Source organism: Blastopirellula marina (assembly GCF_002967765.1).
GTDB classification, from domain to species: domain Bacteria; phylum Planctomycetota; class Planctomycetia; order Pirellulales; family Pirellulaceae; genus Bremerella; species Bremerella marina_A.
The window spans coordinates 922,745-1,247,939 of record NZ_PUHY01000010.1 but is presented as its reverse complement, the minus strand read 5'-3'; the positions used below and the strand labels follow the sequence as shown (position 1 = coordinate 1,247,939).

The 325,195-nt window shown below is 54.0% G+C and carries 264 protein-coding genes, 3 tRNA genes, 2 pseudogenes and 1 riboswitch (1 of these 270 only partly in view); of the genes and pseudogenes, 161 read left to right on the top strand and 108 right to left on the bottom strand.

The window, feature by feature from the left end:
• Positions 1–71: 71 nt before the first annotated feature.
• Positions 72–167: pseudogene (locus C5Y83_RS30175) on the top strand (pentapeptide repeat-containing protein); the annotation flags it as partial.
• A 191-nt stretch (positions 168–358) separates the two neighbouring features.
• Here the strand turns inward: C5Y83_RS30175 and C5Y83_RS29445 are convergent.
• From C5Y83_RS29445 to C5Y83_RS16195, 8 genes are all read right to left on the bottom strand, one after another.
• The gene (locus tag C5Y83_RS29445; RefSeq protein ID WP_158262378.1) at positions 359–523 is read right to left on the bottom strand and encodes a hypothetical protein; all 165 of its coding nucleotides are present in this window, start codon (positions 521–523) and stop codon (positions 359–361) included.
• A 316-nt stretch (positions 524–839) separates the two neighbouring features.
• Positions 840–1,145 carry a hypothetical protein gene (locus C5Y83_RS16225; RefSeq protein WP_105330752.1) on the bottom strand — a complete coding sequence of 102 codons (306 nt, stop codon included), beginning with the start codon at positions 1,143–1,145 and terminating at the stop codon, positions 840–842.
• A 15-nt stretch (positions 1,146–1,160) separates the two neighbouring features.
• Positions 1,161–1,514, bottom strand: a complete 354-nt coding sequence (locus C5Y83_RS16220) for a hypothetical protein (protein ID WP_105330751.1) — start codon at positions 1,512–1,514, stop codon at positions 1,161–1,163.
• Positions 1,515–1,516: 2 nt separating this feature from the next.
• Entirely contained in the window at positions 1,517–2,494 is a 978-nt protein-coding gene (locus C5Y83_RS16215) for a hypothetical protein (RefSeq protein WP_105330750.1), read from the bottom strand.
• A 2-nt stretch (positions 2,495–2,496) separates the two neighbouring features.
• Positions 2,497–2,715, bottom strand: a complete 219-nt coding sequence (locus C5Y83_RS16210) for a hypothetical protein (protein WP_105330749.1) — start codon at positions 2,713–2,715, stop codon at positions 2,497–2,499.
• A gap of 93 nt (positions 2,716–2,808) precedes the next feature.
• Positions 2,809–3,249 carry a tellurite resistance TerB family protein gene (locus C5Y83_RS16205; protein WP_158262377.1) on the bottom strand — a complete coding sequence of 147 codons (441 nt, stop codon included), beginning with the start codon at positions 3,247–3,249 and terminating at the stop codon, positions 2,809–2,811.
• Between the two features lie 70 nt (positions 3,250–3,319).
• Entirely contained in the window at positions 3,320–3,526 is a 207-nt protein-coding gene (gene csrA / locus C5Y83_RS16200; RefSeq protein ID WP_105330747.1) for a carbon storage regulator CsrA, read from the bottom strand.
• A 247-nt stretch (positions 3,527–3,773) separates the two neighbouring features.
• The gene (locus C5Y83_RS16195; RefSeq protein WP_105330746.1) at positions 3,774–4,745 is read right to left on the bottom strand and encodes a tyrosine-type recombinase/integrase; all 972 of its coding nucleotides are present in this window, start codon (positions 4,743–4,745) and stop codon (positions 3,774–3,776) included.
• On the opposite strand from C5Y83_RS16195, the gene C5Y83_RS16190 reads away from it, so the two are divergent.
• Both C5Y83_RS16190 and C5Y83_RS29145 read left to right on the top strand, forming a co-directional pair.
• Positions 4,744–5,016: a hypothetical protein gene (locus tag C5Y83_RS16190; protein ID WP_105330745.1), complete on the top strand. Its 273-nt coding sequence runs from the start codon at positions 4,744–4,746 to the stop codon at positions 5,014–5,016. The genes C5Y83_RS16195 and C5Y83_RS16190 overlap by 2 nt on opposite strands.
• A gap of 932 nt (positions 5,017–5,948) precedes the next feature.
• The gene (locus tag C5Y83_RS29145; RefSeq protein WP_146117798.1) at positions 5,949–6,173 is read left to right on the top strand and encodes a hypothetical protein; all 225 of its coding nucleotides are present in this window, start codon (positions 5,949–5,951) and stop codon (positions 6,171–6,173) included.
• A gap of 175 nt (positions 6,174–6,348) precedes the next feature.
• On the opposite strand, the gene C5Y83_RS16180 is transcribed toward C5Y83_RS29145, so the two are convergent.
• Positions 6,349–6,422 (bottom strand) — tRNA-Asp (locus C5Y83_RS16180).
• Between the two features lie 480 nt (positions 6,423–6,902).
• Here C5Y83_RS16180 and C5Y83_RS16175 point away from each other — a divergent pair.
• On the top strand, positions 6,903–7,940 hold the full coding sequence (locus C5Y83_RS16175) for a GGDEF domain-containing protein (protein ID WP_105330743.1): 1,038 nt from the start codon (positions 6,903–6,905) through the stop codon (positions 7,938–7,940).
• A gap of 45 nt (positions 7,941–7,985) precedes the next feature.
• On the opposite strand, the gene C5Y83_RS16170 is transcribed toward C5Y83_RS16175, so the two are convergent.
• The gene (locus tag C5Y83_RS16170) at positions 7,986–8,927 is read right to left on the bottom strand and encodes a tetratricopeptide repeat protein (RefSeq protein WP_105330742.1); all 942 of its coding nucleotides are present in this window, start codon (positions 8,925–8,927) and stop codon (positions 7,986–7,988) included.
• A 407-nt stretch (positions 8,928–9,334) separates the two neighbouring features.
• On the opposite strand from C5Y83_RS16170, the gene C5Y83_RS16165 reads away from it, so the two are divergent.
• Together C5Y83_RS16165 and C5Y83_RS16160 are read left to right on the top strand one after the other, a co-directional pair.
• Positions 9,335–9,661, top strand: a complete 327-nt coding sequence (locus C5Y83_RS16165; protein ID WP_105330741.1) for a DUF6793 family protein — start codon at positions 9,335–9,337, stop codon at positions 9,659–9,661.
• Between the two features lie 258 nt (positions 9,662–9,919).
• Positions 9,920–10,147 (top strand): hypothetical protein, encoded by a 228-nt coding sequence (locus C5Y83_RS16160; RefSeq protein WP_105330740.1) that lies wholly within the window; start codon positions 9,920–9,922, stop codon positions 10,145–10,147.
• Between the two features lie 157 nt (positions 10,148–10,304).
• On the opposite strand, the gene C5Y83_RS16155 is transcribed toward C5Y83_RS16160, so the two are convergent.
• Positions 10,305–11,348: a hypothetical protein gene (locus C5Y83_RS16155; protein WP_105330739.1), complete on the bottom strand. Its 1,044-nt coding sequence runs from the start codon at positions 11,346–11,348 to the stop codon at positions 10,305–10,307.
• 401 nt (positions 11,349–11,749) lie between these two features.
• The gene (locus C5Y83_RS16150; RefSeq protein ID WP_105330738.1) at positions 11,750–12,358 is read right to left on the bottom strand and encodes a superoxide dismutase; all 609 of its coding nucleotides are present in this window, start codon (positions 12,356–12,358) and stop codon (positions 11,750–11,752) included.
• A 348-nt stretch (positions 12,359–12,706) separates the two neighbouring features.
• Between C5Y83_RS16150 and C5Y83_RS16145 the strand changes: the two genes are divergently transcribed.
• Positions 12,707–13,639, top strand: a complete 933-nt coding sequence (locus C5Y83_RS16145; RefSeq protein ID WP_105330737.1) for a cupin-like domain-containing protein — start codon at positions 12,707–12,709, stop codon at positions 13,637–13,639.
• Between the two features lie 78 nt (positions 13,640–13,717).
• Here the strand turns inward: C5Y83_RS16145 and C5Y83_RS16140 are convergent, their stop codons facing one another.
• The gene (locus C5Y83_RS16140) at positions 13,718–14,122 is read right to left on the bottom strand and encodes an NINE protein (protein ID WP_105330736.1); all 405 of its coding nucleotides are present in this window, start codon (positions 14,120–14,122) and stop codon (positions 13,718–13,720) included.
• Positions 14,123–14,226: 104 nt separating this feature from the next.
• On the opposite strand from C5Y83_RS16140, the gene C5Y83_RS16135 reads away from it, so the two are divergent.
• Positions 14,227–14,982, top strand: coding sequence for a 2-phosphosulfolactate phosphatase (locus C5Y83_RS16135; RefSeq protein ID WP_233207245.1), 756 nt, complete (start codon positions 14,227–14,229; stop codon positions 14,980–14,982).
• A 214-nt stretch (positions 14,983–15,196) separates the two neighbouring features.
• Positions 15,197–15,271 (top strand) — tRNA-Pro (locus C5Y83_RS16130).
• Positions 15,272–15,588: 317 nt separating this feature from the next.
• Here the strand turns inward: C5Y83_RS16130 and C5Y83_RS16125 are convergent.
• Positions 15,589–17,163 (bottom strand): amidohydrolase, encoded by a 1,575-nt coding sequence (locus C5Y83_RS16125; RefSeq protein ID WP_158262376.1) that lies wholly within the window; start codon positions 17,161–17,163, stop codon positions 15,589–15,591.
• 917 nt (positions 17,164–18,080) lie between these two features.
• On the opposite strand from C5Y83_RS16125, the gene C5Y83_RS16120 reads away from it, so the two are divergent.
• Positions 18,081–18,395 (top strand): hypothetical protein, encoded by a 315-nt coding sequence (locus C5Y83_RS16120; protein WP_105330734.1) that lies wholly within the window; start codon positions 18,081–18,083, stop codon positions 18,393–18,395.
• Between the two features lie 205 nt (positions 18,396–18,600).
• Positions 18,601–19,101, top strand: coding sequence for a hypothetical protein (locus C5Y83_RS16115; protein WP_105330733.1), 501 nt, complete (start codon positions 18,601–18,603; stop codon positions 19,099–19,101).
• Between the two features lie 156 nt (positions 19,102–19,257).
• On the opposite strand, the gene C5Y83_RS16110 is transcribed toward C5Y83_RS16115, so the two are convergent.
• On the bottom strand, positions 19,258–21,858 hold the full coding sequence (locus C5Y83_RS16110; protein WP_105330732.1) for a S9 family peptidase: 2,601 nt from the start codon (positions 21,856–21,858) through the stop codon (positions 19,258–19,260).
• Positions 21,859–24,111: 2,253 nt separating this feature from the next.
• Here C5Y83_RS16110 and C5Y83_RS16100 point away from each other — a divergent pair.
• The 7 genes and pseudogenes from C5Y83_RS16100 (at position 24,112) to C5Y83_RS16065 (ending at position 33,212) form a co-directional block, all read left to right on the top strand.
• On the top strand, positions 24,112–25,440 hold the full coding sequence (locus C5Y83_RS16100; protein ID WP_105330730.1) for a hypothetical protein: 1,329 nt from the start codon (positions 24,112–24,114) through the stop codon (positions 25,438–25,440).
• Between the two features lie 407 nt (positions 25,441–25,847).
• Entirely contained in the window at positions 25,848–26,519 is a 672-nt protein-coding gene (locus tag C5Y83_RS16095; protein WP_146117797.1) for a hypothetical protein, read from the top strand.
• A gap of 306 nt (positions 26,520–26,825) precedes the next feature.
• A complete protein-coding gene (locus C5Y83_RS16090) occupies positions 26,826–28,127 on the top strand; it encodes a DNA ligase (RefSeq protein ID WP_105330728.1) in 1,302 nt (433 codons plus the stop codon).
• Between the two features lie 149 nt (positions 28,128–28,276).
• Positions 28,277–29,698, top strand: a pseudogene (locus tag C5Y83_RS29855) (serine hydrolase domain-containing protein).
• 42 nt (positions 29,699–29,740) lie between these two features.
• Positions 29,741–30,508, top strand: coding sequence for a hypothetical protein (locus C5Y83_RS16075; protein ID WP_105330725.1), 768 nt, complete (start codon positions 29,741–29,743; stop codon positions 30,506–30,508).
• A 151-nt stretch (positions 30,509–30,659) separates the two neighbouring features.
• Positions 30,660–30,875, top strand: a complete 216-nt coding sequence (locus tag C5Y83_RS16070; RefSeq protein ID WP_105330724.1) for a hypothetical protein — start codon at positions 30,660–30,662, stop codon at positions 30,873–30,875.
• A gap of 84 nt (positions 30,876–30,959) precedes the next feature.
• Positions 30,960–33,212: a hypothetical protein gene (locus tag C5Y83_RS16065; RefSeq protein ID WP_105330723.1), complete on the top strand. Its 2,253-nt coding sequence runs from the start codon at positions 30,960–30,962 to the stop codon at positions 33,210–33,212.
• A gap of 26 nt (positions 33,213–33,238) precedes the next feature.
• Here the strand turns inward: C5Y83_RS16065 and C5Y83_RS16060 are convergent, their stop codons facing one another.
• Positions 33,239–34,021, bottom strand: coding sequence for an SMI1/KNR4 family protein (locus C5Y83_RS16060; RefSeq protein ID WP_105330722.1), 783 nt, complete (start codon positions 34,019–34,021; stop codon positions 33,239–33,241).
• Positions 34,022–34,303: 282 nt separating this feature from the next.
• On the opposite strand from C5Y83_RS16060, the gene C5Y83_RS16055 reads away from it, so the two are divergent.
• Complete coding sequence (locus C5Y83_RS16055; protein ID WP_105330721.1) at positions 34,304–35,521, top strand: hypothetical protein; 1,218 nt, start codon at positions 34,304–34,306, stop codon at positions 35,519–35,521.
• A gap of 125 nt (positions 35,522–35,646) precedes the next feature.
• On the opposite strand, the gene C5Y83_RS16050 is transcribed toward C5Y83_RS16055, so the two are convergent.
• Positions 35,647–36,846: a Gfo/Idh/MocA family protein gene (locus C5Y83_RS16050; protein WP_105330720.1), complete on the bottom strand. Its 1,200-nt coding sequence runs from the start codon at positions 36,844–36,846 to the stop codon at positions 35,647–35,649.
• A gap of 55 nt (positions 36,847–36,901) precedes the next feature.
• Positions 36,902–37,687 carry a phytanoyl-CoA dioxygenase family protein gene (locus tag C5Y83_RS16045; RefSeq protein ID WP_105330719.1) on the bottom strand — a complete coding sequence of 262 codons (786 nt, stop codon included), beginning with the start codon at positions 37,685–37,687 and terminating at the stop codon, positions 36,902–36,904.
• 133 nt (positions 37,688–37,820) lie between these two features.
• Here C5Y83_RS16045 and araC point away from each other — a divergent pair, with 133 nt between their 5' ends.
• From araC to C5Y83_RS16030, 3 genes are all read left to right on the top strand, one after another.
• Positions 37,821–38,636 carry an arabinose operon transcriptional regulator AraC gene (gene araC / locus C5Y83_RS16040; protein WP_105330718.1) on the top strand — a complete coding sequence of 272 codons (816 nt, stop codon included), beginning with the start codon at positions 37,821–37,823 and terminating at the stop codon, positions 38,634–38,636.
• A 95-nt stretch (positions 38,637–38,731) separates the two neighbouring features.
• Positions 38,732–39,238 (top strand): hypothetical protein, encoded by a 507-nt coding sequence (locus C5Y83_RS16035; RefSeq protein ID WP_105330717.1) that lies wholly within the window; start codon positions 38,732–38,734, stop codon positions 39,236–39,238.
• A gap of 92 nt (positions 39,239–39,330) precedes the next feature.
• Positions 39,331–40,680 carry a sulfatase gene (locus C5Y83_RS16030; RefSeq protein WP_105330716.1) on the top strand — a complete coding sequence of 450 codons (1,350 nt, stop codon included), beginning with the start codon at positions 39,331–39,333 and terminating at the stop codon, positions 40,678–40,680.
• A gap of 34 nt (positions 40,681–40,714) precedes the next feature.
• Here the strand turns inward: C5Y83_RS16030 and C5Y83_RS16025 are convergent, their stop codons facing one another.
• Positions 40,715–40,936 (bottom strand): hypothetical protein, encoded by a 222-nt coding sequence (locus tag C5Y83_RS16025; RefSeq protein WP_105330715.1) that lies wholly within the window; start codon positions 40,934–40,936, stop codon positions 40,715–40,717.
• A 277-nt stretch (positions 40,937–41,213) separates the two neighbouring features.
• Between C5Y83_RS16025 and C5Y83_RS16020 the strand changes: the two genes are divergently transcribed.
• Positions 41,214–42,095, top strand: a complete 882-nt coding sequence (locus C5Y83_RS16020) for a hypothetical protein (protein WP_105330714.1) — start codon at positions 41,214–41,216, stop codon at positions 42,093–42,095.
• Positions 42,096–42,196: 101 nt separating this feature from the next.
• Entirely contained in the window at positions 42,197–42,571 is a 375-nt protein-coding gene (locus tag C5Y83_RS16015; protein ID WP_199195050.1) for a phosphopantetheine-binding protein, read from the top strand.
• A 14-nt stretch (positions 42,572–42,585) separates the two neighbouring features.
• Here C5Y83_RS16015 and C5Y83_RS16010 read toward each other — a convergent pair whose 3' ends face one another.
• The 3 genes from C5Y83_RS16010 to C5Y83_RS16000 form a co-directional block, all read right to left on the bottom strand.
• Positions 42,586–45,069: an amidohydrolase family protein gene (locus C5Y83_RS16010; RefSeq protein WP_199195049.1), complete on the bottom strand. Its 2,484-nt coding sequence runs from the start codon at positions 45,067–45,069 to the stop codon at positions 42,586–42,588.
• 69 nt (positions 45,070–45,138) lie between these two features.
• Positions 45,139–48,219 carry an efflux RND transporter permease subunit gene (locus C5Y83_RS16005; RefSeq protein ID WP_105330713.1) on the bottom strand — a complete coding sequence of 1,027 codons (3,081 nt, stop codon included), beginning with the start codon at positions 48,217–48,219 and terminating at the stop codon, positions 45,139–45,141.
• A gap of 57 nt (positions 48,220–48,276) precedes the next feature.
• Entirely contained in the window at positions 48,277–49,764 is a 1,488-nt protein-coding gene (locus C5Y83_RS16000; RefSeq protein ID WP_105330712.1) for an efflux RND transporter periplasmic adaptor subunit, read from the bottom strand.
• A gap of 329 nt (positions 49,765–50,093) precedes the next feature.
• Here C5Y83_RS16000 and C5Y83_RS15995 point away from each other — a divergent pair, with 329 nt between their 5' ends.
• On the top strand, positions 50,094–50,975 hold the full coding sequence (locus C5Y83_RS15995) for a sensor histidine kinase (RefSeq protein WP_105330711.1): 882 nt from the start codon (positions 50,094–50,096) through the stop codon (positions 50,973–50,975).
• Positions 50,972–51,652, top strand: a complete 681-nt coding sequence (locus C5Y83_RS15990; protein WP_105330710.1) for a response regulator — start codon at positions 50,972–50,974, stop codon at positions 51,650–51,652. Before C5Y83_RS15995 ends, C5Y83_RS15990 begins: the two co-directional genes overlap by 4 nt.
• Here the strand turns inward: C5Y83_RS15990 and C5Y83_RS15985 are convergent.
• The 3 genes from C5Y83_RS15985 to C5Y83_RS15975 form a co-directional block, all read right to left on the bottom strand.
• Complete coding sequence (locus tag C5Y83_RS15985; protein WP_146117796.1) at positions 51,646–52,662, bottom strand: hypothetical protein; 1,017 nt, start codon at positions 52,660–52,662, stop codon at positions 51,646–51,648. The genes C5Y83_RS15990 and C5Y83_RS15985 overlap by 7 nt on opposite strands.
• 168 nt (positions 52,663–52,830) lie before the next feature.
• The gene (locus C5Y83_RS15980; protein WP_105330708.1) at positions 52,831–53,313 is read right to left on the bottom strand and encodes an NIPSNAP family protein; all 483 of its coding nucleotides are present in this window, start codon (positions 53,311–53,313) and stop codon (positions 52,831–52,833) included.
• 89 nt (positions 53,314–53,402) lie between these two features.
• Positions 53,403–53,729, bottom strand: coding sequence for a nuclear transport factor 2 family protein (locus tag C5Y83_RS15975; protein WP_105330707.1), 327 nt, complete (start codon positions 53,727–53,729; stop codon positions 53,403–53,405).
• Between the two features lie 117 nt (positions 53,730–53,846).
• Here C5Y83_RS15975 and C5Y83_RS15970 point away from each other — a divergent pair, with 117 nt between their 5' ends.
• On the top strand, positions 53,847–54,185 hold the full coding sequence (locus C5Y83_RS15970) for a winged helix-turn-helix transcriptional regulator (RefSeq protein ID WP_105330706.1): 339 nt from the start codon (positions 53,847–53,849) through the stop codon (positions 54,183–54,185).
• 102 nt (positions 54,186–54,287) lie between these two features.
• Here the strand turns inward: C5Y83_RS15970 and C5Y83_RS15965 are convergent, their stop codons facing one another.
• Positions 54,288–55,205, bottom strand: coding sequence for a hypothetical protein (locus C5Y83_RS15965; RefSeq protein WP_146117795.1), 918 nt, complete (start codon positions 55,203–55,205; stop codon positions 54,288–54,290).
• 467 nt (positions 55,206–55,672) lie between these two features.
• Here C5Y83_RS15965 and C5Y83_RS15960 point away from each other — a divergent pair, with 467 nt between their 5' ends.
• The 11 genes from C5Y83_RS15960 (at position 55,673) to C5Y83_RS15910 (ending at position 70,992) form a co-directional block, all read left to right on the top strand.
• Positions 55,673–58,816: an amidohydrolase family protein gene (locus tag C5Y83_RS15960; RefSeq protein WP_105330704.1), complete on the top strand. Its 3,144-nt coding sequence runs from the start codon at positions 55,673–55,675 to the stop codon at positions 58,814–58,816.
• Between the two features lie 124 nt (positions 58,817–58,940).
• The gene (locus tag C5Y83_RS15955) at positions 58,941–60,128 is read left to right on the top strand and encodes an amidohydrolase family protein (RefSeq protein WP_233207244.1); all 1,188 of its coding nucleotides are present in this window, start codon (positions 58,941–58,943) and stop codon (positions 60,126–60,128) included.
• 232 nt (positions 60,129–60,360) lie between these two features.
• Entirely contained in the window at positions 60,361–62,436 is a 2,076-nt protein-coding gene (locus C5Y83_RS15950) for a right-handed parallel beta-helix repeat-containing protein (protein WP_105330702.1), read from the top strand.
• A gap of 175 nt (positions 62,437–62,611) precedes the next feature.
• Entirely contained in the window at positions 62,612–63,214 is a 603-nt protein-coding gene (locus C5Y83_RS15945; protein WP_105330701.1) for a nitroreductase family protein, read from the top strand.
• Between the two features lie 9 nt (positions 63,215–63,223).
• The gene (locus tag C5Y83_RS15940; RefSeq protein WP_105330700.1) at positions 63,224–63,511 is read left to right on the top strand and encodes a hypothetical protein; all 288 of its coding nucleotides are present in this window, start codon (positions 63,224–63,226) and stop codon (positions 63,509–63,511) included.
• A 29-nt stretch (positions 63,512–63,540) separates the two neighbouring features.
• The gene (locus C5Y83_RS15935) at positions 63,541–64,080 is read left to right on the top strand and encodes a dual specificity protein phosphatase family protein (protein ID WP_105330699.1); all 540 of its coding nucleotides are present in this window, start codon (positions 63,541–63,543) and stop codon (positions 64,078–64,080) included.
• A gap of 84 nt (positions 64,081–64,164) precedes the next feature.
• Entirely contained in the window at positions 64,165–65,424 is a 1,260-nt protein-coding gene (locus tag C5Y83_RS15930; RefSeq protein WP_105330698.1) for a DUF6348 family protein, read from the top strand.
• A gap of 232 nt (positions 65,425–65,656) precedes the next feature.
• On the top strand, positions 65,657–66,766 hold the full coding sequence (locus tag C5Y83_RS15925) for a glycoside hydrolase family 76 protein (RefSeq protein WP_105330697.1): 1,110 nt from the start codon (positions 65,657–65,659) through the stop codon (positions 66,764–66,766).
• 182 nt (positions 66,767–66,948) lie between these two features.
• Entirely contained in the window at positions 66,949–68,262 is a 1,314-nt protein-coding gene (locus C5Y83_RS15920) for a carbon-nitrogen hydrolase family protein (RefSeq protein ID WP_105330696.1), read from the top strand.
• Between the two features lie 196 nt (positions 68,263–68,458).
• Positions 68,459–69,214, top strand: coding sequence for an ATP-binding cassette domain-containing protein (locus C5Y83_RS15915; RefSeq protein WP_158262375.1), 756 nt, complete (start codon positions 68,459–68,461; stop codon positions 69,212–69,214).
• Positions 69,211–70,992, top strand: a complete 1,782-nt coding sequence (locus C5Y83_RS15910) for a hypothetical protein (RefSeq protein ID WP_105330694.1) — start codon at positions 69,211–69,213, stop codon at positions 70,990–70,992. The genes C5Y83_RS15915 and C5Y83_RS15910 overlap by 4 nt, the downstream gene beginning before the upstream one ends.
• A 72-nt stretch (positions 70,993–71,064) precedes the next feature.
• Here the strand turns inward: C5Y83_RS15910 and C5Y83_RS15905 are convergent, their stop codons facing one another.
• The 5 genes from C5Y83_RS15905 to C5Y83_RS15885 all read right to left on the bottom strand — a co-directional run bounded on the left by C5Y83_RS15905 (position 71,065) and on the right by C5Y83_RS15885 (position 76,177).
• Positions 71,065–72,546, bottom strand: a complete 1,482-nt coding sequence (locus C5Y83_RS15905; RefSeq protein WP_105330693.1) for a DEAD/DEAH box helicase — start codon at positions 72,544–72,546, stop codon at positions 71,065–71,067.
• Positions 72,547–72,936: 390 nt separating this feature from the next.
• Positions 72,937–73,695, bottom strand: coding sequence for a phosphate ABC transporter ATP-binding protein (locus C5Y83_RS15900; protein ID WP_105330692.1), 759 nt, complete (start codon positions 73,693–73,695; stop codon positions 72,937–72,939).
• Positions 73,692–74,531, bottom strand: a complete 840-nt coding sequence (pstA, locus tag C5Y83_RS15895) for a phosphate ABC transporter permease PstA (RefSeq protein WP_105330691.1) — start codon at positions 74,529–74,531, stop codon at positions 73,692–73,694. Before pstA ends, C5Y83_RS15900 begins: the two co-directional genes overlap by 4 nt.
• Positions 74,524–75,378 (bottom strand): phosphate ABC transporter permease subunit PstC, encoded by an 855-nt coding sequence (gene pstC / locus C5Y83_RS15890; RefSeq protein WP_105330690.1) that lies wholly within the window; start codon positions 75,376–75,378, stop codon positions 74,524–74,526. The genes pstA and pstC overlap by 8 nt, the downstream gene beginning before the upstream one ends.
• Complete coding sequence (locus tag C5Y83_RS15885; protein ID WP_105330689.1) at positions 75,359–76,177, bottom strand: phosphate ABC transporter substrate-binding protein; 819 nt, start codon at positions 76,175–76,177, stop codon at positions 75,359–75,361. Before C5Y83_RS15885 ends, pstC begins: the two co-directional genes overlap by 20 nt.
• A gap of 218 nt (positions 76,178–76,395) precedes the next feature.
• Between C5Y83_RS15885 and C5Y83_RS15880 the strand changes: the two genes are divergently transcribed.
• Complete coding sequence (locus C5Y83_RS15880) at positions 76,396–76,914, top strand: DinB family protein (protein WP_105330688.1); 519 nt, start codon at positions 76,396–76,398, stop codon at positions 76,912–76,914.
• A 17-nt stretch (positions 76,915–76,931) separates the two neighbouring features.
• Here C5Y83_RS15880 and C5Y83_RS15875 read toward each other — a convergent pair whose 3' ends face one another.
• Complete coding sequence (locus C5Y83_RS15875; protein WP_105330687.1) at positions 76,932–77,516, bottom strand: HEAT repeat domain-containing protein; 585 nt, start codon at positions 77,514–77,516, stop codon at positions 76,932–76,934.
• A gap of 132 nt (positions 77,517–77,648) precedes the next feature.
• On the opposite strand from C5Y83_RS15875, the gene C5Y83_RS15870 reads away from it, so the two are divergent.
• Positions 77,649–80,210, top strand: coding sequence for a LamG domain-containing protein (locus C5Y83_RS15870; protein ID WP_146117794.1), 2,562 nt, complete (start codon positions 77,649–77,651; stop codon positions 80,208–80,210).
• On the opposite strand, the gene C5Y83_RS15865 is transcribed toward C5Y83_RS15870, so the two are convergent.
• On the bottom strand, positions 80,185–81,156 hold the full coding sequence (locus C5Y83_RS15865; protein WP_233207243.1) for a TIGR01777 family oxidoreductase: 972 nt from the start codon (positions 81,154–81,156) through the stop codon (positions 80,185–80,187). The genes C5Y83_RS15870 and C5Y83_RS15865 overlap by 26 nt on opposite strands.
• A 170-nt stretch (positions 81,157–81,326) precedes the next feature.
• On the opposite strand from C5Y83_RS15865, the gene C5Y83_RS15860 reads away from it, so the two are divergent.
• Entirely contained in the window at positions 81,327–82,040 is a 714-nt protein-coding gene (locus C5Y83_RS15860; protein WP_105330684.1) for an MBL fold metallo-hydrolase, read from the top strand.
• Here the strand turns inward: C5Y83_RS15860 and C5Y83_RS15855 are convergent.
• Positions 82,031–83,383, bottom strand: a complete 1,353-nt coding sequence (locus tag C5Y83_RS15855; protein WP_105330683.1) for a sugar porter family MFS transporter — start codon at positions 83,381–83,383, stop codon at positions 82,031–82,033. The genes C5Y83_RS15860 and C5Y83_RS15855 overlap by 10 nt on opposite strands.
• A 230-nt stretch (positions 83,384–83,613) precedes the next feature.
• Here C5Y83_RS15855 and C5Y83_RS15850 point away from each other — a divergent pair, with 230 nt between their 5' ends.
• The 4 genes from C5Y83_RS15850 (at position 83,614) to C5Y83_RS15835 (ending at position 87,999) form a co-directional block, all read left to right on the top strand.
• A complete protein-coding gene (locus C5Y83_RS15850) occupies positions 83,614–84,933 on the top strand; it encodes a UDP-glucose dehydrogenase family protein (protein ID WP_105330682.1) in 1,320 nt (439 codons plus the stop codon).
• Between the two features lie 46 nt (positions 84,934–84,979).
• A complete protein-coding gene (locus C5Y83_RS15845; RefSeq protein ID WP_105330681.1) occupies positions 84,980–85,948 on the top strand; it encodes a UDP-glucuronic acid decarboxylase family protein in 969 nt (322 codons plus the stop codon).
• Between the two features lie 117 nt (positions 85,949–86,065).
• Positions 86,066–86,129, top strand: a riboswitch (guanidine-III (ykkC-III) riboswitch).
• Between the two features lie 35 nt (positions 86,130–86,164).
• Complete coding sequence (locus tag C5Y83_RS15840) at positions 86,165–86,488, top strand: DMT family transporter (protein ID WP_105330680.1); 324 nt, start codon at positions 86,165–86,167, stop codon at positions 86,486–86,488.
• A 119-nt stretch (positions 86,489–86,607) separates the two neighbouring features.
• Positions 86,608–87,999: an alkaline phosphatase PhoX gene (locus C5Y83_RS15835; protein WP_105330679.1), complete on the top strand. Its 1,392-nt coding sequence runs from the start codon at positions 86,608–86,610 to the stop codon at positions 87,997–87,999.
• A 49-nt stretch (positions 88,000–88,048) separates the two neighbouring features.
• Here C5Y83_RS15835 and C5Y83_RS15830 read toward each other — a convergent pair whose 3' ends face one another.
• Positions 88,049–88,855 (bottom strand): hypothetical protein, encoded by an 807-nt coding sequence (locus C5Y83_RS15830; protein WP_105330678.1) that lies wholly within the window; start codon positions 88,853–88,855, stop codon positions 88,049–88,051.
• Positions 88,852–89,688 carry a hypothetical protein gene (locus C5Y83_RS15825; protein WP_105330677.1) on the bottom strand — a complete coding sequence of 279 codons (837 nt, stop codon included), beginning with the start codon at positions 89,686–89,688 and terminating at the stop codon, positions 88,852–88,854. Before C5Y83_RS15825 ends, C5Y83_RS15830 begins: the two co-directional genes overlap by 4 nt.
• A 186-nt stretch (positions 89,689–89,874) precedes the next feature.
• On the opposite strand from C5Y83_RS15825, the gene C5Y83_RS15820 reads away from it, so the two are divergent.
• On the top strand, positions 89,875–91,476 hold the full coding sequence (locus C5Y83_RS15820; RefSeq protein WP_105330823.1) for a glycine--tRNA ligase: 1,602 nt from the start codon (positions 89,875–89,877) through the stop codon (positions 91,474–91,476).
• Between the two features lie 41 nt (positions 91,477–91,517).
• On the opposite strand, the gene C5Y83_RS15815 is transcribed toward C5Y83_RS15820, so the two are convergent.
• Positions 91,518–93,764, bottom strand: a complete 2,247-nt coding sequence (locus C5Y83_RS15815; RefSeq protein WP_105330676.1) for a diguanylate cyclase domain-containing protein — start codon at positions 93,762–93,764, stop codon at positions 91,518–91,520.
• Between the two features lie 270 nt (positions 93,765–94,034).
• Between C5Y83_RS15815 and C5Y83_RS15810 the strand changes: the two genes are divergently transcribed.
• The 4 genes from C5Y83_RS15810 to C5Y83_RS15795 all read left to right on the top strand — a co-directional run bounded on the left by C5Y83_RS15810 (position 94,035) and on the right by C5Y83_RS15795 (position 99,812).
• Complete coding sequence (locus C5Y83_RS15810) at positions 94,035–94,895, top strand: fumarylacetoacetate hydrolase family protein (RefSeq protein ID WP_105330822.1); 861 nt, start codon at positions 94,035–94,037, stop codon at positions 94,893–94,895.
• A gap of 395 nt (positions 94,896–95,290) precedes the next feature.
• Entirely contained in the window at positions 95,291–96,832 is a 1,542-nt protein-coding gene (locus tag C5Y83_RS15805; protein ID WP_146117793.1) for a hypothetical protein, read from the top strand.
• A gap of 156 nt (positions 96,833–96,988) precedes the next feature.
• Positions 96,989–98,578: a glutamate--tRNA ligase gene (gene gltX / locus C5Y83_RS15800; RefSeq protein WP_105330674.1), complete on the top strand. Its 1,590-nt coding sequence runs from the start codon at positions 96,989–96,991 to the stop codon at positions 98,576–98,578.
• Positions 98,579–98,585: 7 nt separating this feature from the next.
• A complete protein-coding gene (locus C5Y83_RS15795) occupies positions 98,586–99,812 on the top strand; it encodes a class I SAM-dependent rRNA methyltransferase (protein ID WP_233207242.1) in 1,227 nt (408 codons plus the stop codon).
• A 6-nt stretch (positions 99,813–99,818) separates the two neighbouring features.
• Here C5Y83_RS15795 and C5Y83_RS15790 read toward each other — a convergent pair whose 3' ends face one another.
• Positions 99,819–100,607, bottom strand: a complete 789-nt coding sequence (locus tag C5Y83_RS15790; protein WP_105330673.1) for a hypothetical protein — start codon at positions 100,605–100,607, stop codon at positions 99,819–99,821.
• 314 nt (positions 100,608–100,921) lie between these two features.
• Here C5Y83_RS15790 and C5Y83_RS15785 point away from each other — a divergent pair, with 314 nt between their 5' ends.
• Complete coding sequence (locus tag C5Y83_RS15785; protein ID WP_105330672.1) at positions 100,922–101,869, top strand: isoaspartyl peptidase/L-asparaginase; 948 nt, start codon at positions 100,922–100,924, stop codon at positions 101,867–101,869.
• A gap of 46 nt (positions 101,870–101,915) precedes the next feature.
• On the opposite strand, the gene C5Y83_RS15780 is transcribed toward C5Y83_RS15785, so the two are convergent.
• The 3 genes from C5Y83_RS15780 to C5Y83_RS15770 all read right to left on the bottom strand — a co-directional run bounded on the left by C5Y83_RS15780 (position 101,916) and on the right by C5Y83_RS15770 (position 106,335).
• Complete coding sequence (locus tag C5Y83_RS15780) at positions 101,916–102,380, bottom strand: hypothetical protein (protein WP_105330671.1); 465 nt, start codon at positions 102,378–102,380, stop codon at positions 101,916–101,918.
• Positions 102,381–102,433: 53 nt separating this feature from the next.
• Positions 102,434–103,315, bottom strand: coding sequence for a DUF1559 domain-containing protein (locus C5Y83_RS15775; protein ID WP_105330820.1), 882 nt, complete (start codon positions 103,313–103,315; stop codon positions 102,434–102,436).
• A gap of 149 nt (positions 103,316–103,464) precedes the next feature.
• The gene (locus C5Y83_RS15770; protein ID WP_146117792.1) at positions 103,465–106,335 is read right to left on the bottom strand and encodes a hypothetical protein; all 2,871 of its coding nucleotides are present in this window, start codon (positions 106,333–106,335) and stop codon (positions 103,465–103,467) included.
• A gap of 335 nt (positions 106,336–106,670) precedes the next feature.
• On the opposite strand from C5Y83_RS15770, the gene C5Y83_RS15765 reads away from it, so the two are divergent.
• From C5Y83_RS15765 to C5Y83_RS15730, 8 genes are all read left to right on the top strand, one after another.
• Positions 106,671–107,576 carry a PfkB family carbohydrate kinase gene (locus C5Y83_RS15765; protein WP_105330669.1) on the top strand — a complete coding sequence of 302 codons (906 nt, stop codon included), beginning with the start codon at positions 106,671–106,673 and terminating at the stop codon, positions 107,574–107,576.
• 29 nt (positions 107,577–107,605) lie between these two features.
• Positions 107,606–108,178 carry an RNA 2',3'-cyclic phosphodiesterase gene (gene thpR, locus C5Y83_RS15760; protein WP_105330668.1) on the top strand — a complete coding sequence of 191 codons (573 nt, stop codon included), beginning with the start codon at positions 107,606–107,608 and terminating at the stop codon, positions 108,176–108,178.
• A gap of 302 nt (positions 108,179–108,480) precedes the next feature.
• Entirely contained in the window at positions 108,481–109,593 is a 1,113-nt protein-coding gene (recA, locus tag C5Y83_RS15755; RefSeq protein WP_105330819.1) for a recombinase RecA, read from the top strand.
• 315 nt (positions 109,594–109,908) lie between these two features.
• Entirely contained in the window at positions 109,909–112,725 is a 2,817-nt protein-coding gene (gene alaS / locus C5Y83_RS15750; RefSeq protein ID WP_105330667.1) for an alanine--tRNA ligase, read from the top strand.
• Positions 112,726–112,743: 18 nt separating this feature from the next.
• Positions 112,744–113,181: a BON domain-containing protein gene (locus C5Y83_RS29850; protein WP_233207240.1), complete on the top strand. Its 438-nt coding sequence runs from the start codon at positions 112,744–112,746 to the stop codon at positions 113,179–113,181.
• Positions 113,182–113,442: 261 nt separating this feature from the next.
• On the top strand, positions 113,443–113,964 hold the full coding sequence (gene tpx / locus C5Y83_RS15740) for a thiol peroxidase (protein WP_105330666.1): 522 nt from the start codon (positions 113,443–113,445) through the stop codon (positions 113,962–113,964).
• Between the two features lie 138 nt (positions 113,965–114,102).
• Positions 114,103–115,581: a hypothetical protein gene (locus C5Y83_RS15735; protein ID WP_105330665.1), complete on the top strand. Its 1,479-nt coding sequence runs from the start codon at positions 114,103–114,105 to the stop codon at positions 115,579–115,581.
• A 161-nt stretch (positions 115,582–115,742) separates the two neighbouring features.
• Complete coding sequence (locus tag C5Y83_RS15730) at positions 115,743–117,152, top strand: undecaprenyl-phosphate glucose phosphotransferase (protein WP_105330664.1); 1,410 nt, start codon at positions 115,743–115,745, stop codon at positions 117,150–117,152.
• A 22-nt stretch (positions 117,153–117,174) separates the two neighbouring features.
• On the opposite strand, the gene C5Y83_RS15725 is transcribed toward C5Y83_RS15730, so the two are convergent.
• Positions 117,175–119,619 (bottom strand): PVC-type heme-binding CxxCH protein, encoded by a 2,445-nt coding sequence (locus tag C5Y83_RS15725; RefSeq protein WP_105330663.1) that lies wholly within the window; start codon positions 119,617–119,619, stop codon positions 117,175–117,177.
• A gap of 123 nt (positions 119,620–119,742) precedes the next feature.
• Here C5Y83_RS15725 and C5Y83_RS15720 point away from each other — a divergent pair, with 123 nt between their 5' ends.
• A complete protein-coding gene (locus C5Y83_RS15720) occupies positions 119,743–120,741 on the top strand; it encodes a hypothetical protein (RefSeq protein ID WP_105330662.1) in 999 nt (332 codons plus the stop codon).
• A gap of 13 nt (positions 120,742–120,754) precedes the next feature.
• Here C5Y83_RS15720 and C5Y83_RS15715 read toward each other — a convergent pair whose 3' ends face one another.
• From C5Y83_RS15715 to C5Y83_RS15675, 8 genes are all read right to left on the bottom strand, one after another.
• Entirely contained in the window at positions 120,755–122,332 is a 1,578-nt protein-coding gene (locus C5Y83_RS15715) for a GumC family protein (RefSeq protein WP_105330661.1), read from the bottom strand.
• A gap of 113 nt (positions 122,333–122,445) precedes the next feature.
• Positions 122,446–123,573, bottom strand: a complete 1,128-nt coding sequence (gene solA, locus C5Y83_RS15710; protein WP_105330660.1) for an N-methyl-L-tryptophan oxidase — start codon at positions 123,571–123,573, stop codon at positions 122,446–122,448.
• A gap of 8 nt (positions 123,574–123,581) precedes the next feature.
• Positions 123,582–125,426, bottom strand: coding sequence for a BlaI/MecI/CopY family transcriptional regulator (locus C5Y83_RS15705; RefSeq protein ID WP_105330659.1), 1,845 nt, complete (start codon positions 125,424–125,426; stop codon positions 123,582–123,584).
• A 154-nt stretch (positions 125,427–125,580) separates the two neighbouring features.
• Positions 125,581–126,684 carry a DNA polymerase III subunit delta gene (holA, locus tag C5Y83_RS15700; RefSeq protein ID WP_105330658.1) on the bottom strand — a complete coding sequence of 368 codons (1,104 nt, stop codon included), beginning with the start codon at positions 126,682–126,684 and terminating at the stop codon, positions 125,581–125,583.
• Between the two features lie 41 nt (positions 126,685–126,725).
• Positions 126,726–128,465 carry a hypothetical protein gene (locus C5Y83_RS15695; protein ID WP_146117791.1) on the bottom strand — a complete coding sequence of 580 codons (1,740 nt, stop codon included), beginning with the start codon at positions 128,463–128,465 and terminating at the stop codon, positions 126,726–126,728.
• Positions 128,466–128,632: 167 nt separating this feature from the next.
• A complete protein-coding gene (locus tag C5Y83_RS15690; RefSeq protein WP_158262374.1) occupies positions 128,633–129,553 on the bottom strand; it encodes a DUF1559 domain-containing protein in 921 nt (306 codons plus the stop codon).
• 118 nt (positions 129,554–129,671) lie between these two features.
• Complete coding sequence (locus C5Y83_RS15685; RefSeq protein ID WP_105330655.1) at positions 129,672–130,319, bottom strand: bifunctional 4-hydroxy-2-oxoglutarate aldolase/2-dehydro-3-deoxy-phosphogluconate aldolase; 648 nt, start codon at positions 130,317–130,319, stop codon at positions 129,672–129,674.
• Positions 130,320–130,991: 672 nt separating this feature from the next.
• The gene (locus C5Y83_RS15675; protein WP_105330653.1) at positions 130,992–131,195 is read right to left on the bottom strand and encodes a hypothetical protein; all 204 of its coding nucleotides are present in this window, start codon (positions 131,193–131,195) and stop codon (positions 130,992–130,994) included.
• Between C5Y83_RS15675 and clpX the strand changes: the two genes are divergently transcribed.
• From clpX to C5Y83_RS15645, 6 genes are all read left to right on the top strand, one after another.
• Positions 131,194–132,483, top strand: a complete 1,290-nt coding sequence (clpX, locus tag C5Y83_RS15670) for an ATP-dependent Clp protease ATP-binding subunit ClpX (RefSeq protein ID WP_105330652.1) — start codon at positions 131,194–131,196, stop codon at positions 132,481–132,483. The genes C5Y83_RS15675 and clpX overlap by 2 nt on opposite strands.
• A gap of 202 nt (positions 132,484–132,685) precedes the next feature.
• The gene (locus C5Y83_RS15665; RefSeq protein WP_158262373.1) at positions 132,686–133,696 is read left to right on the top strand and encodes a UbiA family prenyltransferase; all 1,011 of its coding nucleotides are present in this window, start codon (positions 132,686–132,688) and stop codon (positions 133,694–133,696) included.
• Between the two features lie 81 nt (positions 133,697–133,777).
• On the top strand, positions 133,778–134,614 hold the full coding sequence (locus tag C5Y83_RS15660) for a sugar phosphate isomerase/epimerase family protein (RefSeq protein ID WP_105330650.1): 837 nt from the start codon (positions 133,778–133,780) through the stop codon (positions 134,612–134,614).
• Between the two features lie 128 nt (positions 134,615–134,742).
• Positions 134,743–136,065, top strand: coding sequence for an alkaline phosphatase family protein (locus C5Y83_RS15655; protein ID WP_105330649.1), 1,323 nt, complete (start codon positions 134,743–134,745; stop codon positions 136,063–136,065).
• A gap of 274 nt (positions 136,066–136,339) precedes the next feature.
• The gene (locus C5Y83_RS15650; protein WP_105330648.1) at positions 136,340–138,019 is read left to right on the top strand and encodes a HEAT repeat domain-containing protein; all 1,680 of its coding nucleotides are present in this window, start codon (positions 136,340–136,342) and stop codon (positions 138,017–138,019) included.
• 9 nt (positions 138,020–138,028) lie between these two features.
• Complete coding sequence (locus tag C5Y83_RS15645; RefSeq protein WP_105330647.1) at positions 138,029–138,493, top strand: hypothetical protein; 465 nt, start codon at positions 138,029–138,031, stop codon at positions 138,491–138,493.
• A 34-nt stretch (positions 138,494–138,527) separates the two neighbouring features.
• On the opposite strand, the gene C5Y83_RS15640 is transcribed toward C5Y83_RS15645, so the two are convergent.
• Together C5Y83_RS15640 and C5Y83_RS15635 are read right to left on the bottom strand one after the other, a co-directional pair.
• Positions 138,528–138,848 (bottom strand): YbjQ family protein, encoded by a 321-nt coding sequence (locus C5Y83_RS15640; RefSeq protein ID WP_105330646.1) that lies wholly within the window; start codon positions 138,846–138,848, stop codon positions 138,528–138,530.
• Positions 138,849–139,076: 228 nt separating this feature from the next.
• A complete protein-coding gene (locus C5Y83_RS15635; RefSeq protein WP_105330645.1) occupies positions 139,077–140,477 on the bottom strand; it encodes a hypothetical protein in 1,401 nt (466 codons plus the stop codon).
• Positions 140,478–140,974: 497 nt separating this feature from the next.
• On the opposite strand from C5Y83_RS15635, the gene polA reads away from it, so the two are divergent.
• The 8 genes from polA to C5Y83_RS15595 all read left to right on the top strand — a co-directional run bounded on the left by polA (position 140,975) and on the right by C5Y83_RS15595 (position 150,701).
• Positions 140,975–143,836, top strand: a complete 2,862-nt coding sequence (gene polA / locus C5Y83_RS15630; RefSeq protein ID WP_233207239.1) for a DNA polymerase I — start codon at positions 140,975–140,977, stop codon at positions 143,834–143,836.
• Positions 143,837–143,959: 123 nt separating this feature from the next.
• A complete protein-coding gene (gene coaE, locus C5Y83_RS15625; protein WP_158262372.1) occupies positions 143,960–144,556 on the top strand; it encodes a dephospho-CoA kinase in 597 nt (198 codons plus the stop codon).
• Positions 144,557–145,106: 550 nt separating this feature from the next.
• Positions 145,107–146,582 (top strand): transcription termination factor Rho, encoded by a 1,476-nt coding sequence (gene rho / locus C5Y83_RS15620; RefSeq protein ID WP_315850492.1) that lies wholly within the window; start codon positions 145,107–145,109, stop codon positions 146,580–146,582.
• Between the two features lie 156 nt (positions 146,583–146,738).
• Positions 146,739–147,221, top strand: coding sequence for a 6,7-dimethyl-8-ribityllumazine synthase (ribH, locus tag C5Y83_RS15615; protein ID WP_105330815.1), 483 nt, complete (start codon positions 146,739–146,741; stop codon positions 147,219–147,221).
• A gap of 100 nt (positions 147,222–147,321) precedes the next feature.
• Positions 147,322–147,741, top strand: a complete 420-nt coding sequence (gene nusB, locus C5Y83_RS15610; protein WP_105330643.1) for a transcription antitermination factor NusB — start codon at positions 147,322–147,324, stop codon at positions 147,739–147,741.
• A gap of 117 nt (positions 147,742–147,858) precedes the next feature.
• A complete protein-coding gene (locus tag C5Y83_RS15605; protein WP_105330642.1) occupies positions 147,859–149,079 on the top strand; it encodes a glycosyltransferase family 61 protein in 1,221 nt (406 codons plus the stop codon).
• Between the two features lie 131 nt (positions 149,080–149,210).
• A complete protein-coding gene (gene ftsY / locus C5Y83_RS15600; protein WP_105330641.1) occupies positions 149,211–150,203 on the top strand; it encodes a signal recognition particle-docking protein FtsY in 993 nt (330 codons plus the stop codon).
• A 174-nt stretch (positions 150,204–150,377) separates the two neighbouring features.
• Complete coding sequence (locus C5Y83_RS15595) at positions 150,378–150,701, top strand: calmodulin-binding protein (RefSeq protein WP_105330640.1); 324 nt, start codon at positions 150,378–150,380, stop codon at positions 150,699–150,701.
• A 121-nt stretch (positions 150,702–150,822) separates the two neighbouring features.
• Here C5Y83_RS15595 and C5Y83_RS15590 read toward each other — a convergent pair whose 3' ends face one another.
• Positions 150,823–152,007, bottom strand: a complete 1,185-nt coding sequence (locus tag C5Y83_RS15590) for a M20 family metallopeptidase (RefSeq protein WP_105330639.1) — start codon at positions 152,005–152,007, stop codon at positions 150,823–150,825.
• Between the two features lie 136 nt (positions 152,008–152,143).
• On the opposite strand from C5Y83_RS15590, the gene C5Y83_RS15585 reads away from it, so the two are divergent.
• From C5Y83_RS15585 to C5Y83_RS15575, 3 genes are all read left to right on the top strand, one after another.
• A complete protein-coding gene (locus C5Y83_RS15585) occupies positions 152,144–153,580 on the top strand; it encodes a sigma 54-interacting transcriptional regulator (protein WP_105330638.1) in 1,437 nt (478 codons plus the stop codon).
• A 65-nt stretch (positions 153,581–153,645) separates the two neighbouring features.
• The gene (locus C5Y83_RS15580; protein WP_105330637.1) at positions 153,646–154,083 is read left to right on the top strand and encodes a hypothetical protein; all 438 of its coding nucleotides are present in this window, start codon (positions 153,646–153,648) and stop codon (positions 154,081–154,083) included.
• A 78-nt stretch (positions 154,084–154,161) separates the two neighbouring features.
• Positions 154,162–155,229, top strand: coding sequence for an Mrp/NBP35 family ATP-binding protein (locus tag C5Y83_RS15575; protein ID WP_105330636.1), 1,068 nt, complete (start codon positions 154,162–154,164; stop codon positions 155,227–155,229).
• Positions 155,230–155,394: 165 nt separating this feature from the next.
• On the opposite strand, the gene C5Y83_RS29140 is transcribed toward C5Y83_RS15575, so the two are convergent.
• The 5 genes from C5Y83_RS29140 to nhaA form a co-directional block, all read right to left on the bottom strand.
• Positions 155,395–155,694, bottom strand: a complete 300-nt coding sequence (locus tag C5Y83_RS29140; RefSeq protein WP_114304685.1) for a histone-like protein 2 — start codon at positions 155,692–155,694, stop codon at positions 155,395–155,397.
• 359 nt (positions 155,695–156,053) lie between these two features.
• Positions 156,054–156,851, bottom strand: a complete 798-nt coding sequence (locus tag C5Y83_RS15565; RefSeq protein ID WP_105330635.1) for an SGNH/GDSL hydrolase family protein — start codon at positions 156,849–156,851, stop codon at positions 156,054–156,056.
• The gene (locus tag C5Y83_RS15560) at positions 156,845–157,630 is read right to left on the bottom strand and encodes a site-2 protease family protein (RefSeq protein ID WP_105330634.1); all 786 of its coding nucleotides are present in this window, start codon (positions 157,628–157,630) and stop codon (positions 156,845–156,847) included. The genes C5Y83_RS15565 and C5Y83_RS15560 overlap by 7 nt, the downstream gene beginning before the upstream one ends.
• Positions 157,631–157,831: 201 nt before the next feature.
• Complete coding sequence (locus C5Y83_RS15555; RefSeq protein WP_105330633.1) at positions 157,832–158,530, bottom strand: DUF1080 domain-containing protein; 699 nt, start codon at positions 158,528–158,530, stop codon at positions 157,832–157,834.
• Between the two features lie 149 nt (positions 158,531–158,679).
• The gene (gene nhaA, locus C5Y83_RS15550; RefSeq protein ID WP_199195048.1) at positions 158,680–160,050 is read right to left on the bottom strand and encodes a Na+/H+ antiporter NhaA; all 1,371 of its coding nucleotides are present in this window, start codon (positions 160,048–160,050) and stop codon (positions 158,680–158,682) included.
• Between the two features lie 169 nt (positions 160,051–160,219).
• Between nhaA and C5Y83_RS15545 the strand changes: the two genes are divergently transcribed.
• The 3 genes from C5Y83_RS15545 (at position 160,220) to C5Y83_RS15535 (ending at position 163,586) form a co-directional block, all read left to right on the top strand.
• Positions 160,220–161,791, top strand: coding sequence for a sialate O-acetylesterase (locus C5Y83_RS15545; protein WP_233207238.1), 1,572 nt, complete (start codon positions 160,220–160,222; stop codon positions 161,789–161,791).
• A gap of 167 nt (positions 161,792–161,958) precedes the next feature.
• A complete protein-coding gene (locus C5Y83_RS15540; RefSeq protein WP_199195047.1) occupies positions 161,959–162,849 on the top strand; it encodes a mechanosensitive ion channel family protein in 891 nt (296 codons plus the stop codon).
• A 173-nt stretch (positions 162,850–163,022) separates the two neighbouring features.
• On the top strand, positions 163,023–163,586 hold the full coding sequence (locus C5Y83_RS15535; protein WP_105330632.1) for a hypothetical protein: 564 nt from the start codon (positions 163,023–163,025) through the stop codon (positions 163,584–163,586).
• A gap of 91 nt (positions 163,587–163,677) precedes the next feature.
• Here the strand turns inward: C5Y83_RS15535 and C5Y83_RS15530 are convergent, their stop codons facing one another.
• The gene (locus C5Y83_RS15530; RefSeq protein ID WP_105330631.1) at positions 163,678–164,268 is read right to left on the bottom strand and encodes a protoglobin family protein; all 591 of its coding nucleotides are present in this window, start codon (positions 164,266–164,268) and stop codon (positions 163,678–163,680) included.
• A gap of 146 nt (positions 164,269–164,414) precedes the next feature.
• Between C5Y83_RS15530 and C5Y83_RS15525 the strand changes: the two genes are divergently transcribed.
• On the top strand, positions 164,415–164,864 hold the full coding sequence (locus C5Y83_RS15525; RefSeq protein ID WP_105330630.1) for an RrF2 family transcriptional regulator: 450 nt from the start codon (positions 164,415–164,417) through the stop codon (positions 164,862–164,864).
• A gap of 373 nt (positions 164,865–165,237) precedes the next feature.
• On the opposite strand, the gene C5Y83_RS15520 is transcribed toward C5Y83_RS15525, so the two are convergent.
• Positions 165,238–166,239 carry a DUF1559 domain-containing protein gene (locus C5Y83_RS15520; protein WP_105330629.1) on the bottom strand — a complete coding sequence of 334 codons (1,002 nt, stop codon included), beginning with the start codon at positions 166,237–166,239 and terminating at the stop codon, positions 165,238–165,240.
• 995 nt (positions 166,240–167,234) lie between these two features.
• On the opposite strand from C5Y83_RS15520, the gene C5Y83_RS15515 reads away from it, so the two are divergent.
• Positions 167,235–168,353 carry a hypothetical protein gene (locus C5Y83_RS15515; RefSeq protein WP_146117790.1) on the top strand — a complete coding sequence of 373 codons (1,119 nt, stop codon included), beginning with the start codon at positions 167,235–167,237 and terminating at the stop codon, positions 168,351–168,353.
• A 35-nt stretch (positions 168,354–168,388) separates the two neighbouring features.
• Here the strand turns inward: C5Y83_RS15515 and C5Y83_RS15510 are convergent, their stop codons facing one another.
• From C5Y83_RS15510 to C5Y83_RS29610, 4 genes are all read right to left on the bottom strand, one after another.
• Positions 168,389–170,098, bottom strand: coding sequence for a DUF4974 domain-containing protein (locus C5Y83_RS15510; protein ID WP_105330627.1), 1,710 nt, complete (start codon positions 170,096–170,098; stop codon positions 168,389–168,391).
• A 61-nt stretch (positions 170,099–170,159) separates the two neighbouring features.
• The gene (locus C5Y83_RS15505) at positions 170,160–171,866 is read right to left on the bottom strand and encodes a hypothetical protein (RefSeq protein WP_105330626.1); all 1,707 of its coding nucleotides are present in this window, start codon (positions 171,864–171,866) and stop codon (positions 170,160–170,162) included.
• A 61-nt stretch (positions 171,867–171,927) separates the two neighbouring features.
• Positions 171,928–173,646 carry a hypothetical protein gene (locus tag C5Y83_RS15500; protein ID WP_105330625.1) on the bottom strand — a complete coding sequence of 573 codons (1,719 nt, stop codon included), beginning with the start codon at positions 173,644–173,646 and terminating at the stop codon, positions 171,928–171,930.
• 6 nt (positions 173,647–173,652) lie between these two features.
• Complete coding sequence (locus C5Y83_RS29610) at positions 173,653–175,467, bottom strand: hypothetical protein (RefSeq protein ID WP_199195046.1); 1,815 nt, start codon at positions 175,465–175,467, stop codon at positions 173,653–173,655.
• A gap of 138 nt (positions 175,468–175,605) precedes the next feature.
• Here C5Y83_RS29610 and C5Y83_RS15490 point away from each other — a divergent pair, with 138 nt between their 5' ends.
• Positions 175,606–176,364, top strand: a complete 759-nt coding sequence (locus C5Y83_RS15490; RefSeq protein WP_105330624.1) for a hypothetical protein — start codon at positions 175,606–175,608, stop codon at positions 176,362–176,364.
• Positions 176,365–176,395: 31 nt separating this feature from the next.
• On the opposite strand, the gene C5Y83_RS15485 is transcribed toward C5Y83_RS15490, so the two are convergent.
• From C5Y83_RS15485 to C5Y83_RS15475, 3 genes are all read right to left on the bottom strand, one after another.
• A complete protein-coding gene (locus C5Y83_RS15485) occupies positions 176,396–178,150 on the bottom strand; it encodes a hypothetical protein (protein WP_105330623.1) in 1,755 nt (584 codons plus the stop codon).
• A 114-nt stretch (positions 178,151–178,264) separates the two neighbouring features.
• Positions 178,265–180,058, bottom strand: a complete 1,794-nt coding sequence (locus C5Y83_RS15480; protein ID WP_105330622.1) for a hypothetical protein — start codon at positions 180,056–180,058, stop codon at positions 178,265–178,267.
• Between the two features lie 115 nt (positions 180,059–180,173).
• A complete protein-coding gene (locus C5Y83_RS15475) occupies positions 180,174–180,437 on the bottom strand; it encodes a hypothetical protein (protein WP_105330621.1) in 264 nt (87 codons plus the stop codon).
• A gap of 234 nt (positions 180,438–180,671) precedes the next feature.
• Here C5Y83_RS15475 and C5Y83_RS15470 point away from each other — a divergent pair, with 234 nt between their 5' ends.
• Positions 180,672–181,526, top strand: coding sequence for a sensor histidine kinase (locus tag C5Y83_RS15470; protein ID WP_105330620.1), 855 nt, complete (start codon positions 180,672–180,674; stop codon positions 181,524–181,526).
• Positions 181,527–181,798: 272 nt separating this feature from the next.
• Complete coding sequence (gene aroF / locus C5Y83_RS15465; protein WP_105330619.1) at positions 181,799–182,824, top strand: 3-deoxy-7-phosphoheptulonate synthase; 1,026 nt, start codon at positions 181,799–181,801, stop codon at positions 182,822–182,824.
• A 132-nt stretch (positions 182,825–182,956) separates the two neighbouring features.
• On the opposite strand, the gene C5Y83_RS15460 is transcribed toward aroF, so the two are convergent.
• The 5 genes from C5Y83_RS15460 to C5Y83_RS15440 form a co-directional block, all read right to left on the bottom strand.
• Positions 182,957–185,122: a hypothetical protein gene (locus tag C5Y83_RS15460; RefSeq protein WP_146117789.1), complete on the bottom strand. Its 2,166-nt coding sequence runs from the start codon at positions 185,120–185,122 to the stop codon at positions 182,957–182,959.
• Positions 185,123–185,146: 24 nt separating this feature from the next.
• Positions 185,147–188,140, bottom strand: coding sequence for a serine/threonine protein kinase (locus C5Y83_RS29990; RefSeq protein WP_158262371.1), 2,994 nt, complete (start codon positions 188,138–188,140; stop codon positions 185,147–185,149).
• Between the two features lie 389 nt (positions 188,141–188,529).
• Positions 188,530–189,573, bottom strand: a complete 1,044-nt coding sequence (locus C5Y83_RS15450; RefSeq protein WP_105330811.1) for a threonine aldolase family protein — start codon at positions 189,571–189,573, stop codon at positions 188,530–188,532.
• 125 nt (positions 189,574–189,698) lie between these two features.
• A complete protein-coding gene (locus C5Y83_RS15445) occupies positions 189,699–191,411 on the bottom strand; it encodes a DUF1559 domain-containing protein (RefSeq protein WP_105330616.1) in 1,713 nt (570 codons plus the stop codon).
• Between the two features lie 157 nt (positions 191,412–191,568).
• Entirely contained in the window at positions 191,569–193,287 is a 1,719-nt protein-coding gene (locus tag C5Y83_RS15440) for a DUF1559 domain-containing protein (protein ID WP_105330615.1), read from the bottom strand.
• A 394-nt stretch (positions 193,288–193,681) separates the two neighbouring features.
• On the opposite strand from C5Y83_RS15440, the gene rlmKL reads away from it, so the two are divergent.
• The 8 genes from rlmKL (at position 193,682) to C5Y83_RS29605 (ending at position 204,751) form a co-directional block, all read left to right on the top strand.
• The gene (gene rlmKL, locus C5Y83_RS15435; protein WP_105330614.1) at positions 193,682–195,871 is read left to right on the top strand and encodes a bifunctional 23S rRNA (guanine(2069)-N(7))-methyltransferase RlmK/23S rRNA (guanine(2445)-N(2))-methyltransferase RlmL; all 2,190 of its coding nucleotides are present in this window, start codon (positions 193,682–193,684) and stop codon (positions 195,869–195,871) included.
• A gap of 159 nt (positions 195,872–196,030) precedes the next feature.
• Positions 196,031–196,498: a carboxypeptidase-like regulatory domain-containing protein gene (locus C5Y83_RS15430; RefSeq protein WP_105330613.1), complete on the top strand. Its 468-nt coding sequence runs from the start codon at positions 196,031–196,033 to the stop codon at positions 196,496–196,498.
• Between the two features lie 479 nt (positions 196,499–196,977).
• On the top strand, positions 196,978–198,036 hold the full coding sequence (locus C5Y83_RS15425; protein ID WP_105330612.1) for a DUF1559 domain-containing protein: 1,059 nt from the start codon (positions 196,978–196,980) through the stop codon (positions 198,034–198,036).
• Between the two features lie 751 nt (positions 198,037–198,787).
• The gene (locus C5Y83_RS15420; protein ID WP_105330611.1) at positions 198,788–199,852 is read left to right on the top strand and encodes a DUF1559 domain-containing protein; all 1,065 of its coding nucleotides are present in this window, start codon (positions 198,788–198,790) and stop codon (positions 199,850–199,852) included.
• Between the two features lie 216 nt (positions 199,853–200,068).
• Positions 200,069–201,439, top strand: a complete 1,371-nt coding sequence (gene hisD, locus C5Y83_RS15415; RefSeq protein WP_105330610.1) for a histidinol dehydrogenase — start codon at positions 200,069–200,071, stop codon at positions 201,437–201,439.
• Positions 201,440–201,447: 8 nt separating this feature from the next.
• Complete coding sequence (gene hisC / locus C5Y83_RS15410) at positions 201,448–202,506, top strand: histidinol-phosphate transaminase (RefSeq protein WP_105330609.1); 1,059 nt, start codon at positions 201,448–201,450, stop codon at positions 202,504–202,506.
• A gap of 21 nt (positions 202,507–202,527) precedes the next feature.
• On the top strand, positions 202,528–203,121 hold the full coding sequence (gene hisB, locus C5Y83_RS15405) for an imidazoleglycerol-phosphate dehydratase HisB (protein ID WP_105330608.1): 594 nt from the start codon (positions 202,528–202,530) through the stop codon (positions 203,119–203,121).
• Positions 203,122–203,758: 637 nt separating this feature from the next.
• Positions 203,759–204,751: a hypothetical protein gene (locus C5Y83_RS29605; RefSeq protein WP_199195045.1), complete on the top strand. Its 993-nt coding sequence runs from the start codon at positions 203,759–203,761 to the stop codon at positions 204,749–204,751.
• A gap of 14 nt (positions 204,752–204,765) precedes the next feature.
• On the opposite strand, the gene nadD is transcribed toward C5Y83_RS29605, so the two are convergent.
• The gene (nadD, locus tag C5Y83_RS15395) at positions 204,766–205,395 is read right to left on the bottom strand and encodes a nicotinate-nucleotide adenylyltransferase (protein ID WP_105330607.1); all 630 of its coding nucleotides are present in this window, start codon (positions 205,393–205,395) and stop codon (positions 204,766–204,768) included.
• A gap of 169 nt (positions 205,396–205,564) precedes the next feature.
• Here nadD and priA point away from each other — a divergent pair, with 169 nt between their 5' ends.
• The 4 genes from priA to recG all read left to right on the top strand — a co-directional run bounded on the left by priA (position 205,565) and on the right by recG (position 212,654).
• Positions 205,565–207,850, top strand: a complete 2,286-nt coding sequence (priA, locus tag C5Y83_RS15390; protein ID WP_233207237.1) for a primosomal protein N' — start codon at positions 205,565–205,567, stop codon at positions 207,848–207,850.
• Positions 207,851–207,982: 132 nt separating this feature from the next.
• A complete protein-coding gene (locus C5Y83_RS15385) occupies positions 207,983–209,872 on the top strand; it encodes a sensor histidine kinase (protein ID WP_105330606.1) in 1,890 nt (629 codons plus the stop codon).
• 190 nt (positions 209,873–210,062) lie between these two features.
• The gene (rnhA, locus tag C5Y83_RS15380) at positions 210,063–210,530 is read left to right on the top strand and encodes a ribonuclease HI (protein ID WP_105330605.1); all 468 of its coding nucleotides are present in this window, start codon (positions 210,063–210,065) and stop codon (positions 210,528–210,530) included.
• A 27-nt stretch (positions 210,531–210,557) separates the two neighbouring features.
• Positions 210,558–212,654: an ATP-dependent DNA helicase RecG gene (gene recG, locus C5Y83_RS15375; RefSeq protein WP_105330604.1), complete on the top strand. Its 2,097-nt coding sequence runs from the start codon at positions 210,558–210,560 to the stop codon at positions 212,652–212,654.
• A gap of 65 nt (positions 212,655–212,719) precedes the next feature.
• On the opposite strand, the gene C5Y83_RS15370 is transcribed toward recG, so the two are convergent.
• The 7 genes from C5Y83_RS15370 to ubiE form a co-directional block, all read right to left on the bottom strand.
• A complete protein-coding gene (locus C5Y83_RS15370; protein ID WP_105330603.1) occupies positions 212,720–213,757 on the bottom strand; it encodes a DUF4272 domain-containing protein in 1,038 nt (345 codons plus the stop codon).
• A gap of 219 nt (positions 213,758–213,976) precedes the next feature.
• Positions 213,977–214,300 carry a hypothetical protein gene (locus tag C5Y83_RS15365; RefSeq protein WP_105330602.1) on the bottom strand — a complete coding sequence of 108 codons (324 nt, stop codon included), beginning with the start codon at positions 214,298–214,300 and terminating at the stop codon, positions 213,977–213,979.
• 3 nt (positions 214,301–214,303) lie between these two features.
• Complete coding sequence (locus C5Y83_RS15360; RefSeq protein ID WP_105330601.1) at positions 214,304–215,065, bottom strand: hypothetical protein; 762 nt, start codon at positions 215,063–215,065, stop codon at positions 214,304–214,306.
• A 77-nt stretch (positions 215,066–215,142) separates the two neighbouring features.
• Complete coding sequence (gene mqnE, locus C5Y83_RS15355; protein WP_105330600.1) at positions 215,143–216,294, bottom strand: aminofutalosine synthase MqnE; 1,152 nt, start codon at positions 216,292–216,294, stop codon at positions 215,143–215,145.
• A gap of 117 nt (positions 216,295–216,411) precedes the next feature.
• Complete coding sequence (locus C5Y83_RS15350; protein ID WP_105330599.1) at positions 216,412–217,320, bottom strand: UbiA-like polyprenyltransferase; 909 nt, start codon at positions 217,318–217,320, stop codon at positions 216,412–216,414.
• Positions 217,313–217,966, bottom strand: a complete 654-nt coding sequence (locus C5Y83_RS15345; protein ID WP_105330598.1) for a UbiX family flavin prenyltransferase — start codon at positions 217,964–217,966, stop codon at positions 217,313–217,315. Before C5Y83_RS15345 ends, C5Y83_RS15350 begins: the two co-directional genes overlap by 8 nt.
• Positions 217,963–218,673, bottom strand: coding sequence for a bifunctional demethylmenaquinone methyltransferase/2-methoxy-6-polyprenyl-1,4-benzoquinol methylase UbiE (gene ubiE / locus C5Y83_RS15340; protein ID WP_105330597.1), 711 nt, complete (start codon positions 218,671–218,673; stop codon positions 217,963–217,965). Before ubiE ends, C5Y83_RS15345 begins: the two co-directional genes overlap by 4 nt.
• 342 nt (positions 218,674–219,015) lie before the next feature.
• Between ubiE and rpmE the strand changes: the two genes are divergently transcribed.
• From rpmE to prmC, 3 genes are all read left to right on the top strand, one after another.
• A complete protein-coding gene (rpmE, locus tag C5Y83_RS15335; RefSeq protein WP_105330596.1) occupies positions 219,016–219,246 on the top strand; it encodes a 50S ribosomal protein L31 in 231 nt (76 codons plus the stop codon).
• 130 nt (positions 219,247–219,376) lie between these two features.
• Complete coding sequence (prfA, locus tag C5Y83_RS15330) at positions 219,377–220,453, top strand: peptide chain release factor 1 (protein ID WP_105330595.1); 1,077 nt, start codon at positions 219,377–219,379, stop codon at positions 220,451–220,453.
• 57 nt (positions 220,454–220,510) lie between these two features.
• Positions 220,511–221,392 (top strand): peptide chain release factor N(5)-glutamine methyltransferase, encoded by an 882-nt coding sequence (prmC, locus tag C5Y83_RS15325; protein ID WP_105330594.1) that lies wholly within the window; start codon positions 220,511–220,513, stop codon positions 221,390–221,392.
• Between the two features lie 7 nt (positions 221,393–221,399).
• On the opposite strand, the gene C5Y83_RS15320 is transcribed toward prmC, so the two are convergent.
• The 4 genes from C5Y83_RS15320 to galE form a co-directional block, all read right to left on the bottom strand.
• Positions 221,400–222,689 (bottom strand): GGDEF domain-containing protein, encoded by a 1,290-nt coding sequence (locus C5Y83_RS15320; RefSeq protein ID WP_105330593.1) that lies wholly within the window; start codon positions 222,687–222,689, stop codon positions 221,400–221,402.
• Positions 222,690–222,803: 114 nt separating this feature from the next.
• Positions 222,804–223,820, bottom strand: coding sequence for a 3'-5' exoribonuclease YhaM family protein (locus C5Y83_RS15315; RefSeq protein ID WP_105330592.1), 1,017 nt, complete (start codon positions 223,818–223,820; stop codon positions 222,804–222,806).
• Positions 223,821–223,899: 79 nt separating this feature from the next.
• The gene (locus C5Y83_RS15310) at positions 223,900–225,120 is read right to left on the bottom strand and encodes a 1-acyl-sn-glycerol-3-phosphate acyltransferase (protein WP_105330591.1); all 1,221 of its coding nucleotides are present in this window, start codon (positions 225,118–225,120) and stop codon (positions 223,900–223,902) included.
• 39 nt (positions 225,121–225,159) lie between these two features.
• On the bottom strand, positions 225,160–226,143 hold the full coding sequence (gene galE / locus C5Y83_RS15305) for a UDP-glucose 4-epimerase GalE (protein WP_105330590.1): 984 nt from the start codon (positions 226,141–226,143) through the stop codon (positions 225,160–225,162).
• Between the two features lie 227 nt (positions 226,144–226,370).
• On the opposite strand from galE, the gene xerD reads away from it, so the two are divergent.
• Entirely contained in the window at positions 226,371–227,312 is a 942-nt protein-coding gene (gene xerD / locus C5Y83_RS15295; protein ID WP_105330588.1) for a site-specific tyrosine recombinase XerD, read from the top strand.
• Positions 227,313–227,341: 29 nt separating this feature from the next.
• On the opposite strand, the gene C5Y83_RS15290 is transcribed toward xerD, so the two are convergent.
• From C5Y83_RS15290 to C5Y83_RS15260, 7 genes are all read right to left on the bottom strand, one after another.
• The gene (locus tag C5Y83_RS15290; RefSeq protein ID WP_105330587.1) at positions 227,342–227,848 is read right to left on the bottom strand and encodes an ExbD/TolR family protein; all 507 of its coding nucleotides are present in this window, start codon (positions 227,846–227,848) and stop codon (positions 227,342–227,344) included.
• A gap of 17 nt (positions 227,849–227,865) precedes the next feature.
• A complete protein-coding gene (locus C5Y83_RS15285) occupies positions 227,866–228,318 on the bottom strand; it encodes an ExbD/TolR family protein (RefSeq protein ID WP_105330586.1) in 453 nt (150 codons plus the stop codon).
• A 46-nt stretch (positions 228,319–228,364) separates the two neighbouring features.
• Positions 228,365–229,198: a MotA/TolQ/ExbB proton channel family protein gene (locus C5Y83_RS15280; RefSeq protein ID WP_233207236.1), complete on the bottom strand. Its 834-nt coding sequence runs from the start codon at positions 229,196–229,198 to the stop codon at positions 228,365–228,367.
• A gap of 236 nt (positions 229,199–229,434) precedes the next feature.
• Positions 229,435–230,451 (bottom strand): tetratricopeptide repeat protein, encoded by a 1,017-nt coding sequence (locus C5Y83_RS15275; RefSeq protein WP_105330585.1) that lies wholly within the window; start codon positions 230,449–230,451, stop codon positions 229,435–229,437.
• 70 nt (positions 230,452–230,521) lie between these two features.
• The gene (locus C5Y83_RS15270; protein WP_105330584.1) at positions 230,522–233,689 is read right to left on the bottom strand and encodes a tetratricopeptide repeat protein; all 3,168 of its coding nucleotides are present in this window, start codon (positions 233,687–233,689) and stop codon (positions 230,522–230,524) included.
• Between the two features lie 268 nt (positions 233,690–233,957).
• Positions 233,958–236,039 (bottom strand): hypothetical protein, encoded by a 2,082-nt coding sequence (locus tag C5Y83_RS15265; RefSeq protein ID WP_105330583.1) that lies wholly within the window; start codon positions 236,037–236,039, stop codon positions 233,958–233,960.
• A gap of 93 nt (positions 236,040–236,132) precedes the next feature.
• A complete protein-coding gene (locus C5Y83_RS15260) occupies positions 236,133–236,633 on the bottom strand; it encodes an RNA polymerase sigma factor (RefSeq protein ID WP_105330582.1) in 501 nt (166 codons plus the stop codon).
• Positions 236,634–237,004: 371 nt separating this feature from the next.
• Between C5Y83_RS15260 and C5Y83_RS15255 the strand changes: the two genes are divergently transcribed.
• The 30 genes from C5Y83_RS15255 to flhB all read left to right on the top strand — a co-directional run bounded on the left by C5Y83_RS15255 (position 237,005) and on the right by flhB (position 267,432).
• On the top strand, positions 237,005–238,123 hold the full coding sequence (locus C5Y83_RS15255; RefSeq protein ID WP_146117788.1) for a hypothetical protein: 1,119 nt from the start codon (positions 237,005–237,007) through the stop codon (positions 238,121–238,123).
• Positions 238,104–239,549 (top strand): hypothetical protein, encoded by a 1,446-nt coding sequence (locus C5Y83_RS15250; protein WP_105330580.1) that lies wholly within the window; start codon positions 238,104–238,106, stop codon positions 239,547–239,549. The genes C5Y83_RS15255 and C5Y83_RS15250 overlap by 20 nt, the downstream gene beginning before the upstream one ends.
• Before the next feature lie 187 nt (positions 239,550–239,736).
• A complete protein-coding gene (gene mdh, locus C5Y83_RS15245) occupies positions 239,737–240,684 on the top strand; it encodes a malate dehydrogenase (protein ID WP_105330579.1) in 948 nt (315 codons plus the stop codon).
• 344 nt (positions 240,685–241,028) lie between these two features.
• Positions 241,029–241,769 carry an alpha/beta hydrolase gene (locus tag C5Y83_RS15240; RefSeq protein ID WP_146117787.1) on the top strand — a complete coding sequence of 247 codons (741 nt, stop codon included), beginning with the start codon at positions 241,029–241,031 and terminating at the stop codon, positions 241,767–241,769.
• Positions 241,770–242,079: 310 nt separating this feature from the next.
• Positions 242,080–244,602 carry a tetratricopeptide repeat protein gene (locus C5Y83_RS15235; protein WP_105330577.1) on the top strand — a complete coding sequence of 841 codons (2,523 nt, stop codon included), beginning with the start codon at positions 242,080–242,082 and terminating at the stop codon, positions 244,600–244,602.
• 16 nt (positions 244,603–244,618) lie between these two features.
• Positions 244,619–245,080, top strand: a complete 462-nt coding sequence (locus C5Y83_RS15230; RefSeq protein ID WP_105330576.1) for a hypothetical protein — start codon at positions 244,619–244,621, stop codon at positions 245,078–245,080.
• Between the two features lie 17 nt (positions 245,081–245,097).
• Positions 245,098–245,979, top strand: a complete 882-nt coding sequence (locus tag C5Y83_RS15225) for a sensor histidine kinase (protein WP_105330575.1) — start codon at positions 245,098–245,100, stop codon at positions 245,977–245,979.
• The gene (locus tag C5Y83_RS15220) at positions 245,976–247,388 is read left to right on the top strand and encodes a sigma-54-dependent transcriptional regulator (protein WP_105330574.1); all 1,413 of its coding nucleotides are present in this window, start codon (positions 245,976–245,978) and stop codon (positions 247,386–247,388) included. Before C5Y83_RS15225 ends, C5Y83_RS15220 begins: the two co-directional genes overlap by 4 nt.
• Positions 247,389–247,609: 221 nt before the next feature.
• On the top strand, positions 247,610–248,023 hold the full coding sequence (gene flgB / locus C5Y83_RS15210) for a flagellar basal body rod protein FlgB (protein ID WP_105330572.1): 414 nt from the start codon (positions 247,610–247,612) through the stop codon (positions 248,021–248,023).
• Between the two features lie 38 nt (positions 248,024–248,061).
• Positions 248,062–248,484: a flagellar basal body rod protein FlgC gene (gene flgC, locus C5Y83_RS15205; RefSeq protein WP_105330571.1), complete on the top strand. Its 423-nt coding sequence runs from the start codon at positions 248,062–248,064 to the stop codon at positions 248,482–248,484.
• Between the two features lie 17 nt (positions 248,485–248,501).
• Positions 248,502–248,804, top strand: coding sequence for a flagellar hook-basal body complex protein FliE (fliE, locus tag C5Y83_RS15200; protein WP_199193311.1), 303 nt, complete (start codon positions 248,502–248,504; stop codon positions 248,802–248,804).
• A gap of 83 nt (positions 248,805–248,887) precedes the next feature.
• Complete coding sequence (locus C5Y83_RS15195; RefSeq protein ID WP_105330570.1) at positions 248,888–250,564, top strand: hypothetical protein; 1,677 nt, start codon at positions 248,888–248,890, stop codon at positions 250,562–250,564.
• 22 nt (positions 250,565–250,586) lie between these two features.
• On the top strand, positions 250,587–251,759 hold the full coding sequence (locus tag C5Y83_RS15190) for a FliG C-terminal domain-containing protein (protein ID WP_105330569.1): 1,173 nt from the start codon (positions 250,587–250,589) through the stop codon (positions 251,757–251,759).
• A gap of 12 nt (positions 251,760–251,771) precedes the next feature.
• Positions 251,772–252,440: a FliH/SctL family protein gene (locus tag C5Y83_RS15185; protein ID WP_105330568.1), complete on the top strand. Its 669-nt coding sequence runs from the start codon at positions 251,772–251,774 to the stop codon at positions 252,438–252,440.
• The gene (locus C5Y83_RS15180; protein WP_105330567.1) at positions 252,437–253,795 is read left to right on the top strand and encodes a FliI/YscN family ATPase; all 1,359 of its coding nucleotides are present in this window, start codon (positions 252,437–252,439) and stop codon (positions 253,793–253,795) included. The genes C5Y83_RS15185 and C5Y83_RS15180 overlap by 4 nt, the downstream gene beginning before the upstream one ends.
• A gap of 13 nt (positions 253,796–253,808) precedes the next feature.
• Positions 253,809–254,258: a flagellar FliJ family protein gene (locus tag C5Y83_RS15175; protein ID WP_105330566.1), complete on the top strand. Its 450-nt coding sequence runs from the start codon at positions 253,809–253,811 to the stop codon at positions 254,256–254,258.
• 2 nt (positions 254,259–254,260) lie between these two features.
• The gene (locus C5Y83_RS15170) at positions 254,261–254,959 is read left to right on the top strand and encodes a hypothetical protein (protein WP_105330565.1); all 699 of its coding nucleotides are present in this window, start codon (positions 254,261–254,263) and stop codon (positions 254,957–254,959) included.
• 11 nt (positions 254,960–254,970) lie between these two features.
• Entirely contained in the window at positions 254,971–256,620 is a 1,650-nt protein-coding gene (locus C5Y83_RS15165) for a flagellar hook-length control protein FliK (RefSeq protein WP_146117786.1), read from the top strand.
• A gap of 74 nt (positions 256,621–256,694) precedes the next feature.
• Positions 256,695–257,279, top strand: a complete 585-nt coding sequence (locus C5Y83_RS15160) for a flagellar hook assembly protein FlgD (RefSeq protein WP_105330563.1) — start codon at positions 256,695–256,697, stop codon at positions 257,277–257,279.
• A 54-nt stretch (positions 257,280–257,333) separates the two neighbouring features.
• The gene (locus C5Y83_RS15155; RefSeq protein WP_158262370.1) at positions 257,334–260,174 is read left to right on the top strand and encodes a flagellar hook-basal body complex protein; all 2,841 of its coding nucleotides are present in this window, start codon (positions 257,334–257,336) and stop codon (positions 260,172–260,174) included.
• 99 nt (positions 260,175–260,273) lie between these two features.
• Positions 260,274–260,495, top strand: a complete 222-nt coding sequence (locus tag C5Y83_RS15150) for a flagellar FlbD family protein (RefSeq protein WP_105330562.1) — start codon at positions 260,274–260,276, stop codon at positions 260,493–260,495.
• A 12-nt stretch (positions 260,496–260,507) separates the two neighbouring features.
• Positions 260,508–261,284 carry a motility protein A gene (locus C5Y83_RS15145; RefSeq protein WP_105330561.1) on the top strand — a complete coding sequence of 259 codons (777 nt, stop codon included), beginning with the start codon at positions 260,508–260,510 and terminating at the stop codon, positions 261,282–261,284.
• 15 nt (positions 261,285–261,299) lie between these two features.
• Positions 261,300–262,067: a flagellar motor protein MotB gene (locus C5Y83_RS15140; protein ID WP_105330560.1), complete on the top strand. Its 768-nt coding sequence runs from the start codon at positions 261,300–261,302 to the stop codon at positions 262,065–262,067.
• Positions 262,068–262,140: 73 nt separating this feature from the next.
• Positions 262,141–262,695 carry a hypothetical protein gene (locus C5Y83_RS15135; RefSeq protein ID WP_105330559.1) on the top strand — a complete coding sequence of 185 codons (555 nt, stop codon included), beginning with the start codon at positions 262,141–262,143 and terminating at the stop codon, positions 262,693–262,695.
• A 34-nt stretch (positions 262,696–262,729) separates the two neighbouring features.
• Positions 262,730–263,362 carry a flagellar motor switch protein FliN gene (gene fliN, locus C5Y83_RS15130; RefSeq protein WP_105330558.1) on the top strand — a complete coding sequence of 211 codons (633 nt, stop codon included), beginning with the start codon at positions 262,730–262,732 and terminating at the stop codon, positions 263,360–263,362.
• A gap of 205 nt (positions 263,363–263,567) precedes the next feature.
• Positions 263,568–264,263 carry a FliO/MopB family protein gene (locus tag C5Y83_RS15125; RefSeq protein WP_105330557.1) on the top strand — a complete coding sequence of 232 codons (696 nt, stop codon included), beginning with the start codon at positions 263,568–263,570 and terminating at the stop codon, positions 264,261–264,263.
• 2 nt (positions 264,264–264,265) lie between these two features.
• Positions 264,266–265,207, top strand: a complete 942-nt coding sequence (locus tag C5Y83_RS15120; RefSeq protein ID WP_105330556.1) for a flagellar type III secretion system pore protein FliP — start codon at positions 264,266–264,268, stop codon at positions 265,205–265,207.
• 15 nt (positions 265,208–265,222) lie between these two features.
• The gene (gene fliQ / locus C5Y83_RS15115) at positions 265,223–265,498 is read left to right on the top strand and encodes a flagellar biosynthesis protein FliQ (protein WP_105330555.1); all 276 of its coding nucleotides are present in this window, start codon (positions 265,223–265,225) and stop codon (positions 265,496–265,498) included.
• 20 nt (positions 265,499–265,518) lie between these two features.
• The gene (locus C5Y83_RS15110) at positions 265,519–266,319 is read left to right on the top strand and encodes a flagellar biosynthetic protein FliR (protein ID WP_105330554.1); all 801 of its coding nucleotides are present in this window, start codon (positions 265,519–265,521) and stop codon (positions 266,317–266,319) included.
• Positions 266,320–266,322: 3 nt separating this feature from the next.
• Positions 266,323–267,432 (top strand): flagellar biosynthesis protein FlhB, encoded by a 1,110-nt coding sequence (gene flhB, locus C5Y83_RS15105; RefSeq protein ID WP_105330553.1) that lies wholly within the window; start codon positions 266,323–266,325, stop codon positions 267,430–267,432.
• 28 nt (positions 267,433–267,460) lie between these two features.
• Here flhB and C5Y83_RS15100 read toward each other — a convergent pair whose 3' ends face one another.
• The 5 genes from C5Y83_RS15100 to C5Y83_RS15080 all read right to left on the bottom strand — a co-directional run bounded on the left by C5Y83_RS15100 (position 267,461) and on the right by C5Y83_RS15080 (position 275,227).
• Positions 267,461–269,098, bottom strand: coding sequence for a M60 family metallopeptidase (locus tag C5Y83_RS15100; protein ID WP_105330552.1), 1,638 nt, complete (start codon positions 269,096–269,098; stop codon positions 267,461–267,463).
• Between the two features lie 184 nt (positions 269,099–269,282).
• On the bottom strand, positions 269,283–271,643 hold the full coding sequence (rnr, locus tag C5Y83_RS15095) for a ribonuclease R (protein WP_105330551.1): 2,361 nt from the start codon (positions 271,641–271,643) through the stop codon (positions 269,283–269,285).
• Between the two features lie 64 nt (positions 271,644–271,707).
• Positions 271,708–272,796, bottom strand: a complete 1,089-nt coding sequence (locus C5Y83_RS15090) for a glycosyltransferase family protein (protein WP_105330550.1) — start codon at positions 272,794–272,796, stop codon at positions 271,708–271,710.
• A 113-nt stretch (positions 272,797–272,909) separates the two neighbouring features.
• On the bottom strand, positions 272,910–273,803 hold the full coding sequence (locus C5Y83_RS15085; protein ID WP_105330805.1) for a UDP-2,3-diacylglucosamine diphosphatase: 894 nt from the start codon (positions 273,801–273,803) through the stop codon (positions 272,910–272,912).
• 455 nt (positions 273,804–274,258) lie between these two features.
• Positions 274,259–275,227: a 3'-5' exoribonuclease YhaM family protein gene (locus C5Y83_RS15080; RefSeq protein WP_105330549.1), complete on the bottom strand. Its 969-nt coding sequence runs from the start codon at positions 275,225–275,227 to the stop codon at positions 274,259–274,261.
• 240 nt (positions 275,228–275,467) lie between these two features.
• On the opposite strand from C5Y83_RS15080, the gene proS reads away from it, so the two are divergent.
• Positions 275,468–276,991 (top strand): proline--tRNA ligase, encoded by a 1,524-nt coding sequence (proS, locus tag C5Y83_RS15075; RefSeq protein ID WP_105330548.1) that lies wholly within the window; start codon positions 275,468–275,470, stop codon positions 276,989–276,991.
• 145 nt (positions 276,992–277,136) lie between these two features.
• On the opposite strand, the gene C5Y83_RS15070 is transcribed toward proS, so the two are convergent.
• Entirely contained in the window at positions 277,137–278,231 is a 1,095-nt protein-coding gene (locus tag C5Y83_RS15070; RefSeq protein WP_158262379.1) for a DUF1559 domain-containing protein, read from the bottom strand.
• A 566-nt stretch (positions 278,232–278,797) separates the two neighbouring features.
• Here C5Y83_RS15070 and C5Y83_RS15065 point away from each other — a divergent pair.
• The 7 genes from C5Y83_RS15065 (at position 278,798) to nirB (ending at position 290,739) form a co-directional block, all read left to right on the top strand.
• The gene (locus C5Y83_RS15065) at positions 278,798–280,153 is read left to right on the top strand and encodes a porin (protein ID WP_105330546.1); all 1,356 of its coding nucleotides are present in this window, start codon (positions 278,798–278,800) and stop codon (positions 280,151–280,153) included.
• A 180-nt stretch (positions 280,154–280,333) separates the two neighbouring features.
• Positions 280,334–280,873, top strand: a complete 540-nt coding sequence (locus C5Y83_RS15060) for a DUF4416 family protein (RefSeq protein ID WP_105330545.1) — start codon at positions 280,334–280,336, stop codon at positions 280,871–280,873.
• A gap of 123 nt (positions 280,874–280,996) precedes the next feature.
• Positions 280,997–282,163: an MraY family glycosyltransferase gene (locus C5Y83_RS15055; RefSeq protein ID WP_105330544.1), complete on the top strand. Its 1,167-nt coding sequence runs from the start codon at positions 280,997–280,999 to the stop codon at positions 282,161–282,163.
• Positions 282,164–284,419, top strand: coding sequence for an O-antigen ligase family protein (locus tag C5Y83_RS15050; protein WP_105330543.1), 2,256 nt, complete (start codon positions 282,164–282,166; stop codon positions 284,417–284,419).
• Positions 284,420–284,512: 93 nt separating this feature from the next.
• On the top strand, positions 284,513–285,691 hold the full coding sequence (locus tag C5Y83_RS15045; RefSeq protein ID WP_105330542.1) for a DUF1573 domain-containing protein: 1,179 nt from the start codon (positions 284,513–284,515) through the stop codon (positions 285,689–285,691).
• Between the two features lie 98 nt (positions 285,692–285,789).
• Positions 285,790–287,433: a multiheme c-type cytochrome gene (locus tag C5Y83_RS15040; protein WP_105330541.1), complete on the top strand. Its 1,644-nt coding sequence runs from the start codon at positions 285,790–285,792 to the stop codon at positions 287,431–287,433.
• A 294-nt stretch (positions 287,434–287,727) separates the two neighbouring features.
• Positions 287,728–290,739 carry a nitrite reductase large subunit NirB gene (nirB, locus tag C5Y83_RS15035; RefSeq protein ID WP_105330540.1) on the top strand — a complete coding sequence of 1,004 codons (3,012 nt, stop codon included), beginning with the start codon at positions 287,728–287,730 and terminating at the stop codon, positions 290,737–290,739.
• 91 nt (positions 290,740–290,830) lie between these two features.
• On the opposite strand, the gene C5Y83_RS15030 is transcribed toward nirB, so the two are convergent.
• From C5Y83_RS15030 to C5Y83_RS15015, 4 genes are all read right to left on the bottom strand, one after another.
• A complete protein-coding gene (locus C5Y83_RS15030) occupies positions 290,831–291,556 on the bottom strand; it encodes a hypothetical protein (protein ID WP_105330539.1) in 726 nt (241 codons plus the stop codon).
• 187 nt (positions 291,557–291,743) lie between these two features.
• Positions 291,744–292,709: a DUF2231 domain-containing protein gene (locus tag C5Y83_RS15025; RefSeq protein WP_105330538.1), complete on the bottom strand. Its 966-nt coding sequence runs from the start codon at positions 292,707–292,709 to the stop codon at positions 291,744–291,746.
• Between the two features lie 188 nt (positions 292,710–292,897).
• Positions 292,898–293,887: a DHH family phosphoesterase gene (locus C5Y83_RS15020; RefSeq protein ID WP_105330537.1), complete on the bottom strand. Its 990-nt coding sequence runs from the start codon at positions 293,885–293,887 to the stop codon at positions 292,898–292,900.
• A 28-nt stretch (positions 293,888–293,915) separates the two neighbouring features.
• Entirely contained in the window at positions 293,916–294,866 is a 951-nt protein-coding gene (locus C5Y83_RS15015; protein WP_105330536.1) for a bifunctional riboflavin kinase/FAD synthetase, read from the bottom strand.
• A 360-nt stretch (positions 294,867–295,226) separates the two neighbouring features.
• Here C5Y83_RS15015 and C5Y83_RS15010 point away from each other — a divergent pair, with 360 nt between their 5' ends.
• Entirely contained in the window at positions 295,227–296,432 is a 1,206-nt protein-coding gene (locus C5Y83_RS15010; RefSeq protein WP_146117785.1) for a hypothetical protein, read from the top strand.
• Between the two features lie 16 nt (positions 296,433–296,448).
• On the opposite strand, the gene C5Y83_RS15005 is transcribed toward C5Y83_RS15010, so the two are convergent.
• Complete coding sequence (locus C5Y83_RS15005; RefSeq protein ID WP_105330534.1) at positions 296,449–297,759, bottom strand: Gfo/Idh/MocA family protein; 1,311 nt, start codon at positions 297,757–297,759, stop codon at positions 296,449–296,451.
• A gap of 200 nt (positions 297,760–297,959) precedes the next feature.
• Between C5Y83_RS15005 and larB the strand changes: the two genes are divergently transcribed.
• The 6 genes from larB to C5Y83_RS14970 all read left to right on the top strand — a co-directional run bounded on the left by larB (position 297,960) and on the right by C5Y83_RS14970 (position 303,980).
• A complete protein-coding gene (gene larB / locus C5Y83_RS15000; protein ID WP_233207235.1) occupies positions 297,960–298,763 on the top strand; it encodes a nickel pincer cofactor biosynthesis protein LarB in 804 nt (267 codons plus the stop codon).
• A gap of 29 nt (positions 298,764–298,792) precedes the next feature.
• Positions 298,793–299,674, top strand: a complete 882-nt coding sequence (locus C5Y83_RS14995) for an NAD(P)H-hydrate dehydratase (protein ID WP_105330533.1) — start codon at positions 298,793–298,795, stop codon at positions 299,672–299,674.
• Between the two features lie 295 nt (positions 299,675–299,969).
• On the top strand, positions 299,970–300,203 hold the full coding sequence (locus C5Y83_RS14990; protein WP_105330532.1) for a hypothetical protein: 234 nt from the start codon (positions 299,970–299,972) through the stop codon (positions 300,201–300,203).
• Between the two features lie 173 nt (positions 300,204–300,376).
• Positions 300,377–301,159: an MBL fold metallo-hydrolase gene (locus tag C5Y83_RS14985; RefSeq protein WP_105330531.1), complete on the top strand. Its 783-nt coding sequence runs from the start codon at positions 300,377–300,379 to the stop codon at positions 301,157–301,159.
• A gap of 491 nt (positions 301,160–301,650) precedes the next feature.
• Positions 301,651–303,159 carry an ammonium transporter gene (locus tag C5Y83_RS14980; protein WP_233207234.1) on the top strand — a complete coding sequence of 503 codons (1,509 nt, stop codon included), beginning with the start codon at positions 301,651–301,653 and terminating at the stop codon, positions 303,157–303,159.
• 473 nt (positions 303,160–303,632) lie between these two features.
• Positions 303,633–303,980: a P-II family nitrogen regulator gene (locus tag C5Y83_RS14970; RefSeq protein ID WP_105330529.1), complete on the top strand. Its 348-nt coding sequence runs from the start codon at positions 303,633–303,635 to the stop codon at positions 303,978–303,980.
• A gap of 17 nt (positions 303,981–303,997) precedes the next feature.
• Here the strand turns inward: C5Y83_RS14970 and C5Y83_RS14965 are convergent, their stop codons facing one another.
• The gene (locus tag C5Y83_RS14965) at positions 303,998–304,669 is read right to left on the bottom strand and encodes a TlpA family protein disulfide reductase (protein WP_158262369.1); all 672 of its coding nucleotides are present in this window, start codon (positions 304,667–304,669) and stop codon (positions 303,998–304,000) included.
• Positions 304,670–304,944: 275 nt separating this feature from the next.
• Between C5Y83_RS14965 and cyaB the strand changes: the two genes are divergently transcribed.
• Positions 304,945–305,496: a class IV adenylate cyclase gene (gene cyaB / locus C5Y83_RS14960; RefSeq protein WP_105330527.1), complete on the top strand. Its 552-nt coding sequence runs from the start codon at positions 304,945–304,947 to the stop codon at positions 305,494–305,496.
• A gap of 248 nt (positions 305,497–305,744) precedes the next feature.
• A complete protein-coding gene (locus C5Y83_RS14955; RefSeq protein WP_105330526.1) occupies positions 305,745–307,115 on the top strand; it encodes an MFS transporter in 1,371 nt (456 codons plus the stop codon).
• Here the strand turns inward: C5Y83_RS14955 and C5Y83_RS14950 are convergent.
• Genes C5Y83_RS14950 through C5Y83_RS14940 form a run of 3 tightly spaced genes read right to left on the bottom strand, consistent with a single transcriptional unit; the run spans position 307,112 to position 309,867 of the window.
• Complete coding sequence (locus C5Y83_RS14950) at positions 307,112–307,969, bottom strand: ABC transporter permease (RefSeq protein ID WP_105330525.1); 858 nt, start codon at positions 307,967–307,969, stop codon at positions 307,112–307,114. The two genes, C5Y83_RS14955 and C5Y83_RS14950, sit on opposite strands and share 4 nt — an antisense overlap.
• A gap of 6 nt (positions 307,970–307,975) precedes the next feature.
• Entirely contained in the window at positions 307,976–308,824 is an 849-nt protein-coding gene (locus C5Y83_RS14945) for an ABC transporter permease (protein WP_105330524.1), read from the bottom strand.
• Between the two features lie 17 nt (positions 308,825–308,841).
• Positions 308,842–309,867 (bottom strand): ATP-binding cassette domain-containing protein, encoded by a 1,026-nt coding sequence (locus C5Y83_RS14940; RefSeq protein ID WP_105330523.1) that lies wholly within the window; start codon positions 309,865–309,867, stop codon positions 308,842–308,844.
• A gap of 170 nt (positions 309,868–310,037) precedes the next feature.
• Between C5Y83_RS14940 and ispF the strand changes: the two genes are divergently transcribed.
• The 7 genes from ispF to C5Y83_RS14905 all read left to right on the top strand — a co-directional run bounded on the left by ispF (position 310,038) and on the right by C5Y83_RS14905 (position 316,055).
• Positions 310,038–310,514: a 2-C-methyl-D-erythritol 2,4-cyclodiphosphate synthase gene (gene ispF / locus C5Y83_RS14935; RefSeq protein WP_105330522.1), complete on the top strand. Its 477-nt coding sequence runs from the start codon at positions 310,038–310,040 to the stop codon at positions 310,512–310,514.
• A 63-nt stretch (positions 310,515–310,577) separates the two neighbouring features.
• Positions 310,578–312,119 carry a cysteine--tRNA ligase gene (gene cysS, locus C5Y83_RS14930; RefSeq protein WP_105330521.1) on the top strand — a complete coding sequence of 514 codons (1,542 nt, stop codon included), beginning with the start codon at positions 310,578–310,580 and terminating at the stop codon, positions 312,117–312,119.
• A 123-nt stretch (positions 312,120–312,242) separates the two neighbouring features.
• Positions 312,243–312,737: a crossover junction endodeoxyribonuclease RuvC gene (ruvC, locus tag C5Y83_RS14925; RefSeq protein ID WP_105330520.1), complete on the top strand. Its 495-nt coding sequence runs from the start codon at positions 312,243–312,245 to the stop codon at positions 312,735–312,737.
• A gap of 13 nt (positions 312,738–312,750) precedes the next feature.
• Positions 312,751–313,380: a Holliday junction branch migration protein RuvA gene (ruvA, locus tag C5Y83_RS14920; protein WP_105330519.1), complete on the top strand. Its 630-nt coding sequence runs from the start codon at positions 312,751–312,753 to the stop codon at positions 313,378–313,380.
• A 64-nt stretch (positions 313,381–313,444) separates the two neighbouring features.
• Positions 313,445–313,819: a GxxExxY protein gene (locus C5Y83_RS14915; RefSeq protein ID WP_199195044.1), complete on the top strand. Its 375-nt coding sequence runs from the start codon at positions 313,445–313,447 to the stop codon at positions 313,817–313,819.
• An 83-nt stretch (positions 313,820–313,902) separates the two neighbouring features.
• The gene (locus C5Y83_RS14910; protein ID WP_409994590.1) at positions 313,903–315,030 is read left to right on the top strand and encodes a zinc-ribbon domain-containing protein; all 1,128 of its coding nucleotides are present in this window, start codon (positions 313,903–313,905) and stop codon (positions 315,028–315,030) included.
• Between the two features lie 32 nt (positions 315,031–315,062).
• Positions 315,063–316,055: a zinc ribbon domain-containing protein gene (locus C5Y83_RS14905; RefSeq protein ID WP_105330516.1), complete on the top strand. Its 993-nt coding sequence runs from the start codon at positions 315,063–315,065 to the stop codon at positions 316,053–316,055.
• A gap of 353 nt (positions 316,056–316,408) precedes the next feature.
• Here the strand turns inward: C5Y83_RS14905 and C5Y83_RS14900 are convergent, their stop codons facing one another.
• Positions 316,409–316,915, bottom strand: a complete 507-nt coding sequence (locus tag C5Y83_RS14900) for a TspO/MBR family protein (protein WP_105330515.1) — start codon at positions 316,913–316,915, stop codon at positions 316,409–316,411.
• Positions 316,916–317,009: 94 nt separating this feature from the next.
• Between C5Y83_RS14900 and ruvB the strand changes: the two genes are divergently transcribed.
• The gene (ruvB, locus tag C5Y83_RS14895; protein ID WP_409994595.1) at positions 317,010–318,038 is read left to right on the top strand and encodes a Holliday junction branch migration DNA helicase RuvB; all 1,029 of its coding nucleotides are present in this window, start codon (positions 317,010–317,012) and stop codon (positions 318,036–318,038) included.
• Positions 318,039–318,054: 16 nt separating this feature from the next.
• On the opposite strand, the gene C5Y83_RS14890 is transcribed toward ruvB, so the two are convergent.
• The gene (locus C5Y83_RS14890; RefSeq protein ID WP_105330513.1) at positions 318,055–319,224 is read right to left on the bottom strand and encodes a hypothetical protein; all 1,170 of its coding nucleotides are present in this window, start codon (positions 319,222–319,224) and stop codon (positions 318,055–318,057) included.
• A gap of 230 nt (positions 319,225–319,454) precedes the next feature.
• Here C5Y83_RS14890 and C5Y83_RS14885 point away from each other — a divergent pair, with 230 nt between their 5' ends.
• The 5 genes from C5Y83_RS14885 to C5Y83_RS14865 form a co-directional block, all read left to right on the top strand.
• Positions 319,455–320,168 carry a ZIP family metal transporter gene (locus C5Y83_RS14885; protein ID WP_105330802.1) on the top strand — a complete coding sequence of 238 codons (714 nt, stop codon included), beginning with the start codon at positions 319,455–319,457 and terminating at the stop codon, positions 320,166–320,168.
• Positions 320,169–320,515: 347 nt separating this feature from the next.
• Positions 320,516–320,591 (top strand) — tRNA-Gln (locus C5Y83_RS29440).
• Between the two features lie 375 nt (positions 320,592–320,966).
• The gene (locus C5Y83_RS14875) at positions 320,967–322,622 is read left to right on the top strand and encodes a TROVE domain-containing protein (protein WP_105330511.1); all 1,656 of its coding nucleotides are present in this window, start codon (positions 320,967–320,969) and stop codon (positions 322,620–322,622) included.
• Between the two features lie 187 nt (positions 322,623–322,809).
• Entirely contained in the window at positions 322,810–324,747 is a 1,938-nt protein-coding gene (locus C5Y83_RS14870; protein WP_199195043.1) for a hypothetical protein, read from the top strand.
• 164 nt (positions 324,748–324,911) lie between these two features.
• Positions 324,912–325,195: the start of a membrane dipeptidase gene (locus C5Y83_RS14865; RefSeq protein WP_158262368.1), read on the top strand. The gene runs 1,819 nt beyond the window's last position; the window shows 284 of its 2,103 coding nt (coding positions 1–284); the start codon lies at positions 324,912–324,914; its stop codon lies beyond the right edge, outside the window.

Here is a 325,195-nt window from a genome sequence, read left to right as displayed (position 1 = left end):
GGGCCAATCTCTAAGGGGCCAATCTCGAAGGGGCCAATCTCGAAGGGGCCAATCTCGAAGGGGCCAATCTCGAAGGGGCCAATCTCGAAGGGGCCAATCTCGAAGGGGCCAATCTCGAAGGGGCCAATCTCGAAGGGCGTTATGGTCCAAGAGAGGAAGACAGTTGATCGCCAGGAAGGACTGAGATCCTTACGGCCTAATTCAAAACGGTCGAGTCCGTTGAGCAAATTTTGAGGGGCCAGACGCTTTACTCGGCGTTTACGATTGGAGCATCTGTGGATTTATGATCGAAGGGCCCGCTATTAAGGCCAGGTTCGACGCCTCGTCACTCGAAGCTCCGAGTGTTCAGGCGATCAGTTCACTGAGTGTTAGTCTTGTTGATTCGCCTCGCAGCAAACACGCAGACGACCACCAACAACGCAACGGACATCATCGCCAACCAGGGCAATAGTGACCGCAGCACGAACATAGCCAGCGGCAACAATATGATTGCCGCAAAAAACAACACCAGATAGAAACGCATGATTAGCTCTCCTAGATTGGTTTCATTTGGTTCCTTGCCATCCGAGGCATGCTAGTTCCTCCATGGCGAACGAAGTCTTTCGCGGCCAGCAGATCATCGGCCATCAATTCGCCGCAGTAGCGTTGCATAAAAATGAACTTCAAGATTCAAAACAGGTGCAATTGCTGGCCGGACATCTCGGACCGCGATCGCAACGAAAACTCAGGCGAACCACACCGCGGGCAATAGCCGCGAAGCGGTGTCCGGATCACGTAGCAGCGGTTACAGATCCATAACCAACGCTTCCATTCGTTGGGGTCGTGTTTCTTCTCTGCCATCATTCGCCCCCATCGGCGTTGGCCAGCAGCTCGGCCAGGTCGCCCGTTAGCTGTTTTGATTCGAGAAACAGCAGCCGGCATTCATAACCGAAGCCAGGCCGCAGAAACGTATGGGCCTCCGCTTTGATCAGGTGCAGGCCTGGCGTTTGTGGCAGAAATGGCGGCGCGATGTAAACCGTCAGGTTGCCGCGAAGTAGGCATTCGGCGCCGTCGTCAAACTGAATCGGCGAATGTTCCAGGATCGGCGAATGTTCGCGGCCTGGTCCGATCCACGTAACCAGGTCGATCAGTTGGGGGCTACTCAATGGGTTTCCTTTCGATCAGTTCAAACTTGGCCGAAGCATCGCCACGCGATTGGTTTCTGGTTTCAGGCCTTGGCAACCACAGCCACAGGCCACGAAGTTGATCACCTTAGGAATTTGCGTCGGCCGCTTGTCGTCCGCGTCGAACACGTACAGCCGGACAACGTCGCCAGGCGTGACCGTGATCCCCTTTTCCGCGGCTTCGCATTGCAGCCGTGCGAATGAATACATGAGGGTCACTTCGCGGACGATGAAGCCCGCGCCTTCGGGCAGGTATTGCGGAAACTCGACTTGGACTGGTTCGCCTTCGGCTTCGCTGTTCCATTCCGGACAGCTCGCCAAACGCATCACCACGTGCCACGCTTTGACCATGGTTATTTGCTCGCTAGTTGATGGGTGAAGGTGAAGCGGACCTCGAACAAGGCCCGTTTGATTTCGGCCGCGCTCATTCCGTCAGCAAGGCCCTTCTTGGCGATCACTTCGCGGACGTCGGTGATCGTCTTGCCGTGCTTCTCTGCCCAGGCGATCACGTCAGACACGTGCCTGGTGACTCTGATCGTCGCCGTGTTGCGTGCGGGCCACGTGGCGGGATCCATTGGGCTCGTAAACGTCGCCGCGTTTCTCAGCCGCTTATAGAGGGCCCCAGCGTCGAACGCCCCAACGGCCTTGCCTTCCTGGTGGAACGCGACGCAGTCCAGGACGTAGCCAGGCGAAACGCCGGCCGATCGGGCCGACTCGATCGCGTGTCGGAATTCCGAAACCCCAGCCTTCGAAACCGCCTCCGCCGCCGCCTCCCAGGTCGCTTCCTGGGAGGTGGAGGTATTGGGTTCTTGGGTAATGGGAGAAGAGGAATATAGAGAAACGCTATTTGTCTGGTCGGTTGTCCGGTCGGTTGTCATATCGGTTGTCTCCTCGGTTGTCCGGTCGGTTGTCATGGGGTGACATTCGACCCAGCGGGCGACGTTTCGCCAGTTGATCGATCGGGCCACGTGGTCGATCCCGCGGACCGCTTCCACCACCTGGCGTTGGTCGATGATCCCCAGCCGTCGAAGCTGGGCCGCGCCCCGTTGAACGCTCCGCGGGGTGATCTCGTCCCCGTTCGGTTTTTGCATCGCCGGATCCGCGGCGATCTGCTTGGCCTTCCAGCGGAACGCGTCGCCGTTGTTCTTCGTGATGTGGTAGATCAGCTTCGCCAATCGATAGGCGGTCGTGCTTGGGTGAACGCCGGCCGCTTCCAAGGCCTGGTCGAGCGCTTCAAGCTGTTGGGCCCGTAGCTTGGCCTTGGCCGCGTCTTCTCGATCGATCGCCACGAACAGCGGCTCGAGGCCGATCTGGTTTGCTTCGCTTCGCATGGTTAACCGCCTCCCATCTGTTCCAACCGGTCAACGGTGTGGACCTTCCAGGAATGACCAAGCGGCAGGCCGGCCGATCGCCTTAGCTGGTCGATCTTGCTGGCGATCAGCAAGCGGCGGAATTGCTCGGCCGCTTGTTCGTGTTGCTTCACCTGGTTGGCCGCGATCCGCGACATCAAGCGGTCATAAGACGACGGTGGCGGGTCGATTAAAATCGACATAGGGAACTCCTTTCCGTTGGGCGTGCATCCTTCAAAAACACGCGCCGGGCCCATCCTCAGCACACCAACCAGGCCCGACGCGGTTCTTGGGGGTTACAGCCCGTAGTTCGCCGGATTGATGTCCATGCGGGAACAGAGCTGGCGAACGATGCCCTTCTCGGTGTCGTCGAAGTCACCATCGGCCCCGCCGATGTAAACGGCCGCCCGAATGATCGCCTCGGCCGCGTCGCCGCGGGCCTTGCCGACTTCGTCGATAATTTCCATCGCGCCCAGGTTGGGGTCGAAGTCGATCTTGGCTTCCGCTTTCGCGATCACTTCCAAAATGTCGTCGAGCGAGTATTGCGGAAGCTTTTCATGGATCAGCGCGGCCGTGGCTTTTCGCTCGTTGGCGTCGAAGTCGCCATCGGCGCGGCCAACCAGGAAGCAGGCCCACACGACGCGATTAAACGCGGTCCGATCTTTGATCCGTGAGAAGGTGGCCGCGCTGTTTTCGCGGACTGACTTAAAAAAGTCGGTGAACATGGGGAACGCCATCAGAAAACTACTCCATTCAAAAAAGAGAAACGGCCCACAACGCCCTGGGCCGCGGGGGCATGTTGTGAGACTAAGCGGCCGGCGATCGCGGGACATCGTCGCCCGCTTCCGGATCTTCGCCTTGGATCTTTGCCCAAACTTCGCGGCGGTGAACTTCGACCGATTTAGGGGCTTCAATGCCCAGGCGGACCTTGTCGCCGCGAAGTTGCAAAACGACGATTTCGACGTCGTCGCCTACTTTGATCGAATCGCCGATTTTGCGAGATAAAACAAGCATGAGAATCCTTTCACTTGCGGACCGTTCAGCGGTCCAGGGGGGCAATAAAAAACGCCCGCGCAGCCATTGCGCGGGCGTTCGGTTGTTCCTGATAGGTTGCCGGCCGCTTTCCACTGCAGCGCGGGGGAAAGTGGACGCAGCAGGCCACAAAGCGGCCGGCAACCGGGGGCAGCGAAGGCCACGCGCAAGACCGCCTCGCGCGTGGTGGAAGAGAAGGGGAGGGGAGTCCAACGAAGCGGACGGTCCGTTAAACGGCTTCCGATTCCTCCCCGCCCTGGGCTAATGCATCGAAGATCGTCAGCTTCTCTTGAGCTTGGGAGAGCAAGCGAATCTTCTGGTAGATTCGCGTCGTTCGCATGCTCGCATGACCGGCCGCAAACTGGGCCGCTTCGCCAGATATCTCCGATAGGCTCGTGATCGCTGAAGAACGAACGGCATGAAAACCAAAATGAGGAACGCCAGCCAGGTCTTGCAGGCGATGGAGTTCGTCGTAGATCGTCTTCTTGGAGTGTTCCTCGAAGATGGGAAACAGAAGTTCTCGAGATCCACGAATCCTCATCAGCAATTGCATGACGTAGGAGTGAACGGGTTTCGGTTCGTCCTTCTTCGACTTGCGACAGATCTCGTATGGCAAGACGATTTGCATTCGATCCCATTTCACGGCATTCATCGGGATCTGCGAACACTGGCCAATTCGAAGACTTGTGCAAAGCTGCAGACCAAATAACGCTTGCCACAAGTGCCCAGGTGCGACGCCCGGAACTCTTGGCAAGCGTGCGTGTTCGGCCGCAACGTGAAACACTTTCACAATGTCGTCTGCGGGAACTTCGTCCTGATAAGTCTCCCGACGTTTCGGCAACTTCGTAAAGGGAACACGATCGAGAATGCCAACGGCGGTCTTCTCTTTGCCGCGACGACCAGGCGGCCCAGCTTGATCGAGAATCCACTGAACATGCGAGAGATGTTTGTGGACGGTGTTTACAGAAAGCGAGCGCCCGCGAAATCGATAGGCGAGAAGATCGCCTTTGAACGCGGATAGTGTTTCGCAGCTGATTTCGTTGAGTGTGGGATTCTCGGTAAGTTCTTCCCACAGATCGAGAGCTCGTTCGTAGCCTTCCATGTTGCGGCTGGTCGGATCCTCGATGCAGTGCGGAATGTAATGGCGTTGGAAGAACTGCCGGAGATATGTATTTGGCCCAAGTGGTGGTTGGGAAATCATGGAAAAGATGCCTATTGCAGAGCACTGGCGTACGCTTGCTCCTCGCGTCCGTCGCCGCGATTGCCAGTATCAAGGCCTCCCTGAGAGTCGCGCATTCCCACGCGACATGCGAGGTGTTTCGTTTGGACGCGCAAGCGTCCGGTTGGTGCATGCAAAGATGCATGGTGTTGGTCCACTGGATTGGCACCAAGCGCAGCATTCCAACAAGGCGGTTAGTCACCTTTTCGATAGCGAGTCAGTCACGACGACCGGCGCGGTAGCGTTATGTTGAAATGGCAGTCAGAGGACGGCGCGGGCTCCTGCTCAGGTCCGCGCCGCCTCTGATCCAGCCAGGCTCGGCGGTCGTAGCCAATGCCGAAACTTCTGCAAAACGGCTACGACAAATTCGGAGGTGTGCAAGAATCTCCGAAGGTCGAGGCCACGCCGCCGAGTAAGCACGGTGTACGGTGTAAATGGCGCGCCGCGAACGTACCCAACTAGGGCCATCGGCTCGAAGAACTTGCAGAAGTTTTCTGTTAGAGGATCGCCAGCAGGGCACTAAACCGTTGGAGGCAATCGGCCGCATGAAGCGGCACTGGCATTGTTAGCTGAAGGAACAATCTAGCCAGATTCGCTCATGAGTCAAGCGAGGTATGCTAAGAAAAACGCGATGAAGCGCACGAAAAAGCCACGATCCGTTGACCGCGGCTAAATGTGATGGCGTCGTTTTTTTGTCGATCAAATATGCGAGAGCATTCCGAAGATTCGCCGTTATTCTTGGGGCAATTGGCCGATTAAGACGGCAATTGCAAACGACTCGCCAGGGAGTTTTCGGTTACTCCAACAGCGGGCCCCCGAGTTAGCCATAAAAACAATCATCCTAATGGGATTTTAGTGCTAAGGTTGGTTATCGCTTATGCGGAAAGAATACCGGAGTGTAACTCCGGTATCGCGTCTGAATGGATGTAATCTTTAGGCGTTCCCTCGGTAAGCCTACCGGAAGGTTCTCCGGTATTTAGATGGGTTAGGCTCATCAGCCCGGCGTCGCAATGTAGCTAACAAAACCAGTTTAGGCAGCAAAGTGCCAAAGAGTTTTCATTGCGACCCCGGGCCGGTGAGCCTATCGTAGTTGGGCTAATTCTGGCGTGTCTGATTCCATCGCGAGAAGTTCACAAACTGCGCTACACCGTGCAATTCATCTGCAACAGCAGTAAGGACTGATTCATGCAGAATCACAGCGTCAGTATGGCTATCATTTCGCACGTCAAGACGGACAATCCATTCGTCATGCGATCCAAGATTCGGATGCGTGGCGGTGACAATCACGGACTGAAGAACAATCTCCAACTCGTTTCGCCACCGAGACTCAAGAGACCGTTGTTCTTTGATGTGCTTCTCGGCTGTGCGAATGGCAGCGACACAGGACTCAGCGGCATCATCCGAAGGTAAGACGACGAGCCGATTCGGCCCTTGCGATAGCTCGATGGTCAGGGAGTCTGTTGTACGAATTGAACAACCAACCCAGCTCTCCATGCCAATCCCCATGCATGCGCAAAGTGAACGGCAGCCACAGGTAAACCTGGGCTGCCATGAACTTGAATCGCTTCCGATAATGTCGGAAAAGCGAGGCCGACGGGGATCGAACCCGCAACCACCGGATCGACAGTCCGGTACTCTAACCAATTGAGCTACGGCCCCAACTCGTGTTGAGATAGACAAATATAGGCCCATCCTCTCAAAACTCAAGGCCCCCTGGCGAATATTTGACCGCATTTTTTGCAGCAAACTGCATTCCCCCTGAAAGGATAGTCGTTCTCTGCACTTTAGGCTTGCCCGGCCGTTAAAGGTTCGCGCCATTGGGGCAAACTGGTCGTGATTTGACGCATGGAAGCATTTCATGACCTACCGTTTCTATGTGGTATATCGTCTACCTCTGTTTCCACCACTGGATCGCAAGCCATGCGCAACTTAGTATTCAAATTCATCCGCGAAACGGAAGATTTCGTTGTGCACATGGGAACCCTTGAGTGGACTGTGGCTTTCATCATCGTCGTTGGATTTGGCGCATTGTGCCTCCAGGGCGTGGGAAGTCGGAATCGGATGTAACCGTCCGAACGAAGCAGGTACCGGCGAGAAGAAGCAACAAGTCCTTTTAAAAGCGTGCAGGGTAGAGCCAGGATGGAAGACTGGATATTGGGAATCCCGACACCCGTGGCGATGGCGCTGATCGCACTGATCGGCTACTTCTTGGGTAAACGAAATCAGCGACCAGCTTCAGCTGAGCAAGCATTTGCTCGCCGCGAACTGAAACGCGCCAAAGCGGTAGTAAAGCAGTTGGAAGAAATCTCGCGAGAAGTGCGTCGCAACCTGGCCACCCATCAATCGAGCATCGCCCATTTCAAAGACCGTATCGTCCTGATGTGCTCTGACGAAAATCCAACTGGCGAATCGTGGCAGGCTTTATGTGAAGAAGCCGAACGAATGCTGAGCCCAACCATGCGGCTCTCTTCGCAAATTGCCCACGCCTATGACGAAGTGCGTCAGCAAGCCAACCTGTTGATGACCTTCACCGAATCGCGTACCGATCCGCTCACCGGCCTTTCCAACCGACGTGCGTTGGATGATAGCTTGGAAAGCTTGTTCGCGATGAAGGATCGATACGAACTAACTTTCTCGCTGTGCATTCTCGATGTCGATCACTTCAAGCGGATCAACGACGAGTTTGGTCACCTGGAAGGGGATCGTGTTTTGCAGGAAGTGGCAAACCTCGTGGATAACTGCGTTCGTGAAACCGACGTGGTTACTCGCTACGGTGGTGAAGAATTCGTGGTGTTGATGCCATCGACTGACTTGGACGGGGCCAACATGTTTGCCGAACGTGTCCGAGTTGCGGCAGCTGAGAAGCTGAAGGTGACAGTCAGTGGTGGTGTGGCCCAAGCGAGTGCCGCTGACGAACCACAAACCTTGTTGGCGCGTGCCGATGCGGCTCTTTATCGAGCCAAGGCGAACGGCCGCAACTGCATCTATTGTCACACCGGCGAGCGCGTGATACCTCATCCGCTGCCCCACGTGACCGACGATTGCCAAGACAATGATGATGACGAACGCTTGCTGGAAGAAGTTCGCTCGCTAGAGCGATCGCTTGGCAGTCGGCTCGATCGCGAGGCCGCGGCGAGCAAGCCTAAGGTCGATTTACAAGAGTCGGAAGTCGTTTAAAGATCTTCACTCGTGAATTTGCTGTGGTGGGGAATCGGTAGTTCGCTACCAGATTCCCTTCTTGCGATTTAGGCCAAACTCGCTTGCTCGAATGTGGTCGGCATCAGCCGCGTCCGCTTCGTTCAACTCTTCGAGAATAGCGGCACGATGGGCGAAAAGCACAGCTAAAACGTGCTTCAGTTCTTGATCGAAAGCGATCGCCGCTTCGGGGACTTTGTCTAAGTTCGCATCTTTGACTTCGTTAGCGATCTCTTCACGAAGTAACTCGTACACCGCAATTGCTTTGTTAATGTCTTTCAAGCCACGCTGCGGCGATCCAGCGTAAAGTTCGAGATACCCGCGCGTGTCGAGGTAATTCGCGATCCGCTGATCGATGACTGCGTCGTCGTGCACGAACACTTCGAGAGCTTTGTTAATGTCTTCCAAACCTTGCTGGATTTGTTCGTCTGAAGCTTGGCCGTCTGCTGCAGCCAAAGCGATCGCGTAGGCACGCTGGTTCAAGGCCATATGCGGGTGAATCGTCCGCTTCGTTTCTGACAGATCAACCAGTTTGTCTGAAAGTGGCAACGACTGATCATGTTTTCCCATCCGCGCGAACAGGAAGCTGGCCGTATTCAAAACAGTCGGGTTGTCGCCACTGAGTTCGAGTGCACGCTTCAGGTGTTTACTAGCGACTTCCGGCTGATCGATGCGATAGAAGAATTCGGCCGCACGCAATTGCAGGTCGGAATCTTCCGGATCAAGTTTCAATGCTTGATCAGCATGCTTCTGGGCCTCGACAATATTTCCTTCGTCCAATGACTCGAGTGCGGCGGCCCATTGGAATTGAGCACGCGATGTTGAGTTAAGCAGCGTAAAACCGACGTAGACCGCGGCAATGACCAGCAGTGTCAGCAGCCACCGACCTATCGGCCAGCGACGACGTGGCGGAGGGGCGGACTCGCGCGACGGAATTGGGGAGCTCTCAGGTGGATAGGAGGAACTCATAGGGACGGTCGTACTTCAGCGGGTAGAAAAATTCGTATTGCTGCCAATTATAGGATCCCCATCATTCTACCAGAAATTTGCCGTTAGGTTGAACAACGGCAAAGAGGCAACCACTACGTCTTTCGGGCCGAAATTAGCGACCCTTTCGCTTCAGAAATTTAATTGACGGTCTGCTGGGCACATTATAAATTCGCGAAAACTACTCCATCATTTGCTCCTGGATCGTCTCGCCGTGCCCCGTTCTCACTTGCCAATTCGCTGCCAGACTCGCTGTGTACAAACGCGACGAGATCTCTGGCAAGTTCCCAGCGTGTAAGAACGGAAGCGAGGGGTAGGCCAGAAGTTAAGATGGAGGCCTTTCTTTCCCTCTCGCTATCTCTCTAGTTCTTCTCTGAAGGAGATTCTTCATGGCGCTATTCGAGGTTGAAACAAACGCTCACATTGTCATTACCTGGGCCCAAGACGAGAACGAAGCCAAAGGCCAGGTTTACGATAGCTATCCGGGTGATGAGATCATCCGTATTTCCAAGCGTCCGCGGACCTCTTGGGTAATTTCCAAAGCAGCATTGGGGCTCGCTGCCCAGGCCCTTGATCCTTGCGTGGTCGCGCGAGATTGTCTCTCGAAGGCGGAAGGGGACAAGGTCCATGCGATCCGGTTGTACATGCACGAGACAGGGAACGACTTGAATCAAGCTCGCAAAGCCATCGAGTCGAACATGGTCATGGGCTGGTAGTGCGCGATCGCTTCAATGCTGCGTTGCCGTGGTGAAGTTCGGCCTTAAGCGATGGCGTAATCCACCATGACCGCGGTGATTACGGGCAAGAATTTGGCCGCAATAATGCCGTGTTATTCAGGGTGTAAGGCATGTCAGCACGGCTTGCCGCAGCGCTGGCTTGATTGCACGCAATTTCCAAGAAATAGACTCATCGCAACCTACCGTTGAGTCGATGCAATTAGAACCGCATCCATAACTTCTTGGGAGTAGAGAGCCATGTGTGAATGTTCGCACGACGCGGCGGGAAAGTGGATTTCCGTCAGTGCTCCGGGTGGAATGGCAAGGCAGATTATCGTCGACGAATTTGACTCGGCGGAACATGCCTGGAAACGAGTTGGCACCTTCGCCGACGATACCTCCGTCGAAAAGCAACTAAGTCGCTTGAAGATGAAAGGTGTTGCATCGCGTGTGATTAGCCAATCCTTTTGTCCGACCGGCCTGTAACACTTACCGGATGAGGCCAATTCCAAAACGGCCATCTGCCCACGTTTTTGACGTGGGCATTTTTGTTGGGATCATAGCAACTTTTTCGCGGCGCATGAAAAAAGGGAACGACAAAATGTCGCTCCCTTTTCTTTGATTTCGATTGAACCTCGACCAACTATCGCGTGAAGCTGGAAGTTGGGTATTCGGAAGTGTTACCGTATCGCGAGGTCGTGCCCGAAGTACCTGAAGTAGACGAACCGCTGTAGTCGGCGGTGCCACCCGGACGGTAGGTCGAGCCGCTACCGGCAGCCGAACTTGCCGAAGCCGTTTGGTAGCTCGGGCTGGTCATCGGTTGGTAGCTGCTTGGGTTGGGAGCAGCAGTGCTCGAGTAGCTGCTCGTCGATGGGTACTGGCTTGAAGCTCCCGAATTGGTCGAAGGATACGTCGACGACTGTGGGGTCGTCGATTGTGGCATCGTCGATGGTGGGTAGCTGAAGCCGTTCGAGCTCGAGTTAGTAGTAGGATACTGCGGCGAGGTCGAAGTCGACGGATAGCTGCTTGTGCTTGGGTACTGCGAAGTACCGCTGTTGTAAGACGACGGGCTTGGAGCTTGTGGGCTCGAGTAGGCCGAACCGCTGTAAGCCGAAGTCGATCCACTAGGTGCCGAAGCACCATAGCTCGAGCCGCTTGCTTGTTGCGTATAGGAAGGAGGAACTGCCGAGTAACCTACTGGTGCTGCACCAGTCGAACCGTATGTCGACGAGGTGTTGGCGTTGGCGGTGTAGGCGGCCGCCGATGCGCCGTAGCTGCTGGGCGAACCCTGGGTTGGGTAAGCACCGTAACCAGCTGGCGAAGCCGAACCCGCCATTGCGGTCGAGCCACTTGGTGTGGACGAGTAGTAGCCGCGTTGAGCCGAAGCGCCAGCAGGGCTGGTTGCCGAAGCTTGTTGTGCGGAAGCTGGGGTCGATCCGGCCAAGTAGTTTGGCATCACTTGCGAGCGACCAGCCAACTGAGCCGAAGATGGAGTCGGCGTCGAAGTCGACGATGGCGTCGCTGCATAGCGAGGAGCTTCCGAGCCTGAAGCTTCGGACGAAGCAGGTGCTCCCATGCGGGCCATGTAATTCCAGCCAGGCATCGACTTGCACCCCGTCGCGGCAACGGAGGTAATGGAAACGGCTACGGTAAACAGTAGCGACCAATGTTTGGTGTGCATTCGCATGGCGTCCCTGCCTTCGGATGTGCACGAGATGGATGCGAGAGAATCGTTCTCTGACTTACCAACTCATTCGTGTGTGGTTCAATTCGACGGAGACATGCCCTGAGAGTCCTCTCTCAAGCCACTCATTTTGAGTATGTGGATGTCCCTACACTTCTTCAAATCGGAACTTTCGGAAAAGTCCTTCAGCCATTCTGATTCGAATTCCCAGAATACTTCGCCTAGTTTGACACGCGATTCGGGAAAGCGGGGGGATCGTAGTTTTCGCTTCCGACCGGGTCAATGCCATTCCCACAAGATTGACCCTTCTACCAAAAAAAGGGCCTGATCCTTTTCAAGATCAGGCCCTTGTTGGCTTTGCTATCATGCCATCAACCTCGTGACGGCATCGTACACTGCGGGAATTAACCCTTGGCAGCTGCGTAGCGAGAAGCAACTTCGTCCCAGTTGATGACGTTGAAGAACGCCGAGATGTAGTCAGGACGCTTGTTTTGATAGTTCAAGTAGTAAGCGTGTTCCCAGACGTCGAGACCCAGGATTGGAGTCTTACCTTCCATCAGTGGCGAGTCTTGGTTCGGCGTGCTGGAGACTTCCAATTTGCCACCCGAGACGCTCAGCCAAGCCCAGCCTGAACCAAAGCGGGTTGCGGCAGCGTTGCTGAAGTCTTCCTTGAACTTTTCAAAGCCGCCCAGTTCGGCGTCGATGGCAGCAGCCAGGTCACCACTTGGCGTTCCGCCACCGCCTGGCTTCATGATGGTCCAGAACAACGAGTGGTTCGCGTGACCACCACCATTATTACGGACGGCGCCGCGAATGTTCTCTGGAACCGAGTTGATGCCGGTAACCAGTTCTTCAATCGACTTGCTTTCCAAGTCGGTTCCTTCGATCGCCGCATTCACCTTGGTGATGTAAGCCTGGTGATGCTTAGTGTGATGGATTTCCATCGTACGGGCGTCAATGTGCGGTTCGAGCGCGTCGTATGCGTACGGTAATGCAGGAAGTTCGTAGGCCATGGCAGATCCTCATCTATCTTAAAGTGGTATCGTTGCGGGCGAACAGCTGTAAGGCGGATGGCGAGCGATCGGCTGCGCCTATCGGGGAAATCGGCTGTCCCTATGGAACAGGCCGGGGAAACCATCCGACTTGCCGACAGAATAACGCATCCCCAATGCGGTGACAATCATCCACATCGCGGAGCGATTACTCCATTGGTAACGCTTGAAGCGAATAAATCAATGTGGGGAATGATCGCAGGGGGTGGATTAGGGAAAGGGAATCGGCGACGAAACTTCCCGCCAGACTGGCACCTAGACTTTCTTTACATGCCATTTCCTTGATGTTCCCTCGAAGAGTCCGTGCCCATGTCTGCCTCGAATCTGATCGATTGCACGTTTTCAAATACCGACCTAGAGAAAAAGCCGCTCACGGTAAACCATCGTCTGGTAGAAACAGGCCTCTTTGACGACGAACATTTAATCCGCATTCTGGACACTCATCCGCGTGATTGCCTGAACGTCCATACGATGGGCGTCGACGAAACCTCGAACCAGTGGCGAGAAGGGGATGCATCAACACTCTCCGGCGAGCAGTTACTGAACGCCACGAAAGCGGGGCGATTGTGGCTGAACGTCCGCAACATGGCGGATCATCATGCTGAATTCACCAAACTGATCAACGACATCTACGACGAGATCCAAGCGAAGACGCCTGGCTTCAACGCGCTTGAGCGATCGGCTAACCTGCTAATCAGTTCGCCTCGTGCGCTGGTTTACTATCACCTTGATATCCCTTGCAACATGCTGTGGCATATGCGGGGCGTCAAACGCGTGTGGGCTTATCCTCCCTACAACGAGCGTTACGTCACCCAGCAAAAGGTCGAAGATGTGATCTGCGGGGTAAGCAACGAAGAACTCGACTATCAGCCAGAATTCGATCAAGAAGCCATGGTCGTTGATCTCCAGCCAGGGCAAATGGTTACCTGGCCGCAAAACACACCACATCGCGTGAGCAACGTGGAAGGCTTGAATGTGTCGCTCACCACCGAGCATCTCACACCGAAGGCACGCCGGCGCATCAAACTTTTCCGTGCGAATCGTTTCATGCGACACACACTCGGATATAAAAACTTATCGCAGAACACCGAAGGCCTGGACTACGGCGCCAAGGTGCTTGCCTACTCTGTTGTGCGAGCCTGGCAGAAGTTGTTCCCGAAGAAGTCGGAAGGATACTACTATCCCGTTACCTTCAAGCTCGACCCCAGCAACCCAGCCAAGATTCAAGACTTGGCCAAATAAATTACGAACCATGAAAAACGCCCGATGAAGTTTATTCACTCGGGCGTTTTTGTTTCGAATCGCTCATCGACAGCTAGGTTAAGCGACGGCTAACTCGCGATTGATTTCATCGACTTGATCGTTCAGCGTCAACACATCGTACACGAAGCCGATTCCCAGCAGTCCACCAGTTACCAACCAGATAAGGCCGCTAATCCATTTACCCATGTAAAAGCGATGGATGCCGAACACGCCCAGGAAAAAGCACAAGATCCAAGCCACGTTGTAATCGATCGGTCCGCTACGATACCGTTGATTGCATTCTTCATCCATCGAAGGAATCAGGAACAAGTCGATAATCCAGCCGACAAAGAGCAAGCCCAGCGTGAAAAACCACAGCACGCCGGTGAGTGTTTTGCCGTAATAAAAGCGATGCGCTCCAAAGACGCCGAACGCCCAAGCGATATAACCAAAGACGATTGAGTGGGTGTTGTTGCCAGTCATTCCGTCAGAAACCCTTTCAGACCATAATTTGCAGAGTGCTACGGTAACTCTAATAGTAGATTCGTAGGCAAGGGCAGGAAATTGCGACTTCCGAGGGGAATTCTTTGAAGACCAAACGAATCGATGTCTATTTACTGCCAGCACTTATGGGGCAGGCCGACCTCTCCGGGACCGTCGCTGTGGTAATCGATGTCTTGCGAGCCACCACTACCATCACCCACGCAGTCGCCAATGGAGCCGACAGTATCTTCCCGCAACTGACAATTGAAGACGCCAAGTCGCAGCATGCCAGCAAGCCTACGGCGCTTCTGGGAGGTGAAAGGGGAGGGAAGCGGATCGAAGGTTTCGATCTTGGGAATTCGCCTACCGAGTACAGTCGCGAGGTCGTTTCCGGCAAGCAGATCCTCTTCACCACCACCAACGGTACCAAAGCGATGCAGGCCTGTCGTGCGGCCGAGACGATCTATATCGCTTCCTTCGTCAATCTGACCGCGCTATGCAATGAACTGGCCGAGCACGAAACCATTCAAATTGTCTGTGCCGGGACCGAGGGAGAAATCACTCGAGAAGATGTCCTCTTAGCCGGGGCGATCGTCGATCACTTGATCGACGGAGCCAAGTCGATTGAGTGCAACGATCAAGCTCAGATCGCCACCGACGCCTGGCAAGAAGCGAAAACAGGGCTCACTGCGACTTCGCTCGCCCAGCGTTTGAAGGTCAGCCGCGGCGGTCGAAACGTCCTGCGAATCGGGCTGGAGGCCGACATCGATATTGCGGCCACACTCGACAAGTTTAGTGTCGTTCCCCGCTTGGATCCCAAGACCTGGGAGATCCGAGATTCCCGGAACATGGGCCGGTAGCGGATATTTTCGCCCCCTAACCCGGCAAAATGGCCTTCAACTTGCCTTCGGATTCGCTATCAGGCCTTGTTGGGCCGCAAGAGAGTTGGCATATTGGTACCTTCCCTCAGGGCATCGGTCGCCACCAAGCGAACCACCGCCCGGCAAAGGTGTCTGCCAAGATACCCAGCGGCGACCAGCCACCACCCGGCCTCGCCACCTAAGGGAAAACCATCGGGGTATAGCGCAGCCTGGTTAGCGCGTTTGACTGGGGGTCAAAAGGTCGCAGGTTCGAATCCTGTTACCCCGACTATTACGGGACAGTTTGAACCTTCTGTTCGAACTGTCCCGTTTTCGTTCAGTGGCAACGGGAGTTCAAACTGTTGCTGCCCTTGAGGTTCGTCTGGCGCACTAGAAGCGGGGGCAACCGATTCTCTGGTTCACAAGAGTGCCTGCTGGTGTTCATCAAGAGCGTCAGCCCGACGTGGAACTTCGCATGGCCCCGTGGCATTCAGTTGCGGTTTTCGGTGAGGTCGCGGCTGCTGCGATGTAGATCAGGCAAGCACTGATTTGCAAAACAGCTGATATGTGCGAATCAAGTGGGCCGCCTTGGGGAAACATGCCGCGTTATTTGGCGAGCGGAGTGACCGTTCGCTCTTTACCGTCCAGCCAGACACGCAGCGTTTTGGCGGTCAACAACTCTTCCGCAGGGCAATTCAGAAGATCGGTATCCCAGAGTACAAAGTCCGCCCGTTTTCCAATTTCGATAGAGCCGATGTATTGGTCTTGAAAGCCAGCTCGCGCGGCCCAGCGAGTGTAGCTCAGCAACGCCTCCTGCCGCGTCATGCACTGTTCCGGAAAAAACTGGCTGCCATCTGAAAGTTGCCGGGTGACCGATGCATACAGGCTGACGCGCGGATCGATCGATTCCACCGGAGCGTCGGTCCCGTTAGCAACGATCGCACCACTGTCGATGAGCGAACGCCAGACGTAGGCACCTTCGGAACTGCGGCGTTCACCCAATCGCTGCAGGACGAAAGGAGCGTCACTTGTGCAATGATTGGCTTGCATTGCAGGGATGACTCCCAACTTTCCAAAGCGGGGAATATCCTCGACTGCTAAGTGCTGTGCATGCTCAACTCGCCAACGATGATCCTCGCCGGCTTCGGCGCCTAACACCCGCTCGTAAATGTCCAGGACTTCGCGGTTGGCCTGATCTCCAATGGCATGCACGCACAATTGCCAGTGGTTGGCTTTGCACATTTCTGCGATGCGTTCCAGTTCATCGCTCGCAACGGTGTTGAAGCCGACGCTGCCCGGCAGATCGTCGTAAGGCTGTAGCAACCAGGCACCATGCGCTCCTAATGCTCCATCAATGGAAACTTTCACGCTCCTCACTGTCAGGAAGCCATTTCCCGCCTGCTCGATACGCGCAGCGGCTAAACGGCCTTCCAATTCCCGACTACTGGCACGGATCATCACCAGCATGCGCACCTGCAATTGACCGGCGTCGGCAAACTGTCGCAGCTTTTCCGCGAGCTCAAAGCTGCAGCCAGCGTCATGGACAGATGTGATTCCGTGTCTCAAGCAGGCTTCACCCGCCAGACGAATCTGCTCGGACAAACGAGCTTGGCGATCGGCATTCGGCACTTGCCTGTCCGCCTTGGCCTTTGCTCGGTAAATGTGCGATTGGGCATTTTCAAGGAAGATCCCAATGGCGTCTCCTTCGGCGTCACGCACAATTTGTCCCCCCGGCGGATCGGGAGTATCGCGATCAATGCCCGCCAATTTCATCGCGGCAGCGTTTGCGAAGCAAGCATGGCCACTCGCGTGGGTAAGAATGACTGGGTGCGTCTCCGTGACTCTGCTCATCGACGTGTGCATGGGATATCCATCGACATTCTCGGTTGGCTCAACCGACCATTTGCTCTGGTGCCAGCCTCGCCCTTCGATCCAATCACCGGCGGGTGTTTGTTTGGCTGCCGACTCGACCTGCCGCACGATCGCCTCCCAAGAACGGGCTTGACTGAGATTCAGCATTTGCAGCGACTCGCCTAAGCCCACAAAATGCAGATGGCTATCGATCAGTCCCGGCGTAATCGTTTGGCCAGCGGCATCGACGACGGTAGTCTTCGTCCCCATCCTTCGACGCACATCGGCATTACTGCCCACGGCTACGAAGTGGCCATTTCGAATCGCCACAGCCTCGACCCTTCGAAGCTGATCGTCGCAGGTCACGACATTAGCATTAAGAACAACTAAATCGGCCGATGACTGCGCGTAGCCATAGCACGTGAATTTTAGGAGCAACAGACCGAATGCAACCCAGCCCAGCATCGACGACAGGGGATGACTATTGGACCGCATTGGGCGGGGCACTTGCAATGAATGGGACTCCATGGTCCATCGATCCTTCTAGTAACTGAAATTGCAAAGTTGATCTAGGAACTTTACCACGAACAGGTCGGTGGCTTTTTGGGGCACATTCACGATTTTCGATGCAAAGCAGGATGGCTACGGTTGATGGGACCGGAGAGTCCACTGCGTTGAAAGGTGTCGCCAATGCGCAGGCGTTCAAGAATCGCATTGGCAGCTAATTCTCCAGACTTCAACGCCACCGGGCCTGGGCTGGATTACGATACGCCAGCCTTAGGCAAACAACGGAACTCCTTTAATGCTATCAGCTTATCGAACGCCAACTGCAATCGCAATCCGCACCTTGCATCGGTATTGACCACCACCTGGTACCGTGTAAGCCGATCCAGATTACCTCGACGAGGCCTCGTGCCGAGGCGCCAATCCTTCAAGCAATCACAGTTCGAGATCACCCTATCACACAGCGCCGGCTAAATACCGTTTGGACAGGCCGCTTATGAACAACCCAGGTCAACTTTGCAAACCTCACCGCCTGCGGCCGCTCCGGCCTATCTTGGAAATCTTTACCATTGCTATATGGGGAAAGCCCCACACCCGTACGCCAGACGAGAGGCCCATTGGGCCAGGAATCTTGGACCAGTGGATAGGTATGTGCTATCAAATGAGTTACACGAAATGTCTCTTTTTTAGCTCGGCTTGAACAGAGAAGCTGTGCCTAACAATTAGTTTGCCGAACGAGATTCATGACCGACGACCCGCAACAGATTTGGACGGACTATTACGCTCGACTACGACGAGGTATCGCAGAGGCCCAAATCTTACATTCTCAGATGAACGCTAACGGGGTCACAGATGACACCATACTTGCGCTTGATTTCATGCACTTCGGCAATGTTGAAGCGGACGTGCGTCGTCTCGCCAAGCAGCTTTCGGAAAACTACGCGATGACGGTCGGTCGAAGGACAGATACCGCATATTGGGACGCCGTTGGAATCACACGTCCGGATGGGATCGACGGCATAAACGCGGAACGGTGGGTGGATTGGGTTCATGTGTGATGTAGCGAACTCGTATGGGTGCGTGTTTTCAAGCTGGACGTTATCTGATCCCGTGCGTCAACTCTCATGGACGAACGAGACAATCGATGTCGACCCCGAATGAGGGGCGAACAGTTTGCTCCACGTGAGTCGCTGAGTTGAGACAAAAAGACTGGTGGGTCGTTCCTGGCACCCAATTGATCATTTAGGCTATTCGAGCTTTGCTATGGCACCATCGAATTCCCAATTGAGACTTGATCAGCTGATCGCACTACCACTGTCCAGCATTGGTTGCGCGGGCGATCTCCTTTGGATGCAGTTTGGGCCTTTGCGTGAAGACACGAGCCTACGCAACGTCAGAAGGATGATTGGCGACGTTGCACTGCATGTGAATGTCCCCTGGCGATTCTGTAAGAATTCAAAAATCATAATTGGTAATCGCGACATATATTTTTACGAGGACGGGGAGCCATTTGATTTTGATCGTGGCGGCGCGTCTCGCTTTCATCTGTTTGCCGATCTTTTCAATGCCGAACTCGACCTGCAGCCATTGTCGGTAACTTCCATCTCGTCTGATGATACCGGCGGTCTGTCGATTCAACTTACCGATGGCTACACGTTTGATGCATTCCCAAACGTTTCATATGATTCGCCGGGGTTCGAGTTCTGGCGCATGCTTCAACCGGCCACGGACCTTCCACACTTGATTCGCGAAACAGGTGGATAACAAAGCGAGCACTCGGAGTCCTCAATTTGCTATCGGGACCGGTTGCCTATTCGCACGCACATTGAAATCGCAACTGGAAGGATGAAAGGCTTGTCGAATCGCAATCATCAACTACCAGGCAGAATATGCTGGAACGCTTACATTCTCAGTTTTGCACTAAGAAGACTTACCCTCACCGATCGTACGAAGAAGGAACTCCTCGTATTTTCGCATGCGTCCCAGGCGTTTGACGTCGCCGTCGAGGTGGTGGTTTCCGGTGGGGTCGAGGAACAACTCGACGTTGGTTTCCTTGCCCGCCTTGAGTAGTGCCCGGTAGACCGCCATGGTGTCTTGGAAGAGGACGTTGGTGTCTTCCATACCATGAACCAGCAAGAGCTTGCCCTTCAGGTCCTTCGCCAAAGGGATCAACGAGTATTTCTCTTGATCTGGTTTGCCCTTGCGTGAGGGTCCCACCGTGCCGGTGGTGTACCAAGAGTTGTAGTTCTCCCACTGGGTCGGTCCGGCACCGGCCATGCCGACTTGGAACACGTCAGGCTCGGTGTACAAGCACATCTGCGTCTGGAAACCACCGAAGCTCCAACCATGAATCGCCACCCGTTGATCGTCGATGTTGAAGTTCTCGGTCATGAACTTAACGCCGTCGACCAAGTCCTCGACTTGTGGCTTGCCCACCTGTTCGTAGTTCGATTTCTCGAACAGGCCGCCATAGCCCGATTGCCCGCGTGGATCGACGACGATCGTGATATAGCCGTGTTTCTGGGCCATGTACATTTGAAAGAAATAGCCGTCCGAGCTGTAGCTGCCATCGTTGACGCTGTGACGACTGCCGAGTGGACCACCATACACGTAGATCAACAGCGGGTGTTTGTCTCGTTTCTTCCACCCCTGAGGTTTGAACATCATGCCGGCAATCGTATGCCCGTGCCGGTTTTCGTACTCAAAGAACTCTGGCTCGACCTCAACCAAGGTCTGGGTCTCTTCGGGATGCGAATCCGTGATCGTGGTAACTTTTTTCTTTTCATTCTGGGCCACCAACTCGGTCAACTCGCCGTAAGTGACATAGTTGCCGACCATCCGTTTCCCATCATTGCTGACGGCCACATCAGAGAAAGTGCCGTCCTCTTTGTTCAAGCGGGTCAGTTCGCCATCTTCCAAATTCAAGACGTAAACCATCCGTTGGGCAGCCGATTCTTTGGTGGCGAGGACGAACAGCTGGGAGTGATCGTCTGAAAAACGAATCGGATAAACTTCGAAGTGCCCGTTGGTCAACTGGCGAACGCTTTCGTACAGCGGGTCGAGCAGATGCACGTGACGAAAGCCGCTTTGTTCACTAATGAAGACGATCGAATTCTTGTCCCCGGCAAAGTCAGGCGATACCATCGAAGGCGTGTTGGGGCCGCCGTAATGTTTGAATTGATAGACCGTCTTCGCATCGATTTTCAAAAGTTCGGGAGCGGCGGTTGAACCACCTCGGGGGCCACGACGACCAGGGGTGCGATCCTCTTTGTCCTTCTCCTTTGCCTCGGACATCTCCTTCGCGAATTCTTTTTGACGTTCGCGTTTTGCGTTCTTTGTCGCTTCGGCTAGTTCATCGCCGGATGGCCAGCTCGCGAGTCGGATCTGGACTTCGGAGTTCTCTTGATCGAAGAAACAAAACGTCACTTGTTCGTTGTCCAGCGACCAGCGAGGGGAACTAATAATGTCTCGAGGTTCGTCGATGGTCTCCTCAAATATTTGGATCAAATCGGCATGCTCGGTTTCCGCCACGTCGAACTCGTAAAGGTAAACCTTGATCGTTTGTGGTTTGACTTCGTCATCGGAAACGGTCCGCGACACGCTATCCGATTTGGCGAATCGGTCTCGATAGCGAATGATTTCGACGGTTCGCCCGCCAGATGAATCTCGGGTACGGCTGACCAGGACCATCCGCTTGCCATCGGGGCTGATCGCATATTGGCTCAGGTTTTCGCCTGCGGGCAAGTTAGGACTAAGTTGTTCGACCAGATGTTGGCCGAAGGTAAAGCGGAGGACGGCATCATCACGTCGCACGGTATAGCCAGAACCGTTCGGCAAAAAGGCGACCTGCGACTCGCGTTCGTCGGTTTTGGTTAGCCGAACAGGTTCTGGTTTGTCGAGATCGTCAATCAAGTAAACATCTCCCTCGGAAATCATCAGAATGCGATTTTCCGTGGGGTGCCATTGAAAGGATGAAATGCCAGAGTAGACCGGGGCGTATTCGTCGTCGGCATCCTTGTCCGAAACGTTCAAATAGATTTCTCGTTCAGCCTCCAATTCCTCTTCGGTCTTTTCCGCTTTATCGTCCTTGGCGTCGTCTTGTTCTTCTTGCTCGGATTCGGAGTTCTCCTTCTCGTCCGATGGCTTATCGTCTTTGTCCGAGCCTGGCTTGTTTTTCTTCAATCGGTCTTCGATGACGATGCGGGCTGATCTCTGGAATTTGGACATCACCCCAATGTCGGTGATTCGCTCGGACTTTTTGGTTTTGAAGTCGTAAATCCAAAGATCACTTCCATGCCGACGTTCGTTATAAGGGCGATAGAGGTATGCCGCGTAACGTCCGTCGGCAGAGAATTCCGTACCTCGTGCTGAGGGGCCGAAGATGCTTTTTTCTGGAAACAGATCTTCGAGTTTCAGCTCGTCAGCGGTGGCGTCCTGCTTGGGTTTCTTTGCGTGAGTCACCGCAGGAATCAAAGCTGCGATGACGATAACGATGGCCAAGGTAACTAAGAATCGTGGCATGTTGTTTCGTCGCTGGCTGAATTAACTAATCGAGGCGGAACGAATGAAAGATCATCTGCAGGACGGACAGTCGACAAACGAAAAGCGGTTAAGCTTGTTCTTTGCCAAGGTCCGATACGAGGGCGACATCATTGCCGCGCAAAGGAAGCAACGCCCGTTTATCCCGCAGAAATCACGGTCGACTCAGTATAGTTGGTGAAAGAATAATTTGTGCGCTGTTTTGTACAATAACTCAGGAAATGATAACGCAGCCAGAGGCTTGTTCGGAATCCTGATCTTCCACAAGAAGTGAATAATCTTCCTCGAAAATTCTTTCGTCCCCTCAGGTGCAAGGAGACATAGGCAAACTGAGAGGAGTGACTTAGATGTGGTCAAGAATTTGCCAGGTAGATGGCTAAAAGAAAGCAATTGGCAACCGCGTATACAGGCTCGTATGCGGGACTGAAATGGTCCAATTTTCTGGGCCACGGTAATGGGGGTTCGGAGCGGGGAGAAGGAATCGCCGTGGGCTGTTTCCGGTCACGTAGCGTTTGAAAAAGTGGTGGATTGCAAGACAACGACCAACGTTGGGGTCATTCCGGACGCCTCAACTCGATGGTCGTGGGCCGTCGCAGGGTATGGGAACCATGATGTGGGAAAAATTGACGACCTTATCTGTGTCGATTAAAGTTATCCAAAATGATGCACGGCAACATGTGAGCCACAAAGCATGAAACAAGATCCCGTTTCTGAAGAGCTTTCGCCCAACGCTCAGGATCTATATATATTCTTCGGTGGCATATCTTCTGGGATCGCCATGCCACCTTTCGAATTCTACAAGGCGTCGCAAATCATCGACGAGAATAAGATCTTCGTTCGAGATTTGAGACAGCGATGGTATCAAGCGGGCTTACCAGGCGTAAGCAATTCGATTCGGGGAACGGCAGAATTCTTGCGACAACGAATTCAATGCATTAGTCCGAGGAAGACTTACTTTGTCGGGAACTCAATGGGAGGTTTCGCTGCGATCCTGTTCTCGAGTCTCCTTAACGAGGGGATGGCCATTGCCTTCGCGCCCCAGACTTTTATAAGTCGAGTTCTGCGTAGAAAATATGGCGACAAACGCTGGTCTCGCTAAATCGCTCGCACTCATCTTTCCACGATCTTTAAAAAAACTTATTTCGATTTGAAAACGACTATTGGCGAATCTACGGAAGAACCCAAGACCCAGATCTTCGTGTCATCTGCCGATAAGCTTGATATGGTTCATGCCGAATACCTAAGCGATCTGCCTTCCGTGAAAGTGTTCCAATTGCAATCTGGTGGACATCAAGTAGTAAAGCTTCTTAGAGACGAGGGTAGGTTACCGAAAATCCTTCGCGGAGAATTTGAAAAGGTCGCTTAGTCGTGTTTCTTGATGCCGTTACAACTAGGTTGATTTGTCCCGGGGCTCTGATCAAGTGATGTGATTGGACGCTACTAGAAAAGTTGTCGTCTGCCTCTTCGTATGGAAAATGTTTTCTACTCTTATGTCCTGTCTCTAGGAATGAAGCGATTCTCGAAACACGCCCTACTTCTAGTCACTTCGTGCTTTATTGCTCTTGCCATCGATAATTGGAATGTGACACGAAAAGCGAAACTGTTTTCCAATTCCGTTTCACAAATCGGTGGGCGTAATGGTTCGAGTCCCGTGTGGCCACTTGGCACCGAGTAGCGCATCACGCTGACGGCGATCGATCCCCACTCCAGCACAGTCAGACCAACTCAAGTTCGAATGGCTAAACGCTTTTCTCGTTTGGCATGTAAGGACTTGCAACTCAATCCCCTGTCGGGGGAAAGGTGCCAGCAACGGGTCGAAAACGCTTCTCTCGCACCCCGGTCTTCTTTAACGCCCAAACATTAAATAAGCTATAGAGTTCCAATCCAGCCGACGGACCTAGGGTCGCCAGTTGGATCGTGACTATCACCTGCCAGCGTGGCGTGATTCGAGTTCTCGATAGCGACACAAAATATACCCCAACGGTTCTTCGAGTTGCTTGCCGCAGGCCGGGAATTCCGCTCGATCGGTCTCCTACCTCGCGTGCGTGCAAGGCAAATTCGAGTTCCTATCCTTTCCACAACTGTTTTCCGTACACTTTTCGCTTTGCTATGCCCCCGGACGGCTCCGTCCTGCGCCTGACTTGATGCGTGGTAGCAAAACGAAGACATCATTCGTCGCTTCAAGATGTATTGAAGCCGACACGCTTCCATTAAGCTCATTGAGGAGCCCTGTTCATGTCTACTTCCCCAGCGATTCTCGCCGAGAAACTACACGAATACCCCCAGCAAGATGTGATCGACGGGAGCGGCGACGGTATCGCTGCGGTTCTCGAAAACTGTCTCAACAAGAGCGGCGGCGTGCTGCAACTACTGCACCGCTATGCTGGTCGGACCTTTTGTTCCCCTGGGAAACGCCTGCGTCTCGAAGAAAAATCGTACTACCCCGACTACATGGGCGGCACCGGGCTCGATGAAATCTGGATGTGCTGCACCGTACCGATCGTGACCGGCGTCATCGATACCCGCACCAACAAGGCACCATTTCGCGAAGGGGAAGCCCATGTTCTTACGCCGGAAGGGCAAGTTATCGCGCTGCAAGATTTGATCACTGCCAATCCCGAGGCCGTCATGGGGGAAAAGGTGACCGCCTTCTCGAAAGAGATGTTCGGTAAGCCAACCTGGCCGATCGTGTCGAAGAAGTTCGACAATCTGAATCCGATTCCGGATCACCTGCACTGGGCCAAGTGGGAAGTGTATGACATCAATTCCTACGACAACCCCGGAGTCTGCCCTTCGCACTATCACACCACGGCAATGGGGCTTTATCCTTTCGTGACCAAGGATCAGTTCCTTGCTTGCATGAAGCAATACGGCAAGGGCGAGTACAACGGCATCCGCCACTTGGCGCCGCATACCATGATGAAACTGGATGACGGCTTTGTGATGCCCAACGGTGTGCTTCATTCGCCAACCGATCTTTGCACGCACGAACTGCACGTCACGATGGACGAACACTTCCTGGCCGAAGACGTCACGCTCGACGGGCGGATCAGCGCCGAGGCGGCCTTTTACGCTTGCCGTGAGGAAGACTATCCGAAGTCGAAGCACGAGGATTGGGACTACCTGGTGGAACAGTTCGACTTTTCCGCGAACCAAGACCCGGACTTCGTGATGAAAAATTCGCGTCCGGCAATCACCTCCGAGGAATTCTGTGCCGATGGCGTCGATGCCAAGTGGATCGTTTACGGCGAACTGCTCGGCGAGCAAAAGTGCTCGATTCTCCGGCTTATCTTACAGCCAGGTGCGAAGACAAACTTCCGCCCTGAGTGTCCTACCATGTTCCACACCAACGGCGGCAGTGGTCGTGTTGGAAAGCTGGAAGTGAAATATCACCAAGATATGGTCCTGGGCGAGCTCTATCCTGAAATCGGTTTCATCACACAGACGGCGCTTAACAGCGGCGGTGTGGAAATCGAGAACACAGGAACAGAACCACTCGTGCTGACGTTTGACTTCCCGCAAAACGCGCACAGCAAGACGCCTGGCCTGGCCGCAGCGAAGTAGTTATTGAACGACTAACGGCTTCTTCGAGTGCTCAGCGGATTCTTAAGAAGCCCAATCGACGTTTTGTCACTAAGATTTAAATGAAACAGCTCATCGCATTGAATTGCGGTGAGCTGTTTTCGTTATAGAGCCAAGCATAAGGTGTTACCTGGGAACGCGTTTCTCAACACGTCGCCTCATCGCAGCCTAAGTCACTGCCATGCCGCAGGAAGCGGTTATAGCGATTCCCCGCATAAATCGCTTCCAGTCAGCTTCTCTTTCTGGTTTGCCTTATCGGATATCCTGTCGCAGAGTTGGAAGCGACCGTTTTGGTTGCGATTCGAGATATTTCGCGTCATGATGCGTTGTCGCTCACAGATTGCGACAACGGAAATCAGCTTCCACAAGACCTCAGAGGTAGTCGATCCATGCTTCCGTCCAACTACAGCATTCGTCACGTTGCCCCTGAGGATTTTGAAGCGATCATTGAGATCTGCGAGTTGGTCTATCCGACCGAGACGCCCTATACACTGGAAGAGTTGGAAGATCATCATCAGGTCTATCCGCAAGGGCAGTTCGTGGCGATCGAAAACACCCGCAACGAAGTTGCCGGCGTCCACTTCACGTTGCGTTTGCAGATGATCGATTTTCATATTGATGACTCATGGGATGTTCTCACCTCCGGCGGATCATTCCTCGACCACAATGCTGAAGGGCATACGCTGTATGGCGCCGACATCATGGTGCATCCGACGCATCAGCATCATGGGCTTGCCCACGCGTTGACCGATCAGGCTCGCTACCTCGTACAGGACGAATCTCTGTGGCGAATGGTCGGAGCCAGCCGCTTGCCAGGCTATTCCAAGCAGAGCTCGGAGATGAGTGCCGAAGCTTATGTGGATGCCGTCGTGTCGGGAACTCAGTTCGATCCCGTTCTCAGCATTCATATCAAGGACGGCTGGAACGTCGTCAAACCAATCCACGGATACTTACAACACGACGACGAAAGCGCTGGCTGGGCCGCCGTCATCCAGTGGGTTAATCCCCATTGTCCTCCACCACCGCAATTTGATCTAAGTAAGTTGACGCCTGTTTCGTAAGAACGCGTCATCCCACAGCTAACTCACTGGTTGCCATGTTGTTGGCAGCCATCTTGTTGCGAGTGAAGAACTAGGTTCGGTCGGCGAACTTCACTCAGCTTGGCAGCATAGCCACGCTTCCTCCAGCAAAAGCTTGACTCCCCCAATCTAGAGGGGTAGCCTTTGGGCTTGTGGATCGGGTGGCGAAATCTGCGATTGCTCGCCCGTTCTCACCACAATCAGCCACCAAGGATACTTGCATCGTTCCCGCAACGGCCGCAATATGCGCCCAACTGGGAGCATGCTTCGAGCTAGGAGAAAGCTGCTGTGCCTGACCTGAAAGATGGCGAAACAACGGAAATGAAGGGCTCCGGGGCCAAGCCTTACGTGTTGAAGAACGTCGGTGGGGTCTATTCCTGCAGTTGTCCCGCTTGGCGAAATCAATCAACCGCGATCGAACGCCGTACCTGTAAGCATTTGCGAAAGCTGCGTGGTGAGGCCGCCGAAAAAGAGCGGTTAGGTGGCGAGCTCCCAGCAAAGCCAGTTAAGCCGGCTGCGGAAGCGAAAGGACCTCCTTTGCTTTTAGCGCAGTCCTGGGACAACGCGATGGACTTGTCTGGCTGGTGGATGAGCGAAAAGCTCGACGGTGTACGTGCTTACTGGGATGGCAAACAGTTTCTTTCTCGCCAAGGGAACATTTACCACGCCCCCGATTGGTTCGTCGAAGGGCTGCCAGCAACCCCACTCGATGGCGAACTCTGGATCGATCGAAAAAAATTCCAGCAAACGGTGAGCGTGGTTCGCCGGCAAGATAAAAGCGAGCATTGGAAAAGTGTGCGTCTGCTGGTCTTTGATGCCCCCCAGTGCGAAGGTAGCTTCGAGAGTCGTTTACAATTCCTGGCCGATACCTTAGGAGCTGATCAGCATCCATACGCGTCGTTGCACGAACATCAATGCTGCCGCGATGTCGCGCATCTTCAGGAGGAACTGGCCCGCATCGAGCATCTTGGCGGCGAAGGGCTGATGCTCCGTGAGCCAGGCTCGAAGTACGAAGTGGGACGCTCGACCAGTTTGTTGAAAGTGAAAAGCTTCCACGATACCGAAGCGATTGTACTCGATCACCGGCCCGGCAAAGGTAAGTTCAAAGGAATGATGGGGGCACTCATCGTCCAACTCGCGGATGGAACGGAGTTCTCCGTCGGCACAGGCTTCTCCGATGCCGAGCGAGTAACGCCACCCCCGCCGGGTAGCGTCATCACGTTCCGTTACCAGGAACTCTCCGATGGCGGCGTCCCACGCTTCCCGTCGTTCGTACGCGTGAGCACGTTGGCCGTCGTCGAGGCTGCAAATGCCTCGGAACCTGTGTCTGCTACAGCTAAAGCGGTGAAGTCAAAAAAGAAAGAAGCCGACACATCCGTCCCGCGATACTTCGAGTTCTCTGACGGTAAGTCGAACAAGTTCTGGGAGATCGCGATTGACGATACGGAAGTCACGGTCCGCTATGGCCGAATTGGGGCCAACGGAACGACCAAGGTGAAGGGATTCGCCAACACGGACGCCGCACAGAAACAGTATGCAAAGCTGATTTCGGAGAAAGAAGGTAAGGGTTATACCGAGACCAATGCCTGAAACGATCCGCATCGACATTGGTTGCACTTCTGCAGGACAAACCTTTGTCCGCGTCGTGCACCTTCCTTCCGGAGCCGAGAAAATTCAGATCGGACTCAACGGCGATACCGTCATTCGCCCACAAACGACATGGCAAAGGAATCGTTACGATGAAACGTCTGCTAGTCATAACAGCCTGGATCTCTTACCTGTGCCTCGCAGCACAGGTAAATGCCAACGAGCAAGACATCACGGTTGGCGATCGTGGCAAGGCAATTCAGCAGTATGTTGATGAGTTACATCAGAATCTCGGTTTCTCCGGCGTGGTCTTGGTCGCTCGAGAGGGTAAGGTCATCGCAGTGTTTGCCCGCGGCACGACCAATCACGAGCAAGACGGGGAGGATTTAACCTCTAAGACACTGTTCGAGATCGCCTCTTGCACGAAGCCATTTACTGCGATCGCCATCCTGCAATTGGCAGAGCAGGGCCAACTCTCACTCGATGACTCGATTGGTAAGCATCTGCCCAACGTGCCAGAGCATAGCAAAGCGATTACAATTCGCCAGCTACTGTCCCATACGTCTGGAATTCCTGGAACGAACACGCAGGGATCAGGCGACAATTTCAATGCCGTGGTGCCGACGTTCTTTAAAGGAGGTCCTAAGCACACGCCAGGATCTCACTTTGAATACTGAAATCAAGGGTATTCTGTCTTGAGCGAAGTCATCGCCCAGGTCAGCGGCGAGTCCTACACCGAGACGATTCGTAAAAACATTTTGCAGCAGTGTGGTATGACGAAGTCATGCTTCACTGGAGATCCGCAGCCGACCGACTCGACCGTCGCGATCGGAACGTCGACCTACGGCAAACCACGATCTGCGTTGGAGCATCCTTACGGAAGCTATGGATACCAATACCGGGGAATGGGTGGTCTGGTCAGCAATATCGAAGATCTGTGGCGGTGGGACCGAGCTTTGCACGATGGCAAGTTACTCAATGCGGAATCCGTGGCCGCAATGATCCAAGCTAACCAAGGTGGTTACGGCTTGGGCTGGTTCGTCGCGAAAGATCCCGGCGGGGCGATCTGTCATCGTCATGGCGGCAGTGTTCGCGGATTCCTGGCCGAAATCCGTCGCTACCCGACCATCGATGGAACGCTAATTGTTTTGGCCAATCAAGATGAGTCACTACCGTTTTCTCTCGCTGTTTCTGAGCTCGAGAAGTTGCTGTTCGATCAATCGTCCGACGTGAAGATTCCCACACGTCCCCCGCAAAAGTTAATCGATCAAGTTATCGGAGATTACCAAGACGCTAAGAAGCGACGTCTTGCCATAACCAAGGCCGCTGGTCTTCCCACGGTGCGAATCTACTGGGGTGGCCCGGTCACGGCTGGCTATCTCGGAATGGACGATGAGGGGAAAACTCAGCTTTACTTGCCCAGTTATTCAAATGGTCGCTATCAGTTTCAAGCGGATGGAGAACTTGAATTCTCGGACAATCCCGGCAAAGCCGATTCGGTCTCGCTGCTGGTGATCCAACCGAAGTTGACCTTTCGTCGCATTGAAAACAACGCACCTCGCGGTAACAACTGATTCAGATGCTGACATGTTTTGTCGTCGTTATGGAAGAAGCCCATGTCGGAAGCCGGCACCAGATATATTGGTCTCAAATTCATGTTCGGGGGGATGGTCGTCTCGGGCCTGGGAATCTACCAAGTGGCTACCGGTGGGCTCGTCGCGGGTGACTTCTATCGGATTCTTTACCCAGCGATCGCACTACCTGTCGGGCTTCTGATGCTCGTCTTTGGGGCCCTGGCCTTTTGGATGGACGATCCAAAGAACGCCAAAGTGGAAGAAACAAAAAACGAAGCGGATGCGTACACCGCCTACCTTCGACAGCAAGGCGTCTTGCCCGAAGAGACTGCCCAGCCAGCAACGCCAGGCCGCTTGTTTCTCGATCCACGGATCTTGGCCGTGCTCATGTTACTGGGCGTCGCGGCCGTTAAAGTGGCGCCTGTCTTTATTGAGTTCGAGAAAGAGGAACGGCGAAAGCAACCTGCCCGCGAGCGAGCAAGCCGGGAAAGTATCGCTTGGTTTAATAATCAACTGGCCCAGAAAAAAGTCGCTCTCGACCGATTAGAAGAGAAAATGACGGCAGCCGGTTTCACCCCGGACGAGCAAGAGCAGGTCTTTCGCGATTTCGTGAACTCCGAAAGCGAAGGTGCTAAGACCAGTGACTCGCTGAGTGAAGTCCTTGAGATCGACTGGAAACTGCTTCGGCACTGGGATTTTGAGAAGCTGAATCCGAAGGTGGAGGAGCTTATTCAGCAGAGACAAGATCAACGCGAACAGGATTCCGCTGAAAAGTCGAAACTTAACACAACTCTTCCTGGCGATCAGTAAGTACAAGACCCTTCGGCGAGACTTGCCTAATTTGTCCAGTGGGATCGCTTTTACGGCACTTCTGCCTAACCCCCGGTCGACGTGTTGCTTGTCTTCTTTCCGAGGGATATCTTGAATCGCAACGAAGATGCACCTCTCAGGAGACAAACCTATGTCCAACTTCATACGCGTTCCCGATTCCAATGGTCATACCTGCTATGTTAACCTCAGCAGCATTCAGATGTGCCGGTTGGAACCGCAAACAGGCCGCCTGACCATTCACATGAACCCCAGCGAAGGAAGCTCGTTGTTGCACATCTTACTCGATGGTGACGAAGCCAAGCGGGCCGTCCGAATCTTGGAAAGTCAGTGCGTCGACGTCGACTAGCGACGAGGCAGCGAGCAACAATCCGATCAGCAAATCGCAGCCGAGCCTGAGTTGCGACATACGGAGCTAGTTAAGGGAAGGCGAATGTTCTTTAGCAGTGCGCTTCAGCGAGCCATTAAACGTGGGCTGAAGCCAGGCGGTAATCTCGCAGACGAACTGCGCGAGTTAGACGATTATCAGATTCGCTCCAAAGCGGACGCTCAGGCAATTTGCAATGCGTTGGCGTCGCTGCCTCTTAAGCGTCCGGCCGATGAAAATTCCTTTACGTCATCGCTCCACGCGTTGACCTCGTTGTTTCAAGATCTAGAAAGTCCCAGAGCCCCAGCTTTCAAAGTCTTGTATCTCGAAGGGCTGCCGCTCTTAACCCGCATTTTCGACGCCCGGATACAAGAGGCGAATGAAGACGACGAAGACGATCTGTTGTACGTGCTGAAGATCTTAGCCATGTACGGATCACAGGACGGGGCTGAGAAGATCGTGGAAGCGGCCCAAATGCCGCTGAAGGATGACGCTTACATGTGGCACGTCATCCTTTCGATTTTAGGCGACGACCATCCTCATCGCGACTTCGTCTACCAAGCATTGAGTGAGCATTTGCCGTCGAATTTCTTGGCGATTGCCTTTCTGGATAGTGCCAATAAATCGGCGATTGCAGGAACGCTTGAACGCCATCCATTCGACTCGGCCGAAGGAGAGCAGCGGCTGCGAGGCTGGCTGGAAGAAAGCGATCCGGAAAAGTTCAGTTATGCCAATAGCGCCACGGCTGCATTGCCTTTTCTTACGGGGCCTGGGCGTGACCAGCTATTGCACCTGGCGATGGATCATCCCGATGTCGGCGTACAGATCGAAGCGTCTTGGGCAGCAGCCAAAGTAGGACGAGACGCTGGCCTCCGACAGTTGGCTCGCTATTGCCTGGACATTGCGCATTCCAGTATTGCTCAGCATTATCTTACGGAATTAGGGCATCAGGAACTGATTCCGAAAGAGGCAAACGAGCCGGAGTTTCAAGCCAAAGCCGAGTTCTCGAACTGGCTGGCTCATCCCAATGAACTTGGCCGCCCACCGGACGAGTTAGAGGTGGTCGATCATCGGATGCTCGCTTGGCCGCCAGAAAACAAGCCGCGTCCCTTCTGGATTTTAAAGTACCGCGTCTACGATCAAACCGGTCTCGAAGAAGACGACGTCGATTGTGGCCTTGTGGGAAGCATGACCTGGTGCTTTTTCATGTACAAGATGGATCAACGCCCACCGGAAGATGTTTACGCAATCCATTGCTATTGGGAGATGCAAAACGAAGAGCTGATCCAGGAAACGGAAATTACCGATCCGCAAGAATATGCCCAGCTATTAAATCAATGGTCTGGCAAACCGCTCGAGTCACCAACCATTACCGATGTGGCCGAGGTATCTCCGAAACTGAAAACCCCAGGCCGTTTTGTTGCGCTCGCAACGGCCAGGCTCGACGGAGAAGAAGGTTGGGTCGTACTCGATGGACCACGAAGTGCCTGGTATCCCAAGTCAGAACAACCCAATAACTTTAATCCCATTCTGAACCTTCATATCGGCCATCAACTGCTAGGTTTTGAGGAGTCCGTTGATCGAAAGAAGTTCCTCCGTTCGGACTCGCCTCAGCGATCTCCCGCTGAATTTGTGGTCGCCTATGAGAAGTTGATGAACGAAGCGGCGAACGGCCCCGTTTATCGGCAGAAAGAATTGCTGTGCGAACATCTGCTATCCAATCAATTCGATGCGTATATCGATGCCGTCTGTGAGACGCGAGGCCTTCCGAAGTCGATGGTCGTCGTTGAAACCTACGAGAGATTTCTCGAACTAGCTGCCCAGGCAGACGAATCGATTCGTGAAGCTTGTTACGACTCGTTTACGGTCTTAGGCAGGAATTTTGAGAAGTACGTTGATGCATTGGTCGCCGAGGAAAGAAAGAGCGATATCGTGAAATGGGTCGAGTGGTTCACCCCTTACTGGCAGCATAATCTCGGCCACGGTCAACTCGGCATGGCTGCCTTCAAAGCAGGGGCCTACGAACCAGCCGAGCGGCACTTTCTCTCGCTTTACGAAAGAATGGACGAGTATTACCGCGGCGAAAGCATGAGCATGCTCGCCGAGATTTGGTTTCACCAAGGAAAGATCGACAAGGCCCAATCACTGCTGATCGATTGCCAAGCGAAGCTGATGCAAGAGATCAAAGAGAGTAAATACAACTCCGATCGAGCCATGCACGCCGAGCAATTCCAACACCATCAAACAACCTTCCTTCGCCTCTTTCCTGAAGGAAAGAACCTCCTGGTCAAGCAGGGAATCCCCGAGAATCCGCTGTAGATGCTGGTTAATCTATCCTTTCCATGCTAAATCTCAGCCAACATCCGCGGTAGCGATTCGGTCCAGGCTGCGAAGCTTTTAGCGAGCTGGCTGATCGCTGGCGTGGCGTGGTTGTAGTAAAGCAGCGGCGGCTCGCTGCCTGGCGCGGCTTTGCCAACCAGGATTTGATCTCCGTCTCCTTCCCACCAAAAATCGCCGAGGCACAACATCCCGCTCGAAGGAAGCGTATCGTCGCTCGGGTGCATGAACGTATGTGGCAGGCCGATCTGAAGCCCTTCGCCATAGATAAGTTCCGCAGTGCATGCCAGGAAGGTTCGGTACGATTCGGGCAACGGTACGCCCAGGGCTGTTTCCAATTGGACGATCTCTTCCGGTGTGGCGGCATCAGCGAGTGTTTCGATCTGATCGAGATGGCGTTCCAGGAAGCGAGCCAGTTTCGGGAATGCTTCTCGCAGTCGATCCAACGGCGGTTTGAACTTCCGCTGCAGCGCCTTGTTGGCCTGTTTTTCATCGGCTTGAAACTTTGCGAAGTCTGCCTGCCACGCCTGTTCGTATCGATCGGACGTGGTATGCTCGACACCCCAAGAGCTCAGCAGAGCGATCGCTTCCTGTTGGCTGACCAGAGCACATCGACTCGGCGGCCCAAATCCGCCCGGCCGAGGCGGTTTTAATCGCAAGAATGGTGCCCGCTTGATTTGCTGAGCAACCATGTCCGAGTGCTCCTCCCACCAAGTCAACCAAACCTCCGGTTCCAACTCTCCAGCGGCCAATTGCTTGAGGACTTCTTCGAGATAAGGATCGATATTCAATGCAGGGTATTCTCAAGAAGTGAGGGGCGATTGCTGCGTGCACGATCGAAGAATAGCGTCGACAGGGCAAACGAGATTCTGCTCCGCCAGCCGATGCATCCAATCGTACCATGAGTCCACATAATCGCGACAAGCCTGAAAGAACAAATACTCTGCATCGAAGAAAAGGTGCCCATCTAAATCGCCCGAAAGGTTCGACGCGATCTGTTCGGTACCTTATGATTGTCGGGGCATGGTTCATGCTTTGCGAAATCTGAAACGACTCCATTCATTTCACCCGTCATGTCTGATCAATCATCTTCCCGACCGCTGCATGGCCGTTGGTTGGTACCTGTGTCACTAGTTGCCGCATGTCTTTTGGGTGCGGTGATTCTGACGCTATTCCTCTTCTGGTTCACCAATTGGAGCCCTGCGGAGCAAGTAGCGATTGACCAGTTGACTTCGGAAGGTCGTGGAGGGGGATACGTTGACTATGACTGGGAGCTTGCTCAATGGAGCGACCAAGAAGGACCCCCCGGCAACTTCGTGATGAAAGCGCTCTTAGGGGAAGACTACGCGTCGCATGCGGTCACCGTTGATACGTATGGTCGATCGGCGGAAATGTTGGCAACGACCCTTATCCATCTGCGAAAGCTGCAAACGATCGACCTGCAAGATTGCGAATTCAACGAGGACGTCGCCAGGATCCTTGCCGACTTGCCAGAGCTGCAAACAATTCGCTTCGCGCGCATGTCCCCGTCGGCGGAATGTCTGGCGATACTCGCACAGGCGACGCGGGTCCGAGAGTTGGGCTTACTCGACACCCAAGTCACCGACGCCCAGTTGGCAGCGATCGGCGAGTTTTCAAGTCTGAAGGAAATCTTCATTGTGGAGTCGACCGGCACCGATGAAGGACTTTCCAAGCTGGGCCAACTACGGTCACTGGAGTACCTCACGATCCATAAGATGCCGCAAATCACGGACGAAGGAGTCGCGCATCTGAAGAATCTGACGAAGCTCAAAACTATGTTGTTACCGATGTCGCAAGTCACCGGCCGCAGTCTTGAGATTGTCACCCAGATGCCGGATCTGGAGTCTTTGGAAATGACTTGTCTGCCGTCCGAGCAAGATGCCACGCTTGCAACATCAGAGATCTGGCCTCAGGTTCCGACCTTGTCATCCATCTATCTGGATGCCCCATGCATTAACGACGAAGATCTAGCCACGATGGCGAAGATGCCTAACCTGTCTGACCTATACCTGGCCAATCCCAGCATTACCGATCGTGGCGTCGCCAAGTTGGCCCATGCTCCGGAATTGTTCAGTCTGACGCTCCTAGGCACGCACATCTCGGATAAAGGTATCCGACCACTAGCTCAAGCCCCCGAGCTGTTCTTTATCGAGGTCAGTTCCGACCGAAAGATTCGCCTCAAGACGGTTGGACAGGCCGAAGTCGAATACGAGCGGTTTTTTCCTAAAGGGCCACAGCCGCATCTGCATTCGCCGTATGAGGATTGGTGATTGGCCCCGTTTTTCGAGCCAGATCAATCGTGGCCTTCTTACTGGGGGGAACGCTTTTATGTTGATTCCACCATAAGAGTCTTATCCGTGTCCATCGGTGTGATCCGGGGTCACGCTCTCTCTGATCATTCTGCCTCAACGACCCGTTGGCTGACTTCGCCCGTTGTTTTGTGACGTAGGATCAGCTTTGTTGCGCCGCTGGGCATCTTCTCGCGTTTGATCAGCAAGTGCTCTTCATCGAAGTCGCGTGATACGCCCACGTGGGGAACGTTCGTTCGGCCACGCCACAGTGGTAGTTCGACGGCGGTCCACTGCTTGCTTTGAACCGAAGCGTAGGCAGCATCGATGATCGCGTTAACGATGTAACCATCGTAGAAGTCTTCCATTGGCTTTCCGCCTGATTCCAACTGATTCAACACGTCCGTAAACATATCGACGTATCCCAGCGCGGCCGCTTCGTCGCCGACCGGGAAGAGCCAGCCCGTGTCGCTCTCGGCCTTCTCGGCAACGTAACCTGATTGGCCGCCGGCCGAGAACATTTCCATACCGGTTCGCAGCCAATGATTGAGCCAGATCGTTCCTTCGGTGCCCGCCACTTCGTCTCGCAGGTCCATCCCGCCACGGAATGCCCAGCTTACCTCGAACTGCCCGATCGCTCCGTTCTCGTAGCGGACCATGCCGACAGCGTGATCTTCGACGTCGACCGGATGCACCTGGGTATCGGCCCAGCAGATCACCTCGACCGGGCGAATGTCTTTGCCGATGAAGTTACGAGCGATCTCGATGCAGTGGCAACCCATATCGATGATCGCCCCGCCACCGGAGAACTCTTTGTTCCAGAACCAATCGCTATGCGGGCCGGGGTGGGTTTCTCGCGAGCGAACCCACAGCACGTCGCCGATCGCACCCGCCTGCACCGAGCCGAGCGCCTTCAGCGTTTTCGGGGTATAGACAAGATCTTCCAGGTAGCCATGAAATACACCTGCCTTCTCAACGGCTTGCAGCATCCGCAGCGATTCCGCGGCGTTGGTCCCCAGTGGTTTGGTGCACAGCACCGCTTTGTCCGCTTCGGCCGCGGCGACGACAGCTTGTTCGTGCAAATGATTGGGCAAGCCGATAATGACGGCATCGATTTCCGAATCGTTAACCGCTGCTTGCAAATCTGTCGTGTGACGCGGAATATCGAACTCTTCCGCAAATGCCCTCGCGTTCTCTTCGCTGCGTGAGTAGACAAGCGCTACGCGGTCGCGCGAGCGCTTACCATGAAGTGATTCGGTGTAGAAGCGGCCGATCAGGCCGGTCCCCAGCAAAGCAATACGCGTCATCCGTTGCCTCGTCGACGTGCTGCGAGGCGGCTTCCTTCAAGGGAAGTGGGCCTCGTTAATCTACCGCCGCCTGTCGTTCGATCACTTCGGTCACGTGCTCGTCTGGCCAGATTTCCAGCGGCGAGTAATTGGGGTGCCGGCCGCCCGTGACAATGGGATCATTGTGACGCGTATTGTAGCAGCAGATCAATGACCAGCGAGGGAGTTCCGACGTATTCTGGTCCGATCGATGCAGCAGATTGCTGTGAAAAAAGACGGCATCCCCCGGTTCCATCTCGCAGTAAACCAATTTATGCCGCGCAATTGCCGCTTCGACGCGGGCTGGCTCGGCGCCCGTTTGTTCCCCCACCTTTACGTGGTCGACGCGGCCAAGCTTGTGCGAACCACGCAGCACTTGCAAGCAGCCGTTTGCCTGCGTCGCTTTGTCGACCGCCAGCATGCAGCTTCCCATGTCTGGGTACAAACAACCGTTGTGATACCAATAGCCATAGTCTTGATGCCACTCCCAAGCTCCGCCGGTCTTGGGCTGCTTCAGCGTCATCTTGTGGTGATAGTGATACACCTCGTCCCCCAGCAAGGCGGCCATCGTCCCGGCAATACGTTGGCTGCGCACAACCGCCGTGTACAGCGAGTCGTCGGCCAGATCGTTCCGCACGGCCAGGCGGGTCTCGCCTCCTTGGCCGTCGTTCCGCACATACGATTCCCCAAGCATCGATTCGTCGCCACGAGCGTACGCGATCAACGCTGCCATTTCGGAAGGGCGAAAGATCTGGCGAACAATCAGAAAACCTTCGTCCTGAAACTGAGCGATCTGCTGGGCGTTGACGGTGAAGCCAGACATGTTCAAGGATCCTGTTAATAGGAAACGAGCGGGCATGAAGGGAAGGGGACTGCCAGTTGGCTGATTCTTATTATCGGCATTTACGCTACCGCTGGGAATTCACTTTGCGGTTCAATACTTGTACAATCCTGCTATGCCTACTAGTTCTACCACCAAGCGAAAACGGTATCTTGCCGCCGGTCATTTTCATGAAGGGCCCGGTTATCGCGTCGACCGACCGACCGGTTGTCATGATTGGCTGTTGATCTATACCGTTTCTGGTAAAGGACTTTTCAGCTATCAAGGCGAGACGTTTCTGGCTGAGGCGGACGATGTGGTGCTGATCTCGCCCAACACGCCGCACCGGTACGAAGTCGCTTCAGAGGTCGACCAGTGGGAACTGCTATGGGCACACTTCCTGCCAACTTCGCAGTGGCGTACCTGGCTCAAATGGCCCACCTTGGCCCCTGGCGTCGGGTACGTTCGTCTGAAGAACGAAGCGGCCCGCGAGGCATTGGCTCGTCGTTTCGAGGAAGTGGTGCAGTTGACGGCCGGGTATCGCCATCATCGCGAGCCGTTGGCACTGAACGCCCTCGAATCGGTATTACTCGGCTGTCACGAACAGGTCGTGCTCGAACGGGGCGAAGGAATCGATCCGCGGATTAGCGACGTGCTCGATTACATCTGTCGGCATCTCGATCAGCCGCTCCGTATCGAAGACTTGGCCCGCCAGTGTCACTTGTCGCCGTCACGCTTCGCTCACTTGTTTCGCCAGCAAGTGGATCAGACACCAGTCCAATTCATCGAACAGCAACGCATTGAGCGAGCCTGTGAAATGCTACAGCACACCGGCTACCCAATTACGACGATTGCCCAGCAAGTCGGATTCGAGAACGCATTCTATTTCTCGCGCCGCTTCAAACTAGCAATCGGAATCAGCCCTCGAGCGTTTCGCAAACAATCCGTCTGAGAGAGGTGGTAGAGCGATCTTCAAAACCAATCGTCGCCGTGAGTCGTCATGCTGGTAGATGGCGACTCTTTTCTTTTCAGGGTTAGACGATGGTCATGTCCGCTTTGAAATTTACGTTGATTGTTTCTCTTCTGCTTCTCACTGGCTGCCAACCCGCAGGGCACCCTCATGGTGATGCCTCGGCAGAACCGCTATTACGCACCGCCAAAGGAGCTTGCCTGGCGAAGATTGTGCGGTTTGAGGAGCAGGACGAACGCCCCTCCGACGGCGATCACTGGCGGAAAGCGTGGCTAGAGATCGATCAGGCCAGTGGTGAGGTGCCGGAGTATCTTTACTTGGTCGTGGAACCGGGCGGGCTCCCTCCACCGGAGTATCAACAGCAGCGGGAGAAGGATCACCAATCGCTCCTGCTTCGTCACAACTCCCTGGAAGTCGGCGAGCGGCACTGGTTCGTCTTCGCGGACCAGTACGATTCCAGCAAGTATCCCTATCAGGTCGCCGGCTGGTGGCGATATGCCGACGGCGATGTTCCCAGCGACGTGATTGAAGCCATCGACAACGACCGTTTTGCGAGTCGGGGAAGGGAAGGGCATCCAGACTAAGTTTTCAACGGCCACGATTTGGGCTATCGTGAAAGAACCCCCTCCAACGCCCCGCCCAAGTCGTCATGAACCACGCGTGAGAAGGTCGTCGAATGTTTCGTCTGGTAGTTTGCCTGGTCGCTTTCAGCGGTGCTCTGTTTACTTTGCCTGCAAAAGCGGCTCCACCGCACATATTACTGATCATGGCGGATGACCTGGGATGGAAGGACTTGCACTGCCAGGGGAACGATCGTCTCCGCACGCCACATCTCGATCAGCTGGCGAAACAAGGCGTTCGCTTCACCGACGCTTATGCCGCGGCGCCGGTCTGTTCCCCAACACGCGGAGCACTGATCACCGGACTGGCACCAGCCCGACTACATATCACGCAGCATGGGGCCGATATCCCATCGTTCTGGCCAGAAGATCGCGTCGTACAGCCGCCTGCCACGCGGCATGAGTTGGTTCACGAAACGACGACGTTGGCCGAACGGCTCAAGAAGAAAGGGTACGCCACCGGCTTCTTCGGCAAGTGGCATTTGGGGACCGACCCCAAGTTTTGGCCAACAGAACAAGGGTTCGATGTGAATCTCGGTGGCTGTGGCTTTGGTGGTCCGCCGACTTACTTCGATCCATACCGCATACCATCGCTCCCGCCGCGAAAGGAAGGAGAGTATCTCACCGATCGCCTCGCCGACGAGGCCATTGCCTTTATGCAACGTGAGAAGGACAAGCCGATGCTGGTTTGCCTGTGGACGTACAATCCTCACTATCCGTTTGAAGCTCCCGCTGAGTTAACGGCACACTTTGAAGGGCAAGAAGGGCCTGGGCTGAAGAATCCGATTTACGGTGCCCAGTTGGAAGCAACCGATCGGGCTGTTGGTCGTGTGCTGAAAGAACTGGACAATCTGGAAATCGCCGATGATACCTTGGTGATCTTCACCAGCGACAACGGCGGATGGTCTGGTGCCACGGATAACCGGCCGTTAAAGCAAGGGAAGGGATATCTCTACGAAGGTGGCCTGCGGGTACCACTTATCGTGCGTTGGCCTGGGGTGACGAAGGCGAACCAAATTGATCATACGCCGGTCATTAGCATGGATCTAACGGCCACAATCCTCGATGCCACTGGTTGCGAACTTACCGACGGAGAATCGCTCGACGGAGAGACGCTGCGTCCTCTCTTCGCGGCAGGTCAGCTGCAGCGCGAAGCACTGTTCTTTCATTACCCGCACTTTGCCTTCCACAAAGCGAATCGGCCTGGTTCGGCGATTCGCCGTGGAAACTATAAGCTGATCCTGAACTACGACGACGATTCGTGCGAACTTTACGATTTAGCGAAAGATCTCGGCGAACGCCAAGATCTCGCGCAAACGAAGCCCGAATTAACCGCCGAGCTCAAGGATCAATTGACCACCTGGCTTTCCAATGTCGACGCGGGGTTGCCCACCAAGCGTCCTTAATCGTGGTCGATGCCCGATCACTCAGGTCTGCGAACTAACGCTGCGGCGCGGCCTCGGGCGGCTTCTCACTCGAGCCCTCCGCCCGGGCTGGCTTGCCCGCGGCAAACCGATTACACCCGCCGTTGCCGGTAATTCGTAGCTGAAACGGCTGCAGCTTTTCATCGATGCAAAACCCGGCCGTTTGGTCAGTTACGCTTGCATCGGGTTCAATCTGCCACCACTTGCAACCCTTGCAAAGCCCCCATGAATCGCTCATGGCTCGTCTCCTATCGGTAAATGAAATGCTTTTGTGACGAGGCGGTAATAAGCATTTCGCGTGCCGATTAAGAGAAGTGGCATCATCGATCGGCCACGCTAGGACTGGGCCCCGACGGCTGCCGGAAAAGTTTCTTCTGTAGCCTGGGCAACACCTTGCGCTGGCAGGCATGAAAAAATCGCTTGCCAGGTTTACACGATCTCTGGATAACCGAAGCCATCACTCGTTTACCATCTGCATTGACGTACTGTACGAATCTTACTTCGTCGCTTTCCTGATGTCTGATACTTACGTCCAACTCGCTGCCGAACTCGACGCCTACAGCGCTGGCGTTCTGCCCCCGCTGAAGCGGACGAAGCCTCCGACGGGTGAAGAAATCCACCGTTCGGTACGCGAGCTGATCACACACATCGACCAAGCCTTGGTCTCAGTCGCCGGGCGATTACGCGCCTTGGATGGGTCGCTAAAAGAACAACAACAGCGACAAACGGGTGATGATGAGCCAATCCCTCCGCGAACTCCGCAAGAGATGCTTGACCAACTGCAACTGTGCGTCGCCAATCCAGCCAAACGCCGGCGGCACTCGTGGAAATCACTCGGTATTCGCTTGCGAAAGGTGATCAAGCAGGTCAACGAAAAGCAGACGCTTGCTCGACAGCAAACTGAGCAGAACCAGCGGTATCTCGAACAGCGGGAGGAGGACGGTAAGAACCTGTGGTCATGGCGGCCGCCGGGCAATAAGCCGGAACCAAAGCGTCGGCGGAAGCGGAAGCTATCTCCCGCTTCAACCGACAAATCAGTGAACCTCAACGAAGGAATCGGTTCTGTGGTGAACGTGGCCGTGATGAACATCGATCATCTCCTGTGCTCGTCACTGGCCGTCCAACCGAAGCAAATCGCTGAATCGAACACGCCAGTTTCATCTTCCCGTAAGCCGCGGAGATGCCCACGACGACGTCAGAATCTTGTTCGTCGATTGCGACAAAGCTCCGTTCAAGGGAAACAAGCAACCCGTTCGTCAAACAGACACGTGTCAGTGCATCCGGTAGCGCCCGGGGTCATCGTTCCTGTGGATCGACCGGTCAGTTCGACGGTGAATCGATCAAGTTGTTGGGTGAAGCGAAATCAGCGCTGCACGAATCGAGCCCGTGCGCCGTAAAACAAATTCCTTGAGTCCGCATAGGAATGTGGTTCCAATGACCAAACCGGGTCGATCGATCGATCGTCGCATCAGGCTCCGCTAAAGGAAAATATTTTGCCATGACCATTTCGTCACGAACTCCGGAAGGCCAGTCTGGGAATTGTCCAATTTGTCAGGCCTGTGTGGTGATCGAACCTTCGATCATGACTGGCGATGCGCCGTGCCCCCAGTGCGGGCATTTGTTGTGGTTCGTTCAGCTGCCTGGGCAAACCTACGTTTTTCAGCGGAACCGCAATGAAGCGCGGCGGGAGCGTCTTTTGAACTTGATGGCTGAGCAATTGGGCGTCTCGATCGAGCAGCTTACGACCTCGCCTGATATCTATGAAGAGGCCGGGGCCGATTCGCTCGACATCACGGAACTGATCATGTCCCTTGATGAAGAAATGGAGACGGAACTGGCCCAATATATGGATGAACGTGCTCGCGATGTTTGAGTTCGCGACGCGTGCTACTCCGCTGGCTTGGGAACTTTGCGCAGTGCCTTGCCCGGCAAGGCTCCAGTCAAGTGACCTTCGCTCAGGGCGACCTCGCCATTCACGAAAACGTACTTGATGCCTTCCGAGTATTGATGCGGCTTGATGAAAGTGGCCGTATCAAGGAACGTTTTGGGATCCCAAACCGCGATGTCGGCGACTTGGCCTGGACGGAGATAGCCGCGATCGGTCATTCCCAAAATATCGGCAGGCAAACCGGTACTGCTACGGACGGCGTGATTAAGCGAGATAATCTTCTCGCGAACGGAGTAAAGGCCGATCTTACGCGAGAACGTACCGTAACTTCGCGGGTGCGGAACACTGGCCCCAGGGATTTTGGCGCCGCCATCGGAAGCCGTGGCGACCCAAGGGAAGGTCATCACGTAACGGACGTCATCTTCGTTGATGCTGTGGTTGACGATTTGAGCCCCACCAGCTTCTTCGATCTCGATCACCAGGTCGAATGTGCTGATTCCTTTTTCGGCGGCGATTTCGTCCAAGCGACGCCCAGCCCAGGAAGGGTTCCTGGAGAAGTGAGCAATTTGAATGCGATGCCCGTTGTCGGTGATTTTCAGCTTGTGCTGCATCGCCTCGCGAGCCCTGGCACCTGCTTCGGTATCCGATTGAATGCGAGTCAGCATATCGGCCCGACTGCCAGAGCGAGCCCAACTGGGAATAACGGTTGCTCCGAGTGACGTGCTCGACGCGGTGTAAGGATATTGATCGGCCGTGACGATCGCTCCTTTTTTCTGAGCCGCTTTGATATTTTCGATTGCGATGCGAACCAATCCCCACGAGTCCTGACCACTCGATTTGAAATGAGAGATATGAACCGGAATGTTGGCACGACTTTGGATGGCGAGGATCTCCTCGATCGCTTCCAGCAGTTCGGTTCCTTCGTTCCGCATGTGACTGGCATAGATGCCACCTCGCTTGCTGACGACGCTGGCGATCTCGACCAGCTCGTCGGTATCGGCAAACGAACCTGGCGTGTAGATCAGACCGGTCGACATGCCCCACACACCTTCGGTCATCGCCCGGTCTGTGAGGTCTTTCATTTGCTTCATTTCGTCTTCGGTTGCCGGTCGATCGGTCTCGCCGACGACACGCGAGCGAAGCGAACCTTGCGGCAGCAGGTGAGCGATATTCACACCGGCGCCTTGTTCGTCGATTTTGTCGTAATAAGCCCCAGCGATTACCGGCCCGGAACCACAGTTGCCGGTGACCAGCGTGGTGCAACCCTGCGTCAGGTAGTTCGCGGCCGAACGGGTCGCCGGTCGTTGAATCGGGTTATCGCTATGGTTATGCAGATCGATAAAGCCCGGACTGATCGCCAGTCCTTCGCAGTCGATCGTCCACACGATTTCGCCCAGCGGGAAGTCACCCACGGCGATGACTTTGTCGTCTTTGATGGCAACATTTCCGACTTTGGGTTCGCTGTCGTCGCCGACGAAAACCAAACCGCCACGCAGCAGCACATCGGCATCGATGGGACGAGGCTTCGCGATTGCGTCCCGCAATGCTGCGACATTACCGCGAAGCTGAGCGAACTTGGCACTTCCTTCGCCACCATCGGCCGGGGCAGAACCCATGATGGCGTAAACCAGCGTGGCTTGGCCATCGTCGTCCCAGCCCGAGAGGACGCGGGTAACCGGCGTTGTGCTGAGCGAGCCCGACTTGCCGAAGCTAGTGACGCCCGGCGCGGCGCCGTCGATGCTCAAGATCTTATGAATGCGTTGGACGGTGTCGTCCTGCAAGCCGGCTACCTTGCCAGTTGCCAGTTTTGCCAGCACGGCGGCCAGCGATTTCGCGGACGCAACGTTGTCGCCGTTCGCTTTGCGATCGGCCAGTTGATAGCGATTGACCACGATTCCTTGGAAAGCTGGATCGCGGGCATGGATTGCCTGGGTCGTCTTCGCGGGACCACCCAACAATGCCGTCGCAATGTTGGTCGCTCCGTTGTAAACACGATTCGGGGCTCCTGCCGTATGAACCATGCGATAGCCAATTTCAGCGACGGTCGCTTTGGCCAGATACTTCTCGATCTCCTCGCGTTGCGCTTGGTTGAAGTGGCTGAACGCGGGATGATCCGACTCGAACAGCGGCTTCACGCCAGCGGGTGGGCTGTCGAGTTGATCCTCGTACTTGGCGAAGAACTCGAGCAAGATTGCCACCTTGATCGCACTGGCGGTCGGCATCATTTGCTCGGCGTTGCGTTCGAAAAGTGTCTCGCCGTCGGGACGCCCGATCCAAATCGCGAACTCGGTATCCGCCGGGCTGGCGGCCAGTTGACGGTCGATTTCTTGCGAGAAATCTGGATTCAATTCGCCTGCCAGAGCAGAGGAGGCCAATGCAAAACAACCACAAAGGGTCACGGCAAATCGCAAAACAAACGAGCGGATCATGGCAAGTTCAAGCGAATCTGGAGGAAGAAGGTGGGCGTTAAGGATTCCCACCATAAACTATTTCCACCACGATTGCTCGCCAGAAATCGCTCTGCCCGCGACAAGAGTGACAAATCGTGGCGTCTAGGCGTCTTCGTCCACCGGCAGCCCTTTGGCGAACCAAGGGTAAATCGCCGGGACGACAAGCGAGGTCAACAGGGTCGAAGTAATCAGCCCGCCGATCACCACGGTGGCCAGTGGTCGCTGCATTTCGGCACCGTCGCTGGTCGAGAGGGCCATCGGCAAGAATCCGAGACTAGCCACCATCGCGGTCATCAGCACCGGTCGAAGTCGAGCCAGTGCGGTGTCGTGGCTGATTTGGTCGAGCGGCATTCCGTTCTTACGTTGATGCTCGGCGGCACTCACCCAGACCAAACCATTGAGCACGGCCACGCCGAACAACGCAATGAAGCCAACCCCTGCCGAAATACTGAAAGGCATCTCACGCATGGCAAGCGCGATGATCCCACCCGATGCGGCCATCGGCACGGCCAGAAAGATCAACAGTGCCAGGCGAACCGATCCCAAGCTGGTGTGCAGCAGCAGCAAGATGATCAACAGCACCAGCGGTGTGATCAATGCCAATCGCTGGCTGGCCGATTGCAGGTTCTCGAAGTCGCCACCCCATTGGATTTCGTATCCGGCCGGCAGTTCGACTTCCTTGGCAATGGTCGCTTTCGCTTCGTTGACAAACGAGGCGACGTCTCGACCGCGAACGTTGGCCGCAATGAAGGTACGACGACGAATCGCTTCGTGCTCGATGCTGGGAGGCGTTTCTTCGAGCTTGATTTCGGCAAGTTCTTTCAATGGAATCGGCTGCCCACCTGCTTCGGCAACCGGAAGTTGCTCCAACAGAGACAGATTCTCGCGCCATTGGGTAGGGATGCGAACGAGAATCGGGAACTTCGCCCGGCCATCAAAAATTTGCCCCACAGGCAGGCCGCCGATCGACGATATCACGTCCAGCACGCTTTGAGCATCCACCCCATAGCGGGCGAGTTTGTCGGGCTGGGTTGTGATGTTAATGGTCGACAAGTTGGCTTGGTAATCGGCTTTCACATCGACTGCTCCTGGGATCTTTCGCAGAGCAGCTTCAATTTGTTTGCCCTTGGTCGCCAAGATGTTCAAGTCGTCGCCATACAGCAGCACGGCCACGTCGGCTTTGACGCCAGCGACCAATTCATCGACACGCATTTCAATTGGCTGTGTGAAGCCAAATGCGACACCGGGCACGTTGCTGTTCAGGACTTCCGACATTTCCTCGATCAGGTCGTCGCGTGTCTTCTCTTCCGGCCAATCGTGTGGCGGCTTAAGCAGCACCCAGACGTCGGTCTGGTGGACACCCATCACGTCGTTGGCGATTTCCGGACGGCCCGTTTTACAGAAGACCGTTTTCACCTCAGGAAACTTCAGCAGCGTCTTTTCGATCTGGGTCGACATGGCGATCGAACCTTCCAGCGTCGCGCTGGGCAAGCGGACAGCTTCGACGAGCAAGTCCCCTTCGTTGAGTCGCGGCATGAACTCCGCCCCGAGATTCAGGCCAATCGGAATGCTCAACGCGAACACTGCCAGGGCGATCGCCACGGTCGTTCCCGAGTAATGAATCGCTCGACTGACGATCGGATCGTAGATGTATTTAATCCAGCGAACGAGGAACACCTCCTTGTCTTCCATTTTCTTGGGCAGCATCAGCGAAGCCATCGCTGGCATGAAGGTGAGCGACAAGACAAGCGAACCAGCCAAGGCAAACAATACGGTCATCGCCATCGGGCGGAACAGCTTGCCTTCGGTGCCTTGCAGCATCAAGATCGGCACAAACACGACCGAGATGATCAATTCACCGAACATCGTTGGTTTTCGCACTTCGATCGCTGCATCGCGAATCACTTGTATATGCGATTTGCCCTCGTTGTTATGCGACAAGCGATGCATGCAGTTCTCGATCATGATCACCGAACTGTCGACAATCAGACCAAAGTCGATCGCTCCCAGACTCATCAAACTGGCTGTCACACCAGTGGTAAACATGATGTTGGTGGCAAACAGCATCGACAAGGGAATTGCCAACGCCACCACAATCCCCGCACGCAGACTGCCCAGCATGAACAGCAGCACGACAATCACCAGCAAGCCACCTTCGGTCAAGTTGGTCAGCACTGTTTTCAAGGTTCGCCCGATCAGGGCAGCCCGATCGTACGTGACTTCCAACCACACACCTTCCGGCAACGTTGGTTCGATTTCCTCCAAACGGGCTTTCACACGCTGCACGACTTCGCGAGAGTTCTCGCCGATCAGCATCATCACCAGGCCCGTGACCGCTTCGCCCCGACCATCGCGAGTTACGGCACCTTGGCGTGTCATCGGAGCGACTTCGACGTCCGCCACATCGCCGACCAGGATCGGCGTGCCATCCGCTTCGCGGCGAAGGACGACCGAGCGAATATCGTCTTCATCTTCCAAGAGCGACATTCCACGAACGAAGCGCTGTTCGCCGTAGTGCACCACATAACCACCACCAGCCGTGGCGTTGTTGTTTTCCAAATGCGAGAACAGCGTGTCGAGCGTGATGCCGTAGCTGGTCATCCGGTCAGGATCAGGGCGGACTTCAAACGTCTTGTAGAAACCGCCATGCGAGTTGATTTCGGTCACGCCGGAGACTTCGCGGAGTTTAGGGGCGATCTCCCATTCGAGCATTGTGCGGAGTGCCATGGGCGAATGATGATTGCTGCGGACCTCGAACTGCAAGATTTCGCCCAACGCGGTTGTCAGCGGGCCAAGGGAAGGCGTGCCGTAGCCGGGCGGAATATTCGAGGCCGCTTCGCTCAGACGTTGGCCAACCAATTGACGGGCCCAGTAAACGTCGGTCCCTTCCTTAAACACGATGGTCACCACCGAGATGCCGAATTTCGAGACACTTCGCAGTTCTTCCACGTCGGGCAGACCGCCCATGGTGTTTTCGACCGGGTAGGTCACATACCGTTCGACTTCGATCGGCGAGAGCGAACCAGCATCGGTCACGACCTGGACTTGCACGTTGGTCATGTCCGGTACGGCATCGATCGGCAATTTGATGGCCGAGTAGAAACCAGCTCCAGCCATCAACAACGTCAAAATGATGATCAGGCCGCGATTCTTAAGCGAAAAATCAATCAGGTGCGTGAGCATGAGGAAACCACAGATTACGGGAGGCTAAGCAGGAAAACCAATAAACCAAGCGGGCGATTATTCCGCTTCACCTTCCAACAGCCATTCCGATTTAAGCAGGAACGCGCCTTTTTGAACGACCTTTTCGTTCCCTTCCAATCCGCCACGAATCTCAACCCATTCTTCCGAGTGCAGGCCGGTTTCGACTTCGACGCATTGAAACTCGTATTCACCGATTTGTACGAAGACAAATTCGCGATCGTCGTGATGCACGATCGATTCGGCACTGACCGCGAGCGAACGTTTCGGATCGCTGATCGGCAGCGTCACTCGAGCGAACATCCCAGGACGAAGCAAGCCTTCGGGATTGCTCAACGAAGCCACCACCGGCACACTGTTTGTTTCTGGAGCAACTTCGCGGCCGACATATTTCACATGCGCGTGAAACGTCTGGCCGACGAGCGCGGGCAACGTGATCCGAACCTCGGTGCCCGGTTTAATCCGAACAGCCGGCCAGTCGTTTTCGCGAATGTTGGCATCGACATACAGCGAAGAAGTATCGGCCAGTGTGAACAAGCTGTCCGCACGGTAAACACGTTCGTTAGCGGCAAAGTGTCGCGCTTCGATCGTGCCATCCATCGTGGCGACAACACGCAGTTCCGAGATGTTCTCGCCCGACTTTTCGAGCGTGGCGGCTTGGTCGTCACCCAAGAGCGATCGAAGTTGATCGCGGGCGATCTCGACTTGCCGCTGGGCATCGGCCAGATCGGCGTCTGCTTGCCGTTGCGATTGCTGGGCGTCGAAAATCGCCTGATCGAGCGTGGCCTGAAATTCGGCTCGAGCCACCTCGAATTGCGATTCGCGTTCGCGGAAGGTCTTGCCAGAAATGGCCCCCGTTTCCGAAAGAGGTTGAATGTTGCTCAGCAGATCGCGCGAGAGTTTCAGCTTCGAGTGAGCAGGCTGCAAGGTCTTGCCAAAGTTGCCGAGCGAACGGTTTTTCAATTCTGCTTCAATCTTCTCTGGTTCGGCATCTTCAGCGAGCAGATTGGCATAATGCTGCAAGTTGTCAGCGATCTGTTTGGTTCGCTCGGTTTGGGCAGCGACCAATTTGCCTTCTGCTTCGCAGCGAAGCAGTTCGGCGCGGGCTTTGCCAATTTCGGGACTGGTGACGGTGGCCAGCAGTTGGCCCTTTGTCACCTGATCGCCAGGATTTACTTCGACGCTGCGCAGAACACCGTCGATGGGCGAGCGGACCTCGATATGTTTCGTTGGGTCGTAAATGATGCGGCCAGGGACGATATGCGAGTGCTGAATCATCTCGGTCGATACCGGCGCGATGACCAGCTGGGCCGAACTCACTTTGCCAGGTGGAAGTGTCAGCACGTCGGCGACGACTTCCTCAGTCGCGTGGTCATCGGTCGCTTCGCCATGCTCTTCGTCGGTGGTGTTCATGTGATGCACGGCGAGCCACGCCGCCCCCAGGGCCCCGATGACGAGGACCGACGGGACGATCTTAACGATCGTGGAGAGGATGCCTTGGCTACTTGTTTCGGTTGGCTGAGACATACGTCTAATCCCGGCGGCGTTTGCTCGGTTTCCGTGTTAGGGGTTTCAATCGACATAGCGACGAGCGGTCGCATAGGTGGGCATTGGTTTATTGTTGGTTACCAGCAAATAAGTCGCAATTCAGGAGAAGCCGTAATCTTCGCGGCCTTGTAAGGGATTCCCTGACATGGCTTTGTCGAGGGCTTGGATGGCGACCCCCGGCAGGCATGGTAATTGCCGTTCCGCTAACAGAAAAATCATCCGATTGTTAGAATAGAATGCTGGCCCTCCCTGAGACGTACTCGATTGATTTGGCCTGATTTGCTTTCGATTTTGTTTTGGCGATTTTCATGACCACTTCTCCCTCCGCCAGGAATTATCCGATTCAGCCGTGGCGTGCTGCCGTGACCATCTTGCTCGTGGTGTTCCTCGGGGAAGTCACGGTGATGCTGCTGTTGCCGGTCCTGCTGAGCGAAAGTCACGTCTCGTGGACGGCCGCGTTCGCTGATGCCGTGTTGCTGACGTTAGTGTTGTTTCCCGTGCTGTGGTTTACGATGATTCGCCCTCTACAGCGTTTGGCTCTGATGCGGGCCGACTTGCTAGAAACGTTTGTCTCGCTGCAGGAAGAAGAACGTCGTCGGATCGCGTTTGACCTGCACGACGAAATCGGCCAGTCGCTGACTTCGGTGATGATGGGACTGCGAACGATTGGCAACCAGCCGGATGGTTCCAGCGACCCTCAACGATTGAACGACTTACGCAACATCGTGAACCACGCCGTGCACGAGGTCCGCCGGATTGCGAACGGCCTGCGACCTGCCGCGCTCGATCACTTGGGACTCGAAGGGGCGCTCGAGAGGATGGCGGAGGACTTGCGACAAATCCATGACTTAGAGGTCGATTTGACGCTGGAGGTAAGTGACTACTCGGTGCTTTCGGTTCCGGTACAAACGGCTGTCTACCGCATCATTCAAGAAGCCACGACTAATGTGGTACGGCACGCCAAAGCTCAGCGCGTTCGGGTGCTGGTCGCCAGTCGCAGCGGGGAGCTGCTTTTGGAAATCGAAGACAACGGCGCCGGACTTCCGAGCGAGGTCAATACGACAGAAGCAAGCGGCTTGGGGCTGACCAGCATCTCGCAGCGTGCATCGCTGTTGGGTGGGCAACTGGTCATCCTTTCTCCGCCAGGCGGCGGAACTTTCCTTCGTGTGAAACTGCCGGTGCGACAATGAGTGAAACGAAGAAAATTCGATTAGTGATTGCTGACGATCACTCGGTCTTCCGTGCCGGACTGAAACTGCTGCTGCAGATGAACGACGACATGGAAGTGGTGGGCGAAGTTTCCGATACCGATCATATTCTGGAAGAAATAAAGCGGCTGGAACCGGACGTGCTGATTCTCGACCTGACGATGCCAGGCGGAAGCACGTTGCCCTACATCGAATCACTCCGACGCGATGTGCCGAACACGCGGATCATTGTGTTGTCGATGCATGATGATTTAGGGCTCGTCCGCGCGGCGCTGGCCAGTGGAGCGAGCGGATACGTTGTGAAAGCGGCCGCCGATACCGAGGTCGCCGCAGCGATTCGAGCGGTGGCCAGCGGCAAGATTTTTGTCGACCTCGATCTCGACCCGAGCCAGGTTGGATCGCTGTTGGTCGCCGAGAATGATACGTCCGCCGACGATAAGAAAGGACCCTTGAAAAGCTTGAGTGCCCGCGAGAAGACCGTCTTTCTGCAACTGGCCAAAGGGTACACGAACCAGGAGATCGCCGACGAGTTGGATCTCAGCGTGAAGACGGTCGAAACGTATCGCGGGCGAATCGGCGTGAAGCTGGGACTTCGCAGCCGAGCCGATTTCGTCCGTTTTGCGGTTGAGCTGGGCTTGATCGGGCCGGGCAATTATTGAGCTTTGCTGGTCTCGCGCTTGGGTAAAACCTGTTTCAAGTTTTCGATCACCCAAGGATCGGGCACGTCCTTCGCGTTCATGACCAGCAGCATGAAGTTATCGGCTAAGGCTTCTTCTGGGTGAATGATGTAACCGGTGTTGTGACCGATCTGCGCGGTGTAGTCGGGGACTTCGCGCGGTGAAAGAAGTCGCGGGCGTCCGTCGTTTAATAAGGCGACGTACTTGCCGTCTTGCTTTTCTAGAACCATCAGCTGGAAGCTCAAGTTCGCGAACAGGCCGCCGGGGCGATATTCGCTCGACTTCGTGAGCAATACCGGCACGACAGGGGTTTCTTCGCCGTCGATGTTCAACATGACGACATGGTAATTGCCGGTTGCATCGGGGTTAGTGATTCGCCGCGGCTGCAGTTCCTTCGGCAGTCGCACCTCGTTAGTCGGACGGAAGTGAATCACACCGTACATTTTGTCACGCAGCTCGGGATTGTGGCTGCTAAGCACGTGGAAAAGCTCGTGGGCTAAGATGCCTGGAGCTCGTTCCTGAAGTGCGAAGAAGGCGTCTGGAAGGATAATGCTTGCTTCGCGGCAATGCGGTGCGTTTCCTTCGACTTCACCAGCAACGCGAATCAGATGAATTTGCTTCGGGAAAGGAAGGTCATACTCTTGAAGCCGCTCGCGAACCGTTTTCGTGGCCTGTTCGACGTATTTCATCTCGTCTTCCTGCCAATCCTTGACGCCCGCTTGCAGGCTTTCGATGTAAGCCTGCTTGGTAACCGGTTGTTCACTTTGCATACGCGTCTGGATTTCAAGATCGCCCAGCCGTTGAAGGAAGTCGTCCTCCTTGGCAATCAGCACTTTCCCTTTCGCGGCGGGCTCGAACGTTAACAACGTGTCGTCACTCAAATGGACCGCAGGCGTCTCTTGTCCGAAAGCAACGTGGCTTCCCATCAACAACACACAGCCGATCAGGCATGTACAAAACCGATGGCGCGTTGTGAGTGTGGGGTGAGACATTGGTTGCTCCGTAGCAATGACAGAATAGAAAACCATCCATTCTAAGCCAGTCCCAAGCAAAGTTGAAACCAGCTTCGCGGGGAGGCCGTTCGATTCGCCAACACAATTTCGGGCGATACAAGCCAAGCTGCTGCCGAAACGTGGCAGCAGCGTTGGATTAGCGGAATGCTATTTCAATGGCGAGTAATCAGTTGGTGTCAGCAAGATGGACTCGATATTCGTCGTCAGCGGGCCATCTTGCGTCGACTCAGCGACCGCCTGACGGAATTCCGCATCGACGGCGATTCCTTGGACAAGCATTTTTTCACGACTCTCGAGGTCCGGATAGGCGACGAGATAATATAAGCGTTCTTCGTTTGGCTCTTGTTTGGCAGTCCAATAGCCGATGCTTTTGATGCCATGTTTGGCGAACAACCGTAGCGTGTGGTCGCGAAAACGTTTGTGCAGGGCATCCATTTTGCCGGGCGCCGCGGTGTAAACGCGAAGCTCGAAAAGTTGCGGTGTTTGGCTAGGCTTGGCTTCGCTTTTGCTCGGTGATGACTCGGGCAAGTTATCAGTAACAGGCGGCTCGGCAGCCAGCAAACCCCCGGCGAAAAACAGCATCAGCACCGGCATCACGACACGAAGGTAATCCGAAAACATGGTTTTCATGGGTCCGACCCTCTACTTGTAATTAAGGAAATGAAGAGGCAAACAGGGAACATCGGCCACGCGGCATTCGGTATCGCCACGAACCAAACCTACGGTGCGATTTCCAGCGAGGCGATTTTGTCACCAGCAAGGTGAAAAACAAATCGAAGATCAGCGGGACTTCCCGGGAAGTTCCCTTCCAGCCGACACGTCACAACCGATGCCTCGGCATTTTGCTCGATGGTTAACGGTTCACAGGTATAAACATATTTCGCGGCAGCTTCCGTCTTCCAAGACTGGATCTCGGAGCGACCTTGATAGGTATGCCCCTCGTCTCGAACAACGGCATCCGGCGTGAAGCAGGCCGCGATGGCTTCGCTTGATCCGCGGTCCGCGAGAAAGTAAGACGCAATAGGTTGAGGAAGATCGATCGTCATGTTTCTGTCTCCTGGGAAAGAATTGGTAGCTTCGATGGAGAAAACTTTACGATCGGTGCTTTCTTTAGTAAAGTAGCGTCCTGTAGTGAAGTAAGTTTACCGTGGGGAACCAAGGTGATGGCCGCGCAGACTGAAGACGAAGACAACGAGCACGAACCGCTCCGTAAGCTGTTATCAATTCTGGCCAGTCCCTGGACCTTGTTGCTGCTGCATCGGCTGCACATGGAAGGTCCAAAGCGATTCGGAGAACTGAGGCGGCGCTTGGGCTCGATCTCGACCAAAACCCTCACCGAACGGTTGCGCCTTCTTGAGGCGGAAGGATGGATCTCACGGCACTACGAACCGACCGTCCCACCTCAAGTCACCTACGCCATCACACCCAAGGTGCTAGAGCTGGATGGTGTGATGGTCGAACTCGATCGCATTGCCGAACGATGGTACGGCAATCAGAAATAGGACCGGGAGTTTCGGGCCTAGCGTGTTGTCTGAGAGTAATGCTGAAGCAACCTTCCGAACCAAGGTGTGCCTATGCGACTGACAAAAGGGGGCGAAGCGAGACTAAAACCGTGTTCCTAGTTTGAAGGTCAAGCCAACCAGTCCGTAGTCTTCTTCGTCGTCGCGAACCGAAGTGTAATAAAGACTTTCAACGCCTGTGCGGAAGTACCATTCGCGGACACACGTCGCATGTGAGAGCTCCAACCCGAGCCCCAGTTCGGTGATGCCGAACGTTTTCAAATCGTCTTCCTGCTCTTCGCGACCGAATTGAAACGATTGGCGAGCCGAACCATAGATGCTCAGCCAATCGCGAAGTTCGCTTCGCAGGTCGATACCAAATACCGGGCCGTAGGTATCTTTGAAGATGCGCGGGTTCGGTGTCGTCAGCGAAGCCCAGCGCCCCCCCAGGCTGATCTCGCCGAGCCAATTGTTGTTCAGGGCGAATCGACCGGCGTACTCCAAGTCGGCATGCTGAATGAGAAGTTGTCCTGGTCCGTTATCGTCGGCAACACCAAACTCGAAGTAGCGTGCTCGAATCGAGCGGCCGTGATCGTTCATGAAACCGAGCGTGAACCGCGAAGCATCGCTGGTGGTGTTGGTGCCGTCGTCGCCGTCGGTGTCGTACCACTTCAAGAGCAAGATCTCGGCGTCGCCGTAGAAGCCTGGGGTTGGACGCAGCCATAGATCGGAAGGGCAGCAAACCGTCGGGCAGGGGGCATACGGATCGGGCTGCAGGGCGTCTTGGTAGGTCAAGTCAGGCACCGGCGGCAACGCTTGGGGTGTCTCCAGCGAAGTGGTTGACGTTTTGGCTTCGGCGTCTTCGAATGCTTTCAGCCGTGCCTCAAGCTCTGAGATCCGTTGATCGATGTACCTGGCTTCCGAGATCGAACGTAATTCGTCGGGATGAAAGTCTTGGCCAAGTGTGAGGCTGCTGCTGAGCAGACAGCCAACAATCGGAATGATCCAAGTTGCCTTGTTCATGAGATTCACTTCCCTGCGCGAGTTGAGCATGACGCGACGACCGCTTCCTACGGCCGTGATGGTTTTCGCATCTACAGCTTGATTTCGACCACTGCTAGCAGCATTCTTCAGCCGGTCGAAAGGGGGAAGGACAATGCCCACAGTCGGCAGAAACCGCACAACGCTGGACCTCGATATGCCTGATACAAGACCATCGACTGGGTGCCAGACGAAATGATCAGGCCAAGATTGCGGCCTACCGGACAAAGACGGCGACTAACACAAATCAGCAGCGAGCGGCGAAAAAGGGCTCAATCTGGTGGTGATTCAAGACAAAAAGATCAGGAAATGTCCCGTTGATTGCGCAAAAGGATATGGATAGACCACCAAGGTGGAGGCTATCCTTGAAGCTGATTGTGTTTTTGTTGATTAGGTTGAATAGGTAATTTCCTATTCGCTTTGTTGAGCCTGCCTGGATTTTGCCCCCAATGAAGTATCGCTACTTGCTTAGTTGGTGCCTGCTCGCCATCTTCTCTGTCGCTGTGATGGCCGAAGCGCCGCAGCAAACGTCCCGCCACGATGAAGGTCTTCGCCGCCATCCGGTCGAGGTCTTTGCGATCACCAATGCCAAGGTCGTGACCGAACCAGGTGCCGAGCCGGTGGCGACCACGATTGTGGTTCGCAACTCCAAGATCGTGGCGATGGGCAAAGACGCTCAAATTCCGCCCGAAGCGGATGTGGTCGATTTGGAAGGGAAGTTCATTTATCCCGGCTTCATCGATAGCTACGGCGAAGTCTCGTTCGATGCCTCGAATCAGCGTCCGCCATCTTCTTATTGGAATTCCAATATCCGATCCGATTTCAGCGTCAGTTCGGCGATCAAAAGCTCGGATTTGGCTGCGAACGATTATCGCAAGCAAGGGTTCGTCGCTCGTTTGATCGCACCGCAAGATGGCATCCTCCGCGGACAAAGTGCGATCTACTCGCTGGATGAGGGGGACGTGCAATATCGCCAACTGCGCGATGGTTTTGCCCTGGCCGGTCAGTTGACGCTCAATCGCCGCGGTCCGCGGGGCAGCTATCCGAATTCCCCCATGGGTGCCGTCGCGCTGGCCCGCCAGGCGTTCTACGATGCCGGCTGGTATCGCGATGCGCAGAAGGCTTCCGAGAAAGATGCTTCGCTGCTGTTGCCCGAAACCAACATCACCCTCGACGCAATGAAGCCGTACCTGGAGGGCGACTTACCTGTAATGCTGGAGACAAGCGACGAGCAGTTCGCTACCCGGGCGGATATCTTTGCCCGCGAGTTCGGTCTCGACTTGATCGTGATTGGCAGCGGTCGTGAGTATCGTCGCTTGGATGACATTGCCGCGATGAAGCGAACCTTCGTGGTGCCGGTCAACTTCCCGAAAGCCCCAAATGTGGCCACACCGGAAGCGGCTTCTTCGACGACGTTACTTTCACTGATGCACTGGGATCATGCTCCGGAGAACCTGGCGCGTCTGTCGGAGAAAGATGTCGAGATCTTGCTAACCGCCCATCGGTTGGATTCGGTTTCGCAGTTCCTTAAAAACCTGAGCACCGCGGTCGAACGTGGCTTTGATGCGGACGCCGCCCTCGCAGCCATGACGACCGTTCCGGCCAAACGCCTGGGAATCGCCGATCAGCTCGGCACGATTGAATCGGGCAAGCTGGCCAGCTTTGTGGTCACCTCGAAGCCGCTGTTCGAGAAGGGCTCAGACGTGGTCGAGACCTGGGTGAACGGCAAGCGGTACGAACATGAGAACCCGGCTCCTGAGCAGCTGGCAGCCGATTGGAAAATCGAAATTCAGAGCCCGCCAAAAGATGCTTCGAGTGTAATTCTGATGAACTTGACCGGTCCGAAGAACATGAAGGGAACGATTCGACCCGCCGAAACGACCCCGAAGTTCAAGGAAAAGGTTGAGCTGAAGTCGCTGAAGTACGAAGAAGGACGCATCGTCGGACAGTTCATTGCCGACAAGTTTGGTCCGCGTGGTGTGGCGACGTTGTCGATCACCTTCCAGGAAGATGAAGACTCGATGCTCGGAACGCTGCGTTGGCCAGACGGAACGGTCTCGCCCGTAACGATGACCGCATCGGGCATGGAAGAAGAAAAGGAAGAGAAGCAGGAAGAAGCGGACGACAAGGAAGACGAGAAAAAAGACGAAGACCAAAAGGACGACAAAAAGCCACAACTGGCCAGCTTCCCAGTTCAATATCCGTTGGGTTCGTTCGGCACGGTGACTCCTCCGGCGGACGCGGGCCTGGTGGCTTTCAAGGGAGCGACCATCTGGACTTGTGGCGAGCAAGGCATTCTCAAGAACGCAACGGTCTTGATTGAAGATGGCAAGATCAAAGCGGTTGGTACCGACCTGGAAGTGCCCGACGACGCAACGGTGGTCGATGCTTCCGGTCTGCATATCTCGCCCGGTTTGATCGACTGTCACTCGCACATCGCCACCGACGGCGGTATCAACGAAAGTGGTCAGGCCATCACGGCTGAAGTTCGGATTGGTGACTTCATCGATGCGGACGATATCGATATCTACTGGCAACTTGCCGGCGGTTTGACGTCATCCAACATCTTGCATGGTTCAGCCAACCCAATCGGTGGTCAGAACCAGGTGATCAAAATGCGTTGGGGCTTGTCGGCCGAACAGCTCAAGTTCCAAGGGGCCCCGCAGGGGATCAAGTTTGCCTTGGGTGAAAACGTCAAACAAAGCAACTGGGGCGATGACTACACCAGTCGCTACCCGCAAACGCGCATGGGGGTCGAACAGATCTTCCGCGACGAGTTCCGCGAAGCTCAAGAGTATCGCGCCGCCCAGAAAGCTTATTCTGAGTCGAAGCAAGGCTTGCCGCCACGCAAAGATTTGGAACTGGAAGCGGTGGCTGAGATTCTGGAAGGTTCCCGCTGGGTCCATTGCCATAGCTATCGCCAGGACGAAATCTTGGCACTGATCCGCGTGCTCGATCAGTTCGACGTTCAGATCGGATCGTTCCAGCACATCTTGGAAGGCTATAAAGTGGCCGACGCGATGGCCAAGCATGGAGCGACCGGTTCTTCTTTCTCCGACTGGTGGGCTTACAAGTTCGAGGTGAAGGATTCGATTCCTTACAACGGTGCGATCATGCACAATCAAGGAATCGTCGTCTCATTCAACTCCGACGACGGTGAGATGGGACGTCGCATGAATCAGGAAGCTGCCAAGGCCGTGAAGTACGGTGACGTCAGCCCTGAGGAAGCGCTGAAGTTCGTCACGCTCAATGCGGCCATTCAGCTGCGAATTGAGGACCGCGTCGGCTCGATTGAAGTGGGCAAAGACGCCGACTTGGCGATTTGGAATGCTTCGCCCCTGTCGAACTTCGCCGTCTGCCAGCAAACTTGGATCGACGGTCGCAAGTACTTCGATCGCGAAGATGCCGAAGCAGGCAAAGCGAAGTTCGCCGACATGAAGAACACGTTGATCCAAAAGATCCTCGATTCGCGGGCACCGATGATGAAGCCAGGCGAGCACGCAGAAGATCCTTCCGACTTGTGGCCCCGTTGCGACGAATTCTGTCACGCACATGGTGATCATGGGCACGAACATGAGCACGAGCATCACTAGGCGTTATCGCCCGGTGACATCGGACTCTATTTCGTAGCTTCATTCATCTTGTTTTCAGTGAGTTCACATTATGGTTTTTAAGTTCAATATTACGTCGCTGGTTCTCTTGTTGTCGGTAGCCTGCGTGGCTTCTGCCTCCGATCAAATCCCTGGCAAGATGCCGGAAGGTCCTGTGGCGATCGTCGGAGCGACCCTTCATCCGGTCTCAGGGGATGTGATCGAAAAAGGGACAATCTTGTTCGAGGACGGCAAAATCACCGCGATCGGCGAGAAGGTCAAAGTTCCCAAAAAGGCCGAAGTGATTAAAGCCGACGGCAAGCACGTTTACCCTGGTTTGTTCGAGCCGTACACACGCATTGGTCTGACCGAATACGCAGCCGTGCGGGCCAGTAACGACTACCGCGAAACCGGGATGATGAATCCTAACGTGAAAGCAAACGTCGCCGTGAATCCCGATAGTGAGATCATCCCGGTTACGCGATCGAACGGCGTGCTGCTGGCCTTGTCGGCCCCGGCTGGCGGACTGCTGGCAGGGCAGGGGGCGGTGATGCAGTTGGACGGGTGGACATACGAAGACATGACCGTGAAGCCGCGAGCCGTGATGGCGGCGGCCATGCGGGGCGATGGCGATCGTGACCGCTTGGAAGCGTTCTTTGACGAAGCACGCCAATATGCCGCCGCTAAAAAGGCAGGCGTCGAGATCGCTCATGATATGCGGCTAGAGGCCATGGACGCGGTCTTGGCTGGCGAGCAGCCGATCGTGATTGAAGTCGACCAGTGGGAAGACATCGTCCGGGCGGTGACCTTCGCTGAAAAGCAGAAGGTGAAGTTGATCGTTTTGGGCGGTTACGACGCACCAAAGTGTGCCGATGTGCTAAAGCGAGCTGATGTGCCGGTGATCATCTCGGCCGTTCATCGTACACCGCGCAGCCCTGACGAACCTTACGACGGTGCCTACACGCTGGCCAAAGAGCTGAAAGAGAAGGGGATCAAGTTCTGTATCTCCGGTTACGACCGAGCTGCAACTTGGAATTCCCGCAATCTGCCCTACCACGCCGCGACCGCCGCCGCGTTTGGCTTGAGTAAGGAAGACGCAATTCGTTCAATCACTCTTTCGCCCGCCGAAATCCTGGGTGTCGCCGATCGTGTCGGTAGCTTGGAAGTGGGTAAAGATGCCACGCTGATCCTCTGTGATGGCGATCCGATGGAAGCTGCCACCGACACCGAGCAGGCCTGGATCGGTGGTAAACCTGTCGATCTGAACAACAGCCAGAAGATGCTGTACGAAAAGTATCAGCGGAAGTACGAGTAAGCCGCGTTCTTTGGTGCGGTGATCAACCAGCCAACATGCGTCGGATGGGAGAACCTCTTGCGCATGGATTGGGTTGCCTTCTTGTTAAGATTTGCCACGCTTCGCCTAAATCTCTGGCAGCGTGGCTTGCAGCATTTCGAGCGATGTCTACAAACGGCTTTCAACCAGATTTCTGACCTGGGTTGTTGTTTCCAACTACGCGTCGAAACCTCGTAATGAGAGCCTGCGTTCGATGATCTCTTGCCGCCTATGGATCGTGTTGGGACTGGTCAGCGTTGGACTTGGATCCAATTCTGTCGATGCTGCCGACCGCTTGGAAGTTGTTCGGTACGTCGATCTCTGGAAGGATTCACCTGCTCGAATCCCGGACGCCGCTGGGGTGACGTACGTGCCAGAACGCGGCCGATTGTTAATTACCGACTCCGAAATCAGCGAGTACGCGGGCGCCAAAGATCCGAAATCTGGCCAGACGGTTTTTCAAGGGCATAACCTGTTCGAGGTCTCGTTAGATGCTTCGCACGTGACGCGCCGGTGGTTGATTACGCCACCTGGTGCGAAGGAAACCGAACCGGTCGGAGTTGCTTGGGACGTGAAGAGGAAGCTGCTATTCGTATCGAACGACGATACCAAGCAGTTATACGTCTACGACGATCTTTCCTCTCGCAAGCTCGATCAGCCGACTGCTTCGATCTCGACCAACATCGAAGGTGCCTACAGCGATCCGGAAGGAACGGCGGTCGATCCGATTTCTGGCGACATCTTGGTGGTGTCCGGCACAAAAGAAGAGAAGGTGCTGCGGTTTCGATGGGATGAGGCAGCTAAGAAGCTGAGTTTCGTTTCACAGTTCTCAGTTGCGGAACACGTTCATGACCCTGAGGGTATCGCCGTGCAGCCTGAAAGTGGCCACATCTTTCTGGTGAGCGATCAATCGATCGGCGAGTTCACTGGCGAAGGGAAGTTTGTTCACAGCTATCTCTTGTCTGAGATTGCCGGGTGGAGTCCCAACTACCGCTTGCCAGGGGGCGGAACATTCGCGCCGAGTTCCGATCCGAACGATGCTCGCGATGCGTTATCGCTGTACGTCACATGCCGCGGAATCGACAACGGCCAGTTTCCCAGCATGAATAGTTTAGATGGCGGCCTGGTGGAACTGCGATTGATTCGTGAACACGGTGACGAGGGAACGCTGCGTGTTCCGGCGGAGTATGCGACGATTCAAGCGGCGATCGATGCGGCAAACGATGGCGATACGATTCTGGTCGAGCCAGGCACGTTCCATGGTTCGATTGACTTCGGTCAGAAGTTGGTCCACCTGGTCTCGCGGCAATATCTGGCGGGCGATCAAAGCTTCATCGCGAAGACCATTCTTGATGGGCAAGGTGGGGACTTCCTGATTCAAGTTCCGCGAATTGAATCACAGCCCGAAGCGACTCGCTTGATTCAAGGCTTCACACTGCAGAATGCGGATGACGGAATTACTTCGACGGGGCGATTCGATCTGCTGCACTGCCGCGTAACCAACACGACCGACGGGATCGACTACGAGGGAGGTGGCGGCACGGTTCGTTATTGCCTGTTCGACCACAACCGTGACGATGCGATCGACTTAGACGGTAACACGGCCGCGCTGATTGAACTGAATCAGTTGAGCGACAACCAGGACGACGGAATCGAGATTCGCTTGGAACCGTACGACAAACCAGAATTATTGGAAACAGTGATTCGCAATAATCGAATTGCTAATTGTGGTGAAGATGGCATCCAACTGATTGGCTACGACGTTCCCACAACGCGTAAGCTGGTGATCGAAAAGAATGTGATCGTCGGTTGTCGCATGGCCGGCATCGGGATGATGTCGGGGCATAACACGCGCGAAGACTACGAAGCAGCACCATTGCCAGAGCCGATTATCATTCGACAAAACACCATGGTCGATAACGAAATCCATGTTTCTGGCGGACAGCAAACGTTGATCATGAACAATGTTTTTGTCGGTGCTCGACAGATCGCGATCAAAGCTCAAGCCGATTCGCTGGTGGTTAGCCACAATCTGTTTTGGCAAAACAAAGACGACGTGTCCGATACGATCGCTCCTGTCAAATCACTTCATGTCGATCCGGAACTAAACGCTAAGACAATGCAACCGACAGGCGAAAGTCCCGTCCGCGATGCGGGAAGTTTGAAGGTGTCTTGGGCTGAGGATAGTGTGTTCGGTTTGCCTCGGCAGGAGATCTATGGTGCAGCCCCTGATCTTGGGGCGTTGGAGTTGCCGGAGTGGCAGCAAAAAACGTGGGAAGCAGTTCCCTAGCTGGCGTGTCCTGGATTGCCAGTGCCCCTCGCGGACGGAACAATGGTCAGATGCCGTCCGGTTCATTGTGACCATTCGTGCCGCAATGGACCGGCGATCAAGATGGCGAGGAATTGAAGCCTCGTCATTTTCGCAATGATGACCCTAACTTTGTTCTTCCATCAGGAGCGAGCCCATGACGAAAGAAGCAAGCACCCAACATCCAGTTCACGATCTGATTGCCAAACGCTGGAGTCCCTATGCGTTTGCCGATCGAGCGGTGTCGAACGACGATTTGTGTGGCGTGTTGGAAGCGGCTCGTTGGGCACCTTCTTCTTATAACGAACAGCCGTGGTCTTACATTGTGGCGACGAAGGATTCGCCCGAAGAGTTCGAAAAGGTGTTGTCTTGCCTGGTTGAAGGGAATCAGGGCTGGGCAAAGGCTGCCCCTGTTTTGATGCTGGGCTGCATTAACACGCAATTCAAGCGGAACGGAAATCCAAACGCCGCCGCCGAGCACGACCTGGGACTGGCCTCGGCCAATCTCTCGTTGGAAGCAACGCATCGTGGGCTATCGGTCCACCAGATGATTGGTATTCTGCCCAGTAAAGCGAAGACCGTATTCCAGCTTCCTGACGGGGTGATCGCTAAGACAGGCCTGGCATTGGGTTACGTCGCGGATCCGTCGACTCTACCGGATGGAATCAAAGAACGGGACTTGGCTCCGCGCGAGCGGAAGTCGCTGAGCGAGTTTGTCTTCACCGGCAAGTGGGGTGAAGCCTCGCCCTCGGTAAAGTAGGCCGTCGCCATGCTTCCTGCTATTCCCGATCGCTGGCAGCAGCGACTAGAAGCTTACCTGGCAGAAATCAGTTCGGAGCCGCGTACTCGGCTGAGCGCCTCCGACTTCCAGCACTCGGTTTCCATTCGGTTCGCCGATGGCTCGTATGCGTTGTTTCGTCATGCGTTTTATCTGACATCGGACGAACTGGGTGAGATCGTCGTCTTCACCGAGCACTGCGGCTACCACGTTTTTCCTCGCTACGATACGGAAGTCGAACTGCTGAAGTCGGTGTGCGTGGAACGCCCGCTGAAATGAGGTGTCGAGAAGTGGGACGAGGTGAGTGAATGCAGATCCGCGTGGCAAGTTACCTGGCGGCGAGTGACTTATTGCAGCGCGAACCGGGCCGATGGGATGCGCTGGTGATTTTGGACCGCGACGCCGAGCTCAATCCGTTTGTTGTCAAGCAAACGACGCGGCATTGCGTTCTAAGGTTCGACGACATCGAGCGTTCAACCGTAGGAAAACAATTGGTGACCAGAGATGTGCTCGCCGCGGCGTTACGATTTGCGGATGAGAGTGACCGACTTTTGGTAACCTGCCGAGCGGGGCAAAGCCGCAGCGTGGCGACAGCGTACTTGATTGCTTGTCAAAGGCTGGGCACGACAGACGCCCTTGGTATGCTCGATCCGAAGCGTCACGTGCCGAACCGACATGTGGTGGAAGTGGGGGCATCGTTGTTGTCTGCGGACGACGCTGCCGAAGCGTTTTCTTGCTGGCAGCGGCAGTTTTCCCATGTTCGCTTGGCTGACTACTATGATGCCATCGAGGGAGAAATCGACGCCTTAGAATCGGCCGGTATCGTTAATCAAATTTCGGTGGACTGAGAAATGGTATTTGGTCTGCCGAAAGGTTAACCTAGCGTCACGCGCTTCATCATTCTTGCAGGCAAAGGCCAACGGGGAGGCAACGTGGCGGAAGCGGAGCAGTTGTTAGAGAGGATTGAAGAAGGGATCGTTACGCATGGCGGCGATCTGGGAGGTTGGACCCGTCTGCATGATGGTCAGCTTCAATTGTTCGACGGAAGGGTGACGCTGACGGCGGAAGTCTACTCGCAAGAGCCTGCTGATAGTGGCGTCGCGCACTGCCACGTCTTCACGCAACTTCATGAGTACGACGACGAAGTGCTCGACGCGTGCATCTTCGGCATGGCCGAAGATCTGGAAGGAGCATTAGGGCAAGCGGCTGGTCTGTGGATTTCTGGCGTGGCAGGGCCAATTCGGTCGTTTCTCGATAACAAGCCAGTTTGCATGACCTGTCAGGCAGGCGTGGAAGGTGGCGATTTCTCAGCGGGTTATGCCCCCGGCGATTACGGTTTAACGGGCCTTCGCGCGTACGTCGGGCCGTCGATTGCGCGTGGCTTTGACGATAGCGAACTGCACGCCAAGCTCGACGATTCGAAGCCTTGGTTTCAATATGCCGCCGAATCGGCAGCACCACGTCGTGTTCATTTGGCCAAGGCGACCATCCTTTCGCAGGACAGCCCAATGTGGACCCGCGAGTTGGAAATCGACGGGCACGAAGTGGCGCATCACGATCCACACTGGCCGGCCGGTGTCGCGACATCGCAGCCTGGCTACATGACGCGCTTTGCCGTGTTCGAGTTTCCCCGCAACTCGGTCGAGGTCACGCGACGGGCTCAGCTTGATCGCACCATCGAACACTTCGCCCAGCATTTCCCCGGGTGCGAGTCGGTCGATAAACTGATGGACAGTATGCTTGAAGACGGCTTCGATGCTGATATGGTCCACGAAGCGGAATCGATCGCCACGATTGCTTTCGGGCGAATCTTTTTTCAAGGACGCGATATCCAGTATTCTCCTCATGTGATTCGAGCTCGCCGTAGCGGAAAGGTCGAGACGGAAGTCCCGCTGATGGCAATCCCTGCGTACAATCGTGGTTTGGCAATTGGCACGGCGGCACGCGAAAAGATGTCGGAGGAAGATTTTCAAACGCTTTGTTTGCATAACGCCGAATCGCAAGCGTTGCTGCAGGCAATCGAGTCAGGCGTAGCCGTCGAAGATTTGCCTAAGATTCGGCTCTATCCGAGCGTCGTTCCCGAACGGAACGTAAGTCAGCAAACGATGGACGCGGCCATGGCGATTTTGAACGGGATGGTTGAAAAGAATCGACCACCCAAACGGAAAAAGCCATGGTGGAAGTTCTGGTAGTGGGCGACTAATTTCGCGGTAAGCCAGAAAGAAAGATTAGGCGAATTGAGAACCATGGATGCGTCGCCCCGCCGTGGTGTCACAATTGCCGTCGAATCGTGTTTTTCTCGCGAAAGCCCGGTCGTCGGGAGGGAATGCCGCTACTAAGATGCAGGGAAACGATCCCGCTCTCCGCACTTCCTTGCACCCTGGCAAACGGAACGTGCTGCTACTTACCGAAGAGAACACTTAGATGCTGAAGTCGATTTCCGCCCCTCTGATTGTCTTGCTACTTACTTCGTGGACGTTGGCTGCCGAGCCCAACAAGTACCTCAAACAGGCTCACGAAGTCACCGAGCATATCAACGATACGTTCTTCGATCCGGCAAGCGGCGTTTATCGTAAGTATGCGGATAAACCGAAGCTCGATTACGTGTGGCTGCAAAGTGTGGCGTTTGCCAACCTGGTCGCAGCAGCGCGGAACGAACCGGAAGTGTACGGCCCGCAACTTGAGAAGTACTTCACCGCGCTCGATGGTTACTGGGACGACAAGGTCGAGATTCCTGGCTACGAAGCCGCCCCAACGCAAGGGAACGGTAGCGATAAGTATTACGACGACAATGCATGGATGGCGATCACCTTGATCGAAGCGTACGAAACGAACGAGAAGCCTGCCTACTTGAAGCGGGCCGATGAGACGCTCGACTTCGTACTCAGCGGCTGGGACGATGAAATCGGCGGCGGGATCTGGTGGCATCAAAACCATAAGGACGGCACGAAGAATACCTGTGCCAACGGCCCGTCGGCTGTTGCCTGTTTGCAGTTGGCCAAATTTCAGAAGGAAGATTCGGCCGAACTTGTTGATTGGGCCAAGAAGATTGTCGACTGGACGTGCAACGCGTTGCAGGACGACGACGGACTATTCGACGATCGCGTGGTGGTAAAGACGGGCGAGATCAAACGGGGCAAGCTAACCTACAACACCGCTCTGATCATTCGTGCCCAGCTTGGTTTGTACCGAGCAACTGGCGATGAAAAATATTTGGAACAGGCGAAGCGGTTGGGCAAAGCTTCTGATTGGTTTCTTGATGCCCAGACAGGTGTTTACCGCGATGCGTTGCGTTACGCCCACTTCATGGTCGAAGCAGATTTGGAACTGTATCGGACGACGAAAGAGCCGTATCTGCTCGATCGAGCCCGTCGCAATGTGGATGCGTGGTACCAGGATTGGAACGCCGACAAACCGAACGACATGATGACCAACGCCTGTCTCGGCCGCGCGCTGTGGCTGATGGGAGAAGCGGAAAGTGAGCAAGGTCAAGCGTTCTGGAATCATTCCGACGAACTTGGAATGAAAGAATAGTCGGCGATCCACTTCGCCGCGTCATATCGATTCAGGCTGCTTCGCTCGGAAGCAGCCTGCCGTCTGACCGATTCGCCTTCTTGGTTGAAAATTCTTGAACGACGGACGGTGTAGGAGTAGACTCCAGCCGATGTCTCGATACATCGGATCCTGCCTGAAAGTCGTCTCTCGAGAACCTACCGATGCGAATGCTTGCCTTCCTTTTCGCTGTAACTGCCGGAATCGCGGCGAATGCCTGGTCTGCCGAAAGGTCTCCGTCGGCATGGCAGCCGTACTCTCCCCGCGATGAAATTCGACCTGCTTTTCACGTCGATCCGCAAGGTGGTCTCGATGGCCAACCGGGCTATGTGATCGAGCACGATCAGCGTGATGCGTTGGATGGGGCATGGATGCGGGAAATTGCGATCGAGGGAGGGAAGTTCTACCAGCTTTCGGCCGCGGCCAATTTGAAAGAGGTGCAAAAGCCGCGACGTCAGGTATATGCCGAGGTATGGTTCACTGGCGATAACAACCAAGTGGTGCGATATGAGAACGGCGATCAGTCGCGACCTTATTTCGCAGCGGAAGCTGACACCGATGCGGCAGGCTGGACGCATTTCGAGGGAAAGTTTCCTGCCCCAAAACCAGCCACCAAAGCGGTTATCAAACTTCACCTCCGCTGGGCGCCGGAAAGTCGCGTGATCTGGAGCGAGGCAACACTCCGTGAGGTCGAACCACCCCAGCCGCGCAAGGTGCGCCTGGCGTCGATCAACTACCAGCCGCGAGGTAGCCGCTCGGCGATCGAGAGCCTTGATCAATGCGAGCCGCACATCGCCAAGGCAGCAGCACAAAAAGCAGACTTGGCGGTGCTCGGCGAAGTGCTGACGACGGTCGGCAACGTGGAATCATTCGAGGAAGTTGCCGAGCCAATTCCTGGGCCGACAACGAAGCGTCTGGGGGAACTTGCCAAAAAGTATCAGATGTACCTAGTGACTTCGATCCACGAAAAAGCTGACTACAAGATCTACAACACGGCAATTCTGGTGGGGCCGGATGGCGAGTTGGTCGGCACCTACCGCAAAGTGTGTCTGGCCCGAGATGAGTACCGCAAAGGAATCGCCGCCGGGGATAGCTTTCCGGTCTTCGATACACCGATCGGGAAGATTGGCATGATGATCTGCTTCGATGTCCACATGCCGGAAGTCGGTCGCGGACTGGCTGCCAACGGGGCAGAAATTGTCGCGATGCCGATCATGGGTGGCGATCCCAATCTGGCGAAAGCGCGCTGTATCGAAAACCAGTTTTACCTGGTCACCTCTTCCTACAGCATCCAGGACGATTGGATGCAATCGGGCGTCTGGAACCTCGCCGGAGAGTTACTCGTACGAGCCACCGAGAAAGACACGGTCGTCCTCGCCGAAATCGACTTGACTGAACCCTACCGCTGGCGAGCCAACATGGGCCAATTCCGCCCCCGACTTCGTCACGAGCGGCCAGGGAATATCTTGCCAGAGTGAATTGCTGAAATCCCAAACGTTGCTTCGCTCGGTTTGATCGCCTGATCTACGTTTGTCTTCGTCGTTGATTTGTGGCGAAAGGTTTTTGCCGGTTAGCCCAAGAAGCTCGACGCACAAGCGAATACCTATTACGATGCTTCGCAGTGCTGCGCTTACTTGGCGTGGTTCTGCTTTACTGCATGTCGATGGAAAGGGAATGCGCTTGTCGGTTGAACGAATCTCGTTGCTGAAATGCGGCCGTGTCTTTAGTGGTAGATGGGCACTGCGTGGTGTCGAAGCAACGCTTGAATCCGGCAAGGTCTATGCCGTGCTCGGCGCGAACGGCGCCGGCAAGTCGACACTCTTACGACTAATGGCCGGCTGGCTACCTCTGAGTGAAGGACGGATCTTGTTGGACGAGTCCCCCATGCGTCCAACCGCGGCCCACTTACGACGAAAGGTGATGCTGCTGGAAGAGCACACCATCAGTAAGAACGGTCGTAGTCCGAAGCCGACCGATAATCTATGCAGCGCAATCCAAGACTACCACGTCGATCAATCCGACCTCGAGCAGGAAATCGCCGAATGGTACGACCGCTTAGATGTGACGTCGGTTTACAACAAGGAAGAGCGTTCGATGTCGAAGGGGCAGGCGTACAAGATCAAGTTGATTGGCTTGTTTGTAGTCGCCCCGAAGGTGTGGCTGTTGGATGAACCGTTTTCCGCCGGACTGGATGCCAATGGGTTGAAAGTGTTGGAGGAACAGTTGCGGATGCATGCCCAGCGCGGTGGCATCGTCGTGTTTACCAGTCAATGGCCAGAGCATGCCCGCCGCTTAGCCGATTGGGCAATGGTGCTGGATGAAGGTCGCTTAGCCTGGTTTGCCCCGCCACGAGAAGCCCCATCGCCCGAGGCCCGCGTGAGTGCGACTTCTTCCTTGGAAGCCGTGCTACAAGGATTGGGGCCGGAATGAATCCATTTGTCGACGAAGCGGCACTATCGACGCGTGTGAACAAAAAGCTGCGTTACCGTTATGCCCGGTGGCTCGCGAAGCACAAGCCGGACCGTTTGTGTTATCGTCCCGCTTGGCGGAACTTCTGGCGAAAGTCGCGACGTGTTGTCTACTCGGCATGGAAGCTGATTCAGCGAGCGAGACTCGATCTTCTCGTCACCTACGTTGCGCTGGCCATGGGAGTCGTGACGGCGGTGGCGATGGTTGGTGGATTGGGCACGATGATTGCTTTGCTCACACCCGACATGCTGCAAGGAGTTCCTGCCGATTGGCCGGAATTGCAACCTGATGCGATCGTGGAAGTTAGTTTCGGACGCCTGACCCTCTTTCAGTATTGGCTTGTGTTTGCGGCGATTGCTTTGGGGTTCACGTATCGTAGGCCACAGGACAGCAAGCCGACGCCAGGTTTCTTCCGCCGTGATCGGTCACGACGCCAGCAAATAATCGGACTTCGTGTGGTGTTCGGATTTGCGACGGCTTGGGCATTGGCAGGGGCAATCTTATGTCCCACCAACTTAACCTTCTACTGGCGTAGCCTATTCGCAACCGGCATCGGTGGAGTTGCGTTGGCGACTTGTTCATTTTGGCTGGGGATGTGGTTAGCTCGATTTCACCTGCCCAATTACCGCGAGTGGGGACAAATCGGCATGATGCTGGCAGGTTTCGTGGTAACAGCCGTTACTTTAACATTGGCCATCCATCCCATTTTCGTATACGTAACGCAAGAGTTGGCTTGGCTAGGCCCCATTGGTTGGCTCAACGCGCAAGCGATGGAGTTCGGTCGCGGCAGTGTAGCGGCTGGATGGTTGTGGAGCTTTGGCGTGGTGTTGGTCGGGCTCATAACGTTTCAGTTGCGTCGACAAACGCTCAGATCGCGACATTGGCGAAGCGTGCTGACAACGGAAGTGGAAATGTTGCCGCCAGAGGGGGCCAACGCCGTTAGCAAGAAGGCGACACGTGACGAGCTAATCGCATTGCTGCGTGAAAAACTGCAGACGTATCCAACCAAGTGGCATCGCTGGTTCGTTCCTAGGTGGTTACGGCAGGAATGGGTACTGGTGACGATCTGCGCCGTGTTGGCCTGGGTGGTCCAAGGTGTAGCGGTTGGATTTCACTTTTGGTTTCAGTGGTTGGAAGCAGGCGAAGGCATGAGCGACGGCGACCCGCGGCTGTTTCCCTTTGACGAAGTGATAGCGCTTGCGGCAATGGGAATGGTCATGTGGTCATTCGAGATCATGGGCATGTTGGTTGATGATTCGCGTCGACTGCTAGGAATCCAACAGCGCCCGGTTACTGCCGCCCAGCTTTGGCGATCCGTTCACTGGAACGGCCTGATCCGTACGCCGGCGATCTTGTTCTGGACAATTCCGTTTCTGGCAATTCCGCTTTACCTGACGTGGGATCGTCCTTGGATTCCGTTTCTGATGGTGGCCGTAACGTTGTCTTCGCTGCTGACAACCAGAACCAGTATTGTCGCATCGGTAATGGTATTCATGGGTGCAACGCTACTTCCGGTTTGGTTAATGCCTTTGGCGATTCTCTACCTTTATGTGCCTGCAGGAATATTCGTTTACGGTTTCTACTCGAGCATGCCCGACTTTGTCACTAGTGGGTTGTCGCTGCCGTTTCGTCAGGTGAGTGCTCATCTCTTAGCAATCCTTCTCATGGCGATTGGTTGCGCGATGTGGCATTGGTACGGAAAGCTTCCGCCGGAATCGGTTAAGCATTCAGCTGACTAACAGAAAACCGCCGCAACCGAGGGTTCGATTGCGGCGGTTTAGATTATTCAAGTTTTGTCGCGTCGACGTTGCTTATGCGCTGGTCGGACGGCGACGTTTGCGGGATGAGCCGCCGGCAGGCTTGTAGCCGCCAGTGCTGCCGCTGGCTTTCTTCTTACCGAAGAACTTGCCGCCTGACTTTTTCTTGAAGCCTGAGCTGGAGCCTCCGCCCGAGCCTTCTCCTTCGCCGCCACCAGAAGCGTTCGGCTTAGAACCGAAACGACGTGGCTTCTTGCCCGACTTGCTGAAGTTACCGCGGCCGCCACCGCCATTGCGGGAACCACCACGCGAGCCGCCTCGGCGAGGGCTATCGTGAACGATTGGTTCGGTGGTTTCGAAGCCTTCGATGGTTGGCTCGACCGGGATGTTCACGCGGGTCAAGCGTTCGATCTGCTTTAGAAGTCGGCGTTCACCACCAGCACAGAACGAAACGGCCACACCTTCGGCACCAGCACGTGCCGTACGACCGATGCGGTGGACGTAGGTTTCCGGCGTCTCTGGCAGGTCGAAGTTCACGACGTGCGAAACGTCGTTTACATCGAGACCACGCGCGGCGATGTCGGTTGCGACCAGGACCGGCGGACGCTTGCTCTTGAACTGAGCCAACGTGCGACTACGAACGTTCTGGCTTTTGTTGCTATGAATCGCAGCGGCTCGCAGCCCATCTCTTTCCAGCAACTTAACGATCTTGTCGCAATCGTACTTCGTTCGCACGAACACGAGCGTCCGGCTGCGTGGTGTATCTTGCAGATAACGCGAGAGGAGTTCCGCCTTACGTTTCTTGTCGACGAAGTGAACCGACTGGCTGATTCGTTCGGCAGGAGCCGAGACCTGAGCGACTTGAATCGCGACTGGATCGGTCAGCCACTTCTGGGCCAGTTCGCGGATCTCAGGAGGCATCGTAGCGGAGAACATCAGCGTCTGACGTTGCTCGGGCACGGCGGCGACAATTCGCTTGAGTGCTGGCAGAAAGCCCATGTCGAGCATTTGATCCGCTTCGTCGAAGATCAGCATTTCGATCTGCGAAAGATCGATGTGACCTTGCTCCATCAAGTCGAGCAAACGGCCGGGCGTGGCGACCAGGGTATCGACCCCGTAACGCAGATCGCGGACTTGAGGATTTTGCGAAACACCACCGAAGATCACGGTGTGCTTCAGCGGCGTGGCCTGACCGTACTTCTTGAGGCTTTCACCAATCTGGGCGGCCAACTCGCGGGTCGGTGCCAAGACCAGCGCACGCAAGGGGCGTGGGGCTGGACGGGGCGAGCCTGGGGCACGTTTGCCTTTGACACGCGGCGTCGGTGGTTTGGGAGGAAGCGTTTCCAGCATGCGATGCAGCATGGGAAGCGCGAACGCGGCGGTCTTGCCGGTACCCGTTTGCGCACAGCCGATCAGGTCGTTTCCTGCCAGCACGGCCGGAATCGCTTGAGCTTGGATCGGCGAAGCCGTTTCGTACTTCAGCTTATCCAGGGCGCGGAGGAAGGGTTCAGCAAGTCCCGTATCAGTGAACTTCATCTAGGGGATATCTTTCGATGGACGCTTTGCCCGCGCGGAAAATCACCCCAAGGCGAACCGCGTGCGCACAACGTAGGCCCAGTTAAAAAGGACCTTTGCCAGGTTACCGGCCAGCGTCGCTGCGTTACGTCGCAGTCGAATCGAACACCTGGTACCAATGGACTCAGGCGGTGGCCGTAAGGGGCAAGATAATCAGTCGCGGTCGAGAGAACGAGCAACCTGGGAAGAGTTTGAGGAACCGCCCTGACGTGGGCTGGTTCGGTCCAGGTGACCGCTAAAATCGAGTCGAATGAACTTGACCGATCGCTAAGACCGGTAAGTCTCACACCTTAATTGATCCAATATCATACCACCGAAAGGCCGTTTCGGATAGGCGGTTTTCCGCGAAGATTATCCCTGCGAGCCACTTAAATAGGCCGCCGTTATAGGGTTAGTAGGGGTGGAGAAGACCTTATTGGTCGGTCCGGTTTCGACCACGACGCCAGCATCATCCTGCATCCAGAAGACTGCCAGATCGTCCGAGATCCGCCGGGCCTGGGCCAGATTGTGGGTCACGATCAGCAGGGTGTACTCCCTCTTCAAGCTGGCAATCAGCTCTTCGACTCGGGCCGAGGCGATTGGGTCGAGCGCGCTGCATGGTTCATCTAGAAGAAGATATCGCGGCTTTAGGGCCAGGGCCCGGGCGATGCACAGCCTCTGCTGCTGACCGCCGGAAAGTTTTAAGGCAGAGTGATGTAGTCGGTCTTTCACTTCTCCCCACAGCCCGGTGCTTTCGAGAACCTGCTGAGTGATCGCTTCCAACTCGACCCGCGTCGGCTGGCCGTGCTCTTTCAAGGCAAGTTGGATGTTCTGACGAATCGACAACGGAAACGGGTTGGGCTTTTGAAAAATCATGCCGACCTGACGCCGCAGTAGCGAGACATCGCAGTCACGCGACAAGACATCTTGGTCGTCGATGATGATACGGCCGGAAGTCGATGCCCCAGGGATTAGATCGGTCATGCGGTTCAAAGCATGTAGAAAACTGCTCTTACCACAACCGGAAGGCCCCACGATGGCCGTAACATGTCCTTGCGGAACGGTGAGCGAAATATCGCGTAACGCAGTCCGCTTACCGTAGTTTACCGAAAGCCCTTCCGTTCGGATCATCGTGCGACTCCTGTCGTCAAGCGAACCAAACCAACCGCGGTGGCATTGATGATCAGTAGTAAACCAACCAGGACCGCGGCCGTCGCGTAGGCTTGCGAATCGCCACCGGAGACATTCATCGCCATGTCGTAGATATGAACGCTCAAGGAACGTCCTGAGTCAAAAACGGAACTCGGCATACGCGCAACGTAACCTGCCGTGAAGATTAACGCTGCCGTCTCGGCCAAGGTACGCCCAATACCGAGCACCACGCCAGCGGCCAGGGCAGGCGAGGCCGAAGGAAGCGTAATTCGTACTAATGTCGTTGTACGGCTTAAACCAACCGCTGCCGAAGCAAGCTGGTACTCGCTGGGGACCGCCCGAATAGCTTCCTCACTTACGCGGGTAATAATCGGCAGCAACATGCAGGCCAGTGTCAGCCCTCCAGAAAGGATCGAGTATTCCATCTCCAAAAGGACGCAAAAGAAGGCATTACCAAACAGGCCAAACACGATCGACGGTACGGCGGCTAAGCTTTCGAGGCTGATGCGAATTAATCGACCGACGACCGACGAACCTCGCGTACGTTCGGCCAGCCAAACGGCAGTTGCTAACGAAATGGGAATCGAAAATCCGAGGGCCACGGCCAGGATGAGCAGGGTCGAGACGATCATCGGTGCGATCCCGCCGCTTAGCCCGGCACGCTCAGGTTCGCTGGTCAGGAATTCCCATGAAACAAGCGATAGTCCGCGGTAGGCAATATCGGCCAAAATCCAAAGTAGGATGCCGATGATCAGGGCGGCGATCGCCCCCAAGATCACGGTGGCGATTCGCTCTTGGAGGATGCGTCTACTCATGCTGCCCCTCGCGCTGGACCAACTGGGCGAGAAGCACCACGATAGCAACGATGATCATCAATAGCAGTCCACTGACAAAGAGCACCGAGCGATGCGTCGTTCCGGCATAGCCCATCTCCAAGGCGATGTTCGCGGTCAAGGTGCGAATCGGTGCGGAGAGCGATGTGGGCATTTCTACCACGTTACCAGCGACCATCAGTACGGCCATCGTTTCCCCGATTGCTCGCGCGGTAGCCAGCATTACCCCAGCCGAGATGCCACGACGAGCCGCCGGAATGGCTACCTTCCAAGCGATCGACCAACGCCCCAATCCGAGCGCTGCGGCACCTTGAATCAGTTCTGCGGGGATGCTGGTCAGGGCCACATCGGTCGAGAGAGCGATCGTTGGCAAGATCATCAAACCCAAGAGAAGTATCGCGGCCAACAATCCTTGACCACTACCGCCAAGGCCTGATAGCAGTGGTACCAGGACGACCAGTCCCCACAAGCCGTAAACAACCGAGGGGATGCCAGCCAACAGTTCGATCAATCGACGATACCACCAACCGATTCTCGGGGGTGCGTAGTAGCGTCGAAAGATCGCCGAGCCGATACCAAGCGGCGCAGCGAGCATCACGGCTCCAAACGTCGTGAGTAGCGTTGCCGTCAGCATGGGAACGAGGTTAAAGCGGTCGGACAGTGGATGCCAGCTTTCATCGGTAAAGAATCGTGCAGATCCGATCTGGCGAAGTGCTGGGAGTGATTCCTGGATGAGAAAGCCAACTACCAAGAGAACGATGGAGGCGGCCAATATGGTCGCGGCCCGTGTGAACCAGCTTAAGAGGTAATCAATCAACGAGCGGGACAAAGTACTGCTCCCTGATCAAATCGTGAACGGCCTCGGACTGAGCAAAAGCGATCACGTCTTGCGCTAAAGGGCTAGGCTGACCCTTGGTAACGAGATTCAACGGGCGGCTCATGGGAAACGTTCCGTTGGCGACGGTGGCTGTCGAAGCGGCAACATCATTCAAGGGAAGCAGCTTTATGGGGACGCCTGCTTGGATATCAGCTTCCGCGGTGCCGATCGAGACGTAGCCAATCGCTCCTGGCGAGCCCGCAACCGTTTTGATGCCTTGTTCATTATGTCCAACAATCACATCAGGTTTGATCGTGGGGTTCTCGATTTCAAACTGAGCTAGGAAGACTTCGAGGGTGGCTCTTCCTTCCGCTTTATGCACGACCGTGATGGGGAGATCGGGGCCGCCAAGCTCGCTCCAGTTGTTAATCTTGTCTTGGAAGATGGCCGTGATTTGCTGTGGCGTCAATTGCCCAATCAGGTTGTCTTGATGGACGATCATCCCAACTCCATCGGCCGCCAACGGATGAACAGTCAGGTCTTGTTCCTCATCCTTGAGTGCACGGCTGGCCATGCCAATGTCGGCAATTTCTTGACGAACATCGGCGATTCCTTTTCCTGTACCGCCGGTTTGCACATCGATCCGAACACCAGGGTGCGCTTGCTCGTAGCGTTTGGCGATCTCGCTCATCAGTGGCGCGATCGTGCTCGACCCAGTGATTGTGAGCTTTTGATCGCGCTGCGACCCGCTGCCGCAACCGGAAAGGAACGACGTTGAGACTGCGAGGCAGATCAGGAGAATGCGAAACATGGAGCAAGTTCGTAGGCGGAAGAAGTAGGAGGAGAGAGTGTCTTCATAGACTCTTAATGTGATATTCGCAAGTATGTCAGAATGTTGGGCCGCGTCAACGCCTTGCAAGGAAACGGTGATCTGAGGTGCCACTTCACCAAGAGCATGTTAAGTTGACAGCTTCTGCAACGTGGGACCGGCAAGTAGTCATTTGAAATTGATCGTAGAGAAAATTTGCCATGCTGGATGCTATGAAAGAACTGCTTGCGCATCAGTACGAAGCGACGTTGTGCACGCTGGGCAAGGCGATTGCTGCGTGCCCCGTAGAGGCGTGGAACGCACCGGTCGCCAACATGAAGTTCTGCCAGGTGGCATTTCACACGTTGTTCTTTACCGACTTCTATCTCGGTGAGAATGAAGCGGCGCTCAAGCAGCAAGCATTTCATCAGCAGCACCCGGACTTCTTTCGTGATTACGAAGAGATGGAGCCACGCGTTCAGGTGCTGCTCTACACTCGGGATGATATCAACGTCTACCTTGCGTTCTGTCGCGAAAAGGCACGACAAACTTTGGCGGCCGAAACAGCTGAGATTTTGACAGCGCCATGTGATTTTCCGCCGAAGAAGTTCAGTCGGGCGGAATTGCATGTCTACAACTTGCGGCACATCCAGCATCACGCCGCCCAAATGAGCTTACGATTACGGCTTGATTGGGAAATTGATATTCCCTGGGTCGGATCAGGCTGGCGTGATGACTAGATTCTGGAACTGTCCGTCTAATTCGATGCCGAGAGCTTCTCGGCCAATTGCCGCACCGCTTGGCTTTTGTCGTGAAGTGCGGCCTGAATGATCTCTCGACTACGTTTGTCGCCTGCCTCCATGGCGGCTAAACCTCGCAAGGCCAAACGGCGGATCTTGGCTTGCTTGTGACCGGCCAGGCGATGATAGAGGGGCAGAGCAGGGGAGGCTGCTTTCTTGAAGTCGACGAGGGCGAGCAAAGCACCCTCTAACAATTGCGGATCATCACAAGCCTTGATCAATGCAGGCACGGCTGATTGAGGATGATCGCCTCCGATGTTGTGCAAGCAGCCAATTGCCGTTTTTCGAGTGAGCAGATCTTCGCTCTGACTGAGCGTGGCGACGAAGGGGACCAGCGTGGCCAGGGCACCAACCTGCTGACATGGCCCAATGCGGGCGACGGCTCGGAGCGCCCCTTGCTGAATTTCTGCCTCCGGATTCTCAAGGAGCGACTGAAGTTTCGGGATAAGTTTTTTTCGATGGTCCGGGTCAGTGCGGCAACGATATAGGGCGTGCCACTGATTGGCTTCAAGACGATCAAGTTGAGAAGAAGGATCTGGCATCGGTTGGGGCTCGGTAAACGAAGGGGTGATGGAGCGATTCGATCGATTGTAACGGCTGAACCGATTTGAATCCTTCTAACTGCAAGCTAGGTTTTTAAAACCTGAAAATAACTTTGCTGTCTGGGTATTGCCGTGTCTTCGTCGCGTATGTCGAAACCAAGTTCGTTCCGTCCGTTATTGCTGATGCTCTGTATCGGGTCATCGTGGCTTTGCGTCCAGAACGCGTCGGCTGCGTCAATCTTGCTGGTGATTTCTCAGAATGGAAGTTTGACCAGTGAAGAGTCCGCTCGGCGATCGCAGTTTCAGGCCTGGGGGCACACGGTCACGACCATCTGGGCGGGCGAATCACAGGCGGTTCTCGAGTCGGCAGCATCCGCCGTGAATCTAGCTTACGTTCCGGAAGAGGTGATGGCACCAACCCTCGGGACGAAGCTGCGTTACGTTTCGATCGGTGTGATATATGAAGAGTTTCGATTGGACGATGACTTCGGTATTTCGACCAGCGAAGGAAGTGTTACATCGGGAACGACGGTGTTTGTTTCAGGTTATGGCGATCTTCCATTCTTCAACACCGCTCAGCCGAGGACCGCAATTGAAGGAACCATTTCGCCTGCGTTTCAGGTGTATGCCAAGATCTCTTCCACGGGAAAGATTGCGGCAGGTTTCATCGAGAAAGGTGCTGCACTCGCTAACACTATTAACGGCAATTCCATCGCACTGGGACGACGAATTCGATTGCCGTTTGGTGGTGATTCCTTTCAATGGTCTTCGTTAAACGGCAATGGCCTTGGTGGCGTGCAACAAGCAATCGCGATCGCGTCCGTGTCAAGTCAATCCAATCAGTTGATCTTGCATTGGAAACTGGATGAAGGATCAGGGACGGTGATTAACGACGCCTCTGGATATGGGATCAATGCCGCATTTCAAACTGGCACGCCCACATGGACGTCGGGCCCACGTGATGGAGCACTGGCGTTCAATCGAACGAATGACGCAAGGTCATCTTACAACTTCGATCCACCGAGCAAAGGAAGCGTCGCTTTCTGGGTGCGTCGCAATAACATCTCGACCTCCACGGAACGCGTTTTTGGAAATGGTGAAAACTGGGAAGTTGGTTTCTATTCCAATGGACGCATGTTCTTCGATTTGGGGGCTGGGGCAAATGATGGTGCCTTTGATACGTACGACGTAAATACAGCCAATAAATGGTATCACGTGGTCGCGGTCTATAACTCGGACGCGGATACTTACTCGTTGTATCTCAATGGAACCAAGATTAAGTCGGGCACGGCTGGACTTGCGGATCAACCGAGTAACTTTCTTTCGCTCGGAAACCGCACCGGTTCATCCGATCGATTCGATGGAACTGTCGACGACTTTCGAGTTTACAACTACGAACTAAGCGACCAGGAAGTCGCAACCATTTACGGATTGATTGGGCACTGGAAGTTCAACGAAGGAACCGGCACGGTTGCGGCAGATAGCACAGCGTTTCAGAACGATGCGACGATCAACGGCGCGACGTGGACAACTGATTGTGCCGGCAACACCGCTTTGGCGTTTGACGGGACGGGAGATCAAGCAGCAACTGGAAGTAACGTGACGCCTCCTTCAGAAGGCACGGTCGCGTTCTGGTTTCAAAGTGCCGATCCGTCTGCCGTTCATCAGCGGTTATGGGGTGTGTCTGGCAATTTTGAAATGCGACAAGATGTTGACGGCACGTTGTATCCCGACTTGCTCGTTGACGCCTATGTGGCCAATACGTTCTCGGCTCCACTGCCAGATCCAATGGTCTGGCACCACATCGTGGCGACTTTTGATTCTGACGACGAAACGTACGCTGTCTACATCGATGGTGAACTTGTGAAGAGCGGCATCGCCGATCAGCCGCTCAATCCAGAGGCCGCTAACATCCTGACATTTGGTACCCGAACGGGCTCGCTGGAGTATTGGCAAGGGGCGATGCGTGACTTTCGGCTTTACAATCGCAAACTCTTGGCTTCCGAAGTCTCGCAGCTCTCTCAGAGTTTGGGGCACTGGAAGCTTGATGAAACTTCCGGCAGTATTGCCTACGATTCGAGTGCTGCGGGGCGTAATGCGGTTTACTATGGTTCTCCGACGCTGGGAGTTAACTCGTCCAATGTTGATGAATTAGGCACGGCCATCGATTTGAATGGCAGCTCGCAATACGTTTCTCCGGGATCGAGTTTGTTGAATAATCTCGGTCAATTCACGATCGCTGGGTGGGTTTATCTGGATGACGATCGGAGTGGAACCTCTTTCTTCGGACAAAACGATGTCATCGAATTTGGCATTCTTTACGCGGATGCGCAACTCCATCTGTGGACGGCTAACGGAGGACAGTTGTTTGTGCCAAATATTCTCAACACCGGCAGATGGATTCACGTGGCGGCGGTTGGTGATGGCACGGCGATCAGTTTGTACGTGAATGGCGCCCTTGTGGCCATGGGAGGTCACTCGCTGGCTTCTGCCGGTCAGACAACGTATGGGACCAGCTCGTTTCCATTTGGAATCGGACAGGGGGTCTTCGAGGGAAGTGGCCAATATTTAGATGGACGCGTCGATGATGTCCGTATCTACAGTCGACCGCTTTGTGCCGAAGAGATTGAAGCATTGGCCGCCGCTGGCCAATTGCAGGGAATCCGGATTATCCGTTGGTTGGAAGTGAAGTAGTCGGTCGAGCTAACAGATCTCGCAAGGCGTCTTCCAGCAGTGGGAACTGAAATTGGAAGTTTGCTTCCTGTAAACGCCGAGGGATGACGTAACGTCCATACAACGCGAGATCTGGATCGGTCCGCAGGATCAGATGGGCGCCAAGTCTTACCATCCAGGAAAATGCCGGCAGTCCGATCGGCACTCCTAGCACCTTTCGGAGCGTTCGCATGAAGTCGGACTGTGAGACCGGATTCGGAGAAGACGTGATGTAGGCGCCCTGCATGGTGTCATCTTCGAGTGCTCTCAGAAAGAGCGCGTTCATGTCTGCCTCGTGAAGCCAACTCATGCCTTGAGTTCCACTGCCGATCCTTCCACCGAGTCCCCAGCGAACCACTTTCGCTAGTCGAGTTAACGCACCACCGCCTGCGCCGCGATCCGTTCCCAGCACAAAGCTCGTCCGCAAGACGACTGCCCGCTGCGAAGGAAGCACGGCTTTGTGCAGGGCGGCTTCCCAAGCTTGGCCAACGGTCGGCGCTAGCCCCACACCAAAAGAAGATTGTTCGGTGCAAATCGATGTTGGGGGATCGCCGTAGATGTGGGCAGTTCCCATTTGTACCCAGACCGGCGGTGGGCTGCTCAACATTCCCATGGCGGCGCCTAGCACCTGCGTTGATTCGACCCGCGAGCGGAGGATTTCGTCTTGGTGGTCTGGTGTCTTGATGCAATCAACGGAACGGCCGGCCAAATTGATCAATCCGGATGAACCTTCTAAGACGTCGATCCATTCTCCTGCCGTTCTGCCATCCCACGTGACGTGCTGCCATGGTCCGTTGGGACGAGGCTTATTTCGAGAGAGAATCGTGACATGATGTCCCAACGAGGTTAGCTTCGTTGCCAACGAGATTCCCAGGAATCCGCTGCCTCCAGCAATGACGTATCTCTGAGGCTTAATTGTTGTCGTCACGGCGGTGTCTGTTCTTTTTTGATAAAGATCGAGGGGCTCTGCGTAAGCTAACCGCAAAGGGATAGCAAAGGCAACGAAGAGAGGGGAATTATCCAGCATCCTTATCGTTTGAGAGCTTTACGGCTATCTTGAAGAGAAGTAGCTCGATCCTTTTGTGCGATGGGCATCGTATGCGTTTGATTCATCCCGCGATCTTACAAATCCGTGCCCCGGCGATCTGCTTTTATGCACTACGTGATTCACGTGGGCTGATTCTGATCGATGGTGGCTTTATTGGTGGCCCCCGATTACTAAGTCGGGCGCTGCGTCGCTCCGGATGGCAGGACGAACCAATTCAGGGGATCGTGGTGACGCATGGGCATCTCGACCACATTTTGAACGTGAACTACCTGGCAAAGAAGTATCACGCCTGGATCGCTGCGCCGCGTCTCGATGCGGATTACTATGTTGGGAAAGCCAAGTACACCGGTAAGACACGCATCACAGGCTGGCTAGAGGCCGTTGGCCGGCCGCTGCTCGCATTTCGCCGTTTTACGCCGGACCATTGGCTGGCGGACGGCGACGTGTTGGACGTTGCCAATGGGCTCACGGCGGTCCACTTACCTGGGCATACCGCCGGGCACATGGGGTTCTGGTGGAAACAGGAACGATTACTATTCTCCGGCGATTTGTTTGTCAGCTACGGCAGTCGCGCGCAGTTTCCGCTGAATATCTTGAATGCGAATCCCTTGCAGATTCGGCCGAGTGCCCTCAAAGCGTTGGCCCTGAAACCGGCGGGTATTCTTCCCAATCATTGCGATGCTGCGGAGCCGCCAGTGCATGTGAAGCGGCTGGAACAACTGCTCGAGCGGCACACGCTCGCGCCGCATGCAGGTCATTCGTGAATGCCGAGTTTCCGTTCGATTTCTTCCAGTGGCACACCTTTGGTTTCTGGCATCATAAAGATCACCCACACCAGTTGCAGCACCATCATGAAGCAGAAGAAGCCAAAGATATAGGTCGCCTGGAAGGTCTCGACCGCGTAAGGGAATACCAGGGTAAGTGTTGCTGCGAAGATCCAGTGGGTTTCACTACCGAGTGCTTGCCCCTTGGCACGATAACGATTGGGGAAGATCTCGGAAATGAATACCCAAATCACTGCCCCCTGACCAACGGCATGGGCAGCGATAAACGCGAAGATGCATGCCGGAACAATCGAGAAATGCTCGGTATGAAATGCCCACGAACATAACCCCAGCGACGCGATGTAGCCGAACGAACCGATCAGCATGAGGGTCTTGCGCCCAAAGCGATCGATCAATGCCAGCCCCACGAACGTGAATATTAAGTTCGTAACCCCGAGCCCAACCGATTGCAGTAAGGCAGCTTCTTTTCCTAGACCGGTTAGCTCGAAGATGCGAGGCGCGAAATAGAGGATCGCGTTGATGCCAGAAAGTTGATTGAAGAAGGCGATCAAGAACGCCAGCATGATCGGTACCATCAGCTTGGTGTGCCAGAACCGGCGCGCTACGGTCGTCTGCTTCGAGGCGACTTCGATCTCGTTGGCAAGCTGTTCGACTTCCTCCGAGGATTGATCGGGCATGACTTGCTTCAGCACAGCCAAGCCGGCGGCGCGATCTCCCTTTTCGGCAATCAGCCAGCGAGGACTTTCAGGCAGGGTGAAGCACATCAGCGAATAAATCAGGGCCGGAATCGCTTCGATTCCTAGCATCCATCGCCAAGCGGCTGAGGGTTCACCATTTGGGCCATCGGGCAAGATACGAGCAATCATGTAATTCGATAGCAACGCTACCAAGATGCCGAACACAATATTGAACTGAAACATCCCCGCCAGCTTTCCGCGGCTGCCTGGAGGGGAGATCTCGGAGATATAAAGTGGCGAAGCTACGGTCGAGATACCAACCCCCACGCCGCCAATGAACCGCGCAATCATGAACGAGATGTCATCAGTCGCCAGGCCAGACCAGACGGCTGAGACAAAGTACAAGATTCCGATGGAAAGGAGCGTCTTCCGTCGGCCAAAGGCATCAGTCGGAATGCCACCGATGCCTGCCCCCACCACGGTTCCCCACAAGGCGGCACTCATTGCCAAACCGTGCTGGAACTTGTTGAGATCCCACAGACCTTGGATCGTTTTCTCTGCTCCGGATATGACGACGGTATCGAATCCAAAGAGAAAACCGGCTAGAGAGGCGGTAACCGACCAAAGGACGACGCGATTCTTCATGGCGGTGTTACGTGGGGAGCTAGGATGAGGTGTACTGGCGAGTGTTTCTCGCCGTTTTTGTTGGGAATTGACTATACACTCTATCAGGACGTATGCGACTTGACTGCGGGGAAGAGCGAATGAACCGCATTTTTCCCATCCGAATAGTTGGTTTGCCGACTTTGTTCCCGGGAGACTTCGACTACAATACCAGTCTTAACTGTCGGGTCCACACCAGTAGGAAGAGTTAGATGAAGCTGTCAGTCATTGGTACCGGATACGTAGGACTGGTAACGGGAACTTGTTTCTCCGACTTAGGCAATGATGTTACATGCATCGATGTAAACCAGGCAAAAGTTGACGGTCTCAAGAAGGGCATCATCCCGATCTACGAGCCAGGTCTTTCCGAACTGGTTCTGCGAAACTACGAGGAAGGCCGACTCAAGTTCACCACGAAGGCATCTGAAGCGGTTCCTGAAGCGGATGTCGTGTACATCGCCGTCGGCACGCCCCAATCCGATACGGGTGCCGCCGATCTTTCCGCAGTGTGGAAAGTGGTTGAAGACATCGCACCGCACCTCAAAGAAGACGCCCTGGTCGTCGTCAAAAGCACGGTTCCGGTCGGCACGAATGCCAAGGTCTTCAGCCAACTAAAGGAACTGACCGGACGCGAATGCAACGTGGCCAGTAATCCGGAATTCCTCAAGGAAGGTTCGGCCATCGATGACTTCATGTACCCTGACCGCGTTGTTTGCGGCGTGCGAAACAAGAAATCTGAAGACATGCTTCGTCAGCTGCACGCTCCGCTTTTGCGGACCGCGAAGCCGATTTTGTTCATGAGTCCTGAAAGCTCGGAACTGACGAAGTACGCAGCTAACGCGATGCTGGCCACGAAGATCAGCTTCATCAACGAAATCGCTAATCTGAGCGAGAAAGTTGGTGCCGACATCAACGACGTCCGCGTCGGAATGGGGCACGATCAGCGGATTGGCTTCCAGTTCTTATTTCCTGGATTGGGTTATGGTGGAAGCTGTTTCCCGAAGGATGTTCGGGCGTTGACCTCGTTGTCGGAAACACTTGACTTGGAACCTCGAATCATGCGTGCCGTGGACGATGTTAATGTGCACCAACGCGCATCACTAGTTCGGAAGATTGACGCCTATTACGGTGGCAAGATCGCAGGCAAGACGTTTGGCATTTGGGGATTGGCATTTAAGCCCAAGACGGACGATATCCGCGAGGCCCCAGCCCTCGACTTGCTTCAATACTTAGTTGAAAAAGAAGCTAAGATCTTGGTGCACGATCCAGAAGCAATGGAAAACGTGCAGGCCATGTTTGGCGACAAGATTCACAAGTATTGCGAAAACGTCATGGACGCGGTGGAAGGGGTGGATTGCCTGGCAATCAATACCGAATGGAATGAATACCGCACGCCCGACTTCGCCCAGTTGAAGACCAAGATGAAGGAAAAGGTCATATTCGATGGTCGTAACTTGTTCGATCTCGAAGATATGGAAAAGACCGGCTTCAGTTATTTCTCGATCGGTCGTCGTTCGTTAGAGTGCGGCTAAGCTTAGTCGGTGGCAACAACACAACGTTTAGGGTCAATGGAAATCGATGCCTCAGATTAAACGCATTATGGTCGCCGGCGGAGCCGGATTCTTGGGATCGCGAATTTGCGAGAAGCTGGTGGAGCAGGGGCACGACGTCATTTGTGTCGACAATTTCTTCACCAGTCAGAAGTCGAATGTGACGCATTTGCTGTCGCATCCGAACTTCGAGATCATCCGGCACGATATTATCCATCCGCTTTATCTTGAAGTGGACGAGATCTACAACATGGCCTGTCCCGCCGCTCCGGGACATTATCAGTACAATCCTATCAAGACGATGAAAACATCGGTGATGGGATCGATCAATCTGTTAGGGATGGCCAAGCGTTGTCGGGCTCGTTATTTGTTTGCCTCGACCAGCGAAATCTACGGCGATCCGGAAGTGCATCCGCAGCCTGAAACGTATCGTGGTAGCGTGAACACCTTGGGCCCGCGAGCATGTTACGACGAAGGAAAGCGTGCGGCCGAAACATTATGCATGGATTACCACCGGATGAACAAAGTGCCGGTGCGGATCGTGCGGATCTTTAATACTTACGGTCCACGGATGCACCCGTACGACGGTCGTGTGATCTCGAACTTCATTCGTCAGGCCTTTACCGGCGAGCCAATCACTATCTATGGCGATGGATCGCAAACGCGGTCGTTTTGTTATCGCGACGATTTGGTAGATGGGATTATCAAGCTGATGGCATCCGACCAGATTGGCCCAATCAATATCGGCAATCCCAACGAGTTCACGATCAAGCAGCTCGCTGAGATCGTCGTGGAAATGACGGGTTCGAAGTCGAAGATTATCTATACCGATTTGCCGGCCGACGATCCAAAACAACGTCAGCCCGACATCACGTTGGCTCGTAAACATCTGAATTGGGAGCCCACCACGCAACTGCGCGAAGGGCTGAAGCAAACGATTGACTGGTTCGGTGGAATCGAGTTGTCTCACTATCGGCCTCCCACGCCGAACTTCTAGCCTCTTAGAGTGGTGAATCGTGGGGCAAAGCCTATGGCCGTACCCCAGTAAATGCGGAATACCGCCACGTTTTTGCGAGGGGCGTTGATTACCCCGTGACTCGAATTACAATTCCTCGCATCGGCCATTGTTAGGCCCCGGACGAGACGCGCCGTACCCGGTTAGGACAAGACGACGCACGAAGTGTTTAACCTCGTGTGGTGGGAGTATTGTCTTATGTCGTGGTGGATCTTGTTATTGGCAGGCTCGTTAGAAGTTGTCTGGGCCGTTGGCTTGAAGTACACCCATGGTTTTACCAAGCCCTGGCCAACCGCTCTTACCCTGGTAACGCTCGCGGCGAGCATGTATTTGCTGTCTATGGCAACCAAAGAACTGCCCATCGGGACGGCCTATGCCGTCTGGGTTGGCATCGGGGCCGCGGGCACAGCTCTCTTGGGGATGACCCTTCTCAATGAGCCAGTGTCGCTCTGGCGGTTGTTTTTCCTCGCTTTACTGGCAGTTTCCATCGTTGGACTGAAGTTCAGTGTGCCAACTGCGTAAGTAAAGAGGAAAACTCCATTAAGAAATGATTAAGTCCCTTGTCACTTCCTGGGCTGATTCGGTAAGTTTCGAAACTTCTGAAATCGACATCCATCCCTACAAACAACCTGATTCGTCCTATGGCTGCCTCTAAATCACGTCGTGAGTTCCTGAGCGATACCTTTTCCGTTTTCGGAGCTTTCGCCGTCGGTGGGGCATTATCCACGTTGGGCGCTCGCACCGCGTTGGGCGAGAAGGTCAAGCAATCGATGCCGTTGGCTCCGGTTTTGGACGAGACGACAGGCTTGCCGCTACTGAAACTGCCGGAAGGGTTTCGCTACATCTCGTACGGATGGACTGGCGACGAAATGAACGACGGTCAGCCGACCCCCCCCATGCACGACGGGATGGGCGTGGTTGCCAAGTCGGGCAACCTGTTGATGCTGACGCGTAACCACGAAACCAGCAACGTCGGTACTCCTTTCCAGTTCAAAGAGGGCCGTCCTTACGACGACATGGCAACCGGTGGCTGCACGCAGCTGATCTTCGATACCAAGCTTGATCGCTGGATTGAAAGCTACGGTGCGATCTCGGGAACGGTCCGCAATTGTGCCGGTGGTGTCACTCCATGGGGAAGCTGGCTGACCTGTGAAGAAACGGTTGTCGACCAGAAGGATGGCAACGATGTCGCCAAGTTTGGCCAGACACACGGTTGGGTATTCGAGGTTCCCGCAGAAGGAACGGCTTCCGCCGAACCGATCAAAGAGATGGGACGCTTCGTCCACGAGGCGGTCGCCATTGATCGCGAGTCAGGCTACGTCTACCTGACCGAAGATGCCGGCGAAGCTGGTTTCTACCGCTTCCGTCCTAACACGCCAGGCAAGTTGGCCGCCGGTGGAACCTTGGAAATCGCGGAAGTCGTCGGCCAGGCCGACCTGCAAGGTGGTTTCCACGATGGATCCAGCTTCCCAGTTCGCTGGCACCGAATCGCCAACCCAACGCTCGAGTCGAGCGATCCGACTGCCAAGGTGGAAACGGTCTACGAGCAAGGTAAGAAGCTGGGTGGTTCGACCTTCTCGCGATTGGAAGGTTGCTGGTACGGCAACGGGCTGATTTACTTCGATGCGACCGACGGCGGTGCGGCCAAGGCAGGTCAGATCTGGCAGTACGATCCTCGTCAAGAAACGGTCACGCTGCTATACGAATCGCGCAGCAAACGTACGCTGAACATGCCAGATAACCTGTGCGTGAGCCCCCAGGGTGGTTTGATTTTGTGCGAAGACAACGACTACGCCGGCGAGGATCCACTGCCGCAACGTATGTTGACGCTTACCAAAGATGGCCGCTTGAACACATTCGCTGAGAACAACATTGTCTTGCGAGGTGAAATCAACGGACTCACCGGTTCGTTTGTCGACAAGGAGTGGGCTGGTTCTACCTTCAGCCCTGACGGAAAGTGGTTGTTCGCCAACATCCAGACGCCGGGGATCACCTTCGCGATCACTGGTCCTTGGAACGATTTGCTCGTTTAGTCAAAGCGGTGGCAAACGCCGAAGTTTCTGGATTCGCACGCCGGACGGCTCACACTTCCGGCGTCGTCAAACCGTTGTTGATTTCGTAAATCTTGGCAATCAAGCCTAGGGCGCGGCTCTTTAGGGATGTGTCGAGTCGGACGAGATCACGCCAGGTTGCGTTGTCGGTTGACAATATGTTGATCGTGGTAGGACCATTCTCCGTGTCCATGACCATGCGCACAACGGAACGCTCGCTCGAATTGAAGTAGATCTGTTTCACGTCCACGTTCCACAGACTCCCCTTGGGGATTCGATATCGCGTCAGGTCTCCCTCGATCAACACTTCGCCGTTCGATTTGTCGAAGCGAATGAACGCCACCTCTTTGATCTCGGCCACCTTCGTAAATAGCTGAAACGAACGCCGCTTTATCGGTTCGCCGGTTGTCAAATAAATCAGTTCGTACGGTGTATCGTTAACCGAAAACAAAGCGTCATCGCGCAGTACGATTTGTTCGATCATTCGAGGTTCCCACCAACGCTGTCCGTTGGTGGCTTTCTCCAGCTTCGACAAGAACCACAGAAAAGGAAGTCCCACCACCACTCCGATCACGAACTGGGGCGAAGCGAGTTGCGGAACCACGAGATACATCAGCAGAAAGGGGAGGGCGAACGTTAGCCGGACGATGCCCTCACTCGCGTTTCGTAAGAAACGCTGAAGCAGCGGTCGAGCTTTGCCCCGAAAGGGAGGCGGGACTTCCGATATCGTGGCCTTGGTTGTGGGAACGAGAGGATAAAGCTCGTCCTTTTCAGGAGATTTGGTCGGCGAAATGTCAGCCGTGGGGGAAGCAAATGGATTGAACTCTTCCGTGCTCATGCGTCACCGTCACTCGTATCGGAAGACACGGCTTGGCTACGCTGCCGCTGCAGCAAGACAATTCGAGTCCAATACTTTTCCGCGTTCCGTTTTCGACCGCTGTTGGTGGGGCTGTTGAAGGCGTCGGCATCACCAATTCGCAGGAACAACTCTTGAGGTCCGGTTGTTGAATGAAAGTTCAAACGCAGCAGCCAGATCTCGGTCCAGCCCTTAGTAACTTGGAGTACGCTGCAGTTCGTAAGACTGGCCGCTGGGATGCGGTAACGGTATTCATCACCCTCTAAGTAGATCGTCGACGCGTAGGTATCGATTTTCATCATGGCCACATCGGACGCAAGTTGTGGTCGCGGTCGTTTCCAATTCTCTGGCGGAATACAAGCGACGAATTGGCAGCCAACTGAGTTCGGTGCCGATATGTACGTATCAGGACGGGCGCGGACTTCCCGCTGCATCTTGCGAGTGAGGTACCGGTCTTCAAACCAAAACGGCACCATCAAGTTCGAACTGAACATGAATAGTCCCCACACCAACAGCAGGGCCACCAAGGTAACCAGCATGAAGACGGAAGCTCGCCAAGCCGAGAGTACTGGGGAGGCGATATAGAGCAAAAAAGCGGTCGGTAGCAGGTAAATCCAATAACGACTGAGATGGGCCCAAAGAAAATGCCACTTTGTCAGCACCCGTCCATTCCAGGGAGGAGGCACCGGCTGCACCAAGGCGAGCTCGTTCGCATCGAACGATTCGGTAGTGCTGCGCAGTGGAACCGGTGGCGGTTCGGAATGATTCGCCTCGATCGATGGAGACTGAAACGGATTGACGGGCTCGTCTGACATGTTTGAGCTTTATGAACCAATTCGTGCGATTTCTGTCCGAATTCTAAGGGAAAGTGCGTCGTTATACGAGATTTTTGGGGTTTCGACCCACGTAGACGCCGATCGGCCCCCTGCGGTACACTAAGTGGTTTACCGCTTAACGACTTACGCCAACCATCAAACACAAGCAGAATCGACGCCATGGAAATGGAAAAGCTTGTCTCGTTGTGCAAACGACGAGGTTTCATGTTTCAGTCATCCGAAATCTATGGAGGAATCAACGGATTTTGGGACTACGGCCCGTTGGGCGTCGAGCTGAAACGAAACATCAAGGATGCCTGGTGGCGAGATATGGTCACAGGGCACGACGACATTGCGCAGCTCCCTGGGGCACCGAGCCCGTACGAAATGACAGGGCTCGACTGCACAATCATCATGCACCCTCAAGTCTGGAAGTGCTCGGGCCACTATGATCTGTTCCACGACTACATGGTCGACTGCCGTGAGTCGAAGAAACGTTACCGACACGATCAGATCCAAGGTCGTTGGGTCGAAGCTAAAGGGAAGAAGATCTTCGCTACGGCTGGTTCTGATTCGGAATCGCCCGAAGCGGACATCGAGCGTCAGGCCCTCAAGTTCTTCGGCATGCGTTCCAAGAATGCAGACGAACTGAAGTGGGATGGACCGCTCGTTTCGTTGACAACGGTTGACGACTTCGAGCAAGTGCTCGGCCCCGACGCGAAGACACCGGGCACGCTGACCGCGCCGCGCGAATTCAATCTGATGTTCAAGACAACGATTGGCGCCCTCGGTGGAGAAGCGGATACGGCCTTTCTGCGTCCCGAAACGGCTCAGGGTATCTTCGTGAACTTCAAGAACGTGGTCGACAGCAGCCGCGTACGGGTTCCTTTCGGGATCGCCCAGGTCGGCAAAAGCTTCCGCAACGAGATCACGCCACGTAACTTCACCTTCCGCTCGCGAGAATTCGAGCAGATGGAGATCGAGTTCTTCTGCCATCCAGCTTCGTCGCCGGAGTGGTATACATACTGGCGTGAACGTCGCTTCCAGTGGTATCAGGATATGGGCTTAGACAAGAGAAAGCTCATTTTGCGGGAGCACACGCCGGAAGAGTTGGCTCACTATTCGATCGGAACGGCTGATATTGAATATGCCTTCCCATTCCTGCCGGAAGGGGAGTATGGCGAGTTGGAAGGGATTGCCCACCGTGGTGACTTCGACCTGCGGAGCCACATGGAAGGCAAGCTCGATCCTTCGACTAATCCAATGACGGTCGAGCTGAACGAAGAAGGAAAGCCAAAGCATCGTGGTAGCGGCAAGGACTTGTCGTACCGTGATGACATCAGCGGCGAACGTTTCGTTCCGCACGTGATCGAACCATCCGCAGGTGCCGACCGCGCAACGCTGGCATTTTTGTGTGAAGCGTTTACCGAAGACGAAGCTCCCGACGATAAGGGCAAGATGCAGACGCGCACGGTGATGAAGTTGCATCCGCGCATTGCTCCGATCAAAGCGGCCATCTTCCCATTGGTGAAGAAGGACGGCATGCCGGAAATGGCTCAGGACATTTACCGGACGCTCAAGAAGAGCTGGAACGTTTTCTACGACGAGAAGGGTGCCGTTGGTCGTCGCTATCGTCGGCAAGATGAAGCGGGAACGCCGTTCTGCATTACCGTCGACGGCGAGAGTATGCAGGATCAAACGGTTACGATTCGTCATCGCGACTCGCTCGATCAGTGGCGAGTGAAAGCGGACGATCTGACCGACGAACTACGAAAGCTCATCGGTTAAGCGAAATGAAAAAGGCCTGCAATCGCAGGCCTTTTTTTATGCTAACGTGACTCGCCCGATTTCGAGCGGCCCCAGATGCGACTCCACCATGAGGTCCCTTCGTCGATGGTTGCCACCGTGGTGTCGACGAATTCATATGCCACGAGGTAGGACTGCAAACTCTGCAGGATGTGTCTTGCTCGTTCGATCGCATCTCGTTTACGTCGATCACGATTGCGACGCGGTGAGATCGAGATTTGAACCTTAGTGTGTTGGCTGCCGTTTTCGGCCGTAATCGGGCTGAACTGTAAGTCGAGGATCAGCGGAACGGCGCGATCGGAACTACGACGCTGCATCGGCAGCGATTCGCCGTCGATGACCATCTTGATCGAGTCTTCTTTGACCTCGGAGACGGCCGCTCGATGATCGGCGACGAAACCACGGATCTTCTCGACCGCTAGGTTCAATGGAACGCGCGTCTTCATCGCCCGCTTCAAAAGGACTTCAGGTTCGATCGACATGAACATGCGATGCCACCAATGACGTCGGTCCCCAATAACAGGTTCCGACAAGCCACCGCCGATCTGCGTGACGATATTGCGTCCCATTTCCTTCGATTGAAGCAGGGCCCGATCAGCGCGATTCAAGATCGTGTCAGCCGTATCACCTCGTTGCAGTTCCGTCACGCCGAAGCTGGCGGTCATGCTTTTGCCACCCAGTGCGGAAAGTGGGATTGCGGCAAGTTCGGCGCGGATCGCTTCGGCCAAGCTGGAGGCAGACTGGCCATCGCAGTTTGGACAAAGGATGACAAATTCTTCGCCGCCGTAACGAGCCGTCACGTCGGCTGAGCGAGCATGTGTTTCCAGGAGCTTTGCGAAGACGATCAACGCCTCGTCGCCGGCAGGATGTCCATAGGTATCGTTGATCTTCTTGAAGAAGTCGATATCGCAGATGATGACGCTGCAGGCCTTATTTAAGGTCGCGTGACGATCGACCATTTCAGCCAACGAACGATCCATCTCGGCTCGATTCACGAGGCCTGTGAGCGGGTCGCGCGTCGCGCGGTAATGGAGCGATTCGATTTGTTCCTCCAGCGATTCCATGCCTGAGGTGTCGTGCAGTTGAATGGTGGCACCTATTGCCTTGCCATCCTCACCAATCACAGGTACCACATGGGCAGCAACCGTGACGAATTTGTTGTCGGCGTTGCGAATCGAAAGGCGAGTCATCGATTGTGCACCGCCCATTATTGCCTGGCGAACCGGGTCCGATTTCTGCGATAAGCTACGGCCCTGCTGATCGGCGAGACCTAGCAGTTCGGACGTCCATTGATGCCCTTCGACGGTCTCGCGGTTGATGCCAGTCAGTCGTTCGGCGGCCTGATTCCAACCGACGATGGCCAGGTTCAGATCCAGGTAGATCACGGCATCATGAATGTGGCGAACGAGACTATCTTGATATGCCGACGTTGCCCGCAGTCGCGAGAGATTGACGCCGGCTTGGTTCAATCGCCAATGCTTGTTTGCTTCGTCCGGGGAAAGGACACGCAGCCAATGCCGCGTCGCTCCGTTCTCTGCGGACTGGTTACGGGACTGTAGCTCGCAAAAATGACCGACTAGTTCGGGATCGAATTGGGTTCCTGCAAAAGACACCAGTTCGGCCATGGCACGATCTTTCGAGCGGGCGCGGCGAAAGATCTGATCAACGGTCATCGAGTCATACGCATCGGCGATCGCCAACATGCGTGCTTCGATCGGAAGACTATCTTTTTTTCGGTCGCAATTGCCGCGGCTGCCGTCGTACCAGGCGAAGTTGTAACGGATCAGGTCGATGATTTCTTCGCCATCGCAACAGGCTGATAGAATCTCGAGCCCGATCTCCTTACTGCGGTCCATCAAGGTCTGCTCTTCGGCTGGCAGCTTGCCAGGGCAGGTCAGCACATAGTCCGGCACACCCATCTTGCCGATATCGTGCAGGAGAGCGGCGACTTCTAGTTGATCGCGTTGGAAAGGTTCAAGCTCGAGGTCGGTTGCCCAACGCGAGCACATCTTGGCCACGCGCAGCGAGTGAGAAGCGGTGGGGAAATGCTTGGCTTGCAGTGCGTAGAACAGTCCAGAAGCAATGCCGAGACTGACTTGAATGAGTTGGTTGTCCGAATCGTCGAACTCTTGGTCAACTTGGCCCGGGTATTCTGGCTCGTCGGCCCATGCGATGAGATTCGAAATTGCGTGAATCTGGCTGTCTGTTGGTTGCAAAGAACCTTCAGATGGCTGGATCTCGCCGGGCTTCGAGGTCGGTTCCATGGACATGGAATTGCTTTGCCGTTCTAGATTTACATAGGATATTTGAGTCTGGTTAGCGCTGAAAGGTACGTCGAAATCAGTAGCGTCGCAAATTGGCCAGCACAAAGAAGCGAGATTTATTTCATTTGGTCGGTTCCCTGATGGGAGTAGCCGAGGATCAACTGCGGTTGCGACTCGTTGTCGACGTACGAGTTTTCCGATAAGTTGAGTTCTGAGTGTGAGATCTATCTTGTGGTTTGCAACGGCTTTGCCGAAGGAAGAAAGGTTAAGACCGACATGCGTCTGATCAGCTATCAAAGTGAAACAGGCCCACGAACCGCAGTCGCACGGGAAGACGGCTATGTTGACTTGCACAAGGCCGATCCCTTGCTGCCTACACAGATGAAGCAGCTGCTACCTATGCTTTCGATGCATCGCGAAGCCATCGCGGACGCGGCGAAATCTGGCAAGCTGCTTGATCCAGCCAAGCTCCGGCTTCTTCCGCCTGTCGTGGAACCGCAAAAGATTTTGTGCATCGGTTTGAACTATGCCGACCACGCTGCGGAAACCGGCGCGATCGTGGGAGACGAACCGGTCGTGTTCAATAAGTTTCCCACTTGCTTAAGAGCCAACGAGCAGCCGATCGAGCTGCCTTCGGTGAGCAAAGAAGTCGACTACGAAGCCGAACTAGTCGTCGTCATTGGCCGTGCTGGCAAAAACATCCCTCAGTCAGAAGCGATGAATCACGTAGCAGGCTATGCCGTTGGTCACGATGTTTCCGCACGCGATTGGCAGAAGGGGAAGCCCGGCAAGCAGTGGTTGCTTGGTAAGTCGTTCGACAGCTTTGCTCCGCTCGGTCCCGAATTGGTTACGGCTGACGAAATTGAAGACCCCCACAATTTGCGAATTCAATGTCGCGTTAACGGCGAGACAATGCAGGACTCGTCGACCAAGCAGTTGATCTTCCGAATTGACTACCTGGTTTCGTACCTCTCGCAAGTCTGCACGTTGATGCCGGGCGACTTGATTTACACCGGCACACCACCCGGCGTCGGCATGGCCCGCAACCCACCGGTATTTCTCAAACCGGGAGATGTGGTAGAAGTGGAAATTGAGAAACTGGGTATCCTTAGCAACCCGGTCATCGCCGGTAGCTAATCGGCTGGGAATGCTAACAGGGCTTGCGCATTGTTGGCTGCTAGCCTCGCTGTCAAATCGATTCGACTTTGCGAGTTTTGCGTGCTTTAATCGATGCCCGGCTGCTTGTCCGTAATATCACCTCGGCAATCGTTCAGATCGGTACGATCGATTGCCGAAATGTCCTATGTACGGATGATTTGAATGCCACAGGGAAGTGGACATTTATTTTCACCAGGGATGGGTAATCTAGAATGCAGTTCAGGCGGAATGGCCTGCGCGACGAACGTCGACGCCGGGCATTGATGGATGATCGCGCAGGCGATTCAGGCAAGGGGCAAGCTTCCGTAGATTCTTCGAACGGAGGTTGCCAGTCTACACGCAGCTACTCGAAGTCAGCCGTGGACGAGCGACGGGTGCGCATCGTTGATGTTGTGCCAATTTATGTTGTACATGTCACGCTGATGTATGTGGCCATCGTAATGGTGGTTGCTGGGGTGCTGGCACTCGATCATTATCTCGGACGAGTGATTCGCTGGGCTGATCTGACTCGGGTTGATAGCCTTGCTACCTATCTCACCGCCGGAAGCTTATTCGCCGGTTCGTTACTGGCAGTGCTGATTTATCGAATTCGCCGACATCGTTTGGATGATTACCGCGGCTACTATCATTGCTGGCTGTGGTTTGCAGGGCTGTTGCTGTTCGCCAGCTTAGATAGCATGCTCAACTTCCGCCAAGACGTGGCCAGCGGTTTGGAAACCGCCAGCAAGCTTCGTTTCTTCGGCCAGACCGATGGCTGGTGGGCCGTTGTCTGGTGTGTTGGCTTCGGTTCGATGGGCTTGCGAGCGATGATCGAAGTGCGCGAGAGCTACGGCACGCTGGCAGTTGCCATCCTAAGTAGCTTGCTACTTGTAACTGGACTGACGCTGCAATTGGATTTGGTACTTTTACCAAGTTCGCTACCGGCAGAGTTGACGCTGCACGCCGCCAAGTTGTTGGGTGTAGGTTTGCTGTTGGCCAGCTTGGTGCAGTACTCGCGATATGTCTGGCTCGATGCGCAAGGATTGATCTCGCGAACGGTTCGCATTGCTGCCGAAGACGAAGAGGATACTCTGGAAGCGCCGGCAGAAGCCAAGAAGAAGGTCGCACCGAAGAAGTCGCGTGCTGTCGCCAAGAAGCAGGCCGCTGAATCGACCGAAGAGGAAGAAGAGTCGGTCGAAGAGAAGCCGCGGCGTGGTTGGTTCTCGTTCGGACGTAAGAAGGTCGAGGAGTCCGAAACGGAGGAATCGGTCGAGCCAACGGCCGCACGTTCGCGGACCAGTAAAAAGGAAGCGGAAGAGCAGGAGCAGCTGACACAACCGAAACGTGGTTGGTTCTCGTTTGGTCGAAAGCAAGATCCCGAGGAACCCGAAGACGCGGAGGAGGCCAAGCCAATCGCCGCGAAGAAGCGAGCGGCCAGCAAGCCGGATACCGACGAGGCTATCGAGGACGATGCGGCCGAAGTGAAGCCGAAGCGATCGTGGTTCGGATTTGGCCGAAAGAATGACAACGAAACCGCGGAAGAAACGCCCAAGGTCGGCGCGACTTCTAAACCGGAAGCGGAGACCGACGCGGAAGAGCCTGTGAAGAAAAAGGGTTGGTTCTCGTGGGGCAGCAAGGCCGAAGCCGATGGCGACGCGACTGAAAAGCCTGAAAGTGAAGAATCACGGACCACGATGACACCACGAATCACCACCCGTCCGAAGGCCGCGCCAACTCCGGCAAAGGAAACGCCTCCGAAGCCAGCACCTGTTCGGGAAGTGCCTACCATCACCGGCAAGAACCTTTCACCGCAGGACGATGGCGATAATTCGGCTGAAGACGAGGAAATTCTACGTCTCGAAGCGAAACCGGATCACCAACTGAGCAAGGCCGAACGTCGTCGCCTGAAGAAGCTGAAACGACGGGCTGCCGCCTAATTACGGGACGCCCCTTTGACGGGCTTCCTCGATAACGTCTAAGCTTAGAGATCGTTCATGATGCCTCCACCCGGACAAGGGGGAGGCATCGCTCGTACTTCGATCCCTTTGCAAAGGCGGGCATGGCTCTTTCGACGGGCCAGGCCGAATCGACATATGGCACCTGTTCGCACTCGTTTCGCCCCCAGTCCGACTGGTTATCTTCACATAGGTGGGGTTCGCACCGCACTGTTCAACTGGCTGTTCGCGCGTCGTCATGGTGGACAATTCATCCTCCGGATCGACGACACCGACCAAGAGCGGAACGTGGAAGAAGCCTTGCAGCCAATTCTGGATGGCTTCCGCTGGTTGGGCATCGATTGGGACGAAGGCGCGGAAATCGGTGGACCATACGAACCGTACTATCAATCGCAGCGTTTAGAACGTTACCAGGCAGCCGCTCAGCAATTGATCGATAATGAATTCGCCTATTACGACTATTCCACGCCGGAAGAAGTCAATCGCGAACGTGACCTGGCAATGGCCGAGAAGCGACCATTCCAGTACAGCCGAACTTGGATGGCCACCACGCCGGAAGAACGTGCCAAGTTCGAGGCGGAAGGACGCAAGTGCGTTGTCCGCATGAAAATGCCCCGCGAAGGTGTTTGTCAGTTCACCGACTTGGTGCGCGGTGATGTCTCGTTCGAGTGGGCGAAGGAAAACGATCACGTTATTCAGCGAAACGATGGCTCTTGCTTGTATCACTTGGCCAGCGTGGTCGATGACTACGATTTCAAGATCTCGCACGTCATCCGCGCCGAGGAACATTTGCCGAATACGCCGCGACAGATCTTCATCGCGCAGTCATTGGGCTACGAGCTACCAGAATACGCTCACTTGCCGTACGTGGCCGAGCCTGGCAGCAAGAACAAATTGAGCAAACGTAAACTTGAGAAGTATCTGAAGAACCAAGACTTCAAACGGTTGAACGAGCATGGCGAGGAAATCGCGAAGCACCTGGGCATGACCACCTCGGCCGAAACGTTCAATCCGGTGATCGTCGACTTCTACGAGGCGACCGGTTACCTGCCTTCAGCGATCCTGAATTACCTAGTGCTGTTGGGATGGTCGCTGGACGACAAGACAGAAGACTTCACGGTCGAGCAGATGATCGAAAACTTCAGCCTCGAACGCGTGACCAAAGCTCCCGCCAGCTTCGATTGTAAGAAATTATGGGCCTTTCAAGATCGCCACATGCAGGGCCTTAATAATGCCGAAAAGGCAGCCGGCATGATGCCTTACCTCCAGAAGGCCGGTCTGGTTGCGGATCCTGCTGCAGAAGGCGAGATGGAGAAGCTTGAGAAGATCGTTGCTGCGTGTGGCGATCGCTTGAAGACCATGGGGGATATTATCTCCTACGCCGACTACTTCTATGTCGCTGACGACAAGATGGAGATGGACGAGAAAGGCTTCAAGAAGCGACTCGGTGACGCCGAAGCCCAAGCGATTCTGGCCACCTTCCGCAACCACTTAGATGGGGTCGAAGACTGGACGGTCGAGCACCTCGACAAGGAAATGCACTCGTTCGTCGACGAAGCCGGTATCAAGATCGGCGACATCATCCATGGCGTCCGACTGAGCGTGACTGGTAAGACCGTTGGTCCTGGTATGTTCGATTGCCTGGCCATTCTCGGTAAAGAAGCGTGCTTGCGTCGTATGGACAACACGTTGAAGCTGGCCCAAGAAACGTTTTCCCCGGAAGCCTAATTAGAAGATGACAGACGAATCGGTTGAGAATCCCCCAGCATCGAAGCTTCCGAAGGTCAAGCTGCGTCCACGCAAAGCCCAGCCTTTCTTCGGCCGCCATCCTTGGGTTCGCGACAGCGGTATCGATAAGGTGTACGGCAAAGTTGAAGATGGCGACGTGGTCGAGTTGATCAGCGATAAGGATCGCTTCATCGCGTACGGTGTGATCAACCGTAACAGCCACCTCCGCGTGCGGCTTTACTCGTGGGATCAAGCGACGACGTTGGACGATGCGTTCTGGCGAAGCCGTCTTGAGCGAGCGATTCAAATGCGCCGCGAACTCGGCATGATTCGTGAAGACAGTGGTTGCCGACTTGTCTATAGCGAGGCAGATGGACTTAGCGGTCTGGTGGTCGAATACTTCGCTGGCCATTTGGTGATTCAGATCACCTCGCTCGGGATGTACAAGCGGATCGATTCGATCGTGGCCATCCTGCAAGATCTGATGCAGCCGAAGAGCATTTCCCTGCGTGGGGAAGCGGGCATTTTGAAGCTGGAAGGCTTGGAGATAGAAGCGAAGCTCGTCAGCGGCGAATTGCCAGACGAACCGATCGAACTTGTCGAGAACGATTTGCGCTATGAGGTAGCGCTTTCCGAAGGGCAAAAAACGGGGTTCTATCTCGATCAACGCGATAATCGTCGCGTGGCGGCCAGTTATTTGCCTCCAGGGGCCAGAATGCTCGACATGTTCTGCTACAGTGGCGGATTTGGTTTAAATGCCGCCAAGCATGGTGGTGCTGCGCATGTCCATGGCGTCGATGGAAGCGGGCCGGCGATTTCTGCCGCGGAACGTAATGCCGAACGAAACCAACTGACCAATGTTTCGTTTGAGAAGGCGGACTGCTTCGACTATTTGAAAGCCCGCGTCGATGCTGGCGATCAGTACGATGCCATCGTGCTCGATCCACCTAAGTTCACCAAATCGCGGCGAACGATCGATGAAGCACTCCGAGCTTACTTTCACATCAATCGACACGCATCTCAGTTGTTGCGGCCGGGCGGAATTCTCGTGACATGCAGTTGCAGCGGCAACGTTAGTCGTGACGAATTTCAGATGATGTTGCTCGGCGTGTCGCAGAAGTCAGGTCGCGATTTCCGCATTCTCGAACAACGCGGTGCGGCGCCGGATCACCCGGTCAGTGCGACCTGCCTCGAGAGCGAATACCTCAAGTGCTTCATCGCCAGCGTCGGCTAGCCACCATTAGCGAAAGATCGATAGCTGCCCAGGCGGGCCGGGACGATTGTGGTGCGGAAGATCGGACGATCGTCCTTGCGACGTGGGAGGCCCGACGTGCTCTTGCAGGGTTTCGCATAACAGCTTTTGGTCGATCGGGGAAAGAAAGACCTCGAACGGTGCTCGGCCGCGGATGTCGAAGGTGATGAACGAGCATTCATCTTCCCAAACGTGATAGCCAACGATTCGCTCCCAGCGACATGGGTAGAATCCACCGATCATGAGCCCTTCTTCGTAAACTTCCAGATCATGCCCTTTGATCTTCAGGAAATACTGAATCAACCACGGTGTGCTGGCAAGCGCGCTGAAGGCCGCCATGATCATGAACACCGCCAGGCTGACATTCGTGTTGTCCGCTTCGTCCGCGGCTAGAAGTGGAAGCCACAACGCAAGAATGGCCACGCATTGCATTCCGCCGCCGAGGATCAGATTGCGGAAGAGAGACGACTGATATCCTTCGACAGTGAACTCCCACTTGCCGAGCTTGCTGCAGGTTACGTTTCGCCAAGTCAGCAGAATGGCACTTAAGCCCGCGTCGATTAACGCGACCATGACCAATCCTAGCGCGTACGTGACGGCTTGATTTGTCGTTTTAGGTAACCCGATAAGGAACGGCAGCAATGCGAAGATCAGGGCAGCAACGGCGAACACGCCGCCGAGAACTCGGAGCCAGCGTTGTTGCGGAGAGATCGGAGAAGAATCGTCATCGATTCGCAAGTGAGACGGCGAATCGGATTGATCAGGCGGATGGCTCATAGACGCACGTGGTTGGGGCAAGGCGCAGATCGATCGAGCGACAGGGCTAACCAGGGGGAAGCATCGACAAATGATGCGATACCCGATCGATTTGTCAGTTCATTCCAATAACAATACGACCCAGTGTCCTAATTAGTCCGCGGCTTCGTTTCGCCGCAAACTACCGCCTTGCAGGACACATGCCAGGGGATCGAAAAAGACCCGATGGCATTTCCGGACAGACTTTGTAGACGCTCACGCGTCTGTTGTAGCCTCTCAGGGGGAATAATTTCTTGTTCTCCTAAATTATAGCGTGACACGAGCGACAAAAAACTATGAAACTCATTGCCTCTCACAATGGACTGGAAGCGACACGCCTGGCTTGGGAAAAAATTCAACAAAGCGTGAACTTGCTTGAAGCGATCGTCGATGGCGTGAAGCTTGTGGAAGACGACCCAGATGAAGTGACCGTTGGTTACGGCGGGCTTCCCGATGAGCATGGTGAAGTCACCCTCGATGCCGCTGTGATGGATGGACGCACGCACCGTGGCGGATCAATCATCGGGCTCCGCGAAGTACGCCATGTCTCCCAAGTTGCCCTTTGCCTCATGCAGCAGTCGCGACGCGTGATGTTGCAAGGGGAAGGAGCATACGAATTCGCTCGAGCGGCAGGATTTACGACCGAAAACTTGCTCTCGGAAAAGTCACGGAAGTTGTGGCGATTATGGAAACGCACCTACCAAGCCAACGTCGAGTGGTTGCCAGCCGCCGACACGGAAGAGAATCGGCGGCTACACAAAATCTTGGGCGAGATGTATCGCCATCCGGCGGGGACGGTTCATGTCGCTGGGCAAGATGCGGAAAAAGACTTGGCATGTTGCACCTCGACCAGTGGACACTGCTTCAAAACGAAGGGGCGCGTTGGTGACACGCCGATCTTCGGGGCAGGGCTCTACGTCGATAACGACTATGGAACGTGTGGCAGTATCGGGCATGGCGAAGCGAATTTGCTGAACTGTTCCAGTTTTCATGCCGTTCAACTGATGGGGCAGGGGCTCTCGCCTCGGGATGCCGGGATGGCGGTGTTAAAGCAAGCGGCGAAACATGCACCGCCATTCGAGCTAGATGATCGTGGCCGAGCGAACTTCGATTTACAGTTGTTTCTGCTGGCGAAAGATGGCACGCATGCCGGTGTTTGCTTGCGAGGTGATTGGAAGATTGCCATCTCCGACGAAAACGGCTCCCGGTTGGAAGCCTGCGAGCCGTTATATGATCCGGCCTAGCAGCTTGTTGAATTACTCGCTAACGAAGCAGAAAATCAACAGACTGTTAGCGTCCGCTATCGTCGCCAGCCAAGTTGTTGTGCTTCTTGGGTGCCATCTTCAGTTTGCCTTCCAAATCGATGCGAAGTGTGTCCGTTGGCCCGTCAATCGTCACGGTTAGGCCGCTTGACGAGGTACTGGCGTAAGCCTCTGGCAGAAGTGCCACCGCGTTCCCACCTCGGCCAGCGGCGATTACTTTCACGGTAACAGCGTGTTCTCCAGGCATGACCCCATCGCCGGGTACGCTTGTGGTTAGGGTGAATGAGCCATCTTGAGGGTCAATGCGTCCGGTTGCTGCGCGACTGTTCTTGGGAACAACTTGGATGAAGCCGTCCCCTTCAAACTTGAGTGGCTGACCGTTGAGAAATACTTGACCAGAGGCCTTCACGGGATATTCGCGTCCATCGCCGCATCCGCCAGCAATCGCGGCCATGAGAAGAATTACGAGAAGTAAAAGCCGTGGCAAAAGCATGAGATCTTCGGTGGTAATGCTGGGAGCAAGCAACAAGGCAAAGCCGTAGAAAATCAGTTCTGGCTTGCTTTCACTTTGCCCGACGCGCGTTGGCTGAGCAGTTTGTAAAGGTCGAGGTTGATCGTTTCGGATAGGAAGTGAACCGATCCATCGCCGTAGCCAAAATTAGCACCACCAGGATGACGGCTGCCAAAGGCCCCGTTGTACGCTTCACCATACGGCGAGGTCGTAATCCCTTGCCCTGGTGGCGTGTTCAAGGGGTTTTCCGTTGTGCGAAGTGAATCGAGATGGCGTGTACCAACCGTCCAGCGATTAAGGTGATTGGTCAAATCACCTGAGATGACTTCGCCGACGAACATTACGTTCGAGAGACCATCCAGGGCATCACGATTTCCGTAAGAATCTCGATACACAAACATGCCAGTGTTCTCCCACTTTACCTTCGCACCGGTTTGCTCCGAAGGACCGTAATGTCCCGAAACGAAGGCATACGAGGCCGTCGCCCAGTCTTTGCCACTGATCTCGAAGGACTGCTTCATGGTGGAACTTGGGCAGACGAATGCTTCCGGCCGAGTGTTGACGACCGATTCTGGCAGGCTTTCGGGAAACGTGTTGTCAGGACCGTACGGAGCAAACTGCTGGTATAAATTGTCTTGTTCCAGGAAGGGAAGCAGCAGGACGAAGCCACTCGTCGCAGGCCCATTCTGCGGAGCACATGCCCCGTCGCAGCCCAGCCGACCGGTAGGATAGACGCGAAAGGTACCCTCGTAGTTATGCATAGCCAGAACGAGTTGTTTCTGGCCGTTGGTGCACTGCATTCGACGAGCCGCTTCACGTGCTTGTTGAACAGCAGGCAAAAGCAACGCGATCAGCACGCCAATGATGGCGATCACAACTAACAATTCGACCAGGGTGAATGCCCGACGCATGTGCATGGCAAGACTTAACGACTGAAAAGCAAGATGGACAGAGAGTGAGAACGTCAGACGTCCCCACTCTTTAGGTTAATTGCCGCCATGACCCCTCGATAGGTTCCTTTTATTCCTGACCAGTCGCCAAATCGAGCAAGAAACGTCCCTTTTTTCTAGTTTTGCTGATTTTTCAGATCGTGCCACTTTTCAACTAGGGGGCGGGCAATCGAAATGACGGGTTGTCCGTTGGGGGCGACTTCGGTCACAAATCCGCTGAATTGATGATCGCGATCCACCGCGATCGCTCCGACCTCACATGTGAACGTATGAGGCTTGGTCACGATCACGACTCGTTTGTCGTAGGTAAGTGGTCGGCAAATATCCCATGCGAGCTGACCTGGTTCTTCCCCAGGCTGAAAAATCAGGTGCGAGTATTGCCAGTCGAATTCCGTGCGACTTGATAAGTTGTATTGTTGCCAGCCGCCATCCTGTTCGATCGAAACAATCTGCAGCAGGCCAAACTGTGAAGATTCGTCTTTACCCAATTGTTTGGCGGTAAACGTCTTTCCATCGTGGCGTGTGACTTCCATTTCGGTTCCTGGTTTCCAATCGTCGTCCCCCAACATCGCCAGGATCCCGCTCCCTTGATCGACCATCACCGCAGGCCGAACGGGCTTACCAGGGCGATGAACTTGAAGTGTCGCTTTGGTGAGGCCGGGCAGAAGTTCTTCCGATCGCTTCTGCCAGTTGTCCCAGTTAGAGTTCGTTGGATTAACCGACAGATTGCGATCTAGGTACCACGCCGTACCTGCGAAGTAGATTTGGTCCCACAAACAACTCGACTCGCCAACCGATTTCACGGCGATCCCGGTGATGTCAAGTTCGCGAAAATTCGAATACAAATCGGGCGTGATGACTTGCCAGTTCTCGTCGATTTCTTTTTTGTTATCGAATGATCTGGGATTCAGTTCGATGATACCCTGACCAGCGTTCCGCGTACCGATTGCGTAGATCGCCGGCGAGTCTTCCTCGTTTTCGTGTAGGAAGCGAATCAAAGCGTGCCCTTTCCCCGTTTTCGAAACCGCAAACCGCAGCTGGCGAAATTGGCCTGGTTCAGGACGTTCACGAATTTCGATGGGTGAATCGAAGTTGGCGATTTGAATCCATTCGCCATCGGGCGTTTCAATCAGTGGACGACTCAGCTGACGGATGTCGTCACGAAGAATAACGTTGCCAGGTTCCCCTGCCAGCGTTGTCATCTTATTAACATCATTCTGAGTAGGCGTTTCGAGAACGGGCAACAGAAATGAGGGTTGCTCACGAAAGTGCAGCCCCCGCCAATCGATCGAAAGGTCTCCTTGAGCCACCGATTGTGAGACCTCGATGGTTGCCTCTGAGCCAGCAAACGGCGTGACGTTGATGAGGTAAGGAGGCGGCGAGTGAACGTGATCGTTGGAATTGGTGTTCTGCAAGGGAGCCGTCATCACAGGTATACCGTTGATCCGTACGCTGATCTCGGGTTGGTCGGGCCCTTCAAACTTCGCCGTAACGATTTCTAAGTACTTCGTCTCTGGGGCGATCTTCTTCTTGATCGTCAAGCGAAGCGGTTCGTCGACCGCTGCGACGGTCGTTCGCCACGAGGGCGACTCGTAAGGGTATTGAACGCGACGAAGCGTGTTGGCAAACCGGAGCTGACTTAAATCATTTTCCAGCTTCCAATCGTGCCAGGCGAGAATTGTTCCGGTCGTGCGTGCTCGGATTTTCTCGCGCAAGGTTTGTTGATCGAGAAGTAGGCTTGGCTCAAGCCAATTGGTCATGTCACGAATGTCGAAAGGGTCGGCGCCTTCTGGTCGCCCTTCGTAGACCGGATCGGCGGCAAGGATGAGTTCCGCATTTTGGGGAACGTCATCGATCCGCAGGTTTCCGCTGCTGGCGACTTGCGAAGAACCGACCAGCGTCTCACTTGCAAATTTCGGTTTACCCTCCCACGAAAATAGCACCTCCCCCTGAATACATCCGCGATCGTGCGCGGCTTGATCGATTGCGACGCTGGTCTGGAAACCAACTGCCCATTCTGGCAGAGGAAAGCTAAGCCGGCTGGGTGCCATAACGCCCAAACTCCAGCCCACTGGACGCTGGCCGGAGCCAGCCGTTCCGCCCAACACACCTCGATTGATACGTGCGGCAAAACCACCTCGCGAGAACATGGCGCCTTCACGTGACTCGGTAAGCGGCAAGCGGAACAAAGGAACGGTGTCGAAATGCCAGCTACGCCACATCCATGTGGAACGGCAAGCGACCCAGATGGTATCCAACGACCATGCCGGTTGAATGCCGTGTGACCAGCGATCGGAATTATTGTTGTCGCCATGCGATTCGGCATCGATGCGCTGCACACTAGTTGTTGCCACCAAGCCGTCGGCCGTTTCCCACTGAACGAGTCGCTGCCGATCAGAAGACTCGACCGTACCGCCAGGGAAAAGGATCGCCAGTTCTTTCAGATGCGTGTCCCAATACGATTCACGATCGAAATGCAGTTCGGCAAGCTCTTGAAAGCCGAACGACATCCGTTCTCGACCGGCAAGTAAGTTGACGCCCGCGGAATCGAATCGAATTGCTCGAAATTGAATCTCGCGGCCGTTGGTCAGAAAAAGTGTTGATGGGACATGGCGGTCGGTCAGGGCCGGTACTTGCTGCCAGACGATCTTCCGCACGAAATCGCGCCGTACCCGAATCACCTGGCGATAAGAGGAATCAGAGCGGTTGAAGGGAAAGCTCGGAGCAACCTCGAAGTACTCGGGCATGTCGGCCTGGTATTCGACGGCCGCATCGTGATGGGCGATCGTTCGTCCTGGCAAGCGGTCGCCGGAATAGAACTCGATGTAGCTGCTGGGGATCTCAGCAGGAGCGAGCGTGCGATCGATCATCCACCGCATTGGATTGCCACCACCTAAAAGGCTGTGCCCGGCAAGCTGCGGCATGGCGTTTCCCGAATACCAGTTGCGGAGAATCGACTCTTCGATCACGCGGTCGTCTTCCAGCATCGCCACAAACCGCTTGGACTCGTCTGCGCGCCCCTGGGAATTCAGGCTGCTCGTGAGAAGCAAAACGGCGAAAAGGAGTGTGCGAAAAGCCAATTTGTCGAACCTTTAACGGCAATACGAAGGAAAACGGCGTCAGGCGGCCGCCGCAAGAAAATGACAACCTAAGGCATTTGGTTTCATGCGTCACGTTGCAGTCCTCGCCATTTCCCAGATAATGGGCCTCTTGTAAGTCACATTATGGCCTGAGTAGGGCCATCTGCCCAATTCTCGGACGGGACTTCGTTCCGCTCGGGCCACGAATTTTCATCGCTTAGATTAAAACGAGAGACCTCCCCATGTCACTTCTGGTCGTCGGTTCCATCGCCATCGATTCGATTCATACCCCTACTGAGGTCCGAGAAAACATCCTGGGTGGTTCCGCCACGCACTTCTCGTATGCGGCCAGCTTCTTCAGCAGCGGTGTGCAGGTGGTGGGCGTTGTCGGCGATGACTGGCAAGAAGAGCACACCAAGCTGTTGACTGATCGTGGCATCGATACCTCGGGGATCGAAATCCAAGAGGGCGGCAAGACCTTCCGTTGGACCGGCAAGTACCACTCGAACATGAACGACCGCGACACGCTGGAAGTTCATCTCAACGTGCTGGAAAACTTCAGCCCAGACTTGTCTGACGAAGCAAAACGTTGCCCGTTCGTCTTCCTGGCCAACGGTTCCCCCTCGACTCAGTTGAAGGTCCTTGAGCAGATGACGGGTCCGCAGTTGGTGGTTGCCGACACGATGGACTTGTGGATCGAGATTGAACGAGATGAGCTGAAGAAATTGATGCAGCGCATCGACGGTCTGGTGCTCAACGATAGCGAAGCCAAACTACTGACCGAAGAAGAAAATCTGGTCCGCGCTGGCCAAAAGGTCCTGGAATTTGGGCCTAAGTTTGTTGTGCTGAAGAAGGGTGAACATGGCGCGATGTTCTTCTCCAAGGGAGAATCGTACGTCATGCCAGCCTTCCCAACGCCAGACGTTGTCGATCCGACCGGCGCCGGCGATAGCTTCGCAGGCGGCATGATGGGCTACTTGGCCCAGCAAAACAATTTCGAGCCAAAGACGCTGAAAGAAGCGATGGCGTATGGAACCGTCGTGGCGAGCTACATCGTGGAAGACTTCAGCCTCGACCGCATGAAGGGCATCACTCGCGAAGAAATCGACCAACGTCTCGGTCAGTACCGTCAGATGTTGTCGTTCTAAGCAACTCTTGCAAGGGAGAGTCCTTCACCATGGAAGCGACTCGATGTTTTCTGGCTGTCCGGATCTCGACGGACGTTCGACGCCGGGCCGAGAAGCTGATCAAAAAGCTCTCGGCCGCAGGTGCGGATGTGAAGTGGGTGGAATCGGAAAACCTACACATCACAACCAATTTCCTGGGCGATATTACCAGCCAATACCTGGTCGACATCTCGAAAGAGACGCTCGAAGTCGCTGCCCGTCATACGGCCTTCGATTTGGAAATGACCGGGGCGGGTGCCTTTCCTGATACCGAAAATCCGCGCACGTTGTGGATTGGGGCCGGGCAGGGAGCCGAGCAATTGATTGCCTTGCAGGAAGATCTGACCGAAAGTCTAGCCGCAATTGGCTTTCCTCCGGACTCTCGGAAGAAGTATCACCCCCATTTGACGCTCGGTCGTTTGAAACGTTTTACCCCGAAGGTGGCGGATCTCCGATCGCTGCTGGAAGAGAATGAGGAATTGCCAATGGGGGAATGTAGCGTCAAAGAGATCGGAATTTACGCCAGCAAGCTCGACCGCACGGGCCCCAAATACACGCTGATTGGCCGTGGACGGCTCGGTTAGTCTCGTCGCCTCGTCGTGGCGAATGAAAAATATGGCCGCTGCAACTGTTTATGTAGCAGTGGTTTATGTCATAGCGAAAACGCTCCGGAAATTCTTTTCCAGGCCGCTGACCTAACGTGTCCCGCGCTTCGCCGATCATTTTTTCTAGAAACAAATCAGAAACAAGATTGCATTGCCGATGCAAATTTGTACACTGTTCATCTGTGCACTTTGATCCGCAGGGCCGCTTGCAGTGCCTTCGGTCATTCCGCATAAAGGAGCCCAACAAAATGGTCACGGTCGCAACCAAGAGCAACGGTAAGATGGCAGCCAAGAAAGCAAAATCGTCCAGCAAGGCATCGTCCGCGAAACCAGCGGATGCCAAGAAGGACGTGTTTGCCGGGAATACAAACCTCAAAACGACCCTTTCGCAGATCGAAAAGTCGTTTGGAGAAGGGGCGATCATGCCCCTGGGCAACGATTACAAAGTGATCGAGGGGATCTCGACAGGTTCTCTGTCCCTCGATCTGGCCTTGGGGGGGAAAGGTATCCCTCGCGGTCGTATCATCGAAATGTTCGGTCCAGAATCAAGCGGTAAGACGACGCTGGCCCTGCACTGCGTGGCAGAGGCTCAGAAGTCGGGCGGTATTGCCGCTTTTGTTGACGCCGAGCACGCACTCGACCCTAGCTGGGCTAAGAAGCTCGGAGTTCAGCTGGAAACGTTGCTGGTCAGCCAGCCGTCGAGTGGTGAAGAAGCGATGCAGATTACCGAAATGCTGGTCAAGTCCAACGCGGTCGATGTGATCGTGGTCGACTCGGTGGCGGCCTTGGTTCCTAAGGCGGAACTCAATGGCGAAATCGGTGATTCGCATGTCGGTTTGCAGGCTCGCCTGATGAGTCAATCGATGCGAAAACTGACCGGTGCGATCTCGAAGTCGAAGACCTGCGTGATCTTCATCAATCAGATCCGTGAAAAGGTTGGTGTGATGTTCGGTAGCCCCGAGACCACGCCGGGCGGCCGCGCCTTGAAGTTCTACTGCTCGTGCCGCGTCGATGTTCGTCGTATTGGGCAGCTGAAGGACGGAGAAGACGTGGTTGGTCAACGCGTGCGGACCAAGATTGTCAAAAACAAGGTTGCTCCACCGTTCCGAGTGGCTGAGTTTGACATGATGCATAAAGATGGCATCAGTTACGAAGGGGACGTGCTTGATCTGGGCCTGAACTACAAGATCGTTGCTCGTAGCGGGGCCTGGTTCCGTTACGGTGATATGCAGTTGGGGCAAGGTAAAGAGAAGGCTCGGATGTTCCTGGTTGAGAATCCGGAAATTACCGAGGAAATCAAACAAAAAGTCATGGCAGCGGTCGCACCAATCGTGGCACCAATTGCCCCAGAAGATGACGCCGACGAAGAAATGCCCGAATCGGAAGAGTTTTAATCCGATCGCAAGGCGTTTGATGACATCTGGTTCCGGCTAATTGGACTATAAGCCGGAACCAATCAAAACAGGGTTCCGAGGTCGGCTATCTCACTTACCGGAGATGGCCGGCCTTGTTTTGTTCTTACCCCGTTTCTCAAGGTAAGCGTCGAGGTGAAACCGGGCTGACCAGTCACCTTTGCCCAGATTGGCAAAGAACTTATCATTAAGGGTTTGTGTCCCAAAGCTTGAGGGGGAGAACAGGCACCTCTGCCCTCCGGTCGAGCGGTTCCGTTTGGCTGAATATCGAAAACTGGCTACGAAAACAATTTCCTGATGAAAACCGACGAACTCCGCGAGAAGTACCTCAGCTTTTTCGAGACCAAAGGACACACACGTCGTCCGAGCGATGTTCTGGTTCCCACATGGGATCCCTCCGTGCTCTTTACTCCGGCCGGGATGAACCAGTTCAAGGATCACTTTTTGGGGCGCGTGAAATTAGACTTCACCCGCGCAACGACTTGCCAGAAGTGCTTGCGCACTGGTGACATCGACAACGTCGGCCGAACTGCGTATCACCACACCTTCTTCGAGATGCTGGGTAACTTCAGCTTCGGTGATTACTTCAAGGAAGATGCAATCCACTGGGCGTGGGAGTTTTTGACCGACAAGAAGTGGCTCGGGATGAACCCTGATCAACTGAGCGTCACGGTCTACAAAGACGACGACGAAGCGGCCAACATCTGGCACGACAAGATCGGCCTACCGTTCAACCGGATCGAACGTTTGGACGAAGATGAAAACTTCTGGCCAGCGAGCGCGCCAAGCCAAGGTCCAGACGGAGTCTGTGGTCCGTGTAGCGAAATCTATTTCACGCCTGCCGATGGCAAGAAGGTCGAGATTTGGAACTTGGTGTTCACCCAGTTCAACCGAGTCGGCGAGCCGCCTGAAAACCTGGAGCCGCTGCCGAGTAAGAACATCGACACGGGGATGGGGCTGGAGCGGACAGCGGCCACCCTTCAAGGTGTCAGCACGAATTATCACATTGATATCTTGCGTCCGATCGTCGAAGCGGCCGGCGAGATTTGCAGTGTGAAGTACGATCCCGATACGGATAACGGGCGTCGCCTTCGTCGCATCACCGACCACATCCGCGCCTGCACGATGGCCGTCCACGAGAACGTTTACCCCGGTGCGAACAAAGAAAAGTATGTCATCCGTCGTTTGCTTCGTCGGGCGGTGCTTGATGGTCACCAAATGGGCATGCATCATGCATTCGCGTACCAGTTGGTCGACAAAATCGTCGAGATGATGAAGACGCCGTATCCTGATCTACAAGACTCGGTTACCCGCGTAAAGAGCGTGATCAAGAGTGAGGAAGAGAACTTCCTCCACTCGCTCGACGACGGTATTGCCCGCAGCGAGAAGATCTTCTCGGGCATGCGTTCGTCCAACCGCACCGTCGTCAGCGGCGACGAAGCGGCGGAACTATATCAAACCTATGGCTTCCCGCCAGAACTGTTTGAGCAAGTCGCGATCGAGCATGGCTTCACGTTCGATTGGGCAGGTTACAAAAAGGCGATGGAGGAATTCGGCGAACGCTCTGGGGGGGCTCAGGTCGAGTTGTTCGGCACTGGTCCGATCGAGTCGCTCAAGAATTCGGTTCGCTCGACCAAGTTTGTAGGCTACGACTCGGAAACGACAGACGTGACCATCAAGGGGATCGTTGTCCGCGGCCAAGGGGACACCGAGGACAGCCTAGTCAACGATTGTAGTCTGACCGGCAAGGATCAAGAACTGATTGTCGTGCTTGATCAGACTCCATTCTACGGCGAGTCTGGTGGGCAGATCGGCGACGTCGGCAAGATTATGTCCGACGACTTTGAGTTCATCGTCACCGATACCCAGAAAGACAGCGACTTGTTCCTGCATATCGGCTACTTGGCCAAGGGAACGATCACAACGGATGCCACGGCAACGGCGGAAGTCGAGGCTTCGCGTCGGGCAGCCATCAAACGGGCGCACTCCGCGACGCACATTCTGCATCATGCCCTGCAGAAGACGCTTGGTTCTCACGCCCAACAACAAGGTTCCAAGGTGGAAGACGATCTGCTGCGGTTCGACTTCACCAACATGGAGCCGATCGCCTTGGATCAGTTGACGACAATTGAGTCGGACGTAAACGCCAACATTACCGGCGGTGGTGACGTGAAATGGGAGACCGTTCCACTGGCAAAGGCTCGTGAACTGGGCGCGATGATGCTGTTCGGTGAAAAATATCCTGACCCTGTCCGGATGGTCACCATGGGCGACTTCAGCCGCGAACTGTGCGGTGGCACGCACCTGACCAACACCAAACAGGTGCAGGCCTTCGAAGTGATAAGCGAAGAAAGCGTTTCTGCCGGCGTCCGTCGTATCATCGCGTTGACCGGCGAGAAGGCAAAGGAATATCGCGCAAAGGTCGATCAGTCGTTAACCGACATGGCGAAAGCCCTCAAGTGCGAAGTCACTGATGTGCCGGAAGCGGTGAAGGGTTTGGTGGGATACGTCCGCGACCTGAAGAAAGCGGTCAATGGGAGTGGCAAAGCTCCAGAAGCTCCTGTGGTCAAGAAAGGCTCTGGCGGCGCGGATGTCGATTACTTCCATCGCAAAGAGATGCTGAAGGAAGCTGCTCGCCAGCTGAATGTACCGCTATTCGATGGTGCTCAGCGCGTGGAAACGTTGTTCACCGACATCGAGAAGCTGAAGCATCAATTGGCCGAGCGAGAAAAGTCGGGCACGCTGTCCGGTGACGATCTATTGGCCAAGGCAGCTACGGTGGGCGACGTCAAGGTTGTTGTCACCGAAGTTCCTGGTGCGAATGCGAACCTGATGCGACAACTGATCGACCAGATCCGTAAGAGCACCGATTCGTCTGCGGTGATGCTATTTGCTGCGGCGGATGAGGGTAAGGTCACCATTGTGGCTGGCATCAGCAAGTCGTTGACCGACAAGGGACTCAAGGCTGGCGAATGGGTCAAAGAACCGGCCGCTTTGGTGGGTGGTTCTGGTGGTGGTCGACCCGATATGGCTCAAGCCGGCGGTAAAGACGCCTCGCAAATCCCAGCCGCCATCGAAAAGGCGGAAGAACTGGCCAAAAGCTTGTTTGCTTAAATGCCCTTGGCGTTTAGGATGCCGCGATCACAGTATGCGGCATCCGAAAACCGAACGATTTCAGGATTCGCGCAAGCAACGAGCCAAGCTATTCGTCACGACCCGACTAACCGGCAGCTCTTCTGTCGGATTGGCTTCGCGGCCCGCAAATTCGTGCAGGTCGTTCACGGAGAGTCCGATAGCAGTGATAGCACCCTACCGAATTCACTGATCTCCCATTACCGTGAGGCACCCGTGATGCACGACGTTTCCGCGTTTGCCAGTTCCGTTCACCAAGCACTTTCCAGCAGCCCTCATTTTCCTGGTCGTAATCTTCAAGTTGAAGGTACCGACGGGCGGGTTGTTTTGAAGGGCATTGTTGGCAGCTACTTTCACAAGCAGATGGCTCAAGAGGCCGTGCTGCGAGTCGATGGTGTTCATGACGTAGAAAATCAACTGGAAGTCGACTGGCGTTAATCGGGCCGACCTCTACGGCCGAAGATTCTCGCTCAGCGATCCATTTCGATAACGAAGAAGACCGCCTTGCTCGCAACTGGGTGGTCTTTTCGTATTTCGAAGCTGATTGGTGCAAACTCTTCATAAACGCGAGCCCCGCAGCTGGTTTGTCGAGAACGAAGCCACTCGACCTGCGGCACCCTCTTTAACGTCCTCTGGCGGCGCGTCACAATGCGCATCTTGAGATTGCCAATTCCACCATTTCATAGCAGAGGAAGTTTCATGAGCCGCCCCGCAGCCATTACGTTCAAAGGCAACCCAATGACTTTGGTTGGCGAAGAAGTCAAAGTCGGTCAGGCCGCTCCCGAATTCAAGTTGCACGCGTTCGGTGCTGAAGGCCTGACATCGATCACGCCTGCAGATCTGAAAGGCAAGCCGACCATCATCAGCGTTGTTCCATCGCTCGATACAGGCGTTTGCCAAATTCAGACCAAGACGTTCAACCAAAAACTGGGCGAACTGGGCGACAAAATCAACGCACTGACTGTCAGCTTGGACTTGCCCTTCGCTCAAAATCGTTTCTGTGGTGCTGAAAACATCACCAATATCAAGCAGTACAGCGATTACCAAGATCGCAGCTTCGGCAACAATTGGGGCATGTTGATCGATGAGTTGAAGCTGTTGGCTCGCGGTACGTTCGTGTTGGATGGCGAAGGCAAGGTCGTGTATGCCGAAACTTGCCCAGAAGTCACCCAGGAACCGAATTACGATGCCGCCCTGGCCGCATTAAGCTCAGTGCTCTAAAGACAAATTAAGACAGGTTTTGGGCTTGTCTTAAAAAAAATTGAGGGGATCAGGCCGATTATCCGGGAAACGATTGCCGCTTAGGCATTTCCACGGATAATGGGATGATCCCCTTTTTTTGTCGTCGGAGCCACACCCATGAATCTGATCCGAAAGCATTGGGGCAAGCTGATGGCCGTCGTTGGGGGATGCCTTCTCCTTGTGATCCTGCTGGTTGCTGCCGCACCTTCGATCGTTGCCTACGGGCCGGTCCGCGACTTTCTGCTGCACCATCTTTTCAACGGTAAAGAAGTGGCCGTCTCGGTCGATTCCGTTTCGGTCGGTTGGTTTCGCTCGACCAAGATCGAGAACCTGCAAATCATTCAACGCGAAAAGAAGTACGATGTCGACGTCCCTGTTATCACGAACGACGTCTCTTTGTTCCAACTCATTTCGCAGCCACGGCAGCTGGGCAATCTCGTAATCGAGCGTCCCTCGATTGTGGTTCAGTTGCCAAACGAGCAGTCTGATCTATTCGATCAAGGTCAGGAAACACCTCCTTCGCTTGATGAAGCTAAGGTGCAGACTGCCCTGCGTCGCACGATCGATGTATCCGTGTTTGATGCCTCGGTAGAAGTTCGTAAGCCAGGGGAAGGCGAGCCTTGGGGTTTTAAGAAAATCGCCTTCCTGGCCCAACTGCGTCCAGGCAAGACCGAGGAAGAAGGTCCGTCTATCCTGATTCCGGAAGCCACGCTGATGGAGCATCAACAGTTGACGCAAGAGATGTGCGACGACTTGTTGAAGTTCGTCGCACCGGTGGTGACCGGCGTCACCAAAGTGGACGGAGACGTTTCTCTTTCGCTGAAGGATATTCGCGTGCCGCTTGCCGATCGTCAAAGTTCGGTTGGAAAGGGGACGCTCAGTATCCATGAAGTCAATCTGACCGGTTCTCCTTTGGTCCAGAAGATAACGGAATTCCTGGGGCTGGGACCGTCGGTCGAGGTCTTTACCGATTGCACGATTCAGTTTGAACTGGTCGACAAACGGATCTATCACGAAGGGCTCGACTTTGGTGTTGGCAATGTCCGTGTACGCACTCACGGGTTCGTAGGTTTGGACAAGTCGTTGGACTTGATTGCTGAGGTTCCGATTCCACTGGCTGCCAGCAAGGAGTTTCCCGAAGGAGTGACCCCCAATCCAATCATCGAGTCGCTCCGCGGCAAAACAATCGAGATCCCCATCGTCGGAACGCTGGATAAGCCGCGAATCGACGGTCAGCGATTTGGTTCGTCGTTGATGGCCACGGCGGAGTCGACCTTGCGAGACATGTTGCAGGATGACGAACTGGAACTCGATCTTCGTGGAGAAGATGGCGAGATTGATGTCGAACAGATCATGGGGCTCACAAAATCACTTTTGGACAGTGCCAATCGCGAAGGTGGATTACTCGATCAACTTCGTGAACGCCGCGATTCGAACAAGCAAGCGGATGCCGAGGAGGAGGGTGAAGGTGCTCCGAAAGAGGGGCTGCTCAAGCGGCTATTTCGACGGGCTGAAAAGAGCCGACAGGAACCAGAATCCAACAACGAAAAAGCACCTCCGCCGAATCTCCCCCTCGATGGGGCGATCGATCTTTAAGGGCTTCGCTGCAAAACCGGTACGACCCTTAGTTCTGTCCAATAGCATCCAAACGAAGCGATCTGTTTCTGGTTCGGTCGCCGTCGGATGAAAGGCCGCTAACCTATATTTGCCAGGTTTAATTCTCTGACAACGCGTGCGCGCATTTCCTGGCAAGCAATATGACCGATCGTCTTCGCAACATTCAATACAAGTCCACGATCCTCGATGGCCTGTACCGAGTGATCGATGCCGTCGCGATCATCATGGGCATGGTCTTGGCAGTGATGGGAGCAGGCGAACAGACCGAAACGGATCATCGCTTGGCGGTGGCTGCCGTACTGGCGATTTATTTCATTGTCGCTGAGTTCACCGGGATATACCGCAGCTGGCGTGGTGTTTCTACCGAACGAGAAATCGCCTGCGGTGCGCTGACGTGGACCATCTCGTTATCACTGCTCTTCTTGGGCATCACGTTCTTCCACTTCGATCACCCCTTCAATCGTTACACGCTTTTATCGTGGTTCTTGACGACTCCCTTGTTGATGACCACTTCACGAATGATCCTGCGGACGATACTTCGGTGGATGCTTGCCAGTGGGATGAACCAGTTGGGCGTAGCGATCGTCGGCGTCAACGACCTCGGAATTCAACTCGCACAGAACATCCAAGATACATCCGATTTGGGGATGAAAGTGATCGGCTTTTTTGACGATCGTCCTGGTTCCCGGTTGCCTGAAATTCCTGACCACCTAGGTGCCTGCGTCGGAAACCTAAACGACCTGGTCGAAGCAGCTCGACGAGGCGAGATTCATCGTATCTATATCACGTTCCCGATGCGGGCTGAAACGCGAATCCGTAACGTCTTGAATCACCTGGGCGATACGACCGCATCGGTCTACATTGTGCCCGACTTCTTTGTGTTCGATATCCTGCATTCGCGTTGGTCCGATATCCGCGGCTTGCCGGTCGTTAGTGTGTACGAGAATCCATTGCTGGGTGTGGACGGAATCTTGAAACGCGGAAGCGATATCCTCCTGGCGATATTGGCCTTGCTGGTTTTATCGATCCCTATGGCAATCGTTGCCCTGGCAGTCAAGTTAACTTCCAAAGGGCCAATCTTTTTCAAACAGCGACGTTACGGACTCGATGGTCAAGAGATCCTAGTCTGGAAATTCCGCAGCATGACCGTCTGCGAAGATGGCGCTACGGTCACGCAAGCGAAGAAGAACGACAGCCGACTAACGCCGATCGGTGGTTTCATTCGGAAGACATCGATTGATGAGTTACCGCAGCTTTTCAATGTGCTTTTCGGTTCGATGTCGATCGTCGGACCGCGACCGCATGCTTCGGCGCACAATGAACAATATCGCAAGTTGATCCAGCACTACATGCTGCGTCACAAGGTGAAGCCAGGGATTACGGGCCTCGCTCAAATTCGTGGCTGGCGAGGCGAAACCGACACGATGGAAAAGATGGAACGTCGTGTTCAATGCGATCACGAGTACATCCGCAATTGGAGCTTATGGCTCGACTTGCAGATCATCTTCCGGACGGTCTTTGTGCTGTTTAACGACAAGAACGCCTATTAATTGCTTACCGCTGGCGAACGTTTTATTCCGGTGTCGCCAGTAAGAAGCCGATTAAGTCTCGCATTTCGGTTGGGCTTAGAACTTGCTGAAAACCTTCCGGCATGATCGACTTCTGCGAGTCTCGTTCTTCTTCGATTGTGGTGGGATCGAGCTCGAACTGTTTGCCACTGGTGTCAACAAATAACCGTCGTTCGTTGATACCTGCCACCGTGATAGGATAACCCACGTGCACGCGACCATCGTCGGTCAGCACGATTTTGGGTACATACATCGGGGCAATCTCGTTGCCAGGTAGCAAGATCGATTCCAGTAACCGTTTCTTGGTGATCCTTTGGCCAATGAAGGTCAGATCTGGTCCCACGTCGGCTCCGTTACCGTTGAATCGGTGGCATCGAACGCAATAGCCTCCCTTCGAGGAAAAGAACGTCCGGCTCCCAGCTTCGACGTCCGCCGTTCCTTGGATTTGCTTCAGCCAACCGTCAAGGTCGGTCGGTGGAAGTGGCTCGGCGATGGTTTCGACACGCAATGTTCGCTCCGCTTCCTGGCGAACGGTCGCGTCGGGATCTTCTGCCAGCTTTGCCAGAATAGCTTGATGTTGGTCGGCATGGTCTGACAACGCGACAACCGCCCAGGCACGCAGTGATGCGTCCCGCGAAGTATCTGCCGCGACGTCCATGGCCACTTTTTCCGCAAACTCGCCGCCGCGAAGGTAGAGCGTTCGCATTGCTTGCTTAGCCAGCTCCAAATGCGGGGAATCGATCATGGTTTGAAGCTGTTCTGATTTCAGTTGCTCGCTTCGCGGTTCGATTAATCGCAGTGCAATGGTACGTAGCTCTGCAGATTGCGACGCATCCGTGATGATATCGACCAGGATGCGCTGTTGGACGATATCCTTACCGCCACCCACACTGCCTGACTCCAACCAGGCAATCGCACTCAGCAGAACGGGGAGCTCGCGTATCGTCGGTGAATTGGATTTGAGTCGTTTCTTCAATTGCGGCAAATAATCTGTCAGCGTTAAATCGGCAATCCAACGCATTGCGAAGATGCGGACTTCGTCGTGCTGATCGTTAAGTGCTTCCTTGAGCATCTCCGGGCGATCAATCGGGAATTGTCGCTCGTTCGCCCAACGCATTGCCTCGAGAATCCCGGCCCGCTGCGATCCGGTTGTCTTGTTGAACAGGTCGATATCCTTCAGACGCTGTGTTTGTCGGGAAAGTCCATAGACGGCAGCTTGTCGAAGGAACGGATCTTCCGCATCGAGGCTATCAACTGAAGGAGAACTGGTGCGCAGCTTGGCAGCTTGTAGCTCGGCTTCCGATAGCGGGAGTGGTTTGTCTTGCGTGGGGTGCTCTTTCCACGACAGTCGCCAAATGCGACCCATGCCATGCACGGGGTAGCTTCGGTCGACCCAATCCGTGAAATAGAGCGAACCATCCGGAGCGATGGCAAAGTCGACGGGCCGAAAGTTGTGATCGCCTTGCACGACGGTTTGTGCGGTCGCCTGGACTCCGGCACCGTTGTGTCCGAGTCGGAAAGTCTCGATGCGATGATCGCCCCAGCTGGTTCCCCACAGTTCGCCTTCGTACCAAACAATTCCGCTCGGGGCTTCCCCAGTACCAGCCACCATAGGCAGCGTACCAGGCAACTCTCCGTTCCACGCTTGAAGCGGGTGAACCCCCGTTCGCCCATAACGAAACTGGTAGCCGTAATCACCACCCGGAACAATTTGCAGCAAGCGGCATGGTGGTCGGCTATCGGGATCGTTGTCGACCATGAACAAACGACCTACTGGATCGAAGATCATTCCAAACGGATTCCACACACCGGTCGCCATACGTTTCAGGTTACTACCATCCATTTGGCAGTGGTAAATCGTGCCTCCTTCGCCTCCACCAGCAATTTTGCTTCCATCGCTGGCAACGATGGTATAGGGCTCGCCTAGGTTTTCACCTAGCCCAAAGTAAAGCAGCCCATCGGGGCCAAAAGCCAAACCGGCCAACCCGTTGTGAGGATATCGCCCTTCGGTTTCCAGATGAGCGATCTCGTCTCGCTGATCCGCGACCTTATCACCGTTGGTGTCGCGTAGCCGGAAGATCTCCATGCGCGTGGCAACGTAGATGGAACCATCATCTGCTGTACGCAGACTCATGGTCGCTTCGGTCCCTTCGTAGAAAGTACTCCATGTGTCAAACTTGCCATCGTCATTCGTATCGGAATATCGACGAATCCGATCCTTTGGTGGACCCTGATAATCGTTCTGTCGGTGATGGGTATGCGACTCGATCACCAGCAGATCTCCATCGGATGCAAAGGCGATTCCGATAGGAGTGACAATTTGTGGATGTTCGGCGATCAGTTCTAGCTTCAGTCGCGGATCAAGCACGCGTGGGGCCTCGGCCCACACCGATTGTGCTAGGAACGTTAAGGCAATCAGGCAGGATAGTAGGTGTCGACTGAAGGGCATCGCGAGACCTTACGAGGAAATAGAGGGAAGGGGAGGGAGGAGCGATGAAATTGAAGGTGGTTTCGATTATAAACGAAGCTACAGAGAACTTCCCACCTTTACTTACCACCCCTGGAAAAGCTCATGAAATCTAAAATTCTTTGGCTTCTTTTCATTGCCATGATCGCGATGCCCGTATCGTTTATTAACGCTGACGACTCGTGGTTGACATTCGAAGGGGGCAAAGGCCCTGGGGAAGGAAAGTCGATTGTCCTGATCAGTGGGGACGAAGAATATCGCTCGGAAGAAGCGTTGCCGATGTTGGCGAAGATCTTGTCGAAGCATTTTGGCTTCAAGTGCACCGTGTTGTTTTCAATTAATCCGGAAACGGGCGAGATCGATCCCAACAATCAGGTGAATATACCGGGCATCGAAAGCGTCGATTCGGCTGACTTGGTCATTCTGATGACGCGCTTTCGTAATCTGCCTGATAAAGACATGAAGGTGATCGACGACTACTTGAAGGCAGGCAAGCCGATCATCGGCATCCGCACGTCAACCCACGCGTTCAACATGTCAGGCGAAAGCGCTTACGCCCATTACGACTGGCGGAAGAATGGCGGCTTTGGCAAGAAGGTGTTGGGTGAAACATGGGTGAGCCATCACGGCCATCACAAAGCCGAAAGCACTCGCGGCGTGATCAACGAAGAATACAAGGACAGTCCGATCCTGCGTGGGGTCGACGATTTGTGGGGGCCAACCGACGTCTATGGTATTCGCAAGTTACCAGCCGATGCCGAGGTGTTGATTTATGGTTCCGTCCTCACCGGAATGAAACCAGACGACAAGCCTGTTGAAGGCAAGAAAAACGATCCGATGATGCCCATCGTCTGGAAAATGCCTTACCAACTCGATGGTGGCAAGCAGGGGACATCCGTTTGCAGCACTTTCGGCAGTGCGATCGATTTTGCGAATGAAGATGGACGTCGATTGATCGTCAATTCCGTGTTCGACCTGTTAGGCATGGACGACAAGATCACGCCTGATCTGAACGTCGATGTAGTTGGCGAATACGAACCTAGCTTTTACGGGTTCAACGGCTTCCAGAAGGGTAAGAAGCCGTCGGATTACGACTTGAAGTAAGCGTCTATCAGACTCAAGTGGCTCGGCGGTCGCCCGGCGTGACTTCACTGCGCCGGTCGAAGCCGCTACGGCGGTCGATTTCCGGGTAGATGATCGGCGGAACTGGGGGCTGATCGGAAGCACGACGCCCTCGTCCGCTGGCAGGTGCCTGCGAGTTCTCTGTCGAGCGTCGATCGCCTGCGCTGGGAGCTTCGCTTGTGTCGGTCGAACGACGACCCCACAGCCGATCGCTCCAACGACGGCCATTACCTCCAGGCGTTGGTGCTAAAAGAACGATCACACCAATCCCTAAAGCCATTCCTCCGATGAGTCCACCAGCGGCGATCACCGTTTTGCCTGGGCCAACTGGATACTCACCGATTGTCGGGGCGTCGATGCGGGTGATTAGGCTCGATGTTTCCGAAGCAAGTTTGTTCGCTTTGGCATCGGCTAGTTTCTCGTGGGCGTCACGCAGCACCAATGTGCACTTGTCGACATCGGCGACCAGGTTCGCGTAGGGAGCCCGGATCGAAGCGAGCGAATCGAGGCGTTCGCGGACTTGCTTCTCCTGTTTCTCGAACGAACTCATCTTGGTTCGCTGCACGCGGATGTCGGCGTCTAGGCCACGGATCGCAAGCGCTAGTTCGCTTCGTAGCTTCTGTCGCACCTCTTCTTCGGCGGCGATTGCCGATTGAACTTGTGGATGATCGTTGCTCATTTTGCCTTGCAGTTCTGAGGTGCGAAGCTGAGCATCGACCAAACCATCTTTCAAGCGTCGTAGGGCAGGTTGGCTTTCCAACAGTTGATTGGGTGTGGCGATGAGATTGTCAGGATCGTTTTGTGCCGACTTCAGGATCTTCAATTGTTCCTGCAGCAATGCCAACTCCGATTCACCGTCACGAATCTGGCGTTTGATCTGATTCCAGGCGTTTCGCAAGTTGCCATCGCCCGAGTTGGCATCGTTCAGGCTGCGAAGTTCACCCAGGTCGCTACCGACTTTGGTTTCCTGAGCTTTCAATGCGGCTGTGGCGCGAGCGAGTTCCTTTTGGGCGAGTTGTTCGGCGTCTTCCAATTCCTTGATCACGCTGTTTGCACGACGATTGCGGATGTCTTTCAAACGCTTATCGATTTGTTTGTAGAGTGTCTCTGCCAACAAGACGGCGCGGTCACGATACTCGGCGTTCACGGTCAGATGCAACACTTCGGTCGTGCCGAACTCGGCTCCGTTGGGTGGGCTGACTTCAACATTTCGACGAAGCGATTCGATATCGGTGAGAGTGGGCCACTTGGTTCGTTTCGAGGCACCCGGTGGCGGGCCAACTTCTTCCAGAGTAGCTTCCAGTACCGCTTGATTTCGGGCCACTTCGACCACCATCTCTTGCGCGGCCTTCATTGTGTCCAAACTATCGAAACGTCCCTGACCACTCAGTTGGCCGGCCGCCTCGTCACGCAGAATCATGGACTGAGTCGCTTGCCATTCATCGGGTTTCACTAAGGCGTATGTTGCCGCCAAGAGGAACCCAGCTACCGACAAGGGAATCCAAATCTTCCACTGGCTGCGAAGCAGGTTGATGTACTGACTAGCTTGATGAGGCAACTGAAGCTGGCTCATGATGACTTCCGAAGGCAGATTAGAGCGGTTGTATCGATTGCTCCCACGCTGCGCGCGTGCGCGATGGGATGTGTACGCAACTCTAGGTCGCCGAGAAAGGCATGTCGGATGAATTAGGAGAAACGAGTCGGGGCCAGGAACTCGGTCGGTGCGGTGGTTTGTCCGGTGGTGGCCAGTTCGGCCAAGATCTCGCCCAGGGCGGAAGCAAACTTAAAACCGTGCCCAGATAGGCCGCTGGCAAAGTGTAAGCCGCGGTGAACGGGATGTGTTCCTACCAAGAAGTGCTGATCAGGCGTCATCGTATACATGCAAGCGGCATGGCGAGTAAGACGATGCGAAAGCTGCGGAAGACAAGCCGATGTGAAGCCTTCGATGAGTGTTTGATCGTCGAGATCTTGCTGCTGCGAATGGTGGCCAGCATCTGCGATCGATTCGCCTCCATCGTGACGGGCGAGTTTTACTCCCTGTGAGTCGAGTTGGGGAAAGCCATAAAAGATGCCTGTCGGCGTTTCCATCAGAAACACCGGAAACTTCCCCGCACGGGTATAGGCAGGGAAGTCGTTCTCGTACCAGTAAAGATGTTTGCGAAGAATGGTAAGCGGAACCCCTAAGTCATGGACTAGCTGGGAAGCCCAAGCACCCCCGCAGATAACCAACTGCTTCACGTACAAGGTCTCCCCACTTGTTTGCACTTCGAATGTGCCATCACGATCTTGCCACGACTCGACTACGGTGTTGGCTTGTAGTATCGCGCCATGTTTCGCGGCAGCAGTCAGATAAGCAGAAATGCAGTCAGACACCAATAAGTAGCCCGCATCGCGTTCCAAGATGCCTACGCAATTCGTGGGTGGGATCACGCCGGCAAATGTCTGCGGGATTTCATTCTCGGTGAATGACTCGATTGCAAGATTGTGGGCCGCCGCACTTTGGCGAATGCCAGCGATCACTTCCCCTTGTTCGGGACCAATTTGAAGGACACCGGCCGGGAAATAGAGCTGCGTGCCGGAAACTTCTTCCAGTGTATGCCAGTTTTGGTACGCTTGTCGCAGCAGGGGAACGTAGTCCGGATGCTCGAAGTAAGCCATGCGGATGACGCGGGTATCGCCGTGCGAGCTGCCGCGATCATGGGGCGGAGCGAACTGGTCGATGCCGATCACGCTCGCACCCGACTTAGCCAAGTGATAGAGGGCCGCGCTCCCGACGCCGCCGGTTCCGATCACGGCAACGTCATACACGCTCATCGCTCCTCCTACTTGATCCGAAATTCGATCGATGCCTGGCCAAACTCATCAGCGGCCTGATCACGTACCGTCAATTCTAACCGATAGGTACCGGCAGAAATATTCTCGGGCATGTAAATACGGAAGGGAACATAAAAGTCCCGTCGACGAACGCGGCAGGTATCTTTCACTTCCGGGAATTGTCGAGCATCGATGCGTCGACCGCTCTGGTCATATATTTCGTAGTTGCTCTGGAGGACAGTTTCAAACTGGCCACCGATGTCACGTGAGCTGAAGTTGTCGATCTCGACGTACAGCAGGACCTCTTGCCCGGGTTGGAAATCGTGTGAGGCGAATGCTTGAAATTGGCCGAAGCTTTCGACGCTTTGGATGAACTCGAGATTCTGAAGTTGCAGCGGGCTGGCCGATTCCAGTTGAGTCATCACGCGACGGAACGATCCCAATGCCAACGCGTGGCGGCGATTGACTGGGATGTCCTTCACGTTCATGTAGTCGGAGAGGCCGAATAGTGTGTTGCTCCAAACCTCTTGTTCTTCGGAGGTCAGCCCTTCGACCTTCTCCATCGCTTCGGTCTTGCGATCGGCTGCCAAGTACAGCATTCGCAAGCGAAGTTGAGCGATGGTTCGCTCTTCGCTGGAGAGTCGGCCATTGTTTGCAAGTTGCTCCAGCTTAACAATCGTCTGATCCAACAACTGCTCCCAGTCGCCAGAATTCAATTCGGGTTGGTTTCGAGCTGCCCAGTACACGATCGTGTTGCCACGGCGCGTATCAGCGACCCAACCTCGTTCCTTCAAGTCGAACAAGATGGTGTGTAGTTCATCGATGCTGAGCAGGGAGGGATCAGGCGAGCGTCGGGATTCATCGGACGATGACGCTGATACTAATTCATTGTGCATCGCTTCCAACGATACCTGACCACGTTGCCACAAGATCTCTAGGACTTGATATTCTTGCTTGGAAAGTTGATCGAGCGATTCTGCTTCCTCGGTTGGATTTTTGGGGCCCGCTTTCTTGTTGGGTAGACGTTTCGGATCGTGACGCAACTCACGGTAGTCTTCCGCTTGGAGGTCCTCGGGATAGAGACCGCTCGCTTGGGTATCCATTTCCGGGACGTAGGTGGCTAGTTGAACTTGGGTATCTTCTCGAACAACTTGGCGTGGTTGAGCGGTCGCACGCGCTGCGGGCGACGTCCGACCGCGTTCCAGATCGATTGTCTTGGGGTACAAGTTAGGATCGGCCGATGCTAGATGGGAAGTATCCTGGTGCATGTTGGTCGACGGCAAACGCTGCGGTTGATCCGAAGTCGGTCGAACGTTTGACGATGGTTCGAGGTGCCGCTCGACCAGCTTCGAGGCGTACGACTGAAGCATGTCCGCTTCTTTTGATTCTGGCTTCGCGAACGGTGTTTCGGTGGTTGCCGTCTGTTGAGGACCAAACATGGTTTCAAGTGTCGAGAGCAGCTCTTCCCATTGGCTATCACTAGCCGAAGCAAACTCTTTCATGATTTGCTCTTTTTCAGCCTCTGGTAGGCTTAACGCTTCTACGCGAGCTGCGTAAGAAGGGCCGTCCGCAGGCTTCTGGGCATCGAGCTTCTTCGCTTCTTCCAACCTTGCCGCCAGCTTTTTCGAGAGGCTATCCGCGGCCGATTCCGACTCGACGAGCGCATTTTTAGCGGGCGTCGTTTTGGCCGAGGCAATCGTCGTGGTGTTTGGTTTGCTGTTCTCGGCAGTTTGCTGATTGAGATAGTTGTTCAGCGAACTCGGTTCTTTAGCCTCACGCCCCCAACCACTCATGCAACCGGTCATGAGAACTGTGAACGAGATGATGCTCGATAGGTAAATCTTCGACTTCATACGCCTGGGCTTCCGTTGATGGCGCGCTTGCGCAGCCTTCTTCCAAGAAACGGTCCGGCGGATGTTAGGGAAAGCTCAAGTTTGAAGCAAGAGATACCGACGCAGGTTTATCGGTCGAGTGATAGCACTGATTGGCTAATGGGGCCCAGTGATGCTAGTTTCGCGTCGTGCTAGCTCGGGGAGGATCCATCGCCTTCGAGAAGGAGACGATCAACTTCTCGAGGGCCAAACGCCCGCGAGCTTCCTGCGAGTGGCTTCCTTTAAGCGACATGTCGAGCTCTAGCAGCTGACGATAGAGACGCCCACCACGAATCTGTCCGAGGGCCAAAAGACGCTTTTGGGCTTCTTCCAAAGCTTTGGGCCAATTCGGGAAGCCAGCTTCCTTCAGAGCATCGCGCAAGCTGACGGCATCTCCGCGACGTCTTCCACGTTGGTAAATTCGGGTAGCCGCCGCAAATCGACGCAGGCTCCAAGCGATTTGCCCAAAAAGCTTTTGGGGGCGATCGCCCGATTGGAAGAGTCGATCGAGTTGCTGGAGGGCATCGGCCGTATTGCCTTCCACGGCCGCATCGACCAAATGCCAGATTTCTTGCAACTGGCCGCCATGAACTTGCTCGCGGACGAGATCTTCGTCAATCGTTTCACCGGTCTCGACGAACAGCGACAAACGAGCGACTTCCTGATCGATCAGACCGAGCTCGGTTCCCAGCATGTCAACGAGAAGTCGGGCCGCGCCGGCTGAGATCTTCGTGTCGTGCTCGGCCTTGGCTCGCTGGGTAAACCACTTGGTTAAAGCATCGAGATCGAGCGACGACTTCTTACCGCTCTTTTTCTCAGGAGGATTGCACTGAATCTGCAATCCAACTCCATCGCACTTCTTGTAAAGCCGAGTATTGGCGGCCCATTTCTCGACTTGCAGGACGAGGACCCCACCAGGACGTTTCTTTTCCAGGAAGCCCTCGAGTTCGTCCCGGTAGCGAGTGACGAACGGATCGGCATCTTCGACCACGGCTAAACGTCGCCCTGAACTGCCAAACAGGCTGACCGTAGAGACTTCGTCCGCTACATCAACCCACGTGACCAAGTTACCAGAGAGTTTTCCGTAGGGGATATCTCGGTCTTCGCCCAGTACGGTCGATCTCACCTTTTCCGTAACCAAACCGCGCAGGAATGGATCGCGTCCGAATACGATACACACGGATGGGACCGGCGTGTCTTCGGCAGACAGAAAATCGAAAGCATGAACCGTATTTGACATGGCCTCAGCGTACTATGCTCCGGGCCAATTGCCTACCGCCTCTAGCGTACGGTTACCGGCATTCCGGCTTGGTCATTCAGCGGTTTGAGAGGCCGAAGCGAGCGAATCTGCCCACGGGGAACTAAGCCATCGTTGGCGATCGCTCGTTTCAGTACGTATTCGCCTATGTTACCCGCCTTATCGGTTGCGGTGGCCTTCAAGAAGATGTCCGCCGGAACTTCGGGAGTGATCTTCCAGATAAACTTACCAGAGTTGGCGATTTCCTCGGCGATCGGCTTCCAGGGGCCATCTGCTGAAGATCCGTAGTACAGCGAGATTGGACGTTCGGCGAGAAATGCATCGGTGGCGGTCCAGCTGATGTCCAAGTGCCCCACGTTCGGCCCTTCGCCGTAAATCACATTGGTTATTGTTGCGACTGGTTTGCTGAGATCGACATTCACCCAGATATCGGCCAGGTCGCCTGGTTGCGGACGACGACCGGTGAGCCCATTGCCTCCTTCTACCACGATACGGAACCCGTAGATCCCTTCCGATTGCACTGCCACGTCAAACGGACTTTCGCGGTCTGGATCGACCCCCCCTGGTTCCCAAGTTTCGCCGGCGTCGCGAGTTACCCATAGTTCGATCTGGCCGATACCGGAAGGTCCGACGGTTTCGACACCATAGTTCAGAGCGAAGCCTTTGGTGTTGATCGATTGCGGTTGGACGCCTGGAGGGAGGCCGACGTGTCGGTCCTTGGGTTGTTGTGGACGCAAGTTGGGATCACTTGAATTCGCGACGGGTGGCTCCATCTTCATGTTCGCCGGACGGAACGGTGAATCGAGTCCTGGTGCTGGCGGCTGTTGCTCTTGCTGAGCGAAAGTCGATGGAGCAGGCTGTGTTGGACTCGTTGATTGACTCTGGGGGGGAGTCATGGTGTTGTTCGTCGGCCAAGGAACCGCTTGTTTCGGCGGTTGGGGTGTTTCGATACGACGTTGTTGAAACGGATCGACTGGCACGTTGCCACCGTTGAGCGAGTTCGGGTCGCCACCGGCAGTTCCCGGGACTTGTCGTGGCACTCCGTTCCAGTTTGGACGCTGGGCAACCAGGGGAACGGAAAGCGACTGCTGGGCGGCACCGGCATTACCAGCGCGGTCGTACGCTTCCAAACGGACGAGCATCACCCGTTCGGTTGCCAGAGGAAACCAACGTGTTTCCCCGGCGATCAGACCGTTTGCTTGATACGCCTTGGTGGCGTCGACCTTCACGTGTTGGTAAGGGCTGGAGGCAGAAGTCTGATAGCTAAGGTGAATCTGCTGCGGATCGATCGCCGGGTCCTTGACGGCCCACTTGGCGATCACCTCACCTGATTCGAGTGCTTGCACATCTAGCGTTACCGTCGGCGTTTGGGTATCGACCGCGACCTTCAGTTCGGGCTGGAAGAAGGCAGAGCTATCAGTTGCCCGGCCAGAGGCGTCGAAGGTGCGAATCGCGAACCAGTATTCCCCGTCGTTGCGAGCTTGAAAGACGAATCGGTCCTGGCGAGATGATTGCCGCTGATATCCAATCCAGTTCGCACCACGGTCGTTCGAGACCATCAGCTGCACTTGAGGCGTTTCGTTTGGGGCATCCACCTTAAAGGGAATCCCAAACTCCGTTTGACGTACCAGAATGGGGTCGCCTTTCGGCCGCGGAGATGTAGGGCGTTCGGCGGGCTGAGCTTGCAGCGAAATCTGTTCGAATGACAGCATCGTTGCCAACACGCCAGCCGTGACAGCGAGCAAGCGAAATTTGGCAACCATGAACATTCCTTTCCCAACTGAAGAACACGACAGAGAGTCTATCGGTCATTCCGATGGGCCGCTTGACGGGGTCGCCCCTATGGTACGCGTCAGCGAAGGCTGGCAATCTGTGCCGATCGTATGGGTCTTGCCAGTCGTTCCGCATGTAGCGGCGCGGGCGTATCCAGCTAGGGGCCAAGAGGCTGCAAATCGCTGATAGGAACGGGCACTCCGCCCGAACGGGTCGCCATATCCCGCATGGTTCCCGACGAGACTGAATTGGGAAGATGGTAGGTATCCTCGCTAAGCATCCCAACGTTGCCGGTCAGAGTGGAGGGGGGCAACGGCGTGCCACTGGTTACCTGATCGTTGATGATGAGCGTACTTTGAGGTTTGTCGATATCATAGTCCTCGCGCGGATCGGTCCAGTCGAATCCGATGCCTTGGACTTCGACGATCGCGAGAACCGTATCATACGAGTCGCTGATCTGATCGCGATTCACAGACTTCGCGTGAGGAAACATCGTGGACCTACCAACCACGGCCGCCATGTGTGTGGTTCCGGTACCCAGTGTTTCCCCGGCACCGTACGAGGTGTAAACGTCGGGCATTTCCTGCATCACCGTCAAGTTGATTGGAGAATCCCAGGGCTCGTCAAAGTTGTAGCGGCGATAAAGATCGTTACGCCCCAGTTCCGGTAAGATCATAACCCGCCACGAATGAATCGGCTTTCCTTTCGCATCGGTAAAGTATGCTGGTGGAAACGATCCATGATTGTCGTGGTATTGGTTCAACGCTTCCACGATCCGTCGGATGTTATCTTGCGAACTCTCGTGCATTCGCGTCAGTCGAAGCTGATTCGCTGCCGGTATGGCAACGCGAACGACCACGACCACCGCGAGAAAGATGACCGCGAAACAAAGTACCGACCCACCTAACAAGCCGACAAGTGTGCCCAAGGGAACGCCCGCGGTGTCTTTCTCGACGTCATGCGGTGCAGGGCTACTGTTCGAGGGGTCGGACGATTGGGACCGTGGGGGAATTGTGATTGTCTTGGCACAAACCGCACACGGGCCGGTTTCGCCAGCGTAACGATCCAGGACCTTCATTTGGGTCCCGCAGTGCGGACATTCGAAAGAGATAGTCATATTCAGTAGCGAACCGCGCGAGATGAGCTAACGTTACCACGTTTTGCTTCATCCTAGCCCTCGGCTACGGGCGGAACAACTAATCGGCCCGGAATTGCTGAACGATGTCGACGTACTGTTTCGCGAGATCGCGGATACGATCCATGTTGCCGCTGGCGATTGCCGATTTCTCGACAAGCGAGCCCCCCACGCCGAGCGCACATGCTCCGGCTTTGAGGAACGCGTTCGCTGTATCTAAATTCACGCCGCCGGTGGGCATCATGCGAATTTGAGGCAGCGGTCCTTTCAGGGCTTTGAGGTAACCTGGACCGGTTAAATCAGAGGGGAAAATCTTGACGACGTCCGCACCAGCTTGCCAGGCTTTGACGACTTCTGTCGGCGTCAGTGCGCCGGGCATCATGGCCTTGTCGTAGCGATGGCTGATCTCAATGGTCGGGATATCGACAATCGGAGCGACGATGAACTCGGCCCCAGCCAAAATCGCGATCCGAGCCGTTTCGGCGTCCAGAACGGTCCCAGCGCCCAATTGAATCTTGTCTCCGAAGCGATCGGCGACGTATTCCAGCACCTTATGGGCTTTAGGAACGGTGAACGTCACTTCTATGGCCGTTACCCCCCCGGCAACCAGGGCTTCGGTAACGTCGGCTAAGACTTCTCCGTTGTCTGCCCGGATCACGGCAACAATTCCGACGTTGGCAATATTTTGAACGGTGGTTTCGCGTGACATGGCTGGGGAGCTCTAACTTGTTACGAGATCGATGGATACGTTGAGGTTTAACCTAGCTGGGGCAGGGGGGCGTTGTCAATTTGCCATTTGGGGTTTGGCATTCCGGGCGAATCATTGGACGCCTGAACGTTTTGGAGGGATAATTAAGATCTAAGAGATTTGCCACGCTTCCGGTGTATCCAGTCATCGGAGTGGCCCGTTGAGTCGCCAGCCTGAGTCCCCATGGAAAAGCAGTACCTACAGTTAGCATTCGCAGTATTCCTACTTGCGGTATGCATCCTAGGATTGGCACTAACGTTTCACTTTCTGAGAAAATGGCGCGAATACTCGGACGAGGACCAACAGAACCCCGATACGATGCTATCAAAGTTCCGCGAAATGCATTCACGGGGTGAGCTATCGGACGAGGAATTCCGAAAGATAACAACGGACATGCGAGCCCGAATCCAAGTTGCTGCAACGGTTTCGGAAGAAACGGAAATCGTTTTTACCGAAGATGCCAGCAAGACGGATTAGGGGGAAGTTGTCCGGTTTTTGCGAAAACTACTCGCACAAACCAAAACAATGTTTCGTAGAGCGAGGTGTGGTGCCTGGGAGGCCAACCAAATGAGAGTTGATAGCAACTCTCTCTTCGCCCATGCGAAGCGGTATCAGTTGAGGACGTAGCCACTGCTAATCGTCCGAAGGCTGAAGACAATACGGCTCGAACTCTTTGCGGACAAGGATGCCCCCAGGCCAGACGGCTTCGATAAGCCATGGCCAGTCGAGCAGCACGTGGAAATAACAACAGCCTGGCCGGCATAGCAACACGAGAGATGCCTCAACAGTGACCGCCGCCAGACGCTGTTCCAAGCGAAGCCGAAAGGAGTAATTCATGCCCGCAGGAAATGATGTTGGTGGAACTCGCCATAATAGCACCAACAAGAAAAATGCGTTCTGCTCGTTCTGTCGTCGGAACTACCGCGAGGTAGGCCCATTGGTCGAAGGACCCGGAGATGTCTACAACAACGTATACATCTGTGGCGAGTGCATCGATCTGTGCAAAGAGATCCTCGAAAAAGAAAACCGCCGTCGCGGTGCTGGGAACAAACTGTTCAATAAGATCCCCAGCCCACGCGAAATCATGGCCAACCTGGACGAATACGTCATTGGTCAAGACGGGGCAAAGAAGGTCTTGTCGGTTGCCGTTCACAACCACTACAAGCGATTGGTTGTCGGCCACGAAGGCTCTGATGTCGAAATCGAAAAGTCGAACATCATGCTGGTCGGTCCGACCGGTAGCGGTAAGACCTTGATGGCTCGCACCTTGGCTCGCATCCTGAACGTGCCGTTCGCGATTGGCGATGCCACCACGCTAACCGAGGCAGGCTACGTCGGTGAAGACGTTGAAAACCTGCTACTGAAGTTGCTGCACGCTGCTGATTTCGATGTCGAAGCCGCCCAACGCGGGATTCTGTACATCGATGAAATCGACAAGATCGGCAAGACCTCGAGCAATGTCTCGATCACTCGCGACGTCTCAGGCGAAGGTGTCCAGCAAGCGTTGTTGAAAATGTTGGAAGGGACCGTTGCGAATGTTCCACCGCAAGGGGGACGTAAGCATCCTGAGCAGCAATACATCCAAATCGATACCAGCAACATTCTGTTCATCTGTGGCGGAACGTTTGTGGGCATTGAAGACATCGTCCGCCGACGTATGGGTCGCAAGAGCATTGGCTTCGGCCAAGCTTCCGGTTTCAAGTCGGAAGCCGATGCTGCTGAACTGATGCGAAACGTAACCAGCGACGACGTGCTCGAGTTCGGCTTGATTCCGGAATTGGTCGGTCGTTTGCCAATGGTTGCCTCGCTCGAACCACTCGACTTGCCCGCTTTGAAGAGTGTGCTGACCGAACCGAAGAACGCGTTGATCAAACAGTATCAAACGCTGTTCGAGATGGAAAACGCCGAGTTGCAGTTCACCGACGAAGCGGTCGAAGCGATTGCTCAGCGTGCCCTGGCCAAGGGAACCGGTGCTCGTGGTCTGCGATCGATCATCGAATCGGTCATGCTCGACATCATGTTCGACCTGCCCGAACAAGAGCCTGGCTCGAACTACTCCATCACCCGAGAAATCGTGGAAGGACGCGAGAAACTCTTCAAGATGCCTGAAACGAAGAGCGCGTAAGAACACTACCTGCTTTCCCCCTCCTCTCCGACAGAACCCTGTGTCAATCGCCCGGCACAGGGTTCTTTTCTTTTTTGTGTCAAATTCGGCATCGGATCGAGGACTGCAGGGGGTGAGCATTCTCGACGCTGCTTCCGGTAAAACGTACAATCAGCGGTCTCGTCACCTCATGCCGCTAGAGATTCTGTAGAAGATCGCCATCTTGGAAGAAAACAAGCAACCTGAAGCCACGCTCGATCCCCCCTGGTTGGCGTTCTGTAAGTTGTGCCGTTTGCCGAACTTATTTACGGCGTGGTCTGACATCTTGGCTGGGTTCTTCGTTGTCTCGTTTTACTCGAGCCAACAGTCAACGGGAATCGATTTTCCTGTCGAACTGGTTTGTCTGCTCGCCGCATCGAGTTTGATCTATTCGGCTGGGATGGTGCTGAACGACTACCACGATCGCGAGATTGATGCCCAGCAGCGACCATATCGTCCGATCCCATCTGGGGCAATTTCCGCAAAGGCCGCATTGGCGATCGCTTACGGAATGATCATCGGTGGGTGCTTGTTTGCACTGCTGGGGGGCTACGTTTACGTTGAATCCGCCGCAATCCCGTGGCGTGGTGGTGTGGTGGCAGTCGTGCTTTCGGCGTGCGTGATCGCCTACGATGCCGTCTTAAAGCGAACGGCGCTGGCCCCGTGGATCATGGGGAGCTGTCGCTTCTTCAATATTTTGCTCGGGATGAGCCTGGCCCAGGAGCTTCCACTGGAAACCAGCTGGCAGGTTTTCGGCTACGATTCGGGACAGCTGCTTTTCGCTGGCGGAATCGGGCTCTACATCGTTGGTGTAACGTGGTTTGCCCGTACCGAGGCCGTGGCAAGTGATCAGCGAATGTTGATCGCTGGCGCGCTTTTAATGCTGGCAGGAATCGGGATGTTGGCCGCGTTGCCAGCGGTTGAACCTTCGGTGGTGGGATTGAGGTATCTTACGCCATCCGGTTTTTGGGGCATTTTGGTATTATTAAGCCTGGTGTTGGCCCGAAGAGCGGTCATTGCGATCACGCGTCCCGAGCCACAAAACGTGCAACTGACTGTGAAGCAGGCGATCTTGTCTCTGATTTTTTATGACGCCGCAATTACCCTAGCGGTATGCGGCACGGTTTGGGCAGTGACCATTGTCGCACTGCTGCTACCGATGTTGGGATTGCGTCGTTGGATGTATTCCACCTAACTAAGAAAAAGTTGGCGACCCACGACACATTGCGTGCTGCGTGGGAACAGCCACCCGCAAAGGTTGAAGGTACGATTCGGAATGATCCTGGGATATAACACGAACGGACTCGCGCATCACGATCCCTTCGACGCCGTCGAGGTTCTGGCCGAGATCGGTTATTCCGCGATTGCTCTGACGATCGATCACATGACGTTGACTCCCTTTGGCAACACGTACCTCGCCACGCGCCAAGTCGACTTGTTGGCCAAGTCGCTGGAAGAAGCCAAGATGCGAAACGTGGTAGAGACGGGGGCACGCTTCCTACTCAATCCCCGAATCAAACACGAACCGACTTTCATTAGCCCCGATCCCAAAGGACGCGATCTGCGGTACGAGTTCATGCGGCACTGCATCGACACCGCCCAAACGCTGAAAAGCGATTGCGTTTCAGTTTGGTCGGGCCGGCTCTTGGACGATATTTCTGAAGAAGCCGCGATGGATCGTTTGGTTGCTTCCTTAGAGCCTGTCCTCGACTACGCAGCCGATCGTGATGTTGTCATTGGTTTCGAGCCGGAGCCGGGGATGCTGATCGATACCATGGATAAGTTCGATCAATTGCAAGAACGCATCGACTCTCCCAACTTTCAACTGACAATCGATATCGGTCACCTCCACTGCCAGGGTGAAACGCCGATTTCCGATTACCTGCGCCGTTATGCCGATCGCCTGGTCAACATTCATATTGAAGACATGAAAAAGGGCGTTCACGAGCATCTTCCCTTTGGTGAGGGTGAGATTGATTTTCCGCCAATTTTCAAAACCTTGCAGGAAATCGACTACCAGGGGCCCATCAACGTCGAACTAAGTCGACACAGTCACGATGGCCCGAACATGGCCCGAAAGTCGTTCGACTTCTTGAAGCCACTGATGCCGTAACGCTCTCGGTTTTCCGTGACCCCGCACGGTAGGGACTCCTGGTTTCCTCCGATTGTGTCTCGGGGTAGAGTGGCATAATCCTCATTCAAGATTGACCTGCCCACAACTTTCCTAGCGAGTGATATCCCATGGCCGACAACGTTGTCCTTCTCTCCATCCCCGGACTTCGCGCTTCTGATGTCGCTCACATGCCGAACCTGGCAGCCTTGACCAAGGAAGGTGATCAAGCTCCGTTGGTGCCGAGCTTTCCCGCGGTTACGCTATGCGTAGAAACCAACATCATGACCGGCATGCTCCCGGTCGATCATGGTGTGGTCGCCAACGGTTGGTACGATCGCGAGAAGGGGAAAGTCGAATTGTGGACGATGGGGAACGAAGCCATCCAGCGTCCGCAGATCTGGGACACGCTTAAGCAGCATGATCCCTCGATCACATCGGCTGTGTGGTTCCCGATGTTGAGCAAGCGTTGCAATGCCGACTATGTCTGCATGCCGGCTCCAGTTCATAATCCCGACGGAAGTGAATCGCTGTGGTGTTACACACGGCCAACCGAATATTACGGAGAACTACTCGCCGAATTCGACCACTTCCCGCTGAAATTCTTCTGGGGACCTTTAGCGTCGATCCCTTCTACAAAATGGATCGCGGACACGGCCGTTCTGACTGCGAAGAAACATAAGCCGAATTTCTTCTACATCTATTTGCCCCACCTCGATTACCAAGCCCAGAAGCTTGGCCCCGATAGCGAGCCCGCGATGAAAGCGGTGGCCGAATTGGACGTCGTACTAGGCGAAATGTTTTCCGGCTTGAAAGAAGCTTACGGTGACGACGTGTTGATTCTGATTGCCAGCGAATACACGATCGTCCCTGTCGATCATGTGACCTACCCCAACCGCGTGTTACGGGAAGCGGGTTTGGTGAAGATCAACGACGGCGAAGAAGGCGAACTGATCGACTATCCCGGCAGTGATGCGTTTGCCGTGGCGGATCATCAATTATCGCATGTCTATGTGAAAGACTCCGACGAAGCCACGATTGCCAAAGTGGTGGAACTGTTCCAAGGTCAACCTGGAATCGCCGAAGTACTTGCTGGCGAAGATCGTGCCAAGTACTTCCTCAATCATCCACGTAGCGGCGACGTCGTTTTGGTTTCGACGGCCAATAGCTGGCAGGCCTATTACTACTGGCTGGATGACGCTCGGGCTCCGAAGTTTGCTCGCACCGTCGATATTCATCGCAAGCCAGGATACGATCCGGTTGAACTGCACGTCGACATGGCGACTCGCTCGATTCCACTCGATGCGACGCTCGTGAAGGGCTCGCACGGTGCCCCAGCAGCTACCGACGCTCAACGCGGCGTCTTACTTTCCAACCAGCCAGGCGTTTATCCCGAAACACCGATGGCCGATACGGATGTCTGTGACCTGATTCTGCGGCAGTTCAATATCTAATTAGTGCCGACTTCCACAGTCTTACTTTACGTTTTGCGGGTGCCGAAGCCTGTTCGGAAGATCTCTTCATGCACTAGTGATGCCCTGCAAAACGGGGGGCATTCGACAGTGCATGCCTACACATGCTTGTCGCACGGGGGATTCACTACCCGTTACGGTCATTTGTTGTTCCGGTTATGCCGATTGCGCGGGCTTTCCCCTTAGGGGATCACGAATTAACCACGTTTCGCAATCTCTTTCCCTGAGGCGAAAACTAAATTTTCAGGTAGTCGTCATGGTGCGCATCTTGCGTACTTGGCTGGCAATGAATGCTGGACTCGACCTGAAGCGTATTGGGAATCTGAGAGTGCCATCCGGAATCGAAAAGACTTTTCAACTGTTTGCCAGAACGGACAACTATGCGGCTGTCCCGGTGCTCGTTGATGCGCTCGACTCTCCTTACTCCGACATCCGCGAATCCGCATTATCCTCTCTATTACATCAACGCCATGCCGTCGCTCAGCGAGCGATCGTGCAGCGTTGGCGACAATTCACTCCCGTTCAGAAGAGTTGGATTGAACTGTCTGGCATTTCATTAGAGATCGCCCTGCGCGAGCTCATTCAGTCCAACGATCAAGCGGACTTTAAGCTAGGTCTCGAGATCTTAGGTCAGGTCTACGAATACGAACTAATACCGTCCCTGGTGATGATCGTTCGCGATACAAATCACGTGCATCACGAATCGGCCGGCAGTACGCTCATCAACCTTGCGGCGAATCTGCGGAAAGAACTGAGAAACACTGACGAACGAATGGGAGCCGCCGAAGCTGTTCGCGGACGTGCGATCGAATCGCTTGGCGATTGTATTCGGCATTACGAGCAACACGAATCGCTCGCGATCCTCGAATCGTTCCTGGTGTTAGTGACTCGTGAGAACCAATTGTTGCGAGAAGCTTGGAACAACACCAAGCACCCTGCCCATTCCTCGATCATTCGCTTTCTTCGTCACAGTACCCGGCCTGAGATCATTGACTTGGTGCTAGGTACGCTGACCGATCTACATCCCGCGCTGCCAGTCCTTAATATCGTGGGGCTGCGTCACGATCCTGCGTTCATGTCGGAACTGACGACGCGGTTGCAAGGGACCTTGAGCGATGATACGCGTCGTAATCTGGCCAAGCTGTCGAAAGTGGCTTGGGCGGAAGAGCACTGCAAAGTTCTCGACAAACTAAACGGATTGCAGCAAGCGGCGGCCGTTCATATGGCCATGGCGACATCGATTGGTTCGGAACGGCTTTACAACTTGCTGGTGTTGATGGCCAATTCAGGACATTCGTCAGGGCGCCTTGCGGCCCTTGAGGAACTGGCCAGCTATGTCGATGCGCAAACCAACGAAATGATTCTGGAAGCCGTCAGCGATCCGAACTCCGCCGTCCGGGCTGAGGCCTTGCGGCAACTGCGACCACGCGGCATTCCTGGGGCGATCAAGTTGTTGTTGCAACATCTCGATAGTCCCCAGTTGATCGTGCAAGATACGGTTCGTCGGGCATTGGCGGAATTCAATTTCCCACGTTACCTGGCTGCCTTCGACAAAATGAATCCTGAAGCGCGGATGAATACCGGGCGTATGGTTCGTGGAATCGATGGTAATACCCAACGGCTCCTCGCTGCAGAGTTAACCAGCGAAGCAAGTTCGCGTCGCTTACGAGCTTTGAAGATGATCGAGGTCATGGACAACCATCTCGATATGGAAGCCGACCTGATCAAAGCGCTTAAGCACGACGACTATTTCCTCCGAGCAGAGGCAGCCAAATTGCTTGCCAAGTGTCATTCCTCGGCGGTCGTGGCTGCCTTGAAGGAAGCCATGTTGGATCGCAACGTGCGAGTGCGTGAGAATGCGGAAGCAAGTCTCCGCAAGATTGCCGGCACCAAGTCGGTCGTCTCATCCATCGATCCCTCGGCGGCTGCCCATTAGAAGGATCGCATGATGAACGCACTATGCCAATTGATCATCTTCGCAGCCGACGCTCCGGTGGATTTCACGGCCATGGGCGAGCACTTCCGTGCCGACAATGCCAAGATCAACATCCCGCATATGATCATCCTGGCGTTAGCCGTGTTGGTGATCTCGTCGCTGATCTGGGCCCTATCACGTTGGCAGAGTGATAACGAATCGCGGAAAGGGGAAAGCCCGCAACGACTATTCGACGATCTGTGCAAACAACATGATCTGACAAGCAATAATGCCAAGCTCTTACGCAAGATTAGCCGCGAGCTTCAGTTGCCCAACCCAGCAAGTCTGTTTGTTGATCCGAGCTTGTTGATTTCCGCTGGGCAACTTGAGAAGTTTCAAGAGACGCAACAGCAATTAACGAAAGTGGGCGAAGAACTCTTCGGATACCATCTTTGGAAGCAAGCGGTCGCCAGCGATTCGCACCATATCTCTTAAAACGTCTTTGCGAATTGACGTGCGTTGATGCTGCCTAGGCTTTGACGATCTTCACGGCCGTACCGTAGGCTAACACTTCCGTCGAACCCTGCATGAACTCGGTGGCATCGTAGCGAACGGCGATCACCGCTTCGGCCCCATGTTCAACCGCATGCTGCACCATCAGGTCGTACGCGTGTTGCCGAGCTTCTTCGCAGACGGCGACATATTCTGGAATGTTGCCACCGCCAATTGAACGCAGGCCACCAATCAGGCCACGGGCAATTCCCGTCGAACGGACAACGATGCCCCTTACGACTCCCAAGTACTCAACAATTTCATAGCCCGCGATGTCGTTTCCGGTCGTGATAATCATGATCAGTCCCTACCAAATGTCAGGAGAAGCAAATTTTCCGGACTCGTTATAGCTTATTGATGTCTGCGCCTGTAATCCAATATGGCAATGGGCCGATTTGCCACGAATCCGGGTCTTCCGTTGGTCGCCCCGATTAGATTGCTGGCGCAAACTTCAATAGGTACTGCGCATGAAAAAAGCCGAAGTGCAAGACTTCGGCCTTTTCGTGATTGCTGTTCGCGTATCTTTCTAGAACGCACTGTTGCCGTTTGGACGACGCTTCTGGAAGCCAGCTTCTTCCTTTTCCTTGGCGGCTTCCAACTCTTCGAGACGCGAGCCAGCGTTCAGGCGAACCAATTCTTCGGCCCCGACGTAACCGGCCCAGTCGATGAACTGGTCGACGCGAATCGCGGCCACGCCGTTATTACGGGCCGTTTCGCTCATCGTGGTGTATGCGGCCAAGCCACCTTCCGAAGTCTTGTCCGTAGGACGGTCACCCAGAATCAAGTAACGAACTTCTGTGGAGAGCGAACCCTTGATGTCACCCTTGTCGTCGACGTAGGCAACCACTTCGCCACCAGCTGTTTCAATGATGTCACGCAACTGGTTGCTGTCGTCTTTGTCGTCACCATCCAGGTCAATGAAGCCAACGATGGCAAATTTCTCGGAGCGACCTGGAGTCCAAACTGGCGTGAAGATCGTGTCGCCCGGCATGACAGGATTGCCAACGTCCGACTTCGTAATACGAGCTTCCGCTTGGTTAGCCGAGTGGATACGAGTGATTTCGATGGTGGCCTTCGGTTCCGAGTCGACCAGGCTTTCCTGACCGAATGGGTAGATGCTGAAGGTCATCTGCGGACGCAGCATGTCGGCCGAACCGAGGTTCACCCACACGGTTTTGTCACGAGGATTCGACCAAACGATCTTACCATCGGGACGATCGCCAAGCTGTGGCTTCAAGTCTGCGGCAACCTTTTTCAACCCATCAATTAAAGTCTGCTGATCGGTGATCGTCTTCTGAAAGCCCTGCTTTTCGGTAGCAGCCGTGGCTTTCACCTGCGCGACCTGACCTTCGATGCTGGTCTTTGCGGCGAGAACTTCCTTCTGCTGATTTTGCAGCGCGGTGCGTTCAGTATGGTAACTGGCAGTCAGATCACGAAGCTTAGCTTCGGCGTCGTCCTTAGCGGCGACGGCCTGAGCCACGCTCGAATCTTTCTCAGCGCGAGCGGCATCGCGTTCGGCGGTGATCGTGTTGATCTGCTCGCGAGCGGAAGCCAATTGTTGTTCGAGTGTGGCGTACTTGTTGCGAAGTTCCACCGGAATCTTGCGGTAGCTCATCGCTTGCTCTTCGGGAGCCGCCCCGTTTTCGTCCGCCACGAAAGTCGCCAAGTCATTTTGGAACTGTGTTTCGACTTCCTCCATGGTGGTCTCTTCGGTATGGCCGATCATGACCTTCAACCGGTTGAGATTGGCCATGGCTTCGCGCTGCGAGGACTGGGCGGTTTGAGCCGCGTTGTTCGCTTGCTTCGCGTCGGCCTGCGCTTTGGAGTTGGCGTTGTAAAACACGCCTGCAACGATGCCGAGGCCGACGACCATCATCACTAACAGAATCAGAGAGATTTGAAGACCTTGGTTATCACGGGACGCCATGGGCGAGTTTCTCCTTCGGGCGACAAGTACCGGGGACCGAGTGCTGGATGTAGCGGTCTCCCTAGTTTGCCTAAATTAGTCAAAGCTCGGGCAAATTCCAATCCGCCGATTGGTGCGGACCGAGTAATTTATGCGGAGAAGGCCGGAAAGACCTTCCAGTTCGATTAGGTTAGCCGTAGGGCAGAGTAGCGATTGGGATGAGGGGATGGCTGGCCAATCTCTTGCCAGCACATGTAAGTCTAACCGGGAGGTGCAGGAAAGTCAATCATTTGGAATTGATGTAAGTCGTTTGATAACAACGGATTTCTATCAATGTCGCGGAATTTAAACATGTTCATTCCGGGCAACACTCGTTCAGGGAGCCATGTTGATTCCTGGAAAAGCTGACGAAATATGCCTTTCACGCCAGATGCTTGTTCGTAACTCGTTACTGCACAATAATCTACGAACAGATTCGAGTCCCTGATAAGCCGTTGGCTTCCTTCTTTGTAGATTGCATGATGACAAAACGCACTCGGCAGACGTCGCTTAGTTTCGACATGAACACGACCGAGGAAATTCCTGAAAAATTGCCGAGTTCCACGCCTCAGCCCACGGAGGAGACCGATCCCGACGACCTGCGTGGCAAGAATGTCTGGATCGTCGACTCGCACTCGCTCATCTTCCAGGTGTTTCATGCCATCCCTCCGATGACCGGTCCGGCCGGGCAGCCAGTTGCCGCGATTTATGGGTTTGCTCGGGACATGGTCTTCCTGTTGGAAAAGAAGAAGCCGGACTATTTGATCTGCGCGTTCGACATGCACGGGCCAACATTCCGACACGAGCTTTACGACGACTACAAAGTCAATCGAGCCGAAATGCCGGAAGAACTCCCTTCGCAGATTCAAGGAATTCGGCGGCTGCTAGAGGCGATGAACATTCCCGTGATCGAATCGCCCGGCTTCGAGGCGGACGATGTTCTGGCCGCTGTGGCGAAAGTGGTCGATCAGCAGGGGGGAAACTGCACGCTCGTTACCACCGATAAAGACTGTCGACAGCTAATTACAGACAACGTTCGGATGTTCAACGTCCGTAAAGATGCTTTCTACGATGCCGAGTCGTTGTTGGGGGATTGGGGGATCCGACCCGATCAAGTCGTTGACTTTCAGGCGATGGTTGGCGACCCGGTCGATAACGTGCCTGGGATTCCGTTGATTGGTCCCAAGATTGCCAAGGAATTGTTGAACCAATTTGGAACACTGGAAGCAATTCTCGACAACGTCGACAAAATCTCTGGCAAGAAGCGAAAAGAGAACCTGGCCAACGGTCGTGAGAAAGCGATGTTGAGTAAGGATCTCGTGCGGCTTCGGGATGATGTTCCTGTCGAATGGGACTGGGCGAAGTACTTGGTGAGTCCGACCGACGTCGAAGCGTGCGAAGCGATCTGCGACGAATTTGGCTTCCGGACGCTCGCCAAGCAATTGCAATCGTTGTCTGATCCTGCGGCAGGGCAGGGAAGTGAACCGGTAAGTCAGCTTGAACAAAGCAAGCTCGAGTATCTGACGATTGAAACCCTCGATCAATTGCGAGAACTGACCAGCGAACTGGCCAAGCAGACGCGAATCTCGATCGACACAGAAACCACGCACACCAGCCCGCGCTGGGCCGATTTGGTGGGAATATCCGTTGCTTGGAAACCCGGCATCGCTCGATACATTCCGATCCGCGCACCAGAAGGGGACGTCCAGCTTCCTTTGGAGGAAGCGATAGAGATTCTTAAACCAGTTTTGGAAGATCCTGAAGTCAAAAAGCTAGGGCAGAATCTGAAGTATGACGAGATCGTCTTCCGTGGTGTCGGTGTGCAACTAGCTGGCGTCGACTTCGATACGATGATCGCGCATTACCTTCTGGAAGCTGGGGCCCGATCACATGGGTTGGATGAACTTGCCCGGCGTTATCTGCAGCATGAAACGGTCAAGATCAGCGAACTAATTGGAACCGGCAAGAAGCAAATCTTGATGAGTGAGGTTCCAGTCGAAAAAGTATCGTATTACGCGTGCGAAGACGCCGACATTCCGCTTAGGCTGTTCGAGATCCTTAACGAACGGCTCGATGAGGAAGGCCTGAACGACCTCTTCGATGATGTCGAAATTCCGCTAGTCGATGTTCTTGTGGAGATGGAATACAACGGCATCCGAGTCGACACGGACCGGCTGCAGCAGTTGAGCAGCGACTACGGAGAACGGCTCGAAGAATTGGAATCACAGATTTACGAAATAGCTGGGCAACCTTTTAACATCGCATCCCCCAAGCAACTCGCTGAGATCTTATTTGAAAAGCGAGGTTTGCCGGTGATCAAGAAGACCAAGACGGGGGCTTCGACTGATGCGGAAGTTCTCGAGCAGTTGGCCAAACAAGATCCGCTGCCACAAAAGATCGTTGAGTTTCGTCAGTATGCCAAACTGAAGAACACTTACATCGATGCCTTGCCGAACATGATTTGTCCGAAGTCAGGCCTGGTGCACACTTCGTTCAATCAAGTCGTAGCGGCAACCGGACGTCTTAGTTCCAACGAACCCAACCTGCAGAATATTCCGATTCGCACGAAAGAAGGTAAGGATATTCGTTCGGCCTTTAAAGCGAGCCATGATGATTGGGTTTTAGTTTGTGCTGACTATTCGCAGATCGAACTTCGCGTGTTGGCTCACTACAGCAAAGACCAGGCATTGTGCGAAGCGTATCAGCAGAATGAGGATATCCACGCCAGAGTTGCTTCCGAAGTGTACGGCATTCCTCTGGCGGAGGTGACCTCCAGCGAACGTCGGAGCGCGAAAGCGATCAATTTCGGGATTGTCTATGGGCAAAGTGCGTTTGGCTTGGCCAAGGCATTAGATATCGAGAAGGACGAAGCGTTTGGATTCATCGACGCTTACTTCCGCAAATATCCAGGCGTCGACGATTTCATGGAGAACACGCTCAAGCAGTGTTACCAAGATGGCTTCGTGAAAACGTTCCTTGGTCGACGGCGGAAGATCGATGGCGTCCGATCGCCACAGAAACGTGATCGTCTGAACCGTCAACTGCTGATGCCAGAGCGGACGGCAGTCAATACTGTGATCCAGGGATCAGCCGCCGACATTATTAAGTTAGCGATGCTCCGTGTTCACAAGACGCTTCAGGCTTCGCAGCTGAAATCGAAGCTTCTCTTGCAGATCCACGACGAACTCGTGTTTGAGGCACCTCCAGAAGAAGTACCAGAATTGGTCAAACTTATCTCCCAGGAGATGACCGGCGCGGTCACGCTCGACGTGCCGCTGGTCGTTGATGTGGAATCAGGACAAAACTGGGCGGAATGCGAACCGGTGGAAATCGACAGCTAAACCGCAAGTGTCCACAGAAAGCGACATCGCGAAGACGAAAAGATGACATAAGTTGGCTGGTTACCACAAGTTGAGTTCTGTTGCTGCCTCGTTGAGGATCTTTGGGGTATGAAAACAATTGGAGTGCTCGGCGGTATCGCTTCAGGTAAGAGTGCCGCCACCCATGTTTTGAAAGAATTGGGAGCCGAGGTTTTCGACGCTGACAGGGCAGGCCACCGTGTTTTGGAAGACCCTGTCGCCAAAGAAGAGATTCGAGCGAGGTTTTCTTCCGCCGTATTTGATAGCGAAGGGAACGTTTCTAGGCCCAAACTGGCGGCAATTGTCTTTGGGGACTCTGCGGAGCATAAGCAGGCTTTGGCAGATCTCGAAAAGATCTCTCATCCGCGGATAGGCGAGGAACTTAGAAAAGCGCGAAACCAAGCCAGGGAACGCGGGGTTAGGGCTTTCGTGGTCGACGCCCCGGTGATGATTAAAGCGGGTTGGATTGAGAGCTGCGATCACGTTTTATTTATCGATGCATCTCGCGAATCCCGCCTGAAACGAGCACTCGCGCGAAATTGGACAGAAAATGAGTTTGACATTCGCGAGTCAGCGCAGGAAGAATTAGACATTAAACGACGTTACGCAGACTTCGTCATTCCGAATGACGGCGATTTGTCCCAGCTACGAGATGAAGTAGCAGCGTTTTGGAAGAAGCAGATCGCCACTTCCTCATCATGACGCGGGTTCCCGCGACAAGTTCCTCGAATATTTTCCGCCTACTCGCCGATTCCTACTTTACGAAGTGCTTTCATTTAATGGCGATTTAACCCGCCTTAAGTCAAAGGAGGGGTTTGTAATGCGGCGCGTGTTCGGGCGAGCCCGAATTATCCTTACCCCTTTAAATTACAACCATTTACGAAGATTTGGTTTCCCACGAATATCGCCTCGCGTACTTTCGAGCCTTTTGCTACAACGAATAAGTCTCCTCTTCATTCCTGGAACAGCCCGCGCCCATCGAAGGCGCGATTCATGTCGATCAATGAACCGCTTCGATACGTAGCCGGTCTGGATAGTTAGTGATGGGACCATCCCATTTCGCTCGTCCGGCCAGGGAATTTCTCTCGGAGAATGGTCTCCAATGCCACAGCGTAATTCAACAACAAATCGAACTAACAACACCAATTCGAATAGCAAACTGACGCCCCGGGTCTCGAAGGATGGCAACGCGTTCGGTGCCGGAATCATGCCGGAATCAAGCGAGAGCTCCTCGGACCAAACCGACCAATCCATGTCCAATTCGCCCCAATCTTCTGGTTCTTCGAACAACCACTCCTCCGATGGCCGCCGTTCTTCGCGCGATTCATCCAAACGGAACTACCATAACAACGGCTACGACGACGGCCCTGAGCCCATGTCGCTGGCCGAACAAATCGCTCGCGGTAAACAGCGTGGCGAATCCATCAACGAAGATGACGAGCAGATCGAGAATCTGAAGCACAGCGAAGTTCACATCGCTGAACTGCAGAAGATGTCGATGGCCGAATTGATCGAAGAAGCACGTAAAGAGAATCTCGAAGACCTGACCGCCGCTCGCCGCCAGGACCTGATCTTCCGCATCCTGAAGGAACGCGTGAAGATGAGCGGCTTGATGTACGGCGAGGGGACGCTCGAGATTTTGCCCGATGGCTTCGGCTTCCTTCGCAGCCCAGACTATCACTACCTGTCCTGTCCGGACGATATTTACGTCTCGCCGAGCCAGATTCGACGGTTCGGCTTGAAGACGGGTAACGTCGTTACGGGGCAGATTCGTCCGCCCAAGGAAAACGAACGCTACTTTGCGTTGCTTCGGGTCGAGGCGGTCAATTACCAAGATCCGAATGTTGCCGCGCAGAAGGTCTTCTTCGACGACCTAACGCCGCTGCATCCGGACGATCGTATCCGGATGGAAACTGTGCCGACGGAAGTTTCCGGTCGAATTATCGACTTGATTGTGCCGATTGGTTTCGGTCAGCGTGGATTGATTGTCAGTCCGCCACGTGCTGGCAAGACGATCATGATGCAGAACATGGCCAAGGCCGTTTTGGCAAACTATCCCGATGCCTACGTCATCATGCTTTTGATTGACGAGCGTCCGGAAGAAGTCACGGATATGGAACGCCAGGTGAAAGGTCCGAACTGTGAAGTGATCAGTTCGACCTTCGACGAACCGCCATCGCGCCACGTTCAGGTTGCCGAAATGGTGATCGAGAAGGCGAAACGAATGGTTGAGTTTGGCACCGACGTGGTGATCTTCCTCGATTCGATTACTCGCTTGGCCCGCGCCTGGAATAGCGAATGCCCGCCGTCGGGTAAGCTGCTTTCCGGCGGTTTGGATGCCAATGCTTTGCAGCGACCGAAGCGTTTCCTCGGTTCGGCCCGTAAGGTCGAAGAAGGGGGCTCGCTAACGATCATCGCAACGGCTTTGGTCGATACCGGCAGCCGCATGGATGACGTGATCTTTGAGGAATTCAAGGGAACTGGCAATCAAGAGATTGCGCTCGACCGACGCATGGTCGACCGCCGTATCTGGCCAGCTATCGATATCAACGCGAGCGGTACCCGTCGCGAAGAGATGTTGATGGATCCTGAAGAGTATCGCCGAGTTTGCATCTTGCGACGTGTACTCAACGAAATGAATGCTCCAGACGCAATGGAATTCCTGCTTAGCCATATGGGTAAGTACAAGACCAATGCAGAATTTCTGATGAGTATGAATCTGCAGTAAGACTCGCAGGTTTCGACCCTCCGGCACGGCCCGAATTGTGGTGCCGTGTTGTCGCCGGGCAATCATTCTCGGCGAAACTGCGCCGGCCTCACCACTAGGCTTTGGTGATTGGCTTTCCATTCCCTTCTGAAACATGCATTTTCGTTCGAGGCGATCGTGGCGAATACTTACACTGGAACTGATTTTCAGGCGACTGGCCTACGCGTCGCGATTGTCGTTTCGACCTATAACGATTCGATTACCGGCAAACTTTTAACGGGCTCGTTAGAGACGCTTGCTAGTCGCGGGATTGAAGAAGGCAACGTTGACGTGGCCAAGGTGCCCGGCGCTTGGGAAATTCCCCTGGCAGCAGCCGTCATGGCTCGCAGTGGCAATTACGCGGCTGTGATCTGTCTGGGATGTGTTATCCGGGGCGAAACCACGCACGATGTCCACATCAACACCCAGGTCAGCCAGACCCTCGGTAACTTAGCGTTAGAATGTGAGTTGCCGGTTGCATTCGGTGTACTGACTTGTAACACCGTCGAGCAAGCGATCAGTCGAGCAGGGGGGGCGGTCGGCAATAAGGGGGTAGAAGCGGCGGAAGCTGCCCTGGAAATGATGGGACTTCTCCGAAATCTTCCTCAGTCGGAAACATGATCTAGGCTCGCTCGCTATAATTCATCAATCCGTTTGGTTCACCTGACCCACCCTTTCATCAAACGGCTGCAATTCGAGACGAGGCACTCTCTAAAGACCCATGGCAAGACGTAGTCGAGCGCGCGAAGTAGTTCTGCAAATCCTTTATCAGGAAGACCTTAACCCCGACGCAGATCCGCGTCTGGCGGATGAATTCCTCCGTGCGCGTTTGAACCAGGATGAAAACCTGATCGAGTTCGGCCGGTACCTGTTGGTCGGCACGCGCGAGCATCGTAAGAAGATCGATCAGCAGTTGGAGCGTTTCGCTGACAACTGGAGCCTAAGACGTATGGCCGCCACCGATCGCAACTTGTTGCGTCTAGGGGCTTTTGAGATTCTGTACTCGAACACTCCGGCTCGTGTTGCCATCAACGAAGCGGTCGAACTGGCCAAGCGGTTTGGGGGCAAGCACAGCCCTCAGTTTGTTAATGGGCTGTTGGATCGGATTTTGAAGAGCAATCAGGCGGAAGGTAACGCCTAGATTCTTAAGCGATATCTGGGTCGCTAGCAGTCGGTACGGCGCGCATCTCTATTGCGATTCCACCCGGAATTACGGTAGGTTTCTGACCACGAAATCTGCCCATCGGAACGAGCCAGGATGCGTCTGAAATTTCAACCTGTTAAGGACTTACGTAACCACGTGCTTCAGCTGTGGTGGCGACGACGCGGGTTGGCAGTTCCTAGCCGTTCGCAGTGTACACAGTACATTGACCTGGCTCAGGTAAGCGGAATCTCGCTTCAGCATATCGAACCGGCCCTGCATTCGATCTTTCCTGAATGGTCCATGTCAGGACGGGTCGATGAAATTCCTGAGCAGCTTGAAATGCTTTCAGAGGCCGAACAAGCTGAGATGGCTGCTTGGGAGGGGAAGGCGACAATTGATCATCCGGGAGCAATGATGGCGATTGTCTCCCAAGGAAGCCTGTTCTGTCGTTACGGGTTTGTGCTGACGAAAGATCAGCAAGAGATCCTCGATCTGAACGGCGACGGGTTTCATCACGTCTTTCCGCACGCTGGCGAAGTGGTTTATGTCCCACGACCCACGAAGGTACCAGGTCGTTTGCTGGTGCTGACCAACAGCTGCGCCCAGAGAAACTACTATCACTGGACGATCGAAATCATGTCGCAGCTTCGACTCTTGCAAGAGTCGGGCATCGAGTTCGATTGGGTCGCGGCCCCCAATCGCAAACCGTTCATGGTCCAGTCTTTAACGCTGCTGGGTATCGAGGAATCAAAAATCCTGCGGATGGGACGGTACACCCATCTGCAAGCCGACGAGTTGATCGTCTTAGGGCGTGACGGAGGCTATCCTCATCCCACCGGGATTGAATTCCTTCGCGATTCCATGCGCTCGCAATCTTGGAGTAAATACGGAAGCTCAGAGCGTACCCGACTTTACATCCCGCGAACGTCGTGCAGTTCTCGCCGCATCGTGGACGAAGAGAAGCTGATCATCGCCCTGCAGAAGCTGGGTTTTGAGTGCGTGCGTTTGGAATTGCTAACCGTGAAAGAACAGGTCGAGCTATTTCAGCGAGCGGAAATCGTGGTCGGTCCGCACGGGGCTGGGCTGACAAACCTGGCATACTGCCGTCCTGGGACTGCGGTACTCGAAATCTCCCCTACGTCACGTCCGTGTCGCTATTTTCACTGTCTTTCGCACCTCAATGAACTTGCCTTTCGCGTTTATTTCGGGCGGGCGGTCCGCCGGCCTGGGCATGTCGGGACTGAGGCGGATATCGAGATCGATTTGGCCGCGGTTCTCCAAGAAGTCCAAGATCTCTTGAGTTCTGTCGAACAACCGGTGGCTTGCGCCATGTAGGCCATCCGCTGGATCTTGCCGCATTCCAGGCGAAGCACCTCGCAGACAAAAACCGGCGAATCGGGTACGATTTCTAGATGACCCCCCAGTGTTACAAGTTCCCTCCAATGGCTTAGGAAGCATTCGCAGAGATGGGCATTTTCGGATTCGGTAAGAAAAAGGAAGAAGCAGACAACACCTCGCAGGAAGAAACCTCAGCGAAGGAACCTGGCTTCTTCGGGCGTCTCGGCATGGGGCTGGAGAAAACACGCCGCCTGCTCAATACCGACATTCGCGATCTCTTCAAAGCGGAAGGTCGATTGGTCGACGAAGAACTGCTGGACGAGATCTTTGCGGTCCTGATTCGTACCGACATGGGTGCCGGTCCGGCGAACCAAATCAAAGATCGGATTCAACGTGACTTCCGTGGCCGCGTGGTTCATACGGAAGACATCCTGAAGAACATTCAGGACGAGCTATCGAATCTGATGCAGCAGGATCAGGAACCAATCAAGATGGCCGCCGAAGGCCCGACGGTCATTCTGGTCGTGGGGGTCAATGGCGCGGGGAAGACCACGTCGATCGCCAAGTTAACGCGTTGGTTCATCGATCAAGGTAACTCGGTCGTGCTCGGAGCAGGCGATACCTTCCGAGCCGCGGCCACCGAACAGCTGACCATTTGGGCCGAACGTTTGGGGGCGACAATCGTCAAAGGGGAAGCCGGCAGCGACCCCGCCAGTGTGGCCTTCCGCGCGGTTGACGAGGGGCTGAAATCGAACGCGGACGTGGTCATTATCGATACGGCTGGTCGACTGCAGACTCAGAAGAACTTGATGACCGAGCTCGACAAGATGCGGCGTGTGCTCGGCAAGAAGATTGAGGAAGCCCCACACGAAGTGCTGTTGGTTCTCGATGCCACAGCCGGTCAGAACGGGATCAGCCAAGCCAAAGGATTCTCCGAAGCGGCTCAGTGTACCGGCATCGTGCTCACCAAGCTCGATGGTACGGCCAAGGGGGGCGTGGTTGTGCCCATTCGAAAGGAATTCCAGTTACCGGTGAAGTTCATCGGGGTGGGCGAGAAACCGGAAGACCTTACACGCTTCGATCCGCAAGCATTCTGCGATGCGATGTTCGCCGAGGGCTAGCAGCTGCTTGGCTCCCTAATTTGACCGTGGTACCGGTTCTGCGGGATTTTCTTTTAATTCCAGCTTCGTGGCACGCCGATGCTAAGGGTGCGGCATGTCTTCGTGCCCGTGGGATGCGTGGGAGATTGGCCACGGCTTCCAATAAAATCCACTGAAGTTTTAGGGGGATCATCGATGTTTCGACACATCGTGTTTGGTCTGGTCATTGCCGCAATGATGTCGGTTTCGGTTTCCAATGTAGAGGCCGGTGACCAGGCATTTAGTCGTGTTTGGGGCGGAACCTACGGTAGCTACGACTGGGAACGGTTCTACCACTATCCGTACGTCTACTATCCCCAGAATTTCCAGGGGCCAGAGTACTATCGCAGTCGCGATAGCCTGTACTACCGCTATCCAGCCGAAATGCGCGTTCCGGTTTACAACAAGACGTGGCAGAACCCGTATCCAAACGGACGTCTGTACCACTCCGGCCACCACTTCCTGTTGGACGTGTTTTAATAGCCCGCGTCGCGCAAACGCATAGTTGACCTCGGAAGCGAGAATCTGATTGAAAGGTTCTCGCTTTTTGACGTTCTTGGACACCATGCTTAGCAGACTGTTAAGGTCGTGCTGCGATAGGCTACGAGAAGCTGCGGCAAACAGCTTCCAGGATATCGGTGGCCTGAGTGAGTTGCTCGACTTCGATGAATTCGTCCTTGGTGTGCGCCTGGATTAACGACCCAGGGCCGTAAACCACCGAAGGGACACCGATCGCGAAGTAGGCCGGCGAATCGGTTCCGTAAGCGACTTGCTTGTGTTCGCTGTTGATACCAAACGAACTGGCCACGTCGGTGATCTGTTGAGCCAAGGCTTGATTCGCATCACTCAACGGTAGGCCAGGAGAGCTCATGTAAGGCGGGTCGTGAGTAATCTTCGTGGGGTCATCGACCCGCGCAGCAATGAAGTTGATTACTTCTTGCCGAATGGTCTCTTGCGACTCACCCGGCAAGACGCGCCGATCGATTTCGATCGTACAGCAATCAGGTACCGTGTTCACACTAACACCACCTGCGATCGTGCCGACACTAATTGTTGCTTTGCCCAGGGCACCCAATTCCGGTTGCTGATCGAGAACGGTTTGTTCGTATTCGCGGATCGCACCTAACACGCTGCCCATTCGGTAGATGGCGTTGTCGCCAACGGAAGGGCGACTGCTATGGGCGGCTTGGCCGTGCGTATGACAGCGCCAGCGAATGACCCCTTTGTGCGAAACGACCACATGCATTTCCGTCGGCTCGGCAACGAATACCGCATCCGGCAAGCCTTGCACGAGTTTCGATTCACCTGACTTCCATTGGTTGGCCAAATGACGAGCTCCTGTGAAGCCGCATTCTTCGTTCACGGTGCATGCGACCAAGATCGTAGGCTGTTTCTCGCTGGGGTTCTCTTTCAGTCGCGAGAGGACCGTCAACGCCATCGCCATGCCACCTTTCACGTCGCACGATCCACGTCCGTAAATGCGACTGCCGATACGCTCACCACCGAAAGGTTCGACCGTCATGCCATCAATTGGCACGGTGTCTTGATGCGCTTCCAGAACAATCGTCTTCCCCGAGGTCCCTGGCAGGCAGCCGACGATGTTATCGCGGCCCGGCGCGACTTCGGAACGTTCGTACGCCAAACCTAGCTCACGAAAGAAAGCTTCCAGGAAGTCGGCAACGCGATGCTCAAGTTGGATCTCTGGTTGGTCGACTGGGTGTCCCATCGGGTTCACGCTGGGAACTTGGACCAAGCGTTGCGTCAGTTCCACCACATCCATCGGCATAAGATTGCATCCTAGGGAAATCTTGGGCTCAATTGCCCGGCGGTTAGCTGAGTTAAAGGAGGGGAGATAATCTCTATTGTTCGCGCTAACGCGTTTTCTCACAAGCGCCCCGCGACCTGTGGAGGCATAGTTTATAATGCGAAGTTTGCTTGAAAGTCTCCCCGACCACGTCAATTCTTTTGTTTGTAGCTTCGCCGTGCCTTCTCCTCCTCGAAAACCAACGACCTTTCTGCTTCAAGCGTTCGATCTTTCGGCGTGGCCAATTGTATTGTTTGGCGAGGGAAACTCCGTTCGTTACTTGAACACCGCTGCCGAAAAGGCGCTGGGCGTCTCGCGTGATGAACTTTTGGAGCAGGCTGCCAAATACCATGGTCTGGGACAGCTTCCCAAGCCGCTCCAAGTAGTCGCTGATCTTTGTCCCGCATCCAACGTCTGGCTAGGTGAAGTTGGAACGCGCGAAGTGACCTTGGCCGTTTCCGATGAAGATACTGACGTCGTAACTTGGCGCGCGATCTTCGTGCCACTTGCTGACAGCCAAGACACGGACGATGTGTCGCTGGTTCGCAATGTGGTAGTCATGCTTGGACCTCCTGATCGGTTTCCACATACTGGCCCATTGCAACCACAAGAGGAAATCCACGCGGCGCTGCAAGCGTTGCGTCATGAGTATCGCGGCAAGTATTCCGTGAGCCACCTGGTTGGTGTCAGTACGGCGATGATCCGCGTTCGTCGATTGGTCGACCTGGCATCACAGTCACGTGTACCGGTACTGGTGATTGGTCAGCCTGGGACGGGGAAAGAGAAAGTTGCCCGCACAATTTGTTACTCGTCGCACCATGGTCAAGTGGGGCCGGTGATTACGATTCAGGGTGAATTGATGGATGCCGAGATCATGCAAACCACGATTCGTGCATTCGCTCGCCGCTGCCTCGATGATGACGAAGCCAATCGTGCGTCGTTGATTCTGCTGAATGCCGAGAAGTTGGATCTCGGCGCGCAGAGTGAGTTGCTACATTTGGTCGACCTGATTGATGTCGATTTGCGCATACTTTCCACCTCGGAAGAGTCGTTGCTAACGCTTGCCAGACGTGGTCAGTTTCGCGAAGACTTAGCGTTTCGACTATCGACGTTGGAGATTGCTTTGCCGCCTCTTTGTGATCGCCCGGAAGACATCCCATATCTCGCCCAGGCGGTACTTGAGGAATTGAACGTGACCTCGGATCGGCAGTTGCAATCGATATCGTCCGATGCGATCGATCGATTACAGCAACATGAGTGGCCAGGCAATATCGACGAGCTGCACGAGATGCTCACCGCCGCGCACGAAGTGGCCACTGGGTTTACGCTCAATCTAACCGACTTTCCGATGGCCGTTTCGCATGCTCCACGCAAGGTGACAGAAGCCAAAGAGCCTGATTCGATCGATTTGGATACAGCCTTAGAGACGTATGAGCGGCAGATTATCGAACGTACACTGAAAGCGGCGAAAGGAAACAAGACTCAGGCAGCTCATATGTTAAGTATATCCCGCGCGCGGCTGCACCGACGGATCGAACAGTGGGGGCTGGAATAGGCCTCCCTCGGGGCATGCGTGGTTGTCACTATTGACCTCTCTTTTTACGATGAACAGTGGTTGTCATGGATCGGTCGGCTCGGTGTATCCTTTACGAACCTCATCCCTGCTGGGCTCCGCGCCTGCGGGCGGTCTCGCCGACGTCTCACGGATTTACCGAAGCCCGTATCGCATCGGAAGTGGATAAGCTGCTGTCGGAAGAGAGTCACCGTCTGCTGCTGATCGCTTTGCGTCAATCGATGTCAGCATCCCAGTGTGCTGCCAGGCTGCGGCAAGCTGCTGCGACCCATGTTCGTTGGCCGAAGTGCCACGTTCTGCTTCTGATGGATGAAGAAATGGAAGCATGGCATCGGGCAGGTTGGGAGATGGGGAGCGGTTTGGTTTTCATTGGAAGCCAATCGGTTCCCAAGCTGGCCAAAACGATCGATCGACTTCTGAAGGCGTTTCCGGATGAAGAACCGACAACCGAAGTGCAGGATCCCTTGGATTGGCTCCCCTGGTAACTGCCCCACAACCGAATTCATTCAGCGCGACGAATCATTTTGACTTCGTCGATCGCTTTCCTTGAAGGAGAGTACTCCATGGCTGACGTGCAGCAAGTAATCAAAGCTTTGGAAGGTATTAAAGACCCACTAAGTGGGCGTTCAATTACTACAACGGATCAGATCAAAGAGATTGATCTGCAAGGAACGAAGATCTCGTTCATCTTGGAACTTACCACGCACAGTGCACCGCTTTGGCAGGATACTAAGCAACTTGTTCACGACACGTTGCAAAAGGCGATTCCAGAGCTAACCGAAATCAACATCACGCTGAAGGAACATCAGCGTAAGATCGAGCCGATCGGTCAGATTGGATTGTCTGCTCGGAGCGTGATTGCCGTCGGTTCAGGCAAGGGTGGCGTTGGTAAGAGTACCGTTGCTTCCTGCTTGGCCTATGCCCTGAAGAAATCGGGTGCCAAAGTTGGTTTGATGGACGCCGACGTGTATGGTCCGAGTGTTCCCCATCTGTTGGGTGTCTCGGGTCGCCCAGAGGTGATCGAGAAGAAGATTCAGCCGCGTGAAGTGGACGGTATGAAGATCATTTCGATCGGTCTGCTGGTTGAACCAGATGAAGCAGTCATCTGGCGTGGTCCGATGCTGCATGGGGCGATCACTCAGTTCCTGCGTGACACCAATTGGGGACAACTCGATTACTTGATCATCGATATGCCACCTGGTACCGGTGATATTGCATTGACACTAAGTCAGCTCTTGCCACTTACTGGAAGCGTGGTAGTTTGCACGCCGCAGGAAGTCGCATTGTTAGATGCGATCAAGGCGATCTCGATGTTCCGCAAAGTGAAGATCCCTGTTCTCGGCCTAGTCGAGAACATGAGTGGATTCGTTTGTCCTGATACAGGCAAGGAGTGGGACATCTTCGGTCGTGGCGGTGCCAAGAAGAAGGCCGAGGAACTCCATGTTCCTTTCCTGGGCGATGTGCCGATCACGATCTCGATCCGAGAAGATGGCGATGCTGGGAAAACGGCGAATGTTCTCGAGAACGAAGTCACCGCTCCACGATTCGAGCAAATCGCTTACAACTTGGTCAAACAGTTGGCCGATTCGGCCGCTGAAAAGCCACCGATGCCCTCGTTGACCGTACTGTAAGTGCTTGTGCAGTTGTCATTTACTGCACTTGTGACAATCAGGGCGACAAGAAAAGGTTAGAGCCGTTTTCCGAGAAGGAAAACGGCTCTGTCTCGTTGTGATCTTGCTGAGGGAAAAGATGCGCGGCTAACGTGCTTCTTTTCGGTGCTTACCGCCGAGTTAGTCTTAGGACTTCTTCTTTGCGGTCTTCTTGGCCGACTTTTTGGCAGCCTTCTTTACGGTCTTCTTGGTTGCCGTCTTCTTCACAGCAGCCTTCTTGGTCGTCTTCTTTGCGACCTTCTTCTTAGGAGCAGCCTTCTTAACGGCCGTCTTCTTCTTGGCAACCTTCTTCTTTGGGGCAGCCTTCTTGGTCGTCTTCTTCACGGCCTTCTTGGCAGCCTTCTTTGGAGCGGCTTTCTTGGCAGTCTTTTTGGTTGCTGCCTTTTTCGGTGCCGCCTTCTTCACGGTTTTCTTCTTTGTGGCCACTATTACGTCCTCCGTAAGATCACGTCGCGTTGCACTTCAACTTGAAGTGAAGTCGAACCGATCGAGTCACTTCGTCATTCCGTTGCGTTTGCGACAAACTTGGAAATCTAGCCGGGCGCTCATTCAAGCCAAATTGGACATGGTGAGCAGTGCAGCTTCCTATGCAGCCCGGTGCCTTTCATAAGGCCATTCACAAAAGAAGCTGAGGTAAGTTGTACGTATATTCGTTTTTTTTGCAACACGTTTTCCACATGTCGCGACGTACAACTGCAAACTTCTTTGAGAAAAAATCGGGGTCACGTAGAAAGGTGAACCGACTAAACGAAGCGCGCGATCGAATGACGCGCGCTTAACGATCATCAATAGAGCGCGACCGTAAGATGTTCGCCACGATGAATTGATGGTTGCGCTTTGGTTTGTTTCATGCCAAACAACGTGCGCGATGCGGGCCGTGTTCCCCAGTGACGGATCGAGTGAAAGAAGCTCGATCGCACACTCGAATAGTTGAACGCTTGATGACCAAGCGCATTAAGAATGGTGTGCCATACTTCAGGTCGTTTGGCTTGCTTCCAATGAATTGGGTCAAAGCCATACCAGTCTGGTTTTTGCGGGATAAACGTGATGTCGTCATCACTCGCGAGCTCTTGCAGACGAACGTCTAAAGCTTCCGCGCGATCACGCACGGTTTGCAATTGCAAACGCGATTTGGGGAACATCATCGTGCGAAACGCAGTGAACTTGTAAGACGCTAAACTGCGCACGCACGAAAGTGGAATACCAGTGATCGCGATGCGTCCTTCGGTTTGCCGAAGGCGAATGATGCACTGCTGAACCCAATCAATAATTTGATCAACCGATTGATCGTAAAGAAGGTCGTTACCTACGTCGGTGATCACACAAGACGTTTCGGCGCTACTTGTTCTATTTTCCAAAACAGGCCAAAGTTCGGATTCTAAAATTCCTGGAAGTCCACGAAAAAGAAACTTTGAAGAAGCCCCGTAAGAGCGTCCACGTCCAATCGCCGCGTAAACTTCAAGCGGCTTAGGCATCATCTGGGGAGCCACGTTCAGCAGCACTTCCAAGCTCTTGGCAACGTTGCTCGCGCCTAACACGATCAAGCGATGCGACATTTCTTCGTTTTTAGAATCGATTACCAAGGGTTTCCTCCTCCATAGCGGCCGGCACCTGATAAGTCTTGATAGTTACCGATGGCCATGAACACGAACATCATCGCAATAAAGCCGTCGCCGCTTTGGAAGCCCCACAAAACCATTCCGGCAGCACAAACAAGCGACAAAACAAGCGAATTACGAATTGCTTCTTGGCGATCGAACATCTGAAATAGTTCGCGCGAGACATGGCCACCGTCAAGCGGCCAGATCGGTAGCAAGTTAACGACACCCCACCAAATGTTGATGAACATCAAGTAGTGAATGAAACTGTAAGCGTAGAGGTTATTTGCCAAGCTTGGGCCAGGAATGGTGGCGACGAACGGTAGGTTGGACTCTTCGAACCAGATCAGTTGGAACGTCGCAATGTTTGTTGCCGTGAGGCTGGCCACAAGGAGGCCTGCCAGGAGGAAACCGGCGAACGGCCCTGCCAGGCTAATAACAATTTGCGTCCACCGGTTACGCCGCATCTGGCTTGTGCCGGAGTAGGCGGATGTGTACGGATTGTGAATCGCCAGACCCCCGAGCGAATACAGCACCACACTGGGGGACCATCCGTACCAGCGAATGGCCATCGCGTGCCCCATCTCGTGGATCAAAATCGAAATAAAAACGGCGCCGACCCAAAGCAGCACTTGTTTCGGATCGTCTGGATCGAAACCGAGAATGACGGTAACTAGCCAGAACAAAGGATGAATCCGGACGGGAACACCGAACAGGCGAAAGTTTAGGTCGTACGGCGTGTGTCTTGGTTCGGTTAGGAACATACGTTTGTTGGTTGCTCACTCGCTTAAGGAAGCGTCTCCCTATCGCTTTACGCGGGAAGGGATCGCGAAATGGACAATCGTCTTGTGATCTTAACGTTTTTTGGATGACGATAAGATTGCAGCAGCGCAAAAAAAAAGACAGACCGCGATCAATTCGCGGCCTGTCTCATGAATTCGTATTCGGGCAATCAAATGACGAGCTTAGTCTTCCAACTCGATGATTTTGACGTTACGCCATTTGATTTGCTTGCCGACCTTCTTTTCGTCGTTGCCAACACCGTGCACTTGCAGGGCGATGAAACCAGTCGAGGTCATGTCGTCTTTCAAATCAGCGGCTGGCACACCGTTGACCCAAGTCTTGATCGAATCGCCACGGCATTCGATGCGGTACTTGTTCCATTCGTTTTGCTTGAACGCAGCGCCTGCTTCTGGCTTGTCCTTCAGATTGAACAGCCATCCTCGGCGACCTTCGTCATAGATACCACCACTCCAAGCACGATCGGAAGGATCGATTTCGACTTGGTAACCATGGACGCGGCCAGGGTTGACCGTGATTTTTTTACCTTCGTCGGTGGTGTAAGTCTTCTTCTCGTCGTAAACGTTGCTGCGAATCTGGATGCCAGAGTTCAACAGTGGGTCGACCAGGTATTCAACTTCCAGAATGAAATTGGTGTACGGTTTCTCGGTGCACAGAAAGCTGTTGCCGGTCTTCGGAACCGAGGTACCGACAATCACGCCATCTTCGACGGTGTACTTCGCTGTCCCGCCATGTTGGACCCAGCCATCAAGCGTCTCGCCATCGAACAGCGGCACAAACTTTTCGCTTTCTTCAGCTTGGCAAACGCCACTTGCGAACAAGACAGCCACGAGGCAGGGGAGGGCAATCCAAGTACGAGTCATGAGGAGGTATTCCTGTATTGGTGATCTGAGGGGAATGGGGGCTATTGCTAATAGAATTCAGAATAGTTGAGTTTCTGTGCAGTGTCCATCCCCGCACCGAGGACGCCGAGCGATGCTTACTACGATGAAAAGCTGCTGAAACTTGTCAATCAGTCCATCCCTTCCTGGGGCAACGTCCACCACACGATAAGGCTGCCCCCAATACCGGCAATGGCAGAACCAAGCAGGATGCCGACTTTGGCGTCATCAAGGCTCACCGATTCACGACCGTAAGCCAGATTGGTAATGAACAGCGACATCGTAAAGCCAACGCCTCCAAGCCAAGACAGGCCGTACAACATTTTCCATGAGACATCGCGAGGCAACTGTGCCCAGCCCAGTTTCACCGCTAGCCAGGCGAATAGGGTGACACCAATTTGTTTACCGAGAATAAGCCCCAGTAAGATACCGATGGTTACGGTATGAGTAAGCCTATTGACCAAGCCTCCATCGAAGGTGATACCTGCGTTGGCCAACGCAAAGACGGGCATGATAAAGAAGGTAATCCAGTGATGCAGTGAGTTCTCGAAACGCTTCAGCGGAGTCTGGGTAAGTTTGCTGGCCGTTTCGACGTCAGAAATCATTGCGTGCTTTTCTTTGTTCTTCAGCACGTTCGATTCCTCTTCTCGTTTTTCTTCAATCCGATCTAAAAGCATGCGCGTTGAGATCAGGAATTCGTCGGATTGAAGCCGGGGGCGAGCCGGGATCGTCAAAGCAGCGAGGATACCAGCAATCGTTGGATGAATGCCCGACTTCAGAAAGCAAAGCCACAACAGGACCGACAGAAAAACGTAAGGGGATGATCGGCGAACACCAAACGCGTTACAGAGGACTAAACAGGTAAAAAAGAAAGCTCCTATCCCCAAAGCGGACCAAGTGATCGTATCGGTGTAGAAGAATGCAATCACCAGCGAGGCGCCAATGTCGTCGACTATGGCAAACGCCGTCAGAAAGACTTTGGCGGACAAAGGAACACGCCTGCCAAGCAGCGAAAGAATACCAAGGCTGAACGCAATGTCCGTCGCCATCGGAATCCCCCAACCTTTTTCGGCAGGTTGATGAAAGTTCACTGCTATGAAGATGGCTGCAGGCACAATCATTCCGCCAAAGGCTGCCAACGCGGGAAGAATGGCTTCGCTGACATGCGAGAGTTCGCCGACCAACACTTCACGTTTGATTTCTAGCCCCACCACAAAGAAAAAGATGGCCATCAGTGCATCATTAATGAAGTGATGGATATCCAGTTTCAAATGCGAGTTGCCAAGTCCGATATCGATCGGAGTGGTAAGAATTTCGTGGTAATCGTGTTGCCAGGAACTGTTGGCCAGATAAAGTGCCACCGCAGTGCAGATCATCAACAGAACACCGCCCCAAGCAGCATCGGAAATCAATCCTTCCAGAGGCGATATCAGCCGCCGAATTGGACCGCGGGTCTTCCACATCAAGTAATATTCTTGATCAGACGAATGGTCGCTCATCATGCAGTTCCTCGTTTTCGACTGTGGGGCTTCGACCCAACCTACGAGACTTATCGGAAACGAACAACCTGCGCGTCCCGTGCGGGAACATGCTGTTTCCCTCCCCGGCGTGTGCTATAGTGAGCGATCTCGCCCTATTTTCTATTCCGCTTCCCTACCTGGAGACTCCCTCATGAAAATGCGTTGGATGCACAGCGGTTTGTTGGCTGTGTTGTTTTCTTGCTTGCTGGTTGGTTCGTCGCAAGCCGAACTGAAATTGCCCAACCTGTTCACCGATCATATGGTGCTACAGCGGGACATGCCGATTTACATCTGGGGACAGGCAAGCAAAGGTGCCGATGTTACGGTTGCCCTAGGTGATCAAAAAGTTACCGTCAACGCGAACGATGATGGTCGCTGGAAAGCCGAACTGAAATCGCTACCCGCTGGCGGACCTCACCAAGTTGTGGTCCAAAGTGGCGACAGCGAAAAAGTGATTAAGGATGTTCTGGTCGGCGAAGTCTGGGTTTGTAGTGGCCAGTCGAACATGCAATGGGATGTGAACGCTGCGAACGATGCTGACATCGAGAAGCTGACGGCTAATTTCCCCAAGATGCGTCTGATTTCGGTTCCTCAAGTTGGTACGCAAGAGCCACAAGACAACTTCAACGGCAAGTGGGAACTTTGCACGCCCGATACGGTAGGCAGTTTCTCGGCGGTTGGTTACTACTTCGGTCGTCAATTGGAGCAAACCCTGGATGTTCCGATCGGCTTGATCGACAACTCATGGGGTGGTTCTTCGGCGGAAGCTTGGGTGAATCGCGACGTGCTGCGTGAAAGTGGCAAGTTCGATGCATTGCTCGATCGTTGGAAGAAGACCGAGTCGACATATGATCACGAAAACGCGATGGCTCAGTATCGCGAGAACTTGAAAGCGTGGCAGAAGAAGGCGGAGGAAGCCAAAGCTGCGGGCAAGCCGACTCCAGGAGGTCGTCCTGGTGCACCACGAAATCCGCTAACGAATCAGCATCGCCCGGCCAATCTTTATAACGGCGTGCTGAATCCAATTATCGGGTATGGAATTCGTGGCGTGATCTGGTACCAAGGCGAATCGAATGCTGGTCGTGCTTACCAATACCGTGATCTCTTCCCAATGATGATCGAGAATTGGCGCAACGAATGGGGACAAGGTGATTTTCCATTCTACTGGGTGCAATTGGCTGACTTTCGTCAAGAGAAAGACGAACCGTCGGAAAGCGATTGGGCCGAGCTACGTGAAGCACAAACGATGACTATGGATCGTCTGCCAAATACCGGCGAGGCCGTGATCATTGACCTAGGCGAAGCGGAAGACATTCACCCGAAGAACAAACAAGATGTGGCCAAGCGTCTTGCTCGTTTGGCGTTGGCCAATGAGTACGGCTACAAAATCGTTTCACGTAGCCCACGCTACAAATCGATGAAAGTCGATGGCGATGCCGTTGTTCTCGAGTTCGATACGTTTGGCAGCCAGCTTGATTACTTTGATACCCGAGCGTTGCAAGGATTCACGATTGCCGGTAAGGACAAAAAGTTTGTCCATGCTAATGCAAGCATTGTGGATGCAACGCATGTTCGAGTGTCCAGTTCCGAGGTAAAAGAGCCGGTTGCGGTTCGTTATGCCTGGGCGGATAACCCAGAAGCGAACCTCCAGAACTCGCAAGGTTTGCCAGCGACTCCATTCCGTACCGATGATTGGGACGGCGTGACAAAGAACAATCAGTAGGTCTTCGGCCCATTTGGGCATCGAACCTACAACCATTCAATGAATAAGGCCGCGTTTCCATGGAAACGCGGCCTTTGTTTGTTACTTGATCAGGCTTGGTTCTTGCCTCGGGGTGTCGATAATTCAGACTTCCCGTTTCGTTTCGCGTATCGCACCAGGAGAATTCCATGTTCCTATTTGCTCAGGCTGATGGCGATGCTCCCCAGAACGCCATGACTCGCTTTTCGGACATCTACGACAAAGCATCGGCTTTTCTGGTCGAGCAGGGACCCATTTGGGCGACTAATCTAGTCGCGGCCATTGCTGTATTGTTCTTCGGTTGGATTGCGGCAAGATTTGCACGTGGGCTATTCGTTCGTGCGATCAAACGTAGTCGGATCGACGACACGTTAGCGGGCTTCCTTTCTAACATTGCCTACGCACTGTTGATTGGCTTGGTCTTCATCGCAGCATTGAATCAATTGGGGATCAACACAACTTCGCTGGCGGCGGTTGTGGGTGCGGCCGGCCTGGCAATCGGTTTGGCTTTGCAAAATTCGTTGACCAATCTCGCCGCGGGAATCATGTTGATCATGTTTCGCCCATTCGGTGTCGGAGATTTCGTGGAAGCGGGTGGAGCGACCGGTGTTATTCAGGAAGTCCACATCTTTCACACGATCATGCGTTCGATTGACAACAAACGGATCATTATCCCAAACGGTGAAATTACCAGTGCCGTAGTAACAAACTTTACTGGGCATCCGACGCGAATGGTCGATTTGGAGATTGGCTGCGGCTACAACGATGACATCCGCGCCGTCAAACAGTTTCTGGTCGAAACGCTCGAGGCAGACGAGCGGATCTTAGAAGATCCCGCGGTGGAGGTTCGCGTCTTTGAGCTGGGAGACAGCGCGATCATCTTTAAAGTAAGGGGCTGGGTGAAAACACCAGATTGGTGGGCAACACGCTGCGATATTGTCGAAGAGATCAAGGTGGGCATGGATGAACGTGGATTCCATATTCCGTTTCCACAGCGTGATGTTCACTTGTTTCAGGAAGAGGTAAAGCAGCCTGCGTAGCTAGCGGAGGTGGTCCTTTTGGGAACGCCTCTTTGATTTGGATTGACGGGCAAATACGAGTCTTGGTATTTTGCCCCTCCCACTTGAGTTGGCGAAGAGAAGCGTCGGTTTGTTTCTCGCAGGGAGGTTGCCAGCGCGGGAGTTAGTCTTCAACGTTGGAAGGATTCGGATCGATGATGAAGAGTGTCTGGACCGCCGTGTTTTCGGTGGGTGTCTCGTCCTGTTTCGCGATGGCAGAAGAACCGTTGCGTTGGTCGCCGAGTCACGCTGAAAAGGTGATGGGACTGTACGACGAATTGATGGAATCATCCGACTGGCAGATGGCAGAATTGATCGCCTTAGGAGCCCGAGAAAAATTTGGCGAAGATGAGCCAGAGATTAAACGGATGCTCGCGAAGGTCAAGCAGGCCAAAGCCAATGCCAAGAAACGGACGGTCGTAGATAAGACCGAACAGCCAAAAAAGAAGTTCGGACCACGTTACCAAAAGGTCTATTCTCTGCAGGATTTGGTCGTGCAGAGGGAGGAAGGACTTTCAGAAGGTCTCGAAAACGTTGTAGCCGAGCTTGAGGCCGCCATCGGCGAAGAAGCAATGACAGAAACGAATTCGAGTATGGCGCCTTTCCAAACCAACCTATCCGTCGTCGTCAGTACGACGCAGGCGATCCACGACCAAATTGCCGCCAAGCTAAAACAAATGCGGGCGAAGCAGGCAACCAACGAGCCGATCGCCAACTAAGTTGGCTGGTCGATAACGAACCAAGTCTAAAATGGCTGCCGGACAACTGCCCGTAGCCATTTTTTGTTTCTTGAGACCCTAAATGCGGTTGTTACGAAACAGCTTCGGTCTGAGGAACGTAATGCTTGCTGATCAAGTCATTCTGCAGCCATAACAGCTTGTTGAAGGCACGCAGCGTTTTGACTTCCGTTTCGCGATCGAGACCGAGGCCAGTGATCGTGGCGATCAAGGCATCCGCCACGAAGCCCATCAGGGCATTCATTTGCACCAACGGAACGTCCAAGTCTTTGCTGCCGGCGGCTGGCGTATGAATCTTGCCGACCATATCGAGGTAGACGAGCATTTTTTCGTCGTAGGGACGCGTCACCAACGATTCTAGATAGCGTGCCAGATGCTGTTTACGGAATTGAATCTGTTCGTGATCCAGCGACAGTGTTTCCACTGATTCGGGCGTTTCTCCCTCGTAGCCTGACTGACGTGGGACAAAGTGACGCCAAGTGGCATCGTACCCGTGCAGCTTTTCGTAGACTGCGTCGACTAAGGAAGGGACCAGCGGGGCGAGGGCACCTGCGGCACCATGGATAGCGGCAATATCGTCCGCGCCAAAGCCCACAAACTCCAAAAGATAGCCAAATCGATAGGCTAGATCGGTTTCCAAGCGTGCTTCGTCGATGTTTTTCATCGTATTACCCAATCGAGAAAATGGCGAACTTAAGGTAAACTGGAGAGTGAGAAGCTAAAGTGGATATTTGTGTCCACTTTGTTTGTCAATTTAGGATTCGAATAATTGGATGTCAATATCCAGTTTCGCCCATTTACGGGAATACGATGTTTTCTCAGACCGTTGAATACGCGTTACGTGCTGTGTGTCATTTGGCCTACACCGCGCCTAGTAGCTCGACCACCGAAGAGATCGCCAGTAGTACCAAGGTGCCGGTGGCGTATTTATCGAAAGTGCTGCAAGGACTTGTGCGGGCAGGCATTGTCAAATCGCAGCGCGGGGTAGGGGGCGGTATCTCGCTGACGAAGTCGCCGGAAGAATTGACGATCCTCGAAGTTGTCAATGCGGTTGACCCAATTGTCCGCATTGGAACCTGCCCTTTGGGGCTGAAAGCTCACGGAGCCAACCTGTGCCCACTGCACCGCCGACTCGACAACGCAATGGCCAGCGTCGAGGAAGCGTTTCGTGAAACCACGTTGGCCGAAGTGATCGCAGAACCAACGACAAGCATTCCGCTGTGCGAGTTCCCCGAAGCCCGCCCGTCGCCTAAGAAGTAGTCTTATGTAAGATCGGCGCATTAAGAAGCCCATGTCAGAAGGGACCGACATGGGCTCCGAATGTTTATAGGCAGGGGTACTGTTACTTCTTTTTTGGTGGAAGGCCAGCGTTTGCTCGCTCTTCATCTTCCACGGCTGCGTAGTGTGCGTCGCTCTCTGCTTGTTCTTCAGGAGTTAATTCGGCATGAGGCTTCGATGAGTCGGAGCTTCCGCATCCAGTCATAGAGCTAAAGATGATGGCCAAAACAACGAATCTTATGAATAAGTTCACAATCAAATCTCTTCTTCTACGAACGGGTATCGTCAAGTATTTCGCGAATGTGACGCCCAACGCATGCTAAGACGTCACATTCAAATATTTGCAGAACGACGGTTACGGGAGCGTCACTACTTGTCCATCGTCGCTCAACGAAAGACGCTGCATTATTTGGCCGTCGACTGTCGTTGGAATAAAGTGCACCGAACCATCCGCTAATACGAAGTTAGTACCGCCAGTGTGCGACGAACCGAAATATCCGTGCCAACGGCCAAAAGTACCGTTTGCGAAGAGTGGAATCTTCTGGCTTAGGGTCCATGAGCCATCGGATTCCTTTTTCGGAGCATCGTTGTCGGAGATTGGCGGCATCGGCGTGTAAGCATTATCGCCTTTACTGAAGAAGGTACCCCAACGCATCACGTCTTCGTCCCAACCTGGGTTGATGTAGCGTTCGTTATCACCACCATCCGAGCCAAAGGCTGTTTCGTTCAGGGCCTTTTCGCCAACCATCAGCGTGTTGGACGAGCCATCTTGAATGCGTTCGATAGTTAGTTTGGCATTGCTGATACCCGGATGTCGAACGACACCATGGGCACCCGTACTAGTTGCTACACGAGCACCATCGCTATGTCGTTCGCCAGCGTTGCCTGCATAATCGCTTCGGTAGTAGCCTCCGTAGGCACTTACCGGTCGACGCGAAGGGCAATAGTACGATTCCACTGCACTTTGCGAAACAATTTTCTCCGTGCCACTGGGGTTGTTCACGTCGCCGAGGTTGTAGATGTTTTGCTGCTCGATGAACGGCAAAATGTGATATAGCCAACTCCAGCCCGAAACGACATGTGAACTGCAGCATGTGTCCGGCGAGCTGTTTTCATTTCCATCACGAGCACCATACGGCAGGTGGCCGTAGGTATCTTGGAAGTTGTGGAACGCCAAGCCGATTTGCTTCAGGTTGTTGGTGCACTGCATGCGGCGAGCAGCTTCACGAGCTTGCTGGACGGCCGGCAATAGGAGGGCGATCAACACGCCGATGATGGCGATCACCACCAGTAATTCGACCAGTGTGAAACCAGCGCGACGTGAAGAATTGGGAATGGGGTGGGGAACGAAAGACATCAATGAATCCTGTTACTTTGGCGATCAACTGCCCGGTGTGTGGTGGCTGGTGACGGTAAGTGGTTGCCAACCCAGCTTGGATGGTGGCTGATGCTGATCGCGGCAGTGTTTACGGCGAACCATATCCAAATTTCCCTTTGACCGATCAAAGAGGATGGTCGCGAAGCAGAGAATTTAGTGCGCGTGTATGAAGAGAAAACGAAGCTAATTCGTAGCTGATTATTAAGGGGTTATTCTTGATTGTTAAGAAATGGAGATGCCGCACTTTCGTAGATCGCACTTCCAATGAGTGGTTCGGATTCCCTTACCCACTAGTGGGTTATCGTAAAGATGCTCCCGCCAGCAGCGACATTGTGATAGCGGTGCCTTATGTTGCATAGAGGTGAATCGTTCCCTTAGACTTATCTCACATGGAACGGTCTCGCTAATACGGATGACCTCAATTGAGCACGCAAACGTTCTCTACGAGATCCCTGGATTGGGGAGTCGTGTGGATGCCTAGAAGCCGGGGTGAAATCTTTCGAATTTTGCCTTGCGGTAAGCCGCTTCATCACATGAACAGACTAGATCCGTATCTATGCATGGAAGACAGGGGTGGCTGGGAAGACTTTTAGGGCGTTGACGCTTCCACTTTCGTGTAATTCTGTGTTCTCAAGCAATTCGTAAGGTGCTTGCATGGAGAGTCATCCTGGGGGATGCCGAAGAATCACTTACAGTGGCTGCCGGTGCGCTTGGATTGGGGGCAGCCAATCTCGATTAGACTCTGGTGAACCCAAAGGACGTGGGACATGGATTGCCGCACATGGATCGTGGCTCTTGCTGCATTGGTAGCATCTGCTGTTGGTACCAACATCGGTTGGGCTGATTGCAATTGTGCCCCGAAGAAATGCCAGTGTTGCCCCTGTCCGCCTAATCCTTGCCAGGCGAGTCCTTATTACGGGGCACCAAGCTCTCCGATGTCTCCTTCGGAGCAGTCACCCTCGGATCAAAATCCGATGGCCCCGATTCCCATGACGGACGAACTGCCGGCATTGCCTGAGCTCCCTTCGCCGGCCTCGACCTTCGCCGCTTCGACCGCATTGGCATCCTCCTCGGAAGCAATAGGCTTCCGTGATGCGACCATCGGTGACTTCTTCGGCAGCACTGCGTTGATTTCTGGTTCGAGCTACAACTCGACGAATCCCGCTGACGGTTTCAATGTGCCAATTGCTGGTAGTGATCGCCGATTTAAACTGACCGAAAACGTCAGTCCCATTCCGGTCAATCGCTTCTTCGCTAACTACAATCACTTCAGCCAACCTGTGCGAAACGTCACTCTCTCGAAGCAAGACGTTGATCGTTTCACGTTAGGCCTGGAGAAGACATTTCTGAACGACTCTTCTTCGCTGGAAGTTCGCGTGCCGATTCTCAGTGGTTTGAACGCTACACAGGATGTCACCGGGAGTGGCTCGCAAACCAACGGCGAGTTCGGCAACATGACGTTGACGTGGAAGAGCTTGTTGTGGCAACGCGGAAATCAGTCGGCCATCTCGGCCGGTCTTTCTGTCAACCTGCCTACGGCTCAAGATGCCGATGTCATCAATGGCAATACGGGGCGATCGATACTCCGAATCGATAATCAATCGGTTCACTTGTTGCCGTTCATTGCCTACTACCATCAACACTCGTCGCGAACCTGGTCGATCCTGGCAGCTCAGCTGGACTTCGATACCAACGGCAATTCGTTCATGGTCGAGACCTCACCATTTTCAGGCGAATTCACGACGGTATCGCGTTTCCAGGAACAAAACTTTTTGTACCTCGACTACTCGGCCGGGCACTGGTTTTACGACAACACGCACGGTGGTGGATTCATTCGTCGGGCTGCGATCATTGGTGAGTTGCACTACTCGACGACACTCAATGACGCCGATTTTGCACAAGCCGGTCCGGATGATGGTGACATCGTTACCAACCCGTTCAACCGAATCGACGTCTTGAACGCAACCGGCGGGCTCCGTTTTCAGTTGGGTAACGACTATCTGCTTACAGCCGCCGTGGTCACGCCACTTCGAGAGGGTGCGGATCGCCTTTTCGACAGCGAGTTTGCCTTGCTGCTAACGAAACGCTTCTAAATGAGAATCGGCGTTCGCGTTTGCGGCATCGGTGTTTAAAAGATGCCGTTGCCTCGCCACTGGGGATTCATGAAGGTATCGTCGAATCCCGTTTGTAGAGGCACCGTGACACCAAGTTCGACTAAGCGGTCGTGAACCTGGAACATCACATCGCGGCGATTGCGTATGACCAAACGATTCTGGGAAACGATGATATAGTGGCCTGGCGTTTTCCAGCTTTCCGGTTCGACATTGCTGGAAATCAGCTTCCCTATTTTTTCCAACTCGGCGGGCGATAAGAGCGGTTCGCCGAGCTCATAAACGTTGGTTTTCTTTTCTCTGGGGCCAGAATACGAAACGGTAATCACTTCCGCTTCGGCTTGGTCGGCCTGTTTAATCTGCTCGGCTAATTCGTGCTCGGGTTGGTGTTTGCGGAGTTCGTGTAGCAGGATGCCTATCCGTTCGTGGACGCGTCGTGTTTGAGCAATCAACAAACAGTCTCCCAACGTGTAGATCAAGCAACTACCAGGCCCCCCGAGTTCCTCCCACGACTCGGGCTGAACGCAATGGGTGATGACGTTCATTAGTTGATGACCACTTGGTAAAGCGAGGTAATCACCGAGGCACAACGGGGCGAGTTCTTGTCTATGGTAAGGGGCACTCGTTTGCCAGCGAGCTAGTTTCAATAGCCTTGTTTGGACTGCCCGATCCTGTGGCTTAGGCCCTTTCCAAATCAAATCGCGTACGGGATAAACGTAGAGCGTTAGATCAAAGTCAGTCTCATCTACCGTCGTGATCCGCAGTACTTCTCCATCGATAAACCAGTCGATACCAAGAGACTCGCAAATAAGATTCAGGGTGTGTTGAAGTGTCCGTTTACGTTTCGGTAGCGAAACAGGCGCGATTGCTGCGAGTCCAATATCCTCCAAGGCGCGATGATCAATCCAGATCGTGAAGCCTCCTTGTTCGCTCAACGTATGAGCGACTTCCTCCAAAGGCGTATCTGAAAACTCGGTTGTGATCTCGACCTTTCGTAACTGTTGTGAGATGACCGTTTGCTCGGTTCGCCACGGAGTACAACCAATCGATGCAACCGCGTAGGAATCACTGGGCTGATTCTTAGCTTGGCGTAATGTTTCGAGAAGCAACCCAACCTCGGTATGGACTTCCCACGTATTCGAGATGATAAACTTCGATTCCCACACATTGATCGTGCCAGGACCGCCCAATAGCTCCCAGGTATCAGGTTCGATGAGTTGGTTGATTAACCCGGTAAGGTCTTCAGAGCGGACAATCTCGCCGTCGATGAGGTCGGATACATCGTAGATTTGCCGAATCAGTTCCAAGGAGGCTTCGTCTTTTGTGATAATCATCAACCCATGGGGAAGCACCATAACCGCAAGTTCATCGAGATGGAGCGCCATCTCAAATGCAGTTTTCGCGGCAACCCCTTGAACACGCAGACTAATAGGCAAGTCCTCACTTAGCCCCATGTCCTCAAGCGAAGCAAGGTCGATATCGACCGGTACTTCCAATTCATTCGACATCACCTCAGCGAACTTCTCCAGCGGCATTTCGTGAATGTCTAAGGTGATGCGCGTTTCAAGGAGTAATTGTTCGTGCTTGGCCAACTTCTCCAAGGACTCGCTGGCGACCTGATCGGGAATAATCGTCGTTGGCGTCCTGTCCGTTTTCAGTTCAGGCTCTTCCGCGTGAAGTTGCCCGAGCAATAAAAGAGTTAAAACAACAACGAGAAGCCGAAGCATCGGAAGGTGTCCTTGGAGAAGTAAGTTTGACACAGATTATCTGTCATTAATGACGAGAGGTCTAAAAGAATCCTCCTCCGCCTCCGCCAGAGTAGTTGGCGGCTGGTGATGCTTTGGAAGAGTCCGTTTTCGCGACAGGATGAACCAAGTCGAGTTTTATCAGCATCGTCAGAATCTGTCGCTGAACGTCGCGTCGCTGGCGGACAACGAGGCTATCGTGGGCAAAGCTGATCGATGCTTCCGGGATTTGCCATTGCGTTTCGCCGGTACCGGAACGAATGAGTTCCAGAATCGTATTCAATCCCGCTTCGTCAGGCTGCGAGGTTGTCGTATTCCAGGACAGCGGGTAACGTGCCGTGACGATCTCGTCGTTGGAGTCCTCGATTTGCTGAAGCAACTTGGCAGCCGTCTCAGGCGTTTGTTGCTGACGAAGGAGGTGCAGCAGGCGGGCGATTTCGTCGTGGGTCTCTGGCATCTGAGCGATCAGTAAACAATCGATTTCAGCCACGTAGCTTAGTGTGCTAGGGCCACCTAACACTTCCCAGGAATCGGGACGGATTGTCGATTGGATGACCTGTTCGAGAGACTTGTTGTCGGGAAGCTGCGGCAGACCGGGCGCACGTAGCGACTTCAAATAATCAACCGAGTTCCAGGAATCACCTTGCCAGCGGGTTATCCCTATCAACGTGTTCCTCTGACTGCCATTCTCAATCTTTAAACCGTGCCAGACCAAGTCACGCACTGGATAAAGACGAAATTCCTTGACTTGGTATTTGCGGGGATCACTCGTGATGACTGCCGAGTCGCCAGAGATGACGCACCATTTTAGTCCAAGCGAAGTGGTAATTTCGTTGAGTACACTTTTCGCGGAGTGACGACCGGCAGAGAGCGTAACTGGAAGCGGGCCTTTTAGGTCAACGGCACTTAACGACCGTTCGTCGATTCTCACTTTCATTGGCCAAGACTTGTTTAGCTCGCGAATCGCATCACGCAACGGCGCCTCCTCGAAGGTGACTTCGATTTCGGTCGTGACGATTTTGTCGCGAAGTTGTTGCGTGGCTTCATCTCTTTCCGAGGCCATTAGAGATGTTACTGGATAGTCATCGCTTGAGAACTGTTTGACTCGCGCTGCTAGATTCAGAAGGTAAGTGATTTCGGTGTGGACCGCTTTTGTTTGATTGACAATCAACGTCTTGTCGAAGACATAAATGGTGCCAAGGCCCCCTAATTGTTCCCATGAGTCACGGGCGATCTCGTTTGCAATCACGTTTCGCCAAGCGGTGACCGACTCTGTATGGTTACCAACGAGTTCGGCCAACGAATAGGTTTTCGTTTGAAGTCTCGAGTCGCTTTTATCACGCGAGGTGATCGTAACGCCGTTACCGTTCTCTTGGAAGGAAAGCCCCAGGCGATTCAGTGACAACGTGAGAACAGTTCGCGGGGAAAGGTTTTCACCATTGATTGAAATGGGACTATTCAGCGTGATTCCATTATTTTGGAGTTCGGGACGATCGATCGTCATTGGAACGTCGGCTTGCTTTGATAACTTCTCGATGAACTGGTACAGGGGCATTCGATCGGCATCGATCGTGATCGTCTTTGCCTCCATTCGTTGTTGAAACTGCTGAAGCTGTTCCAACTGCTCCCTTTGGTGTGCATCGGGTTGAATCGTAATCGCGCCGCTGGGAAGCGACGTGGCATCGTCGGCGAATAGCGTACCGCCAATCGCGAAGGCGACAACGCTGGTTAACATTGCTAGTTTCTGCATCAGATTTCCTTTCATGCGACTCATTGGGGATAATCATACCGCTGGGATCGGCCAACTTGTCTTAGTCGATCGTCGGTATGTTCGGGGTGTCTTCAATGGATGGCCCAGGTGGGGTAGGGGCGAAGCTGCCGTAAACAGGCCCGCGGCACGATCCGCCGTACATTGGCGGCTGAACGATTCCTAAGTTCACGAGCCAAGCGAGAACCTTTCGTTGGGTATCGCGTCGATTGCGAACGGAAAGTTTGCCTTGATCGGCTTCGATGAAACAGTCGTCCGACTTCCAGCTTTCGGGATCGACATGCGATTGAATTTGCCGGGCTATTTCTTGCATTTCCGATTCTTGAAACAAAGGAGTTCCATTGACGGATAAGTGGGGCTCGAACATCTCCGTGACGATCTCGGCGTTTTCCTTTTCAATCGCGGCCAGGAACTCATCCAGATCGAGCGGATGGGAGGCTTGTCGAATCTCTTGCAGGACGCCACTCAGTTGATCGTGCACCGAGGCCGTTTGGGCAACGACCAAGCAATCGGCACTCGGCAGGAAGGTGATGGAACCTGGTCCGCCCAACTCTTGCCAAGACTCAGGCGAGATGGTGGTCGTCAGGACGTCTTGCAGGTTCTCATCAGCAGGAATTGAATCGAGCACCGGTGACGGAAGAAGATACTTGTAGGGCAGATCTGGGTAGGGTAGTCGAATCGTAATCGGTGGATAAAATTTCGCTAGTCGCTGTTTGATGTGGGGATCTTGCTGGTCGAGCCCTCGCCAAACGAGATCGCGCACCGGGTAGATGCGGACATCTAGTTCTGCCTCGAAGGTGTCCCACGTTGAGAGGACAACTACATCGTCGTGAGCTTGCCAAGCTAAGGACAGCGGTTCCAACAACAACGTGAGCGAACGTGCCAAGCTGCGATTCCCGGAACGAAGCGAAACGGGGGCGTCCGCGTTCAAGCCAATATTTTCCAGGGCACGAATGTCGAGAACAAGATTCAGCTTCGTTTTTTGACGAATCGATTCGATTGCTTCGCCGAGCGGGACGTCGTTGAAACTTAATTCCACTTCCGAGCTCTTGATCTGCTTTTGGAGCTTGATGGTTTCCTGGGGCAGATGAGAGATGAGTCGTGACGCAACTGCGTAGTCGTCAGCGGGCATCGCTTGCGCTTCGACAAGCTGCTGATAGAGGCGACCGACGAGCAACTGCCGCCGCGCGGTCTGCATGATGACCATGCCGGAATTGATCGGTGCAATCGAGCCAGGCCCGCCAAGTTCTTCCCATGAATTGTCATCGACCGAACCCGTGGTTAGCTCAATCAGCGAGTCATAATCAGGGTGCGGCGCCCCCACGAGCTGCGGAACATGATGAAACTTCGTTTGCTGGTGAAACTCCTCTTCGTACTTCGAGCAGATGACAATTCCTTCCGGTTCCACATAGTAGGTGAGTGCGGCCTCACGAAGGGACCATTTTAAGACACTATGCAGAGAAGCATTCGTTAAGTTGCAAGAGATGGTCGCATCATGGCGAATGCCGCTGTCCTCAAGCGAACGTTCGTGAATTCTTACTGGAATTCTTGTTTCTTGCTCCACCCGTTTCGCAAAGTCGCCCAATGGTAAGTCTTGGATGTCGATGCTCAGACGAGTATCGAACACCTTCTGCTGCATCATTCGAGTCGCTTCGGTTTCCGACGGTTGTGCCATGCCGGAAGACGCGAGTTGCAAGGCAAAGATGATTGTCGTGATCGAAGCGAATCGGAACGTACTGGAGATATGAAGGGTCCTATTCATGTTTCTTTAAAAGAATCCCCCTTGTTGGCCCGCTGGTACAGGGTTGACTGGCTGCATTTGAGAAGTCGGCTGAGGATTCGACGGGCTCATGAAGCCCCCACCAGGAATATTGCCGCCGCCGGGACCATTCATCCCACCACCAAACCCGCCGTAACCACCGCCGTAGCCTGCCCCTGGAAACGGCCCGGAACGCGGCGAAGGTTGAACGTTGATCTGTTGCAAATACTTGGCGACTTCTCGCTGAATATCTTTGCGCGTACGAACGATGAGGCCGCTGTGCGTGGTATCGATGAAATGCTGATCGCCATCCCATGTGTCGGTGGCTACCAACGTTTGCACGCGCGCGGCAATTGCCTGAAGGTCTTCACGCGTTAGCTTGGGAGCCCCATTCTGATCGACGGGAGACTCAAACATGACAACTTCCATTTCGGCATTCTCTTTTTCGATCTGCTGGGCCACTTGTTCTGGATCGAACTTCCGCGGATGGCGACGGACATCGGCCAGAAAGGCCGCGAGCTTTTCGTGTACGTGTTCCGTTTGAGAGACAATCAGGAATTCATCGAACGGAGCGATGCTGCCAGGCCCGCCAAGTTCTTCCCACGAATCACACTCGACGGTGGTTGTGATCGACTCAATGATGCTATCGTAATCATTGAACCGGGGAGCGTGGGTTAGTCCAACTTCTCGCCAGGGCTCCCAGCCGAAGCTACCGAAACCCCGTGAGTGTATCGATTGAATCAGTTTATGGACCTCAGGCTTCGTAATATCCAGTCCACCCCAAAGTAGGTCGCGAATTGGATAGACGCCTGTTCTTATTTCCGCCGCAGCTTCCTCCTCAGTCGTGATCACCACCACATTGTCCAGCGTGTACCAGGCGAGTTCATACTGTTCGCGCAGTACCTCCAACGCTTGATTCAAGGAGACTTCCTGGAGGTCGCAGGTGATAGGGAGATCACTCGCCAAACCCATGTCTTCCAGGCGACGAGCATCGATAAAGATCGGAATCTCACTTGTTTTCGTCAAGTAAGTTATGGCATCGCTTAAGGGGGTGTCAGTGAACTTCAAGGTAACTTGGCGTTGATCCAGTTGCTGATGAAGCTTGGCCGTGATTTCTCCCAGCTGCGATATGCTGACAGCCTCGGTCGGATACGCGTCGCTTGGGTACGCCTTCGCTTGGCGGATCGCTTTGAGAAGTCCCGCGATGTGCTCGTGTACCTCACCGATTTGAGAAACCGAGATTCCATCGTTGATCGGGGAGATCGTTGGCCCACCATCGTCCCACATGTCGGGATCGATCGAGGTTGTAAGGACCTCAATGATGGAATCAAAATCGGGTTGAACATTTGGGCCAGCTTCGGCGATATAAATGATGTCATTCAGTGGATAGAATCGAGGCTCCTCACGCCATTCTGCGTCCTCTTGCGTGGTAATGACTACGTCATAGGGCGTGATGACATAGGTCAATTCGAGCTCGCGAAGGAGAAGTTTCAAATGCGTTTGAGCCCGCAGCCCGGACATGGCATAGGTAATCGGCATGTCTGGCGAGAGGCCTAGTTGCTCCATCGCGTGAGCGTTGAGGCGGACAGGCACCCCGAGATGCTTCTCCAGTTGTCTAGCAAACGTTTCCACCGGCGTATCGATCAGGTTTAAGTCGAACGTCTTGGTGCGCAGCGCCTCGGCGATGGCATCCTTCGCTTCGATATCCTGACGAGCAGACTCGTTAGGTAGGACGTTGATGACCGGAAACTTGGTAGCCTCCTGAGCGAAGACATTCGCGAGACTAATTCCCAGCAGAAAAGCAAGTGACAAGAACGCACGCATGACGACCCTCGAAGGGAAAGAAGAACGTGGTGATGTCGCTACCCTAGCTAAGTGGGGGTTTTGTTGCAAACATTTGGTTAGAATCATCTTATAAAAACTTGTCGTTGTATTATTTGGTCATATGACGCAACCAATATCATGAACTTCAAAGAAGCGTTTTGGGTCACTACGGCGATCGCGTTACCCGCGACCGCTGTGTGCTGTTTCGTCGACGTACCGCGCGGGATCGCTTTGTATATGCTTGCGGCGCTGCTGGGGTTTTTGGCTTTGGTCGGCAACATTAATTGGAATCGAACCGCTCGCCTCGGCGCTTCGATGGTGGTTGCCAGGAATGTGCCAGGCGTGCAGCACGTGACCGAGGATTGGGTCGACAACGCTCCAGAGAAATCACCACGCGAAACTCCCCGCCCAATGCCAGGCTTCATGACTCGCTGGTTTACCAAGCCACGGGAGGCCAGCGGAAGTGTGGTGCTGGTGATCGCCGGAATTGTTTGTGGACTGATCGTTACTGCAGTGATTGGCATCCACGATCTGAACGTCGAGGCCGCGAAAGAAGGTTGGGTTCTGCCGCTACGCGGAGTCCGCGACTCGCTGATGACTCAGGCATTTCTCATGGCGATTCCGTTTGCGATCTGGGGGGCAATGCTCGGCGGGATCATGACGTCCGCCTACTATCGCATCGCGATCGCAATTTGCGTTTTCGTGTTCGCCTATCTGGGCGTGATGGTCAGCTTTGGAACGGGCTTTATCTTTCCTGTCCTCAGTGCGGCTATCTGCACCGGAACTGCGGGAGGGCTTATCGGCGTGATTGGGGGCCTTGGGTTTGATCTGTCGATGGTCGAAGAAACGAACGACCCGCTCGAGCGAGAAAAGCGTCGGTTAGATCGGTATCGATAGTGGCAAAACCGCTCATGGTGTTAGTCGAGTTCTAATGAACCTCAGGAATAGGAACAGGCGGAACATCGTTCCTGTCGCCCGATATTTGCGGTGGGCGGTAACCGCCGGAATAGGGCCCTCGACAACCATGGCCCCGAAAATCATTGATCACGCCCAAATCAAGCAGATAACCGGTGACTTGGTTTTGGATCGATCGGCGATGACGTACGACAATCCGATCTTTCATCGCGGTTACATACGTTGTTTTGCCATCCCAACTATCGGGGGCAATACGATCGCGGATTTGTTCGACCAGTCGCTTCCGATCGCTTTCGCTAACGGATGGGATTCCCAACTCTTCGTTGCCAGAGATGATATGCGAGCGAACATAGATTTCTTGATTACGTCGATCGATCTCTGCTAGAAATGCCTTGGTATCGATCGGTTTTTGTTGCTTGCGCATCAGCGTGAGCGCTGCGGCAATCTTGCGGTGCACGGCCTGCGTTTGGGCGATGACCAGGCAATCGGCTTTCCAAGTGAACGCGTACATACTGCCCGGCCCGCCAAGTTCCGCCCAGGACTCCGCTTCGACGGTCGTTTTCAATAATTCGATAACCGCGTCGTAGTCAGGCAGATGAATCATGTGGCCAGGATCAGTGGCATCCGCGTACAGGTGAAGAAAGCCTGAGGTCGAGGAATAATTCTGATTCATTTCGGGCGGAAAGACGATGTCACGCACCTTAGGATCGGTAAGGTCTAAACCGCGACAAGCCAGATCACGTACCGGATAAAGGCGAACCTCTAAGTCGGATTCCACAACATCGGCATTGGCAATCACGACCATATCGCCAGCGATATACCAATCGAGCTCGGTTTGCTGAGTGATCATGTCCAGCAAACGCTTCTTGGTATAGGTTCCCTTGGATAGCGTGACCGGCATGGTTGTCGCGAGCCCATACTCTTCTAGGCCCTTAGCGTCGAGATAGAAGGTCATCGATCCTTGGTTGTCGAGGTGCTCGATGATGTCGATCAGGGGTGTTTGCTGAAACTCGACGGTCATCTGTTCGGCGTTAAGGGCCTTGTCGATGGCGATCGTTTGTTCAGGGAACAAGGATACCAATCGAGAGCTGGTCGGGTAGGGATCGCTCCGGGATTTTTGAAGTGCTTCCAGTTGTCGGAATAGTCGGGCGATACGAACCTGGTTGGCCTGAGTCTGGCCGACCATTTCACCGTTGTTAAAAGGGGCAATCGTAGCAGGACCGCCCAGTTCTTCCCACGAATCGGGTTCGACGGTCGCTGTTACCGCCTCAATGAGACTATCGTGATCGGCCGGATTCCCGACCAGTTCCGGCACGGCATAGAAATGGTGAAATAGTCGTTCCTGGTATTCCTTCTCGGTCGTTATCAAAAGGCTATCTTCTTCGGCAAAGTAGGCTAACTCATGCTGCGTCAGCGTCCAGCGTAGGGCACTGTAAAGTGAAACTTCGTCGACGCGAATCGATACTTCGGCATCAAGTGTTACTCCCAGTTCTTCAAGGGCCAAGCGATCGATCCGGATCGGAATGCCAGCAAGTTGTTCAAACTGAGTTATCGCATCACGCAGCTTTAACTTGGCGAAGTCGATACTTACCTGCTTCGCAAGTGTTCGGGCAAACAACTCGTTCGTCTGTTGGATCGAGTCGGTCAACCCTGATTCAAACTCGGGTATGACACGCCCTAACGGTTCCGCTGCAGGTTCTGGCTTCTCACCATGGACGAGCGTTCCACTCAGGCACAATAAGAGAGCCAACGAAGTCAACCAGCGCATGAAGAACTCCAAGGTGAAAGCTGAGGGCAGGGGAGCGAACGTTCGTCAATTAATGGACAGGGAGGATGGACAACAACGTTTTCGTGTTTGGTTCATTAATTCGATCCATCTTCGCTAAAAGACACCGCCACCGCCTGGGGCCTTGGCCTGAGGTACCGCAGGCGTTGGCTGGGCGGACGAATTGCCTTCTTGCTGTGGTGGTAAATAGCTTTGATTGCTAGGGAACATCATGCATCCCGAACCACTGATGATTTGATGGGGTGGAATGATGCTTCTTTCCTGTAGAAACTTCTCGATTTGTCGGTGAACATCGCGACGTTGCCGAATCACGAGGACATCGCCCAGCGACTCGATAAAAACAGAATCGTCCGACCAGCTTTCGGGAGCGAATTGCTGCTTGATTCGCTCGGCCATCCGCTGCATTTCCTCACGAGTTAACAGAGGCGTATCCGCTGTCTGCCGCAGCGCCGAATAGGTTTGAGTGAATATGGTGGACTCGTGCTTTTCGATGTCGGCCAACAACTTGTCGACGTCGATCGGCTGTTGTCGTTCACGGATTTGCGCAAGTGCGGCCTGAATCTGCATGTGAACGGATTCGGTTTGAGTGATGACCAGACAATCGCATCGGTTATCATAAATTCCGACGCTGCCAGGCCCGCCCAGGTCCTCCCACGAATCAGGTTTGATCGTAGTGACCAGGAGAGTAACCATGGCTTCGTAATCAGGGAGGCTGACGATCGAATCATTTTCCCAAGGATCCTTCAGCAATTGGGCTTCGATTTTTGGGTTGGTGATATCAATCCCTTTCCAAGCTAGATCACGAACCGGATAAATCTCGATTCCAAGTTCCCCGTCGGCCTCCTCCTTTGTGGTGACGACGATCAAGTCTCCGGCAACAAACCACCTAAGATCGTCGGCGAAGGACCGCGTTGAGATGTCTAAGATTCGTTTCAGCGAGGTCGACTTGGCTGGCGGAATAACGGTAACGTCGTCTTGGTTGTAGCCGAGGTCTTCAAGTGCTCGTTGGTCAATATGGACAGGACAAGATGTGTGCTTGCGAAATTGTTCGACAAACGTCTTCAAACTCATTTTTTCCGGGGCAAACTTGGCTATCTTCGACTGAAGTTCGCTGAGGATCTTTTGTTCCTGCTTGGCAAACAACGACACACGATAGCTGGCCGTCGGATACGGATTACTAGGGAACGCTTGTACCTGGTGAAGTCCGACGAGGAGATGATCGAGCTTCGTATGGATTTCCTCGGTGGTGCTGATCATCAATCCGTTTAGGTATGGGCAAATCGAACCGGGCCCCCCGAGATCTTCCCAAGAGTCAGGTTCAACGGTCGTCGTGATCACTTCGATCAAGATGTCGTGGTAGGCAGGATTGCCAATTAAGTTGGGGATGGCATAAAAGCGGTTCACTAACTGACGCTCAGCTTGATCGGAACCAGTGACGACGATTCGATCGACATCGATCATGAAGGTCAGGTCGTTCTGGGCGAGCATCCACTTCAGTGCGCTGTAGACAGAAACATCATTCAGTGCCAGCGAAACCTTCACCGACGAATCGAGCCCGTATTCTTCCAACGCGTATTCGTCGATGTGAATATCGAGTACGGTTTCTGCCGCGAGTTGTTTCACGGCATCACGAAGAGGTATCTCTTGGAAGCTGACACTCGTGTTCTGTGATAGAAGCCTTGCAAATAACGCTTTGCTATGCGCGTCACTCGACGTCAAGTCAGGTGCAATCTGCGGGATGACCTGTTGAATCGCATCGTTCGTCGAAAGCATCACCGTAAGAGGCTTCTTCGGTCGCTCATCTGTGCCCGAGGTCGAGCCACCAAACTGGGCGAATACCGGCGTGCAAAACAGGACGGAACCGACCACAAACAGCGATAACGCGCGCATAACAACGTCCTGGCAGGCAAAAAGGCAGGGGACTAGTATGCAATTACCCTAACCGTGGGGAGAAACGCCTGCAACGATTTGGCTAGATTCGTTGTCGATTGATCGCGTGCGAGCGCTAGGCGGCTCGGCGGGTGCGGCCCAGGATTTGGCTCATTTGTGGCGACAGCGGTGCTTGCTCTAATGCTGGATCGGTCCGCAAGGCTTCGAGAACCTGATCGAGCTGTTCGAGCGAAGAAAGACTGAGATCGAGAAAGATCCACCGCTGCCCGGCGATCTCGCAAACGCCCCCGCTTTGGCCTTCGAGCCATTCGCGGCGGATTTGGTATCCCAAGTCTTTGGCGGTGGCGATAGCCTGGTCGAGTAGGTCGAGCGTGTGCATCCGTGCGAACTCCGAGAATCTAGGCAGCTTGAATAGGCAGCCATAAAGACTGCCGATTGTTCCGGTGGTGATTGTAGCGATCATGCCCCGAGCGACGATAGAGATATCTAAGGGCAATTGCCTCCACTTGAACGGTTTGCTGCAGAAAGGATTCTGTGAAGCAACGTTCCCTGCGACTGCTAGCTCTTGCGCTCGCCCCACTGAACAAGACAAACATTGCCAGAAGGCTCACGGATGACCGACTTGCAAGCGACTTCTCAAGCATCAATCGTCGAACAACAGGCTAAGGAAATCGAAATCCTGAAACGCCGTCTGTTGGAAGCACAGAAGCTGACCGCGATGGGCGAACTGGTCAGCACGACGACTCACGAATTTAATAACGTGCTGATGTCGGTGATCAACTACGCCCGCATGGGGCTGCGTCACAAAGACGAACAAACCCGGAACAACTGTTTCGAAAAGATCTCGGCGGCTGGTGAACGCGCTGCGAAGATCACTACCGGCGTGCTGGCCATGGCGAAGAACCGGGGCAATCGGATGGAGCCGACCGAACTCTCGAAGATCGTTGACGACACGATTGTGTTGTTGGAACGCGAGATGCGCAAGTATCGCATCGAAATCGAATTCCAGAATAACGACGTTCCCCAGGCACTCGCCAACGGCAACCAGATTCAACAAGTCCTGCTGAACCTGATGATCAATGCCCGGCAGGCCATGCCCCAAGGGGGACGTTTGATTCTCCGGCTTTCGTACGACGCGGCTGATCACATGGTCGATTTGTTAGTGCGGGACCACGGTGTGGGCATTCCCAGCGACCAACTGCCCCAAATCTTCGATGCGTTCTACAGCACCAAAAGCGGCCCCGATGAAACGGGCAAGGGTGGCACCGGAATCGGTTTGGCGGCATGTCGTGATATCGTCGAGGCCCATCAAGGTAAGATCCGCGTGCAGAGCACAGTTGGTATGGGAACGGCGTTTACGATTCGGATTCCCGCAGCCGAGGCGAACCCCAGCAGTCGATCGGATGTCTCCCATGTTGTGCCCGTTTCCGGCGGCAGCATGCTTCCCACGTCGTCGGTGCGGCAATAGCCCGATATATGATTTCTGCGTGCCCGAGCAGAATCGGGCTTGTCACGAACGAAAACGCGCACATAATGAGTGGCATGAACAGCTGGCAATTTACCTTCGGTTACTTTTTTAGCTACTTTCCGAGTAGGGCCGAGGATTCTGTGTAACTTGCTGCTGCTAAACAGAAGAATTCCAAAGCCCTGAATCGGAAAGCGATTCAGGGCTTTTTTTGTTTCTATTGCCAACTTTTAACTATCTGACACCTCACCAAAATAGCCTGGGAAGAGAAAGCCATGATCATTGTTATGAAACGGGACGCGACTGAAGAATTAGTCCAAAAGGCGGCCGAAAAGGTCGAACGCATGGGGCTGAAAGCCCACGTGATCGTCGGAACCGAGCGGACGGTGATTGCCGCGATCGGCGATAAACGAGAAGAGATGCGTGAATCGCTGGAAACGGTCGCCGGTGTATCCAAGGTGGTTCCGATCTTAGCGCCTTACAAGGTCGCTAGTTTGGAGGTGAAGCCCGAACCAACCTTGGTCAAAGCAGGCAGCTTAGAGGTTGGCAACGGCAAATGTGGTGTCATCGCCGGACCTTGTTCGGTCGAAAGTGAAGACCAGATCGTCGCCACCGCCAAGGCTGTCAAAGCAGCCGGAGCGACGGCGCTGCGGGGCGGGGCATTCAAACCGCGTACGAGTCCTTACTCGTTCCAAGGTTTGAAGGAGGAGGGCCTCAAAATGTTGGCCACCGCCCGAGAAGAAACAGGCTTAGCCGTGGTGACCGAAGTCGTAGCTTCGGAAGACGTGGAACTTGTTGCGAAGTACGCCGATGTCTTGCAAATTGGTGCCCGTAACATGCAAAACTACCGCTTACTGGAAGAGGTCGGACGGGTTGACCGGGCGGTTCTTCTGAAGCGAGGTCCTTCTGCCACCATCGACGAGTTGCTTCTCGCTGCTGAGTACATCCTGAATGAAGGCAACACCCGCGTCATGCTATGTGAACGCGGCATCCGTACTTTCGAGTCGCATACTCGCTTCACTCTTCCACTGGCAACCGTTTCTTACCTGCATCAAAAGACGCACTTGCCGGTCGTGATCGATCCAAGTCACGGCACGGGACACGCGGCACTGGTACCTGATATGTGCGTGGCCGCCGTAGCAATCGGTGCGGACGGGATTATCGTCGAAGTGCATCCTGAGCCAGATCAGGCAATGAGCGACGGTTACCAATCGCTCGATCTGCCAACGTTCGATGCCACCATGCGGCGCTGCCGTGCGGTTGCCAATGCAATTGGCATTCAGTGTGGCGCTGAAGTCTAAGATCACGCAAAGTTACTGACCACGGATTTCACGGATGAATAGGGATAAGAAAAGGAACTTCGCCTCGGGCGAATCTTATCCGTGTTCTCGGTGTAATCCGTGGTTCATTGTGTTAGCAGCAAGAGTCGTCTCTTAAGGTGCCATCTTTCGCTGCAAGAAGTATTGCAACTTTTGGTGGTCTTCTTTCGAGAGCAGTGCCAACAAGTGTTTTGAAATGGGATCGTAGAGCACTTCGCCGTAGCCCGTTTTTCGCAGGTCACTTAGTTGCCGCTCTGCTTCGTTGATCATGGCGGTTGCCTGGGACTTTCCGAGGTTCATCTCGGAGAGATCATAGAATTCGAGCCACGGCATCACCGGCACGGACGATCGGCTTACCAACTGCACGGTATGAGCATTGATCGGCAACGCTTCCAACTTCCAGCTTTGGCAGAAGCGAACGAGCATTTCGCCGACCGTGTGCCCCGTCGATGAAACGGTTACTGGCGTTGCTGGGCCCAGCTTGTTCAATGCCAGTGAATCCCAATCGCAAAGAATATCGAGCCCCGTCTTCTTTTCCATTTGATCGATTACCTTGTACATCGGTGTCGGGACGACAATCTGGAGATTGACCGATTTCTGCAAGATAGGTTCGAGTTGATCACTACGGAGCTTCACGGCGAACAGTTCTGGGGCGTACTTCGATTTGGGCGAAAGCCCGCGCGCAACCCGCATCTTCTCGAGAAAGATCATTGACTTGAACTGGGCGACTTCGTTTTGCGTGATCATGATCGCATCGGGATCGACACGATATAAACCTTGCCCACGTGCGTGATTCCAAGACATCGGTTCGACAACGTGGGTCAACAAGTAGGCTAAATCAGCGACCTCCTTGGCATCGCTGGCCATGTCATCGACTTGAAGTCGCATGGTGCGTTGATGACCGTCGAGTGGCTGCGTGATTTGCAGTCGGGCACTGTGATCGGTCGCCACTACATCCAGGCCAAACGGATGGACCGCGGCACGCAAAATGCCTTCGACGGATGTCCGCGATTGCTGAATGGAGATCGGCTTGGTCGCATTGATCTCGGCGTAGGCCAGCGCCAGTGGATCAAGCGTGACTGGTGCCGTGCTCATTTGCGTTACGAACGAAGTGAATTCGTTGAGCGGCATATCCTTTAGGCTGATCTCGACAATCGGGTCACGCAATCTGGCGGCCACATCGACCTCTTGAATCGGAGGAACCAACTCGGGCGTCGGGGGTGGTTCGGCGACGGGAACCGCGGGATTGCCTTGAGCAAGCTGAGGAGTGGCGTTGTTGGCAGAGCCTTCGATGGCATCTGGATCGAAGATCGGGAACGATTCGCCGAAGACCTCGTACAGCGGATCATCCTTCAGTTCCAAAATCGATTTGGGCGTTGCGGCGACGACTGGTTGATCCGCGTCTGGCTGGGCAGGTTCCTCAGCCGGCGGTGAATCCTTGGGTTGGTCTTCGGGGTCACCGAAGAGGAACGGATTTTCTTCGGTCATAGGCGAATCGGTCGCTTGATTCGTCGACTCGTCTGGCTTTTCTTCATTCGTCGGTGCGTCGGTCACCTCTTCCGATTCGGATGGAGAATCGGTTGGTGTGGGGGGATCTGGCGTTTCATCGGGAGAACTGGGCTCGGTTTCTTGTGGCTTTGGTGGTTCAACGTTGGTTTCTTCCGTGACGGGGTCTTTCTCAGCGGGAACTTCAGCCTGCGCAACTTCCTGAGTGTTGGGATCGTCAGTGGGGACAGCCGGGGCGTTCCCCTCGGAAAGTACTGCGTAACCGATCACCGCGATCGTCGCCAAGGACATGACTGAGATACCACCGATCAGTGCCATATTACGCCACTTGCCGACGTTGGCATCGGAAGAAAACCTTCCTCCATCGATGGGGGCCGTAGCGGCCGTGCTTGTCGTTTCCGCCGCAGGTTCCACTGGGGGCGTTGCCGCAGCTACGGTTTTTGGAGGAGCCACGGATGCAGCGGACGAATCGGTATCGAGCATTTCGTCGATATCGTCGAACATCGCGTCCGAGTTGGAAACGTCGGGGGGCGTATCTTGCGTTTCCGCGACGGGTGGCGTGGTCGGCGTTGGCTCGGCAGGAGGAACCACAGGAGGCGTCACGGCCGCAGCTTTAGACTCCGCCTTCTCAGAGGGAGGAGTACTGCCACCTGGTTCAGCGATCTCGACCATGCTGCCACACTTCGGGCAGTTCACAATCTGACCGATCAGTGACCGGCTGGTAACTTTCAGTCGAGCATGACAGGTCGGGCAATGAACGCGGAAAAGGGTCACGCGGAATCTCTCTAGGCTTGAGTGCTATTTGATTTTGAACACGTCGGGCAGCGTATAATTTTCTCGTTCCGCTGCCTTGCGAGTTGTCACCAACAGCTTTTTGGCGTCTTCTGGCCCATCCATGGGATGAATGACATAAATCAGTTTTTGAACGTCGGTCCCTGGTCCTGGTGAAGCTTCGGGATTGGCCCGAACCATTAACTGAGCCAGGATCTCTCCCGCCGGTTTGTCGTCGAAATGGAAATCCTTGATTTCCTTGTTGCGCGTAATGCCGTCGAGTTGCAGATCGGTTCCATTGATCTCAACTTCGATCCCAGCTTCCTCGCCAATGTCGCGGAGGGCAAACTCGAGCGAGTTTTGAGGGAACGAGATACTCATCGTACTCGCCAATTTCTCCTCAATCGTCTCGGGTGTTTTCGCCGCTGGCATGTTGCCACCCGCCAGGGCCGTGGCACCCGATGTGTTGGCGGCCAACAGCAATTCGGAGGCCGCGACCAGGTTTTGGCCGGCAGCTTGTGGCAAGATGCAGTTGATCATCGCTTGATCATTCTCGACACCGCTGCGCGTATTTTGGTAAGCGAAGCGTACCATGCTTGGAAACTGCGTAGCCAGTCGACGCCAATAAGGGGTTGGATTGACCGACATGACCGACTCTTCCAGGCTTCTTGCAATACTCTTGATCTTCTCCTTCATGTTCGCTGCCAGCGACGGAGGATCAAGACTAAGTGAGCCAATCATGCGCATTTCGAGGTAAAGGTCATCGCCAGTGTGCCCGCTGAATAAAACGGCCCTTAGGCCTTCGCCGAGAAAATCTTGAACCGGGGTAGCCACTGCGGAGAGTTCTCCCGGGAATACCTGAGCTGTGTTCGTGCTGAGAAACTGGGGATCGATTAGCAAGTTGACCGTTTGCTGATCGTCGGACTCTCGGCGAAGTTGTTCCAGTTCGCGGGTAAGCTGGGGTGACTCGACGCCCTGATCGGCAACAGCCTTTACGACGGTGGCTGAACCAGCGACGAACGCCTTGTCTTCTTGTCCGGGAATCGGCATTACGGTCCAACCGTTGACCGAATACATCGGCGGAACGCTACCAGCGACCGGAGTGGGGTTACCCCATAATGAAGGCAAGTTAGCTGATTCTTTCAACTTCGCTACTAAGCAAGGTGGTCCGCCGTTGGTTGAAGTCCCCAGACCGACCGTCAAGCTTTCCAGTGTATCGAAGTCGATGGCCAAGTCTCCTTCGAGTTGGCCACGGACGGCGGCGAATTGCGGTCCGAGCCCACGGAGAATTCGTTCTCCCTCTGGGTTCATCGTCAGTTCGCTCGTACGCACGACCAGAGCGAAACGTGTGTCGTTGGGTAACCCGCTCAAATCAATAGGTTCGCCGGAGGTGGGCGAGGCCCACAACGTTTGGCCGTCGTCTTCCACCAATGGTGGCCCAGCAGGCGTTACCGTTTCTGGATTTGCTTCCCCTTCCGGCGGCACATCGGTACTGGGGTTTTGTTCTGGTTGAACGGGAGCTGGATTATCGTTTTTAGCGACTTCGTCGGCAGGAAAGACGATGCCGTAGCCATAATACCCACCGACGATGGTCGCGATCACCATGAAGCATAAGACCACAATGCTGGTGATTTTACGTTGGCGTTTTCGCTTGCGGATGCGTTCCGTCAATGCCGAAGCACGCCCCGTTCCTCCCTCTGCGGTGGTTGGTCCCACGGGAACCGCAACCGCGATTGGCGGCTGAGGCGTGGCGACCGGTGCTGCTGTTGGAGCCACGGGTTGAGGAACTGGCGGAGTTGCTCCCCCGGGAAATGGAGCCGTTTGAGGAGGGGTCGATTGGGGAGCGGCTTGCGGTGGCACGGGCTGCGGAATCGGAGGCTGCTGACCAGGGGTTGGTGGTCCAGGGGGGTGAGGCACTGGAGCGGCCGTCGGAAAGGGAGCCGCAGCGGGTGGTTGAGGCGTTGCGGCTGGGGCTGGACTCGCCGCAGCAGGTGAGCTGTTGGCTGCCAAGTGCTGCAAGTAATTTCCCATGGTCGACGGAGCTTCGGCCAATGGTGGCGACAACTGCGTCGCATCGACAAAAGGTCGCAACGCTTCGGCGACATCTCCCGCCGATTGGTAACGGCCAGATGGTGACTTTGCCAGCAAATACTGCAAGATCTGCATCATGTCAGCTGGGATGTACGGCGGCGTGGGAATCGGCGCGGAAGCATGCTGCTGCAATTTCTGGGCGAGTGTTCCTTCGAACAGCGGCTTACCCGTCAGCAAGTCAAACAAGATTGCCCCGAGCGCATAGAGGTCACTCAGCTTCGAAGGTGCCGCGCCTGCTTGCTGCAATTCCGGGGCGGCAACGTTGGCCAACGCTTCTAATCGAACCGCTTGTTCCGCATCGGACCACGGGATCGCTTCCACTGGGCGTACGGGCAGATGCAACAGTTTCAAATTGCCCGTCGATTCCAACCACAATTGATCGAGGCTGAAATCGCCAACGACCATTCCTTGACCATGCAATTGGGTCGCCCCGAGGGCAGCTTGGCGGCAAAGGCGAGCACAATCGGGGGCTGGAATTTGAATCCCTTCACCAGGACGGCTTTCCGCGAGAAGGTTTCCATCAAGCTGTTCGGTGACCAAGTGACTACGCTTCGAGCCTTCTCGAAGCTGGAAGCAGCGAATCAGGTGAGGATGGGGTGCCGCCGAACGAAGCTCACACATCCGTTGGACGATTGGATACCTGACGGAATCTTCCTGAATCTCTGGGGCAATCGGATGCAACCACACGGGGTGCCCGGTTGGTTGATGGGTGGCGACCAACGTTCCGAGAAGCGGACCGGAGTCAATGCGATCGGAGACTTGATATTCGCCGATGGTAAGGATCTTCGGGCGACCGGCCAACAACACTCGGGCTTGGTAAGGGGTTAGATGGCCACCTTTGATGAGCCATGTGGCCAATGCCTTCACGTCCCCATTTTGTGAGGACTGTTGATACCGATCGTGCAACGGCTTGCAGGTCTCTTTCGTCATGAGACCTGATTCCAGGATCAGTTTCCAGAAGTCATTCGGTTTCGTTACGGGCATAGCAGTCGGTATTGGTTTATGGCTTTCGCTCTTCCAACTTCCGCATAGGACGAATGCGAGGAATGACCAAGGGAAGACGCGCGGTCCCCTAATCGCTCGGCAAACAGAATTCGGAACAGCTACCCAAAGAGGGCGTAAGTCTTAATACATCAACGTATTAGTTTACCGCGCAAGTCACTTGGAGAGCAAAACTTCGGCCAACATTTCGTGCGTCCCCCAGTGAAGCCCGGAATGCCCCTTACGATCGGAACGACAGGAACCTTCGCCCCCGAAAAGGAGGACGAATTCGAGCGCTCGATGGTTCTCGCGTGGGGGACATGACCGACCATCGTCAACTAGGCCATGGCGGGTGAGGTTTCCTTGATAACCTCAATCGCTGCTTCGACTTGCGACGTGCTGACGTCAAGATGAGTGACCAATCGAATTTTCTGCGGCGCGGTGGCCAGGACAGCGACACCTCGTTGGGCCAGCGATTGTTGCCACTGGGCAGCGGTGCCCAACTCGGGGGCGATGCTGAAGATGACGATATTCGTATCGATCGGGTCGACATCCAAACTCAATCCATCGATTTCTCGAATGGCGTCGGCCAGCTTGGTCGCTTTCTCATGATCTTCGGCCAATCGTTCGACGTTGTTTTGCAGGGCGAACAAGGCTCCAGCAGCGATGATGCCTGATTGTCGCATGCCTCCGCCAAACAGCTTGCGAGCGCGCTTGGCCTTTTGAATGAACTCGGCCGGACCTGCCAGCGCACTTCCGACGGGCGCCCCGAGCCCTTTGCTGAAGCAGACGCTCACCGAGTCGAACATCGCACTCCACTTGTCGACGGAGATTCCGGTCGCAACAGCCGCATTGAACAAGCGAGCCCCGTCTAAGTGCGTCGTGAGGCCATTTTCATGCGCCCAAGAAGTGATCTGCTGGACGGTATCAAACGGCTGCACTTTGCCCGAGCCACGATTGTGCGTGTTCTCCAGGCAAACCAGGCGGGTCCGAACCAAGTGGTCGTTGATCGGGCGAATCGTACCTTCAAACTGATCCGCCGAGAGTACGCCCTGGATGCCCGGTAACGTTTTTGCCACCACGCCGCTCAACTGGGCGAACGCGGCTTGCTCGTAATTGTACACGTGGCAGTTTTCTTCGCAGATAAACTCGTCGCCCGGCTGGCAGTGGAGACGGATCGCAATCTGATTCGTCATGCTGCCTGAAGGCATGAAGATGGCGGCCTCTTTGCCCAGCATCTCGGCAGTTAGCCGTTCGAGTCGCTCGGTGGTGGGATCGATATCGATCACGGCGTCCCCAACTTCGGCCTGCGCCATGAACTGTCGCATGGCCGTGCTGGGCTGGGTAACCGTATCACTGCGAAGGTCAATGGAAGGTTTCATGGCAACCTGGTAAGCGGAGGAGTCGAGGCAAATGGCGACAAGGCCTCCCATCATTGTGCCGGGAGGCCTCATCCGTGCCAAGCCGATGTCTATGGCACGTGAATTTGTGTTGTCTTGGGCGACAGTTACCTAGGTATCGGTTTGCCGTCATTACGCAAAAACAACAGTCGCAGAAGCTCATCCGGGGCGGTTGGTGGTACCACGCGAATCCTGGCGTCACAGCACAAGATATAGGTGTCTTGCTGCTGCGACTTGGGGAGGTGTTTCGAGACGTTTCCGAGGTCGACTTCCAAATCGTCCGGTTTCGTCCAGATCACAGAAGCATCGTCGTTCACGTTGACAATCATGGCCGTGTTCGACGTTCCATCCAATATATCGGCAAAGCTGCGTCCCGTTTTCTGGTTGGGGGCGTTTGGCTCCTCGAAGACCATGTATTTGCCAACCGGTACTAGATAGTTGGTATGGAATTCGGGGGCAGCACTGTCTGGCGATCGGTAAACGTCAGGCATCAACTGGATCAGCTTTTTGTTGTGTTCGCTATCCCAAGGTTCATCCAAATGAAACCGCTCGTACAGGTCGTTTTGGTCGAGATAAGGAAGTAGATGGACACGCCACGATAAAAGCTTCTTGCCCTTCGAATCGGTCGAGGCCTGGGCAGGAAACCGATGCATCGTATCGTGAAATAAGTGCATACCGAGGCCAAGCTCGCGCAAGTTATTGGTCGCGCGTGCTCGTCGCGCTGCCTCGCGGGCCTGTTGGATCGCAGGCAAGAGCAGAGCAACCATTACGGCCAAAATCGCGACGTTGGCGCCGGCGACACTCCCCGGATCTTGCTCGTACTTCAAAACGAGCGACTTACCCTTTCGCTCTGGCTTCAAGCTGTCAAACAATTGCGTGGTACTTCGCAATTGGTATTTTCCCATGGCAACTTCGAGAGGATTATCGCTCTGGAGATCCCTTTCCGCGTCGAAACTGGCGCGTGCTTTCAACGAATCCAAGCTCGCATTAATAAACTCTTCTAAGCGTTGGGCGGCATCTTCGTCGATCGCGTCCAACTTCAAAACAGCCGAGGCTGACTCGATGAGATTAACGCGAACACTGATCGAGTCGGTCGACTCCCGCACCATTTGAACCTTTTCAAAGACGGGCAGGAATTGCTCGTTCGCTGGTTGGGGAGTAGGGGAATCGAGAAGTACCCTATTATTCATGATGGCCGAGAAGTCCGCGCCTTCGGAGTTGTCTACGAGCAGTTGGGCAGGATGTGTCAGGTGCTGCTGTGGTCCCGCCTTGGCGAGTTCGGCAACGATGGTTTCGCTACCAATCAAGAAGGTATGTTCATCCAGCAAATGGGCCGCGCACGTTTCGCCTGGAAAACCATCGATGGCGAATATTTTGCCTTTCAGACCAGGAAAGGTTTCTTGAGCCTCTTGGCTTGATTTCACGCTCTCGACTAACGGAGCAATCCCAGCGAAGAACGTTTCCTGAGTGAGGGTTTCGGATGTGTGGACGACACCATACATTCCGAACTCTTTCGAGCCTTCCTCAGGAGGTAGCATCACGTACGTGATCCCCGTGACCTTCATCGGATTGAAGCCGAGGTACTTTTTGCCGAATGCTTCGACCACTTCAGTTGGGTAGGCCCACAGAACTGGAGAATTGGCAAGTCGTTCGACCTGAAGTTGGGCAATCACCGCAGCGTTGTCGGGGACATACGGCAAACCGACAATCGTCGACTCGGCAACAGGAGTCGCGGGTGGTTGCGCCATGATTGCCGATGGCGGGAAAGCCATCATGGCGGAAAGGAAGCCGACCAGGATAGCGTGACGGATCGCATTCATTGCAAAGCTTGGCCTTGAATTACGGGAGGTAGAAAATCAGCGGTCGTTGTTTATCGCGACACAGCGACCGCTAGGTAATCGACACTCGTGCAGCGGCACCCGTCCCGTGGTATGTGGGAATGGTGCCAAGACTAGGACGACTTAATGTCGGCAGCGATTAACGCGGAAGCGGTTGGCCGTCGTTTCGTTGGAACAAAAGCTGAAGGAACTTTGCCGTGGTATTCGGCGAAAGCATTTGCACCGATCCATCACAGAACAAAACCTGAATGCCTTCTGGCGCGGTATCGTCCAGGTGGTTCCATGGATTCTGCAAGTCGACTTCCAGATCGTCCGGCTTTGTCCAGATCACGGAAGCTTCGTCGGCGACATTAACCGCCATGGCTGTGTTGGAAAGGCCGTCGGTAAACTGAGCGAATCGGGTTCCCAGTGGGAACTTTTCGCGAGTTTCCTTGGTTGGTTCTTCAAAGGCCAGATCCTTGCCGACCGGAACCAAATAGGTTGTTTCATTTTCGGGAGCGTTGCTCTTGGGATTGCGATAAACGCCAGGCATGTTGGCGATCAGCTTCTTGTTGTGTTCGCTATCCCAAGGCTCGTCCAGGTGGAATTGTTCGTAAAGAGCTTGTTGTTCTACAAAGGGCAGAATGTGCACACGCCACGATAGCAGCTTCTTTCCGTCCTTGTCGGTCGAGGCCTGGGCCGGGAGCTTGCCAAACGTATCGTGATAATTATGCATTGCCAAGCCAATTTGCTTCATGTTGTTGGAAGATTGCATGCGTCGGGCGGCACTGCGGGCCTGCTGCACGGCCGGTAGGAGCAACGCAACCAAGATCCCAATCACCGCAACGTTTGCCCCGGCAATGCTGTCCTTGTCTTGCTCGACCTTCAAGACCAGCGATTTGCCTTCGCGGGTAGGTGTCAGTGCGTCGAACATCTTGGCGGTCACGCGCTGCTGGTACTTACCCATCGCGACTTGAATCTCATCATCGCTTTGCAGCATCTCGTTGGCTTGCATCATGGTGACCTGCTTACCCATGTCCATCGCCGATTGGATCATGACTTCCAATCGCTTGGCCGAGGGTTCGTCGACGCCGTTGATTTTCAGCATGGCTGAGAAACCATCGAAGCAGGTCATTTGAACCGACACCGATTCTGTATAGTTCGGGATTTGCTTAAACATGCCGAATGGAGGCGGGATTTCCTGTCGACTAAGGGCCTGGTTAGCAAGATCTCGTACCGCACCAACGTTGAAGATCGCCATGACGTCCGAGCCTTGATTGCCTTCGGCCAGCATCTTGGCAGGCGCAGTTAGATCGGCATTGGGTCCTGCTTTTACGACCGTCGAAACCAATCCCATCGTGCCGATGATGAAGGTGTGCTCGTCCAACATATGGGCACAGCAGTAATCCATCGGAATTGCCTGCGTGTAGAAGGCCTTCCCTTTCAGCGTGGGAAAGTGGTCGGTGATATCTTCTTCGCTCACAACCTGGTCGACCACCTCGTCGATGCCAGCGAAGAAGGTCTCTGGATCTAGTGTTTCCGAGGTCTTCACAACTGCCAGGACGCCCGGTTGTGGCATCTGCTGGGAAGGAGCGGTCACCGCAACCGTCAGCGCGGTGATCTCCATCGGGTTGAAGCCCAAGTACAAATCGCCAAATGCTTTTGCGACTTCGACCGGGTATGCCTGGACAAACTTGTCCTGCAGAAATCGATCGGCCTGTAATTGAGCCACACCGACGGCGTTTTCTGGAATGTACCCTAAACCAATGAGTTTATCGGGCGCCGCCGCGGCAGGTTCTTGGGCCATAAGTGCCGGCGGTGGAAATGCCATGGTGGCGGAAAGAAAACCGATCAGGAGTGCATGAGCTAGTGGTTTCATGTAGGGCTTGCCTCGGGTGTCTACTTGTGATCGAGAGAAAAGCTGGCGTATTAGGAAAAGGTCACCTCCTACACGATTCGTCAAGCGAGTGCGTTCACGAGCCGAATTACGCCGGCGCCACCACGATCTCTGTGATATGCGGATCGATGGTTGTCGCCAGCGACGCGACCGCAGTCATGACGAGAGACGGTAGTTCCGGGTGGGACGAGGTTACTCCCACAAGTTATATAGAGATTACGCGTCCCTCGCGACCAGTTTTCGAAACGATTATTTCGCCATCTGTTGTTTTTTTCTTTACAAACCCACGGCTGTGCGGCTTGGTTTGGACTGGCAACTTCAAGGGGACCGCGTACCATGAGGGATTCCCTTTCGCACTCTGAGATCGAGTAATTGCGTGAACGAATCGTCTCCTCTCAATTTCCTGGCCACCACTGCCTTTGGTATCGAAGCGGTCACCGCACGCGAGCTGCAGCAGTTGGGCTATCAAACCGAGATTCTCGGTTCGGGGCGCGTGCGATTTCAGGGGACCCTCACGGATGCCATGCGAGCCAATCTGTGGCTGCGAACAGCTGATCGTGTGTTGATTGAAGTCGCTCAGATTCCGGCTGGTGATTTCGATGCGTTGTTCGAGGGCGTGAAAGAGATCGCCTGGGAAAACTACATCGATGTCGAAGGCGCGTTCCCGGTCAAGGGACGTAGCTACCAGTCGCAACTGACGAGTGTCCCTGCGATTCAGCGAAGCACCAAGCGTGCGGTGGTCGAGCGACTTCAAGCGGCCCACAACGCCGAGCTGCCGGAAACGGGGGCGACCTACACCATCGAAGTCGCGATCGCCAAGGACGTGGCGACGTTAACGATTGATACCTCGGGAGCTGGCCTCAGTCGACGTGGTTACCTCGACGAGCAACGATTCGCCCCCATGAAATCGACCCTGGCGGCGGCGCTCGTCCAGCTTAGTCACTGGAATCGAGAACGACCGCTCCTAGATCCATTTTGTGGCAGTGGCATTATTCTGATCGAAGCTGCACTGATCGGCAAAAACATTGCTCCCGGATTGCTGCGCGACTTTGCCTTGATCGATTGGCCAACGGTCGATCAAGATGCCTGGCTCGATATGCTTGAAGATGCCCGAGCTCTGCAAGTCGAGACGTTACCGGAAACGATCGTCGGCTATGACGACGATCCTTCTGCGCTTCGTTTGGCGCGGCAGCAAGCGATGTCGGCGGGAGTCGATCAACACATTCACTTTCAAAAGCAGTCATTCAACGAACTGACCAGCAAGCGAAAATATGGCTGTGTAATCACCAGCCCACCGTATGACGATCACTCACGTGCTCGCCGTATGGAATGGGATAAGTATCGCAGTTTTCCCGATGTTTTACGTCGGTTACCCACTTGGTCGTTCTTCATTCTCACGGCGTTTCCTGAGATGGAACGAGCGATGGGACAAGAAGCGAATCGCCGACGGAAGATGTACAACGGACGTGTTGAGTGCCATTACTTTCAATATCATGGACCTCCGCCACCGAAGAAGGACGAACGACCAGCCAAGGAAGATTCGTTAAGTGACGAAGCCACCATCGAGGAGACCCCGAAGCCAAAGCGAACTATCACTCCGGCGTTTGGTGGACTCGATGAGAAAGCTCGCGAACAGGCTCAACTGCTGAAGAATCGGTTGGTGAAGCGAGCCCGGCATTTCCGACGTTGGCCGAAGCGGGGCATCCATTGTTATCGCCTGTACGAACGAGATATCCCTGAGATTCCGCTCGTGATCGATATCTATCACGATTACCTGCATATTACGGACTACGATCGACCGCATGATCGAACGCCGGCTCAGTATGCCGACTGGCTCGACAATCTGGCCGAGGCTGCCCGAGAGTCGCTTGAAATTCCCGAAGGACATGTTTTCGTCAAGCATCGCACGCGTCAGGCGGGTAACACCCAACATGAGAAGGTTTCGGATGATTCGAAGATCGTGGTCGTCGAAGAAGGGGGGCTCAAGTTCGAGGTCAACTTGTCAGACTACGTCGATACCGGCCTGTTTCTCGATCACCGCAATCTGCGAGCCAAGTTCCGCGAGGAAGCCGCCGGTAAACGTGTGCTGAATCTATTCTGCTACACCGGCGCATTCAGCGTGTACGCAGCTGCGGGCGGGGCGATCTCGACGACTAGTGTCGATCTAAACGGTAACTACCTGGACTGGGCTGGTCGTAATTTCCAGCTGAACGGGCTATCGATCGCTAAGCATTACTTCATTCGAGCCGATGTGATGCAGTACCTGCCTGATCAACCGCCAGGAGCCAAATTTGACCTGGCAATTGTCGACGTCCCGACGTTTTCTAACAGTAAGAAGACAGACGACGTCTTCGACGTGCAGCAAGATCATGTCGAGCTAATCCAAAGGACGTTGGGATTGATGAGCCCCGATGGCGTCCTTTACTTCTCAAACAACTTCCGTCGCTTCAAACTGGACGAAGAGGCCCTTGGGGGGCTGTCGATTCGGGAAATCTCGAAGCACACGGTGCCTGAAGACTTCCGCAATCAGCGTATTCACCGCTGCTGGCGAATCAGCAAGGTGTGATCAACCTCAAAGCGGTTGAGTGATTTTGCGCAGATTGGTCCCCTATGTAGGGTGAGAGACGTTTGCCCTGCGATCAGCTACAAAGCAGATACCCCGTGGGTGCTGTACGCGCCCGAATCGTCCTCCTAAATCTTCTTCACTGCTGGGAATTCTCTCATCATGCATGCCCGAAAAGTTAATTGGCTGAGTCTACTTGGAGTCCTCTCTTGCTCACTCTTCGTGGGCTGCCCAGGTGCTGGCGATAGCATTCAATCCGAGTCGACCGTTACTGGTACCGTGACACTCGACGGCGCACCTGTGGAAGGGGCAACCGTGACTTTTCGACCAGAGGATGCGAGTGGCAGTGGTGCTTTCGGCATGACCAATGCCGAGGGAAAATACGAGCTGAACACCTCTACCGCTGTGCTTGGCGTAGCGCCTGGCAAGTATAAGGTTTCCGTAACTAAGATGGAGGCCGCGGCTTCCGATGCACCTTCCGAAGATGACCCGAGTTACGGTGGCGCGCCAAAGAAAGAGGCGGCTCCGAAGCATCTCATTCCCGAGAAATACAGCCGTATCGAATCGTCCGGTCTGACGGCGGATGTTACGCCTGGGGAAAACACGATCCCCTTAGAGTTGAAAAAGTAATGCCTCGTTTGGCCTAAGCGGTAAAGGCCTCGACTTAAACTCAAATAACAACTTCCCCGCCGGGAAGTTGTTTCTGGTGAGGGGTTGGCCTCTGGTTCTATAGTGCTGCTGCTCTTCGGTTTACGTCAAGTAAGTGACCAAGAGGTTCAAAGGCACTGATAATAATTTCTCTTTTTTGCCGCAAATTGTAGGAATGTCACTGGTATACCCAGTGATTTCTCATTATTTTATAATTGACCTACGGGTGGGGGTCGCGGCTCACTCCTAGGTGTTGATTCTGGCCTGATACTAGGCTTCGGCACCTAAGCACGACCTGCCCTAATTAGTAAGATTTCTTCTATAGGTTTGGCTTGAAGAGGTTTCCTTGGCCCCGATTTCCGGAGTGATCCCCTCACTCGGATATCGCGATGTCGGGTTGAGTCAACTCACCCTACCTCTGTTCCTGGTTTTTCTTTCATACCTTTGCCAAGGATCCATTCATGCCTGTCCCATTTTCGCGGCGCGGATTTACCCTCGTCGAACTCTTGGTCGTTATTGCCATCATTGGCGTATTGATCGCATTGCTTCTGCCAGCGGTGCAGCAAGCACGTGAAGCTGCACGGCGAATGCAGTGCTCAAACCAACTCAAGCAGTTGGGTTTGTCGCTTCACAATTACCACGACACCTACGGAACGTTCCCTCCTCGTAAGCAAGGAACGACCGGTCCGAGCGAAAGCACACGCCGAGCCCATAACTACGGTCGTGTTAGCGCCTTCGTGCCTTTGCTTCCCTACTATGAACAAGCAGCGATGTACGATCAGATCGTCGCTGGTGACGCAAACAATCCTCCGTACGGACCAGCCTCGTGGCAAAGCTGGACGGTGTGGGATATTCCTCCTGGAATGCTACATTGCCCATCGGCAACCTCGAAGAATCCCCAAGCGAACTCGACAAACTACATGTTTAGCGTGGGTGACCAGATCAACAACAATCGTGACGCGACAACACTCCGTGGTGTATTTGCCAATACGCTTGGCTTGGGCTTCAAGGACATCATCGACGGAAGCAGCAACACGATTGCGATGAGCGAGCGCCTCGTCACCAACTACGGTTTGGGTAGCCAGACTGGTAATATTGAAGTCCAGCATGGCACCGCAACCGGTTACTCCGGTCTGGCCACAAACCCTGGTCAGTGTGTCGCTTCGGCGAATGGTAAGTACTACAACAATGCCTCTTCGATTAAAGGTCGAACTGGTTATCGTTGGACCGACGGACAAGTCGAAAAGGTCGGCTTTACAACCGTGTTGCCGCCGAATGCTCCATCTTGCATTGACGGTGCCGATACCAACGGCGACGGCCAACATACGATCATGCCCCCCACCAGCAACCACCCAGGCGGCGTCATGGGGATGTTCTGTGATGGTTCGGTGACTTTCATTTCTAACACCGTCGATACCGGTAACCTGGCGAATCCGTCCGTCACGACCGGCATCAGCCCCTATGGTGTCTGGGGTGCGATGGGATCGAAAGATGGTGGCGAACCGATCTCGAAGCCGTAGTTCGCTGGTCTTCGGATTTGAATAAACAGAACGCCCGTCGAGCCTCGTTCGACGGGCGTTTTTATTTTCGAACGAAGCCCTTTCACTTCGACCCTCGAAACAAGCTTGGCAACTATTAGGGTTCCGTAACTAACTCGAACTCACAAATAACGGTCGTGTCCCTCGTTAGAGGTCCCTGGATGTGGTGGGATGTCGATGCTTGGCGAACGCTAAATCGACGGTAAGAAACGATCAATACCGGTTCACTTCGTTCGTTTCTACGATCGGTTTGAAATTAGTGGTAAAAGGATGTCCGCTAATCGTGTGAAAATAAGGCGCAAATAGTTATTGCAATAAATCTATAGTTTTTTGTCGACTTAGGGCGATTGGAAATGGCCTAAGTAGCCGCTGTTGTGGGGTTTGCATCCCTGGTTTGCGATGATGTTGTGCTAAAATGCTCAATTGAATCGAATTCTTTTTCGTGATTTTTGCCGTGATGTGTAGTTTTCTTACTGACTCGGTCGGCAAATTTTATTATTTTTTAGTGACAGTCAGCGCGGCCGTGATTTCGCTATCTGATCGAAATCGGATTAATGAATATTGATAAATGATGAATTGCCAGAGTGACCCTCTATTAGGTCGACTTCTGGTGTTTCGATCGGGTTCAGTTATCACGCACGCTCTTCCTGTCGGCTGCTGGTTCAAAGCAGTTGTGCGATTTCGTATTCGGATATTCGATTCTCTTTTTCTCGCCGTCACGAAGGGACCTCACATGCAAGTATCACCCTCGCGACGTGGCTTTACGCTCGTCGAACTTCTCGTTGTGATTGCCATTATTGGCGTCTTAATCGCTTTGCTTTTACCTGCCGTTCAGCAGGCACGTGAAGCAGCCCGCCGGATGCAATGTTCTAACCAGCTCAAGCAATTGGGTTTGGCATTGCATAACTACCACGACACGTACGGAACCTTCCCTCCGCGTAAGCAAGGGACCAATGGGCCATCGGATTCTGCTCGTATCGCCCATAACTATGGTCGTGCCAGCGCCTTTATCGCTCTTGCGCCGTATTACGAACAAGCTTCGATGTACAATCAGATCGTCGCGGGTGATCCTTCCATTTCGTATCCACCGTACGGACCAGCAGCTTGGAAGGGATGGGCCGTTTGGAACACACCTCCAAAGATGCTTCTCTGTCCATCTGGAACGGCGTTCAACAAGCAGAACAACGCCGTGAACTACATGTTCAGCGTGGGCGATCAGATTAATAACAACCGAGATTCCACGAACCTCCGTGGCGTTTTCCAGAACCGTGAAGGTGTTGGATTCAAGGACATTACTGACGGAAGTAGCAACACGATCGCGATGAGCGAGCGTTTGATTACGAATTACTCGTTGGGTAGCCAGAAAGGAAATATCGAGCCGAAGGCTGGCACAGCCACGGGCTTTTCCGGACTTTCGAGTAATCCAGGTCAGTGTGTCGCTTCGGTCAGTGGTAAGTACTACAACAATACGAGTTCTTTGAAGGGTCGAACCGGCTGGCGTTGGACCGATGGACAGATTGAAAAGGTTGGCTTCACTACGGTTTTGCCACCGAACGCGCCTTCCTGTATCGATGGCGGCAATGTCAACGGTGACGGCCAGCACACCATCATGTCACCCACCAGCAACCATCCAGGGGGCGTAATGGGATTGTTCTGTGATGGCTCGGTCACATTCGTTACCGATACGATCAATACCGGTAATCTCTCCGCCGGCTCAGTGACTTCTGGTCAAAGTCCCTACGGTGTTTGGGGGGCTATGGGCTCGAAAGCGGGGGGCGAGGCGTACGTCACCAAATAAGTCTCATCCAAGCCTAAACCCATTATGCAGAACCCACCGAATTCGCTTCGGTGGGTTCTTTTTTGCGCATCTAGTCCTCGCAAATGAGGTCGTTGTGAACGTTTTTGCCCACCGGTTCTCACTTGGAAGCCCCTTTTCGCGATAGCCTGGTCGTAGCAAAATAGGTGGTTCCCCCTTTTGTTTGTGTTGCCGCCTAACGATTACCCAGAGAACGCAATGGACCTGAAGTCGAAAATCGCCCGGATCGATACCCGGCACGACGACGTCGAGTCGCAACTGCAGCAAGTACGAAACAAGCTGAGCCCCAAGGGGGATGTGGTCAGCGAAGCTGGTCGACGACGAACGATCGAAGTATTCGGCGAACCTCTTTCGCCGCAGCAAGTTGTCGAGCGGATTTGTGCGGATGTCGAACGACGTGGCTTAGCAGCCGTCCTCGAATATGGTCAGAAGCTGGACGGAAAGCAGTTGTATGCTTCGACCATTCGAGTCTCCGACGAGGAGTTGCGTCTGGCCCACGAAGCGGCCGATCCGAAGTTTCTCGAGACAATCCGGGCAATTCGGGAAAACATCCTCCGGTTTCAAACGGCAATCCTGCACAAAGATGTTGAGGTTCCAATCGAGCATGGCGGAAAGCTTCGTCAACGCTATGCTCCTTTGAAACGTGTTGGAATTTGTGTCCCCGGCGGAGCGGCCGCCTATCCCTCGACGGTCCTGATGACGGCCGTTCCGGCGTTGGCTGCCGGAGTGGAAGAACTTGTCGTGATCGCGCCGCCAACACCGTTTGGGAGTTACAACCTCGATTTGCTGGCAACCTGTGTCGAAATCGGCGTGAAAGAGGTCTATCGCGTTGGCGGTGCTCAAGGGGTTGCCGCTTTGGCATACGGGGTGGAAGGAATTCCGCAAGTTCAGAAGATTGTTGGCCCAGGCAACTTGTTTGTAGCTCTGGCGAAGAAACATGTGTTCGGCGACGTCGATATCGATTCGATCGCCGGGCCAAGCGAAGTGGTTGTTGTCGCCGATACCACTGCCACACCGCAATACATTGCTGCCGACATGTTGGCTCAGGCCGAACATTCTCCAGGTAGCAGCGTCCTTATCTCTTGGGACGAAGCGTTGATCGACGCCGCACTGACCGAACTCGAAAAGCAGGTGGCCGTGCTCGAGAGATGCGACTTAACGGTACAAAGTCTGATCGACTTTGGGGCGGTCATTTTGACGCGCGACGAAGACGAAGCCTGTCGGATTGCGACCGATTTGGCCCCTGAGCATTTGCACATTGCCACGAAAGACAGCGAAGCAACCGCCGAGAAGATCTTGACTGCGGGAGCAACTTTCCTGGGGAACTTTACTCCTGTGGCAGTTGGTGACTACGCGGCCGGGCCTTCGCATGTCTTGCCAACCGGGGCGACGGCCCACTGGGCCAGCGGTTTGTCGGCAAACGACTTTTTGCGTTCACGAAGCGTCCTTCATTTCACCGAAGCAGGGCTGAAAGAAATCGCCCCGCTTGTCACCACGCTGGCCGATAAAGAGGGGCTGACGGCTCATAAGCGTAGCGTGACGATTCGCACCGAAACAGAGAACGGTTAGGAATACCCATGGGTTACTTTCGTCCCGAGATCGAAGCGATTGCCGGCTATACACCGGGCGAACAACCGCAAGGCGGGAAGTTCATCAAACTGAACACCAATGAGAATCCTTATCCCGCATCGCCGAAGGTGGCCGAGGCGATTCGTCAGCGGCTGGATCAAGGGCTCGAAAAATATCCTGATCCGGTAGGTACCGCGTTCCGTATGCGTGCTGCGGATGTATTGGGGGTCGAGCCTGATTGGATTATGTGTGGAAACGGATCAGACGATATTCTGACGATCCTCACTCGGGCGTTTGTCGGGGCAGGGCAGTGGCTTCGATTGCCGACTCCCAGCTACATCCTTTACAAGACGCTGGCCGAAATCCAAGGGGCGGACAGCGAAGAGATCCGCTTCAACGACGATTGGACGCTGCCTCAATCGTTTGGTACCGCCAGTAATCATTTGAAACTTGCCTTCCTTCCGAATCCGAATAGCCCGAGTGGTACCGTGGTACCGAAGCAGCAGCTGCGCGAGATCGCGGATTCGCTTCCTTGTCCTCTCTTGATCGACGAAGCCTACGCCGATTTCGCCGACGACAACTGCATTGATCTGGTCCGTGAGAACGAAAAGATCATGGTTGCCCGAACGCTAAGCAAGTCGTACGCCCTTGCTGGATTGCGTTTTGGTTTCATCGTCGCCCAGCCGCAAATCATCGAACAATTGATGAAGGTCAAAGACAGCTACAACTGCGATGCCCTTTCCTTGGCTGGAGCGTTGGCTGCGATTGATGATCAAAAGTGGGTCGCCGAGAACAAAGCGAAAGTGGTTGCGACGCGGGGACGCATGACGGGACGCTTGCGAGAAATGGGTTTCACGGTACCCGATTCGCAGTCGAATTTCGTCTGGGCGACACGACCAAACGTCAAACTCAAACCTGTTTACGAATTCCTCAAGCAGAATCACGTGTTGATCAGATACATGCAGTATCCTGGCATTGTCGAGGGTATTCGCATTTCGGTTGGTACCGACGGGCAGACCGACGTTTGTCTTGATCTGATCGAACAGTATTTCCAGCAGAATCCGTAAACTCCGCATAGTTGCTGCTTCATGACTCGCATCGCCAAAATCGAACGTGATACGACCGAAACGCAAATCAAGCTCGAGCTGAATCTCGACGGCTCCGGTAATTTCTCCGGTTCAACTGGTGTCGGGTTTTTCGATCACATGCTGCAGCTCTTCACGCGGCATGGTTGTTTTGATCTCAACGTCGACGTTTCCGGCGATTTGCATGTCGATCAGCATCACACCGTCGAAGACACTGGTATCTGCATTGGTCAGGCGATCCGCCAGGCGATTGGCGACAAAAAGGGAATCCGACGCTATGGTCACTTCACTTTGCCAATGGAAGAGACTTTGTGCAGCACCGTTTGGGATTTGAGCGGACGCTACTTCTTGGTTTTCAATGCGCCGTTCACCACCGAGAAGATCGGTGAATTCGATACGGAACTGGTCGAAGACTTTTGGCAGGCGCTGGCCGCCAACGCGTTGTGCAACTTCCACGTTAACATCCATTACGGACGTAACAACCATCACATCGCCGAGGCCATCTTCAAGTGCGCCGCTCGCAGCTTGCGAATGGCGGTCGAGCACGATCCTCGGTCTCCCGGTGTGCCTAGTACCAAAGGAACCCTCAACGGGTAGCGGATTGGATTCGTTTGCGTCACTCGTGTTGGCGCTTGCTGGAGCAGCGAACCTATTCGCGATTTCACGCTTCCAATCGCCGCGAGTCGCGTTCTGCGAGAGCCGTTCTGCTTGTTGCTTCTCGCTAGGTCGGGCGAGTGGATCGCCAGCAATTTGCCGGGGAACATCGAATGCGGCGTTGAGATGTTCTGCAGTAATTGGAATGCAAATCATCGGGTAATCCATTGACGCAAGGAGGAGCGAATTGTGATTGGGTTTGCGAATCATGCAACTGCCGAGAAAGTCCACTGCGGTCAGTTTCTCAATCAGCAAAAGTAAGTTGACCGTCGGTTATCTTGATCGCGTGTCAACTTCGCAACTGTTTTTTGGAGATGGGACAACGCTAACCCGTTGCCCTGAAACAGGAAGAAAATATTTTTGCTTCGTCGGTGTCACACCCGCGTCGAAATAATGTCTGATCTTTGTCCGAGGCATGTTTGGCTGCCGGGAGAGTCAAAGTTCGCCCTCAGAGTTTAGGGCCCATGAGGATGCTTTTCCCTTTATTTCCGTTGCTCTTCCCGTCCGTAATAACCTATCCTCTTGATGAGTAGTGGGTGATGCGGAAGTCATTGATTTTGAAGCTTCTCAGGGGATGCAAATGGCTGGACCTACATTTCGGGGTGGCGACCAGAAGATTCTCGGGTCGCGGGGGACGACGGGGTCGCCCGATAATCCTCAGGCACCTTTCTTCACGCCTGGTCCGTTAGGCGTGGGCGATGGGAGCAAAGCTTCGATCGATGGGGCAGGTGTGAATTCTCCGCCGTACGAATTCATCATGCTCTGGAAGGAACGATTCGTCGCGCAAGCCACGGACACCTATCTGACCCCGATGGTTGGCTTCCCCGTAGAAGAGCCTGGTTTGCCGGATGGTGAACTGATGTTCGGACAAGACATTCGTTTCGGTACCCGTGGCGGCCAACGCAAGAGCCAATCGGTCGGAACCGAGGAGAGCGACTTACGAAAGAAGTGTGCTCGCTTGATCGAGGTCTTCGCGCCGGATGACGATACCGGAATGGCCAAGCGGTTAATGGATGCCTTTCTGATGAAGCGGCATACCGTACGGCTATTCGAAGACGACGACATGAACGAGTCGATCGCCAAGCATCCCAACTTCAAATCGTTTTCGAGTCTTGTGCTTTCCGCGCCTGGCACGCCCGGTGTGAACACCACCCGCGTACGACTTCATCAAGCCCTCAAACAAGCGAACTGGGACATCAACGCGATTCCGTTCATCGGCGACCTGGGAATCTTGGCTTTCAACAAGGGAGACAAATTCTGGGGGACGGAAGACTTTGCCACCGGGCTCGGTTTGATGATCAACGGCGTGCAGTATGCGCTCGTTTACGCGACCAGCTATCTCTACAATCCAATGACCGGAACGTATGACTTGCACCTGAGGTTCGTTTTTTATGACGTCTTCGGGCTCGATGACGACGACTTGGACGAGTATGGCGCCGAGAGTGGCTGGAACGTGTTTAACTCGCAAGTTGGCATCACGGCATGGTGGCAGTTACAGCATCAGTTCAACTATGCACCGCTGGTGACGCGAGCCGTTGTCACACGTAAGTACCTGAACGTGCCAGCCATCTAAGCGTTAGCAGGCTGTTAGGCTTGGACGTGAACATCTTGCGAACGGAAAACGTGTTGCGTCTCGATATACTTCTCGACACTACGAGGAACCATGTAGCGGATCGAGCGACCGTCGGCGATCCGTTGTCGGATTTCCGTACTGCTTAAACCGATTTGCGGCATCTCGACAAAGTGCTCTTTGATTTCCATCATCTGGTCGTCTGTTAGCACTTCGGGAAGGCTACCCCAGTCGTTCAAGTCCGAACCAGGACGTCCCACTGTGCAGATCGTGGCGAGCTCGCATATCTTGTCGATCGCTCGCCAGTGTGAGAAGCTGGCAAACGAATCCGCGCCGACCAGCAAGAAAAGTTGGGCATGCGGAACGATCTGTTGGACCTCGCGAAGCGTATCGACCGTGTAGCTAATTCCGCCTCGTTCTAGTTCGATCGGGCTGACTTTGAATGCTTGATTCCCGGCAATCGCCAGCTCGATCATCGCCACTCGGTGTGCGTTGGAAGCGGGATTGGCGTCCTGCTTCAAAGGACTGACCGCCGCAGGCAGAAACCAGACTTCATCCAGCTGGCATTGTTCGCGGCACGATTCGGCCAATAGCAAGTGGCCGTTGTGAATGGGAGAAAACGATCCCCCGTAGATTCCCAATCGCATAGCGGACCCCCTATTTGTTTGATCGTCGTAAATGGACGAGCCGTTCGGTTCGCGGCTGGGAAGGATATCACTTACCTGTTATCGTATCGGTCCTGGCCAGAATTGGCTAGGATTCTCTGACGGAAGACCAGTCCCCTAGTCAAGTGTAGCCCTCTATCACGCAGTTTTGGTGAAGAATCAAAAAGGACTCTTCGGCGACGATTCTACCCCCTGGGAGCAGGACGATGCTCAGACAGGGCTCGTGGCTTCTGTGGTCATGTCGACCGGACCCGAAAAGTCGTTCGACTATCTGGTCCCTGACGAGCTTGTTGGCGAGATCTTACCTGGGCGTCGGGTTTATGTTCCCTTAGGGCGTTCCAATCGCCGCGTGATGGCGTATTGCGTTGCGGTTGAGCGGAAAGAATATGGCCAACGTAAGCTTAAGTACGTCATGGCGGCGCTCGATCAGCAAACGTTGGTTTCGTCCCATATGCTGTCGATGACCCAGTGGATGGCTGATTATTACTTGGCTAGTTGGGGACAAGTGTTGGAAGCAGTTATTCCTGCCGCCGTTCGTGGCAATGCGGGAACGCGGGAAGTAACTCTATTGAGTGTTCCGTCCCAAGTGGCCATGCAGCTGGCAACCCTCAAGCTGACGGAAAAGCAGCAGAAAGTCTTAAGCACATTGGCCGCTGCGACCAAGCCGATGACCCCCGGCGACCTGGCCGACAAATGTCGCGTGACCCAAGCCCCCATCACAACGCTGCGGAAAAAGAAGTTGATCACGTCGGAAGTACGCCGCGTGAGTCATGCCCACTTCGACGATATCGACATCGAGCGTGAATCGGCCAAGACGCTGAGCGAAGATCAAGCGGCTGCCTTGAAGACAATTCTCGATCAGGTAAACGCTTCACAACCTAAGCCCATTCTGTTGCATGGGGTAACGGGTAGCGGAAAGACAGAGGTCTATATCCAGGCCATTCAAAACGTGATCGACCAAGGCAAACAGGCAATCGTCCTCGTGCCGGAGATCAGTCTCACGCCGCAAACCAAGCAGCGGTTTGCTTCCCGCTTCGATCGTATCGCGGTACTACATAGCCACATGAGCGATGTTGAACGGCATTGGCAGTGGAAACGGATTGCTTCAGGGATCGTTAATGTCGTGGTCGGTGCTCGAAGTGCGGTGTTCGCCCCGACACCTCATTTGGGCATGATCATTCTGGACGAAGAGCACGACACATCGTTCAAGCAAGATTCGGTACCACGATATCATGCGCGCGAGGTCGCGGCGAAGCGAGCTGAGTTGGAGAAAGTGCCGCTGATTCTCGGTACTGCGACGCCTTCGCTAGAGACCTTCTATCGGGCTAAGAAGGGGCTGTATGAACTAATCAGCATGCCGCGGCGAATTGGAAATCGCCCCCTTCCCGCGGTTCGCACCGTCGACATGCGATATGACAAGACAACCGGTTATCGCGGGGCGATCAGCCGCCAGCTATATCAGTCGATTCAACGAACGTTGCAGCAAGACGGACAAATCATTCTGCTGCTAAACCGCCGCGGGCACAGCACGCATATTCAATGTCCCGCGTGTGGGCACATTGTGAAATGTCCGCACTGCGAGCTTCCGTTGACGCATCACATTACCGACGGCAGCACGGTTTGCCACTATTGTGATTTCCGTAGCGTCGCTCCACGAGTCTGTCCGGACGTTAAGTGTGGCTATTCTGGTATTCGATTTTCGGGCATCGGAACGCAAAAGCTGGAGCAAGAGGTCAAATCGAAATTCAGTTCGTACCCGATCATTCGAATGGACTCGGATACGATGAAGAAGCCGGGATCACACGAAGCGGCTCTGGAGAAGTTTCGCAATCAGGAAGTGCGGATTTTGGTCGGGACCCAGATGATCGCGAAAGGGCTCGACTTTCCGAACGTGACGCTGGTCGGCGTGATTAATGCCGACACAGCCCTGCATTTTCCTGACGTGCGGGCCGGCGAGCGGACGTTCCAATTGATTACTCAGGTTGCCGGCCGCACTGGACGTGGTGACCTGGGAGGCGAGGTGTTGGTACAGACCCTCAGCCCGGATCATCCCGCGATCGAGGCGGCAACCCGGCATGATTATGCTTTGTTCGCCGAACGCGAGCTTCCGTTCCGTCGTGATTTTCAAATGACCCCGTTTGCCCACATGGTGAGAATTATCGCGCGTGGCCCCACTCAGCCTTCGGTTGAGCTATTCATGCAGCAAGTGTCCGAAGAGGTAGGGCGATTCGCCGCAGAGAAGGGGGGAGATATCTCCCTTCAAGGTCCCGCCCCTGCTCCGATCGAAAAGCTGCGGGGTAACTACCGCTATCACCTGCTTTTACACAGCTTTGATCGCCAATTGATGCGGGGGGCGGTGCTGCATTGTCGTGAGAAAATTACCGTTCCCGAGGATGTTTTGTGGATCGCCGATGTCGATCCAATCGACATGATGTAGGTTCGTGTGGAAATCTGGGTAGTTTCAGAAAGCCAAAAGCGCTAGAATTCAGGAACGATCGTTATTCTTCCCCCGTGTTCCTTCGCGGTCTCTTCTGGCTGAACACGGATAACTGAGTACTGAAAACCGAATATGTCCTATCGTTCCATCAAGCGCGTTCTCGGCGAGACCAATCTCGAACGAAAATGCCGTTTCCTCTACGGAACGTGCCTGTTGCTGCTGATTACTGGAAGCTTCTGGTGGTATGGGCAATCGACAGAACAGTTGGTGCACAGTAATAACCTCAGCACCGGTCGGCATTTGGTGGATGCGGTGTTACTCAAAACGCATTGGAAGGACGATGCCGGCAAGACTTACGGCTACGACGAACACATTCAAGAAACCGGCCTCGACCTTGAGTATGTCTCGTATAAGTGGCAGGTGATGACGCTTGATCAGGCCGATCGGGAATTAGCGGCGACACCCCATCGCGAGGAACGTATCCATCTTCCGGCCAACGAAGAAGAAGCAGAGATCTTGCGGCGGTTGAAGGAGATTCAGGAAACGCGCGATAAGGATATCGTTGAAAAATTCCTTCGTACGCCTGAACCGGAAACTCGAGAGGTGGCGGATGAACTGGCCCAGGTGCGTCCTCATAATCCGGAAGGGAATTTGATTGATTACTCACCTGCCTCGGAAGCTTATTACGACGGCGAGAACGAAGAGTACATTTATTATCAACCGATTTACTGGAAGCATAACTGTGCGATCGCTTGCCATAACAATAATCTTCAAGCGGCCTTCCCCGCTGGCGTGCTGGTCGAGAACCGGTTGCCGTTCAACGTGATCAAGATCATCAAGAAAGATGCGATCACGCAATACGCGTTGACCAAAAACCGAGCCTACTTGTTGGCGACTGCCATTATCACGGTCGCCTTGTCAATGATCGCGTTGTATTTGATCGTTCGCTATATCATTGTCAAACCGCTGACGCATCTAAGGGACGTTAGCGACGAGGTCAGTCAGGGGCACTTGGATGTGCGTGCCGAGATATTTACCGGCGACGAATTTGAAGACCTCGCCACGTCATTCAATCGTATGTTGGCTCAATTGATCGACGCGCAGAATAAGCTTACGTACGTCAACCGCGATCTGGGAGGTAAAGTCGATCAGTTGGCTCAAGCGAATATGCAACTGTACGAAATGAACTGCCTGAAGAGCGACTTCCTGGCCAGCATGAGCCACGAATTGCGAACGCCGCTCAACAGTATTCTGGGCTTCTCCGATGTCTTGCGTGGTATCGATAGCTTGAATGACAAGCAAAAGCGTTATGTCGAAAACATTCAGAAGTCAGGCCGATTATTGCTCGACATGATCAACGATATTCTTGACTTGGCAAAGATCGAGAGTGGCCGTATGGAAGTTCGCGCGACGCGATTTTCCGTCGCCGCGGTCGTGAGTGGGGCTTGCGACATGGTCCGCTCGTTGACCGAAGAGAAGAACATCGATCTTATTTGCCAGGTCGATTCCGAAGAACAGCCAGCCCTGCAGGATCAATCAAAGTTCCAGCAGATTCTGACCAATCTACTTTCCAATGCGATCAAGTTCACTCCCGAAGGTGGACGGATTGGTGTTCGGACACAGCGGATCGACAATCGAATGCATCTGTCGGTCAGCGACACGGGTGTGGGGATTGCTGAAGAGGACCGCGAAATCATCTTTGAGAAATTTCGCCAAGGGTCGGTTTCTCAAGGAGACACGCTCACCCGTGAGTATTCTGGCACTGGCCTCGGCTTATCGATCGTTCGAGAGCTTTGCCAATTGTTAGGGGGAACGGTGCGTGTCGAAAGCGAACTGGGCAAAGGAAGTACTTTCTTCGTCGACATTCCTTGGGAAATAGAAGAACAGCCGGACATTCACGAGAACTCGTTTACCTCGCGCATCGACGAAATCACGAAATCAAAGCATGGCGATTTCGTGAAAATTCACGGCTCGCGCTTGAGCGAATCGCCCGAGACAATTGATTCCTCGTCGGGCAAATAGAATTCGTTTTGCTGTCATTTGAGCTAGGAACTTCGGTTCTTCTGGTCCAGGGTCGTTTGATTTCTCGCCTGAAGCTAAACTCCCGCTGGCAATGGCGAAGGTTTGCTTTAAATCGCTGGCGTAGCCTTTTTCCCTGCGGCGCAAAGAGGCATAATTGGTCGTTTGAAAGTCAAACCCCAGGGAGCAGTGCATGGCGGCCTCCACCTTCGAGCCAGAAGTTCTTCTTTACACCGACGGAGCGTGTAGCGGTAACCCAGGACCTGGGGGCTGGGCGTTTATCTTGCGCCATCCGGGGACCGGAAAGGAAATGGAGAAATCAGGCGGCGAGAAGGTCACAACCAACAATCGCATGGAATTAATGGCCGTCATCCAAGGTCTGCAAACGCTGAAGCGCCCCTGCAATATCGAGCTCTTCACCGATAGCGTTTACGTCGGTAAAGGGATCTCGGAATGGATGCCCAAATGGAAAAAGAACAACTGGCGACGCAAAGAAGGCAGCCAGTGGAAGCCGGTTAAGAATGACGACTTGTGGCGGCAACTCGATGAACAGTTAGAAAAGCATCGCGTGAAGTATACCCGCGTTGCCGGTCACAGCGGCCATCCTGAAAACGATCGTTGCGATGAACTTGCCGTCGCCGCGTATCAGCCGTATCGGTAAATCGGTCGCTAAGTTGGTGAGGACTCGATGCCAGATAGCCGTGCTTCGACACCTCTGGAACGTCTGCGGACGCCGGTTCAGTTCCTGAAAGGAGTTGGACCGCAGCGCGCTGAGAAACTTGCTCGGTTGCAACTCTACACGGCGCTGGATCTGATCTTTTTCTTTCCCCGAGACTACCAAGACCTGCGGGAACTGGTTGCCGTGGAAGATCTGATCGAAGACGAGCCTGCTTCCATCTCCGGCGTGATCGAGCAAGTCGACTTTCGCGGAACTGGGCCAGGTCGATCTATTCTTGGCGTCCTGGTCCGTGACAATCAGGCCTATCTCCGCGCCATTTGGTTCAATCAGCCCTTTATGCGAAAGCGGTTTCACGAAGGCCAACACGTTGTCGTTTCCGGCAAGCCACGTTTCGAGGGCAATCGCTGGGAGATGGCCCATCCGGTAGTGGACATCATGGAGATGGGGGAGATCCCAGAGGGAGGCAAGGTCCTTCCCGTCTATCCGCTGACCGAAGGAATTCGCCAAGGCGTAATGCGGAAAATGGTTCACGCGGCGCTCGATGCGTTTGGAAGTGATTTGGAGGAGGTGCTTCCCGAGTCATTCTTAGAGCAGCACGAGTTGCTAACGATTCACGAGGCTCTCAATAAAATTCATCGACCGCAAGCTCGCGAAGAAACGGACGTGGCTCGGAAGCGATTCATCTACCAGGAATTGCTTGTCTTGCAGTTGGCCATGTCACTGCGCAAACATCAATTGAACGATCGCCGCAGTGCCATTCCGATTCCGGTTGATTTCCGAGTGGATGAACGGATCCGTCGACTTCTTCCGTTTGAATTAACCGAAGATCAGAATCAAGCGATCCACGAAATCAGTCACGATCTGGGGCGCACCATTCCCATGAATCGGCTGCTACAAGGGGACGTCGGAACTGGCAAGACAATGGTATCTGTCTATGCCATGTTAGCTGCCGTCGCAGCCAAGTCACAGGCCGCGCTGATGGCCCCGACCGAGGTGTTGGCTAAACAGCATGCCCGCACCCTTACCAAATTGCTGAGCCACGCCAAGGTGCGAATTGGCGTGCTGACAGGATCGTTATCCGATAAAGAACGAGAGAACTTGCTGAAGCAAGTTGCAGCCGGAGAGATCGATCTTCTGATCGGTACCCAGGCAATCATTGCCACCGAGATCACTTTCAAAAAGCTGGGCTTGGTCATCATTGACGAGCAGCACAAGTTTGGTGTGCGACAGCGAGCGGCACTGCGGAGTGCCGGCAGCGATCCACATTACCTGGTGATGACCGCTACGCCGATTCCCCGGACGGTCGCCCTTGGAATGTTTGGCGATCTCGATTTGTCGACCATTCGCAAGGCTCCTCCTGGGCGGCAAACCGTGAACACGTACATCGCTGACGAAGATCAGAGGGCCAAGTGGTGGGACTTCTTTCGCAAGAAGTTGCGTGAAGGACGGCAAGGCTACGTGATCGCGCCCTTGGTCGACGAGACGCAGCGGGAAGATACGCTTGGTGGCGTGGAGCAATTGTTGGAACATTTAGCCAACGGCGAACTCGAAGAGTTCCGTCTCGAGATGCTTCACGGCAGAATGCCACCCGCGGAGAAAGATGCCGTGATGCAGCGATTCGCCCGTCACGAAATCGATGTGTTGATCGCCACCACTGTGGTGGAAGTGGGCGTGGACGTTCCCAATGCCGTGCTGATGACGATCGAAAGCGGGGAACGTTTTGGACTGGCTCAGCTTCATCAATTACGAGGACGGATTAGCCGTGGTCAGCATCCCGGCTATCTGTGTGTTTTCGCCAACCCGGCAACCGATGCCTCGAAAGAGCGTCTACAGGCGTTTGCCGGCACCACCGATGGCTTTGAATTGGCCGAAGTCGACTTTCAGCTGCGCGGGCCCGGCGATCTGTTCGGCTGGAAGCAACACGGGATGCCACCACTACGCATTGCGGACTTGCAGCGCGATGGCGAACTGTTAGCAAAAGCTCGCCAAGATGCATTTTCGATTACCGACACCGACCCCAACCTGGCCGGGGCCAAGTGGGAAAAGCTGCGGCGAATGGTGATGATTCGCTATGGAAAGTCGCTTGATATTGGCGACTTGGGATGAGGCTGGCTTAGCAGCCTGTTGAGTTTCTCAATTACTCGCTAACGAAGCAGAAAATCAACAGACTTTTAGGTCGAGCAATCGACATCATCCCAATCGGCGTTCCCGAAACGAATGAGCCAATTCAATGCGTGATGACGCTCTTGAATCACGCCAATATCGAGACCGGCTGGGATCGGTTCGCCTTTCAGAAAAGGCTGGCGGGCGATCCAGTGGAGACGGAAGTAGCGATCGACCTGGTCTAGAATCTCGCTGGTCGGGCGTAGTTCGGCCGTGGCAATCATCATCGTCAGATCACGGTCGAATATGTCGTCAGCAACTTCTGGCACGCTGCAGATTGCGGTTGGAAAGTTGAGTTCGTCGAAATGACCAAGCGCCCATTGAAGGACAAACAACGCTTCGTATCGCCAGGCATGATCAATCACCGCCTGTTCGTCAGGCGTGGACGCATCCATAAATTCCTGTTCAACAGGTGTAAACGAGTCAAATGCCGGGGCGAGCAGTTCCCGGATCTCTGCAACGGGAATCGGCTCTTTCATTGCGATCTTCTCGGCCCTGACAGCGACGGCCATCAAGGCAATCGCCCGGCGAGCGACCTCGTCGGCCGGTCGCAAGTTGACTTCGCATTCGGCGATTACGGGGGGCAGACCGTCGTACGGGTGGAGGTCAAGTTTGCCAAGCTCGGCGGTGATGCGTTCTTTTCGCTGAAAAGCCTCTTGTGGGTAGGGAACCTCCGCATCGTCGTCGCAACTGCCGTCGGTGTGCGAGACGAGAAGTTTGCCCGCTGGATCGCAGACGTTGAAGTCTTGCATCAAGAACACGGCGTTGGCGGCTTGACCCCAGCGGCCCAACTCGTCGAAGTGTTCCGGTCGAATTTCAAGGCTGTACTGATTCTGTACTCGTTCCAGGTGCTGTATCACATGATAGAGCGTTTCGGTCATTTCTCGCTGTCCGCCTTGCCAAATGAAGCCGATGAACTCTTGTAGATGCGGCGCCAATTGCGAGTCGTGGTGATTGCGGTGACTGAGTAGTTGGTGAGGGAAATCGAGTTGCGGAGGATTGCGATGCGTGCAGTATGCATTGACCAAGGTGGGAGGGGAGCTCATGCGGCAGAACTTTGCAATCGAGGGGTGATAGGTGTCAGGCAATGATCATTCTAAGACAGTGCCGTCGCCCGAACGACCAAAAACATCCCTATCTCCTTACGCAATAAAAGAAAAACGTGCCGCTTTTTAGCGGCGCACAATTAAGCTGCTGCGTAGCTCTGGATCTGTGAAGAAGGCAACCTTGTCTGGTGCCTTGTCGAACTCCGCAGGGGATTCGTTTTAACGACCATCGTCCGCGAATAAAAGAAGCGTGACGAACATCACCAGGATCACCAGAGGAACCAATCGCCAAGGACGGTAGCGACATGTCAGGTACATGGCGGCGAGCTCTTGGTTAAGCAAGAGATGATAACGCGTTCGCAATTGGAACTCCGCTTTGAGAAACCCTTGTTGAGGTATCTGGCAGAGAAACTCGATGCCATACCAGGCGAATCGAAACAGCGCGATAAGGTACTGCACGATCCAGCGAAAAGCAGAAATCAGCGTCCACCAAAATCCCAGGATGAAAATCCGGAAGAGGACTCCTAGGCAGCCTTCTAACACCTGCTAATCCGACTTTCCAAAACGGAACTTGAAGGGGATCTTAAAGCCTTCTTTTTCTTCGCCATTGGTCGTATTCGATTCACCTTGCGACGTTTGCTTAACGATGATTTCTCCGGCGACGACATCGGTCGCTGCGTCGAGTACTTTTAACTCTTGTTCACCAGCAGGCTCTTCAGTGCCTTCCTTGTTGCGGGTGAATAAGGCCTTGATCTTGTCTTTTGCTTTATCCGCTCCACGCTGAGCTAGTTCGCCACCTACCTGTTCCAAATTACTCCAGTTTGCACGAACCGATTTGACATCATCCGAAGTTGCTGGGCGACCATCCGGTCCGTCCGAGCTTACGACGACCCACCAGCCGAATAGTGATTTTTCCGTCTCGAGTCGCAGCGGTTTTCCCCAAGCATCGACTTCGTTCAGTAGTCCGTTGTCAAATTGAGCATCGGGTTTGGTCGTTTCCTGGTAATACTGCTCAGCTAAGCGATCGACTCGTTTTTCGGTGGTCGCAATGCGTTGGGCGTTAGCCGAATTCCACGCATAAAGAACACAACTAGCCGAGCTAACGCTCGCAAAAAGCAGGCCAGCGGCCGTCAAGCGGATCAGAAGTGGAGAGATACCATCTGCTTGTCGACGGTTGCTACGGACCAATGCTTCAGTGTAGCCATATCGGATGGCTTCAATTTGAAAGATCACGGAACGGAGAACAATTTCCGCCAGAAGGACGAAGCCGTGGATCACGGCTCCAATCAGATGGACGATTGCTTCCATGGCTGGCAGCCTTATGTTAGGGGATTGCGATTCCCCCATAGCGTAATATGCTTGCCAGCGTGACGCAATCGTTCGGACTAACCCGCTTCCACCGGTTCGCCAGTGGTCCATTCTGACATGTTATGCGGATCGCGGATCACGCGGTTATAGACGGTGTCCCGTTCGATCGGTTCGCGTCCAGCTTCTTCGATCAAGCGACGAATGTCGTCAACCGACATGGCTTCTGGCGTCGTGGCACCCGCATCGTGATAGATCAACTCGTGCCGCACGGTGCCATCGATATCATCTGCACCGTACGAAAGGGCCGTTTGAGCCGTTCCCAGGCCGAGCATGATCCAGTAGGCCTTGATGTGCTGGAAGTTATCGAGCATCAATCGCGAGATGGCCATCGTCCGTAGGTCCATCAAGCCGGACGGCTTCTTAAGCTTCTTGAGTTCAGCGAGTTCGGTGTTGTCGGGGTGGAAGGCCAGAGGGATGAACGTCTGGAAGCCACCGCTAACATCTTGCGTTTCGCGGAGACGAATCAGATGGTCGATGCGGTGATAGGCGTTCTCGATGTGGCCATACAGCATTGTCGCGTTTGTCTTGATTCCCATCTCGTGCGCGGTGCGATGGATCTCGTGCCATTTGCCGGTGTCGGCCTTGTGTTCACAGATTTGGTCGCGCACTTCACGGTGGAAGATCTCGGCACCACCCCCGGGCATGCTGCCGAGGCCAGCATCCTTCAACTCTTGCAAGACTTCACGAACTGACTTCTTGGTGAGGAACTCGAACCAATTGATCTCAACCGCAGTCCAGGCCTTTAAGTGTAGCTTCGGGAAGGCGTCGTGCAGGATTCGCACCATGTTGACGTACCAGTCAAACTTCTTCTGGTGGTGCAGGCCGCCGACAATGTGCATCTCGGTGCAACCGTTGTCGACCGCTTCCTGGCCACGAGCCAAGATCTGCTCGTCGCTCATGACGTAACCACGTGGATCTCGCAGGTCCGCTCGGAATGCGCAGAAGTTGCAGCGGTAAACGCAGATGTTGGTCGGGTTTAAGTGCGTGTTGATGTTGTAGTACGCGAAGTTCCCGTTCTTCCGTTCGCGAACCATGTTGGCCAACTCGGCGACTTCGTTCAATGGAACGTCGTCGTTGTAGAGGTAGACCCCTTCATCCAGGTTCAAACGTTCGCCGTTCTCGACCTTCTTACCGATGGTATCCAACGTGATTTTGTCTGCTCGAATCATTCCAGGTCGCTTGATCCAATGAAGGTGTAAGAACGGTTAGCTTACGATTGAAACCGCACAGTTCGGGCGATCGATAACCTTTATGGTCGTCGTTTGCCACTTTCCCTGCAAGGCGGGTCAATTCCAAAGCAGGTCGATGCTGGTGAAAATCAGCACTCCGAGGCCAATGATCGTGTTCACATGAAAAAATGCCAAGTTCACCTTCGAGAGGTCTGACGGGCGAACGAGAGCATGTTCGTAGAACAGTAAGCCAGCAACCGCCGCGAGTCCCAGCCAATAAATCACGCCCAAAAGTGGGGCAGTGAAGGGGAGGATCGCAAATGACAGCACAGCCAGAAGGTGGCTAACGGCGGCAATTCTTAGGGCTCCTGGAACACCGTATTTCGCCGGCACGCTGCGAAGTTTCGCATCGCGATCGAATTCGGCATCTTGGCAGGCATAAATAATGTCAAATCCAGCGACCCAAAAAAGGACACCCAGTCCCAGCATTACTGCAGGCAAAATGTCGGTCGGATGCTGCAAAACGACCTGACCACGAATCGCCACCCAAGCACAAATGGGGGCGAGCATCAGCGAAATTCCGAGCCAATAGTGGGCCAGCGAAGTGAAACGTTTCGTATAGCTGTAGCCGCACAAAAACGCCAATACCGGAATTGAAAGCGCTAGCGGCAACCAATTGGGCCAAAATAGGAGTGTCGAAGCGACGAAGCCGAGACTGCAGGCCAAGGTAAATAGGACAACGCTTTGAACCGACAGGAGCCCCGCAGGTATATGCCGTGAGGCGGTGCGTGGATTCTCGGCATCAATTTTCCGGTCTACCAGGCGGTTGAACGCCATGGCAGCGCTGCGAGCGAAGACCATGCACAACACAATCCCGAGGCAGGTTTGCCAGGTGAGTGTGACACTCTCGCCGCTCGGAGTCGGCAGGCACCACGCCATGATCGTGGCCAGCACGGCAAACGGCATCGCGAAGACCGTGTGGCTGAAACGGATCATCTCGAGAATGTGGCGAATTCGCTCAGGCATCGTCTCCCCAGCGGTGGATCAAGGCGTGTGGAATGTCGAGTTGGTCCAAGATTCTGGCCACCATGAAATCGACTAGATCATCCAGCGATCTAACTCCGTGATACCAGCCAGGCATCGCCGGCATAACAACCGCTCCGGCTTCAACGGCTCTTCGCATATTGTCGATGTAGCCAAGGGAGAGAGGCGTTTCACGAGGAACGAGGATTAGCTTACGGCGTTCTTTCAAATGAACTTCAGCTGCCCGCTGAATAAGGTTGGTGCAGTTTCCATTTACGATGCCGGCTAATGTACCGCCGGAACATGGGCAAACAACCATTCCTGCTGATCGCGCGGAACCGCTAGCCATGGGGGACATGAAGTCGGCAAAGTGGCAGTAGCGAAACTCACCTGGCTCCGCCGCGTGATTTAGTTCGACGGTCTTCGCGAGCTTCGTATCGTTCGTCTCGACTTCGGCCGAAACAAGCGTCCAGGGATCGAAGTTATCGAGTTCCAGCCGAATCCCCAGTTCCTGCTGAAACACGGTTTGGCCAGAGGTGCTGATCGACAGTTGAATGTCGTAGCCCGAGTGGTGCAGCACGTTGAGCAGACGCCGTGCATAGACGGCTCCGCTGGCACCGGTGATCGCCACGACAATCGGCAAGCTCATTTCGTCCCCACGTACAAAGTCGCCACGCCAAACGTGAACGGCTTAAAGAAGACATCCTTGAGACCCGCCTGACGCATGCGTTCGGCCAAGGCCTCGCCGTGGGGGAACTCTCCCACGCTATCGGGCAAATACTTGTAGGCGTCTTGCTTGTTCTTCGCCAATGCCTGACCAACGCGGGGTAAGATGTTCTTAAAGTAGAACTGATAGATTCCGCGAAATGGCTGCCAGCGAGGCTGCGAGAATTCCAGCACGGCAACCTTGCCGCCAGGACGGCAAACGCGAGTCATTTCTTTGAGACCAAGGTCGGTATCGGCAACATTTCGCAGGCCAAACGCGACCGAGACGATCTGGAATTGGTCGTTATCGAATGGCAACTGCTGGGTGTCCGCCTCTTGGAAGCGAACCTGGCCGTTGATACCAAGTTTCTGTTTTTTGACCTCACCAACCTCGAGCATTTCAGGGCAGAAATCGGTTGCTTCGACGTTGATCTTCCCTTGGCCAGCTTTGTAGTAAGCCAATGCCAAGTCGCCTGTGCCGGTACAGACGTCCAGAATCGGACTATCGCCAGTCGGGGGGACGATTTTGACCGTTCGCCATCGCCAGTACTTGTCGACATTCATCGACAGAAGGTGGTTCATGCGGTCGTAGTTGCCCGCAATCTCAGAGAACATCTGACGGACACGGGTTCCCGATTTATCGATCGCCATGCGTTTGAGGCCTAGGGGTTGGCGTGAATTGCGTTAAGAAGGTGTCAATCCTGGCAAACAGCACCGAAATCGGAAGTCTAGTCGTACCCAGGACTTCCCGTTTCGAGCGATTGTAGGATGGTTCGTAACTCTATGGTGCCAAACTGTTTAATTTACCGAAAAAGCGTCGTGCTGGTAACATGGCCGCGCCAAACGGCATGGTTTCGAGCGAAACCCGTTGTTGCGTGTCCATTTGCGATTGTCGACCAGCTTCCCGAATTCTATAATCGTGGGTTTTCCAGCACATCAGGGGAACGGACCGGCGCAGGGCTCGTCCGCGAACTTGTCCCGGAGTGAGAAGCGATGAAAGAAAACATCCATCCAAAATATCAGGAAACCGTCGTTAAGTGCGGTTGTGGCAACTCCTTTACAACGCGTAGCACCCGGAAGGAAATCGTGGTCGACGTTTGTAACGTTTGCCATCCGTTCTACTCCGGTAAGGAACGCTTCTTGGACTCGGGCGGTCGTATCGAGAAGTTCAAGAACAAGTTCGCAGGCAACTACGCCAGCTTGGCCAAGAAAAAGAAGAAGTAGCTTCTTCCAACTCGAAAATCGTCGGCACGCGAGAATCCTCGGTATGGGGACTCGCGTGTTTTCGTAGATTCCCGCAAACGGCCTGCTTCCCCGCTAGTTATGGCAGGCCCCTCTCAGGACGGTTTCACCCATGCGCGAGATCCTGGAAGAAAAACTTTCTCGCTTCGAGTTCCTCGAAAAACAAATGAGCGACCCTGATGTGTTGGCAAACTCGACACTGATGGCGAACGTCGCGCGCGAACACGGATCACTGGCTCGAATTGCCGGTCGGTACCGACAGTTCAAGCAGTTGGTGGGAGAGATCGAAGACGCCCGCGAATTGATGGAAGGGGACGACGCCGAGATGGCCGAACTGGCCGAGGCTGACTTGGTCGACCTCAAGGCAAAACGCGAGAAGATTTGGCGTGACCTGTTGGATATGACCATCGGGGGCGAGGACGCCAATCGCGATAAGATCGTCTTGGAAATTCGTGGCGGCACCGGCGGTGACGAAGCGGCACTTTTCGCTCGCGACTTGTACGAAATGTATAAGCGTTTTGCGGAATCGAAGAAGTGGAAGTACGAGATCATGGAATCGAATCCGACCGAATTAGGTGGGTTCAAAGAAGTGATCATTTCGGTCCACGGCGAAGGTGTTTACCGCGAAATGCAATACGAGAGCGGCGGTCACCGCGTGCAGCGAGTTCCCGACACCGAAACGAAGGGACGCGTGCATACCTCGGCGGCAACCGTTGCGGTGATGGCCGAACCGGAAGAAGTCGAATTTGACCTGAGCCCAGACAGTTACACGGTGGAGCGATACGCAGCGAGTTCCGGTCCAGGTGGTCAGCATGTGAATAAGACTGCATCGGCTGTCCGTCTTATTCACCAGGAAACCGGCGTGATCGTGCAGTGCTGTGAAGAGCGAAGCCAGCACAAGAATCTTGATCGCGCGTTGCGTTTGCTGAAGACCAAGTTGTACGAAGCACAACGCGAGAAGGAAGCCAAAGAGCGAGCGGACGAGCGGAAAAGTCTCGTCGGTTCCGGCGACCGTAGTCAGCGTATCCGTACTTACAACTTCCCTGAGAATCGTCTTAGCGATCATCGTATCAATCTCACTCTCTACAAGCTCGATCAAATTATGGCTGGCAACTTGCAGCCTGTGATTGATGCATTGATTGACCACGATCGAGAAGAACTTCGCGGTTCGATGGGGGATCTCGACTAAACCCGACGATTCCTCTTCATTCGCCCACTTCAAACCCGAAGGGATCACAAAGCCCGAATGTCGACTGCCGAACCATGGACGATTGGCCGTCTGTTGAACTGGACGACGGAGTATCTCGAATCGAAGGGAAGCGATGAGGCTCGCCTCGAGGCACAACTTCTGTTGTGTCATGCGCTCGACTGCCAGAAGATTCAGCTCTACACCCGGTTTGAAGAAACGGTGGACGACGACAAGCGGTCGAAATTTCGGGAGTTGGTCAAGCAACGTGCTGCGGGTATACCGGTCGCTTATCTCTTGGGAACGCGCGAATTCTATTCGATGGAATTTGCCATCACGTCCGATGTGTTGATCCCTCGCCCCGAGACCGAACATCTCGTGATCGAAACGCTCGATCGCCTCAAGGCTCGGTCCGGAGAAGAAGGGCTGCGGTTTCTTGAACTGGGCACTGGCAGCGGAATCATTGCCGTCACAGTTGCGAAGCATGCCAAGCAAGTGACTGGTTTAGCTACCGATATTAGCAAGAAAGCTCTGGAAGTTGCGCGGGGAAACGCAGAGAAGCATGGCGTCGCGGAACGCATCGAGTTTGCTTCGGGTGATCTTTTCGACGCTGTCCCAGTTGGAGAGAAGTTCGACATCATCGTGAGTAATCCACCCTACGTGGCTGATTCAGAAAAGTCGATGATGGATCCTCAAGTGATCGCTCATGAACCGCATGTGGCGTTGTTTGCCGATGAAGAGGGAACGGCTGTCTTGCGGCGGATTCTTGAGCAAGCCGTCGACTACCTCAAACCTGGTGGTTGGGTGCTTTTAGAGTTTAGCCCGATGATTGCGTCTCGTGTTGCGAAAATCGCTGAGCAACTTGGGCACTACCAACAGATTTCGATCGGCAAGGATCTCGCCAAGCACGATCGATATCTTGTCGCTCAGAAGGCAGGGTAAACGCGAGTTAGTCGCCAATCCGCACGATTCGTGGACGGACTGGATACTCGGGCGGATCAATTGGTTGGGGACCGTTCCCCTCATCAATGAAGGTTCGGTTTCGGCCATTTTTTTTTGCCGTACGCATGGCGGTAGAAACCCGAGTTAATAGCTTGGGCACCGTGTCTTTCGGTGCCACTTCGGTAACGCCTGCACTAACGAACAGTTCCAGTTCTTCGCCGTCGTACTGAAAGCTGGTCGCTTGAACGGTTTGGCGAATGCGTTCCACGGCACTGGTTGCACCACGCGGCCCAACGTCACCGAAGAACAAGATGAATCGCTGTCCTTCCAACCGCATTGGGAATTCAAAGCCACGATCACTTCGCATGATGTCGACAATAAACTTGCCGATCGCTTTGATTACTTTATCACCGATTTCCGTGCTAAGTCGCTCGTTCACCTTACGGAAGGCGTCGATGTCGACGATGGCGATACTCAACGCACGTTCTCGACGTATGTCGTCACGCCACCATTCAAACAGCTGACGTTCGAAGCCCGTACGATTTCGCATACCGGTCAATCCGTCGATCTGCATCTTTTTGTCGACTGTGCCTAGCCGCTTTTCGGCACGCAGCACAGTGACGATGGTTTCGGTCATCTTATCGCGTAGATCGTGGCACAGGTCGACCAATCGTCCGACTTCCAGCACCAGCTTGCGGCAAACGTCGTTCAGGCTATCGACGAAGTCCAGTTGTTGGAGATTGCTCAGTGTCGTTTCGATCTGAGCTGTCTGATCGAATAGCGTATCGCAAAGTCGTTTGCCGACGTCGGAGTAGGCTCCTAATCCGTCGGTACTTCCATCTAAATGCTGAGCGGCTTCGGCTTGTTTGTCGAGCCAATCAATGTTGATGGCATCTAATTCGTCTGCGATTTCTTGTAGTGCTTCTTCAGTGGGCTGATACCAAACTTCGCGGAGGCGATTTTCTAGGGCAATTAGTTTGGCGCGATAGAGGCCGATTTCGAGACGAAGCACCTGGGCTGTTGCTTCGACCAAGCCGCCCGCTTCAACCGCTTCTGCCTCGAGGATCGCAAGGTATTCGTAAGGAATGACTTCCTCGGGTTCTTCTTTCCTGCCGTGGTTTTTATTTTGGGAATTCGCTTCGGCAGGATCTTCGTCTTCAATCTCACCCAAGAATGTATCGGCGGTTTCCACCGAAATGATCGCTGGTTGATGCTGAACCAATTGGCGGACACGCACAGCGGCGCAGAATCCGACCATCAGGTTCGCGGCGATCGTAAGTATTAGATAAAGAAACATCCATTGACCCCAAGTGAGAGCACGGCCTTATGCCATCCGTCCAAAAGACGGGTCTCTTAAGGGTAGACCACGATTACGGTCTGTCGAAAAAGAGGGTCAGAAAAAAGAGTCGGGCTATGCCGATGATTCCGATTCCAATGGCAATTCCCCCCGAAAGACCCTCCGCCCGAACGGATTCCGATTGGGAATCACCACGTCGTTTGTCTCGGCCTGCTCGAAGGTTTGAGCAAGACGGTAGATGTTTCCGTCGAGTTCATCCGCCCAATAGACGAGATTGGCTTCCCAAGTCATGGGCGACTTGGGGCTACCGTGTTGAGGAGTTCCTTGATGGCTGACAATCAAATGTTCCAGTCGAACGAGCCATGGGGCGTCGATTTCCAGTTCTTTTGCCATGTCACGGATGATGTCCCGACCCAGAGCGATATGCCCGATCAGTTCTCCTGCTACCGTGTAGGCCGTGTTGCCGGCATCTTCATCCAGTTCGCGAAGCTTGCCGATATCGTGAAGCAGTGCACCAGCCAAAGCGAGCTCTTGCGTTAGCGGATCACGGAGTGAAGGATGCTGGCCACGATACATTTCAATGAGATACAGCACGTTACGCGTAACGCTGTATACATGTTCGAGGTAACCGCCAGCGTACGCATGGTGATGATGCACCGCGCCCGGCAGGGCTTCAAGCCGTTCTCGATTTTGCTCGAAGATGGCGATAATCAGTGACTTTAAGTCTTCCGTCGTAATCTCGCGTTCGACGAGATCTAGCAGATGATCGAACATCTCGCCCGAATCATTTTCTGCCACAGGCTGACAGAGCAAAGGATCGAAGCCTGAATCTGCGTCAGCTTCTTCCACGGCACGGATGCGGAGGATTTCGATTTTGGCCCCGTAGGCAGTTTCCTGGAAGGTGCCACGAATCTTATAAAACTGGCCAACCTTCCACTCGTCGCGGCAGGCCAATTCGTGGGAAGAACCTTCCCAGATCGCGCTCGTGGCATTGCGACGGTTATCACGAAACTCAACGGCAAAGAACGGACGACCTTGTCGCGTGGTGGCCGAATCCTTTTTTATCAATTGAGCGAAAAAGTCGGCCGATTGTCCATGTTGAAGCTCGCCAAGTTGCTTAACCGTCGCCATCTCTTCAGTTCCCCTGGTAAATCTGCAGAAGCAGGTCAATGCCCATCATAAGTAGGGGCTGTGGGGGAAGCCAGAAAAATTACTTTGGCTGATAGAGCTTCGATTCCGTTTTCAGCTCGCATAGTTTCGCACGAAGTCGCTGCTGAAGCTCTTGCATCAGCGGATCTTCGTCACCTCGAGGGCGTCGGTCAGGGGAAACGATGATGGGTTCGTCGACGTCAATAATCACATGTAACGAGCCGTGATAGGTAGTCGTATCCTTGAGATCTTCCTCGTATCGCTCGATGGTTTCGAGCAAGCGATCGACGCTGGGGAAATCGCGAAGATAGTTTGGGATATAGCAGGAGATCTGCTGAGCGACGTAGATGTCTTCTAATTGCATCCAGCGTCGGTTGCGTTCCTCGGGGGATAATGTCCCCGCCACCATATCAGGTAGCATTCTCGAACGAAGGGCCTTGATCCGTGGCAGTACGCTGCCGACCCCTTCTTCCTTGAGCCACTCTTTTTCCAGTGGATGAAGAATGGCGTCGATCAGGTCGGCCGTTCGCAGTGCCAGGTCGATTCCCGATTTTGCGTGGCCGGCGTAGCGGATCTCTTCCAGGGCTAATAGACCTTCTCCCATGCGTTCGACACGTTCCAGCAACGGCAACTCTTCTGAGGTTCGCCAGCCCAAGCGATGTTCGATTTCGTGTAAAACCGGTCGAACCGTGGCGTCGATATCACCTTGAAAGACATACTTGATACCAATTGGGTGGATCACCGTATCGCTCAGGCCTTCCTTAGCACGACGTTTCGCCGCTGATCGTGCAACGAAGGCAACGCCGTCAAGAAGATCGTGGATGTGATCATTCGTTCGTGTGGTGGAACCTTCTGGGAATACGACCAATGGGCGTTTGGCCTCGACCATGGCATCGACCGCAGTTGCAAGCGATTTTCGATCGACCCCTTCACGGTAGATACTGAACCCGCCCATCAAGCGTATCGCCAAAGCTTTGAACCACCCTTGGTTGAAGAGGTGCCAGCTGGCCATTGAATAGAGATGACATCCCGTCTCTCGGCCCAGGAAGCCCAAGACGAGCGGATCGGACATTCGACAATGATTGGGGGCCAGCAAGATGCCGTGCTGTGCGTCCAGCGACTTCTTCAGACGGTCACCGTTGCGGACCTCATACGATTCGACACCCTCAAACAGTTTGAGGTAGCGACCATAGAGATCGAATCCCTGGATGAAATCAGGCCAAAGCGTTCCACGATGGGGAGGAACGAATCGATAGGGCTTTTCAATGATGATCTTCTGCATGGGATCCGCGGGCGCCTTGCGATTCGTCGCAATTGTTCGCTAATCGGCGAAACCTTGGGGATGGGCTTGATGCCATCGCCAGGCGGTTTCAATCGTTTCACGTACATCCAAGTACTTCGGTTTCCAATCCAAAATTTTACGGGCCAGCGACGGATTGGCTACCAGGGCAGGCGGATCTCCGGGCCGACGTGGGGCAATCTCCGTTGGGATTTCATGCCCTGTGACCTCGCGGCATGCCGCGACGATCTCTTGCACACTATTGCCACATCCTGTCCCAAGATTCAGCTTGAGGCACTCGTCTGGCGTGATCTTTTCCATCGCTAACAGGTGAGCATCGGCGAGGTCGTCGACATGGATGTAATCGCGCACACAAGTACCATCTTCGGTAGGGTAGTCCGTGCCGAACAGGCTAATTGACTTGCGCTGACCCAAAGCAACTTGCAAAACGACCGGAATCAGGTGTGATTCCGGCGTGTGGTCTTCGCCAATATCCCCGGTGGGGGAAGCTCCGGCGGCGTTAAAATAGCGTAGGGCCGCGTAGGCCATTCCATAAGCATGCGAGTAGTCTTGCAGGGCATGCTCGATGGCTAGTTTCGAGAAGCCGTAAGGATTGATCGGTGCTTGTGGGAAGCTTTCGTCGATCGGTGACGAGGCTGGAATTCCGTAAGTGGCACAGGTGCTTGAGAACACAATGCGGCCAACGTCTGCCGCTCGCATCGCGTCGAGAAGGCTAATCGTGCCACAGATATTGTTGTTGTAGTAAATCGAAGGGTTGGTGACCGACTCGCCCACTTGGGCGAACGCAGCGAAGTGGATTACTGCTTCGATCTTGTTCGATTTGAGGGTCTCGGTCAGCAGTTCTCGATCGATCAAATCTCCGACAACCAGCTTCAACTCGCCGACGGCGCCGCGGTGGCCGTAAGAGAGATTATCGAAGACGACCACTTCGTGGCCGGCAGTTGCCAGTTTGCGAGCCGTGTGCGAGCCAATATAGCCAGCTCCTCCGGTTACCAGTACACGCATTGGACGAAAACCTTAAGTTTCTAAATCGAGATGGGATGTGCCGTGGAAGAAATCTTATCCCACCGTTGGCTGGTGAACTGGCAAACGACCAGATTCTGATCCATTGTGTCCATACAATCAATACGACCGGAATTTTCCGATGCAAGCTTGAACCCATCTCCTGAGTTGTCGATGACAGGAATAAGCGATGGTCTGATCTTCTCCTGCAAAAATAGCTCGGGTTCTTGATGAAGCGGAAATTGAAACTGAAGCTCAAACGGCCGCTTCCTCAGCCGCAAGGTGAGCGAATCGAGCGATTGATCGCTTCGCTGATCACGTATTTAACGACGGAGTGTCATCTTTCGCAAAACACCATCCAAGCTTATTCGCGAGATCTGCAGCGATTTCGGACATGGGTGGGTAACAAAAACCCGAAGGATTTGACGATCGTCGAGCTATCGGATTATGTGGCTTGGTTGCACGATCAGAAATTGGCTCCTGCGTCGATTGCTCGACATATCATCTCGCTGAAGGTCTTTTTCCGCTATCTTCAGTTGGAAGGTGTATTGCAAGATAACTTGGCGGAACTGTTGGGCTGTCAAAAGCTGTGGCAGAAGATCCCGACGGTGATTCCGCCCCACCAGATCGATGACTTTCTAACCGCCCCGTGGAGTGAAGACCCATACTGGCGACGGGATCGAGCAATTCTCGAAGTTCTGTACGCTTGTGGCTGTCGAGCTTCCGAGATCGCAGGTCTCAAGGCGAATGACGTTCACCTCAGCGAAGGTTTTTGTCGACTTCATGGCAAAGGCAACAAGCAGCGTCTGGTTCCGCTCGGCGAAAAAGCGGTTGCTGCCTGTCGCGAATATCTCGAGACCGAGCGTCCTAAATTGGCGTCGCGTGGTTACGACTCGCCTGAGTTCTTCCTCACACGCACGGGGCGTCCGCTCCGGCGCGAAGCGATTTGGGAGATGGTAAAGAAGTACGCTTTGCGTGCCGGGATTGATCCCAATGTCAGTCCGCACACCTTACGGCATAGTTTCGCGACCCATTTGCTCGCTGGCGGGGCCGACTTGCGGCAAGTGCAAGAATTGCTCGGTCACGCGAGTATCGCAACGACGCAAATCTATACCCATGTCGATCAATCGCGGCTAAAGAAAGTTCACGCCACGTTCCATCCGCGAGCGTGAACTTGAGTTGTAACTCGAGATACGAAGAATTAACCAGCTCCAGCGCCTGGGGCGAACTTGATCTTTTCGATCAACTTCTGAACTTCCCCAGTCTTGGGATCAATGCGACCGGTCACGGCCGTAATCGCTTGAATGACGTAGTGGTACTGCAATTGGTAGTCGGCATCGATTTCGATCTCCGACTCTTCTTGCGATGTACTAGGACCATCGTTCACGCCTACCTGCTCGACGATGGCGTCTTGTAGCTTTTTGAACTTCTCTTGCACCGAGCCCTCGAAAGGGGGCAGATTGTTCAGCGAAACGGATTGCAATGCACCGCTTGGTCCTGCACGCAGAGACAAGGTGAGTGCGATTTGGGTGGTACTGGGCGAACCTTGAGCGGCTTGCGGCATGTTGATGTTGAAGTCACCCTCCATCGCGACGATCTTGAACGTCATGATGAAGAAGACGAGCAGCTGAAACACGATGTCGATCATTGGCGTCATCGGGACTTCGACTTTTTCTCGTCCGTGGACTTCGTTCTTGCGAAGTTTCATGAGATCGAACCGTTGCCTTAGTAGGGGACCTTTTCCTTCGCCCGCAAGGCGAATTTCTCGAAACCAACATCCTGGCAAAGCTTGATCAACTCTTGGACTTTGCCTGTTTCGACACGTCCGTCACCACGAATGATCACGGTCACCGTCTTGGCTGCGCCGCCTTTATCTGCGTTAAATTCGTCGGCGATCTGTCGTTCCACCACCAGGGAAGGTCGGAGCGATTCAGGCGTGTAATCCTTGCCGTCGAAATAGACGTTGCCGTCCTGGTAGACCTGCAACGTGATCGCGTTTTCAAAGGGTACTTCAGGAGGTTTGGCCAACTCACTTTCGGGGAGTTTGACGTCCTTGTTTTGATCGGCTTGCGTAAAGTTGATCAGCACCATAAAGAAGGCGATCAACTGAAACGTCATGTCGATCATCGGGGTCATGTCCCCCTCTTGGACCTCCCGTCGGTTCTTTTTGATCTTCATGTCGTACTCATCTTCTCGCGAAAGAGATCGAACGGCGAGTCTAAGACTACTTGCCCACGTTTTGGAATCGGCTCATCAGCCCTTCGCTGGTGATACCAACTTCCAAGGCCAGGCGATCGACTCGATTGCGAAGGATGTTGTACGCGGCGATTGCCGGGATAGCCAACGCCAAACCAACAAGCGTGGTGAATAGAGCGGTCGAAATACCTTCGGCCAGCTTGGAAGCTTCCGGAGTCGAACCACTGATGGCAATTTCACTAAACGCTCGAATCATACCATCGACCGTTCCAAACAAGCCGATCATCGGGCTCAGTGTACCGATTAATGCCAGGTAACTGAGGCGGTGATCAAGCTTCATGTTCTCTTCTTCGCCCACTTCCTGCATTGCTTCGATCGCTTTATCGTAGCCTTGCGAGACCTTCTCGAGGCCGGCCGAAAGGACCTTGCCGAGGAACGACTCGTCTTCCTTGGCCATGTCGTAAGCTTCCTGAACCTGGTTTTCTTCCAGGCATGCCTCAAAGCTTTCGACCAGAGCGAGCGGCACGACATTTTCGCGACGGGCGTTCATGATGTTCATGACGAGCAAGGCCACGAACACAATCGAGATCATCAAGAAGATCCAGAAGTAGTACGTCAGGGCCTTATAGGTCCATGCGAACAGCGACATGGGCTCTTTTTTCTTGGCGGGGGCATCGGCATTGTCGTCACCAGCGGGTGCGTCGTCAGCAGCAGGGGCTTCATCCGCGGGAGCCTCCGCAGCAGGTTCTGCGTCAGCGGCGTCTTGAGCGGTAACGCTCGGTGTGGTCAGAAAGACGCCCACCATCAAGGCAACCAGGGCCAGGCAGAAGGGAAGGGAGTACTCGTGGGATCGACGCAACATAGGGATCTCCAAGCGATGCGAATATCTGAGCTAGGACCTGGATTTATGGGAATAGACGAGGTATCTACTCATCTCTTGGTAAACAATAGGTCACAGGAGAGAGTAGATTTCGGGCTAAATTGACTGGAAAAGCTTGTATTCTAGTTTGGGAAAATCAACCCGAGAAGCAGTTCAATCGTGAGTCGGCCGTTGTTTTCCGGCGAACTCACCCTCTTAATCGTAACTCGACGGGCGAATTATTGCCGATTAGCCCAAACACTTCCTGGATATTGGTTAACTAGCATATTTCGGGCAGCAGTTGCCTCGTCTGGGGAGTTAACCTCCTTCCAAAGGTTGGAGAGATGGTACAGGGCTTCCGCGTGAATCTCGGGATCGCGGTAGAAGAGGATGTCGGTATGCAGGTAAGCCAAAAGTGCTTCTTTCGGCTGGCTTTGTTTGGTGTAGCACTGTCCCAACGCGTTGTAGGCTCGGCCGAACAGCTCTTTGTCTTGTGGGTCGGCGTTTTCGATGACCTTTTGAGCCAGCTTGACACCTTCGCCTGCTTTGCCGGTCATGGCCAACGCCTGTGCCTTACCAACCGAAGCAAAGCTCTTCTGGCGAGCGGCTCCTGAGACGGAAGCATCGGTCTTCAGCACGTCGTCAAACTTCTTGATAGCCTCGGCGGCTTTGTCTTGGGCCAACAAGGCGCGTGCTTCGAGCACGTTGCCTGACATCTTCACGTCTGGCCAGGGGGCTTTGGACAAAGCGGCGTAATACTTCGTAGCGGAATCGTAATTGCCAGAGCTAACGGCGAGATCGCCCAGCATGCGAGCGACATCGTAAAAGTGGAAGCTGCCAGACGCTTGCGACGCGAAGTCAAGCAATGCCTTGGAGGCAGCCGCTTTATCCGCCGAGCCAGCCAGGGCCAGCTTGCCCATCGAGTAGGCCCGCAGGAAGGCAATCTCCTGGGTCACAAGTTCGTTCTTCCCTTGTTCCCCTTTCAGCTTTTCGATGGCATCGGCATACTGGCCATCATCGACCATGCGGCGAGCCGACTTCACAGGGAACGATTCATCGTCGAGCGAGATTTCGACCACTTCATTGGAAGGAATCTCGACGGTCGTTCCCCCTTTGCTTAGCTTGATCACGTCGGCAGTCGTACCGACGATGGTGCCGGACTGTGGTGTACCGGTGGTGGTGCGAACGGTGTCGGCCAGTAGTGGCCCGCCAGCGACGAGGGTCGCGACGGTTGCCAGGAAAAGATACTGACGCATGGTGATAACTCCTCGAATTAATCGATCGTTGTGTGATAAGTTTGGTTGGCCCTGACCGGGAGAGTACAAGTTACTTCTTGTCGAGTCCTGATGCGGTACCGGTCAGATCCTTTTGGATCAATTTCATGAGCGTGTCGAATTTCGTCCACAACTCTTCACCGCCTAGGGACGGATCGAACAGTTGGGTCGACGTAATATCCTTAGCCGCCATGGCCAAGTATTGCTTTTTCTTTTCAGGGTCCGTCTGGGCCAAAGCAAAGTGATATCGGCATTTGGCCAGATAGTAGCGGGACTCGTAGAAGACCTCTTTGTAAGGAGATGGGGCTGCACCTCGCTTGGCATAACGAGCCAGGATCGATTGAAGTCGTCCCCAGCCCCAGATCACGTTCTTCTTGGTTTTGGGATCAGGGTGGGCACCCATCATTGCCTCGACGAACGTCTTCGAATCGCCCCCGTTAAGGCCCCATAGATAATAGGTCTTCGCGGCTTCGACTTGAACGTTCACGATCATCTGGTTCTTTTCCAGCACGTCAGTGAACGTCTTCAAGGCTTCCTCGTATTTGCCGGTCTCGCGCTGAGCCATGGCAATCCGCACACGAACTTGTTGAAGTAACGCGGCATTCACATCGCCACCTGCAGGGGCATCTAACACGCGTTGGTAGGCCGCAATGGCCTTTTCATAGAACCGACTCGCGTCACCCATGTAGCTAGGATCTTCCGAGAAGCTTTGCCCAACGTTGTAGAAGGTGTCGCCAACCCAGTTCAGTACGTTCGGTTCATTGCTCGATTCGGCCAGGCGGTCGAGGAATGACTCGAAAGCTTTGCCGAGAGTTTCCTTCGTGCCAGGATCGGCTTCGTCGAGTTGTTTCTTCAAGTCGCTTGCCAGCGAGATATAGATACGAACCAATTCCTTTTGGCTGTCCGCATCAGTGCCGGCCAGATTCTTGAGTTCGCCCATCGCCTTTTCAGCACTGGCCATCAGTGCTTCGGTCTTGGCGGAATCTTTGGCTGTCGGAACGGCTGAAATATAGGCTCGGACGGCTGCCTTCTGGATGAACTGTTCGACAGCGGGTATTGTGGCGAACTTGTTGTCTGCTTCGATCAGTTTCATCAAACCGAGTTTCGGCTTCTCAAACAGTTCGATCGCTTGATTCGGCTTGCCGATGTCGGTGTAGACCTGGGCGAGTGAAATGGCTCCGCTAACGTAGGTATAGTCCGCGTCATCACCTTGGAAGCTATTCACCCCGGCAGCGAGGATCGACTCAGCTTGTTGTTTGATCGCGGCGAGTTCCTCATCGGTTGGTAAATCGTTTGATGTGGAATCATCCGCTGCAGCACGCTTGAGGGCACTACCACGGCCGAACAGGCTCCAATAGGTCTGACCAACTTTCAGCTGAGCCTCCGCTTTGGCGCCGTTGTTGTCCGACATCTTGGAGACGATTGCTTCGGTGTCGTCAACGAGCTTTTTCTGATCGTGCCAAGGAAGGTCCTTTGAGTCCGCTTGCTCAAGTTGGATTCGCACCAATTCCACCAGGGCCAGGCCAGCTTCCTCAGAATCAGGCCACTGCTTGGCAACGAAGTCGGTCACTCGCTTCACCTGCGAGAGCTCGAACGATCGATCATCGGGTGAAGCGTTTTCAAACAATTGGTGAGCACTCGCCAGGGCCATTTTGCTGCACGACTGAGCACTTGGGCTACCGGGATAATGCTCGGCGATGAAGGTCGCCCGAGCGTAGGTCTTCCAATAGTCGCCATCCTGATAAGAAAGGAACGAGAGGAAGTATTGAACGTTATTGACTTCATCGCGTGGGGTATCACGATCGGCTAGTCGTAACGCTTGCTGGAAGTATGGCTTCGCTTGTGCGTAGGCATCCTGAACTGATTTTTCTTCCGCCTCAATTTGGTTGGTAAGCTCTTGCTTGGTGGCGTCATCCGACGTGTTGGCTAAATCTTTCTTGAGCTTGCTTATCACAATCCGCTGCTGCACGCTCGCTTTGTTTAGTAGTTCCCGACCGGCATTCACCGCTTCCTCGAACGTTTTTGGTTCGGGCATTTCCTGAGCAACCGACTCGGTGCCTTGCAATTCTGAACGTAACTGGAGAGCGGGCTTTTGGAAGTCGCTGGGGTATTTACCGATATCAACCAAGAGCTTCACTGCGGCCTTGCGATAGTCGTTGTACGACTTGTCCTTCGGCCCTAAGGCTTCGGCGTCGGCGATGTAAGCCTTAGCGACGAGATAGCGGAACTCGAGCCATTCCTCGTCACGTTGGTCATTGGGGCGAAGTTGCTGCGAGTCGAGCCAAGGTGCGAGTTCATTCACAACCTTGGGCGCACTTTCTTCCTTCAGCCAAATCGTGGCCAAACCGATGGCGGCTTTGAGTTTCACACGACGAAATTGCTCTGGCTGATCTGGCAGCAGCATCAAGTCATCTTGGTAGATCGAAACCGCTTCTTTGTCCTTGCCGAGGGCTTGTTGAGCTTCGGCTTCGTACAAGCGAGCGAATAAGCCTGCCAGACGCGATTTGTATTTGCTGTAAGTTTCTCCGAATTCTTTGGCAGCCTGTTCCAGTTGTGGTTTGCGCTCTTTGTCCTTGGCGTCGAGCGTTTTCGCAGACTCCAAGAGGCAGCTTGAAGCTAACATCTGAGTCTGAATGTACGAGGCTCGCATCTCGTCACGGAAGACGATTTTTGCAGCGTCCTTACTAGGATCGAGCACCTTGCCTAGCTTTGTCAGTGTCTCACGAATTTGAGCGTTGGCGTCTTCAAAAATCTTGCGAGCTTGTGCGTACTTGTCGCGTGCTTCTTTAAGCAGAGGTGCCTTGGCGGCATCGGTCATTTCCCTGCGAGCGCGAGCCTGAGCCAGTCGGGCTTGATCGGAGAGGACATTGCCCCGCTGAATTGTGGCGTCAATTGCACGATCATTTTCTGGGTGTTGCTTCAAGAACTCAGCCAGATTCTTATCGGCGTCGCTGAACAACGCTCCCCTTTGATCGAGATTCGGCAAACGTCGAGCCGCATCAATCTGGGCTAGGGCTTTGTTATAAAGCAGTGTTGCTTTGACGTCGTCCGGCAAGCTGGGGTCGTTGGCAACCGAGTCGACATACCAAATTGCTTGCTCGTAAAAACCGCGTTGCAGCAGCCCATCAAAGAACTCCTTGAAAGGTTCTTCGGCCTGAGCCAGTGGCGCAGCGACTAGCAGGAGGCCAGTAGCAAGCAATGATTGTTTGAAAATCCGCATCGATATACATCCTCGTAAGACAAGGCGAATCCTCTACCTGTACCCGGTCAAAGGCTTCTCGGTTTAAACCGTCGCCTCAAGGCAAGCTCGAGTGAAAAGGCGAAAAGGTAAATTCGTCCTCTCTGAAGCAAGTCGCACGCATCGACGCCAAGCTTGTCCAGAGACTAGATGAGAAGAGTAGGGGAGGAGTGCTGTTCCTTTACCAATCTATTATAGACTCAATCCTGAGGCTTCAAGGCTGGTCAAACTATGGGGTGATCATCCTGAACTATGGTTGCGAGGGCGGCAAAAGAAGTTCCAAACGGGGGTAACTTGCATGCCGCATGAGGGCCGGGTTGATGGCCGACGCCCACTTCTCTAGTTCGTCAACCGTGTTGCCACGACGACGCGAAAAGTACGAATTCTGCTGTAATGACAGGCATTCGGCCGTCAATTGAGCTGCCTGAAGTGAAAGGGGAGAGGCTGGCCACGATGAGGCAAGTTGGAGCCGACTCACCTTCTGCGTTGACTTGCGTGCCTTTCCGTCGGCGTCCCGCCATTCCAGTTCAATCTGTGCAACCTCGTTAGGTCCTTCTTCCGGCAAAATCACTTCAAACAGAACCGTACCGGAGTCAAATGCATGTAGCTCTTGCGTCTGGGAAGTGGGCATGAAATCGCCACCGACTGGCTGGTAGCCGATCAAGCGATACTGAGAGACCGACTTTTCGTTCCACTTGATGTTGATTCTAGGATTCGTCCCAACCAAAGTTGGAGCGTTGTGAATCTCGTGATCCAAGAGGTGGCACAAATCCTTTAATGAATTGGTTACGGTCCAAGTGCCCAGACCTTCTAGCGAAGATGGCGCGGGCGAGATCGACGCAAACTGGCGATCTTCCAGCTGAACCCATGAGAAGTCAACATGTTGCGAGGTCGCGTCTTCGACCAAGGGACGCAATTGACGATTGGTCGCTTCGTCCAACGCGGCAAACCGATCGGACAGGACGATCAACGGTCGCCGAATGTCACCAAAACCAGGTTTGCTAATCGCCGTTGCAGCCGCCAGGCGAATTCCCTCGGCCAAGTTAGATTGGGTGCCTGCGTCGATACGATCTAATGCTGTAAACCAAAGCTCACTATCAGCGACTGCCGCATCTTCGAGCATCACATGCGGAAACTCGGACATCACAACTAGTGTGATCGTGTCGTGCGGCTGCAAATGTTCGATCATCTCACGCAGGGCAATCTTGACAGGAAGCCAGGTACGCATTGCATTGGCAGCATCGGATGGAGGGGTAACCGCTACCGTAATATGAGCTGGAGGGCGATCGACTGGATCGGCCGAGCCAGCAACGACCCCAATTTGCAGCAGTTGGGTTCGATCACGAGCAAATACCGCAGGTCCTGCCGCAGTACGAAGTTCGACTTGGCCAGGTTGGGCAGGTACATAAAACTTGCCCGTCGCGGCAAGCCATTGTTCCATCCGCGCGTCGGCCAATAATTCGGCTGACCAGGGCTTTTCGGTGAAGACGACGTTCTCGTAACTTTCCTCAGCGGCCGAGATCGGCAGACGCACGGATCGGAGGGAAGCTTCCTGGGGAGAGGCGAACGGTTGGACCGATTCTCGCATCAGGAAATCGCGATCATACTCTTTCGCCGAGGGCACATACGATACCGGCGAGGTCGTTGCCAAGATCATCTGGGGACGCCCAGTCTCAGCGGAGATCAGCGGATTGGCACCCAACGGTTGAAACCGCATCAGGAACGTGCTGGCCAACGGATCGCTGGGAAGTTGGTCGCTCAAGGAGCGGATCCTTAGATTGGATGCGGGTGAGTTATCGGGCGCATCCGGCAATTCCAATTGAGAACCAAGCAGTGCCAGCTCATCGGAAGAGGGTAGGGGGGCATCTAAAAGACGCTGCTCGTTGCTTTCTGGGCCAAACGAATCAAGCCACGCGAGTTGTGGTTCACTGTCGGGGGTGATTGCCGTATGGGTGTTGGTTGGAAATGGACTATCTAGATCTTGCTTCGCGAGGTTGTTGTTGGAAAGCGTGTAGACAAACCAGCTAACCCCAATCGCGACTAAGAGGACTGCGGCGACACTCCATATCGTTGACACCCATCGAGCAGGGCGGTGACGAGACGCGTCAGTTGGCTGCGGTTCTGATAGCGATACCGGTTCTGAAGTCGCCGCAATCTGATGCAATTTATGTGTGAAATCCTGGGGAACGGCGACGGCATTGAGCTCTGCATCGATAGCCGCTTCGATCTCCGTAGAGTCTGGGATCGACTTGAGACGCGCAACCAGATCACGCGGAACCGGTACATTCCGAAGCTGTTGATCGAGTTCGAATTCTCGGTCAGAAGGATTCACGTCGAGGCTTGTCTGATTTTGAACGTTGATTGAGGCTTGTCTATTGGAGCGATCACACCGACCACGAGTTCCAGGCTTTGAAATCCACTCCGGTTACGAGGTGGATTGGCTGGAAAGCGCTTTGTGAAGTTTCTTCCGGGCACGGCTCACGCGAGAGAGGATCGTTCCTAGCGGCACCTTCAACAGATCCGCAGCTTCCTGGTGGGTCAGTTCCCCGACAACAACCAGGAGGATGGCTTCCCGTAAATCCTTGGAGAGGCTGGCCAAGGCGGTCTGCATTTCATCACTGAGGCTCTGATCTGGCTCGGCAGGAGCTTCCAACTCGGGCGTATTTTCGTCGTGGTCGGACAGGGGCATGGGCTGTTTCTTTTTCCGCCAGCGATCGACGATACGACGCCGCAGGATGGCGATCAGCCACGCCCTTTCTCCCTTTTCTGCGTCGAATCGATCTCGGCTGTCCCATACCGATCGAAAGGCGTCTTGAACGACGTCTTCGGCATCGTGGCGATTGCCCATCAAGCGAAACGCGACACGGTAAAGCGTCGGTCCGTGTTGGTCAACCAATCGGTGAAACTGCTCGGCGGAAAGAGCCAACGCAAACTCCGAGGAAGAATCGAAAAGGGAATACCAGACGAGGTCGCGGCCCCGTTGTATCCCGCTCGACAACTCCTCCTAGCTAATCATTCGTGGACAAAAGCCTCGATTATTCCCCAAAAGAGGAGCCTAATTCGAGATAAAACCCATAATACCATAGTGCTGTGGCAAGGCGGTTGGCTCCGAAATAGACGTCGTTCGATGCGTATGTCGGTTGCCGTATCTACCTATAGATACTAGATTTAAGGCGAGTGCCCAGGTCCCTTTAAGCCCTGCCGGCGGTTGAGGATGGGGCGTCATGATGTAACCTAGCTTGGTTACGGTCGAGTGTTCGTCGCCAAAACCTTCCGTTGCCTATAATAGTTGTTGCCATGTCGCGTTCTTCCCCTGAAGCATCTGGTTCCAAGCGTCCTCCCCCGCGCGATTACTTCGCACGGAAAGAGCAAATGCGTCTCATGATGCTGGTCGGGGCCCTGGGGTTGGTACTCGTGTTGATCATGCGCGCTTCCGATCCGAATACTTGGAGCTGGATTGTACCTCCCGAGGGTGGATCGCAGGTTGAAGCTGATCGCCGTGCTCCTGAGATCACCCGCGAAGACGTTCGTGTCGAGCGAAAAGCAGTCGCCGCCGATAATGGAATCGAAGGAGAGTTTCGGATGGCGGCCGACCGACGGCCGGTGACTCCTTACACGTTAGGAAGCAAGGGAGAAAAGGAAGATGAGCCGGATGACGCCGATCAGTGGGCCAGTCCGGAAGCATTGGCCGCCGTTGAAGATAACAGTCCATTTCGTGCGAATGGTTTTGAGGCTTGGAAGCAGATTCGCGATCGTTTGAATGCTGCGACTCCAGCTGAGATCGCGTCTGCCAAAGCTCCCTCGGTCCAATTTGGTCAACTCTTTCAACAGTCCGATCTCTATCGAGGACAACTGGTAACTGTCAAAGGTACCGTTCGCCGCTGTGTGCAGGTGCCGCCCAACAAGCTGGACGATGAGTCGGGTGAGATGTGGCAGTTGTGGTTATTTGGCGGTAGCGACAATTTTCCGATGGTCGTCTATTGCCTCGACTTGCCGGAAGGATTTCCGGTGGCAGAGCAAATGGCCCAGCGAGTCACGATCCGGGCCGTCTACTTTAAAAAATGGGTGCACCCAGCAAAAGGCGGTGCAACGACCTCTCCTTTGTTGTTGGCGAGGTCCTTTGAGTGGGATGCTCCTGTCGATATCGCTCGCACTATTTCTTCGACCGAGATTTCCCTGGGAATCATGCTCACGTTGATGGGTGCCTGTGTGGTGGTTGGCTTCGTTTGGTGGAACAATCGCAACCGAGATTCCGAAGTGGAAAAAAGAATTCGGGCGAAGAATCGAAAACAATTCGAAGAGCATTCGAACGAACTTGACGTGGGAGTGTCCGTTCGCGATCAACTTGGCGCCCTGGCTGCGCAGCTGCAACAAACCTCTTCTTCAAACCAGCCAGATGAAAAATCAACTGACTAAGATTACCGTATCGATTGGCCTGCTCGTGACGGCGTGCTCGTCAGGGATTGTGGCGCAAGCTCCCGATTCGGTTAATGAACCGGCCTCTCATGAGACGCGTTCCGCTGACTCGGATGTCGCGGGTGAGACTCGTCCTGACTTCGATGCGATGTCAGCCCGGGAATTCTTCGAGCTGATTGACTTCGGCGATAGTTATTTGGCGATGTTCGTCGACGGCGAGAAACTCGGTGTTGGCGAGCAGGAAGCCGTCATTCGTGGACTTACGAGAATTCGGCGCCTGCAGCCGCATCGCATCACGCATTGGTTGCAACTCGATGTTCCGTGGAAAGAACTGACCGACAATCCGGACGCCTATCGCCTCGACGTATTTCTTTTGACAGGGAAGGTCGAGGGAATTCGTAAGATCAACGTGCCGGAAGAAGCCGCGCCGAATGTCGGTATGTCCGTGTATTTTGAAGTCGACGTCTTGCTCAATGGGCCTGATGGACCGAAGCAAGGGATTTTGGTCGTCGAAAACTTACCTGCGGCGTGGGCGGCGAATTTAGGTCAGCCGGCAGTCTTCGATGGGCAGCCATTTAGTTGTCCTGGAATCTTCTTGAAGCCTTACCAGACAGAGGATAATGAGCCTGGATATATCTTCGCCACCTCGAAGATTTCCTGGCATCCCAACCAGGTTAGTCCTGCGCTTGGCGTCACGTCTGCTAAGGTGCGGTTTGCCGAACAAGGTGTCGATATCGGTGAACTCTCCGCGATTCAAGATCGCGCCAAATTCGCCGGCCGCGAGCGTGAGCCCTTCTACCAAATGTTGGCGACGGTTGGTCGCTTGCCAAGCGATCAGCAGACGGCAACCGTGAATAAGACGGTCTCCGAATTGCTAACACTTCCGCAAGATGGATTGATGGTTGCCCCGGAAGCGTATCGAGCAGAGTTCATTGATCTGTCAGGTGTTTGTCGTCGGATCACGCGGATCGAAATTGATGACGCCGACATTCAGGCTCGATTAGGCATCGACCATTATTATGAAGTTTCGGTTTTCGTACCTATTCCCGCGCCAATCGTATCGCAGCGGCCTGGGGATGAATCGTCTCGCAAAGAGTTCGCGCACGAGTATCCTGTGCTTGTGTGTGTTCCGGAATTGCCAGAAGGAGTTCGACAAGGGGATCAACTCCATCTCTCGGTGGCGATGACGGGAGCCTTCTTTAAATTGTGGGCCTATCGAACTCCGTTCATGTCGGGGGAAGAGCATACCCGGCGGCAAATTAGTCCTTTGTTTGTGGCCGGTTCGCTCGAGCGGGACACTGAGGTGAGCGAACCGCAGGTGAATCAGTTCGTTTTCGCCATCTTGCTTATTTTGGCTTTCGTCATCGGGGTAGGTGTTACGATGGGCATGATATTCTCGCGGAAATCGAGTTCTCGTCGCCGCTAAAACCCTGTGATTACCGGTCGGACTGCGTACGACAGAAGTCAAGCCCTCTTGATAATCGTGTGCGGCGCGCCCATATTCAGCAGCAGAATCGGAATGTGCCAATCAATTGTCATGACCGATCTTCTTGCGGACATGCCTTCAACCATGCTTCCCCAGCGCCCGCTGGGTCAACCAGGAGTACCTTCCCATGAAACGAGCCAAGATCACAATCGTCGGTGCTGGAAATGTCGGGGCGACGACCGCCCACTGGTGTGCCGCTGCCGAACTGGGCGACGTTGTGCTGTTGGACATTCCGCAAACGGAAGACATGCCCAAGGGTAAGGCCCTCGACTTGATGCAGGCCTCGCCAATTGTTGGCTTCGACAGCAACATTGTGGGTACCACCGACTACGCTGATACCAAGGACAGCGATGTTGTTGTGATCACCGCCGGTATTCCTCGTAAGCCAGGCATGAGCCGTGACGACCTCTTGGCGACCAACGCCAAGATTGTCACTGCGGTAACCGAACAAATCAAAGCTACGAGCCCGAATGCTTCGATCATCGTTGTCAGCAATCCGCTGGATGCGATGGTTCAACAAGCTCAGAAGGTAAGCGGTTTCCCCGCAAATCGCGTGATGGGCCAAGCAGGTGTTCTCGATACGGCTCGTTATCGCACGTTTATCGCCATGGAGCTTGGCGTGAGCGTTGAAGACGTCTCGGCCATGCTCATGGGCGGTCACGGCGACACGATGGTTCCGATGCCATCTTGCACTTCGGTGGGCGGCATTCCTGTCACGCGGTTGATGGACGAATCTCGCCTGGAAGAAATTGTGGATCGTGCTCGCAAGGGTGGCGCGGAAATCGTCGGTTTGTTGAAGACCGGTAGTGCTTACTATGCACCGGCCGCAGCCACCGCTCAGATGGTCGAAGCAATCGTTCGCGACAAGAAGCGACTGATCCCCTGTGCTGCTTACTGCGACAAGGAGTACGGCGTTGGCGGTTACTACGTCGGTGTGCCGGTTATCCTCGGATCCAATGGTGTCGAAAAAGTGGTTGAGCTTGATCTGACCGAACAAGAAAAGACCGACTTCCAAAAGAGCGTCGACGCCGTGAAAGGCTTGGTCGAAGCGATGGATAAACTGTTAGCTTCGTAAGCGAAGTGAACTTGCAACGGGCATCGTGCTAGTTATCGCTAATTTTACGCGGCGTCAAGCCTTGCTGACGCCGCGGGTTCGAGAAGAAATTTCTCTTAAATTGGGACTCGCTAGCAAGATTGTTTCCCTTCTCTATTCGTGTTTCAATGCTTGTTCCAACGGAGCGACAAGGACGTCGCGCAGGACGCCGGAAAACGATTTCTCGTCGTTGGCACGAAACATGAGCGAACAGGCCCAGCCAGAAAAAAGAAGCCAAGGCTGACCTTGACCCAAATGGCGAACCAAGCCACATTTTGGTCTTCGCTCTCCGCACAACCAACATCGAGAGTTCTCAGAACGTTTTCATGAAACGCTTAGATACGCCAGCGCCACCTACGAGTCACAGCTCTAACCTCAGCGTCCAGCAAAGCAAGATCTACGAGTTTCGCATTCGGCGAGATTCGTCGCAAAGCTGTCCTCTGGAGCTGTTTTCGCCGGTGCATTACGAACCTGGATACGCCTATCCGCTAATCGTTTGGATGCATGGGGCGATGGACAACGAATCGCAGCTTCGCCGGATCATGCCGCTGACCAGCACGCGAAACTTCGTGGCGGTTGGACCACGCGGGGTTAATCGTCACACGCAGCGTGCCAATGGCTTCCCCGCCTTCTATTGGTCTCAGGATGAAGCGAGTATCGATGCCGCTTCGCGCCGTGTTGAAATGGCGATCGAATCGGCAACGGATCAATTCAACATTCATCGTCGCCGCGTGTTTCTCGCCGGTTACCAGGATGGAGCCACGATGGCCCTGCGGCTCGCATTGCAGAACCCGGCTGACTACGCAGGCGTGATTTCGATCAATGGTCCTTTGCCGACTGGCAACGCCCCACTCCGAAATCTTGGCTTGTGTGAAAAATTACCGATTCTGTTGATGCATTGTCACGAAAGCACCTACTACACCGAATCGCATCTATGCAACGACATTCGTCTCGGCTATAGCGCAGGCTTGAGGATGGATGTCCGCGAGTACCTATGCGGAGACGGCATCATGACCGACATGTTGGAAGACATGAACGGCTGGGTCATGGGGCAAGTGTTAAAATAATTTGCAGTCCCAGGTCGTCGGCTCACCGAAGTTCAAACCCTTGGTTTTTATCGAGGGTTTTTTCGTGCGCTATGGCTACCGAGCGGGCAATGCTGTCACTGCTGTCGCCCCTCTTGTTGGTCCGGTGCTTAGGATCCGTATTGACGCCTTTCGTCGATTTTAGATACACATCGTCCCGCGAATTCTCGCGCAGTGATTTCGCTCGTGCGCGGCCAACAGTTTTTTATGGCTGCTTTGCGAGAAACGATGTCCACACCGCCCCATAGTCGTTATCGACTTGAGGCCCCTTGCGACTTGAGAACTTTTTTTCATGAGTACCGATTCGGCACAAATCGAGGACACCGAAGGAGCAGAAGTCGCTGCGCCACGCGGTGGACTGATGGGCCTATTGGGAAACCGAATCTTTTTGATTACCACGCTGTTTGCAGTTGCTGGTCTCGGAACGGGGGCCTGGTGGGTCTTGCTGTCCGGGAAAGAGTCAAAAGAACAGACCTTAGTTCAGGCGATCGCCGATTACGAGAACGACGAGTCCAACAAGGCGCGTGAAGTTGCCCGGAATCTGGTCGATGACTTGAGTGTCGAGCCGCCTTACCAGGGAACTGCCCCATTTCTGCTTGGGGCGATTCTGGCCGAGGAAGCTCAAGACTACCTCAATCCGAAAGACCGAGAAACGGTTTATCGCCTTGCTGCTCAGCATCTGTTGACCGCCAAAGAGCGTGGCTTTCCGCCAGGTTACGAGGTGAGAGGTGATTACCTGCTAGGTATTAGCCAGTTTCATGCCAAGCAGTACGAGCCAGCGATCAAGATCCTCGAATCGATCTACAAAGACTATCCCGTTCGGCAGATGGAAATCGAAGATGCCCTGGCGGAATCGTACTTGGAACTTACGCCGAGAACCAAAGAGCACATGGAAGCTTCGCTCAAGTGGAGTGAGTTAATTCATGCGCACTCAAATCTAACTACCGAACAGCAATCCAACGCCCAGTTGCGTCTGGCGAAGATTCAATACGAGCTTGGTCAGTACGACGACGCAATGCAGACGCTTGAAAAGATTCCACCCACATCATCACGTTACGTGGACGGGGTAATTGTCCAAGGCCTGGTCAGTCAGAAACGCTATCAAGACTTCTTGGATGCCGGAGAAAAGGACAAGGCTCAGGACGAATTGAACGCCGCGATTCGACTATTCCGTAAAGCGGCCGGTAATCAGTTAGTCGCGGCTGATTCGACACGTAAAGCTTCCTACCTCTTGTCGGTGATGCTGCGAGCCAATGGACAGCTAACAGAGGCCCTCGATCAAGCCGCGCGTACTCGAAAGATCTACTACCGTACGCATGAAAGTGTGGCCGCCGGATTGGAAGAAGCGGAATTACTGCGAGCAGAAGGTAAAGCCGAGGAAGCGGTCGAGATCTATCGCCGCATTCTTCGTGAAGCAAATGCCAGCGGTCGCTATGACAATCCTTGGATTGGCGAGATCGAGTTTCGGCAACGTATTACCCACGCCGTAGATGATTGGAAGTCGGCCCAAAACTTTGAACCGGCCGTCGAAGTCGCAAATGTCTTAAGACCGATCTTCCCAGACGACCAAGCCCTGCAGATCGAAGCAGAAGTCGAATACCAGTGGGGCGAGTACCTGGAAAGTCAAGCGAACAAGGTTCCCTTCGACGAGTCACTGGAGATGCGAGCCCAGTCTCGCTTCCATTTCCGGCGTGCAGGAAGCGTCTATCTTGATCTCGCTAAGTTCCGCTTTTCGACGGCCGAGTACACCAATGACCTTTGGAAAAGCGCTTCAGCCGATCTGCGTGGACAAGACTTCAGCAAGGCGGTCGAGATCTTAGCGGAGTATCAGCGTTACGAAACACGCGATCATAAACCACGGGCATTGGTAGCGACCGCACGTGCATTGATTGCCTTGGACAAAGCAGAAGAAGCCCTCGGCCCGATCAACGAATGCCTCGAGTTCTACCCCAAAGACCCTTCGGTATACGAAGCACGCGTGCTTGGCGGTGAAGCTTACATGGAACTCGGCAAGTTGGCCGAAGCGAAAGAAGTGCTCGCTGCGAACCTTGACGATGGTCACCTAGAGCCAAGCAGTCGTGAGTGGCAAGACTCGCTCTTCTCACTCGGACAAGTCCTACACTTGGAAGGAGAAATGTTCGAGGCACAAGCTCGCGTGAAGGGAGCCTTGGAAGTGGCCGAGGCAATTCCGCGTGAGGCATTTCAGCTGTTGGAACAAAGTAACGCTTCCTACCAGGGTGCGATTAAGTACTTACACGCCGCCGTGCGACGTTACCCCGAAGATCCACGTTCGATCGGAGCTCGCTACCTCATCGCGGAATGTCATCGCCGGTCGTCGATGTTGCCGAAGAAAAAGTTCCGTTTGGTGAATATCGAAACGCAGCGAATCAAGTTCGACAAAGAGGTGAAAGATCACCTGGAACGTGCTGCTGAGATCTATAACGAATTGATTAACGAACTGACCAACAAGTTGGAAGAACAAACACAACTCCATCCGGTGGAAGCCAATATCTTGCGGAATAGCTATTTCGCTCAGGGGGCAGCCATGTTTGAGTTACAGCGATTCAAGGATGCGATCGAAGCCTATTCGACCGCTTCAAATCGGTATCAAACCGAAGCGGTTTCGTTAGAAGCGTTTGTGCAGATCGCTCAGTGTTATCGCTACATGAATCAATCGGCCGAAGCTCGCGGTACTGTGGAGCAGGCCAAGATCGTATTGTCTCGCCTGGCAGAAGGGGTCGACTACTCGGAAACGACCCACGCCTCGCGGGACGACTGGCAAAACTACCTCGATTGGTTGGCAACGTCCCTTTAACCGAAAGCCTAATGGAATGCCTTCAGTAGAGGAAACCGATCAACTCGTTCAACTTATTGATCAAAAGCACGAGGTGCTGACACAGCTGCTTACGCTTTCGCAATATCAATTGCGATTGGCCGGGCACGATGATCACATTGTAGATCTGATGCGTGTCCTTTCGGCGAAGCAAACCTTGATCGAACGTTTGACGCGAATTGATCGAACGATCGATCCGTTTCGGCAACAAGATCCCGAGGCACGTGTGTGGCGAAGCAGTAGCGATCGCACTAAGTGTTCGCAGACAGCTCAGCAGTGCGAAGTGCTTTTGACAGAACTGAAAACGATTGAACAACGCAGTACCGACGCTGTATCGTCGCACCGAGATGAAATCGCCGCGATGCTTCGCGAAACACATACTTCCACCGACTCCGTAACTGCCTACAACAACCTCGACAACCGCAACACCAGTTGTGGTTTCGACCTGACCGTCGAGTGAGAAAGGGCTGAACCTAGATGCAAGAATCTTCCGACAACAACGCCTCGTTCAATGCGAATCGAGTGTTTCCTTTACCAGGCGGAGATGAATCGCTCGATCTGCGCGATTTGCTGCAATGCTGGGATAAGGCCACGGCCCGTTTGCAGGAAACGCACGAATCGCTTCGCAAGGAAGTGACTCGGCTTACGGACGAATTAGAAGTTAAGAATCGCGAATTGGCTCGCAAAAACCGCTTGGCCGATCTTGGTTTGGTGGCCTCGCATATTGCCCACGAAGTTCGTAACGGCTTAATGCCCCTAACGCTGTACACAGGCATGCTTAAGCGAAATCTGGGTGCCGATCAGGAAAGTGCCCGCGTGATCGGGAAGATTGAGTCGGGGCTGACCGTCCTCAATACGACTGTCGACGATCTACTTCACTTCACTGCCGATCGCCAGCCCAATCGCAGTTATGTGCCAACTTCCGAATTGATTCGAGAAGTTTGTGAGGACCTTGCTCCCCAGCTGCAGGCTCAAGAGGTACAGCTTCGTCTCGACCTTACCGATCGGGACATGCTGTTGTCTGACAAAGATATGCTCAAGCGAGCCTTCTTGAATCTCACTCTGAACGCTTTGGATGTAATGCCCAAAGGGGGCATCCTGACCATCACATCGCAAGTCAACTTCGGCCACCTTGAAATCGAATTCGCCGATACCGGATGTGGAATCACCTCCGGAGATGTTCGCCGAATCTTCGATCCGTTCTTCAGCACCAAGAGCACCGGCACCGGTTTGGGGCTCGCCATCGTTCAACGTGTCATGGAAGTTCACGAAGGCCAGGTCTCGGCCATGAACTGTCCCGACTTTGGCGCTGCATTTACGCTCATGTTTCCGATCAAAGCAATGAAGGCTGCTGCATGATTGATCTCAGCAAAAATCGCGAACCAGCCCATTCGGTCCTCGTCGTCGACGATAATCCCCACTCGCGCGAAAGTTTGTGCGATGCGGCTTGCCTATTGGGCTACGCAGCCGTGGCGTGTGGTAGCGGCAAGGAAGCTTTGGACCATTTGGCGAAGCGTCCTTTCGACGTGGTAGTAACCGACTTGCAGATGCCCGGTATGGACGGCCTCGCGTTGGTGCGGGAAGTACGTGCTCGCCATGAGAAGACACAGTTGGTTATGGTCACCGCTCACGGCAGCGTCGGTACCGCGGTTGAAGCGATGCGATACGGAGCGCTCGACTACTTGGAAAAGCCAGTGCAAATCGAGGCCCTCGAATCCGCGATTGCTCGAGCGATCGAAGCAACCAAGCGGGGCGATCGAGCGACCACCATTCCGCCTGGCGGCGCAAGCAACAGCGTAGTGATGGTTGGAGAGAGCCCCGCCATGCAAACGCTTCGTCAGCGAATTGCCTTGGTGGCTCCCACGGATGAAACCGTCCTGATTACCGGCGAAAGTGGAACGGGTAAAGAACTGGTTGCTCGTTCGATCCACCAGGCCAGCCGCCGTAATGGCCAGGCGTTGATTAGCCTCAATTGCCCGGTTCTTTCTGCCCATTTGATGGAGAGCGAACTGTTCGGCCACGAGCGAGGCGCATTCACCAACGCCGATCATGCTCGAGTTGGTCGTTTTGAACTCGCCGACAAAGGGACGATTCTCCTCGACGAAATCACAGAGATCGACTTGCCACTTCAAGCCAAGCTGCTGCGGGTTTTACAGGAAAAACGATTCGAGAAGGTTGGCAGCAGTTCGACCATTGCTGCGGATGTTCGTGTACTGGCGACTTCCAACCGAGATTTGTTAGCGGAGGTAGCTGCAAATCGATTTCGGCAGGACTTGTATTACCGCTTGAACGTTGTCCCGATTGAGCTGCCTCCCCTGCGTGCTCGCATGGAAGACATTCCGCTTCTGGTAAAACATTTCCTGGATGCGGCGGTGGCTCGCGTAGGGCGCGAACCACTGGCAGTTACAGACGGGGCAATGAATCTGTTTTGCAGCCACCCATGGCCAGGCAACGTGCGGGAATTGGACAACATTGTTACCCGTGCTGCCCTGTTGACCATCGGTAATCAATTGACGGCCGATCAGCTTCGTCCTTGGCTGCTAGAGAACAGCACGGAAGAGATCTCTTTAAACGCCAGTGGTAATGTCTCGGTGGTGGGCATGCGGTTAGAAGAGATGGAGCGTCAACTGATTGAACAGACCCTGGAGCATTACGAAGGGCACCGCGAGAAAACCGCTGCAGCGCTTGGTATTAGTGTCCGCACACTCAGCAACAAGCTGCGAAGTTACGGTCTCGCACCGCGCGCTCGGACGTTCGCTCACGTTTAAAGGAAGAAGACGCATGAAGGTGCTATCGGCAGAATCTTCCGGAAAGCGATCGGCAATAGTTGCCGATTGCCGAATCTGCAAAACGTGCCGATTCGGTGGGTTGCCGCAAGAGTTGCCGCTTTCAGCAATGTTTGCCGGGCGTGGCGACACGTGTCGCATGCAAGCATCGAATTCGGTACGCATTTTGCAATTAGAGATTCGACTCGTTTAGGAAACCAGTGATGGAATCTTCGATCTTCAACGCGAACACCACTCCCGTATTGGAGCAGGTCGTTAACTTCGCACAGAAGCGACATTCCATTTTGGCGACCAACATCGCCAACCAGCGAGTACCTGGTTACAAGGGACGCGACCTGAACGTCAATCGTTTTCAGGAAGTCTTGGCTGAAGCGATCGAACGAAAGAATCACCCAAATGAAGAGATCTCGCCAGGATTGGTTTCCACAAAATCGGGCGATCCGATGCGGGAAGTGCGTGAGTCACTCGATGGCATCCTTTTCCATGACGAGAGTAACCTCGACATCGAAAAGCAAGTTGCCGAGTTGACGAAAAACCAAGTCATGCACAGCATGGCGCTGACCATCATGGAAGATCAGTTCAACTTGTTGAACGTGGCTATCAGCGAACGAATCTAACTTAACTCAATTCAATACCAGTCAGGAAAGGACGCCTTATGATTACCGCCCTGGATATCAGCACCAGCGGGCTTATCGCCCAACGCGAACGCCTGACCACGATTTCACAAAATATCGCCAACATGTCTTCGCTACGTGACGCCAACAACCGGTTGGGGCCTTACAAGGCAAAGCATGTCGTATTGGAAACCGACAACGAGCTTGCCACTACCAGCGGGGCGGCAGGAGTGAAGGTATCCGAGGTTCGCGAAAACAATGTCGAGCCACGTCGTCGTTGGCAGCCAGAGCATCCTTTGGCTATCAAGGAAGGACGTTGGAAGGGATACGTCGAGTATCCGAACGTTGACATGACCGAGCAGTTCGTCGATGCCTTAGAAGCAACTCGGGCTTACGAATCGAACGTTGGTGTCATCGAAATGACCAAGAATATGACCAATCAAACACTTCGTATTTTGGCGTAATCGGTTAGGTCCCCCCCATGACTTCGATCAACGCAATTCAGCAGCAGTTAAACCTTCCGCAAACGCCGAACATGTTGCCCGGCAAACCGGAAGAGACGCCTGATTCATTCGGCAAGTTTCTGCTCAAGGGAATTCAAGAAGTTAACCAGATGCAGCAAGACGCCGACCGAGCGGTCGAGTCGCTGTTCACCGGAGGCGATGTGAACCCGGCGGAAGTTTTAACCGCGGTTCAAAAAGCCGACATGTCCTTCAAAATGATGCTTCAGGTCCGCAACAAGATGATGCAGGCCTACGCAGAAGTGAAAGACATTCGGATTTAACGTCGACGGCAAATAACTGCCGAAGGATTCGGCCGTTCGTCCAAAACTAACTTACATAACTTCGCAATTTAAAGGGTCCACGGATGGACTTTTTGAACAAGGCGTTCGAGCAGGTCAAAGACCTCTTCACCTCAATGACTCCCGGTTCGCGGATCATTGCCGGGTTGTTGGTCGTCGCCATTGTGACGAGCGTTGCTTTCTTGTTCCAAGGCGAGATGTTCGAAAAGGAAGTACCGCTTCTCTCAGGTGCTTCGATCTCTCCGGCCGATCAAACAGCAATCATGGCTGCCTTTTCCATGGAAGGCCTCGATAACTACGAGGTTAAGGGAAGCCAGATCTATGTGCCGCGCAGCCGTCGTGTGGATTACATCGCGGCTTTGGTTCGACATGATGCCATTCCACCTGGCTTTCAAGATGCCGTTGATAAAGCAATTGGGGAAGCGAGTCCGTTTGAATCGGAACAGCATCGCGCTGATCGACAGAAGGTCGCTCGCGAGAAAGAAATGGCCCTTGTTCTGCGAAACATGCGTGGGATCGAATATGCCTCGGTACAGTACGACATCGAGGACAAAGGCGGTTTTCCGCGACGCAAGGTTTACACCGCCTCTGTCGTGGTCCGACCAACTGGCTCCGCCGATCTCGATGCAAAGACCGCGAAGAGTATTCAAAACTACGTAGCTCACTCCATTGCTGGTCTGAACGCCGAATTCGTTTCGGTGATGGATTTGAACAGCAGTCGTACCTTCAGCGGTGGAATCGATGACATGGAGTCGGTGGGGGATGATCCTTACGCGGCTCGTAAGAAGTGGTTCGAGAATCATTGGACCGATCGACTTCAGAACGCCTTGCGTGACATCAAAGGCAGCAACGTTACGGTCAACGTTGAGATTGATCCGGAGATGAACCGGATCGAGAAAGGCATTAAGTACGATCCTCGCCCGACACCCTTGGCACAATCGAGCGAGAAGTCGTCCGAGATGCGGAAGTCGCTCGCCGATGGGGGACGACCTGGGCTGCAAGCTCAGGCACCCGCGAACGGTCAAGCAGCTGTCACTCCACAGCCACTCAACGAGCAAACTTCAGAATCGAATCGAGAAGAGACGTTAGCCGTCACGAATCAAGACTACACGCAAATGCAAATCGCTTCCCTGACGCCGAAACGCGTAAAGGTCTCGGTGAGCATTCCCAGTCAGTATTATGCTGATGTCTGGCACGCTCAGAATCCAACTCCAGAAGGGCAGGCGTTGCCGACGCCTGATCCGGGAGAGTTGAAAAAGATCGAGGACGAAACCAAAAAGTCGGTCGAAGAAACGGTCATTACGCTCCTGCCCGAGCAACCGAAAGGGGATGACCCTTATCCGCAGGTGTTTGTTCGTACCGCGCCCCAGATTTCTGATACGCCAACCCCCGAGATTGCCGTTGCCGACACCGCACTCGCCTGGCTGGCCACCAACTGGCAAACGCTGGTCAGCATTGGTTTTGCCGTGATGGGCATGATGATGTTGCGAAGTATGCTTACAAGCAAAGGTGGGAGTGCGGAGGAAGAAGGCTCATTTCGTTTGGAAGATCCCGCCGCGAGTAAGGGAGGCGATGGAGCTAAGAAGGATGACCAGGCGGAAAATAATATGCAGGGGCTTCTGAAGAAGCGATTCGCTCAAACGAGCGGCCCAAATCTCAAGAATGAACTGGCCGAAATGGTCAAGGAAGATCCGGATACGGCCCTCGGTATTCTGCAAACCTGGATCGGAAGTCCCAACTAGCGGAACCTAGCTGAAATACATCATGACCACGACACCTGAAACCATCCGTAAAGCCGCCATCGTGATCGCCAGTCTCGATGAAGCCTCGGCCGATCGTCTGCTCGATAGCATGCCGGAAGAGATTGCCTCGCAAATTCGCTGGAAGTCAATCGAACTCGACGACGTTTCGGACGAAGAACGCCAAACGGTTCTCGATGAGTTCCTGCGAAACTCCGGTCGCTCCGCTCCAGTGGAAGATGCCGGCGTCGAGATGGAGTTCACTTACGAGGAACCTGCCACTCCGGCTAAGCCTGCGACCACGGCCCCTACGCCGCCACCTTTCGCGTTCCTGAATGATGCTCCCTGTGAAATGCTGGCTCCGTTCTTCGAGCAAGAGCATCCCCAAGTGACCGCCGTAGTGATGAGCTATCTTCAACCGGAGCGAGCTTGCGATATCTTGCGTCAGCTTCCTGCTCGGCTTCAAGCCGACGTCGTCCATCGCATTACGCAACTTGATGAACCATCGGAAGAGATCGTTACCGAAATTGAATCACGCATTAAGCAAATCGTCTCACGACAAGCGGTATCTTTCGAGCGTCGACGACTCGGCATGGCCGCCGCTCAAGCCATTTTGAAAGCGTCATCGGGTGATCAGGCTCAGCAGCTTTTAGACGAACTACGTAACCGTGGATCGCAATTGCTGGAAGACTTAGAGAAGTTTCAGGCAACTCCAGTACTGGATCCGGTAACTGTAGCTGCGAAACCCCTTACTATCGAACCGGTCGCCGAAACGGTCGAACCTATTATCCCAATATCAAGTGGGGCGGTCGCCAAGCCGGAGCCTGTCGTACCGATGACTCCTGTGACACCTAAGCCGAAGAAATCAGCCCCTGCTCCTGCCGAATTGCCGCAGCCTAATTTTCCATTTGAATACTTTGCTCGCTTGGATGATCAGTCGTTGGCTAAGGTCTTGCATCAAACAGGACCTAAGGTTGTCCTGCTTGCACTCTGTGGTGCTTCGCCGGCGGTCATGAAACGAATTTCGCGTGGGCTAGGCGCGGGCGACTCGAAATTGCTTTCTCAAAAGATTCGTCAGATGCAACCCGTGTTGCTGTCTGACATTGATCGTGCCAAGCGAACCATGTGTCTGGCCGCCGATCATCTGCTATCTCCTTCCGTATCATCCACCCCCAACCGCCTGCAAGCGGCCGCGTAAGGAGAATTGATTATGGCAGTCATCAAATCAGGCAACTTGCAAGGCGAGTCTCGGAACTTGTCCTCTGTCGCATTTAACTTGAACGATGTCTCCTCCAAGGCTCAAGCCGATTTGAATGGAGTGAAGCTCAAAGCCGCAGACATCGTCAAACAAGCGCAAGAAGAAGCCAAGCAAATTCGAGCCAAGGCGGAGGCTGAAGGACGTCAGGCCGCCGAGCAGAAGGCTCGGCAGTCTCTGAAGACCGAAGTCGATCAGCATGCCGCGACACTGCTTCCTGCGTTGCGAACGTTGGTGCAGGAGCTTACGACAGCCAAGCAAAACTGGCTGAATCAATGGGAACAAGTTGGCCTACAAGTCGCGGTTGCTATTGCGGAGAAAGTCATCCGCCGCGAGATTGCTGAGCAGCCAGAAATCGCCACGACACTCGTCCGCGAATCGCTGCAATTGGCGTCCGGCTGTGGAGAGATTCACATCCGAATGAATCCGCAAGATCTCAGCAGCATGCAGAGCGGCGAATCGATGATGTGTGACGAGCTCAAGAAACTTGCACCGGCTCAGATCATTGCCGATAAGCAAATATCGCGCGGGGGATGCATCGTCGAGACCAAATTTGGTTCGATCGATAACCGTATCGAATCTCAACTTAACCGCATCGCGGAGGAATTGGGAGGCACGGTATGATCGCTTCACTCAAGAGTCGTCTAAGACAAGTCATGCCAACGGCGGTGACCGGAAGTGTGGTTGAAACCTTGGGAACTACCACAGCCGTAGCTGGTTTCCCCGTTCCCATTGGCGCCGTGGTAGAAATCGACTGTCAGTTCGGTTCACCGATTCCAGCGGAAGTCATTGGCTTTCGTGGAGATCTAACGCTCATTTATCCGTTGACTGGTGTGCAGGGTGTACGGCGAGGTAATGCGGTTCGGTTGCGACATTCTTTCCGTACCGTGGGTGTTGGCCCGCAGCTATTAGGGCGCGTCCTTGACGCACATGGACACTGCTGCGATCAATTGCCGCAGCCAGTTTCGGAAGAGCGACTAAGACTTGATCGCGATCCACCCAGTGCCGTCAGTCGGCCACGGATTAATCAAACGATTTCGACTGGGGTTCGCGCGATCGACGGAATGTTGACCTGTGGTCTCGGACAACGCGTGGGTATCTTTGCTGGGTCTGGCGTCGGTAAGAGTGTAACGCTCGGAATGATGGCCCGATATACGTCGGCAGATGTCAACGTGATTGCCCTGATTGGCGAGCGTGGTCGTGAAGTAAATGATTTCATCGAGCGAGATCTCGGTCCGGAAGGAATGGCTCGTAGCGTAGTGGTCGTCGCGACGAGCGACCAGCCGGCGATTCAGCGAATGCAAGCCGCACTGACGGCGACCAGCATCGCGGAATACTTCCGCGATCAAGGCAAGAACGTGCTGTTCATGATGGATAGCGTTACTCGCTTTGCAATGGCCCAACGGGAAATTGGATTGGCGGCTGGCGAGCCACCTACAACCAAAGGTTATCCGCCTTCCATGTTTGCTTTGCTTCCACGACTGGTAGAGCGAACAGGTCGAACACCCAAGGGAAGTATCACGGCATTTTATACCGTCCTGGTCGAGGGTGACGACACGAACGAGCCCGTCGCCGACACGGTGCGTGGTCTATTGGATGGCCATATCGTTTTGACTCGTAAACTAGCAGGCAAAGGACATTATCCAGCAATCGACGTGATGCAAAGCATTAGCCGATTGATGAATGACTTGGTTGGCGAGGATGTTCGGACCGGAGCCCTGGTGCTGCGTGATCTGATGTCGACCTATGCCGAGAACGAGGATCTGATCAATATCGGGGCCTATCGACAAGGATCGAATCCGCGAATCGATATGGCAATTCGGTTGAAGGATGAAATCGACCGTTACTTGCGACAGGCAGTTGACGAACAGGCCACCGTTGAAACGGCTCACCAGCAATTGTTGGCATTAGTACGCAAATGCAGCATCGCTCAGCCGAGTGTTGGAGCAGGCAAAGTTCCCCGTATCGGTACGAAGTAGTTAGAGAATCACCATGGCAAAGTTTCGTTTTCGACTCGAGACCTATCTGCGGCTGAAGATAGCCGCACGAGATCAGTGTCGCGCGGAACTTGCCGAAGTGTTGGAAGCGGAAGAACGGCTGAAGCAACAACAGGTGGAGATTCAGGAGGAGATCGAAGGTCAACACACATACGTGCGCGAAGTAACTCAGTCAGGTAATGTGAATCTTGACTTGGTTACCGCGTCGCAACGTCAAGTGATGTTCCTGAAAGCAGCCGGCCAAGAAAAGCAGATGTTGATGAAACAACTTATGCCGCACATTCAGCAGCGTCGGCAGGCCCTCATCGACGCCGATCATGAAGTTCGCACCTTGGAGAAGTTGAAAGAACAGAAACGCGAGCAGCATATCCAAAAGGAAGCAGCTCTGGAAGCGAAACAGATGGACGAAATTGCCCTGACGGGATTTCGCCGTAGAGGAGTTTAGCCATGGCCTTGGTTCGCATGGCGGGTTCATTCTTCGCCTACTTATGTGTGGCAACCGTGTTAGCACAGATTATTTGTGTGACCATGTTTGCCAACTCAGGGACATTTACGAAGGACAAACTTTATTCCTTGATGGCCTTGGTCTACGGCATCGACGAAGAAGCGATTCGGGAAGAAGTTCAGAACAAGGATCAGCCTGAAGTCGATCGGGAAGAGCCCGACATGCAGCAAATCATCGACGAGCGAGCAGAGCGGCATCTTGCACTCGACTTCCGGATTCAAGCACTCGATACGGGGATCGAGAACCTGCGAAACATGCAATCGCGGTTGATGGAAGAACGCCGCCGTTACGATCAATTAAAAAACGGATTCGATCAACGACTTAAAGCCTTGGAAGATGGCGTGCTCGATGACGCGATTCTAGAAGTTCAACGAACGCTCGAAGCACTCGATCCACGCCAGGCAAAAGAGCAGATCTTGATGATGTTGGAACGAGACGACAAGGCAATGATCGACGTCGTAAAGATCATTAAGGCTATGTCGACCGACAAGCGTAAGAAGATCATGGGTGAATTTCGCACTGAGGACGAACAAGAGAAGTTGGCCGATATCTTGGACGAAATTCGTCGCGGTGTGCCAGATACAGAAATACTGGGAGACGCTCGGGATCAGTTGAAGCAATTTGAGCCTGAGGCAAAGTAGGGGTGAGTTTCATGGAATCGTCATCATCTCAATCGGTGAATCCAATTCCAAGTTGGGGCAACGGTAATCGTAATCAGTCGACTCGCTCGGCCGATCCGATGGCGTTCTTCGATTTGATCATGGATTCGGCACGATCCTCGCTGGGGCAGGGGAGTAAATCACTCGATCCAGTGGCACCTCTCGCGCCTTCAACAAGCCAACAAGACAATTCACTCAGTTCATCCTCGGATAACGATCAGTGGCAAGATGATCGACACGACGATCCGTCTGCATCGTATGTTACGACAAACCCGACGCCGCAGGATGTGCCGTCTTCTGAAGAAGCTGAGCGAAGCGACATCGACCAGGACGACATTGCCGCCATCGCCGAACTATCGAGTGACAAATCGGACGACGAAAATTCAACCGAAGAGGCCGATCAAGCTGCCTTAGACACCGCTGGATCGGCGGGACAGACCGAACAATTACTCGGTGCTCCTGATACCTTGGACTCAGGGGAACAAGTCAAAGAGAGTACCAGCAAGGAAGTCGCTGCTGACGATGTGAAGAAGCCGGTCTCTGTCGAGCAAAAAGCCAGTCAAGCTGGAGAAACCGATCAGCCTCTCGATACCTCGGCTGAGACAAATGAAGGTGAAGACGAACAGGAGGGATTCAGCACGACTGAAATCGATGCCGTGAAGGCCGATGATTCTGTGAAGGAAGAGGATGAATCTTCGACGCAAGAAGTTGAGGAGGTCTCAATAGAAGCAGAACCGACCGAATCGACTGCTGGGACTTCCGAAACCGCGAAAGAACGCGAGACGACAGATTCAAGTGTGGAGACCATCGCAGGCGAGTCAGAAACTTCGGCAGCCGACGAATCGCATGTCGAAAGTGAATCTCGCGACGATTCGCCACGCGGCCGTGACGACTCTCCGCAAGCCCGACGGAAAGAAAAGCAGGACGGCCCGGGTCAGCCAGTCGTGTCGACCGAAACCACGAATACCTCCACTCCTGCGGTGAATCAAACCGCCCAAGGCGCCGAGGAAACGATTGTAGCAAGCAATGCGACATCGGCATCTGGCTCAAATCAGATCGGTTCCACAAGTGGATCGACGTCACCATCGACGAACAACATTACCAATCTGGCATCACTCCTCCAGCGTGGACTTCAGCGTGGTACGTTGCAGAAATCGACGGAAGCTAAGTCCACACCACACCTCGATCCAAAACAACAGATTCGCTTGATTAATCGCGTTGCCCGGGCCGTTGAGTCAACGCCTGCCGGGCAATCGATCAAGATTCGCTTGAATCCTTCCGAGTTAGGGCAGCTCAAGGTGGAGATCAAGCTTGAGGATGGCAACATGGTGGCGAAGATCGAGGCCGAGAATCCCGCTACGCGTCAGGTTTTGCTGCAGCACCTTCCGCAGCTTCGCGATCGGCTGGCAGAAAGCAATATCAACGTCCAACAGTTCGACGTCGATGTGATGGGGCAACACGATTCGAGCGACGGCGGTACAAGCAATCTTGGCGATCAGCAAGCCGATAGCGGAAACTCTTCCGGCAGCTCGCGTCAGTGGAGCCCTGCAGGTAGTGGTGAAGAAGAGGCTTCAGTGCCAAGAGCAGAGCAAGTCAATAAAGAGGCCGAACGAGAAAGCCGCAACTTGAACATTACAATTTAGGCTGCGTTATTCCTGATAAGTTATTTCGTAATAAATCAATAAAACCGATCAGATCATTGTGAAGTGGAAGAATCATGTCAAGTGTCGACACTAGTTCGTCGAACTATACTTCGGGTAGCTCGAGTGCTTCAGGTAGTTCGAGTACTTCGGGTAGCTCTTCGACTCAACACGGATCCGGGATCAACGACCTGGATATGGATGCGTTTCTGCAGCTGATGATTGCAGAACTGCAGAACCAGGATCCGCTCGATCCGACGAAGAACTCGGAAATGTTGCAGCAGATCGGCCAGATTCGAGAAATCGGTGCGACCGATCAACTTCGCTCCTCGCTGGAGTCGATGCAACAAAGCCAAGGTATTTCAACGGCCAGCAGCTTGATTGGCAAACAAGTGCAAGCCTTGACCGACGATGGGTATGTGCTATTTGGCGTGGTGAATAGCGTGCAGTTGTCGCCCAACGACGACGGTACCCGAGAATTGAGTCTTAAGGTCAACACGGGTGATCAAACGGTGGATGTGAAGATGGAAGATATCTTTACGATTCTACCTGCAACAGGAAAAGCTTCCGATGGAACGGATGGAACCGATACTGGCTCCGACGGCAGCACGGAAGATTCGAGTGGCTCTGGCAGCGATGCCGCAGACGAAACAACGACATAATAACCACGCTCTCCACGGAATTGGAGAAGCTATTACCTTTCAAGGAGGTTAACCATGGGTCTGGCTTCAGCACTTTCGACTGCGTTGACCGGCATGACCGCGGCGGAAACTCAGATCGACGTCACCGGTAATAACCTGGCCAACTCGCAAACGGTTGGTTTTAAGGCGTCCGAAGCTCGCTTCGCTACGCAGTTCTTGCAGACCCAGAGTTTGGGATCGAAACCAACGGATTCCAACGGTGGTACGAACCCGCGACAAACAGGTCTCGGTACCAAGGTTGCGGAAATCACTCCGAACTTCACGCAAGGTACGATTGAAGTTAGTAACAGCCCGTCCGATCTTGCGATCCAAGGTGACGGTTTCTTTATCGTGGAAGGTGGCGCGGGAGAAACACTTTATACCCGCAACGGTATTTTCAAGACGAACTCGCAGAACGAATTGGTGACCATCACCGGTCAACGTGTGCTCGGCTTTGGGATCGACGAGAACTTCCAAATCCAACGTACCCAGCTAGTGCCGTTGACGATTCCTCTGGGTGCCAAGAGTGTGGCCAAGGCGACCGAGAACGTTTATCTCGAAGGTTCGCTAACAGCGACAGGCGACTTGGCAACGCAGGGCCAGGTGATTGAAAGCGCGATTCTTGGTAACTCTGCAGTGCCACGCCCCGATACCACCAGTACCAACGTTTCAGTGGCTTCGCAGCCAAGTATTGCCGCGACGACAGGAGTATCGGCGGTTACGCCAGACGTCAGCTCGCTGACACCTGCGCAAACTGAAGGTGCGGGTGGTTCCGTCCCGGACGGCGCCTACAACTATCGGTTTACGTTCTCGAATGCGGGACTGACAGGAGAAACGCTGGCCTCGGCCGATACGGTTGTGAACCTGGCTGACGGCAACGCCAGTGCGAACGATAATACGGTCACCTTCGGCACTCCGCCGCAGTCGAGTTCGTTCTCGCAAGTCAACATGTACCGCAGCAACGATGGCGGTGCGACTTACTTCCTGGTCAATTCGTTTGCCATGGGAGCGACCGTCGAAGATACTTCCGCGGCTCCTACCGCCACCCAGTTGGGTGCTGCCAAGATCGGCGGAACAGGCGTCAATGGCACGCTTGATGGTGGCGATGTCTATCAGTATCGCTACACGTTCCTCGATAGCGACGGAAATGAAACCGCGCCATCCAATCCGCAAACGGTAACCGTGTCGGGTAGTCCTGGCGATGGTAACGGCTATTCGGTTGTTCTGGATAGCATTCCGACGAACACGGATTACGACTCAGTTCGTATCTATCGTACGACTGCGGGCGGTTCGGACTTCTACGAACTTGATACCTTGACGATGGCAGCTGCGGCGAGCCCTTACGTTGATGATGGCTTGACTCCGCTGAGCACCAATCAGTTGGATGGCCAAACGATCAATGGAAACTATACTTACCTGGTTACCTTCGCTCGTTCTGGTGAAGAGGAAAGCCGGCCTTCGCTTGCCCTAGGGCCACAAAACGTTGTCAATGGTCGTATTCAATTGAGCAATCTGCCAATTCCGCCAACACCTCCGGCGGAAGGTGGTTTCCCGGCTTACGACAAGGTTCGCATTTACCGTAACTTGTCAACTTCGTCCGATACGTTCTATTTGGTCGACGAACTTGATCCGGGCGAAGACTTTATTGATACGGTTCCCGACTCGCAGATCTCTGATCTGACCGTGCCTGGTAATAAGACCATCGACTTAGATGGTCCTAAGATCGACTCCAACACGCTGCTGGTCGACGTCGTTAAACGCGATGGCTTGAACTTTGAGAATGTGTTCGAGGAAGGTGAGCTGAGCTTCACCGGCTATAAGGGAGATCGAAAGCTCGACACGAAGAATTTCACGATCACCTCGACGACGATTGTGCAAGAACTGCTCGAGTTCATCGAAGCATCCACAGGTATTCAGCCATCGGTCAATGGTAATGCCAATCCGATTCCGGGCTCCGAAAACTCAATTCCGGATGAAACTGGAAACTTGTCGCAGGGAGTTTCGATTACGGATGGAAGGATTCGAGTCATCTCGAATAACGGCGTCGACAATGGAGTCGATGTTCGCTTGTCATCCTTCACGCTCGATAACAATACGGGTGTGCTCCAAAATCCAAACCTGAACTTTGGTACGGTTCAGGAGGGTATTGGACAAAGTGCCGTTTCCGACTTTGTGGTCTACGATACGCTCGGTATCCCGGTCAACGTCCGAGTGACGGCGGTCCTTGAAGAACGTAACGGGTCGAACACCGTTTATCGTTGGTTCGCGGATTCGCCCGACAACGACAATGCGATAGATACGGGAGATATTGGCGAAGCACGAATTGCTGTCGGAACCGGTTTGGTTTACTTCGACGGTGATGGTAACTTTGTCGGATCTGATAACAACACGGTAACCGTTCAGCGTCGCGATGTTCCCTCGCAGTCGCCATTGGAGTTCGATCTCGACTTCACACAACTGTCGGGTTTGGCCAGCGACAAGGCCTCGCTCAATGCCTCACGGCAAGACGGTTCCGGTACCGGTACGCTTAATAGCTTCATCATCGGTGAAGACGGCGTGATCCGAGGTGTGTTCTCCAACGGTGTCGATCGCGATCTCGGTATGCTGCAATTGGCTCGCTTCGGTAACCCGACTGGCTTGGAACAACGTGGTGAGAACTTGTTTGCTACCGGTGTGAATTCCGGCTTGCCGGTCACCGGGGATCCCGGAGCCGATGGTTTAGGCGAAGTGATCGCTGGTGCCGTCGAGTTGAGTAATACCGACGTCGGTGGCAATCTGATCGACCTGATTCTGGCTTCGACGCAATATCGTGGTAGTTCCCGAGTTATCACGACCGCTCAGCAGTTGTTCGACGAACTTTTGAACCTGCGACGATAAAGTCGGCATCGCGCCTTGAAATATGACCTAGGATTGATCGCCTGGTACGCCTTGAAAAGGGCCTCCAGGCCTTTCCTGCTTCGAATTGGAGAGGTTTGGATGATCAAGTTAACTCATTTGGGCGGAGAACCTTTCGTTCTGAATGCCGAATTGATTCGCTACCTCGAAGCGAGTCCCGATACTTTCGTGACCCTTACCAACGGCGATCGAATTGTGGTCCGGGAACCAACTGACGTTGTCGTAGATCGCGTAATCGAGTACCACCAACGCAAAAATTTACTACCCCCGGGAATTTCCCGCCCCAATGCTGGGGCAGAGTAAGACCAATACGCCATGGATATTGCATCCGTCGTCGGGCTTTTGGCTGCGTTCGGCCTGATCCTCGTAGCCATTTTGATCGCGCCGGGCTCATCGCTGACCGCGTTTATTGACGCGCCGTCCATTCTGGTGGTTTGCGGTGGGGCACTTGCTGCGTGCATGATTGCCTTCCCGCTTAAATCAATGCTCGGTATGCCGATGACCATTAAGGTCGTGTTTCTTAACAAAGCGACCGATTACGCGGCGTTGATTAAGCAAATTGTCAGCCTGGCTGAAACCGCCCGACGCGATGGACTTCTGGCCTTAGAAAACCGAATCGGCGAGATCGAAAATCCCTTCATTATCACTGGTCTGCAGATGGCGGTGGATGGAACGCGCCCCGACGCGATCGAAGATATTATGCGGACCGAAATGGACGCCGTGGCGACTCGACACCGTGATGCGAAGGCCGTTTCGGACCAAATGGGACGCTTCGCTCCAGCTTATGGGATGATTGGGACGCTACTCGGTCTGATTATCATGCTGGGAAATATGAGCGATCCGAGCTCGATTGGTTCTGGGATGGCGGTGGCTCTTTTAACGACATTATACGGAGCGGTCGTCTCGAACTGTCTCTTTCTGCCTTTCTCGGAAAAGCTTGGCTTTTTGAACAAGCAAGAGCTTTTGGGAATGGAGATCATCATCCGCGGAATCATGGCAATTCAATCGGGTGAAAATCCACGCGTGATCGAGCAAAAATTACGCACATTTCTTCCGCCCTCAGTTCGCGCGAAGATGGACGCAGAAAAGTAATAGAGGACTCAAACCGTGGACGAAGAAGATGATGCTGGCGGAATCCCGGAATGGGTTGTTACCTTCGGCGATATGATGTCGCTGCTGCTAACGTTCTTCATCATGCTCGTCTCGATGAGTGAGATTAAGAAAGAAGAGCAATACCAGGCATTAGTCGAATCATTTCGACGTCAATTTGGCCATGATTCTTCGATGGAAAGCGTGATCGCAGGTAATGCGAAGCCGCGCAACTCCAACATGGCGAAACTCGCGACCATGGGGCGTGCAAAACGTTTCTCGACGCATGCTGGGGGTGACAAGGTGAAAGCTCCCGTCGGCGATAGTCCACAAGTGCGGATTATTCGGCCTGGTTCAAAAACAGCGGTTGGAACGGTTGTCTACTTTAAGGAAGACAGCGCTAAACTCGACGAATCTGCTATCGAATCATTGCAGGCTCAAAGCCTCGAGTTCGGAGGCAAACCGCAGAAGATCGAGATACGGGGGCACACGTCGCTGCGGCCGCTGCCGCCTGACAGTCCCTTCAAATCGCACTGGGATCTCGCCTATGCCCGCTGTATGGCGGTTAAAGAGTATCTTCTGTCGCTAGGAATCGACGAGCGACGCATCCGCATTGCGGTTTCTGGGAAAAACGAACCGTTCCATATTGGGACCGACCCATTGTTGTTGAAACAGAATTCACGGGTCGAAGTCTTTTTATTGGACGAAGTCATCGACGATCTGGTGGGAACGCAGCAGGAGCAATCCAATCGCGAGGCCCCCCCAATCGAGGTCCCGTCAAACTAGTCGCGCGTGCACGCTTTTACATGCTACGCTTTTTGAAGTAGTTCCTAACGTTCACTTCATTAAAGCAAGAACCATGGCCGACGCAGCCCCTAACAACAATCAGGAGGCCACCAAGGGGCCTTCGATGAAGGCCAAGATTCAAATCCTTGGTGGCATCGTAGTACTCGTATTGCTCGAGTGTGCCGTAGCCTATTTGGTAATTCCTAGCCCGCAAGATGTGATTCGGGCCGCGGAGAATCAGGCTCAAGCAGGCGAAACCGCCGGAGTTGAGCCGGCAGCGGAAGCGACACCTCTCGCAGCGAACGAAGAGACCGTCGAGGTCGACCTCAACGAATTTGGAATTACCGCGTATCGTCCTCTCAGCGAATCGACGATGCGAATTGACTTCCACCTCTATGCCACGATTCGCCTCACGGATCAGTCCGAATTTGAATCGCTGATGGAAAAGAACAAGAATCGTTTCCGCGAACAAGTCATTGTCACGGTCCGCAGCAGCGACGAAGGTGAACTGACTGATCCTAGTTTGGGGTTGCTCAAGCGTAAGATTTTAGAGAAAACCAACAACATCTTGGGCAAGCCGATGGTTCACTCCATCGTGTTCAGCGAGTTTTCTTTCGTCGAGCAATAACTCGACGACGACCTCTCATCTGGAATGGAATCCGATGACTGACGACGATCAAATGGGACAGGACGAGATCGAAGAGCTTTTGCGTCAGGCTCAGTCTGGCAGCATGGGTGCTAGCGAACCGGCTCCCCAAGCTCCCCAGGATCTCGAGGCCCTCGACCAGAACGAGATTGAAGCCTTGTTTCAGAGCCCTGGTAGTTCCGAAGCTCCAAAGCCCAAACCACAAGCTGCGCCGGCCGCTACGGCAACCAAGCCTGCCGCGCCTCAGCCAACCGGCGGCGAAGGGCATGACGACATGGAGTATCTCCTGAATCAGGCCGAAGCTGCCCTGGCTTCGCTTGATTCCCCTAGCCAGGATATGCCTGCTGGCATTTCGCCTTTCACATTACGCGACTTCGGTGGCTCGCCAGCAAGTACCGAGAAGGCGACCATCGATCTGGTTCGTGATGTCGAGTTAGACGTCAAAATCGAACTCGGCCAAGCAGACATGTATTTGGAAGAAGTCCTGCAAATGAAGAAGGGCTCGGTTGTCCCCCTGGACAAGCTGGCAGGCGATCCGGTCGATATCTTCGTGAACGGACGTTTGATCGCAAAGGGAGAAGTGCTGATTCTCAATGACAACTTCTGCGTTCGTATTACCGAATTGATAGTCGGTGATTCGGTTATCTAAAGCGTAATCGATCGAGAATCGCGGCTATTTGCTAGCGTCTCGGTCATTCTTTCAGCCGATTCGTCTTGAGCCACACGACGCTTGTTCCTAAGATGCCACCCCACATCATTTGTGCGGACAGTTGAAAACAGCAGGAAGCTAATTTCCTACTATCTTTTTCGGCAGATTCGATTTCGCGACTTGAGTGAAAATCAGGAAGTTTTTCATGCGGAACGCCATCGTCACGGGATGCCTCGTCGGCTTGGGGCTGATGATTGTTTGCGGTACCACGGGCTATGGCAACGAGTTCGCAGGTAGTCAAGCGTCCGCCAATCAACCCATCCAGATTCGCAATCCTCAACAGGAACCTCCGCGGTTTCCTCCTCTTGCTCAAGCGCTTCATGTCGAGGAAGTCCCCGCGAAGCACGAGACCAATCCACAAGATCAAGGTGTCGTTGGACCGGCTGAGCCTGGTCAGCCACTTCCCTTACCTCGCAAAGCAAGTCACGACAAATCGGAAAGCTCGACGATTCCCTCATTCAATTTTCAAGGGAACAAGACAGCCAGTATTGTGGCAAGCTTATTAGTCGTAATCGGCTTGTTTTTGGTGTTTGCTTGGGTCGGCAAGAAGAACATGAAGCCAGGAACGGGCCGGCTCTCGAAAGAGATTATTCAGGTGCTAGGTAAGAGCCAGCTTAGTGGCAAACAACAACTTGAATTAGTCCGAGTGGGACAGAAATTGCTTTTGCTATGCGTGACCCCGCACAGCGTCGAAACACTCACTGAAATCACCGAGCCGAACGAGGTCGAGCGACTGTTGGCTATCGTACGTCAAGATTCACCCGGCAGCATGAGCTCGACGTTCCAGGAAGTCCTGACACAAATGGGACATAAACCAGCACGCGGATTCCTGGAGGCGTAATCATGCGTAACTTGCGACAACTTGCATTCGCCTCAATCGGATTCGCGTTGATATTTGCCTGCGTGGCGGGTGGCACGTCTGAAGTGTTTGCCCAGCAAGCGACTTCGCTTCCTGACGTACTGATCGACACGCCGCTCGATCGCCCCGTTCAGAAAGAAGTCGAAGACTTCAGCGAATTCGTGAAAGCCGGGCCGGAGCATTGGACGAGCCCCCAGGGTCTTTCCAGCACGATTCAGATCATGGTTCTACTGACCGTGATCAGTTTGGCTCCGGCGCTGTTAATCATGACGACTAGCTTCATTCGAATCACCATTGTACTAGGACTTCTACGGCAGGCGATCGGCACGCAGCAACTTCCGCCGGGACAGGTGATCACGGCCTTGGCGATGTTCATGACGTTCATGGTCATGCATCCCTATTGGCAGGAGGTATACGACGAAAGCATTCGTCCTTACACCCATCAAGAGGTAAATCCCGAGACAGGCGTAGCTTTCAAACTGTTTGCAGAGAAAGATCCTGTTACTGGAGTCGTCGGACCGGACGAAGCTTGGGAACGAGGCGTGAAACCGATTCGTCAGTTCATGGCGAAACAGATCGACATCGCCGGAAACAGTGACGATGTGTGGATGTTCTTCGAGTTCTTGCCGAAGAAGACCCGCGAGGAAATCGGTACGCCTGAATCGTACGATGACGTGCCGCTTCAGGCCTTGGTGCCTGCGTTCATGCTGAGCGAATTGAAGACGGCGTTTTTGATCGGTTTTCAGATCTATCTGCCGTTTCTAATTCTCGACATTGTGATCGCGAGCGTGACAATCTCGATGGGCATGATGATGCTTCCGCCGGTCATGATTTCGCTACCCTTTAAAATTCTGCTCTTTGTGTTGGTCGACGGTTGGACGTTAATCATCGGCATGTTGATGCAGAGTTTTGCTCCCACCTTATAACGGAAGAAGCCGCGTATGGATCCCGCGATGGTCGTCGACCTGACTCGCAACGCAATGATTATGTGCTTGATCATTGGTGCCCCTGTATTGGTCGTGGGTATGTTGGTTGGCCTGTTGATTGGTTTTCTGCAAGCGTTGACTCAAGTGCAGGATCAGACGGTCTCGTTTGTTCCCAAGATCCTCGCGATGGCACTGACCTTAGCATTTACGCTTCCCTGGATCTTTCAAAAGCTTGTGAGCTATAGCGCGGAGTTGTTTGCCAATATTCCTGAACGCATCGCAGGCGGTTAAATCGAAAGAAGGGCCGCGCGATGGAATTGCTCCGCTTTCTCGACCCCACGCTCGAACAGCTACTAATTTTCGCGGCGATTGTCACGCGCGTTGGTGGCTTGATCGCAACAGCGCCAGTGTTAGGGGCGAGCTATGCACCGATGCGGATCAAAGCCTTTCTAGCCGTTGCGATTTCTCTCATGCTGACGCCTGTATTCTGGGAATACGATTTTCCCATGCCAGGCAATACGGCGGCGTTGTTTGTGGTGATGATCGGCGAACTCCTTATCGGATTATCGCTAGGACTGGGAATCAAGATACTCTTCGCGGGTGTGCAAATCACTGGACAACTGCTCGGGCAAATCGGCGGTCTTTCGATCGCGGATGTCTTTAACCCGGCATTTGACGATAACGTACCGATGCTATCAATCGTGTTCGACCTGGTCGTACTCGCTGTGTTTTTGGTGATTGGTGGGCACCGGTTCTTGATGGCGGCACTGCTGAGCACGTTTACCGAGATCCCTCCTGGCATTGCTGCCGTTGACGTCAATATTGTCTCGGTAATTCGCGAGACGCTGTCGACATCGTTGGTGCTTGGTGTCCAGGCCGCAGCACCTGGGACCGTTGCCTTGTTGATCGGTGTGCTTGTGATGGGCGTAATCAGCCGCACGTTGCCGCAATTGAACTTGATGGCGATCGGGTTCAGTTTGAACACAATGCTATTGATGGCATTTATCATGCTGACGATCGGCAGCGTGGTCTGGATTTTTCAAGACTCGGTGGAGCCGACGGTCGACAAGATTCGCGCGATGTTTCATACCATTCAGGTGGCGGCGAAATAATCGATGGCGGATCAAGAAAAGACAGAAGAAGCAACCCAGCATCGCCGCGACCAGGCGCGGGAGAAAGGGCAGATTCCTAAGAGTCAGGATCTGGTCTCGGCCGTAATGTTGATTGTGGCGTTGGGTGCACTCATGTATCTCGGTCGCGACGTGATCGAATTCCTGGGGCAGTTCACGCGAGACGAACTTGGCACCGTTCCCCCCTTAAACCCGAGCGAACTGTGGGCGACGCACCATACCGCAACCACCTTCTACCGCCTTGCGATGGTCATGGTTCCGGTGCTGATCGTGTTATTTATTGCCGGGATAGTGATCAATATGGCTCAGACCGGCATCATGTTTCTGCCGGACAAGCTGGGCTTCGATTGGAATCGCATTAATCCTATGTCTGGGTTTCAGCGACTCTTCTCGCTGACGAACTTGATGAAGCTGATCTTCGGGATCGGTAAGGTATTGATCGTTTCAATCGTAGCCGGCGTAACGATCTGGTTCGAGATGGATGAGATTCTGGGACTATCTGCTCTCAGCACGATTGAAGTCGCGACGTACTTGTTGGACACGGCGTTATGGACTGCGATGAAGATCGCGGTCTGCTTGGTAATTCTCGCACTATTGGATTACGGCTACCAACTGTGGAAGTCGGAGCAAGACTTGATGATGACTAAGGAGGAAATCCGCGAGGAAGTCAAATCGATGCAAGGAGATCCACAGGTCCTTGCTCGACGGCGTCAAGTCGCTCGGCAATTGGCGATGAGTCGCATGGCGAATGATGTTCCGAAGGCAGACGTCGTGGTTACGAATCCGACTGAACTAGCAATCGCGCTTAAGTATGATCCTTATGAAATGTCCGCACCGGTGGTTGTCGCCAAAGGCGCCGGCTCGGTTGCGCAGCGGATTCGACGATTAGCTCTGGAAAACAATATCCCGGTCGTCGAACGTAAGGAACTCGCGAGGGCATTATACGCCGAAGCAGAACTCGGTCGTCCGATCCCGGCCGAACGCTACGCAGCTGTTGCCGAAGTGCTGCGATACGTTTACGACCTGCAAGGTAAGCAAATGCCGACCATGTCTGATCTGGAACGCGTCGACCGGGAGCGGGGCAGGGCAGCCTAATTCATTTGATGACTTGAATTGCTTTCCCCTAGTTGGCGAGAGCTTCCTTCACAATTTCCGATTCCCAGACCGGAAGCGACTGAACTTCGCCGAGGGCAGCATCATGAACCTGAACGCCCCACTGCGTGAAGTATGGACCAAGATTTTGGTTCGTCGCTCGCGACATGCGAACCAGAAAGTCACTTGCTCGATCGATGTCAGAACGAGGATGTTGATCTAGCGGCAAGGCACGATATTCTCGGAAGACTTGCTTGAAGGGCTCCCAGCCGAACTCATAAGACAACACTTGGTAGAAGGCGAGCCGCTCGAACAGAGCACCGTTAACAGTCATCCAATTACGATCGTCGAGAGGGCGGCTCAGGTATTGACGAGTTTTCTCGATGACGGTTTCACGGCTCCCACGATCTGAAGCACGCCCATAAACTTGTTCCAACGCGTAGTGTGAAAAAATGTTGACCGTTACCTCGCCGGTGCCTTGATACGTCCATGCGCGATGCTGATGCAGATGTCCTAGTTCGTGGCAATGACCCCATTCTGGTTCTCCCTTCACAATCGCTTCGGCCCAACCAAACGGCGCATTAATCGGGTAGGAGGCGAACGCGGCACCCCAGTTTACGTGGGCGTCAATGAGAAAGCGATGTGGAAACGGCTTCGTCTTTGGGCGGCCAGAGAGTTCGCTCATCGCGTCAATTACGGCGTCCCATTTCTCCATTGCTAAATCTGGCGTATCCAATTTGCGGATAAACTGAGACGGAAGCATGAAGATTACCTTGTCGCTTCCGATCTCTGCGTAAGGAGCCGGGTAGTTGCGAATTTGAGCACGCCACTCGCGGACATCAGTTTCGCCATGGACGTAACGTGGAGCCTGGATCACGTTGGTGAAGCGAATCTGGCACATCTTCTTTGGTGGAGGCGTGTACTCGTCGATCAGATTGTAGATATCGCTATCCTTCGCTAGGAACGTCTTCGCTTTCGGGGTGGGAAGCTCGATGTAAATCAAACCACCAAAAGAAGAGCCAACTTCGATTGATCGTTCCGTTAGGGAATAGACGCGATCGATCTTTGGGAAGCGATTAATCGTCTTGTGTCGAGGAACGTCGATGGTCGTGCTATTGGCACCGATACGAAGTTTCCAGCCGGCATCCACGTAGGAATCCGGGATGAAGACGCGAATCGTTTCGCCAGGTGGAGCGTAAAGACCGGTGCTTTGCCAGCGATAGCTGTTCGCGTTGATTTCGCACGTCTGAGTCGACGGCTGCACCTGCCCTGGGATCGACCCGGGGAACAGATCGGCTGAAGGATGTTTCTGAAGTTGATCAGGCGGAATCGCGCTTCCGGCCAGTTCTCCTTCGTAGATCATGCGCAGGTCGACCAACGTGTTTTCCAAAACCTTGTATCGCGACTTGCGATCTGGACCAATTTTCACTGCGGGAGCTTCTCGCAACTTGTTGATGAGCTCCTGCATGGCTTGGCTTGAGACTCTGCCGCTACGCCCATCTTTGATCAGAGCCTTCTTGACCGAGTTGAACTCGTCCTCAGTTAGCTTCTCACCTTTCGCCGCTTTGCGAAGCTCGGCCTCGGATGCGGCCTGCCCCGTGGCCGGGCCAAAAAGGCAGAGGGCAAACGCAAGGAGGAAACAGCCGGCCAAGGTCAGGGGACGCATCATAGGTAGGGGCTTTCCAAAGCTGGGCGGGGACGATTTACCGTCGGCGAGACGTCGTTCAATGAAAAAAAACGAGGAGCATTAACTATCGCGGGATATCATCGGCTTGAACTGATTATGGTCGCGATGATCAGATTTGGCAAGCTTTTCGTCTGAGAGGTTCGGTTAGCCGTCCAGGCGATCGATGCTAAGATGATCGACCGCGTCGTTTCGAGCGTTTGTCCTTCTTCGCTTTCGAGGGAGGTGTCCCCTTTTGCGTTTTTGAATGCCCTCGGCCAGAGCCCTTCTTCGGGCGACTCGATTGCGTCGAGAACTTCATGCCGGAGCCTTGGACTTTTGGCTTCCAACTGCCGCCACTCTTCCCACCGCCAAGTGACTTCGCGGGAGGTTTGCTACTTTGCTGGCCGGTTTTCTCGATGAACTGGTAATCAAGTTCCCGGCGATCGAGATCAACACGAGCAATACGAACCGTGATCACATCGCCCAGGCGAAACGAATTGCCTTCGTGATTGCCAACCAGGCTGTGGGTCATCGCATCATAGTGGTAATAGTCGTCATTGAGCGAATCAATTCGGACCAAACCATCCGCGGGAATATCGAGCGATTGCACAAACAATCCAAACGGCTCGACGCCGGTGATCACCGCATCGACTTCCTCGCCAATACGCGTGCTCATGTACGTGAGCAGTTTGATCTTGATCAGTTCGCGTTCTGCGTCAGCAGCCCGTTGTTCGCGTTCGCTGCAGTGCTCTCCTTCGACCTGCATCTCGCCAAAGTCTTGCGGCGGTCGCACTCCCTGTTCGATCAGGTCGAACATTCGATGAATCGTCAGGTCGGGGTAGCGGCGAATGGGGGAAGTGAAGTGGCAGTAGTTATCACTAGCCAACGCGTAGTGCCCAATCTCTTCCGGACTGTAAACGGCCTTCTGCATGCTTCGCAGCACCGCGTAATTTACGGCTGCCTGTTCCGGCTTCCCTTTCACTTCATCCAAGACGCGGATGATTTCGAAGCGGCTGTTCAAGCTCTCACATTCGATTCCAAGTTCGCGAACGAATTCCGTCAGGTTAGCCAGTTTCTTCGGATCGGGAGATGCGTGTGCTCGACGCAGGAAGAACAATTCTCGATCGACCAATGCTTCCGCGACCGCTTCGTTGGCGGCCAACATGAACTCTTCGATGATCTGATGGCTTTCGGTGTTTTCGACCGTGTGGGCACCGACGACCTGACCGTCCGTATTTAAGTCGAGCTTCACTTCCGGCATGCTCAATTCCATCGAGCCACGGGCGAATCGCCGCTTACGTAGCATCATCGCCAGTTCGTGCATGCGTCCCAGCAGCGAATGAACTTCCGGCGTAAGCTTCTCTTTCCAAGGTTCGCGATCGGCCAGATAATCGTCGACTTCTTCATAGGCGAAACGGCGTTTACTGCGAATCGCCCCTTTGCAAACTTCGGTATGAACACGAGCACCTTCCGGCGTAAATTCAATGATCGCGGTTCGCGTATATCGAACTCGGTCGGGCTGCAAGCTGGCCAGATTGTTGCTGATCGTTTCCGGCAACATCGGAATCACTTTGTCCGGCAAATAGACGCTGGTCGCGCGATTGCGCGCTTCAACATCCAAGGCACTGCCTTCTGGGACGAAGTGCGAAACGTCGGCGATATGAACTCCTAAGATCCAATGGCCATTGTCGAGTCGTTCCAAGCTGATGGCATCGTCGAAGTCGCGGGCGTCGATCGGATCGATTGTGATCACCGTATCGGCAGTGAAATCGCGTCGACCTTCGGGGATCGATTCGTCGAACGCATCGGCCTGTTCTCGCGCGACCTCAAGGGCTTTGTCGGGGAATTCACGTGGCAGGTCGTATTCGACGATGATCGATAACAGATCGACCCCTGGTTCGCCTCGCTTGCCGAGCACTTCGACAATCACGGCCTCGCCATCGTGAGCATGCGAGGGGAAGCGGACCATTTCGATCACGACTTTATCTTCGGGCTGGGCATTCTTCGCGCCGGGATCTCCCACGGAGATTGGCTGAGCAAAGATTCGGCCGTCGACCTGGACTAAGGCCAGGCCATGCGTTTCGTAATAGGTGCCGACGAAACGATGCGTTTCGCGTTCGACGACCTCGACTACTTCGCCACATAAGCGTTTGTCGCCACCGGGGCCCCGACCGAAATAGGTGCGTATCAGCACCAAGTCGCCGGTCGCTGCATCCATACCGCGACGCGGCGGGATGAAGATGTCGTCTTGCTTGTCTTTGCTGCCGGCGGCGTAGCTGGGTCGGACAAAGCCAAATCCCTTTGCGTTCCTTTGATAACGGCCGGTAATGCGTTTATCACCTTCTTCAGCCGAGGGCTTTTTCACCAGATGATTGGCGCCATAGCGAACCAATCCTTTGCGAATCAGGCGTTTTAGAGCACGCTTGAAGGGACGCTTGTCGTCGTCCGTGATGCCAAGTTTCTTGGCGATGACTTTCGGTTTGACCGGTTGATAGTTCGGTTGGTTAACGTGGGACAGTAACTTCGATTCGATTTCTTCTATTTCCATAATCCAAAGTGTACGATGCGCGCGGATTGCGAGCAATTGGCAGAGTCGCCAGAAGTGGCATTTTTTATGCCAACTTGGCCGTGGGAAGATGTTTCCGAATGGCGGCCAGTGCGAGCGAATTGCCATTAGTGACGCCGCGATAACTCGCCAGGTTCGCGCGGAATCTGGTGATTCCATCGAGAAATGTGGTGAGATGCGACTTGGCGAAGCTCTCGATTGACGTCCAAGTTCCCGCTCCCATTTGTTTCAGGAAGTGAGAATTGATCATTTGTTCGTGGTGTGAGGATTCTGGTAATGCCAGCACCGGTTTGCCTAAGTGTATCGCTTCACCCAGTGATTGATTACCTGCCGCGCCGATCAGGGCATCGCAGTGAATAAAGTCCTCGGTAAAGCGGTTTTCATCGATCTCGTGGAAGGTCAACGGACCAGCCGCAGGCCTTTTTCCAAGTCCGTAGACTTTGACCGGACGATCACAAAGCTTGAGTAGTTCTAAAGTCTGGTCACTGGTCGCTTTCCGGAGGTACGAAAGGATAAAGCCACCTTCGCTTGGTTGAGCCTGACTTACATCGGGGCGGAGCAGGGGACCAACTTGCACAACATTTGAATAGCCCGGCAAGAGCGGTGACTTGAAAAAGGACGAGACGATCGTCTCTGCGTGGTCGACATGGTGCGCCCTGACAACGAAGCTCATCATCCACGCCCAACGCTGTAGACTAGGGGGAAGTGACGAGAGGTCGTACGCTAAGAGAAAGTCTTGGTGGTTTAAGCTGACAACCGGGACGTCACACGACCGGCCAGCATTCGGCAAGATGGGTTCAAAGTCAGAGACGATCAGATCGGGTTTTTCATGCCGAACAATTTCAGATGTTTCGCGAACGTTACGGCGTAATTGGCCGAGAAACTTCACGCCATGGAGGATCGACTTGGTTAGGTCGAGCCGACGATTGGTGTAATAGAATTTCAAGCCTGGCAACCGCCTGACCTCGACGCTCTTCATCTCTGGCTTGTTATAGATGGGCGCCAGAAAGTCGTACGCTTCGTTGGGAGCGAAGAGGACAAGCTCATGTTCATGCCGCAGATGCTCGGTCATTGTGCGAACTCGAGCGGCATGACCGCGACCTTCCCCCGACATACTGTAGAAGATTTTTGCCATCGCTTAACGGGAGCTGGGCTCCGCGCACCTTGTACGGAATGAACCTCAAGCCAATGCGATCTTCGTGCACGAGCATCGAATTTGCTGATGCCGATTACCTTCTCTGCTGACACTTACGTAGGACCAGTGGGCAGAGGCACTGCCAACACCGGCGTATCGTCGATGGGACTTAGACGTGTTCCGAGTGCTTCCGCTAAGAGCTCCTGACGGCGGCGCTCGACTTCAGCCGGATCCAGAGGAATCACTTGGTCTGCGTGGCGATTAACATCGTGCGGTGTCTCGACGATTTCATAGCGGCCATCTTCAAACTCAAGTAAGGCGGTGCTGTTCTCGATCCAGTCGCCGGTGTTGTAATAGGTGACACCATGTTTCTCGACGACGATGGGTGTGTGGATGTGGCCGCAGATCACCCCTTGGCATTTCAGCGATTGGGCATGGAGCATCAGCGTTTCTTCAAAGTCGCTGACAAACTTCACGGCGGACTTGACGCTTCGCTTGATCGTTGCGGCGATTGGCCAACGGCTGAGCTGATAATGACGCCGCCATCGATTGATACGCTCATCGACCCAACAGATCGAGTCGTAAAGAAACGATCCCAACACCGAGATCCACTTTGCCTTCTTTTCGACCTGATCAAACTTGTCGCCATGGGTCACCAAAATGCGACGCCCGTTCGGGCAGTGGTGAATGAATTGATCTGCAATCTCAACGAAATCGAATTTGAAGCGAAAGCTTCGGAGAAAGTCGTCGTGATTGCCAGGCGTGTAAAAGATCTGCGTGCCTGCTTGCGACATCTCGAACAAGCGACTGAGGATGGCGTTGTAGACCGGTTCCCAGTGCCAATGCTTGCGGAGCCGCCAGCCGTCGATGAAATCGCCGACAATGTAGATGTATTGTGGTTCGTGCTGATTCAGTAGTTCCAGGAAGGGTTCGACCCTAGCGTAGGGGCAACCCAAGTGGAGATCGCTGAAGAATAGTGTTCGTACCCGAGCTCGATGACGCGACATGGCACCCATAATTTGACAGGCTCCATCCTATCGATGATCTGAGGACTCGATCGTTTCTTCGGTTTCCTTCGTACGCGTGAACTCGAGGCAATCCGGCCAACAGTTTTCAATAATTGCGTAAGGAAACCTTGTTGAACGTTAGGTAGTATGCCCGGCGTTCATTGAGATGAAATGAATCAGCGGTAAAGGTCTGATAAATGTCAAACACCACCGTGTTCTGCAGTACGCAGCTAGTTGTTTCTCACCAGAGAGAAGTGATTCGTGTCGTAAGAATCGAGTTGCTAATCCCTTACGATTGGTAACGGCTAATTCAGCGATAGCCGAAAACCATCGATGTACGCGAAAGAGGTTCGCCAGAGACCACAAAAAAGGGGCACGGCTGTCGACATGTTATCGACAGGTGCCCCACGTGGAAAACGTGTGTGTTTTTTTCAGGCTAGGTTGAGATCACCAGCTTAGCTGCCAGATCCCTTGTACAGCTTGCGTCCAAATTGCGGGCTGTACGAAGTCCAATTGCTGTCCGAATTGGCGTCGTCAGCAAGGAGCTTGTCGAACCCATGCATGTGGGCGTCGAGGCTATCGAGGTAGTGCAGAGCGAGTGCTTCGGCCGTCATTGGCACCTTTGGGCTGCCATATTCCAATCGGCCGTGATGGCTGACGACCATGTGCTTGATTCGAAGGGCGAGCTCTTGCGGGAACGGCTCGCCGGAGAGCTTTTCGGCTTCCACGATCAAGCGATCCACGATGCTAACGCCGCTGACCAGGTGACCGATCAGTTGTCCCTCGTCACTGTAGGCTAGGCCTTTGTCGGTGCTCAACTCGTCGACTTTGCCCAGGTCGTGAAAGAGAACGCCCATCACCAGCAGGTCTTCATCGACTTGTGGATAGAACGGGACAATCGCTTTGGCGATCTGAATCAAGTTGACGACGTGCTCGAGCAGCCCACCTTCGTAGGCGTGATGATTCTTGATACCGGCAGGGACAACGCGAAAACGGCTGATCAGCGATTCGTCGATCAGGAAGCATTCCGCCAGATTTCGCAGATGGATGTTTCGAATCCCGCGGAGTTGGGCGGCCAGCTCTTTCAGGAGCTGTTCAACCTGTTGCGGGCTGAGTTGCATGAAGTCGGACTGATCGACTGCGTTCGGATCGACCTTTTCAATCTGGGTGACAATCACCTGCATCGAGCCGTTGTAGAACTGGGAAGTCCCTTGGATACGGACAAAGTCGCCGTCTTCAAATCGCTTGTAGATGGAATCGTTCGCATTCCACATCATTGCGTTCACAATGCCGGTTTTGTCCGACAACTGCATCTGCAAATAAAGATTTCCCTGGCGGTTGGGCCGCAATTGTTTGCTGGAAGCGACAAACACTTCGTTGACGCTTTCATTCTCTCCCAATTGCGAGACACTTCGTCGAGCCATTCCAAATATCTTTCCGTTATCTTTTCTATCTTCGTATCGCTGCGTATTTCTACGCCCCCCCGCTGGGATGAAGGTGCGATTCTAGAGGTCCCCTGAAACGGCAACAAGGACCCACGATTAAGGTTGCCCAGAACCACACGGCTACCTCGGCTGTCCCCACTATCAAGATTTTTTTAGAATGCGACTCCTGATATGGATGAGGAGTCCCTTCCTTAAAGTTCTCAAAATGTAGGCAGAATCATGGCCAAAGCGCCGCAAAACGCAATTTCTCCGACCCGTGAAGTCGACTATCCCGAATGGTATCAGCAAGTCATTAAAGCGGCTGACTTGGCTGAGGTTTCCCCCGTACGGGGGTGCATGGTGATCAAGCCATGGGGTTGGGGCATCTGGGAGAACATGCAGCAAGTGCTCGATGGCATGTTCAAAGACACCGGGCACGAGAATGCCTATTTCCCACTCTTCATCCCGATGAGCTTCCTCGAGAAGGAAGCGGAACACGTCGAAGGCTTTGCCAAGGAATGTGCCGTTGTCACGCACCACCGCTTAGAGCCCGGTCCGGATGGCGGGCTGGTCCCGGCCGGCAAATTAGATGAACCACTGATCGTTCGACCGACGAGTGAGACGATCATCGGCGCCATGTACGCAAAGTGGGTTCAGTCATATCGCGACCTGCCAATTTTGATCAATCAGTGGGCCAACGTCGTTCGTTGGGAGCTACGTACGCGGATGTTTCTGCGTACGGCTGAATTCCTGTGGCAGGAAGGACATACCGCTCATGCCACGAAGGAAGAGGCCTTGGCCGAAACGCGGCAAATGCTCGAGGTATATGCGGACTTCGCCGAAAACTATATGGCGATGCCGGTGATTAAGGGGGAAAAGCCCTCTTGGGAACGCTTTCCTGGGGCCGACATGACGGTCAGCATTGAATCGATGATGCAAGACCGTAAGGCACTGCAAGCAGGCACATCGCACTTCCTCGGTCAGAACTTCTCGAAGGCCCAGGAAATCAAGTTCCAGTCGGCCGAAGGAACGGAAGAGTTTGCCTGGACGACCTCATGGGGTGTTTCAACGCGTCTGGTTGGTGGGCTGATCATGACTCACAGCGACGACGACGGCTTAGTAATTCCCCCTCGTCTTGCACCGAAACATATCGTGATTTTGCCGATCTATCGTAACGATGAAGAGAAGGCGACGGTTCTCGAATATTGCAAGAACTTGGAAGCGAAGCTCAAAGATCAAATCTACGACCGCTCGGGCGTGCGGGTGATGATCGACGACCGGGACCTCCGCGGTGGCGAAAAGACTTGGTACCACATCAAACGTGGTGTGCCCGTCCGAGTGGAAGTCGGGCCGCGTGACGTTGCTTCGGGTAGCGTTTTCGTGGGGCGTCGCGACCAAGGGCCGAAGGAAAAGAAGGGAATTCCGGTCGACCAATTTGTGAGCGAAATCTCCGCCACGCTTAAGGAAATTCAAGATTCGCTCTTCGAGAAAGCGAAGAAGCTACGCGATGATAATTCGCGTAAGATTGACAGTACCGAAGAACTTACCAAGTGGTTCACACCGAAGAAGGGTGGCGACAAGCCTGAGATTCACGGTGGCTTTGCTTACGTGCATCTCGCGGACGTCAAGGAAGTAGAAGAAGAGCTGAAGAAGTTGAAGCTGACGGCTCGCTGCATTCCTGTTGAAGGGGACGACGAGCCTGGCAAATGCCTCTTTACCGGCAAAGAGGTTGCTCGCCGGATGTTGGTCGCTAAGGCATATTAGTCTCGGTACTTAGCCGGTCGCAGGTTGCGTGCTGACCGGCTTTCATGGGCAATAAGCATTTTCCCCCCGAGCAAAACTCAAGAAACAAAAAAGGGGCCGAGCAAATACTCGGCCCCTTTTTTTATGCATATGTTGCTGTAACGACTTAGTAAGCCGTTTGATCAAGGACGCTGCCGTCTGCCATGGCGTTCAGCTGAACCCAGACACGGTGGTCAATTGTCAGCGAAGCGGAGTTGACCGAACCATCAGCGAATGCGAACTGGCAAACGTTGTGAGCTGTAGAAGCACCGGGCCAGTCGTTGTTGATGTTGTTGTAAGCAATGTGAGTTGGGCCATAGACCTGGGCCGAACCTGGACCAGGCGTCAGGCCAGTCGCACTGTACGGATAGGCTGGCGAGGCGGCGCCGGTGGTTGCAAAAGTATTGTTCGGTGTGGCGCCATAAACACCAAACAAAGCAGCCCGGATCTTGCCCGATTCGGCAAAGCCTTGCTCACCTACATTAGCTTGTCCAGCTTCCGTTTCCGACGATGGTGCACCACCTGGGTAAGCAAAACCACCAACAACTTGCTCGGCAAGCATGACGGTGTTCGACAGACCATCGCGAATCTTAGCGGAAGAAGTTTGAAGCCCTGGGCGGAAGATGCCACCAAGGTCCAAGCGGGGGGTACCAGCGAAGGCACTATAAGGACCAGATGCTGCTGCTGGGAAGGTGTACGGGCGAGCAACGGATGAGGCATTCGTTGCAACTGTGGAATCCCACTGTTGACCGCCGACATTCGAGATCCAACCTTCAGAACCGGTATAGTTCGTTGTTCCAATGCCGCCAAACGATGCATTCTGGCCATTCTGTGGATCGGATGGGCATTCCAACGCTTCCAATTGGAACGTCAGTTGGGTCGCATTCGCCGAACTCGACGTGTCATTTGCAGCAACGGTGAGGTTGATGTTCGAGTAGATATTGCCCTGTTCAATTTCAGGCAAGATCTTCGTGATCCAGGTGTGGTTGTTTGGATCGACGGCAAGTGGCAAAGCCTTAGCTTCCGTCATCTTAATTTGGAGCGCCAAACCGAGCTGCTTCAAGTTGTTTTGGCATTGCGCTCGGCGTGCGGCCTCTCGTGCGGCTTGCACTGCTGGCAGTGTTAGCCCGACCAAGATACCGATGATCGCAATCACGACCAGCAATTCCACAAGCGTAAAGCCACGACGTGCGCTTATCGCGCGTGGGAGAGATTGATTCATATCTAGTAGACCTTCCGGGCGAATCGAGAGCCGGCACAGACGAGAGATTGAGTGAGAAAGCTGGCACATTCCGTTACCAATCGCAATTCTTACCTAAAGGCGACCAAAACTCAAGGGATTTGTCAGGTTGGCGTCGTTTCCACGGAAGTTTGTGGAAAACACGGGCGGGTGTAGCCCCTCTGTGGGGTGTTCGTGAGGGCTCGCTTCTTACTGTTTTATTAGTTGGTGTGAGTTTGGGGCAAGTGCGTTGAGATTGCCGGTATCGCAAAGATGCCGGCTCAAACATTCCTAAGTTAATTTCAGCACAGGTTGTCTCGATAAAGCAACTAAACCTGGACTAGCTGCGAGACGCTACGCCTGCCGTTTCGTACCTCTTGGCGGCGATGGATCTCTTGGGTTGCCCTGACAGGCAAGTACCGAGCTGATCATTAAGAGGTAGGACTCGGAGGCGTAAGTTTTATTACCCGCCCCGATGGACACGGGCGATTAGGCAACCGAGCGGCGGGTTGGGTAATTCGCGTTTTTTAGACGCTCACGAATTCCTGGGAATTGGAGGGAGTTTTACGATGAAAATGGATTGGAAGGCCGCCATGTTGGCAGCCGCAATGATGGTGGGCGGTTCGTCCGCCGCATCGGCTCAGGAAGCTGGATACTACGGTGCCAGCCCCGTGAGCTACAACGCAATCGCTTCCGATTGCGGTTGTGCGACGGACGCTGCTACGTGTGGCGACGCCGCTTTGACTTGTGGATCCGATTGTGGCATGGGCTGTGGTTGCGGAAGCAGCTGTGGCGGTGGCCTCTTCGGATGCTGTGATCATGGCGATCCTTGGACCTTATTCGGCGAAAACGACTGTGGCGTGACCATCGGTGGTTGGATCTCGGGCGGTTACTACGGTAACTTCCGCGGCGTCTACACCAACAACGGTAATGCTCCGGTTGCTTTCCGTCAGATCTCCAACGCCTTCACGCTCAACCAAGCTTGGTTGTACGCTGAAAAGGCTGCGGACGCTGAAACCTATTGCTTCGACTTGGGTTACCGAGTTGACGCGATGTTCGGTGCTGACGGTCCGGATACGCAAGCTTTTGGTTACGGCGATCGTCACCGTTGGGACAACGGCTGGGATTCGGCTACGACCGCTGACGGCGAACAGCTGTACGGTTCGGCCATTCCTCAAGCTTACCTGACGGCTGCTTGGGGCGATTGGGAAGTCAAGATGGGTCACTTCTACACCATCATTGGTTACGAAGTGGTTACCGCTCCTGACAACTTCTTCACCTCGTACGCTTACACGATGAACTACGGCGAACCGTTCACCCACGGTGGTATTCTCGCGACCTACAGTGGTCTCGAAGACACCACACTTTGGGGCGGTTACGTCAACGGTTGGGACACTGCATTCGACAACTGGGAAGGCCAAGCGACTTTCCTTGGCGGTATCAGCCGCGACCTGTCGGATAGCACCACCGTCACTTGGGCCGTCAACGCCGGTGACTGGGGTAAGACCAACGGTGGTAACGTCTACATGAACAGCTTCGTGCTGACCCACGACATGGGCTGTGGATGGAGCTACGTCTTCCAACACGACCTGGGCGTTCAATCGAACCAGCCAGGCGGTGCGAAGAACAACTACTGGTACGGTGTTAACCAGTACCTGTTCAAAGAAATCAACGACTGCTGGAGTGCTGGTGTTCGTGCAGAATGGTTCTGCGACGAAGACGGTAGCCGCGTTGGTTTCGGTCCTGGTAGCTACTACGCCACGACCGTTGGTTTGAACTGGAAGCCAACTGCAAACCTGATCGTTCGTCCTGAAGTTCGCTTCGAGAAGTTCGACGCGATCCACGGTGGCAATGGCACGCCGTACGCCGAAGGCACGCACGACGATTGTGTGTTCGCCGGTTTCGACGCCATCTTCACCTTCTAAGGTTTGAAGATCGTCGAACGACGAAAGTTATAAAAATGCCGCAGGTGGCGCCACCTGCGGCATTTTTTATTTCTTGTAAGATATCGTACCTTGCGATTGGGGCCGCTTGCTGGGCGTGACGCTCATCGCTTGAAACTAAAAGCCATTTCGAAACGTTAAATCTGAGCGGGAGAACTCATTTTGGGAGACATCAGCACGCCACGACCTGTCTTACGTATCGTCGCGGCATTCAGTTGTTATCCCGACTCGTTGGCGTGGGGGGCCGAATTCGCGGAGAAGCATTGGGGGCCGATCGAACTGAAGAGCGAGCCGTTCCTACTCACTGAAACAACCTACTACGATCAAGAGATGGGGCCTGGTCAAAGTAAGCAATTCTGGGCTTTCGCCGACTTGCAGTCTTCTGGCGACTTGCCCGACTGGAAGCGTGAGTCGAACCTATGGGAGGAGCAGCACGCCCAAGAGAGGCAATTGCCGGTTGAACGCCCGTTGAATCTGGACCCTGGCTACATTTCTGAGGCGAAGTTGGTCCTGGCCACTACGAAAGACCGCGATCATCGCATTTATTTGCGGGACGGTATCTACGCCGAGGTAACTTTGCACTACCGCCGCAAGGCGTGGGAGGCGTGGCCGTGGACTTATCCAGACTATCAACGCCCTGAGTTTCACGAGTTCTTCAATCGTTGTCGTGAATATTTGCGAAATTCGCTGCAATCGGCTTAATCGTCACTTTCGCCGGTTTGAATCCCGTGTGGCTAATCGTGGGCACTACGCTGACGACAATCTTGAAATAGAATGGCGTTTTTGCGTTTGCCTCTCGAACTTCAAGACAAAGCGGGATAATAAGTGGCTTGGAGCCCAATTAGTGCGTTTGCTTTCGTTGTCGCGGCCATCTTGCCGGGCATGATTATCGCGGGGGTGGCCACTGGTATCGTCCGACGTTTTGCCCCTAGTTTGGGGTTGGTCGATCAGCCATCGGCTCGCAAAGTCCATGTTACGCCCACGCCTCTGGGAGGTGGCATTGGGATTTGGCTGGGGCTGGTCGTTCCTTTCGCTGTCGCTCAATTGTTGGTTTGGATCGCTGCGAGCAGTCCTGATATCAGCTTCGGCTGGCCGCTTTTGGAGAAAAGCTGGCAATTCGTTCAGCCACATTTGGCTGGCTACCTCGACAAGTCGGTCTCGCTTTGGATCTTGCTAGGGCTGGCCACCATTTTGGCAACCGTCGGGTTACTCGACGATTTGATGGGGCTTGGCTGGAAGATACGTCTGGCGATTCAATTCGGTGTTGCTGGCGTCGTGGTCTGGGGACTTGGTTGGAAGCTCAGTTTCTTTGTCCACGTTCCAGTGATCCCTGATATCGTCACGGTGTTTTGGATTGTCGCGTTAATTAACTCGTTCAATATGCTCGACAACATGGATGGACTGTCGGCGGGGATTGCCGGGATCGGTTCGTTCATGCTGGCCTCGGTTTTACTTCTTGCCCCCGACCCGACAACGGCTGGGCCGCAACTCTTTGTCGGCGGTTTTTTGCTGGTGCTCACTGGGTCGATTCTCGGTTTTCTGTGGCATAATCGGCCGCCAGCTAAGATCTTTATGGGGGACGCCGGCAGCTACTTGATTGGTTTCTGCATGGCGGTGATGACCATTCTGGCCACATTTGGTAGTTACGAAGAAGGGCGACAACATGCCATCTTGGCCCCGCTCTGTATTTTGGCGGTTCCGTTGTACGACCTTGTGACCGTACTTTACATTCGTATCCGTCAAGGACGGAGTCCATTCCAGCCAGATAAGTGTCACTTTTCCCATCGCCTGGTCGAGATTGGTTTCTCGAAGACAACGGCCGTCTTGCTGATCTATCTCTTGACGGCGACCTGTGGGTTAGGTGCGTTGCTGCTGCATCGTGTTGATCGAGTAGGGGCCGTCTTGGTTTTGTTGCTTGTGTTTTGCGTGCTCAGTTTGATCGCTTTGATTGAGCAGGCCGCCCGTCGAAAAGAACGGAATCGTTCCGAATAAATGGCCGCTAAGAATAAACGCGAAAAGAAGTCCCCTCAGCCCGAACCGTCGATCTTGGACAATCTGATCGGCGGCGGGATCGCGTTGTTGGCGGTTACGACACCCCTAGTTTCCAGCGAAGGTTCACCCGAAAGGGGCGCGGAGTTGTGGCTGGCTGTGGCGTGGTGTTTTCTGCTTCTGCTCTGGGGCGTGCGTGCCCTGGGACAGCCGAAGTTAGAAATCCGGTGGTCATGGATTGAAAGCTGTTTTGCTGCCTTTCTGGTCTGGTTGGCGCTCGCTACTTGGATGGTTTCCGGAGACGTCAACTTGCGAGCCGCATTCAATGGATTCTGGGACCACGCCCAACTTCTGATCGCTTATTTCCTGATCCGGCAATGGATCGTTACTGACCATCAGCGTCACGCGTTGTTGACTTCGATGATCGGAGTTGCCGTACTGATAACGGCTTATTCGTTCTATCAGTACTTAGAGATTCTTCCCGCGAATCAAGCCGCGTATCGTGCCGATCCAGAGAAGATTCTGATGGAAAACGGAATCGACACAGCGGAAGACAGTCCGGTGCGAATCCTGTTTGAGAATCGCTTAAATAGCACTGAGCCAACCGGGACGTTTACCTTAACAAATTCCCTCGCAGCTTTTTTGGTACCGTGGTTCTTGCTTTCGGTCGGCTGGCTGAAAGATTCGTTTTCCAAACCGATCGATTGGAAAAGCGTTGGTGGCTTAGGATTGGCGATCGTATTCATCGGGCTGTGCCTCGTGCTCACCAAAAGCCGGACATCGTGGTTAGCTGGACTGTTTGGTTTAGGGCTGATTGCCTTCTACGGTTCGGCGATCGGAAAGCGAGTCTCATGGGTGATTCCTGTCGCAACGATCGGTGCCGGCTTGGTCCTGTTCATGTTGGCGTTTGTTACCGGAATTCTTGATGTCGAAGTCTTAAGCGAAGCCCCGACATCGGTGATTTACCGACTGCAGTATTGGCAAGGTGCCGCCGAAATCATTGCGAACCACCCGCTGTTCGGCTGCGGACTGGCAAACTTTCAGGGCTATTACCCGGAATACATGTTGCCGATGGCCAGTGAAACGGTCGCCGATCCGCATAACTTTGTCTTCGAAATTTGGTCGATGGCAGGCACGCCGGCAATTGCGTTATTTCTCGCAGCATTGGTATTGTGGACGCGGAAGATTGGTTTCGCCGGCAATCAGGACGGCACGGAAGAAACTGCGAGTTCAAATTCAAGCAGCGAAGAACCTTCGGATCGACCGATCTGGTTCGGCGCGTTGGCCGCACCATTTGTGGCTCCTTTCCTGCAGATGATTATGCAGGAAGTCATGCTCGACTTTACGCCTCTGCTCGTCGGCATGCTCCCAGCATTAATCGTCGTGGCGGCGCTGTCCCGCGTTCCGTTGAAGCGCGATCTGCGGTTGTGGTTGGTGATTGCTGTCGCGGCGATGGTCATCAATTTGACGGCCGCGGGAGGAATTAGCTTCCCAAGTGTCGCTGGGTCGTTTTACTTGCTGCTGGCGGTGGCTTTACCAACCCGACCAGACGTGGTTTGGGAAGACGCGAAACCAAAATCCGCTGGGCTGCTAATTGGCTTGTCGGGGTTGTTTGTGGTGGCCTACTGGGGAATTCAACCCGTCGCCAATCGCCGCACCGATATGGCGTATGCAATGGATGCTGCCCGACGGGGCGACTGGCGAAATATGGAGCAGTATGCCCAAGCCGCCACGATCGCCGATCCGTGGAGCAAAGATGGCCCAGCGATGCTGGCCAATGTCTATTATCAAAGTTGGATGAATAACGCAGACGCCCCGCCAGCGGCACGCCAACAACTGCTTGAAAAGTTCGAGAATGCGTTGGATGAAGAATTCAGCCGGGCAGGGCATTCGTTCCCGCTGCATCTTTCGGTTGGCGACTGGTTCCTCGATATGTATCGACAATCTGGAAATCCAGAATTTCTGCTCGAAGCGATCGATCATTACCGCGAGACCGTGCGGTTGTACCCCAATCGAGCTATTCACCACGCCCAGCTGGCCTGGGCCCTGCATTTAGCGAACATGCCGGAAGAAAGTACCGCCGAGGCACAGGAAGCATTGCGTCTCGATAAGCTCAACCCTCACGCTGAGCGTATGTTAGAGAATCTGAAGATTCATGACGCACCTCTTGGTCCCAAAGCTGACGGCGAGTTGCCGATCGTTGATCCTGAACTTTCCGCCAAACAAACCATGGAACAATTGCGTACAATAACCAACTGAGTGATTCCCTGCGCTGACCGAACCTAAATATCGGTAGTCACGCTACCTCCTGATTTTTCCCTTATCCGTTCATCAACTCTCCCCTGACGTACCATGAAACCTATTGCTCTGCTTCTGGTTTGCCTGTTGGGCGGTTCTGCCGCTGGTTACGCCATCGCTGTGCGAGATCTTAGTACCCCAAACGACTTCGGGGGCCTGACCGATCCTTCTTTGATGTGGGCTGAAGTCGCCGTCAAAGAGACGTCGCCAAAAGCGATTGTCCAAGATGGGCCGGTTTTTGCCTTTGGTCGGATGGAGTTGAACTCCGTCGGCAAGCATACCTTCGTGGTCAAAAACGAGGGGAAAGAGCCGTTGGAATTGACCATGGAAGGAACGACCTGTAAATGCACCATGGCCGACCTGAAGGAAGGAGACGTTCTGACGGTGCAACCCGGCGATACGACCGAGATCAAACTGGAATGGCGTCCGAAAGCTTACCAGGAAGATTTTGGACAAACGGCCACTATCGCCACGAATGACCCTCGCAAGCCGACTCTCGAACTGCGCATCACGGGATCGGTCGTTCAGGCCGTGGTATTGGAACCGTCTGAGATTCGCCTGTCGAACATGGCTGCTGGCGAAACACGTAAAGCGGCAACGAAGGTTCTTTCCTACAAAGATGCTGAATTCGAGATTACCGGCTTAGAAGTGACCGGTGCGGGAGCGGACTTGTTTGACGTGACAAGCCGCGAACTTTCACCCGAGGAACTAAAAGAGTCTGCCGGGGCTTTGGCCGGCTACTTGGTACAATTAGAGACGAAGCCTGGATTACCTCTGGGAACCAATAAGCACAGCATCGCCGTGCACACGAACAGTGAGTTCGCTCCGGAGCTTGAGATTTCAGTCACCAGTTACGTGGTGGGTGACATCTCGGTGATGGCGATCAAGAAGTATGACCGTGACAAAGGTGTTCTTTACCTCGGCAAGTTGAAGAAGGATGAAGGGATTTCGACCAAGTTGTTCTTGATCGTGAAGGGCCCTCATCGAAATGACGTTACGGTTAAGCCAAAGTCTGCCTCGCCGGAGTATCTGGATCTCGAGATCGGTGAGTCGGAAACCTTCAACGATGGTAACGTGGTCAAGTTTCCGCTCATGTTAAATATTCCTGAGGGCGTTCCTGGCGGTAACTTCCTCGGCCCTGATCGGGACAAGCTCGGAAAGATCGTGCTAGCGGTCGATGGACATCCTGAGATCAAAGAGGTTGATATTTTCGTATATTTCTCGGTCGAGTAGAGTCTTGGGTTGATTCTCGCCTGATCCTGGCCCCCGCCGCATAGATCGGAGGTAGGCCATCAAAATTTCGCAACAACAAACCCGCAGATAGTATTCGAATGGCTTCTGGAAACTCGACTGTCGGTCTCGCGTTCGCTTGTTTGGTCTTAGGAGGAGTTTGGGGCTGTTCGGAAACGACACCTACCTCGGTCAGCCAGAACAAAAGCCAAGATCGCATTGCTAACAGTCACGAGCCCGGGCAACTTTCCCGTGCTCAGCAAGACGCTGCTCCGATGGCCAAGCCTGCCACGGATGCGGCGGCATCGTCCGACGTTCGCCAAGTTGCCTATGAAGACGCATCCACCGGAAGCACCAGCACGGTGGCAGCCCCTCGTGAACTGTTTCAGGGGTGGCCAAAGCCGGAAGTGGCCCTTTTCATCACCGGCGAACAGCACGGCTACATCGAGCCGTGCGGCTGTACTGGGTTGGCCAATCAGAAGGGTGGCCTAATGCGACGCCACTCACTGCTCAAGCAGTTGCGGGAAGATCGAGGCTGGGACGTGGTTGCCTTGGACGTCGGAAATCAAGTTCGCCGCTTCGGTCGTCAGGCCGAAATCAAATTCCAAACGACCGCCGAAGGTTTGCGGAAGATGGAGTACGATGCGATTGGTTTTGGTCCAGACGACCTTCGTCTTTCCATTGATGAAGTCTTCGCGGCTGTCGCTTCTGAAGATCCTGACAACATCAAGTTTCTTTCCAGCAACGCCGTTTTGCTCGATTACACGCCCCGTCATCGTGTCATCGAAAAAGGTGGTAAGAAAATCGGTGTGACGGGCGTTCTTTGCTCGAAAGAGCTTCAACGGATTTCCAATAGTGATGTCGGGCTTTCCGAGCCAGAAGAAGGCTTGCAGGAAAGCTGGCAGGCGCTCAAAGAGCAAAACTGTGATTTGTACATTCTCCTTTGCGAGGGCACGCTGAGCGAAAGCCGTGAGATTGCGCGGAAGTTTCCTGGTTTTCAGCTAGTCATCACGGCCGGTGGGGCTGGTGAGCCGGAATTGAAGCCGGAGGTGGTTGAAGGCCTGCAAACCCGCATGATCCAGGTCGGTACTAAGGGAATGTATGTTGGTGTCGTGGGTTTGTATAACGATCCTCGCACCCCAATGCGTTACGAACGCGTTGCCTTGGATGACAGCTTCAAGGATTCGGAAGAGATGCTGAAGTTATTAGCTGCTTATCAACAACAGTTGGAAACGCTCGGTTTAAGCGGCCTTGGCATTCGCCAGCAGCCTCACCCGAGTGGCCACAAATTCGTCGGATCCGAATCGTGTAAAGACTGTCACGAAGATGCTTACGACGTTTGGAAAGGCTCGAAGCATAGTCATGCAACGCAAACCCTGGTGCATCCGCCAGAACGATTCCAAGTTCCACGCCACTTTGATCCAGAGTGCCTGGCTTGCCACGTCACAGGTTGGAATCCGGCAACCTACCTTCCTTTCGAGTCCGGCTATTTAGGGCTGGAAGAAACGCCGAAGATGCACAATGTTTCCTGCGAGAACTGTCACGGCCCAGGGTCAGCCCACGTTGCTTCGCAAAACGGTGATGGTGACTTTACCGCAGATCAGACGACGCGTTTCACCGAGCAGATGAAATTGCCTTTGGATAAGGCACGTGATACCTGTCTGAAGTGCCACGACCTGGATAACAGCCCCGATTTTCACGTGCCGGGTGCCTTCGATGAATACTGGGAAGAGATCGCGCACTAGATCGCTTCCCTTTGGACCGGATGCGGTCCATCTGTCATATCTTGCCTGCGAGATCCGCTCGCAGGACGTTGCGTATCGGTGCAGCAGCGCCAAGCCAAATTTCCGGTCATTTCGTTGCCAAGGGTGGTCGAAATGAGCTCAGGATAGATGTGGCATGCTGTAACTCTTTTCTGTTTCGTAGTTTGCGGCTACAGGTCGATCGCCGAAAGTTTCCTCTGCACTTATGGGCACACCGCTTGCGTTTCCCTCAGCGGCGGCCCGCGCAAGTGCATCAAAAAGAGGAAACAGGATTTCATGGTGACCGACGAAACCAAGACCATCGTAGTAATCGGCAACGGCATGGTGGGGCATCGCTTCGTCGAAAAGCTCGTCGAATTCGATCAGGCCCGTCAATACAAGATTGTCACCTTCTGTGAAGAACCACGTGCGGCGTACGACCGCGTGGGGCTAACTTCATTCTTTGCCCACCGCGATGCCGAGAAGTTAATGATTGCCAGGCTCGACTGGTACCAAGAGCATGGGGTCGAGATTCACTTGGGTGATCGGGCTAGCAAGATTGATCGAGAAAAACAAGTCGTTTACTCAGATAAAGGGAGTGCGATTTCTTACGACTATGTGGTTCTGGCAACCGGCTCGTTCCCCTTCGTACCGCCCGTGCCGGGGATTCAGAAGCATGGTGTCTATGTTTATCGAACGATCGAAGACCTCGAGAAGATCATTCATCATGGTAAAACCGCGAAGTCATGTGCGGTAATCGGTGGGGGACTTCTCGGTCTGGAAGCGGCTAAGGCCGCGTTTGATTTGGGGATGAAAACCCATGTTATCGAGTTCGCGCCTCGATTAATGCCGCGTCAGGTTGACGATCGAGGATCGAAGTTGTTGGTTCAAAAGATCGAAGAGCTCGGCGTTGAAGTTCATCTCAACAAGGGCACGAAGGAAGTCGAGGGAGACGGCAAGGTCGAACGCATGGTCTTCACCGATGATAGTTCGTTGGACGTTGACATGATCATCGTCTCAGCGGGAATTCGTCCACGGGATGAAGTCGCGAAAGAGTGCGGACTCGATATCGGACCGCGCGGTGGTGTTTCAGTCGACGATCATCTGCGGACATCTGATCCGAAGGTGTTTGCCATCGGTGAAGTCGCCCTGCATAGCGGAATGATCTATGGCCTGGTCGCGCCAGGTTACGAAATGGCCGAGATTGTCGCAGCTAATTTGTGCGGTCAAGAAAAGCATTTCGGTGGCACCGATATGTCGACCAAACTGAAGCTCATGGGGGTCGATGTGGCCAGCTTCGGCAACTATGAAGCGAGCGACGATGTCTCGACTTCGCTGGTCGTGGAAGATCCCTTCCAAGGCTCGTACAAGAAGCTGTTGTTCAGCAAGAATGGCAAAGCTCTCCTCGGTGGGATTCTGGTTGGCGATGCATCGGAATACGGGACCCTTTCGATCTTTGCCAAGAGCGGGGATCTGCTCCCCTGTTCGCCTAGCGAATTGATGGGAAACAGTGGCGACGGCGGAGGAGCAGCTGCTCTGGGAGGAGCTGCCAGCATGCCAGATAGTGCTCAGATTTGTTCCTGCAACAACGTTACGAAAGGACAAATCTGCTCGGCGATTCGCGACAACGATTTAATGACGCCAGCCGAAGTCAAGAAATGCACCAGTGCCGGTGGTGGGTGCGGAGGCTGTATGCCGTTGGTTACCGATATCCTAGCCGCTGAACTGGCCGCCGCAGGTAAGTCGATCAGCAAGGACCTGTGCGAACACTTTGCTTACTCCCGCCAAGAGCTGTTTGAGATCGTCAAAATTAAAGAGATCAAGTCGTTCGATGATTTGCTGGCGTCCCACGGGAAGGGAGATGGTTGTGAGATCTGTAAGCCAGCGATTGCTTCGATCATGGCATCGCTATGGAACGATCATATTTTGGAGACTTCGCACAAAACTCTCCAAGATACGAACGATCGCTTCTTGGCCAACATCCAACGAGACGCGACTTACAGTGTCGTTCCGCGGGTAGCAGGTGGTGAAATAACGCCTGACAAACTGATCACCCTCGGCGTGGTTGCTAAAAAGTATGGACTCTACACCAAGATCACCGGGGGCCAACGCGTCGACTTGTTCGGTGCCAAAGTCCAAGACCTGCCCGACATCTGGGCCGAATTGATCGAAGCAGGTTTCGAGAGCGGTCATGCGTACGGAAAAGCGGTACGAACGGTCAAAAGCTGCGTGGGAAGCACCTGGTGTCGCTACGGGGTCGGGGACTCGGTTGGCTTTGCAATTCGGATCGAGAATCGTTACCGCGGAATTCGCGCACCGCATAAGTTGAAGTTCGCGGTCAGCGGTTGTGTTCGTGAATGTGCTGAGGCTCAAGGGAAAGACGTTGGACTCATTGCCACCGAGAATGGATACAACCTCTATGTTTGCGGCAATGGTGGTGCCAATCCTCGTCATGCTGACTTGTTGGTCGCAGATATTGATGAAGAAACAGCCGTCAAATACATGGATCGCTTTTTGATGTACTACATCCAAACGGCGGACAAGTTGACAAGAACCAGCGTTTGGTTGGAAAAGATGGAAGGCGGCCTCGATCACATTCGCGATGTAGTGATCAACGATTCGCTGAACATTTGTGACGAACTTGAAGCTCGAATGCAGATGCTGGTCGACACCTATCAATGCGAGTGGAAGACGGTCGTCGAAGATCCTGAGAAGCGGGCTTTCTTCAAGCAATTCGTCAATACGGATGAATCAGAGCTTGGTATCGAGATCATTTCGGAACGAGACCAGCAGCGTCCGGCGGATTGGCCCGATGGAAATGTTTCGCTGGTCGAGTTGAAAGGTCTTAACGGCGAGACGATTCCGCACGACGTACCGGGTGAAGAGTTAACCTGGATCGCGATGGGCAACGAAGCTGATTTTCCGGTCAATGGCGGCGCCGCGGTGAAGTATGGCGAAGTGCAAATCGCCATCTTCCGAGCAACGACACACAGCGACTGGTATGCTTGTCAAAATATGTGTCCACATAAGAATGCCTTTGTCTTGTCGCGGGGCATTATCGGCGATGCTTCTGGCGTGCCAAAGGTAGCATGTCCGCTTCACAAGAAGGCATTCTCACTGGAATCGGGTGAATGTCTGACTGGTGAAGAATACAAGTTGCAGGTCTTCCCTGTGAAAGTGCAAGAGGGACAAGTCTTTGTACAGCTTCCGCCTGAGGAAAACCTTAACGCCTCACTGGCAACCAAGCTGCATTGCATCTCAGCTTGCGACGCGAAAAAGAGCAGAGACTTGGCATTGGTGCAGGGATAGCAGGCACGCCAAGTTTCAACGATCAACAGCCGCGTCGAACGGATTTCGATGCAGCTGTTTTTTCGGGCCGAAATCGCACGGTTGCGAAGTTCTAACGCGAACGTGTTTCGTTCAAGCGACGTCGGATCTCTCTCAGACGTTCTTCCGATTGTGCCAGCGAGATGTTGGCCGGTGATGAGATGGTGGTAGGCAGCTCTGGGATTGAACCGAGTGAGTGTCGGCTATCCGTGGCAATCTGTCGGATGCCACCTAGTTGATTCTGCACATCAGCCAACCACTTCTGCGTTTCCGCTTGTTTGCCGGAGGCATCTTGGAAGAACAAGCAAGCCGCAAGGGCCATGCACGCCAACGAGATCACGGAAATAGGAAAACCGATGCTGAATAAATCGGGGCGGCGAGCAACAACGCTCCAGACAATCAGGAAGCAGCCGCAAACCAATAGCATGACGCCTGCCGCAAGGCTGAACGTTGCCAGCCAGGGAAAGCTGTTTTCGGTCCGGAGTGGTTCCGCCGGTTTGTCGTATTCTGGTTGGGGAGCAGGGCGACGGCTCGTTTGGGGCGGCTTCGGTTCCTCGAAATCGGTTGGTTCACCCAATCGTTGAACGAGGCGGTCGATCCGGCTGAGCGTAGCTTGCATCCGATGAGAGTCGAGACGCATACCAGGTAGCGGCTGCGAGGAAGAAGTTGCTTTAGACTTCGCCTGCGAGGCTTCAGAACTGGCGGTCAATTGCGTCTGGCACTTCGCGCAGACCAACGCCGAATGCTCCTTGGCGGAGGCAATCCCAGCGACTTGGGTCTGACAATTGGGGCACCACATCTGCTAGCAACTTTCCCGGGGGTCTGAATCTGCTTTGTCATCTTATCGGCTGAGTGGGAAGTACGGATTGAACTGTTTTGGCGAAATAGGGAAAGATTGCCGAGCTTGAACCCTTACAAAAAAAGAAGCGAGCCGTGATGAGGCTCGCTTCATTCTGTGACTTCAATTGGCCAGTAGAGCTGGGAAATTACTCCGAGTCTTTGCTTGCCGATTCTTCTTCGCTGGATGTTGGTTCCGCTTCGTCGGCTGGAGCTTCCACTTCTTCCCCGGTGTTGAAAAGGCGTTGGAACTCCTTTGCGTAGTGGTCTTCGCCATAGGTCAGTTCACCACCTTGATAGCCGACCATTGAAACGCCGAGGCCAATTACAAGGGCTCCGATCAGCCAAAACGATTTCATCTTCCCTTCTTCCGACTTAACAGTCGTGCGGGCAAAGGGAATCAATACTAAAGCACCAACCGACACCAAAACACCCAACCAGCGGTGACGAGCAATATTGCTGTTCATCAGGTCGAACGAAAGACCGACGTAGCCTTCATCGGTCGCATAAGCCCAGCCCATCACGCACGCCCCCACAGCAGCCAAGGCACCACAGCAAAGACAGTAGTAAGCAGCCGTCTCGAAGGACTTCCCGGCGAAATACGATACCAAGAGGAACGCCATTGAGATGGAAAGCAGGGCGATCGGGAAGTGCGTCGAGGCAGGATGAAACAAACCTTGGAACAACCACAGTTTGTAAGCGGTGCTCATCTCGGGAGACGCTTCCTGTGGAATCGCATCGACGGCGGTCTCGGCCTTCCAGTCGAAATTTGCTCCCTCTTCGATCCATAGCTTCACCAATGCCAACTCGGAAGCAGGCATTCCGTGAGGTTCTTCCGGCGTGATGGGAGGCATCTTCATTTCTTCATCTTCGGTGATCAAGTAATCGGCCCATAGCGAGCTCGACTCGATATCACCCGCCTCGATGTAATAGCCCATCGTTTCGGCATCGTCGACGCGAAAATCATTCTTTGCTTCTTCGGGGCCGTGGCATTTTAGGCAGCGCGCTTTCAAGATCGGCTGCACGTCGCGTTGAAAGTCGACAATCTCTTGCGCCCCGGCCAGGGACAGCAAACATGGGCTAAGCAATAAGGCAATTACAAGGCGAAGGTGCATAGGTCTTTCCAGAATGGGATCCGGTGATCGCAAGTCGAAATCGAACAAAACCGCTTTCGCGCGAGCGAGATACCGGTTCCTTACCTTAAAGGACTGGCCTGGCCAGGGGGGACCGATCGCAGGCGGCGATTGGCGCGGCCGAGGCAGAAGGTTCAAATTCCACGGTTAATGTAATCCATCTCACTAAATTATCCCATGGCCTTTTCGGTCGCGTCAAGCAACATTGGCACGACCTCGTCGAGCGGCTGCGTAAGTAAAGCACCGGCGGCGGCGACGTGGCCACCTCCCCCGAATTGTTGTGCCAGGCTTGCAACGTCCAGCTTGGTGCGGCTGCGGAAGCTGGCTTTAACTCCCTCTTCTGTCGGAAGTTCGACAAACAAGATGGCGGCTTCCACGCCGGCGACGGCCATGGTCATATTGATGGCGTCTTCGGTGTCTGCCGCTGACGCACCTGTATCTATAAAGTCTTTCTTTGTTGCGATGCTGTAGGCGAGCTTACCATCGTGAATTATTTTGGCACTTGCTAAGATTCTTCCACGTAAGTTGACGCGTTGAATTCGTTCTTTTTCGAATAAGTTTGCGTAGACTTTGCTGGGAACTGCGCCCGCTTCGATTAAGTCCCCAATCGCGTGGTAGGTGCCACCACTGACGGATGGGAATCGGAACCAACCGGTGTCGGTTGCAATTGCGGTAAACAACACCTCGGCTGTCTCCGCAGAAATCTCCAATCCCCAAGCTTTGGCCGCTTCGTAAACCAATCGACCCGTTGCTTCACACTTAGGATCTTTGAACATCTCGCCACCAAGGTCGTCTTGGCTAACGTGATGATCGAGGATCAGCTTTGTTCCTTGGAATGCTTTCATCACGTTGGCCATTTCACCCAACTGAATCCAGGCGCTGGTATCGACCACCATGAAACCGTCGTAGTTGTCCAAGATCTCTTCGGCCGAGATGTCCTGGCCTAACTGTTTGATCTCGATGGAAGGATCGATGAACGCTAAATGGGGAGGCGTTTCCGATGCATTGACGATCATCACTTCCTTGCCCAGTTGCCGGAGAATGGCTGCCATGCCGAGTTCGCTGCCAAGCGCATCACAATCGGGACGGACATGGCTGGTCAGAACGAAACGCTTAGGCGTGTCAATCGCTTGTCGAAAGGCGGTCCAGTCAATGTTCATGGGGTTATCTCGCTGTTCAAACGGCGCACTACGACGACAGTTTTGTTTGATAGTCCTGAAACTTCTGTTTTGTGGTTTCGATGTCGATTGCCAACTGCTTGCGGAGGGCATCAACATCAGGGAACGTCGTCACCTCGCGTAGTCGAGAAAGGAACGAGACCTCAAGTGGTTCACCATATAACGAACCTTGGAAGCCGATCAGATGGACTTCGATCTTACGCGCCTTCTCGCCAAACGTGGGATTCGGGCCAATGTTAATCGCGGCGGCGTATATTGCGTTACCACGATGCGCGATGCCGGCGTAAACACCGATTTCCGGGACTAACGTATCGATCGCTTCGAGGTTGGCGGTTGGTATGCCAAGCGAAGCACCACGGCCGGCACCATGGGTGACCATGCCTCGCATCCGATAAGGCTGCGTAAGCATTTCTCGCGCGGCTTGGACATCGCCGGCGGCGATCAGTTTGCGGATTCGACTACTGGAAACAAATTCGGTTTCGCCTTCACGCGTGAATGGGGCCAGAATATCGAGCTGCATCCCATTCTCATTACACAGCTTAGCCAGGGTGGTCGTATCGCCCGCTCGGTTTTTGCCGAAGTTAAAGTTTGGACCTTCGACCATCGCCTTGGCGGCCATCTTTTGCACGATGATTTGGTCGAAGAACTCATTGGGAGTTAACTCCAAGAGGTCTTTGGTCGTCGGATAGGCGATCACCGCATCGATTCCGAGTTCTCCGAGAAGTTCTACCTTGCGGCGAGTCCAAGTTAACGGAGGAGGTGCGAGTTCGGGGCGGAGTAAGCGAACCGGATGCGGATCGAAGGTGAAGACAACCGCAGGCCCACCCACTTCATCGGCTCGTTGACGCACTTGGCGAGCAATTCGCGCGTGCCCCAGGTGGACGCCGTCGAAATTGCCAATCGTCAGCGCACCGTGGCGATATTCAGAGGATAGGGGCTCCAAATCCCGAAATAGCTGCACGATATGCCTTTGCCCAAGAGGGACGCGGGAAGCCTGTTTTGCCTCAGCGTCGCCGTAAAACCTCGTATTTTGCGTTGTTCGCGTTCCGCTGACAACCAAACCTACCCCAGAATTCTAGCTAAGTTCGCTAGTTGCTTGACGTTAAAACAAGACAATCATTAAAAATGTATCGGTCTGTGCGACGATTAAGGGGAAACCCGCCGAATATTGAGCTCGGATCTGGGAATCTCCGTTTATTAGACTAAAACAGTTCGAACTCCTCGATAGCTTCCTTGCCTGGCGTGACTTGCCTCATTGGGCCAACGCCCCTGCGATTGCCTCTTTACCCCACTTGCGATTATCAACCGGAAAGTTTGTCTTGTGACTGAGTCAGCGAATCCTCAGCGAACGCATGTCGTGACTTGTCCCGTTTGCGCCACTCGGATGACGGTGCTCACCGAGGACGTGGGCCGAAAGACCGAATGCCCCGATTGCGGCCACATCTTTGAGATCAAGAAGGCAGAGATCAAGCTCGAGATCCCGGAAGAGATTTTGCCAGAGGATGAATATGGCTTAAAGGATGTCAGCCAAGATCATGACGAGGCGCGTCGAAAGATGGGCCAAAACATCATGTCGCAGGCCGAACGCGAAATTAAGGAACAAGCCGAACGGAAGGACCTGAACAAGAAGACACAGGGCGCGTTTGAAGAGCGTCGTCCACGCGATCTGCAAATCGAAGGGGACGAGCACGAGCCGAAGCCACGGGAAAGCTTGACGCCTGAGGATTACCAACCGCGGGCTGACTTAGTTGATTTTCCGTTGACATTTACGCCGAAGGAGTTGGGGCGCGACGTCATGCTGTTCAGCGATGTCGGGCTGTTGATGCGGTGGGTGTTTCTTTCCATCTTCGCCGCCGTGACGCTGTACTTCACGATCAATGCGATTTACTACGGATCGCAAGAGAGCCAAAACATTGTTACCTACTTGTCGACGTTCATGTACACGGTTCTGTCGGTGGTGTTAGGTGCCGGAACATTGGCATTTCTAGGTAGTTATTTCCTATTCTTGGTAATGACGGTTTCTTCTGGCTTGGACGAATGGGAGTGGCCAGAATTGGGAATCTTTGACCGAGTGATGGAAGCGTTGTTCATGATTGTCGCCATGTCGATAACGCTAGTTCCCTTTGGCATCATGATTACGATCGACAAGTCGTTGGCGTGGCCACTTTTGCTGGTGCCGGGAATTGCCTTTCCGATTGTCTATTTGGCGATGCTTGACCAGGGAACCATTCTGGCGCCTTGGAGTGGTACCATCATGGCTTCCCTGTTCCAGATACCAATCAAATGGTTGATGTTCTTTGGCGCTACCATCGGCTTGTTGGCCTTATGCAGCCTGCTCGGGTATGGAATATTTGCCATGGCCGGCATCGAACGATTGGCTTACATCGCGTTGCCAGGCGGTGTGCTCCTGGTGGGGTACTTCCTGGCGTATGCGATTTGGTTGGGTCGGCTCAGTTGGGAGATTGCCGAGCTGAATTCAGAATATAGAGAGGAAGACACCAGCTCCAAGGCGTCTTCCTCTTCTTAGGTTTCCCTGAAGCGGATTAGACGTTCCAAATGCGATCGGCACGTGTGATCAAGCCGTTCGCGTCGGCGTCGTTAACGAACGTTTCCTTCTGAGGATCGATCGTCAGTTTTCGCTGAAAGATCCAAGCCAACGCGGCTGCATGGCAAGCGATGTGCGACTTCCGCATTACGTTTTGATTCGCTGCCGTCAATTCACGAGAGCGAATGCAATCGAGGAAGTTCCGCGAATGCGAAGCTACGTCTAGCCCACGAACCCGTGTTGTGTCTTCAGTGATCTCTTTTTGCAGGGCAGGGGAAGAGCAAACGATTTCTCCGTTGTCGCCCGTCTCGACCCAGCCATCGCTTCCAATAAACCTAATTGGGCAGGTCCCCAATCGTGTGATGTAGTGTGGATCGCGATTGCCGAACGGATCGTCCAGGAAATCGATCACCAACTTCACACCATTTTCATATCGGCAATGGATGCCGTTTTCGGTCGGTTGGAATTCAATGGGCATCGTTCCGTCAGCTTGGTTCGCCCACTGACAAAGATCGACGGTATGAGCGCCCCAATCAAGCAAGCGAGCACCGGAATCGAAGTCCCACTGACCTCGCCACTTGCCTTGCACGTAGGCGAGATTGAACGGTCGCCAAGCCGCTGGGCCAAGCCACAGATTCCAGTCGATTTCCTCTTGCGAAGGCTGAGGTTGGGCTGGCAGCCAACTGTTATCGAGCACGGGGCGATAGACCGAAGCGTGCATCGTTTGTAGTTCGCCGAGTTTGCCTGAGTGCGCCAGCTCGACTGCTTTTTGGAAGTTAGGCACACTGCGCCGCTGCGTGCCAGCTTGGAAGACACGTTTCTCCGAAGTGATCGTATCCGCTAGATTTTGGCAGTCTTCAATTGTAATCCCGCACGGCTTCTCGCTGTAAACGTCCTTGCCTGCTTTCGCTGCGAGAATTGAGGCAGCAGCGTGCCAACGATCGCCAGTTGCGATCAGTACCGCATCGATATCGTCTCGTGCGAGCAACTCGCGAAAGTCACGCATGGTTTCGCAGTCGCTGTTGCCGTAATGCTTGTCGACAATCGCTTTGCCTGAGTCACGATGCTTGTCCCAGACGTCGGCAATCGCGATGCAGCGAACGTCGTCATGTGGCAGGGTTCCTCCCATCACGTACTTACAACGATTCCCGAATCCGATTACACCGAGGTTGATTTTCTCGTTGGGTGATGTTTTCTTGTCCGCGGCAAGGGATTTACCAGGCAGCATCTGAGCGACCGAAGCCACGGCTGCTGCGGTGCTGGCCGTTTTCAGAAATTCACGACGAGACTTGTTCTGCGAAGTAGTCATTGGGGCGATCCTTAAAGCAGAGCAGTTGGGTAGGAAGGTGAGGTGGGAAGATCGATAGATCTCATACTTCCATTAAACCACAAAAAAGAATCGAAACCTGCTTCCTTTTTTGAAAAGAAATAGGTGCCCGGTCCCAAGTTCCTGCGGTTTCGTATAATGAACGGTTTTCACTGCACCTGACCACGACCAACAAACACCTCATGTCCATGAAACGTCACGAATTGGAACGACTCGCCAAGGCTTACCGTGCCGGTAAGGTTCCGTTGGCCAGTTTTTGTGCCCAGGTTCTCGAAGCGACTCAGGAAACGCCTGCTAAGCAAGAAGCGAAGAAACCAGCGACAGAGATCTTGCCCGATACATCGCTCGATATCGATCGCGCGACGCGCTGCGGTTTTCCTGAGGTGGTTTATGGCGAAGGAAAGTCGGTCGAAACGATCGTGCGGATCATCGAAAAGCAGAGAGAGCATGGCGACGGCTCGTTAGCCACACGCATCGATGCGACGAAAGGTGCCGCCCTTAAGGAAGCGTTGCCGAATGGCATCTATAATGAACTCGGTCGCACATTCCGGATGCCTAACGAGATCAAGCCGTGGGGTAACGTCGGATTGGTGACTGCTGGGACAAGTGATTTGCCGGTGGCCGAAGAGACGCGCGAGACGTTACGCTGGATGGGCATCGAACCGGTCTTCATACAAGATGTCGGTGTCGCAGGGCCGCATCGTTTCGCAGAACAAGCAGGCAAGCTGAAAGATGCCGATGTGGTGATTGTTGTGGCTGGCATGGAAGGCGCGCTACCAAGTGTCGCAGGTGGCTATTTGGCGTGCCCTGTGATTGCTGTGCCGACCAGTGTTGGTTACGGCGCAAGTTTTCAGGGCGTGGCCGCGCTGTTGGGCATGCTTAACAGTTGTGCGTCCAACGTGACAGTCGTGAACATCGATGCCGGTTTCAAAGGTGCGTACTTGGCTGGATTGATCTCGCGGCGCGTACAGCAAGCGTCCAAGTAGTTTGTTGCTCAACCAATGGAAGGATACCGATGTCGCAACTTTTGTTTCCCAACGTGATTCTTCCCCCGCGTGATCAGCACTCGCATAAAGGAACCTTTGGACGCGCCTTGCTCGTCGGTGGTTCGGTGGGGATGCCTGGCTCGATTAGTCTTTCAGGCCGCGCCTGTCTAAAAGGAGGGGCTGGGTTAGTTACCTTGGCCGTTCCCGATGCGATCATCAACACGGTAGCGACGTTCGAGCCAGCCTACATGACGTGGCCTTTGCCGACCGATCGCTCAGGACACATTCCGTTTCACGCGAAGTCGAAACTTTCTGAAAAAATTGATCAAGCCGATTGCGTGGCGATTGGTCCAGGTTTGGGACAGTCGCGCGGATTACTTCTTTTAATCGAAGAACTTGTTAGTCAGTTTCCACGTCCCATGGTGATTGATGCGGATGGTTTGAACTTGGTCGCGCAGAGTGAGGCACTGTCGCAATCGTTTCGCGCACCACGTGTATTGACACCTCACTTAGGTGAATTTCGACGTCTTGTCGGCAAGCCGCACCTCACTATGGAAGAGGCATCCCGAACAGCCATTGAATTTGCGGACAAACGGCAATGCGTACTCGTGTTGAAAGGATCCGAAACGCTTGTCACCGATGGTAAGAATCAATGGAAGAACACCACTGGGAATCCTGGACTTGCTACAGGTGGTTCTGGGGATGTTTTGACTGGATTAATTACAGCAATGCTTGCCCAACAGCTAAGTGCTTACGACGCCGCAGTTCTTGCGGTCTTTCTGCACGGCTTAGCTGCCGATATTGCAGTGCAAGTTACGTCACAGCCAGGTTTGACGGCATCTGATTTGCTCGAATTCTTAGACGATGCTTTGATCGAATACACCGAAGCACGCGACGCAAAATCGGAGTAACACGAACGACGATTCCACATTGGTTGTTCTGACGTTAATCGTTGCGGTTACCTGATAAAGCGAGCGATTGATGTTGTGCAACGCAGCATCGAAACGTAGCGTTCGGTAACCCACAAGGATTTTGCAATTGGTTCGTGTGCTCTCACTGAGTATTCTTTGACATGGAATTAACGGAACTCATGCACGAGAATTCTCGTCGGAGTTGTTCACCGTGGCATCGTTCAAAAAAACAATTAGCTTTACGCGATCTTGCTGGAACAGAGGCCAAGAGGCAGGACGCGAAGGAGGGCGACCTATGGTAACGATGAATGCAGTGGTTTATGAAAAGAACGGTCAGACTTACGTCTGGGCCTTTCGCGAAGGAGACGAGCAACGCGCGTTGGAAGCGATTTGCCAATCAGCGAACAACAGCGATCTCGATTTTGATTGGGTAGATGCCAACATCATTTGGCAACGCATGGGAGAAGCTCCTGAAATGATTGAAGCTCGCGAGATGGCTTCTTATCTTTCTCCTAGCCCGCGACGCTAACTAGCAAGTCGAACACCCTGAGTTCTTTCTACTGACTCGGGGTGTCTCGGGCCTCACGTTTCTAGGTTGAGGCCCTGGGATTGCACCCGATTCCTCCGGTTGTGACTCGCCCAGCTCGGCGGTTAAGATAAAGGCGTTCTGTCTTCAAAATTCCCCGAAGGTTATCCGCCGACATGCAGCCCCGAAAAGAGATTTTCCCTAACGTCATAGAACTCAACTTCCAAGCCGGCGAATTGCTGGGTTGTAATGTCTACTTGGTTTTCGAGGGAAATGAGTGGCTTCTGATCGACATTGGGTTCGACGAGACGGTCGAAGACTATATCGATGTTATTCGCAATATCGACTTCCCTTTGGCGAATTGCAAAACTCTGGTCGCGACCCATGCAGACGTCGATCACATTCAGGGTTTGGCTAAAGCTAAGCAAATGCTGGGGACCACGGTTACCTCCCACCCATTGGCGGTTAAGGCGCTAGAAACCGGCGATAAGCTCCACACATTTGCGGAGATCGCGCTGCAAGACATTCATCTCGAAATGCCTCCGGTGAAGATTGAACACCAAATCAACGACGGCGACATTTTGGAAGTCGGCAAGTTGAAGCTGGAAGTGTGGCACACGCCAGGGCATACCGACAGTCAACTTAGCTTCCGATTAGGGGATTTACTCTTCTCGGGGGATAACATATACCGCGATGGCTGTGTCGGTGCGATCGACGCCCACCATGGCAGCGATATCCCTGCGTTCATTAAATCGCTCGAACGAATTCGCCAGAGCGATGTAAAGTGGCTATTGCCGAGCCACGGTCCGATCTTCCGCAAGGATGATGCGTTGTTGGACAAGACGATTGCCCGTCTAAATACCTACCTCCATATGGCTGACTTCGGCACCTGTGCGGTGGACTGGCCGCTGATGGATGAATGGGAAGACGAGATCGTCAAAGGGGAACTTCCGAAGTAGTCGTGTCTCGCGAAAACTTCATTTTTTGGGCCGTTCTCGGCCCTTTTTTTATGCGCCCAGTTCGACGGAACGAGGGAGCCAGGAACAACGTTGCGCCGTTTCGTATGCCTTTAATTGGTCCCTAGCGTGTTGCAAGGGCGTTGCTGGGGATAGGGCAAAGCGCCAAGCAAAACTGCTGAGATTCCTAGCAAGCATTATGCGCGCATTCTTTGCATACGGTTCACCTTACGAAAACGTCCACTGAAAACCCTAATTTCCCTTGTTTGTTTAAGTCGTTGTTTATCCATGAGATAGAGCAATTTGTGTTCACGTCGTCGTCTTTTCATCCATCGAGGCTGACCTAATGGCACAACGCTTGCAAACAGGGGGTTTTCGTGCACACGACCCTGCGTGGGAAGGCGCACTAACAGATATCCCACGTTGGATCGATTCCTGGCCCTGGCATATAGCTGGCTGACTGTTATTTAATCTTCTGAAAAGGTACGAATCACATGGTAAGTTCCCTCTCCCTCCCCAACCGAGCGTGGTTCGCGATGATCGCGATCGCACTCGGCCTCATGATCTCTTACCCGCTTTCAGCGCAAGACGCTGGAACCGAAGCTTCCGAAGAAGCTCCGATGGCGGAAGCAGGCGAGCCTCGCGCTGAAGAAGCTGCTGAAGAAGAAGGTGAACCCGCCGCCGAAGAAGAAGCACCTCTCACTGCAGACGCCGTTCTGGGCGATGTCGATGCTCTTTGGACCTGTTTAGCCGCATTCCTCGTGTTCTTCATGCAGGCTGGTTTCGCCCTGGTGGAAGCTGGTTTCACGCGTGCTAAGAACGCTTGTAACATTATCATGAAAAACTTGATGGACTTCTCCATCGGGTCTCTCACATTTTGGCTCATCGGTTTCGGCCTGATGTTCGGTCACAATGGAGCGGAAGGAAATGGCCTCTTCGGTACCGATCTATTCTTCTTCGATGGTGGCAGCGAAGCGGCCGTCGCCGTGAACCCGAACGTTGGTTTCAACTGGGCCTTCTTGATCTTCCAAACGGTGTTTTGTGCAACTGCCGCAACGATCGTTTCTGGTGCCATGGCTGAACGAACCAAGTTCACCTCGTACCTGGTTTACTCTGTCCTGATCACTGTGATCGTCTACCCAATCTTCGGTAGCTGGGCATGGGGCGGCTTGTACGCTGGTAGCGGTTGGTTGGAAAGCATGGACACTGGTTTCTACGACTTTGCGGGCTCGACGGTGGTTCACTCCATCGGCGGTTGGTGTGCCTTGGCGGGTGCGATCACCATCGGTCCTCGTATCGGTAAGTACACTGCGGACGGTAAAGTGAAGCCAATTCCAGGTCACAGCATCACGCTGGGTGCTCTTGGTGTGTTCATCCTATGGTTGGGGTGGTTCGGCTTTAATCCTGGTTCCACCACGGCTGTCGGTGGCGGTTCGTTCGCTTACATCGCTGTGACCACCAACTTGGCTGCTGCTGCTGGTTGCGTCGGTGCGATGATCGCCTCTTGGGTTGTCTTCGGTAAGCCTGACACCTCGTTCACCTTGAATGGTGCATTAGCCGGTCTGGTTTCGATTACCGCTGGTTGTGATGCTCTGAGCCCAATGTGGGCTGCCGTCGCTGGTTTGATCGGCGGCGTGCTGGTCGTCTTCTCCTGCGTCATGTTCGACAAGCTGAAGATTGACGATCCTGTCGGTGCGGTTTCGGTTCATGGCGTCTGTGGTGCTTGGGGTACCCTGGCCGTCGGTCTGTTCATGACCGAAGGTGGCTTGTTCACCACGGGTGAATCGGCCCAGCTGATCAGTCAAATCATCGGTGTCGTTGCTGGCTTCATCTGGGCATTCGGCCTCAGCATGATCATCTTCAACGTCCTGAAATTCACCGTCGGTATTCGAGTTACCGCCGAAGAAGAAATGCAGGGTCTCGATATCCACGAGCACGGCATGTACGCCTACCCAGCACACTTGGTCACGGAAGGCACCAGCCAAGCGGGTCACGTCTCGTAAGGCAAGCTTAAACGAAAGCCAACCTCGCGGGTCCTGCCTTGGTGGTGCCCGCGAAGTTAACGAAGATACTTCGGCCTTTGCCTGGGCCAGAAGTTCTACCCCAATGACTTGGAAGAGTGTTCCGCCTCGCTCTTCCAAGTCGGGGTTTTTTTTTATGCGCTGACGCTTAGTTTGAAGTTTGCAGAGTTTAGTATTCCGCGAAGTGGGAAGCCGATTCTATCGTTTCGCTTCTTTTCAATCTCGCACCGTTGCCTCCTCTTGAAGGGGGAGGGCCGAGTGGGACTGCCTGCATCGTTGGCGGATGGCAACTCTTGGCTGAACGCTGAAGAATTCAACTTTGCTGGGTAGATCGTTTGGAATCTGCTGGTACACGCTTCTTACAGTCTGGCACTTCCCTAGCCTTGCCCCCCCAAGCTTGGCCGTTTACATTCGATAGTTGATAATTTCTCGCACGTTCCCTAGTGGGTCTCTCTATGAAACTTGTGATCGCGATCATTCAGCCCAGTCGGCTGGAAGCTGTCAAGGAAGCTTTGACCGAGGTGGAGGTCTTCCGGCTGACGGTAATGGATTGCCAGGGATTTGGTCGCCAGAAGGGGCACACGGAAGTTTATCGCGGGCACGAGTTCACGGTTAACTTGCTTCGCAAAGTGCAACTTCAGATCGCTGTGAACGAAGACTTTGTCGAGCCCACGATCGACGCGATCGTTAAAGGGGCTCGGACCGGCGATAAGGGAGAGATCGGCGACGGTAAGATCTTTGTCGTGCCGATGGATGACTGTATCCGTATCCGCACCGGAGAACGCGGTCCGGAAGCCATCTAGTGCTGATTCGGTGGATGCTAACCTTCCGGCGAACCCGGTTCATCTGAGCCAAGTTGCTGACGGATAGCCTTCGTTGCCTCTTTTTCGAGGCTGGGGGAATAGCCCAGCCAGACTTCGGCGATCTTTCCATCAGCGCCGACCAGAATGGTCGTGGGGTACCCGGTGAATTCGGCTGTCTTGATGAGCTTGTGCCGCAGCTTCCCATCGAGGTCGACGTAGATTGCCAAGTCGGAGTTGTACTTGGCCAAGATCATTTGGGACTCTTCTCTCAGATAGTTCTCGTTCTCCCGATAATCGACTCCGTTCGGGGCCCAGCCACCGTCCGAGGCGATAGAGACGAATTGAAAGCCCTTCTCATCGGCGAATCGTTCTCGAAGCTTCAAAAGATCGGGAAACTCCATCAGGCATGGTGGACACCATGGTCCCCAAAAATTAATCAGCGTGACTTGCCCCCCGAGTTCGGAAGTGTCGAGAGGGGCATCCGCGTTGAGCAGTGCCTGCAAGGCGACGTCAGGAATCGGTGTGCCAACCCACGGATGGGGACCACCAGGACGAGGGCCGAGAATCAAGGTCGAAGCCGCGACCCCCAGACCGACCAGCACGCAGAGCAGAATGAGTAGGTGCACACGGCCAGAGTGGGAATGGCGATATGGCAGCAAGGTGGGACGCGTCGACGAAATTCGGGGCATGTCAATTTTGTATGAAAAAGGGGCGAAGAATCGCAGGAAGTTCATTTCAACCTAGATTCTAGTACCCTTCGTTCCCGTTGTCGGTGACATTCCCTACGAAATGCAGGAGGAAATGACCGCTTCGGCAAGGCAGGGGATTGGATCGCTCTGGTCACAATCCCCCCGTAAGGAAATAATAGGTCATTGTATTAGAATCAGGCGGGTGCCAAACTCGTGTCTGAGAGCCTTCCCACAATGGACAAGGTCTCATGCTGCTTGAAGGATTCAGTTGAGCAATGAAGTTTGAGGTCGAACTAAAATTTCCGGTCGATGATCTGACGAACGTCGAGGCGCGTGTCGAAGAGATGGGTGGGATTATCGAGGTCCCCAAACGTCAGGCCGACAAGTACTATAGCCACCCCAGTCGAAATTTCGCTGAGACGGACGAAGCCCTACGTATTCGCCGCGTTGGCGATCAGAACTTCATCACTTATAAGGGGCCCAAAGTCGACGATTCGACGAAAACACGTCGTGAAGTCGAAGTCCCACTCGTTTCGGGGGCGACCGGAGCGGCAAACATTGTCGCCATGTTTGAGTCCTTGGGATTTATGCCGGTGGCCGAAGTGATCAAAGATCGCCGCAAGTCGGAGTTTGGATACGAAGGGTTCCAGGTACTGGTCGCTATGGACGAAGTGCTTGAACTCGGCAAGTTTGTCGAATTAGAGATTACTGCTGAGGACGACGAGGTTGAAGCGGCGAAAGCGGCCCTCGAGAAACTCGCTGCCGAGTTAGGACTTTCCGATAGCGAACGCCGCAGTTATCTCGAGCTCATTCTGGGCAACGAATAAGGCGGTTTTATTTCCCGTTAGACTTTCCGGGAAATTCTCAGTTTCCGCCAAAACCTTGCCCGATTCCCGGGGTTTCTAGTTTCACCAAGATATTTATCTACGTGGAAGGTGCGTTTTCCACGTGATGATCTTTAGGAAGCCCTGGGTCGTTAAGTTACCGCGCACTCGGCCTGGGGCTTCCACCTTTTCTTGGTCGGACCGTTTGCCCCTGGTCGTCGGTCGAAAAGGGCAGTTCTATAATGGGATAAATGAACTCGAATTCCCATTCTTCGACCACCCTCGAGTCGGCCAGGCCTGTGCCAACGAAGCCTGATCCATCCTCCCCTACCCAGGTTGAAGGCGTCTCTCGCAACTTCTTTCTCCTATCGCTCTACCAGATTGTGCTGCGTTGCGGATGGATTTTTAAGACTGAGAGTATCATCATTCCGGCGGTGCTCGATCAAATCGCTGGGGCAGGGTGGGTTCGCGGTTTTCTCCCTATCCTGGGGCGGATTGGACAAAGTTGTCCGCCGCTGCTCTATGCCGATCGACTGCGTCACCTCCCGTTGAAAAAGTGGTCGCTCGTTGGGACGTCGTTGGCCATGGCGGTGGCTTTCGGTGGCTTGGCGGCCATGTTCATCCCTGGCGTCGACTCAGCGATCGGCAAGACATCGATGGTGATCGGGTTTCTGGGCTTTTACTTTCTCTTCTTCTGTGCGACGGGTCTCAATCAGCTGGGATTCGGAACGGCTCAAGGGAAGCTGATTCCGCCACATCTTCGCGGACGATTGATGTTGGCCTCGAATGTGGTCGGAGCGGTCATCGCGATCAGCTTGGCTGCGTGGCTATTACCAAAGTGGTTGTACGGCAACACGATCCAGGTGAATTGGATCTTTGGCTTCGCGGCTTGTGCTTTCGTCGGAAGTGCCTTGTCGGTGGTTGCCCTGCAAGAGAATCGCGACAGCTCGCAGGCTGGGGCGTTTTCCCCTAAGCAACTCGTTTGGCAATCGTACGCGGTTCTCCGCGATGATCACCGATTTCGCCTGGTATGCTTGATCGCCGCGGCGTTTGGTTTTTCGTTGATGTTGTTTCCGCATTACCAGGCACTCGCTCGACAACGTCTCGACGTCGATTTATCGCGTATGATTTATTGGGTGATCATTCAGAACGCCGGTACGGCAATCTTCAGCTTGCTCGGCGGCCCCTTGGCGGACTGGAAAGGAAACCGCGTCGTCCTCCGTACGATGCTTTTCGGCGTGATGATCTTGCCGCTAGGGTCGATCTTCTTAGTTCACTCCGGTGAATTCGGCGTTCGAGTCTTCGACTGGTTGTTTCTGTTTGTCGGAGTGACGCCGATCACCTTCCGCGCGTTCACGAACTACACACTGGAACTGGTTCCGAACGAACTTCACCCACGCTACCTGGCAACGCAAAGCTTGTGTATTGCCTTCCCGATGATCTTGTCGCCGCTGGTCGGCTTGCTGATCGATCTTACGAGCTTCGAGGTCGTATTCTGTGGGATCGCCGTCATCTTGTTTTGCGGCTGGCTGATGACCTATTACCTGGTCGAACCACGCCACGAGCCGGGGCACCATGTTGCCTACGGCGAGATGGACGTCGATCCGGAAGATGAAGTCTAGCTGCTCGCGCTGCGATAGCTCTTCAGCGACATCTTAAAGACCCAGCGTGATGCGTACAGGCTTAATGCCGTCGCGGCCAACATGTAGATCGGCAGTAGCCACATCTGTGAACTGCTCACCCCAAACGGCTGCGCCATGATCCGCGCGGGCACATTGACCACAATCAGAATTGGGATCACGAAAGTGAAGATCAATTGCAGGGTAATTCCTAAGCCACCGGAGTTGTAAATCTCCATCGGATAACGAGAAAAGCTGGTGATGTAGAACCAGAAATCGTACAGCGAGGTATTCCGGCCGAGCCAAATGCTGGATGCCGCTAATACGATCATCAAGCTGTAAAGAATCGCGACGCCGCATAGCAAAAACAAGATGTACATCACCACCATGCCGGCATTGAGCTCGATGGGATTTACTTCGCGATGCGTCAACTGGTAAAGACTAACCCCCATCAGCACCAGGCCGAACATGAAGTTGGCCATCGAGGGAAAGTTAACTTTCTCGAAGCTCACCAGGAACTGGGTATCAATTGGTTTGAGCAGTGCAAAGTCGAGCTTGCCGGTACGGATCAGTTCTGAAAACTCTTGGATGTTCGGCATGAAGAACATCTGCACCAAGCTGTTGACTAGCAGCGTGGTCGCCAGGAAGACGAAGAACTCGTATTCGCCCCAGCCTGTTTCATTGCCGATCGAGTTGGTGTAGCGGAAGATGAGCAGGTAAAAGCCCAAATTCATGATCACCCACGACAAGCTTGAAATACATTCGATCCAAAAGTTCGAACGAAAGCTCAGGTCGCGGACCATGCTGTTTCGCAGGAACATGAAGAAGACGGCAGCATAGGAAGGTCGTTCGTTCATCGTACTTTAACCTCCGTACGCGCTGTACTGCTTCACGCCGTAATGAAATGCGAGACGGGAAGCAACAATGAAGAAGACTACCCAGCCGACTTGGACAATCAGTCCCCACATTAATTCTGCCCCGGTGATCTTTTCCAGGAAGACCGCAGCTGGGAAATAAGCCAGGTACATTAGTGGCAGCGACTTGATGATCATCGCCCATGGCCCACCCAACTCATTCAGCATATCAAGCGGAAACATGTGCCCTGATAGGAAGAACGTGAACAGCATGTAGACGAACAGTAGCGAGCGGACTTCCAAAAACCAGAAGCCAATCATGCCGATAGTCGCCTCCATGAAAAAGCCCAGCATGAACGAGAGAATCAGCGAGGTGAAGTAACATGCCAACACATGCCCCGGCGGCCACCCGGAGAAATAGCCACGGCATAGGATGAACACAATCGCAAACGGCACCAGTGCGACGATGTAATAAGTCAGCTTATGGGCGATACGATTTAGCAGGAAGAATGAAATCAGATCGAGCGGCTGAATCAGATACTTCTTGATTTCACCTTCCCGAATCTGCAATGCGATCCCTGACGCTAATCCAGGCATACTGGAAAATGCCCGCGAGACGGTCGACAACAAGTAATATGCCACGATGTTGTAGTACGAGTACCCGGCGATCTCTTCACCGGTACTTTCGCCGCCCCCTTTGGCCGAAAAGATGGCCGACCACAGAAAGATCTGTGTCAGGATCGGCAGGAACCGCATGAGGGTCCCCAGCATGAAGTCGCCTCGATAAACGAGCTTCTCGTGGAAATTAATCTGAAAGATGGCCCACCAGGTCGAGGCCTTTGCGGCAAGTTCCGCCATGCTGCTCTCCCCAGGGCTTAAGATGAAACTTCGGCCAGCTTTTCGTTCTTCGATTTGTCGCCCATGTGCGTGAGCGAGAAGACATCGGCAATCACTTCTTCCAGCGGAGGATCTTCAACGCCAACATCTTCCAGTTCGTACTGATCGAGGACCGCAGCCAACACTTCCCCGACTTTGGCTCGATCGACACGCAGCTTAGCCTTGGGGGGATCCTCAGAGATGACATCGCCAAATCGAGCCAATCCGGCAGAAGGGACGTCTCCAACGAAACTTAGCGTCACAATCTTGTAACCGCCAAACCTGTCGACGATTCCGCTTAAAGAGCCGTCGTAAATCACCACTCCCTGAGCAATCACTACTACGCGCTGGCATAGGGCCGCGATGTCTTTCATGTAGTGACTAGTCAGCAGGACAGTAATCTTGCGTTCCTGCTGGTAATGCTTCAGAAACTGCTGGATGTTGTGTTGAGCGACAACATCGAGACCGATCGTCGGTTCGTCCAGAAAGAGGACATCCGGCGAGTGGAGCAGGGCGGCGATTAGCTCCATCTTCATCCGTTCCCCCAAGGAAAGGGCCCGGACTGGTTGCGTCATCAATTCCTTGACGCCCAGCAAGTCGACTAATTCGTCCTGGGTTCGCTGGAATTGATCTTGATCGATGCGGTAGATCTTCTGGTGAAGCCGGAAGCTGTCTTGCGCGGGCAAGTCCCACCAAAGCTGGTTCTTTTGTCCCATCACCAGGGCAAATCGGCGTCGGTAGGCGTTATCACGATGCCAGGGAATGTGTCCCATGACGGTCGCATTGCCCGAGGTAGGGTTAATCACGCCAGAAAGTAGCTTGAGCGTGGTGGTCTTTCCCGCCCCATTGGGGCCCAGAAAGGCGACGAATTCCCCCTGATCGACGGTTAAGTCGATTCCGCGGACCGCCTCGACGGTCTTGTATTTGCGATGAAACAGGCCCTTGATCGAGGCCAAAAGGCCTTCCTGCTTCTGGTAGACTTGATAAGTCTTGGTCAGCTTGTCGAGTTGGATAATAGGTGCCATGTGCAGATTATAGACCAGGGTGGCAAAACCGGACAGTTGACCGGGCCCCCTCGCGTTGTGGCAATATAGGGGATTCGCTATAATCGCCGCGCTTTCGGGCGTGTCTGCCGATTCAGCAAGATCGGACAGTCAGCCCACTTACGGATTGGTCGCGACGGGAAACATTACGGATGATACGTATCGGGCTTGGACACGATACCCATCGTTTAGTCGATGGAGGTCCGCTTATTCTTGGTGGCATCGAGATTCCTCATGATAAACATCTTGAGGGGCACAGCGATGCTGATGCTTTGATGCACGCAATTACAGATGCGTTACTGGGAGCTGCCAATCTTCCAGATATTGGGCAGCTTTTTCCCAATACCGACGAAGCGAACCGAGACCGGCCTTCCAGTGACTTCTTGAAGTTAGCCTATCAAAAGGTCCTCGACGAAGGCTGGGAACTCATCAATTTGGACGCGGTGATTCACGCGCATCGTCCCAAACTGGCCGATCTGAAATCGTTGATGCAAATCCGAATTGCCGAGATGCTGCACGTCTCGCCAGAAGAAATCGGCATCAAAGCCAAAACAGGGGAAGGCGTCGGCATCATTGGTCGTGAGGAAGCGATCCAGGTGCAGTGCGTTTGTCTGTTACGAAGAAAATAGTTTTTCTCGATTCGAATTCCTAAAATCGACGCCCAGCAGCGACTGCGGTTAAAGGCATAAGTCATGAGTAACCTGAGGGTCTACAACACGCTAAGCCGTTCCAAGGAAGAATTCAAAACGGTTGAGCCTGGCAAGGTCGGCATTTATTTGTGCGGTCCGACCGTCTACGCCGAAGCCCATATCGGTCACATGGTCGGTCCCGTCATCTTCGATACGGTCAAACGCTACCTCGAACACAGTGGCTACGATGTTCGCTTGGTGGTCAATATTACCGACGTTGACGATAAGCTGATCCATAAAGCGAACGAACGTAAGATGTCGATGTTGGAAGTCGCCGAAGAGAATATCGCCGACTACCTTGGCAATTTGGCTGCCCTTGGCGTAACAACGATTGACGACATGCCACGGGCCACGGCCTGTATGGACGACATCATTCAGTTCGTGAAAGACCTAATCGACAAAGGCTTTGCCTACGATGTTGACGGCGATGTCTTCTTTGAAGTCACCAAGGACCCTGAATACGGCAAGCTGACCAACCGCAGCGTCGATTCGATGCAAGGGGAAGGGGGCGGTGCCGCTGCCAGCAAACGATCGCCGGGCGACTTCGCTCTATGGAAAAAAGCCAAACCAGGCGAGCCGTCCTGGGAAAGCCCGTGGGGCAAGGGACGGCCTGGCTGGCACATCGAATGCTCCGCAATGAGCAAAGGAATTCTCGGTGAAACCTTTGATATCCATGGCGGTGGTCTCGATTTAACATTCCCCCATCATGAAAACGAAATCGCTCAAAGTGAGTGCTGCCACGGTAAGCCGATGGTGAATTACTGGATGCACAACGGTCTGTTGCGCAGCGATCCTAGTGCCGGCAAGATTGGTGGCAAGGCGGACCGTGATAAGAAGGATAGCCCCGAAGAACCAAGTGCCGGCGGTAAGATGAGCCGTAGTGCCGGTGCTGGGGGTTTGGCCGACTTGATCAAGCGACAAGGGGGCGAGCGAATTCGTTTCTTCCTGCTGCGAACCCATTACCGCAGTACGATCTTGTTTAGTGAACCGGCGATCGAAGAAGCGGGCACTGGTCTCGATACGTTCCTGCGATTGTTTGAGCGATACGAGCGAATCACCGGCAAGTCGTTCTACGACATCGTCCCCGCAAAGACTCGCCAAGAAGGTGCGTTCGAAGCTGGCGACGATGTCCTGCTATCGCTGATCAAGCAGCACCGAGATGCCTACCTCGAAAAAATGGACGACGACTTCAACACCGGTGGCGGTGTGAGTGAGTTGTTCGAGATCGTTCGTGGGATTAACAAGGCGATCGATCAAGAGAAGCTGGAAGAGACCAAGGGTGCCGATACCAGTTCGCTCGACCAAGCGATGGCCACCCTTCGCGAACTGACCGCAATCTTGGGACTGTTTGCCACCAAACCGGAAGCGGACAGCAGCGAAGATGCCGGGCTCGTTGATCAGCTGATGAGTTTGGTGATCGAGATTCGGGCGAATTCACGCAAGAAGAAGGACTTCGAGACCAGCGATCTCATTCGCGATCGCCTCACGGAGTGCGGCATCACGCTGGAAGACCGGAAAGACGGCACTTTGTGGCGTAAAGGCTAACAGCAATTTTCGTAGGGTGCGTCTCGACGCACCAAGCCCTGCTTCATAGCCCAACGGGGCGACCTGGTTGCAACAACAAACGGTGACATCCCTTCAGGGTTGAAACAGAGACCGGCAAAGGATATGCGGCAACGAATTCTCGGCATCGATCCCGGCTTGAATATCACTGGCTACGGTGTGATCGACATTGCCCCGACCGGGGTTTCGATCGTTGAAGCAGGCGTGGTCCGAGGTAAGACCCGCGGCGATGTGCCGGCCCGTGTGCTGGAAATCCATGAAGGGATTACCGATGTCATCACCTCGCTTAAGCCGACAGTGATGGCGATGGAAGAGCTCTATTCACATTACGATCGTCCTAAGACGGCGATCATCATGGGGCATGCTCGCGGCGTTCTTTGTTTGGCGGCCGCTCAGAATGAATTGCCGCTCAAGCATTACTCGGCCACGCAGATTAAGAAGATTCTGACCGGCAGCGGTCGGGCTCCCAAGAATCAAATGCAGGATTCAATCCGTCGAGAATTGGGGCTTTCGGAAGTGCCGGAACCGGCCGACGTGGCTGATGCGTTGGCCGTTGCCCTGTGTCATCATTATCTCAGTAAAGTCGCCTCCGCTTTTTGATGGATCTTCTGTTTTGATTACGAAAATCACCGGTAAGCTTGTTTCAGTCGATATGGCCAGCGTCACCCTGGCTGCCGAGCCGTTTGAATACGAAGTGTTGGTGCCTGAGTTCGTTCGTCGTCAGGTCCAAGCTCAAGTCGGCAAGTCGGTGTCGTTTCATACGATTAACTACCTGGACGGTGATCCGACGCGTGGGCGAATGACCCCTCGCTTGGTTGGCTTCTCGAATCATGTCGAACGCGAATTCTTCGAGCTGTTTTGCTCGGTGGATGGGGTCGGCGTCAAAAAAGCTTTGCGAGCCATGGTCCGTCCAGTCCAAGAAGTCGCTCATCAGATCGAACAACAGGACGTCAAAGGTTTGTCGGCCCTTCCTGGTATCGGCCCAGCCACCGCCGAACGGATTGTGGCGAAGCTGCGCCGCAAGGTACCGAAGTTTGCCTTGTTGATTACCGGAGCCGATGGCGAAAGTCCCGATGCTTCACGTGATGTGGCCACCGAAACATTCGAGGTACTTATGCAGCTAGGCCACTCCGAAACGCAGGCCAGAAAGCTGATCGAAAAGGCACTAGCCGAGAAAAAGAGCTACAAGGACGTGGATTCCTTGGTCCAGGCAGTGTACAAAATCGCTCATCAGGAAGGTTAGGAAAGATTTCAACCACTGATTTCACGGATGAGCCCGGATAAGAGGTGAACTGAGAAAGGGCGTTGTGACAAGAGAGCTCATTCATGCGGAAATCAGTGAATTGATCATTGGTTCCGCTATGTTTGTATTGAATCGCCTGAAGCCGGGGCTTGATGAAAAGTTATATGAAAGATCGCTGGTCATAGAACTCGAAAAACAAGGTCGAAAGGTTGAGCAACAACGTCAGTTTGCTGTTCACTATGACGATCAAGTGATCGGTATCCTCATTTCCGACTTAATCATTGATGAGTTAGTTATCGTTGATACGAAAGTTGTGGCTTCTTTTGATGAGGCCCATACAGCTCAAATGATTGGCTATTTAAACATGACGAAATTGTCGTTAGCTCTTCTTTTGAACTTCAAACACGCAAAACTTGCTTGGAAACGCGTGGTTCGCTAATTCCTATCTGTGCCCATCCGTATTATCCGTGGTTAACTTCATCTTCTTACAAGTTATTTCCCCCCAACCCCGTCATGAGTTCCGTGGATAGTTCGACTTCCGAAGAACCGATGGTGGCCGCTGAGGTCGTCGATGATGAAGCGTTAGTGGCTGCTGAGATCGCCCAGCCGCAGGGCGAGCCTTGCCCTAGCTGTGGCTGCCCAGTCGAGCCGGATGATAAGTTCTGTCCTGCATGTGGAACGCCTCATGAAGTGAAAGTTGCCGAGAAGGCCCCGCGTGCTCAGGAGACGGATAAGAAGTACTTTCACTGCAAAACCTGCGGCGCGAACGTTGCGATCGATCCGCAAGAGCTGAGCTATGTCTGCCCTTTCTGTGATTCGACCTACGTGGTCGAGTATGCACCCGACGTCACGGGGCGGCAATTGCCTGAGTTTGTCATTGCCTTTCGTGTGACGCCTGAACAAGCAATGGAAAAGTTCCGGGCCTGGATCAAGGGGAATGCATGGTATCGGCCAGGCGATTTGCATATGGCCGAAATTGAAGAGAAGATGCGGGGCGTCTATCTCCCGTTCTGGAGTTTTTCCATGCTGGCGGAAAGTCGCTGGGAAGGGACGATCGGCGAACACTATTACGTCACCGAGTCTTACACGACGCGTGAGAACGGAAAAACGGTCAGGAAAACGCGCCGCGTGCAAAAGACGGAATGGTGGCCACTCGCAGGCAAGCATCATAAGTACTACAGCGGCTACATGATCTCGGCAAGCAAAGGATTGGCTCAATCTGACGCCGAGCGAATCAAACCGTTTTCGCTCCTGGCGGCTAAGCGATATGCTCCGTACTTCCTCGCTGGCTGGGCGGCCGAAGAGTATCAGATGGAAATCGAAGAAGCGAAGAAGATCTGTTATGAAGAGTTCTATCGACGCGAGCGTTCCAATATCACGCAATTTCTGCCGGGCGATACGAATAAAGGTCTGGTCGTGAAGACGGAGTTCTCGTTCGAGAATTCCGATTTATATTTGCTGCCGATCTACTTGCTTTCATATCGATATCAGGATCAAGTCTTCCGCTTTTTGGTCAATGGGCAAACCGGTTTGATCGCGGGCGATAAGCCCGTTTCGTGGAAGCGGATCTGGGGCGCGATCGGCGCTGGGCTTGCGGTTGTGGCCCTGATTGTGATCGTTATCATGCTTCTTGCAGCCGCCACGCGTTGACCTTCCCGTAGAGCAAAGACACCAGGCAACTCATGAGCGACCTTCTCGAAAAATGCACCGTCTGCGGCGGATTGATCGACGAAGAAGATCTATTCTGCGGGAACTGCGGTACCGAAGCACCGCATCGCAAAGATACTCACGCCCCCACGACCACGATCTCGACCCACAGCTTTACTTGCTCTGGCTGCGGTGCGGCGATGAGTTACTCGGCAGAAGCGAGTGCGCTGCGCTGTCCATTCTGTGGCTCGACCAAGTTGGAGAAAGGGAAAGATCACAAGGTCATCGCCCCTAGAAGAGTGTTGCCTTTTAATGTGAAAGAGGCAGACGCTCAGCAGATCTTACGCGAGGCGATCGGGAAAGGGTTCTGGCGTCCCCCTGATCTTTCCGAAAGGGCCGTCATCAAGAACATGGTGCCGGTATACGTCCCCTATTGGGTTTTCGCCGCCGACGTCTTCACCTACTGGACAGCCGACACAAGTCAGACTCCTTACGGAGCAAGTGGCGACTGGTATCCATTATCGGGCGAGCATCGAGCCCGGTATGAAGGTGTCTTGGTGGGGGCGAGTGGCGCTTTGACACCAAACGAGACGTCGCAGTTATGCCCCTTTGAGATGGAGCATGCGGTTCCACCTGATGAAGTCGATCTCGATCATTTCACGGTCGAACAATTCAATGTCGCTCGGAAGTACGCGCGACCGATGGCACTATCGGGATTAGAGTCGCTCGAACGGCGTTCGATCGATGCCAAATTCGTTCCGCAAAATAGCCGAAATGTGCAGGCTAATCTTCGCGTACAAAACATGAGCAGTGAACCGATGCTGCTGCCAGTTTGGATTATGGCCTACCAATACAAAGAACAGGTCTATCGCTTTCTTATTAACGGCCAAACCGGCAAATCGACGGGGCAGGGGCCTGTGTCGTATCAGCGCTTTATGGTCGTGCTCGGAACCGTCGTCGCTGTGGCATTGGCGATCGGGATCATCGCAGTCTTGTGTGGTGGAATCGGCGGTGCGCTAGCACGTTAACAGCCTGTTAAATCTCTGGATCGTTTCATTGAAGCAGAGAACCAACAGGCCGCTAAGGTGGTGTTGAGTTGTCCTGGTGCTTACTTGACGTAAACGTCGTACAGCATTCCTTCCAGGATGACTTCTGTTTCCAGCATGTCTAAATGAAGTTGTTCGGAAACGTCGTGCACCATTTCGAGGGCAGCGATTTCAGGCATTGTCAGGGTTCCTTTGATTTGAAAGGGTGATGGGGTGTCTGCTCTTCTCAAGTGCAAAGGGGGTGCCAACAACAGGAAATCGTCGTCCAAGGCTGCTCACGTCTACCTGTTTCGCGATCTGATCGGGGATGAGCATTGCGAAGGGGTGAGAAGTGGTCAGTTTAAGGCCATAATGGAGAAGTTTAGTACGGCCGCAAAGCTGACCCAGGCTAAATAGGGGGTCAGGAGAAGGGCTGCAATTCGCGAGTGTCGCCAAAATAAGGCAATCGTGGCACCAATCGCCGCCCATAAAATCACAATCTCAATTGCCGCTGCAGTGGGGTTTTCCAGGCCAAAGAAAATGACCGACCAGGCCACATTTAGCAGCAACTGAAAGCAGAACACCCCCAGCGCCCCAGGTGCGTCGAGCCAACCAGCTTTCATCCACACGAGCCATACGGAAAAGGCCATCATCAAATAGAGTGCAGTCCAAACTGGCCCAAAGATCCAATTTGGAGGGTTGAACGACGGTTTGTTGATCTCAGCATACCAAGTCGGGATTTGCGGGATGGTGACCGATGAACCGACTCCCGCGGCAGCGAAGCAAAGGAGCAGCCACGCAGCTAGACCTGCAATTTGAAACCAAACTGGCGTCAAACGTTGACTGGTTTGTAGATTATCCATCTTGCTCACTCTCCGGATTCCGAACTTTCCGACCTCGGGGATCATTTGTTATAGTGGAACCGTAATAGTCCACACTTGTTCACTTACACGTGACATTGAAGTCTTCCCAGGGAAATTAAAGGGTGCCAGGATGGGCAGGGAAACGGTTTTGCGCGGCGATGACAGCCCCAACGAGGAAGATCGTAGCCTCCGCCCACAATCCATCTCCGAAATGGTCGGCCAGTTGGAAGTCCGCGAACGACTGAAAGTGGTGGTCGACGCGGCCGTGAAACGGGATGAACCGCTAGGGCACATCCTATTCGATGGTCCCCCTGGGCTCGGTAAAACAACCTTTGCGACTTGCATTCCTAAGGACCTGGGGGTTAACTTTCAACTTACTTCGGGACCGGCACTACAAGCACCGAAAGATCTCGTACCCTACCTGACCAACGCCGACGAGCGTTCAATTCTGTTTATCGACGAAATCCATCGTCTGCCCAAAGCGGTTGAAGAATACCTTTATACCGCGATGGAGGATTTTCGCATCGATATCGTGCTCGGGGAGGGGACCAATGCCCGGACCATCAATCTGCAGATCAAACCGTTCACACTTATCGGCGCGACAACGCGTAGCGGGATGCTTACGGCACCCCTACGAGATCGTTTTCCCTTACGAGAACATCTTGATTTCTATACCAATGAAGAGCTTGCCGAGATCATTCGGCGCAACGCTGCGAAACTGGACGTGACGATTGAGGATGATGCGTCGCTTGAGATTTCGCAGCGGAGTCGTGGAACTCCACGGGTAGCAAATAACCGCTTGCGATGGATTCGCGACTACGTCACGAGTAAGGCGGATGGACACATTACGCTCGATCTCGCTCATGATGCGATGAAGATGCAAGAGATTGACAAGCTTGGTCTTGATAACCAGGATCGCAAATACTTGAGCACGATCATCCGCGTGTTTGGAGGAGGCCCGGCCGGTCTCGAGGCGATCGCTCATACCATGAACGCCGCCCCGGAAACCTTGGCCGATGAAGTTGAGCCGTTTCTCTTAAGAACGGAACTTCTCGTTCGCACGCCACGTGGCCGCGTGGTGACGACCAAAGCCCTTGAGCATGTTCAGGGCTTTGCTCGCTAATCGACTTCTCTTTCAATTAAGAAGAGGTCGTTGCTTCGATAGCGAAACGGAGTTTTGCAACGGCCGAACTCTTTTCAGAAGGGAAGTCCTCGGTACGCACGACGTACACGTCACCCCCCTTATCGAGCGTCTCAACCGCGGCTTCATCCAAAAGATCGAGGCTGACTTCACTAGGGGCTTCGTCTCGTTGGACGTGTCCGTCTGAATCCAGGTGCCCCCAAACCGGAGTTTTCTCTCGAATGAGTAGCGTATCTACTGCTCCCATCTGGGCGGCCTGCAAAATGGTATCGAGGTCTTCGGTGGCACAGTTACGTCCGTAAGCGTCCTGATAACTCTCAATCGCTTCCGTCGTTTCCTGTTGGAAATGAGGCTCAACGATTGTCAGCGCCTTGCTATGAATCTCTTCGATCGAGGCATCATCGAAGTTGCCTTCGACCGCCTCGGCTAGCAGATGTTTGTAGCTACTTACTTCCTTAAAGATTGGAAACAGGTAGTCGACACCAGCGAAGATCAGTGGATCGTCACGACCTTCCAGATACTCAGAAAGCGGACCATCAATCCGATGGAAGAACTGCAGAATGTTTGCCTTGTGATCGTCTTCACCGGCGCCTTGTCCGTGGTACATCGTATCGACATTGTTACCGCTGGAGTAACTAAAGTGCTGGATCGACGTGATGTAATCGTCGATGTTCAAAGCATCCTTCAGGTTATCTGGCAAGTCCTCTGGGAAGCGTTCCTCCAGCGAGTCGCGATTCCCCTCGAATAGGCGAACATGCTTCTGACTGACGGCCAGCACAACAAAGCTGCCATCGCCATGCAGTGCGGGAAGAAGTGGCCTCAAATAGAATCGTTCTCCGACATGTACTTGTTCGCCCATGACGTAGCCCATTGGAAACACCTCCAGCGAGTCAGGAGTGGCGAACAAAGCCAATCCAGCCCGCGGATGTTTCCAGGCATCGTGATTGGTATCAAGTCGGAACTCTTCCAACTGACTCAACACTGCCTTGCGAGATTCTTCCGTCGTGGCTTCGTCTTGAGTGAGCAATTGCTCTGCATCTTTTAATAGGTTCCGGAAGCGAATTTCATTTTGCTGGACCTCTCTACCAAAGCGAAACATCGGCATGTAGAGCGAAACGCAGACATCGCTGGGTTCGTTAACGAGCGATTGAATCATTTGGGGGTTCATGGCAAAGACCTTCCTTTTCCGAAAATTGGAGCTGAATGATGGTCGGACGAGCACCATACTGGCTGCTCGACGCTCCCGCACTACGTCCGATGAGGCCGTAAATCTCGCACGGCAAACGGATTGATCAATTTCAATAGATTGCTGAAACTAACGAGCAAACAACGCGCCGAAAAGAATCGTTGGTTTCGGTGAATCGGGATGTTTCCAATTTCACTTCTAAGTTTTCCGCCATGGACGATTGGATAACGGTAGCTGTCTTGACCTTATTAGCTGGGCTTTCGATGCCGGCTGGGGCGATTCTGGCACGCTTTGAACACATCCATCCTGACTGGTTAGAGGAAGAATTCCGACATGCCGTGCTGGCATTTGGTGGTGGTGCGTTGTTCTCGGCCGTAGCTTTGGTATTGGTGCCGGAAGCGAGTGAAATACTGAGTCCCATTGAGTCCGTAACCTGGTTCATCGTCGGAGGCGTGATCTTCTGCTGGCTCGATATTATGTTGGCGCGAAGGAAGAGTGCCACGAGCCAGCTTGTTGCGATGTTGGCCGACTTCATTCCCGAGGCGATGGCCCTGGGGGCGGTCTTCAGCACTGGCGGTGATTCTGGTTTGTTATTGGCCTTTTTGATCGGACTACAGAACTTCCCGGAAGGATTCAACGCGTATCGAGAAATGAACCGCGGTCCTAGTTTAACCGGACTTCGAATCGTGGTCGTTTTCGCTGGGCTGGCGATGTTGGGACCGATCGCTGGCCTCAGTGGCTACTTTCTTTTAGCTCAATTTCCTACGCTGGTCGCCGTGATCAAAATGATTGCGGGAGGTGGTATTCTCTTTCTGGTATTTCAAGACATTGCCCCTGGCGTACGACTAGAAAACGCTTGGGCGCCGCCGTTGGGGGCGGTACTTGGTTTTGCCCTGGGTATCCTTGGCCATGATTTGTTGCACTAGTGTCTTAAGTTATTGGTAACAATTTTCGCGTACCGTGCGAACCGATTTGCGCATGCGTGGTCTTACCTAGCAGAACGAAATTATCATCTTTCCGACTAAGCATTGGTTGGGCACGATCCAGGAGAGATCAAGTGTTCTCGCGAAGGCAATCAACACGACCATTTCTGCAACCCAGGTTCGAGCAAGAATTGAAACAACAAACACTTCAATTCAATCGAATCTATCTCAGTCTTTGACGCATTGACCTATTTGCCAAGCAGGCAGCATAGGCTCTTCGTCAAAGTTGGCGGGGAGCTTTTTTCGTTGCCTAGGGCAGCTCTTAAGAAAAAGGCACTCCTCGCAAATCATGCGGGATTTTCGCTGATGGTATGCGATCTTCGGCTTTGAACCGAAGGGTCGTTGGTTCAATTCCAACTCCCGCAGCCTCGCTGGCTTGCTTTCGGTAAGCACGCCGGCCCAAACGATGACCGACTGCCGATTGGAGTCCATGTTTTTGGAACCGTAGGTTGCAGGTTCGAGTCCTGCCACCCCTGCTTTTTCATTTCAGGGGTGTAGCTCAATTGGTAGAGCGACGTAAGCCTCTGGTCAAACCTTCGTCGGTCTCCTTATTCACCATCACACCCTCGACTGCCGGTTGGGAGTCCATGGTTTTAACAAGTTCGAGTCTTGTCGGCCCGCCTTACGGGCGTTGATCTCAGAAGAACTCAACGCTTCAACATGCGGGCCGAAGCTCTCGCCACCATTTCGTCGAGTGTGCCTTTTTCTATTTTCATTCCCCGATGCCAGGAGAAAGATTCCATGGCGAACAAGTTTCTATTTGGAAGCGTGAAGTCAAAGCAGTCTCAAGCGATCGCTCGCAATGAAGCAGGCGGACCAGCCTACGCTCTTGCACCTAAGCATGCATTGGCTCAGTTGGCAACGACCGGCTGTTTGGCGGGAACGTTCTATGCTTCAGGGGAAGACCAGTTGGATCATGTGCTAAAGCTGGCTGACGAAGTGAAGGACGACAAGTTCCTAGCGAAGCTGGCCATTTATTCGCGTGAACGCGGTTTGATGAAGGATATGCCTGCTGCGCTGCTGGTGATGTTGTCGGTTCGCGATACCGATCTGACCCACCAGGTGTTCGATCGTGTTGTTGATAACGGCCGCATGCTGCGGACGGTGTTTCAGATGGTGCGGAGTGGTCGCTTCGGTCGCAACGGGTTGTCTTCCAGCTTGAAGCGGGCGTTTCAGCGTTGGCTGAACAACGCTTCGCCACGCGCAATGTTGTCAGCTTCGATTGGAAACGATCCTTCGCTGCGCGACATCTTGCGGATGGCGCGGCCTAAGCCAGTCAATAACGAGCGGCGTGCATTGTTCGGTTGGCTGACCGATAAGCACGTTACTCAGTGGCAACCGGCAACGTTCAGTGATTTGCCAGAGGTCGTTCGGCAATTGATCACGTATCGTGAAGCGGAGAAGGGAAGTGTGCAGGCACGTATCGTGAACGAACTGCCCGTTCGTTGGGACTTGCTGGCCGATAAGGCAAAGGATGCGAACGCCTGGAAGGCAATCGCCAAGCAGATGGGACCACAGGCGTTGCGGATGAACCTGAATACGCTGCTGCGTCAGGGAGCACTTTCGTTCGAGTCCGGTAAGCGGGACGAGGCGATGGTATCGTTGATTGCGAAGCGTTTGTCGGACAAGCGTGAGATCTTGCGTTCCAAGCAATTCCCTTACCAGTACCTGGCCGCTTACAAGCATGCCGACGACCAGTTGCCACAAGCAATCAAGTCGGCACTGCATCAAGCGGCTGAGCACGCATGTGGAAACGTGCCACAACTAGCTGGACCGGTTGTGATCGGCTTGGACGTTTCAGGCTCGATGCATTCTCCGGTAACCGGATATCGCGGACGTGGCGGAACAACGGCGATGCGTTGTATCGATGTGGCGGCGTTGTTCGCGGCAGCGATCCTGCGTCGTAATCCGGATAGCGTGGTGATCCCGTTCGATACGATTGCGTACGATGCGAAAATCGATCCGAGTGATTCGATTCTAAGCTTGTCCGATCGCTTGGCTCGCTACGGTGGTGGTGCAACGGAATGCAGTGTTCCACTACGTGCGGCCAACGAGCGAATGCGGAATCGGCCTTTCGCCGGTGTGGTTTTGCTTAGCGATAATCAAAGCTGGATCAACAACGGTCAGCCGTACGGATACGGGTATCACGGTGCGACTGGGGTGATGGAAACCTGGCAACAGTTCGTGAAGAATCAATTGAAGCTACGAGGGGTGGAGATTCCTTCGCCCAAGTTGATTTGTATTGACCTTCAACCGTATGGAACGGCTCAAGCACCGGAGCGGATCGACATCCTGAATGTGGGTGGCTTCAGCGACTCGGTTTTCCAAGTCGTGGCGGCGTTCCTGGAGGGAGATGCCAACCGATTTGTTTCGCAAATTGAACAGGTTTCCTTGTAACTCTGGCAAGTGAACCAATAAAACGCCCCGGCCCAGTGCGGCTTGGGCGTTTTTTGCTGCGCGTAGCTGAATCTTCGCTCGGATTTACGCAGGAAACGGGGAAAACTGGTTGTTTGGGCCGTGGTTTGCGCCAAAATATAAAGATCAACTAACCTGCCTAGTTTGTTTCTATTCGTAAGCAAAAATCATGAAGCTCTCTCGACGTATCTGGCTGAAACTCTCTTCGATCTTCGCCTGGGGTGGCCCCGCGGCGTTGGTTTCGGCTCAAGATTCCGCTATCCCTGCGGACATCGATCCCGCGATGCCGTTTGGCGAAGACCACAAGCGTTTGGACTCGCTGGCCGTTGGCAATTGGTGGGACAAGAAGGCGAACGGTAAGACGCCACCTCCGCCAATGCTCGTCCCACGTGACGAAGTAGTCGCCTTCGCGGTTTACACCCAGAATAACGGTGTAATGAAGATGACCGCCCAGCTTTATCCACTAAAGCCAGATGAAGCACGCATCGCCCGTCTCGAAATCAAACAAGATGACGAGTGGGTCGAGATCGCAAAGGAAGAGGTCCTATTCCCTGGCTGGAGTGCTCACTTCCGTGTTGAAGATTGGGACGGATCGAAAACGGTGCCTTATCGCGTCCGTCACGGTAAGAAGGCGATGTTTGAAGGTTCGATCCGCAAAGATCCGATCGACAAAGAAACGATCGTCGTGGCCAACATGTCTTGTAACTCAAGCAGGACGGTCGGTGCTCGACCTGAGATTCTGGAAAACCTGCTGCTGCAAGATCCAGATCTATTGTTCTTCGCCGGCGATCAAACCTACCGCCACACAGAACATACTGCAGGTTGGATTGAATTTGGACTTCAATTTCGCGATGTCATTCGTGATCGTCCTGCGATCTGTACGCCTGACGATCATGACGTCGGCCAGCCTAACCTCTGGGGCGAGAATGGCAAGCTCTCGACGCTGCCTGGCAACGCGGATGGCGGCTTCATGTTTCCTGCCGAATACGTCAACATGGTTCAGCGACAACAGTCGTGGCACCTCCCTGATTCCCCTGATCCGGCAACCATCGAACGTGGCATTACCGTTTACTTCACCAGCATGAAGGTCGGTGGCGTCGACTTCGCGATTCTCGAAGACCGTAAGTTCAAGAGCGGCCCGGCAGGCAAGATTCCTCAAATGGGTCCGCGTCCGGATCATATCAACGATCCTAGCTACGATCCGAAGTCGATCGATTTGCCTGGTTTGGTTCTGCTCGGCGAGCGACAGTTGAAGTTCCTGAAGGATTGGGGACAAGATTGGAGCGACGTGCAGATGAAGTGCGTTCTCTCGCAAACCGCTTTTTGTGGTGCCGTTCATATGCACGGTTCCGAAACGGGGCGTTTGTTGGCCGACCTCGATTGCAACGGCTGGCCGCAAACGGGACGTAAGAAAGCTCTGGAAGAGATCCGCCGAGCGAAAGCGATCCATCTTTGTGGCGACCAGCACTTGGCCGTGGTTGTGAAGCACGGTATCGATGACTTCGGTGACGGCCCTTACGGATTCACCAGCCCGGCGTTGGTCAATACGATCTACGGACGTTGGTGGCATCCGCTTGATGAAAAGCCAGGTCCACATCCGGTGCCTGATAGCCCACTTCCATGGACGGGCGACTTCAAGGATGGCCTGGGTAACAAGATCTCGATGATGGCGTACGCCAACCCGCCAAACATCCGCGACGAAAAGCAGCGAGCCGACGGTTACGGGATCGTGCGATTCAACAAGAAGACGCAAGAGGTCACTATTGAATGCTGGCCACGTTTCTCGGATGCGAAGAAGGGAGATGGCGAGCAGTTCCCTGGTTGGCCGATCAAGGTGGCCGTGGCCGATTACGATGGTCGCAAGCCGGTCGGTTTTCTGCCGGAGTTGAAGTTCGACGAAACGGACAACCCGGTTGTTCAGGTCGTGCGAGAGGAAACCGGCGAGGTGCTTTACACCCAACGCGTTGGTGGCACTTCGTTCCGTCCGCCAGTGTTTGCGGAAGGAACCTATACAGTTCATGTCGGCAGATTTAAGGCTGGAGAGTCGAGCTTCTCGCAGTTGGCGATCGCCCAGGCCGAAGAAAGTATTGAAGTCGTCTTGGCGTAGTTTTGCCGTTAATTTGTGCGTTCCCCGCGGCGAACTATGAAGCCGTGGGGAACTGCGCAAAAAAGATATCTATTTGCGCAGTTCCTCATTGCTGGGACGGTGAGCAGAGAATAGGTTGAACACCATATCTCTTGCTTGCAATTCCCATGACGAGGATCGCACCGATGCTTTCGAACTACTTCCGCCACAGCACGATTCTGTCGGCGTTGTTTCTCTTTGGCGTCTTCTTTGCCACGCACCTATCTCTAGCCATCGCCGATGCACCCGATGCCTTGGCCAAAAAGATCGATCCCCTCGATGGACCACCAGTCGTGACCTGCGACGCTTGGATTGTGGTTGATGCGAAGAGTGGAAAGCGGCTGGACGGATGGAAGGATACGGAGCGACTTCATCCGGCTAGTGTTACCAAGATGATGACCGCCATCTTGGTGAACGATGTCTTGGAGAA

Excerpts from the sequence above, each read along its gene's own strand:
- C5Y83_RS15785 (WP_105330672.1), top strand. The coding sequence starts at position 100,922 with ATGAAACTCATTGCCTCTCACAATGGACTGGAAGCGACACGCCTGGCT.
- C5Y83_RS14885 (WP_105330802.1), top strand. The coding sequence starts at position 319,455 with ATGGACGATTGGATAACGGTAGCTGTCTTGACCTTATTAGCTGGGCTT.
- flhB (WP_105330553.1), top strand. The coding sequence starts at position 266,323 with ATGGCGGATCAAGAAAAGACAGAAGAAGCAACCCAGCATCGCCGCGAC.
- C5Y83_RS15815 (WP_105330676.1), bottom strand. The coding sequence starts at position 93,764 with ATGTCCATGGAACCGACCTCGAAGCCCGGCGAGATCCAGCCATCTGAA.
- C5Y83_RS15780 (WP_105330671.1), bottom strand. The coding sequence starts at position 102,380 with ATGCTTTTGCCACGGCTTTTACTTCTCGTAATTCTTCTCATGGCCGCG.
- C5Y83_RS15070 (WP_158262379.1), bottom strand. The coding sequence starts at position 278,231 with ATGAATCAATCTCTCCCACGCGCGATAAGCGCACGTCGTGGCTTTACG.
- C5Y83_RS15360 (WP_105330601.1), bottom strand. The coding sequence starts at position 215,065 with ATGGAAGCAATCGTCCATCTGATTGGAGCCGTGATCCACGGCTTCGTC.
- flgC (WP_105330571.1), top strand. The coding sequence starts at position 248,062 with ATGATTACCGCCCTGGATATCAGCACCAGCGGGCTTATCGCCCAACGC.
- C5Y83_RS29445 (WP_158262378.1), bottom strand. The coding sequence starts at position 523 with ATGCGTTTCTATCTGGTGTTGTTTTTTGCGGCAATCATATTGTTGCCG.
- C5Y83_RS15835 (WP_105330679.1), top strand. The coding sequence starts at position 86,608 with ATGGCTGCCTCTAAATCACGTCGTGAGTTCCTGAGCGATACCTTTTCC.
- C5Y83_RS15810 (WP_105330822.1), top strand. The coding sequence starts at position 94,035 with ATGCGTCTGATCAGCTATCAAAGTGAAACAGGCCCACGAACCGCAGTC.
- C5Y83_RS15845 (WP_105330681.1), top strand. The coding sequence starts at position 84,980 with ATGCCTCAGATTAAACGCATTATGGTCGCCGGCGGAGCCGGATTCTTG.
- C5Y83_RS15255 (WP_146117788.1), top strand. The coding sequence starts at position 237,005 with ATGTCGCGTTCTTCCCCTGAAGCATCTGGTTCCAAGCGTCCTCCCCCG.
- C5Y83_RS16115 (WP_105330733.1), top strand. The coding sequence starts at position 18,601 with ATGGCACCATCGAATTCCCAATTGAGACTTGATCAGCTGATCGCACTA.
- C5Y83_RS16195 (WP_105330746.1), bottom strand. The coding sequence starts at position 4,745 with ATGATTTCCCAACCACCACTTGGGCCAAATACATATCTCCGGCAGTTC.
- C5Y83_RS16150 (WP_105330738.1), bottom strand. The coding sequence starts at position 12,358 with ATGGCCTACGAACTTCCTGCATTACCGTACGCATACGACGCGCTCGAA.
- C5Y83_RS15135 (WP_105330559.1), top strand. The coding sequence starts at position 262,141 with ATGGCCGACGCAGCCCCTAACAACAATCAGGAGGCCACCAAGGGGCCT.
- C5Y83_RS15880 (WP_105330688.1), top strand. The coding sequence starts at position 76,396 with ATGCTGGATGCTATGAAAGAACTGCTTGCGCATCAGTACGAAGCGACG.
- C5Y83_RS16025 (WP_105330715.1), bottom strand. The coding sequence starts at position 40,936 with ATGAGCGATTCATGGGGGCTTTGCAAGGGTTGCAAGTGGTGGCAGATT.
- C5Y83_RS15540 (WP_199195047.1), top strand. The coding sequence starts at position 161,959 with ATGTTCCTATTTGCTCAGGCTGATGGCGATGCTCCCCAGAACGCCATG.
- C5Y83_RS15920 (WP_105330696.1), top strand. The coding sequence starts at position 66,949 with ATGCGAATGCTTGCCTTCCTTTTCGCTGTAACTGCCGGAATCGCGGCG.
- C5Y83_RS15270 (WP_105330584.1), bottom strand. The coding sequence starts at position 233,689 with ATGCGGATTTTCAAACAATCATTGCTTGCTACTGGCCTCCTGCTAGTC.
- C5Y83_RS15855 (WP_105330683.1), bottom strand. The coding sequence starts at position 83,383 with ATGAAGAATCGCGTCGTCCTTTGGTCGGTTACCGCCTCTCTAGCCGGT.
- C5Y83_RS14905 (WP_105330516.1), top strand. The coding sequence starts at position 315,063 with ATGAGCGACCTTCTCGAAAAATGCACCGTCTGCGGCGGATTGATCGAC.
- C5Y83_RS14940 (WP_105330523.1), bottom strand. The coding sequence starts at position 309,867 with ATGGCACCTATTATCCAACTCGACAAGCTGACCAAGACTTATCAAGTC.
- C5Y83_RS16055 (WP_105330721.1), top strand. The coding sequence starts at position 34,304 with ATGTCTGATCAATCATCTTCCCGACCGCTGCATGGCCGTTGGTTGGTA.
- fliQ (WP_105330555.1), top strand. The coding sequence starts at position 265,223 with ATGGATCCCGCGATGGTCGTCGACCTGACTCGCAACGCAATGATTATG.
- C5Y83_RS15160 (WP_105330563.1), top strand. The coding sequence starts at position 256,695 with ATGTCAAGTGTCGACACTAGTTCGTCGAACTATACTTCGGGTAGCTCG.
- C5Y83_RS15960 (WP_105330704.1), top strand. The coding sequence starts at position 55,673 with ATGAAGTATCGCTACTTGCTTAGTTGGTGCCTGCTCGCCATCTTCTCT.
- rnr (WP_105330551.1), bottom strand. The coding sequence starts at position 271,643 with ATGGAAATAGAAGAAATCGAATCGAAGTTACTGTCCCACGTTAACCAA.
- C5Y83_RS15370 (WP_105330603.1), bottom strand. The coding sequence starts at position 213,757 with ATGAGCTCCCCTCCCACCTTGGTCAATGCATACTGCACGCATCGCAAT.
- C5Y83_RS15280 (WP_233207236.1), bottom strand. The coding sequence starts at position 229,198 with ATGTTGCGTCGATCCCACGAGTACTCCCTTCCCTTCTGCCTGGCCCTG.
- gltX (WP_105330674.1), top strand. The coding sequence starts at position 96,989 with ATGGCACCTGTTCGCACTCGTTTCGCCCCCAGTCCGACTGGTTATCTT.
- C5Y83_RS15915 (WP_158262375.1), top strand. The coding sequence starts at position 68,459 with ATGCGCTTGTCGGTTGAACGAATCTCGTTGCTGAAATGCGGCCGTGTC.
- C5Y83_RS15235 (WP_105330577.1), top strand. The coding sequence starts at position 242,080 with ATGAGTACCGATTCGGCACAAATCGAGGACACCGAAGGAGCAGAAGTC.
- C5Y83_RS15155 (WP_158262370.1), top strand. The coding sequence starts at position 257,334 with ATGGGTCTGGCTTCAGCACTTTCGACTGCGTTGACCGGCATGACCGCG.
- C5Y83_RS16035 (WP_105330717.1), top strand. The coding sequence starts at position 38,732 with ATGTCCGCTTTGAAATTTACGTTGATTGTTTCTCTTCTGCTTCTCACT.
- C5Y83_RS15250 (WP_105330580.1), top strand. The coding sequence starts at position 238,104 with ATGAAAAATCAACTGACTAAGATTACCGTATCGATTGGCCTGCTCGTG.
- C5Y83_RS16220 (WP_105330751.1), bottom strand. The coding sequence starts at position 1,514 with ATGGTCAAAGCGTGGCACGTGGTGATGCGTTTGGCGAGCTGTCCGGAA.
- C5Y83_RS15690 (WP_158262374.1), bottom strand. The coding sequence starts at position 129,553 with ATGAAGGTCCTGGATCGTTACGCTGGCGAAACCGGCCCGTGTGCGGTT.
- C5Y83_RS15425 (WP_105330612.1), top strand. The coding sequence starts at position 196,978 with ATGCCTGTCCCATTTTCGCGGCGCGGATTTACCCTCGTCGAACTCTTG.
- C5Y83_RS15590 (WP_105330639.1), bottom strand. The coding sequence starts at position 152,007 with ATGCCGATGGATGTGGTGGAACTGACGCAACGCTTGGTCCAAGTTCCC.
- C5Y83_RS15520 (WP_105330629.1), bottom strand. The coding sequence starts at position 166,239 with ATGTCTTTCGTTCCCCACCCCATTCCCAATTCTTCACGTCGCGCTGGT.
- C5Y83_RS15040 (WP_105330541.1), top strand. The coding sequence starts at position 285,790 with ATGGCTTCTGGAAACTCGACTGTCGGTCTCGCGTTCGCTTGTTTGGTC.
- ispF (WP_105330522.1), top strand. The coding sequence starts at position 310,038 with ATGATACGTATCGGGCTTGGACACGATACCCATCGTTTAGTCGATGGA.
- cyaB (WP_105330527.1), top strand. The coding sequence starts at position 304,945 with ATGAAGTTTGAGGTCGAACTAAAATTTCCGGTCGATGATCTGACGAAC.
- C5Y83_RS16165 (WP_105330741.1), top strand. The coding sequence starts at position 9,335 with ATGGCGCTATTCGAGGTTGAAACAAACGCTCACATTGTCATTACCTGG.
- C5Y83_RS15175 (WP_105330566.1), top strand. The coding sequence starts at position 253,809 with ATGGCAAAGTTTCGTTTTCGACTCGAGACCTATCTGCGGCTGAAGATA.
- C5Y83_RS15905 (WP_105330693.1), bottom strand. The coding sequence starts at position 72,546 with ATGAAGTTCACTGATACGGGACTTGCTGAACCCTTCCTCCGCGCCCTG.
- C5Y83_RS15925 (WP_105330697.1), top strand. The coding sequence starts at position 65,657 with ATGCTGAAGTCGATTTCCGCCCCTCTGATTGTCTTGCTACTTACTTCG.
- C5Y83_RS15945 (WP_105330701.1), top strand. The coding sequence starts at position 62,612 with ATGACGAAAGAAGCAAGCACCCAACATCCAGTTCACGATCTGATTGCC.
- C5Y83_RS15645 (WP_105330647.1), top strand. The coding sequence starts at position 138,029 with ATGATGAACGCACTATGCCAATTGATCATCTTCGCAGCCGACGCTCCG.
- C5Y83_RS15190 (WP_105330569.1), top strand. The coding sequence starts at position 250,587 with ATGACCACGACACCTGAAACCATCCGTAAAGCCGCCATCGTGATCGCC.
- C5Y83_RS15480 (WP_105330622.1), bottom strand. The coding sequence starts at position 180,058 with ATGCGCGCGTTATCGCTGTTTGTGGTCGGTTCCGTCCTGTTTTGCACG.
- recA (WP_105330819.1), top strand. The coding sequence starts at position 108,481 with ATGGCAGCCAAGAAAGCAAAATCGTCCAGCAAGGCATCGTCCGCGAAA.
- C5Y83_RS16155 (WP_105330739.1), bottom strand. The coding sequence starts at position 11,348 with ATGCGAATGCACACCAAACATTGGTCGCTACTGTTTACCGTAGCCGTT.
- C5Y83_RS16020 (WP_105330714.1), top strand. The coding sequence starts at position 41,214 with ATGTCTGATACTTACGTCCAACTCGCTGCCGAACTCGACGCCTACAGC.
- C5Y83_RS15970 (WP_105330706.1), top strand. The coding sequence starts at position 53,847 with ATGGCCGCGCAGACTGAAGACGAAGACAACGAGCACGAACCGCTCCGT.
- tpx (WP_105330666.1), top strand. The coding sequence starts at position 113,443 with ATGAGCCGCCCCGCAGCCATTACGTTCAAAGGCAACCCAATGACTTTG.
- C5Y83_RS15635 (WP_105330645.1), bottom strand. The coding sequence starts at position 140,477 with ATGGCGTCCCGTGATAACCAAGGTCTTCAAATCTCTCTGATTCTGTTA.
- C5Y83_RS15530 (WP_105330631.1), bottom strand. The coding sequence starts at position 164,268 with ATGAAAAACATCGACGAAGCACGCTTGGAAACCGATCTAGCCTATCGA.
- C5Y83_RS15145 (WP_105330561.1), top strand. The coding sequence starts at position 260,508 with ATGGATATTGCATCCGTCGTCGGGCTTTTGGCTGCGTTCGGCCTGATC.
- C5Y83_RS15080 (WP_105330549.1), bottom strand. The coding sequence starts at position 275,227 with ATGGCTCGACGAAGTGTCTCGCAATTGGGAGAGAATGAAAGCGTCAAC.
- C5Y83_RS15150 (WP_105330562.1), top strand. The coding sequence starts at position 260,274 with ATGATCAAGTTAACTCATTTGGGCGGAGAACCTTTCGTTCTGAATGCC.
- C5Y83_RS15180 (WP_105330567.1), top strand. The coding sequence starts at position 252,437 with ATGATCGCTTCACTCAAGAGTCGTCTAAGACAAGTCATGCCAACGGCG.
- ftsY (WP_105330641.1), top strand. The coding sequence starts at position 149,211 with ATGGGCATTTTCGGATTCGGTAAGAAAAAGGAAGAAGCAGACAACACC.
- csrA (WP_105330747.1), bottom strand. The coding sequence starts at position 3,526 with ATGCTTGTTTTATCTCGCAAAATCGGCGATTCGATCAAAGTAGGCGAC.
- C5Y83_RS16070 (WP_105330724.1), top strand. The coding sequence starts at position 30,660 with ATGTCCAACTTCATACGCGTTCCCGATTCCAATGGTCATACCTGCTAT.
- C5Y83_RS15120 (WP_105330556.1), top strand. The coding sequence starts at position 264,266 with ATGCGTAACTTGCGACAACTTGCATTCGCCTCAATCGGATTCGCGTTG.
- C5Y83_RS16160 (WP_105330740.1), top strand. The coding sequence starts at position 9,920 with ATGTGTGAATGTTCGCACGACGCGGCGGGAAAGTGGATTTCCGTCAGT.
- C5Y83_RS15965 (WP_146117795.1), bottom strand. The coding sequence starts at position 55,205 with ATGAACAAGGCAACTTGGATCATTCCGATTGTTGGCTGTCTGCTCAGC.
- C5Y83_RS15560 (WP_105330634.1), bottom strand. The coding sequence starts at position 157,630 with ATGTTCCTAACCGAACCAAGACACACGCCGTACGACCTAAACTTTCGC.
- C5Y83_RS29990 (WP_158262371.1), bottom strand. The coding sequence starts at position 188,140 with ATGACGAAAGAGACCTGCAAGCCGTTGCACGATCGGTATCAACAGTCC.
- C5Y83_RS15525 (WP_105330630.1), top strand. The coding sequence starts at position 164,415 with ATGTTTTCTCAGACCGTTGAATACGCGTTACGTGCTGTGTGTCATTTG.
- C5Y83_RS14950 (WP_105330525.1), bottom strand. The coding sequence starts at position 307,969 with ATGAACGAACGACCTTCCTATGCTGCCGTCTTCTTCATGTTCCTGCGA.
- nadD (WP_105330607.1), bottom strand. The coding sequence starts at position 205,395 with ATGCGATTGGGAATCTACGGGGGATCGTTTTCTCCCATTCACAACGGC.
- xerD (WP_105330588.1), top strand. The coding sequence starts at position 226,371 with ATGAAGCGGAAATTGAAACTGAAGCTCAAACGGCCGCTTCCTCAGCCG.
- C5Y83_RS14965 (WP_158262369.1), bottom strand. The coding sequence starts at position 304,669 with ATGCCCCGAATTTCGTCGACGCGTCCCACCTTGCTGCCATATCGCCAT.
- C5Y83_RS15830 (WP_105330678.1), bottom strand. The coding sequence starts at position 88,855 with ATGAGCACGGAAGAGTTCAATCCATTTGCTTCCCCCACGGCTGACATT.
- C5Y83_RS15725 (WP_105330663.1), bottom strand. The coding sequence starts at position 119,619 with ATGCCCTTCAGTCGACACCTACTATCCTGCCTGATTGCCTTAACGTTC.
- C5Y83_RS16000 (WP_105330712.1), bottom strand. The coding sequence starts at position 49,764 with ATGTCTCAGCCAACCGAAACAAGTAGCCAAGGCATCCTCTCCACGATC.
- flgB (WP_105330572.1), top strand. The coding sequence starts at position 247,610 with ATGGAATCTTCGATCTTCAACGCGAACACCACTCCCGTATTGGAGCAG.
- C5Y83_RS15695 (WP_146117791.1), bottom strand. The coding sequence starts at position 128,465 with ATGGTTGCCAAATTTCGCTTGCTCGCTGTCACGGCTGGCGTGTTGGCA.
- C5Y83_RS16065 (WP_105330723.1), top strand. The coding sequence starts at position 30,960 with ATGTTCTTTAGCAGTGCGCTTCAGCGAGCCATTAAACGTGGGCTGAAG.
- C5Y83_RS14870 (WP_199195043.1), top strand. The coding sequence starts at position 322,810 with ATGAAGCTCTCTCGACGTATCTGGCTGAAACTCTCTTCGATCTTCGCC.
- C5Y83_RS14890 (WP_105330513.1), bottom strand. The coding sequence starts at position 319,224 with ATGAACCCCCAAATGATTCAATCGCTCGTTAACGAACCCAGCGATGTC.
- C5Y83_RS15980 (WP_105330708.1), bottom strand. The coding sequence starts at position 53,313 with ATGAAAACCATGTTTTCGGATTACCTTCGTGTCGTGATGCCGGTGCTG.
- C5Y83_RS15085 (WP_105330805.1), bottom strand. The coding sequence starts at position 273,803 with ATGTCGCGTCATCGAGCTCGGGTACGAACACTATTCTTCAGCGATCTC.
- C5Y83_RS16175 (WP_105330743.1), top strand. The coding sequence starts at position 6,903 with ATGGAAGACTGGATATTGGGAATCCCGACACCCGTGGCGATGGCGCTG.
- C5Y83_RS14955 (WP_105330526.1), top strand. The coding sequence starts at position 305,745 with ATGAACTCGAATTCCCATTCTTCGACCACCCTCGAGTCGGCCAGGCCT.
- nusB (WP_105330643.1), top strand. The coding sequence starts at position 147,322 with ATGGCAAGACGTAGTCGAGCGCGCGAAGTAGTTCTGCAAATCCTTTAT.
- C5Y83_RS16015 (WP_199195050.1), top strand. The coding sequence starts at position 42,197 with ATGACCATTTCGTCACGAACTCCGGAAGGCCAGTCTGGGAATTGTCCA.
- C5Y83_RS15195 (WP_105330570.1), top strand. The coding sequence starts at position 248,888 with ATGGACTTTTTGAACAAGGCGTTCGAGCAGGTCAAAGACCTCTTCACC.
- C5Y83_RS16045 (WP_105330719.1), bottom strand. The coding sequence starts at position 37,687 with ATGTCTGGCTTCACCGTCAACGCCCAGCAGATCGCTCAGTTTCAGGAC.
- C5Y83_RS15030 (WP_105330539.1), bottom strand. The coding sequence starts at position 291,556 with ATGTGGTGCCCCAATTGTCAGACCCAAGTCGCTGGGATTGCCTCCGCC.
- C5Y83_RS14995 (WP_105330533.1), top strand. The coding sequence starts at position 298,793 with ATGTCGCAACTTTTGTTTCCCAACGTGATTCTTCCCCCGCGTGATCAG.
- C5Y83_RS15685 (WP_105330655.1), bottom strand. The coding sequence starts at position 130,319 with ATGTCACGCGAAACCACCGTTCAAAATATTGCCAACGTCGGAATTGTT.
- C5Y83_RS15825 (WP_105330677.1), bottom strand. The coding sequence starts at position 89,688 with ATGTCAGACGAGCCCGTCAATCCGTTTCAGTCTCCATCGATCGAGGCG.
- C5Y83_RS15950 (WP_105330702.1), top strand. The coding sequence starts at position 60,361 with ATGATCTCTTGCCGCCTATGGATCGTGTTGGGACTGGTCAGCGTTGGA.
- C5Y83_RS15240 (WP_146117787.1), top strand. The coding sequence starts at position 241,029 with ATGAAACGCTTAGATACGCCAGCGCCACCTACGAGTCACAGCTCTAAC.
- C5Y83_RS15555 (WP_105330633.1), bottom strand. The coding sequence starts at position 158,530 with ATGACTCGTACTTGGATTGCCCTCCCCTGCCTCGTGGCTGTCTTGTTC.
- C5Y83_RS15100 (WP_105330552.1), bottom strand. The coding sequence starts at position 269,098 with ATGATGCGTCCCCTGACCTTGGCCGGCTGTTTCCTCCTTGCGTTTGCC.
- C5Y83_RS15485 (WP_105330623.1), bottom strand. The coding sequence starts at position 178,150 with ATGCGCTGGTTGACTTCGTTGGCTCTCTTATTGTGCCTGAGTGGAACG.
- C5Y83_RS15165 (WP_146117786.1), top strand. The coding sequence starts at position 254,971 with ATGGAATCGTCATCATCTCAATCGGTGAATCCAATTCCAAGTTGGGGC.
- C5Y83_RS15770 (WP_146117792.1), bottom strand. The coding sequence starts at position 106,335 with ATGCTGGAAGACGACCGCGTGATCGAAGAGTCGATTCTCCGCAACTGG.
- polA (WP_233207239.1), top strand. The coding sequence starts at position 140,975 with ATGATGACAAAACGCACTCGGCAGACGTCGCTTAGTTTCGACATGAAC.
- C5Y83_RS16210 (WP_105330749.1), bottom strand. The coding sequence starts at position 2,715 with ATGTCGATTTTAATCGACCCGCCACCGTCGTCTTATGACCGCTTGATG.
- C5Y83_RS15775 (WP_105330820.1), bottom strand. The coding sequence starts at position 103,315 with ATGCACATGCGTCGGGCATTCACCCTGGTCGAATTGTTAGTTGTGATC.
- C5Y83_RS15065 (WP_105330546.1), top strand. The coding sequence starts at position 278,798 with ATGAAAATGGATTGGAAGGCCGCCATGTTGGCAGCCGCAATGATGGTG.
- C5Y83_RS15045 (WP_105330542.1), top strand. The coding sequence starts at position 284,513 with ATGAAACCTATTGCTCTGCTTCTGGTTTGCCTGTTGGGCGGTTCTGCC.
- larB (WP_233207235.1), top strand. The coding sequence starts at position 297,960 with ATGTCCATGAAACGTCACGAATTGGAACGACTCGCCAAGGCTTACCGT.
- C5Y83_RS16215 (WP_105330750.1), bottom strand. The coding sequence starts at position 2,494 with ATGCGAAGCGAAGCAAACCAGATCGGCCTCGAGCCGCTGTTCGTGGCG.
- C5Y83_RS16145 (WP_105330737.1), top strand. The coding sequence starts at position 12,707 with ATGTCTGCCTCGAATCTGATCGATTGCACGTTTTCAAATACCGACCTA.
- C5Y83_RS15535 (WP_105330632.1), top strand. The coding sequence starts at position 163,023 with ATGATGAAGAGTGTCTGGACCGCCGTGTTTTCGGTGGGTGTCTCGTCC.
- C5Y83_RS14980 (WP_233207234.1), top strand. The coding sequence starts at position 301,651 with ATGGTAAGTTCCCTCTCCCTCCCCAACCGAGCGTGGTTCGCGATGATC.
- C5Y83_RS15315 (WP_105330592.1), bottom strand. The coding sequence starts at position 223,820 with ATGGCGACGGTTAAGCAACTTGGCGAGCTTCAACATGGACAATCGGCC.
- C5Y83_RS16190 (WP_105330745.1), top strand. The coding sequence starts at position 4,744 with ATGGAAAAGATGCCTATTGCAGAGCACTGGCGTACGCTTGCTCCTCGC.
- hisC (WP_105330609.1), top strand. The coding sequence starts at position 201,448 with ATGGGTTACTTTCGTCCCGAGATCGAAGCGATTGCCGGCTATACACCG.
- C5Y83_RS15840 (WP_105330680.1), top strand. The coding sequence starts at position 86,165 with ATGTCGTGGTGGATCTTGTTATTGGCAGGCTCGTTAGAAGTTGTCTGG.
- fliE (WP_199193311.1), top strand. The coding sequence starts at position 248,502 with ATGACTTCGATCAACGCAATTCAGCAGCAGTTAAACCTTCCGCAAACG.
- C5Y83_RS15450 (WP_105330811.1), bottom strand. The coding sequence starts at position 189,573 with ATGAAACCTTCCATTGACCTTCGCAGTGATACGGTTACCCAGCCCAGC.
- C5Y83_RS15595 (WP_105330640.1), top strand. The coding sequence starts at position 150,378 with ATGTTTCGACACATCGTGTTTGGTCTGGTCATTGCCGCAATGATGTCG.
- C5Y83_RS15935 (WP_105330699.1), top strand. The coding sequence starts at position 63,541 with ATGCAGATCCGCGTGGCAAGTTACCTGGCGGCGAGTGACTTATTGCAG.
- C5Y83_RS15790 (WP_105330673.1), bottom strand. The coding sequence starts at position 100,607 with ATGAGCCATCCGCCTGATCAATCCGATTCGCCGTCTCACTTGCGAATC.
- C5Y83_RS15765 (WP_105330669.1), top strand. The coding sequence starts at position 106,671 with ATGTCACTTCTGGTCGTCGGTTCCATCGCCATCGATTCGATTCATACC.
- C5Y83_RS15025 (WP_105330538.1), bottom strand. The coding sequence starts at position 292,709 with ATGCACCTTCGCCTTGTAATTGCCTTATTGCTTAGCCCATGTTTGCTG.
- C5Y83_RS16005 (WP_105330713.1), bottom strand. The coding sequence starts at position 48,219 with ATGCTCACGCACCTGATTGATTTTTCGCTTAAGAATCGCGGCCTGATC.
- cysS (WP_105330521.1), top strand. The coding sequence starts at position 310,578 with ATGAGTAACCTGAGGGTCTACAACACGCTAAGCCGTTCCAAGGAAGAA.
- C5Y83_RS15995 (WP_105330711.1), top strand. The coding sequence starts at position 50,094 with ATGACCACTTCTCCCTCCGCCAGGAATTATCCGATTCAGCCGTGGCGT.
- C5Y83_RS15345 (WP_105330598.1), bottom strand. The coding sequence starts at position 217,966 with ATGAGCTTGCCGATTGTCGTGGCGATCACCGGTGCCAGCGGAGCCGTC.
- C5Y83_RS29850 (WP_233207240.1), top strand. The coding sequence starts at position 112,744 with ATGCCGCGATCACAGTATGCGGCATCCGAAAACCGAACGATTTCAGGA.
- C5Y83_RS14990 (WP_105330532.1), top strand. The coding sequence starts at position 299,970 with ATGGTAACGATGAATGCAGTGGTTTATGAAAAGAACGGTCAGACTTAC.
- C5Y83_RS15850 (WP_105330682.1), top strand. The coding sequence starts at position 83,614 with ATGAAGCTGTCAGTCATTGGTACCGGATACGTAGGACTGGTAACGGGA.
- C5Y83_RS15470 (WP_105330620.1), top strand. The coding sequence starts at position 180,672 with ATGACCGACTTGCAAGCGACTTCTCAAGCATCAATCGTCGAACAACAG.
- C5Y83_RS15875 (WP_105330687.1), bottom strand. The coding sequence starts at position 77,516 with ATGCCAGATCCTTCTTCTCAACTTGATCGTCTTGAAGCCAATCAGTGG.
- C5Y83_RS14985 (WP_105330531.1), top strand. The coding sequence starts at position 300,377 with ATGCAGCCCCGAAAAGAGATTTTCCCTAACGTCATAGAACTCAACTTC.
- C5Y83_RS15640 (WP_105330646.1), bottom strand. The coding sequence starts at position 138,848 with ATGATTATCACGACCGGAAACGACATCGCGGGCTATGAAATTGTTGAG.
- C5Y83_RS15275 (WP_105330585.1), bottom strand. The coding sequence starts at position 230,451 with ATGCGTCAGTATCTTTTCCTGGCAACCGTCGCGACCCTCGTCGCTGGC.
- C5Y83_RS15125 (WP_105330557.1), top strand. The coding sequence starts at position 263,568 with ATGCGGAACGCCATCGTCACGGGATGCCTCGTCGGCTTGGGGCTGATG.
- C5Y83_RS15510 (WP_105330627.1), bottom strand. The coding sequence starts at position 170,098 with ATGCTTCGGCTTCTCGTTGTTGTTTTAACTCTTTTATTGCTCGGGCAA.
- C5Y83_RS15320 (WP_105330593.1), bottom strand. The coding sequence starts at position 222,689 with ATGTTTCTTTATCTAATACTTACGATCGCCGCGAACCTGATGGTCGGA.
- pstA (WP_105330691.1), bottom strand. The coding sequence starts at position 74,531 with ATGAGTAGACGCATCCTCCAAGAGCGAATCGCCACCGTGATCTTGGGG.
- C5Y83_RS15385 (WP_105330606.1), top strand. The coding sequence starts at position 207,983 with ATGTCCTATCGTTCCATCAAGCGCGTTCTCGGCGAGACCAATCTCGAA.
- C5Y83_RS16050 (WP_105330720.1), bottom strand. The coding sequence starts at position 36,846 with ATGACGCGTATTGCTTTGCTGGGGACCGGCCTGATCGGCCGCTTCTAC.
- prfA (WP_105330595.1), top strand. The coding sequence starts at position 219,377 with ATGCGCGAGATCCTGGAAGAAAAACTTTCTCGCTTCGAGTTCCTCGAA.
- C5Y83_RS14945 (WP_105330524.1), bottom strand. The coding sequence starts at position 308,824 with ATGGCGGAACTTGCCGCAAAGGCCTCGACCTGGTGGGCCATCTTTCAG.
- mqnE (WP_105330600.1), bottom strand. The coding sequence starts at position 216,294 with ATGATTCGAGCAGACAAAATCACGTTGGATACCATCGGTAAGAAGGTC.
- C5Y83_RS15735 (WP_105330665.1), top strand. The coding sequence starts at position 114,103 with ATGAATCTGATCCGAAAGCATTGGGGCAAGCTGATGGCCGTCGTTGGG.
- C5Y83_RS14970 (WP_105330529.1), top strand. The coding sequence starts at position 303,633 with ATGAAACTTGTGATCGCGATCATTCAGCCCAGTCGGCTGGAAGCTGTC.
- C5Y83_RS15860 (WP_105330684.1), top strand. The coding sequence starts at position 81,327 with ATGCGTTTGATTCATCCCGCGATCTTACAAATCCGTGCCCCGGCGATC.
- C5Y83_RS15490 (WP_105330624.1), top strand. The coding sequence starts at position 175,606 with ATGAACTTCAAAGAAGCGTTTTGGGTCACTACGGCGATCGCGTTACCC.
- C5Y83_RS15585 (WP_105330638.1), top strand. The coding sequence starts at position 152,144 with ATGCGAAGTTTGCTTGAAAGTCTCCCCGACCACGTCAATTCTTTTGTT.
- C5Y83_RS15220 (WP_105330574.1), top strand. The coding sequence starts at position 245,976 with ATGATTGATCTCAGCAAAAATCGCGAACCAGCCCATTCGGTCCTCGTC.
- C5Y83_RS15675 (WP_105330653.1), bottom strand. The coding sequence starts at position 131,195 with ATGAATTACTCCTTTCGGCTTCGCTTGGAACAGCGTCTGGCGGCGGTC.
- alaS (WP_105330667.1), top strand. The coding sequence starts at position 109,909 with ATGAAAACCGACGAACTCCGCGAGAAGTACCTCAGCTTTTTCGAGACC.
- C5Y83_RS15715 (WP_105330661.1), bottom strand. The coding sequence starts at position 122,332 with ATGAGCCAGCTTCAGTTGCCTCATCAAGCTAGTCAGTACATCAACCTG.
- C5Y83_RS15290 (WP_105330587.1), bottom strand. The coding sequence starts at position 227,848 with ATGAAACTTCGCAAGAACGAAGTCCACGGACGAGAAAAAGTCGAAGTC.
- C5Y83_RS16100 (WP_105330730.1), top strand. The coding sequence starts at position 24,112 with ATGTCTACTTCCCCAGCGATTCTCGCCGAGAAACTACACGAATACCCC.
- prmC (WP_105330594.1), top strand. The coding sequence starts at position 220,511 with ATGTCGACTGCCGAACCATGGACGATTGGCCGTCTGTTGAACTGGACG.
- C5Y83_RS15545 (WP_233207238.1), top strand. The coding sequence starts at position 160,220 with ATGAAAATGCGTTGGATGCACAGCGGTTTGTTGGCTGTGTTGTTTTCT.
- C5Y83_RS15705 (WP_105330659.1), bottom strand. The coding sequence starts at position 125,426 with ATGAAGTCGAAGATTTACCTATCGAGCATCATCTCGTTCACAGTTCTC.
- ruvC (WP_105330520.1), top strand. The coding sequence starts at position 312,243 with ATGCGGCAACGAATTCTCGGCATCGATCCCGGCTTGAATATCACTGGC.
- rho (WP_315850492.1), top strand. The coding sequence starts at position 145,107 with ATGTCCAATTCGCCCCAATCTTCTGGTTCTTCGAACAACCACTCCTCC.
- C5Y83_RS15005 (WP_105330534.1), bottom strand. The coding sequence starts at position 297,759 with ATGACTACTTCGCAGAACAAGTCTCGTCGTGAATTTCTGAAAACGGCC.
- C5Y83_RS15230 (WP_105330576.1), top strand. The coding sequence starts at position 244,619 with ATGCCTTCAGTAGAGGAAACCGATCAACTCGTTCAACTTATTGATCAA.
- C5Y83_RS14900 (WP_105330515.1), bottom strand. The coding sequence starts at position 316,915 with ATGGATAATCTACAAACCAGTCAACGTTTGACGCCAGTTTGGTTTCAA.
- C5Y83_RS15515 (WP_146117790.1), top strand. The coding sequence starts at position 167,235 with ATGGCCCCGATTCCCATGACGGACGAACTGCCGGCATTGCCTGAGCTC.
- C5Y83_RS15580 (WP_105330637.1), top strand. The coding sequence starts at position 153,646 with ATGGATCGGTCGGCTCGGTGTATCCTTTACGAACCTCATCCCTGCTGG.
- C5Y83_RS15225 (WP_105330575.1), top strand. The coding sequence starts at position 245,098 with ATGCAAGAATCTTCCGACAACAACGCCTCGTTCAATGCGAATCGAGTG.
- mdh (WP_105330579.1), top strand. The coding sequence starts at position 239,737 with ATGAAACGAGCCAAGATCACAATCGTCGGTGCTGGAAATGTCGGGGCG.
- C5Y83_RS15940 (WP_105330700.1), top strand. The coding sequence starts at position 63,224 with ATGCTTCCTGCTATTCCCGATCGCTGGCAGCAGCGACTAGAAGCTTAC.
- C5Y83_RS15985 (WP_146117796.1), bottom strand. The coding sequence starts at position 52,662 with ATGTCTCACCCCACACTCACAACGCGCCATCGGTTTTGTACATGCCTG.
- galE (WP_105330590.1), bottom strand. The coding sequence starts at position 226,143 with ATGCGTGTACTGGTAACCGGAGGAGCTGGCTATATTGGCTCGCACACG.
- C5Y83_RS15900 (WP_105330692.1), bottom strand. The coding sequence starts at position 73,695 with ATGATCCGAACGGAAGGGCTTTCGGTAAACTACGGTAAGCGGACTGCG.
- C5Y83_RS15650 (WP_105330648.1), top strand. The coding sequence starts at position 136,340 with ATGGTGCGCATCTTGCGTACTTGGCTGGCAATGAATGCTGGACTCGAC.
- C5Y83_RS15285 (WP_105330586.1), bottom strand. The coding sequence starts at position 228,318 with ATGAAGATCAAAAAGAACCGACGGGAGGTCCAAGAGGGGGACATGACC.
- fliN (WP_105330558.1), top strand. The coding sequence starts at position 262,730 with ATGACTGACGACGATCAAATGGGACAGGACGAGATCGAAGAGCTTTTG.
- C5Y83_RS15820 (WP_105330823.1), top strand. The coding sequence starts at position 89,875 with ATGGAAAAGCTTGTCTCGTTGTGCAAACGACGAGGTTTCATGTTTCAG.
- nhaA (WP_199195048.1), bottom strand. The coding sequence starts at position 160,050 with ATGATGAGCGACCATTCGTCTGATCAAGAATATTACTTGATGTGGAAG.
- holA (WP_105330658.1), bottom strand. The coding sequence starts at position 126,684 with ATGTCAAATACGGTTCATGCTTTCGATTTTCTGTCTGCCGAAGACACG.
- hisB (WP_105330608.1), top strand. The coding sequence starts at position 202,528 with ATGACTCGCATCGCCAAAATCGAACGTGATACGACCGAAACGCAAATC.
- C5Y83_RS15975 (WP_105330707.1), bottom strand. The coding sequence starts at position 53,729 with ATGACGATCGATCTTCCTCAACCTATTGCGTCTTACTTTCTCGCGGAC.
- rpmE (WP_105330596.1), top strand. The coding sequence starts at position 219,016 with ATGAAAGAAAACATCCATCCAAAATATCAGGAAACCGTCGTTAAGTGC.
- C5Y83_RS15110 (WP_105330554.1), top strand. The coding sequence starts at position 265,519 with ATGGAATTGCTCCGCTTTCTCGACCCCACGCTCGAACAGCTACTAATT.
- proS (WP_105330548.1), top strand. The coding sequence starts at position 275,468 with ATGGCCAAAGCGCCGCAAAACGCAATTTCTCCGACCCGTGAAGTCGAC.
- C5Y83_RS15505 (WP_105330626.1), bottom strand. The coding sequence starts at position 171,866 with ATGCAGAAACTAGCAATGTTAACCAGCGTTGTCGCCTTCGCGATTGGC.
- C5Y83_RS16140 (WP_105330736.1), bottom strand. The coding sequence starts at position 14,122 with ATGACTGGCAACAACACCCACTCAATCGTCTTTGGTTATATCGCTTGG.
- C5Y83_RS29605 (WP_199195045.1), top strand. The coding sequence starts at position 203,759 with ATGGCTGGACCTACATTTCGGGGTGGCGACCAGAAGATTCTCGGGTCG.
- C5Y83_RS15730 (WP_105330664.1), top strand. The coding sequence starts at position 115,743 with ATGACCGATCGTCTTCGCAACATTCAATACAAGTCCACGATCCTCGAT.
- C5Y83_RS16095 (WP_146117797.1), top strand. The coding sequence starts at position 25,848 with ATGCTTCCGTCCAACTACAGCATTCGTCACGTTGCCCCTGAGGATTTT.
- C5Y83_RS15575 (WP_105330636.1), top strand. The coding sequence starts at position 154,162 with ATGGCTGACGTGCAGCAAGTAATCAAAGCTTTGGAAGGTATTAAAGAC.
- C5Y83_RS15910 (WP_105330694.1), top strand. The coding sequence starts at position 69,211 with ATGAATCCATTTGTCGACGAAGCGGCACTATCGACGCGTGTGAACAAA.
- C5Y83_RS16170 (WP_105330742.1), bottom strand. The coding sequence starts at position 8,927 with ATGAGTTCCTCCTATCCACCTGAGAGCTCCCCAATTCCGTCGCGCGAG.
- hisD (WP_105330610.1), top strand. The coding sequence starts at position 200,069 with ATGGACCTGAAGTCGAAAATCGCCCGGATCGATACCCGGCACGACGAC.
- nirB (WP_105330540.1), top strand. The coding sequence starts at position 287,728 with ATGGTGACCGACGAAACCAAGACCATCGTAGTAATCGGCAACGGCATG.
- aroF (WP_105330619.1), top strand. The coding sequence starts at position 181,799 with ATGATCATTGTTATGAAACGGGACGCGACTGAAGAATTAGTCCAAAAG.
- C5Y83_RS29610 (WP_199195046.1), bottom strand. The coding sequence starts at position 175,467 with ATGCGTGCGTTCTTGTCACTTGCTTTTCTGCTGGGAATTAGTCTCGCG.
- C5Y83_RS15795 (WP_233207242.1), top strand. The coding sequence starts at position 98,586 with ATGACAGACGAATCGGTTGAGAATCCCCCAGCATCGAAGCTTCCGAAG.
- C5Y83_RS15655 (WP_105330649.1), top strand. The coding sequence starts at position 134,743 with ATGGCCGACAACGTTGTCCTTCTCTCCATCCCCGGACTTCGCGCTTCT.
- ubiE (WP_105330597.1), bottom strand. The coding sequence starts at position 218,673 with ATGGCGATCGATAAATCGGGAACCCGTGTCCGTCAGATGTTCTCTGAG.
- C5Y83_RS15430 (WP_105330613.1), top strand. The coding sequence starts at position 196,031 with ATGCATGCCCGAAAAGTTAATTGGCTGAGTCTACTTGGAGTCCTCTCT.
- C5Y83_RS15170 (WP_105330565.1), top strand. The coding sequence starts at position 254,261 with ATGGCCTTGGTTCGCATGGCGGGTTCATTCTTCGCCTACTTATGTGTG.
- C5Y83_RS15185 (WP_105330568.1), top strand. The coding sequence starts at position 251,772 with ATGGCAGTCATCAAATCAGGCAACTTGCAAGGCGAGTCTCGGAACTTG.
- C5Y83_RS16075 (WP_105330725.1), top strand. The coding sequence starts at position 29,741 with ATGTCGGAAGCCGGCACCAGATATATTGGTCTCAAATTCATGTTCGGG.
- C5Y83_RS15475 (WP_105330621.1), bottom strand. The coding sequence starts at position 180,437 with ATGCACACGCTCGACCTACTCGACCAGGCTATCGCCACCGCCAAAGAC.
- C5Y83_RS15440 (WP_105330615.1), bottom strand. The coding sequence starts at position 193,287 with ATGAAACCACTAGCTCATGCACTCCTGATCGGTTTTCTTTCCGCCACC.
- C5Y83_RS15605 (WP_105330642.1), top strand. The coding sequence starts at position 147,859 with ATGCGTCTGAAATTTCAACCTGTTAAGGACTTACGTAACCACGTGCTT.
- solA (WP_105330660.1), bottom strand. The coding sequence starts at position 123,573 with ATGAGCGTGTATGACGTTGCCGTGATCGGAACCGGCGGCGTCGGGAGC.
- C5Y83_RS16205 (WP_158262377.1), bottom strand. The coding sequence starts at position 3,249 with ATGGCGTTCCCCATGTTCACCGACTTTTTTAAGTCAGTCCGCGAAAAC.
- C5Y83_RS29145 (WP_146117798.1), top strand. The coding sequence starts at position 5,949 with ATGCAGAATCACAGCGTCAGTATGGCTATCATTTCGCACGTCAAGACG.
- C5Y83_RS15350 (WP_105330599.1), bottom strand. The coding sequence starts at position 217,320 with ATGCCTGAGCGAATTCGCCACATTCTCGAGATGATCCGTTTCAGCCAC.
- C5Y83_RS15050 (WP_105330543.1), top strand. The coding sequence starts at position 282,164 with ATGGCCGCTAAGAATAAACGCGAAAAGAAGTCCCCTCAGCCCGAACCG.
- C5Y83_RS15420 (WP_105330611.1), top strand. The coding sequence starts at position 198,788 with ATGCAAGTATCACCCTCGCGACGTGGCTTTACGCTCGTCGAACTTCTC.
- C5Y83_RS15020 (WP_105330537.1), bottom strand. The coding sequence starts at position 293,887 with ATGAACATTGACTGGACCGCCTTTCGACAAGCGATTGACACGCCTAAG.
- thpR (WP_105330668.1), top strand. The coding sequence starts at position 107,606 with ATGGAAGCGACTCGATGTTTTCTGGCTGTCCGGATCTCGACGGACGTT.
- C5Y83_RS15500 (WP_105330625.1), bottom strand. The coding sequence starts at position 173,646 with ATGAATAGGACCCTTCATATCTCCAGTACGTTCCGATTCGCTTCGATC.
- C5Y83_RS15445 (WP_105330616.1), bottom strand. The coding sequence starts at position 191,411 with ATGAATGCGATCCGTCACGCTATCCTGGTCGGCTTCCTTTCCGCCATG.
- recG (WP_105330604.1), top strand. The coding sequence starts at position 210,558 with ATGCCAGATAGCCGTGCTTCGACACCTCTGGAACGTCTGCGGACGCCG.
- C5Y83_RS15090 (WP_105330550.1), bottom strand. The coding sequence starts at position 272,796 with ATGGCAAAAATCTTCTACAGTATGTCGGGGGAAGGTCGCGGTCATGCC.
- araC (WP_105330718.1), top strand. The coding sequence starts at position 37,821 with ATGCCTACTAGTTCTACCACCAAGCGAAAACGGTATCTTGCCGCCGGT.
- C5Y83_RS16030 (WP_105330716.1), top strand. The coding sequence starts at position 39,331 with ATGTTTCGTCTGGTAGTTTGCCTGGTCGCTTTCAGCGGTGCTCTGTTT.
- C5Y83_RS15310 (WP_105330591.1), bottom strand. The coding sequence starts at position 225,120 with ATGCAGAAGATCATCATTGAAAAGCCCTATCGATTCGTTCCTCCCCAT.
- C5Y83_RS15885 (WP_105330689.1), bottom strand. The coding sequence starts at position 76,177 with ATGTTTCGCATTCTCCTGATCTGCCTCGCAGTCTCAACGTCGTTCCTT.
- clpX (WP_105330652.1), top strand. The coding sequence starts at position 131,194 with ATGCCCGCAGGAAATGATGTTGGTGGAACTCGCCATAATAGCACCAAC.
- C5Y83_RS15990 (WP_105330710.1), top strand. The coding sequence starts at position 50,972 with ATGAGTGAAACGAAGAAAATTCGATTAGTGATTGCTGACGATCACTCG.
- C5Y83_RS14875 (WP_105330511.1), top strand. The coding sequence starts at position 320,967 with ATGGCGAACAAGTTTCTATTTGGAAGCGTGAAGTCAAAGCAGTCTCAA.
- C5Y83_RS15660 (WP_105330650.1), top strand. The coding sequence starts at position 133,778 with ATGATCCTGGGATATAACACGAACGGACTCGCGCATCACGATCCCTTC.
- C5Y83_RS16010 (WP_199195049.1), bottom strand. The coding sequence starts at position 45,069 with ATGGTGGGAATCCTTAACGCCCACCTTCTTCCTCCAGATTCGCTTGAA.
- C5Y83_RS16110 (WP_105330732.1), bottom strand. The coding sequence starts at position 21,858 with ATGCCACGATTCTTAGTTACCTTGGCCATCGTTATCGTCATCGCAGCT.
- C5Y83_RS15720 (WP_105330662.1), top strand. The coding sequence starts at position 119,743 with ATGAAATCTAAAATTCTTTGGCTTCTTTTCATTGCCATGATCGCGATG.
- C5Y83_RS16120 (WP_105330734.1), top strand. The coding sequence starts at position 18,081 with ATGACCGACGACCCGCAACAGATTTGGACGGACTATTACGCTCGACTA.
- rnhA (WP_105330605.1), top strand. The coding sequence starts at position 210,063 with ATGGCGGCCTCCACCTTCGAGCCAGAAGTTCTTCTTTACACCGACGGA.